278 protein-coding genes, 1 tRNA gene and 1 pseudogene (1 of these 280 cut by a window edge) are annotated in these 374118 nt (G+C 61.8%); 85 read left to right on the top strand and 195 right to left on the bottom strand.

What is annotated here, in order from left to right; all coding sequences use genetic code 11:
- The 3 genes from WKV53_RS11230 to WKV53_RS11220 form a co-directional block, all read left to right on the top strand.
- The coding region (locus tag WKV53_RS11230) for a beta strand repeat-containing protein (protein ID WP_341404680.1) at positions 1 to 4372 on the top strand (4372 nt) is incomplete at its 5' end.
- A gap of 268 nt (positions 4373 to 4640) precedes the next feature.
- The gene (locus tag WKV53_RS11225; protein ID WP_341404679.1) at positions 4641 to 6140 is read left to right on the top strand and encodes a tryptophan 7-halogenase; all 1500 of its coding nucleotides are present in this window, start codon (positions 4641 to 4643) and stop codon (positions 6138 to 6140) included.
- Positions 6141 to 6919: 779 nt separating this feature from the next.
- Entirely contained in the window at positions 6920 to 11689 is a 4770-nt protein-coding gene (locus WKV53_RS11220) for a beta strand repeat-containing protein (RefSeq protein ID WP_341404678.1), read from the top strand.
- Positions 11690 to 12023: 334 nt separating this feature from the next.
- On the opposite strand, the gene WKV53_RS11215 is transcribed toward WKV53_RS11220, so the two are convergent.
- The 14 genes and pseudogenes from WKV53_RS11215 to WKV53_RS11145 all read right to left on the bottom strand — a co-directional run bounded on the left by WKV53_RS11215 (position 12024) and on the right by WKV53_RS11145 (position 28517).
- Positions 12024 to 12590, bottom strand: a complete 567-nt coding sequence (locus WKV53_RS11215; RefSeq protein ID WP_341404677.1) for a ribonuclease H-like domain-containing protein — start codon at positions 12588 to 12590, stop codon at positions 12024 to 12026.
- Between the two features lie 52 nt (positions 12591 to 12642).
- Positions 12643 to 13406 (bottom strand): annotated as a pseudogene (locus WKV53_RS11205) (class I SAM-dependent methyltransferase).
- Between the two features lie 44 nt (positions 13407 to 13450).
- Entirely contained in the window at positions 13451 to 13834 is a 384-nt protein-coding gene (locus WKV53_RS11200; protein WP_341404674.1) for a hypothetical protein, read from the bottom strand.
- A gap of 259 nt (positions 13835 to 14093) precedes the next feature.
- Positions 14094 to 14792, bottom strand: a complete 699-nt coding sequence (locus WKV53_RS11195; RefSeq protein WP_341404673.1) for a hypothetical protein — start codon at positions 14790 to 14792, stop codon at positions 14094 to 14096.
- Positions 14789 to 15445: a hypothetical protein gene (locus WKV53_RS11190; RefSeq protein WP_341404672.1), complete on the bottom strand. Its 657-nt coding sequence runs from the start codon at positions 15443 to 15445 to the stop codon at positions 14789 to 14791. Before WKV53_RS11190 ends, WKV53_RS11195 begins: the two co-directional genes overlap by 4 nt.
- Positions 15446 to 15759: 314 nt before the next feature.
- The gene (locus WKV53_RS11185) at positions 15760 to 20451 is read right to left on the bottom strand and encodes a ThuA domain-containing protein (RefSeq protein ID WP_341404671.1); all 4692 of its coding nucleotides are present in this window, start codon (positions 20449 to 20451) and stop codon (positions 15760 to 15762) included.
- Positions 20452 to 20653: 202 nt separating this feature from the next.
- Positions 20654 to 21541 (bottom strand): alpha/beta hydrolase, encoded by an 888-nt coding sequence (locus WKV53_RS11180; RefSeq protein ID WP_341404670.1) that lies wholly within the window; start codon positions 21539 to 21541, stop codon positions 20654 to 20656.
- 11 nt (positions 21542 to 21552) lie between these two features.
- A complete protein-coding gene (locus WKV53_RS11175; protein ID WP_341404669.1) occupies positions 21553 to 23736 on the bottom strand; it encodes an alpha/beta hydrolase-fold protein in 2184 nt (727 codons plus the stop codon).
- Between the two features lie 362 nt (positions 23737 to 24098).
- On the bottom strand, positions 24099 to 24671 hold the full coding sequence (locus WKV53_RS11170; protein WP_341404668.1) for a DUF4256 domain-containing protein: 573 nt from the start codon (positions 24669 to 24671) through the stop codon (positions 24099 to 24101).
- A gap of 18 nt (positions 24672 to 24689) precedes the next feature.
- Complete coding sequence (locus tag WKV53_RS11165; protein WP_341404667.1) at positions 24690 to 24893, bottom strand: hypothetical protein; 204 nt, start codon at positions 24891 to 24893, stop codon at positions 24690 to 24692.
- Complete coding sequence (locus tag WKV53_RS11160; protein ID WP_341404666.1) at positions 24890 to 25333, bottom strand: SRPBCC family protein; 444 nt, start codon at positions 25331 to 25333, stop codon at positions 24890 to 24892. The genes WKV53_RS11165 and WKV53_RS11160 overlap by 4 nt, the downstream gene beginning before the upstream one ends.
- A complete protein-coding gene (locus WKV53_RS11155; protein ID WP_341404665.1) occupies positions 25330 to 25662 on the bottom strand; it encodes an ArsR/SmtB family transcription factor in 333 nt (110 codons plus the stop codon). Before WKV53_RS11155 ends, WKV53_RS11160 begins: the two co-directional genes overlap by 4 nt.
- A gap of 294 nt (positions 25663 to 25956) precedes the next feature.
- Entirely contained in the window at positions 25957 to 28155 is a 2199-nt protein-coding gene (locus WKV53_RS11150; protein ID WP_341404664.1) for an NPCBM/NEW2 domain-containing protein, read from the bottom strand.
- A complete protein-coding gene (locus WKV53_RS11145; RefSeq protein ID WP_341404663.1) occupies positions 28155 to 28517 on the bottom strand; it encodes a putative quinol monooxygenase in 363 nt (120 codons plus the stop codon). The genes WKV53_RS11150 and WKV53_RS11145 overlap by 1 nt, the downstream gene beginning before the upstream one ends.
- A 272-nt stretch (positions 28518 to 28789) precedes the next feature.
- Here WKV53_RS11145 and WKV53_RS11140 point away from each other — a divergent pair, with 272 nt between their 5' ends.
- From WKV53_RS11140 to WKV53_RS11125, 4 genes are all read left to right on the top strand, one after another.
- Positions 28790 to 31564 (top strand): bifunctional aconitate hydratase 2/2-methylisocitrate dehydratase, encoded by a 2775-nt coding sequence (locus WKV53_RS11140; protein ID WP_341404662.1) that lies wholly within the window; start codon positions 28790 to 28792, stop codon positions 31562 to 31564.
- Positions 31565 to 31652: 88 nt separating this feature from the next.
- Positions 31653 to 32195 carry an SUKH-4 family immunity protein gene (locus WKV53_RS11135; protein ID WP_341404661.1) on the top strand — a complete coding sequence of 181 codons (543 nt, stop codon included), beginning with the start codon at positions 31653 to 31655 and terminating at the stop codon, positions 32193 to 32195.
- A gap of 131 nt (positions 32196 to 32326) precedes the next feature.
- Positions 32327 to 35185 carry an aconitate hydratase gene (locus WKV53_RS11130; protein WP_341404660.1) on the top strand — a complete coding sequence of 953 codons (2859 nt, stop codon included), beginning with the start codon at positions 32327 to 32329 and terminating at the stop codon, positions 35183 to 35185.
- Positions 35186 to 35290: 105 nt separating this feature from the next.
- Positions 35291 to 36715 (top strand): hypothetical protein, encoded by a 1425-nt coding sequence (locus WKV53_RS11125; RefSeq protein WP_341404659.1) that lies wholly within the window; start codon positions 35291 to 35293, stop codon positions 36713 to 36715.
- 6 nt (positions 36716 to 36721) lie between these two features.
- Here the strand turns inward: WKV53_RS11125 and WKV53_RS11120 are convergent, their stop codons facing one another.
- The 4 genes from WKV53_RS11120 to WKV53_RS11105 all read right to left on the bottom strand — a co-directional run bounded on the left by WKV53_RS11120 (position 36722) and on the right by WKV53_RS11105 (position 49226).
- Positions 36722 to 38053 (bottom strand): S1C family serine protease, encoded by a 1332-nt coding sequence (locus WKV53_RS11120; RefSeq protein WP_341404658.1) that lies wholly within the window; start codon positions 38051 to 38053, stop codon positions 36722 to 36724.
- 411 nt (positions 38054 to 38464) lie between these two features.
- Positions 38465 to 43006 (bottom strand): PKD domain-containing protein, encoded by a 4542-nt coding sequence (locus tag WKV53_RS11115; RefSeq protein ID WP_341404657.1) that lies wholly within the window; start codon positions 43004 to 43006, stop codon positions 38465 to 38467.
- Positions 43007 to 43637: 631 nt separating this feature from the next.
- A complete protein-coding gene (locus WKV53_RS11110; RefSeq protein WP_341404656.1) occupies positions 43638 to 48680 on the bottom strand; it encodes an RCC1 domain-containing protein in 5043 nt (1680 codons plus the stop codon).
- 144 nt (positions 48681 to 48824) lie between these two features.
- Positions 48825 to 49226 carry a thiol-disulfide oxidoreductase DCC family protein gene (locus WKV53_RS11105; RefSeq protein ID WP_341404655.1) on the bottom strand — a complete coding sequence of 134 codons (402 nt, stop codon included), beginning with the start codon at positions 49224 to 49226 and terminating at the stop codon, positions 48825 to 48827.
- 64 nt (positions 49227 to 49290) lie between these two features.
- Between WKV53_RS11105 and WKV53_RS11100 the strand changes: the two genes are divergently transcribed.
- Complete coding sequence (locus WKV53_RS11100; RefSeq protein WP_341404654.1) at positions 49291 to 50169, top strand: LysR family transcriptional regulator; 879 nt, start codon at positions 49291 to 49293, stop codon at positions 50167 to 50169.
- A 10-nt stretch (positions 50170 to 50179) separates the two neighbouring features.
- Here WKV53_RS11100 and WKV53_RS11095 read toward each other — a convergent pair whose 3' ends face one another.
- Positions 50180 to 50347: a hypothetical protein gene (locus tag WKV53_RS11095; RefSeq protein WP_341404653.1), complete on the bottom strand. Its 168-nt coding sequence runs from the start codon at positions 50345 to 50347 to the stop codon at positions 50180 to 50182.
- Between the two features lie 74 nt (positions 50348 to 50421).
- The gene (gene uraD / locus WKV53_RS11090; RefSeq protein ID WP_345789653.1) at positions 50422 to 50907 is read right to left on the bottom strand and encodes a 2-oxo-4-hydroxy-4-carboxy-5-ureidoimidazoline decarboxylase; all 486 of its coding nucleotides are present in this window, start codon (positions 50905 to 50907) and stop codon (positions 50422 to 50424) included.
- A 61-nt stretch (positions 50908 to 50968) separates the two neighbouring features.
- On the opposite strand from uraD, the gene pucL reads away from it, so the two are divergent.
- Entirely contained in the window at positions 50969 to 51814 is an 846-nt protein-coding gene (pucL, locus tag WKV53_RS11085) for a factor-independent urate hydroxylase (protein WP_341404651.1), read from the top strand.
- Entirely contained in the window at positions 51811 to 52590 is a 780-nt protein-coding gene (gene xdhC / locus WKV53_RS11080) for a xanthine dehydrogenase accessory protein XdhC (protein WP_341404650.1), read from the top strand. The genes pucL and xdhC overlap by 4 nt, the downstream gene beginning before the upstream one ends.
- Here xdhC and glgP read toward each other — a convergent pair.
- Positions 52581 to 54242, bottom strand: a complete 1662-nt coding sequence (gene glgP / locus WKV53_RS11075) for an alpha-glucan family phosphorylase (RefSeq protein ID WP_341404649.1) — start codon at positions 54240 to 54242, stop codon at positions 52581 to 52583. The two genes, xdhC and glgP, sit on opposite strands and share 10 nt — an antisense overlap.
- Positions 54243 to 54457: 215 nt before the next feature.
- Here glgP and urtB point away from each other — a divergent pair, with 215 nt between their 5' ends.
- Genes urtB through ureC form a run of 8 tightly spaced genes read left to right on the top strand, consistent with a single transcriptional unit; the run spans position 54458 to position 61442 of the window.
- Positions 54458 to 56203: an urea ABC transporter permease subunit UrtB gene (gene urtB, locus WKV53_RS11070; protein WP_341404648.1), complete on the top strand. Its 1746-nt coding sequence runs from the start codon at positions 54458 to 54460 to the stop codon at positions 56201 to 56203.
- Entirely contained in the window at positions 56203 to 57333 is a 1131-nt protein-coding gene (gene urtC / locus WKV53_RS11065; protein WP_341404647.1) for an urea ABC transporter permease subunit UrtC, read from the top strand. The genes urtB and urtC overlap by 1 nt, the downstream gene beginning before the upstream one ends.
- Positions 57330 to 58097, top strand: a complete 768-nt coding sequence (gene urtD / locus WKV53_RS11060; protein WP_345789651.1) for an urea ABC transporter ATP-binding protein UrtD — start codon at positions 57330 to 57332, stop codon at positions 58095 to 58097. Before urtC ends, urtD begins: the two co-directional genes overlap by 4 nt.
- 6 nt (positions 58098 to 58103) lie before the next feature.
- Positions 58104 to 58829, top strand: a complete 726-nt coding sequence (gene urtE / locus WKV53_RS11055) for an urea ABC transporter ATP-binding subunit UrtE (RefSeq protein ID WP_341404645.1) — start codon at positions 58104 to 58106, stop codon at positions 58827 to 58829.
- A gap of 2 nt (positions 58830 to 58831) precedes the next feature.
- Positions 58832 to 59110 (top strand): hypothetical protein, encoded by a 279-nt coding sequence (locus WKV53_RS11050; RefSeq protein ID WP_341404644.1) that lies wholly within the window; start codon positions 58832 to 58834, stop codon positions 59108 to 59110.
- A 3-nt stretch (positions 59111 to 59113) separates the two neighbouring features.
- On the top strand, positions 59114 to 59416 hold the full coding sequence (locus WKV53_RS11045; RefSeq protein ID WP_341404643.1) for an urease subunit gamma: 303 nt from the start codon (positions 59114 to 59116) through the stop codon (positions 59414 to 59416).
- Positions 59413 to 59724 (top strand): urease subunit beta, encoded by a 312-nt coding sequence (locus WKV53_RS11040; RefSeq protein WP_341404642.1) that lies wholly within the window; start codon positions 59413 to 59415, stop codon positions 59722 to 59724. The genes WKV53_RS11045 and WKV53_RS11040 overlap by 4 nt, the downstream gene beginning before the upstream one ends.
- Entirely contained in the window at positions 59721 to 61442 is a 1722-nt protein-coding gene (gene ureC / locus WKV53_RS11035) for an urease subunit alpha (protein WP_341404641.1), read from the top strand. The genes WKV53_RS11040 and ureC overlap by 4 nt, the downstream gene beginning before the upstream one ends.
- 8 nt (positions 61443 to 61450) lie before the next feature.
- Here the strand turns inward: ureC and WKV53_RS11030 are convergent, their stop codons facing one another.
- The 4 genes from WKV53_RS11030 to WKV53_RS11015 all read right to left on the bottom strand — a co-directional run bounded on the left by WKV53_RS11030 (position 61451) and on the right by WKV53_RS11015 (position 63890).
- Positions 61451 to 62272 carry a hypothetical protein gene (locus tag WKV53_RS11030; RefSeq protein ID WP_341404640.1) on the bottom strand — a complete coding sequence of 274 codons (822 nt, stop codon included), beginning with the start codon at positions 62270 to 62272 and terminating at the stop codon, positions 61451 to 61453.
- 102 nt (positions 62273 to 62374) lie between these two features.
- A complete protein-coding gene (locus tag WKV53_RS11025; RefSeq protein ID WP_341404639.1) occupies positions 62375 to 62803 on the bottom strand; it encodes a hypothetical protein in 429 nt (142 codons plus the stop codon).
- On the bottom strand, positions 62800 to 63456 hold the full coding sequence (locus WKV53_RS11020) for a DUF2306 domain-containing protein (RefSeq protein WP_341404638.1): 657 nt from the start codon (positions 63454 to 63456) through the stop codon (positions 62800 to 62802). The genes WKV53_RS11025 and WKV53_RS11020 overlap by 4 nt, the downstream gene beginning before the upstream one ends.
- A gap of 59 nt (positions 63457 to 63515) precedes the next feature.
- Complete coding sequence (locus WKV53_RS11015) at positions 63516 to 63890, bottom strand: rhodanese-like domain-containing protein (protein ID WP_341404637.1); 375 nt, start codon at positions 63888 to 63890, stop codon at positions 63516 to 63518.
- A 68-nt stretch (positions 63891 to 63958) separates the two neighbouring features.
- Between WKV53_RS11015 and tilS the strand changes: the two genes are divergently transcribed.
- On the top strand, positions 63959 to 64906 hold the full coding sequence (gene tilS / locus WKV53_RS11010) for a tRNA lysidine(34) synthetase TilS (protein WP_341404636.1): 948 nt from the start codon (positions 63959 to 63961) through the stop codon (positions 64904 to 64906).
- Here the strand turns inward: tilS and WKV53_RS11005 are convergent.
- From WKV53_RS11005 to WKV53_RS10990, 4 genes are all read right to left on the bottom strand, one after another.
- Positions 64896 to 68891 (bottom strand): lamin tail domain-containing protein, encoded by a 3996-nt coding sequence (locus tag WKV53_RS11005; RefSeq protein ID WP_341404635.1) that lies wholly within the window; start codon positions 68889 to 68891, stop codon positions 64896 to 64898. The genes tilS and WKV53_RS11005 overlap by 11 nt on opposite strands.
- 96 nt (positions 68892 to 68987) lie before the next feature.
- A complete protein-coding gene (gene tdh, locus WKV53_RS11000) occupies positions 68988 to 70016 on the bottom strand; it encodes an L-threonine 3-dehydrogenase (protein ID WP_341404634.1) in 1029 nt (342 codons plus the stop codon).
- A gap of 76 nt (positions 70017 to 70092) precedes the next feature.
- On the bottom strand, positions 70093 to 71163 hold the full coding sequence (locus WKV53_RS10995) for an acyltransferase family protein (RefSeq protein ID WP_341404633.1): 1071 nt from the start codon (positions 71161 to 71163) through the stop codon (positions 70093 to 70095).
- Between the two features lie 69 nt (positions 71164 to 71232).
- Positions 71233 to 71565, bottom strand: coding sequence for a hypothetical protein (locus tag WKV53_RS10990; RefSeq protein WP_341404632.1), 333 nt, complete (start codon positions 71563 to 71565; stop codon positions 71233 to 71235).
- A gap of 197 nt (positions 71566 to 71762) precedes the next feature.
- On the opposite strand from WKV53_RS10990, the gene WKV53_RS10985 reads away from it, so the two are divergent.
- Positions 71763 to 72110: a P-II family nitrogen regulator gene (locus WKV53_RS10985; RefSeq protein ID WP_341404631.1), complete on the top strand. Its 348-nt coding sequence runs from the start codon at positions 71763 to 71765 to the stop codon at positions 72108 to 72110.
- Between the two features lie 182 nt (positions 72111 to 72292).
- On the opposite strand, the gene WKV53_RS10980 is transcribed toward WKV53_RS10985, so the two are convergent.
- The 8 genes from WKV53_RS10980 to mgtE form a co-directional block, all read right to left on the bottom strand.
- On the bottom strand, positions 72293 to 73078 hold the full coding sequence (locus WKV53_RS10980) for a PhzF family phenazine biosynthesis protein (protein ID WP_341404630.1): 786 nt from the start codon (positions 73076 to 73078) through the stop codon (positions 72293 to 72295).
- A 24-nt stretch (positions 73079 to 73102) separates the two neighbouring features.
- Entirely contained in the window at positions 73103 to 73525 is a 423-nt protein-coding gene (locus tag WKV53_RS10975; RefSeq protein WP_341404629.1) for a hypothetical protein, read from the bottom strand.
- A 48-nt stretch (positions 73526 to 73573) separates the two neighbouring features.
- On the bottom strand, positions 73574 to 75817 hold the full coding sequence (locus WKV53_RS10970) for a transglutaminase domain-containing protein (protein ID WP_341404628.1): 2244 nt from the start codon (positions 75815 to 75817) through the stop codon (positions 73574 to 73576).
- Positions 75818 to 75854: 37 nt separating this feature from the next.
- Entirely contained in the window at positions 75855 to 76589 is a 735-nt protein-coding gene (locus tag WKV53_RS10965) for a M14 family metallopeptidase (RefSeq protein WP_341404627.1), read from the bottom strand.
- 56 nt (positions 76590 to 76645) lie between these two features.
- The gene (locus tag WKV53_RS10960; RefSeq protein WP_341404626.1) at positions 76646 to 77110 is read right to left on the bottom strand and encodes a GyrI-like domain-containing protein; all 465 of its coding nucleotides are present in this window, start codon (positions 77108 to 77110) and stop codon (positions 76646 to 76648) included.
- A gap of 64 nt (positions 77111 to 77174) precedes the next feature.
- Positions 77175 to 77579: a VOC family protein gene (locus tag WKV53_RS10955; protein WP_341404625.1), complete on the bottom strand. Its 405-nt coding sequence runs from the start codon at positions 77577 to 77579 to the stop codon at positions 77175 to 77177.
- Positions 77580 to 77594: 15 nt separating this feature from the next.
- A complete protein-coding gene (locus WKV53_RS10950; RefSeq protein WP_341404624.1) occupies positions 77595 to 77996 on the bottom strand; it encodes a BUD32 family EKC/KEOPS complex subunit in 402 nt (133 codons plus the stop codon).
- Positions 77993 to 79390 (bottom strand): magnesium transporter, encoded by a 1398-nt coding sequence (gene mgtE / locus WKV53_RS10945; protein ID WP_341404623.1) that lies wholly within the window; start codon positions 79388 to 79390, stop codon positions 77993 to 77995. The genes WKV53_RS10950 and mgtE overlap by 4 nt, the downstream gene beginning before the upstream one ends.
- A gap of 354 nt (positions 79391 to 79744) precedes the next feature.
- On the opposite strand from mgtE, the gene WKV53_RS10940 reads away from it, so the two are divergent.
- On the top strand, positions 79745 to 81562 hold the full coding sequence (locus WKV53_RS10940; protein ID WP_341404622.1) for a glycoside hydrolase family 127 protein: 1818 nt from the start codon (positions 79745 to 79747) through the stop codon (positions 81560 to 81562).
- Here the strand turns inward: WKV53_RS10940 and WKV53_RS10935 are convergent.
- Both WKV53_RS10935 and WKV53_RS10930 read right to left on the bottom strand, forming a co-directional pair.
- A complete protein-coding gene (locus WKV53_RS10935; protein ID WP_341404621.1) occupies positions 81559 to 81915 on the bottom strand; it encodes a nuclear transport factor 2 family protein in 357 nt (118 codons plus the stop codon). The two genes, WKV53_RS10940 and WKV53_RS10935, sit on opposite strands and share 4 nt — an antisense overlap.
- A 164-nt stretch (positions 81916 to 82079) precedes the next feature.
- A complete protein-coding gene (locus tag WKV53_RS10930; RefSeq protein ID WP_341404620.1) occupies positions 82080 to 82790 on the bottom strand; it encodes an ATP-grasp domain-containing protein in 711 nt (236 codons plus the stop codon).
- A 90-nt stretch (positions 82791 to 82880) separates the two neighbouring features.
- Between WKV53_RS10930 and WKV53_RS10925 the strand changes: the two genes are divergently transcribed.
- Complete coding sequence (locus WKV53_RS10925; RefSeq protein ID WP_341404619.1) at positions 82881 to 83231, top strand: lysozyme inhibitor LprI family protein; 351 nt, start codon at positions 82881 to 82883, stop codon at positions 83229 to 83231.
- A gap of 1 nt (position 83232) precedes the next feature.
- Here the strand turns inward: WKV53_RS10925 and WKV53_RS10920 are convergent, their stop codons facing one another.
- Both WKV53_RS10920 and WKV53_RS10915 read right to left on the bottom strand, forming a co-directional pair.
- Positions 83233 to 83832 carry an NUDIX hydrolase gene (locus WKV53_RS10920; RefSeq protein WP_341404618.1) on the bottom strand — a complete coding sequence of 200 codons (600 nt, stop codon included), beginning with the start codon at positions 83830 to 83832 and terminating at the stop codon, positions 83233 to 83235.
- A gap of 52 nt (positions 83833 to 83884) precedes the next feature.
- Complete coding sequence (locus WKV53_RS10915; RefSeq protein ID WP_341404617.1) at positions 83885 to 85201, bottom strand: arylsulfatase B; 1317 nt, start codon at positions 85199 to 85201, stop codon at positions 83885 to 83887.
- A 191-nt stretch (positions 85202 to 85392) separates the two neighbouring features.
- Here WKV53_RS10915 and WKV53_RS10910 point away from each other — a divergent pair, with 191 nt between their 5' ends.
- Together WKV53_RS10910 and gmk are read left to right on the top strand one after the other, a co-directional pair.
- Positions 85393 to 87504 carry a M3 family metallopeptidase gene (locus WKV53_RS10910; protein WP_341404616.1) on the top strand — a complete coding sequence of 704 codons (2112 nt, stop codon included), beginning with the start codon at positions 85393 to 85395 and terminating at the stop codon, positions 87502 to 87504.
- Between the two features lie 19 nt (positions 87505 to 87523).
- Complete coding sequence (gmk, locus tag WKV53_RS10905; RefSeq protein WP_341404615.1) at positions 87524 to 88132, top strand: guanylate kinase; 609 nt, start codon at positions 87524 to 87526, stop codon at positions 88130 to 88132.
- A gap of 35 nt (positions 88133 to 88167) precedes the next feature.
- On the opposite strand, the gene WKV53_RS10900 is transcribed toward gmk, so the two are convergent.
- The 4 genes from WKV53_RS10900 to WKV53_RS10885 form a co-directional block, all read right to left on the bottom strand.
- Complete coding sequence (locus WKV53_RS10900; protein WP_341404614.1) at positions 88168 to 89466, bottom strand: hypothetical protein; 1299 nt, start codon at positions 89464 to 89466, stop codon at positions 88168 to 88170.
- 20 nt (positions 89467 to 89486) lie between these two features.
- Positions 89487 to 91424, bottom strand: coding sequence for an RNA polymerase sigma factor (locus WKV53_RS10895; RefSeq protein ID WP_341404613.1), 1938 nt, complete (start codon positions 91422 to 91424; stop codon positions 89487 to 89489).
- A 204-nt stretch (positions 91425 to 91628) separates the two neighbouring features.
- A complete protein-coding gene (locus tag WKV53_RS10890; protein ID WP_341404612.1) occupies positions 91629 to 93062 on the bottom strand; it encodes a C39 family peptidase in 1434 nt (477 codons plus the stop codon).
- 52 nt (positions 93063 to 93114) lie between these two features.
- A complete protein-coding gene (locus tag WKV53_RS10885) occupies positions 93115 to 93606 on the bottom strand; it encodes a VOC family protein (protein WP_341404611.1) in 492 nt (163 codons plus the stop codon).
- 120 nt (positions 93607 to 93726) lie between these two features.
- Here WKV53_RS10885 and WKV53_RS10880 point away from each other — a divergent pair, with 120 nt between their 5' ends.
- The 3 genes from WKV53_RS10880 to WKV53_RS10870 all read left to right on the top strand — a co-directional run bounded on the left by WKV53_RS10880 (position 93727) and on the right by WKV53_RS10870 (position 96574).
- Positions 93727 to 94749, top strand: a complete 1023-nt coding sequence (locus WKV53_RS10880; RefSeq protein ID WP_341404610.1) for an SHD1 domain-containing protein — start codon at positions 93727 to 93729, stop codon at positions 94747 to 94749.
- A 68-nt stretch (positions 94750 to 94817) separates the two neighbouring features.
- A complete protein-coding gene (locus WKV53_RS10875) occupies positions 94818 to 95315 on the top strand; it encodes a hypothetical protein (RefSeq protein WP_341404609.1) in 498 nt (165 codons plus the stop codon).
- Between the two features lie 146 nt (positions 95316 to 95461).
- Complete coding sequence (locus WKV53_RS10870; protein ID WP_341404608.1) at positions 95462 to 96574, top strand: DEAD/DEAH box helicase; 1113 nt, start codon at positions 95462 to 95464, stop codon at positions 96572 to 96574.
- 280 nt (positions 96575 to 96854) lie between these two features.
- Here the strand turns inward: WKV53_RS10870 and WKV53_RS10865 are convergent, their stop codons facing one another.
- Both WKV53_RS10865 and WKV53_RS10860 read right to left on the bottom strand, forming a co-directional pair.
- The gene (locus WKV53_RS10865; RefSeq protein WP_341404607.1) at positions 96855 to 97730 is read right to left on the bottom strand and encodes a phosphotransferase; all 876 of its coding nucleotides are present in this window, start codon (positions 97728 to 97730) and stop codon (positions 96855 to 96857) included.
- A 96-nt stretch (positions 97731 to 97826) separates the two neighbouring features.
- Positions 97827 to 98738: a hypothetical protein gene (locus WKV53_RS10860; protein ID WP_341404606.1), complete on the bottom strand. Its 912-nt coding sequence runs from the start codon at positions 98736 to 98738 to the stop codon at positions 97827 to 97829.
- A gap of 168 nt (positions 98739 to 98906) precedes the next feature.
- Between WKV53_RS10860 and WKV53_RS10855 the strand changes: the two genes are divergently transcribed.
- Positions 98907 to 99167 carry a hypothetical protein gene (locus WKV53_RS10855; RefSeq protein WP_341404605.1) on the top strand — a complete coding sequence of 87 codons (261 nt, stop codon included), beginning with the start codon at positions 98907 to 98909 and terminating at the stop codon, positions 99165 to 99167.
- Positions 99168 to 99194: 27 nt separating this feature from the next.
- Here WKV53_RS10855 and WKV53_RS10850 read toward each other — a convergent pair whose 3' ends face one another.
- The gene (locus WKV53_RS10850) at positions 99195 to 99854 is read right to left on the bottom strand and encodes a hypothetical protein (protein ID WP_341404604.1); all 660 of its coding nucleotides are present in this window, start codon (positions 99852 to 99854) and stop codon (positions 99195 to 99197) included.
- A gap of 168 nt (positions 99855 to 100022) precedes the next feature.
- On the opposite strand from WKV53_RS10850, the gene WKV53_RS10845 reads away from it, so the two are divergent.
- Positions 100023 to 100493 (top strand): carboxymuconolactone decarboxylase family protein, encoded by a 471-nt coding sequence (locus WKV53_RS10845; protein WP_341404603.1) that lies wholly within the window; start codon positions 100023 to 100025, stop codon positions 100491 to 100493.
- 122 nt (positions 100494 to 100615) lie between these two features.
- Positions 100616 to 101473: an RNA polymerase sigma-70 factor gene (locus tag WKV53_RS10840; RefSeq protein WP_341404602.1), complete on the top strand. Its 858-nt coding sequence runs from the start codon at positions 100616 to 100618 to the stop codon at positions 101471 to 101473.
- 9 nt (positions 101474 to 101482) lie between these two features.
- Here WKV53_RS10840 and WKV53_RS10835 read toward each other — a convergent pair whose 3' ends face one another.
- The gene (locus WKV53_RS10835; RefSeq protein ID WP_341404601.1) at positions 101483 to 105109 is read right to left on the bottom strand and encodes a beta strand repeat-containing protein; all 3627 of its coding nucleotides are present in this window, start codon (positions 105107 to 105109) and stop codon (positions 101483 to 101485) included.
- A 202-nt stretch (positions 105110 to 105311) separates the two neighbouring features.
- On the opposite strand from WKV53_RS10835, the gene WKV53_RS10830 reads away from it, so the two are divergent.
- Positions 105312 to 106586 (top strand): glycoside hydrolase family 2 TIM barrel-domain containing protein, encoded by a 1275-nt coding sequence (locus WKV53_RS10830; RefSeq protein WP_341404600.1) that lies wholly within the window; start codon positions 105312 to 105314, stop codon positions 106584 to 106586.
- Between the two features lie 112 nt (positions 106587 to 106698).
- Positions 106699 to 107232: a pyridoxamine 5'-phosphate oxidase family protein gene (locus WKV53_RS10825; RefSeq protein ID WP_341404599.1), complete on the top strand. Its 534-nt coding sequence runs from the start codon at positions 106699 to 106701 to the stop codon at positions 107230 to 107232.
- A gap of 3 nt (positions 107233 to 107235) precedes the next feature.
- Here WKV53_RS10825 and WKV53_RS10820 read toward each other — a convergent pair whose 3' ends face one another.
- Positions 107236 to 109452, bottom strand: a complete 2217-nt coding sequence (locus tag WKV53_RS10820) for a GH92 family glycosyl hydrolase (RefSeq protein WP_341404598.1) — start codon at positions 109450 to 109452, stop codon at positions 107236 to 107238.
- 54 nt (positions 109453 to 109506) lie between these two features.
- The gene (locus tag WKV53_RS10815) at positions 109507 to 110052 is read right to left on the bottom strand and encodes a hypothetical protein (protein ID WP_341404597.1); all 546 of its coding nucleotides are present in this window, start codon (positions 110050 to 110052) and stop codon (positions 109507 to 109509) included.
- 132 nt (positions 110053 to 110184) lie between these two features.
- On the opposite strand from WKV53_RS10815, the gene WKV53_RS10810 reads away from it, so the two are divergent.
- Together WKV53_RS10810 and WKV53_RS10805 are read left to right on the top strand one after the other, a co-directional pair.
- On the top strand, positions 110185 to 112629 hold the full coding sequence (locus WKV53_RS10810) for a malectin domain-containing carbohydrate-binding protein (protein ID WP_341404596.1): 2445 nt from the start codon (positions 110185 to 110187) through the stop codon (positions 112627 to 112629).
- Between the two features lie 61 nt (positions 112630 to 112690).
- Positions 112691 to 113722 carry a TolB family protein gene (locus WKV53_RS10805; protein ID WP_341404595.1) on the top strand — a complete coding sequence of 344 codons (1032 nt, stop codon included), beginning with the start codon at positions 112691 to 112693 and terminating at the stop codon, positions 113720 to 113722.
- Between the two features lie 6 nt (positions 113723 to 113728).
- On the opposite strand, the gene WKV53_RS10800 is transcribed toward WKV53_RS10805, so the two are convergent.
- Complete coding sequence (locus WKV53_RS10800; RefSeq protein WP_341404594.1) at positions 113729 to 115444, bottom strand: YHYH protein; 1716 nt, start codon at positions 115442 to 115444, stop codon at positions 113729 to 113731.
- Positions 115445 to 115627: 183 nt separating this feature from the next.
- Between WKV53_RS10800 and WKV53_RS10795 the strand changes: the two genes are divergently transcribed.
- Together WKV53_RS10795 and WKV53_RS10790 are read left to right on the top strand one after the other, a co-directional pair.
- Positions 115628 to 116998 carry a hypothetical protein gene (locus WKV53_RS10795; RefSeq protein ID WP_341404593.1) on the top strand — a complete coding sequence of 457 codons (1371 nt, stop codon included), beginning with the start codon at positions 115628 to 115630 and terminating at the stop codon, positions 116996 to 116998.
- A 7-nt stretch (positions 116999 to 117005) separates the two neighbouring features.
- A complete protein-coding gene (locus WKV53_RS10790; protein ID WP_341404592.1) occupies positions 117006 to 118862 on the top strand; it encodes a sialate O-acetylesterase in 1857 nt (618 codons plus the stop codon).
- Between the two features lie 12 nt (positions 118863 to 118874).
- Here the strand turns inward: WKV53_RS10790 and WKV53_RS10785 are convergent, their stop codons facing one another.
- Both WKV53_RS10785 and WKV53_RS10780 read right to left on the bottom strand, forming a co-directional pair.
- Complete coding sequence (locus WKV53_RS10785; protein WP_341404591.1) at positions 118875 to 119639, bottom strand: TSUP family transporter; 765 nt, start codon at positions 119637 to 119639, stop codon at positions 118875 to 118877.
- On the bottom strand, positions 119640 to 120125 hold the full coding sequence (locus tag WKV53_RS10780) for a hypothetical protein (protein ID WP_341404590.1): 486 nt from the start codon (positions 120123 to 120125) through the stop codon (positions 119640 to 119642).
- Positions 120126 to 120330: 205 nt separating this feature from the next.
- Here WKV53_RS10780 and WKV53_RS10775 point away from each other — a divergent pair, with 205 nt between their 5' ends.
- Entirely contained in the window at positions 120331 to 120729 is a 399-nt protein-coding gene (locus WKV53_RS10775) for a hypothetical protein (protein WP_341404589.1), read from the top strand.
- Between the two features lie 32 nt (positions 120730 to 120761).
- On the opposite strand, the gene WKV53_RS10770 is transcribed toward WKV53_RS10775, so the two are convergent.
- The 7 genes from WKV53_RS10770 to WKV53_RS10740 form a co-directional block, all read right to left on the bottom strand.
- Positions 120762 to 121805 carry a hypothetical protein gene (locus WKV53_RS10770; RefSeq protein WP_341404588.1) on the bottom strand — a complete coding sequence of 348 codons (1044 nt, stop codon included), beginning with the start codon at positions 121803 to 121805 and terminating at the stop codon, positions 120762 to 120764.
- A 160-nt stretch (positions 121806 to 121965) separates the two neighbouring features.
- Entirely contained in the window at positions 121966 to 123534 is a 1569-nt protein-coding gene (locus tag WKV53_RS10765; RefSeq protein WP_341404587.1) for a trypsin-like peptidase domain-containing protein, read from the bottom strand.
- Positions 123534 to 127010, bottom strand: coding sequence for a coiled-coil domain-containing protein (locus WKV53_RS10760; protein ID WP_341404586.1), 3477 nt, complete (start codon positions 127008 to 127010; stop codon positions 123534 to 123536). The genes WKV53_RS10765 and WKV53_RS10760 overlap by 1 nt, the downstream gene beginning before the upstream one ends.
- Before the next feature lie 95 nt (positions 127011 to 127105).
- Complete coding sequence (locus WKV53_RS10755; RefSeq protein ID WP_341404585.1) at positions 127106 to 128953, bottom strand: polysaccharide lyase family protein; 1848 nt, start codon at positions 128951 to 128953, stop codon at positions 127106 to 127108.
- A 75-nt stretch (positions 128954 to 129028) separates the two neighbouring features.
- Entirely contained in the window at positions 129029 to 130945 is a 1917-nt protein-coding gene (locus WKV53_RS10750; RefSeq protein ID WP_341404584.1) for a right-handed parallel beta-helix repeat-containing protein, read from the bottom strand.
- A gap of 186 nt (positions 130946 to 131131) precedes the next feature.
- On the bottom strand, positions 131132 to 131776 hold the full coding sequence (locus tag WKV53_RS10745; protein ID WP_341404583.1) for a KH domain-containing protein: 645 nt from the start codon (positions 131774 to 131776) through the stop codon (positions 131132 to 131134).
- Positions 131777 to 131892: 116 nt separating this feature from the next.
- Positions 131893 to 132342 (bottom strand): cupin domain-containing protein, encoded by a 450-nt coding sequence (locus WKV53_RS10740; RefSeq protein ID WP_341404582.1) that lies wholly within the window; start codon positions 132340 to 132342, stop codon positions 131893 to 131895.
- Positions 132343 to 132460: 118 nt separating this feature from the next.
- On the opposite strand from WKV53_RS10740, the gene WKV53_RS10735 reads away from it, so the two are divergent.
- Together WKV53_RS10735 and WKV53_RS10730 are read left to right on the top strand one after the other, a co-directional pair.
- Complete coding sequence (locus WKV53_RS10735) at positions 132461 to 132610, top strand: hypothetical protein (RefSeq protein WP_341404581.1); 150 nt, start codon at positions 132461 to 132463, stop codon at positions 132608 to 132610.
- 80 nt (positions 132611 to 132690) lie between these two features.
- Entirely contained in the window at positions 132691 to 134154 is a 1464-nt protein-coding gene (locus WKV53_RS10730; RefSeq protein ID WP_341404580.1) for a hypothetical protein, read from the top strand.
- Between the two features lie 12 nt (positions 134155 to 134166).
- On the opposite strand, the gene WKV53_RS10725 is transcribed toward WKV53_RS10730, so the two are convergent.
- The gene (locus WKV53_RS10725) at positions 134167 to 134655 is read right to left on the bottom strand and encodes a hypothetical protein (protein WP_341404579.1); all 489 of its coding nucleotides are present in this window, start codon (positions 134653 to 134655) and stop codon (positions 134167 to 134169) included.
- Positions 134656 to 134834: 179 nt separating this feature from the next.
- Here WKV53_RS10725 and WKV53_RS10720 point away from each other — a divergent pair, with 179 nt between their 5' ends.
- Entirely contained in the window at positions 134835 to 136001 is a 1167-nt protein-coding gene (locus tag WKV53_RS10720) for an MFS transporter (protein WP_341404578.1), read from the top strand.
- Between the two features lie 81 nt (positions 136002 to 136082).
- On the top strand, positions 136083 to 136466 hold the full coding sequence (locus tag WKV53_RS10715; protein WP_341404577.1) for a hypothetical protein: 384 nt from the start codon (positions 136083 to 136085) through the stop codon (positions 136464 to 136466).
- A gap of 78 nt (positions 136467 to 136544) precedes the next feature.
- On the opposite strand, the gene WKV53_RS10710 is transcribed toward WKV53_RS10715, so the two are convergent.
- Together WKV53_RS10710 and WKV53_RS10705 are read right to left on the bottom strand one after the other, a co-directional pair.
- Positions 136545 to 138941: a beta strand repeat-containing protein gene (locus WKV53_RS10710; protein WP_341404576.1), complete on the bottom strand. Its 2397-nt coding sequence runs from the start codon at positions 138939 to 138941 to the stop codon at positions 136545 to 136547.
- Between the two features lie 342 nt (positions 138942 to 139283).
- Positions 139284 to 140078, bottom strand: coding sequence for a hypothetical protein (locus tag WKV53_RS10705; RefSeq protein WP_341404575.1), 795 nt, complete (start codon positions 140076 to 140078; stop codon positions 139284 to 139286).
- Between the two features lie 220 nt (positions 140079 to 140298).
- Between WKV53_RS10705 and WKV53_RS10700 the strand changes: the two genes are divergently transcribed.
- A complete protein-coding gene (locus tag WKV53_RS10700) occupies positions 140299 to 141234 on the top strand; it encodes an alpha/beta fold hydrolase (protein ID WP_341404574.1) in 936 nt (311 codons plus the stop codon).
- A 159-nt stretch (positions 141235 to 141393) separates the two neighbouring features.
- On the opposite strand, the gene WKV53_RS10695 is transcribed toward WKV53_RS10700, so the two are convergent.
- Complete coding sequence (locus WKV53_RS10695; protein WP_341404573.1) at positions 141394 to 143019, bottom strand: L,D-transpeptidase family protein; 1626 nt, start codon at positions 143017 to 143019, stop codon at positions 141394 to 141396.
- A gap of 262 nt (positions 143020 to 143281) precedes the next feature.
- Between WKV53_RS10695 and WKV53_RS10690 the strand changes: the two genes are divergently transcribed.
- On the top strand, positions 143282 to 146017 hold the full coding sequence (locus WKV53_RS10690) for an MGH1-like glycoside hydrolase domain-containing protein (RefSeq protein ID WP_341404572.1): 2736 nt from the start codon (positions 143282 to 143284) through the stop codon (positions 146015 to 146017).
- A 74-nt stretch (positions 146018 to 146091) separates the two neighbouring features.
- On the opposite strand, the gene WKV53_RS10685 is transcribed toward WKV53_RS10690, so the two are convergent.
- The 4 genes from WKV53_RS10685 to WKV53_RS10670 form a co-directional block, all read right to left on the bottom strand.
- Positions 146092 to 150561, bottom strand: a complete 4470-nt coding sequence (locus tag WKV53_RS10685; RefSeq protein ID WP_341404571.1) for a beta strand repeat-containing protein — start codon at positions 150559 to 150561, stop codon at positions 146092 to 146094.
- A 378-nt stretch (positions 150562 to 150939) separates the two neighbouring features.
- Positions 150940 to 155160: a beta strand repeat-containing protein gene (locus WKV53_RS10680; RefSeq protein WP_341404570.1), complete on the bottom strand. Its 4221-nt coding sequence runs from the start codon at positions 155158 to 155160 to the stop codon at positions 150940 to 150942.
- 369 nt (positions 155161 to 155529) lie between these two features.
- On the bottom strand, positions 155530 to 155766 hold the full coding sequence (locus WKV53_RS10675; RefSeq protein WP_341404569.1) for a hypothetical protein: 237 nt from the start codon (positions 155764 to 155766) through the stop codon (positions 155530 to 155532).
- Positions 155767 to 155961: 195 nt separating this feature from the next.
- The gene (locus WKV53_RS10670) at positions 155962 to 156579 is read right to left on the bottom strand and encodes a c-type cytochrome domain-containing protein (RefSeq protein WP_341404568.1); all 618 of its coding nucleotides are present in this window, start codon (positions 156577 to 156579) and stop codon (positions 155962 to 155964) included.
- 246 nt (positions 156580 to 156825) lie between these two features.
- On the opposite strand from WKV53_RS10670, the gene WKV53_RS10665 reads away from it, so the two are divergent.
- The gene (locus WKV53_RS10665) at positions 156826 to 157323 is read left to right on the top strand and encodes a DUF892 family protein (RefSeq protein WP_341404567.1); all 498 of its coding nucleotides are present in this window, start codon (positions 156826 to 156828) and stop codon (positions 157321 to 157323) included.
- A gap of 75 nt (positions 157324 to 157398) precedes the next feature.
- Here WKV53_RS10665 and WKV53_RS10660 read toward each other — a convergent pair whose 3' ends face one another.
- From WKV53_RS10660 to WKV53_RS10650, 3 genes are all read right to left on the bottom strand, one after another.
- The gene (locus WKV53_RS10660; protein WP_341404566.1) at positions 157399 to 159435 is read right to left on the bottom strand and encodes a M13 family metallopeptidase; all 2037 of its coding nucleotides are present in this window, start codon (positions 159433 to 159435) and stop codon (positions 157399 to 157401) included.
- Positions 159436 to 159560: 125 nt separating this feature from the next.
- The gene (locus WKV53_RS10655) at positions 159561 to 161543 is read right to left on the bottom strand and encodes a metallophosphoesterase (protein WP_341404565.1); all 1983 of its coding nucleotides are present in this window, start codon (positions 161541 to 161543) and stop codon (positions 159561 to 159563) included.
- Between the two features lie 80 nt (positions 161544 to 161623).
- Positions 161624 to 164236, bottom strand: coding sequence for a hypothetical protein (locus tag WKV53_RS10650; RefSeq protein ID WP_341404564.1), 2613 nt, complete (start codon positions 164234 to 164236; stop codon positions 161624 to 161626).
- Between the two features lie 332 nt (positions 164237 to 164568).
- On the opposite strand from WKV53_RS10650, the gene WKV53_RS10645 reads away from it, so the two are divergent.
- The 4 genes from WKV53_RS10645 to WKV53_RS10630 all read left to right on the top strand — a co-directional run bounded on the left by WKV53_RS10645 (position 164569) and on the right by WKV53_RS10630 (position 175218).
- Positions 164569 to 165348 (top strand): PEP-CTERM sorting domain-containing protein, encoded by a 780-nt coding sequence (locus WKV53_RS10645; protein ID WP_341404563.1) that lies wholly within the window; start codon positions 164569 to 164571, stop codon positions 165346 to 165348.
- A 799-nt stretch (positions 165349 to 166147) separates the two neighbouring features.
- A complete protein-coding gene (locus WKV53_RS10640; RefSeq protein WP_341404562.1) occupies positions 166148 to 170995 on the top strand; it encodes a beta strand repeat-containing protein in 4848 nt (1615 codons plus the stop codon).
- Positions 170996 to 171320: 325 nt separating this feature from the next.
- On the top strand, positions 171321 to 173981 hold the full coding sequence (locus WKV53_RS10635) for a hypothetical protein (RefSeq protein WP_341404561.1): 2661 nt from the start codon (positions 171321 to 171323) through the stop codon (positions 173979 to 173981).
- Positions 173982 to 174456: 475 nt separating this feature from the next.
- Positions 174457 to 175218: a hypothetical protein gene (locus WKV53_RS10630; RefSeq protein ID WP_341404560.1), complete on the top strand. Its 762-nt coding sequence runs from the start codon at positions 174457 to 174459 to the stop codon at positions 175216 to 175218.
- Positions 175219 to 175479: 261 nt separating this feature from the next.
- Here the strand turns inward: WKV53_RS10630 and WKV53_RS10625 are convergent, their stop codons facing one another.
- Positions 175480 to 176601 (bottom strand): serine hydrolase domain-containing protein, encoded by a 1122-nt coding sequence (locus WKV53_RS10625; protein WP_341404559.1) that lies wholly within the window; start codon positions 176599 to 176601, stop codon positions 175480 to 175482.
- 97 nt (positions 176602 to 176698) lie between these two features.
- A complete protein-coding gene (locus WKV53_RS10620; RefSeq protein WP_341404558.1) occupies positions 176699 to 177355 on the bottom strand; it encodes a hypothetical protein in 657 nt (218 codons plus the stop codon).
- A 218-nt stretch (positions 177356 to 177573) separates the two neighbouring features.
- On the opposite strand from WKV53_RS10620, the gene WKV53_RS10615 reads away from it, so the two are divergent.
- Positions 177574 to 178032, top strand: a complete 459-nt coding sequence (locus WKV53_RS10615) for a hypothetical protein (protein WP_341404557.1) — start codon at positions 177574 to 177576, stop codon at positions 178030 to 178032.
- 89 nt (positions 178033 to 178121) lie between these two features.
- On the opposite strand, the gene WKV53_RS10610 is transcribed toward WKV53_RS10615, so the two are convergent.
- Positions 178122 to 178520 carry a hypothetical protein gene (locus WKV53_RS10610; RefSeq protein ID WP_341404556.1) on the bottom strand — a complete coding sequence of 133 codons (399 nt, stop codon included), beginning with the start codon at positions 178518 to 178520 and terminating at the stop codon, positions 178122 to 178124.
- A gap of 123 nt (positions 178521 to 178643) precedes the next feature.
- Positions 178644 to 179162, bottom strand: coding sequence for a hypothetical protein (locus tag WKV53_RS10605; protein ID WP_341404555.1), 519 nt, complete (start codon positions 179160 to 179162; stop codon positions 178644 to 178646).
- 170 nt (positions 179163 to 179332) lie between these two features.
- On the opposite strand from WKV53_RS10605, the gene WKV53_RS10600 reads away from it, so the two are divergent.
- From WKV53_RS10600 to WKV53_RS10590, 3 genes are all read left to right on the top strand, one after another.
- Positions 179333 to 180766 (top strand): hypothetical protein, encoded by a 1434-nt coding sequence (locus WKV53_RS10600; protein ID WP_341404554.1) that lies wholly within the window; start codon positions 179333 to 179335, stop codon positions 180764 to 180766.
- 79 nt (positions 180767 to 180845) lie between these two features.
- Entirely contained in the window at positions 180846 to 182060 is a 1215-nt protein-coding gene (locus WKV53_RS10595) for a hypothetical protein (protein ID WP_341404553.1), read from the top strand.
- Positions 182061 to 182139: 79 nt separating this feature from the next.
- Complete coding sequence (locus WKV53_RS10590) at positions 182140 to 182373, top strand: hypothetical protein (RefSeq protein WP_341404552.1); 234 nt, start codon at positions 182140 to 182142, stop codon at positions 182371 to 182373.
- 275 nt (positions 182374 to 182648) lie between these two features.
- On the opposite strand, the gene WKV53_RS10585 is transcribed toward WKV53_RS10590, so the two are convergent.
- Positions 182649 to 184013: an SGNH/GDSL hydrolase family protein gene (locus WKV53_RS10585; RefSeq protein WP_341404551.1), complete on the bottom strand. Its 1365-nt coding sequence runs from the start codon at positions 184011 to 184013 to the stop codon at positions 182649 to 182651.
- Between the two features lie 790 nt (positions 184014 to 184803).
- Here WKV53_RS10585 and WKV53_RS10580 point away from each other — a divergent pair.
- On the top strand, positions 184804 to 185253 hold the full coding sequence (locus WKV53_RS10580) for a hypothetical protein (protein WP_341404550.1): 450 nt from the start codon (positions 184804 to 184806) through the stop codon (positions 185251 to 185253).
- A 355-nt stretch (positions 185254 to 185608) separates the two neighbouring features.
- A tRNA-Ala gene (locus WKV53_RS10575) sits at positions 185609 to 185684 on the top strand.
- Between the two features lie 531 nt (positions 185685 to 186215).
- Here WKV53_RS10575 and WKV53_RS10570 read toward each other — a convergent pair.
- From WKV53_RS10570 to WKV53_RS10520, 11 genes are all read right to left on the bottom strand, one after another.
- Complete coding sequence (locus WKV53_RS10570) at positions 186216 to 187589, bottom strand: ComEC/Rec2 family competence protein (RefSeq protein ID WP_341404549.1); 1374 nt, start codon at positions 187587 to 187589, stop codon at positions 186216 to 186218.
- Between the two features lie 53 nt (positions 187590 to 187642).
- The gene (locus tag WKV53_RS10565; RefSeq protein ID WP_341404548.1) at positions 187643 to 188749 is read right to left on the bottom strand and encodes a patatin-like phospholipase family protein; all 1107 of its coding nucleotides are present in this window, start codon (positions 188747 to 188749) and stop codon (positions 187643 to 187645) included.
- A complete protein-coding gene (cap2-3, locus tag WKV53_RS10560; RefSeq protein ID WP_341404547.1) occupies positions 188746 to 191043 on the bottom strand; it encodes an anti-phage 6A-MBL system cap2_3 protein in 2298 nt (765 codons plus the stop codon). The genes WKV53_RS10565 and cap2-3 overlap by 4 nt, the downstream gene beginning before the upstream one ends.
- A complete protein-coding gene (gene mblB / locus WKV53_RS10555; protein ID WP_341404546.1) occupies positions 191040 to 192224 on the bottom strand; it encodes an anti-phage 6A-MBL system MBL-fold protein in 1185 nt (394 codons plus the stop codon). Before mblB ends, cap2-3 begins: the two co-directional genes overlap by 4 nt.
- Before the next feature lie 71 nt (positions 192225 to 192295).
- Positions 192296 to 195568, bottom strand: a complete 3273-nt coding sequence (locus WKV53_RS10550; RefSeq protein WP_341404545.1) for a ribonucleoside-diphosphate reductase subunit alpha — start codon at positions 195566 to 195568, stop codon at positions 192296 to 192298.
- A gap of 123 nt (positions 195569 to 195691) precedes the next feature.
- Positions 195692 to 196783: a ribonucleotide-diphosphate reductase subunit beta gene (locus WKV53_RS10545; RefSeq protein WP_341404544.1), complete on the bottom strand. Its 1092-nt coding sequence runs from the start codon at positions 196781 to 196783 to the stop codon at positions 195692 to 195694.
- 804 nt (positions 196784 to 197587) lie between these two features.
- Positions 197588 to 198454, bottom strand: coding sequence for a hypothetical protein (locus WKV53_RS10540; protein WP_341404543.1), 867 nt, complete (start codon positions 198452 to 198454; stop codon positions 197588 to 197590).
- 146 nt (positions 198455 to 198600) lie between these two features.
- On the bottom strand, positions 198601 to 199443 hold the full coding sequence (locus WKV53_RS10535) for a PEP-CTERM sorting domain-containing protein (RefSeq protein ID WP_341404542.1): 843 nt from the start codon (positions 199441 to 199443) through the stop codon (positions 198601 to 198603).
- Between the two features lie 194 nt (positions 199444 to 199637).
- Entirely contained in the window at positions 199638 to 205277 is a 5640-nt protein-coding gene (locus WKV53_RS10530; protein ID WP_341404541.1) for a PKD domain-containing protein, read from the bottom strand.
- A 423-nt stretch (positions 205278 to 205700) separates the two neighbouring features.
- Entirely contained in the window at positions 205701 to 208355 is a 2655-nt protein-coding gene (locus WKV53_RS10525; protein WP_341404540.1) for a DUF5060 domain-containing protein, read from the bottom strand.
- A 219-nt stretch (positions 208356 to 208574) separates the two neighbouring features.
- Positions 208575 to 209003, bottom strand: coding sequence for a CbrC family protein (locus tag WKV53_RS10520; protein ID WP_341404539.1), 429 nt, complete (start codon positions 209001 to 209003; stop codon positions 208575 to 208577).
- 132 nt (positions 209004 to 209135) lie between these two features.
- Here WKV53_RS10520 and WKV53_RS10515 point away from each other — a divergent pair, with 132 nt between their 5' ends.
- Together WKV53_RS10515 and WKV53_RS10510 are read left to right on the top strand one after the other, a co-directional pair.
- On the top strand, positions 209136 to 210245 hold the full coding sequence (locus WKV53_RS10515; protein WP_341404538.1) for a patatin-like phospholipase family protein: 1110 nt from the start codon (positions 209136 to 209138) through the stop codon (positions 210243 to 210245).
- A 22-nt stretch (positions 210246 to 210267) separates the two neighbouring features.
- Entirely contained in the window at positions 210268 to 211689 is a 1422-nt protein-coding gene (locus tag WKV53_RS10510; RefSeq protein ID WP_341404537.1) for a hypothetical protein, read from the top strand.
- 6 nt (positions 211690 to 211695) lie between these two features.
- On the opposite strand, the gene WKV53_RS10505 is transcribed toward WKV53_RS10510, so the two are convergent.
- Positions 211696 to 212256 carry a hypothetical protein gene (locus WKV53_RS10505; protein WP_341404536.1) on the bottom strand — a complete coding sequence of 187 codons (561 nt, stop codon included), beginning with the start codon at positions 212254 to 212256 and terminating at the stop codon, positions 211696 to 211698.
- Positions 212257 to 212609: 353 nt separating this feature from the next.
- Between WKV53_RS10505 and WKV53_RS10500 the strand changes: the two genes are divergently transcribed.
- Positions 212610 to 215726, top strand: coding sequence for a beta strand repeat-containing protein (locus tag WKV53_RS10500; RefSeq protein ID WP_341404535.1), 3117 nt, complete (start codon positions 212610 to 212612; stop codon positions 215724 to 215726).
- Between the two features lie 60 nt (positions 215727 to 215786).
- On the opposite strand, the gene WKV53_RS10495 is transcribed toward WKV53_RS10500, so the two are convergent.
- Complete coding sequence (locus tag WKV53_RS10495) at positions 215787 to 218477, bottom strand: glycosyl hydrolase family 95 catalytic domain-containing protein (protein ID WP_341404534.1); 2691 nt, start codon at positions 218475 to 218477, stop codon at positions 215787 to 215789.
- A 143-nt stretch (positions 218478 to 218620) separates the two neighbouring features.
- On the opposite strand from WKV53_RS10495, the gene WKV53_RS10490 reads away from it, so the two are divergent.
- The gene (locus WKV53_RS10490) at positions 218621 to 219760 is read left to right on the top strand and encodes a HupE/UreJ family protein (RefSeq protein ID WP_341404533.1); all 1140 of its coding nucleotides are present in this window, start codon (positions 218621 to 218623) and stop codon (positions 219758 to 219760) included.
- 23 nt (positions 219761 to 219783) lie between these two features.
- Here WKV53_RS10490 and WKV53_RS10485 read toward each other — a convergent pair whose 3' ends face one another.
- On the bottom strand, positions 219784 to 220980 hold the full coding sequence (locus WKV53_RS10485; RefSeq protein ID WP_341404532.1) for an SHD1 domain-containing protein: 1197 nt from the start codon (positions 220978 to 220980) through the stop codon (positions 219784 to 219786).
- Positions 220981 to 221238: 258 nt separating this feature from the next.
- Between WKV53_RS10485 and rlmN the strand changes: the two genes are divergently transcribed.
- On the top strand, positions 221239 to 222318 hold the full coding sequence (gene rlmN / locus WKV53_RS10480) for a dual-specificity RNA methyltransferase RlmN (protein ID WP_341404531.1): 1080 nt from the start codon (positions 221239 to 221241) through the stop codon (positions 222316 to 222318).
- 79 nt (positions 222319 to 222397) lie between these two features.
- Here the strand turns inward: rlmN and WKV53_RS10475 are convergent, their stop codons facing one another.
- Positions 222398 to 222643 (bottom strand): hypothetical protein, encoded by a 246-nt coding sequence (locus WKV53_RS10475; RefSeq protein WP_341404530.1) that lies wholly within the window; start codon positions 222641 to 222643, stop codon positions 222398 to 222400.
- Complete coding sequence (locus WKV53_RS10470) at positions 222622 to 223983, bottom strand: trypsin-like peptidase domain-containing protein (RefSeq protein WP_341404529.1); 1362 nt, start codon at positions 223981 to 223983, stop codon at positions 222622 to 222624. Before WKV53_RS10470 ends, WKV53_RS10475 begins: the two co-directional genes overlap by 22 nt.
- A gap of 102 nt (positions 223984 to 224085) precedes the next feature.
- Here WKV53_RS10470 and WKV53_RS10465 point away from each other — a divergent pair, with 102 nt between their 5' ends.
- Positions 224086 to 226032 (top strand): DUF455 family protein, encoded by a 1947-nt coding sequence (locus WKV53_RS10465; protein WP_341404527.1) that lies wholly within the window; start codon positions 224086 to 224088, stop codon positions 226030 to 226032.
- Here WKV53_RS10465 and WKV53_RS10460 read toward each other — a convergent pair.
- The 3 genes from WKV53_RS10460 to WKV53_RS10450 all read right to left on the bottom strand — a co-directional run bounded on the left by WKV53_RS10460 (position 226029) and on the right by WKV53_RS10450 (position 231680).
- Positions 226029 to 228191, bottom strand: a complete 2163-nt coding sequence (locus WKV53_RS10460; RefSeq protein WP_341404526.1) for a hypothetical protein — start codon at positions 228189 to 228191, stop codon at positions 226029 to 226031. The two genes, WKV53_RS10465 and WKV53_RS10460, sit on opposite strands and share 4 nt — an antisense overlap.
- A 113-nt stretch (positions 228192 to 228304) precedes the next feature.
- Positions 228305 to 228889, bottom strand: a complete 585-nt coding sequence (locus WKV53_RS10455) for a fasciclin domain-containing protein (RefSeq protein ID WP_341404525.1) — start codon at positions 228887 to 228889, stop codon at positions 228305 to 228307.
- A gap of 220 nt (positions 228890 to 229109) precedes the next feature.
- Entirely contained in the window at positions 229110 to 231680 is a 2571-nt protein-coding gene (locus WKV53_RS10450; RefSeq protein WP_341404524.1) for a DUF1800 family protein, read from the bottom strand.
- Positions 231681 to 231818: 138 nt separating this feature from the next.
- Here WKV53_RS10450 and WKV53_RS10445 point away from each other — a divergent pair, with 138 nt between their 5' ends.
- From WKV53_RS10445 to WKV53_RS10430, 4 genes are all read left to right on the top strand, one after another.
- Positions 231819 to 233939: a CHASE3 domain-containing protein gene (locus WKV53_RS10445; protein WP_341404523.1), complete on the top strand. Its 2121-nt coding sequence runs from the start codon at positions 231819 to 231821 to the stop codon at positions 233937 to 233939.
- Positions 233932 to 235047, top strand: a complete 1116-nt coding sequence (locus tag WKV53_RS10440; RefSeq protein ID WP_341404522.1) for a hybrid sensor histidine kinase/response regulator — start codon at positions 233932 to 233934, stop codon at positions 235045 to 235047. Before WKV53_RS10445 ends, WKV53_RS10440 begins: the two co-directional genes overlap by 8 nt.
- 114 nt (positions 235048 to 235161) lie before the next feature.
- Entirely contained in the window at positions 235162 to 235986 is an 825-nt protein-coding gene (locus WKV53_RS10435) for a PEP-CTERM sorting domain-containing protein (protein ID WP_341404521.1), read from the top strand.
- 68 nt (positions 235987 to 236054) lie between these two features.
- Positions 236055 to 236399, top strand: a complete 345-nt coding sequence (locus WKV53_RS10430) for an SH3 domain-containing protein (protein WP_341404520.1) — start codon at positions 236055 to 236057, stop codon at positions 236397 to 236399.
- A 4-nt stretch (positions 236400 to 236403) separates the two neighbouring features.
- On the opposite strand, the gene WKV53_RS10425 is transcribed toward WKV53_RS10430, so the two are convergent.
- Positions 236404 to 237294 carry an ADP-ribosylglycohydrolase family protein gene (locus tag WKV53_RS10425; RefSeq protein ID WP_341404519.1) on the bottom strand — a complete coding sequence of 297 codons (891 nt, stop codon included), beginning with the start codon at positions 237292 to 237294 and terminating at the stop codon, positions 236404 to 236406.
- A gap of 77 nt (positions 237295 to 237371) precedes the next feature.
- Here WKV53_RS10425 and WKV53_RS10420 point away from each other — a divergent pair, with 77 nt between their 5' ends.
- From WKV53_RS10420 to WKV53_RS10405, 4 genes are all read left to right on the top strand, one after another.
- On the top strand, positions 237372 to 238634 hold the full coding sequence (locus WKV53_RS10420; RefSeq protein WP_341404518.1) for a Glu/Leu/Phe/Val family dehydrogenase: 1263 nt from the start codon (positions 237372 to 237374) through the stop codon (positions 238632 to 238634).
- 25 nt (positions 238635 to 238659) lie between these two features.
- Positions 238660 to 239628, top strand: a complete 969-nt coding sequence (locus WKV53_RS10415) for an MDR family NADPH-dependent oxidoreductase (RefSeq protein ID WP_341404517.1) — start codon at positions 238660 to 238662, stop codon at positions 239626 to 239628.
- Between the two features lie 42 nt (positions 239629 to 239670).
- Positions 239671 to 240528 (top strand): hypothetical protein, encoded by an 858-nt coding sequence (locus WKV53_RS10410; protein ID WP_341404516.1) that lies wholly within the window; start codon positions 239671 to 239673, stop codon positions 240526 to 240528.
- Between the two features lie 62 nt (positions 240529 to 240590).
- Complete coding sequence (locus WKV53_RS10405) at positions 240591 to 240920, top strand: hypothetical protein (protein WP_341404515.1); 330 nt, start codon at positions 240591 to 240593, stop codon at positions 240918 to 240920.
- A gap of 18 nt (positions 240921 to 240938) precedes the next feature.
- Here the strand turns inward: WKV53_RS10405 and WKV53_RS10400 are convergent, their stop codons facing one another.
- From WKV53_RS10400 to WKV53_RS10390, 3 genes are all read right to left on the bottom strand, one after another.
- Positions 240939 to 243002 (bottom strand): TonB-dependent receptor, encoded by a 2064-nt coding sequence (locus WKV53_RS10400; protein WP_341404514.1) that lies wholly within the window; start codon positions 243000 to 243002, stop codon positions 240939 to 240941.
- A 40-nt stretch (positions 243003 to 243042) separates the two neighbouring features.
- A complete protein-coding gene (locus tag WKV53_RS10395; RefSeq protein ID WP_341404513.1) occupies positions 243043 to 243432 on the bottom strand; it encodes a hypothetical protein in 390 nt (129 codons plus the stop codon).
- Between the two features lie 82 nt (positions 243433 to 243514).
- The gene (locus WKV53_RS10390; protein ID WP_341404512.1) at positions 243515 to 244120 is read right to left on the bottom strand and encodes a hypothetical protein; all 606 of its coding nucleotides are present in this window, start codon (positions 244118 to 244120) and stop codon (positions 243515 to 243517) included.
- A gap of 280 nt (positions 244121 to 244400) precedes the next feature.
- Here WKV53_RS10390 and WKV53_RS10385 point away from each other — a divergent pair, with 280 nt between their 5' ends.
- The 6 genes from WKV53_RS10385 to WKV53_RS10360 all read left to right on the top strand — a co-directional run bounded on the left by WKV53_RS10385 (position 244401) and on the right by WKV53_RS10360 (position 254108).
- Complete coding sequence (locus tag WKV53_RS10385; protein ID WP_341404511.1) at positions 244401 to 245318, top strand: YybH family protein; 918 nt, start codon at positions 244401 to 244403, stop codon at positions 245316 to 245318.
- Between the two features lie 19 nt (positions 245319 to 245337).
- A complete protein-coding gene (locus WKV53_RS10380) occupies positions 245338 to 247500 on the top strand; it encodes a tetratricopeptide repeat protein (protein ID WP_341404510.1) in 2163 nt (720 codons plus the stop codon).
- A gap of 79 nt (positions 247501 to 247579) precedes the next feature.
- The gene (locus WKV53_RS10375; protein ID WP_341404509.1) at positions 247580 to 248854 is read left to right on the top strand and encodes a hypothetical protein; all 1275 of its coding nucleotides are present in this window, start codon (positions 247580 to 247582) and stop codon (positions 248852 to 248854) included.
- 6 nt (positions 248855 to 248860) lie between these two features.
- Positions 248861 to 250030, top strand: a complete 1170-nt coding sequence (locus WKV53_RS10370; RefSeq protein WP_341404508.1) for a hypothetical protein — start codon at positions 248861 to 248863, stop codon at positions 250028 to 250030.
- Positions 250031 to 250049: 19 nt separating this feature from the next.
- Positions 250050 to 251684 carry an esterase/lipase family protein gene (locus WKV53_RS10365; RefSeq protein ID WP_341404507.1) on the top strand — a complete coding sequence of 545 codons (1635 nt, stop codon included), beginning with the start codon at positions 250050 to 250052 and terminating at the stop codon, positions 251682 to 251684.
- A 78-nt stretch (positions 251685 to 251762) separates the two neighbouring features.
- A complete protein-coding gene (locus WKV53_RS10360) occupies positions 251763 to 254108 on the top strand; it encodes a mechanosensitive ion channel family protein (protein WP_341404506.1) in 2346 nt (781 codons plus the stop codon).
- A gap of 147 nt (positions 254109 to 254255) precedes the next feature.
- Here the strand turns inward: WKV53_RS10360 and WKV53_RS10355 are convergent, their stop codons facing one another.
- From WKV53_RS10355 to lepB, 12 genes are all read right to left on the bottom strand, one after another.
- Positions 254256 to 255482 carry a 3-keto-disaccharide hydrolase gene (locus WKV53_RS10355; protein ID WP_341404505.1) on the bottom strand — a complete coding sequence of 409 codons (1227 nt, stop codon included), beginning with the start codon at positions 255480 to 255482 and terminating at the stop codon, positions 254256 to 254258.
- 7 nt (positions 255483 to 255489) lie between these two features.
- The gene (locus WKV53_RS10350; RefSeq protein ID WP_341404504.1) at positions 255490 to 256566 is read right to left on the bottom strand and encodes a Gfo/Idh/MocA family protein; all 1077 of its coding nucleotides are present in this window, start codon (positions 256564 to 256566) and stop codon (positions 255490 to 255492) included.
- A 132-nt stretch (positions 256567 to 256698) separates the two neighbouring features.
- Entirely contained in the window at positions 256699 to 257961 is a 1263-nt protein-coding gene (locus WKV53_RS10345; protein WP_341404503.1) for a hypothetical protein, read from the bottom strand.
- A gap of 4 nt (positions 257962 to 257965) precedes the next feature.
- A complete protein-coding gene (locus WKV53_RS10340) occupies positions 257966 to 259285 on the bottom strand; it encodes a hypothetical protein (protein ID WP_341404502.1) in 1320 nt (439 codons plus the stop codon).
- Between the two features lie 181 nt (positions 259286 to 259466).
- Positions 259467 to 260192: a BamJ family beta-barrel-assembly machinery protein gene (bamJ, locus tag WKV53_RS10335; RefSeq protein ID WP_341404501.1), complete on the bottom strand. Its 726-nt coding sequence runs from the start codon at positions 260190 to 260192 to the stop codon at positions 259467 to 259469.
- 103 nt (positions 260193 to 260295) lie between these two features.
- Complete coding sequence (locus tag WKV53_RS10330) at positions 260296 to 261924, bottom strand: hypothetical protein (RefSeq protein ID WP_341404500.1); 1629 nt, start codon at positions 261922 to 261924, stop codon at positions 260296 to 260298.
- A gap of 3 nt (positions 261925 to 261927) precedes the next feature.
- The gene (locus WKV53_RS10325; RefSeq protein ID WP_341404499.1) at positions 261928 to 264411 is read right to left on the bottom strand and encodes an ABC transporter permease; all 2484 of its coding nucleotides are present in this window, start codon (positions 264409 to 264411) and stop codon (positions 261928 to 261930) included.
- Complete coding sequence (locus WKV53_RS10320) at positions 264408 to 265319, bottom strand: ABC transporter ATP-binding protein (protein ID WP_341404498.1); 912 nt, start codon at positions 265317 to 265319, stop codon at positions 264408 to 264410. The genes WKV53_RS10325 and WKV53_RS10320 overlap by 4 nt, the downstream gene beginning before the upstream one ends.
- A 13-nt stretch (positions 265320 to 265332) precedes the next feature.
- Entirely contained in the window at positions 265333 to 265704 is a 372-nt protein-coding gene (locus WKV53_RS10315; RefSeq protein WP_341404497.1) for a GntR family transcriptional regulator, read from the bottom strand.
- A 102-nt stretch (positions 265705 to 265806) separates the two neighbouring features.
- Entirely contained in the window at positions 265807 to 266283 is a 477-nt protein-coding gene (locus WKV53_RS10310; protein ID WP_341404496.1) for a hypothetical protein, read from the bottom strand.
- Positions 266284 to 266317: 34 nt separating this feature from the next.
- On the bottom strand, positions 266318 to 267154 hold the full coding sequence (locus WKV53_RS10305) for a phytoene/squalene synthase family protein (protein WP_341404495.1): 837 nt from the start codon (positions 267152 to 267154) through the stop codon (positions 266318 to 266320).
- A gap of 76 nt (positions 267155 to 267230) precedes the next feature.
- Complete coding sequence (gene lepB, locus WKV53_RS10300; RefSeq protein WP_341404494.1) at positions 267231 to 268460, bottom strand: signal peptidase I; 1230 nt, start codon at positions 268458 to 268460, stop codon at positions 267231 to 267233.
- A 265-nt stretch (positions 268461 to 268725) separates the two neighbouring features.
- On the opposite strand from lepB, the gene WKV53_RS10295 reads away from it, so the two are divergent.
- From WKV53_RS10295 to argF, 3 genes are read left to right on the top strand one after another with little or no spacing between them, the layout of a single operon-like run.
- Positions 268726 to 269667 carry a DMT family transporter gene (locus WKV53_RS10295; RefSeq protein WP_341404493.1) on the top strand — a complete coding sequence of 314 codons (942 nt, stop codon included), beginning with the start codon at positions 268726 to 268728 and terminating at the stop codon, positions 269665 to 269667.
- Positions 269668 to 269693: 26 nt separating this feature from the next.
- Entirely contained in the window at positions 269694 to 270932 is a 1239-nt protein-coding gene (locus WKV53_RS10290) for an aspartate aminotransferase family protein (protein WP_341404492.1), read from the top strand.
- Positions 270933 to 270934: 2 nt separating this feature from the next.
- Positions 270935 to 271831 (top strand): ornithine carbamoyltransferase, encoded by an 897-nt coding sequence (argF, locus tag WKV53_RS10285; RefSeq protein ID WP_341404491.1) that lies wholly within the window; start codon positions 270935 to 270937, stop codon positions 271829 to 271831.
- 22 nt (positions 271832 to 271853) lie between these two features.
- Here the strand turns inward: argF and WKV53_RS10280 are convergent, their stop codons facing one another.
- Positions 271854 to 274004, bottom strand: a complete 2151-nt coding sequence (locus tag WKV53_RS10280) for a family 1 glycosylhydrolase (protein WP_341404490.1) — start codon at positions 274002 to 274004, stop codon at positions 271854 to 271856.
- Positions 274005 to 274079: 75 nt separating this feature from the next.
- Positions 274080 to 275012, bottom strand: a complete 933-nt coding sequence (locus tag WKV53_RS10275; RefSeq protein WP_341404489.1) for an FAD:protein FMN transferase — start codon at positions 275010 to 275012, stop codon at positions 274080 to 274082.
- 178 nt (positions 275013 to 275190) lie between these two features.
- Between WKV53_RS10275 and WKV53_RS10270 the strand changes: the two genes are divergently transcribed.
- Together WKV53_RS10270 and WKV53_RS10265 are read left to right on the top strand one after the other, a co-directional pair.
- Positions 275191 to 280842, top strand: coding sequence for a CotH kinase family protein (locus WKV53_RS10270; protein WP_341404488.1), 5652 nt, complete (start codon positions 275191 to 275193; stop codon positions 280840 to 280842).
- 99 nt (positions 280843 to 280941) lie between these two features.
- Complete coding sequence (locus WKV53_RS10265; protein ID WP_341404487.1) at positions 280942 to 281685, top strand: class I SAM-dependent methyltransferase; 744 nt, start codon at positions 280942 to 280944, stop codon at positions 281683 to 281685.
- A 44-nt stretch (positions 281686 to 281729) separates the two neighbouring features.
- Here the strand turns inward: WKV53_RS10265 and WKV53_RS10260 are convergent, their stop codons facing one another.
- Together WKV53_RS10260 and WKV53_RS10255 are read right to left on the bottom strand one after the other, a co-directional pair.
- On the bottom strand, positions 281730 to 283274 hold the full coding sequence (locus WKV53_RS10260; protein ID WP_341404486.1) for an FAD-binding oxidoreductase: 1545 nt from the start codon (positions 283272 to 283274) through the stop codon (positions 281730 to 281732).
- Positions 283275 to 283351: 77 nt separating this feature from the next.
- Positions 283352 to 284110: a right-handed parallel beta-helix repeat-containing protein gene (locus tag WKV53_RS10255; protein ID WP_341404485.1), complete on the bottom strand. Its 759-nt coding sequence runs from the start codon at positions 284108 to 284110 to the stop codon at positions 283352 to 283354.
- Between the two features lie 176 nt (positions 284111 to 284286).
- Between WKV53_RS10255 and WKV53_RS10250 the strand changes: the two genes are divergently transcribed.
- Positions 284287 to 285216: an AEC family transporter gene (locus WKV53_RS10250; RefSeq protein ID WP_341404484.1), complete on the top strand. Its 930-nt coding sequence runs from the start codon at positions 284287 to 284289 to the stop codon at positions 285214 to 285216.
- Positions 285217 to 285354: 138 nt separating this feature from the next.
- On the opposite strand, the gene WKV53_RS10245 is transcribed toward WKV53_RS10250, so the two are convergent.
- From WKV53_RS10245 to WKV53_RS10140, 22 genes are all read right to left on the bottom strand, one after another.
- Positions 285355 to 285900, bottom strand: coding sequence for a DUF4240 domain-containing protein (locus tag WKV53_RS10245; protein WP_341404483.1), 546 nt, complete (start codon positions 285898 to 285900; stop codon positions 285355 to 285357).
- Positions 285901 to 285946: 46 nt separating this feature from the next.
- Positions 285947 to 286456, bottom strand: coding sequence for an OsmC family protein (locus WKV53_RS10240; protein WP_341404482.1), 510 nt, complete (start codon positions 286454 to 286456; stop codon positions 285947 to 285949).
- Between the two features lie 143 nt (positions 286457 to 286599).
- Complete coding sequence (locus WKV53_RS10235; RefSeq protein ID WP_341404481.1) at positions 286600 to 288081, bottom strand: SUMF1/EgtB/PvdO family nonheme iron enzyme; 1482 nt, start codon at positions 288079 to 288081, stop codon at positions 286600 to 286602.
- A 9-nt stretch (positions 288082 to 288090) separates the two neighbouring features.
- A complete protein-coding gene (locus WKV53_RS10230) occupies positions 288091 to 289245 on the bottom strand; it encodes a hypothetical protein (protein WP_341404480.1) in 1155 nt (384 codons plus the stop codon).
- Positions 289246 to 289329: 84 nt separating this feature from the next.
- Positions 289330 to 290613 (bottom strand): serine--tRNA ligase, encoded by a 1284-nt coding sequence (gene serS / locus WKV53_RS10225; protein ID WP_341404479.1) that lies wholly within the window; start codon positions 290611 to 290613, stop codon positions 289330 to 289332.
- A gap of 44 nt (positions 290614 to 290657) precedes the next feature.
- Entirely contained in the window at positions 290658 to 291944 is a 1287-nt protein-coding gene (locus tag WKV53_RS10220; RefSeq protein ID WP_341404478.1) for a serine/threonine protein kinase, read from the bottom strand.
- Between the two features lie 58 nt (positions 291945 to 292002).
- A complete protein-coding gene (locus WKV53_RS10215) occupies positions 292003 to 293811 on the bottom strand; it encodes a hypothetical protein (protein WP_341404477.1) in 1809 nt (602 codons plus the stop codon).
- 100 nt (positions 293812 to 293911) lie between these two features.
- Positions 293912 to 294133, bottom strand: coding sequence for an RNA-binding protein (locus WKV53_RS10210; RefSeq protein WP_341404476.1), 222 nt, complete (start codon positions 294131 to 294133; stop codon positions 293912 to 293914).
- A gap of 68 nt (positions 294134 to 294201) precedes the next feature.
- Positions 294202 to 294927 (bottom strand): AIM24 family protein, encoded by a 726-nt coding sequence (locus WKV53_RS10205; RefSeq protein WP_341404475.1) that lies wholly within the window; start codon positions 294925 to 294927, stop codon positions 294202 to 294204.
- A 93-nt stretch (positions 294928 to 295020) separates the two neighbouring features.
- Positions 295021 to 295263, bottom strand: a complete 243-nt coding sequence (locus WKV53_RS10200) for a hypothetical protein (protein WP_341404474.1) — start codon at positions 295261 to 295263, stop codon at positions 295021 to 295023.
- Positions 295264 to 295307: 44 nt separating this feature from the next.
- Positions 295308 to 295523 carry an addiction module protein gene (locus WKV53_RS10195; RefSeq protein ID WP_341404473.1) on the bottom strand — a complete coding sequence of 72 codons (216 nt, stop codon included), beginning with the start codon at positions 295521 to 295523 and terminating at the stop codon, positions 295308 to 295310.
- A gap of 66 nt (positions 295524 to 295589) precedes the next feature.
- Positions 295590 to 296822: an LL-diaminopimelate aminotransferase gene (locus WKV53_RS10190; protein ID WP_341404472.1), complete on the bottom strand. Its 1233-nt coding sequence runs from the start codon at positions 296820 to 296822 to the stop codon at positions 295590 to 295592.
- A 13-nt stretch (positions 296823 to 296835) separates the two neighbouring features.
- Positions 296836 to 297849, bottom strand: a complete 1014-nt coding sequence (locus WKV53_RS10185; RefSeq protein ID WP_341404471.1) for an AAA family ATPase — start codon at positions 297847 to 297849, stop codon at positions 296836 to 296838.
- A complete protein-coding gene (gene pnuC, locus WKV53_RS10180) occupies positions 297846 to 298499 on the bottom strand; it encodes a nicotinamide riboside transporter PnuC (RefSeq protein ID WP_341404470.1) in 654 nt (217 codons plus the stop codon). Before pnuC ends, WKV53_RS10185 begins: the two co-directional genes overlap by 4 nt.
- Complete coding sequence (pncA, locus tag WKV53_RS10175; protein WP_341404469.1) at positions 298496 to 299101, bottom strand: bifunctional nicotinamidase/pyrazinamidase; 606 nt, start codon at positions 299099 to 299101, stop codon at positions 298496 to 298498. Before pncA ends, pnuC begins: the two co-directional genes overlap by 4 nt.
- Entirely contained in the window at positions 299098 to 300024 is a 927-nt protein-coding gene (locus tag WKV53_RS10170) for an ADP-ribosylglycohydrolase family protein (protein WP_341404468.1), read from the bottom strand. The genes pncA and WKV53_RS10170 overlap by 4 nt, the downstream gene beginning before the upstream one ends.
- 4 nt (positions 300025 to 300028) lie before the next feature.
- Positions 300029 to 300523, bottom strand: coding sequence for an O-acetyl-ADP-ribose deacetylase (locus WKV53_RS10165; RefSeq protein ID WP_341404467.1), 495 nt, complete (start codon positions 300521 to 300523; stop codon positions 300029 to 300031).
- Positions 300520 to 302454, bottom strand: a complete 1935-nt coding sequence (gene nadE / locus WKV53_RS10160) for an NAD(+) synthase (protein WP_341404466.1) — start codon at positions 302452 to 302454, stop codon at positions 300520 to 300522. The genes WKV53_RS10165 and nadE overlap by 4 nt, the downstream gene beginning before the upstream one ends.
- A gap of 8 nt (positions 302455 to 302462) precedes the next feature.
- Entirely contained in the window at positions 302463 to 302930 is a 468-nt protein-coding gene (locus tag WKV53_RS10155) for a macro domain-containing protein (protein ID WP_341404465.1), read from the bottom strand.
- 6 nt (positions 302931 to 302936) lie between these two features.
- Complete coding sequence (locus WKV53_RS10150; protein ID WP_341404464.1) at positions 302937 to 303476, bottom strand: RNA 2'-phosphotransferase; 540 nt, start codon at positions 303474 to 303476, stop codon at positions 302937 to 302939.
- A gap of 16 nt (positions 303477 to 303492) precedes the next feature.
- Positions 303493 to 304926 (bottom strand): nicotinate phosphoribosyltransferase, encoded by a 1434-nt coding sequence (locus tag WKV53_RS10145; protein ID WP_341404463.1) that lies wholly within the window; start codon positions 304924 to 304926, stop codon positions 303493 to 303495.
- Between the two features lie 12 nt (positions 304927 to 304938).
- Positions 304939 to 305625 carry an NUDIX hydrolase gene (locus WKV53_RS10140; protein WP_341404462.1) on the bottom strand — a complete coding sequence of 229 codons (687 nt, stop codon included), beginning with the start codon at positions 305623 to 305625 and terminating at the stop codon, positions 304939 to 304941.
- Between the two features lie 94 nt (positions 305626 to 305719).
- Between WKV53_RS10140 and WKV53_RS10135 the strand changes: the two genes are divergently transcribed.
- Complete coding sequence (locus WKV53_RS10135) at positions 305720 to 306346, top strand: hypothetical protein (RefSeq protein WP_341404461.1); 627 nt, start codon at positions 305720 to 305722, stop codon at positions 306344 to 306346.
- Between the two features lie 6 nt (positions 306347 to 306352).
- On the opposite strand, the gene WKV53_RS10130 is transcribed toward WKV53_RS10135, so the two are convergent.
- Positions 306353 to 307387, bottom strand: a complete 1035-nt coding sequence (locus WKV53_RS10130) for a tRNA dihydrouridine synthase (RefSeq protein WP_341404460.1) — start codon at positions 307385 to 307387, stop codon at positions 306353 to 306355.
- Between the two features lie 94 nt (positions 307388 to 307481).
- Here WKV53_RS10130 and WKV53_RS10125 point away from each other — a divergent pair, with 94 nt between their 5' ends.
- The 3 genes from WKV53_RS10125 to WKV53_RS10115 are packed head-to-tail and all read left to right on the top strand — an operon-like array spanning position 307482 to position 309688.
- The gene (locus tag WKV53_RS10125) at positions 307482 to 307916 is read left to right on the top strand and encodes a GNAT family N-acetyltransferase (RefSeq protein ID WP_341404459.1); all 435 of its coding nucleotides are present in this window, start codon (positions 307482 to 307484) and stop codon (positions 307914 to 307916) included.
- A 54-nt stretch (positions 307917 to 307970) separates the two neighbouring features.
- Positions 307971 to 308957 carry an exosortase/archaeosortase family protein gene (locus WKV53_RS10120; protein ID WP_341404458.1) on the top strand — a complete coding sequence of 329 codons (987 nt, stop codon included), beginning with the start codon at positions 307971 to 307973 and terminating at the stop codon, positions 308955 to 308957.
- Positions 308954 to 309688: an exosortase-associated EpsI family protein gene (locus tag WKV53_RS10115; RefSeq protein WP_341404457.1), complete on the top strand. Its 735-nt coding sequence runs from the start codon at positions 308954 to 308956 to the stop codon at positions 309686 to 309688. Before WKV53_RS10120 ends, WKV53_RS10115 begins: the two co-directional genes overlap by 4 nt.
- Before the next feature lie 7 nt (positions 309689 to 309695).
- Here the strand turns inward: WKV53_RS10115 and WKV53_RS10110 are convergent, their stop codons facing one another.
- Positions 309696 to 311657 carry an O-antigen ligase family protein gene (locus tag WKV53_RS10110; RefSeq protein WP_341404456.1) on the bottom strand — a complete coding sequence of 654 codons (1962 nt, stop codon included), beginning with the start codon at positions 311655 to 311657 and terminating at the stop codon, positions 309696 to 309698.
- Positions 311658 to 311769: 112 nt separating this feature from the next.
- Between WKV53_RS10110 and WKV53_RS10105 the strand changes: the two genes are divergently transcribed.
- On the top strand, positions 311770 to 312963 hold the full coding sequence (locus WKV53_RS10105) for a VanZ family protein (protein ID WP_341404455.1): 1194 nt from the start codon (positions 311770 to 311772) through the stop codon (positions 312961 to 312963).
- Here WKV53_RS10105 and WKV53_RS10100 read toward each other — a convergent pair.
- From WKV53_RS10100 to WKV53_RS09830, 55 genes are all read right to left on the bottom strand, one after another.
- Positions 312943 to 313857: a glycosyltransferase gene (locus WKV53_RS10100; RefSeq protein ID WP_341404454.1), complete on the bottom strand. Its 915-nt coding sequence runs from the start codon at positions 313855 to 313857 to the stop codon at positions 312943 to 312945. The two genes, WKV53_RS10105 and WKV53_RS10100, sit on opposite strands and share 21 nt — an antisense overlap.
- Positions 313854 to 314657, bottom strand: a complete 804-nt coding sequence (locus WKV53_RS10095; RefSeq protein ID WP_341404453.1) for a glycosyltransferase family 2 protein — start codon at positions 314655 to 314657, stop codon at positions 313854 to 313856. Before WKV53_RS10095 ends, WKV53_RS10100 begins: the two co-directional genes overlap by 4 nt.
- A gap of 7 nt (positions 314658 to 314664) precedes the next feature.
- The gene (locus WKV53_RS10090) at positions 314665 to 315879 is read right to left on the bottom strand and encodes a glycosyltransferase (protein WP_341404452.1); all 1215 of its coding nucleotides are present in this window, start codon (positions 315877 to 315879) and stop codon (positions 314665 to 314667) included.
- The gene (locus WKV53_RS10085) at positions 315860 to 316606 is read right to left on the bottom strand and encodes a class I SAM-dependent methyltransferase (RefSeq protein WP_341404451.1); all 747 of its coding nucleotides are present in this window, start codon (positions 316604 to 316606) and stop codon (positions 315860 to 315862) included. Before WKV53_RS10085 ends, WKV53_RS10090 begins: the two co-directional genes overlap by 20 nt.
- 30 nt (positions 316607 to 316636) lie before the next feature.
- A complete protein-coding gene (locus tag WKV53_RS10080; protein WP_341404450.1) occupies positions 316637 to 318964 on the bottom strand; it encodes a hypothetical protein in 2328 nt (775 codons plus the stop codon).
- Positions 318961 to 319707, bottom strand: coding sequence for a glycosyltransferase family 2 protein (locus WKV53_RS10075; RefSeq protein ID WP_341404449.1), 747 nt, complete (start codon positions 319705 to 319707; stop codon positions 318961 to 318963). Before WKV53_RS10075 ends, WKV53_RS10080 begins: the two co-directional genes overlap by 4 nt.
- Positions 319708 to 319721: 14 nt before the next feature.
- Complete coding sequence (locus WKV53_RS10070) at positions 319722 to 320576, bottom strand: alpha-1,2-fucosyltransferase (protein WP_341404448.1); 855 nt, start codon at positions 320574 to 320576, stop codon at positions 319722 to 319724.
- Positions 320573 to 321469, bottom strand: coding sequence for a class I SAM-dependent methyltransferase (locus WKV53_RS10065; RefSeq protein WP_341404447.1), 897 nt, complete (start codon positions 321467 to 321469; stop codon positions 320573 to 320575). Before WKV53_RS10065 ends, WKV53_RS10070 begins: the two co-directional genes overlap by 4 nt.
- Positions 321466 to 322239 (bottom strand): DUF268 domain-containing protein, encoded by a 774-nt coding sequence (locus WKV53_RS10060; RefSeq protein WP_341404446.1) that lies wholly within the window; start codon positions 322237 to 322239, stop codon positions 321466 to 321468. Before WKV53_RS10060 ends, WKV53_RS10065 begins: the two co-directional genes overlap by 4 nt.
- A complete protein-coding gene (locus WKV53_RS10055; protein WP_341404445.1) occupies positions 322236 to 324638 on the bottom strand; it encodes a glycosyltransferase in 2403 nt (800 codons plus the stop codon). Before WKV53_RS10055 ends, WKV53_RS10060 begins: the two co-directional genes overlap by 4 nt.
- Positions 324610 to 325392 carry a glycosyltransferase family 2 protein gene (locus WKV53_RS10050; RefSeq protein WP_341404444.1) on the bottom strand — a complete coding sequence of 261 codons (783 nt, stop codon included), beginning with the start codon at positions 325390 to 325392 and terminating at the stop codon, positions 324610 to 324612. The genes WKV53_RS10055 and WKV53_RS10050 overlap by 29 nt, the downstream gene beginning before the upstream one ends.
- An 82-nt stretch (positions 325393 to 325474) precedes the next feature.
- On the bottom strand, positions 325475 to 328981 hold the full coding sequence (locus tag WKV53_RS10045) for a sulfatase-like hydrolase/transferase (RefSeq protein ID WP_341404443.1): 3507 nt from the start codon (positions 328979 to 328981) through the stop codon (positions 325475 to 325477).
- Positions 328982 to 329083: 102 nt separating this feature from the next.
- Positions 329084 to 329755, bottom strand: coding sequence for a response regulator transcription factor (locus WKV53_RS10040; protein ID WP_341404442.1), 672 nt, complete (start codon positions 329753 to 329755; stop codon positions 329084 to 329086).
- Positions 329756 to 329759: 4 nt separating this feature from the next.
- Positions 329760 to 330893: an ATP-binding protein gene (locus WKV53_RS10035; protein ID WP_341404441.1), complete on the bottom strand. Its 1134-nt coding sequence runs from the start codon at positions 330891 to 330893 to the stop codon at positions 329760 to 329762.
- Positions 330894 to 330897: 4 nt separating this feature from the next.
- Complete coding sequence (locus tag WKV53_RS10030; RefSeq protein WP_341404440.1) at positions 330898 to 332151, bottom strand: glycosyltransferase family 4 protein; 1254 nt, start codon at positions 332149 to 332151, stop codon at positions 330898 to 330900.
- A 19-nt stretch (positions 332152 to 332170) separates the two neighbouring features.
- A complete protein-coding gene (locus WKV53_RS10025; RefSeq protein WP_341404439.1) occupies positions 332171 to 333841 on the bottom strand; it encodes a GMC oxidoreductase in 1671 nt (556 codons plus the stop codon).
- A 7-nt stretch (positions 333842 to 333848) separates the two neighbouring features.
- The gene (locus WKV53_RS10020; RefSeq protein ID WP_341404438.1) at positions 333849 to 334709 is read right to left on the bottom strand and encodes an aldo/keto reductase; all 861 of its coding nucleotides are present in this window, start codon (positions 334707 to 334709) and stop codon (positions 333849 to 333851) included.
- A gap of 2 nt (positions 334710 to 334711) precedes the next feature.
- Positions 334712 to 335566 carry a sulfotransferase gene (locus WKV53_RS10015; protein WP_341404437.1) on the bottom strand — a complete coding sequence of 285 codons (855 nt, stop codon included), beginning with the start codon at positions 335564 to 335566 and terminating at the stop codon, positions 334712 to 334714.
- A 10-nt stretch (positions 335567 to 335576) separates the two neighbouring features.
- Complete coding sequence (locus tag WKV53_RS10010) at positions 335577 to 336452, bottom strand: hypothetical protein (RefSeq protein WP_341404436.1); 876 nt, start codon at positions 336450 to 336452, stop codon at positions 335577 to 335579.
- 16 nt (positions 336453 to 336468) lie between these two features.
- The gene (locus WKV53_RS10005) at positions 336469 to 338535 is read right to left on the bottom strand and encodes a hypothetical protein (RefSeq protein WP_341404435.1); all 2067 of its coding nucleotides are present in this window, start codon (positions 338533 to 338535) and stop codon (positions 336469 to 336471) included.
- 27 nt (positions 338536 to 338562) lie between these two features.
- Positions 338563 to 340128 carry an MBOAT family O-acyltransferase gene (locus WKV53_RS10000; RefSeq protein WP_341404434.1) on the bottom strand — a complete coding sequence of 522 codons (1566 nt, stop codon included), beginning with the start codon at positions 340126 to 340128 and terminating at the stop codon, positions 338563 to 338565.
- Positions 340056 to 341000 carry a glycosyltransferase family 47 protein gene (locus WKV53_RS09995; RefSeq protein WP_341404433.1) on the bottom strand — a complete coding sequence of 315 codons (945 nt, stop codon included), beginning with the start codon at positions 340998 to 341000 and terminating at the stop codon, positions 340056 to 340058. The genes WKV53_RS10000 and WKV53_RS09995 overlap by 73 nt, the downstream gene beginning before the upstream one ends.
- Positions 340997 to 341680, bottom strand: a complete 684-nt coding sequence (locus WKV53_RS09990) for an FkbM family methyltransferase (RefSeq protein WP_341404432.1) — start codon at positions 341678 to 341680, stop codon at positions 340997 to 340999. Before WKV53_RS09990 ends, WKV53_RS09995 begins: the two co-directional genes overlap by 4 nt.
- An 82-nt stretch (positions 341681 to 341762) precedes the next feature.
- A complete protein-coding gene (locus WKV53_RS09985; RefSeq protein WP_341404431.1) occupies positions 341763 to 342611 on the bottom strand; it encodes a class I SAM-dependent methyltransferase in 849 nt (282 codons plus the stop codon).
- A gap of 80 nt (positions 342612 to 342691) precedes the next feature.
- Positions 342692 to 343645, bottom strand: coding sequence for a hypothetical protein (locus WKV53_RS09980; RefSeq protein WP_341404430.1), 954 nt, complete (start codon positions 343643 to 343645; stop codon positions 342692 to 342694).
- Between the two features lie 39 nt (positions 343646 to 343684).
- Complete coding sequence (locus WKV53_RS09975; RefSeq protein WP_341404429.1) at positions 343685 to 344425, bottom strand: glycosyltransferase family 61 protein; 741 nt, start codon at positions 344423 to 344425, stop codon at positions 343685 to 343687.
- A gap of 374 nt (positions 344426 to 344799) precedes the next feature.
- Positions 344800 to 345594 carry an FkbM family methyltransferase gene (locus WKV53_RS09970; RefSeq protein ID WP_341404428.1) on the bottom strand — a complete coding sequence of 265 codons (795 nt, stop codon included), beginning with the start codon at positions 345592 to 345594 and terminating at the stop codon, positions 344800 to 344802.
- Complete coding sequence (locus tag WKV53_RS09965) at positions 345591 to 346760, bottom strand: glycosyltransferase family 4 protein (protein ID WP_341404427.1); 1170 nt, start codon at positions 346758 to 346760, stop codon at positions 345591 to 345593. Before WKV53_RS09965 ends, WKV53_RS09970 begins: the two co-directional genes overlap by 4 nt.
- A 32-nt stretch (positions 346761 to 346792) precedes the next feature.
- The gene (locus WKV53_RS09960) at positions 346793 to 347533 is read right to left on the bottom strand and encodes an FkbM family methyltransferase (protein ID WP_341404426.1); all 741 of its coding nucleotides are present in this window, start codon (positions 347531 to 347533) and stop codon (positions 346793 to 346795) included.
- A 28-nt stretch (positions 347534 to 347561) separates the two neighbouring features.
- Positions 347562 to 348128 (bottom strand): acyltransferase, encoded by a 567-nt coding sequence (locus tag WKV53_RS09955; protein WP_341404425.1) that lies wholly within the window; start codon positions 348126 to 348128, stop codon positions 347562 to 347564.
- On the bottom strand, positions 348125 to 349282 hold the full coding sequence (locus WKV53_RS09950; protein WP_341404424.1) for a glycosyltransferase family 4 protein: 1158 nt from the start codon (positions 349280 to 349282) through the stop codon (positions 348125 to 348127). Before WKV53_RS09950 ends, WKV53_RS09955 begins: the two co-directional genes overlap by 4 nt.
- A complete protein-coding gene (locus tag WKV53_RS09945; protein WP_341404423.1) occupies positions 349279 to 350472 on the bottom strand; it encodes a glycosyltransferase family 4 protein in 1194 nt (397 codons plus the stop codon). Before WKV53_RS09945 ends, WKV53_RS09950 begins: the two co-directional genes overlap by 4 nt.
- Positions 350472 to 352055 carry a lipopolysaccharide biosynthesis protein gene (locus tag WKV53_RS09940; protein ID WP_341404422.1) on the bottom strand — a complete coding sequence of 528 codons (1584 nt, stop codon included), beginning with the start codon at positions 352053 to 352055 and terminating at the stop codon, positions 350472 to 350474. The genes WKV53_RS09945 and WKV53_RS09940 overlap by 1 nt, the downstream gene beginning before the upstream one ends.
- A gap of 116 nt (positions 352056 to 352171) precedes the next feature.
- Positions 352172 to 353671, bottom strand: coding sequence for a hypothetical protein (locus WKV53_RS09935; protein WP_341404421.1), 1500 nt, complete (start codon positions 353669 to 353671; stop codon positions 352172 to 352174).
- A 57-nt stretch (positions 353672 to 353728) separates the two neighbouring features.
- A complete protein-coding gene (locus WKV53_RS09930; RefSeq protein ID WP_341404420.1) occupies positions 353729 to 354658 on the bottom strand; it encodes a hypothetical protein in 930 nt (309 codons plus the stop codon).
- Positions 354659 to 354683: 25 nt separating this feature from the next.
- A complete protein-coding gene (locus WKV53_RS09925; protein ID WP_341404419.1) occupies positions 354684 to 356105 on the bottom strand; it encodes an MBOAT family O-acyltransferase in 1422 nt (473 codons plus the stop codon).
- Positions 356106 to 356658: 553 nt separating this feature from the next.
- Positions 356659 to 357417 carry a class I SAM-dependent methyltransferase gene (locus tag WKV53_RS09920; RefSeq protein WP_341404418.1) on the bottom strand — a complete coding sequence of 253 codons (759 nt, stop codon included), beginning with the start codon at positions 357415 to 357417 and terminating at the stop codon, positions 356659 to 356661.
- Between the two features lie 65 nt (positions 357418 to 357482).
- Positions 357483 to 358727, bottom strand: a complete 1245-nt coding sequence (gene cysN / locus WKV53_RS09915; RefSeq protein WP_341404417.1) for a sulfate adenylyltransferase subunit CysN — start codon at positions 358725 to 358727, stop codon at positions 357483 to 357485.
- A gap of 50 nt (positions 358728 to 358777) precedes the next feature.
- Entirely contained in the window at positions 358778 to 359683 is a 906-nt protein-coding gene (gene cysD, locus WKV53_RS09910; protein WP_345789652.1) for a sulfate adenylyltransferase subunit CysD, read from the bottom strand.
- Positions 359684 to 359863: 180 nt separating this feature from the next.
- A complete protein-coding gene (gene cysC / locus WKV53_RS09905) occupies positions 359864 to 360472 on the bottom strand; it encodes an adenylyl-sulfate kinase (protein WP_341404415.1) in 609 nt (202 codons plus the stop codon).
- 45 nt (positions 360473 to 360517) lie between these two features.
- On the bottom strand, positions 360518 to 361282 hold the full coding sequence (locus WKV53_RS09900) for a WecB/TagA/CpsF family glycosyltransferase (protein WP_341404414.1): 765 nt from the start codon (positions 361280 to 361282) through the stop codon (positions 360518 to 360520).
- A 34-nt stretch (positions 361283 to 361316) separates the two neighbouring features.
- The gene (locus WKV53_RS09895; protein ID WP_341404413.1) at positions 361317 to 362396 is read right to left on the bottom strand and encodes an FAD synthase family protein; all 1080 of its coding nucleotides are present in this window, start codon (positions 362394 to 362396) and stop codon (positions 361317 to 361319) included.
- A gap of 94 nt (positions 362397 to 362490) precedes the next feature.
- Positions 362491 to 363606, bottom strand: coding sequence for a GDP-mannose 4,6-dehydratase (gene gmd / locus WKV53_RS09890; RefSeq protein ID WP_341404412.1), 1116 nt, complete (start codon positions 363604 to 363606; stop codon positions 362491 to 362493).
- 90 nt (positions 363607 to 363696) lie between these two features.
- Entirely contained in the window at positions 363697 to 364632 is a 936-nt protein-coding gene (locus tag WKV53_RS09885) for a GDP-L-fucose synthase family protein (RefSeq protein ID WP_341404411.1), read from the bottom strand.
- 14 nt (positions 364633 to 364646) lie between these two features.
- Entirely contained in the window at positions 364647 to 365762 is a 1116-nt protein-coding gene (locus WKV53_RS09880; protein ID WP_341404410.1) for a DegT/DnrJ/EryC1/StrS family aminotransferase, read from the bottom strand.
- Positions 365763 to 365773: 11 nt separating this feature from the next.
- Positions 365774 to 367084, bottom strand: a complete 1311-nt coding sequence (locus WKV53_RS09875) for a nucleotide sugar dehydrogenase (protein WP_345789650.1) — start codon at positions 367082 to 367084, stop codon at positions 365774 to 365776.
- On the bottom strand, positions 367077 to 368255 hold the full coding sequence (gene glf, locus WKV53_RS09870) for a UDP-galactopyranose mutase (protein WP_341404408.1): 1179 nt from the start codon (positions 368253 to 368255) through the stop codon (positions 367077 to 367079). The genes WKV53_RS09875 and glf overlap by 8 nt, the downstream gene beginning before the upstream one ends.
- A 3-nt stretch (positions 368256 to 368258) precedes the next feature.
- Complete coding sequence (locus WKV53_RS09865; protein WP_341404407.1) at positions 368259 to 369224, bottom strand: UDP-glucuronic acid decarboxylase family protein; 966 nt, start codon at positions 369222 to 369224, stop codon at positions 368259 to 368261.
- A 190-nt stretch (positions 369225 to 369414) separates the two neighbouring features.
- Positions 369415 to 369957, bottom strand: coding sequence for a transcription termination/antitermination protein NusG (gene nusG / locus WKV53_RS09860; RefSeq protein WP_341404406.1), 543 nt, complete (start codon positions 369955 to 369957; stop codon positions 369415 to 369417).
- Entirely contained in the window at positions 369954 to 370469 is a 516-nt protein-coding gene (locus WKV53_RS09855) for a GbsR/MarR family transcriptional regulator (RefSeq protein WP_341404405.1), read from the bottom strand. Before WKV53_RS09855 ends, nusG begins: the two co-directional genes overlap by 4 nt.
- A gap of 62 nt (positions 370470 to 370531) precedes the next feature.
- On the bottom strand, positions 370532 to 372019 hold the full coding sequence (locus WKV53_RS09850) for a methyltransferase domain-containing protein (RefSeq protein ID WP_341404404.1): 1488 nt from the start codon (positions 372017 to 372019) through the stop codon (positions 370532 to 370534).
- A 349-nt stretch (positions 372020 to 372368) separates the two neighbouring features.
- A complete protein-coding gene (locus tag WKV53_RS09845) occupies positions 372369 to 372794 on the bottom strand; it encodes a hypothetical protein (RefSeq protein WP_341404403.1) in 426 nt (141 codons plus the stop codon).
- Between the two features lie 154 nt (positions 372795 to 372948).
- Positions 372949 to 373413 carry a GNAT family N-acetyltransferase gene (locus WKV53_RS09840; RefSeq protein WP_341404402.1) on the bottom strand — a complete coding sequence of 155 codons (465 nt, stop codon included), beginning with the start codon at positions 373411 to 373413 and terminating at the stop codon, positions 372949 to 372951.
- A 48-nt stretch (positions 373414 to 373461) separates the two neighbouring features.
- Positions 373462 to 373758, bottom strand: a complete 297-nt coding sequence (locus WKV53_RS09835; protein WP_341404401.1) for an immunity 53 family protein — start codon at positions 373756 to 373758, stop codon at positions 373462 to 373464.
- 80 nt (positions 373759 to 373838) lie between these two features.
- A protein-coding gene (locus WKV53_RS09830) for a sialate O-acetylesterase (protein WP_341404400.1) crosses the window boundary here: on the bottom strand, positions 373839 to 374118 show its 3' end. The gene runs 839 nt beyond the window's last position; the window shows 280 of its 1119 coding nt (coding positions 840–1119); its start codon lies beyond the right edge, outside the window; it ends in the stop codon at positions 373839 to 373841.

The following is a 374118-nucleotide window of genomic DNA, read 5'->3' as shown; positions in this document are numbered from 1 at the left end:
GCTCGCCGGCACCACCATTCTCGGTTCGAGTTCCGCGCTTGCCGCGAACTGGACCGGCACGGTCAGCACCGACTGGAACAACTTCGCGAACTGGAACGGCTCCACCGGTGGCTCCGGCGTCGTCACGACTGCCGCGGCACCGCCGAACATCGCGACCATCACCGCGAACATCAGCCCGATCCCGACCAGCATGCTGATCGGCAATACGGCGGCGGGCCGGATCGATCACCGCGCGGGCACTGCCACCCTTGCCACCGATGGCGATATTACCCTGGGCCGCACGGGTGGAGGCAATGGCACCTATAACCTGGCCAACACCGGAGGCGCCGGCGGAACGCTCACGGGCTTCGCGCAGGGCTCCGGCACCCTGACCGTGCCACGGCACGTGTATGTCGGTGGTCCGATCGGAGCTGGCACCGGAACGGTCAATATCAACACCACCGGCACGCTTGCGGTCGGCAGCCAACTCCTGCTCGGCACCCTTGGCGGCACGGGCACGGTGAAGATGGACTCCGGCACGCTCACGGTGGTCAACGAGTTTGAGATCGGCAACGGCACGGGCTCCACCGGTACCTTCAGCATGTCCGGTGGCACGGTGACGAAGAGCGGTGCCGCCACGGCTGTCGATATCGGCGGCGGCCTTACCTCCGCCACTGACGGCGGCACCGGCACGGCGAACCTGAATGGCGGCACCTTCACCGCCGCAGGCGACTTCCGCATTGGTCAGGATTTCGTCACCGCCACTGCCACCACCTCGAACGGCACCGTGAATCTAGGCGGCACCAATCTCACCGTGAACGGTGGATTCTGGGTGGGTAACAACACGGGAGCCACCGGCACGCTGAACTTCAGCAACGGTTCCATCACCAACAACAACTGGGTCTCCGTCGGCCGCAAGGAAGATGCGAACGCCGGCGCTGGCGGCACCGGTACGGTGACGATGACCGGCGGCACGTGGACCAAGAACGGCGATACCAACTTCATCGTCGGCGACACTGGCTCGGGCCTCATGAACATGAGCGGCGGCTTGGTCATCGTGAACTCGTCCGCGGTCGCCGACCGCGGCATCACCTGGGTCGGCAACCGTAACGGCGGCACCGGCACCCTGAATATTTCCGGGACCGCCGAGTGGCGTAGCCCGCGTTTCATGGCGGCGGTTGAGACCGGCACCACCGGGACGATCAATCTGAACGGCGGCACTGTGAAAACCAGTGCTCTGTTGGGCGGCTCGGGCGACAGCCACGTCAATTTCAACGGCTCCCAGATCATCGCCACCGGCAATAGTGACGGCTTCATCGAGGCCTTCATCACGGCCTCCATCGGTGCCGGCGGCTTGAAGGTGGACACCGCCGGATTCAGTGTGAGCAGTTCCCAAGCGCTCGATGGCGCGGGTGGCGTGGTCAAAACCGGCGCTGGCACCCTTACCCTCAGTGGCTCGAATACCTACACCGGCGCCCACACCGTGAGCGGTGGCAAGCTGGCTGTCGCTTCGGATACCGGCACCACGGGGAACTTCACCGTGGCAAATGGAGCCACCTTGCGAATCAACCAGGCCGGGAACTTCTCGAGCTTCTCGGTTCCGAACGTCAGCTTGGCCTCCGGAGCTGCGCTCGAGATCGGCGTCGCGGATTCCTTCGGTAATCCCTCCAATCCCGCGCTGAATGTCAGCACCGCCCTCGCCCTGACCGGCGGCCCGGTCACCATCAATGTCGCGGATCCCAATCCGGAACTCGGACAGTTCCCGCTGGTCAGCTACACCGGTTCGATCACCGGCGGCGGCAGCTTTGTTCTGGGCAGCCTGCCCCTCGGCGTGACGGCGAATCTGGTGCAGACCGCTGGCTTGGTCTCGCTGAACGTCACCGCCATCAACTTCCCGCTGTGGCGGGGGACCGTGAATGGCAACTGGGACACCACCACCGTCAACTGGATCGACAAGATCACGACCAATCCCCTGGCCTACGCGAATCCGCTGCCGGTGGAGTTCGATGATGATCCGGCCGTCCTCACTCCCGCGCTGACCTTGAATAGCACCGTGACGCCTGGCCTGGTGACGTTCGACAGCGACACGCTTAACTACACTCTCAACGGCACGGGCAAGATCAGCGGGTCCGGCGGATTGACGAAGGCCGGCACCTCCTCGCTCACCATCGGCCTGACGGGGAATGACTACACCGGCGTCACCACGCTGTCCGGCGGCACCACCACCGTGGGAGTCCTGAGCAATGGCGGCGTCGCCAGCTCCATCGGTGCGGCTTCCGCCTCACCGGACAAGCTGGTTTTGAATGGCGGCACGCTCGCCTACACCGGCGGCAATGTGGTCATCAACCGCGGCTTCACCCTCAGCGGTGCGGACAGCGGGTTCTCGAATGCCAATAACGTGACCTTCTCCGGCACGGTGGCCGGCACGGCTGACGGCAGCCTCATCAAGACCGGCGCCGGCACGCTGACCCTCAGCGGTGCCTCGATCACCCTCGGCGGCACGGGTCTGGTCAGCCAGGTCGAGGGAGGCACCCTCGCGTTCCCCGGCCCCGGCCAGACGATCTCCATTCCCGGAGAGCTCTATGTGGGTTCCCTTCCGAATGTTCCGGCGAATCTGGTGATTCAGAACAGCAACCTGACGGTTGGCAACTTCATCGCCGTGGGCCGTGGCAACGGGGATACCGGTGTCCTGAGCACCCTCTCCGCCACCGGGTCCACCGTCCGCGTGGGAGCCTTCAGCACCGGCTTCGACAATGCATTGGCCACCAATGACAGCGACCAGACGGTCACGCTGACGAATACCAACTGGACCACCACGGGCATGACCCTGCTCGCCGAGAAGCAGAACTCGACGACCAACATGACCCTGGCGGGGAATTCGGTCTACACCGCCACCAACCGGATCCAGATGGCGCTCAACAACACCGCCGTCTGCAACTTCACGCTCCAGGATACCTCGAGCATGACTCACACCGGCGGCTGGTTCTCGGTCGGAAATGACGGCACCGCCGTCATGACGGTGAAGAACAACGCGAGCCTCTCCACGGTCAATGCTGACTTCAACATTGCGGACGTCGGCACTTCCAATGGCACGCTGAACATCCAGGACAATGCCACGGTCTCCGCGACCGGCACCACCTTCGTCGGGAAGAATACCGGCACCACTGGCACCGTGAACGTCACGGGTGGCACGCTCACTTGCGCTACCTATGTCACCATCGGTCGCTACAACGGGGCCACCGGCATCTTCAATATCACCGGCGGCACGGTGAACCTGACCGGCACCACGCCTGGATTCATCGTCGGGGAAAACGGCACCGGCACCTTGACCGTGGGCGGCACCGGCCTTCTCAACATCGACGGTGAAGGTCTCCATCTCAGTGCGGAAGGTGCAGGCACCAGCCATTCCGTCGCGTATCTCAACACCGGCGGCACCATCATTGCCAAGAGCGTGGTACAGCGGAATTTCAACGCCGCGAACTACACCGAGTTCCACTTCAATGGCGGCCTCCTGAAGGCCCATACCGGAGCGAACTCGAACTACATGAACAGTCATGACCTAGTGTCCGTGGATGCAGGCGGCGCCTTCATCGATACCAATAACCAGGCCATCACCATCTCCCAGGTGCTCGTGGGTCCGGGTTCGCTGACGAAGCAAGGCGCCGGAACCCTGACGCTCTCCGGGATCAACACGTATGCCGGAAATACCACCATCAGTGCCGGCACGCTTTCGGTATCGTCCGCCTATCTCTCGAATACCGGCACCGTCTCGATCGCGTCGGGAGCAGTCCTGAACCTGACCCATGGTGCGGTGGATCAAGTTGCCAGCCTGGTTCTCAATGGAGTGAACCAGCCGATTGGCAACTACACCTCCGCCACGCCCGGTGGCTACATCACCGGCTCCGGAACCATCCAGGTCACCGGTGCCGTTGCCAACCCGTACGACACGTGGATGGCCGGCTTCCCGTCGATCCCGCTGGCCGATCGTGATCCGGGCGATGATCCGGACGGCGACGGCTCCACCAATGCAGTCGAGTTCGCGCTCGGCGGCACCCCTAACAGCGGCACCAACGGCCCCAAGGTCTATCAGATCATTGCGGACAGCAGTGCCGATGGGGACACGACCAAGGAGTTGCTGCTGACCATTGCGGTTCGCAGTGGCGCGCCGGCCTTCACCGGCAGCCCGTCGCCGACGGCAACGCAGGACGGCTACACTTACACCATCCAGGGCAGCACGAACCTGACCGGCTACACCACGGCTGCGGTCCCGGTGACTCCCGTTACCGCGGGCCTGCCAGCGGCACCGAGCGGCTACGAGTACCGCACGTTCAGCCTGAGCGGGTCGAATGGTAACCCGACCCGTGGCTACATGCGCGTCAGCGTCACGCCCTGAGACATCCCCGGGGAATCATTGAAGCCCCGTCCGCTTCGCGCGGCCGGGGCTTTCCATGTACTATCATCCGATCATCCGCGCGCGGAGCTGGCGCGGCTTCTGATGGATGAGGGATTGGAGAAAATCACCATCCTGTGGTAGGGCTTTTCACTACAGGCTTTTGTCGTGGTGGGTAAACCTACGAACTATGACCTCGAATGACGCATCGCCTATTGGCAGGAACGAACTCATTCACTATTCTCTCTTCCGTTAGAAAACCCTCCTTCGAATGATCAAGAACGTACTCGTCCTCGGGGCCGGCAGCGCTGGCCTGATTGCCGCCCTTTCTCTCAAGAAGAAAATCCCGCAGCTCAATGTGCGGGTCGTCCGCAGCCCCGACATCGGCGTGATCGGGGTGGGCGAGGGGACCACCCCGAATTTCCCGCGACATATCTTCGACTATCTCGGCATCTCGCGGAAACACTTCTATGATCTCGCCGAGCCGACATGGAAGCTGGGCATCCGCTTCCTATGGGGTGAGCGCGGGCGTTTCGACTACACCTTCGCGCCGCAGCTGGATGCGCATTGGTCCGACTTGCCGCGGCCGAATGGCTTCTACTGCGACGACGAGTTCTCGTCGGTCGATATCACCTCCGCATTGATGCGGCAGGGCAAGGCCTTCGAGCGCCAGCCGAGCGGTGCGCCGGACATCCAGGCGTGGCACGCCTTCCACATCGAGAATGCCAAGTTCGTCGAGATCCTCGAGGTCGTCGCCCGTGAAGTCGGAGTCGAGTTCACCGATGGCCGCGTGGTCGGTGCCGACCGCGGGCCGCAGGGCATCACGGCCGTCCATCTTGAAGATGGGCAAAGGCTGGAAGCAGACCTCTTCATTGATGCCAGCGGCTTCCGCAGTGAGCTGTTAGGCAAGGTGCTCGAAGAGCCCTTCAATAATTTCGACAAGACGCTCTTCTGCGATCGTGCCGTCGTGGGCGGTTGGGAACGCGGCCCGGATGAGCCGATCCTTCCCTACACCACTGCCGAGCAGATGGACGCCGGCTGGAGCTGGCAGATCGAGCACGAGTTCCACGTCAACCGTGGCTATGTCTACTCATCCCAGTTCATTTCCGATGATGAAGCGGCCGCCGAGTTCAAGCGCAAGAACCCGAAGGTGCCCGAAGCCCCGCGCGTCGTGAAATTCCGCAGCGGTTCCTACAAGCGGCTGTGGGTGGACAACGTCATCGCCGTCGGCAATTCAGGTGGCTTCGTTGAGCCGCTTGAAGCCACCGCGCTCATGATCGTCTGCTCGCATTGCCAGACCTTCGTCGATTTCCTGCTTCACTCGGAACTCGATCCTACCCCCTCCATGCGCGATCTCTACAATGAGCTGGTGGCCCAGGGTTGGGGAGATATCCGCGACTTCCTCGGCCTGCACTACAAGCTGAATACCGCGCTCGACACACCCTTCTGGAAGCACTGCCGCGCGGACACGGACATCTCCGGAATCGGTGCCCTGTTAGAGTTCTACGAGGAGAATGGTCCCACCGGCTTCTGCCGCTATCGCATGGGCTCCAGCCAGAATGACTTCGGCATCGAAGGTTACTTCGTGATGCTCGTCGGCAACCGCGCGCCTTATCGCAAACGCCACGCCGCCACCGAGCAAGAGAAGGCGATCTGGAACGCCCACCTGCAGGCGAACCACAACAAGGCGAAGCACGGCATCGACGTGAAGGAAGCGCTCTACTACGTCCGCCATCCCGGCTGGCAATGGAACGCCGAAAAGCCGGCGTGACCGGTCCGTGACGGATTGATCCACAGCCATCAGGCGGTCTCGCCTGATGGCTTTTTTGTCGGGAGATGGTGGGCGGCGTGGCGAAGGTGGCGCGGAGGGATGGCATTCTAACTCCCCTTGCAAATTCGCCACGCGGCTGAAGCGTGCGCTGCTTAGAGAGAGGAGTGATCGCCTTAAAGCCAGCGACCTCCAATTCGCAGACCGTTCCGCCTCCCGGCGACTTGGTTGAACCGCAGGCTTGCTCCGCTCGGCCCGGCCCCATCCGAAAACCAAATCCAAGGAGACCCCTGTTATACCTCTGCGCTGATGGCTTGCACTTGTGGTTTGTCGACTACGAGCCCCATGCCGGGCTGCCTTCAAAGGCCCGGTCCGGCATTTGGAAACACCCCCTATTCGCTCGCGAATCTAACAATTTACGTAAGAGCCGCATGACCGTTGAACCCCGGCCGTGAACTTCTCGAAATGATTCCAAATCAGGCAATCCCCGCCGGTTTGTAATGTTTGACGAGGTGATTCAAACGGATCGTGCAGATTAGGTGACAGTATTGATGCCAGGAATTTCAAAAGTCCTGCTTGCAAAACGAGACTTCAGCCCGAGTTTCGCCCGCCCTGTCCATTTGAAATGCCAAACACATTTCAAACAGGGTGAATCCGAAATCCACAGATCAAACGCTTCCACCGACCCAGTGGCAGCTAGGTCCCCCCGCCCGATTGCCGCTGCTTCCCGGCGATCCGACGGTGAGACCATCCCATCCGTACCCGACCCGAAATCCAGACCCATGACTCAACCAATTCGTAACCTGACGACCCGGGCATCCTTGTCCGCTACCGCGTCTCACAATGTCCGTTGGTTTGCAGGGATGATCGCTGGCGCCACCGCGCTGGGCCTCTCTGCCGCGCACGCTCAGCAATGGAATGGCTCCGTGAGTTCCAATTGGAACGAGCCGAACAACTGGACCCCCGCCGGTGTTCCCAACGGCGCCAATGCCAACGTCAACACGATCACCCCGAACTTCCCGGTGGTGACTTCGAATCTCCTTTTCAATCCTACTGACGTCATCCTCGCCATGGGGGCCGGGACGACCGGTCGGCTGGACCAGTCGGCCGGTCAGATCAATGCCAACGCCTGGACCTACATCGGCGTGGAAGGCGGCAACGGCACCTTCAACCTCACCGGCTCCGGTAACTACGCGACCAACGGCCGCCTTTGGCTCGGTGGCAGCCAAAACGCGGGCGGCGGCACTGGCGTCGCCACGATCAATACCACCGGCACCCTGAGCACGGCATCCGACGTAGGCGTCGGCTCCAGCGGCGGTACCGGCACACTGAACCTCAATTCCGGCTCCCTCGCGACCGGCGGTTGGTCCTTCATCGGCAAGCGTGAAGCGGCCGACGGCGGCAATGGCACCGTCAACATCACCGGCGGCACTTGGACCAACAACGGAGACCGTGGCTACATCGGCCTCGGCAACTCCACCGGCAAGATCAACGTCTCCGGCGGCGCTTACGCCCAAGGGGCCACGGGTGGCAATGCCTTCTTCGCCGTGGGCGTGAACAACCTTGCGAATGCGACCACTCCCGAGCTGAACCTGACCGGCGGGACGTTCACCGCCAGCCGCCGTATTTCGGTGGGCGGGATGGCACCTGAAAACGACAACAACGACGCTGGCTTTGTTGGCGCTGGCAAGGGCAAGCTGACCGTCAATGGCGCTACCGCCGTCCTGAATTCCAACGGTGAATTGTGGGCCGGCCAAGGCACCGGTGCCAACGGCCAGATCGTTCTCAACGCCGGCACCATCAACGTGAACAGCTGGGTCGCGATCGGCCGCGGCGGTGGCACGGGTGATCTCACCATGACCGGTGGCACGATCACCAAGACCGGCGGCGGCAACTTCATCGTCGGTGCCAGCGGCCCCGGCACGATGACTCAGAGCGGTGGCCTTGTGGACATCCAGAATGGCCTCACTTGGATCGGTGAGCAGGCCGGAGCGACCTCCGCTTCGCTCACGATCAATGGCACCGCGGAATACCGCTCGGGAACCATTTCCGTGGCACCGCGTGCCGCACTTGGCGTGCTGAATCTCGATGGCGGCACGGTCCGCACCAACCGCTTCTCCGGCAGCGCTGAAGACGGCAGCGGCGCCAATACCGGCAACGGCACCATCAACTTCAACGGCACCCAGATCATCGCATCTGGCAACAACGCCGAGTTCACCCGCCTGACGGACACCCTCAATGTCGCCAGCGGCGGCATGAAGGTGGACACCAATGGCTTCGCCCTGACCGCCCCGATGCCGATGTCCGGCGTGGGCGGCGTGACCAAGAGCGGTGCTGGCAGCCTCGCTTTCACCGGTGCCAATACCTTCAGCGGTGCTTCCACCGTGACCGGCGGTACCCTGAGCTTCACCACCGACTCGACCGGCGGCGGCGCACTCAGCGCGGCAGCGGGCACGACTCTCGGAGTGGTGCAGTCGGTCAATACCGGCGTGCTTCAGACCTCCGGCCTCACCTTGGCCAATTCCACGCTCTCCATCACGGCGGCAGCAGGTGCGGGCAATCCCACCGTAGCTCCACTGAAGGTGAATGGCGCGCTCTCGCGCACCGGCACTACGGCGATCAATCTGGTCGATACCGAACCGGCGATCGGTTCGTTCCCGATCGTTTCCTACACCTCCAAGACCGGTGCCGGCACTTTCGTGGTGGGCACCCTTCCCGATGGTGTCTCGCTGAATCCGACCACGCCGATTGCGGATAGCGGCTCGGTCATTTCGCTGAATATCACCCGCGTGAATGCCCCGCACTGGGCCGTTGGCAACTCCGGTGTCTGGGATACCTCCACGCTGAACTGGACCAATGGCTTCGGCGGTGCCACGACGAACTTTGCGAACGGTGACCCGGCGATCTTCGAGGACGTCACCACCTTCCTGAACGTCCCCGCCGACTACGATATCGCGCTGAATTCCACCGTTTCTCCCGGCGGCAGCGGCACGACCTTCGACCACGACATCTTTGACTTCACCCTCACCGGCAACGGCAAGATCAGCGGCACCGCTGGCCTGACCAAGCGCGGCATCGCTGGGCTCACGATCCCAAACACCTTGCTCAATGACTTCACAGGTCCGACGACCATTGAGGAAGGAACGGTTTCGGTCGGTCTCTTGACGAATGCCGCCGCTGCCGGCCCGCTCGGCAAGGGCACGCTCGTGCTCGCCGGTGGCACCCTGAACTACACGGGTCCAGCCGTGAGCATCGACCGCGGCTTCCAAGTCAATGCCGTGCCGAGCGCCACGACCTCGAGCGAACTCGTCCTCGCGAGCAACGTCACGATGAGCGGCCCGGTCACCGCGACCAATGGCAAGCTCCGCCTCTCCGGCGCGGGCGTGCTCACCCTGAGCAATCCCGGCGTCAACTCGCTGGCCAATGGCCCGCAGGATGCGACCCCGGCGTCCCTCGTCATCGATGGTGGTGGACTTACGCTCAATGGCACCGGCCAGACGGTGAACGTCGTGGGTAACACCCAGATCGCCGTTCCGGATGCCTCTAACACGGCGCTCACGCTCAGCGGCAACACCGTGATGAACGTGAACCGTTTCCAAACCGGCTTCGGCGTGGGTTCCACCTCGAGCGTCCTGATCCAGAACTCGGCACAGCTCCACAAGAGTGCCACTGGCTGGCTCTCGATCGCCAACAGCAACAACGCCGTCTCCACCGTGACCGTCCGCGATAGCGGCAGCCTCGTGACCGACGGCGGCGACTTCAACGTCGGTGACACCGCCACTGCCAATGGCAGCCTGGTCCTGGAAAACAGCGCGCTTGTGACCTCGGCTGGTCCGGTCTTCATCGGCAAGAACGGCACCACCGGCACAGTGACCATGAGCGGCACCTCCACCATGGGCACCGGGAATTCCGAAGTGGCCGGCGGCGCTGGTTCGCACGGCAACCTGAATGTCCAGGGCGGCTCCACCTTCACCTCCGGTGGTCGCATGCTGATCGGCCCGGGTGCGGGATCCACCGGCGTGGTGACCGTCGCGGGCACCGCCACGGCGCAGGTGAACTCGTTCGTTTCCGTCGGCTTCAATGGCGGCGGCAGCCTGCTCGTGAAGGAAGACGGCAACTTCAACACCACCGATGACCTTTCCGTCAATGAGGCTGGCGATGTGCCTGCCAGCGTGACGGTGCAGGATACCGCCGCTCTCTCGGCTGGCGGCACCGTGTTCGTCGGCCGAAATGCCAACAAGGTGGGAACGCTGACCGTTTCCGGCACGGCGACCTTCGATCAAACCGGAGCCGCCGCGCAGAACCTGTTCGTGGGTCTTGCCGGCACCGGCACCCTGAACATCAACGGTGGCGCAGTCGCCACCTCGGCCAGCGCCAATGGCGTGATCCTCGGCAATGACGCTGCAGGAACCGGCACGGTGAACCTGAACGGTGGCACGCTTACCGCGAAGCGCATCTTCGGCGGTGCCGGCACGGCTACCTTCAACTTCGCCGGTGGTGTGCTCAAGGCGAACGCCGGAGCCACGGCCGACTTCATGACCGGTCTCGACAATGCCTTCGTCGAGAACGGCGGAGCCAAGATCGACTCCAACGGCCAGAACATCAACGTCGCCCAGCCGCTTCTTGCAGGCACTACCACTGGCGGTGGCCTGACCAAGTCCGGCACCGGCACGCTCCGCCTCAATGGGGTCAATACCTACACCGGAACCACCACCGTTTCCGCTGGCGCGCTCGGCGGCTCCGGCACCATCGCGGGTCCGGTCGTGGTGCAGAATGGTGCGGCCCTCGCACCAGGTGCCACCACCGGCATTCTCTCTGCGAATGCGGGCGTCACCTTCAATGCAGGCTCCGCCTTCGTGGTGAATGTCGACGATAGCCAGGCCGTGAAGAGCGGCCGCCTCAGCACCACCGGTAACCTGAACGTGACCGGTGTGGCCCTGCAGGTGAATGTCAACGGCTCCGCTGCTTCGGCACCTTACACCATCGCCACCGCGGGCTCGGTCACCGGACCGTTCGCCTCCGTCCCGGCCGGTGTCTCGGTGACCTACAATGCCACCAGCATCACCATCGTTCCGCCGGCAGGTTCGCCGTTCAGTTCGTGGATGTCGAACTTCCCGACCCTCACGGGTCCGAACGCAGCAGCAGGTGCTGATCCGGACGGTGATGGCCTGACCAACATCGAGGAGTTCGCGCTCGACGGCAATCCGGCCAGCGGCGTCAACACCGGCAAGATCCGCTCGCGGGTTGAAAACGTCGGCGGCCAGAATGCGCTTGTCATCACCCTGCCGGTCCGTGCCGGTGCAGTCTTCGACAACGTTCCGGGCCCCGGCGCGGATGCCACGGTCGCTGCGGATGACGTGCTCTACATCATCCGGGGATCGAACAACGTGGCGACCTTCGATCAGGTCGTCACCGAGATTCCGGTCAGCGCGGCCGGCATGCCTGCCCTCAGCAGCGCTGCCTGGACCTACCGCACCTTCCGCCTGAATGGTGCGATCCCGGCTCGCGGCAACCGCGGCTTCCTGTCCGTCACGGTTCAGGACGCTCCCTGATCAGCCCGATTCCATTGGGTTTCTGGATTCACAGCCCCGGTCGCCTTCGTGCGGCCGGGGCTTTTTCGGCCTTGGCACCCGGGGGTTCCCGTCCTAGAACCCGCCCGCCATGTATTCGACCAAGCAGATCGACGTCACCGTGAAGATCTTCATCCTCTGCCTCGTCGCCTTCTTCAGCTGGGCGGTGTGGGGCGTGCTTGGCTTGCTCGGCCTGCACGGTTGATTTTCCTGCGCAGGGGAAGGGCTGCGTTCCTTCCGGAGGGGCGAGTTTTCCGTTTTTCCGGTCTCCTAAGCATACCGGAAAAGCGGAAAAAAGAACGGGGCTCGACGAGCCTCACGTCCAAGCCACGACCGCCTCTTGAAGATGGCCGCCACGGTCGTGGTATTTGATGTGGCCGTTCGCGAGCGCGTATTCGTGCACGCACTTGGTCACCTTCACGTCAAAGGCGCAGTACTCGGCGATTTTCATCAGCGGCTCCAGGCTGCCGGTTTTCTTGTGCTCCTGCCACCACTTCAGCGCGTCGAGGCCGTCGGCGGATTTGCCGGTGCCGAGTGAGGCGGAGGCCGCGGCATCGAGCTTCATGCGGAAGCCGAGCGTCTCCTGCAGTGCGAGCATCATGTCCAGGTTCACCGTCTGCGCCGGCAGGTCGTAGATGGTGTAGCCCTGCAATACCGGGTAATCGAACTCGACGTGATTCCAGCCGACGACGAGGTCGGCGCGGACCAGCTCATCCACGAGTTCATTGATGTCGTGCTCGCCGTAGATCCGGTAGCCGCCGCGGGCGGTGCTGTAGGTCACGGCGACGGAAATCCCCATCTTGTCCTTGTGGGCGGAGCCGCCGACGTCGCCAAAGCTGCGCTGCGTTTCGAGGTCGAAGTAGACGATGTTCTTGCCGGACACGGGCGCAGCCTAGGCGGCGTGCCACGAAACCCGCAACCCTTTGTCAGCGGGCTCAGGCCCTCTGCGCTACCAAGCCATACATCAGCGGCATCGATGGCTTGCCGTCGGGCATCGCCCAGCGTCGTCCGGGCAGGGACTTCATCTCCGTGAAGGGCTTCCAGCCATTGGTGTATTCGTATTCGTGGAACTCTCGCAGCGTGAGCCCGGCCTGGATCACCGCGCCGAGGATGTCGCCCAGACCGCGCTGGAATTCGTAGCAGGGGTGAGGATTGCTGAAGGGCTCCGCAGGTGCCACCGGTACTTCGGAGCGCCTTGCTCGTCGAAGATCATCGCGAACGGATGGAACTCCATGCACACGAAGCGCCCGCCGGTCTTCAGGACACCAGCCACGCCGCGCAGAAAGGTCCCTAGGTCGGAGAGCCAGCACAGCGCGCCATACGAGCAAAACACCGTGTCAAAGCGGCGCCCATCGCTCGCCGCCTTCTCCAGCCACGGGTAAACATCCGAGCGCTCGAAGGTTCCGGCGATACCGGACTCCGCGGATAGCCGCTGGGCAAAATCGATCGCTTCATCACTGATGTCCACGCCAGTGACCTCCGCACCGAGCGCTGCAATGCTCAGCGTGTCCTGTCCCGAGTTGCACAGCAGGTGGAGCACCGCCTTTCCCTGCACCGCGCCCAGAAGCCCGATCTCTTCGGGGAACAGAGTGCTGCCACCACCACGCAGGAAACCGGCTTGGTCCGGCTTATGGCGATTGTGCGCCACTGTGGCCGCATTCCACGACAGGCGATTGTTTTCATGGAGATCGGGACGGATCACCACGCTAGGGGACGGCTTGGCCGGGGTGCCGTCAACTCCGCTCAACCGGCGGTCGGCAAGGGGTAGCAGGCCATCTCCTTGAGTTCCGCCCAGCTGGGCACCTCTACGCCCGCTGCCAGCTTGAGCATCCCTTCCTTGCCCGTTTCGCGGCACCAGGTGCGGATCTTCGCCTCGATCGCGACGTAGGGGGCATTGTAGTCTTCCGTGAATTGCACCACACCGAGCACAGGGTAACTGCTGCCGGGAAATTTAGTCTGTGTCGTGGCGAAAATCGCGATCTGGGAGTCCTTGGGAATCAAGTCCTTGGCCAAATTCGGCAGCTCGCGGCGGATCACCTCCAGGCAAGGCATGATCAAAGCCATATCCCACGCCAGCAGCTCGTAAATCGGCGGCTCGATCGGGGTGAAAAAGAGGTCAACTTCCATGGAGGGACGCGGGCAGGGTAACGATACGGTCACACTCGTCACGCCTTTCCCGATGTATGTTGTAATTACAGGCCGACCGGGAAATGCCTCCCGGCGAGCGCGTCGATCGCCTCGCGGCGGTCTAGGGCCTTAACCCCGGTCCGGCGTCCCGGTAGCGGAAAAAAGCCGTCCGGCCGAGCGACGAAAGGTCCCGGCCTCGAAGGCCACCGGGTCTTTCGCACTGACGAATGGCTCCAGCGCCACTCCCGCCGGCCGCTACTCACTGCACCATGTAACCCGCGAGCATCCCCACCAGACACGCGCGGAAATACATCGCCGCCTCCTTGCTCATCGACTGCTCCGCGATCCTCAAATCCTCCAGTACCGGTTCGAACGCCTTTGGGTCCCGCGCACTGGCATCCATGTGCAACGTGTACCTCGCCCGCGTCCGCTGGAACATCAGACCCAGCTCACGGATGTCATCAGGGGTGAATTTGCCCGACTCCTTGAGCGTGAACTTCGCCTTGTAGCCTTCGTTGATGTTCCACTCCACCTGCGCCGGCAGACGTGTTCTCAGATGGCCGCCGAGCCCACCATTCGCACCGTGGATGAATTCCAGCATACCACTGAACACCTCCATCAGCGGCTTGCGGAACTTCACCGCCTCGGGATGCAGCTCATTGGTCCGCTTCTCCAGCACCTCCCGATGCACCTCGTGGAATTCATCGCGCCAGATTTCCGAATCGTGCATCAAACCCACTTCCCCGATATACCTGCCATACAGCGAATCAGCGTCCGACTCCGAGCACATTTCTGGCGTCGTCCACTTCGCTAGTTCCTTCTTCGCCTTCTCGTGAAGCTGCTTCAGTTGTGCGACCGCATCCTCCTCCGGAGCCGCTGGCTCCGCTCCCGCTGTCATCACGAGCGAGCACGGCAGGAACATCACCAACAGCAGCGCAAGCAAGGATGGAGGTTTCATAACGAGAGCACGATCATCGACGCCAACTTCGCCCTGAAATACAAGATCTGCTCCTTGCTCATCTGCTTCTCCCCGGCGTCCAGCTTCGCCAGCGCCGGATCCAGCACCTTCGCTTCCAACCCGGCCGGATCGCGACCCTTCTTCACATGATGCGCGTGCGATCGCTGGTAGATCCGCGCCAACTGGCGCAGGTCATCATGCGTGTAGTCTACAGGTTCCCAGAGTTCGAAGTTCTTCTCGAAGCCCTGGCTGATCCACCACTCCATCTCCGCCCGCGACCTCGTCGTCTTGCTCGCGGTCACCGTCTTGCCATTCGCCTGCGCGAGGAATTCCGCGATTCCCGCGGACACCTTCGAAAGTAGCTTCCGGAACTTTTCCGCTTCCTCAAACCGTGCATCCGTCCGCTTGGACAACAGCTCCGCGTAGACCTCGTAAAACACGTCCTGCCCCTGCTCCGACTTCCACGCCTTGTTCCCGCTGACGAAGTAGTTCTCAAACCCCTGCAAGGGCGATCGGGTCTCGTACTTCTGCGGCGTCAAATACTGCACGAAGTCCTCCTTCATCTTTGGGGCCGGCTTCGGCTCCTCTTTTCCCTTCGCCACCCCGAGCAGCAGCAGGCACGGCATCAGCAACGACAATAGCGGACGCATCATGAACGGATTTCTCAATGAACAATGACCCGACAGGGCGAATCACCACACCGGCACAACACGGCGCAATCCCCTGACACAAGAGATACGCATCCGCACGTCGCCGTCATTACGATTTCTTGCCCCATTCTTACCGCGCGATGTACGTCGCGATCATCTGCACCAGCCGACCGCGGAAATAGGGCGCCGCCTCCTTGTCCATTCCTTCTTCCATCTGCTTCAAACCGGCTCAGCGTGGGCTCTGTCGGGCCGAGGATCCTCTCCGTAGACCCGGTGGGATCGGCAGCGGGCGCGGACATTCTTGCGTCACGTTCCGGCTACTCCGGCGCTACCTTCACGAACAGGCGTTTCGTGCTGCCTGTCGGCAACGCGCTCTGCGGAATCACGAATCCGGTCGTCGTCGCCGGCCAGCTCGCGGCCTTCCACGTGCCAGCGGTCGTCCACGTCTGGAGATTGGCGGAGACCTGCAACTGATAGAAGCGCCCGGGCACCGTCTTCACGGTGGCGACCGCGGAGCTTCCCGAGCCGGGTTTCACGTTGAGCGCCACCAGCACGCTGGAAGCATCCAGCGGATTGGTGCCAGCCTCGAACTCCGCCGCATTGGTCATGCCGTCCTTGTCGCTGTCGGCGGTGCCGGAAAGGGTCGTGAGAGACGATGCGAATGCGAGCTCCCACTTGTCGGGCAGTCCGTCGTTGTCCTCGTCCGCCTTGCCGCCGAAGCCCAGCGAGACCGAGTAGTAATAATTCCGCGTCAGGTTCGTCAGTTGGTAGCCTTTATAAACCGGCGCTTGGCCGAGCGAGAGGCTGCTGGCGACGTTCGTCACGTCGTAGCTATAATAAATCTGATCGGTCCCGTTGTACTCGTAGGAAACCACGCCCGGCCCGGTGCCACCGGTACCATCGGCATTCGCGTCCACGAAGCCTGCGGCGATCTTCTCCCCGGCTCCGATGGTGATATTCGCCGGCCCATTGGAGAACGCCACGTCATTCACCCCGAGGCTGTAGCCGGTGCGGGTGGTCCCGATCGCGACCACGGTGAAGTTGTCGTTGCCATTGACCTTCACGAGGAACGGCGTGACCGGATCGCCGACGCGCGAGGCATGGAAGCGGAAGCGATCCACACTCACCGTCATCGGAGCGCCGCTGTTGTTGGTGAAGGTATCGGTCTCGTTGATCACCAGGTTCGAGTTCGCGCCATCGACCGTGTAACCGGCAACTGCCTGCGCGCCGTGGCCAACGTCATACGAGGAAAGCAGGTAGCTGATGGAGAACTGGTAGTTGCGGTTCAGTGTGGTGTACAGCTGGCTGCCGGGGTTCGGCGGCTGGCCCAATGTCACCGAGCCGGCATTGGCATCCGTCTCACCACCGCCGTACCAGATCTCCGCGCCGCCGTCTTCCCAATCGATGATCCCGGCAAGAGTGCCACCTGTGCCATCCGCGCGGGCATCGATGAATCCGATCGCGAGCTTCTCTCCTGCGGCCAGCGGCACCACGGTCTGGGTGTCGGAGAAGGCCACGTTATTACTACCCACGACGTAGTTCGTGCGAGTGGTGCCGATCGCGACCACGATGAAGTTGTTGTTACCAAGGACCTTGACCACGAACGGGGTGACCGGATCGCCGGTGCGGCCGGCATTGAAATGAAAGCGATCGAGCGCGACGGAGATCGTGGAGCCGCCGTTGTTGGTGTAGGTCGCGTTCTCGTTGATGACGATATTCGAGTGCCACAGGTCGGGGCCGTGGGCATTGGGTGGCGTGGCACCGGGAATGCCGAGCTCACCACCGGCGTAGAAGCTGCCGCTCTTGGTGCAGGAGTCGGAGTCCATGCCGAGCACCCAATCGGCCACGCGGGCCACCGCTTCGTCATCGACAATGCCCTTGGCCAGCGGCGGCATGGAGATGTGCGGATCGATGGTGTTCATGCGCAGCAGCATCACCGAGTTCTCGATGCTGCCGGGCTTGATCACCGCGGGCGCAGGTGCCCCGAGACCATCGATGACCGCTCCGCAGAGGATGCCTTGGTTCGCGAGCGGCGTGGTGAGCCGCGCATCCCAGAAGGCGCGCGAGCTGCCGCCGGGCTGGTGGCAATGCGAGCAGTTGCTATCGAGATACGAGCGCACCCACGCCTCGTCCGTCACCGTGGTGCTATCGTGGGAAACCGACGTGAGCACGTTGGCCAGACTCGCCTTGGTGAGCGGGGGATTGATGAAACCGGCGACGCTGAGGGACTCAATCTGGTTAGCGGTGCCACCGCCGGGGTAGGTGAAGTCGCGATTGAGCTGGCGCGTGCGGAAGCCGAGTACCGGACCCGCAGCGGCGGTGTGGCATAGGTTGCACTGGGCACGGGCCGGATAGAGATACGTGAAGGTCTGGCCGTTCACGGTCAGATTTTCCTCAGCACCCGCTTCTAACAAGTCCGCCTCCAGTCCATTGGCGCGCCACTTGTAGGTCACGCCGCCCCAGCCATCGGTGCCACGGACGAGCAGGCGAGTCTCCAGCGGCGCATCCGTGTCGGGCCGGGCGAAGTGTTTCACGAACACGGTGCCGACCGGGAAGTCCCAGGTGCCCGTCGCGCTGTAGGTGATGCGCTCGGCGGCGGTGTTGGCCACGCCGTCATTCGGCAGGATCACCCAGCGCTTCTTGTGCATGCCCGCACTCCACAGCGGCATGTTCACGTCGAAGGGAATCATGAATGCAGCCGGCGTGAGATTGGGCAGATTCGTGAAGACGCCGGTCTGTGAAAGCAGCGCCGGATATTGCCAGGTGCCGCCGCCCGGAGGACCGGCCGGCTTGATGCGCGAGATCTGCGCCGCGCCATTCACGCCGGCACCGAGTTGGAGCAACAGTGGCTCGCCACTGGAATCGATGCCGAACGAACTGACCCCTTCCCAAATCCCGCCGGCGCGTCCCGTTGCGATCTGCTGGACGCCGATCTTGGCCTTCGTCACCGGATCGAATTGCAGGGCGTAAACATTCTGCGTCCCGTTGTCGGCGTAGAGATACTTCCCTTGGAGGAACGGCATCGCCGTGCCGCGATAAACGTGGCCGCCGATCACACAGTTGCCGGTGCCGTGGTTATAGTCGTGGACAGGCGCACGCTCGGTACCAATCAGCGGACTCGGCTTGGTGCTGAAACCATCACCCGTGCCTTCCTTGTAGATCCACTGGAAGTTCAGACCGGGCGCATCCATCAGGTCGACTTCTTCCCAGGTGTTTGCGCCCACGTCGCCGATCCAGAAGCCGCTCGCGGCATCGAAGCTCATCCGGTGCGGCTCGCGCAGTCCGATGGCGTAGAACTCTTCCAGCACCGAAGCCGTCGCACCATTCTGCGCTTCCGCCCACGGGTTGCTCTTAGGAACGTAGTAGTTCTGGCTGTAGGAGCCGAGTCCCGCCGGCTGGCGGCGGATCGGGCGGCTGATGGCTCCGCCTTGCATGTCCACGTCCATGCGAAAGACACCGGAGCGAGCGCGCTCGTTCAGCTTCTGCACGTCATTGACCGCATTGTTGCTCTCGTCGCCACCGTCGCCGAAGCACAGGTAAAGGAAGCCATCCGGCCCGAAGCACATGCCGCCGCCTTCGTGGCCTTTCGCGACATCGTGCAGGTGTAGCAGGATCTGCTCGCTGGATGGCGTGAAGGTAGTGCCATTCCACGTGAAGCGCGCGAGGCGATCATAGAAGGGATGATTGTCGTCCACCAGCGCGTCCGGGCTGTCGTTGGCATTCTGGACGTAGTACACATAGAGGTAGTCCTTCCCCACGCCCTGGCCGAACTGCGGGTGGAAGACGGTGGAGAACACACCGCCATGCTTGTGAGTGGGCACGCCGGCGTCCCAACTGATGTACCAGACGCGGTCGGTGATGTTCAGCACCTCGGTCCGCGTCGTCGTCGCGTCGTTGTCGGCCAGCTTGAAGATGCGGCCGTCCATCTCCGCGACCATGATCTGTCCAGGTTGGCCGGGCCATGGCTTCGCATCGATCGGTGATTCCCAATTGAGCGAGGGAAACGCCTTCGTCAGCTGCACGCCGGTCGGCACCACGGAAAGCGTCGGCAGTGTGCCATTCACGAACGCAGTGACCGGCTTCGGCCCACCGAAGCCACTCACGCCTTCGGTGTAGGGTCGCAAGGAGATCGCCGTAGTCGAAGGAAAGTCGGAGGCCACCGTGGTCGGCGGATTGACGCCGGAGCACCACTTCACTGCGCGGCACAGGATTTCCTGGAAGGCGGCGCAGCGCATGCCCGGAGGGTCCACGTCGCCGGGAAAGATGTGGCCGTAGCTGGTGGCATACACGCGGCCGGAGCCGTAGTTCGTGGTCCACTCGACCGGGAACTGCAGCTGCGACTCGGGATCCTTCGCGTAGGAAAGGACGGTCAGATTGTTCGCCGGGCCGCGTGAATAGCGCCAGATTTCGAGGTTCGCGGCCATCCATGACGTCGGCAGGCCGGCGTGGATGGGATGATTGCCGAGCCGCTTCACCAGCGCGTTCGAGTTCGCACCGTGATTCGTATAGGCGTATGGGCCGGGCTGATTCGGCTGATAGGTTTGGAGCTGCTCGCTTGCGCTGATCAGGATGGCCTTGCCCACGTCCGCGTTGTTCCAGCGCAGGCCGAGCATGTCGTTATACGCCGGCCAGTCGGGGAAGGCCGAACAGGCTTCGTGGAGGGCAATGAAGCCGCCGCCATTGCTGACGAAATTGGCAAAATTCGTCTTCACCGCCGCCGGCCAGCTCGGCTCACCGGTGGCATTGCTGTAGCCGGAGATCACCACCTTGTAGGCGGAGAAATTCGGCGACCACGTGGCCCAGCCAGGATCGCTGGCTGCGCCGGGGGTGATGCTGATATCGACATCGAAGGAGCCATCGCGCGACAGGATCGCGGTCAGGACATCCTTGCGGTGTTGCCAGTCGTGATTGCTCGCGCCTTCAATGAGCAATACTTTCGTCCGCTCGGCGAAAGCCGTGCCAACGAGCAACAGGAACAGGGCGCTGAAGAGGATTCGGGGGGAAACCATGGCGAGTCCGGTGGGGGGTCCGGGCCGCTCCGGCGGGGGCCGGAACGCTATGGAGATTTTTGAAAATGCGATCCAATCACACTAGGCCGAGGGCGGCTAGGGCTTTGAATTACGGATTTCCTGATGATCTCGGAGCTTTCGCTTCCACCGTGAAGAAGCACGAACCACGCCCGAATCCGCGGGGAAGGCAATCCGACTCCAGCTAGCGGAATACGAGCTGCGAGAAGTGGTAGAAGGCCGACTTCCACTCGGGCGTGTCGTGGGCAAATCCGTCGACACTCCAATGGTGTGGTACCTTCTTTTCCTTCAGGTAGTCGTGGACACCGCGGCTGATGCGGATCAGGCCGTCCTTGTTACCGCAGGAAAGCCACAGCAGCTTGATCTCGCGCGTGGTCTTTGAGGGGTCCGGCACCAGTTGCTGCGGCTGCTTGGTATTCGGCGCGGGCGAGAAGGCGCCGATCCACGCGAAGCGGTCCAGATTGCCGAGGCCGAAATTCAGCGACTGCCCGCCGCCCATCGAGAGCCCGGCCAGGCCACGATGCTCGCGGTCCGTTTTCACCGAATACTTCTTCTCGATGAAGGGGATCACGTCCTCCAGCAGATCCTTCTCGAACTTCTCGAAGGCGGGCGCATGACTGTAGATGTCGCCGGTGGCTCGATCGTCTTTTTGCGCGCGGCCATTCGGCATCACCACGATCATCGGCTCGGCTTTGCCGTCGGCGATGAGGTTGTCCAGGATCACCTCCGGGTTGGCGAACCGCTGCCACTCGGTTTCATCGCCGCCGATGCCGTGGAGCAAATAGAGCACCGGATACTTCCGTTCCTTCACATAGCCGGGCGGCGTGTACACGGACATCTTGCGGCGGGTGCCGACGGACTTGGAGTCGTATTCCACCATCTCGACCGAGCCATGGGGAATGGCATCGCGCTTCACGTCGAAGCCCTTCGGTGGATCGGGAAACTCCGGTTTGTCATCGGGGCCGAGCTCAATGGGGCCGCCCTTGCGAGGGTTGGGTTCCGGCTCGGGCTCTGCGGAAGTGAAGGGCGTGAAGGCGCAGGTGATCAGGCTGGCGAGAAGGAGTGGTTTCATGGGGATGGGGTTCATTGGAAAAGCAACGGGGTGAATTCTCTCAGGCAACGCCGCCAGGTCTGCCACTCGTGAGCGGTGCCGGGGGACTCATAGTAGCTCGTTTTGATGCCGGCTGCTTCCAGTGCGTCGCGGTAGCCTTTCACGCCTTCGTAGAAGCGCTTGTCTTCCGAGGTGCCGATGCCGAGCCAGACGAGCTTCACCTTGGAATTGAAGGCCGCGGCGTCGGCGAAGACGCCATCCTGGGCGGTTTTCGCGTCGAAGGTGCCGCCGCCGATGCCTCCGCCTGCGCCGCTGAAGCCGCCGAAGTACGAGAATAGGTCGAGATGCTTCATGCCGATGGTGAAGGTCTGCATGCCACCCATCGAGAGCCCGGCCATCGCGCGATGATCGCGATCGCCCAAGGTGCGGTAGGTGGAATCGATCATCGGGATCAGGTCGTTCACGAAGACTTCTTCGAGTGCGCCGATCATGCGGTTGAAATCGCGCGGGCCGCCGCTCGCCGCAGATGCTCCCGGCTTTTGAGCGTAGCCGCGTTCCATCACGATGATCATCGGCTTCGCCTTCTTCTCGGCGATGAGATTGTCCATGATGTGATTCATCCGGCCCTGCACGCCCCAACCGCGTTCATCCTCTCCACCGCCATGCTGGAGGTAGAGCACCGGATAGCGCACTGATGAATCGGCGTCGTAGCCGGGCGGCGTGTAGACGAAGATCCTGCGCCACGTACCGGTGGTCTTCGAGAAGTACGAGCGTTCCCGTATTTCACCATGGGGGACGTCCTTCGGCTGATAGAAATTGCCGTCCGCATCAGGAATCTCGATGCCGCTCGATTGCTTGCTCACGCCATAGAAGGTTTCGCTCGCCGGGTCGTTCACCTGCACGCCGTCGATGACCAGCCAGTAGTAGTGGAAGCCCGGCACCTGCGGATCCGTGGTGGCGGTCCACACGCCATCGGCATCGCGTTCCGCTGTGTAGCGTTTGCCGAGATCGAATTGCACCTTCTTCGCGTCCGGTGCCTTGATCCGCAGCGTCACCCGGTTGTCAGGATGGACGCGCGGGAATTCCGCGCCGGGAACATTGGTGGTCGCGGGCACGCCGGCGGGTGGCTCAGGTTTCTTTTCCTCCGTGGCCGATGACTGCGCCTTTTCCTGAAGATCGCGATCCAGCGCTTCGCCATCGAAGGGTACCACGATGATCTTGCTGCCGTGGCGGTCATTGCCCTTTTCCTGATCCTTTGGCACATCGAGCACGGACAGCAGGAAGTGGGTCACGTGTCCGTCCTTCATCACGACCGCGGGGCGTTCGATCTTGTCCCAATGGTTCACCGTGCCGTCGGTGTAGCGGAGGAAGTCCGTCGTGGGATCGTAGGCGAGCCCGCGCAGTGTCCAGTTGTCGATGCCATTCGGCGAGGTCAGGTGCCATGCCTTGCGGGTGCTCCAGCCATTGACGACGATGTGATAGAGCCCGCCGCTGTACCAGAGGATCGGGTCCTCGAGGTCTTTCAGTGGCAGATCTTTGACCGTGGGATAAACGCTAGGTCCTTGGACGGTGTAGGGTCCGAGGATGCCGGTCTTGCTGATCCAGATCGCTCCCGAGCGGGCCAGGATCATGAAGTCCCCATCGGGTCTCAGGAGCACACAGACGTTCGACATCTTGCCGAGTTCACTGAACTTGCCGGGCGCGACCTGGATCTGCCCGTGATGTTTCCACGGTCCGTCCAGCGAGTCGGCGATGAAGACATCGCCGGGCCTCGTTTCGCTGACGATCGCCGCGTAGCGGCCGTCCGGCAGCTTGAGGGCCGTGACGTTGTGACCCTTTCCTCCCTGGTCGTCCGGCCAGCAGAGGCCCTTGTCTTCATAGGGTCCGGTGACCTTGTCGCTCACCGCGTGCACTGCGGACGATTGCCACCAGCCATTGTGGCCCTTCGATTGATCCCAGCGGCTTGCGAAGAGGTGGAACTTGCCATCGGGACCGGGAATGACCGCGCCGTCCCAGTAGCACCACTTCTCCATCGTGGTGTCCTCAAGGCCATTCTGCGGATCTCGTGGTAGCACGCCTTGGGCACCCCATGCCTCGGACGAGAGCTTCCCCTCGACCGGCATTGGCTTGAAGTAGTCGATGAGGGTCTTGTCCGCGGCGTTGGCAAAGGGCGTCAACAAGAGCGCCACCATCAATGGGTTTCGAAGGCAGTTCATGGTGTGATCGTGAGCGTGAACGCAATGATGCCGACGCTGCTGTCCGGCAGTCGGAATTGGGTTTGGGGAGTCATGCAACATTCCACCAAACCCGCGTTCACCTCACGAAGTTTCAGACACCCCTTGCCTCGGATGGGGGAGAAACCTCTCCCCAAGTGGGGTGAGGGGTGATTGCAAGTAATTGAAAACAAGTCGACTGCGACCCGATGAAAGTGCTCTGTTAGGGCGCTCGACCCGGCAAAACCGCGGCTTGTCAGACCTGGCTTTCTATCGTTTCCGTGGAAACGTTTCGTGTTCGTCGATATCGAAGAGTCCGGCGACTCTGGGTCTTGGCGGGATCAACGATTTCGACCGCCGCGTTCCTATACCTTCAGCGCCCCACGGAAGGCCCGGGCTGCGTAATAAGACTGCGCCCCGTTGTGATAGATGAAGACGCGGCCGAAGCGTTTGTCGCCGAAGATGGCACCGCCGAGTTTCCGGACTTCGGCGGGGGACTTCAGCCAGCTCGACGTCTTCAGGTCGAACTCGCCGAGCTTCTGCAACTCGTGGTATTGTTCTTCTGTTAGGAGCTCGATGCCCATGGCCTCGGCCATATCGACGGCGCTGGTCTTTGGCTTGTGCTCCTTGCGAGAGTCCAGTGCCTCGCGGTCGTAGCAGGTGCTGATACGGCCTTTGGGGGTCTCTGGCGAGCAATCGAAGAAGAGGTACTCACCGGTCTTCTTGTCCTGGCCGACCACGTCCGGCTCGCCGCCGGTGCGTTCCATTTCGCCGAGCGACCAGAGCTTGTCCGGATGGGCTTCCAGCTTCGCTTCCACGTCTGCCCACTTGAGGCCCTTGTGACGGTTCGCGTGTTTCTCGAAGCGGGCCTTCAAGATGCCGAGGATGTCCTTCTTGTCGGTCGGCGACAGCTTACTCTTGGATTCAGAGCCTTTCATGGTGGGATTTGTTAGAGCTTACCTTTTCGAGAAGAGCCGGGTCACGAGATGACCTTTCCACAGCCATAGCCCGGAAAGGACCAGAACCGGCACAAAAACATACCGGAACATCGGCAAGTATTGGGCGACCTCCTGCTGCGGTCCATAGATGAAGCCGAGGATCGGAAGGCCGAAGAGAATGTGAATCCAGCGGAAGACGATGCGTTGCGTTCCTGCGCTCATGGTTGGTTTCCTTGGTTTGAGAGAACGGTGGTGAGTTTCTCCAGCATCATCGCCCAGCCATACTGGGCGCCGCCGAAGGCTTGCTTGCCGCCGGGCTGCGAGAGATCGAAGCCGGCGTGCTCGAAGAGGAGGCGAGTGCCATCGCCCTCGGACTCCAGCCGGAAGCTGACCCGGGTATTCTCCACCGGGCCGGCGACCGACCACGAGAACATCAGCCAGCCGGGTGGCTCGCATTCCAAGACCTCGCAGCGCACGATCAAGCCCTCGAAGCCGACCTCGGGTTTCGGCGGGACTTGGAAGGTGAAGGGGTGGCCCACGCGCGGCTCGAAATCATTGGGATACATCCAGTCCGCCAGGGCGTCGCGGTTGGCGATGGCTTCCCAGACCTGCTCGCGCGGCTGGGGAAGGTGAAGTTCCCGTTGGATCGTGTTGTTGATCATTTCTCGTTCTTCTTTGAGAGGTGGTTCTGGAGGCGTTGGAGGTGGTCGTCCCAGAAGCGCTCGTAGTGGGCGATCCAGTCGCGCACCGGGGCGAGCTTCTCCGGGACGAGACGGTAGCGGCGTTCACGACCGTGCCGCCGCTCGGTGACCAATCCGGCATCGAGCAGGATCCGGAGATGCTGAGAGACCGCTGGCCGGCTCATGGAAAAGTGCGAGGCGATCACGCTGACCGAGCGCTCGTCGTCCGTGAGCTGATCCAGCATCTCACGCCGCGCGCGGTGGCTGATCGCGTGAAAGACGTCGGGCTCGAAATCGGAGGTGATCTCCATGGCGGGACAATAGGTAAGCTATAGCTTACGCGTCAAGCCGAAGTGATGCAATGGAATGAAAATTGGCGGAAACGCGGCCGAAACGACCGGGTCGGAGCCCTGCCCTCGTGTGCAGCACAGCGGCACTGAGAGGCCTTCAGTCTAGTGAAATGCGATAGTCGAGCGCCCGGCGACTTCCTAGCCACCCTGCTGCCGAAGACTGGCGGCCACCTCTTGGGTGACGTCTTTTCCACCGCCGAAATTCGAGATGAACCCTCCGATCGTGTAAATGGGTCCCCACGGGATTCTCCACCATCACTCCGGCCAAGTCCGTTCGGCGGGAAGGTTTTCGACCTTGTTGTCGCGGATGACGGTGTGGTCGCAGCTTCGAAAGTCGAAGGGCGGGCGATTCCACGACTTGTAATTCGTGTTGTAAGTCACGCGGTTGCCGGTGAAGGCGAGGCCATCGACCGAGATGGCGAAGACCAGCGGGACATCGAAGGTCTTGAAGTCATTGTCCTCGATGCGGACGTTGCGGTGATAACGCGTGGTCTGGTCCTTGAGGTCGGGCACTTCCGGATAGGCGGCGATGAGGGCCTCGGTGAATTGGTAGCGCGAGGTCAGGTTGTCCTCGAAGAGGTTCTTGCGGATGAGGACGTCGTGGCAGGCGCCGGACTCGAACCAGCCATTGGCATCGCCTGCGAGCAGGATGGCGGAGCCGGAGGAGCGCACGAAGCGATTGTTCTCCACGAGTACGGGACGGTTCGTGGTGAAGAGCGCGCCGCGGGCCCGGTTGTTGGTGACCGTGTTGCCGCGGAAGATGACCTCGGGATGCCAGTCCGGATTCTCAAGCGCATCGCCAGCGGCCACGGCGTCGGGCACTGGCGTCTCGAAGGTGAAAAGGATGTCCTGCGTGCTGAGCCGGCGGATCCTGGCAATGCGACGCGTCTCACCATCGGTGAGCGTGCTGGCCTTGATGAAGCGGAGGCTTTCGCCGGGCAAGGCGATCTCAAAGCCCACGGCCTGCTCGTGCATGTAGCGGCAGCGCAGCGTGTGCGCGTCGACCTTTTCGACGATATGTAGGCAGGTGGCGTGGACGTTGATGGCATCGTCCATCATGCCGGAATAGAGGCCGTTTTCTTCGACGATGAGGCCCTTGCAATTCGAGTAGTGAGTGGCGTCGGCGTTGGTGGAGAAGTGAAGGCCGGAGCCGGGCGCGGGGTGAGTACCGCCGCCGGTGACGCGGATGTTTTCGGAGCGCTGGGCGAGGATCCCCATGCCATGCGCGGCGTGGATCGGGCAGTCTTCCAAAACCGTGTCCTTTGCGCGGTAGAGCACGAATGCCGGATGCGGACGTGAGGGGCCTTGGCGCAGGGTAAGCACATCACCGGTGCCGATGCCTGACTGGGCGATGTCCTTTTCCACCCGGTAGCGCCCTGGAGCGAGCATGGTGAGCGGGCCGCCGAAGTTATAATCAGCGGTTTCCGGCGCGATCATGCCATTGGAGGCCTTGAAAACGATGCCGCCCTTTCCGGCCGGATTGGCCCAGCCATCGCCGCGGAAGGTGAACCAGCCGTTGCGCACCTCGTGCGGGAACTTTTCCGGATCCACCGTCATCTCATACCAACCGGGACCGGTAGCGGTGACGATGCCCTGCGCGAGGTGCGGGATGACGTAGTCGACCGCAATACCGCGCACGGTGACCTTTTCCGAATCCTGGATGAGAAAGGGCGCCGGCGAACCGTGGAAGAGGAAGGTGGAGCCGGAGCCATCGAGCGTGACGTCGCGTAGATCGACAAGTGGCACGGACACCGGCTGCCACTCCGGTTGGTCGTGATTCGAGACATGATAGTGGCGCTTCAGCGCGCCGGTCTCGTGGAAATGATAGACCCCTTTCGCAAGTTTCAATGTGGAGCCTGGCGAGCTGCGCAAGGCAGCCAGAGCGAGACGAAGCGCGGGCGTTTGGTCCTTTTCATCGCCTGGCGTGAGGCCAAACTCTTCGCTGGAAAAGATCTTCGTAGGTCCGGCATCGGGCGTGTCTCCGGTCGTCCATTTCAGGTCCAGCCAGTCGGCGTGGTCGTAGCTATTGCCATCGAGCGCATCGGCCTGGAGATAGAGCCGGCGGTGGGTCTTGGCGGAGACGGCGATGTCGAAGACAGCTGGTGCGTCACCTGCCTTCATCACCGGGGACTCCCACAATACGGCATCGCCGGAAAGGATGCGGAAGCGCACCGATCCCTTGCCTGCGCCGACTTCTTCATCCACGCCAGCCGCACCGGAGAAACGCGCGGTGCCGGCGGGCACCGTGACAGGGACCTCGGCGGAGGCATGCGAACCGAGCCCGCTGGCAAAGGTGTTCCCGCCCGAGCGCAGCGGATTGCCATCAACCGAGAGATCCCGGCGCAGCTCGCCATAACTTTGGTTCGCCACCGCCAGGTCGGCGTCAGTGACAGCGGGTTCTGCGGCGGCTAACGGAGCTGCGGCAAAAAACAAGCGCAGGACGACGGGACGCATTACCTCTCAATGCCCGCCTTGAGGACGAACCACGCCGGATTCAGATGTCCGAGCGGGCCGCGGAGCTGGTCGATATCCGCGGCAGGGCCGTGGAATTCGAGGCGGGTAAGATCGGAAATGGTGAGCATCTGGCCGAGGATGGCGCCGACGTTTTCCAAGTGGGCGAGCACTCCGGCCGAGCCGACGTAGCCCTCGCGGCAGAAGACCTCATCCTCGTTCACGGTGAACTCGTAAAACAGGCACAGCGGCTCGCTTTTGGTTTTCGCGACGAATTCGCGCATAAGGCATTCTGCCTGCTCACGCTTGCCGGCATGAACTTTGAAATACGGGTGAATGGTGACGAGGTTCTGGGGAAGGCTCATAAGTTGGCCCGAACTCTCGCCAATTCGTTCGCCTCGGCAAGCTGGTTTGCTAGGGCAATTTCTCCCCGTTCCCAGCCGCCGCCCCCGGCGTCCGCCATCACCTTTTCCTACCCGGGGGAAGCTTTTTGATGACATTTTCCCGCCCATTCTTAACCTCCGCGCCGGGAGCCTGAGGATTGCCTTCGCCGTGAACCTTTGTTCCTAATTATCAGTCATTTGACGCCCTGCGCCGCTTGATCTCTCCGTGAACTCCCATCGATCGATTTAAGAAAATGCACCTTTATCAGGACTACTTGGCGGAAATTGAGGAACGCAAAGCCGCGGGCTTGCATCCCAAGCCCATCGATGGCGCCGAACTGCTGGCTGAAATCATCGCCCAGATCAAAGACCCCTCCAACGAGTACCGGAAGCAGTCGCTCGACTTCCTGATTTACAATACCCTTCCCGGCACCACCAGCGCGGCCGGCGAGAAGGCCGCCTTCCTCGAGGAAATCATTCTCGGCAAATTGGTCGTGGAGGAAATCTCCCCCACCTTTGCCTTCGAGCTGCTCTCGCACATGAAGGGCGGGGCCTCCATCCAGACCCTTCTCAATCTCGCACTCGGCGAAGATGCCGGCGTTGCCAAGCAAGCCGCCGAGGTGCTCAAGACCCAGGTCTACCTCTACGACGCCGATACCTCGCGCCTCAAAGCTGCCTACGACGCTGGCAACCCGGTCGCGAAGGACATCCTTGAGAGTTACGCCGCGGCCGAGTTCTTCACCAAGCTCCCGGACGTCCCGGAAGAAGTCCAGGTAGTCACCTACATCGCGGCCGAGGGCGACATCTCGACCGACCTTCTTTCCCCCGGCAATCAGGCTCACTCCCGCTCCGACCGCGAGCTGCACGGCAAGTGCCTGATCAATGCAGAGGCTCAGGAAACCATCCAGGCCCTGCAGAAGCTTCACCCCGGCAAGAGCGTCATGCTCATCGCGGAGAAAGGCACCATGGGCGTGGGTTCTTCCCGCATGTCCGGCGTCAACAACGTCGCGCTCTGGACCGGCAAACAGGCCAGCAAGTACGTGCCCTTCGTGAACATCTTCCCGGTCGTCGCGGGCACCAACGGCATCTCCCCGATCTTCCTCACCACCGTCAGCGTCACCGGCGGCATCGGCCTCGATCTCAAGAACTGGGTCAAGAAGACCGATGCCGAAGGCAAGGTGGTCAAAGACGCCAACGGCGAGCCCATCCTGGAGCAGTCCTACTCGGTCGAAACCGGAACCGTCCTCACCATCAACACCAAGGAGAAGAAGCTCTACGGCGATGGCAAGGTGCTGGCCGACATTTCCTCTGCCTTCACCCCGCAGAAAGTTGAGTTCATCAAGGCGGGCGGCTCCTATGCCATCGTCTTCGGTAAGAAGCTCCAGACCTTCGCGGCCGAGACGCTGGGAATTGAAGCCCCCGTCGTCTTCGCTCCCGCCAAAGAAGTTTCCAATCCGGGACAAGGCCTCACCGCCGTCGAAAAGATCTTCAACCGCAACGCCGTTGGCACCACTCCCGGCCTGACCTTGCACGCCGGTTCCGACGTTCGGGTCAAAGTCAACATCGTCGGTTCACAGGACACCACCGGCCTGATGACCTCGCAGGAGCTGGAGGCCATGGCCGCAACCCTCATCTCGCCGACGGTCGACGCCGCCTACCAATCCGGCTGCCACACCGCTTCCGTTTGGGATAAGAAGGCCCAGGCCAATATCCCGAAGCTGATGTCCTTCATGCAGCGCTTCGGGCTCATCACCGCCCGCGACCCGAAGGACGGCTATCACGCCATGACGGACGTCATTCACAAGGTGCTCAATGACATCACCGTGGACGACTGGGACATCATCATCGGCGGCGACTCCCACACCCGCATGTCGAAGGGCGTCGCCTTTGGCGCGGACTCCGGCACCGTCGCCCTGGCTCTCGCCACCGGCGAAGCGACCATGCCCATTCCGCAGTCGGTCAAGGTGACCTTCAAGGGCACGCTCAAGCCCTACATGGATTTCCGCGACGTGGTTCACTCCACCCAGGCGCAGATGCTGAAGAAATTCGGCGAGAATGTCTTCCAGGGCCGCGTCATCGAGGTCCACATCGGCACCCTTCCTGCCGACCAGGCCTTCACCTTCACCGACTGGACCGCGGAGATGAAGGCCAAGGCTTCCATCTGCATTTCACAGCCTGAAACCCTCATCGAATCCCTGGAAACCGCGAAGCACCGCATCCAGATCATGATCGACAAGGGCATGGACAATGAAACCCAAGTCCTCCAGGGCCTGATCGACAAGGCCGACAAGCGCATTGCCGAGATCCGCTCCGGGGAAAAGCCGCCGCTCGCCCCCGATGCGAACGCCAAGTATCACGCCGAGATGGTCGTCGACCTCGACATCATCGACGAACCGATGATCGCCGACCCCGACGTCAACAACGAGGACGTCTCCAAGCGCTACACCCACGACGTCATCCGCGGACTCTCCTACTATGAAGGTAGTAAATCGGTTGATCTCGGCTTCGTCGGCTCCTGCATGGTTCACAAGGGCGACCTCAAGATCGTCGCCAAGATGCTCAAGAACCTCGAGCAGGCCCAGGGCAAGGTGGAGTTCAATGCACCTCTCGTGGTCGCCGCGCCGACTTACAACATCATCGACGAGCTCAAGGCCGAAGGCGACTGGGCCATCCTCGAGAAGTATTCCGGCTTCGAGTTCGACGACAACGCGCCGAAGACCGCCGCCCGCACCGAGTATCAGAACATGATGTATCTCGAGCGACCCGGCTGTAACCTCTGCATGGGCAACCAGGAGAAGGCCGAGAAAGGAGACACGGTCATGGCCACCTCGACCCGCCTCTTCCAAGGCCGCGTCGTCGAAGACACCGACCGGAAGAAGGGCGAGTCCCTCCTCTCCTCTACGCCCGTCGTCGTCCTTTCCGCCATCCTCGGCCGCACGCCGAGCTTGAATGAATACAAGACCGCCGTCGAAGGCATCGACCTCACCACCTTCGCCCCACCGGTGAAGGAGTTGGTGGCCGCCTCCTAACGTAACGGACTGCGGGTCATCAGCCCGCCCCGCTTTATCGGCTCTTGGGTCTTCGAGGCCCAAGAGCCGCTTCTATTGGGAAATGAACATGACGCCGCGAGAGTTCAAAACACGATTTCAGAAGGCTCAGGAGCCAGCACCTGAAGGTGTTGATCTCGATTTGGGGCGGTTTCGCGACTTCCCCCGAGAACGAATAGAGGAGTTGAAAATTGACGAGGCATCAAAAGCTCTTCTGCGAGAAGTTGGCCTCCCGGAGGAGGCGGCTCCGTTCCTTTCGTTTGGGGATGGCCCAGATAAAGTCCTAAAGAAATTATCCTCCGCGTCCTCATTTCTGGATCGCGAGTTTGACCGCTACAGGCTTTTGGGAAGCAATGGTTCGGGTGATTTTGTCTGCATAGACGAGAGTGACGGCAGTGTCATCTACCTGAATCACGATTCGAATATGAAGAGAGTCTTTATCAATTCATCGGTACTTCAGTTTGCAGAAAGTCTCTGCTTGATGGCTGAAGCGATTCAGTCCGACTTCGCTTTTGATTTCGGTCTCGCTCTTGCTCGCATCGATCCCGCTGCTCTCAATTTGGACGCGATGTGGCCAGTCGAGTATGAGATGATCAAAGGATCAATGGGCTGAAGTCCAACAGTCCGAGGTAGCCTGACTTTGAGGGCGCTCGAGAGTGATTTTTGGCTGTTCTCCCGCCGCGGCTGACCGGGCTGCAGGATGCCTCTGGAAGTTTCATACCGCTGTTGTATAGGTAGCTTCCCATGGACACGCTTCGCACGTTCAAAACCGGCTCCGGCGCCGACGGCAAATTCTACTCCTTGCCCGCGCTGGCCGAACAAGGCTTCCCGAACCTTTCCAAGCTGCCGGTGTCCATCCGGATCGTGCTGGAGTCCGTGCTGCGCTGCGTGGATGGCCGCAAGGTTTCCGAGAAGGACGTGGCGAACCTCGCCAACTACAACGCGAAGTCCCCCGGAGACTACGAGATCCCGTTCACGGTCGCCCGCATTGTGCTTCAGGACTTTACCGGCGTGCCGCTCCTCGTGGACGTGGCCGCCATGCGTGATGCCGCCGTGAAGCGGGGTGCCGCCCCGGAAAAGATCGAGCCACTGGTGCCCGTCGATCTCGTGGTCGATCACTCGGTGCAGGTTGACTTCGCCGGCTCCCAGCTCTCGCTCGACCGGAACATGGCGATCGAATTCATCCGCAACCGCGAGCGCTACGAATTCCTCAAGTGGGGCCAGCAGGCATTCGAGACCTTCTCCGTGGTGCCTCCCGGCATCGGCATCGTTCATCAGGTGAATCTGGAGTACCTCGCGAAGGGCGTGCTTTCGAAGGACGGCGTCTACTATCCAGACACCCTCGTCGGCACCGACTCCCACACCACCATGATCAATGGCTTGGGCGTCGTCGGCTGGGGTGTCGGTGGCATCGAGGCGGAAGCCGGCATGCTCGGCCAGCCGGTGACCTTCCTCGTTCCGGAAGTCGTCGGCGTCTATCTGACCGGCGAGCTGAAGGAAGGCGTGACGGCGACCGACTTGACGCTGCGCATCACCCAGATGCTCCGGAAGCATGGCGTGGTCGGCAAGTTCGTCGAGTTCTTCGGCCCCGGCACCAAGGCACTCAGCCTGCCCGACCGCGCCACCATCGCGAACATGGCGCCCGAGTACGGCGCCACAATGGGCTTCTTCCCGGTCGATGAGGAAACCATCGCCTACATGCGCGGCACCGGTCGCTCCGAGGAGCTCTGCACCACGGTAGAGAACTACTACAAGGCGCAAGGCCTGTTCGGCATCCCGGACAAGGGCGACTGTGAATACACCGACCTGTTAGAACTCGATCTTTCCACGATCGTTCCGTCCGTCGCTGGTCCGAAGCGTCCGCAGGACCGCATCGATGTGACCGCCTTGCGTGAGACCTTCGACACCTTGTTCAGCGCGCCGGTGGCCAATGGTGGCTTCGGCCTCGACGCCGCCCAGCGCGAGACCCGCGTGAAGTTGACGATGCGCGAGAAGGCAGGCGTGTCCGTCGACTCGCTGCTCGCCACCGATGGCAACCATCAGCCCTTCGAAGGCGGCCCGCGCAACGAAGTCGAGATGGTTTCCAATCGCCCGACGCCTGATGCCGTCGATCCCGATCTTTTCCCCGGCGGCCCGCAGGACATGGAGCTGACGCACGGCTCGATCCTGATCGCTGCCATCACCTCCTGCACCAACACCAGCAACCCGAGCGTGATGATCGCCGCGGGTTTGGTGGCGAAGAAGGCGAATGCACTCGGTCTCACCGTCGCGCCCTATGTGAAAACCTCGCTGGCTCCCGGTTCACGCGTTGTCACCGATTACTTTGAAGCGACAGGCCTCCAGAAGGAACTCGATCAGCTCGGCTTCCAGACGGTCGGCTACGGCTGCACCACCTGCATCGGCAACTCCGGCCCACTACACCCGTCCATTGAAGGAGCGATCACCGAAGGCAGCCTCGTCTGCGCCTCGGTGCTTTCCGGCAACCGCAACTTCGAGGCCCGCGTCCATGGCTCGATCAAGGCGAACTTCCTAATGAGCCCGCCGCTCGTCGTCGCCTACGCGCTTGCCGGTCGTGTCGATCTCGACCTGACCACCGAGCCGGTCGGCAATGACAAAGATGGCAATCCCGTCTTCCTCAAGGACCTCTGGCCGAACCATGAAGAGGTGAAGCAGCAGCTCGCCGCCGCGCTCAAGCCCGCCGTCTATCAGAAGCTCTACGGTGACCTCGCCTCCGCGAATCCGAAATGGGCCGAAATCTCCGGCACCACCGGTGCGACCTATTCCTGGGATGAGAAGTCGACCTACATCCAGAGCCCGCCCTTCTTCGAAGGTGGCGCGACGGTCACCGGCGACATCCTCAACGCTCGCCCGCTCGGCATCTTCGGCGACTCCGTCACCACCGACCACATCTCGCCCGCCGGTTCGATCAAGGCGACCTCGCCCGCCGGCAAGTACCTCATCGAGAACGGCGTCGAGAAGGCCGAGTTCAACTCCTACGGCGCACGCCGCGGCAATGACCGCGTGATGACCCGTGGCACCTTCGCCAACGTCCGCATCAAGAACCTGATGTGCCCCGGCATCGAAGGTGGCTACACCCAGTACTTCGGTGACGCGGAAGTCTCCAAGCCCGACCAAGCGATCGAGGCTTACGAAGGTGCGAAGCCGACCTTCATCTACGATGCCTCGATGGCCTATCAGGCCGATGGCACCAAGCTGATCATCATCGGTGGCGAGGACTACGGCATGGGTTCGTCCCGCGACTGGGCCGCCAAGGGCACCCGCTTGCTCGGCGTCTCTGCAGTGATCACCAAGTCCTTCGAGCGCATCCACCGCAGCAACCTCATCGGTATGGGCGTGCTCCCGCTGAACTTCATCCACGCGGATGACTACGACCGCGTGAAGGGCCTGACCGGCGCGCGCTTCGATATCACCGGCATCGGTGGCGAACTGAAGCCGATGCAGGACGCTCTGCTCGTCTGCCACCTACCCGACCACTCGCGCGTGGAGTTCCCGCTGAAGGTCCGCCTCGATACCCCGGCCGAAGTCGACTACTACCTCGCCGGTGGCATCCTACCCTACGTGCTGGACCAGATCTTGGCATAAGGCTCGTGAGGAGCGGCGACACTCATGTTGCCGAGGTTTCGAGGCCGCTTCCGGCAACGGAAGCGGCTTCTTGCGTTCTTCCCCGCGGTTGCTCAGCTTCATGACATGTCATGGCTCCGCGTCTTGATGATTCTCTTTTGCGCCGCGGCTGGAATCGCGCGAGCCTCCATCACCGCCGCATGGAAGATCCCGGTGGAACGAGTCGCCCCGTCATACGCGGATGCTCCGCCTCTCGCAAAGCCACCGGGTGATTCCGCGTTCTTCCAACCGGGGGACAAGATTTGGGACCTTTCGAAATGTATCTATTGGAACGTTCTGGATTTCGCCGGTGTTGGAGAAAGCGATCTCTCCAACGGTCCAGCACCCGGTGAAGTGAAAATCGATTGGAAAGGGGACTGGATCGTGTGGAACTCGCGCTCGGGCATGATCGTCGCCCGCGGCTCGTGGCACGATGTGCTTGTCGCCGAACAGGTGCTGAGATGCGACGAGCTGCCCAAAGTGATTCGCACCCGCATCGAAGTAAAGGGAACTGGAAAGCCGCGTTCTCTGTCGCTCATCTCGCGCAGTGGAGAAAAAGCCTCGCTGGAAATGAATGAGCTTCTAGCGGAAGTGGAAACCACCTCTTCCAGTGACGGAAATGCCTGTGACACCCAGTTTTTCGTGAGCTGGCCTGCGGAAGACAGTCACTGGACTTGGGAAGTAAAGACTGCCGTCACGCTTGGGAACGGAAGTCCCTGTCAGATCGCTTGCCAAGGCACGAAAGACCAGCGTTGGGAACTTGTGGTCTCTACTGAGGAGGAGCTGATGGATGGCACTCCCTCGAAAGAATTCTGTTGGGTGGAAACGCCCGATGGTCTGAGGGCTTGGTCGAATTCTGGTGTGCGCGGAAAACCACTGCGAAAGCAATTGGATGCGAACCGCTGGCTCGGAATCTATCCGATGGCCAAGGGTTCCGCTTCCCATTTTCTGGCAGAGGCTCGTTCGCGGCCGGGGCCTGACGTCACTGGGCCGGAACTTGCGGAATGGACCCGGATGCCCTTGCTCAACATCAGGCCGGTGTTGGAAGAGCGAGGCGTTGCCTTTCGAAATGAGCGTGATTGTGCGTGCATTGATCCGTTGACGGGAACGGCGTTCGTCTTGGCCGATCAAGTGACTCAGGACCTCGCAGAGTATTTGTTTGCCAGCGTTCTCGACGGCGAATTGGTACCGCCGATCTGGATAGAAACCAATCCGGAGTCGGGCGGCTGGGGCTTGGCATCCCGGTCGGGCGAGCGGGCTGAGATACGAAGGTCCAGCAGTGATCCGGGAAACCAGCTGCTCTTCCGCAGCGAAGCCACCGAAGGAGGCGACGGAGTCATCTTCGATCTCGGCTACGCGATCGATGTCGTCTCGGGAGACGTGAAGATCGGGAAGCTGGAAGCAAACACGACGCTCACAAAGGACAAGCCCCAGGTCATCGGCAGCGGCACTGCGCCAGATGGCAAGGAGGTGAAGGTTACCGTAACCGTGTCGAAGCCACCGTCGAACTAGCATCGTTCACTGCGCCTTGATCAAGGCCACGGCATCGGCCGTGGCTTGGACCAATGCCTCTCGGGTCTTCGGTGGATTCGCAAGTGGTGCAGGCGGGGTGAAGGCCGAGCCGAGCATCGATTTCGCGTAGCCGATCTTCAGCGCGTAGTTCACGTTCTGATTGATCTCCAGGCCGCGCGAGGAGACGCCGCTGCCGAGGGTAGCGGAGACGATGCCGACGACCTTGCCAGTGCCATCGACGAGCGGGCTGCCGGAGTTGCCGGGCTGGATCGGAACACTGATCTGGAAGTAGCGGCCATCATCATTCGCACCGGAGAGCGAGCTGACGCTGCCTTCGGTGAACTTCGCCGAGCTGCCCTGCACCGTCACCTGGGGGAAGCCCACGGTGAAGACCGGCTTGGCGAGGCCGATGCCTTTCTCTTCACCCAGCGGCAGCCACTTGGTGTTTTCGGCTTCCACCTTCAGCAGGGCGACGTCGTTGGTGGCATCGAACTTCAGCACCTTGGCAGGCACGAACTTGCCACCGACTTCCACCTCGATCTTGGTGCGGTTGGCGACGACGTGGTTGTTGGTCAGCATGTGACCGCTGGCCGTGATGAAAAAGCCAGTGCCGGTCGCGATGCCCACCGGCTTCTTCGCAGCCTCTGCCGCATCACCGTGGCCGCCGGCGGTGAGCAACGCGGTGGAATCCGTGGTGAATGACGGGACGGTCCGCTCGGCTCCGTCCGTGCCGACGTAAGTGTATTTGCCCACCACGTAGACATCCTTCTCAAATTTCATCCCGTCGATGTAGGGCTTGGTATCGCAGGAAAGCCACGCGACCTCGACGGTGATGACCTCCGGGACGGTTTTGGTGGTGAAGCCCTTTACGATCTTCGGCTTGCGGTTCGGCTGGAGGGTGGTTGGGCCGTCTTCCTGCACGGTGTAGGGGACCTTGATCTCCTTGGTCTTGCCGGTGGTGAAGCCAGCGGGGGAGAGCAGGATGCCGCCTTCCTTCACTTGGAGAATGATGCCGACGAGCTTGGTAGCGCGGGACTTGAGGAAATCCGCGCCTTTCTCACGATTCGCGGCCTCGTTCTCCGCGACCGTGGTGTTCTTGCGGTGAAGCTCCGCGTCCTCGGCGTTCAGGCCCAGCTCCGCCACCAGTTCGGGGGGCAGGCGCTCGAAGGGAATCTTGGCGATCCCGCCCTTGTGCATGATGCGGATGCCATCCGGCTCGACCTTGCGGATGATCACGTCCTCGTAGTCCAGCAGCTTGTCGAACTTCCGCCCTTCCTGGGCAAAAGCGGCGGATAGGGTGAGCAGGATGGCGAGCGCGCGTGGGAGGTGCGACTTCATGACTGCCACTGATATGTTCAACCCGGCCTTCAAGGTCAAGACGGAGCCGGACGCCTCTTTTACTACTGGGAAGTTGTTTTTGCCACCGGCCCAACGCCCGGTTCGGGGAAAAAATCCCTCCGCAAAATTTTCCTCAGAATCTTTGAACGTCTGAAAAACTGAAGGGTCTATGACTATGAAGACCGCGCGCTGCGTGAGTTTTCATGTAAGGGTGAACAGCAATAAACGTCAGCTTCCTTAGTCCATGGGTGTGGGCAGGGAAAATGATTCAGGCCGCCAGGGGTGGGACCTTGGCGGCCTACTCTTGTACGGCGATGTCGCTTCTCCGAGGACCGGTGAAATCGCAGAAAAAGGGCGATCCCGCAGTGAGCAGGAACGCCCTTCCGTCCAAGCCGAATTCCAACAGCCGCCTCAGTTCACCGAGAACCGGGCCCGCAGGAATTTACGGGAGCCATTGAGAGGGATCGCCGCGCGGAATTGCTGGGGCGTGTCCTCGAGCAGGATCACCCCGGCGCCAGCCCAGTCGTACAGGTTGCTCGAGCTTTCAGCGGTGATCGTGACATCCACGGCGTCCGCATTCCGCGGGACGGTGAGGATCAGCTGACCACCCTGCACCGTGCGGGTGAAGGTTGGCCGCTTGCTGCTATCGCGCGGATCAGTGCCGGTCGCGTATTCCACCAGGTTCGGCACGCCATCGCGGTCGTAGTCTTCCTCGCTGCCGGAGAGCGCCGGGGAGCCGGGGAATTGGGCGGCCTGCCATGCGGCGTAGCCACCGGTCGGCGGAGCGGTGACGGTGGCGGACTGGCGGATCGAGCCATTCGCTCCCACCGTGATGAAGGTGTTGTTGTAGAATACGGTGGCATTCCGGTCATCCTGGCCGGCGGTGGTCAGCGCACTCCAGTTCGCGCCGTCGGTGGAGATCAGGTTGATGTCCGCGTTGGCGTTGTCCTTGTCGACGCCGGCGGCGAAGTAGATGCCATTGCCATAAGCGAAGGCAGGGATCTGGCGGGTGCCGGTCTGGGTGGTGGTGAAGCTGGCGCCATTGTTGGTGGAGTGGCGGATCTTCGTGTACCAGCCGGAGGCGAGGAAGCGGTCGTTGCAGTACTGGACATCGTAGAAGCCGTGCCAACTCAGCAGCCCGGCGGCGGCGGAGGTATTGGTCCACGTGTTGCCATCCGGCGAGGTCAGCACGATGCCCGAGCCACCGTCATTGGCCGCGCCCACGGCGACGAAGCCGCCATTGCCGTAGGAAACGCCATTGATATTCACCGAGACGCCGGACGGAACCGGCGACCAGGTGGTGCCATTGGTGGATCGCCACAGCGCGCCGGCTTCGCCCACCGCGACGTAAACGCCGCCACCGAAAGCCACGTCTTTCAGCGATGATCCGGAGAAACTCCGGCGGGTCCAGGTGGTGCCATTCGGCGAGGTGTAGATCGCGCCCTTCCAACCGGCAGGCGCCGTAAAGTCATAGTCCTGGCCGACGACGACGAAATTGGTGCCGTCGTAGATGATTCCGTAGAGGTAGCCATTGGCCGCCATGCTGCCGCCGGTGGTCCAGTTGATGCCATCGGTGGAGATCCGGTAGGTGCCGGCGCTTTCTCCCACCGCGACGAGCTTGCCGCCGCCGAAGGCGATGTCGTTCAGGTGGGCAGTGGTGCCGGACGTGCGGGTGGTCCAGTTGTCCAACGGATCGGAGACAGTGATCGAATGACTGGCCACCGTCACGCCGCCGCGGGTGTCCGTGGTGATGAGGTCCACGGAATACGTGCCACCGGTCGGGAAGACATGGTAGGCGAACGAGCCCCCTGTTAGAGAAGTGCCATCCTTGAAGTCCCAGGCAAACGTGAGCGCGTCGCCATTCGGATCGCTGGTGGTGGAGGAGAAGAGCACGCCGGCCCGCGCATTCGCGGTAGCGGGGGCGCTGATGCTCGCGGTGGGTGCCGAGTTCGAGGGGTAGAAGCCATTGCTGCGCGAGGTCGCACCTGCCGCGCCGCTGGCGGTCAAATAACGGCCGCCACCGAAGGCCAGCGCGGGAGTCGAGGGGAAGCCGGTATAGCCACTCTCCTCCCATGACAATCCATCGACCGACACCAGCAGCACCGAGGTATTCGAGTCTGTCTTGTCGATCGCCGAGGCGACGATGCAGCCTTCACCGGCGACGATGTTGTTCACGTCGTAGTCGTGGTCGCCACGGATCGGCATCTCGGTCCAGGTCACGCCGCCATTCAGCGACGCGTGCATGCCGCTGTACCAACCGCCCGCGATGAATTTCCCGGCGGCGTAGATCACGCGGTCAAAGCTGTGCCAGCTCTGCAAGGTGTGACCCGAGCTGCGATCGGTCCAGGCAATGCCATCCGGCGAGGTGTAGACCGTGGTGCCGCCGACGGCGACGAAGACTCCGCCGCCATAGGCGATGCTGCTGAGCGAAGCGACGCCGGGCGCCGTTGACTGGGTCCAGGTTTGTCCGCCATTGGTCGAGCGCAGGATGGTGCCATCATCGCCGACTGCCACGAAGGCACCGGCACCCCACGCCACATCACGAAGCTCCGGAAGCAGGCCGAGGGTTCCCTGAGTCCAGTGGATGCCATCGGTGGAGGAATAGGTGGTCGCATGCCAATCGCCGCTGATCGAATCGAAGCCGGCGATCACATAGCGGCCATCGCCATAGGCCATGCCGCCGCTGTTGAAGTTCAGGGCCAGGTACTGCTCCTTCCAGGTTACGCCGTCGAAGGATCCATAGGCGTACTGGTTGCCGGTGACGATGAAGCGGCCGTTGAGGTAGGCGCTGCGGTTCACGGTGCGGCTGGCACCTACGCTCCCGGCGGTCCAGGTCGTGAGCGGATCGCTGACCGTGACGGCCTGCGTCTTCACGACCGTGCCGCCTTTCATGTCACTCACGGTCAGAGTCACCGTGTAGTTGCCGCCGACGAGCCAGAGATGGCTCACCGATGAGGCATTCGATGCGGTGCTGCCGTCGCCGAAGTCCCAGTTGTAGGCGAGCGTGTCGCCATTGCCGTCCGACGCCGAGGCGGAGAAGGTGGTGCTCGCGCGTGCGGCGATGCTGCCGGTGCCGGTCAGCGTGGCCGTCGGTGCGATGTTTCCGGGGAAAGGTCCGATCTGCACGTTCACATCGAGCCACTGGTTGGCTCCAGTGCCGCCGATGGCGAGCGGCGTGACGTAAACATTGGCGGTGGCGTCCGCGAAGGTGCGGCCGAGAGCGACGGCGGCGTCATTCTTTCCATCCGGCGTTCCCGGAGTGGTGTCGATCAGCCACGAACGCGACTCCGCAGGGCGCTGCCAGATCAGATAGGCACCCTTCTGGAATGAAGGCTGGGTCGGGATGCCGGGGCGATAGCCAACCCAGTAGTATTCGGCCGGTGAGGCGGCCTTCGTGATGCGGACGCCGCGCAGCGCACCGGTAGTGGCGCTGGAGTCAAAGCGGTAGATGCGCCGGGTGCCGGAACCGGTGGCAGTGGCGTCCTGCCACTGTGCAGCCGTGAGCCAGCCGAGCCGTTGTTTTCCCTGCATGTGGAAGTGGCCCTCCGGATCCGGGCCGCTGCCCATGATGTCGGTCTGGTCGCCGTATTCCACGCTGCTACCGGCGCCGGTCACGCTGCCATCGGAGGTCGCCCAGAAGCTCGAGTGGCCGATGCCGTAGTTGTGGCCGAACTCGTGGATGATGACGCCCGAGGCGATGGTGCCCTGCAGCCACTGGCTGCCGCCGCCCGCGAGGCCGGCATAGGTGAGGCCACTGCCCTGCATGCCGATGCTCGCGAAATGGACGACCACGATGTCGTAGCCATTGAGCGCGGTGGGCCCGGCCACGGCGAGGTAGGCGTTCCTCGCGTCGGTGTGGAGTTCGCTGTTTTTGTCCGGCGCGTAGGACGTCGAGGGCAGCGGCATGCGGACGGTGGTGGAGCTGACCGCCGCGGTGATGGTGGTCTTGCCGTAGGACATTTTCGTCAGCGAATCCGCCACGGCGGTATTCATGACCGATGCCAGGGCGGCTTGGGTCACGACCTGGCCGGGCACGTCGGAGAAATCCACGCGGATGCAGAAGACGGACTTGGGCGTCTCCGACCAAGCGTCCGCCTGAAGCTCGACCTCGGCCGAAGCTCCTTCCCAATTCACTCCGCCTTCAGCGGGTGATGGCAGGGCGAACACCACGTTTGAACCGCTCTTAGGCGAGATCGACTCATCAAGCTTGGCCATCTTTTGATTCGCATCCTCAAGCGAGGCGGTATCGGCGAAGAGGTAGCGCTTGCCCGCGGCCAAGGCAGTGACCGCGTGGTCGCCCAGCGCTTCACCGGTGGAGAAGTCACGGGCCGGATCCGGATTGCCGAGAGGCAGTGCAGCGTGGGCCGCGACTTCCTTCGAGGCGACTGGCACGAAGGCCTGCTCGTCGATCGCCGCGACCCCATCAAGAGTGATGCCGGCGAGCGGAGTGCCTTCCTTGGTCACCTGCTGCTGCCGCCGGCCAAAGACGGACGCCTGCCAGCTCTGGCCTTCCATTTCCAGAACACGCATCGGCTCGGCGGGGCCGCCTTCGACGCATACCGGCAAGACCCGCAGCGTCGCCATCGCCACGAAGGGCCGCTCATAGAGAGGCTTGAGCGGCTCCGGCAGCGCCTCGTATTCCGCCAGCGTGACTGCCTGCTCCAAGGCCTGCTTCGGGTCGGCCGCGATCCACTGGAGCATCCGCTCCTTGCGTTCCGTCGCCATCGTCACCGCCCGCTCCATGTCGGCAGCGGGGATTTCGCGCGCTTCGCGGTGATCGGCCAGCCACTGCGTCAGGGCAGGATCGGCTACTGAAGGACGGGACTTTGGCTTCTCAGCCTCCGCAGCCTTCGCGACCGGGGGAAGTGGCGGCGGGGCGGACGGCTTGAGCCACCAAAGGGCAACTCCGACCAAAAGAATCAACGGCAGTAGGATCGCAGGGAGGCGTCGCATGGCGCGCGCCATAAGCCACAAAGCTTAAGAAACGTCGATATTATTTAGAATTTTGAGTTCGCCATGTTTTGACGGATGCCGCTGGAAACCCGCGCCTTCCAACAGATTGCAGGGGCGTCCCTGAAAGAATCCGGGAAAGTTTTTTTAGAAACTTTGAACGTCTGAAAAACTGAAGGGTCTATGATCATGAAGACCACGCACTGCGTTGGTTTTCATGTAAGGGTGAACAGCACAAATCGCTTCCGCAGCCTACGGGTGTGGGCAGGAAATGATTCGGGCCGCCAGGGGTGGGACCTTGGCGGCCTACTCTTGTACTCTGGCAAGGTGAACTGTGGGGTGCATCGGCGCATTGGCGGATCAACCGATCTTCGCACGCTTCTCCCGGGCCGCTGTTCCAAGCTCCGCGAGAAGTTTGAAAAATTTCTCAGAAACTTTGAACGTCTGAAAACCTGAAGGGTCTATGACCATGAAGACCGCGCTCTGCGTGAGTTTTCATGTAAGGGTGAACAGCACAAAATCGCTTCCGCAGCCTACGGGTGTGGGCAGGAAATGATTCGGGCCGCCAGGGGTGGGACCTTGGCGGCCTACTCTTGTACGGTGATAGCGGCCCTTCAGGCGCTCGTGCGTGAACTCACTCCGTCACCTCAAGGCGAAGGAAACCAACGGTTTCCCATGAACGCAGGGACCGCGAGATGCGGTACAAGCTCGCCGAGCCATCACCATCGACGTTCGAGTTGAGCAGGCTCAGCGAGCCGGATCCTGGGCCGCCGTTGCTCACCGGGTAAAAGGTGGACCAGGTAATCAGGTCGGGCGACCACTGGTAGCCGATGTCAGGTGACCCGGAGTTGGATCGGCGGTAAACGAGGTCGAGGTAGGTTTGGCCATTGCGGAAGGCCAAGGTCGCGACCGGGAGGCCTTCAGGGGAGGGCAGCAGCGGCGAGGTGTCGAAGGCCCGTTCGAGTACATTTGCCAAACCGTCGCCATCGGCATCGGTCTCGGGGGAGAGGTTGCTCTCGTTGAGCCCCGCATTGAAGGCCCACTCCTGCCAATCGGTGCTGCCCATTCCGGGCAAGGTGACGGCCGCGGCGGCGCTGTCGCGCCATCCCCATTCATTGGAAACGCGCGCCCAGTAATAGGTGCCGGTCAGCGGCGATGGGAGCGTCAGAATGCTTCCTGTCGCGCCGGTGATCGGCCGCGAGGTGTCGCCGCTGCGGCCGCGATACCACTGGATGGTCGCGGGCACCGAAGAGTGGATCTCAAGGTCCAGCGAAGTCTCGCTGCCAGCCTGGGCATTGAGCGACACCGGCTGGCGGGTGATCAGCGGCTTCAGGTCGATGAAGAGGCTCTGGCTGCTTCCCGCGGCGGAGGAGGATACACCGGCGGCGATCATGACCGGGGTGCTGCGGCTCGTGAGATCGCCGGTGCCGAGCTGTCCCTGATCGTTTCGTCCCACGGTCCAGACCGTGCGGTCGAGCTTGACGATGCAGGTGTGATCGAATCCGCAGGACACCGAGGCAACGTCTTCCATGACCCGCACCGGCGCGGGTTGGGAGTTCTTGTTGCCGGTGCCGAGCATGCCGAATTCATTGCGGCCCACGGCCCAGAGCGACCGGTCGTTTTTAATGAAATGGCTGAATTGCCGGCCAGCGGAACAGGCGACCACGTCCCGGGCGACGAGGATCGGCTCGTAGGATATGGAGACGCTGCCGATCTGGCTGTAGCCGGTCGCCCAGAGAGTGCCATCGTTCTTGAGAAACAGGCTGTGTCCGGAGCCGGCGGCGACGTCGACGACACTGTCCGCCAGATGGACCGGCTGGCCGGGGTTGGAAGAGCTGCCATTGCCAAGCTGGCCATCGGAATTCCCGCCGTAGGCCCAGAGGCTGCCGTCGTTTTTGACGACCAGGCTGTGGAACGATCCTGCGGCGATCCGTGAAACCCCGCTGTTTACCTGTACGGGGGTGAAGCGGGGTGCGCTCGGGGCGCCGCTGTGCGCACCATAGTCATTGGTGCCGGTGGCCCACAGGGTGCCATCTTGCTTCAGGATGAGAGTGAAGCCTCCGGCAGACATGTCCGCGACTCCCGTCATGATCGGGATGGGCAGCAGGTTCTGATTGATGGAGGAACCGGTTCCGAGTTCCCCGGAGTAGCTCGTACCGGAACCCCACAGCGAGCCATCGGCCTTGAGGAAGAGACTGTGATCGATGCCGGCCGAGATCTTGACCACGTCGCGCATCGAGAGAACCGGCGTCCGGCGCTGCTGGGTGGTGCCATCGGCCAAGGGCCCGAAGGTATTGCGTCCCATGCCCGAGACCGTGCCCGGCACTCGCAGGGGAGCCATTGCGGTAGCCCCGTGGCTGTCGACCGTGCCGGCGAGATTGGTCACGCGCACCCAGACGGCGGGTGCCCCGCTGAGAGCGGACAAGCCGAGGACAGGACTGGTGGCTCCTGCCACTGGATTGGAGGTGTTTCCCGGCGTTCCCCGATACCATTGGTAGGAAAGCGCACCGCCGGTGGCCGCGACCGAATAGAGCGCCTGCGAACCGGTGAGCACGGAGTATTGGTCGGGCTCGATGGTGATGACTGGCTGCACGGCGACGGTGACCGTGACGGTGCGGCTGTTGGCGGTGCCGTAGGCATTTCCGACCCGCAGCCAGAACTTGGTCGTGACGGCCAGTGGCGCGGTTTGGAAAGAGGAGGAAGTCGCTCCGGCCAGAGGAGCGGACTGGTCTCCGGTTTCACCGGCAAACCACTGGTAGGTGAAAGGCCCGGGCCCGCCCGGCAACACGCTGAGAGTCGCCTGCTGGCCGGTCAGTATCACGGCATCGGCAGGCTGGCCGGCGAGTTCGGCACGGGCATCCATCCACCATGAGTGGGAGGATCCGGCGACCACTTTGGAAACGCCGGTGGCGGCGAGTCCGGGAAGGGTCGTGTTCGAGTTGTAATTGCCACCGAGCCGGCCACTGCCCGGGTAACCCATCGACCACATCGTGCCATCCGTCTTCACGAACAGGCTGTGGGAATTGCCCGCGGCGGCATCGACGACATTGGTGGCGAGCTGAAAGGCGGTGGGCCGATTGGTGGTGGTGCCATCGCCGAGCTGGCCGAAGAAATTGTACCCGGCAGCCCACAGGGTGCCGTTGTTCTTGATGAACAGGCTGTGATACTGGCCCGCGGACATCTTCCTGACGCCGGTAGCGACGAGCACCGGGGTCTCGCCGGTGACTTCCGGCCCATCGCCGATTTGGCCGTAGTTGTCGTAGCCGCGTCCCCACAAGCTGCCATCAGCCTTGATGAAATAGCGATCCCAACCGCCGCGGGCCCGGACCACGCCGGTGGCGACGAGGGTCCAATCAGGGACTTCGTAGTCGGTGCTCACCTGGGTCTGCCACAGGGTGCCATCCGTCCGCAGGATCTGGCTGGAGTAATTCGAGCACGAGATGTCGGCGACACCGGTGGCGACCTGGATGGGAGTCGTGCGACTGTAGTAACCACCTCCATCGCCAAGTTGGCCGCCGTCTGCCAAGCCCACGCCCCACAGGGTGCCATCGGTCTTCACAAACAAGCTGTGCGAATAGCCGGTGGCCACACGGGCGACACTGCTGGCAATCAGCACCGGCGTGTAGCGGTCGGTCGTGCTGCCGTCGCCGAGCTGGCCGTAGTAGTTTCGTCCGGTGGCGAACAGTTCGCCGGTAGCGGTGAGGATCAGGCCATGGTCGACGTTTGTGGTCATGTCGAGGATGCCCGACGCCACCTGGGCCGGTTGGGGAGTATTGGAAGGCACCCCGAGCTGGCCCCAGGAATTGTCCCCGCTGCCCATCAGGCGGCCGGTGGTGGCCGGGGTGACGGTTGCGGTGGCGGCGATGCTATCGCCGCTGCCGGACAGGTTCGTGACCCGGACCCAAAAGCTGGTGAGCGTGGACAGGGGCGGGGTGACCAGCATGGCGCCGGTCGCTCCGGCCACGGGAGCGGACGTGTCACCCGCGGGGCCGGCATACCATTGGTAGCCCAGGCCGGTGCCGGTGGCTGCGACGGTGAAGGTCGCGTTTTCCCCATATCCGACGGCCTGAGGCTGGGGCTGGGTGGTGACCACCGGTTGGGTTTCGGCATTCGCCGGGACCACGGCGGCGCTGTCCTTGCTGCCGTAGGCATTGGTGATCCGCACCCAATGCGGCTGGCCGATGGAAGCAGCCGGGACTGCGTAAACGGAAGTCACGGCACCTGCGATCGGCTGGGTGGTATCGCCGGCCGCTCCTGTGAACCACTGGTAGGAAAAGGGCCCGGGGCCGGCGACCACCACGCGGAGAACCAGCCCGTCATTCACGAGGCTGGCCACCGGGGCGTCCTGGCCGGTGATCTGCGGGGTGGCATCCAGGAAGTAACTGAAGCTTCCCCCGGCGGCCATGCCGGAGACACCGCTCGCGATGGGAACGGGAAGAGTGCGGGTGACCGTGGTGCCATCGCCCAGTTGGCCCTGCGGATTCCACCCCATGCCCCACAGCGAGTTGTCGTCCTTGAGGAACAGGCAGTGATCCTGCTGGGTGGAAATGCCGCGAACTCCCGTGGTGCAGACCGATGGGGTCGTGGTGCTGGTGGTGCTCCCGATGCCAAGTTGACCGGAGCCATTGTAGCCGGTCCCCATCAGCGTGCCATCCTGCTTCAGGATCAGGGTGTACACCGGGCCGGCGGCGACGCGGGAGATGCCGGTCGCGACAGAGACAGGGCCTTGCCAAACCACGGTGTTGTTTCCATTGCCGAGCTGGCCGTGGTCGTTTTGTCCCATGGCCCACAGGGAGCCGTCCGACTTGATGAACATGGCGTGGCGGCCGCCGGAGGTCACATTCACCACGCCGTCCGCGATCTTCACCGGTGAGTAGCGAGGGATCGTGGTGCCGTCCCCGAGTTCTCCGCCGTAGTTACTGCCCATGCCCCACAGCGAGCCGTTGGTCCGGATGAAGAAGGTCTTGTAGCCGCCGGCTGCGATCCGGGCGACGCCTCCCGTGATCTTTTTCGGCGTGCCGCGGCTGATTCCGGTGCCATCGCCAAGCTGACCGTCGTTGTTGCTGCCAGCCGCCCACAAGCTTCCGTCCGCCGTCAGGAAGATCGTGTGTTCGTCGCCCGCAGCGATCTGCATCACCCCGGTGAGGGTCACGGGGACCGGGTTATAACGATGGGTGCTGGTGCCGTCGCCGAGCTGGGCGGAACTGTTTCCGCCGAGCCCCCACAGGCTGCCGTCGGACTTGATGAAATGGGCGTGATAGCGTCCCCCTACGACCCGGACGACGTCGCGGACCAAGGAGACCGGCGTGCTCACTGCCTGATTCCGGACGAAGCCGGTGCCCTTCAGGGTGGCTGGGACCATCGGGGCCACGGTGATGTCAGCGGCCGGGCTATTGACGGCACCGTCGGCGTTGGAAACCCGGACCCAGAACGAACTGTCGGCGGCGAGCGGCAGGCTCAGCATCAGCGGACCGACGGCACCGAGTACCGGTGAAGAGAGATTGCCGCTTTGTCCCTTATACCACTGATATGACAAGTTCGAACCGCTGGCAGTTACGGAGAGGACAGCATTGTCTCCGAACTCCACCTGCTGATCCTGAGGTTCCGCGGAAAGCACCGGCGGCGCTGCCTGAAGCGGCAGGGAAGCAAGACACAGCAGGGAAAAAAGAAGGCGCATGATCGGATGAGACCGGCACCCTAGGTCTCCGGCCAAGGATGGGAAGAGCGTTTTGGTGGCGGAAAGTGCCTGTGTTTGCGGATGACCGGAACACAACTCCACATGTTAGGGATTTGAGCCGGAAAAAATGGAACGGAGGCCTGATCACATCAGGCGCTCGCGCAGGGCCTCGGACGGCATCGAACAGGCATCGCCCTTGCCGAACCACCTGTGGCGGCGGGCGGCGATGAAATCGTAGGCCCAGTCCCGCAGCGGACGGGGAATGCAGCGGCCCAGCGCGGAAAGGATCCGCCAGCCGGTGCCGAGTTCGCGCATCGCCCGCAGGATGGCAGCCGAGCGGGAGAAGACCTGGCCGTCTACTTCGACCAGCGCGGTATTCAGGGCTCCAGTGCCGGCCTTTTCCTCCATCTGCTGGCCCCGCGGGCTCTGGAGTTTCACGAACCGGAAGCGCCGCCGTGGGTCGTGCTCCGCCAGAAAGCGGATGCTCTTGCTGCACATCAGGCAGTCGCCGTCGAATGCCACCACGATGAAATCGTCGCCGTCCACGGGCGGAAGTTAGCACCATCGTGGTGTGAGGAAATCCTAGGCTGGATCATTTGCTTCGGATTGGATGCGCAGCGTGACGCCGAATCTGCACCATCTCGAGCTGTTCTATCATGTCGCGCGCAATGGCGGTATCACTGCGGCCTCCCGCAGCATGCCCTACGGCATCCAGCAGCCGGCGATCAGCGGGCAGATCACGCTATTGGAAAACGATCTCGGTGTGCGGCTGTTCCAGCGGCGGCCCTTCAAGCTGACGGCGGAGGGGCGCGAGCTGTACGAGTTCCTCGCGCCCTTCTTCAGCGCGCTGCCGGACATGGCGGCGAAGGTGGCCGGGAAAGCGTCGCGGCGGCTGCGTCTGGCGGCGCCGGCCACCATCATCCGTCGGCATCTTCCCGATGTGCTCGCGTCAGTGCGCAAGGCCCGGCCAGACTTGGAGCTGACGCTGGTCGATGCCGATCAGCGGGCCGGTTTCGCCTTGCTAGAGGCTGAACAGGTCGATCTGGCTGTCTGTGAGTTGGAAGGCCGGGCGCCTGCGGGTATCCGCACCGAGGTGCTGATTTCCATGCCGCTCGTTTTGCTGCTGCCGGAATCCTACCAGGTCGCACGCTCAGGCATGCATGGGATGGCGGTGGATTTGCCGCTGATCCGTCCGCCCTCGGACACGGCGATGAGCCGGTTGTTTGCGAAGGGGCTGGCCAAGGCGCGGCTCGAGTGGCCGTCGCGGATCGAGGTGAACTCGCTGGAACTCGTCCACGCCTATGTCGCCGGTGGTTTCGGCGCGGGACTCAGCGTGAAGGCACCGGGCCTCACCGCTCCGAAGGGCACTCGTGCCTGGCAGATTCCGGATTGCCCCGAGTTGACCATCGCGGCCGCATGGAGGGGCAAGCTCTCGCCATTGGCGGAACTGGTGCTCGCAGGCCTTCGCAAGCGGGCGAAGGCTGGCTAGGCGGATGGACTCAGTCGCGGCCGAACATGCGGCGCAACTCGGCCGCTTCCTTGACCTTCGGTCGCTGGTTGCGGCTGGGAGTTTGGGCCACGGCGGCGGACTCTTTTTTCGGCTTCGAGCGTTCGCGCTGTGGAGCGTCGAGGTCGCCGAACCATGCAAGGCAGATACGGTGCTTCATTGGGGGGAGGGACGAGTGAACGAGAGTCACCCTAAACACATCTCGCCATGACTTCAAGTACGCGATTGCGTAACCTACGATTTTGTCACCAAGTCGCCGAGCCGTAGCCCTGCGATGTAGTGGATCTGCCGGAGCGCCTCTGCGATTTCTGCCGCCGCGTCGTGTTCCAGCCGCCGCTCGAAGGCCGCGAGAATGCCCGGTCGGTCGGTCAGGCGCACGCAGATCACGAAGGGGAAGCCGAAGCGCTCGCGGTAGCGGGTATTCAGGTCGGTGAAGCGTTCGAATTCCGCATCGGAGAGCCGGTCGAGGCCGAGACCCGCCTGTTCGCGGGTCGACTCGGCACTCAGGGCACCGGCGCGGGCGAGCTTGCCGGCCAGATCCGGGTGGGCGCGGATCAGCGCGAGTTTTGCGGATTCGTCCGCATTTTCCACCGCGGCGCGCATCCGGTCCGCCAAGTGCTCTTTCCCGGAAAAAGGGCGCTCACCCGCGGTCTGCTCCGCGACCCACGGCGAGTGCTCGTAGATGCCGCCGAGGCAGGCGACGAAGTCCGCCTTTGGCATCGCATTCAACGCATCGACCGTTAGAGTCCTCACTTCGACACCATCCTTACTCCCTCCACCCGTGGCAACGCTCGAATCCAATCGCTATGGCAAGTTCCGGGTCCGCGTGATGAAAGTCCTGCGGCACGATGACTCGCATCACGACGTCTGCGAGCTCGAGGCCGACGTGCTTCTCCACGGTGACTTGGCGGGTTCCTACCTCTCCGATGACAACTCATCGATCGTGCCCACGGACACGGTGAAGAACACCATCCACTTCCTGGCGCATGATCATTTGGAAACCTGCCGGACGAGCTTCGCGAAGATCATCGTGGAGCATTTCCTTGGAAAGTATCCGCATCTCTCTGGCGTCGAGGTCGAGCTGCGCGAGCGGAAGTGGGAACGGATGACGATCAATGGCAGTCCGCACCCGCATGCGTTCACTCACGCCGCGAATGGTGAGCCATTCTCGCGGGCGACTTTCTTCCGCGGGCAAGCTCCGAAGCTCACCTCGGGCATACGCGGGCATCTGGTGATGAAGAGCACGCAATCCGGCTTTGCCGACTACAACGTCTGCGAACTCACCACGCTGCCCCCGACCACCGACCGCGTCTTTGCCACGCGCCTGACAGCGGAGTGGGAGTTCGCGGATCTAACAGCGGGTTTCATCGCCGCGGATACGGAGGTTCTTGCCGCAGCGCATGAGGTGTTCGCCACGACCTACAGTCCCTCGGTCCAGCGCACGCTCTATCAGATCGGCGAGCTCGCCTTGGAGCGCGTGCCGGAGATCTCGCGGATCGAGCTGAAGATGCCGAATGTCCATTTCCTCGGGCTCGATCTCACGAAGCTCGGCCGGCCCGGGCAAAGCTGCGTGCTGCTTCCCACGGATGAACCGCACGGAGAAATCGAGGCGGTCATTGCGCGATGAATCCCTGGCAGGAAATCGCCCGCTTCACGGAAACCGGCAACGACGTCATCGTCGTGACCGTGGCCGCCGCGCGTGGCAGTGTGCCGGGTGAAGCGGGAGCAAAGATGCTCGTCACCCGCGATGGCCTGCAAAGCGGCACTGTCGGCGGCGGGCGAATCGAAGCGCGTGCGCTTGCCGAGGCGGCGGAACTACTAGGTTCATCCGAGGAATTTACCCGCCTTGTCTGCTGGAATCTCCAGCGCGATATCGGCATGACCTGTGGCGGGGAGATGACGCTGCTGTTCGAGCGCGTGGCGGCCAAGCCGCCTTGGCATCTCGTCATTTTCGGTGCGGGTCACATCGTGCAATCGCTGGTGCCGGTGCTGCTGCCGCTTTCATGCCATATTGATGTAATCGACACGCGAGCTGATTGGCTCTCGCGATTGCCGGTGGCGAAGAACCTCGCGACTCACCCCGTGGCTTCTTTTGAAGATGGCGTCGGATTGGTCACCGGACAGTCGTTCGTGCTGTCGATCACCAAAGGTCACGCCAGTGACGTGCCGGTGCTGCGCGACGTGCTGGCCCGCTATCCCGGTATTCCATTTCTGGGAGTGATTGGCAGCGCGTCGAAACGCGCGGCCTTGCTGCGGGACCTGAGGACGGAGGCAGTCGCGGAAGGTTTGTTAGATAGAATCACCTGCCCGCTCGGCCTGCCGATCGGTGGAAACGATCCGCACGAGATCGCGATCAGCATCGCCGCCCAACTGCTTGAGCGGCGATCAATGCCTCAAGCGTAGATCTTCTCGTAATACTCCGTCACCATGCGGTCGGAGTCGAAGAAGGGCACCACCTCGTTCATCGAGTTCAGCACCAGCTTCCACCAGCCGTCCGGGTTGCCGTAGTAGAGCGGCAGGACCTTCTGCTCCATGGCGTCGTAGAAGCCGAGCAGGTCGTGGCGATCGCGTGCTTCCGGGTCGAGGCTCGGGTCGGCAGGTGGGATGATGAAGCTGTTGTGGCCGTCCTTGGAGAACTCGCAGACCCAGCCGTCGTAGGTGGTGAGGTTGATCGCAGAGTTCATCGCGGCGGTCATGCCGGAAGTGCCGGAAGCTTCGCGGGTGACCACCGGGTTGTTCAGCCAGATGTCGGCGCCGTATTTCAATTGGCGCGAGAGCTCGAGCTCGTAGCCCACGAGCACGGCCACGTTCGGGAAGTCCTTCGTCGTCTGGACCAGATGGTTGAAAGTCTCGATCGCGCCGAAGTCGAAGGGATACGGCTTGCCGGCCCAGATGACCTGCACCGGCCGCTCGTTGTTGTTCACCAGCGAGCGGAAGAGACGGATATCGCGGGTGATGAGGTCGGGACGCTTGTAGCCGGCGAAGCGGCGGGCCCACACGATCGTCAGCACATCGGGATTGAAGAGCTTGCCGGTTTGATTCGCGACCGTCTGGAAAAGATTCGCCTTCAGCTCGCGCTTGCGGGTCTTCAGCGTTTCGATGTCGCCCTCAAGGCGCGATCCCTCGAGTCCCTTGTCTTTCCAGAAACGTCCGTTCTGTGCATTGGTGACGTGAGTGATGGGGCAAATGTTCGGGTAGTGCTCCCACATCTTGCGGGAGACGTCGCCGTGGAGCTTGGAAACCGCGTTCGACAGGTGGCTCAGGCGTAGCGCAGCGAGCGAGTGATTGAAGACCTCGCCATCGATGCCGGTGATGCCGCGGATGGTGTCCATCGACACGTTTCCAAAGAAGGTGAAGTCGTGGAGCAACTTGAAGTCATGCTTCTCATTGCCCGCTTCCTCGGGAGTGTGGGTGGTGAAGACGAAGCGCTTCTTCACTTCGTCCACGCTGCCGGTCCGCTCGAAGACGCGGAAGGCGGCAGACAGGCCGTGGGCTTCATTGAGGTGCCAGACTTCAGGATCCACACCGAGTTCCTCAAGCAGGCGCGCGCCGCCGGCACCGAGGATGATGTACTGGGCGATGCGGCGCAGCGGGTCGTTGTCGTAGAGCCGGTGCGTGATCGCACGGGAGAGGTGGTCATTCTCGTCCAGATCCGTGGTCAGGAAGAACATCGGAATGGTGCCGAAGACATCTCCGGGCAGGAACATCGCCTTCACCCACACCGGATGGCCGTGGACAGGCACTTGGAACTTGATGCCGGTGTCCTGCAGGAAGGCGTACTGCTTCTTGCGGAATTGGACCGCCATCTCGCGTTCTTCGCCTCGCGCTTGGTCGTAGTAACCATAGGTCCACAGCATGCCGATGCCACATACGTTCTGACGGAGGGCGGCGGCGGAGCGCATGTGCGAGCCGGCGAGGAAGCCGAGACCGCCCGAGTAGATCTTGAAGATCTGGTCGATGGCGAATTCGCAGGAGAAATAGACAGCGCTCTTCGAGAACTTGGGGTCGATCTCGTAGGAATGGGAAAACGGTTTCGGGAGAAAGGATCCGGACATGGGTGCTACGGGCTGGAAAAGGAAATGTCGCTGAAGGCGTGGCGGTTTGGGGGGCGGCGACCGCCGTTAGGGTTGGCCAATCGGGCGGCTTTGTCGAGCCGGGACGGGACCATGAGGAATCAGTAATGGATCAGGCGATTCTCCAGAAGTCCCGCTCATGGGTGTGACAGGGGCCTCCCACGGGGTGGCACGACGAGTGCGTGCGTGGATTTACCATGTCGCTCGCGTCTGCAGGGAAAATGGGCGGCTGGGGCCGCATGACCGGGGTCTTCCTCTGGTGGGTGCTGGCACATTTCACAACCTGCACTGCCCAGGAATCGAAAACGCCGCGTGAGGTCGTCGCCGAGGCGGCCGTGCTCATGGACGTGGACCAGCAGAAGACCTTGGTCGAAACCCTGGCCACGGCGAACGCGGACGAAGTGGTCCCGCTGCTCACAAAGTGGAAGGAGAGCGAAATTTTCCAATATCAGGACGCCGCCGGGAACAATCTCGCCGTGCTGATCGATGGCGAGGCGGATGGTGACGAAAAATTCGCACTCGTGGCGCTCGCCACTGGCAAACCGGTCACGGCGGACGATGGCAAGCCGGTGCGGGTGAGCAAGGACGACCTCTCCGTGGCCGACACCGATTCCTCGCTGCGTCGCGTGATGAAGGGCGTGACGGACCGCCTCGCACTTTCCTCGCCGGACGTCGCCAAGCGGATGCGGGCCGTGCAGGATACTGGTCTTGAGCAGGATATCGCGAAGCTGCCGCTGCTGGAGCAGCTCGCCGCCACCGAGAAAAATGGCAAGGTGAAGGCCGCGCTGGCCGAAGCCATCGCATTCTTGAAGTTGCACTCCGAGGATGTGGCGGTCCGCGAAGCCGCGGTGACTGACCTCGGCAAAATGGCTTCGATCGGCGCGAAGGATGTCATCAAGGCGACCCGCGACGAAGCGGAGAAAGCGGGTCAGGCCAGTCTCGTGACCGCCTGCGACAAGGCACAGGCCGATATCGCTTCTCACGTTTCCTTCGTGAACTCCGCCGGCACCCTTTTTCGAGGGTTATCGCTCGGCAGCGTGCTGCTGGTCGTGGCAATCGGCCTTGCGATCACCTTCGGCCTGATGGGGGTGATCAATATGGCGCACGGTGAACTCATCGTCGTGGGAGCCTACACGACCTACCTGATCCAGAATTTCTTCGCGGCTGGCATTCACATGTCGCCGTTTGGCATCCCGGTCAATATTCCCGGGTTGAACCTGACCGGGAACGCGTGGAGCCTCTATTTCCTCGTTGCCATTCCGGCCAGCTTCCTTGCAGCTGCGGGGGTGGGCCTGCTGCTGGAACGCGGCATCATCCGGTTTCTCTACAAGCGTCCGCTAGAGTCGCTGCTCGCGACCTGGGGAGTGTCGATGGTTCTCCAGCAGCTCTTCCGCCTGATCTTCGGCGCGAACAACGTGCAGGTGGATAGTCCCGCCTACCTGTCCGGAAACTGGACCGTGAACGACATCGTCTTCGGCTGGAACCGGGTGTTCGTGATCGGCTTCGCGGTGCTCATCATCTTCCTGACCTGGGCCACGCTCAATAAAACCTCGCTCGGCCTGCTGATCCGGGCCGTGATGCAGAACCGCGGGATGGCCGCCTGCATGGGGATTCGCACGGAGCGGGTGAACATGATGACCTTCGCCTTCGGCAGCGGCCTGGCCGGTCTCGCCGGAGCCTTCCTTTCCCAGCTCGGAAACGTCGGCCCGAACCTTGGTCAGAACTACATCGTGGACTCCTTCATGACCGTCGTCGTGGGCGGTGTGGGAAATATCTTCGGCACGGTGATCAGTGCGCTCGGCATCGGCATGGCCGATCAATCGCTTCAGCAGATCCTGCGTGATCCCGTCACCGGCAAGATCCTCGTGCTCGGTGCCATCATTCTTTTCCTCCAGTGGAAGCCCTCGGGCCTCTTCGCCACCCGCTCCCGCAGCCTCGACTGATGAATACTTCTCTAAACGGCAAGGTCCCCACCATTGCTCTCGCGGCCATCGCGCTATTCCTCGTGGTTGGAATGCCGGTGCTCAATGCCTCCGGCGGGGTTACCGACTTCACGCTGAATACCTGGGGCAAGTATCTTTGCTACGCCATCCTCGCCATCTCGGTGGACTTGTTGTGGGGCTACACCGGTCTGCTTTGCCTCGGCCAATCGCTGTTCTTCGCGCTCGGTGGCTACATGCTCGGCATGCACCTGATGCTGATGATCGGGCCCGACCCGGTGTACAAGAGTGCGCTTCCAGACTTCATGGACTTCATGGGACGAAAGGAACTGCCTGGCTTCTGGGAGCCTTTCCACTCCTTCCCGTTCGCGGCACTGATGATCTTCCTGATGCCCGGGCTGCTTGCCGGGATCTTCGGCTACCTCGCCTTCCGTTCGCGCATCAAGGGTGTCTATTTCTCCATCCTCACCCAGGCACTGACCTACGGTGCCGCGCTGATGTTCTTCCGCAATGAGCTCTTCATGGGTGGGAACAATGGCTTCACCGACTTCCGCAGCATCCTCGGCGCGGACGTCCGCAGCCCGGAGACGAAGCGCATGCTCTACATCGCCTCGGCGATCACGCTGACGCTCGTCTTTGTCTTCTGCAAGTGGCTGACCACGTCCCGCTACGGCCTGATTCAGCGCGCCATCCGCGATAGCGAGAACCGCGTGCTCTTCTCCGGCTACTCGGCGGCGAACTTCAAGCTCTTCGTTTTCGTCATCAGTGCGATGATCGCGGCAATCGGGGGTGCGCTCTATGTGCCGCAAGTCGGCATCATCAATCCCAGCGAGATGATGACCGAAAAGTCGCTCGAGGCCGTCGTGTGGGTGGCGGTTGGTGGCCGCGGCACCCTTATCGGTCCGATCATTGGCGCGATCCTGGTGAACTTCCTGAAGAGCTGGGCGACGACCAAGTTCCCCGATTTCTGGCTCATCATCATGGGTGGCAGCTTTGTGCTCGTTGTCCTGTTCCTGCCGAAGGGGATCGTCGGCATTCCCGCCCAGATCCGCGAGATCATGGCCCGTCGCCAAGGCATTAAGGCTGCCGCCGCCGAAGAAGCACTCCTCACCTCCGCCGCGAAGACCAAATGAGCATGCAGCCCTACCTCCTGGCCGCGGAGGGACTGAACAAGTCCTTCTCCGGATTCCAGGCGATCCGCGATCTGAACTTCGCCCTCGAGAAGGGCGAGCTGCGCACCGTCATCGGTCCGAATGGCGCGGGCAAGACCACTTTCCTCGACCTCATCACCGGCCGCACCAAGCCGGACACCGGCACGCTTCACTTCGAGCAGACGCACGATCTGCTGAAGATGAACGAGTATCAGATCTATCGCCTCGGGATCGGCCGGAAATTCCAGACGCCGACCGTGTATGTCGATCACACGGTGCGCGAGAACCTGCTGCTCTCGCTTGCCGGCTCGCGCGGCATCCTTCACTCGCTCTTCGGCCGCGTGAAGAAGGAGCAGGAGGCGCGGATGGATGAGATCCTGCACACCATCAAGCTCACCGAACGGGCCCACACCAAGGCTGGCTCGCTTGCCCACGGCCAGAAGCAGTGGCTGGAGATCGGCATGCTCCTCGCGCAGGACGCAAAGCTATTGCTGGTCGATGAACCCGCCGCCGGCATGACCGATGAGGAAACGCATCGCACTGGCGAGCTGCTTCTCTCGCTCGCCGGCAAGCACACCATCGTCGTCATCGAGCATGACATGACCTTCGTCCGGCAGATCTCGCAGGGCGGGATCGTCACCGTGCTCCACCAGGGCAATGTCCTCTGTGAAGGCTCGGTGGACAAGGTGCAGAGCGATGAGCGCGTGATCGAGGTCTATCTCGGTCGCAAGAAGAAGGCCGCCTGAAGTACCATGACTGCCGTAGCCACCGAAACCCCGACTCTTTCCGTCAGCGACCTGTCCGTCTCGATCGGCGGCAGCCGCATCCTGCGCGGCGTCAGCCTGGAGATCCGGCCGAAGACCGTCTTCTGCCTGATGGGCCGCAATGGTGTCGGCAAGACGACCACGCTCAAGGCCATCACCGGCCTGATGTCTGCCGACATCGGCACCGTTTCCTTGGAGGGCGAAACGATCTCACGCTTCAGCCCCGAGAAACGCGCGCTCAAGGGCCTCGGCTTTGTGCCACAGGGTCGGGAAATTTTCCCGCAGCTCACGGTGGAGGAAAATCTCTACGTCGGCACCATCGCCCGCGGCCGCAAACCGAAGAAGGAGGAAGTCGATCGGGTCTTCACGCTCTTTCCCATTATCAAGGAATTCCTGCCGCGCAAGGGCGGCATGCTCTCCGGTGGGCAGCAACAGCAACTCGCGATCGGGCGTGCCCTGCTGACCCGGCCGAAGCTGCTCATCCTCGATGAACCGACAGAGGGCATCCAACCGAACATCATCGATCAGATCGGCGAGGCCATCAAGATGCTGCGCGACGAGGGCGAGATGGCGATCCTGCTGGTCGAGCAGTACCTGGACTTCTGCAAGGAACTCGGCGACGACTTCTGCATCCTCGAACGCGGTCGCGTTGCCGCCAATGGCCCGATGACCGGCCTCAGCGATGAACTCATCAAGGAATACCTCACCGTCTGATCATGATCCGCGAAACCCTTCGCAAGCTGCTGCCCGGCTTGTTTGCCATTCTGCCCACCATCGCCGCCGCCCATCCGGGCCATTATCATCCGCCTGGTGAGGAAGATGAGTTTGAACAGCTCCGGGCGGATTGGCTGCACTTGCACGGCTCGTTCGAAATTTCACTGGCGATCGTGGTGGTCACGTCGGTGGTACTGTTCCATCTCACCAAGAGCCGCAAGGTCCGCATCGGTGCGGCCGTCGCTTTTGGCGGTTCGCTCGCCCTGCTCGCCGCATCCTGAGCCATGCACCTGTCCCCGCGCGAACAGGAGAAGCTGCTGGTGGTCGTGGCTGCGGATCTCGCACGTCGGCGCCGTGATCGCGGCGTGAAGCTGAATTATCCCGAGGTCGTCGCCCTGATCACGGCCGAGATTTTCGAAGGTGCCCGCGATGGCAAGTCGGTGGCGGAACTCATGAGCTACGGCACTACGCTCGTCACCCGCGACGAGGTCATGGAGGGCGTTGCCGAGATGATCCACGACATCCAGGTGGAGGCCACCTTTCCTGACGGCACCAAGCTGGTCACCGTTCACCATCCTGTCCGATGATCCCCGGAGAAGTCATCACGCCCGACGGCGTTATCGAGATCAACGAAGGTCTCGCGAAGCTGAAGCTCGCGGTGGCGAATACCGGCGATCGTCCGGTGCAGGTCGGCAGCCACTTCCATTTCGCGGAGGTGAATGAGGCGCTCGAGTTTGATCGCGCCGCTGCCCGTGGCTTCCGCTTGGACATCCCGGCGGGCACGGCGATCCGCTTCGAGCCCGGCGACACGCGTGAAGTGCCTCTGGTCGCCTTCGCTGGCGAGCGCAGGATCTACGGCCTTAACAACAAGGTGAACGGCAAGCTCGACGCATGAACCAAACCCGCGCCAACTATGCTGGTACCTTCGGCCCCACCGTGGGCGACCGCGTGCGTCTCGCCGACACCGAGCTCTTCATCGAAGTCGAACGCGACTTCGTCGCGGAGAAAGGCGGCTATGGCAACGAGGTGAAATTTGGCGGTGGCAAGGTGATCCGCGATGGCATGGCCCAGTCGCCGCTCGCGTGCGATGCCGATTGCCTCGACCTCGTCATCACGAATGCCCTCGTCCTGGATGCCGCGCACGGCGTGATCAAAGCCGACATTGGCATCAAGCACGGCCGCATCGTCGGCCTCGGCCACGCGGGAAATCCTCTGCTGCAAGATGGCATCGACATGGTCATCGGCGCGGGCACTGAGGTCATCGCGGGTGAAGGCTGCATTGTCACCGCCGGCGGCATCGACACGCACATCCATTTCATCTGCCCACAGCAGATCGAGCATGCGATCGCGAGCGGCGTGACCACGCTTATCGGCGGCGGCACCGGACCGGCGCATGGCACCTATGCCACCACTTGCACTCCCGGGAAATGGAACATCCGCCGGATGCTGGAAGCAGCGGAAGCGTTCCCGATCAATCTCGGTTTCCTCGGCAAGGGCAACTGCTCCTCGCCCGAGCCGCTGCGCGAGCAAGTGTTCGCCGGTGCCATCGGCCTGAAGCTTCACGAAGACTGGGGCACCACGCCCGCGGCGATCGATACCTGCCTCGGTGTCGCGGATGAACTGGACGTCCAGGTCGCGATTCACACGGATACCTTGAACGAGGCAGGCTTCGTCGAAAGCACGCTCGCCGCCTTCAAAGGTCGAACGATCCACACCTATCACTCCGAAGGTGCCGGTGGCGGTCACGCGCCGGACATCATTCGCGTTTGTGGTGAGGCCAACGTGTTGCCCTCGTCCACCAATCCGACGCGGCCCTTCACCGTGAACACGATCGATGAGCACCTCGACATGCTCATGGTCTGCCACCACCTCGACTCGCGGATTCCCGAGGACGTCGCCTTCGCCGAAAGCCGTATCCGCCCCGAGACCATCGCCGCGGAAGATCTGCTCCACGACCTCGGCGCGATCTCGATGATGTCCTCTGATTCGCAGGCCATGGGCCGCATCGGCGAGGTCATCACCCGCACGTGGCAGACGGCGCATAAGATGAAGGTGCAGTTCGGCCCGCTCGAAGGACCATCGCATCCGGCTGCCGACAATTTCCGGGCGCTGCGCTACGTCGCGAAGTACACGATCTGTCCTGCGCTGACCCACGGCATCGCGCATGAAGTTGGCAGCATTGAAGTCGGGAAGCTGGCCGACATTGTGATCTGGAAGCCCGCCTTCTTCGGCGTGAAGCCCGAGACCATCCTTAAGGGCGGCCTCATCGCGTGGGCGAACATGGGCGACCCGAATGCCTCCATCCCTACGCCGCAGCCGATGATGTATCGCCCCCAATTCGGCGCATTCGGCAAGGCGATCCGCTCGACCTCACTCACCTTTGTAAGCCAGGCCGCGCTGGATTCCGGTTCACTCGATGACCTCGGCCTGCAGAAGCAGCTTGTCGCCGTGAAAGGCTGCCGCTCTGTCACCAAGGCGGACCTGCCTTTCAACGACGCCATGCCGAAGATCACCGTCGATCCCGAGACCTATACGGTCACCGCCGACGGCCGCGAGCTGCGCTGCGGACCCATGGCCGAGCTGCCAATGGCGCAGCGCTATTTCTTGTTCTGACCCTTCGTCTAGCAGAAGGCTCCCGGCTTCGTCGTCTCCACCGCCGAGGGGCACTCTTCCAGCGTGCGCCGGATGCGCTCGTGGGTGCGGGCGATCATGTCAGCCTCGTCGCGCAAGCCTCCGAGGATTTCCTGCAAGCGCTGGCCGGGCTGATCCTTGGCATCTTCCGGCGTCTTTCGCTCGAGAGGATCGGAAACCAGTCCGAGGATTTCCGCATGGACCTGATAGAGCGATGTGTAGGCGTTTAGAATGGCAGCATGGGATTTGTTCCGCGCGCTTTCCAAACGATCCAGGCGCGTGGGATCGCGCGAGGTCAGGATTTCACCGAGCCCTTCTTCCCGGGCACGGATGCCGGTGATCTCGCGGCAGACTTCCGCACAAATGCCGTCCACGCCCTTCTCCACCTCCTGCGAGAAGACGGCCAGGTGTTTGCTGTGATGGACCTCCTTCTCGATCTTCTGTTTGAGAGAAAGGAAGCGGCCGAGACCTTGGGCATACTGGGGCAAGCCCTTCGACGTTAGATTGCCGATGATGCGCTTCAGTTCCTGATCCTGCTCCGCGTTGCTTTCGCCGATCAATTCACGCACGCTGGCGGCATCCACGGCAGGACGCTGCTTGTTCCAATAGCGGAACACCAAAGCGGCCGTCACTCCCAGGAGCAGGACGAAGCCCGCCATGCCCGCCTCCAGCGCGAAACCCACTGCACCTGCGATGAGCAGGGGCACCCATGTCGACGGCGAACGAAGCATCATTTCCCGGCTCCGGTCCCGAATCCGGCCCTCATCCATCGGGAAGGTGGGGGCCACCGAGAAGAGCGTTGAAGAGTCCATGCCTGAGTTCCTCCTTTGGCGGAGAGGTTAGGAGATGGCATGGAGGCAGGCGATTACATACGGCCATCAACTTCGGAGCCGGACAGGTTGCCGAAACCGCTCTTAGAGCGGCTTGGCCGGCTCGATTTTCGGCAAAGGAAGCTCCCGTTGCTGCTGTGGCGGGGCGAAGCGTGGGTCTTCACGGGCGGGCAGGTATTGCCCGGTCTTTTGATCCAGCAGAAAAATCTCCTGATCGGAGAGGCGGATGTAGCCCTGTAATTGCACGGCGACCTTCGGATTCCTCACGGGAGTGATGGTGAAGGGTAGCCGCTTTTCCTCCTTCACGAACATGGGCGCTTGGAACTCAAGCTGGTGGCTGTTGATAGGCCCCACGCGAGAGAAGCGACCGCTCATGGAGTTCACTTTCCCGTAGATTTCCACGGCGACCTTTCCCTTGGCGAGGTCTTCAGGGGTAGGCTGGGCTTGTGGCGGCGCCGCATGCAGCAGCGTCGTGACGGCGACGAGTGCGAGGATGGATGATGTCGTTTTCATGAGATGGATGGAATGGTAGAAGAAAGGGTTGGAGCTTGTGAGCGGCGGCGGAGGACCAGTTCCGCCACGGCAGCATTGCCGAGAATGCTGAGCCAGAGAGAGATCGCGTAGTTCTTCTCCTCCGCCATCCCGGCCAAGAGGAAGGCGAGATGATAGACGCGGAAGGTGATGGCGCTGGCCGCGTAGGCGAAGGAGCGCGTCATCCACTCGCGGTGGGCGATGAGATCGCGAGTCCCGCCGATCATCGAGGTCACCCCGCGGAGCGTGGTGTGAAAGGTCACCGCGCCTAACAGGAGGAAGCCGAGTTTTCCCGCGAGGCCGCCCTTGGCGAAAAAGGCGAGGTAAATGCCGGTAGGGGAGAGGACGAACAAGACGCTGGCCGCATAGATCCGGCCACACCAGCGGTGCAGTGCCGGGATGCGGCGAAGCAGCTTGCGGGAGAACTGGGGCAGGACGGAAAGCAGGCACACAATCCCTGCCACGACGTGAACGTAGAGACAGACGATCCACAGCGGCTGGCGCCCGATCTCACCCTTCTGTTCCACGAAGATCCCTTCGCCGCCGGGACCGAAGTCGCTGAGCGAGTTCTGTGTAATGAGCAGCGCTCCGGCAAGCAGCGCCACCCAGCCGATCCAGCGGATCACGGTGGACATGCCGGCATCATGCCGCAGCCGGTCCGGGCGCGCTGTAAAGGCCGCGTAAATTCAGACGCTCACTTCACCACCGGCTTGCCTGCCTTTTGCCAGGCGGTGATGCCGCCATCCAAGTCGTAGACGGTGAAGCCGGCCTCGCGCAGCTGCTTGGCAGCCTTGGCGCTGCGGCCGCCGGACTTGCAATAGACAAGGACCGGCTTCTTCGGGTCGAGCTCTGCCTTGGCTTTTTCGACAAAGCCTTCCTTCGAGAGGGTGACCAGCTTGGCTTTTTCGAGGTGGCCTTCCTTCCACTCATCCGGCGTGCGAACGTCCAGGATCTGAACGCCGTCGGTGATCTGCTTTTCCGCCTGCTCGATTTTCACAGGGGCGGGTTCGTCCGCGGCGTGGAGGGGCGTGGCGAGGGCGAGGCAGGCGAGGACGGCGGCGAGCTTCATGCCCTGAACATGGGCTGGAATGAGAGATCGTCACTTGAAAACTCGTGCAGTCCGGTCATGGCTGTGCCGTGCCGTTCCCGGAAATCGCTTGGTTCCAGGCCGCTCCGAAGCGGCGGCGCTTCCTCGCGGGCATTTCCGGCGGTGCGGATTCGGTGGCGCTGCTCCACCTGCTGCACCGCCATGGCTTCCGCGAGGTGGTGGTCTGCCACCTCGATCACGGGCTGCGCGGCAGGGCCTCGACGAGTGATGCGCGCTTTGTCGAGAAGCTGGCGGCTTCGCTCGGCTACCCCTGTGAGTCCGGCAAGACGGACGTGCGAGCGGTGATGCGGGACCATGGCGACTCGCTGGAAACTGCCGCGCGCGAGGCACGCCATGCCTTCTTCGCGCTATGCTCGCGGAAGCACCGCTGTCCGCGGCTGCTGCTCGCTCATCACGCCGACGACCAGGCGGAGACCGTCCTGTGGAATCTACTGCGCGGCAGCCGTGGTCTGTCAGGCATGCTGGAAAACCAAGTCCTCCAAGTCGCCGGCCGGCCTCTGGAGTGCCAGAGGCCCCTGCTGCTCCTGCGGCGCGATGACCTGCGCGGATGGCTTTCGGCGGAGAAGCTCACGTGGCGCGAGGACGTGACCAATGGCAAGCCCATTGCCGTGCGCAATCGCCTCCGTCACGAGGTGCTGCCGCTGCTTTCCGATATCGCGCGCCGTGATGTCACCGAGTCGCTGGTGCGCGCTGCGGGCTCGTCCTGTGAGCATCGTGTGATCGAACGCTGGGCCGTGAAACAAGCGGACGTGCTCGATCCGCAGGGACGCCTGCATTTGCCAAAACTGCGGACACTGCCGCGCGAGCTGCAAGCGGCGTGCTTGTACGACTATCTTCGTAATTCCGGCGTGACAGGTTTATCGAGAGAGCTCGTCCTGCGCGGGCTGGCCTTGCTCGATGTGGACGGACCTCCGGCGGTGAATCTGCCCGGTGGACGTGTCCTGCGCCGGCGGGCGGGTCGTCTGTTCATGGCGTGAATATCGTGTGCAGCTTGAGAAAGCGTCGCGTCGCGGTGTCGCTCGCTGTATCCCGCATCACGGCTTCTTCGGTTTGATCCGGGAGTGGAGTGGCCGATGTGGCACTCGTGGCGACGACCGGCCATGTAGCCAGATTATTTCCGGCAAGGAGCTCGTAGGCCACATCAAGGGCGTTCGCAGGCCTGCGGAAGCGCAGCGCCGGACGGCGGGTGGTGCCATCCATCGACCACGTGAACGACATGACCGGCGAGTCGATCAGGCGAGGGTTCGTCGCGAGGGTATACTCGTCGACGTTGGTGCGACCATCGCCATCCGGGTCGGCATCCGGGCCGGAAACGAGCGGGTTGTCCCGCTCGGCGGAGGTGAAGTGGAAATTGTCCCAGCCGTGATAGGCTTGGGCGAAGGAGCTGTCGGCATTGCCCGGGCTGCCGCCGGTCGTGGCGCTGATGGCCCAGCGCTGTGGATTGCCGAAGTCATCGTAAGGCGTGGTCGAGGGAGCGCGAAGGACCAGCGAACGCCCCGTGCCATCGGTAGCCGGGTACCAGCCATCCTTGTATTCGAAATCGAGAACGCTCTCTCCGACCGCATCAGCCAGTTCGAGTTTCTCGCCGCCGTTCGCCAGCACGCCGCTGTAGGGTCCAAGTACGGGAACTGTCGTACCCGGATAACGTAGGGCGAAGGCGGCCGGATTCTTCGCCACGATCACCCGCGCTCCTGCCGCCAGCGTGGAAGCGGGGAAGGTGAAATCGATGCCCTGCGTGAAATGCGCACCCGTCAGCGTGAGCGTGGTGGTGCCGATGTTCACCAACTCGACATACTCGAAATCGTCTTCGACTACGGCGGGCATGGCCGTTTCCTCCGCAGGCGTCGGAACCGTGGGATGATACTGGATCTCCGAAATACGGAGGAACTGTTGGAGTGCCGATGGTGTGCCAGGATAGCTGAAGGAGGCAATCAATGCACCCGAGGGATCGCGCAGGTTCACGGTTTCCCCACGGGCGGAAAGCTGGCCGGAATAGTTGCCCTGGATGAAACGCTTCTGCCCACCCGTGGGACCGCTGGTCCGGCTCCGGAATGCCAGCGCGTCTTTCACCACATGGAGGAGCCCCTGATACTCGGCGATCGCGCTGCCGCTGCCCGGAGGAATCACGGTACCGCCTTCGAAGACATGCTCGATTCCTCCATCGAGCTTCCACCCGGAGAGGTCCACGGCCTGAGACGTGGTATTCTTGAGAATCAGATACTCGTGTGACTGATTGCCCGAAGCGGGGAGGAAATCCACCGAGTCGATCGTCACCATGCCCGGCGTATTGGTCTGCGCGGCGGCCGGGATCTGGGTGCTCGCGGTATTGCCAGGAGCGTAGAGCAAGGGCCGGTTGAAAAGGAAGGTCCGGCGCGGAGCGAAGTAGCCGCTGACCACCCGCTCCACTTCCTCGCGCGGACGATTCGCGGCGAAGTTGGAATTCACGCCCCACTTGGTGAAGTCCTGGTCGCCATCGGTCCACGATGAGGGGTTCGCGGGATCGGGATCGACGGTTGCGGCAATCGCGCGCATCCGCGTTTCCAGGATGCCATTCACCGTGCCGGGCGGTTGGAGAAGCTGGTCCATCAGCGTCCGCATCCGGCGGACGTACATCGTGCGCATTTCCGTCGATTCGTAGATCAGGTTGTAGAGCCGATTGTTGGCGGAGTGGGAATTGAGGGCGTTGTTGGAGACGAGGGTGTCGTCGAAGTAGCCGTAGGTGGCGATCCAGTTGTGGCCGTGGGAGAGATCGACGTCCCAGATGATCGGCCGCCACTCGCGGGTCAGATTGGTGTCGCGGTAGAGGTAGAAGTTCTTGTGGCCGTGGTCGCGGTCGCTGTTGAACTGGCGGGTCACCAGGTAGTTGATGGTGGCCGCGAGGTCGACGTTGTCGTAGGCGTAGGTGCGGCGGGTGGCGAGCGCCTGCGTGGCGCTGTCGAGCGCGCTGGCAAAGGCGTTCAAGTCGGACTGGTCTTCCGTCCGGCGTGTCTTCTTCTCCGCGCTTGATGTCAGGTTCTCGGCGTAGATCTTGTAGAAGGCTCCTTCGGGATCGAGGCCGTTGCGTTCCAGCATCCGGTCGTCGCCATCCTCGAGAAGATCCATCACGCCATGAAAGGCGCCGTTGAGCTGCACGCGGACGGGGAAGGCGAAGTGATAGGGAGTGCCGGTCAGCTTCCCGACCTCATGGGAAAGCGTGTTGCGGGTCTTCGTTTTGTCGGCCCAGTTCGATAGCAGGTTGAGATCCTTCACAGGATGTTCACCTTCCTTCCAGACAAAGCGGTGATCGCTGTTAGAATCGAAGTCGTAGCTCTTCTTCGCGAAGCCGGAGGTGGACTGGCCATGGATCTCGTGGCCGATGTTGTCGTAGAAGCGGTTCAGGTAGTAGCAGGAGCTACGGAAGGCGGCCGCGGTCGGCCCGGTCGCGGGCGAGCCTTCGACGAACCATTCCAGCACCGGCAATTGGCTGGTCGTGGTGGCGCTGTTGAGCGCGACGGTGCCGAAGTACTGAGGCGCGTCCGTCGTGTTCGTGTAGGCCGGGAAGATGGTGGAATTCCCCGCCGTATCGCGCGCCTCAAAGCGCCAGCGAAACATCTGGCCGGCGGTGACCGCGCTGGTCGTCAGGTTCCCGGAGTAGATGCCGTCGCCCGCAATGTCGTCGGGAGCGGTGCCGCTGTCGTTGAGATTCACGGTCGATTCCGCACCCCACATGGTCCGGGGATAGGCGCGCACCCACGAGACGTTGTTCTTCGTCTTCACCACGCGCACGGTGACTTTCAGCGCGGGGCTGCTGGCATTGCCGAGGGGGCGGGGGACCAGAGGATCGACGGGCGTGGCATCATACACCACTGGTCCGGCCGATCCTGTATTGTTCAGCGCGCCGGGTGTTGGCTGGCTGAAATAAACATTCCCGCCGGGGACAGGATCGGTGCCGGTGGTCATCTCGGGCAGCAGCAGGAAATCCGAGCTGCTGGTGCTTGAATTTAACCCCTGGATGGCGAGCACGTTGCTGCCGGAGATCAGCAGGGAAACCGGAACGTTGAACTCGGTCCACGAGTTGGGGATCGTCTCATCGAGTGCAGCCGTAGCGACCGAATTGTAGGCCGGGGTGCCGGCGAAGTTGGCGCGCGCGATCTCCGTCCCGTTCAGCCAGGCGACGAAGCCATCCTCGTAGCGCATGCGAAACTTGCAGGTCACGAGTGAAGACGGGCTGGAAACGCTGAACGTTCGCCGGAAGCAGAGCGACGGGTTCACGTTCTGCATCGCCGTCTGGCAGTTGGTCGCGATCCACGCGTTGAGGCCGCCGCTCGTGTCGTAGCCCAGCCCGGTCGCAGCTGCTGTCCAGGTGGTGTCGCTGAAGGACGGGCTTACGTTCCAGCCGCCGCTCAGGCTGGTGCCGATATCGCCGCCAGCATAGTTGCTGCCGCTATAGTTCGTCTGGCCGGTCGCATTGTTGGCGAGCACCCGGTATTTCCCGCTCTGGCCGGTAGCTACTACGGTCGTCGTAGTAGCCGTGAACGAGATGCCGTAGGAAATGTCCGGTGCCTGCGGAGGGTAGGACGCGCCGAAGGAGTCGACCAGTTGAGCCGAGCCGGTGGTGGCGTTCGGCTTGTAGAGGCCGAGGAACTCACCCTCGGACGAGAGGCTGAAATTCGCGTGCAGCAGAGCCGCGGGATTGGTCAGGTTACGACCGGAGGCCCAGACGAGCACGGTGCCCTTGGCAGGGATGCTGACGGCGGGAAAGCGCCACTTCTTTTTCTCCGCCTGGTCATCGGTCAGCCACCAGCCGTCGAGGCTCACCGCGGCGGTGCCGGTGTTGTAGAGCTCGATCCAATCCTCCTTCTCGCCGAAATTGTCTTCCGCGCCATTCTGATTCGAGGCGAGGAACTCGGACAAAATCACATCCGCCCGGAGTCCGGAGACACAGAGGGGGAGGATGAGGAGGGGGAGGAGGAAGCGTCGCATTCCTAGGGAATTCTAGAGGCTGTGTGACAAATTGGTCACAATCCTCCGCGACGACAACCCCGGAAAAACCGCTCTTTCGAGGGGTGGAGCCGTCGGTCAGGCTTCCCAGTCCAGAACCACTTTGCCCGACTGCCCGGACATCATGGTCTCGAAGCCCTTCTTGAACTCGGCGACCGGGAAGCGGTGGGTGATGACCGGCGAGATATCGAGGCCTGCGCGGATCATGCTGCTCATCTTGTACCACGTCTCGAACATCTCGCGGCCGTAGATGCCCTTCAAGATGAGGCCCTTGAAAATCACCTTGTCCCAGTCGATCGCGACCTTGTCGGGGAAGATGCCCAGCAGGGAGACCTTCGCGCCGTTCGAGGTGTGGTTGAGGATATCCGTCAGGCCGGACGGATGACCGGACATTTCCAAGGCAACATCGAAGCCCTCCTTCATACCCAGCGACTTCATCGCGTCACCCAGCGACTCTTCGGCAACGTTCACGGTGCGGGTGGCTCCGAGCTTCTTCGCGAGTTCGAGGCGCCACGGATTCACGTCGGTCACGACCACGTGGCGAGCCCCGGCGAAGCGGCAGACGGCGGCAGCCATGCAGCCGATCGGGCCGGCGCCGGTGATCAGCACGTCCTCCGCGACGAGGTCCCAGGATAGAGCGGTGTGGACGGCATTGCCCAGCGGATCGAAGCAGGAAATGACCTCCTCCGGGATCGAGGGGTCGACCTTGTAGACGTTGCGGTAGGGGATCGAGAGATACTCCGCGAAGGCACCGGGGCGGTTCACGCCGACGCCCAGCGTTTCCGGGCAAAGGTGACGGCGGCCGGCGAGGCAATTCCGGCAGCGGCCGCAGACGATGTGGCCTTCGCCGGAGACCAGTTCGCCGGGGACGATGTCGGTGACGCCGGAGCCCACCGACTCGACCACGCCGCAGAATTCGTGGCCGACATGCATCGGCACCGGGATGGTGCGCTGCGCCCAGGCATCCCATTTCCAGATGTGGACGTCGGTGCCGCAGATGGAGGTCTTCTTGATCTTGATGAGCACGTCCATGGGGCCCACTTCGGGCATCGGGACGTCCATCATTTCGAGACCGGGACCGGCGGTGGCTTTGACGAGCGCTTTCATCAGATCGGGTGCGCTCGGGATGGTGCACGGGCCCCTAGGGCGAGCTAGGGAAATGTTTTACCACCGGGAAAAGTGACTAAGCCGGACGGGAGTGCTGGCGGAATCGGTCCAAAGGCTGCTCAAGGTAGCGCCAGCAGGCATAAGCCGTACCCCAGGAGCCTAGGGCAAAGACGAGGATGCGCAGTGCCAGCATCAGCTGGTTGGGGCCGTCCGCCCACCACAGCCAAGGGATGAGCTTGCCCACTGCCAGCGGCACGATGGTGTGGAAGAGATAGAGCCCGTAGCTGATCCGCCCGATGTGTTGGGCCACGGGATGCTCGAGCACTTTCGCCAAGGCACCGGAGAAGCCGTGCAGAGTCGCGGAGATCAGCCCGACGAAAGCGATCGAGAGCAGGGTCTGCTGGAAGTGTCGCAAACCGGTCACCGCATGGCCGGATTCATCGAACACATACAGGATCAGGTAGGCGGCAAAGGCCAGCCAAGCGGCGAAGCGCAGCCTGCGATCACCTGCTTGCATCCCGCGTTCCATCGCCAGCGCCAGCAGCGAGCCCGTCCCGAGGTAGTCCGCTGCCGAAGTGGACAGGGCTCCTGCGTGATAGACCTGAGGGAAATAATTCAGAACCGCCCAGCGGGTAAGCGGAGCCAGCAAAACGAAGGCGATCAGGGTGGGCAACAGAGCCTTTCTGGGCAGGTAGAAGATCACCAGCGGCCAGAGCAGGAAGAACTGGATCTGGATCGCAAGGGTCCAGTAGTGCGCGGTGCCGGGTGGCCAATTCGGCGAGAAGGCCATGTGGAGATTCGCCAAGTGCCCGAGGTAGATGAAGGGATGGGCGATCAGGTCGGGCGAGCGGCAGAGCCATCCGAGAAGCATCGCCGCATAGCAGGGCAGCAGCAGCCGGATCGCCCGCCGCTTCAGGAAGTGCCGGAAGGCCATCCGCCTCCAGGGCTTGTGCAGCTTTTCGCCTGCGTCACGGTCGCGCAGCAGCACCCGTGTTGTGAGGAAGCCGGTGAGAATCAGGAAGAAGTACAGGCCGATCTCAAAGGGCAGAGCGCCACGCCATTCCCGTGGCGTCCAGTGCAGCCAGATCACGCCCAGCACGGCAAAAGCGCGCCAGCCATCCAGTTGGGTGTTTCGCGGGGCGGACAAGGCGCGGCGACGCTGCCATGCATCGCCTGCCAGCACAGGAAAAAACGGAGGGTCCCAAGGTCGTTCCCGCTAAGGAACCGACGAGAGGATCGCCCAGCCGGCGAGGAACAGGGGCGGCACGATGATAAGCTGGAGAATCAGGAACTGCGCCTCGGGTGGGAAGACATCATCGGGAGACAGCCGCGAGCGTCTCAACTTCCCGTCAAACAGGCCGAGGCCGTAGGTCGTCGCCAAGTTGACCGTTCCCCAGCCGAAGAGCCAGCATCCGAACGGTCCTCCCAGCAGGGGAGCGACCAGATCGAGTGCGAGAAGGGTGGTAAAAGCGATGCAGGTGGGCATCAGCCAGACCACGACTCGGAACCAGCGGATCGAGGGATTTGGAGGTGGAAATGGGTCGTTCAAGGCGGAAGAGAACTTTGAAAATCCACTGGGATAAAAACCGCCGGGAGCACCGGCTAATCCCCGGAAACTCTTGAGATTGACCGGATTTCCGCTGGCCAACTAACATGCCTCAACGTAACCTTTCCACAGTTTTTAAAAATTCCCTGCCGCGTTTGGCACGGGCATTGCTCAAGGCTCATCGACCAATCCGCCGCACCATGAAGAAAATCGAAGCGATTATCAAACCGTTCAAGTTGGAGGAAGTGAAGGAGGCCCTTGCCGAAGTCGGCGTGCAGGGCATGACTGTGACTGAAGTGAAAGGTTTCGGCCGTCAAAAAGGCCACACGGAAATCTATCGCGGCTCCGAGTACACCGTGGACTTCCTCCCCAAAGTGAAGATCGAAATCGTCGTGGACGACGCCCAGGCCGGCGGCGTGGCCGAGGCCATCGTCAAGAGCGCGAACACCGGCAAGATTGGTGACGGCAAGGTCTTCATCTCGACGGTCGAAGAGGCCATCCGCATCCGCACCGGCGAGACCGGTTCGTCCGCGGTCGCCGTGAACTAACTGAAAAATTTTCCCCAGGTCATCCAAGCCCGGCTCTCCCTCAGGAAGCCGGGCTTTTTCGTGGGAATGTTATCTTCGTGGGCGCGGTGGTGACATCGCGGAAGGAAGGGTGAAGTCCGCTTAGCCGGTGGCTTCCGCGTTCTCACGAACGCGCCTACGTTACTTTGAGGGCAACGCCGTATCTAGGAGACGTGAAGAAAGCCGGACGAATACGTCACGGCATGGCCGCCAATGCCGACGCGGTCGCTGCGATGCTCGCAGAACAACTCCCCGCCCCGCTGGGAAACCTGTCGCGCATGGAGCTTCGTGCGGCCCAGACGCCCGGCCCAGTAGGGAATGAGTGTGCAGTGGGCGGAGCCTGTGACCGGGTCTTCGGGAACCCCTGCGCCGGGAGCGAAGAACCGCGAGACAAAATCACAATCCACACCGGGCGCGGTCGCGATGATCCCCAGGCAATCGAGGCGCGCGAGAGCCGCCATGTCCGGCTTGAGATGGCGCACCTCTTCCTCAGACTCAAAAACGGCGAGGTAGTCGCGGGCTTTGCCAGTGACTACCGGGGTGGCACCTAGGCCGGCAGCCAACGCAGCCGGTGTATCACACAGATCTGCCGGGCGGGCCGGGAAATCGAGCGTGAGCCGCTCACCCTCCTCGCGCGAAACCGAAAGGATCCCGGAACGAGTCTGGAACCGGACAACGGAACCACGGTAGCCTAGATGCCGGAAGATCACGTGGGCGGAGGCCAAGGTCGCATGGCCACATAGATCCACCTCGAGCTCCGGGGTAAACCAGCGGAGGTCGAAGAACGAGTCGCGCTGAATCACGAAGGCGGTCTCAGCCAGGTTGTTCTCGGCCGCGATGGACTGCAGGACGTGGTCCGGCAGCCAATCCGTCAGGAGGCACACCCCGGCGGGATTGCCGCCGAAGAGACGGTCCGTAAACGCATCAACCTGATAGTAGGGAATGCTCATGAGTCCTGTTCCGGTCGTGGAGGTTCAAGCGACGTCGTCATCGAGGAATTTGACCGAGGCCTCGACCAATGCCGCGCGGAATTCTATTCCGCCTCGCTGCAAGACCAGATGATGACTCTCCTTCGCGGACGTGACGACCTCGAAACAAGCATCAGGATGCGCGAGGTGCGCACGCCGCCAAAAGCCGTAGTGCCTCTCAACGATGAAATCGATGTCGGACAGAGGAATCACGACAGGGATGCTGGGTTCGAAAATCGCATACCACGTATCGCGCCAGGAGTAGGAATGGTGAATGATCGCGTCGCTCGTAAGTAGCAGTGTTCCCGGCCGCGTGTTGAAACCGATGCCATAGTAGCAAGTGGCGATGGCAAATCCGGCCTGCTCGAGCGGCAGTTCACGCCGGACGCAGAATGCCTTCCATCTGCTTTCGGAAATTACGGACTTCAAAGGCGGTGAATGTGCCCGGGCTATTCCAGCTCCGGGTGTGAGCTTGTTTCAGGGCAGTATTAGCACTGCGTTTGCCGCCGCCGCCGGATCAAGGCGCTCATTCAGCGTGGTGCGGATGGCGGTGGCCGTTCGCGGCACCTTTCCCTCGTGGACCTGCTTGCCGTTCACGCTGACGGTCACCGGCTGATCGAGATCCAGCAGCTCATCGGAAAGCCGCAGCTCGGTCTTGGATGGCACGTCACCTTCCAGGCTGATCTTCTGGCCTTCCACGGTCGCGACGATCTTCTGCCCGGCTTTGGCAGCGGCGAGATCGGGAATCTTCAGCCAGTAGAAGCGGTCGTGAGTGATGTCGTCCTGGAACCACACGATTTTCTTCGGCCAGGGTTGGCGGGTGAAGGTGGCCATCCACGGCACGGCTTCGGCGTCCTTGCGATTCATCCAGTGCGGCAGGCCCTCGTAGATCCGGGACATGTGGACGTAGCCGCCAGGATCGTCCTTCGCGAGTTGGTCGAGCTCGGCAGTCTTGGCAGCGGCGATCTTGTTGCGATCGTAGGCAGCATCCGCGCCACCCATGAAGATCGCGAAGGGCAGGTCACGCAGGCCTAACAGCGAGGCCTCGTTCGGATGGCCCGCCATCATCGCGGCAGCGGCAAAACGGTCCGCCATCCGGGGAGCGAGCTGCCACACGCCATCACCGCCGGCCGAATAGCCCATGAGATAGACTTTGTTAGGGTTCACGCCGCGCAGGGCGACATGGTCCTCGATCAGCCGCTGGAACATCGGATCAATGTGCCCCTCGTGCCACATGTTCCAGGTGTCGGTAGGCGCGCGCGGCGCGATGTAGATGCCTTCGGCCGGCTCGTAGAGTTTGATCTGGTTTTGCCACTGCTGGTCATTCACTTGCGGCGGGGCGCTGCCGCCGCCGTGCATGGAGATCCACAGGCTGCGGCCTTCGGCAGGGGCGTCGCCGAAGGTCTTGTCCAGCCAGCGCAACGTCTTGTCACCGAGCGTGATCGACTTCTTCTCCAGCTCGTCCTTCCGCTCCTTGGCAAGGGCGCTCGTACGATCCGCGGCCAGCAGGTGGAGGACGCGTGCGGCATCGGCCTTGCTCAGGTCACCGGGCAGATCTTCTTCCTTTCGTGACGAGGAAAGCCAATACTCCACCGTCGAGATCGAGCAGGGGACCGGTGCTAGATCCTCCCAAGCCGCATCCACTGTCGGATCGCCTTTCTCCAGCGGGCCGAAGGCCATCTCCCGCACCTCGCTCTCCTTCGTGAATCGCAGCCAGCCCTTGGCACCGGGCTTCAACTCGAAGCGCGGCATGTCATTGAGATCCGTCGTGCCCGCCTTGGTCTCTGACTCGCCGAGCTTCTTGTCGGTGTCATCCAGCACCACGAACGGAACCGCCAGGCGTTCGCCGCCCTTCTTCTGGAAAAGCCGCACGCCGAGCTTTGCCACGGCGCTTTCCGCCGGGGCGGGTGTCTTCGCGTAACGGGAGGTCACATTCACCGCCGCCACGTCCTGGCTTCCCTCTGCCCAGACCATGGGGAATGCGGTGCCGTCCTTCTTCCACGAGGTCGAGAAGATGCCGTATTTCGGATCGTCCAGCTTGGCCTGCGCGGCATCGTTCACGAACCATCCGCGATCCAGGCCGTCCTTCTCGTATTCGTCGGCACCGGTGAAGTGCCAGTCGCCGTCCCAGACCTCGACCCACGTGTGATTGCCGCGCTCATTCGCCCACAGCGGTGTGCCGGTGGCGCGGGCCGGGATGCCCACAGCGCGGCAGGCATCGACGAGGATGATCGAGAGACCGGTGCAGGTCGCCTTGTTGATCGCCATCGACTCCGACGGACTCTGGTTCGGAATCTTGCGGCCGGTGTTGTAGTGAACGTCGACGATCTTGAAGAACTCGCGGTTCAGCGCCTGCACAGCGTCCGTGACGGTCTTCGCGTCCTTCACCAGAGGCCGCGCCTTTTCGAGGAAGTCCTTCCGCCATGCCTCGCGCGTTTCGTCAAAGACGGCGTATGGCAGCACGTCATTGAGAAAGATGTCCTCCGGGACGTCCTTCGCCCACGGGAACTCGCCGCGCGCTTGGAGGGCGAGATCGAGGTTGTTGCCGAGAAATTCCGCCGACAACGCCTCGCGATCTTTTGCCGGCATGTTCTCAGTCAGGAACTTTGCCGCTTTCTCACCGGCTTCTCCGTGCTTCGCCTTGGCGGCGGCAATGAAGTCGTCGGCGGGTGCGGCGAGGAGGGCCGCAGGGAGGCACAGCAACGGCAGGAGAAATCGCATAGCGCGCAAACTAGCGTCGCCGCCCGCGCCGTCGATCTCAGAGACGCGGGTGAAATGTAGCGGCCGCCTTCGCCGCGGCCACATGCGCGGCGATCCGGTCCTGCAGGCAATTCGCGCTCGGCGTTTCGAAGGTGAAGGAAACCGGGCAGCCGCGCTTGGCCAGGAAGATCGCCTCCGGCCAATTTCCCGGGAGGTCCGCCTCGGCGGCGTGATAGATCCAGCCCGCATCGCGGATGTCGTGGCCATCGATCATCGCGCCGGGTTCGGGCGGGAACCACGGCTTCACGGCCTCCAGGATCGCACCGGCGCGCTCCGGCCGATCGTCGCCGAGATTGATCTCGTAGAAATAGAAGCCGCTGGTTTCCCAGTCCTCGTGCAGCGAGATGAAAATCCGCGGGCAGGGGAGCGACTCCAGCCATGCGGCGTGGGCTTGGACCTCCGGAGTGCGGCGGGCCCAGTAGTCGCGGTTAAGGTCCACGCCGTCCGCATTGTCGCGAGTGCCGGCGGCCAGCCCGGTAGGATTGAGCACCGGGCAGACCAGCCACGGGCCGTCATTGAGGGCTCCCTGCTTGAGCAGTTCCATCACGGCGAGCGGACCAGCCGGTTCATCGCCGTGGATCCCGGCGGAAAGGTAAGCCGCCAGGCCATCGCCCCGCTTTTCCCAAACGATCACCGGGCCGGCAGCGGTTTCGCACAGCGTCTGCGCGACGAATCCGCGTTCCGCGGCAAGCGCGCCGAACTCGGCGAGGAAGGGCTGGAGCTCAAAGGCCACGCCATGAAGATGCCCCGGACCCGCCGGGCTCTATCAAGCGCATTCGCCCGCCACCTTCAGGATGCCTGCTCTTGAAGCAGATAAAAGACGTCGGTGCGGATCTGCGAGGGATCGGCGTTCCAGATTTCCTCCCAGTGCCCGTAGATCTCCCAACAAATCCCGGCAGGCACCTGCCCGTTTTCCGCGCACCATCGCCGGACCGCATCGTGGGCTTCGCCAAGGCCACTATAAGGACCGAAGTGGGTCGTTGTCGCCACTTGGCCTGCAGGGAGCTGTGAGTAGTGGACGCGGTCATCTCCAACAAACGGCTCGGTGACCTCCGCTCCGACTTCCACCTGGTGATCCTTCAAATACAACGCCACGTGTCTCCCCGGTTTCGGCAGCCCGGCGGCGCGAACGAAGGACCAGACTTCGCCGCAAGCCGCGGGGACGAACTTGGAAAGCTCGTGAGGCTTCACCTGCTCGCGCACCACTGCGGTGGGCACCGCTTCAACGGATGCTAGATGGACAGAATGGTTCATGGGGGCGTCCATGTTACGCTTTGCCACTGAAAACGGTATGCAAATCGTCCCAGTGACTCAGCCACTATGATTGGCCGTGTTGCCAGCTCTTGTAGACCGCCTCAAGGCTATAGCCGTCGGGATCGAAGACGTTTGCAGCGTAGTAGCGCGGATCGTAGTAAAGGCGCGCACCGGGCGGGCCGTTGTCGGTAGCGCCCGCTGCCATCGCTGCCTCGTGGAATGCGTTCACCTCGGCCTCACTCTTGGCGACGAAGCCGATATGCGCCGCCTTGGCATCGGCATCGCCCTGCCTGAGCCAGAAGAATACTCGGCCGTCCCGCCCGAAGCCCTTGAGATCGGGATGGCCTTCGGGGCCGTCCTTGCCGTCGTAGTCGATGACATGCTCGATGCCGAGCGGCTGGAGAGCCGTCTCGTAGAAGGCAATCGATCGACCGAGGTCTTTGACGGTGATGAAGACGTGGTCGAGCATGGGCGATTCGGTTAGTCAGGTTGATTTCGGCTGTTCGGGCGGCGGCAAAATCTCCGCCAGCTCGAAGTCGATGACGCAGAACCGCCCCGCGCGAGGATCGTAAGTAATGTTCCGCGGCTCGGCATCCAGATGACGGACGCCGTAGTCCTTCTCCAGATCGGCGAAGAGTTGGTCGGCACGTTCCTTTGAAATGGTGGACGCCGGTTGGCCGCAGCTCGTGGAAACGAAATAAAGCTCCTCGGGATGTTCTTCCACCAGCTTCGGCACGTAGGGACAGCCGCGTTCCTCCAGCACCTTGAGCACGGCCACCTCGGTGGCATAGCGCTTGTCGGCGTCCGTGCCGCGGAAGCGCTTGTGCACATTCCCCATCCAATCGATCCGCACGTGGGCGCGGATGCCATCCTTCAAGTCCCTCATAAGCCTAGGATCGCCCGGGCGACCGAGAAATAAATGACCATTCCGGACACATCGACGATTGCCGCGATGGCCGGAGCTGAAACCACCGCAGGGTCGAGCTTCGCCGCTCGCGCGCCGAGTGGCAGCAGCGAGCCAAGGAAGGTCGCTGAAGTGACCTGGGTCGTGAGTGCCACGGCGATGGCGACCGCCACTTTCCAGAGCGACATCCCGGGCGGCATCGGCAGGTGGAAAAACGGCAGGAGAAGCACCGTGAAGAGCGCCATGCACGTGCCGAGCAGGGCTCCGAGGAAGAAGCCGGTGCGGAGTTCCTTCCAAGCGACTTCGCCCGCCAGGCCGGGCCCGATTTCGCCCAGCGACATCGCGCGGATGACCATCGTGGAAGCCTGACCCCCGGTATTGCCGCCAGCCGCGACCACCATCGGCAGGAACAGCGACAGCAGGAACACCTGGCTGAGGATATTGCCGAAGCGCATCATCACATAGCCGGACAGCAGCGAGACGAAGGCGAGTCCGGTTAGCCATCCGGCGCGGCGGCGGAATTGGCTGACGATGGTGGTGTTGAGATAGGTTTCCTCCGACTGCTCGCCACCGATACCCGCGGCCTTTTCGATGTCCTCGGTGCTTTCCTCCTGAAGGATCTCCATCGCGTCATCGTGCGTGATGATGCCGAGCAGGTGGTCGAATTCATCAATGACCGGCAGCGCGATGAGGTCGTACTTCAGCAGCATGTTCGCCGCCTCTTCCTGGTCGGCAGTAGCGAGCACGCGCTCCGGGCCGATCTCGCGCATGATGTCGCGGATTGGCGTGTCCCAGGTGTTGAAGGCGAGATCGCGGAACCGCAGCTTGCCGAGCAAGCGGCCTTTTTCATCGACCACGAAAATCCGGCTGAGGGTTTCGGTCGACTCTTGGCCGCGGCGGAGCATTTCGATCGCCTGCTTCACCGTCTGGTAGACGAAAATCCGGCCGATCAGCGTGGTCATGCGGCCGCCGGCAGTATCGTGCTCATACTTGAGCAGCGAGCGGGTGAGCTCCTCGTCCTCCGGACCAAGCAGGCCTAGGAATCGCAGCCGCGCCTCGTCGCCCACGTCCTGGAGGATGTCCACGCGGTCGTCGTCGGAGAGTTCGTGGAAGAGGACCTTCAGCTCGGACGGGCTGAAGGCATCGAGCGCCTCCTCGATCATCGTGTCCGGCAGCTCGACGATCATGTCCGCCGCCTTTTCCGGACCGATGGTCTTGAGAAACAGCTCGTGTTTCTCCTCCTCGATCTCCTGATAGGCTTGGGCGAGGTCGGCGTAGTGCATCTCCTCGGCCAAGGCGCGGACGGCGCTACGGTCCTCAGCCTCAACGGCTCGCATGAGCTCGTCGAGGGGGAGGGTCGCTTCGTCGTCCGGCATGGCACGGAGTGTACGGCGGGAGTTGGGACCGCCAAGCGCGGAGAGGTGACGCGGCCTCTGAAAGGTCGCCGGAACTCCGCATTAATCCGCTTGCCTCGGGTTCATGTCGCGGTCCAATCGTAGGCGCTGCATCAATTCCTGATGGGTGAGTGGCGCTACATTTCCCGCTTCGATCTCCGCGTCTCGTCGGAGTGCAAGTTCGACAGCCTCCTCATCGCTAAGTCCATCGATTGCCATGCATGAGAATCGCTCGAACGGTAGTTCCGCGAAAGCCACAATTCCGGCTTCCCCGTCCCCGTCTGGCTGTCTCAGGTTCGATTTGTGAGACAGGTTTGGCATATGGTCGCCGCTGCGATGATAAGCACGGCAGCGGCGGAGCTTCCGAAATTGGCTGTAAAGGGAATCCCGGTCGCCGATGTGCGGCTGTTGGATAGCCCGTTCCGTGACGCCCAGAAGCGCGACCTCGATTACCTGCTCCAACTGGATCCGGACCGGCTCCTTTCCGGAATGCGCGCCGCCGCCCGCCTGAAGCCGAAGGGCGAGCTCTACGGCGGCTGGGAGAAGAACGGCTCCGGCATCGTGGGTCACTACCTCAGCGCCCTCGCTTGGATGTCTGCTGCTACCGGCGACGCGAAGGTGAAGCAGCGGATGGACTACGTCGTCTCCGAAATGGCGGAATTCCAGAAGAACCGCGGCGATGGCGGGCTCTACGCGTCCCCGTGGGAGGCCGACAAGTGGTATGCCTCGCTTGGCCGCGGCGACCTGCGCCTCAGCAATGTGGTCCCGTGGTATGTCGGCCACAAGACCCTCGCCGGCGTCCGCGATGCCTGGCTGACCGGCGGCAACTTGCAGGCGAAGGACGTCCTCATTCGCTACGCCGATTGGTGCGTGCAGATCACCTCCAAGCTCACCGACCAGCAGTGGTCGGACCTGACCTCGAAGGAATTCGGCGCGCCAAATGAAGTGCTGGCGGACCTCTACGCTGAGACCGGCAAGCCCGAGTATCTCGCCCTCGCCAAGCGCTTCCGCAAGGAGCCGATGGTCGCCGCCTTCGAGAACAACAACGCTGCCATCATCAACGGCCGTCACGCGAACACCGAGATCCCCCTCTTCGTCGGCTACGAGCGCATCTATGAAGCGACCGGAGAGGAGCGCTGGCACAAGGCCGCCACGAACTTCTGGGACGCGGTCATTTCCAAGCAGAGCTTCGCCTTCGGCGGCAATAGCATCTGGGAAGCCTTCATCAATCCCGCCGAATACGACCGCAAGTTGGCGGACATCTGCGGCCCGGAAACCTGCAATACCTACAACATGCTCAAGCTGACTCGCCAGCTTCACGAGCTGCAGCCGCAGGCGCGCTACGCCGACTACATGGAGCGCGCGCTCTACAATCATATCCTCAGCTCGATGGGCCCCGCGCCTGACAATGGCTTCGCCTACTACACCCCGACCCGGCCCGGCCACTACAAGCGCTACTCGCTGCCGTTCGATTCCTTTTGGTGCTGCGTCGGCAGCGGCATGGAGAACCACGGGCGCTACGGGGCCTACATTTACTCGGCATCCGAGGACCGGTTGCTGGTGAATCTCTTCATTCCCTCGCAGGTGCGGTGGAAGGGTCACGAAGTACGACAGACCTCGGATTTGTTAGAAAACGGAATCGTCACCCTGGCCGTGAAGTCGGAGAAGCCTGCGGACTTCACACTGTCCGTGCGCTGTCCCGGCTGGGTGGATGCGCGGCAGGTCCGGCTGCGGGTAAACGGCAAGGACCTCTCGCTCAAGCCCGAGGCCGGCAGCTACCTCGACGTGAAGCGCACCTGGCAGAATGGCGACGTGCTCCAAGCCTACTTCCCGCCGGAGCCGCGCATGGAGAAGTCCGCGGGTGGCGGCTACGCGGCCTTTTACCAAGGCCCCATCCTGCTTGCAGCCAAGCTCGGCGACCAAGGATTGGAGAAGACCGATTTCTACGCGGATGGCAGCGTTCCCTTCATCCAGCTCGGCCGCAAGGAAATGGACCAGGCCAAGGTCCCCGCAGTTTCCAGCAAAGGCAGCCCATCGCTGATGCAAAAGGGCAAGACCGGCTACACCCTCAAGACCACCACGGGCGAGATCCCGCTGGTGCCCTTCTATCAGGTCGGGCTGGAGCGCTATTCGGTGTATTTCCCGCTGCGCTAATCCTCCTGACTGGCGCTCTCCTTGGTATCGCTGCCGAAATACACCTGCACGTGGACCAGCTGTTCACCCCGAAAGGTGAAGACTTCCGTGTTCCTGAACTGCGCTCCATCCTTGGACGTCGCGAGGTAGATAGCTACCACGTCATCGCCGTCCTCGATCAGCTTCTCGAATTCGAAAGTGCCCACATGCTCGCTGTTAGGCCAACAACGCTCGAAATAGCTCTCGCGATTGATCGCATCATCGAGCGGGCTGCTGAAGGTGAAGTCCTCAGCCAGAATCGGCTCGATAAGACTGCGGTCCTTTTTCTCGTAAGCTTCGAAGCAGCGGCGGGTGAGTTCGGCGTGCGTGCTCATGGCGTGGCAGAAGGTTGACCCGCTCTTCTCGCGGGTGCCGTGCCAGCACGAAGCGCCTTGGGAAAAGAAGGGCCTTCCGCATTCCCAGCGCGCGGATCCTCAAACACCCTCTGCAAATCGCATGTCGGGGAGTGCGCATTCACTCGCCCACCCCGCGATGCCCATCACGGTTTCCTGTATTGACCCCACAGCTGCTCCCAGCGGCTGGCGATGCCGAAGGCGTAGGGCGTGGGGCGGATGCCGTAGTTCCCCAGGCAGCAGAAATCGTTCACTTCGACCAAGACGGTCTCGCCGGATTCTAGGACGCCGACGTCCAGACCGTAGGCCACCGGCGCGGAGGTGTAGGCCTCGATCATGTTGAGGACGGCGTTGCGGTCGGGGAAGATCGTAACGTCGCCCTTGTAGCAATGGATGGCTGCTGCTTCCCCATGATGCACGTAGCAGCGATACTCCGAGAGGATCGACACGTCCTCGCTGACGTAGACCTGGTGATCCGGCTCCATTGAATGCACCGCGATGGACGCGGCCACCGAGTCATCCAGAAGCATCGGCGCGAACTTCTTGTGATCCTGTTCCAGCGGCTTGAAAAACTCGCCGTGCTTCACCTCCGACAGCCGCTTCACTTGGATATCGCGCCCGAGGAAACCCGCAAGCTCCGTCGGGTAATGAGGGAGGCTCTTGTAGGAGGGGAACACACGCAGGATGCTTTCGACCCCGCCGAAAACCGGCGTCTCCCGGGACACCCCGAGCAAGGGCAGCTCGCTCAAGCGATACCGCTCCACACGATAGCCCAGCCGATGGAACCCGAGCGCTGCCGCGAAGTAGTTGATCGAGTTCTCATGGATGGGGTCGGCCTCGAGGACGTATGCGTGCACGCGCGGGACCCTACAAATCTTGGGGGTTAGGGAAAGCGATTCATGTGGGTTGAAGTTGATGATTTCGTTTCACGCCGTCAGGATCCACCCGTGAAATTCCTCCCTCTTTGCCTCGCCCTGATCGTTGCTGCCCCGGTCGCACTCCACGCCCAGTCGCAGCAGGAAATGAACGCCGAAGCCGCCGAGGCCTTCAAGAAGGCGGACAAGGAACTCAATGAGACCTATGCCAAGGTCCTCGCCAACCTCGACGACGAGGCCAAGGAGAACCTCAAGAAATCCCAGCGCGCCTGGGTCGCATGGCGGGATGCCGAGGCGGCCTTCCGTGCCGATGCCGAAGCCCGCGGCGGCAGCATGTGGCCCCTCATCCACGAAGGCGTCCGCGGCAGTCTGACGAAGGAGCGGGTGAAGAGCTTGAAGGAGCTTCTGCTAGAGGAGAAGTGAATCAATCGAAAGCCGTCGGCAGCTCCGGTTGGGCCGCGTGAGTGAAGGCGAGATCAATGTAGTGCGCCGCTGCTCGGTAGGGGCAGAGATCGGGCAGCGCATCCGGCGAGAACCAGTCCGCCCCATCGGTTTCATGGGACAGCGTCAGTTCGCCGCCGGTCGCCTCACACAGGAAGACCAGCTTGTAGACATGCTCCGGCTGGCGCGGGTGGCCCTGGCGGTCCTTGTCCCAACAGGCGATGAGCTTCCGCACCTCCACCACGATGCCGGCCTCTTCCAGCACCTCGCGGGCGGCGTTTTCGGCGGGACTGGCATTCAGGTCGGCCCATCCGCCGGGGAGGGTCCATTGACCTGAGCTCGCTTCGCGCACGAGCAGGATCTTTCCCTCCCGGATCACCGCGGCGCGGACATCGACCTTGGGTGTGGCGTAGCCGATTTCGACCGGCCAGCGGAACTCGCGGTCCTCGGCGGTGAGCAGTTCGGAAGCGATTTCGTGGAGGCGCTTGTAGCGTTCGAGGTCGTAGGGCCCGTCGGAGTAGCGCAGGCCGGCTTCGGCCATCGATTTCAGTTCACGGCTGACTTCCAACAGGTCCTTCGGCATGGCGGCGACGCTACCGAGGGCGGGGGAAACTTCATCCCCGAATTTCCCGCCGCTACTCCGTGATGACCCAATCCTTCGGCGACTTGAAGCCCTCGCGCCCTTCGCCGTAGGGGCCCACTCCCTTCTTCTGCCAAGTCCCGAATTCACGCAGGAGCTTCTTCAATTCGGCGACCTTCTCGGCATGCTGCCCAGCCACGTCCTTCGCTTCTCCCGGGTCAGCCGCCAGGTCGTAGAGTTCCCAAGTCGCTTTCGCCGTGGGACTTTCGGAGAAGAAATCATCGTGCGCGACCAGCTTCCACGAGCCGAGATGCACGGAGGCATGGGCATCCTCGCCCTGGTGGACGTAGGAGAACCACGGGCGCTCCGGCAGCGGCTTGCCGTCGCGGAGGGCGGGCAGGAAGTCGATGCCATCCAGGTTCTTCGGAGCCTCCGCACCGGCCGCGGCGAGCAGGGTCGGCAGCACATCGATGTAGCCGATGCGCCCGTCGAAGCGCTTGCCGCCGGTCAGGCCTGCCGCCGGCCAGCGGATCGCTGCGCAGGATCGCGTGCCGCCTTCATAAACGCCCAGCTTGGCACCGCGATACGGACCATTGTTGGCCCCCTCGCCCTTCACTCCGCCATTGTCGCTGAAGAAGAGCACCAGGGTATCGGCGGCATCCGGCCGGGCTTCCACGGCCGTGAGAACCTGGCCGATCGCCCGGTCCATCGCGTTCACCATCGCCGCATAGACCCGCTTCTTGGGTCCCAGACTGGAGAATTTCGCCAGATCTTCCTCCTTCGCTTCCATCGGCGCATGTGGGGCATTCAGCGGCATGTAGAGCAGCCATGGCTTTTCATCCGGAGCCTCCCGGACGAAGCGGGCGGCCTCCGCACCGATGAGATCCGTAGAGTAGCCCGGCTCTTTCACCGTCTGGTCATTCCGGTGCCAGTCGGTTTCGCCGTCGCGCTCGTGGGTGAAGTAGTCGATCGCCCCATTGTAGCAGCCGTAGAAGCTCGTGAAACCGTGGGCCAGCGGCAGGAATTCGCGCTTGGCATGGCCCAGGTGCCACTTCCCGGTGATCTCCCGCTGCTCGTAGCCGGCGGGGGCCAGCAGCTCGGGGATCGTCTTTTCCTCGGCCGGCAGCCCGTATTTCGACCACGGCGGGACCACCGCCCGCATCATGCCGAACCGCAGCGGCCAGCGGCCGGTCATCAGCCCCGCCCGGGTCGGCGAGCACATCGGCGCGGCGCGGAAGCCGGTCAGATTCACCCCGGTCGACGCGAGCCGGTCGAGATTCGGGGTCGGAATCGTCCCGCCATTGAAGCCCACGTCTGCCCATCCGAGGTCATCGGCCACGATCACCAGCACATTCGGCTTTTCGGTCGCCACAGCTGGAAAAACCACCAGCCCCAGCGCCGCGCAAATTGCCCGGATTCCCAACTTGGGCCCGGTCCTTGGATTCTTCATGCTGCTAGATTTCACGGAACGGCCGATTGTTCCTGCTGCTGCCACGGAATGAAGGCGTCCCGACGGAAAATTCGACATTTCCACCCGCGAAGACCTCGCCTAGGGAAAGGCGCATGCATCCGTTCCTCGACGAGGGTTTTCACGTCCGCTGGTCCACGCTCACGCCGGAGGCGGTCGAGCCCGACATCCGCAAGGCGCTCGAAATCGCCAAGGCCAACCTCGACGCGGTCTGCGCCGTGACCCCCGCCGAAGCGACCTATGCGAACACCTTCGGCGCCTTCGAGAAAGCCAGCGACCTGCTCAATCTCGGCTGGGGACGCCTGAATCACCTCGATTCCGTCTGCGACGAGCCAGCCCAGCGCGCAGCGCTCAATGCGATGCTGCCGGAAGTCTCCGAGTTCTACGCCTCCATCCCCCTCAATGAAAAGCTGTGGGCGGTGCTGAAGTCCTTTGGCGAATCGCCCGCCGTGGCGTCGCTCGGACCGGTCGAGAAGCGCTTCGTCCAGGAGACCATGCTCGATTTCGTCCAGTCCGGCGCCGACCTGCCGGCGGACCAAAAGACCCGGGTGGCTGCCGTGGAAGCCGAGCTTTCCAAGCTGACCAAGCAGTACTCCGAGCACGTGCTCGATTCGACCAATGCCTGGGACCTCGTGATCGGGGACGAATCGAAGCTCGCCGGCTTGCCCGCTTCCGCGAAAGCCGCCGCCCTCGCCAATGCGAAAGCCAAGGGGCTCGCCACCGACGAGAAGCCCGCCTGGCGCTTCACGCTGCAGATGCCGTCGATGTTCCCGCTGATGCAGCACCTCGACGACGAGGGCATCCGCCGCCAGGTCTGGGAGGCATCGGTGAAGGTCGCCGGTGAAGGCGAGCACGATAACACCCAGCTCGTCTGGCAGATCCTCGAGCTGCGGAAAGAGAAGGCCGCCATCCTCGGCCATGGCCACTTCGCCGATCTCACGCTCCAGCGCCGGATGGCCCGCGATGGCGCGACCGCGCTGAAGTTCACGGAAGACCTGCACGATCGCATTGAGTCGCCCTTTCATGCCGAATATCGCTCCCTCTGCGACTACAAGTCGAAGAAGACCGGCACGGCTGTCGATGGCTTGCAGCCGTGGGAGTTCGCTTACTGGTCCGAGAAGCGCCGCCAGGAAGAATACGATCTCGATGACGAGGCGCTACGCCCCTACTTCCCGGTCGATCGCGTGATGAGCGGGATGTTCGATCTGTGCTCGCAGCTCTTCGGCATCACCATTCACGAGCGTGAGGCCGCGTATTTCGAAAAGGGCTCCAGCGTGGAGAAGTCGGAGAAACCCGAAGTCTGGCACCCCGAGGTGAAGTTCTACGACCTCCTCGACACCAAGAGCGGCGAGCATCTCGGCTCCTTCTATGCCGACTGGCACCCGCGCGAGTCGAAGCGAGGCGGCGCGTGGATGAACTGCCTTTTCCATGGTCATCCCGGTGGCAATGGTGCCGCCCGCGAGCCGCACCTCGGTCTGATCATCGGCAATATGAGCCCGCCGGTGGATGACAAGCCGGCATTGCTCACCCACGGCGAAGTGGAAACCATCTTCCACGAGTTCGGTCACCTCTTGCACGGACTGCTGAGCGATGTCCCGGTGCGTTCGCTCGCCGGTACGAATGTCCCGTGGGACTTCGTCGAGCTACCCTCGCAGATCATGGAGAACTTCTGTTGGGATCGCCGCTCGCTCGATTATTTCGCCAAGCATCACGAGACGGGTGCGACCATTCCGGACGATCTCTACGACCGCATGATCGCGGCGAAGAACTACATGAGCGCCACCGCCTTCATGCGCCAGCTCGCCTTCGGCAAGCTCGACCTGGAGCTGCACACCCATCTCGACCGCTACGATGGCCGCGACCTCGATGTGGTGGATCGCGAGATCCTCTCCAGCTATCGCGTTCAAATGAAGACCGACTCGCCGAGCATGGCGCGCCGCTTCAACCACCTCTTCAGCTCGCCGACCGGCTACGCCGCGGGCTACTACTCCTACAAATGGGCCGAGGTGCTCGATGCCGATGCCTTCACCCGCTTTCAGGAAAACGGCGTGATCGACCCGGAAACCGGAGCGGCCTTCCGCGAGCACATCCTTTCCAAGGGGAATTCGGAGCCGGTGGACGAGCTGTTCCGCCGCTTCATGGGCCGCGATCCGGAATTGGAGCCCCTGCTGCAACGTTCCGGGCTGGCGCAACCCGCGCTCGCTTGATCCCATCCGCGTCCCGCGCATGCGATCCGGCATCCTCTATCTCGTCTCCGGCCCTTCGGGTTCCGGGAAATCCACGCTTTGCCGCCGGCTCGCCGCCGAGGGCGAGGCGGAGTTCTCCGTCTCCTGCACCACCCGCCAGCCGCGCTTCGGCGAGACGCACGGGAAGGAATACTTCTTCCTCACCGTGGAGGAGTTTGAGGCGAGAGTGGCGGCGGGGGATTTCCTCGAACATGCGCTCGTCCACGGAAATCACTACGGAACCTTGCGCAGTGAGGTCATCGGACGTCTCGCCGCGGGCATCGACGTGGTCATGGACATCGATGTCCAGGGTGCAGCACAGGTCCGCGCCTGTGAGAATGAATCGATCCGCCTCGCGCTGGTCGATCTCTTCGTGATGCCGCCGGATGAAGACGAACTCGCCCGGCGCTTGCGTGGCCGGGGCACGGACAGTGATGAGGTCATCGCGCTACGCCTGAGCAATGCGATCGATGAAATGCATCACTGGCCCGAATACCGCTTCAGGCTGCTATCCGGCAGGCCGGAAAAGGACTACGCGAAGTTCAAGTCGCTGCTCTTCGGTGAGCGGATGCGGGTGTCGAGGTTGAGCAAGGGCGATTTGGAAGTGTGAAATAGCTCCTGGCGGCCGCCGGGGTTCTGGAGGACTCACGGCCAAGTGAAGCCGTTCTCCTTGGCGAAGGCATCCCGTGCGTCGGCTTCCTGGGCCGGCCAGCGGCGATAGACTTGTCGCAGGCTATTGTCGCGTTCGTCGCCTTCGGGGAGAGTGATGGCCCAGCGGGCGGCGGTTTCGTGCTGGTAGTCGGCGATGTAGCCGATGTAGCCGGTGATGGCGGCGCTTTTCACGGGGCCATCGGGAGCTTTGTTAGAGAGCCAGTCGGTGGCGGCCTGATAATCGTGGTCGGCCCAGTCGTTCATCATGGTGGCGGCGATGCGGCGGGAGTCATCCGGGGAAAGCCGGGAGCCGAGCCACTCGATCCACAGGCCGGTTTCAGGGCGGAGGACAGAGCCCTGAACCTGCCGGGCGAAGATGGCGAGTTCCGTGGGTGTGAGCTTGGCGGACTCGAGCCACTGCCTGGCCTCGCTGAAGTTTCCGTAGGTGAAGGAGTTCGCGAGTCCGCTCAGGATGGTCTGCGAGATCTCGGCCCGTGCTCCATCATTCGCGAGTGCCGGAAGACGTTCGCGCATTGCTGCCAGTACAGCTGTCTTCTGCGGACCAGTCCGGGGAGTTTCCCCCATGGAAAAGATGGTGCTGTGGCGGTCCTTGAGGTCCATTTCATCCACCAGTTGCAGGGCCAGCGCGGGGTCGCTGAAAGCGACTCCGGCGATCAGGCTCGTGCGGGTCCGATCATTCACGCATCCGGCCAGGTTTTCCTCCGGATGCCGCACCCGTTCCACCGCCGCAGCAGGATCCGTCCTTGCCAGATAGTGGATGGCGGTGCTCAGCGAGCTGGCACCGCGTGGATCGTCGCCGATGAGTCCACGCGCCTTCCCGATGAGCTTCAGCGCGCCGCGCGGATCCTTGGGTATCCAGGTGTCAAGCGTGCGAAAGATCACGGAGCGCCGGATATGCTCCGGAACATCCTCCGCTTCCAGCAACCGGGTGATGAAGCTGTCCCACCCCGTGGTGGTCATGAGCAGCGTGCGCCTGAAGAGTTCCTCATCGCGCTCCTTCAGCACCGCGCCGTCCTCGCGTTCCGGCGACTCGAGCTTGGTGAGATAGTCCATCCAGTCGGAGGCCAGTTCCGCACCGGCTTTCCGGGCTTCCTCGCGGGTTCGCCGCGAGTCCTGGGATCCGCCTGATGAATCCCCGGCTGCGTGTGCGTCGCCTTCTCTAACAAGTGCATCCAATTCCGCGCGTGCCGCGATGAGGCGGTGGTGATCATGCCAGCCGATGCCAAGGGCGATGGCGATTGCGGCGACTGAAAGGTAGAGGGGAACTCTCATGGGATGATTCCTTCAAAAGCTTATTTCAGGTTCTGCAGCAGCTCCGAGCGCTTGGCTTCATCGGTGACTTTCTCCGCCAGTTCGCGGCACATCACCTTGTTGGCTTCATTTTCCGCGTAGGTGTTCTCCAGGAAGGAGATCAGGAGTGAGTCGCCATCGCCTGCTTCATGGTACTGGCGCACCAGTGAGATGATTTCGGGGTAGGGGATCTGATCCTGCTGGATGGATATCTGGCCGAGCATGTTTCCTGTGGCTTCGCCGGCGAGGGCGGGGGATTGGGATATCGCCCAGTCGCGGATCGCGCGGATATCCTCCGCCGCGATCTTCCGCTGCATGAGAATGGCCATGGTTCCGTCAGGAACCACGGAACGGACGCAATTCTCGCGCTCCGCGGGCGTCGCGGCCACGGCATCCAGAAATTCATTCACGCTGCTGAAGTCGGTATCGTGGACGCGCTTGGCCGCTTGCGCCTTGATCGCCTCCTTCGCGCCCTCATCCGGCAGTTGCTGGCGGGCCAGTGCGACGAATGCCTCCGGGGGATCGATGATCCCGAGTGTCCCGGCGTAGCGCATGGTTTCGGCACGGTCCTCATCTGTTAGATTTGCCAGTCTTCGACCTGCGGCGGCCGGGTCTGAGGACAACAGTCCCACGACCGCATTCGCCTCGAAGGCCGTGCGCGTGCCATCGCTGTGACCCAGTCGCTTGGAATCGAGACGTCCCGCGGCGATCTGTGTGTCCAGCCATGCGATGGCTTCCGCGGGTTCCTTTCTCATCCATGCGAGCAGGGCGACCGGCAATTGTCTTCCAAGCATGCCCGGATCACCGAGCTGGTCGGGGAAGTTCACCAGCGCCGCCTCGGGATCCACCGCTACGAGCTTGCCGCTGATGACGTTTTCCAAGGCCACCCGCTCGCTCTGGAGCATACTGAGCGTGGAAATTTCCCGCAGCGATCGCACGAGTTCTTCCGACGTCATGTTCTCCACCCGCTGCCAGAATTGGCGGCGGATGACCGGGTCATCAAGGAGGGCGGCGAGCTCTTTCCAATCGGTTGGCATGGCGCGCTCTGCGGATAGCTTGCGAGTGCCGGCGCCGGGATTTGTCGAAGCCAGCGTTTGGTCCGCGAGTTGTTGGCGGAGACGGGTGCTTTCGCTTTCCACGCTGGCGAGGGAATGGCGTTGCGAGCCGATCCAAGTGACCGCGGCGAGCAGGACGGCCAGCGGTGGGACGAACGAGGTGGTCTTCATGACAGTGGCTGTTAGAAAAGTGGCGAGGGTCGCGAGCGAGCCGGTGGCTGCGCTCGCGGCGAGGGCCTTCGACGCGAGCACCGATGACGCGGGTAGAGCGGCCTGTGCATCGACGGCGAAGCCGGCAAGCATGGCGGCCGAGAGTGTGCCGCCAGCCTGACAACCGCGGCGGGAGAGGTGGAGGCGCAGTCGCTCGACGGCGCGGTCGACGCGCTTCTGCGCGGCCGCGGTGGCGATTCCAAGCGTGGCCGCGATCTCGCGAATGCTGAGCGAGCGGTAGAAGCGGAGCAGCAGTGCCTCCCGGTCCTTTGCGGGCAGCGCGGCAAGCGCATCATCCAGCATCGGCTCCATGTCCTTCCAGACACTCTGGCTGGTTGCATCCGGCGGGGTCGTCTCCATGGCGAGTTGCAGGTGATGGCGCTTGCGATTTTCGCGCTGCGATTTGCGGATGAGGTTCTTCGCATGCATCATGGAAGTGGCGTGCAGCCAGCCCCCGAGTGATGCGCAGCTCAGCAGCGATGCGGCCTTTCCCGCGAGGGTGATGAAGGTGAGTTGCGATGCTTCGGTGGCGATGGACTCGTCACCGCAGGTCCGGCGCGCGGTGGCGTGGACCAGCGCCGTGTACCGGTCGACGAGGGCGTGGAACGCCGCTTCACGGTGCTCGCCGAGCCACTGGGCGAGGAGGTCGTGATCGGATGGCGCGCTCTTTTCCATGTTCTGAAAATGAGTGTCGCGCTGCCGGGAATGGCAGACAAAAAATTTCAACTGAAGCAGCGGGCCCCGATGAGGATGCCTTCTGCTGGACGCTTTAAACAAAAAGGCCCCGGGCGATGCGCCCGGGGCTTTTTCACTTCGCCCTTAGGGGCTGAGAATTTGAAGGATGGCGAAAACTGATCGGCTAAAGGAAGCTGATCGTTTTCACGGCAGAATCATAAACAACCCACCCGAACTCGCCCACTGCGCCACCGGCGCTGGCACCCAGCGGCGCTCGTAGCTGGCACCCCACGAGTCGGACACGGCCAGCTCATTGGTGGCCTCGTTGTAGCCGACGATCATGCAGATGTGGTAGTTCTCCTGCTCGCCCTCGGTCTTGGCGATGGTGGTGGCTTGGGCGGCGATGTCCTTCGCCCATTGGCCCCAGTCGGTGACAGACTTGCGCTTGGAGGTGTTTTCGTTGGCGACCTTGTTGTATTCGCCAAGCGAGCGCATGGTCCACATGACCGGCACGCCTTCGTCGATGTAGCGCTTCACGTCGCGCACTTTCAGTTCCTTGATGTGTTCGTCCTTGGTCCGGCGGCCCTTGTTGCGGACTTGCTGGCGGACTTCCTCGAGAAGGTATTCCACGGAGGTGCCGCCGCCCATGCCGCTCTTGCCGACCATGGCCAGCAGGTACATGTCCGCGTCGATGCCCGCGGCACGCATCGCCCGCTCGAAGGTGGCTGGCACGCAGTAGCCCTTCGGGCCTTGGTTTACCATCGGGATCTGGCCGAGGTAGACGTCACCGTTGTTCTCCTTCACGATGTCGGCGAGCATCTGCTTGCGGATATCGCCGTCCTTCACCTTGGCAGTCTTGCCGCCGGCGTTGGCAAGTTCGAGCGGCACGATGGAGAGCGAAACGTATTCGCCTTCCTGGCTGGAGAGGATCAGCGATTGGCCGTTCCAGTCCCAGCGGCTGACCTTGCGTCGCGTCGCGCGCGAGTCGCCGAAGCGCTGCGTCTTCGGCTCGCCGAGCACTCCCTTGATGCTGTCGAGAATCGCTTGCTCGTCCGCGCCCATCGCCTTGGCAAGGCTGTCTTCATCGGCGGTCGACTTGCCTTCGAAGTGCTTCTCGCCTTGGCCGACGCCGCTCTTGAAGTCGCCCTTGTTCGAATAGACCGCGGACAGGATGGTGGCGTGGCCTTCCTGGTCGGCATAGAGCGCCACCGAGTAGGGGCGCGCGCCGAAGAGGCGGTAGCTATCGCCGGTGTAGTTCCGCCAGCTGGCGCTGTGCTTGGTCTTCGATTCCTGGCTGAGACTCAGCGCCGAGGCGATCTCGTTCGCATCCCGCACTTCAAAGGGAGTGCCGGAGAAAAGGTCGTGGCCGGACATCTTGTCCAGCTTCTCGATTTCCTCGGAGAGCTGCTTGGCCTGCGAGTCGAAGCTGGTGCGATCCTCACCCTGAAGCATGCCGGGAGAGACCTCGAAAAGCTTCCCGTCCGCCTCACGGCGCAGCAGGTAGCGGTCGCCGGAAAGGCCTTCGAAGCGGGCCTTGATCGAGCCACCTTCGCCGTCCTGAAGGACCCGCCATTCGCCAATGGCGGCATGGAGATTCAGCGAAAATGCCAGGGGGAGGCAGACGAGGATGGATTTCATTCCGCAGAGGCAAGCGGATTTCGTGAGGATTTCAACCCCGGAACTGCGGCGGTTAGATGGCCGCCTCGGCGAGGAGCTTTTTCAGGTCCAGCGGCCGGGTGACCATCGCCAGACTGCCGTCCGGCTGGCGCGGCCACTCGCTTTCCGGCCGGTCGCGGTAGAGTTCCACGCCGTTTTGATCCGGGTCGCGCAGGTAGAGCGCCTCGCTGACGCCGTGGTCGGCGGCCCCGTCGAGCCGGATTCCGGCCTCCCCGAGACGTCGCAGCGCCTTCCCCAGCTCCGCCCGGTCCGGGAAAAGGATCGCCGTGTGGTAAAGCCCGGTCGTCCCGGGCGGCGGCGGGCTACCGCCCAGACTTTCCCAGGTATTCAGGCCGAGGTGGTGGTGATAGCCGCCCGCCGACAGGAACGCGGCCGAGTCGCCATAGCGCTGCGTCACCTCAAAGCCGAGGACGTCCCGGTAGAAGCGGATCGAGCGCCCTAGGTCGGCGACCTTCAGGTGGACGTGGCCGATACGGACGCGGGGGTCAATGGTGGTGGGATTCATGGCCGCAGCATAGTCCCTCCTGCCGTCGCGCGACCAATGCCGTCTGCTCAGGGTGAGCATGCGCCCGCTGTCAGGCTGGTGGCGTGACACGGGTGACGCTGCGTTGCTACGCGATACCTGATGATTCGGGAATCCGCCGTCGCCCTTTTATCAAGTGGCCTCCTTCTCGCGGCCGCCGGCGCCCGGGTCTGGACCGACACCACCGGCCGCAAGATCGACGCCGAGATCGTGCGCCTGGAAGGCGAGCAGATCGTGCTCAATCTCAAGGGCAAGGAAGTGACGCTGCCGCTCGCCAAACTGAGCCCGGACGACCGCCAGTTCGCCGGGGAGTGGCAGAAAACCCAGCCGCCAGGGAAGGCGTCGCCCGTCGGGACGTTCAGCCTTTGCGGCACAGCGCTCAAGGCGGACGGCTCGGTGACCACCGTGCAGGAACCGCTTTCCGCCGCCACGCTGAAGAAATTCGCCAAGGCGGACACCAAGCCCGCGCAGTTGAAAATCGCGATTGCCCTGCCCGCGGGTTTCAATCCCGCCAAGCCGCAGCAAGTGATGTGGGTCAGCGCACCGATCAACAACGAGGGCGAACGCAAGCGCGGCAATATCGCAGCCATGGATGGCTTCGCCGGTCTCGCCACGCAGGCGGGCTGGGTCGTCATCACCGCCGATACCGATCAGGGCAACCCGCGGCTGGATAACAACCAACACTGCGAGGGCAGCGACCTCGCCGTGCACAAGCAGGCCGTGGAAGCGCTCGCAAAGGTATGGCCCGCGTCCCGGTCGTGGAAGTTCGCCTGCTGCGGATTTTCCGGCGGAGCGAAGGCGTCCTTTTTCCGTGCCGGCGAGCTGCTGGCCTGCGAGCTCGATGTGGTGGGCATCTTCGCCGGTGGCTGCAATCAGGACATGACCGCCAGCGCGCGCGCCGAAAGCGGCTTCCGCAAGGCCAGCCTCAAGAAGGTCCGCGTCTTCATCAGCAATGGAAAGAGCGATGACATCTCGACCGTGGACCAGGCCACCAAGCTGAAGGAGAGCGCCGAGTCGGAAGGATATGGCGAGGTCCGGCTGGAACTTTTCGAGGGCGGCCACAACTTCAGGCGCGAGGAATTCGCCAAGGCCATGGCTTGGTTCAAGGAGGGCACCGCAAAGTAAATACCCCTTGCGGCCCCCATCGTGATCCTCCTTGCGCCGCCAGTCATGCAATGTCTTGGTAGCAGTTAATGAAACTCCTCGCAGCGATCCTGCTATCACTGTCTTTTCCTGTGTTTGCGCAGACTCCGGCACCCGCCCCTGCGCCTGCTCCTGCAGCAGTCTCGCTCAAGGCACAACTTTCCAAGACGCCGCTCTCCGGGGTGATCCTTCCCCAGGTCACGCTCGATCAAGCATCGGTCGAAGATGCCATCGGCGTGCTCACTTCCATGGTCGATACCGAGACCAAGGGAGTCATCAAGCTCCAGTGGATCGACAAGGCGTTCGATCGCAAGAAATGGCCGACGAAGGTGAACATTTCCGGAAAAGGTTTATCCGCCGGGAAGCTGATGAGCGATATCCTCGAGCAAGCCGGCCTTGAAGCCCGCCTGGAAGATCACGCGATCATCCTGACCCCCAAGACCAAGGTCGTGGAGCGCCGGGTGGTGAAGGAGGGCAAGCCCGTGGATGGAAAGGTCGAGTCCGGTCCCGAACGCGATAGCTTTCCGAAGAATCCCCTCGTGAAGTGAGGCCCTGAAGGGAAAAACGGGAAACGGGTCGCGCCGTCACAGCGGAGCGGGCTTTCGATGATTCATCGCTCGCCACGAGCTTGCCAGCCACGCAGGGTCGGGGCATCCCTGCGCCGCCGGTTCCGGCTGGCGCGACCATTTTCACCGTGAGCACTTTCCAACAACTCGGCATCCCCGCCGACCTGATCCGGGGACTCGAAGAACTCGGCATCATCACGCCGACCGAAGTCCAGCTGAAGGCCATCCCCTTCCTCATGGAAGACGGCGGCGATCTCGTCGCCCAAGCCCAGACCGGCACTGGCAAGACCGCGGCCTTCGGCCTGCCGCTGCTGACGAAAGTCGATCCGAAGTCGAAGGACATCCAGGGCCTCGTCATCGCCCCGACCCGCGAGCTGGCGAAGCAGATCGGCAAGCAGCTGTTCCGCTTCACCAAGCACTCGGCCAAGATCTTCACCGAAGTGGTCAGCGGCGGCGACAAGATCGACCGCCAGATCTCCGCGCTCCAGCGGCCGACCCAGATCGTGGTGGCCACGCCCGGCCGGCTCGTCGAGCTGGTGAAGCAAAAGGTCCTCTCGCTCGATGCCGTCCGCCACCTGGTGCTCGATGAAGCGGACGAGATGCTCAGCATGGGCTTCAAGAAGGAGCTGGAGCAGATCATCGCCTGGACCCGCGGGCGCAAGAGCACGTGGCTGTTCTCCGCGACCTTTCCCGATGCGATCCAGCAGCTCGTCCACGGCTGCATGTCCGCCAAGCCGCACCGGCTGACGATCGACGCAGCCCATGTGGTCAACCGCGACATCGACCACCGCTTCGCCGTCTGCCCGCGCGACGAAAAGGCCCAATTCATCGCCGACTACTTGGAGCGTCGCGACGATGAACGCGGCCTGGTCTTCTGCCGCACCAAGGCCGGCGCGATCACGCTCGGCAAGGTCCTGGCCAAACACGGCCTCGCGGTCGATGTGCTGCAGGGCGATCTCACCCAGCCGGAGCGGGACAAGGTCATGCGCGCCTTCAAGAAGGGCCGCGTCCGCGTGCTCGTCGCCACCGACGTCGTCGCCCGGGGCATCGATGTCGATGGCCTCGCCTTCGTCTTCCACCACCAGCCGCCGGACCAGCTGGAATATTACACCCACCGCAGCGGCCGGACCGCCCGGGCCGGGAAAAAGGGCGTCTCCATCACCCTGATCGAGCCCCGCGAGCGGGCGAAACTGGAGCGGATCGGCCGGGAACTCGGCGTGCATTTCCGCGAAATGCACTGAAAATCAGTCGCTCCCGCGGTACACGAAAAGGGGCCGCACACTCATGCGGCCCCAATGAATTTCGTCATGAAATTTTCATACCCTGAGGGCCGGAGCCCCTTCGGATGAGTAGAAGGTGGCGGAAATCGGCGGTTTTGTCATGTCCCTAAGATTTGGGACACCCGCCGTGGAAGGCAGGGACGGCTTTCCGAGCCGTCAGGCGTCTGGCGGCCCGCTTCTCTCAACGGCTTCGACCCTAAAGTCAGGAGCCGTCCCCAGCCAGACCTCGAACCGGTCCCGCCTAAAGCCGCCCCAGCCAATCCAGCCGGAACTTCAGCTTCTCCCGTCGCTCCGGCGAGGGATCCGGATAGAGAACCGGATACCACGCGCTCATCACCGCCGCGCGCGCGATCATGCTCTGCCACAAGGCCGTACGATCAATCGGCCCACGCGCCGCCTCTTGGTAGGCTTCGAGAATGCCGTCCGCAGTATCGTGATCTTCATCAATGATGCGGGCATTCCAGATGATGGACGAAAGGTCCCACTCGACCGGGCCGGCGAAGGTGTCCTCCCAGTCCGTCCACAACAGACCATCGGTCGTGTTCATCAGGTTGCCGTAATGCGCATCGCCGTGCAGCGGCCGATGGGGCAGGACGGCAAGTACATTTACCGAGTTCGTGAGGTGGCGGTCTAGCAGTTCCAAGGTCGCCTTGGGGAACAAGTCCCTGCGCTCCAAGGTCTCTAACAGGTGGATCGCTTCCGTGATGATGGCTAGCTGGGGCAGCGACTCCGTGAATGCACTCAGCACCTGATGGCAATGGAACAGCGTGCGCCCCACCGCCTCCGGCTTTGGCTCTTCATCGATGCGGGTGACGAATCGCCAGAAATTGATCGGATACCCCAGATGCTCATGCGGCCCCGGCGGGATGTCCGGATGCATCGGGATCACCGGCGCCCCATGCTTCGCGAGATGCTGTGCCACCGCATTCTCCCGCGCGAACCATGCCATCCCTTGCCGCGGCCCATCGCGATCCTGAACCACACGGGCGACCAAGGTTTCCGTCAACCGCAGCACCAGTGTATTGCCATCCTGCAGGATCTCACACCGGTCCGGTACGATGCCATGGGCAATGGCCGTTTCAGTCGCGGCGCGGATGGGAAGATCGGAGGCGGGCATGAGGGAGGGAGGCGCCCCGGAGTTCACCCACCATTGCCTCATGCGTCACGGGAATTCCCGAATAGGAAGCAATACTAGGTAGGTGGAAGGTTAGATCTAAGCAGGAGTATTCTCGCCCTTGGATTCTTCGGATGGGTTTGTCCGTTGATCTTGCTCTGTCGGCTTCCGATTGAATATGTAAGTCTTCCCATCTTCTCGAATAATGGTCTCGATTCCCAGATTGATGAGTTCCATCACAAGATCTGGCGGCTTAACCCAATCAGCAGGCATAAAGCCGACGAACACATCCATACCCCCGTAGAACTGCAGGTGGACGACAAACAAACCAAAGTGGTCGGGGTCGGTGAATTGAAAGCTAAACACTTCGGGATTGGCTCCCAGTCGCGGCTTATCTTTGAGTTCGGAAGCAACCTTCTCGCAAATGAACCGCTGGAACTCCCGTGGATTGGCTTTCGGGTTGGCAGTATATCCCAAAAGAGTGCGCGTTCTTCCGGTGAATTTCGTTCCGAAGTGGTGAAAGTGGAGTCCGCGGGCAATCCTATCAAAGCAAGTGGAGAGACGATCATAATCCGGTGTGCCCCAAATCACATCAACGAATTGGTTCGGGCCGTATTCCAACAGCTCAATACGCGGATTGCTCAGGGATTCATGAAGAAGGCGAAAAGCACTACGTTTCAGCGCTCTGTTGACCTTAGTGATCTTCTGTCTGTATCCGATTGAGTTGTTGCCGATTATGCCGGCTAAGCTGACTAAAAGGAAGGCGTCATCGTCAGATTTCTGAGAATTGTGCAGGTCGCACGACGGCACCGTTATCAGATTTTGCCGAAGATTTTCCTGCACATCCTTCGTCTCGGGGAAAATGCAGCGAGGCGGAACATGTTCTTTGCTCACCCCGGGTTCGTGGCACATGTAGCAAGTCTTCATGGTCATTCGTTTTTCTGGCAGAACGTCGATTGCACGTTTAGCAGCGATAGCGGAATTGGGCAGAGCTTTTTGAATGCGTAACATCTCTCCTCGAATTCGTCTTGTGGAGGAAAGACTTCGACGGTCCCATGGCGCATGCTTTGGGTCCGATTGGCATCCTTGTTCGTCTTCGCCGCGTTATTCGGCGGGTGTGCTCAGGTTCCTTTGGCAAGCGAGCCTTCTGAGGCTCCCCACCTGTGCGAGATCCACCACGTGCCCACGGTCGAGAAGCGCATGCGGGAGACTCCTCTGACCGGCATCGAGGACAACGGCTATCACCCCGAGGCGAAGCCCTACTTCGATGCCAAGGAGAAGCACTTCCCCTACGTCGGCTGCAATATTCCCGACGGCCATAGCTACCGTGGCGGTCCTTCTCCGATCTGTCCGGAGTGCGTGAAGGCGGAGGACGCGTGGGTTGCCCGGCATCCGCACGTGCCCTCGCCAATCTACGGGTCGCCGGATCCCCGTCGCTAGCGATCCATGCGTCACGGATACCAAGGGCTACTTCTTCTCGGAAGGAGTTGCAGGTTCCTTCTCCCCGTCTTGCTTGGCGTTGTCGGATTCGATGGTGCCGTCCTCGCGCATTTCCTTCATGCGCAATTCCATGATGAAGTGTTCGGCAACTCCCTTCGGACAAAAGACTGCGAAGGCTGTGAAGTCCTCGGCCTTGAGCTTGCGGGGATTCTTTCCCAGGTCGCGCAACGACTCGAGAAGAGCGTCGTTTGCACTCTTCGAATCGTCATCGGAAGGCAATGCGATGCCGAGATCGGAATTGGTGCCACTCCAGCACGGGATGAGAAAATCGTTTCCGTCATAAGGCTCGCCCCCGGCAAAGACGATGATCTGGTCACCGACCCTCTTCTTCCTGAAGTCGCCGGAATCGAGGAAGCGGATTCCTTCAAGCCGCTTCTTGTAGTGCTCGTGGACGAAGATCGGTTCCTCGATGCGAAGTCGCAAATCCCAGTAGGGGCTATTGTAACGCTCGCCTTTCGAAACGGAGACCACCTTGCAGAGCAAGGTCATGCCTGCCAGTCCGGGTTCCAGGGTCGGATGAAACCACGTCATCATCGGCAGACCCCGCGTATTCTCCTTGGTTGCCTCCTCCGCATTTGAAAGCGCGACGAACATTCCGAACAGCAGGGATCTCAGGATGATATGCATATGGCGGCGGAATTGAGGAATCTATCAGAGGGAATGTGGGATTCGCCCGAAGCGCACGCAATCCGATTCTCGCGGTCAAATGGGCGCTGAGCGGCCTCATCCGGGACAGAGTGAAATTTTTTCGCCATCCTGTCACAAACCGCCCGCCTGCCCCGTCATCCCGCATGTATGGAAACCACAACCGACACCACCAAGGCCCGGATCGAACACTGGAAAGTCGCTCCGGGAGCGATGAAGGCGATGCTTGGCCTTGAACAAGCGCTGAAAACCTCGGGCATCGATCCCGTGCAATTCGAGTTCATCAAAATGCGCGCCTCCCAGATCAATGGCTGCGCCTACTGCATGAACATGCACTTCAATGACGGCGTGAAGGCGGGCATCAGCGCCCAGCGCCTGCACTTGCTCTCCGCATGGCGTGAAGCAGCGCACCTTTACACGCCGGCCGAGCGCGCGGTCATCGAGTGGACCGAGAAGCTCACCCGCCTGCCGGGCGGGCATGTGAGCGATGAGGACTTCGCCGGCATCCGCGAGCACTTCAGCGAAGAGCAGGTGACCTGGATCACTCTCGCCATCGCGACCATCAATGCGTGGAATCGTTTCGGCGTCGGCTTCCGCCTTCCCGTCGAACCTGCCGCCTGATCAGTGCTGACGAGAACCACGGAATACTCGGAACACACGGAAAGGGAATCTGTCCTCCCCCGCATTCTCATTTCCGTGTTTTCAGCGTATTCCGTGGTTCTTCTCTCCTCTCTCTGCCTCACATGAGCGATCCCGAGAACCATCGCCGCCTGCTCTTCCACATCGCCTACCGCATGCTCGGCCGCGTGGCGGATGCGGAGGACATGGTCCAGGAAACCATGCTGCGCTGGCATCGCGCGGACACCTCTGAAATCCGCGAACCACAGGCGTGGCTGACCACCACCATCACCCGCCTGTGCATCGACCAACTCCGGCTCGCCCGTCGGCAACGCGAGGAATACGTCGGCATCTGGCTGCCGGAGCCTTTGTTAGAAGACCTGCCCGGCGATCCTTCCGACGATTCCGCGCTGGCGGACTCGCTGGGTGTTGCGTTCATGATGTTGCTGGAGGAGCTGGCTCCCGTTGAGCGCGCCGTGTTCCTGCTGCGCGAAGCCTTCGGCTACGACTACGAAGCCATCGCCGCCATCGTGGGAAAGTCGGCAGCCAGCTGCCGGCAAATCGTTTCACGGGCCAAGGCACGATTCGACAAAGCGCCGGATCACACCCCGACCGCAACCGAGGAAGCCGAACGCCTGGTCCGCGAATTCGTCCAAGCCACCCAGACCGGCGAACTCGCGGAACTCATCGCGAAGCTTACCGATGACGCCGTGCTCTACAGCGACGGCGGCGGCAAGGTGCGCGCGGCACTGCTGCCCATCCTCGGCCCGGATCGCATCGCCCGCATGTTCATCGGCCTGCGCCGTTTCCACACCGATGGCCCGCCACCCGCGCGCTTCGTCCGCATCAATGGCTCGCCCGGGGTTCTCGTACGCGGTGGCGACGGGAATCTGAGCGCCATGACTTTCGCCCTTGAAGAAGGGAAGGTGAAGGCCGTCTACATCGTCCGCAACCCCGACAAACTCGCGGGGGTGCGGATCTAGCAGGTCGCCCTACGGCGGCGGGAACGTACCCTCGGAAATATCGAGCCGCATGAACTCCCTCGGATCGCCTGCGACCGGGCCGGGGCTGCGGCAGGTGGTGTAGGTCCACCCCGGGCTCAACATCGGCAGCCCGGCTTGGATGGCGGTGGCATCGGCACCAGTCAGCCGATCCACCGTGAGGGGGTAGCTGACAAAATCGTCAGTCGCCTGCGCCTTGTAATAGAGCGTCGGAGTCGTTAGCCCGATCATGCGGAACTCACCGCCCGGTGGATCGTAGAATTCATTGGCGTAGCGAACCGGGAAGGTGAGCGTCAGCGCGTTCACGCCGCTCACGGGGGCGATCTTGGCGACGACTTTTCCGCTTGGCTTGCCGGTCGTCGGATCACCATCCAAAGCGAACTCGACGAGATTGTTCATGCCATCGTGATCGGGATCCGCTGTTCTCAGCCGGTCGGCGGGATTGGTGATCGAGGTGAAAAGGTTGATCCAGGTTTCGAACTCCGTGCCGGAGATCACCTCCACCTGCACGATGGTCGGCAGATAGTTGATCTTGAAGGTCAGTCCGGCCGGCGTGCCGCTCACGGACAGCGAGTCGAAGTGCCCGACCACTCCACCGCTGGCGGAGAGGATGTTGAAGGTGTTGCCCAGGGCCGGGACAAAGCCACCGTCGATGTCGATGTCGAGGTGGCCATCGATTTCCGCGATGCCATTGACCGACACGCGGTCGTATTGGTTGAGGCCGGTGCCGGTGAGTTCAATGAGGAGATCGCTGGTGGCGGCCTCTTGGAAGTCCTTCACCGTGACCTGTCCGATGGTTTCGAAGCCCGACGGACGGAAGCTGCCTCGCATATCGAGCAGGACATTCGCATTCTCACCCGCTTCCAGGATCAGGTGATTGCCGGCGGGGAGCACGATCGCTCCGTTGCCGGAGAAGATGGCACCAGCCTCGATGCTGATATTGTTGCCCAGCAGCGTCAGGTTCTGATTGAGGGTGGTGTTGCTTCCCGTCTTGAAGTCGAGGAACCGATTGACCTGTACCTGGATCGTCGACGGCGAGGCCCCGTTCACGGTCACTGTGCCATTGATCTGGGTCGACTCGTCGGTCTGGAAGGTGCCTTGGCTGAGCAGGATGGAGGAAGCCGCACCCATGTTGAAGCCGAAGCCACTGGCGTAGACCTTGCCTCCGCTGCTGGCGTTCACGGTGCCGCCGAAGGTGAAGGTCGCGTTGTCGCGTACTTCCAGAGTGCCATTCTGGGCGAACAGCTGTCCGGCATTGCTTCCCCCGTCCCAGTCGTTGTCGTTGGCGGCGGTTTGGAAGATCAGCGTCGTGCTTGCGTCCGATGCGACGAGCCTGGTGTTGTTGACGACTCTTGCGGTGACGGTGCCGTGACCGTTGATGCCATTGATATTCGCGACCGTCATGGCACCCCCTTGAAGGGTGCCGCCCTTGAGGGTCACATTGGCGGCTACGTTGGTATTCCACGCGTTGACCACGTTGAGGATGCCATCGTTGTCGGAGGTGCCGATGGTGTTCGCTTCGTTGATGGCACCGTTGACGGTGAGCGTTCCGTCATTGGCCCGCAGCGAGGTGGAATTCTGGAAGGTGACAGGAGCGTTGATGGTGCCGAAGCCATCCAGCACGCGGGTGTTGATAGCGACCAGCGGTCCGGGGCCGTTGATGACCCCGCCTTCGATGCGATTCAAGTTTGCCACGTTGTCGCCGCCGTTCAGCCGCACGAATCCGGCAGCCGCGATGTTGGTGGTGGAGGATGCGCCGAAGGTGAGCGGTGCGTTGACCGATGTCTGTCCGTTGGCACTTAAGATTGCACTGGCCCCGCTCATGATCAGACGGGAGCTGCCGTTGAGCGAGGTGATGCCGGATACCGCGGTGTTGGTGGTGAGCGTGCGGGTCATCGTCCAGCTCGGCACTTTGTTCACCGCAAGCGTTCCGCCAATGCCGCCGATGTTGATCGGGTCATCCATGTCGCCGTCATCGTCGAAGGTGCTGGTGCTGATGGTGAAAACGACGCCGTCATTGATCGTATGAAGAGTGCCTGTACCCGAGCCGTCCCAGTCGAAAGTACTCATATCGACGGTGGTATTCGCCGTGACCGTCGAGGTTCCGAGCAGGCGCATCGTGCCCGCACCGGTGATGGAAGTGGGTCCTGCAAGCACCGAGCCACCGCCGAGGGACAGGATGCCGCCATTGACGGTGACATTCGCGCCGGGCGATAGCGTCGTCACGGGCGTGGCAAGCAGGCCGGCATCCACCACCACGCTACCGGTGACGTTCATCGCGTCGCCGCTGATGGTCGAGTTGCCGGCATTTTGCTTATGGAGGGTTCCCGCCATGGTCCACAGGTTGGCGACGACGTTGACCGAGACATCGGAATTGTCCTGCAAGGTGAGGGTGCCGCCGTAGACATTGTCGGTGGTATCGACCTGATTGGCGGTAATGGAGAGCAAGCCGGTGCCGAGCACCGTGGTGGACGCGATGCCGGTGCCGTCCCAATTGAAGTTCCCGGCGGCCTCGTTCACCGTCGTGCTTCCGGAAATCTTGAGGAGCGACGACGATGCGGGCGAGTAGCCGGCGGCGTAGGCAATGGTCGAGGTGCCATTGAGAATGACGGTTCCGTTGTTGGAAAGCGTGCCGGTGCCGGAAAGATTGAAGCCGCTGTCGATCTGCAGCGTGCCGTCGGCATCAGTCACGCTGATCGTGCCGCCGGTGAGCGTGAAGGCCCCCCCGCTGACGATGGCCACCCCGGCGGGAACGGCGGGATTGGGGAAAACCGCGGGAACGGCGCCATTGTCCACGGTGAAGGTACCGCTGGACATGGTCCACGCCGCCGCGGAGTCGAAGGTCGTGTTCTGGAACATGCCGATGGTTCCATCGAAGGTGTCCAGCAGCGGGATGTTCAGGTCCAGGGTCTGGTTCCGGTTGACATTCACCGCGCCAGCTCCGCTGAGGCCGTCGAGGTCGATGCGTGCATTCGCGCTGGAACTGGAGATCGAAAGCGTCCCCACCACCGGTGCCCCGAAAATGATCAGCGGGGCCGATAGCGCGGTCAGGGTGCCATCATTGACCCACTGGGAGGTAACGGCTCCCGGCAGGTCCACGAAGTTCACCGTGCCATTGCCGATGAAGCTGCTGCTGGCGTTCATATCCAGCACGCTGGATCCCACCTCTTCGTCGAGCGTCAAGTTGCCTCCTTGCAACTCGAAGTAGCCGTTGCCGTTCAGTGTGAGGTTGTCGGCGTTGAGCGACGATGTGTTACCGCCGATGATCAGGCTGGCACCGTCCAATTGCACAAGTCCATCAACCGTCAGATCGAAGGAATTGGTGTAGAGCTCGCCCGAGCCTGAAAGCATGAGACCGGCGATCAGATTGTTGGAGCTAAGATTGACGAGGTTTGGGCTGGTGAAGATGGCAACATCGTCTGAATCAGGTTCGTCGTTCGGACTCCAATTGGTGATCGAGCCCCCGTCAGCCCAATTGGCATCCCCGCCGATCCAGGTTCGATCAAGTGCGTGGGCCGTATTGCAGGCGAGCGCCAGAAGCGCTGGAATGAGTCCGAATGCAGGACGGAATGGAACCGCGGCGTTACCCGGTTGAATCGAGGAATTTGGGGAGGGCATGGGTTGGACCCACCGACGGGTTGGGCCGGCAACCTCCGGCTTTCGTCGGTTAGGTAATGAGACCCAGACATTTAGACAAAGTAAGATCCCTCGTCGAGGCGATTCCCTGAACCGGTCGGTGGGGCTTGGTCCAGAGAAATGCAATTTTATGCAATAAAGCGTGCGGAGGGCACGTCTTTCCTGCACAACCCACGAAACTCGCATGATCTCTCCCATCCTCCGTGCCTCCCTGGCCGCCCTCCTTTTTGCTCTCCCCGCAGTCGGGGGCGAAACCGTCACCGTGTCCGACGGCCAGCTACAGGTCGGCGGCAAGCCGTTCCAAATTCACGGCATCACCTATGCCGACAAGCCGAAGCCGGAGGATTTCAAGAAAATGGCCGAGCTGGAGGTGAACGCGCTCCGCACCTGGGGCACGGGCGATACCACCAAGACCCTGCTCGATCTCGCGGAGCAGCATCACATGAAGGTGCTGCTGGGCATCTGGATGCGCCACGGCCGCCCCGGTGCGGAAGGCGACGACAGCTTCAACTGGCTCACCGACGAAAAGGGCAAGCAGGCGCAGATGGAGACGGCCCTGAATGCGGTGAAGAAGTTCAAGGATCACCCCGCAGTGCTCGGCTGGGGCGTGGGCAATGAGGTCACGCTGAACATTGCCACCGAGCCGGAGAAGGAAGCCTACGCGAAGTATCTCGAAACGGTTTGCAAGTCGATCAAGCAGCTCGATCCCAATCACCCGGTGGCTTCCGTTTCCGCGTGGACCAGCGATGTGCCGTATTGGGAGAAGCACTGCCCGTCGCTCGATCTCTATGGCATCAACGTCTATGGCTACGCCGTCTTTGCCGTGCCGGGAGAGCTGAAGAAGCTCGGCGTGAAGAAGCCGTTTTTCCTCGGCGAATTCGGCGCGACCGGCGAGTGGGAGTTGAAGCCGGATTCCAATGGCGTGAGGCCCGAGCCAAAGGACGAGCAGAAGTACGAGATCTTTGCGAAGGGTTGGCCGGACGTGCAGAAACAATCCGGCGACCAATTTGCCGGCGGATTCCTCTTCAACTTCGGCAACCAGCTCAGCCACCCCGGCATCTGGCTCGATTTCTTCATCAACGACGCCTACCGCCCCAGCTACTGGGGCGCCCGCAAGGCCTTCACCGGAAAGGATCCGGTCAATCAGCCGCCGGTCATCGATACCTTCCTGCTGCGCGATCCCGACAAGCCACGCAAACCCGGCGAGTGGATCGATGTCCGGCTCGATGTGATCGACAAGGAGAACAATCCCGTCGAAGTCAGCTTCTACTACAACCAGCGGATCGGCGACCGTGCACGTCGCGACGCAGCCAAGCCGCTGAAGTACGAACCCGGCAGCAAGCCCGGCTTTTACAAGGTGCAGCTTCCGAAGGAAACCGGTCCGACCAAGATCTACGCCTTCGCTCGGGATAACTTCCCGAATCTCTCAATCGCTCACGCATCAGTGAAGGTGGAATAGAGAACAGGGGAACACGGAATCGCTTTCGTTGGACAAGGACGGGTTCATGCGTCCCTTTGTAGGATGGGCTTTTCGTCTCCAAGGCGAGCGCTCTAACCCGAAATCATTTTCCATGAACTCCATCCACGAGAACCAACCGGAAGACACCCATGAAGACCTTCGCGGTCTCGATGCGGTGGCGAAGATCCAGGAGATCGTCGGCAAGTCGCCGAACTGCTTCTTTTCAACCATGGCCCCGAACGGCACGACCGACACGCGGCCGATGAATGTGCGGCAGGTGGATGAGCACGGGAACCTCTGGTTCCTCAGCTCCTGTGAAAGCCACAAGAATGAGGAACTCAGCGCACTACCCACCGTGGAGCTCTACTTCCAAGCTTCGACCCACTCGGACTTCCTGCACTTGAAGGGCCGCGCGACGATCAGCAGGGATCACTCCAAGATCGAGGAGCTGTGGGAGCCTGCGATCCGCACATGGTTCACCGAAGGCAAGGATGACCCGCGCATCACCGTGATCCAAGTAGAGCCCGTTGAAGGCTACTACTGGGACACCAAACACGGCAATGCCATCGCCGGCATCAAGATCCTCATCGGAGCCGCCATTGGAAAGACGCTCGACGACTCCATTGAGGGCACGCTAAAGGTGTAAGGCTTACTGCCATTCGTCCGGCGGAGCATCACCCTCGCCGCTACCCCACGCTTCGTTCGGCTGGCTACCCATCTCGAACTCGAGCGTGCCGCCTGCGACGATGGTCTCGTGCGACAGCCAGTTCTTGGTGAAGGGCTTGCCATTGAGCTTTGCCGATTGGATGTAGCGGTTCTGCGGGCTGTTGTTTGCGGCGCGCACCGTGAAGGTTTTGCCTCCGGTGAGCTGGATCGCCGTTTCCTGGAACAGCGGGCTGCCAATCAGGTAGTTCGGATTGCCCGGGCAGAAGGGATAGAACCCGGCCGCATTGAAAACGTACCACGCGGACATCTGGCCGGTGTCCTCGTCGCCGATCATGCCATTGCGATCGTAGAGCTCATCCATCACGCGTCGCACAGCCGCTTGCGTCTTCCACGGCTGGCGGGCGTGGTTGTAGAAGTAGAGCACGTGATGGCAGGGCTCGTTGACATGCGCGTATTGGCCCATCTTCGCGTGCTCGACCTCACGCATCTCGTGGATCTTGTGGCCATAGCTACCGACTACCGAGGTCGTCGGCATGGACAGGAGGTCGTCGAGCTTCTTCGCCATCGCTTCGCGTCCGCCTAGCAGCTTCATCAGTCCATAGGGGTCGTGCATCACCGACCACGTCCATTGCCACGCATTGCCTTCCACATAGGCCCCACCCCAGGCGAGCGGATCGAAAGGTTCATTCCACGAGCCGTCCGCCATCTTGCCGCGCATGAAGCCGGTCTGCGGGTCCCACACGTTGTGATAGTTGCGGGCACGCTCGCTGAAGAGCTTGAAGTCATCCTGCCGGTCCATCGCCTTGGCGAGGCGGGAGACGCAGTAGTCATCGTAGGCGTATTCCAGAGTGCAGGAAGTCGCGGCCTCCTTGCGCGCATCCATGGGGATGTAGCTCTTGGCGAGGTACTCGTTGAGGTGGTCACGGCCGGCCCAGCCCTGGGCATCATTCTCGGTCGCGTTCTTGCGCACGGCGGCATAGGCGTCCTTGAGATCGAAGCCATGCAATCCCTTTACCCACGCATCGGCGAGGATCGAGTCGCTGTGCGAGCCGATCATGCACGGCCGGTTGCCCGGGCTCGGCCAATTCGGCAGACGGCCGCCCTCGCGATACGCATTCAGCCAGCCATTCAGGATATCCGTGCTACGATCCGGATAGTAGAGGGCGAGGAAAGGGAAGGCGGTCCGGTAGGTATCCCACAGGCCATTATCCGTATAGAGCGTGCCATCGAAGAGCTTGCCATTGGCGAAGGGACTGTAGTGCCGGATCTTCCCGCTCTCGTCCGGCTCATGGAACATCCGCGGGAACTGCAGTGAACGGTAGAGCGCCGTGTAGAAGATGCTCTGCTGGTCCTCGTTGGCTCCCTTGATGCTCACCGTGGCGAGCTCCTTCGCCCAAGTCGCCCTTGAGCGATCACGAGCGGCATCGAAATCCCAATCAGGCAGCTCGCGCCGCAGGTTCAGCTCCGCTTGCTCGTAGCTGATAAAAGACGTGCCGATCTTCATGCCAACCGCCTTGCCGGTGCTTTTAAAGCGCACCGCAGCCGTGCTTTTCTTCTCCTTCTTCTCAATCTCGAAGGCGGTGTAAGCATCATCGAACTCGGCCACGAAGTACATCGCGAAGCCGCCCGGTGCGCCGAAGGTGACGTGTCGCGCCGCACCACGGATCTTGCGATGGGCTGGATCGAATTCCTCCACCTCCCCTTCGTTGTCGAAAACTACTGCGGCCTGATCAGTGGTAGGAAACGTGAACCGCATCAGCGAGCAACGCTCCGTCGGCACCAGCTCGACCTTCGTTTCATAGCGATCCAGCCATGCCGAGTAGTAGTAGGCCTTCGCCGTCTCCTTCTCATGCGAAAAGGCAGACGCGCGGCTCTTTCGCGTGCCCTTCCATTCGCCGACCACGGGCGTCACCAGGAAGTCGCCATAGTCCCGGATCCACACGCTCGGCTGGTGGGTCGCGCGGATGCCTTCCCACTGCTTGTGCTTCATCTGATAGAAGGGCGAGACAGATTCATCGGTCTGCGGAGCCCACGTTGTCATCCCGAAGGGAGCGACGATGGCTGGCACCGTATTGCCGCGCGAGAACTCGGTATCGCCATCGGTGCCGGAGAGCGGATTGATCGTGTCGACCGGCTCCGCGGCAAAAGTCAGTGGGCCTCCGAATACCAAGGCCGTGATTAAAGTCGTTCGATGTTTCATCCGTCAGGCGCGGCGATACGCCTCCGGTGCGCGGTCTCTTGCAAGCGGCCCGTGTCACCAATCGACGTGGATCGTCGGAACGACGATGACATCGATGATCTCGCGCCGCGGTTCATAGACCCGGACGATGCGGTCGCCGTACCAGTAGAGACGCGTGTCCGCGACGACTTCCACGTCGGGGAACCATTCGTAGGGCACCGGCGAAAAGTCGCCCCACCAGTCATCCGCGATGACCAGGCCGGGCTGCAGTTTCTTCTGCCAGCCCGGAGGCAGCGGTTTTCCGCGGCGAAGGTTTTTCGCCAATCCCGGCGGCAGGCCGTGGGCTTCGTTGCGATAGTTTTCAAAGTAGCCGACCACTCGGGTGCGCTCGGTATCCTTGAACTTCGGCTTCTTGCCCTTTTCCTCGTCCTTGGCCGCATGCTTGTCGGCCTTCTCTTCCTGCTTGTCGTTCTTGTCAGGCTTCCCCTTGTTGCCCTTCTCGGCGTGCTTGTCCCCGCCTTTTCCCTTGTCCTTCTCCTTATCCGGCTTGGCGTCGACCGTGCCGACCAGCAGGGCAAAGCTTCCCAGCGTGGCAAAAAGCAAAGGGTGGAGTGGCTTCATGGTGGGAAACGGATAGGTCCACATTCCCTGGAGCGCAAACGGAAGTAAGAATGGGCTTTTGTCCGGACGCTGCTTGCGATTGCCGCGGTTTCGGGAAATGATCCCTTCACCGGCTTCCCCCCGCCGGGCCCCATGAAGCTGTCCCCCCAACTGCTTTTCCCATCCACCGTGCCGTTTCACCGGCTTGGCCTGTTGGCCGCGATCCTGTCCTTGGCTCCCGTTGTTAGTGAAGGTGCTGCCGCCGCGCGGCTTACCATCAATAGCGGCAGCGGCAGTCTCGAAACCTCCAGCACCAACACCGGCGGATCGTTCCAGTTAGAGAACCTGTCGACCTCCGGTGAGAAGATCCTCTCCGCGAAGATCGACCTGAGCACCGCGATCCTGCCGGACGTCGTCTTCGATCCCGCGGGCACGGCGGGTGATCCGGATGGCAAGGAATTCCAGCTCGATTCATTTTCCGGCACTGGCACGCCCACCCACGCCTTCGAGTCGCCGCACGATGGCATCGGCAGCGCGGATGGCTACGATGTCCTTCGCGTCGACTTCGGCGCCGGGGTATCCTTTGGCGCGGGGAAAACGATGACCTTTTCCTCTGACATCGATCCCACCAGCGTGAAGGGCGCACCTCCTCCGGGGCCGGATCACGCGGCAAGCGTTTCCGGGCTGGAGGTCATTGGAGCCACCGTGACGGTCACCTTCGACAATGGAACTACGCGAGTCGTGCGCATGGGCGGCGTCACCGGAAGTTCTAACAGCAACAAGATGTCGCAGGGCGTCTTGTCCGCATCCAATCTGGCCACGCCAACCATCGCGGTGACGGGAAAGACATCGCCTTTCACCGTGAATTCCTATCCCACGGTGCGCGTCACCGGACCCGCGGGAGCCACGGTGAGACTGTGGGTGGTACACACCGAGCTCCACATCATCGGCAGTGGCTACGATGTCGAACCGTATGAGACGAACAAGGCGGTCGCTTATGGTTTCAATACGGCCACGATCGGTGCCGGTGGATTCGTCGATGTGGTGGCTACCTTGGCCCATGCCGATGCTCCAGAGGGAATCAAAGTGCTCTCCGCCGTGCTCGTGGACGGCAGCGGCGACCGCAGCTCGTGCTCTAACATCCTCACGATTGATTACGATCCCGGCGGCTCGGGCTCCAGCGATACCGAGGCTCCTGGCGTGCCCGGAAATTTCGCCGTCAATTCGGCCACTGCCGCAAGCGTGACCCTTGGCTGGTCCGCATCCACCGACAACGTCGCCGTGGCTGGCTATCGAGTCTATCGTGGAGCGACGGAGATCGGAACCACCCAGCAGACGACCTTCACTGACACCGGCCGCTCGCCTTCAACTTTATACACTTACCAAGTGAAAGCCTACGACGCCGCAGGCAATCACTCCGGCGCGGCATCGCTGTCCGTCACCACACCTGCCGACACCGTGGCGCCGACACGGCCCGGCTCCCTGAATGCCAACACTGGGAATGGCACCGTCCAGCTTACATGGAATGCATCCACCGATGAGGTGGGCGTGACCGGCTACCGCATCCGCCGCAACGGCAACCCGACTCCGATCGCGACGGTCGGTGCCCTCACTTACGCCGACGCGGGTCTATCCAATGGCACAGCCTACACCTACGACGTTAGAGCCATCGATGCCGCAGGAAATGAATCCACAGCGGCCACCATCACCGCCACCCCGACGCTTAGTCCTTCCGCGCTGTTGCGGGTGAATGTGGGAAGCAATGCCTCATATGTGGATCCTCAGGGAAACACTTGGGCGGCGGACTACGGTTCCAACACAGGTTACACTGATACGAACACCGCCATTATCACCGGCACCGACAAGCCAGCGCTCTATCAGAAGCGCCGCATCGACCGCGATTCCGCCCCTGAGCTGACCTACGGGCTGGCCGTGCCGAATGGCGACTACCGCGTGGTGCTGCATTTCGTGGAGGTCGTGCCCAGCGTTTCGTTTGTCGGCGGACGCGTGTTCGATATTACCGCCGAGGGCGCATTGGCGGTGGACGATTTCGACATCTTCGCCCGCGTCGGAGCGAACACGGCACTGGCGGTGGAAGTTCCTGTAACAGTGACCGACGGGCAGCTGAATATCGGCTTCCTGCACGGGACGAATAACCCGGTGCTATCCGGCATCGAGGTCTTCACGAAACCGACGGTCGTGGTTGCGCCGACCTTTGAGGAATGGCTCGCCCAGCACGGCTTGGCCGGGCAGACCGCCGGAGACTCGGACGGCGGTGGTGCCAACAACTTGGCGGAGTATGAACTTCAACTCGACCCGAATGATCCCGCCGACGACCTCGCGTTTCGCGTTCGTTGCGAAGCTTCCGGAGGTGGTATCGTGGTGCATCTTCCCGGGCTGAAGCCCCTGGGAAACTACTATCTGCATCGTAGTGGCGGTCTTTCCAATCTCGCGGATTCGGCCAATCGGGTCGTCACGTTCACGCGGGCACAGATCGAGGCGATGACGCCGCAGCAGCGGGCGGAGCAATCGGTGTCCCTCACGCCGGCGGGCGGACGCGGGTTTTGCCAGGTGTTCTTCGAGCCTGTCGGAGAGTAGGGACGTTGCTGCCCTGCGGTGGCCTTGACCTGAGCCCATGTTCGGCTCCAATGGCGGAACCATGAAAAGCCGGGCCCTGATCTGTACCGCGGTGCTTGCCGGAATCGTTTCTGCGTCCGCCGAGCCTGAAAGCCCGGCCGATCATCTGCCGCCGCACATCACGCGGCTGACGTGGTTCGGCGAACGTGCTGACTTTTCACACGATGGCACCAAGGTCCTGTTTCTCTCGAAGACCTTCGGTGATGCGATGGAGCTCGATCTCGCGACCAAGCGCATCCGCAACCTCACCTCGCACTATCCGCACCACGGCTACACCCGGGCGACCTACCTCGCGAATGACGACATCCTCCTGTCCGGGCCAGAGCAGTTCGACCCCGCCCATATTGGTGAGGCGCGCACGCAGTGCTGGCTTTCGGTACTGGATAAAAGCGGCACCAAACGTCCTGTACCACTCGGCACCAAGTGCAGTGAAGGAGCCGCCGTTTCGCGCAAGCGCATGCACATCGCGTGGACCCACGTCGCCGCCGAGTATCCCGAAGAGATGGAACGCGATAGCTCGCGGATGCTGGAGGCGGATATCGTCATGGAAGATGGCAAGCCAAAGCTGGCGAACCAGCAGGTCATCATCGAGAGCAAGGATCTGCCCTTCCGCTGCACGATGGAAACACAGAACTACGTGTCGCCCGACGAGCGCGTGCTAACTTTCAGCGCGTACGGCCATCAAGGCACCGACGTCGCCAGCATCGACCTCACCACGAAGAAGGTCACCAACCTCTCCAACGCTCCCGGGCAGTATGACGAGCCCGAAGGCGTCTTTCCCGATGGCCGCTTCACCTTGGTCGAGTGTGACAAGCAGAACCACAAGGGCTCGGGCAATGTCGACCTCTGGAAGCTCGCCCTGGATGGCAGCGGCAACTACGAGCGGCTCACCTATTTCAGCGACACCCCCGGCTTCAAGGCCTCGAACCCGGTCGTGAGCGATGACGGCAAGTTCATCGCCTTCCAGCTCGCGAAGACGCAAGATGCCGCAGGTGTCGGCTACGGCATCTTTCTCTACGACATCGCCGGTGCGCCAGGGAGCAGCGACCACTGAATCCGCTCAGCGCGTGTAGCTGTTCGTGGATGTCACTGTCCGCGTCGTCATGCCGGGCGGGGTGAAGGTGAGGATGGCCGGATACGCGGTGCCGGAGGAAAGGGTGCTATTGTTGAAGCTCAGCGTCGCGCTGCCGGTTCCCTGGGTATAGCTCGTGATCGAGGTGGTGACACCACCCACCGTGATCGAGGTGATGGCATTCTGCGGCGGCAACATCGGGTTGGTGGGAAAGGTGAAGGTGAAGCTGACGGTCCCACCCGTACCTCCACCCGGTGGCGTGTAGTTGAAGCCATTGCTGTCGAAGGAAGCGAGCGCGGTGCGGTTGGCACGGTAGAAGCGGCGTGCATGCGAGGCCCGCGCGCCTGTGTCCTTGTAAACAAGCTTGTCCGAGCCGCTCAGGGTGGGGGTGGAAACGTTCTGGTCGGTAGAAGGGGTATCGCCAGCGGTGATCTGATAGGTTCCTCCTTCCACCGCACTCCACGTGATCTCGACGTCATTGTTCGCGGCAGACGGCGTGACGGATTCTGCCGTCTCCTGCTTGTTCGGCCCCCCTTGCCAATGGGTCGTGACGGACTCTGAAATGGAACCCACGGCGCCACCGCTAGGCGTGCCATAGTATTGGCGACCCGTGGCATAGGGATAGGCCGGCGTTCCGTCGGCGGCGATGGTGAGGAAGTAGGCCCAGGTCTTGTTAGGAAACTCCGGCGTCACGCAGTAGCGGACGTTGTATTCGTTCAGATCGAAGTCAGTGCCGTAGGTGAATCCCACGTCGCCTTTGTATTCGTAGTCTTCCAGGTAGTGGCCGAGCGCGTAGGTAGTGGAGACAGCCGGGCCATACTGCGAGGCTGTCAGGGTGGTCTTGTTCTGCACCCGCTGCGCCCATGCGGGCAGGGCGGTGCGCGTGGTGATGCTTCGCAGCCGGAAGCCCGAGGTCATGCGACGGATCCCCGAGGACGCATTGTTAGGATCGCTGTAACCGTAGGGCCCATAAACCGGCAAGCCGTCAGCCGCCCACGCCACGATCGGCGAGTGGGTCGTCGGCAGTCCCGGCATCTCCGTGTAGACATTGGTGGACGCGTTGTAGGCGACGTGATCGCCGAGCTGGTAACGCAGGCCCGGCGGTTGGGCGTGATAATGATACTGGCTGCCTGCCTGATGCGCGAAGCCGGCGTCGAAGGTCACCGATTCATTGTGATAGGCTTCGCGATTCCAGATGCCGTCGCCGGTGATGCCATTCGTGGGCGTCGCGTCTTGGCCATTCGAAGTCGAGTAAGAGAAGGCATCGCGCATGTCGAACATCGCCACGCCATTCACATAGTAGCCGGAGGCACCGAGGCCGGTGGCCGTCTTGGTCGTGGGCGGGATCACCGGATTGCGCGGAATGCGGTAGATCGTCGCGGTGTTCGCGGGGAAGTTCGGGAAGTTCTGCGACTTCGCCGCATCGAGGTACCACGGTCCCATGATGTGCCCTGCCAGCCCGGTGGTGCGGATGTAGACCCAGTCGTTCGAGTAATCGATCTCATGCAGCCCCGCGTAAACCGGCGAACTCTGCACGCCGGTGCCGCGCGACCAAGTGGTGGAGGTGGTGCCGGTGCCCTGATTGCCGGTGCTGGTGTAGATCCGCGCGTAGCTGCCGCTGCGGGCGGTGTACCACGAGCTGAGCTGCGGGTCCGCGGCGGCGGTGCCGAGGATGAGGACGCTGAGGAGAAGAGTCGCTTTCATCGGAGGATGGGGGCACCGTGGGCCTTGGTTGTTAGGAGATGATGTGCCCCAGCGGGAAAATTGTTAAGATCCGGTAAATCGCGCTCCCAAACCCCTTGATGGCATTCTCGTTTGAAATCCGGTCATCGTTTGAAAAATGGCCGCGCGGCAGTCGTATCGGTCGCGCCCGTCCACCCATCCGCCATGCCTTTAAAGTTCGTCCTCTCTCTCGCAGCGCTCGTTTCGGCTTCTCATGCCTTGGAACCCTGCAAGATCGAGGTCGTGGACAAATCGAATGGCTGGCCGGTGCCGCTGGTGCAGCTGACCACTACCAATGACGAGTCCTTCGTGACCGACAATGCCGGCGTGGTCGCCTTCGATGCTCCCGAATTCATGGGCCGCGAGACCTGGCTGACCGTGCATTCCCACGGCTACGAGCTGAACAAGGATGGCTTCGGCAATCGGGGCCTCCGCTTCACCCCCAAGCCCGGCGGCACCTTCAAGATCGAGATCGAGCGCAAGCAGATCGCCAAGCGGCTCGGCAGGCTCACGGGCGGCGGGATCTTCGCCGAAAGCCAGAAGCTCGGCGGCTTCCCGAAGTGGAAGGAGAGCGGCGTGCTCGGCTCGGACACCGTCCAGACCGCCACCTACAAGGGCAAGCTGATGTGGCTGTGGGGCGATACCAACCTGCCCGCCTATCCGCTCGGCATCTTCAACACACCCGTGGCCAGCAGCGCCCTCAAACCGCTGGCAGCCCTCAAGCCGCCTACTGGCATCGTCTACGACTACGTCACGAATGACAAAGGCATCCCCCGTGGCACGATCGAGGTGGAAGGCCCGGGGCCGGTCTGGCTGTCCGGTTTCATTTCGCTGCCGGACAAGGAGGGCAAGGAGCACCTCGTCGCCACCTGGTCGAAGATCGCCGACATGATGAAGGCGTCCTCCTTCGGCCTCGCGGAGTGGAATGATGCGACTCAGAAGTTCGACATCGTTTCGACCTTCTGGAAACGCAGTGACGCCGAGCCGAATCCGCCGAAGCCTTATCCCGATGGCCATCCGGTGCTGTGGAAGGATGAGAAAGGCAAGACTTGGGTCTACTTCAACGGCCCAGCGAACTTCAAATGCCCGGCGACCTACGAGGCATGGAAGGATCGCGCGCAGTGGCAGGCGATCGAGCCGGTGAAGTCTTTCAAAACCGCTGATGGCAGCGGCGACATCGCGCCGTCATCCGCATCGATCGCATGGAGCGGCTACCGCAAGAAGTGGGTGATGATTCTCCAACAAAAGTTCGGCAAGCCGTCCGTGTTCGGTGAGGTTTGGTATCTTGAAGGCGATTCACCCGAAGGCCCGTGGGGACCCGCGGTCAAGGTGGCGACGCACGAGAACTACACCTTCTACAACGTGCAGATCGATTGGCAGCTCACCTCTCCGGATGAACCGGTGCTGATCTTCGAAGGCACCTACACCACCAGTTTCACCGACAACAAGATCAAGACCCCGCGCTACGACTACAACCAGATGGCCTATCGCCTCGACCTCGATGATCCGGCGCTCAAGCCCGCGCAGAAAAATTGAACTTCCGATGACTCTCGTACTTCGTTCCACCCTTCTGGCGATGGCAGCATCGTCCGTCACTTTCGCCGCGCCGGCTGCCTTCAGCCCTCTGTTTTCATCCGGCATGGTTCTGCAGCGTGATGCTGCCATCACCGTTTCCGGCAGTGGTCCGGAGAATGGCACCATGAAGGTGTCGCTCGGCAAAGAGTCGCAGTCCGCCAAGGTCGGAGCGGATGGCATGTGGCGGGCGGAATTCGCCGCGCAACCCGCGGGCGGGCCCTTCGTTCTGGAGGCCTCTGACGGCAGTGCGACCGCCAAGGTTGATGACGTCCTGATCGGAGACGTGTGGGTTTGCTCCGGCCAGTCGAACATGCAAATGGGCCTCGATGAGGCGCAAGGTGGTGCCGCACTGATCGCGAAGGGCGCGGCGGACGAGCGTCTGCGCGTCCTCATGATTCCAAAAGCCGGGGCCGACAAGCCGCAGACGGATCCGGGTGCGAAGTGGAATCACGCCACGCCGGAGACGCTGAAGAAATTCTCCGCCGTCGGTGCCGGCTTCGCGCTGCACCTGCGCGATGATCCGAAGCTGAAAGACGTGCCAATTGGCATTGTCGACAGCTCCTTCGGTGGCACCGCCATCGAAGCGTGGACGCCGGAAGGCACGCTGCCCTCGATCCCGGCGAGCGAGATCAGCGGCTCGATGTTCAACATCAGTCCCGGCCATCTTTTCAACCGCATGATCGCGCCGCTGACCGCCGCTCCAATCAAGGGCGTGCTCTGGTACCAGGGCGAATCAAACGGCGCCCATCCCGGTGCCTACGCGAGTCTATTGGCCAACTTCGCGACCCAGTGGCGCAAACAATGGAAGCAACCGGAGCTGCCGTTTTTCATCGTTCAGCTGCCGGCTTTCTCCGGAAACATGGGTGGCCTCGACTTCAGCTGGCTTCGTGAGGCGCAGGCAAAGGGCTGCGCGGATTCAAAGGGCGTGCATCTCGCCGTGACCCATGACACGACCAATGGCTTCGACCTTCATCCCGTGGAAAAGGAAGAGATCGGCCGTCGCTTGTCCCTGCTCGCCCGCAAGGAAGTCTTTGGCTCCAACGTCATTGCCCGTGGTCCGCAGATGAAGGACGTGAAGGTGGAAGGAAAGAGCATCGTCGTGACCTTCGACCAGCCGGTGAAAAGCACCGGCGGCCCGATCCGCGGGTTCGCGATTGCTGGAGAGGATGGCGACTATCGTTTCGCCGATGCCATCGCCGACGGGTCTCGCGTCACTCTAACAGCTGCCAGCGTCGCCGCACCCAAGACCGTACGATTCGCATGGGGTGGCCTGCCGGACGCCAACCTCGTCAATGGCGAAGGCCTGCCTCCTTCATTGTTCCGCACGGATACGCTCGCTCCTCACTCGCTCGCCTTCCAGCCGCTGCCGGCGATCTATCGCTTGATCAGCCCGGGTTATCAGATCCAGACCAGCGAGCTGGGTCACGTCGCCAGCCTCATTGCCGGTGGCAAGCAGTTCCTCTCCATGGAACCCGGCGGCGGCACCTCGATGCCCGGCGGCTTTGGCCCACGCGCCTTGCCGAATGTGAAAATGACCGGACCCAACCGCATCGAGTGCCGCGACAATGAATTCTGCCTGGAGATCGCCTGTCAGGACGACTCGATGGAGTGGACATTCACCAACAATGGCGGCGGCGATGCCCCCTTCCACATCGCGCTTTCCGAAAAGGTCACGGTGAGTGGCAGTCCTCCGGTGGTGGAACTCACCCGTGATCAGGCGAAGGTCCGCGTGGAAGGCGTCGAGAGCGCTGAGCCCGGCAAGTTGATCGTGAAGGTCAAGGGCCACGCCACTCAGAAGCTCAAGTGGAGCGGTGCCGCGAAGTAAGAAGGAACGATCTCAACGAGCCAGCGCATCCCACAGCAGCTTCGCCGTCATCGCGAAGACGACGGCGAGGAACACGGGCCGGATCAATCCCGCTCCCTTGCGGACGACCAGACCTGCGCCCAGCCTCGCACCGATCAATTGCCCGCCGATCATCGCGCCAGCCGCGCTGAAGTGGACTGAGCCGTGGCTCAGGAAAATGGCCAGCGACCCCAGGTTGCTGGCGAGATTGGCCGCCTTCGTATAGCCGGTGGCTCCTTTCAAATCGAGACCTAACAGAGCCACCGTTGCCAGCGTCCAGAATGACCCGGTGCCCGGACCGAAGAACCCGTCATAGAAGCCGATCACGATGCCGAAGAGGATCGCAAAGATCACCGGGGACATCTTCTGCTTCCCGCTATCGATGCCGAAGCGCCGGTTGAGCGCAGTGTAGATCGCCACCGCCGCGAGCAACCACGGGATGAGCTGCTTGAGCAGATCCTTGTTCAGCACGCTGACCGCCTGCGCTCCGGCCATGCTCGCGAGAAACGAGAGAGCGACGGCCAGCCACAGCCCCGGTGATTTGGTCAGGCCTGCCTTGGAGTAGCGCCACACGGCGATCGCGGTGCCGCAGGACGATTGCAGCTTATTCGTCCCCAGCGCGACCTGCGGCGGCATGCCCGTCGCGAGCAAGGCCGGCACCGTGATCAGGCCGCCACCGCCGGCAATGGCATCGATGAAACCACCGGCGAATCCGGCGAGAAAAAGCAGGCCGTGTGCGACCGGCGACAGGCCGCTCATTTATTTATCCTTCTGCTTCGCCCGTTGCGTCCGGGGGCCTTCAGCGAAGTTCAGCAACTCCGATGCGAATCCGATGTCTTCCTTGCTGATGATCTTTCCGTCCGACGAAATTGATTCCGGCGAGATCAAAGGGCCGGCGCTGGCGTTGGTGGCGGTCCGGAGAAGTTCGTCGGACGCGCTTTCCACTTGTCCGGCCGCTGGCTTGGCAGGTGCCGGCCCGAGCCCCACATCGGTGGGGAGACGGGGGGGCGCAGGAGGAAGGACGGGCTCGGGAGCCGGTTCACGGAACAGGGAGGCGACAATTTCCCGGTTCTCGCTGGAGCTGAAGAAGCCGATGAGGGCGAGGGCGATGAGCGCGACAACGACGCGCGTGACGATCCGCCCGAGATTGTGCTGCTGCATGGCCAGCACCTGCTCGCGCCTCTCCAGAATCGCCCGGAGTTCTTCTTCGGACGGGTCGGTCGGTTGGTAGGACGGCTCGTCCACGCCCTCTCGGATGCCCGAAATACACGGAAATGTCAAATTTCAACCCTGCGCGCTTGAAGAAGGTGCCTGTTCGGATCCCCGTTCTGCCTTGCCAGCGTCCCGATTTCAGCTGGCATGGGGGCGATTCCTGAACTAGTTGTTAGTGCTTCGGGCAGCTCCATGGAGGACACGCCCGGCAGCGACCAACCCTGCACCCCTTCCAGCCATGCGCCTACTCCTTCTTCTTCCCCTTCCTGTTCTTCTCGCCAGCTGCGGGAGCCTCACCACACAGCGGGAAATCCTGATCCGCGCGAAGGCCGAAGTTGCAGCGCGGGAGCCGTGGTCGGACACCGCGGTTCTTCTCGTCGAGGAGAAGCCATCGGCGCAGGACGGCTGGTTCACCTGGGATGGCTGGTTCACCTGGAAGGTCAAGGCGGGCGCTTGGGACTACTCCGAGTATCCCAGCTACAAGGGCATCAATCTGGTTCCGGGCACCGAGCGGGAGCTGCGATACAGCCGCGATGGCTGCCTGCTGAGCTACTCGAACCACGGCAGCCGCTGCCCCCGACCCGCATACGCTTCCACTTCAACGGTGGAAACCGTCGTCGTACCTCCGGCCAAGTAAGCAATCTCGCGAGTCCTGATCCGGAGGCAGGCTTACCGCCGTCCGGACCGGAGTCCTTCCTTCAGCATCCACAGCGCGAGCCCGCCGGAGCTGAGGCCGATGGCGGCATAAAGGCTGATCGAAATCCAGTAGGTCGTCGGCTCGGCCTGCTTCGTCACCGTGCGCTGCATGCTTGCGCGCTTGGCGGGGAACCACGTGGTTTCGCGCTCCAGCCCGCTTTTCACCAGCCATCCCATCCCGGCGGCAAGGGCGAGGAGGATCGCGACGAACAGGGCCAGCGCGCCCCATTGCTGCTGCGTGGTTTTTGGCGGAACCGAGACCGGGACAGCGGCCGGGGTCGAGCCACCGTCTCCATACTCGTAGTCCGGCGGCCGGAACTCGCCCTTGATGCGCGCGATGATTTCCTCGCGGCGGTGACGCGCCCACTCGGGATAGCGCTGCCATGCTTCCGGCGAGGCGAAATAGATCACATGATGCGCACGGCCCATCAGCATCTCGCCGTCGATATCAATGCGCTGCCAGGTGCCGCCCTGCAGCTCTTCGTAGTACATGCCGTCGCGGCCGCGGTGTCCGACTCGCCAGTCGCGTTCCGGCGCTGGAGTGGATAGTTTGCGTGCGGCGGAAGCAGCACCCCGGGGAAACCCGACAAGCAACCTTGCGATCAGGACCACTCCAATCCCGATGAGAGGCACGCTGTGGTAATTCGGCGGCGACGCCAGCACCGTCGTTCGCAAGCCCGACGGGTCGACGGTGGTTTCCGTGGTGGAGCGATGATTCAGCAGGTCGCGGACATTCAGCGCGATGAGGAAAGCTAACAGAAGCACCGCGACCGGCCGTGCCCAGCTCCAGCGGCATAGCAGTCCGATGCCCGTCGCGACTGCGACTGGCGGAGCCACGATCACGCTGAGAAAGCCGGTGAGATCCGTGGAAGCCGTTCCGTAGCTGCCCGCCACGATCATCACCAGGGAGATCGCGCTGATCGGAAGCAGCAGCGTCCCCGCCACGATGAACAGCCACCCGATGACGGTGACGAATACCGGGCGGCGCGGCCGGATGGGGGGAGGATCGGCGCTCATGGAGGATGACATGCAGCGCCATCCGGTGCGGTGGTGCAAGCCCGGCCTCCGGTTGACTGAGCTTCGTCACGTTTCGGAGCCTCATCGGAAAGGTCCGTTACGTCAGTCAGGCGTCACCTGGAAGGCGGCGCCTTGATCGCGGTCCTTGTGCGCGCGGCAACTAGTTACGGCGAAGCACCACCACCTCCAGTTCCTCGTTCCCATCCGGGTTCTTGAGCGCGAATAGCACGCGGGCTTCCGCAACCCGCGAGAAGGGCGGCGGCGTCCACTCCACGGTGCCTTTCTCACGGTTGAAGGTGACTCCCGGCGGTGAATCCGCCATGCGGACTTCGACGCCATTCTTGAAATGAACTTCCGTGACCACGGTTGACGCCCCCGTTTTTTTGCCCGTGTCGTCCCGTGGCTCCACAGGGAGGGGAGTGACGGGTCCGGCGGTGGCGGCCCTGCGGACTATGGCCTCCATGTCCTCGAGGCTATGGCCCGTCTTCTTGTCCATGATCTCGCGCAGCAGGGCTTGCGGCACCGAGCGTTCCGCCGTTTGCAGCGCCAGCCTCTGGGCGGGGCCGGCATCCGCAGGGGTCGTCAGCCCCGACCATGACAACATGTAAAGCGCCCTCACCGGTTGGCCTGTCGCGAGGAAGTTCTCCGCCAGTTTCTCGAAGAGGTTCTTGCGGAGTTCTGGTTCGGTCGAGTCCGTGAGCAGGGGAAGCCCTGCCATGCGCTGGGCCGCCGCTTTCTCGGGTTCCTTCAGTGCATCGAACAGCTCCGCCAGTCCCAGCCGGCCATTGAGCGACTTGGGAGCCAGCTTGACTGCTTGTTCCGCATAGGCGCGTGCCAGGTTGGTTTTGTCGAAGCGCAGGTACATCGAGGAGATGGCGATCGACCATTCCGGATTGTTCGGTTCCAAGGCGATCGCCTGCCGCTGCAGGTAGAGGGCGAGCGCAGCTGCTTCGTCGTCGAAGCCCAGCGAGAGCGCGTCCCTCAGAGTGAGCGCGGACGCGATATTCGACAGGCGCCTGGCCTCCTGCGGATCTCCCTTGCGATCCTTGGGATCCACGAATTGATCCATCTTCAGACCCGCTATCGGTGTGGCCATGCCGATCCGCTCGGTTCCTTCGATCCGCAAGGTTGGAATGCCGATGAGGATCCCCTTGTCATTGACCAGCGCGCCACCCGAGTTGCCGGGATTGAGGGCGGCATCGAGCTGAATGTAGGGCAGCTCGCCCACCATCCGCCGGGCGGAACTGATGATGCCCTTGGTGATGGTAATCGCGGGCTTGTTCTGGCCCGGCAGAAACGGGAATCCCAAGGCATAGCAGGTGCCGCCCGTCTTGGTATCGTCTTCCGATTTGGACAAGCTGGCCGGGCGAAAACGGCAACCCGGTGCGGTCAATTTCAACAAGGCCAGATCGCTGGTCGCGTGAACCTTGTGAAGTTCGGCATTGGGGAAGCTCTTGAGCACGGTCTTGCCGCCTTCCTCCACGATCGCCGAGACGGTGAGTGGCAGCGCTGCTCCTGCCACGTGTGCGTTGGTCAGGATCATCCCATCGGCGGAAAGCACCACCCCGCTACCGCCGCCTTCCTCGTCGCTGATCAGCACCACGGAAGGTTCCAGCGCCTCGAACAACTTCGTGGCGTCCTTCACCTGCGCCGTCGCGCCCGATGCGAAGAGCGGTATGATGAGCCAGCGGGCGATCTTCATGGCATTCATGATGAGTTGGGGAGGCATCAGGGTTTGTCCGCACGTGAGGACAGCTTGGCCACCATGGCAGGGATATCGAGGTCGTAGATGCCGAGTCCCTGTTCATCGCGGGTAAGCTTGCAAATCAGCTTTTTAGAGCTGCTGATCAGACTCGGTTCATCTCCGCCGAAGCCGGGAATGGTGAGCTTGCAGAGCTCCTGCCCCGGCTTGGCGATATCACGCACGGACACCCAAACCTGGGAATCTTCGCGATTGAAAAACAGGAGATAGCGGCCCGATTCATCGAACTGGGTCCTCATCCCCGGCACGAAACCAGGCAAACTCGCGAACTTGGTTTTTATCGGCGGAATCGCCTTGATATCGAGAATGGAGTCACTCCCCACGATGTAGCGCCCACTCACGTCCGGCCGGCCGTTGTACAGGCCATCATCGAACGGCTTGACCGTGAGCCGGTCGCCATCGCGGATCACCGCGGCTCGATTGGTCCAGACGGTGGTGCCGTCCATGTTGGGAACGAAGTCGGGATTGAAGAACCTCTGCCGGATGTCTTCCGGGAATTGGAGTACCCGCGATTGCAAGGTCTTGCGGTCCACCAGGCAGAGATACCGCTGCGCCCCATCCTGCTCGACCGCCAGCAGCGAGCCGCGGCTGGCCATCCCGGTCGTGATACCAGCCAAGCCCTTCAGGCCGCTGTCTTTTCCGAAGGAAGTTTTTTTCAGCATCGCGCCGGTCCGCAGGTCGAAGGACTTGAATACGCCGTCGTGACCGAGCTGGTAGAGTTGATCGAAGTCGCCGAAGAGCATTTTCGCTCGTCCGTCCACGGAGAACAATCGCTCTCCATCGGCAATGCTCCATGCCGCCGCACCCCGGCTGGACAAGGTGAGCAGGACTTGGCCGGCACCTGCGAAGCCAGCGACACCTGCATCTCCGGGGATCACCGCAGCCCGCCTCAGGGGAAGAGTGGTTTTTCCGTCCGTCGAGACGATGGCGGGCCCGGGAGTCCGCCGGATGATCCGGCACTCCATCGAGTCCGTCATGGTGGAGCCGAGTTCGCCGGTCCACTCGAGGGCGATCCTCACTTGGTGGGTTTCGGCGTCATCGGGCACCTTCCAGGTGGCGACTCCTTTGCCAATCACGACGATGCCCTTGGGGGTCAGGGTGACTCTGGGATCGCGCCCCGGCGGCAGCGGGATCGAGAGCTCCTCGCCTGCGAAAGCGAATTCCGGGAAAGCGGCCGGCTGATTTGGCAAATTGAGGCGGATGAGGTGAAGATGATCTTCCTCCGGCAGCACGAGGACACCCTGCGACGTATCCAGATACATGGCGCGGTCGCTGCGCAGCGGTCCGGAATCCGCGTGCCGGGTCGGCGGAATGAACGGGGGATTCCGCAGTTCCGCGATCTCCTTTCGATCACGCGGCTCCATGAAGGAAATAGAACCCGGGGAACCGGGAAACGGCCGGCCGCTCGGCTGTGCCCTGAGCTGAAGTTGGCCGCCACCATGATCGTCGAGCGACTCCGACAGACGACGTCCACCGCCGCTCAAGGTCCTTTGGGAGGCATTGTTAACAGTGGTGAGCCCCGACGGATCGAGCGTGACGCTGTAGGTGTAGGGTTCTCTTTCTGGCTCGTCCTTCCGATCTCCCGACACGGTGTAGAGCGCGCCATCACGCGAGGCTCTGAGGACAAGGGAAGCGGGCTCGACCGCGGCCAGACGGCGGTAATCGAGGTGCTCGCTGGTGAAGCATTCGTGCATGTCAAAGCCGTTCGGGATGGCTTCAAAGTTCTGGGGATCGACAAAGGATGCGGTCTTGTCAGTGGCCACCAGCAGGGGCGCATTCGCCGCCGACATCGGCGCTGCCACCGCGACCACCGAGCCTTCAAGCTGCAAGACCTGGAGGCCCGTCCGTTGCCCGGACGCCAGATCCCAGATTTCCACCGCCGAGGTTTTGCGATCGACCAGATAGACCTTCCCCGCCTGCGCGGCTAGGAGCGTGTCAGGTCCGGCCTTCCATGGGGCATCGCCCGGTTTTCCCGTCTTGAGATCGAAGGGTCTCCAATAAGGCGGCTTGTCGGTCCTCACCATCAGAACCGAGCCATCCCCGGCAGCGATCAGGTCGAGCACGGTTCCGCCCGCATCGATCTTCGCCATCTCCTTCACCAGATTCGCCGGCGAGTCCTCCTGCACTTTCGCCGGCTTTACGAGCGGCGAGGGAGGCTTGCCCCATTTCGCAGCGAATCGTCCGGGATAGTCCAATAGGATCATCTCGTCGACCACGGGAGACTCGGGATGGCCCTTGGGAAAGACCCGGATCCAGAGCGAAGTGGGCTTTCCATTCCACTCCGCGCGCATGGATCGGGACATTACGTCCTTCGACAGCGACATCTCCTCCGTGGCCACTTTTGACAAGCGGTCAGCGAGGTCCTTGCCCGGCACGGATTCCAGTTGGTAGGTGGTCGCCGCGAGCATCACGCAATCCGGGATCCCGATTGGCAGCTTCCACTGGACCTTGCAGGAAACGTTCACCTCCCTCTCGCTTCCGTAGACTTCGAGCCCCACCTCGGTAGGCGTGACCGAAATGCCGTCCAGCACCTCCTTTGCGGAAATCCACTGGTCCCCGTGACGAACCGCGCGAACCGTGCCATCGCTGCCAGCCAATATCGTATTCTGTAGTTCGGATGCGGTTTTTGCCGGTGCTTCGGGCGTGGCAAGCGTCGCGATCTGGGCGACCTTGATCGCATCAAGCGGCATGGTAAGCCTGCGGTTCAGCTTCGCTATTTCCGTCGTCAGGCCTGACCTCGTGGTGGAAAATTCCCGCATCCGGCGGCTTCTTTCTTCCATGTCTTCCCGGGAGGGTCGGGAGCCAAGATCCGCCGGCCGGAAATCGTTCTGCTGTTTTTGAAGCTCGTTAAGCTCCGCACGGAGGGCAGTGACCTTCTCTTCGAGTTGCTTGCGTTCCTCATCCGGAAGCGAACCTTCGCCAGCCAGCCGACACGCCTGGACGGGACCGACGGCTGCTCCGTCTTCCGGCTTAGCAGGGGCCAGAACGAAACTCGCCGAGCTGAAACTGTAGACCGGAAGTCCATTGGGCAGGACCAATGCACGGGTCGCGGACAGGGAAACGATCGTGCCGCTATCATTGTGACAGGCGAAGGTGATGTGCTCGGCATCAGTGGGTGTGTCGGCCACGATGAGATACTCCGGCCTTTTCCCGGAGCTTTGTCCGCCGGGTTGCAAGAGCATGCCGGTGATTTCAGTTCCGTCCTTGGTCCGGATCAGCACGGCTTGGCGGAGGACCTTGGCAAGCGCGGCGGGCGCAAGGGGTTCGATGGCGGGGGGCGCAGGTGTTGCGGGTGCTTTTTCCTCCGTGGCCGGGGCGGACGCGCTGGAAGCCCCGCTTTTCGATTCCTTGCAGGCGGTGAGGGCAACGATCACGCCACCGCTGACCATCCATCGGAGAGACCGGACTGAGGGAAACAGGAAATGAAATCGGGAGCGTGTCATGACGCGGCGAGTTTGAGCTATCTGCCAGATAAGGTCGTAGCCACCCGCTTGAAGGACGGCGAGTCGAAAACCTTACGGTGATAGTACGGCGTCAACTAGGGAAGCTCCAGCGCCAGGTAATCGTACATCACGTGGCAGGCCGGGCTTTGGTTGCGGGTCTGGGTCAGGACCAGCCGGTTCGCGCCGCGGTGCAGCTTGGACACCGGGATGTCGATGTAGTCGTAGGAGTACTTCGCGTGAACGCTCTCGCGCAGCAGCGCATTGCCGCCGCCAGTGGGATTGAGTGAGGCGATCTTGTCACCATTGAGGTCGAAATCGACACGGGCGCTTTCCGCGGAGGCCCACGCAACTACGAGGGTCGCCGTACCTGAGGCGGGCACTTCGTTGAGATCGAAATGGATTTCCCACGGCCACGGCATCACCTTGCCGTTCTTCGAGTAGGCACCCTGGACGTAGTTCCAGTCCTTCGCAGGGTCGGACTTGCCGGTGGTGTAGACCAGCGGGTTCTTGTAGAGCTTGGAAAAGCGGTCCCAACCGTAGCCATGGAAGTAGTCCTTCCCGAGGGCGAATTCCGTCGCGCGACGATTGGGAATGCCAATCTCCCACTCGATCTTTTTGCCGTGGTGTTTCACGTCCCACGCCAGGTCGCCTGTGGGATTCGAGCCCTCCTTCACGGTCACATTGCTCTTTTCGAACTCCTCCACCACGCCATCGGTGAAGGCGTTCAAGGTGTAGTTGCCAGGCCGCACGTGCGGGATAGTGAAGGATCCGTCATCCGCCACCTTGCTCCAGTACTGGTAGCGGTTGGATTCGTTCTGCCAGTTGCTGCCGGGATCGGGTTGTGAAAGGCCAACCCACGCACCGGTGGCGGTAAGCTTCGGCTTGAGCGGATCGCGCAGGGTGAGCTTGCCGCTGACCGTGCCACGCTGGGCCGCGGGCGGGTAGAGAGCCTTGTCCTCCACCCATGCGTAGGGCCACTTCTTGCGCTCGATGCCGGCCTTGCGACGGGCGTCCTCCCAGAGTTGGTCGGCATTGCCGCCTTGGTTGCAGTAGAGCAGAAAGGGTCCGTAGATCTTCCGCCAGTCCTCGCCGGCCGTCAGTTTGGTACTAGATCCCTCGTAGTGGTTCCGGCCGAAGTGGATGTGGATGATGCCGGAGGCCGAGGAGAGGTCCTGCTTGGTCGGCCCGTCATTGAAGAAATCGTAGCCACCGAGCACGATCCATGCGCCGACATGGTTCTTGTCACTGGCTTGGCCCCAGCAGCCGACCGAGTGGTATTCGAGGTTGAAGTCATACTTGCAGTCGTTCTGTCCGGCGCGCGGCCCGCTGGTGATCGAGATGATCTCCTTGATGCCGGTAGGCTTCGCTTTCGCGAGATCGGCGGGCGAGGGCATCTCCCAATCACGCAGAGCATCCACGCGGATCTTTTCCATCAGCCACTCGCGGTCGTTCTTCGCCGGCATGCCCCAGACCATGCGCCACTCCCCGACACCTGAGTCCGGATAGTCCTTCGGGTGCGCCAGGGTGGCGTAGGTATAGACGCCCGATTCACCGCGGGTCAGCGCGTAGTGGACCTCGATATCCACGGCCTGCGGCGAACCCGGCTTCCATTTCTGGAGAAAGGCGACGTGGGCGATCTCCGGCGTGCTCTCCACGATCCGGAACGCGGCTCCCGTCGGCTGGCGATAGGACGCGCCGCCGCCCATGCTGTAGTAGACCGGCTTGCCGCGTGCCACCATGTCATTGTCACCCATGCGGATGGAGGTGATGGTGGAGGCCCCCTTGTTGAGGGTCACCTCGACCTTGTCGTTCTTGAGCACCACTTCCTTGCCGCGATCATTCAGCGTGACGGCTTCCGACTTGGCGTCTTGGCCATGCGCGGGACACACCATTCCCAGGACGAGTCCGAGCGCTGCGCGCCGAAGCGTTGAAAGCCATTTCATGTGCGAATTGAACCCCCGATCGCCTCCGCTTGTGTCCGGAAAAGCAGTCACCCATTCCGGGGATGGACTCGCGCTTTACTCGCGTTTCAGCACGTAGAAATGGGCATCCGCCGACGGTGGCGTATCCACATACTCCATCACCTCTCCATTCCCGCTTTCCGTCGGGGAAAGGGCCGTCCAGTCGAGGGCCGGCTCACCCGCCAAGCCGGGTGAGCGGCGGACGCCGAAGGATTCTCCGATCTCCGATTGATAGCGGATGGTGAATGAAGGCGACGCTCCGGCATGGTAGGCGCAGCCAAGGATCACCGGCGCGGTGGAGGCGAACTCGTGGGCGCCGATTTCAAGCGCGCTTCCCTGCACGATCGGTGCGGCGAAGAAGTCGCGCGGGCCCGGATCCAGATTGAACTTCGCTTTCAGGTCGAGCCCGTGATTGATCAGGGGCGATCCCGCTTGTAGCTTGAAAGCCTTGAGCCCGGCCAACGGGCTCGGCACCAGCGACTTCACGGTGACGCCCTGGGGGACCTGGAACAGCGGATCCACGCTGAAGCCGGTGGACTGGTTGTTCAGGCGCTCCTGCCCCTTCGAATTGCGCCACGAGCTGAGCGAGCCGAAGTTGCTGCCGTCGTCGCGGATCACGAAATTGTCGCCGCTCGACCAGTAGTTGTTGCCGGCAAAGGTGACGTCGCCATTGGAATCGACGTTCACCAGGCGCGTGCCACCGGAAGTGACGAAAATGTTGTTCGCGACGATGATGTCGTCGGGCTGGGAAGCGGTGGCCACCACCTTGATCGCGGGAATGGAGGTGCTGCCCGGAGGCGCGCTCATGATCACGGTGTTTCCGTAGATCGCGAGGTCGTCCACGTTGTTAGAGACATTGATCCCGCTCGCGGCAGGCGATCCGGGATCGCGGCCGTCGTCCTCGGAAATGTTGTAGCGCACGATGTTGCGGTCATTGCCGTTCTGGCCACTCGTCCCGTAGATGAGAAGGCCCGCGCCTGCATTGTCGTGGCTGTAGTTGTACTGCATCACCGAGTCGCTGACCTTCAGGTCGAAGTCGAAGCCGCCCCCATCGCCGCCCGCGGTCAGGTTGTGATGGGACTCGTTGCACTGGATGACGATGCTGGAGGAATCGTAGGTCCAGATGCCGACCGGACCGTTGGAAGTCTCGCAATTCGCTCCGTTTTCGTAGGCCACGCAGTGTTCGATCAGACCGCCGGTGACGCCGCCCAACACGATCCCGTTGCCCGAGTTCGTGTTGCTGTCAGGGTCGCCGTATTGATGGTAGGCCACGCAATGCCGGATCCGGACGTTGGTCAGCGCGTGATTGGATCCGTTGGCGCCGTAGGTCTCGATGCCGTCCTGGAGATTGTCGTGGGCGACGACGCCGGAGATTTCCACGTCGTCATAACCGGCGTGTCCATTGTAGCCCCCGATGGCGATCCCGCGCTCACCGAAGCCGCTGACTTCCACGTCGCTGATGCGGATGTGGCCGAATTTCAGATCGCCCGGTGAATCATTGTAGAACGAGATGCCACTTGCGGTGTTCGTCGTGGTGCCATCCGGAGCCACGCCCGAGCCGACGAGATTCAAGTTGCTGATCTCGATGCCGCCGTTGTTTTTGGCGGAGATCGCCGGTCCATCGCCGGCCGCAATCGTCGCGCGTCCGGGTCCGTAGCTGGAGATGACGATCGGCGCGACGAGGTTTCCCGCGGCATCGTCCCCCGAATCCCACCACTCCAGGTTCAGCGTGCCGGTGAAGGTGGTGCCGCCGCGGAGAAGGATCCGGTCACCGGGTTCCAGGTTGAGCGAGTCGAGCCACGTCTCGAAACCGTACTGGGTCGTGACGAAGTAGTCGGTCGCAGGGGCCAAGCCAGTCGTCGCGGCCAGAGTCATCGCGATCATCACCGACGGGCGTTGCGCGGAAGTGCCGCGGAGCCGTAGTGAACGGGATCGGCCGGCGGGAACCGGTCCGGAAATGTGGGGAGTGTCCATGGCAATCTACCGGGCGCGGAGGATTGCCATTCGGGGGAACCGCGCTCGACGTGGGGGGAGAGACCGGCGGAAAGAAAGCACTTTGCATGCCTCGCGTCGATGCCAAAGGCAGGGAATCAGGGCCTCGAAAGGAGACGCTTTCGTCCCACGCCATTCCTTGAAGCTGAGTAACTTTTACGGTCTGGTTTACTGTTCCTCGGCCTCCTTCAGGCTCAGGGTCAGATCCTCCTCATGCGATAGGATCTGTAGTAGCACGTGCACGCCTTCTCCGGCGGCGGTGCCCTTCAGCATGTTCCGGATGGCGGATGCCGTCGCACCGTCCTTCCCGACCAGATGTTTCTGATCCTTTTGGGTCACCACGAGCCTGAATCTCACCACGCCGGGAGCGATCTCCTGCACCCGGACCTGCGCGCGGCCGGGGTCGTCGATGAGGTTGACCGCCATGTAGAGCATGAAGTTCTTCAGCCGGCCGATGAGCTCCTCCATCTCTTCCGGCCCCGGGAGCTTCTTGCCTGCTTCGGGAAGGGCCTCCTCCCTGTCCTCATCCTTCGCCGGAGCCGCCCGGAAATCCCAGTCCATCACCTTGTAGTGAGCGACCCGCTTCACCCAGCCGACCACGTCCACCTCCTGATGGGCGAACTTGTGCACCGCGGGCAGGGTGTCCTTGAAATCCCAGTCGATCACCTTGGTGTTCCCCAGCTTGCGGAGCGAGGACGCGATCTCCAGGTCCTTGAGATCCGTGTTCAGGAGTTCGAGGAAACCCCGGTCGGTCTCGTGGTCGGGACCGTCGTCCTGGAATGAATCCGTGGTTTCGGAAATGCGTTTCGACATCGGATCTCGTGGCAAAACCCCCTGCTGCCGAGGCGGATCGTTCAGGGGGGCGAGCTTTCAAGCAAAGTTGCCCGATTCGGTCGCGAATGGCAAGCATGCTGGCCGTGCGCGGAATCTCACGCGTCCGGCGGCGGGAGAAATTCCAGCCCGTAGGTCGCCGCGATCGCCATGATCCGCGGAATGTCCTGCTGCTCTTCTGGGCTCAGGGCGCCGACTTCCTCGAAGAATCCCTCGAATCCGGCGGGAGTGATGGTGCACATCAGCCGGCCCGGCGTGGTGCCGACATAGCGGTAGCCATGCGGGATGCCGCGCGGCGCGAAGATCGTGGTGCCCTTGCCGGTGATGAAGGTTTTGTCGCCCACCGTCCACTCGTACTCGCCCTCGAGCACCTGGAAGGTCTCATCCTCACGGTGGTGGATGTGTGGAGGCGGGCCGCTGCCGGGTACGTCATGGGATTCCGCCACCCCGACGGTCCCGCCGGTGTCGCTGCCGCGCAGGCGGACGATCATCGGGATGCCAAGGATGTTCAGGTTCGCGCCTTCGGAGGGAATGACGAGGGGATTCATGGGGGTGGGATCGGCTCCCTCGAAAGCTGCTAGAGTCCCGCGGGAACGGCCAGCACTTCTTTGGAGAGCCCCGCTTCGCGGCTTGTCCAACCGTGGCCCGAAAGCTAGGAACTTGCCAATGAAAGCGCTCCTGAAGGCCGTAGCGATCACGGTCCTGCTCACCAGTTTCTCCGGATGCCTCACCAAGCGGACCGTCACCCGCGGTGGCCAGACGGTCAGCGAGGGTTATAGCTTCAAGCGACCCTTCAAGTCGGCCTCAAGCGAGTGAGGCCGGCGCGGCCCGCGGTGCAGCAACCGGGAAATACCTTGGCCTGATCATCTCATGACCCGTAGCCTCAGCCGCGCATCATGAGTTGTGATACAGGATCGACCCCTTCCCGTCGGACCACAGGCACCCGCACGTCACGGCTCGCAGCCGCGATGCTGCTGGCCTTGACCGCCGCGGGCATCGGCCAACAGGGTGCCAGCACCACGGCGGCGCGCGAGTGGACAAACACGGGCGGCAAGACGATCGCCGCCGAATACCTCGGCATTCGAGGAGATGACGTGGCGCTAAAGCTCCCCGGCGGAAAGATCTCCTTCGTTCCCCTGGCCACCCTTTCCACGGCGGACAATGCGTTCGTGAAAGCGAACCGCCTCGACTACCACGAGCGGTGGCAGGAGTGGCCTGCAGATGCCAGCCAGTCGATGCCGGTATTGACCGTGGAAGAAGAAGCCTCTGCAGCAGGAACCTTCACCTACACGACCAAGAACTTCCGCTTTTATTGCGACGTCAATCTCGGTCCCGTGCTGATGAAGGACTTGGCGCGGACCTTCGAGCTGACACTCCAGCTTCACGAGAAGTCTCCCTTCGGCGTCCTCGCGAAGCCTGAAAAAGACCGCTTCGAGGCGAAGCTGTTCGGCACGCTGGCGGACTACAGAAGGGCGGGCGGCCCCGAGAACTCAGCAGGGGTTTATCTCCCCGCGCAAAAGGTCTTCCTCGCGCCTTTGGAACTCATGGGCGTCCAGTCAGGCTCGGCCGGGTACCGCAAGATCTCCGACGAGTACGATGTTTCGACCGTCGTCCATGAGCTGACGCACATGCTCACCCATGAGATGCTGGACAATCTGCCGGTCTGGATGAACGAGGGCTACGCCGAGTACATCTCGTCCATCCCGATCCAGGCCAAGGCCTTCAAGACGGACAAGGACAAGATCCGCGAGGGCGTGCGGGATCTCTTCGCCATGAGCTATTTCCGGTCACTTTCCGACAAGCAGAAGTCGGCATGGGGCAAGGAAGAGCGGGACAAGTACTTGCAAAGCAGCGACGTCCTTCCGCTCTACCGGGTCGTGGATGTGTTGCAGATGACCGACGAGGAATGGAAGACGGGTTCTTCTGGCGCCAACCCGGGAATCCGCGGGATGGTAACCATCAACCGGATGCCGCGACTCTATCGGACGGCCCATTTGATCATCTACTATTTCATCCAGATCGAGGGGGAGAAAGGAGTGACGAAGCTCCGCAAGTTCCTTGAGGAGAACCGCCGCAACATGGACCGCTACGAGCAGCTCCGGCAGGAGTTCGACGACTATGAAAAGGCCATGGTCGCCTTCAAGTCACTGCCCGGAGTGAAGGAGCTTCCCGACGGTCGGATCCAATACCCCGGTCATCTCACGCCACCCAAGGCTCCCACCGGCACGCCTCCGGATTTGAACTCCCTCAAGCTCGGGGGCTTGAAAGCCCTGCTGGATGGAGAAACTCCGGTCGCCGTCGCCGATCGGATCGAAGCGGCGCTGCGAAAGGATCTGCGGATCAATCTTTCCTTCCGGTAGGAGAGCAAGGGATCAAGGCACCCGCTTGCCGCTCGCCGCGTCTTCCAGCCACACGGCTGAACCTTGCTTGGCGAGCTGTCCCTTCACCACATAGGTCGCATTCGCCTTCGGAGTGAAGTTCACCGTCGCCTTGGCGGGCTTGGCGACATTGCCGCCGAAGGAATACATGAGCGCCGCGCCATCGGCCGCGAATTGATCATGACCGGAAAGCTCGACCTGCAAGGGTTGGCCCGCGGCCACTTTGACCTGCGATTCTCCCATCTGCACCACCGGACCGCCACCGCGGGGCGTCTGCATCGCTGACGAATTGCTCAACTTGCCGTCGATCTTTGCCACTTCGAAGACCGTCGCTTTGAAGGCATCCTGAGCGGATCCGGAATTCCGGATCGTTGCCGTCGGGCCGGTGTAGCCCTTGGGCAGATTGTAGTAACTCACGCAGCTCGGAAGCATCAGGGCGAGCACGGCGGGAAGGGCAAAGCGGCACGAAGTCATGGTAATCATGGAGACGGCGGGAAGCTGTGGGGAACAGCCGATCGGCGCAAGATTTGAAAGCCCGTCTGCCGCGCATCGGAAATGACAAACCCCCGGGCTTGCATCCGGTCTCGTCCGGTGCGAGGGAAGCCGCGCGTTCAAACAGGCGCTTTAATTTCATGGATTCCGCGCCCCGCGTTTCTGAACGCATGCTGCTCCTCCTGCTCGCCTGCGTGCAGTTCACCCACATCATGGATTTCATGGTGATGATGCCGCTGGGCCCGCAGCTGATGCGCGAGCTGGATCTCGATACGACCTCGTTCGGCCACATCATCTCCGCCTTCGCCCTCGCTGCCGGGGTGGTGGGGTTGGCCATGGCCCCGTTTGCCGACCGCTTCGATCGTCGGAAGCTTCTGCTGATCTGCTATGCGGGCTTTGCCTTTGGCACGCTGGCCTGCGGTCTCGCGACCACGCCGGGGATGCTGATGGCGGCACGGGCGATGTGCGGTGCCTTCGGCGGCGTCAGCGGGGCCACGATCATGACCATCGTCGCCGATGTGGTGCCGGCCGAGCGCCGGGCCCGCGGGATGGGCATCATCATGACCGCGTTTTCCGCGGCCGCCGCCTTGGGGGTTCCGCTCGGCTTGAAGCTCGCGCAGTGGTGGAAATGGGAAGCGCCGTTCCTGGTCATCGCCGGCGTTGCGGCAGCGGTGTGGGTGCTGCTCTTTCGCGTCCTGCCTCCGGTGCGGAGCCACTTGGACATCGCAGGTGTGAATCCGCGCAAGGACTTCCTGACACTGCTGAAGGACCGCAATGCATGGACCGGCATCGCGCTGATGATGATCTGCGTGATGAGCCACTTCATGATCATCCCCTACCTCTCGCCGTATTTGGTCGGAAACGTGGGACTGGCGGAGGATCACTTGTTCCTCATCTACCTCGTCGGCGGGGTGGTCACGATCTTCACCGGCCCGTATGTGGGCAAGCTGGCCGACCGGCACGGCCGCTTCCGGGTATTCAGCATCATGATCGTGATCGCCTGCTGCGTCGTCGGGCACATGGCCACTTCGGGGCCGCTGCCGCTGTGGCACACGCTGCTGAATGCCGCGCTCTTCTTCACCTTCGCCAGCGGGCGCTTCATTCCGGCGCAGGCTACCATCTCGCTCGCCGTGCCTCCGGCGCGGCGGGGCGCCTACATGAGCCTGGTCGCCTGCTCGCGTGACCTCGCCTCGGGGGCGACCGCTGACATTGGAGGCAAGATCGTGACGCTGACCGCCAGTGGGGCGATGCTCCATTTCGATCGTCTCGGCCTGCTCGCGATCACTCTCAGCATCTGCAGCCTTTTCGTCTTCCGCCTGGTCAAGGTGGCGGAGTGAAGACAGGTGCTCACCGATTCCATTCTGTGCCTCGATTCGCAGTAGGAGCGCGGGGCGCGAACTGCTAGTTCACCCCCCCCGATGCCATTCTCCTTCAGGCCGCCGCTCTTCATGCTGCTGTTCTTCTCGATCTTCGGCTTCATCGGGATCGCGGTGATCGCCTTCCTGTGGGGGTCGAACGATGTCCTCGGGGACGCGCCATTGTTCTTCAAGGTCTTCGGCAGCTTCATCGGCCTCTGCTTCATGGCGATGGGCTTCGGCGTGCCACTGAGCGCCCTGCGAAAGGGCAAGGAAATGGAGGATCTGGTCGCGCGTGGTTTGCAGGTTCAAGCTCCTCCGCCATCCGTTCCGGAGACCCTCGCGTGCCCCACCTGCGGGGCAAACGTCGGCCAGGCCGAAGTCTCTCCGAGCGGCGACGTGAAGTGCACTTACTGCCACGGCTGGTGGAACATCCACCGACGGTAAGCCGAAAAAAAACCGCCGCCTCAACGAGGTTGAGGCGGCGTTCGTTGGTGGAGCCGGAATCGATACGAAGGAGATCACTCAAGGCGTCACACTCACCTGAAGGAAGCGGCGGCTTGGAAGGCCGTTCGAATCGGTGACTTGGAAGGTGCGGGCGGTCCAACCGATGTTGGCGGCGGGGACGAGCGGGGTGGGCGGTGTCACCTCGCTGATCGCCTCGTTCCAATCCACCAGATTCTGGCTGCCTTGGATGGTATAGACGATGTCGTCCACGGTCAGCGTGACGCTGCCATCGGGTTGCGTCGCGAGCACCGCGCCATTGCGCACGGCAAGGGTCACGGAGAGTTCGCGATCACTGCCCGCATCATTGGAATCCAGAGTCGAAACGGAGATCTTGCCGGCATTCGTGAAGCTGGCGGGATTGCCATCGAGCGCGAACTCGAAGGAGTTCGGCTTGCCGTCCTTGTCCGGGTCGGCCGTGGGTTGCCGGTCCGCCGGATTGGGAAGCTGAAGGGCGAAGCTGTCCGACCACACGAGGTAGGGCGTGAGCACCGGCGCTCCGGTGACGGTAAGGGTCAGCGCGGTGCCATCCACCGCGGCATCGGCATAGTCCACGAAGTAGGTATTGGCCCCCAGCGCGATGGTGGTGTGGTTCTCCAAGGGGAAGCCTGCATAGGTCAGGAGGTCCGTGCCCGACCATGTCCCGGCATAGTCCACCAGCGTGAACTTGGTGCCATTGGCCAGCGTCACATCGCCACCCACGTCGGTGAGCGTGAGATTGACCATGCTTCCGCCGGTGGTGATGCCACTGGTGACGAGCTTGTCGGAGGTGCCGGCGTAGGTGTTGAGTTCGATGGCCAAGGTCGACCCGGCATTGAAGGTGACCGGACCGGTGGTCAGGGTGCCCACGCTGGTGCCGGGAGCGATCGAGCCGTTCACGGTGACCGGTGCGGTGACGCTGCCCGTGCCGCCCAGCGCTCCGCCGCGATTCACCTTCACCAGCGGCGAGCCCGTGAGTGTGCCGTTCACCAGCAGCGTGCCTGCGTTGACGAAGGTATTGCCGGTGTAGGTGGCGGCCCCGCCGATCGCCAGCTTGCCCGCGCCGCTCTTGGTCAAGGGAGTCGGGGTAACGACAGTCGTCTCTCCCACCACTTCGCTGTAGTCCGCGATTTCCGAGGCAATCGTGAACGTGGACGAGTTGTGGTGCTGGTGGATGATCAGGTCCTTGCCGGAACCGGAACCCGGACTGCCGCCGACGATCTTGCCGCCGGTGATGGTTTGGTTCGCGGAGCCGTTGTTGGTTACCAGGATCGCGCCCGCCCCGATGGAAAGCGTCGCCGCGGGATCGATGGTCACGGTGCGGGAGGAGCCATCGTTGAAGCGGATGGTGTTGACGGAGGTGGAGGCCCCGATCGCGACGTCGGTGACGACGTTCGAGTTTTGGGTCGCGGTTCCCAGGCTAGTCGCCGTGCTGGCGGTCAAGGTCGGTGCCGAGGTGCCATTGTTGCCCGTGCCTGCCGCCACGAACCACGCGATGCCGGTGCTGGTGGTATTGTAGGTGGCCCATGGGACCACACCGTTGACGTTGGCGGCGGTGGCCATGCGGTAGCCGCCGCTATTGGCGTTGCTGGCACCGGACCCGCTGATGTCGTCGCGGAAGTTCACCGTGGCGCCCGCCGCGCGGGCAGGGGTGCCTTGGAATTGGAAGATCGCGCGTGCGCTCGAGCCGCGCTGCATCGTGAAGCTGGTGTTGCCGGCGGCGACATTGATGGAGGCGAAGTTCGGGATGTAGGCGGTGGTGCCGCTGCCCGTTCCGCCGTTGGTGTGAATGATGCCGCCATTGGTGGTCAGTGCGGGCAGGCCCAGCGTGAGGGCGGTGCCCGGCGAAATGGCGGCGAGGTCGATGAAGAGGTTCGTGTTCGTGGTACTCGGAGCTCCCGTCGCGGCGATGTTGTTCGTGCCCGTTCCGCCGCCGACGCTGATGCCGCCGGTGAAGGTGTAAGTGCCGCCCGTTCCGCCGATCCTTACCTGGCCCGGACCGGTGAGGGTCAGTGGCCCGACGCCGCTGATCGCAGCGGCACCGGCGGTATTGACCCGCAGCACTCGTCCGGAAGCGACCTTCCACGTCTGCGCGCCGCCGAGGATCAGCGGGCTGCCGATGGTCAGGTTCTGGGTCGCGGCACTCAGGTCGATCCCCGAGGCGCCGAGCGTGAGAATGCCCGGACTGGTGCCGGTGATGCCCACGGCACCTGTGGGGCTGAGCACCTTGATGCCGAGCCAGCTTGAAGGTGTCGCTCCCAGATCGGAGGTGTTCGCTCCGGTCAGTTGGTCATCCCATTGTGCGATGTCGGCGATGCCGGGCGCGGCAGCTCCTCCGATCCAGCTGGTCGCCAGACCGAGCGTGTCGAGGTTGTCTTCCTTGCGAACCTGCGCACCGGCTTCGGTGGCGAAGGTGAAGGTGGCGATGACGGCTGCCATGGGGCAGACACATGCTTCGGCGGAGCGTCCCAAGAGACGCGAGAGGTGGGGTTTCATACGACGACGGGGCGGGGTTTGTATGGCGGGGTTTGAAGGAACCCGATGAACCCGGGATTCCATTCCCGGTCATGGGGAACGGAAAACCGCCGAACACAAGAATCGTTGCACACGAGTGCACGAAACGAGAATGGGTTTGCCGAAAAGTGAAGTTCTGTCCGGCGAAACCCTTACTCCCACCGCTCTCTCCGCAGTGAAATTGCGGATTTCTGCTAGAGAGAGCCGCAAAACCCAATGGCCGTGCCCACCAACCGCGGCAGGGTCAGAAAGTGGCCGCGGTGAGCCCTACAAAAGCCCCGTCGCCCCGAGTTGCGCGCGGACGGCGGAGATCATCTTGTTCTCACAGTCCTGGGACTTCTGGTCGTGCTGTTTCGCTTCGGCCAGCAGCTCGTTTGCCTTGGCCGGATCGGCCGTGGTCAGGGCATCCCGGTAGCATTGCAAGCATTGCTGTTCCTCCCGGAACATCTCCCGCTTCCACTCGCGGACCTCCTTGCAATAAAGCTCGCGCAGGCGGAGGAACTCATCCGCCACCTCGTTCGGCACCCAGTATTTTCCGAAGTTCTGCCGCATCAGCGGCTCCTCGCCTCGCTCGAGATACGCGATGGCCTGGTTGTAGGTGTCCATCTGCGAGTCGATGATCTGGACCCAGCCGCGTGCTTGAACCGCCTGATCCTTGCTCCACGTCCCCATGCCCGCCGCTTGCCGGCGCATCGTGTCGAAGGGAGTGAACAAGCTCTTCTCGTAGATCCGCGTGGCATTGACCGCGTCGATGATCTGCTTGCCGAGACCGCCGTGCTTGCGCGCGGCCTGATCCAGGCTGGCAATACCGGCGCTGAAGGCGAGTTCATTGACCGGGCCATCATTATCGACGTTCTGGACCACCACCCGGTTGTGTTCGTTGGTGGCATCGGCGATCGCCTCGAAGGCCGCTACGATCTGCGGCTTCGACTCGGAAGAGATGCGGATCTCATCCGCGATGGAACCGGTCTTGCCGCCACTTGAGGCGGACTGGAGGACCTTGTCGCACGAGGCGAGCAGGACCAAGGCGGGGATCAGGGAAAGGGTCTGGCGAACAGTCACCGGCGCATCCTAGCGGACCGATGAAAAGGAGCCGAGAGATAAATTAATCTAACTAGGATTTCAATATGCATGAATTGCTTGTCCCCCGCGGGAAGCGGTCGATTGCCGTTTGCGCGCGAAGCCTGACGCGCGAGATTCGCGGATCATGCGCGCCTTTGGCTTCATTCCCGTGCTCTTCGCAATACTGGCCCTGCCGGTCTCTGCCCAAGACCCCGCTTCAATGGACAAATTCCCCGCGCTGGATGCGGATCTAACAGATTTCCGCTATCCCTTCGAAGTCCAGGAGCTGCCGCTCAAGGAGCAGGGCCACGAGCTGAAGATGGCCTACATGGATGTGAAGCCTACCGCGGTTGCCAATGGCCGCTCCGTCCTGCTGCTTCACGGCAAGAACTTCTCCGGAGCCTACTGGGAACGCACCGTGAAGGAACTCACCGGCCGCGGCTTCCGCGTGATCGTTCCCGACCAGATCGGCTTCGGCAAATCCTCCAAGCCGACCGACATCCAGTACAGCTTCCAGATGATGGCGGCGCAGACGAAGTCACTGCTCGATCACCTCGGCATCGGCAAGGCCGTCGTTGTGGGGCACTCGATGGGCGGCATGGTCGGCACCCGCTTCGCACTCATGAATCCGGCAGCGACGGAGAAGCTGGTGCTGGTCAATCCCATCGGCCTTGAGGATTGGAAACGCAAGGTGCCGTATCAAAGCATCGATACCGCCACCGCCGCCGAGCTGAAGAAGGGGCCGGGCTCGGTGAAGGAATACATGCAGACCGTCTATTTCGACGGCAAGTGGAAGGAGGAATACGATCCTCTGTTAGCCATTCAGGTCGGCTGGATGAAAGGAGCGGACAAGGAGAAGATGGCGCGCGTCACCGCCATCACCTCGGACATGGTGATGACGCAGCCCGTGCTCTACGAGTTCCCGGATGTGAAGGTGCCCACGCTGCTGATCATCGGTGAGCGCGATCGCACCGCGATTGGCAAGAACCTCGTCTCCAAGGAAGTCGCTGCCACGATGGGGCAGTATCAGGAACTGGGCAAAGCGGCAGCGGCGGCGATTCCGGGAGCGCGTTTGGTGGCGCTGCCGGGCATCGGGCATGCACCGCAGGCAGAGGCGTTCGAGGACTACCTGGGCGCGCTGTTAGATTTCTTGTGAGGACGGGGAATGAGCGTGGCGTAGCGGAAGGACTGCGTCCTTCCGGCTGGGCGAGGTCCGCTTAACAACGCCACCCGTGAATCATCTTTCGGGCAGTCCCCAACCGGAACGACGAAGTCGTTCCGCTACGAAGAAGCGCAGCGAGGGCTTTTAGTCACCTCACTGCACCTTCCACTGCAACACCGTCCCCGCTGGCAGCATCCGCACGGCGCGGGCGATGTCCCAATTCGCCATACGGAATCCGCCGATGCCTTCCTGCGACTTCATCCGCGCGGGAATGCTGGTGCCGTGCAGGCCGTAGGGCAGGGGATCGGTGCTGTTTGCCTTTGCGAGGTTGAGCCACACGACGCCGATGGGATTGTTAGGTCCGGCGGGAAGGAATTGCGGGGCTGCCAGCGGCGGTGCCTCCGCAGGCGGCGGGGGTGTGGTCGTTGGCGGTGCTCCGGCAGGCGGAGCCTTCGGGGCTTCGCGTAGCTCGCGGGTGGTGCTCAGTCGCGGCTGCGGAATGGCATCCAGCACTTTCCATGTGCCGCGCCCGGTGAGACCGGGACGGGCCGATGCCACGGGCAGGATTGCGATGAGTTTCCCGCCGCGCGAAATCTCGAGCCGCGACAGTGCCACCACCGCGGCCGTCACCGGCTGTTGCGGATCGGCGGCGGGCTGGAGTGGAGCATCCAGCGCCTTCTCGATTTCGAAGGGAACCACGTTTGGCACCTGGAAGATGGTTCCCACGCCAGGCGCAGTCTTGAGCTTCGAGTTGAGCTCGCGCAGGAAGCCTTCGTCGCAGTGGAAGCGCTCTGCGACGAACTCCCACGCGCTCGTGTAGCCGAGGAAATCGGAAGCGACCATTTCCTCATACGTGAGCGGTGGCACCTGCGGCGCGGTCGCCGGGGTATTGGAGGGCCCCTTCTTCTTGGGCGCGGCCTTCGCGCCGGTAGACGGGCCGCCTTTGCCCGCGGCGCTCCGCGGCTTGATGAATTTGAAGTCCTCCGCCCGCAGCACGTAGTTGAAGTAGGGCTGCTTCACCACGGCCAAGGCCTTGGCCTTGAGCTGGCCAGGATTGGCCGCATCCGGGTGCGTCTCCTGATAGGTCTGGCTGACCTTCAGGAAGTTCGGTCCGCTTTTGCCATCGATCGCGCCCGTCGAAAAATTCTCGCGATCCAGGAACACCTGCAGCAGCACGGTCTCCAGCACCAGTTGCTCATAGGTCGTGGGCTCGGAATCGACATCTTCCCCGGGCGTCCCCTCATCCCCCTTGTGTTTCTTGGAGGACTTTGGTTTCGGCTGGGGCTTCGCGTCCGGCGGCGGTGGGGGAGGCGGTGGCGGCGTCAGCTTCAGCATCTCCTCCGGTGTCGGAATTGCCAGGACCTGGCCGATCACGATGCGGTCGTCCTTCAGCTCATTGAACTGCTTCAGCTGCTCCGGCGTCATGAAGAACTTCCGCGCGATCTTCACGATCGCGTCGCCCTTCTTCACTTCATAGGTCGTCGGGCGCCGCTCCTTGGCGGGATTTGGCGTGGGAGTCGTGGTGCCGGGCGCTGCTTCGGGAGCCACGGGCTTTGGCGCCAGCTCGGGTGGCAAGGGCATGCCCCAAGTGTTGGTGGCCGATGGGACCACGTTCCATTTCCAATTCACCGCCTCTTCCAGTCCCGGCTCGACTTTCGGCGCGGTCGGCTTGGCCGGAACCGCAGGATTGGCAGGCGGAGAAACCTGGGCGAAGAGACCACCGCAGGTGAGCCACAGGGGGGCGATGCGCGACAGCGAACGCACGATCGAACAGCACATGGCCCCGAAGCTACCAGCGCTTGAGCCCGCAGCAACGAAGAATCGAGATGGCGAGTCACCGCCCCGGAAGGTGGCGAAACTGTCATGGCATTCACTTTCACCTTATTATCTCCTTTCCAGGGCATATCTCCGCCATTGAAAAATCCCGGCATCCTCTGCTAAGACTTGGAGTCCAATGCTGGCATGGCTCCGGGGCGCATCGCGCTTGCCCCAGAGCGTAGACGTCGGCGGGTAGAAAAGCTCCCTTTGGAATGCCCCTTCCATGCCCACCAAGGAACACCAGCGACTCGATGAAGCCACCAAGCTCGGCTGGCGATACTGGGGGCCGTACCTGAGCGAACGCCAGTGGGGAACGGTCCGCGAGGACTACAGCGACAATGGCGACGCGTGGAACTACTTCACCCACGATCAGGCGCGGTCGCGCGCGTATCACTGGGGCGAGGACGGTCTTGCCGGCATCTGCGATGCCCATGGCGTGCTGTGCTTCGCACTGGCGCTGTGGAATGGCCGTGACCCGATCCTCAAGGAGCGCTTGTTCGGCCTAGCCAACAGCGAGGGTAACCACGGCGAGGACGTCAAGGAGTGCTACTTCTACCTCGATAGCACGCCGACGCACTCGTACATGAAATACTTGTACAAGTATCCGCAGTCGGCCTATCCCTACGACAACCTCGTCGAAACCAACCGGCGCCGGGGCAAGCACGAGGCGGAGTACGAGCTACTGGACACGGGAGTCTTCGACGAAAACCGCTACTTCGATGTCTTTGTCGAATACGCGAAGGCCTCATCGGAGGATGTGCTGGTCCGGATCACCCTCTGCAATCGCGGACCTGACGATGCCCCGCTCCATGTCCTGCCGCACCTGTGGTTCCGCAATACCTGGTCATGGGCTGGTGGCGGCTCGCGTCCTGCGTTGACGGCTTTGCCGGAGCAAGACGGCACCCACATCATTAACGCGCACCATACCGACGCCTTTTTCCAAGAGATGGTTTCCGATCACTACCTCTACATCGAGGGCGCGGCCGGGCTACTCTTCACCGAGAATGATACGAACCACGCGCGCCTATTCGGCGGTGTCAATGCGAGCCCGTTTGTCAAAGACGGCATCAATGACCATATCATTCACGGCAAGGCGGATGTAATCAATCCAGCCGGCACCGGCACCAAGGCGGCGGCTCATTACCAGCTGCAGGTGCCCGCCGGTGGAGAGCAAGTGATCCGCTTGCGACTGACCTCCTCGGCTCCGGGTCAATTGGCCAAGCCGTTTCGCGACTTCGAGAAGATCATGGCCACGCGGCTGAAGGAGGCGGACGAGTTTTACGACTCGATCACGCCCGCGACCGTGAAGCAGCACTCGGATCGCGCCTCCATCCTTCGCCAGGCGCTCGCCGGGATGCTTTGGACCAAGCAGTACTTCTACTTCGATCTGGACGTGTGGCTTCGCGAGCACCGGATCGATCCGACATCCCCGCCTTCGCAGCGTCCCCGCTTTCGCAATGACGAGTGGTCGCACATGTACAATGACGACATCATTTCGATGCCGGACAAGTGGGAGTATCCGTGGTACGCGGCATGGGATCTGGGGTTTCACACGATCGCCCTGGGAATCGTCGACCCGGAGTTCGCGAAGCAGCAGCTCGACCTGATGCTGAGGAATGACTACCAGCATCCCAATGGCCAGATCCCGGCCTACGAGTGGAACTTCGGCGACGTGAATCCTCCCGTTCACGCGTGGGCGACCATCCAGCTCTTCCAATTCGAGGAAGCGCGCGAAGGAAAGGGCGACCTGGAATACCTCAAGTTCGCCTTCTGCAAGCTGCTGGCGAACTTCACCTGGTGGATCAACCGCAAGGACCGCGACGGCAACAACTGCTTCGAAGGCGGCTTCCTCGGCCTGGACAATATCGGCATCTTCGACCGCTCGTCACAGCTCCCCACTGGCGGCTTCCTCGATCAGGCAGATGGCACCGCCTGGATGGTCTTCTACAGCCAGCAGATGCTGCGGATCGCAGTCGAGCTCGCGCTGCACGAGCCGCTCTACGAGGAGTTCGCCGCCAAGTTCTTCGAACATACCATCCGCATCGCCGGAGCCATGGACCGCGTCGGGAACAACCTCGACGAAATGTGGGACGAGGATGATGGCTTCTTCTACGATGTGCTGCGCTTGCCCGATGGCTCGGCCATGCGGCTGAAAGTGCGCTCGATGGTCGGCCTGCTGCCCTTGGCCGCGGTGGCGGTCTTCGAGGATGACGTCTTCGCGAAGCTGCCGCGCTTCGCCGATCACGCGAAGGAGTTCATCCGTCGTCATCCCGCGCTGTGCGCCAATGTCCACCTGCCGACCATACCCGGGGTGGCAGGCCGGCACATGGTGGCGATCTTGCCGGAAAACAAGCTGCGCCGTGTGCTGGCGCGCATGCTCGATGAGAGCGAGTTCTTCAGCCCGTATGGTCTCCGCGCCTTGTCACGGGTTCACTTGGATCAGCCGTACGTGTTCCACCACGCGGGCGAGGACTATCAGGTGGGCTACGTGCCGGGGGATTCGGATTCGGGAATGTTCGGCGGCAATTCGAACTGGCGCGGTCCGGTGTGGATGCCGGTGAACTACCTCATCTACACCTCGCTGTTCCGGCTCTACGCCTTCTACGGCGACGATTTCAAAGTGGAATGCCCCACCGGCTCCGGAAACCTGATGACCTTGTTCGAGATCGCGCAGGAACTCGGCGAGCGGTTGATCCGGCTATTCCAGCAGGACGAGCACGGACGCCGGCCATGGCACGGCGCGGAGACGAGATTTCAGGAAGATCCCCACTGGCGGGATCTACTATGGTTCCACGAGTACTTCCACGGGGACCATGGTGCGGGCATCGGCGCCAATCACCAGACGGGATGGACCGGCGTCATCGCACGGGTGATCCAGCTGAATGCCAAGCTGACCCGCGAGATGCTGCTGACCGCGGGAGCCGGCGCCTTGGCCGCGAAGCAGGTGGGCTCGCGATAAAGCCGGTGAAAAGAGCAGCGGCCCTCTCCATTCGAAAACGAAGAGGGCCGCGGGTTGTTAGAAGCGCGAATCGATCACTTCACCGCGCTGAGGCGGCCGAAGAGTTTGATCTCCCCGGACTTCGCCACGGTGATCTTCACGTGGTGAGTGCCGTCGGCGTTGTCGGTGATCGTCACCGGAGGTCCGGCGATCGGGGTGTTGTCCGATGGGATCGCCACCGAGGACGGCCAGCTGGCCAACGTGGTGCCGTATTCGAACGTGAGCGTCACTTCGCTGATCGAGTCATCCCTGCGGTTGAAGTCGAAGTAGAAGTTGGTGGCGTCCTCGGTAGCCACCGGCAGGTTGCCGGTGTCGGAGGCCAGCGGGTCGCCATTGAGCACGTATTCGAGCAGGTTGGGAATGCCATCCAGGTCACCATTGTCCTGATCCGGTCCGTTGTTCGCACCGGTGAGCCCCTTCGAGAGCGCCCATGCGTCATAAGCGGAGGGGCTTGCGATGGTCAGGATCAGGCTATTGCCCGAGATGGAAACCACGCCGCCGGTGAATCCGGTGATCGTCGTCGGAAGGGCGGAGATGCCCCCGGTGGCGGTCACCAGCGTGTAGACCCCCGGTGCCGGAGCGACGGCGGCGGTCAGGTTCAGGACGGAGCCGGTGGTGTTGGTCAGCGCGCCACCGATGGTCCGGGTCACCTGCGCACCGGACGTGGCCGCCACGGCGAGTGAATGGATGCCATTGGCTGCGATCGTGACGGCACCGCCGAGGTTGCCATTGCCGGCGAGGGTCGCGTTCGCGGCCACCGTCACGGCGGATGCACCGGTATTGTTGCCGGTGACGATGAGCGTTCCAGCATTCACCGTGGTCACGCCGGTGTAGGTGTTGTTGCCGCTGACGGTCCAGGTGCCCGTGCCATTCTTGATGATGCTACCGACCGAGGTGCCGCTGAGGTCGCCAAGCACGCCGTTGAACGCGTTCGCGCCAGTCGAGGAGCCTTGGAGGATGAGCCCGCGCGAGGATTGTGCGGCAGCGATGGCGACGTTGCCATTCAGCGTCAGCGAGCCGCTATCGGACTGGAAGATCGAGCTTCCACCGCCCGCCGTCAGCGTGATGTTGCCATTGATGACGTTGTCACCACCGAGGTTGCCGACAGCGTAGGGAATGGTGGCTCCCGTCGTGCCGTCATTGCTGAGGGTGAAGGTGACCGTGTTCGGCAGGATGATGCCTCCTTGCAACTGGATACCCGAGTTGCGGTTGATGGAGGTCACCGCGCTGGTTCCGAGCGCGTTGCTGTTTTGCAGGTTCAGCAATGCCGGGGTGGCAGCCGAGCCATTCACGCTGACCGCGCCGCCGGCCGAGTTTGTGCCGGTGATGCTAAGCGTGCCCGCCGTGATGTTGGTCGGACCGCTGAGCGTGTTCGCGCCGGTGAGGATGAGCGTTCCTCCGGCGGCCGAAGTCGTGCCCGAGTAGGTGTTGTTACCCGAGAGCGTCTGCGTGCTGGCACCGGACTTGTTGAAGCCGAGCGCGCCCGCAGCTCCATTGGCAAGGGTGCCGGTGAAGTTGAAGGTGCCCGCAGCGGCGTTCGAGAACAGCCAGCGCTCGGTGGCGGCGCCGTTGACGATGGTGCCGCTGCCGGTCACGCCCGCAGCCATGAAGTCTCCGGTGACACCCGTGGCGCGGTTCGTCTGCAAGGTGCCGGCCGCCACGTTCAGGAGGCCGGTGATGTTGCTGCCCGCAGTGTTGGTGCCATCGCTGGTCACCACCAGGGTACCCGGGCCCTGCTTGGTGAAGCCCTGCGTGGTCACGCTCCTGAGCTCGCCGGTGGTAAGCGTGCTCGTTACGCTTACCGTGCGATCGCCGGTGCCGCCCACGTTCACCACGCCGGTGCCCAAGTCGAGGTTGTTGGTGCCGGTGAAAGTGAAGTCGGCGTTCCAGTTCTCGACCGGATTCGTCAGGAGGCCGAGCGCAGCGGCGGGACTGTCGAGCGTGCCGCCGTTGATCGTGAGCGCGGCAGGCCCGATCGCATTGTTGTTGTTCAGGTTCAGCGTGCCGGTATTGAGCGTGACCGGCGAGGCCGTGAGCGAGCCGTTCACCGTAAGCGAGCCTGCATTGATCGTGGTCGCGCCCGTGTAGCTGTTGCTGTTGTTGATCGTGACCGAGCCGCTGCCGTTCAGGTTCACCGACCCGGACGTGATGCCGAAGCTACCGGTGCTGCCGATCGTGTAGGGATTGGTGGTGTTGGAGAAGTTCACGATCCCCGGAGTGATGTTCTCCGAGATGTCCACGTTGAAGTTGCTCGCGGTATTGGTGAAATTCACCGTGTCGCCGTTGATGAAGTCGGTGCCGGTGGTATCCGGCAGCGCCCAGTTGTTCGGCGCTCCCAGGGCGTCGTCGTTCCAGGCATTGCTCACCGCGCCGGTCCACGTCACCGGATTGGCGGTGATGTTCAGGTACAAGGCGGTCGCTGTGGGATTGAGCGCGAAGATCGTGTGCCCTGCGGAAGGAGTCGTGAGGTTCCACGAACCGGCACCACCCTGCGAGCCGTAGCTGACGAGCGCGAGCGTGGTGTTGTTCGGCGTCGAGGTCAGCGAGGTCGTGTTCGAGAGCGAGACATCGACGGTGCCGTTCAAGGTCACCGTGCCGGTGCCGAGATTGAAGATCGGCACGGTCGGGTTGCCGAGCGTGTTGAAATTCACCGCCAAGGCCGTAGCGCCGGCAGCGCCGAGAGTCAGGTTCGGGTTGTTCGTGTTCGAGACGACGCTCGCGTTGACGTTCGTCACCCGGCCACCGAGCGTGACACCGTCGGCCACCGTGATGTTTCCGGTCGTCGAGGAGCCGCCGAAGATGAGCGAGCCCGCGTTGGCGCTTGTCGGTCCGTTGTAGGTGCTAGCACCGCCCAGCGTGAGAACGCCGCTGCCGCTCTTGGTGAGACCGCCGTCCACGGCCGCGTCACCGCCGATGCCGCTGTGCAGCAGTGCCTGGCCGATCGAAATGTTGTTGCCGTTGGTGTCGATCAGCGCACCGCCATTGCGCACGTTGGCGGTGGTGAGGCCTTGGAGGTAGGTCGCGTTGGCCGCATTCGCCTTCAGCGTGCCACCATTGAAATTGAAGGTACTCGTGCCGGCCGCCATTTCCACCTTCGAGGTGGTGAGGGTGCCGCCATTGAGATGGACCGTGCCATTGCCGGTGGCGCCATTGCCGATGCGCACGATGCCGGTGTTCGCCGTCGTCACCGCACCGCTGCCGCTGACGGTCAGCGTGCCGGTGGCGAGTTCGCCCACGACGATACCCATGCTCGCGCCGGTCTGATTGAGAGCGCCGCCGCTGATGTTATAGCTGCCCGTGCCGCTGGTTTGCCGGGCGATGGAAACCCAGCCGGCGTTATTGAACGTGCCGCCGGTTTGCACCACCGAGCCCGTTCCATAGCCGCCGACGAAGACATTGCCGGCATTGGTGAGAGTGCCGGTTCCGCTCAGGTTGTAAGTACCGGAGCCGCCCGTCGCGGCCGAGTTGCGGCCGCCGATGACGAACGCACCGTCGTTGGTGCGGTTCACCGTCACCGAGCCGGCGCTGTGATTGACCGTGCCGCTGGCGGTGGAGCCGGCGGTATTCGCCGAGCCGACGAAGAAGCCGCCGCCCGTGCCCACCGAAACGCTCGCCGTATCCTGGACATTCAGCGTGCCGGAGCTGCTGCCGATGTCGCCGGCATTGAGGTCGCCGCCGGAGATGAAGGAGCCGTTGCCCTTGACGGTCATGACCGCCACATCGGTGCCGGACTGGCCGATGCTGCTGAAATTCGTGGTCGTCACCACACCGCTGGTGTCGATCACCGCAGTGCCGCCGTTGATGTGGAAGTTGCCGGGGTTGACCACCGCGGCACCGGTATTGGTGCCTTGGATGTTGTTGTTGATCGTGAGCGTGCCCGTGCCGGACTTGGCGATCGTGGTGATCGATCCCGTGCCGCCGTTCCCGTACTTCCCGGAGAAGGTCCAGTTTCCCGAACCGGCGAAGGTGGTCGTCTTGGCTCCCGCGCCGCCAAACGCGAAGCGCACGTCAGATCCGAAGCTCGCCATGTTCGACGAGTTGTTCGTGAAGGTGTGGGCGTTCACCGTTCCGGAGCCCAGCGTGATGCCATCAGTGAAAGCGTTTGCATTCCCGAAGGTGAAAGCCCCCGCACCGCTCGCGATGGTGATGTTCTGGAGGCGCATCGCGGTCGTTCCGCTCGCTTGGACCATGGTGACCGAATCGGTCTGCGCGCTGGTGAGGCTCAGGAAGATCCCGTTGCCGGCTCCGAGGCCGTTGGCGGTGGCTCCCGTGTAGTTCAGCGAAAGCGGCCCGGTGACGGTGCCATTCCACTCCGCGATGTCGCCGTTGGTGCCGTTCGGAAGGACATCGCCGCTCCAGTTGGCCAGCGTTTCCATGTTCGTGCCGCCGGTGCCGCCGCCATCCCACGTTCGTGTGACCGCAGACGTGACACTGGTGAGCGCGCCGAGGGCGAGGAGGGAGAGCCGGGTATAGGTATGAGTACGGGAGGCGGGTTTTTGTTTCATGGGGCTGCGCAAGGCGCGGGTTCTTGGTTTTTTGAACGCGAAACCAATGGAGTTGGGGTTTCGTCGCACGAAAGCGGTCAGGCAAAGGCCGCAGGATTCCTCTTGGATTTGCCGGACATCTTTCGGGTTTGGGAGGTGCAGGACGTGGCAACGATGGGACGGAAGAGGGACCCAAGTGGCTGAGGCGCTGCGTCGACGGCGCAATCCGCCGTCTACCAAGAGACGAGTTTTCGCCGCCAAAGCCGACAGCGATTTTTCCTTCGCTGACGATTTTGCCGCAAATGACACATGACCGAGCCGGAGCTCGGGAATCGGCACAAAAAAGCCCCGGCCGCGCGGAGGCGGCCGGGGCTGGAATTGACTGGCTCAGGCTCCGCTTCAGGGAGTCACGAGCACGCGCATGAAGCCCTTGCTGGCGGCGCCATTGGAGCCGTTCAGGCTGAAGGTCTTCCACGTGTAGCCCGCGGGCAGCGTGACCCCGACCGGCGGTACGGCCGTCGGCACCACGTTCACGACTTCGTTGAACGTGTTCAGATTGAGGCTGCCTTGTACGGTGTAGCCGTAGGTCGGATCATCGGAAGGTGCGCTCTTCGAGGTGGCTCCCGTGAAGGTTCCCGTGCCGGTGCGGACCGCCATCGTCAGCAGCAGCTCCGGGGTGGAATCGCCATCGAAGTCGCTGTCCGCCACGATCGAGTAGATCTTCGCGTTGTTGCTGCCGCTGTTAGGCGCGCCGCCCAGGGCAAACTCGACCTGGTTGGTGAAGCCGTCGCCATCCGGATCATCGCCGGGATCGCGGTCGGCCAGCGGGATGCTAGGATAGCCGGCGATCCAGGTGCTGAAGGCCGAGCCTCCGGAACCGACCGTGAGCACCAGGTCGTTTCCGATCACGGAGACGGTGCCGGTGAGACCGGTGAGATTGACCACGGTGTCATCGAGGACGCCGCCGGTCTGGCCGGTGATGCCACTGGTCGTGTGGATCAGGGTATAGGCACCGTCCGCAGGGGTCGCAGCAGCGGTCAGGTCGAGGATGTCACCGACAGCGGTGAGATCGAGCGATGCCACCGAGCGGGTGACTTGGGCGGCGGGCGTGGCGGCCACGGCGAGCGCGTGGTGACCACCGGCGGCAACCGTCATCGGCCCGCCGAAGTCGCCATTGCCACCGAGGGTCGCACCGGCAGCCACGGTGATCAGACCGGTGGTCGCGGGCGAATCGCCGGTCACGAGAAGCGTTCCCGCATTCACCGTGGTTGGACCCGTGTAGGTGTTCACGCCGCTGACCTTCCAGGTGCCGGTGCCGTTCTTGATAATGCTGGCGACCGAGGTGACGCTGAGGTCGGAGAGCACCCCGCTGAACTCATTCGCGCCCGTGGAAGCACCCTGGAAGATCATGCCGCGCGAGCCTTGACCGGTGATGATCGTGACGTTGCCCGCCAGCTTCAGGGTGGCACCGGTTTCCGATTGGAAGATCGAACTGCCGCCACCATCCCGCAGGGTGATGTTGCCGTTGATCACGTTGTCACCGCTGACGCTGTCGACCGCGTAGGGCACCGTGGCTCCGCTCGTTCCATCGTTACTGGTGAGGAGGGTGACCGTGCTTGGCAGGACGATGCCGCCCTGCAGCTGGATGCCGGAGTTGCGGTTGGCAGAGGTCAGCGCGCCAGTGCCAAGGGCGTTGCTGTTTTGCAGGTTGAGGATGGCAGGGCTCAGGGCCGTGCCCGCGACGTTCACTGCACCGCCGGTCGCATTGGTGCCGGTGATGGTGAGCGTGCCGCCGTCGACGGTCGTGACGCCGGTGTAGCTGTTGTTACCGGTGAGGGTGAAGTTCACCGTGCCTCCCTTGCGGAAACCGAGGCCGGCGGTGCCGGGGCCGTTCTGAATCGAGCCGCCGAAGGTACCCGGGGTGGTTGGGGTGATGATCAGCCAGCGCTCGAAGTTCGCGCCGTTGGTGATCGTCCCGGTTCCTGTGATCGTGGTCGCGGTGAGGTCGCCGGCGGCGTTGCCGTCGAGCGCTCCGGTCCGGTTGATCTGGAGCGTGCCAGCGGCCACGTTCAGCGTGCCGTTGATCACGCTGGATGCGGCACCTGCGCCGGTGCTGGTGAGTGCCAGCGTGCCCGTGCCTTGCTTGACGAAGCCTTGGCCGGCAGCCGTCTTCAGTTCGCCTACCGCGAGGGTGTTCGCCGAGACCGTGACGGTGCGATCACCGGCGCCGGTGCTCGTCACTGCACCGCTGCCCATGTCGAACGAATTGGTGCCGGTGAAGGTGAAGTTGCTGTTCCAGGTCTGGGTGTTGTTGTTCGTGGAAACGATCGCCCCGGCGCTGCTGTTGTTTAGCGTGCCACCGTTGATGACCACTGGGCCGGTGCCCAGGGCAGTAGCCGTGTTCGCGTTGAGCGTGCCGGCGTTGAGAATGGTGCCGCCGCTGTGGTAGTTGTTGGTGTTGATCGTCAGGCTGCCCGTGCCGCTCTTGGTGAGGACGCCGTTGCCGATGGCGAAGGTGCTGCTGCTCGCGAGGGTGTAATTGATCGCGGAGTTGTTGAACGTCGCCGTGGTCGGGAAGACATCGCCATCATCGATTTGAATCGTCTGGTTCGTTGCAGGCGTGTCGCCGAACACCACATCATCGTTGGGCTGGAAGTCCGTCGCCACGTTGTCCGAGGTCTGCTTCCAGTTTTTCGAACCTGGCACCGTGAGCGCGGTCCATTGGTTGCTCTGTAGTCCGGTCCAGTAGATCGAGGTGCCGATGACCTCGAGCGCGATGTTGTTCCCGTTGATTGCCAGATCGCCGAAGGTCTGGCGGGCACCCAGCGGCGGAGCGTTGATGATCGTGTAGTCGAAGTCATTGATGTCGGCCGATGGGAAGGAGGTGAAGCTGATGAGATTGTTCATCCCGTTGCTCCAGCTGCCGGTCCTCGTGACATTGAGCATGATCGCGCTGTCGGTGCCCGAGGTGGTCAAGGTTCCGGCCGCGATGCCCACATTCGAGGAAGTGCCGTTCACGTTCACCGTGGCGGCTCCGGCGAAGCTGAGGTTGCCGGTGGTGAGCGGCGTGGTGGTGCCGTTGCCATTGGCGAAGGTGGTCGCATTTCCTACGCTGACTGCGCCGATCGTGCCCGATGCGTCCAGGGTGCCTTGGGTCAAGGTGATCGGGGGAGTCAGGGCGACGCTGCTGGTATAGAGGAACTTCGCATCCGCACCGTTGATGGTGATGCCGCTGCTACCGTTGATCGAGCCCGTGCCATCGACCCGCAGGGTATTGGCGCTGACGGTCGTGGGGCCGGAGTAGGTATTCGCCGCGGCCAGATTCAACTGGCCCGCACCCGCCTTCGTCAGCCCGCCGTTGGAAATCACGCCGGTGAGGTTGACGTCGGGATTCTGGGTCGTTTCCGGCACGGTGAGGGTCCGGGTGCCACCTCCCAAGCTCACGGTTCCGGAGAGAACGATCTGGTTATTGTTGTTCGTGACACCAAGGTTGCAGTCGCCGTTGATCGTGACCGCATTGGCGAGCGTGCGCGAGGCAAGTCGGGCCTGGAGCACGCCGCCATTGATCGTCAGCGGGCCGGTTCCCAGCGCGGCATTGTTGGCGAAGTGCAGGGTACCCGCGTTCAGCGTGAAGCCGCCGCTGAAGGTATTCGCCCCATCCAATCGCAGGGCACCGGTTCCGGACTTGATCAGGCTGTTCGCCGTGGTGCCATTGGCAATGACCCCGGCGGCGGTCAGGATCGCTGCGCCGTTGGTGGTGACGGTCCGGCTGGTGCCGGCCGCGGTGCCGAGAGAGAACGCTCCCGTGCCGAGGCTGAGGTCGCCGGTGGGGCTGGTGCTGGCTCCATTGCTGAAGGCGAAGTCACCGTTCCAGCTCTGGGTCGTGTTGGTCATCGTCAGCGCGGCACCGCTGGTATTTTCCAGCGTGCCGGCATTGATCGTGAAGGCGGCATTGCCCAGCGAATTGACGGTACCGAGGTTCATGGTACCCGCGCCGTCCTTGATCACGTTGATGGTGCCAGTGGCGGCGGCGGGCCGGATCAGGGTGGTATTGACGTTCCAGTTTCCCGGGCCAGTCAGGGTGAGGGTGTGAGTCACACCGCCACCCGCTGAGAATTGAATGTCGTTGGCGAAGGTGACGGGGTTCGACGAGTTGTTCGTCCACGTGTGGGCCACCACCGTGCCGGAACCCAAGGTGAAGCCGTCCGCTCCGGTCAAGCTGCCGAGAGTCACGGCGCCCGCGCCGCTGGCGACGGTGAAATCCCGGATGCGCAGCCCCGCCGTTCCGCTCGCTTCGTTGATCGTCAGCGAACCGGTCTGCGTGCCGAGGACGCTCATGTGAAGGCCTCCACCAGCCGTGAGGTTCGCTCCGGTGCCCGCTGCGGTGTAGGTCAAGGAAAGCGGGCCGGCGACGGTGCCGTCCCACTGCATGGTGTCACCGTTGGTGCCGTTCGGAATGGTATCAGCACTCCAGTTCGCCGCGATGTCCATGTTGGTGGCGGGAACGCCACCACCATCCCACGTGCGCGTGGCCTGGGCATGGGTCACTTGGGTAAACGCCGCGAGGGCGAGGAGGGAGATTCTCGGGGTGAGAATGCCGGAAGTCAGTTTCTGTTTCATGGGTTGCGCAAGACGCGGGTTTTTTCGGGCTTCCAAGGGAAACCAATCGGGGTTCGGGTACGGGCGGGGAACCGCAGGCGTGGCAACCGTGGGAGTGGGTTTTTTCCACCGGATGGACGCGCTGCGTCGAAGGCGGATTTCCGCCGTCCACCGGGAGGCGAGTTCCCAGCGTCAAACCCGACAGGAAATTTTAACTCGCTCGCGCCTATTAATTTGCGTGCAAACTCTTCCCGCTATTTGCCCTCGTGGATCACTTCTAGCAGGATCCTACTTTCCCCCATTCGTCGCCAGCCTCCTCCTGGCGACCCGAATGCAACCTCGCCGGAGGTGACGGCTCCGGCTTCTTGAAGGGTTACGACACGGGCAGAATTACTTCTGCTCGGTCGTCGTTTCCGTCTTCTTCTCCGTGGTGGTACCATCGGGTTTGACGGTGGTCTCGTTCTTCTCGGTTTTCTTCTCCGTCGTCGTCGAGCCACCCGCAGGCGGCGTCACGATGATCGTCTCCTTTTTCTCAGGAGCCGGAGTTTGGATCGTGGTCTTCTCCGTCTTTTCGCAGGATGCGAAGCAAAGGACGGCAGCGGTGGTGATGAGGAATGATGTTTTCATGTCAGGTTGATTGGGTTTTCAGATTTCAATCAACCAAACCGCTAGCGCAGGTTCTAACCACTGTCCAACGACGTTGCTCCTGCATCAGGCGCTCGCATTGGGCACTGAGCATCAGCGTCTCACGCGGGCTTCTCGCCTTTCTGCTCAAGCTCCGGCAGCGGGTGCCTCCCCGCTGCCGGGCTGAAAAAACCAAACTTACTTCGCGCCCTGCTCCACCCACGCGCGGAGAAGCGCGACCTGATCGGCAGTCAGCGGCTTGGCCCGCGGACCGCCGGGACCACCAGGGCCTCCAGGACCCTGCGGGCCGCCCTTGCCGTCCGGAGCCGGGGTAGGCTGCTTGTCCTTGTCGGCGTTGTTGTCGGGGCGCGGCGGGCGATTTCCTCCGCCTGAGCCCCCCGGGCCACCGGGACCTCCACCACCGTTGCGCTTGGGCGGCATGGCGATCTTGTCGTTCACCTGGGCCGAGGCAAAAAGGATCGAGCTCTTGGCGGCCTCGCCGGGCACCACGACCTTGCCGTTTTCGCCACCCTTCAGTGCGGCTTCCAGGCTATCCAAGCGCAAGTCGCCCTTCTGCTTGCGCTCGCCGTGGCAGCCGAAGCAGGACTCCTTGAGCAGCGGCTGGATGTCCTTTTCGTAGGTGACGCCTTCCTGCTTGGCCGCCGCTGGCAGCTTGGAGGCGTCGAGCTTGCTGACATCCCATTCCTCTCCCTTGCCCTTCTTGCCGTCCTTGGGCGGCTCTTGGGCCTGCGCCAAGGTCAGGGAAAGGGGAAGCACTGCGAGCAGGCCCAACAAACGTGAGGAGGTGAGTGACATGGTGGTGGTGGTTTTTCGTAGCGAAAATCAGGCCGGAAATCCGGCCTCTAACTGGAATGCCGGGACCGCGGAAAGGTTGCGGCGGAAAGGAACGCCCCCATCGCGTCGGGTTGCATGATGCAGAAACTCCATTTCTAGCATGCAAATTGCCTTATATTCCGTGATAATTGAGAATGCTCAATGAGTTGTAAGCCTTGCCGTTGCTTGGATTGCGGCGGATGGCACCCCTTCTGCGAAAGGTGCCTCATGGCTAAAGAACTGGAGACTGCCTATTTCAGAAAGCTGCGGACCATCCACGCCAGTGAACTGCAGATGATCGGCTTCCTGGCGGATCTCGCCGAGCAGACTGCCGACTTCAAGTTCGGGTCTTCCATGCATGGCGTCACGCGGCTGTGCGGCGAACGCCTTGAGGCTCTCGAAAAGATCGCCGCCGACCACGAATTCTCGCCCGAGGGCGACGACGGCGAAGCGATGGAGCGGCTCGTGACGGAAGGCCGCCACGAACTCCGCCACTGCGCCCGCGGCCGTTCACGCGACGTCGTCATTGCCGACATCTGCGTCTCGCTTCACCGCTTCCTTCTCGTGAACTACCGGCTCGCCCGTAATCTCGCCGACCGCACCGGTTGGCCCGACGATGCCAGCCGCTTGGAAGAACTCATGGATCTGCTGGAAGAACGCTTCCCGCAGACCTCCGATCATCCGGTCCGGCGCACCGCTTTCGCTCCTGCCGCCTTGGCGGTGTGAAGGCGATTTCCAGTCCAGTAAGTCCAGTCGCCTAGACCTACTGGAATACTGGACTTCCCGCCGGGCATTTCCTGCTTACCAGATTTTCACCCGGTCCTCGGGCTTCACGTAGAGCTTATCGTCGGGCTGGATGTTGAAAGCCTCATACCAAGCGTCGATGTTCATCACCACGCCGTTGACGCGCGCGACTGCGGGAGCATGCGGATCGGTGTGGATCTGGCGAACGAGCGCCTCGTCGCGCATCTTTTGCCGCCACAGCTGCGCCCATCCCAGGAAGACCCGCTGGACGCCGGTGGTTCCGTCGATAACCGGCGCCGGCTTCCCATCCAGAAACGCGAGATAGGCTTCCAGCGCGAGGTTCACGCCGCCCATGTCGCCGATGTTTTCGCCCATCGTCAGCTGGCCATCGATTTTCTGGCCGGGCATTACGTCGATCTGCTCGTACTGCTTGCCCAGCCGCTCGGCGCGCTGGTTGAACTGCTCCTTGTCCTTGTCCGTCCACCAGTCCTTGAGCATGCCATCGCCGTCGGATTTGCGGCCCTGGTCGTCGAAGCCGTGGCTGATCTCGTGCCCGATCACGCCGCCGATGCCGCCGTAGTTGATCGCCGGATCGGCCTTGGGGTCGAAGAACGGCGGCTGCAGGATCGCCGCAGGGAAGACGATCTCATTCATCGTCGGATTGTAGTAGGCGTTCACGATCTGCGGCGGCAGGCCCCATTCCTTGCGGTCCACCGGCTTGTCCAAGCGCTCCAGCTCGCGCTTCCACTCGAAGACCGAGTTCCGGACGATGTTGCCGTAGAGGTCGTCCGCTTTCACCTCGAGCGCGGAGTAATCGCGCCACTGGTCCGGGTAACCGATCTTCACCGTGAACTTCGACAGCTTCTCCTGCGCGGCGGCCTTGGTCTTGTCGCCCATCCAATCGAGGCGATTGAGGCGAGCCTTGAGCGCATCCTCCACATGGCCGACCAGCTCCAGCATCTGCCGCTTCGACTCCTCCGGGAAATACCGCGCCACGTAGACCTTGCCGACCGCTTCACCCAGCGTGTGGTTGGTCAGCTCGACGGCCCGCTTCCAGCGAGCCTCCGGCTCCGGCTGTCCCGAGAGCGTCTTCTTGGCGAACTCGAAATTCGCGTCCACGAAGGCCTTCGAAAGGAACGGTGCCGCGCCATCGGCAAGCCCGCACGCGGTCCACGCCTTGAGCAGTTCCAGCGGAGTCTCCGCGAAGATGGCCGCCTTGCGCGGGAAGGCGGTGTTGTCCGAGACGATCACCTTGCGGTCCTCCGGAAGCCCGCTCGCTTGGAACATGCGCGCGAAATCAAATCCCGGCGCATACGCGGCGAGCTCCCCCTGGGTCATCAGGTTGTAGGTCTTGTCACGGTCCCGCAGCTCCGCGCGCTCCCAGCTCGCCTCGGCAAGCTTGGTCTCGAACGCGATGATCTCCTTCGCCGTTGCCGCTGGTTCCGGCCACTCGATCAAGGTCAGCAGCGTGGTCAGATAGGCCTCATACTTCGTGCGGATCGCGGCGAAGTCGGGCTTGAGGTAGTAGTTCTTGTCCGGAAGCCCCAAGCCGCCGGAGCCGACGTAAATGCTGTACTTCGTGGGCTCCTTTTCATTCGCGTGGATGCCGGCGCCGAAGAGGCCCTTGCCCATGAAATCGGGTGCGGAGATCAGGGAGACCAGGTCATCGCGGTTGGCGACGGCCTTGATCTTTTCAAGCGCTGGCCGGAGCGGCTGCGCGCCGAGCTCCTCTACCCGGGCTTCGTTCATGAAGGCCTTGTAGAAATCCCCGATCTTCTTCGTTTCGTCCGTCGGCTTGGTGGCCGCCTCCTCCAAGATGCCGTTGACCCGCTTCTGCGAGAGGATCGCCAGCGCATCGAAGTTGCCGAAACGGAAGCGATCCGGCGGGATCTCCGTTTTCTCGATGTAGGTGCCGTTGGCGTAGGCGAAGAAGTCATCGCCCGGCTTCACCGAATCCTTCCGTCCGTCCAGGTCGAAGCCCCATTCGCCGAAGCGCGGGCTGGCGGCCAGATCACCCACGGCGGGCTGATCTTGAGCGATGCCATAGACGACCAGGGCGCCGAGAAGCGCGGAGGGAACGAGCAGGGACTTCATGTGAGTGCGTTGAGAGAAGTGGAACGAGTGCGCGGCGAGCCTGTGCTGGAAATCGCCCCCGTGCAATCGTCACCAACCGCCGGATTCGTGTCCCGGAAATGCGGCCGGGGAACGAACGTCCCACTTCACGGTGTCCGACTGACCGACACACGTGCGAACCGCCGCACCAGGCCGGGACCTGCCGGGTCCGTCACCGTCACCTTGCCCGCGTTGTTCTGCGGTCCCGTGGATTCGAAGACGGTGGTCCAGCTTGCCGCCGCCAGATCGCCGCAGAACTGGACCCGATAAGTCAGCTCCGGCATCGCTTGACGCGAGAACGACGCGATGAAGCGGGCGCTTCCATCCCGCCCGCACTCCAATCCCTCCAAAGAATCCGGATCGCGGGGATCACCGCCCAGCCCCAGCTCCAGCAGCGTGGGAGATCCGTCATGATCCGGATCCGCCAGATCCGCCGCGTCTCCCGAGGAAGCGGTGACGCCGAAGTGCCGGAACCGCGCCACATCCAGCGCAGACACGGATGACGGCGCAGCCGGCCAAGTGAACTGCGTTTCGGTAACCGGCGAATCCCCGCGGGCATTGAACGCCGTGACCCGCACCCGGAGCGCGGTGCCAGCCGCCATTCCCGAAAGATCGCACCACCGGCGGCCCGCGGGAAACTCCCCGGCCAGCGCGAATGGACCCGAGTTTTGCGAGAGCTCCACGCGGAAGCCGCTCTCGTTGTCCGAAAGATCCTCCCAGTGGACCACTCCCGTACCGGCGGGCAGCGCCAGCAACGACCCAGTGCCCGGCTGCACCGGAGGAGCCAGCGCGCCCTTGATCATCGTGAAATGGTCATCTGTCGCCGGCGGCCCTCCGCCTTCCGGCAATTCGCGCAGGAAGGTCACATCCATCCGGTTGTCGGTCACGTCGAGCACCACCGAGCCCAGCTCATCCAGGGAAACCTTCATCACCGGATGGTTCAGGGCTCCGCCGCTGCGTTGTCCTGCGCTGCCTGCGACCATGTAGACCGCGCCCTCATGCGGAGACGCATGTTCCGCCAGCTTCCGGTAGGCTCCATCACCGTCTTCGCGGCCATCGCCCATGTCCTTGAAATGGGTCGTCTGCAGTGTGTCCGAATCGCCGTAGTGGCCATCGATCAAGGCCGAGCGCTCGTACGAGTGGCTGTGTCCGCTGAGCACCAGATCCACGCCATGGCCTTCCAGGATCGGGAGGATCTGCTCGCGCATCTCGATCAACTCTCCCTCTTCGTCCGAATCATGAGATCCCTTCGTGTACGGCGGATGATGAAAGCACACCACCACCCACGGCAGCGTGTTACTTGTTAGATCCGCGGCCAGCCACTGGGCCATCGGTCCGGTCGCGGCGCGGCTGCTGGTCATCGAGTCCAGCATGATGAAATGCAGGTTGCCGTGGTTCCACGCGTAGTAGCGGGTGGTGCCCGAGGCAGCGCCACCGCACTCGCCTTGCTTGGGCACCGCGAAGATCGAGTCGTAGGCGTAGGTCCCGTCCGCGAAGTGCTCCCCGTAGGTCTCGTGATTGCCATAGCAGGGCCACACCGGGACCTGCCTCAGGATTTGCTCATAGATCCCGAAGAAGTTCAGTTGGTAATCTGCATCCGTTCCCGCGTAGTAGGCATTGTCTCCCAGCAGCACCACGGCATCCGCCGGATGGGTTTGATGCAGCTGATAGAACCCGTCCCGCACCGCGATCTGCTCCGAGCTTCCGGTGCCGCAATCGCCGAGCACCCAGATCCGCCGCTTGGCCTTCGAGCCCTCCGGAGTCGCGGTCACGAAACGACAGGTGCTTCCCTGGGCCAGGGTCTCTCCGGAGGTCTCCACCGCATAGTAATAGGCAGTCGCCGGCTGCAAGCCTCCGAGCAATACCCGGTGGTCCGTCGCGGAAGGTCCTGCCGCGGAATAGGGAAGATTGTCCGGGGCGGGACCATAGCGCACCACGCCCGCACCGGCCTCGCTGCTGCGCCAGCAGACGACCACCGATCCGGCCGTCCCCTGTTGCAGGAAGGGACCACGAGTCAGCTCGCCACCGATGGCCAAGGCCCCACAAGCCAGCCATCCGATCATCCCTCGTTTCCATCCCAAGATCCTCATGACAAAGGGCCAGCCTTCAGAAAAGGGGCACTCCGGTCAATCACCCGGGCGTGTGAAGCCCATCAGCCACCTGACTCCAGCTAAGGTGCCAGCGCCCGCACGCGGAAGAACTGCCTCGGAACACCCGTGAAGGGCACAATCACCAGCGTCGACGGCGTGGTGCCAGCCTCCACGGTCTTGAACGTCGACCACGACACGAGATCGGCGCTCGCTTCCACCTGATAGAGCTGACCGGAACGACTGCTCCATTCCAGCATCCCGCCATTGGGACCTGCACTCAAGTAGGTGAAGCTCAAGCGGGAGCTGGCGGACGTCGGATCGCTGCCGAAGAAATACTCCGCGGCATTGTCCATCCCGTCTCCATCGGCGTCGAAACCCGCAGCGGCGGAAGGACTGGTGGCGGAGCCGAAATGATCCACCTGCCACAGGTCATCGATGCCATCCGGCGACGATGGACTCACCGCAGTCACGGCCAGCGAGTCGATGAAGCACAGGACCCCGGGAAGAGCCTGCCCCACCTCCAGCACCAGCCGGCCGCCGCGGATGGCGACTCGCTTCGTGTGGGTGGCATTTGCGGGAAGCGTCTCCGGTTGATTCGCCGCCCAATCACCGAAGACCGAGTCGCCATTGATCGCCGCCAACGCCTGGGTCGAAGCCGTGGGGCGGCCCATCATGACCGCGACATCGTAGACTCCATCCTGAATGCCCAGCACGAAGGTGTAGCGCCTGCCGAAGTCCTCATAAATGTAGCTCTTCTGGAGTTCATTCACGCCGGTGGCCGATGGCGAGGACCCGTAGAACAGCTGGCTGGGCTCGGTGAATATCCAGCCCAGCTGCTGCGCCGGATCATACGGCGTCTTGCCCTGCTTGGTCCACGTGTGGCCGTCCACCACCAGCGGATTGGTCGTCGGATAGCCTGCGGGATCTTGGAAATTGAAGTAGTACGATCCATACGGCCGCGGCGAATCCGCGGGCAGCTGCGATTGATAGCTGGCTCCGCCGAGGTAGTTCGCCAATTGGAGCCGCAGCCACAGCAAGCGGGATGGGTCCTGCTCGAAGCCGGTCATCGCTTGCGCCGCTTGCTCGACGAAAAGGTCCGCGGGATTCGTCGAGTTCGGCTTCGGCTTGAAGCCACCATTGGCGAGCCGGAAATATTCATAGTCTTCGATCGACTCGCGCAGCAGCTCGGAACGAATGGTCGGAGAGATGCCCGTGGGTGACGCGAGCACGGTCGAGAGCATTGGCGTCTCAAGTCCGGTATCGTACCAGCCCGAGACGCGGTGCCGCCACGCCAGCCAGGTGAGCAGCCGCGTCTGCACGGCGGAGCGGGAAGGCTGGTTTGGGTGTAGGAAATTGCCCGGCGTTTCGGGAATCATGTACCACCAGCTCTGCTCATTGTTTCCGCTGAGGCGCTGCCATGCATTCCCCATCGCCCCAGCGAAGCCGGGCAGGTAGCCGAGCCATATATCGTAGCCCTGTCCGGGATAGAGCGCGTTATTGTAGATCTCCGGCTTCGCTTCCTCGGAGATCAGCAGCGGAAGCTTCGGCGCATACTGGCGGCTGACCGAGGCGAGCCACGCGGCGAGATTGTAGTCCGCCGTATTCTGCGGCTCATTCATCACGTCGTAATGAGCCTTTGAAAGGTAATCGCGGCCTAGCGGATTACCGCCATTTTCGAAAGCGACCGCGGGATCGCAGTAGTCCTGCAGCGCCTTCAGGTAAGCCCCCCATTTCTGGTTGTAGGTGGCCGTGCCGTAGTTCGTCCCACGAGGATCGCCCGAGATGCTGGTGCCGCAAAACGTGGAAGGCCGCGGCTGGGTCGTGGTGGTGTATCTAACAGCGGTGAAGCTCGCGAACCCCACGTCGTCATTGAAGCCCGCACCCGCTAGGTACTTGTTCGCGAGATATCGCAGCGAGAAGTCCTGCGGCTGGTCGCCCTCGTCGTAGAAGTGCGCGCAATCGACCCACGTGATTTGCGGAATGAAGCCGCTGGGCCACGTCGGGACGCTCGGGATCATCCGGTGCTCGAAGAACCACCGGTTGACGTCGAAGACATTGGAAGCGCTGCCTGAGGTGGCCCACGTGACAGTCGCCCGGAAGGACGACTCCGCCGGCAGCGTGAAGCCGAGCACGTGGACCCGGACCGGGAAGGATTTCGAGAACGAGGGCGCGGTGAAGGTCAGCGTGTTCGTGTAGATCCCGGGCGCCGTGCCCGGTGGCACGCGGAAGGTCAGCCAGAAGGCATCGTTCATCGACACGGTCAGAGGAACGGAAGCACCCCATGTGACCGGCTGGAGGACATCGGGCACTCCCGAGCCATCGAAGATCACATTGTGCAGCGTGGCCGTGATGACGTTTCCCGATGGGCCCGTCCACGTGCTGCCGAGCGAGAGCACCCGGTTCCCGGAAGCGCCGAAGCGGCTGACGAGTTGCACCGGCTCATACTCGTTGCAGGCGGCGTAGAGGTCGATGCCATCCTGTGAAGCCGCCGGCGCATTGCCACTTCGCGTGACCTTCCACACCGGCGGAGCCACCCATAGCGATGTCTCCGGGCGGAGCTTGTAGAAGAACGCAGGGGACAACGCCGACGAAGGCGGATCCTGCGACTGTGCGCACGTCGGCCAGATCGCCAGCAGGAGAAGCATCGCGGCGAAGACGTGTGCTGGCACCCAGGGATGGAAACCGCGGGTCATGGCGGAAGTGGGGATGGAAGTCGCGGGGCTGCTGGTGGCCTTGACGCGACGCATCAGCAGCCCATTGCCACCCTTCCTTCATAACCCGTGGGGCATCTCGGCCCAAGCTGAATTTCGCTCGAGGCCCCTGCCGCATTCCCGCCTCGCATCTTCACCACAGCGTTTCGATGAAGAGGCAATCGAGCGCCAACATCGTGCTATTTGCAGACAATCGGCCCATATCGGACGGGCTCTAGCGGAGAACTGATACGTGAATACGTAATATCAATAAACAGCCACTACGGTAGCTCAGGTGTCGCCTCCCGCGTGCTTGTTCCTTGTTGCCTCACCCCATGAAGATCCATCGTTCTATTAGCCTCGTTCCTTTGGTTTGCCTCGCTTCCGCCCTTTCCGCTCTCAGCACCCAGGCGGCGGTGAGCATCTATCTCTCGCCGAATGGCATTGAGTCCGCCGAGACCAGCGGCATCAATGACATCCAGGTCACTACCGAGACCTTCTCGACCGGCACCGGCTACGTCAGCAGCTACAACGGCGCCATCGGCATCTACGCCGGTGACGGCTTCATCAACGCGGAAGACATCTACGGCGGTTACCAGGAGGGCAATTACCTCGGCATCCAGACCGGGCAGGCCATGACCGTCACGCTGACGACCGCGGCGTCCTATTTCGGCTTCTATTTCTCCGCGGGAGACGCGGGCAACGTCGTGGAACTCTTCAGTGGCGGCAATCTCCTCCTCACCTTCAAGACGGGCGACCTGATCGCCATGTTGCCGAATACCAACGGCAGCCAGATCCAGGCGATCAATGGCAGCCTCTACAACACCAAGGACTACTACGGTCAGCCAAACGGCCCGAATCAGGCTGCCACGAACAACGAGCCCTACGCCTACGTCCACTTCGTCGGCACCGGTGGCACCACCTTCGACAAGATCCGCTTCAGCGAACCGACCACGGCCACCTTCGAGACGGACAACCACAGCGTCCGCACGAACGCTCCGGCGCTGCCGGGCTCGCTGGTGGATATCACCGGCGCCGTTCCCGAACCTTCCGGTGCGGCGCTTGCTGCCTTCTCATTCGGAACGCTGGCGCTGTTCCGCCGCCGCCGCGCGTAAGCGGACATCCATTCCCGCTCCGCCGCCGTCCGATCAGCAATGAAAGGACCGGCGGCGTCGACGGGATGAAATGCCACAGTGGCACCCGCTTTTTCCGGTCACCGGGCGGGTGTCCGTCTCCTCGATCCGCATGACCGTCCCGTAGCCTCCAGCGTTGTCAGCTGTTGAGATGCCGGGCACAGGAGAACTCCTTATCGACGGGATAAGGCGTCGTGTGATGGGCGGGGAGCCTGTCGACTTTCTCCAATCGGGAAGCTCTCACGAGTAGAGAGATCCTTGACCGCCTGGCCGGTAGTGGCGGCCGCTTTTGCATCGGTTTCAAAGGCGGGAATGCAAGCCCGGCATGGGCTTACCAAGGATGCGACTGGTTGGCATAGCCAACCAGATTGAAAAGCTTGCGAAGATCGAACCGGATCGGTGCATTCTTTAAATTGAGGTAGGAATGTACTCAATTCTCATTATCCCCGAGGATTCCCCGCCACCCGTATTCCCTCAGCAGGAAGCCGGAGGTGACAGGATGGTGCCCGGCCTCGCGACTCAAAGGCTGGACCACGAGCGCTCCGTCCCACCCAAGCCTCTTTCGAGGCCGGGACATGGTCCTGTTAGAGGAGCCGATGGCCCGGCAACTCCATCGAAGACACCGGCTCTCAAGCGGAGTCCCCGGCACACCGACCCAAATCGATCGGGCCAATTAAACATTTCAGGCCCTCCTGCCCCGGTGATCCGGCCGCCCCTTTCTCCTCATGATGCCTAGAAAACCAAGACACAGCTAAACCCCAAAACCCCTCCTCAAAACGACATGAAACCCAACAAACCCAAGAGCATCCACGCGTTCCTCGCGAACGTTCATACCCGTAGCAACCTGCTGCGCCTCGGCGCGCTGCTTATCACCGCCACCACCGCTGGCGCCGCCAACCTCTACTGGGACACCAATGGCACCGCCACCGGATCAGGAACCTCCACCGGCGGCGACTGGGAAGGAGTGAACTGGAATACGAACTCGGCCGGCACGACCACTGTCCCCGGCGTTTGGGTGGATGGCTCCACCGCCGTGTTTTCGGCCGGCACCAACGCCACCGGCTCCTTCACCATCAATCTCAACTCAACGGTCTCGGCACCCGCGATCCTGTTCGAGGAAATTACCGCCGGTAACAACCGTACCTTCAACGGCAACGGCACCATCAACATCGGTGGCGGCACGATCACCTCGACCGCCTTCGGTGCCGGCACCAGCGGCAACAATGGCACCGACGTCAATTTCAACGTGGTGCTCGCCGGCAGCGGCGGCCTGACGATCGCCGCCCACGGCAACCACATCACCAACGGCGGCGGTGGCGGCGGCTCGGAACTCCGGCTGAATGCCAACAATACCTTCACCGGCGGCCTCACCATCACCAGTGGCCTGGTGTCATGGAACAACGATGCCCATCTGGGCGATCCCTCCAATATCATCACCCTCAATGGCGGCGGCAGCCTCAACACTGGTGCGCTCCACACCACCACGCGGACATTCCGGATCGGAACCAACGGCGGCACCTTCCGCCTCTACGGGTCCACCGTTCTCCTTCACAGCGGCACCATCGTCAACGCACCGGGAGCGACCAATCCCACGCTGCGCCGCACCGACGGCGGCACCTTCCGCATGCTCGGGTCGATCAGCGGCTTCACCGGCACCTGGCTCAATGGCGGAGGCACCACCGAGGCGGCCGTGCCGAATGCGGACTGGTCGAACACCAACCTGCAGCTTGAAGGTGGAAACTTCACCTTCAACGGCACCGGCACCGCCGTGGTCAATGCGATCCAGGGCAACACGGACGTTTATTTCGACTACGGCACCACTGCTAACGTCGACACCGGCGCGATCACGCTGACCGGCGGCGGGAACTGGCGCACCAACCTGGGATCGCTGGGCAAGCTGACGTCTTCCACCGGCACGCTTACTTTTGCCAGCGGAGCCGCCAGCGGATCGCTCAGCACGTCGAATCCCTCGATGCAGGTGACCATCGCCAACTCCGGTGCCACTCCGGTCGCGCTGGTGAAGAACAACGTCGGCAACCTCGTCCTGGCCCAGCAGAACACCTACACGGGCGGCACCACCATCAATGCCGGCCGCCTTGACGCCACCCATCCCGGCGCGTTTGGCAGCGGTAGCGTGACTGTCAATTCCGGTGGCCAGCTCTTCCTCTCCTGGGGAGCTCCCTATTCCACGCCCGTGACGATCAATGGCAATGGGCCCACCGAGGGGACGTCCTTCGGCGCGCTCCGGCTGGGAAATCCCGCGGTGCTGTCCGGTGCCCTGACCGTCGGCTCCGCCTCTCGCATCGGCGTGAACAGCAATGAAATCGGCACCATTTCCGGTAGCGTCACCGGCAGCGCTGCCTTGGAAAAAACCGGTCTCGGCGTCCTGTCGCTGACTGGAAACATGGCGGGCTACAGTGGAGCGGTCACGGTGTCACAGGGCTCCCTGAACGTGGCCACCACCCTTCCCGGCAGCGTCTCGGCGGCGGATGGGGCGGTGATCGCGGGTGAAGGCAGCGTCGGCGGTCTTACACTCGGCACGTCCGCCGGAGCCGGGATCGCGATCGACGGCTCCACCGCGGGCGCACTGACTACCACCAATCTGACCACCACCGGTCTCACCTCCGTGCGGTTGCTCAGCAATCCCGCGGTGTTTGGCACGCCCATCCCGGTGATCAACTACAGCGGGACCCTCTCGCTGCCGGGCCCTGCGAGTTCCTCGTTCGATTTGCAAAACGCTGCCCAATACCGCGGCGTGCCAGCCTTCAATGATACCGGCTCCGCCATTACCCTGACGATTCCAGCCGGTGCCAACCTCGTCTGGGCCGGAACCAATGTACTGGCGACCTGGGACAACGGCGTCAGTGCCGACTGGTCGAACGGCGGCGGCGCGGACGTGTTCTACGCCGGCGACAATGTGCTCTTCAACGACTCGGCCGCCAACAAGACGGTCGTCATGAGCGGCATGCTGAGCCCCGCCATGGTCACTTTCGACAATAGCACCGGCAACGACTACAACATCACGCCGAACGGCGGAGGCCTCGGCTTCACCGGTCCGACCAGCATCGTCAAGAACGGCACGGGCACTGCCACCATCCAAGGGTTCGGCCACAACTACACGGGCACGGTCACCATCAATGGCGGCGTGCTTCAGGGCAATGGCAACTACGAGCTGCTGGGGAACTCCTCCGGGGTCTTCGTCAACAACGGCGGCCAACTCAACGTCAACGGCTTGAACTTCGGCAATGGCACCCGTCATTACACGATGACCATTGCCGGTGCCGGTGCCAACGGCCTCGGCGCCATCACCAACTCCTCCACGAACAGCCCGAACGAAAATGCCGGCATCCTCCACCTGAAGCTCAGCGACAACGCAAGCGTCGGTGGCAGTGGCGGCCGCTATGATATCGGCCGCTCTGGCGGGGCTTTCGGCACCGTGAATGGCAATGGCTTCACCGTGACCAAGGTCGGATCCAATACGATCTGCTTCCGCGCTCCCGCCACTAACATCAACTTCGTGTGCGCGGCCGGAACTCTCAAGATGGAGGACTCCGACACCGCCTTCGGCAGCAACTCGGTCACGGTGACCGGCGGCACGCTGCAGGCCTACGGCTACCGCATCATCGCGAACCCCGTGGACTTCGCCGCGACCACCACCCTCGACAGTGACGGCGGTGGCAACCAGCGGTGGACCGGTCCCTTCAATCTGAGTGGCGCGGCCGCCACCACGATGAATGTCAACGCCCGCAGTGGCGTGATCACCTTGGACAACGTGATCTCCGGCACCGGCGACCTCACCTCCATCGGTGGCAACCAGCTGATCCTCACCGGCGGCTCGGCCAACACGATGACCGGGGCAGTCCGGGTCACCGGCACCGGCCAACTGATCCTGTCGAAGACTGCGAACACTCCCGCGATTCCCGGTGATCTCTATCTGTCCAACACGGGCAGCCGCCCGATCGTCTCGATGACGGCGGACAATCAGTTCGGTGCCAACAGCGTGATCCATTTCAACGGAACCAACGAGTCGCGCATCGAACTGAAGGGCACCACCCAAACCGTTGCCGGCCTCGACTACCCGGCCGCCACTGCTGGCTTCAAGGCCATCCAGCATTCGGAATACGGCTCGCCATCGGCGGTGGACGCTGTTTCCGACCTGATCATCAACGTGGCGAATGGCAACACCTTCGCCTACTCCGCTGACCTGCGCGACCAAGGCGGCACGGTGAACGTGGTGAAGAACGGCACCGGTACCCAGAGCCTGCTTGGCAATGGCATCGACTACCGGGGCACCACCACGGTCAACGCCGGCACGCTGATCAGCAACGGCGACGACATCTGGACCTCGGTGCTCACCATCGCCTCTGGAGCCGTCTTCGATGCCCACATCACTTCGACCACGGAACTCTACGAGCACATGTTCGGCGGTAGCGTGATCAATGGGGCCGGAATCTACCGCAAATCCGGGCCCGGCACCTCGAGCTTCAGCTCGGGCAACGGACTCGCGAACGTCTCCATGGCGTCGGGCGCCCTGATCGACATCACCGAGGGAATGATCCGCCTCGACTACGGCGGCAACAACAACTGGACCAACAACAAGGCCGACATGAACATCGCTTCCGGCGCGTCCTTCAACCTCTGGGACAACACGGGCTCCGGCCCGATGGTCGATGCCCTCACGGGTGAAGGTAACGTCACGCGCACCAACTACGCCGAAACCGGTAACCTGACCGTGGGCGTCGACAACGGCAGCGGTGACTTCGCCGGATCGATCAGCAATACGACCGGCAAGACCCACCTGATCAAGAACGGCACCGGCACCCAGACGCTGTCCGGCTTCAATACCTACAGCGGCAACACCACCATCAACGGTGGTGCCGTGGTGCTCACGGAATTCGGCTGGCTCAGCTTCTTCGTCGGCAATGGCACCACCAACTCGGTCGGCGGCACCGGCAGCTTCACTGCCAATGGTACCTTCATCATCGATACCAGCGCGGTGACTGCCAACAGCGGCACCTGGAATCTGGTGAACACCTCATCGTTGACGGAAAGCTTCGGCGCCACCTTCTCCATCCTCGGCTGGACCGAGGCGGGGAATGTCTGGACCTACGAGGATGGCAACAAGACCTGGACCTTCACCGAGGCGACCGGGAATCTGGAGCTAGTCTCGGAGAATACCTATGCGACTTGGATCGATGGGTTCTTCACCGGCCAGAGCGACCAGAACATCATCGGCCCCGATGCCGATCCCGATCATGACGGCATCACCAATGCGATCGAAATGGTCGTCGGCGGCAATCCGGCCACGGGCGTGGACGTCAACCTGCAGCCGACCATTGAGCTGGTGACCAACCCCGCCGGTGTGCCGGCTGGCGATTATCTGCTCTTCACCTACCGCCGGACCGATCTCTCGGTCCTTGCCGGGGTGATCGCCTCCAGTGAATACGACACGAATCTGATCGCACCGTGGACCGTGGCCCAGAATGGCGTCGGCGGCGTGACCATCCTGGTGGATGACAACTACGCGTCCTTCACGCCACCGGCCACTGACACCGACCGGGTGCGCGTGTTCGTTCCGCGGGCGGCGAATGCCAAGCTGTTCGGCCGCTTGAACGCGACGGTTCCCTGACCCTCTCGCGCGGGTATGGGTTCCCCGCGCGGTTTCGGCCCGGACGCGTCTGACGCGTCCGGGCTTTTGTTTTCTATTTCATCTTTTGGGAGGCGATCGGTGGCTCGGAAACGGTAATGTTGGCGGAAGTTCGCCGGTTTGGCCTCGAAGCCATTCGGGATAAGGCATTTTAGGGGTGGGGGAGGCTTACTATTCCCTCGTGCGGAGTACTAATTTTTGGCAGGAAATTTGCATCATCATCATTTCCCAAGAACTGCCCCAGTTCCTTTTGCGAGTGGCGAGCCGGTTGAGTTCCCTCTTCGCAGTGCCCCTCTAAAACCAACCCATGAAAACGGATACCCCCACCTGTAGATGGCCATCGCACAACAGGCACTACGATGAAAAGCAACTCTCTCCTAGTTGTCCGTCAGAACAAGTAGCAAGGCTTCTGCAGCGCGAAGCTGGCGTTTTCCGCTGCCCTCCCTTGGTGGCAGTGGTGAGTTTGATGCTGGCGGTCGCTCCGTGGGAGGTCGTAAAGGAATCCTTGGGCTGGGTGATAAGCGGAATCGTGGCGATTGGTGCGGCCGTGGGCACGGTGAAGCATTGGAAGACCCTGATTGAATGGATACGGGAAGGCAAATGGGTTCCAAAGGCGGTGCAAGAGATCGTCACGGCGCGTTCAACGGAGTTTTCGAATCAGCTCCTTGAAAAACCGGGTCGAACTACCGTCAGGTTTACCTTGTTCATCCGGTTTGGGGTTTTGATCGGCTTTTTTTCAACCCACTCGTTGAGGCTTTTTTCCAATCAGCAAGTTCTCGCAAGCGATGGAGTGCTCTGGAAAGCCACCACGTGGAATGTGGCGATCTTCTCTCTCCAAGCCTTCATATGCACGCTGCTGGCGTTCATGGTAAGCCTGAAGTCATTTGAAGCTGCCAGAATCATTGACTCACTCGATCCCGCACTAACCCCGGACCAAATGGAAAAGAAACGGCTGTCGGGTCGCGAAATATTGTTTGGGGTCGCACTGCTTGACGTGGTTATTATGTTTTTTGCGGGACTCTGGCCTGCCGAGATTGTTAGCGACGCTCATCTGGGATACTTCGTCGCGGCAGCGTCAGCTTGGCAGCTGCCGAAAATCCGGGATGTCATCCTCCTGTTTTCCCTGATCTTGCTCGGTTTGATCGGACGCTGGCTTATCGTCGGAAGCATTTGCACTAGTCCCCTCATTCCTTTGGTTTCCGGAGTTGATTATCCGCAATCTTATCCATGGTTGAACACGTTAGTTCTGAATGTCCTTCCTAAGGTCTTCATTTGGGGCTTTTTGGCTTTTTTGTGTGTGGTTTTGATCTCCACCCGCAAATCCAGCGAGGCCCGGCATGTGGTGGCAGTGAAAAATGAAACGATGTTTCGCGGCTTGGCTGAAGCCTTGCCGTTCGACGTGTTCGTTAAGAATCAAGATTTCACCTATGAGTATGTGAACCAGCAAATGCTGGAGAAGTTAAAGAAGTTTCCTCAAAATGCGGATCTGGTTTGCGAACGCGTGCCGGATAAGGAAAAAAACTGTATTCAAGGAAGGTCAGACAAAGACTTGGGGATTGCCCCGGAAGTGGCGGATATCTTCAATAAAGCTGACAAGAGGGTAATCGAAAATAAGGAGACCTTGGATCGCGAGATCGAGCCTGACTTTGTCTTGGGTCCGGGCGATCTTGTTGGAGACTACCCCAAGGTTCGGACCAGAAAGGTCCAGCTCAAGGACAGGAACGGGTCTCCACTTGGGCTGGTCGGCTTTTGCGAGGATGCCATGATCCTGCAGAACGCGATGATCTATGATGCCATCATGGATTTCCGAAGACACTATTTCTTTCAGAAGGACCGCAACGGAATATTCACTTGGGCGAGCGAACATTTCTGGGAAGATGCGGGAAAGCCGAATCGAAAAGATCGTGGGAATGTCACCGATGCAGACATTTACTCCAAGGAGCTTGCTAAGGCCTACCGGGACGCCGACGAACTGCTGATCGCAGAAACGGAGAAGCTCGATCCCGAGAAAAGAAGGCTACACTTCACCGAAACCGAAGAATGGCATCGCTTTGCAGATGGCCGCGAGCAGCGTGTCATGGTCAGGAAAAAGCCGATCTTGGATCCGCAGGGAAATGTGACAGGTGTGCAAGGATGCTTTTGTAAGATCGAGGACTCGACCGCCAGACGTGCGCTTATGGAGCGTGCGCTGGGGGTTCTATTCCCGGAGCTGGCCCTAAGACTTCGCCATGTGCTCAAGAGATTGCCAGGAGCGGCCGGCAAGATCGCCAACGGGATGCCAGCAAAGCCTTATCCCAATGGGAAAGCACTCAGGGGATCTAACCCCAGGGGTTCCGTCTTCGACGGTTACTTGGGGGAGTTTGACTTCATTCTCTGGTATTTGGAGGTTCTGACTCCTGCGGTTCAATTGGTCAATTTGGACGAATGGCAATTGGAACAGATCGAGAAGGAAGCTAAGGACCTGTGTTGGAAGCCTGACAAGCCGTTGAATGTGCAAAGGCTTCAAGATCTTGGGAAACGGCTCCGGGATTGGAGAGGGTGTCCCTTTGAGCTTCGGGTGGAAAAGCAAAAGGGCGTTGATAGCGCGAAGGTCGACAACCGTTGGGTCTTCGCTATAGCGACTATTTATTGGATCAATGCGGCTCAAGCAGCCGGGGACATGAATGATAGCGGGTTTTGGGTATCCCATCCATCCCGGAAAGGGTGTGAGAAAGAGCCGATCGTGCTCGAGATTTCGATGTTGGACTCCAGTCTTCTGATTGAAGTATCCGGTCGGGGCGAGGCGATCCCCAAGTCTAAAACGCCAAAGGATCTTAGCCGCCCCCGATTGCAGGGTGACCGGACCATGGGTATCGGTCTCGAGATTGTGTGGCGGATTGCCCAAATCAGCGGCGGTTCGGCGAATTGCCAGCCTTGGCCGGGAGGCAACGGATCCATCTTCACTTTCCAGTGCCCTGTCTCGCCGTAAAAGTGGGATGGGCGGCTTATTAGAAAGCGACAGGCATTCTTGCCGTCGGAACCTTCCGGCGTGGCTCTCGCTCCGTTCTCTTTTAACATGCTGGCTTCGTTCCGTCGGCGTGCTGAGCCTCGCGACTTTTGAGCCCGCCAAATTTTCGATCTCTTAGGCATATGGGATTATCGGAATTCTCCCGGATGCCCATTCAGAGGGGAGCGGTAGTTCCCGGAGATCCCCGCAGTGTCCTCGCTTCGCCCGTTGCTGTGAGGGACGGGCTAGTGGCATCTCAGGGCATTTTGACGGAGTGCCCGGCCGGATTTGACAATCTTTTGACATATCTCCGGCGTGCATGAGCTAGGGTGGCAGGGCTGGGGGGATTCGGGAGCCTGCTCATCGGTGGGCCCCATCATCAGGATCGCGCGGTTTGTGACCGGCTTGCGCGAGCGGGATGAAGAACCGGCAACTCATTCCAAAGCCGTTGCACGCCATGAGAAATCTCGATCAACTCTGCTTCCAAGTGAAGGCCCTGAGAGGGAAGGCTCTTACGTTCCTGTTCGGGCTGGTGACTGCGTGGTTGCTCCGGGGCGGTCTCGCGTCGGCCCAGGAGGCACCTGCTTTCAAGCACCCGCTCCAGCGGCAGCTGGAAGCGCAGATTCTGCCGGAGGTCCAGTTTCAGAACGCGGACTTCATGGATGCGCTGCACTATCTCCAGCTGCAGGCGATGGCGTCATCGGAGAATACCGTGAAGGTGCCGTTCGCCCTTCAACTGCCAGCGGATTTCAAGCCACGCTACGAGCTGACGTTGGACCTGAAAGGAATCCCGTTTTGGGAAGCGCTCCGTCATCTCGGCGGGCAAGCGGGTGTGGAGTTCTCGATCGTGAAGAATTCGATCAGGGTTCGTCCCGTGGGTGTGACAGACGCGGAGAAGCCGGCGGTGGTGACGTTGGTTCCAGCACCCGAATCTCCGGCCGCGGTTCCGGGCGAAGGATTGAAAGGCCTCTTGGGAAAACCCGCCCGACCGTTCGGAGCGGCGGGAGGGAATAACCATTACACGACCGCGGGAGAGCCTCAGCCGCAGCGTTCGGGCAACCAGAAGCATCGCAACCTGAGCGGCTGGTCGGTCGAGGACGATCCAGGGAACAATTACAGCATGAACTGCATCGATTTCGCCAAGTGTAAGGCCTACCGCGGTGAAACCGAGAAGTGCCCGTGTGGATGCTTCGCCTGTGCCTGCCAACGTCCGAAGTAATAGGAAACCCGCGCCGACCGCGTAGCGGTCAAGGACAGTAGCCGCGGGCTTCAGCCCGCGGATCGGGTGGAGCGAGCCTGGTGTCGCAGAGCGACACAGGAACCCGTCCTGGGCGGATCGCTTTGCCAGAGTGGGAGCGAGCCCATGCCTTGAGAACCTTGCGGTGGCAAGAAGTGGAGCACTCCACTAATTCCAGTATATAGGCATACTGGAATAATAGAGTGGTCCCGAAGCCTATCGACTGCTCGAACGCCGCCAAGGCTACTGCTTCGGCTTTTCCTTCTCCTTCACCTCAAGCTTGGCGATGGCTTCCTTGAGCTTGGCCTGCGCCTCAGGACCTTCGGGGAGGGACTTGTCTTGGAAGGCGGGAAGCAGCTTGTCCCAGATGCAATCGAGCTCGGCTTGCATGTCGGCACCGCCGGCTGTGATGGCGATCACGCTGTCTTGCTCGGGGATGACGACGATGAATTGGCCGCCGGCGCCATCGCCGCGGTAGGCATTGTGCTGGCAGCGCCAGAATTGGAAGCCGTAGCCCTGACGCCAATCGTTGCCCATTTTGACGTGGGAGCCGGGATCATTCGGGACCTGCTTGGCGGTGGCTTGGGCGACCCAATCCTCGGCGAGGATCTGCTTGCCGTTCCACTGGCCTTTCTGGAGGTAGAGCTGGCCGAGCTTTGCGATGTCCTCGGTGCGGAGGAAGAGGCCGTAGCCGCCGAGCGAGTTGCCTTCGGGACTGGCATCCCAGCGGGCGCCTTCGATGCCGAGCGGTTCGAAGAGGCGCGGCTTGAGGTAGTCCACGACCTTCTCGCCGGTCACCTTGGTGACGATGGAGGAGAGCGTGTAGGTGCCCATGGTGTTGTACTGGAAATGCGTGCCCGGCTCGTGGTCGACCGGCGCGGCGAGGAATTGCTTCACGCTGGGGCCACCGCTGTCCGGCGCAGCCTTGGGCTCCACACCGTGGCCGCTGTTCATGGTCAGCAGGTTCTTCACGGTCATCGCCTTCAGGTTTTCCGAGGGCTCGGCGGGTGCTTGGTCGGGGAAGAACTTCAGGACCTTGTCGTCGAGGCTGAGCTTGCCCTCGGCGATGGCGAGGCCTACGGCGGTGGAGGTGAAGCTCTTGCTGACCGAGTTGAGAATGTGCGCCTTGTCAGCGGCTTCAGGTTTCCACCAGGCCTCGGCGACGACTTTGCCATGGCGCAGGACCATCACGCTGTGGAGCGTCGGGATCTTGTCGAGAGCACCCACGAAATCGGTAACCGCGGCGCTCGGCAGCCCTTCGGCTTCCGGCGTGCTGCGCGGCAGCGGCTGGGCGGCCGAGAGGATTGGAGCGGCGAGAAGGGTCAGCGAGGCGTGGAGGCCGGAGCGAAGGGAAACGGAGATCATGACGAGGCGAGGTTGGCGGCTGATAGAGCCGCCTCAATACGGGACCTCATCGGCGGGTCTAGCGCGGGTGGCTTGGAAAGTCCGAAGGCCGAGATTCTCAGACCCCGGCCAGGGGCCAGCGTTCGATGGCATACTCGTATTCGGTGAAAAGAGAGGCGGGAGGATGGACCCGTGAATCCTCACCCGGTTGCCGCAGGACGATCCCCACGTTGCCCATGGTCAGGGCGCGGATGACATCACCCCAGGTCATCACTCCGGGAACGGTCACTTCGGGGCGCAGGGACAGCCCGAGTTTCACATCGGACGCGTCGTAGAACATCTTGCAGGCGGGATTCGAGAATCCCAGGAGCGCGTGCGTGAGGAACTTGTCGAAGTGGCTCCCTGTAAAATCTGTCCACATGATGTCGGTCGGCAGTTCTGCATGGCCGGCCGGCATTCCGGCGAGCAGTTCTCGGAAGGCAACGACGCCGGGAATCCTCGACTCGCCGTGCGGATGCGGCTTTTCCCCGATGTCGAAATCCGTCTCGGGAAAGGTCTGGCGGAGCAAGGCCAGGCCGTGCTCGAACTGCGTCCGGGCGGTCCCGATGTCACACCGCACCGTCCCAATGTGGCTGCGATGATCTGCCGTCTTGAAAACGATGTCAGAAACCCGGAAGCAGGCGAGCCAGAGAATGGCATGATGGTTCTTCCGCCAGAGACCGGGCCGCCTCTCTCCATCCGCTCCGGTCAGCTCGAAATACGTGTCCAGTCCCATGCCGTGATCTTCCGGCGGTTCAAGAGGGAAGGAAGTGGAAACGACAGGCGAATTCCGCTTTTCCGCTCTCCTAAGCATATCGGAAAAGCGGAATGTTCAAAAGCACTCCGGCTCGCTGCATTGAGCCTCACGGCATCACGTAATTCTCATCCGCAGGAATCTGCGGTTTCATGGTCCTGTCATTCTTCCCCCCGGATGACATCACCCCATCCCCCCAAATGAATCACAACCACTCCCCCCGTGGTCGCCGTTTTGTCGCGTGGTCGATCGCCGGCTGCCTTGCCCTCGTGGCCGCAGGATCGACGTACGCCATCGTCACCTCTAACGACAGCCGTCCCATCGCCGTGAAGGTCGGTGATCTCTCCAATCGCGTGGTGCGCGCGGCTTCCAAGCTGGGCATGGGCATCAGCAGCCTGGCCCGTGAGCAGCGGCCCGCCGAGGGCAAAGCTTTCTCCGCAGGCACTGAGGCTCCGGCATCTTCGACGGGTCTTCCTGCGGGCGTGGTCGCGACCGGCAAGTCCGGCACGGCGGCTACCACCCGGCTCGCGCAACTTCCAGAGGGCATGGTCCGTGAAGGCGTCCCGACCACCCTGGTGGGAAAAGGCGCGGAGGAATTGGACCGGATCTCGACCAGTGCCCTGATCACGGCTTCGAAGCCGGAAGGAACGGGCAAGTAAGTGGCCAGCGTCACTCCGGACCGTCGCTGAAGCAGCCTTGGCACGGTGGTCGCGGTGTCATCACCGCGCCTACGTTTTGAACGAGGGACCTATCCCAACTCCTCCTCAATGAACGCGAGGACTATGTCGACGAGCTCGTCCATGCCCTCGAAAAGTTCTTCTTCGATGGTGGAGAGGTATTCCTCTTCGGTCTCGCTGTAGTCGTTGCGGTCTTCGGGGCGGGTTTCGCACCAGCGGCTGGCGTTGAGGGGATCGACGAGGGTGGTGGCGCCGACGATCTCGAAGGAGCCGATGATCCGCTGGTGATTCACGCCGCTCTGCCAGAAGGCGTGCAGGCCTTCCTCGCTCTCCAGCACGGGAACGGTCTCATAGACATCCATGAACGCCCGCTCCTCGCGGGTGAGAGCGCGCTTGGCCGATTCGCTTTCCAGACGATCGACCAGCACCTCGACTTCATCCGGCCATTCGATCGGTTCGTGAGAAAGCATCGCGAGCGGGCTTAGAACGGGAGAGCGATCCTTGCCAAGCGAAACGATGGCTGCTCAGCCATCGGGAACGGCGGACAAATAGGGATTGGTCGAGGAGTGACTGCCGGACCCAAGTGGAGTCGGTCACTCAAACTCCGCGAGTTCCTTCTTCGCGACCTCGGGCGACACCAGCTTGGCGCGGTCCGCGATATAGGCTGGTACCGCCACCGGTATACTCATCGTGGGGGTCATGGTGACGCCGCCGAATCCTTGGCTGCGCGAGATTCTCACGTAGGCAGTGTCGCCACCTGCGGGGATTCTCGCACTTTCGGATTTCCTCGGGGCTCCAAAGGTTGCCAGCGGGTCGTCCAAGACCTCGACCAGCGCACCACTCTTCGGGATTGGCACCTGGAGCGAACGGTAAGGGCGAAGCGTGTATTTCTCTCCGCCGCTGACTTGGACGGTCAGCGCATTGCGGATCTCCGACTCCCTGCCCACGAGCTTGTCGCTGTTGTAGTAATAGGGATGGTAGATCACACAGCGGCGTTGTCCCGCTGCTATCTCGGGCTGGGGACTGGTCGAGGCGCAGGAAGACAAGCCTCCGATCAAGATCAGGGCTCCGGCCTTGGCCAATCGCTTCCAGATCGGTTGGTGAGAACGCATCGCGTGTGGGCTTAGAACAGGGGAGCGATGCTTGCCAAGCGAAACGAAGCGATGGCCGCTTCACCATTCCTTCCGGTGGCGGAAGTGTGACACGTTGCGGAGGCATCGGGTACCGACCTGTCTGACCGCGTTCCACTTGACTCGTTGCCGCGTCCGATGCAGTCCGACATATGATGTTTTCCCGCTTGTGTGTCCGATCGCTCATCTTCGGCATGGGGCTGCCGCTCACCCTTACTGCTGGCACGGTGGTTCCTCCGGAGGGCTATCAGGCTCCCGTGGTTTCCAAGGTGCAGATCGTTTTTTCGATGGTGGCCCACCACCACTTCCTTGAGAGCCGCATCAATCAATTCGGCGGACCTTCGGGACATACGCGATATGCGGTGCCCCACCTCGTTTATGAACCGCTGGTCACGGTTTCCAATCCGGGTGGTGGTGCTATGGATCTGACCGGTGAGGATGCGCCCCGCGTCCGGATCTGGGATCCGCCGGTCGGCTTCCGGTTCAAGCGGGGCAGTTCCTACCTCCGGCCTGGGTTCAGCGCCGGTGAGTTCCACGGTCTCGCCCGTTTCCAGATCGCGAGCCAATACAGCACGAGCGCGCGGAAATCGTTTATCGTCCAGTTGGGCGGCTTGAATACTTCGAGCACTCCCGAGCGTCGGCTCACGCTGGCTGCGGGTAGCTCCCGCACTTTCGCTCCGTGGGTGGAAAGCCAGTGGAACTGGGCGGTGGAGACCGCCGGAGGATTTGTCCCGTATGCCTTTTACGATTGGAACGACGCCAAAGTCTTCACTTGGAAGGATCCGCGTGCCGCTGTGCCCGGTTTCGGTGACATGGGCTTTTTCTGCGCGCCCGGGTGGAACACCCGCGCCGGCTTCCAAGTTGATCACCTGTCCCAGACGAATACCGGCACTGGAACGGGCTGGGTCTCGCCTCTCCTGACGGAAAACGTCTCGGTGGAGTCCCGCGCCCTGCGCGTGGTCACCGACGCCGCGGCTTCCGATTTCCAGATCGACCTCTTGCGCAGCAACAGCGTGGACGGCGCCCTCTCCACCATCCAAGAGCTCAAAATCAACCTGAACGACCTGGTCCAGCCTGCCACGACCCTGGCCACCGATCCGACTGCCGCGGCGACCTTCAAGGTGGGCGATATCCTCCAGACCCCGAACGATTTCACTGCCGGCGGGAAACATCCCTTCGCGGTCCTCACGCTGATCGCCAAGCCTAGCGCACTCGCGGACGGCTCGCTTCAGCAGCTCGGAACGATCCAGAACGCCCAGAACTTCTATGATCTCCGCTTCGATCCCATCGATAGCTTTGCCGACGTCGCGGCCATCCACAATCTCACGCCCGTTCCGTCGTCTCCTACCATCCTGAGCAGCTACCGCAGCGGCGACCGCTTCACCCTTTCCTTCGCCGCTCCTGCGGGCACGAGCACGTGGAAGGCGGTCGGCGGCGTGAATCCCGCTGTGTTGGCGGATGACCTGACCTCCCGGACGACCTTCACCCCGGATCCTATCGAGCCGCACCTCTATCAGGTCGAGATTGATACGACCGGCTTGGGGCCACGTTACTTCGTTCGCTTGGAGGAAGTCCCGGTGCCCTGATCCCTCGGGAGAAAACCCGCAGCCACGCGTCACGCGGCCGGGAGAATGGCGATGGAAGGAGTGTCTGATCACCCCTCCCATGAAAAATCCCTCCTCTTCTTCCGCCCGTCGGCTCGTCTTCGCCTTCTGCTTGTTGCTACCGGCCTTTGCGGCTGGCGGTGAGCTTGGTGCCCTAGCCAGGGTCTTCAGCTGGCCGGATGGAGTGAACAATTTCTCCAACTACACCAAGGTCGCCGGAGGTGCGGCCACGCAGTCGGCGGCGGGCAACGGGTGGAAATCCTACGGGACCGCGAGTTTGCACTCGCTTGCCGTGGGTGGCAGCGCGACCGGTCCGAACACTGGGCGCTTCCAGAATGGCTACGTGGGAGGATCGGCCTACTGGTTCGAGCAGATCACGATTTCCTCGCCGTCGGTGCCGGTTGGAACGCAAGGGCGGGCGGAGTTCACGCTGTATTTTGACGGGCAGTTGAGCACCGGGTCTTTGCCGACTTACGGACGTGAATACAATGCCTCGATCGGCTATCGCTGGGCGGCGCATGTCGATGGCGCGGACAATGTGGCCGATCCCAATGTAGGCGAATCGTATGGCGAGACGATCACGGTTTTCCCCGGCGCCTACATGGAGACGACGGGCGGGAATTTCCGCAACCAGGCGCGCAATCACTCGGTGATCTTCCGCTTCGGCCAGCCGTTCGACTTCACCGTGGCGCTCCACGCTTCGGGATACGTTCCGTTCGATACGGCTTCCAATGTGCGGATGGAGCTGCGTTGCAAGGGCTGGAATGGATTCCAAAACATCCACCTCCCCATCGACGTGCATGCGCCGGGCGGCATCCCCGTGACGGACGCCACCGTCAGCTCCCAGAGCGGATTCAATTACACCCAGCCCAGCTCGACGACCTATTCGCAGTGGGCCCGTCTCTACCAGCTCGATGCCGCGTCGATGGAAGCCGACTCGAACGGCAATGGTCTCAGCAACTTCATGGAATACGCCCTGGGCCGCGATCCGCTCGGCCCAGACTCCGGCGCACCCGTCCGCCCCTCGGTCATGGAAGTGGAAGGACAACGGTTCCCCTGCTTCTCCTTCAACCGCCCCCGCCTCGGTGGCAAACCGGGTGACGTGGTCTATCTGCCCAAGCACAGCACCACACTCGCGAATTGGAGCGACAGTGGCCTAGTCACCACCGTCGAGCCGAATTCTGACGAGACTGAGACCGTCACGGTCCGCTCCGCCACTCCCGCTGGCCAAGGAGCAGGCTTCTTCAGGCTGGAGGTTGAGCCCGCCCAGCCGTGATCCGGCCCTGTCATCTCCGTGGCGTCGCACCTCGGGCTCCCCGGTTGCATCCCTCCGGGCTTTCTTCTAGGCTGCCTCCATGGACCTGACCGCTCCCGAGAAAGACCGCTCCCATTGGGTGGTCCGGAAGTTTGCGTCCTTCGAGGAGCAACGGTGCCAGCAGGTGCGCGATTGGCAGGCTGTGTCCGGCGCCGAACGCCGCAAGGCCGCCTGGGATCTGGTCCTCGATTACTGGGTCGGCGTGAAAGGGATGGACCCCGACGAACTTCGACTTCAGAAATCGATTACGCATCTTCGCCGAGAAGAAGGTTAGGTTTCTGGTGGTCGGCGGCTACGCGCTCACTAACGAGCCCAAGGATTGAGCCCATCCTAGTCTGGGTTCGCTGGTTTTGTTCCACCGCCGCGCGTGAGCCGGCTGGCGAGGCGCACTTCACTATTCCCGAATGCCTCTATACGGGAATTAGTGAAGTGATTCCGGATGTTTTTCCGAGGGCTGATGGGCCGTGGGATTCCGATATTCCGATATGCCTAGGAGATCGGAATATCGGAATGCTTCCCCATGCTCTTTGCAGACGGGCATGACGATGTTCACTTCGCGACGGGCCGGATCTCGAAGCGGTGCTGACGGGGCTGGTTGGTCTTGAAGATGTCGTCTTCGATCGCCTGCGCGGCTGCTTCGGCGGCTTTCACTCGCTCGTCCATGCCGGGCATCTTCTTTTCGGCGTCGGCGAGGCGCTGTTTCTCGGCTTCATCGGCGGGATTTTTTTCGACCTGGGACTGGAGGAACTTCAGTTGCTGGAAATTGACCCACTCGTTGCGGAGGTTCTTTACCGGTCCTTCGTTGCGGCGCTTGTTGAGTTCGGCGACTTGGGCGGCTTGTTGATACTGCGGGGCTTTCGTCAGGGCTTGTAGCGGTAAGCCGGCTTGGAGCTCTTCGCCGGTGGCGCGGGTGACTTCGGCGCCGTCGATGGACACGGTGTAGGTGCCGGTAGGGAGGCCGGATACGGTCAAGGTTTGCCGGCTGAACTTCTGGCCGAGATCGGTGAGGCGGACGCCGGGTTGGGCGTCTTCCGGCAGGACCCAGGGCAGGGCGTTTTCCAGGGAGGTGAAGGAGAGCCCGTCTGCCGTTCCGTCCAAGCTGGTGATTTCCGCGGACTCGGCGGTGGAGGTCCATTTCTTGTCCTGAAGGGTGAACTTCATCTCCGAGACGATTTGAGGGAGGTTCAGGTCCTCGATCATTGCGGCGGCCATGATCACGTGGCCGGGCGCGCCCGGGTGGACCGAATCCTTGATCAGGGTGAATGCGGGATCCTTCCGGCGCTCGTGAAGGGTGGTCTGATTCAAGGGTCCCCACATGTCGACGAATCCCAGTCCCCGCTCGCTGGCGGTGTCCCGCAACCATGCGCCGTAGTAGGCGAGGGTGGAGTTGTAGAAGGTGACTGCCTTCGGCCCCATGAAGCCACCGGGCTGCTGCATGCGCTTGGCGCGGGCGTCGAACATCGTGGGCGTCATCAGGACTGCGGTGGCGCCGCAGGCGTCGATCTTTTCCAGCAGCCGGTTCATCTCGGTGCTGTAGCTGGTGAAGACGTCATCCAGGTACTCGGCATATTTGCCGTCGTTCATCCCCAGCAAGACGGTGACGTATTTCGGCTTGTAGGCGGCGACGTCCTGATCGAAGCGCAGGAGGGCGTCCCAGGCACGGGAGCCGCCCACGCCGGCATTGTGCAGCCGCAGCCTCATCTTCGGGAAGCGGGTGTAGAAGTAGTCCTCGACGTATTGGGTGTAGAGGCACTGGTGGGTGATGCTGTCGCCGAGGAAGACGATGGTGTCGCCATCGTGGAGATCCAGCTTGGCCAAGGGCGCGCGCGGCACGTAGGCGGGTTCCTCCGCGGCGGCGATGCCAGCCAGCGAGAGGGAAAGGGCGACGGTCCAGGCTTTCAAGGGATGGGTCATGGGAATGCCTTCAACGGTTCAGAGCCGCGGAACCTTGCGAGCGCGCGGCTGGCGAGGCGCACTCCACTTCACTATTCCCGAATGCCTCTATACGGGAATTAGTGGAGTGATTCCGGGATGCTTTCCAAAGGGCTGCAGGCTGATCGCGAGTCCAGTATTCCAGAATGCCTATAAGACTGGACTTACTGGACTGCTGTCTGGATGCGATTGGCGGGGCGAATTCAACCCATCCGCTTTTCCGGTATGGATAGGAGAGCGGAAAAGCGGAAGGATTCAGGATGCTTTTCCAAGGGTCAGGACCCTGAGCTGAACTCCGCTCCTCCGGTAAGCCTAGGAGAGCGGAGTAGTGGAGTTCGACGGGCTGAGCTTGTCGAAAGTGAGGTCGTCGAATGGCGTGGTCCAACACCCGTTTGAATTCTTCTTTTCTCGTAAGTATAGGAGACAAGAAAAGAAGAAAAGGTGCGCCTTCCAGTGAGAGGCCAGTGGCTGGGCGGGTTGCCCGGAAGTATGCGCTGCGCTTGATGGGATTGAGGGGAGAATCGTTCGACATGTCCCTATTCCAGCGTGATCCCATCGCTGTGGGAAGAATGCCGACTGGCCCCCTCGGGGGAAGTCAGCAGCGGCCGCGCGATGGTTGCGGAGGCTCGGGCAGGGAGCAGGGTATGGAGGGCCCGCAGAGAATTCAAAATTCAAGGACTGAGCCCACCGACTTTTCCTAATAAAGCAAGCGTTGACAAAAGCGCGTCATTAGAAGCGGTTTACTTAAATCATGCCTTCCGACCCTCATCTCATGGAAAAATTGTTTCTCGGATTTACCAGACCCGTGTGGTACAATAACGAGGATCCAAATTGGAAATATAATAGCCGTGGGTCCGCTGTCATCATCAGTAAACGATCCCGGCTATACGCTTTGACATCGGCGCATGCATCCATTCTGAACGGCTATAAACCCCATCAAATGATGTTTCCATACGAATCGGGCTCTCATCAATTTTTACCGATTGAAAATATATCAACAATTGAAACAGGAGAAGAAGACACGGATCATGTCGACGTGATATTATCCACCGTTTCAAGAGATTTTAATATAGAAGAAGTCAGCCAAGATAGCTATTTTGATTTATCGTGGAATATCGCGCAAAGATGCACAGATCACACCAAATATTTCGTCGCTGGGTACCCCAATGAACTTAATAATGTAGATTACGAGATGCACAAGCGGTTCAAGCTGGCACCGTAATTCCTCTTCGACTCCGCACGCTTGACAGATTTCTTGGGGTCGATGAATATGAATTCTTGAATAATGGAGACTTGGAAAGTTTCCAAGGTTTCAGTGGAGCCGGAATATTTTCTATCACACCTACACAATCTGGCAGAGGAAATATTCGGTGGGAGGGGCTTTTTGTAAAAGGAACAGTTCAAAGCATGCTCGGGTTCGCAATTAAATCGAGCTTTATAGAACACTACATTGAAGAGATCGAAGCAGCGAGAGGGATCGATAAGTGATTAAATAATCAATCTCCGAAGATTATCGAAGAAACTACTTGACAAATCCGCAATTTCGGGTAATTATCTCGGGTGCCATTCGTGGTAATGCGGCCAAGCTCTGGGGGTCAGAGCATTTTCTCTTAGCAGGAGAAAAAGGTGAAGGTTCGACTCCTTCGGTGCGCTCCTTATGTTCAAACCAATAAGAGTAGAAGTCGTTAGTCGTTGGGATTCTAAGTTCCAAGATTTTATCAGAGTCGCAACGTGCCTTCATCCAGATTGCAAACAGGAATATTTCTCATTTTCAAGAGCTAGCTGCGATCCTTGGGAGGAGCAAGAAATCATCGATAAGATGGTGGACCATATGAAAATTCATGAAGACACGAATTAAGATGGCAACATCAAATTTTAGCAGAAGCGTTGCGATTAGCAGAGGATAATCGGTGGAAGCTGTGAGGATTAAAAATATTGTTGATATCCTCCGCCTTGGAGGCCGATTTGCTTTCTAGGGGATCGGCTCCCGCTGGACTTTATACGGCCATTCGATCGATTGTGATAAAGCATAGCGCATGGGCTTAGAACGCGAACCGTTCTTGCCAAGCGAAACGATGACGGTCACTTATCCGTTTGGAATCTTTTATAAAGGGACAGGCATTTTAACGCCGGATAAACGGGAAATATGATTTGCGAGGGCTGAACCCATTCATCCACCTAGGATCACCTAGCAGTCAATAAGCCCCCGAATGTTGCAGACCTTCCTTTTCGCACATGGATCGGCCAATGCAGTTTGAAATCATCAGTAACTTCACGATGAGGATGGGTGATTCCTCCGGCACTGAAAACACTAAATTCGGGAGCTATCTGACTTGCTAGGCCGGGAAACCAATTATGTTTTGATCCATGGTGCATAACTTGGAAAACTCCTGTTTTTTCCATACGCTTCTTCTGGAGGAATTTTGTCAATCTGTCTACGCGGTTGATTGAATCCAGAAAACCGTCTCCAGAGTATAGAATACTACCCCTATCGCTGATCAAATAGGGTGGCATGAATTCCGTTTTCCAACGCGAATAAACAGGGCCAGAATATAGGAAAATGGAAATTTCGTTGCGTTTCCGGGAACTGCGAAATTTTTCTTCATAAACCTTCTTTAGTCTGCCTAAAGCGGCTTCCTTTTCATGTTTTTTGCAGGTAGAAAGAAGTATCGATCTCTCCGAAAGGACTTCTTTGTAGAATTCTTCCTCAAGGTCATGTTTCAGTTGATAATTGTAAGGTACAAACTCCCAAATACCGGGAACACGCACCCCTCCTCCTTCCTTAAGATGGCTCACTTTTGGGTAAGGTCGCCGTTGATTCCCATGTTGCTCGGACTCTTCTGAATCTGGTGGAGGTTGCCGTTCAAATCTGAGCGGAAGAGGGCCATCGCCCTCAAAGCTTCCTGCCTCGTCGTCTGGAAAATCGGGACCATTAGGCGGACTCGGAGGAATAAAAAGAATTTCTTCAATTCCAGGGCCACCTCGATCCGCAAGATAATCTACGGGGTTAGTGAAAAAGCCCATCAATTCGTCCCCTGGAGTTATTTTTTCTTCGAACGCAATGAGAATGCGTTTTGCCAGCGGTATGTATGGCAGTAACAAAAGGCGGACTTTTTTCGACTCGATCAGTCGACAGATGCCACTGATATGATCACGGTCAAAATGCGAAATGGTTAGAATGTCGATTGGGCTGCCGCGAAAACACCATCTTTGCAGATCGTGAATCCCTTCATTTACTAGCGACTGGGATGAGCTAGTTCCACAATCGTAAACCCAGTTCAGTCGTGTTCTCGGCCAAGGCTCCTTCTCTGAGCCCGGTGTAAAGCGCGCACCATTGAAGAATAAACTCCGTTTCCAAGGATAGTGTCTGTCAATAAATGTTTCGCTTTGCCAGTGCCATGGGCAGTTGCCCTGCCACGACCATGCACCCTGCCACCTTCGGTCAATTTGTCTTAACCAATCATGAGAGGGGTGAGGCTCGGGTGAAAAGAGCGAACCGCAAGAGAATAATCCCTGGCCAACGGGGAAAAATCGATAGGAAAACGCTGCTATATTCATGAATGATCATATTTTGTATCATCAGTCATTGGTCTGACATAGTGAAAATTTACCTAAAGCCCCATCAACTCGGGAAGATACATTGGAATCAATGCACGAGTAAGCTGTTCACCTCTTCCTGAAAGTAAATTGATCCAAGCTTCGGACATTGGTGCGAAATCGGTGGGATAATTGATTACCTTGTCGCGGGAGACAAGCCCGGTGGGCCGCCATGGCAGCGCGGAATCTTGTTGCCCGAGATATGGCATTGCAAACCCTCGAATCAGGCCTGCTTCTCGCATCCCGTAGAGGTGATGCATGGCGTTGTCTTGCACTCGACGATGAACAACGCCGAAGGCCCGTGAAACCCGCGAAACGAAACCCAACGGCACGCTATGTCCGGCCTCTTGGCCTTGGCCAGCATTGCACGCAATGATGTATTCACAAGGAAATGTGTGCAGGCTTACGCCGGGGTCGCGTCCCGGTTCCAATACTTGTAGCCCGAGGTTGTCGTAAACTCCGCCGTCAGTAAGAGAGACTCGCCGCGCCTGAACTTGGCCACCCTTATTGAAACGAAACGTTCGGTCGAACGCAGGGAGCATAATGGGATATGCCGCCGATGCAGCCACGGCGAAGGAAACGTCCACCGAGTTGCCTTCCATTTCGCCCAACCGCCAAGTGCCTGAGCGCTCATGCCCAAAGCGAAAAGCCGTCCCGGAGCGCAACTCGCAAGCGCCGATTACGATGGGAAGATCGCCTCGCCGCGGTGCCCCTAAGTCTAGCGAAGGAAACAACTCGCGGTGCAACACCCGTTCAAACGCGTCGGTCCGCGAGCGGAACCGCCTAATGGGAGGTTCGCGGCGACCAAATAGCTTCGCGCAATCCTGCGCGTGCGATAGAAAAAACGCCGCCAGTCCAGGCACCAGATTGTGCGGCTTCAGCGACTCGAGCAAAATCTTCCGGTGAAACCCGATCCGCAAAAATCCCCGAATGTCGGTCTCGAACTCGGCAAATGACTTGTTGGGCGAGTAAGCGTAGTAGGCTCCGATGACCGAGCCGCCAGAGATCGTGGATAGAGCGCCTATCTTCTCCAGCACACCAAGGTCGTTTAGGGCGCGGAGGCAACCGAGATGGAAGGCCATTGCGCGGGAACCGCCGCCAGAAAGCGCCAAGCCGATCATAGGATTCGCTCCTTCAGTGGAAAATGGTTCCCCATGCAGCTCAAGGTCTGAAGGGTGCCTTGATTCAGCTCACGAACGAAAACGAAAGCTCCGAGCACGTCCTGAGTGAGCGTCCGCCCCAAGATCAAAAGCAAGTTCTTGGTCGGCGACGTCGGTCCGGTAGAGAGGATCTGTGCCATGCCTTCATAGTCTATCTCACTGGGCATCGGGCGGGAAACTGGATGCGTATGCCACATCCCGAGATACTGGACTGCTCCCCGAGTGTGCTTTTGGCGGGCCGTGTTTTCGGCGGTGGTTCCCTCTTGCCCGCAAACGAAGAGTTCGGGTGAATGTTGGCTGTCTTCGGGAGGGCCGGATGCATCCGAGATCCACACGACTTGCGAGGCGTCATCCCACTCACCCCACAGCAGACCGCCCGTCTCAACGGTGCGCGAGCGCAGTCGCCGATTTTGTTCAATCCATCCGCGGATTTCCTTCAACACGCCGGGGGCCACCCTCAGTTCGTGATGGCCAGCCGAGATTACCACATCCGGCAGAAACTCGAAAAACGGAGACGGTTTAATCGACCCACCCGTCCGCGGCGCGGCGAACAATGTAGAGTGCTGAGTCGACGGTTTCGACTCGTTCAGCCATTGGGCGATAAGATTCAGCCCAATTGCTGCCATCGCAGCGGCATCGGCCGCGGATCCTTGAAAGGTGGGTTCAGAGCATCCAGGTTCGGGCTGAAACATTTTCGCCGAAGACGTTTCGGGGAAAAATGCATCGGCAAAATCCTTCCGCCCGCGACGTAACAGCTCGATCTTCGTTTTGCGAAAAACATCCCAGCTCGCCCCCGACGCGTCAGCGCCAGTGAATGTAACTAGCAGACGAGAGGAAGTAGCGTCCACCACCAGCGAGGCAAGAGGAACTCGCACGGAACGATTTCGGTTCCAAGCCTGCTCGGTTCGCTTGCGCACAACTTCGGAGGCCGTGGCGTCAACTATTAGATCGCACCCCGAGGACCAGTCAGCACCCGCCGCCAGCAGACGGTTCACATTTGAGCAGTGCTTCTCTACGACGAGATCCGACCGGATTGACTTCAGTTGGGCTTCAAGCGCATCCACTTTGAAGCTCCCCACATCGTCAGCTCGATAAGGCTGCCTCACGAGAAGACCTGGGGAAACTTGGCCATAGTCTGCTAGCACCAAGCGGCTCACCCCGGCGCGGCATAGCGCAAGCGCGATTGGAGCACCTAAGGCTCCGCAGCCCCAAATCGCGATCGCCCGTCCGCGCAGGCGAGCGAGCGATGAATCGGTGTCGCGGCGAACAGTCACTTCAGCCCGCGCTTCCATGATCTGGCACCACGTCAGATCAGCGGCTCGTAGGTGGTCATCGACCAGTTGGCGCACCTCGGCGCGTATGGAGGTCTGCTCCAGAGTGTCTTGCACCTTCGGCAACGTCAGCGCCAGCCCCTTCTTCACCGTTGAATTCAGAGACCAAACGGCTAGGTGCTGCTTGCGAGCACCCCCCGCTATCCCACGCATTGGGGTGCCGACTATTAAGAACAGGGGAGAGTCCGGCATTCCGTCGGAGGCCAAGACCGCGAGAAGCCGCAGTAGAAGATCGGAGGGCACGCCCTGTTTTTCGAACTCGCGGAAAAGTGCGTCACCTTTGTCTGGATATTCCCATGGCCACTCCGACTTAAACAACAACGCCAGCGCGAACTTGCCCTCCGCTGGCATCGCCTTCGGCGTATGCCAGCCGACAATTTCCAAACGATTGGGATACTCCCGCAGCTCTGCCACCCCGAGCCAGCAGGTTTCGCTAAAGCTCGGCGTATCGGCGTGAGGCACGACAAGCTTGCCTTTGGCATAGTCCACATAGACCGCAGGCGGGTGCAGCGGTTGGCCATCGGGATCGAGTTCATTCGCCGCCGCCTTCGACAACCAATCACACAAACGCTGAAGCAGTCCAAACATGCCATCGGAAGCGTTCCACTCGGTCGAGCTTTGATAAAGGCACAGGTACTTGGCCCATTGCACGTGTGGCATCCCGGCAAAGCGCAAGTGGTCGACGTAAACGTCGGGCTTGGTGAACGGGAAGTCCGGCGAGATGTAGAGCCGGAATTCCTCCCGTGCTCGCAATCGTACTCCGCTGGGAGCAGTTGCCAGTTTTCCAACACGGAGGCTCACCACCACGCGTAGTCGCGAATCTTCGTTCGCAGGCGGATGCACCGTCTCGATATCGAAAACTCCCGGCTGCTTCTGTGCGATAAGCTTGAGCTGCCAAAGAGCGCGCTGCTGCCCATCCGTCATGATACCCGCCCGAAGCCTACTTGCTGAGTCGGAGGTGCCATGGTGCCGCGGCTGCTCGCAACCGCCGATACAACGGAGGCGAGACCGGTTACGGCGGCAAGTCCCCGTTTGCTGAGCCCTTCGGCGGTCACTTCGAATACCACCGGTTTCGGATTGTCTTCGTCGGGGTGTTCGTGCGTGCAAATGAAATGCCCGGCATCGACGATCGCCTCGTATTTCTTGCGGGCTTTCCCATGCGGAGGATTGTGGCCTACCACGTCGGTGAAATCGGCATCCGCGCTAGCGATAATATAAGCATCATCCTTCCGGTATTTTTCGAAGAAGTCCATGATGTCGTGCTTGAATTTCTCCTCATCCTCACCGTCCTCCTGCCAGAACATTGCCTTCTTCGAGCAGTGGTGAGGGGCAATCATCACGTCCCACATGAGATACTGGGTGTTACCATATTCTTCATGCGCTTCAGTCGCCTCGAAAATCTGCTTCAGCGTCGGATACTCGCGGTCCCCGAAGAATAACGCTTCGCCCTGGCCATCGCCGTCGCTGAGACGCACGTGTAGGGAGAGGCTGGTGTTATTGCGGGTATCTTCCGCGTCTACCTTGAAGGGCGCGTGTACGAAAGCGTTGAAGCAGTCGGCCAAGTCCACTTCGTCCACAATAGTGATTGAAGTACCCGGATGCGACGTCCGTTCGGTTGGGAACGCTTTATACCTATCCTCGTTCAGAATATCGTCATGCCCGATAATGCGCACACGATCGCCCGCTTTTACATCGGTGGGATTGGCGATGACCGCCTTTCGCCGGCGATGCACTTCTTGATAGAACGCTTCAGCGTCGTCGCAGAGGTCATTGTCATCCACCCAGTCGCGAATGATCCGGGGTGTGTGCCAAATTTCGCCAATCGTGACCTGCTTCAGAAGCTCTTGGAATCCGAGGATGTGGTCCTTGTCCGGGTGGGTGAGCGCAAAGAGCGACAAATAGGGTCTGCCGTTTTTCTTGGGCAAGAGTCTAACCAATTCGTCGACGACCGCCCACGCAGGATCATCGGACCCATCCGCCTTTGCCAAGTGGTGAAGGTCGAGTTGCATCACCACGCCTGGCTTGATGACGATGGTAGTGCTGTCGCCAGTGCAGACCGGCCAAAATACAAAACCGCGCGTGGGTAACTTGAACTGTTCGCTCATAATAATTTAGAGAACTGGAGAGGTTAAACAGAGGCGCGATCGAATCCGGATAGAAGGCAAAACCGCCTGGACTACTGGCAGGCTTCGCAAGTCCCGCCGTTCATCATGGCTTCGATGGAGCAGGCGTTCTTTTCTTCGGCGGTGTAGGTTTTGCCGCCTGTGGCGGCGGCCATGCCTCCGCGGACCTCTTTTTTGACGTCGATGGTGGCTTTCTCGATGTTGGAGGCTTGGAGGGTGCGGAGGTAGTAGGTGGTCTTGAGGCCCTTGTCCCAGGCGCGGCGGTACATGTGGGAGAGGGTCTTCATGTCCGGGGTGGCGAGGAAGAGGTTCACGCTCTGGCTCTGGTCGATCCACTTCTGGCGGCGGGCGGCGGCGTCGACGATGTATTCGTGGCCGATGCCGAAGACGGTCTTGTGCTTGTGCTTGAGCGCCTCGGGGATGTCGTCGATGGAATCGAGTTCGCCGTCGAAGTACTTGAGCTGATCGAGCATTTCCTGGCCCCAGAGGCCGGCCTTCTTGAGGTCCTTCACGAGCTCGGCATTCAGGACGATGAAGTCGCCGCTGAGATTGCTCTTCACGTAGAGGTTCTTGTAGTTCGGCTCGATGCAGGGGGTGGTGCCGACGATATTCGAGATCGTCGCGGTCGGGGCGATGGCGAGGACGTTCGAGTTCCGCATGCCGTGCTTGGCGATCTTTTCGCGGACGACGGACCAATCCATCTTGCCGCCGCGGGGGACATCGATCTTGCGGCCACGCTCGTCCTCGAGGAGGTCGACGGTGTCCTGCGGGAGGAGGCCGCGGTCCCACTTGGAGCCCTTGTAGGAGGAGTAGGTGCCGACTTCGGCGGCGAGGTCGCTGGAAGCGCTGTAGGCGTAGTAGGCGATGGCTTCCATGAACTCGTCATTGAACTCGACGGCGGCGTCGGAGGCGAAGGCGAGGTTCCGCTTATAGAGGGCATTCTGGAGGCCCATGACGCCGAGGCCGATGGGGCGGTGGCGGCTATTGGCGGTGAGAGCGGCCTGGGTCGGGTAGAAGTTGATATCGATGACGTTGTCGAGGGCGCGGATGGCGACGGTGACGGTCTCCTTCAGCATCTCGTGGTCGATGGCACCGTCCCGGGTCATGTGGGTGTCGAGGATGACGGAGCCGAGATTGCAGACGGCGGTCTCTTCATCCGAGGTATTCAGCGTGATCTCGGTGCAGAGATTGCTGGAGTGGATGACGCCAACGTGGTCCTGCGGGGAGCGGACATTGCAAGGATCCTTGAAGGTGATCCATGGGTGGCCGGTCTCGAAGAGCATCTTCAGCATGCTCTTCCAGAGATCGATGGCGGGGAACTGGCGGGACCAGATCTTCCCTTCGAGCGCCATCTTCTCGTACTCGGTGTAGCGCTGCTCGAAGGCCTTGCCGTAGAGGTCGTGGAGGTCCGGGACTTCATTCGAGCGGAAGAGGGTCCAGACGCCGCGGTCCTCCATGCGCTTCATGAAGAGGTCCGGGATCCAGTTGGCCGTATTCATGTCGTGGCAACGGCGGCGCTCGTCGCCGGTGTTCTTGCGGAGCTCGAGGAAGTCCTCGATGTCATTGTGCCACGTTTCCAGATACGCGCAGCCGGAGCCGCGGCGCTTGCCGCCCTGATTCACGGCGACGAGCTGGTCATTGTGGAGCTTGAGGAAGGGGATGATGCCCTGGGACTCGCCATTGGTGCCCTGGATGTAGCCACCGGTGCCGCGGACGGAGGTCCACGAGCCACCGAGACCGCCGGCCCACTTTGAGAGGAAGGCATTCTCCGCGATGCCGCGGATCATGATGCTCTCGATGGAGTCGTCGACCTTGTAGAGGTAGCAGGAGGAGAGCTGCGAGTGGAGCGTGCCCGAGTTGAAGAGAGTCGGGGTGGAGGAGCAGAAGCGGCGGCCCTTGTAGAGATTGTAGAGGCGGATGGCCCAGCCCTCGCGGTCCTTTTCCTCTTTCTTGAAGAGGCCCATGGCGACGCGCATCCAGAAGAACTGCGGGGTTTCCAGGCGGCGTGGCTTGCTACCGGTCTTATCGACGATGAGGTAGCGGTCATACAGGGTCTGGATGCCGAGGTAGTCGAAGTCGAGGTCGGCGGTGGGGTCGAAGGCTTCGGCGAGCTTGTCGAGGTCATAGACATCGAGGAGCTCGGGGCTGAGGCGCTTGATGGCGACGCCGTGCTTCAGGTAGCTCTTGAAGGCGAGCTTGTGGGCTTGCTTGAGCTTGTGGATGCCATCGCGGGAGATGCTCCAGTCCAGCACTTCCTCATAGATGAAGGAGAGGAGGATGCGGCCGGCGAATTTCGCGAAATCGGCGTCCTTCTCGATCAGGGCCTTGGCATTGAGGATGATGGTGTTCTTGAGGTCCTTCTCGGAGATCTCCGAGCCGACGGAGCGGCGGAGCTCGCGCTCGATCTCGGCTTCATCGAGGCAGAGGTCGAGGCCGGTGGAGGCGTAGGCGATGCGTTTCTTGAGCTCGGTGCCGTCCCAGAAGGAGGCGCGGCCATCGTCGGTGGTGACGGTGACCATGAACTCCTGGTTCGGGTCCTCGGCGCTTTCCTCCTGCTCGATACGGAGGCGGGCGCGCTGGGCGCGGTAGAGGATGTAGTGCTCGGCGGCCTTGAAGCGGCCCTGGCGCATGAGTTCCTCCTGGACCATATCCTGAACGTCCTCGATGTGGACGAAGGATTGGTCACCGCGGCGGATGCGCTCGGTGACGGCCTTGGCGATATCGACGGCGGCCTCGGGGTTTTCCTTGATGGTGAGGAAGGCCTTGCGGACGGCGATCTCGATCTTGGTCTCGGACCATGGGACGACATTGCCGCTGCGGCGGATGAGGCGGACGGGCAGGGCGTGCGGGCTGGAGTGGACGTCGACGTGGCCGGTCTTCTCCATGGAGCGGCGGAAGGCGAGGGACTTCGCGACATCGTAGGCCTCGTTTTCAAGGAGGGCCTTTTCGATGAGGAGGTAGAGGTCGGCTTCCGAGAGGCGGAGGCGACCGCCTTCGTCGAGGGACTTGGTGAGGGAGTTCGCGACGGCGTGGGCGACGTCCGAGACGAACTTGCGGTTCACGTCCGAGAAGATGGACTTCTCGTCGGCCTGGCGGGAGATGAGGAGGTCGGCGAGGGATTCGCCGATCGCGTCCGCGACGTCTTCGAGGGAGAAGTGAGTGTCTTCGTTGCCGCGGGTGACGATGATGTCGGTGATCGGCTTGCGCCGTTCAACGGAAAGCACCTCGCGCCATGAGAAGGCGCGGTCGGTTGCTGGGATGGTGAAGCGGTCAGTGATGACCTGCTTCAGCAGGAGATCTTCGTCAGGATTAACGGCACGGTACATGGCGAGCTAAGGGTGGGAAAAGAGTTCGGAGAAGAGAGGCAGGGAGGTGTTTTTTGAGAGAGGCGGGAGTTTTATTAGCAAGCGGATGGAGCCCATTGGACAGATGGGCTCCATCGGAAAGTGTTAGAGCTCGTCGTCGTCGACGGAGCTGAGGGCGGAGGCCTTTTGGTACTCGGTGACGCGGCCTTCGAAGAAGTTGGTCTCCTTCTTGATGTCCATCATTTCGGCCAACCAGGGGAAGGGGTTGGTGACGGACTCATTGAGCGGGGCGAGGCCGCAGGAGGTGAGGCGGCGGTCGGCGATGTAGTCGATGTAGGTCTCGAAGTCGGCGGAGTTCAGGCCGAGGCCGGCGACGGGGAGGCAGTCGCGGATGAACTGCTTCTCGAGGCGGATGCCCTCGGCCATGGTGCCGCGGAGGTCTTCGCGGAAGTCCTCGGTCCAGATGTCGGGGTTTTCGTCGACGAGGTCCATGAGGAGATTGCGGAAGACCTCGATGTGGTTCGACTCATCGCGCAGGGTGTAGCGGAACATCTGGCCGATGCCCGGGAACTTATTCTGGCGGTAGAGGCTGAGGATCATGCCGAAGAGGCCGTAGAACTGGGTGCCTTCCATGACCTGGCCGAACATGAAGATGTTCTTGGCGAGTGCCTGCTTGTTCGCGGTGACGGTGAGGTCGATATCGCGGCGGAGGGCGCGGCTGTTGGAGACGACGAAGTGGTTCTTCGCGGTGATCGAGGGGACGTCCTCGAACATGGCCTCGCACTCGTGGGGATTCAGGCCGAGCGAGGAGAGCATGTAGACGAGGCTATCCGCGTGGATGTTTTCCTCATGGGCGTGGCGGCCGAGGACGAGCTTCAGCTCGGGGGCGGTGACGACCTCGCGGACGACGTGGAGGACATTGTCCCCGACGATGCCTTCGGCGGCGGAGAAGTAGCCGATGCCCATCTTGATGATCCACCGCTCGACGTCGCTGATTTCGTCCGAGCGCCACTGCTCGACATCCTTTTGCATGGTGATGTCCTCGGGCTCCCAGTGGTTGTTCTTCATCGTCTTGTACAGGTCGTACGCCCACTGGTACTTCAGCGGGAGGATGTTGAAGAACATGGTCTCGCGACCGTTGATGACCTTCTTGGCGGCGAAAGCCTGCTCGGCTTTTTCGCGGTCGAGGACGAAGGTGCGGGCTCCGAGAGTGATGGTGGTGGTGGCGGCGGACATTAGGAGGGCGACGGAACTGACGTTTTCAGGAAGCTTTCGGGTGATTTCCCGGCCTTTCCGGCTTGGCCGGCTGGCGCGGACACAGCGTTGCGGAGACTGCCCGAATCGAGAGCAAGGCTCAAGCCGATTCTGTCCATATAGTATCCACAAATTATTAACAATACTACCTGTGGTATGGTGATCGTTTTGGAGCAACCTTGACAATCGCACGGAAATCCATCAATGCCCGCAAAATGTGGGACTCGTGAAAGAGAGCCCGGGTTTTCTCCGGCGGGGCCTAGGTGTGCGAAATTTTTTGGTAAAAATCGCTTGCGGAGCGTTCTAAAAATTCCGGCGGGATGGGCTGAAATTTTTAGCGGAGCTGGCGGAGCGAGATGGCTCTAGGGAAGGCGTTGAAAATCTTACGGTGTTCCGAAGGAGGGGCGATGGGAGTCGCGGTTGATTGGGGTAGGAGGGAAAACCGCGAGGGGGAAAATCGGCAACGGCGTTGCAGGGTATTGGAGTTGAGGAGGAGATGGAGAGGGGTTTGAAACGGCCACGGGGGTGGTGAGGCTTGTGGAAGGAAAAATTTCGGCGGTGGATGAATGGATGGAGGAGAGCGGGGTGGGTGGGAGTTGGAGGATGAGGGCGGCAGTTGGGGGCCATTCGGGCGGAATGAATTGTCCGGAAGAATGGGAATGGCCCGGACTACTTCCGCTGCGCTCCACTTCCGCGCTCCCAGTGGCAAACGAAACACCCCGGAAGGACGAGCCTTCCGGGGTGTTGGGAAAGAGAAGGAGCCGTGAGGCCGGGCTGAAAATCGAATCAGCGGCGGCGACGGGCGAGGAGTCCGGTCAGGCCGAGCATTCCGAGGAGGGCGGAGGAGGCTTCGGGGACGACCTGGACGATCTGGATGCCATTCAGGGCGGAGTAGTCGGTGGATCCGCCGGTGGCGTCGGGGGCGAAGTCAGTGGCGACGTTCACGCCGGCGACGACGTTTTGCCAGATGAAGAAGATCCGGCCCGAGTTATCGGCGGTGGCAGTGAGCTTCACGTACTCGACGCCTTCGGTGAAGACGCCGTTGCTCGGGCTCCAGCCGGTTTGTTCGGGCGTGCCGGTGACCGTACCGGCGGAGTCGGTGATGGCGAAGAGGCCGTTTTGGCCGGAATTGATGTTGCCGCCCGCGCCGTAGAGTTCGCCCTGGCAGTAGAAGTAGATGTCGTAGACGGCTCCGATGATGAGGCCGTCGAAGAGGCCATTGGCGGTGGCCACCGCGCCCGTGTCGACTCCGGCGGCGTCGAGCTGGATGAAATCGCCCATCAAGTTCGTGTAGGCACCCGCGGTTCCCAGCTCCTGCATGCCGACGCTGCGCTCGTGGCCGATGCCGGCGAGCCCCAAGGTGGTGGTGATGTGCACGTCCACGGTGGTGGACAGACCGGCGGAGTCCAGAATGGGACTGTTGATGCCGGAAGCGCTGGAAACGTTGGTGCTGCTGGTGCGGCGAACACTATTCCAATGCGTATTCGATGCCGAATCCGGCGCGGCGCCGAGACCTTCATAGGTGTCGGTGGCGACGTTTGAATTGTCGTCGCCGGGGAGACGTAGGTTGAAGTCGAAATTGACGACTGCGGCCATGGCAGGTCCGCTCAACCAGGCAAGGGTGGTGCCGGCTAGAAAGGGGAGGGGTTTCATGGGAAACTCGGGGTGGAACAGGCGTCCGGTTTCTAGCGTTTGAAGCTAACAGAAGCAAGGTCCAAATCCGAGGTAAATAGTCAGGAAATCCGTAATATCAGAGAGTTGCACAGCTGCGCAGAGCTTGCCGGGAGCTGTCCGGCGGATCACCAAGAGCGGTCAGGCCGGCGGCGGCGCAGGAGCGCGGCCATGCCGAGCATTCCGATCAAAGCGGAGGAAGGCTCGGGAACCAGAACCAGCTGGACGCCATTCAGGGCGCCGTAGCGGGAGGCGGTGTTGCTGGGTGGGGTATTCCCGTTTGTCACGAGATCTGTGGCGGCATTGGGCGTGGAGCCGGTGGCCACGACGTTGGAAAAGGAGAAATTGATGACGCCGCCCAATCCTCCGCCATCAGTCGCGACGGCGGTGAATTTCACATACTCGATGCCTTCGACCAAGAAGCCGTCACCGCCAGCCACACCGTCCCACGAGGTTTGCTTGGAGGTGCCGTTGACAGTGAAGAGGGTATTTTGGCCGCGGAGCAGGCTGCTGGAGCCCGTGGTGAAATGTTCTCCCTGCCCGTAGAAGTAGAGATCATAGCTGGCTCCGACCACCAGGCCGGAGAAGTTGCCGGTGGCGGTGGCGACGACGCCCGAGCTCACGCCGTCCACCCGGACGTAGTCACGCATGAGGCCAGTGAAGCCGCCCTGGCGCTCCATCTGGCCAGCGGGGTTCTGGGCGCCCTCGCCATTGAGCGTATCGAGGCCGCCGAGGCTGAAATCGACCAAGGTCGCCGCGCCGGTGGAGTCGACCAGATCATTGGCCGTGAGCGAGCCAGAGGAGCCATTGTACTGGATGGCATTCCAGACTTGGTTTCCGGCCAGATCCGGAGCGGCACCGAGACCGGTGTAGCCGGAGCTGGTGGCGGTAGTCATGTCGACGTTCACCACTGCGGCGGTGCCGATGCTCGAAGCGACGATGACTGGCAGTGCAAAAGTGACGTAATTCATTTAACGGCGGCGACCGGAAAAGTCGGGGGCGCATAACTTGTCTCCATCTCACTTGCAAGATCTTAACACAGGTGCCCATGGGGGCCTTGCCGCCGTTAGATTGGAGTCGCGATGATCGGGAAAGTGACTTTCCGTATCGCTTAAACAAAGCGCGCCAAAATCGATGATTGGACGCCGTCTTGCGGGTGCCGATTTCAGGGGGTGGCGAGGCGGTAGTAGGCCTTGCCGGTGGGCGGGGTTGGGTCGGTGAATTGGACCTGTCCGTTGGAGCCGGAGGTGAGCGTCTGGAGGGTGGTCCACGAGGTGAGATTGGTGGAGCGCTCGAAGCGGTAGCTGGTGGCGGGCGCGCCGGTGAAGGTCATGCGGATCTGGTTTCCGGTGATGCGCTGGAGGACGGGCGGGGCGAAGCCGGCGATGCCATCGTTCCCGATGACCTGCATGGTCACGGTGCCGGTGGTGGAGCCGCCGCGGCCGTCCTGGACGGTGAGCGAGAAGGTGTCGGTGCCGGCGAAGCTACTCGCGGGAGTATAGGTGAGGCTGTCGCCGCCGAGAGTGATGGAGCCACTGCGGGTGGAGGTGGTGCTGGCGCCGGAGACGGTGACCGGGTCGCCATCGGGATCCGAGGAGCCGGCGAGGAGCAGGGTGAAGGGGATGAGGATCGGCTCGTTTTGGCCGGTGGAGAAGCTGGTGCCGGGGTAGGTCGGGGCGGTGTTGCTGGTTCCGCCGCCTGCGGTGGTGGTTACCAAGGAAGGGCGTGCGGCGGTGGTGGCGTTTTCCTTCGAGGCGAAGGAGACGTCCTTGGTGGAGGAGTCGGCCTCGAGGATGAAGCTGTAGATTCCCGGGCCGGTGACGAGGGAGGCGACGTTGAAGTCGATCACCCTGCCGTCCGTGATGTCACCGGTGAAGGTGGCGAGCTGGGTGCCCTTGGCGGGTTGGTTGGTGCTGGAGACGTTGGTTTCCGTCCAGTTGTTAGAAGTGGCGGCGTAGAGGCGCAGGGTCATCGAGCCGGATGAGGTGTCGTCGCCTTCGGTGAGTTTCACCACGGCGGCCGATGGTGCAGAGCCGAGGGTGGTGAGGTCGAACTGGAGGAAGGTGATGCGGGTCCGGGTGGTGGACTTTTCGAGGCGGAGCTGGGTGTTGTTGTTGTTGGCTCCGCCCTCGGTGTAGGCGTCGTGGACCGGCGTGAAGGTGCGCTGGGTGGTGCCGCCGGTGGGCGGGGAGATGGTCACAGTCACGTCGTCGGAGGCGCTGAGCGAGCCATCGGATCCTGAGAGGCGGAGGACGTAGGTGCCCGTGGCGGTGAAGGTGGCCGTGGTGGTAGCGGTGGTGGTGCTGGAGAAGCCGACGACGGCGGGGCCGGAGACTTGTGACCAGGTGCGGGTGAGTGATGAGCCGGTCGGCAGGCCATCGTCGGTGGCGGTGCCGGTGAGGCTGACGGCTACTGAGCTGCTGCTGAGGGTGGTGGACTTGTCAGAGCCAGCATTGACGACCGGGTATTGATTGGTTGCCGATGCTGAGATGGTTACCGTCACGTCATCCGAGGCGCTGAGCGTTCCGTCCGACGCGGAGAAGCGCAGGACATAGGTGCCCGCGGTGCTGAAGGTCGCCGTGGTGGAGGCGGTGGTGGTGCTGGAGAAGCTGACGACGGCGGGGCCGGAGACTTGGGACCAAGTGCGAGTGAGCACGGAGTTTTCCGGCAGGCCGTCATCGGTGGCGGTGCCGGTGAGGCTGACGGCTACCGAGCTACTGCTGAGGGTGGCGGAGGTGTCGGCGCCGGCGTTGGCGACAGGTGATTGATTAGAAGCGCCTCCGCTGCCGCTGGTGGATTGGACGAGCGCGACCCAATCCTGGGTGGTGTTATTCGGTGGAGCTCCGAGGGAAACGGTGCCGCCGCCGGTGACGGCCAGGCCATTGATCAGGGCTCCGCCATTGCGCGGATCGAACCACTTCACGGTGAAGCCGCCGGTGGTGCCGGTGAGATTCAGCGTGTGGGTGCCGCCATTGGGAAGCTGGACGAGGTAGGTGCTGCCGGTTTTCGCGAGGCAGCGGTTGGCGTTGTTGCCATTGCCGCTGACCAGCGAGTTGCGGTTGGTCATGTCGGCAAAGGGCACATTGTTGGCGGAGAGGAACTGCAGGGTGTAGCGGCAGTAGTCCCAGAAAGAATCGCGGCTGCGGAAGTCCTGGCAGGTGAGGTCGGAGTTCGACAGTGCGTAACCGAAGTACCACTCGCAGCCAGCGCCGCCTGCCATGATGTTGCCCCACAGCGCGTTCTTCCGCGCATCGGTGTGGCTGGTGCCGGGATCGCTATCAGGGCGAAGCGCGAACGACGAGTCGCCGGGCTCGTCGCAAGCCACCACCCAGGGGCGGTCGGCATTGTCGGACCGGTCGATGTAGTCCTTGGTCATCGCGAACATGTCGGTGAAGTCCGGCTCATTCAACTGAAGCGAAAAGCCGGTGAGCTTCGAGGCATCGCCCAGCAGGTCGCGGTGCAGCTCGAAGGTGGAATTGTGGATGACGATCGGGTGCTTGTAGGGATCGGCGTCGTAGAAGTACTGCGCCCACGATTGCTTCTGCGAGGTGGAGGCAGAATCAATCTCCTCGCCGAGGTTCCAGTTCAGTGCGAGGTTGTGGCCGAAGCGGGCGATGAGCTCGCGGTAGTAGAGCTTGCGCTGGTTGCCGAGGTCGCCGCCATCGAGCATCAGCTCGTTCTCGGTTTCCAGGGTCTTGAAATTGAGGTGCATGCCCTTGCGGGTGCCGTGCTCGAAGATCATCTCCCACTGGTCGAGCTTCGAGACGTCGAATCTACTGCGTTCGGCGTAGGTCGTGTAGGGGAAGACGTTCTTGTCATCGCCCTCGATGTTCAGGGTGAGGAAGGAGAAGGCATTGAGGCCTTCGGAGGCGAGGTAGTTGATCGCGCCGATCAGGCCCTTGCCCTTGGTGCTTTGCCAGACTGGATCGCCGGCTTGCCAGTCGGAGGCATGGGCGGACCAGTTCTTCAGGTAGTTGTCGCCGAAACCATCGGTTTTGAAGTCGCCGTCGAAGTCGGAGTAGGCGAGGAAGTTCTCCGGGGCATCGGTGCCTTCCTTCATGAAATACTGGCCGGTTTCGGCGAAGCGCAGGTGATGCTTGCCGACGTATTCGAGGCGGCCCTTGCCGCGGAAGTCGATGCCGGTCTTGTCGGTGGCGGCGATGTTGAAGGTGCCGGTGTCGGCATCGAAGTATCCGGCGCTGGTGCCCGCGCTGGTCGAGGTGGCGATATTGCTGCCAGAGCGGAAGGCCGCGCTGTAGCTCCACGCGCCGGTTTCATCCGGAGCGAAATGGACGCGCCAGACATTGCCGGCCGTGGCGGAGGTGTTCGCGGCATTGCCATCCGCGGCGAAGTAGCCGGGCACCACGTAGCTCTTGCCGCTGGCGACGTGCGTGAAGGTGACGTTCAGGCGGTAGTCGGTGAAGGGGTTCGGCGTGGCTTCTTCATTGGTGGTGGGGCCGGTGAAGCTGAAGGTGACCTTGTGCCACTTCTTGAGCTCGCCGGTGATCAAGGCGCTGCCGCTGCCGGCGGGCAGCACGTTCAAGAGCACGTCATCGGTGGCCGTTTTGTTGGAATTGTCGGTGACGGTGAGGCGGAAGAGGTAGCTGCCCTGAGACAGTCCGGAGGCAGTGAGGTTTGCGGTCGTTTTGTTAGAAAGGGTGGCGGTATTCGGGCCGGAGACCTGTGACCAGGAATAGCTGGAGATGGTGCCGTCGGTGTCGGTGCCGGAGCCATTGAAGATGACCGAGGAGGTGGGCAGCACGATAGCCTTGTCCTCACCCGCGTTGGCGACGGGGTCGCCGGTGAGCTGGCTATTGATTACGGTGAAGGTGACCGTCTTCGGTGTGCCGGTGGTGCCGGTGGCACCTGAGCCGGTGTAGGGCGTGGCGGTGACGGTGAGGGTGCCGAGTGGTGGCGTCCATGGCCAGTAGTCGGTGATCGCATCGCCGCCCATCGCGTAGGGCGGATTGGTTTGGGTGGCGTAGTCGGCCACATCGTTCAGGCTGAAGCGCACCGAGCCGACGGGGTAGGGCGAGGTGTCGGCGCGGATGTTCAGGTTCGCGCCGACGACGGCGAGGTCGATGGTGGCACCATTGATGAGCGGGCCGATCTCGCTGTCGGTATCGGCATCGATCAGCATCAGCGTGGTGACCGATTGGCCGCTGCCACCGGAGGCGGCGGAAACGGTCACGGTCGCGTCATCACTCGCGGTGAGGGCGCTATTGTCGGTGACGGTGAGGCGGAAAACGTAGGGGCCTTGGACGAGGTTGGAGGCGGTAAGGTTTGCGGTGGCTGCGCCGGACAGTGTGGCGGTCGAAGGGCCGGAAACCTGGGTCCATGCGTAAGCGCTGATCGAGCCGCCGGCGTCGGTGCCAGAGCCATTGATGACGACCGAATTGGTCGGTAGGGTGATTGCCTTGTCGGCTCCCGCATTCGCCACCGGCACGCCGGCTGCTGCATTCACGACGACGCTGACATCATCGTAGCCGGTCAGGCTGCTATTGTCGGTGACGGTGAGGCGGAAGACGTAGGTGCCCTGAGCCAAGGCGGAGGCGGTGAGGTTCGCGGTGGTGTTTCCGGAGAGCGTGGCTGTGGAAGGACCGGACACCTGGGTCCATGCGTAGGCGCTGATCGAGCCGCCGGTATCGGTATCCGTGCCGGTGCCATTGATGACGACCGAGTTGGTTGGCAGCGTGATCGACTTGTCGGTGCCGGCGTTCGCGGTGGGAGATCCGCCGGGCGGCGTGTTGATGACGGTGAAGTTCACCGTCATGGGCGTGCCTGCGGTGCCACCGGCGCTGGCCGCGGTGTAGGGCGTGGCGATCAGGGTGTGGCCGCCAAGCGATGGCGTCCATGGCAGGTAGTCATCGCCCGGACCATCTCCGCCGAGGGTGTAGGGCGCGCTGCTCTGGGTCATCGAGTCGGCCGCGCCGTCGAGGCTGAAGCGCACCGAGCCTACGATGGAGGGGCTGGTGACTGCGCGCACATTGAGGTTCGCGCCGGTGAGCGCGAGATTGATGGTCATGCCGCTGGTGATCGGGCCGATGTCGTGATCGGTGTCGGCATTGACGAGCATCAGTGTGGAGACCGCTTGGCCGGTGCCGCTGCTGACGGTGGTGGATGACTCGGGAAGCGATGCGGACTTGGCGCTGGCGGTGGCGATCGTCGACTTTCGGAAGACGATGCGGTCGAAGTTGTATTTGATCGAGCGGCCGGAAATCGTGAGCGTGTAGGTGCCGCCGGAGGTGAAGTTGTAAACGGGCCAGCGCTTGTTATCGGTGCCGCCGGCGTCGAGTTGATCGGACCAGCCCCAGGTGGTGGTGCCCGCGCCGTAGAGCTTGGTATTGCTCGTCAGCAGGCTGAGCGGTGCATCCATCAGGTGCGCGTTGCCAGCGTTCGGGCCTGCGCCGTAGCTATCGCCGGTGACCTTGATGTAGCAGTCGTTGTTCTTGTCCGAAGTCGCGCCATCGAGGCGGGCGCGGGCGCGGATATGGATGTAATAGTAGCCGCCTTCGTTGATGCGGAACTTGTAGGTCAGCGGTGCCGCGGCGGGTCCGCCATTGGAGGAGTTTCCTTGGAACTCGAGGTGTGCGTCATTGGTCGCACCGGTGACGAAGTTCGTTTCGCCCGGCTCATAAAGTTCCCAGCGATTGCTGCCGCTGCCGAGCGAGGAGGGCGTACGCTCCGCTTCCATCACGAGGATGCCACCGGACTCCTGATATATATCCGTGGAGCTGACAGGTGTGACGGCGTGGACTGCGGGGGTGAGGAAGAGGCTGGCGAGAAGAGCTCGAAGCGGCGACATGAGCTAGGTGGCTTTTGGGAATGTTCCGGGAGTGGATGGCGATTCGAGGAGTCAGGAAATTCGCGGCGAAAAAGGCCGGGAAACGGGGGAATCCGGCAGCGTTCGCATGATTGCACCACCTGCGAAATGGGGGATTTCCCGCAGTAAGCGTGTGTGCAAGATAAGGGTTTCCTTAATATCCGAAATCGTGCATTCCGCGAGGAAAAAACACTAACAATCTGCCCACGATGCGCCGGGAAGCCGCTTGGATGCTGGGTTTTAGCGGCGTGTTGTTGTTGTTGTCCTGAAGATAAATCCAGCGCTGAGAGGGCGGGATTTAGTCGATCCGTGGAGACAACTTTGGGGAGAGTTGATCTCAAGATCTGGCAGTCGGGGACCACTCGGCCGGCCTTGAGACCGGCGCTCCCGGGAGGCTTGCGCAGGCTACGGCGCGACGATGCGGTAGAAGGCGGCCTTTGTGGGAGCTGCGGTATCGAGGTAGTCGATCTCGCCGCTCAGGTCGGTTGCGAGCGTGGTCCAGGTCGCCAAGTCGGTGGAGCGCTCAAGCGTGTAGTTTGCTCCCGGTGCGCCGAAGTAGCGGAAGCGCATCACGCCCTCGCCCACTCGTAGCAAGCCGGGGGATGATGTCGGCGGCGGGATGCTGCCGGCTTCGGCCACTTGCACGGTGATCGTCGCCGTAGTGAAGCCGCCACGGCCATCGCCCACCGTGAGCACGAATGAATCCGGACCGAAGTAGTCGATCGAGGGCGCATAGGTCAGATGGCCCGCTTCCATCACGACTTGCCCGCCTTGTGATGACGAGCCATTGGTCATGACCGGCGAGACCGGATCGCCGTCGGGGTCGGAAGCACTGGCGAGGATCGCGCCGTAGGGAAGCGACAGAGGCTCATTGACCGAGGTGATGAAGGCGTAGCCGTTGTAGACCGGCGGGAGATTGCCCTCTGTGGGCAGCGAGATGGTCACGGTGATCTCGTCATGCGCGTCGAGGTCGCTGTCATTCGCCGCGAGGCTCAGGACATAGGTGCCGCCCGTAGTAAAGGTGATCTGGGTGGCTGCGGCGTTAGGCTGGGCAAAGGTGACGGGCGCGGGGCCGGAAACCATAGTCCACGCCACTGCAAGCTCGGCGGGATCCGGCAAGCCATCGTCCGAAACCACGCCCTCCAGTGGGAAGGATACCGTTTCGCCGGTGAGAAAGGCCTGGCGATCGGCGCCTGCGGTGACTGTGGGGGCGCGATTGGTGGCGCTGGCACCGCTGGTGGATTTCACCAGCACGATCCAGTCTTCAGTGGGGCTCGCGGGCGGGCTGCCGAGGCTGACGATGCCGCCGCCTTCGAGATCGGCGGCGGGGATTGCGGTGCCGCCATTGCGAGGATCGAACCACTTCACCGTGAAGCTGCCGGTGGTGCCGGTGAGGTCCAGTGTGTGGGTGCCGCCGGAGCGGAGCTGGATCAAGTAGGTGTCGCCGATCTTGGCGAGACAGCGGTTGCCATTGTCGCCATAGCCGCTGACGAGCTCGTTCTGATTCGACATCAGCTCGAAGGCGAAGGTGTTCTCCTTGAAGAAGGTCAGTGCGTGACGGCAGTAGTCCCAGAAGGCATCCCGGCTTCGGAAGTCCTGACAGGTCATGTCCGAGTTCGGATAATTCGAGCCGAAGTAGAATTCACAGCCTGCTCCACCGGCCATGATGGTGGCCCAGAGCGCGTCGCGCCGCGCATCGGTGTGGCTGGTGCCGGGGTCGCTGTCGGGGCGCAGGCTGGCGCTGGCGTTGCCCGGTTCATCACAGCCTACCACCCATGCCTTGCCATACTGATCCGAGCGGCGGACGTAGCGGAGAATGTTCGTGAAGGTGTCGCTGAAATTCGCCTCATTGAGCTGCAGCGACATGCCGGTGAGCGCGAACTGCGGGCCCATCAGGTCGAAGTGCTGGTCACCATTGTGAATGACGATGGGGTGGTGATACGGGTCGTTGTCGTGGAAGAACTGGGCCCACGCCGCCTTCTGGGCGGTGGTGGCGTTGTTGATCTCCTCGCCGAGGTTCCAGTTCAGCGCCAAGTGATGGCTGAAGCGGGCGATGAGCTCGCGATAGTAGAGCTTCCGCTGCGGGCCGAGATTGCCGTTGTCCAGCAGCAGTTCGTTCTCGGTCTCCTGAGTCTTGAAGTGGAGATAAAAGCCTTTGCGCGTGGCGTGCTCGAAGATCGTCTCCCACTGGTCCAACCGCGAGACATCGAGCCTACTACGTTCGCCGTAGGTGGTGTAGGGGAAGACGTTCTTGTCATCCCCGTTGATGTTCATGGTGAGGAAGGAAACGGAGTTCAGTCCTTCCGACGCGAGGTAGTTCAGCGCGCCGATCAGGCCCTTGCCCTTGTCGCCCTGCCAGGTGGGATCGCCGGGCTGCCAATCGGCCACGTGGGGTGCCCAGGTCTTCACGAGCTCGTCCTTCTGGCCATCCGTTTTGAAATCCCCGTCGAAGTCGGCGTAGGAGAGCAGGTTCTCCGGCGAATCGACGCCTGCCTTCATGAAATACTCGCCGGTGCCGGCGAAGCGCAGGTGATGGCGGCCGACGTAATCGAGCCGTCCTTTCCCGCGGAAGTCGCGGCCGGTCTTGTCGCTCGGCGCGATGGTGAAGGAGCCTTGGAGGCCATCAAAGTAGCCGGCACTGGCGCCCGGTGCGGGACCATCGGCCGTGGCCACATTGGTGCCGCTGCGGAAGGAGATCGAGTAGGTCCAATCGCCGACGCGTTCCGGTGCGAAATGGACGCGCCAGACATTGCCGGAGCTGGCGGAGCTGTCCGCGGCGCCGCCGTCTGCGGCGAAGAAGCCCGGCACCAGCAGCGTGGCGCCGCTGGCCGGATGGGTGAAGGTCACGTCCATCCGGTAGTCGGTGAAGGGATTCGGCGTGGCTGATTCGCTGGTGGCCGGGCCGGCGAAATCGAAGGTGAGGGTGTGCCAGCGCTTCATCTCGCCCTCCACCGGTAAGGCAGCGCCCTGCTGCGCCCGGACCATCTGGCCGACGCCGGAGCACAGCAATAGCGCGAAAGCCAACGGCGCGAACCGTCGGGATGGGAGGTGGAAACTCATGGCGACTGAGAATCCGGCTGCGGGAAGCGTGCCGGAATGAACTCCACGGAAAGAAATCCCCGTGGTTTCAAGAGTCGCGGAGCATCGGCGGGATGAATGGCCTTTCAAGCAGCATCGTGCGAAAAGTCATAAGGCAATCGCAGCGAGGGTGGATCGGGCGGTTTGCAATGGCCGCCGGAGATATCTTTGATTTTCAGATCATCACCTCGGCGAGGCGCCCTAGTCGAGATCATCAATGGCGTGCCGCTGGTGGCAGACCCGGCATTCGAAGACCATCTCGTAAGGCTCGTTCCGCGTCACGTACTCGGCGGGCTGGTTGCAGTGAACCCACCAACCAATCGGATTGAAGGTCGGGAAGCCAATGGTTCGGGAAAACACCTCCCGATATGCCTCCGGCGGCATCTTCACCTCGTTCTGGTCATCGTCGCAGAAGTAGGCATCGAAAAATTCGGCATCGAACTTGTCTGCCGCAGAGCCGTCCGCGATGCACCAGGGGCAAAGATTCTGAACGGATTCCTCAGCGTAAACGACTCCGTCGTAAAGAAGCCCCGGAGCCTTGCCACAACACTCGCATGCCGCGTCGCTGGACCGGATCGAACCTGAAGATTCGGGATCACGATGATAGGGGAAGTGCGGTAGAGAGGTCATTTTTCCACCGAGTTTGTGTAGGATCGCAGTTGTCTTGTCCAACACGGATCCGATTTTGCCCGGCGTTCAGCTTTGCACGCGATGTTTTTGCCGCTCGCCGTGGCGGGGGGGAACGGTTAGACGAGCGGCATCATGGAATGGACCGCTCCCCCGTCCGGTCGTGCGCGGCTGCTTGCCTTCGATGGCGGTGGCATCCGCGGGTTGTTTTCGTTGGAGATCGCGCGGCGGATGGAGGCGCTGCTGCGGGAGAGGCATGGCCGGCCGGATCTGGTGCTGGCGGATCATTTTCACTACATGGGCGGGACCAGCACGGGGGCGATCATTGCGACCTTCCTGTCGTGGGGCTTGCCGGTGGATGAGGTGATCCGGCTGTATCGCGAGAATGCGAAGGTGATGTTCACCAAGGCCAGCTTGGGCAGTCTCTACAAGCATCGCTTCGCCGGGCAGCCGATCTCGGATTTCCTGAAGCACTTCTTCGTCGAAAGTGATGGCACGCCCGCGACGCTGGGCACGCGGAAGCTTCGCACGCTGTTGCTGGTGGTGACGCGCAATGCTTCGACCGGTTCGCCGTGGCCGATGTCGAACAACCCGCGTGCGCTCTACAACGACCGCGCGCAGCCGGGCTGCAATCTGGACCTGCCGCTGTGGCAGATCGTGCGCGCCAGCACGGCGGCGCCGACTTTCTTCCCGCCGGAGGTGATCGAGATCGTGGACCAGCATAGCGGGGAGACGAAGCGGCAGGTCTTCGCCTTCGAGGATGGAGGCGTGACGCCCTTCAATAATCCCGCGTATCTGCTCTACACGATGGCGACGCTGCCGGAGTACCGGCTCAATTGGCCGGATGGGAAGGATCGCCTGAGCCTTGTTTCCATCGGCACCGGCCGGGTGAAGACCGGACGTGGTTCGCGGATCGACGAGAATCTGTTAGGCCAGGCGAAGTCGATCCCGACGGCACTGATCGGCTCGGCGCAGTGGATGCAGGACATGCTGTGCCGCCAGCATGGCGAGTGCCGCCATGGCGAGCCGCTCGACAGTGAGATCGGCGACTTGATCCGCGAGAACCCGCGCGCGGCATTTCTCTATGCGCGCTATGACCGGAGCATCGGCGACGCGGACATGGAAGCGGCGATGAAGGTGAGCAAGAAGGGCTTCACTCTGGACAACATCGAGCTGATGGACTTCCTCGGCGAGATGGGACGGGGGTATGCGGAGCAATCGGTGAAGCTGGAGCACTTTGATTGAGATGGGAGATCGTAGATCGCAGATGGTAGATGATGGAGCCGCTTTTCGGCGGGTGTGGATCATTGGCTTCGCGGGGCACCGGCGGATTGTGGATCCGGTGGCAGTGAAGGCGGCGATCGTGACGGCGTTGAAGGAGTTCCGTGATGACTTGGATGGTGTTGTCACCGGACGCTCAAGTGCGGCGGCTGGGGCGGATTTGATCTTCCTGGAAGTGTGCCGTGAGCTTGGGCTGGCCTACAGTGTGGTGCTGCCGTTTCCGGAGGAGCGCTTTCGCGAGGACTTCGAGGATGAGGTGGAGTGGGCCAAGGCGAAGGCGATCATCGATGGCGCGGCGAACGTGGAGATCGCGCCGGGCAATGAAGTGGCGCCCGAGGCGTATCACCTCGCGGCGCGTGAGATCCTGGATGTGTGCGATGCGATGCTTTTCCTGTGGGACGGGCAAGCGGCTCGCGGCATCGGGGGCACGGCGGAAAGCGTGACCGAATCGCGCGAGCGTGGCGTGCCGTACCGGATCATCGACGCCGAAACGGCGCGGATGGGGGCACTGGAGAGTCGTGTGCCTCTGCCGTGGAGTGATGAGGTCATAGAGAAGTTGCCCGCGGCGCCGGGGATCGAGCGTTTGTTCGCGGAGCTGGATCGTCGTGCGGTGCGTGGTGCGCCGCGGTCACGCTGGTTTGCGGCGGGATCAATCACACTGAACCAATGCGCGACGGTGATTGCCGGGGTGCTGGCGGTCTTTGGTCCCGGGGCGGATCTGGCGGCGGTGGTGAAATTCGGGATCGTGGTCTTGGCCGCGTGTCTGCCGTGGGTGGGGGCGCGGCTGCGGATCAATAACCAGTGGGTGGATGATCGGCTGCGCGCGGAGTTGCTGAGGTCGCTGATGGCATCGCATGCATTCGCGCCGCCGCTGCGGCCGTTCGCGGCGGAGTTGTTTCACGATGATGCCGCCTTCCTGCGCAGCGCGGCGTGGCAGATGATCGGCGAGCGGGAGCCGTGGCAAACGGAGCGCGACCACTATCTGAAGCAGCGGCTGGATGGGCAGATCGGCTACCTTGACGCGAAGGGAGAGTTGGCAGCGCGGCGGCTGAGGGTTTTCCAGACCGCATTCCGCATCGCTTCGACGGGTGCGATGCTGTTCGGGGCGGCGGCGATTTTCAGAGGTGTCTTCAAGTGGCAGGTGCCTGCTGCGGTGGATCGAGTTCTGTTGTCTTTCCTGCCGGTGGTGCTGCCGGCGATCGCGGCATGGTGCCTAGCGATGGTCCCGCTGTTCGAGCACAAGCGGCGGGCGGGGCTTTACCGGCAGATGGTGGAACGATTGAAAGAGAAGCGCGCCGAGTTGGCGGAGGCGAAGTGTTTCACCACGGCGGCTCGTGTGGTCGCGTCGAGCGAGCGGCTACTGCTGACGGAGCTGTGGGAATGGTCGGGGACGCGGGGGAGGAAGTGATCTTCCTCACGCGAAGACCGTGTCCCGTGATACGTGCGGTTTTCGCGTGGCTTTTTTTTCGCACCATTGCGTGAAGCGCTTGGCGATGACGGCGGCGAGGCCTTCGTGGGTGAAGCCGTCGGGATCGAGGATCAGCTCGGTTTGCGGGCAGCAGCGGTCGCAGTGCGAGAGCGAGACGCGGAAGACGTTGTCGAGGTCGGCGGTGGTCTCGATCGCCGTTTCGCCGGAAAGCACGGCTCCGCCGAAGGCTGCGATGTCACGCGTCATGGCCTCGTAGTCACAGCGGAACTCCGGCTTGTCCGGGGTCTCGCTCCTCGCGGCGGCGAGCACGGATTGACGCCAGAAGGGATCGCCGGCGAGCTGGCGGATTTCCTCGGCGTCGAAGGCGCGGAAGCGGCCCTGGATCGCGGGGTCGCGGCGGTTGAGATGCTCGCAGATTTGCCGGCCGAGCCGCGAGACGTCGCAGCCGCAGTTGGCACCGATGGCGAGTGAAAATCGGGGTGTGTGTTGCTTGAGCCAGTCGACCAAGCCGACCGCCCCCACGGTCGCAGAAGTAGTGGTTCTCATGGCGTCGTCTTCCTACTCCTTTAGACCGTCGAGTGCCACCGCGTGAGTGATCCGTTAGTGCGCATATCCTCTGATGAGGAATGGAGTGCCTGACGCGAGGGGTGAGGTGGAGGGAATCACTCGGGCGAGTGATTGAAAATCGGCTGTTTTCGGGTGGCGGGCGGGAAAGTGGCCGGAAACGGGCCGCAAAAAGGTCGTTCGGTTGCCAGCCGGGGGTCGGGCGTGACTCTGGTCCCAGTCCCCTGACCGCCCAAACGTCTTCACTGGCCCACCTGAAGACAAGGTCCGCGGGATTTCCTCAGACCCGACCCCAAGAACCCCGCGCCTTTTTCCAGCGCATGAATTCCGAACCCATGAAAGCCACCTCGTATCTCCAAACCCGCGCGAGCCTGCTGCGACTCGCTACCACTCTGGCCCTTTCCGGCGGCAGCGCCTTTGCCGTCAGCAACTCCTGGATTGCCGGGACCACCGGCAGCTACAGCACTCCGGCGAACTGGACCGGCGGCGTCAATGTGCCGAGCGGCGCGGCCGACAATGCCACCTCCGATGGCAGCGGCTCGGTGATCAATTTCAACGACACCATCACGCTCAATGCGCTCAACCTGAACCTGACCAGCGGCGCCACCACTTTCAATCAAAGCGGCGGCGCGCTCACGCTGAATTCGCTGGGCTTCGGCGGGGCGGGAGGTTCGCGCAATCCCACTTTCAATCTGAGTGGCGGGACGCTCGCGACGGCGGCCTTCCCGTGGGGCAATGGCACGAACGCTCGCTTCAATGTGACTGGTGGCGCGGCCACCTTCAGCGGTGCCAACATCACGATCGGGGTTGCGGGCGGTGCGAATGGAGCGATCACAGCCTCCTCTGGCAGCTTCAGTCACACCGGTACGGGGCAGGTCCAGCTCGGCACTGCCAGTGGTGGCACGGGCGGCATCCTGATGACCGGCGGGACCTTCAGCACGAATTCGCCGCAGTTCCGCATCGGCTCGCAGAATGGCGGCACGGGAAACATCACGCTGTCCGGTGATGCGATCCTGAATGCCAATGGCACCGGGACTGCCAACATCTACCTCGGCAACAACGGTGGCAGCGGCAACCTCACCCTGAGCGACACGGCTCAATTCAACGCCGCCACGTATGCCCTGTCGGCCGGGCAATTCGGCAACACGGCGAACAACAAGGGCACGGTGACGATTTCCGGCACCGCCACCTTGAAGGCGGATCACATCACCCTCGGTGGTGAGAATGCGGGGAGCACGATCGTTGGCATCGTGAATCTCAATGGTGGAACGATAGCAACCGGCTCGATTCGCCTCGGTTCCAGTTCGGTGGCGGCAAGCGCGACTGCGAATGTGATCCACGCCAATGGCGGAACGGTGAAAGCCGTGGCCCACGCGAATAGCGCGAACTTCTTCCAAGGGGCTTTCGTCGACCTTCAGGCGGGTGGCTTGAAATTCGACACCGATGGCAACACCGCGACGATCACCAATGTGATGTCCGGCAGCGGTGGCCTGGAGAAGCTGGGCGAAGGCACGCTGGTGCTCACGGGCGTCTGCACCTATTCCGGGAATACCACCGTCACGGCGGGCGTGCTGACCTTCAACACGGCTTTCCTCAATGACGACAGCACGCTGACGATCGGTGCGAATGGTTTGGTCGATCTGTCGCACGGGATCGAGGACATCGTGCATGAGCTCAAGATCGGCAATTCGGTCAAGACGTCAGGGACCTGGGGTTCATCGTCTTCCAATGCGCAGAATATCGATGACGTTCACTTCACCGGCACCGGCGTCATCCGCGTGGGTCCGCCGCCGGTGGCCCGCAATCTCACGTGGACCGGAGCCGAGAGCCCGTTCTGGGGGAATGCCGCGCCGGATCTCAATTTCAAGGACGCGTCGAACACGACCGTGGCTTTTGCCGGGGGCGACAATGTTGCCTTCGGGGACGCGAGTACGGTGACCACCGTACTTCTCACCGGGAATATCCAGGCCGGCACCGTGTCGTTTGCGGGGACGCAGGATTGGCTCATCGATGGCTCGGGCTCGGGCTTTGCCGGCGGCACCGGCTTCGCGGTGAATGGCACGGGCACCGTGACCCTTGGCGGTGCGACGAGTTCCTTCACCGGTCCGATCGCCGTGAATTCCGGGGTGCTGAAGATGGGGGACACTGCCTCGTTTGGCGCCAGCTCCGGCATCACGGTCGCCGCAGGTGCCCAAGTGGACCTCAATGGCAAGGGCCCGGGTGCCCTTCACTCCTACACGCTGGCTGGCAGCGGGCCGGGCGGCGCGGGAGCGATCGTCAATTCCTCGGTGACCGGGTTGTTCGCCACCACCAGCGTGAAGAACCTGACGCTTACAGGGGATGCCGCCATCGGCAGCAATGCCGGCCGTTTCGATATCGCCCCGGGTGGGACGATCACCGGCAATGGACACACGCTGACCAAGACCGGCTCGTGCGACATGGGCTTCCGCGGGGATGCCAGCGGCACTTCCATCCACTACGTGATCAACTCGGGCACTGTCTGGGCGGAGAACACGGCGAATGCGTGGGGCGGTGCGACTGGCACCGTGGTCGTGAAGAGTGGTGCGCGCGTTGGCACCTATGGCGCGCTTTCCATCCCGACTCCGGTCACGGTGGAAAGCGGCGGTACGCTCCACAACCAGGGTAATGGCACTGGAACGTGGACCGGGGCGATAGCCCTTCAAGGCAATGTCAGCCTTGATGCTGCCGGCGGAGCGATGGTGTTCAGCGGCCCGATCACTGGCGCTGCAAATGTCACGAAGGTCTTCGGCAATGACATCACACTGAATGCCGCGGCCACGCCCGGGAATGTCGGCTACACCGGTAATACCACCGTCAATGGTGGGCGTCTCATTGTCGCGGCTCCGTTCTTCGCGGATGACAGCGATGTGACCGTGGCCGCCGGGGCACTGCTCCGGCTCACGCATGGTGCGCAGGATACCATCGACACGCTCACGCTTGCGGGTGTCCAGGTGGCGGCCGGCGTGTGGGGTGCGGTGGGTTCCGGCGCGGCTCATGAGAGCGACCGGCTGGAGGGCACGGGGACCTTGCTGGTTGTTACCGGAGGTGCGGTGAATCCTTACGACGCTTGGTCGTCGCAGATCGCGAATCCCGATGATCGCGAACGTACGGACGATCCCGATCACGATGGCTTCACCAATGAAGTCGAATACCTCTTCGGCACGTCGCCGGTGAGCAATGATGGTTCGCTGGTGCAGGCGGTTGCCAGTGGATCGAACCTCATCGTCCGCTGGAAGCAGCGGAACAGCGGTGCGAGCTATCAGCTTCAGGAGAGCACCACGATGACCGAGGTGACTTGGCCTGTGAGTGGCGTCACGCCTGCGGCCGCTGTTGATCAGAGCGGAGTGCCAGTGGACTACACGCGCATGGAAGCGACGGTGCCGGTTGCCGGGGCGAGGAAGTTCGTCCGGGTGAGTGGCACGGAGAACTGAGTTTTTCTGGGTAATAATTGGGTTATATGGCACCGGCCACAGGGCCGGTGCTTCTTTGCCTTACGGCATCGAGATCCGGTAGCTCTCGCCCTTCGTGGTGGGAAAGCAGAATACGCCGTCCTTGGCATTGAGCTCAGCGGCTTTGCCGTCGCCGCGGGTGAGCGTGATCTTTGCGGGGTTGCCGGGGAGGCGAAGCACCAGCTCGTTTCCTAACAGGGACTTCAGGGTCGATTCGGTGAGCTTGCCATCTTTCCACGAGGCATCCACCTCGAAGCCGCCGCGGGCGCGCAGGCCCTTGTAGGAACCGGTGGGCCAACCTTTTGGGAGGGTTGGCAGGATCGCGACTTCGCCGGCGTGGGATTGCACGAGCATCTCGCAGATGCCGACGGTGATGCCGAGGTTGCCATCGATCTGGAAGGGCGGGTGAGTGGTGAAGAGGTTATCGAGTGTGTTGTGAGTGAGCAGGCCGCGGATCATTGACTGCGCCTTGTCGCCTTCACCGAGGCGGGCCCACAGGGCGGTGCGCCATGCCCAGGTCCACGAGCGGCGCGAATCGCCGGAGGTGCCGCGTTTCTCCAGCGATACTGCGGCGGCCTTCGCGAGTTCCGGGGTGCGGCTGACGCTGATCTGGTTGCCGGGATAGACGGCGTAGAGGTGGGAGGTGTGGCGGTGGCCGCTTTTTTCAAGATCCGGCCGCTCGGTGGTCCACTCCATGAGCTGGCCCCATGAACCGATCTGTGGGCCTAACAGTTTCTCCTTCGCCGCGGCGATCTTCTTGGTCAGCGCATCGTCGATCTTGAGTTCCTTTGCGGCGTCGAGCGTGAAGGTGAAGAGATCCCACACGATCTCCTGGTCGTGAGCCACGCCATCTTCGCGTGGACCGTGCTCGGGCGACCAGCCTTTCGGAACCACGAGCTTGCCGTCTTTCTCCACCAGATGATCGAGCCAGAATTCCGAGACGTCCTTGAAGATGGGCCAGGCTTTTTCCCTGAGGAACTCCGCATCGCCGGTGAAGGCGTAGTGTTCCCAGAAATGCCGCGCGAGCCACGCGGACGATGGCAGGTTCCACTCCCAGCCATTGCCGCCGAAGGGATTCACCGAGGTGCGCATGGTCCAGCCCGGGGTCTTTTCGCCGAAGTCCTTCACGGTGGCAGCACGGCTGCCGGGGATGGAGGCGATTACCCAGTCGTGCAGCGGCTTCGCGCACTCGGCGAGGTTTGCCGGCTCGGCCTGCCAGTAGTTCATCTGGATGTTGATGTTGGTGTGGTAGTCGGCGAACCACGCGGGCTTGTTGCTGTCGTTCCACAGGCCTTGTAAATTGGCTGGCAGCGAATTCCGGGAGGAGGAGAGCAGCAGGTAGCGGCCATACTGGAACATCAGCGCTTCGAGTGCCGGGTCCTCGGCGCCTTTCTTGTAGGCTTGGAGGCGGGACTTGATATCGCCTTCCTTGGGCGTGCCGAGGTCGAAGGTGACGCGGCCCATGAGCTTTTGGAACTCGGTGACGTGGCGGCTATGGAGGTCGTCGTACTTGTGGGAGAGTGCGGCTTTCGACTTGGCGGCGGTCGTCTCCGCTGGATCGGCACCGAAGCGGAATTTCTTCGCGGGGTCCATCGCGTAGTCGGTGCCAGCGGAGAGGATCAAGGTGAGCGTGCCGGTGTCACGGAAGGTGAGCGAGTCTTCCTTCGAAGCCAGCGCACCACCATCGGTGGTCGCCGCGGCGCGGGCGGCATAGCGGAGCTTGTTAGAAAGCTGGCCGGTGAAAGTGAGCGCGCTGGCATTCGCGCTGGTGGTGTCGCCGTGAGCACCCGCGAGCCGGACCTTGCCGCTCAGCTTCCCGGTCGAACGGAAGTTCACCACGATCACATCGTCTGCGTGGCTGGCGAAGGTTTCGCGGGTGATGGTGGCGTCGCCCGATTTCCAGGTGACGGTGTGAATGCCGGTCGAGAGATCGAGCGAGCGCGAGTAGTTCTCCGGCGTGACGGGTGGGTTGCCGAGGGTGATTTCGGCGAGTTGGAAATGGCTGACGCCGGGGTTCGGCGGGAATGTCAGGCGGTAGTGCTTGAGCGGTGCCCGCTTGCCACCTGCTGGAAGCATGAAGGTCTTGGTTTCGCCACGATTCGCGAAGGGCTTCTGGTCCTTCATCTCGTGAAGCAGGCTCCATGACTTGCCATCGGCCGAGCCTTCCAGCCGCCATTGTTGTGGATCGCGTTCCGGCACGTCATTGCCAGAGGTGAAGGCGTAGGTGCCGATCACCTCGGGATCCGGTAGCTCGATCTGCCAGACCACGTCCTTGCCCTTCGGCTCGACACACCACTTGGTGGAAGCGTTGCCATCGGCAGCCGCCGCGGCGTTCTCGTTCGAATGATAGGGGACATGACCACTGGTGCAGGTGCCGGGCGGATGATTGCCGCCAGCGCCATCGAGCTCGATGAACAGATCGCCGAAATTCTGGTAGCAACCGAAGTCATTCACATCGTAGCCGCCGGACGGATTGTCGCCGCCGGTCCAGAGAGTGATGTCGTTGAACTGGATGCGCTCCTTGTTCGTGCCGCCGAAGATCATCGCGCCGATGCGGCCATTGCCGACCGGTTGGGCACTGCTTTCCCAGCCGGACGAGGTGGCGGTGCTCGCATCGCTCATCGATGCCTCGCCGCCGCCCGAGCCCATGCCTGCGGGAGGTCGGTCGTAGCGGATTTCCAAGGGTCCCGCCGAGGCGGCGGTGACCAGCACGAGAGAAAGAAGAGGCTTCATGGAGAGCGGGGTGCGGTTCCGATCTATGTCTTCGAATGCGGGCTTTTCGAGGAAAAGCCGCCGCGTTCACCGTGGAAAGCATGACGCCATGGAGAAATCTGTCTTGCTGAACCCCACCGCGTGCGGATGACCTGTGCCGACCCATGAGTTTGCCTCCGCCCCACGCCCCTCAAACCCGGTACGCGGGACGTCTCGTGGCGGTGCTATTCCTGTTAGCCGGATGGCTTCAGCCGCTGGCGGCGCACGTGGTGAAGCAGCTCTATGGAGAGTTTCACAATACGGGAGAGACGTGGGAGCTGGAGATCCTCTTCGATGCCGGCTATGCGGACCCGGTGCTTCGCCGTGATGCCGGGGCACCGCAGCCTACCCGGGATTGGCTGGTGGCATTGCCAGCCGCGGAGCAGACGCGCCTGACCGCGGAAGCGAAGCGCTACCTGGAGGAGTCGCTCACCCTTCGCTCGGGCGGGGCTAAGATCGAATGGCAAGCAAGCTTCCCTGACTTCGATTCGACCCCGCCGGATTTCCCCTCGCTGCTGAATGACGGCGCCTACTTTCACGTGCGGCTCCGGCCGCTGGCGAGCACGCCGGGCAAAGTCACGATCGCGATGGCTGGAGGAGATCATCCGGATCTGGTGGTGAAGTTTCCGGGCGCAGGTGATGCGACCTACCTGACCGTCGCGCCGGGAGGAGAGGTCGTATTGAAGGAGGGCACCGGCGAGAAGGTCGCCGAAGGCCATTCACCGGTGGTGGTCGCCTTCGAGCAAGGCGTGGTGCACGTGGTGCCGCGTGGCTTCGATCACATCCTCTTCGTGCTCGGGATCTTCTTGCTCAGGCGGCGTTGGAAGCCGTTACTCGCGCAATCGCTCGCGTTCACCGCCGCGCACACGATCACGCTCGGCCTGGCGGCGGCCGGCCATGTGACGGTATCGACGAAGATCGTGGAGCCGCTGATAGCCCTGAGCATCGCCGCTCTGGCGGTGGAGAACCTGTTCATCCGCGAGGCCAGGCCGTGGCGCTTGTGGATCGTATTCGCGTTCGGACTGGTCCACGGGCTTGGCTTCGCTGGCACGCTTTCGACGTGGATTCGCCCCGGCGAAGGATTTTTCCTCACGCTGGTGTCGGCCAATCTGGGCGTGGAAGCCGGGCAGGCGATCGTGCTTGCCGCTGCCTGGCTGCTAACGACCGGCTGGCATGAGAGCCGCGCGTGGCCGCACTTCCGTCGCTGGGCCTGCGTGGCGCTCGCGTTGACGGGCCTGATCTGGTTCGTCGAGCGGGTCGTCTGAGCGTGCCTCGTCGCGGTCGCCCACTATGACTTGCTGAACTTGATGTCGACGCCCTTGCGCTTCCACGCCTTGGCGATGGCTTCTTCCATTTGCTCGTAGCTACGACCGTCCATCAGGACCTTCAGCGCGTCCTCGCGCGTCTTGCCGGCGCGGAGGGCCTTCAGGAATTCCTTCACGCGCTTCGCATCGCCATCGCCATCAAGGTGCAGGAAGTAGGTGGTGAGCACCAAGCCGAAGCCGTAGTTGAAGTTGGGATTGGTACCCGTGAACTGCTCGTAGCTCATCAGGCAGAAATCCTTGAAGGCAGGAGCCTTGATCTCGGTGCCGAGTGCGCGACCGTGGGTGTCCTTCTTCCCGTAGGCGGTGGCGTAGGCGACGATGTCGTCGAAGTTCGACTTCACCTTGAAGGACCCCGCGCGATAGGGCGTGGCGGTCGTGTATTCAGCGAGTCCCTCGCTGAACCAGCCCATCGCTCCCGGTGCATAGTATTCTTCCGGAGTCAGCTGGTGGGTGATTTCGTGGATGAGGGTGCCGCTCTCCTGGCTGTGATCCAGCATGTAGCCGCTGCCGACCGGGCGGACGCCGAGGCTGGTCAGGGGAACCATCACCACATTCCGGCCGCTGACGAAAACACCGGAGCTGCTCGGAGGGCCACCCGCCTGAACGTAGCTGTCCTTCGTCTCGAAAAGAAGGATCTGGTATTTCCCGTCCGTCATCTTACCACCGGAAATCCCCAGCGGGAGGGCGCGGCAGTACTGGTAGGTCGACTCGAACATCACCGCGAAGCCCTTCACCACCTGCTGGGACAGCCGCACATCGCAAACAAATCGATAGTGCGCGCTCTCATAGACGAAGCGCTTCTTGTCCTTGTCCTCCGAAACGACCTGGATCTGAGGATCTTCCGAGAAGCGGATCGTCTGCGGCCACGGTGCGTCGAAATTGAGTTCATCGCCTTCTTTTCCTGCTGCCTTGGGATCGACCTTGCCGCCCTTGGCTGAAGCTTCCTTCACGAATGCCTGGTCCTCTGCCGAAAGCTTGGCCAGAGGCAGGGTGACATCCTTGCCGGCGGCGAGCTTCAGGGTCACCTCCGTATCGGTCGACGAGACGAGATCGGCTTCGATCTTCCGCCCCTGAACATCCGTCCACGTGCGGGCATCCAGCGACGCAAGGAAAGCGAGGGTGGCGACGAAGGGCGTGAAGTTGCGCAGGGTTGCTTTCAAGGGAGGTGAAAGGCGGTTGGGTTCCAGACTAATAACAATCGAAGCCGGGGAGCGATTCCTTTCCGAAAAACGCTGGCCCTTCAAGGAAAACACTGTGAATTTCATACAACTGCAGCCGGTGCCGTGATGTATTAAACGCCGCGAAAATGAGTGGTTGCGACATGTGGAATCCAGCTGTCCCCCGGCGGAAACCGGTGATGTCCCATGGGAAAATGAGACTTGAAGCGATCTCCAGCGCGGTAAATGGAGGGTCGCGCCATGAGCCAGCCCACGCCACGGTCACTCCACGACCTCGGTTTTTCCGAGATCGAGGCGGAGCTGCGCGCGTCCGGAGTGAACCCGCACCACGCCAAGGCGCTGTGGCGGGCGGTGCAGCGGGAGAATGAGCTGGATCTTGCGTCGCGCGACTTCTCGCCGCCGCTGAAGGAGTGGGTGGAAGCACATATCGGGGAGGGGAAGAGCTTCTTTCTGGATGCCCCGGTGGTGGTGGATGAGACGCATAGCTCGGACGGGCTGACGCGGAAGTTCCTGCTCCAGCATCGCGATGGGCAGACGACCGAAACGGTGCTGATGGGCTATGATGGCCGATACACGGCCTGCATCAGCAGCCAGGCCGGCTGTGCGATGGGTTGTGTCTTCTGTGCCACCGGGCAGATGGGATTCGTGCGTCATCTGCGGCCCGGGGAAATTGTCGCGCAGGTGCTGCATGCGCGCCGCGTGCTCGCCGCGACCCATCCGGACCGCCGCTTGCGGAACCTAGTCTTCATGGGGATGGGCGAGCCGCTGCACAACTACGACGCGGTCATCAAGGCGCTCGGCATCATCTCCACTGTCCGTGGCATCAGCATCGGGCCGGCGCACATTTCGATTAGTACGGTGGGCGTCGTACCAGGGATCCTGCGGCTGGCCGAGGAAAGGCAACCGTACCGGCTCGCGGTGAGCCTGCATGGCTCGACGGAGGAAGAGCGCTCGGCGCTGGTGCCCGTGAGCAAGAAGTGGCCGCTGGCCGAGCTCATCGACACCTGTCGCAAGTACGGCGAGGTGACGGGCAGGCGGATCTTCTTCGGCTGGACGCTTATCGCCGGCAAGAATGACTCGCCGGAAACGGCGCATCGCCTGGCGGAGCTATTGAAGGGCATCGATGCCCATGTGAACCTGATCCCGCTGAATCCGACGACTGGCTTCGAAGGCACAGCTGCGGCTGTGGAAGCGGGTCGTGCGTTCCAGAGGATTTTATTAGATGCTGGTTTCCCGTGCACCTTCCGGCAGCGCCGTGGGATTGATGTGGCCGCCGGTTGCGGTCAGCTGAAGGCGGAGAAGGTGAGGGCGTCGCGGTAAGGAGGCGGCCCTTGCAGCTCTGGCGTGTCCGGCTGAAGCCGGGACTACGTACAACTTGAGGCGGGGCCGCAGACTTTCTTCAGCGGCCGAGGGAGTTGGCGGCGGCGGTGAGCAGTTGGGTGGCCTGATTCCGCCACTTGATCGACAGCTCGGCTTCCTTGCGGTTGACGTAGGAGAATTCCACGGGCCTGAAGTCCGAGGTGTCATTGGCGACGAGGTTCAGCAGGTCCCGGTAGAAGCCGGCGAACTTCTTCTTCAGATCGCGTTCGGACGAGCGGAGCTGCTTCTCGGAGAGCTGCTTGTTCATCTGGACCAGACGTTGCACGGGGGCGAGGTCCCTGTGCTGCAGGAAGATCGACATGATGGTCTGCCCCTTGCCGCCGCCGATTTGCATGTCCAGCCGCAGTCCATTCTGGCCCGGCTCGAGCGCGGCCATAGCGAAGACCAGCTGGGTGCGGGAATCGAAGGTGGCGATCCGGCGGGTTTCCGTGCGCAGACTTTCCAGGGAGGCTTCACGCCAAGGGATCTCGCCGTCGATGCGTGTGGCGAAGCGGCGGACCTTTGAGAAGTCGGTGTCCGCCGACAGACGTCCGACCGTCCGACTTCGGCGCGGCAGACGACACCGACGACTTCGCCGGTTTCCGAGAGCATCACGGGCCCGCCGCTATTGCCAGCGATGACCGAGGAGGTGACTTCGATCTCTTTGGGTCCGAGAGCGTTGATCCTGCCATTGAGCAGGGTGAGGACGTCCGAGCCGGCACTGTTTCCCACCGCGGTAATGTCCAGGCCGACCTTGGCTCCGCCCTGCTTCGCGAAGGTGAGGGCAAGTCCGGGCTTCACGCTGACTTCAATGCGCGCCAGATCGCGGTCGCTGGCGATCTCGCATTTTCCAAATTCGGTGAGGCGGGCGCCGTCGGAGTTTCTCACCGTAAGGCCGGTGCCCTGGGTGAGCACGTGGGCGGCGGTGTAGAGCCAGGTGGTGCCATCGCGAGTGGCGAGGAAGGCGCTGCCCTTGCTCTTCTCGTCCTCGACGAAGAGCACGCCGGGCAGCTTCGCGCGGACGACGGCCTGCTTGTCGTTCTTGTTGTCTCCCTTGGGAGGAGCGGCAGCGACGGCGGTTTCACCGGCGTCGCCCGGAGGCGGTGGCTCGGGCTTGCGCACGCCGAGGCGGAAACGCTCGACCCAGGTCGCCGGGGCGCTGTCCTCGTTCAAGGTGGAGACGCCTCCTTCGTGAGCGATGGAGACGCCTTCCTCGTCCACCTTGCGGATGACCACCTGGCGATAGACCTTGCCATTGGGGGCCGCGACTTGCTCGTGCTTCTCGCCGATCGCGCGGGCGCGGATCTTCGCGGTGATCTGGTCCTTCAGCTTCTCGTTTTCCTTGCGAAGTTCCTCCGCCTCGTCCTTCAGGGTCTCGTTCTCCTTGTGGGAATCCTTGAGCTGCTGAAGGGTGGCTTCGACTTTTTCGCTGCCTTTCTTGGCTTCCTGAACCTGCGCCTCAAGCTTGCCGACCTTGGACTTGAGATCCTCGATCTCGGTCTCCTTGTCGGAAAGCTTCAACTCTGCGGCTGCCACGTCTGCCCTGGTGGTCCTGTCGCAGGAGACGAGGCCGGTGCAGGCAAGGGCCGGTCCCGCGAGCCAGATGAATGGACGACTTGATATCATCGAGTCTCAGGAAACAGGGATCGAGGGGCACTCGCAAGCCTGCAATTGTCGCGGGATCGATTCGCGCTTTGCCCCGCAGCGCGATGAGGCATCGTCTCCGGCGTGCAGATCAGGGAAGCCGCCGAGCGCGTGCTCTTCGCGCAAACGCTCGAGGAGAAGCTGGCGCTTGCCCCGAAGGATGCGAGCGATGAGGTGCCCGGGGCGGCGATCGCGACGCCGGACTCGCCGGGTCGGCCGCAGGAGCTGCGGATTCACGCGAAAGGGGTGCGGGTGGAGTTTCCCGGTATCCACCGGCTGGATGACGATCGCGAGCGCGGGGTGATGCTGCATTTCCTGGCGAATCACGAGCTGCTCGCGGCGGAGCTGATGGCGCTGGTGCTCCTGAAATTCCCCGATGCACCGAAGGAATATCGTGCCGGGGTGTACGAGGCGATGCGCGAGGAGCAGATGCATGCGCTGATGTACGTGCGGCGGATGAGGGAGTGTGGCATCGTCTTTGGAGAGCTGCCGGTGAATGATTATTTTTGGCGGATCGTGGCGCCGATGGAGACGCCGATGGATTTCGTGACGCGGCTGAATCTGACCTTCGAGCAGGCGAACCTGGATTTCTCGAAGCACTACGCGGGGCTCTTCCGGCAGGCGGGTGATGCGGCGACGGCGGCGGTGCTGGAGAAGATCTATCAGGACGAGATCGGTCACGTGGGTCATGGCGTGAAATGGTTCCGCCGGTGGAAGGAGCACGGGAGTTCGGATTGGGAATCGTACCGGAAGTCGCTGGTGTTTCCTCTGACCGCGGCGCGGGCGAAGGGTGTGGCTCCCTTCAATGCCGAAGGGCGGAAGCTGGCGGGGCTGGATGATGACTTCATCCGCCATCTCGAAGTCTGCGAGCAATCGCGGGGGCGGACGCCGGTGGTGCATTGGTTCAATCCGAATGCCGAAGGCCATGCGATGCCCGGACGCTATCAGCCGGACAAGACGGCGGTGGCACTGGAGGAAGACCTGGAGATGCTGATCGCGGGCTGGTGCCGGAAGGATGACGTGGCGGTGCTGCGCAGGCCGCCGTCGAGAGAGCATCTGGCGGCGCTGAAGAAGGCGGGGTTCGAGCTGCCGGAGATCGCGACCGTGGAAGAGCTGCGGGGGAGGAAGCTGGGTGGCTTGAGGCCGTGGGCGTGGTCGCCGGATGCGAGCGTACTTTTCAAGGAGCTGGCGGGTGACGTTTCACCGAATGTCCCGTGGCAGTGGCGTGAGGAGTTGCCGAAGGAGTGGCTTTCGAAGGAGATCGGGCTGAGGTTGGAGGAGGTGCTAGATTTATCGGAGAGGGGAAAACTTTACCGGGATGTGGATCAGGCTTGGGAGGCGATCGAGGGTCGTCTCGATGAAACGCAGGTTCTTGCGAAGGCGCTCTTTTCCCGTGCGGGGCAAGGGCACAAGCGGGTCAATCGCGAGAGTCCGGTTGATGCGACGCGCGGTTGGTTGAGAAATACGATCGCGGCTCATGGCGGGGTGGTCGTCGAGCCGTGGCTTGAGCGTGAGACCGACTTCTCGGCGCTTTATGAGATGGATGCTGCGGGTGGTGTCGAACTTATCGGCATGACGGTGATCGAGAATGATGCGGCGGGTCGTTACACGGGTACTCGTGTCGGGCCGAAGTGGGCGAACTTGCTATCTCCGGAGGTGGCCGCGTTTCTTCATCGGGAAGCCGATGTGATGGGGTGGTATCAGGAGAAGATTCCTGCGGCTTTGCGGGAGGTGGTGCCTGGCTACGTGGGGCCGCTGGGTGTGGACGCGATGGTGCATCGCTTGCCGGATGGATCGCTGGCGTTGAAGCACGTGGTGGAGCTCAATGTGCGGATGACCATGGGTCGCATCGCGCTGGAGCTTCTGAAGAAGTCCGCGCCGAACCGACTGGGAAGGTTCAGTATCTTGCGCAGGTCGAAGGTGGCGGATGTTTCGGCTTTTACCGGCGGGAGCCTGCGGGGCGGGCCGGTGTTGTTGAATGATCCGGATGTTGCGCGGGAGTTTCTGGCGCTGTGGGAAGTGGGAGTTTAGAACGTCACGCTCAGTTCGCGCGGGGCGGAGGTGTTCGTGAAGTGGAGGTAGAGCAGGCCTTCCTTGGCGTCGTGGGTGAAGGACTCCAGCGGCTGGCCGTCGAGGGTTACGGACTTTGGTGGTTGTGGGGCTGACAGGAGGACGATGGCCGGGGTGTCGCCGACTCCTTCGACGGTCCAGGAGAGGGTGGCGTCGTCGCGCTTCTTTGGCAGGGCCTTGCAGGCTGACGCCAGTATCCGTGGCGTGCTGGATTTGGCCGCGTCGAGATCGAGCAGGAAGGATCGTGAGCCGGGTTTCACGTCGATCTGGGTTTGAACCTTCAGCTCGGGATCGAAGAGGTTGACGAAGCGACCTTTGAGGGTCTTCTGCTCCTGTGAGGTCGATTCGTCGATTCCCGCGGCTACGAAGTACGGGCCGCGTCGTAGAATGAGATGGTTGGTTTCCTTCCATTCGCCACCGGCTTTGGCGACGGCGGTCTTCATTGCGGAGGCGAAGTTGGCTTCTTCGGCGGCATCCATGGCGAAGCGGGTGGGACTGCGGTGCAGCCAGATGACGGATCCCTTGCCGACGGCGACGGGTTCGTCGCCGTTGAAAGCGGTGTCGGTCACTCCCAGCTCGTGGAACAGGTGCTGGCGCGGGATTGACTGATCCTTTCCGAAGCCATTCCACCATTCCTTCACCTGGTTGTAGGGGTCGTGATCATCGTCGGCGACTACCAGCACGCCGCCGTTTCGCACCCATTCGGCGAGCGGAGGATGGACTTCGGCACTCTGGGGTTTCTGGCCCTCGTAGCTGAGGACGAGGACCTTTAGGCCGGCGAGGAAACCGGGCAGGGTGACGTTTTCCAGCTGCACCGGCGTGACTGGCATGCCGCGTTTCACCAGGGGCATGGCGAGGCCGTAGAAGTGGGCCATGTTCGGATCGCTGGGCGTCGGTTGCTCGCGCTGGAACATGAGGGAATCGCTCACCAGCACGCCGAGGCCGCGGGTGCCGCAGTCCCAGGCGTGGTCGGGTTGCTTCATGTCGTTGAGCGCGTTCATGACGACCTGCAGCTCGGTGGCATACTCGGGAGGGATGGACTTCTGCTCCTCCTTCGGGAGATTGCGCGGATAGGTGCCGCCGAAGATCCGCTCCGGCCATGGGGCGACTTCGTATTGAGAGACGTCCGGTTGCAGGAGGGATGCGACCAGCGTGGACTCCCAGTTCGTACGGTAGTCCGTCCAATCGTGGCGTGGGTTGTCTTCGATGGGGTCGTTCAAGTACCACACGCCGCGGCCGGTGGCACGGACGAGATTCTGCATGGCGCCGTATTCCAGGAAGGCGGTCTCGAAGGTGCGCTCCTTCTTTTCGCCTCGGAAATGGTTCGGCGTGCGGGAGGTGCCGGTCCACACCTGCGCGATGTAGCCGTCGCAGCCGTCGATTTTCGCGAGGCTTGATTGCGGGCTGACGATGCACCAGTGGGCGTAGTTGATCAGGCTGTGGGTGGGAACGTAGCAGCGGACTTTCTTGCCGGTCTTCTGATTGAACTCGTGGACGTGATCGAAGACCTGCTGGAGTGCCCTACGATAAAGATAGTACTTCAGCTTGGAGGCTTTCCACTGAGCGTCGACCGATGAATGCGGCGGCTGCCACTCTTCCTTGTAGTAGGCCTGCCACTCGCGCTTGAAGCCTTCCGAGTAGCCGGCGCGGGCCCAGAATTCGGGTTCTTCCAGATGAATGGCCTCGGCGCCTGCATCGAGCGCTCGCTGCACGCCGACGCAGAGGAACTTTCCGTAATTCTCGGCCGGGCACATGTAGTAGACGTCGCCGCCGTGGCTGATCTTCTTGCCAGTGCGGTCGGTCTGGGCGTTGTCCTCGTGGTTCACGCCATCGAAGCGGCCGTAGAGGTAGTCCTGATACTGGCCCCACGAGACGCCGGTCATGACGTGCAGGCGATAGCCGCGGTCGCGCCATGTCTTCATGCGATCCGGCAGGCTGGGATCAATGCCGTAGACCATCGCCACGTCGGAGCGGAGGTTGCCCTGCGGGCTCCATGCCTTGCCCGTCTGGAAGGAGGTCCGCTCCAGAGCCTGGGCGGGATCTTCAGGAAAGGCGGGATGCGTCTGCGCTGCCACGGTGGAAACGAGAGCGACGAGGATCAGATCGCGACGGATGGACATGAGGCGTTTGCTACGCCTGATCCATACCCCGTCTTCCCGGGATGACAGGAATGAAAAACGCCCCCGCGGCCGGAGCCGTGGAGGCGTGGTGTCAGCGATGGCTGATGGCCGGATTATTTCTCGTCCAGCTTTGCGAAGCCATCGAGCGAATGGGGGACCATCACCTTGTCCACCGAGTGGATGATGCCGTTGGTGGCGACGACGTCGGACTTGAAGATCTTCGAGTCTTCCACCTGTTTGGTGTCCGACTTGATGTCGATTTCGACCTTCTCGCCGTTCATGGTCTTGATCTCGCCGTTCTTCAGGTCAGCCATGGCGAAGCTGCCGGGGAGCACGTGGAAGAGGAGCAGCGAACGCAGCTTCTCGTTGTTCTCCGGAAGCATCAGCTTGTCCAAGGTGCCGGCGGGCAGCTTCGAGAACGCTTCGTCAGTCGGAGCGAAGATGGTGAAGGTGCCCTTGTGGCTGCCAAGGGTTGCGTCGAGGCCCGTCACTTGGAGGGCCTTGGTGAGGATGGAAAACGTGGCGCTGTCGCCCAGAGCAGCAGCGATGGAACCTTTCTCAGGGCCCACCACGACCTTCTCTTCGACGACGGTCGTCTTGGTTTCCTTTTCCTTGGTGGTCTTCTCCTGCGCGTAAGCCACGGGCATCAGTGAGCCGATGGCAAGGAGGAGGGCTAGTCGTGTGATTTTCGTTTTCATGGTACATTTGCCGGTTTGCGCCCCGCAAATGTCCTGCGGGCCGTGTTACCCCTCAATGCGCAGACGACATGCCACGGCTACGACGGTGTCGTGGGTGCTTTGGAAGTGTCTGAAGGCCAATGCTTTAGTGTCGGTTCTCCAAGAGGGAAGCGACCGCCGCTAAAACCGTGCGAATGATGCACGGTGCATCTTGTCCACGAGCGAAATGCTTCGCGCGGGATCAGTGCTGGACCGCGAATTCCGGGCTACAGACGATGAGGTAAATCGCGAGCTTCAGGCGGTCCTCATGCCAGTACCAGCTGCCGGGACCGATACGGGCGAGCGCCTCGCGAATGATCTGGAAACTTTGTGGGGTGAGCGTGCCGCCGGTGAGGACGAGATCGAGGCGGCGGATGAGAGGATCCGGATCGAGCGGCTGCTGATTGGTCTGCCCGTATTGATCGAAGACGAGCGAGGGGATGTTCATGAGCATCTCCTGTTCGAGATTCAGTGTCACTGCCCGTTCTTCGCGAGCGGTTGAGCCCACTTGTCCATTGACCGCATTCCAAAAGTAGTTCGGCGCGGTGACGCCGGATGAGGCGTTAATGATCTGCATCTCGGGAGCCACGAGTCCGCTTTGTGCAAGGATACCCGGCGGCGTGTAGCTGGGCAGGAAGAAATTGAAGACGCTCGGGGAATTCAGCGGCTCTTCGACGTGATCGGCGGCGAAGCCGGACAGGTAGTACCAGCCTTCCTCGGAGGAGGCATTGAAGGCGCGGGCGAAATTGACGACTTTCAAGAAGGGCTCGCGCAGCTTGCCGAAGGTTGGATCGCTCATCCTGGCGGCATCGCGCGCTTCGGGGTCCATCAGGATCGCCTTCACCGTGCGTCCCATGTCGCCGCGCGGCGAGGCATTGAAGGCAGCGCTGACGCGGCTGATGTAAGCGGGCGAAGGATTCGAGGTGACGAGCCGCTGGATCAACAGGCGGCCGATGAAAGGGCCGACGTTCGGGTGATTGAAGAGGCAATCGATCGCGGCATCGACATCGGCCATGGTGGCGGTGCCGGTACTTCCCGAGGTGGCGACGCGCGCCGGAGTGGTCACGCCTAACAGGAGCGTCTTCGGCCCGAGGTCGTGCTCGCTGTCCCAACCTTTCATCGGGACGGTGAAGTCGCCTTCGTAGTCACCGAAGTTGGCGGGGTTGCCATTGTTCAACCGGCCGTAGGAGAGGCCGGTGAAGACCTTGGCGAATTCGGTGATGTTATCGTTGTTGTAGGTCGGGATCGGATTGCCCTGGGCATCGAGGATGCGGGTGCCATCGGGATTCAGCATCCACAGGCCGATGCTGAAGAGCTGCATGATCTCGCGGGCGAAGTTCTCGTCGGGGAAGGTCTTGGCGACGGGATTGGATTTCCGGTTGGCGAGATGGGAGAGGTATTGCCCCATGCAGGGATGGAGGGCCACGTCCTTGAGCAGCGTGCGGTAGTTGCCGAAGCTATTCTCCAATAGCTTGTCGTAGTAATGGGCCATCGCCGCGGGCTCGGTGGCGAGGCGTTCCATGCGGTCGCTGATGACGAAGATCTGGCTGAGGGCAAAGCCGACGCGCTGGCGCAGCGGATCGGGAAGCTGGGTCTGGGTGGCGTCCGGACGCAGCTTTGGCAGGCCCATGGCGCGACCCCACCAGGCGTTCATCTTGCGATTGTTCCAGATCTCGGCGTCGTTGGGATCGCCGTTTCCCGGCTGCTCGTTTTGCCACTGGAGCATCGGCAGGAGGCGGCCGACCGGGCGCGCCATCTGGACATCGATCCACGGTTCGATGCCCATGGTCATGACCTCCTCCACGTTTTCCGGGATCTGGTCAGCATCGGCGGGAGAATCCTGATCGGGTCCGAAGGCGGCCTGGATGAGGAAGCGGGCGGCCTCCTTCGCGGACGGGCCGCTGGGGTCGAGCATCGTCACGCTGGCGGAGTTCGGGGTGCCGATCGTGTATCCGGTGCCGGTTTGAAGGGTGAGCGTGAGGGTCTCGGCCGGCTCGTTGAGCACGGCGTCATCGACAGCGGAGATGGTCACGAAGACCTCGCGCTGGCCGGGAGCGAAGTGGGCCACGGTGCCAGAGATGGATGAAGTGTAGTCCGGGCTGGTCGCCGTGCCGCCGAGGGTGAACTGGACATCCAGCGGCTTCAGGCCGCCGCTGCGGCGCAGCACCAGCACCGCGGGATCCGGCCAGCGTTCCGAGCAGGTGTCATCGTAAACGGAGACGGTTATCGTATTTGCCGCGGTGAGGCCCGCGGTGACCCGCTGGGAATCCGTCTGCGAATAGCGGCCGGTGCGGTTGGTGGCGGGATTGAAGCCGAGGGTGAGTTCCTCCCAATCGCTGACGCCATCGCCGTCCGAGTCGGCGTCGGAGGCCTGGACCTTGAAGTAGGCCCGGCCGCCGGCGGGGGCGAGCGGCCATGTCAGCGGCCCGCCGGTGCCAACGATGTTCGCTTGCAGCGGCGACCAAGAGACGAGGTTGCTCGCGGTGTGGATGGTGTAGCGCTTGCCGGCAAGGCTCTGCCACTGAAGGACCGGCAGGCCGCCGGCGGTGGTCACCTCGAGCTTAGGAAACGATTTCCCGTCGAAGGGATTGGTGCCGGCGATGCTTTCGAGCGCATTCGTCCAGCCGTCGCGGTCGGCATCGGCGGCCGCGGACAAGCCGGAGGCGCCGAAGACCATTTCCCAGACATCGCTCTGCGAATTGCCGTTGCCATCGAGGGCGTGAGCCGTCGATGCCAGCGACGCGGCGGCGAAGAGAACCGGCCAGCGTTTCATAGTGGGGGCGGATGATGCCCATTTCGCGCTTCAGGACAAGCCTGCGGCTCCAGCACGCTTGAAACCAGCCGGTTAGAGGAAAGAGCTTGTCGCTCCACGGCCGGGATGGTGCCGTGTAGCAGAAAGCAACCCGGACGCATGCGCCGCCACTTGAAGGCCCGCTATTTGGTTCCCGCCCTCGTGGCGCTCGTGATGATCATTTACGGTGCGTTTACCTCGGTGAGGAACACCCGTGCCATCCTGGTGGATGCGAAGAGCGTGGCGCACACCCACCAGGTGATGATCGAGTTGGAAAATTGCCTGGTGGCGATGCTCAATCTGGAGACCGGTCACCGCGGTTACCTCATCACCGGGGAGGATGACTACCTGGCACCCTATGAGAAAGCTCTCAAAGAGGTAGGGGCCAAGATGGACGCGCTCGCCAAGCTGACGAACGACAATCCGGTCCAGCAGGCCCGCATGCAGAGGATCCTGGCGCTGGTGGAGGAGAAAAAGGCAGAGCTGAAGAGCGGCATCGATGCGCGCCGCGACGAGGGCTTCGACGCCGCTGCGAAGATCGTGGGAACCAACGTCGGCCGGACGCTGATGGATGAGATCCGGGAGCTCATTGATTCGATGCGCCTGGAAGAGGCGGATCTGCTGACGGAGCAAAACCAGCGGATGGTGCAGAATTTCAAGGACACCAACCGCGTGGTGGTGAACACGGGCGGGGTGGCGCTGCTCGCCGGTGTGACCGGTGTGATTTTGCTCGGCCTCTACCTCGGGGCGAAGGAGCGCGAGGCGGAGCTGGAACTGGAAAAGGAAAAGGCCGAGCAGGCGGACAAGGCGAAGACCGATTTCCTGGCGATGATGAGCCACGAGATTCGCACGCCGATGAATGCGATCCTCGGCTTCGGCGAACTGCTGCACGAGTCGGTGGAAAAGCCGCAGAACAAGCACTTCGCGCATGCCATCGTCACCAGTGGCCGTTCGCTGCTGACGCTCATCAATGACATCCTCGACCTTTCGAAGATCGAGGCGGCCAAGCTGGAGCTGAATCCGGAAGCGGTGGAGATGAAGCGATTCGCGGACGGGCTGGAGACCTTGTTCTCCTACCGGGCGAGGGAGAAGGGGCTGGAGTTCACCATCCGCATCGAGCGTTCGGTGCCGGCTTACTTGTACTTCGACGCACTGAGGCTGAGGCAGGTGCTGGTCAACCTGATCGGCAATGCGGTGAAGTTCACCCACAACGGCCACGTCACGGTGACGATGCGCGGCGAGGGCGAAGGGGACGAGACGGTGCTCGCGGTGGAGGTGGAAGACACCGGTATCGGCATCGCGAAGGACAAGCTGCGCGATATTTTCCGGCCCTTCTATCAGGTGGAATCGCAGCAGGGGCGGCAATTCCAAGGCACGGGCCTGGGGCTGAGCATCTGCGAGCGGTTGGTCTCGCTGATGAACGGCGACATCGGCGCGCGGAGCACGCCGGGCAAGGGTTCCACCTTTCACCTGCGGGTGCCGGTGCGGCCGTGCCAGGGCCATGCCGCGGAGCAGACCACCGTGGGCGATGGGGTGGTGGATTTCAACCGTCTCGCGCCAGCCAAGATCCTGGTGGTGGATGATGTGCCGCTGAATCGCGAGCTGATCCGCGGCTTCCTGATGGGCACGCATCACGAAGTGCTGGAGGCGGAGAACGGCGAGCAGGCGGTGATGCTGTGCCTGCGCACGAAACCGCAGGTGGTGCTCATGGACCTGCGCATGCCGGTGACGGAAGGTCGCACCGCGCACGGCCTGCTGAAGGCGAACGAGGAGACCAAACACATCCCGCTGGTGGCGATGTCGGCCTCGATGCCGCTGGAGGAGCAAGGGGATCTCAAGCGGCTCTTCGACGGCTTCGCGAGCAAGCCGGTGAGCCGCGAGCGACTGTATCTGGAGCTTGCACGCTTCTTGCCGGTGCATGCCGCCGCGGCGACGGCGCGACCGCAGGCGGTGGAACCGGTGGTGATCGCCGTGAGCGATCGCACGTGGCCGGAGCTTCGCCCGGCGCTGGAGCGGCTGCGGGAAACCAAGCTGCCGGCCCTGATCAAGCTGGTGCCGGCGCAGGCCACGGCGGGATTTGCCGGGGAGATCGCCGCGCTCGCGGAGAGCCATCATTGCCCGCCGCTGGAAGATTACGCACGCCGGCTCGCGACTGCTGCCGGCACGATGGATGTGGCGGAGGCGGGGCGCTTGTTAGAGGCCTTCCCCGGTGTCATCGAATTGCTTGTCGCCGATGTCTGACTTCGATCCGTTGCCGCAGCCTTCCGGTCCCGCGCTCGTCCTGGTGGTGGATGACGAGCCGAAGAACATCCAGGTGGTGGGGCCGCTGCTGCTGAAACAGGGCCACGAGGTGATTGCCGCGGGAAGCGGTGAGGAAGCACTGGCGAAGATGCGCACGGCCAAGCCGGACCTGCTGCTGCTGGACGTGATGATGCCGGGGATGACGGGCTTCGACCTGTGCCGCCGCTTGCTGGCCCAACCGGAGTGGCACGCGCTGCCGATCATTTTCCTGTCCGCGGTGACTGACAAGGGGTTCGTGACGGAAGCCCTGGCGGCAGGGGCGGTGGACTATGTGACGAAGCCCTTCCATGGCCCCGAGCTATTGTCGCGGGTGCAGCTGCACCTGAACCTGCGGCAGATGCGCCAGCGCCTCTCGGCCGCCGTCGAGGAGCGGAACCATTTGTTAGAGATCGTCGCACACGACCTGAAGAACCCGCTGGGCGGGGTGCAGTTCGCGGCGGCGATGCTGACCGAGGAGGCCGGGTCGCTATCGCTGAAGCAGGCGCAGCTGGTAGATAGCATCACCCACTCGGTGGACCGGGCGCTGGAGATGACCACCTCGCTGCTTCAGACCCGGCGGCTGGAGGAGGCGAAGGAGCATCTGGACCTGGTGTCGCTGTGCCTCCGCGAGCACGCCGAGCAGGCGGTGGAGGTCTTTTTCCACCACGCTGGTGACAAGGATACCGAGGTGCGGGTCGAAAGCGCCGCCGAAACGATACTGGTCCGGGCCGACCGCCGCTCGCTGCTGTGTTCGCTGGAAAACCTGGTTTCGAATGCGATCAAGTTTTCGCCGCCGGGATCGCGGATTTGCGTCCGCCTTTCGAGCGAGGCCGGCGAAGGGATCTTCCGTATCGAGGACGAAGGCCCCGGGGTGAAAGAGGAGGAGCGTTCGAAGCTGTTTCGCAAGTTCACCCGCCTCAGTGCCCGGCCGACGGGCGACGAGCTCTCGACCGGGCTCGGGCTGCACATCGTGCATGAGCTGGTGAAGGCGATGGGCGGAACGGTCCGCTATGAGGATGGGGCGGGAGGAGGCGGCTGCTTCGTGGTGGCGCTGCCGCTGGCGAGGTGATCCGATGCCGGTGAATTTCCAAAAAACCGGACGCGGTAATGGGCCGCTAAGAATAAAGATTGGAGAAATTAACAAAAATTAGTAATTAATCATTACGGAATTTCAAAAACTGCCGTGAAACAACCCTCCCTTCCTCAATTTTCCCGAGTTCGCTCCGGTGCCTTGGCCTTCGCCGTGGCAAGCACGCTGATGCTCCAGTCGTCGCGTGCCGGCAACGTGGATACCGAGCTTTTGATCCTGGTCGACGCGCAAACCTACTCGCAGAGCGACTTCAACCTGATCCTCGACAATGTCGCGAAGACCTTCGAGAGCCCGAGCTTCTATGCGGCGGTGACCCAAGGGGGAGTCTACGGGAAGATGGCGTCCTCGGTGATGCTCTACAACCTGCCGACCAATCCGGTGGCCATCACGTGGAGGGAGCTGACCACCCAGCAGGATTTCTTCAATTTCGCCAACAGCGTGCGGAGCATTGCCTATCCGAATGTCGGATGGGGCGTCAGCTACGCCGCTGCCCTGACCTCGGCGGCAGCTTCGATTGCAGCGTCCCCCTCGAATGGCACGACCCAGCAGATCACCATCATCGATGACGCCACCGGCTTCTATCAGGCCGACCCGGCTGGCACGAAAGCGGCCCGCAATGCGGCGCTGGCCTCGGGCGTGGACGTGATCAATGCGATGGTCTTCGACGCTGCGTATCAGGAAGCGGCGGTGAACAGCTTCTACCAGGCGAACATCGTGAGCCCGAACGGGACGGTGAGCGTGGTTTCCAGCCCGCAGGGCGGGCCGAAGGCGAACTCCGACCTGAACCTCATTTCCGGGGCGGTCCAGACCTCGGTGGCCGGGCCGACCATTTCAGCCGTGCCAGAGCCGAATACGGTGATGGCGCTCGGGCTGGCGGGTGCCGCCTTCCTGATGCGCCGCCGCCGCTGCCGCGCCTGAGCTGGGCCGGAGTTCCATGCCGTTTTCGGGCATCGACTCCCGCGGTGGTCTTCGGGCAGCATTTCTGCATGCCCCGCTTCACCGCCAATGCCGACTACGAGGAAAAGGACACGAACCCGATCCGCCTGCAGCCGGGCGATGAAGTGACCGTGGGTCCGGTCGACCGCGCATGGCCGGGCTGGGTGTGGGCGGAGGACGATAGCAATAACGACGGCTACGTGCCGGAGGATATCCTGGAGCCGCTGGGCGAGGGACGGTTTGCGGCCCTTGAATCCTTCGATCCAACGACGCTGGTGATTCGCCGCGGCGATGAGCTGGATTCGCTGAAGCAAATCCACGGCTGGCATTGGTGCCGCAATGCCAGCGGCGAGGAAGGCTGGGTCGCCGGCTACCTTTTGAAGCCGGTGGCGTGAGGGCTCACTGAGGCAGCAAGCGCTCGATGGTTTCGATCGAGCGCAGCTCCTTTCGCCATTTGACGGGGAATGCCGCCAAGCCATGGCGAGCACCCATGAGCAGGCCTAACAGCATGCCGCGTGCGGCGGAATCGCCACCGAGCATGGCATTCGCCGAAAGCGCCTCTACGGGGTCGGCTTCATGGCGGAAGGCGACCGCGAGGGTGATCGGGAATGCGCCTTCGACCCCGCAGCCGAGGCCGAGTTCACCGGCCTGTGCGGCCAGCTCGCCCGCTGCGGCATCGCGGCCGAGAGTGACCCAGTCGATGGCGGGCAGGGCGTCGTAGGGATGCGAGGCGGCTTCGTCGAAGGCTTCCTCGAAGCCTGCGCCTCCGGCTACGGACAGGGCGGCGCGGGCGAAGAACTCGGCGGCATCGATGACCTGTGGATCGCCGTGGGTCAGTGCGGTCTGGGTGCGGGCGAGAGGGACGAGCTGTCCGACATCGCGGGTGAAGGCGAACAGCGGGGCGATGCGCGATGCGCCGCCGAGATCGTGGGAGTCGGAGGGCTCGGTCTCCCCTGCGGTGAAGTTTTCCAAGGTCCCGCGGGTGGCTCCGTCAAAGTAGCTCGTTCTTTCATCGCGAACGTGTTCCGCCCAGCGCCGCCAATCGGTGGGCCAGTTGATGAGGGAGCCGTCGTCGGCGGCCAGGGACTCGAGCAGGGCCAGTGTCTGGTCGCCGTAGTGGGTGAAGTCGCCGGCGACCTTTCCCGGGTGGTAGGTGCTGCGGGGCGCGTCGTAGGAGCGGATGCCGCCAGCGTACCATCCGGCGATCTTCGGCGGGTCGTAGACCCAGTGTGGGCCGAGGGCGAGGGCGTCACCGAAGAACGAGGGCAGAACGAGGTCGCGGGCGGTCATTGGCGACAGTTTCGGCAGGAATCGTTCCGGCGCAAAGGATTCGTTGGCATCCTGCAATCCACGGTTAGATAAGCCGCATGCGCGACGAACTTTTGCGAAATCCGGTCTTCGCCATGGCGGCGACGCAATTTGACGGGGTAGCTGATTTCCTGGGGCTCAACGATGAGCTGCGCGAGCGAACCAAGTGGCCGAAGCGACTGATCACGGTGACGGTGCCGATCCGTCACGATGATGGCACTGTCAGGGTGTATTTCGGCCACCGGGTGCAGCATCACCTGACGCGCGGGCCGGTGAAGGGCGGCCTGCGGTATCACCCGCGGGTCGATCTGGGAGAGGTGGCGGCGCTGGCGATGTGGATGAATTGGAAATGCGCGCTGATGGACCTGCCCTTCGGTGGTGGCAAGGGCGGCATTACGTGCGATCCGCGAACGATGAGTGTGGGCGAACTCGAGCGCATCACCCGCCGCTACACGATGGAGATGATCCCTTTCATCGGCGAGGACATCGACATCATGGCACCCGACATGGGCACCAATGAGCAGACCATGGCGTGGATGACGGATACCTACTCGACCCACGCGGGGCGCTTGGTTCCAGGGATTGTCACTGGCAAGCCGTTGAGTCTGCAAGGTTCGGCGGGGCGCACGCAGGCGACAGGCCATGGTGTCGCTTTCCTCGCGTGTCGTGCGCTGAACAAGCTGAACCTGCCGATCGATGGGGCGACTGCGGTGGTGCAGGGTTTTGGCAATGTGGGTGCGCATGCGGCGTATGCGCTTTCGAATTCGAAGGTGAAGATCCTCGGGATTTCCGATGTTACGGGAGCGATCTGGAATGATGGAGGGATCGACACCCGCAAGCTGCGGGATCATGTGGCAGCTCACGGAAGCATCCAGGGGTTCGCCGAAGCGGAGCCGATCGATCCGGCGGCGTTGCTTTGCCAGCCCTGCGACATTCTGGTTCCCGCTGCGACCGACATGGTCATCACGGGCGAGAATGCGCCGCTGCTGAAATGCAAGGTGCTTGCGGAGGGCGCGAACGGTCCGACGACACCGGAGGCGGATGCGGTCCTCAACGAGCGCGGTGACATTTTTGTCATTCCCGACATCCTGTGCAACGCGGGTGGCGTGACGGTCTCGTATTTCGAATGGGTGCAGAACCTGCAGCGCTTCCAGTGGACGGAGCGAGAGGTACTGACGAAGCTAGAGACGATGCTGGAGAGTGCTTTTTCACGCGTGCTGCATTTCTCAGAGAAGCACAAGCTGCCGCATCGCACCGCCGCCCAGGCGCTGGCGATCAAGACGGTGGCGGATGTGAAGGCGCAGCGGGGGCTTTTCCCGTGAAAAATCAATCTGTGTGATTCCAACCATGAATGCCCTTCTCTTCCACGAATTTGGCAAGCCTGCCGAGGTGCTGCGGCTTGAGCCGCTGGAGTTGCCGCCTCTTGCGGATGGCGAGGTGCGGTTGAAGATTCTGGCGGCGCCGGTGAATCCGGCTGATCTGAATCTGATCGAGGGCACCTATGGCGTGAAGCCGGGGCTGCCTGCGGTGCCGGGGATTGAAGGGTGTGGCGAGGTGGTGGAGAGCCGGTCGGTGGATTTTCAACCGGGCGATCGCGCGATCGTGCTGCGTCGTGCGGGGAGCTGGGCGACGCATGTGCAGTTGGCGGCGGAGGATCTCTTCAAGTTGCCGGTGGGTATTGATCCGCTGCAGGCGGCGATGCTGAAGGTGAATCCGGCCACGGCGTGGCGGTTGTTGACCGGGTTCGGCACGCCGGAGCCGGGGTCTTGGATTGTTCAGAACGCTGCGAACTCCGGTGTGGGTCGCTGTGTGATCGCGGTGGCGAAGGAGCTTGGGATTCGTACGATGAATCTCGTACGTCGTCCGGAGCTGATCGACGAGCTGCTTGCGCTTGGCGCGGATGTGGTGGTGACGGATGATGATGCCGGGCTGGAAACGGCAAAGGCTGCCACTGCCGAGAGGCCGAAGCTCGCGTTCAATTGCGTCGGTGGTGAGAGCGCCTTGCGGTTGATGAATCTGCTCGCGCCCGGCGGGATCCATATCACCTTCGGAGCGATGGCTCGCAGGCCGGTGACCGTTCCGAATGGTTTGCTCATTTTCAAAGATCTGCAGATCCGCGGGCTATGGATCACGAAGTGGATCGAAAGCGCGGCGAAGAACGAACTGGATGAGGCCTACGGCAAGCTAGCCGGCTTGATGCTGGGCGGAAGCATGAGCGTGCCGGTGGATTCGACTTATTCCTTGGAGGAGTTTGGTTCCGCGCTTGAACGCGTGGGCGGAGAAGGGCGCGATGGGAAGGTGCTGCTGGTGCCGTGACGTGACAGGCTGAGGCACGAGCGGACGTTTCATGCATCCAGAATGAAGACTCTGGTTGCATGGATGGCATTGGCTTTGGTCGTGTCTGGGGAAGAACTCGCGAAGGGAGAGAAGTTCCTGAGCAACGGCGAGGTGAAGATCGGAGTCGATCTTTCGTCCGGAGGGTCGGTGTTCTGGTTTTCCGAGCTCCCGGGTGACCGCAACTTGCTCAATCACTACGACCGCGGTCGCTTCATCCAGCAGTCGTACTATGGCAAGTCCGACGGCTCAAAATGGGGTGAGCAGCCGTGGCGTTGGAATCCGGTGCAAGGCGGGGACTTCAAGGGGAAGCCGGCGCGAGTTCTGGAGAACCGTGATGAGGGCGGCGGGCTTTATGTCAAAAGCGTGCCGGTGAATTGGGCGGGTGGTCAGGATGTGGAGGACTGCCGGATGGAGGAGTGGATCAAGCTCGAAGGGAAGGTGGCGACGATCCGGTTTCGATTCACTTATAGCGGGAGCGAAGAGCATCCGCCCGCCCATCAGGAATTGCCTGCGGTGTTCATCGATCACGCCTTTGCGGATCTCGCCTGCTATAGCGGAGAGAAGCCGTGGACCGGTGAGGCCCTTTCCGTACGGCAGCCCGGATGGCCGAACGAGAGCTGCAAGGCGACCGAGGAATGGGCGGCTTACCTGGGGGCCGATGGCCGCGGGGTTGGGGTGTATTTTCCGGGAAGCAGTGAGCTCACGTGCTATCGCTTCGCCGGTGCGGATGGGCCCAAGGGCGCGGGGTGCTCTTACTTTGCTCCGGTGCGCACGATGCAGATCAAGCCGGGGTTCGTTCACGACTACACGATCCACTTGAGCATCGGGACGGCGAAGGAAGTGCGTGAGAGATTTGATGGAATCCGGAAGAAGCGGTGAGCCGTTTGCATCCCGTGTGATTGGACTCGATCATGCGACGCGTCCGGGCATCTTCCTTATCCATGGAGTTCGCGTTCACGTCGATCCGCGTTGGGATCCTTGTGGTTTTGTTAGCGGCGTTCTGGCTGTTAGGCGGCTTTAATTTTCCGGTGGGTGACTTTTCCTATCTGCAGAAGGCGTGGACCTATTCCGTGGTGATGCTTGTCTCGGGAAGTGTCTGTGCGACGATCGTGGATCACTGGGTGGGGAATCTGGATCGGAGCAATCTGCGGTGGCTGTATGTGGTCCTCGGCGTGCTTCTCATCGGCGGCGGATTTATGTACCAGCACGTGTTGAAGGAGCGGATGCAGATCGATGCGAAGGCGCTGGCGGTGCCGGAGGAGAGCGAGTGAGACTAATACTCACAGTGGTTAGAAAATCCACTCGGCACCGAGCCAGAAGGAGCGGGGGGCGGCGATGGTGCGGATGCCATCGCTGCTGAGGCCGGTGGAAATTTCCTCGTCGAAGAGGTTGTCGACGCGGGCGTGGAGCGTGACTTGCTCCGTGGCTTGCCAGGTGGCGCCGATGCGGGCGCTGGTGTAGCTGGGGATGCGGCGTTGGGCGAGGGCGTCGTCGTATTGCTCGGCGCCGTATTCATAGCCGGCGGAGAGGGTGAGCTTGTCGGTCGCGTGCCAATCGGCCGAGGCGATGAGGCGCAGGTCGGGGGCTTGGGGGAAGGGCTTGCCTTCCAGCAGCGGTTGCTTGGTGGACTCGTTGAATTCGGTGTCGCTCCAGATGCCATCGAGTCGCAGGGTCACTTCCTGCTGAGGTTGCCATTCGGCACCGGCTTGCACGCCGAGTACGCGGGCTTCGTCGACGTTCTGGCGTTGTGAGCCGGAGCCTCCTGGCGGGATGGTGCCGAAGATGGCGGCGATTTGTGCGGGGTCGGTGATGGGGACGTTGGCAATGGCGTCGCGGATCCAGTGGTGGAAGACGCTGGCGTCGAACTTCAGGCAATCCGCGGCCTGCCAATTGGCAGTGCCTTCGATGCTGTAGAAGCGCTCCGGATCGAGTGCGGGGTTTGCCTCGGTGATGTCGTTGCGGACGCGGAAGGGGCGATGCAGTTCATTGAGGGTCGGCAGGCGGAAGCTGGTGCCGGCGGAAAGACCGAGGGTGATGTCGGTTGTTAGATCGTGCGATAGGGCGAGGGCGAAGGATGGCTCGGTGCCGTCGCGGTCCGGTTGGATGTCCTTGCGGAGCGTGGAGCCATTGGTGAGTGACTTCTCGATGCGGCGGCCGTCTTCGAGTTGCCAGGCATCGAGGCGGGCGCTGGCGTCGAGGCGAGTTTCTTCGCTCACCTTGTAACCTGCGGCGGCGAAGATGCCGGTCAGGGTTTGTTCTCCGCCGGCTTGGCGTCGACGCACGAAGTTGCCCGCGACAAAGCCGGCGTCTTCATTGGTCGTGCCATCGGTCTTGCGGAAATCGGCGCCCGTGGTGAGCGACCATGGGCCCTCCGGCTTCCACTGGAGGGTGAAGGCGGCACCGGTGCCGTCGGCGGGGACGAGGAATTGATCGAGTGATGGCGTTTCGGCGGTGCGGGTGGCATTCACCGAAGTGAACATCGACTTGAAGCGTCGCTCCTGCCGGTAGGCGAGGGCTTGCCATGAGATCCCGCCGTCATCCCCGGAGGTGACGCGCAGGGCGAAGTCGAGGGCCTCGGTGGAGTTGCCCGCGAGTGGCGTGCCGTTGTTACGATCTTCCTCGTACCACGAGAACATCGGCTCGACGATGATGCCGGGAGCCGCGCGCCAGGCGAGCTTGAGATCCGCGCCGTAGGAGTCGACGGCGAGTTTGCGGTCGATGGGGCCGCGCTGCCACGAGGGTACCGCGTAGAAGCCATCCGAGTGCAGGCCGAAGGCGGAGAAGGTGACGGCGAGCGACTTGTCATCGGCCACCAGTGTGTTGGAGGTCGAGGCGGAATAGGTCCCTTGTCCACCGCCCCCGACTCGCAGGAGGTAGCGCTCTTCGAAAGCCGGATGACTGGTGAGCTGGACTACACTGGCGGGGCTGGCATTTCCCCAGACGGCGGCTTGCGCGGAGGGAACGATGCGGACCGACTCCAGCGTCGAGGGATCATGGCGGGCCCAATAGACCCAACCGCCGAAGGGATCGTTCTGCGGGATGCCATCGAGCACCACCAGCGTGCGCGAGGCGGCGGTGGCGCCGGTATTGCGCAGGCTGACGCCGGCCGAGGTGGGATTGCCGAAGAGGGAGGTCTGGCGGCGGTAGAGGGAGAATGAGGGCTCGCTGGAGAGCAATTCGTCGAGGGTGCGCGGGGCTTTGTTAGAAAAGTCCTCCTCATCCCACTCCGCGAGGGTCCCGCCGGGCAGGTCGGCGAGACTGCTGCCGCGGCGCTCGGCGAGGACGGTCATTTCCGGCAGCGTGTCCTGGGCAACGAGCGGGGAAGCGGCGGCGAGGAGGAGGACGGCCTTCATGCGAGGGATCACGCCTACCGTTACGATCGGCGGGAAGCCTTCAATCGTGAATCGGGTGCTTTTCCTCGTGCGGCTGGGGGTGGCTGGGGCTCATGAGGCCGGTCTCCCCTTCGTGCGCCATTTTTTCCATGGGAAGCATCAGCGCGGCGGGGACGACCGTGGCGGCGACGAGCATGAGGAGGAGCGTGCAGACGCTGCCTGCGATCATCAGCGATTTGTCCTTCAGCGCCACTCCGGTGAAGACGATGATGGCGCTTCCCAAGAGGAGGGCGGGAGGGACCACGCCGCCCTTCCAGAGAACCGCTTCCGTCAGCATGGGCAGCGGGATCCCGACTTTGCCGAAATAAACAGCGAAGCGGCTGAGGAGATAGAAGCTGCCGCCCGAGGTCAGCAGGGCGGTCGTACCACAGATTGCTGAGAAAAGTTTCATGCCCGGAGAAACGGAACCTGTGGTCCGATCTTCCAACGATCCGGGCTGGATCGCGAGGAGAAAGAATCCTCCGCTGCGCGTGTTAGTAGCCCTTCCAGAACAGGAAGGCGCAGGCGAGCACGGCGACCCCGTAGGCGAGACCGGCCATGCAGAGGGCTTGCCAGCGCCGCGGATTGGCGGTCGCCCAGCTGACGGAGTCACGGAAGAGGTAAGGCATGCCGACCCAGTAGAGCGAGGCGATGACCAGCCCGAGGGCGAAGGTGGGAATCAGCAGGCGGCTCTGCGGGTCCTTGAGGAAGGCGGCCTCAAACAAGGGCGCGGCGACCATCAGGCCGAGCAGGCCGAGCGCACGGACGGCCAGGAATTCCTTAATCGCGATGCCGACCGCGATGATGGACAGCGGGACTGCGATGCTGAGGATTTTTTTCAGGCCATTGAACTCGCCGAGGTCCATGGCGAGGAAATGGCGCCAGCCCTTGCCGGGCTCCTGGACGAGGAACCAGAACCAGATCAGGCCGATCGCGAGGAGGATCTGGCCGAGCTGCTGGTTGCGCGGGAATCTTTTCAGGAATCCCTGCACCGGGACCGGCCTTGCGAGCATGAACGCATGCATGGCCACCAGCCAGATGCCCAAGGCGATGCCGGTGCCGTGGAGGGACAGGCGTTCGTAGAGGTGCATCGGGTCCATGTGTGCACGGGCAATTAGGGGAGCCCGGCGGCGGGGACAAGGCCGAAGTCGGGGAAGCCCGGCCGGGGTGCAAGCCAGTTTGGAGCGAAACTCCCCGGCAAAGGACGGAAATCCCGGGCTGTCAACGGGCAGGCCCCGGCTTTCTTTAGCCCTTTGGTCTAATAGGCAGCGGCTTCCGGGTAGGAAATCCTCGGGCTCTTTGGCATCTCCGGTATGTTGGGAGACGTGTCAAATTGCACAGGCTGTTTGTTCAAAACGAGTTCCATTTCCAACCCCAGTCATGAATCCGAACCGAATCCTGCGTGCCTGCCTGGCGGTCGCGCTGTTTGCCAGCCCCGGCCTGCGCGCCGAGGAAGAACCTGATCCGGCGATGGCCGGGCTCGAGAAAGCGGCCGAGGCTTTCGTCACCGCCTACAACAAGAAGGACGCCGCCGCGATCGCCGAGCTCTTCACCGAGGACGGTGAAATGTGCGGCCTGACCGGCGACGACCTCATCTCCGGTCGCGATGAGATCAAGGCGCACTACGAGGAAGTCTTCGCCGAGGACGATGTGCCTTCGCTGGCGATCGAGGTGAAATCGGTCCGGCTGGTCGCGCCGACGTTGGCGATCGAGGATGGCACCGCCCACCGCACGCCGCCGGGAGAGAACGAGCCGCCGCGCTCCACCGACTACACGGCGTCCCTGCTGAAGGGCGCGGACGGAGTCTGGAAAATCGCCAGCACCCGCAAGCTGAAGGATTCGACGGACGCCGCCGGGCAGCTGGCCGAACTGGCGGATGTCTTGAAAGGCGAGTGGACGACGACGAAGGACGGCCTGCGGCTGGACCTCGCTTTCGGCTGGGACAGCTCCGGCAAGTTCCTCACCGGTGAAACGCTGACGACCACGGCCGATGGCGAGCCGCAGGCCGGGACGATGCGGATCAGCTGGGATGCCGCGAAGAAGTCGATCGTTTCCTGGATCTTCGACGCCGAGGGCGGCGTGTCGCAGGGGATCTGGACGGCGACCGACGATGGCTGGCTGGTCCGTTCCGAAGGCACCACCGGTGACGGTGAAACCATGACCGCCAACCAGGAGCTGACCACCGATGGGAAGGACACCCTGATCTGGGCGGTGACCAACAAGGTGATCGATGGCGAGAAGCAGCCGGACGGCGAGCTACGGATCGTCCGCCAGACTCCCGACCCCGACTCGAACTGAACCCTTTCCCGACACGACGATGAAACTTGTTCCTACATTCCTGACCGTCCTGCTCGGACTCTTTCTGGCGAATCACGATTCCGAAGCCCGAGGCGAGGGCGGAGGAGGTCACCGCGGAGGTGGTGGTGGAGGCGGAGGCGGCATGAACCGCGGCGGAGGAGGCGGCGGCGCGAGCCGCAGTCCGATGACTGGCTCAAAGATCGCACGCCCGCAGGGCCAGCCGCAGTCGAAGCCCACGGCCCGGCCGACCATGCCGCAAGCGCGTCCGGAAGCGAAGCCGGCGCCGAAGCAGCCGGTCCAGCGGCCGTCCGTGCAGAAGCCTGTGACCCGCCCTGGAGGCGGCGGCGGTGGTGCGGGTGCTGGAGGTGGTGGTAACAACAAGCTTCCGGGTGGTGGTGGCAACGCGGACGTCAGGCCCGGTGGTGGTGGAGCAGGCGGAGCTGGAGGTGGTGGCGACCGTGGGCCGGACAAGCGGCCATCCGTGGATCGTCCCGGCCAGAATAAGCCGTCGACCTTGCCCGGGATGGTCACCTATCCGACCAAGCCGGATAAGGGCAAGCCGACCCGTCCTGGTGCGGGAGGAGAGGGCACGCCCGGCTTTGCCAATCGGCCGGGTGGAGGGAACGGCCCGGGTGGCAACAATCGTCCGGGCGGCGACAACCGTCCGGGTGATCGTCCCGGTACGGATGACCGGCCTGGAAATCGCCCCGGTAATGGCAATGGCAACCTTCCCGGTATGGGGAACCGCCCGGGTAACAATCGTCCCGGTCAAGGCGGTCGCTTCGACAAGGACGGGCCGAGCATCGTGGATCGCGACCGGGTGAACATTGATCGGGACCGGACGAACATCCGCGGTGGCGACCGGAACAATGTCTACGTGGGTCAGGTCAATGTGGGCCGCAAGAACGTGGCTCTCAATCGCCCGTCCACCTTGCCTGCGGACCGCCGTGGCTGGGATGGCAACCGCTGGGGTGGCAACAACGGCGTGTGGGGCAACCGGGTCAACATCGGCAATAACGTCAACATCAACATCAACAACAATTTCCGCCACAACAACAACTTCGCCTGTCGCCCGAACTACTGGGGTGCGCGGCCATGGTGGGGTAGCGGGAATTACTACAAGTGGCACCACGGCCACTGGGGCTACGGCTGGAACCACGCCTACTACCGCCACAACTGGTGGTACGACAACGACGACGATTTCGCCAAGGGCTTCATGTGGGGCATCGGCGTCTGGAGCCTGGGGAACATGATCTACGACATGGGCTACCAGTCGTACAAGAACCCGTATCCGGCACCGCCGGTGCAGAACACCTACATCACCTACAACCAGCCGGTGTCGGTGGCAGCGGCGAAGAATCCGCCGGGGGATGAAGCGGCTGCTTCCACGGCGGAGTCGAAGTCGGCCGATGCGCTGGAGGCATCGCGTGATGCCTTCAAGGGCGGTGATTATACGACCGCGCTCTCGAAGGTGGACGAGGCGATCAGCTACGTTCCGGGGGATACCACGCTGCACGAGTATCGTGCGCTGTGTTTCTTCGCGCTCGGGAAGTATTCGGATGCCGCGGGGGTGTTGAATCCTGTGCTGGCTTCCGGGCCCGGCTGGAGTTGGGACACGATGATCGACTTCTACAATGGATCGAGCGCTTACAACGACCAGTTGAGAAGAATCGAGGCTTACGCGAAGTCGTCCGGCAAGGCGGACGGGCATTTCCTGCTCGGCTACCACTATCTGGTCTGTGGCCACATGGAGAAGTCGTATGAGCAGTTTGCGAAGGCCTCGCAGATGGAGCCGGCGGACAGCATCTCTCGCCAGCTGGCCGAGCTGACGAAGAGCTCGATCCCGGATGGCACCAGCGATGATGCAGGTCCGGCTCCCACGCGTCCGCCGCTGGTGCCCGCCGACAAGCTCGTCGGGACATGGACGAGCGACACCGGCAACGGGAAGATCACCTTCACGATGACCGAGGGAGGTGACTACACGTGGGGCTTCAAGCCGGCGAGTGGTGATCCGACCGAAATGAAGGGCACCTATGGTCTCAATGACAAGGGGCTGCTGGTCCTGACCTCGGATGACACGCAGATGGTTTCGGCCGTCGAGATGAAGGCCGAAGGGAAGATGCAATTCGAACTCGTCGGTGCGCCGGATGGAGATGCCGGCCTTGAATTCACCAAGGGCTGACCCCGGTGGGTCTTGCCATGGGCCGGCGCGAGCGCATCCGCGCCGGCCCTTTTCCATCCAACCTTCGATTTGCGACATCATGAAACCATGGTCCTTCATCGTCGCGACCGCGCTGGTCGCATCCGTTCATGCCCAGGCGCCCGCCGGTTATGAAACCGGCGTCATGCTGAAGGCGTCCGACTTTCTTCCCGTGGAGTTACTACGAGGACCATCGTACCGGGTCCGCGACCAGGTGCCGACGGACGGCTACATGGCCTACTTCACCATCGACAGTGACTTCGGCACCTTCACGGCGATCGGGGTGCCGGAAGCGAAGCGCCGCATCAGTGAGGCGGAGGCGATTCACAAGCTCGTGGAAACGAGCAAGGGCGATCTCTTTGCCGAAGGGCTCAAGCGCTCGGTGGAGCAGCCGATCGATGCGGTGAAGAACATCGTGAAGAATCCGGTCGAGTCGGTGAAGCAGGCACCGAAGACGGTGGGGCACTTCTTTGTGAAGGTGGGATCGGGCATTGGTCGTGGAGTGACCAGGGCGGTCGATCGCGTGGAGGATTCGGTGAAGAAGGATGACCGTGACGCCGGTCAGGCGGCTGCTGCCGCGGGACGTGGCATTGGCAATGCGGCAAAGAGTGCGGCGGGTTTTGACAAGGCGAAGCTCGATACGGCGAAGCAACTCGGTATCGACCCCTACTCCGACAACGAGCGGCTTCAGGAAGAGATGGACAAGGTCACGTGGGCGTTCTTCGCCGGTGGCTTGCCCTTGCGGATCGGAGCGGCGGCGGCATCGGCCGGGGTTGCGGTGGCCGCGACCAACATGGTGGGTATTCCCGACGATACCTATGCGCTCACTTCCGGTGAACTCGCGATGCGGGACGAGCGATCGCTCAATGCGATGGGTGTGAGTCTGGAAGACATCAAGGATTTCCAGGTTCACCGGGCGCTGAGCACCACGCGCCGCCACCGGATTGTCACCTATCTGGAAGCGATGCCGAAGGCTTCGGGACGCGGTGATGTGGTGCGGCTGGCGAATGCCTGTGAGACTCCGGAGCAAGCGGAGTTTCTCATTTCGGGGTTGGCGATCCTTGCTGAACGCGATCGCTCGGGAGCGGCCAGCTATGTCTCGCTGAAAGTGCTCGGTCGTCTGCCGGGTGCGACCACCGCGACCGGCGAATTGCAGGTGCCGGCACCGGTGGATCATGTGACGTGGACCGAGGAGGTCGCGGGCTTCGCGCAACGCGACGATCTTGGCACTGCGCCGAAGGTGCTCCTTCACACCGGGCGCATGACGGCAGCCGCCGCGTCCGGAATCACGGCCGCCGGATGGAAGACGGTGGGCGTGGCGTATCCTTTACGCTGAGTTGGCATGGAGCGGCAGCCGCACAATGAGGTGTTTTCGCTGGTCCACGATGACCCGTGGTTCCACCTGCAGGAGCGGCTTGGAATGGTGCCCAAGAATGGCAAGGACGGCGTGATTCGCCGGACGGTGATCTTTTGCCTGCTGGCGTGGTTGCCACTGGTGGTGTGGGCATTGGTCACGGGACGTGCCTTTGACAATTCCACCGGCGAACCACTGCTGCAGCACTACAGCATTCACGTGCGGTTCCTGCTGGCGCTGCCTGCATTGATTTTCGGCGAGAGAGTCGCCCGCTCCACGCTGAAGCGCCTGCTTCCCCGCTTCGTGGACATGGGATTGATTAGCGAAGAAAAGGTGCCGGCATTCGGGAAGGTGATCGCCGACCTCTTGCGCTTGCGCAATGCGACGCTGCCGTGGGTTGGTATTGCTGGAGCGATCGTTGCTGCGGCATTCGTTCCCGATACGGGCATTCATCTGGAGGAGCTGAATTGGGCCAAGGACGGCCAGGGTCTCGGCTTCGGCGGCTGGTGGTTCCTGCTGGTATCGCGGCCGATCTATCAGCTGTTCCTGTTCAGCTGGCTGTGGCGGGTGGTGCTGCTATTCATCTTCTACCGACGCATTGCGAAGCTCGGGCTGGACCTGCTGCCGGCGCATCCGGACCGGCTTGGAGGACTTGGCTTCATCGCGACCACGCCGCGGGGATTCTCCCCGTTCGCCTTCGCGCTTTCGTGCGTCACCGCTTCGAAGTGGGCGCACGACATTGCGTGGCACGGAGCCCACGTGAATGATCTGAAGGTCCATGGTGCGATCTTCGTGGTGATGATCGTTGCCTTGTGCCTGTTTCCCCTCGTTGTCTTCTTCCCGCTGCTGAAAAAGGCCAAGCGCAAGGGGGTCGCCGAATACGGCGCGCTGGTCGCCCGCTACGACCGGATGGTCGCACAACGGTGGATCCGTGGTGAGGAAACGGGCGAGCAGCCGCTGCTCTCGGCTCCCGAATTGGGGCCGTCCTGTGACATCCATTCGCTTTACGATTCCGTTCGCGGGATGCGCATGCTGCCGGTCGACAAGACCTCGCTACTCCCTCTGCTGATCCCGCTGGCGTTGCCCTTGATCGCCGCGTGCGCGATCGAGATCCCGCTTGCCGAACTGGTCGGCAAGGTTTTCAAGACACTGCTGTAACCCCGGTTCGCCTTCCTTCATGAAATTCAAGGCCATCTTCATCGCTGCGTTCGCCTTTGCGTCGTGCGCTGCGCCGGTTTCCTACCATGTCGTAAAAACCCAGATCCCGCCGGGTGATTACCACGTCTCGCCGCTCGATGCGGCGTTGAGAGAACTTGAGGCGGGCAAGGCTTCCGCGGATGCGATGGAGGCGAGCGGGCATTTCCTCGAGTCAGCGAGGCTGGCCGGTGACAAGGCACTGGCCGGTGAAAAGGGTGCGGTGGCGCTCTACAATCATGCGGTTGGCCGTTTGGTCGAACGGTTGGAGGGAGCCAAGGCATTGCCGTGGGGCCGCACCATCACCGTCGGCAGCGGGCCCACTGCCCGCACCCTGCGTGGCAAGCTGGAGCCCAAGGCGGCGAACGTTCACCGCGAATACTACGTGGTGGATACCTATGACTTCCGCGGGAAATACACCACGGTGCATGCGACACGCGCCGGAGTGGGTGCGCCGCTGGTCGTGATGGCGGATCCGAATCCCAATTTCCGCAAGACCTTCGATCCGCCCCGCGTGGCCATGGCTCTGACCGCGGTGGTGCGCGCTGAGGGCAAGCACGGCGCGGTGCTGGAGCTCCACGATCCGCTCGACGAGGAACACATCGCGATCGCCGGGCGGAATCCGGTGCTGGCGGCGAACTTCAGCGCGCCGGTGAGCTTCGTGGTGGCGACCACGCGTCCTGACAAGCTCGGCCTGATCCGTCTGCTCAATCCGCAGAAGTATTCCGATACTGCGCGGCTGATCCGCCTTCAGAAGTACGATCCCAATCGTATTCCCGTGCTCTTTGTCCACGGCTTGCAGGATACGCCGGCGACGTGGGTGCCGATGTATCATTCGCTGATCCAGGATCCGGAGATCCGGAAACGATACCAGTTCTGGGCCTTCAGCTATCCCAGCGGCTACCCTTATCCCTATTCCGCGTCGCTGCTGCGGAAGGAGCTCGATGGCGTCAACCGGGTGTTCCCGAACCACAAGAAGATGGTCATCATCGGCCACAGCATGGGCAGCCTGATCAGCCGCCTGATGGTGACCAATGCCGGTGACAAGATCTGGCGCGACATTTTCCAGAAGGGCCCGAATGAGATGCACATCACGGGGGCCAGTCGCCAGTTGCTGGAGGATTCGGTCATCTTCGAGAGCCGTCGCGACATCAGCCGTGCGATCTTCCTGTCCGCTCCGCACCGGGGCTCGAAGTATGCGTCGAACTGGATCGGTCGTCTCGGTTCGCGGCTGGTGCGGATTCCCACCTTCCTCGCGGATGCCCGCAATGCGATGGCCTCGGTCCTGACGGTGGACAATGCTTCGCTGCAACTCGATCGCGCGCCGAACAGCATCGACACGCTTTCGCCGGACAATCGCTTCGTGAAGGCGGTGAACAAGCTGCCGATCGCGCCCAACATCCCGTATCACTCGATCATGGGTGATCGTGGCAAGGGCGGGAACAAGGACAAGACCCCGCCGGTGATGTCAGACGGTGTGGTGGACTACTGGAGCGCGCACCTTGATGGCGCGGTATCGGAAAAAATCGTGCCGTCCAATCACAGCTCGCACCAGCATCCGGAGGGCATCGCGGAGGTGAAGCGGATCCTGAAGCTTCATTTGCAGCAGGGCAACTGAGGCGAGTGGAGGGGGCCAGTCGTTGTCGGCGAGGACGCTGGCCAGATGCGGCCGGACCTGTCAGAAATACGGCCTCGCGTGACACGGACCGTCTTTTCATTTCTCCGACTCGGGTTGCTGGTGGTGCTCTTTGCCGGCTCTCCGGCGATGGCCCAGCTGCCGTCGCTCAAGCTTTCCGAAGACAAGGTCGAGGCGCCGCAGGAGGAAACTCCGGCGGACAAGCGCAAGCGACTGAAGTCGTGGCTGGATGAATGGCGCGGGCAGGTGGACGTGCTCGACAAGGGGGTGGCGCCGCCGGCCGGGATCACGCCGGACGAAGTCGCAAGTCGGAGGGCCGATCTCCTGCTCGGGATTTTCACCGCGGAGAACACCATCCGCTCGCTCGATACCGCGGATATCCTCAAGCAGTCGATCGCCCAGGCGAAGGAGGAGAATGCAAAGTGGAAGAGCTTCGACAAGCCGGGCCCTTATTCCTTCGTCCTTCACGATGAACTGCGGCGGCAGCAGGAGGGCATCGCGACCCGAATGCGGGCCTATGAGTCGGCGGTGAACATGTTCGAGCGCGAGCTGGGCAAGCGCCAGGACGAGATCAAGAAGGCAGACGAAGTGGTGCGGCGGGCCCAGGAAACCGCCGATCGCGCCGCGCCGGAGAATGTGGATGCCGAGGTGTGGCGATTGGAGTCTGCCAAGCTGAAGCTGCGGGCCTTGAGCTCGGCGGCGGCGATGCTCCAGCACACGTCTGACAATACCCGCCTGCGCACCGCCTCGGCGGAAGAGGAAGCGGCGCTGCTGAAGCGGAAAGTCGCGGCACTCGGTACGGAAACCGCATTTCCGCAACAAGATCTCGATCATCTCCAGCACTCGACCGATGAGCGGCGCAAGGACATCGCCAAGGAACTCAATGGGATTGAGAAGTCACAGCAGGGCACGATCGCCGATCGGCAGACGGCGTTGGCCGCGGTGGAGGCCTTGAAAGCCACGCCGAATCCGACCGATGCTGACAAGGCCAAGTTGGCCGCTGCCGTGGACCGGGTGCAGGGTCTCGACAACCAGCTCGAGAGCCTTGCCAACCGGGTGGAGATCACGGGCGCGCGACTGCGTTTCCTCAGCGAGTACTACGAGGCACAGAAGTCCCGGAAGACGCTGCTAACATCCCAGTCCGCGGCGGACCGGACGGAAGCGCTGGCGGCGCTGCAGACGCAGCTCGCGCGGGCGAGCGCGTTTGATTCGCTGGTGGATGTCCGCCGCAATTCGGCGCTGTCGGCGATGCAGGAGCAGGAGTCCCGGCTGACTTCGCTCCCTCCGGATTCGCCGCTGCGACCGCAGATCGAGCAATTGTTAGGCACGCTGCGCGGCGACCTCGATGCGGTGGAGCGATTCGGCCAAGACATCTCCGGCCTGCACCTGGACATCGGCCGTTGGCTCGCGGACTCGGATCAGATCGCGAAGTCGATGACGTGGGGCGAGCGTCTCAGTGGCTTGGGCTCGCGGATCGCCAAGCAGGCGAAGGCGGTGTGGAATTTCGTGGTCTATCGCTATGACGACAAGACGGAGGTAGATGGTCAGGTCACGACGGTGAGGCGCGGGCTGACGCTCGGGTGGCTGATTGGGGCGCTGCTTTTTTTCTTCGTAGCTTATCGAGCGGGGTCGTGGCTGTTGAAGCGGGCCTTCAAGCGGTTGGTGGGCAAGGGCCGGGTGGAGCAGGGGCAGGCGGACACGCTGCGGCGGTGGACGCGGATCGCGATGGGAATCGTGCTCGCACTGGTGACGCTGAATTTCCTCAAGATCCCGCTGGCGGCGTTCGCATTCCTCGGCGGTGCGCTGGCAATCGGCATTGGCTTCGGCACGCAGACCTTGTTCAAGAATTTCATCAGCGGGCTGATTGTGTTGGCGGAGCGGAAGGTGCGCGTTGGGGATATCCTGGAGGTGGATGGGGTGGCGGGTACGGTGACGAGCATCGATACACGTTCGTCCACGGTGCGCTCGTTTGATGGGGTGGACATGATCATGCCGAACTCGGTTTTGTTAGAAAACAAGGTGATCAGCTGGACGCATGATACGCCCGTGGTGCGGCGGGTGGTGCGGGTGCGGGTGGCTTATGGGTCGCAACTGCGGATGGTCTCGACCATTCTCTCGGAATGCGCCGCGCAGCATGGGGTGATCATGAAAACCCCGGAGCCGCAGGTGGTGCTGGAAGAGTTCGCGACGGACTCGCTGGTGTTCGCGATCTTCTTCTGGATCGACCTGCGTGCGAAGACGGGTGGATCGGTCGTGGCGAGTGATTTGCGGTTTATGATCGAGCGGCGCTTGAGTGAGGCCGGGATCGCGTTGGCGAGTCCTCAGCAGAGTTTCCAGTTGCATGCGGACAAGCCGTTGCGGGTGCAGATGGATGCGGGGGAGGTGGAGGAAGTGAAGCCGGTCTGAGGGCGTCTCGTTAGACCGGCCCCATCGCCCCCTTTCAGGGTGCCTTTCGTGTTCGCAAAAAACCCGGGGCGTTGCCCCGGGCTATTTCATTGCCGCGCCTTTGGCGCTGAAGACCTGTCTCTGCAGGCCTTGCTTTGTCGCGGAACCTCAGAGCTCCTTGATCCAGATATTGGCGAAGTCGATGAAGGCGTTGTGGTGCTGGAGGGCGATCTTGCCCTTCGCTGCGACGCCGGGGAGGGTGGCTTCCTCGATGACGGTCTTGCCATTGATTGAGACGGTGAGCTTGTCGCCCTTCATGGTGATGAGGGTGCGGTTCCATTCACCGAGCGGCTTGTCGGCCTTGGACTTGGGGGTCACGCCGGCGATGACGTCGGCGGGCTGGGACTTGTCGGTGCGGTAGCCGTAGACTTCGCCGGAGCCGCAGGGCCAGTTCCAGAGGTTCACCTGGCTCTTCGAGTTGCCGCGCACGTAGACGCCGCTGTCGAGTTCCTGGACCTCGACCTGCTCGCCGGTTTCCTTGCCATCGGGGCCGATGATTGGCCGCTTCATGATGGGTCCGGGAGCGGACCAGCGCCAGTCGAAGGCGAGCATGAAGTCGCCGTATTCCTTCTCCGACCAGAGGTCGCTCGATTTGCCGTCGTGCTTGAGGATGCCATTGGCGGGCTGCCAGTGCTCGAGGTCGGCCTTGGTGTGTTGCCAGCCGTTGAGGGTCTCGCCGTCGAAGATCTTGGTGAAGCCTCCCTGCTTTGCTCCTTCGTCATTCGCGACCGGGGCGATCTCGGTGATGGTCATGCCGCGGAAAGCGACGCGGTCTCCGTGGCCGAGGAAGGCAATGTGGCCGGAGCGGCGTTTGACGCCTTGATGATCCGGGTGCTCTGCGGCCAGCTTCGAGAGATCGCCTTCCGTGATCACTTCACCGTTCACGGTCACCTGGACGAAGTCGCCGTTGACGATGATACGTTCGCGGTTCCATTCACCGACCGGCTTGAGCGGGGCCTTCTTCGCGGCGAGCAGGGTGTAGAGTGAGCCGTGGAATTGATAGGGCTTGAGGTCCTTGTACTTCGGATCGGTGTTATCGAGCACCTGGACCTCGATGCCGGTGTAGGCGGCGTCGCCTTCGCCGGGGTAGTTGATGCCGATGCCGTTGTTGCCGCCGGGCGGGAGCTTGAACTCGAAGTCGAACGCGTAGTTCGCGAAGGTCAGGTCGGTGGTCAGGTTCCGGCCCTGCGGGGTGCAGACGATGGCACCGTCCTCGACGACGTAGCCCTCGCCCTTCCAGCCGGAAAGATCGGTGCCATTGAACAAGGGAAAGGACTTCGATTCGGCGGAAGCTGCCATGGGAAGCAGCAGGGCGAGGGTAGCGATGGATTTCATAAAGATGTTAGAGAGCAATGGTGTTGCCGGTGCGGAAGCTTTCATCGGCGGCCTCGACGATGCGCATCGAGGAAAGTGCGCCTTCCATGTGGTCGGTCAAATCGAGATCTTCGTGGATTGCCTTGAGGAAATACTCCTGCTCGCGGTGGCACAAGCCGTCGTGGTCGGGTTCGTCGTCGAGGCGGATCGATTCGTCGGCCTTGGCGAAGGTGCCTTCGGGGGTGAGCTGCGAGTGATGCAGGCGGAGGGATTGGGTCTGGGTGTGGGCATCCACGTTGGAACTCTGGCCTTCGGCGGCGGCCTTGTCGGCGACGATGGAGACGCAGCCTTTCGGGCCGACGACGTCCTTCACGAAGAAGGCGACCTCGCTCATCATCGGGCCCCAACCGGCTTCATACCAGCCGACGGAGCCATCCTCGAAGGTCACCTGGAGTGCGCCGTAGTTGATCTTTCCCTCGGGCAGCGCGTCAGTGAGCCGCGCGCCGATGCCGGAGACTCGCACCGGCTTGGAGCGGGTCATTTGGCACATGACGTCGACGTAGTGCACGCCGCAGTCGACGATCGGTGAGATGGAGGACATCAGCGCCTGGTGAGTCTTCCAATTCGCGCCGCTGGATTGCTGGTTGAGGTTCATGCGCATCACCAGCGGCTTGCCGAGGGTCTGCGCCATCTCGATGAATTTGATCCAGCTCGGGTGGTGGCGGAGGATGTAGCCGATGACGAGTTTCTTCCCGCTCGACTTGGCCTTGGCGACGATGCCTTCCGCGGCCACGACGTTCTCGGCCAAAGGCTTCTCGATGAAGACGTGGCAGCCGGCGTCGAAGGCGGCCTCGGCATAAGGGCCGTGGGTGTCCGGGTAGGTGGAGATGCTCACGGCGTCCGGCTTCGTCGCGGCGAGGGCTTCGTGGAAGTCCGCGAATTCCGGGTAGCCGCCGCCCAGCTCGGCATTCAGTTTCCCGCGGCTGTCCGCCGAGCGGGTGACGATTCCGCAGATCTCGAAGCCGGGAATGCGATGGTAGGCAAGCGCGTGCGAGCGGCCCATGTGGCCAGCTCCGACGCAAAGAACGCGGATGGGATTCTGCATGATCGGGGCGGTAAAACGACGTGAGGTGACGGATTATTTCAGAAATTGGCGAATGCCAAGCCTGAGGCGGTCCGCTCCTCGCGATCGATCTTCCACACCCGGGATGGGGCGTCCATCCGCGTCTCGCGACGTTTACTTCCCTTTCTCGGGTTTCGTATTGCGGATCTGCTCGAGCAATTGGTCGCGCTCTTTCCCCTCCGGCAGGCTATTCGCCCACTGCAGCGCGGCCTCCGGCTCGTAGGGGGCCACGGTTTTGGCGAAGGACTTGATGGCTGAGTCCTTCGCCGCGCCATCCTTGAGGGTGCCGATCCATTCGCCGGCGGACTTGTAGTCGTTGCGGGTCCATTGCCGGACCATCTCGTCGGTCTTTTGCGTCAGGGTATCGTCGGGCACCTTGCCATCCATCCACTCGATCCATTTGCCGGTATCGGCACCAGCTTGCCAGGAAGAGATCCCTTGGGCGATGGACTGGGTCTCTTCCTTGCTGAGCTTGGCGGAGGAGAGCCAGGCCTGGCTGGACTCGAAGCCTTCATTGGTAAGCTGCCCGCCCAAGGACATCAGGGTCGTCTTGGTCAGGTCGGCCTTGTCTTTCTCGGCGCGCAAGGTTTGGAGCAAGGCATTGCGCTCCTCCGAGGTGCGCGCGGAGCTGGCCAAGCCGTTGGCCACGCGGCTCTGCTCCTTCAGGCCGAGATCATCTGCCATGCCGATCGCGAGCTTCGGGTCTTGCTTGGCGGCACCGGCGAGGATGGCGGTCTTGGTGTCCTCGGTGACCAGGTTGGGATATTTCTCGGCATTCTTTTTGACCCACTCCATCGCCGCGACCGGGTCCTTCTCCGACCACTTGCCGAGTGCGGAGGCGATGACGTGAGGTCCCATCTCTTCGAGGCCCTTCATGTCGGAGGACTCGGTGTAGATGGCGATCGCCGCTTCCGGCTGATCGTTCGCCAGCATCATGATGGAGAAGCCAACGATGCCGCGGCGCATGTCATCGTCGAGGTCCTGGCTGTCCTTGAGCTCAGCGATGACGGCCTTGATCTGGGTGGGGCTGAGATCCATGAAACGGCGGAGCGTTTCCATGATCTCTTTCTGGAGCTTCTCATCGGGCGGTTCACCCGACTTTTCCTGCTCCTTCATTTTCTTGCCGAAGGCGATCAGTTCCTTCGCGAAGGATTTGGCCTCGGCGATCTTCGCGCCCGGGTCTTCGCGAGTGGACTTGGTGGGGAGCGGCGGCTTGCCTTCTGTTAGAAGGGCTTCCGGATTCAAGCCGAGGGCGCGGGCTTCTTCTTCGACGAGACGGTGGGACTCGCGCACGGTGACGAGCTGGCCGTGCTGCTTCCAGCCGAGCAGACCGCCGGCGATGAGGATGACGAGGGAGGCAAAGAGTGAGGCTTTCATGACCTTATTCGGTGATGATGGTGGCGCTGGTGGTGGTGCTCGTGTGGATCTCCCTGCCCTGGATATTGGCGATGACTTCGGCGCGCTTGGTTTCGTCGGAGATTTTCGCGGCGAGTGCGACGGCCGCTTCCTTGTTGGACGCCTGGGAGGACTGGTGGCCGCTGAGGAATGAGATCAGCAAGTCATCGCTCGGTTTCTCGGCGTAAAGGTCGCTGACGATCTTGGCGCTATCCTGCCACTTGGAATCACGGTTCCAGATATTGCCGAGCGACTCGCCGGTGATCTTGTCGACCGATTCCGGTGATGACTCTTGGGCGGCCCACTCGCGCATCTTGTCGACGGCTTCGCGGTCCACCTTTCCTTGTTGGGCGAGTTGCTGGAGCTGGCTTGAGGCTGCCCTTTTCACGACTTCATTGCGCTCAGCCGGGGTGGCATCGATTTCGTCGAGGAACTTGCCGACCCGTTCGTAGCCACCCTGATGGACGAGCATGCCGGTGGAATTGGCCAGTGCTTGTGGCTGTTCTTTCTCCGGGACTTGTGAGCGGACCAGGGCAGCGAGGTTCTTTTCGGTGCCTGGCTTGAGGTTGGAGAACATGCCTTGTTCGAACAGCTCGCGCCGCTGGTCTTCCGGGAGCGCGGAGAGGCGCTTGCCGGCGGCATCGACATCCGAGTTGAGGAGTGCCGCAATGGCCGCGCTTTCAAACTTCAGGCGGCTATCGTTCTTTCCATCGAGTGACTTGCTTTCGAACTTCCCGGCTGCGACTTGGGCATCGAGCCATGCCACGGCTGCGGCACCGTCCTTGCGAGCCCACTGCTGGAAGGCATTGGCCATCTGCCAGCCCGAGAAGCCGTTGCGGCTGTCGTTCATGCGGTCGAGGTAGCGATCCAGCACCAGCTTCGGGTCCTTTTGGGCCAGCAGGTTGATCAGCATGTTCTCGAGGCTATTGCGGGCGTCCTTGCTGAGGTCGAGGGCGGCGATCTCGTCGAGGGCGGCCTTCAGCTCATCACCGCTGAGGGACATCAGCTTGCTCTGGAGCTTCATCATGGCGCGCATGTCCGGCATGCCGCCGTGCTCGGCCTTTGCCATGGTGTCGGCGAGGTCCTTCCAATTGATGGCGTCCGGGTCTTTTCCCTTCTTGCCATCGGCGCGGGCGGCGGCGAGCGAGGAGTGATCCCCTGCCGCGGCTTGTTTTGCAGCGTCGACGTGCTTGCGGAGCAGCACGGTTTCCTTTTCCAGGGTGGAAATCGACTGCTGCTGGAGTCCGAGCCAGATGCCCGAGGCGGCGATGGCCACGGCTGGTGGAAGGAGGTGGAGGGGCTTCATGGTGGTGCGGGAGCTTGGGATTCCCCGGAATACACATCGTGCATGTAGCGGGATTCGTTACATCCGTCGGTAGGAAAGATGGGGGTATTTTTGGAATGCGGACCGGGCGGGGCCAAAAAAAAGCGGTCCCGGGGGTTAACCGGGACCGCTGTCAAAAGATGATGTCGAAGGAGCCTGCTGCTTACTTCTTCTCGATGGCGAGCAGCTCGACTTCGAAAATCAGGGTGGCGCCTGGTCCGATGTCAGCACCCGCGCCGTTGTCGCCGTAGGCAAGATCGGAAGGGATGAAGAACTTGAACTTGGAGCCGACCGGCATGAGCTGCACGCCCTCGGTCCAGCCCTTGATCACGCCATTGAGCGGGAAGCTGATCGGCTCGCCGCGGTCCACGGAGCTATCGAACACCTTTCCGCTGAGGAGGGTGCCGTGGTAGTGAACCTTGACGGTGTCGGTGGCGGTGGGCTTGGCGCCGTCACCTTGCTTGAGGATCTTGTACTGGAGGCCGCTGGCGGTGGTGACCACGCCTTCTTCCTTGGCGTTCTTGGCGAGGAAGGCGGCGCCTTCTTCCTTGTTCTTACCCGAGGCGGCGGCTGCCTTTTCCTCATGGGCCTTCATTTGCTGCTGCTGGAAGGCCATCATGACCTTCTGCACCGCAGCCTGATCGAGGCGCGGCTTTTGGCCTCCGAGAGTGTCGGTGATGCCCTTGGTAAGCTCGGCGAGGTCGATATCGATGCCCTGCGACTTGAGATTGCCGGCGATCATGGTGCCGATCGAGTAGCTGATGTCCTGCTTGGAGGCAGGAGCCGCTGCGGCTTCCTCGGCGGCAGGGGTTGCAGGGGCTCCGGGCTCCTGGGCGAGAGCGAAACCGGTGGTGGCCAAGATGGCGGCGGTAAGGTGGATGAGGCGCATAACGGGCGGAACGCTAGTGCTTTGGGAGGCCGCGTCAACCGAATGGATGGGGAGGAAATCCTTCTTTCCATGGCCGGGAAGGGGGGAATTTCGGCCTGAGCGGTCAGGGCGGGGGAAGGGAGGCGTGGACTTTTGCCACCGGGCGCGAAACGAAGAGGTGAATTTTAGAGCGAAGCACTTCCTCTTCGGTCCACTTCTGAGGGTTTCCAGAGTAGCGGAGATTCAACCAGAAATCCGACCAGTGGGAGCCGAAGGCGCGTTGGCGTCCCATCTGGAAGTTCCTTCCATCGAGGACCATCAGTGCCTTGGTGCTGCTTTCGTTGACCATGATCGCCCAGATCATATTCGCGGCAGGGCGCGCGTACATGCCATCGAATAGCATTTGATCCGGGGCCGGAACGGAGGGCGGGTCGGGCTGAATCACGCGAAATCCCAGCGAGGTCTCGTAGTGGCTGAGTCGCAGGTCCCAGGTTTTCACCATTCCGCCGCCATTGAGCCGGGAGGAACTGTGGGCAAGCACCGGGAAACTTCCGAGATCATCCAACTGGAACATTACCCCATCGATTGTCCATGGTGCGGTCGTCAACTGGGCTTGATCCGCTTTATTGGAAATCGACTCCCGCTGTGAGATCGAGTCCTGACCGTTCCGGTATTCCAACTTCGGGTAGCCCGGCAGTCTCCTTGCGAGATCGTCCATCAGGGCATCCAAATCGGATCGCAGCCAGAGATTCTCGCTGTCCTTCAGCAGGAAGGCGTCGTGATCCCGGCCAAGCCCACCGGACGGAGATTGATACCTCTGAGAAGAATGCTCCTGAGGGTCGATCAGCAGATTGAAGTCGATATGCTCATTCTCTCCGAGATTCGTGGCGCGCAGGGAGGAGAGGATTTGCGGGTCTCTCATGCCCCAGTCGTCCCTGAAGCGAGGCATCATGCTTTCCGACAGTGATTTCGAGGGTGGAGGGGCCGGCAGCCGTTCGATTTTTACCGCGGAGACGGGCAGGCTGGTCTCCGGTTCCAGAGGAGCTTTCGTGACGCGAAGCTGGATCAGGATGCCGGTGAGGCCTGCGAGCAGGATGGCGGTTCTTCCCCGGCGCTGCCGTGAAGCGAGCCACCAGGCGACGCCGTAGCCCGCGACACCGAGCGCGCTCGCCCATGTCGGCGCGCTCATCCACGCTGGCATGCTTCTCCACTCGAACCCCATGCCCATCCGATAGTCGGAGACGATCGAACTGATCCATCGTGCGGTGTAGGGAACGACCATCGTTACCAATGCCAGGCCGATGGGACCGGCGAGGAGGATCAGGATCACCCTGCGAACGCTGGTCTTGCGTTGGATCAAGATGCCCGTGCCGGCGGCCATCGCCATGGTGAACGATGCGACGGGCACGAGTGTGATTGCAGCTGCCCAAAGGGCTGATGGCCAGCCGAGGTGGTAGATCCAGCCCCGCACCGCAGCGATGGATGCGATCGCGACGACCATGCCGGCAAGGATGCAATTGATCCGTCGCAAGGCCATTCGTTCGCCACGGGGGCGGGTGCGATGGAAGCCGCGATCATCACATGCCGAACCTTCGGTCACCAACCTTGCGATCGTGACCGCCCACAAGGTCAGCGAGGCACCGGTCAGGGTATTGCGGAACGTGCCGCCGGGTTCCTCTACAAAGGAGAAGGCCCCGGCGAATGCCAGCAAGGTCAGCACCATGAGAATGCGGGAAAGCGGTGAGACAAACATGGCCTAGCGGAGGTGGAATTTTCCTGAAGCGGGATCGAAGGCGTAGCGGTCGGGCTCGTTGCCGAGGAACCAGCCGACGACTTCATCTTCGGTCTTCAAGTGGCTTGGCACCGCGAACCACTTGCGGATGGGCTTATCGATCCAGACCGATTCGTATCGTTCCGAGATGGCCTGTTTTCTTCGGATGCCATCGCGGAGCCAGCGAGGTGCCTCGCTCCGGCCGCGGGCGAGCGCGAGTTCGAGAAGGGGATCGATATGGGGATTTGGGAGAGGGCAATCGTAATCCTCAAGGAGGCGGTCGACTTGCTTTTCGAGTTCCTCGCGTGGGAGGACGACGCCCGCCAATGCGCGGAAGGCGTCTGGCTTGGGATAGAGGCGGAAGAAGTCGCGCCATTCGGCTTCCGAGAGACCTGCTTCCTTGGGAGAGAACGTGAGAGACTCCTCGGCTTGCCAGCCGAAGCCCATCCGGACGAGCTGGCTTGCCACGCCTGTTAGATCGCCCTGCCAACCGTTGTGGACCGCGAGTCCGTAGAGTTCCTGGTCGAAATCCCGGACGGTCATCTTGCGGAAGTAGTCGCGGGGAGTGTGATCCATCACCGCCCAGCCGAACACTCCGCGAGCCCCTGTCGAGAACTGGGAGAGTTCCTTCATGGTCTTGATCACCAGCCCGGGATGCTCTTTCATGAGGCTTCCCACTGCGGCCTTTAACTGGCGATTCTGGTCGTTGGTATGGCGGTTTCCGATGCGCGGGATCAGTTCGTCCAGCCATGCCCGGGCGACTTCATCGGTGGCGCCCGACGCCGGTGCGGGGTGATCCCGGAGCCACTCGATGGCCGTTCCTGCGCGCGGATCCGGCGGGGGCTCGGAGAGCGCCTGGTGAGAGGGCGTCCACAAATCGGTGCATGGAAGCGGTGTCGGCGTCTTCCATGTCATGGCGATGTCAGCGGTCGGGATGCCGCGGACGATGACCAGCCGGTAGTTTGCCGAGGCGACCAAGAAGCCGGGCTCTGGGTTGACTTCGTCCATGAAGCGAGGGGAACTCTCCACGATGGACGTTTCCCGTTCCCGAAGGCTCAGGCTTGTGCGCCGCCAGTCGCTGCGCATGCCGAAGTTCCAGCCGGACAGCTGAATGATCTGCCCATCGTCACGGATGAGGAAGTAGCGTTCGAGGATCCGCTCGGAAAGCTGGTCATTTCCGAAATTGGAAAGCCAGAGGTAGGGTGTGATTTGGACGAGCTGGATGCTGATGAAGTTATCCCCTTGATTGGATGCGCGGATGGCCCACCTGGTGTTTTGCCAGCGAGCTTCGGCTTTTTCCTTTACCGGCAAGTCTGCCACCACCTGCCAGGTGAGGATGGTGCCGCGCAGTCCCAGTTCGAGATCGAGCGTGCGTGTGGGATCGTGATTTCCCGGGAGCGCGGTGACTGCCGGAAAGGAGGCGTCTTCGCCTCGCGGGGGCGGCAGGTGAATCGCGTCTCCGAAGTGTCCATGCAGCGCGGCCCGCACCGCGTGATTCCAGAGTTGGTCCGAATTCGTAATCCTGAGCCGGTCACCGAGTCGTTGCCCTGGCGAGGGCTCGGCTCGCTGGCCGTTCAGCTTGAGGGAATCCACCGACCAGAGGATATCGGCATCTTTGGCAAGGTCGGGCTGCGGAGGCTCGACCTCGATCCAGTTCGCCAGGCGGTCGCCCATCTCGCGATTCGAAAGGGTAAGGTGAACCAAGGATGCCTCGTAGCGTTTCGCTGCATCCGGCTTTATTCTAACAAGCGGCAACAGCACGGCAGGAACGAGTCCCACAAGGGCTGCGAAGAGAAAGACGCGGCGGAGCCGGCGGTCGCGACGAAAGATCAAGGCACAGAACGCAGCCGCCACCCCGAGGGTCAGCAGGCCGCACAGCATGAAGGGCAAGGAAGCGAGCCTTTCCCTGAGATACGGCGAGTCCGAGAATCTCAGCGAAGGCACACGGTCGAGGAGGACTGCGGTTGTGATGATTACGCCGAGGGCGAGGGGCAGGCCGATGTAGATCTGCGAGCGCTTCGACCAGCACCAGACAGCCGCAAATGCCACGCCGATGAAGACCAGAAGCATCACGAGAGCTTCAAGGGTACCGATGCCGATGATCGCTGCCGGCTGACCCTTGCCCATCAGCATGACGGCTTCCGTCAGCAGGAAGGGTAGCAGCACCAAAATGAACAACCCGGTGGCCTTGCCTTTCAGCAGGGCGGCGAACCGTATGGGACGGGTGGCGAGGAAATGCTCGGAGCGGTTCGGATTCTCCTCCCACAAGCTCCGGACGACCAAGGCCAAGCTGAGGATGCCGACGCTCCAGCTCGCGATGGCTCCGAGCAGGTCGGTCCGGATCCCGGCCTCGCCGGTGAGGCTCGAAGGCGCGATGCCCGCGATCACGGCGATGGCGTGCGAGGCCATCAACCACGGCCACAGCGGAAGAGCGCGCAAGAACTCGGCGCGGAAGACGGCGGAGGTCATGACTTTCCTTGGCGTTGGCTGCGATAGGACTTCGCGAGGGCGACGAAGATTTCGCGGAGGTTGATGGGGCGGGCTTCGTGGCGGACGAGGCCGGGGAAGAGGCGGCGGCAATCGACGTTGCTACTAGATTCGTCGTAGTTGGAATCGGTGAAGCGTGCGATGCGGCCCTGGACCTGGAGGTTCAGCCAGTTTTCCGGAATGCCGGACGGGGAGGCGGACTCGTCGGAGAGGCCGATTTCGATGGCGCGGAAGCGGGACTGGATGGCTTCGACATCATCCTGAAGGTCGACGCGGCCGTTGTTGAGGATGGCGACGCGGTCGGCGAAGCGTTCGACTTCCTCGATATCGTGGGAGGAAATCCAGACGGTCCAGCCTTCGGTCTCGGTCAGCTCTAACAGGCCGCTGAGGAATTCATCGCGGACCAGGGGATCAAGGCCGGAGAAGGGCTCATCCAACACCACCAGCCGTGGCCGGTAGGCCAGGCTGGAGACGAGTGAAGCCTTCATCCACTGGCCGCGCGACAAAGAGCGGAGCTTGGTTTTGAGCGGGAGGTCGAAGTCGGCGAGGAGCTTCTTCTCGAAGTCGCGGTCCCAGTGCTCGCCGTACATCGGGCGGACGTAGTCGAGCAGCTGCGGCACGGTCATCCAGCCGGGCATCTTCTGGTTTTCCGAGACGTAGCCGATGCGTTGCCAATGCTCCGGCTTCAGAGTGCGGGCATCGGTGCCGAGCACTTCCACGCTGCCGGCGTCGCGGTCGAGGAGGTTCATGGCGCACTTGATGGTGGTGGTCTTGCCGGCGCCATTGGGGCCGAGGAAGGCGGTGACTTTTCCCTCGGGGACGTCGAGGTCGATGCCGTGCAGGGCCTCGTTGCGGCGGAAGTGCTTCTTGAGTCCGCGGATGGTGATCATGGGATGTCGTCGGTCAGGGTTCCTGGAGGCGGCGGAGGAGCTGCTCGATCTCCGCGGGGGTGAGGTGGAGGGCGCGGGCTTCGTCGAGGAAGCGGCGGGCGGTCGGTTCGAGCAGGGCGAGGCGTTGGTCGAGGGAGGGGAGCAGGGGGGCTTGGACGACCATGCCGACGCCGGGGCGGCTGATGAGGAAGCCGAGGTCCTTGAGCTGCTGGATGACCTTGAAGGCGGTGGTGGGGGAGATCTTGAGCTCCTGAGCCAAGGCGCGAACGGAGGGGAAGAGGTCGCCTTCCCGGAGTTCCCCGCTGGCCAGCGCCCGGTGCGCGGCGCGGACGATCTGGTCGGAGACCGGTTCGCCGTCGCGGAGTTGGAAGGAGAAGGGGAGCATTGCAATCTAGTGTTTTTAGTGTTACACCTCACGTGTAACACTAGCAACAAAAAAACACCCGGGGATTAGCCGGGTGTTTGGCAGGGAAAGAGTTACAAGCGTTCAGGGGACGCGGAAGATCTTCCCGTTGGAGGGATCTTTCGCGAGTGCGCCGCTCTTGAAGCCCTCGACGTCGATGACGTTGTAGGGGGCGTAGGGGCTAATCACCTGGTTCGAATTTGCGGTGCGCTTGGCGTCCGGGTAGGTGGGACGAGGGGCGGGAGCCGGTGTGGACGGGCCGTCCGGGCTATCCATGTCCGGCTCGATGCGTGGTGAGGTGGGGCGCGGTGCGACGGGCGGCGGCGGCTGGGGGCCATTGCCGCCGGGGACGGGCTCGAATTGGCCGGTTTCCGAGTCCGGGGCCATGCCGGGTGAGTAAGGAGCGGGCGCATCCATGCCGCGCGAGCGAGCGCCGGGGCCATACGGGGAGTAGGGCTCGCCATTGCGATACGGCGGGCGCTGCTGCTGGGCGTAGGGGTCCGGGTAGAAACAGGAGGCGGCGAGCAGCGAGAGCGGCAGGAGAGCGAGCGATTTCATCATGTCAGCCAATCGGACGATGCGTTGGCACCGATATTCAGGCTGCCGACCCGAGTCGCAAGAGATGTTTTGAGAAGATGGCCATCTTGCGGGCCTTCGAGAGCTTGTAGCGCTGGTGGAAGACCTTGAAGCCGTCCTTCCGCATCTTCTCAAGGAGCGTCTGATAGATGGAGCGCATGATCTCCGCCGGCACCAGCGCCCGGGCATCGCCCTTCGGCATGGCGGCAACCGCTTCCTGATAGAAGGCGGTGGCACGGTCGGCCTGATAGGCCATCATTGCCACAAAGCGGCCATCGTAGACCCGGCCGATGAGGTCGCGCTCGCTGTACTGAAAGCGTGCGAAATCCGCGAGCGGCAGGTAAATGCGGCCGTTGTTAGAGAGGTCCTCACCGACATCGCGCAGGATATTCGTGAGCTGAAGGGCGTGGCCGAGAGCCACCGCGTAGCGCTCCGAGGCGGGATCGGTGGCACCGAAAACCTTCAGCGAAGCGAGACCCACTGCGCAGGCGACTTTCCAGGTGTATTGGGAAAGGTCTTCCCAAGTGCCGAAGCGCTGTGGGCGGAGGTCCATGCGGCAGCCTTCGATGATCGCGGTGAGGAGCTCCACCGGGATCTCGTAGCGGCGCATCATTTCCACCACTTCCGTTTGAAGCGGGTCCGGATTCTGGAAGCCGTTTTCAAGACCGTCCTTCCATGCGAGCAAGCCGGCTTCGCGCTCGGGCAGGGGCCGGTCGGTGTCATCCGCCAGATCATCGACGACCCGGCAGAAGGCATAGAACGTGACCATCCCGTCCCGCCGTTCCTTCGGCAGGATTTGCAGCGCGAAGGCGAGATTCGATTTCGCCTGACGTGTGATTTCAGCGGAATCGGCCATGGTGGCTGTCATGTGAAAACGATGCACGCGGAGTGCCATGAAGGCCATTCGTGCATTTGCGCAAAACAGTTTCGGGCTAGTGGATGAATCCCCAGTGGCCGGTGGTGATCGGCCAGAGCGAGAAGAGTGCGGGTCCCGCGAGGTTGAACTCCTTCACCGAGCCCCAGTAGCGGGAGTCGAGCGAATTGCCGGTATTATCACCCAGGGCGGCGTATTCGCGCATGCCGGGGCGGGCCTCGGCGGCGAGGTGGAAGGTCTCATCGGGCTTGGAAAGGGGCAGCGGATAATTGGTATCCATGCGAGCGAGCTCGTAGCCGTTCGGGTTGAGCTTGCCGTATTCGCCCTGGGCCTGGATGACGCGCTGGATGCCGAACTCCTGGGCGATCTTGCCGTTCACCCAGAGGTTGGGTGGCTTGACCGACAGGTCGTCGCCGGGGACGCCGCAGAGGCGCTTGATGAAGTGAGTGCCGCCGGTTTGATCCGCCATCTGCTTGCTGCCGCCGGTTTTGATGCCGCGGGTGTCGAAGACGAATACCTCGCCCCGCTTCGGCTTGCGGAAGTGGTAGGAGATCTTGTCGACCAGCACGAGGTCGCCGGTATCGACCCAGCCGCGCAGGATGGGATCGCCTTTGGCGTATGTCTTGCCCTGCGCCACCTTGAAGCCGGTGTTCGGGTCCACGACGGGATTGCCGCTGCGATCCTGCATTACCCGGGCTTCCAAGAGTCTCTGGGCTTCGCCTTCGGCGGCGGGGATGGACAGCTGCTTGCCATCGCTGAAAAGGACCCGGGTGCGGGTGAAGAGGAACCACGATGCATCGCGGATGCCGACCACTTGGGCATTGGATTCCGCGACGACGTTCTGGTAGCTGCGGCCGCGGGTCACCATTTCCCAAGCCTGCTGGCCGAGCCACGGCTTCTTGAAATCCGGGTCCTTGCTCTCGTGGATGTTGATGCCGTTCAGGGTCGGCTGCATCGAGCCGGTGGGGATGCGGAAGGGCTGGATGATGTAGGCGCGCAGGCCGAGCGCGACGACCAGCGCGACGAAGATGACCTCCACGTTTTCCTCCCAGGCACTCTGCGCGGGGAAGTGTGGCAGCGCGCCCTCGCAGGTGGCGCGGAGTTGCTTCGATGCCTCCTCGGCCTTGACCTTGTCATCGGCCTTGATGGCATCCAGCAAGTCGCTGCGGCGGGACTCGATCTCGTCGATGCGGTCCGGCTTGAGCAGGTCGCGCTTGTAATGAAGGAACTTCAGCGCGCTCTTGTGGAGCAGCTTGGCTTCTTTCTTCCACTTGGGAGCGAAGAACATGGCGCGGAGTCTCGGCGGGGAATTCCGGGCATGCAAGCCCGGCCTAACGAACGGTTCCTTGACTTTCGGGTAGGGGCCTGCCACTACCCCGCCGTGCCTGCGAACCTTCGCAAAGACCTCCGACTCGCCGCCCGCGCCCTTTGGCGCACGGGTGCGTTCGGAGCTTGATGGCACCCTGCCACCTCCGGACGCGGCCCTGGGCCCGGCGGAGGAAAGATGATTCCCATCCCGCAGGCCTGCCGTTTCCGGATCCACCGATGATCCGATGAAACCACCCGACCCCAATGACCCGCGCGGCCTCGCGCTGATGCTGCTGTCCGTGTTCCTGTTTGCCACGAACACGCTGCTGCTCCGCGGGCTGAGCCTGCACCTGCCCGCCGCGGATGGCTGGATGGGTGCGCTCTATCGCGGGACGGTGGGGATGCTGATGGTCGCGGCGCTGTATGGCTTCGGGCGCGGGCTGTCGGTGAAGGCATTGGTGGGGAGCAAGTTGGTGGCCCTGCGGGGAATCGTGGGTGCGCTTTCGATCGCGGCTTTTTACCTGACGATCACGGAACTCGGTGCTTCGCGGGCGGTGGTGCTGAATTTGACCTATCCGATTTTCGCGACGCTGATCGCGGCGTGGTGGTTGAAGGAGGGTGTGTCCCGGCAGGCGCTGCTGTGGATGCTCGCCGGCTTCGTCGGACTGCTGCTGTTCGTCGGAGGCGATGCGACGCATGGGATCACCGCGTGGGATGGCATTGGCCTGGCCGGTGCGGTGGGCGCGGGGATCGTGGTCGTTTTGATCCGGAAGCTGCGGGCGACCGAGCATGCCGGGACGATTTATGGGTCGCAGTGTTTTTATAGTATCCTGCTGGCGCTGCCGATGCGGGGTGCGGAGGTCACAAAGCTGCCGATGCACGGGCATTTGTGGCTGGTGGGGGCCGCGCTGGTGGTCGGCGTCTCGCAACTCGTGATGACGAATGCTTACCGGACGCTGCCGGTGTCGCGGGGTTCCTCCATCCAGATGCTGCTGCCGCTGGTGACGGCGGTGGGGGCATTCTTCTTCTTCGGCGAGCGTTTCACGGGTCTCGAGCTGGCGGGTGCCGCGCTGACGCTGTTCGCCACCTGGAGGGTCGCGGCGGGTCCGAAGCGACGACCGGAGGCCGTCATCCCGCCCCTGAATCCTTCCAATACCGTTCAATTTCCCGATTTGCCAAAACCATGAAGACCGCTAGCGTCCGCCCCTTTCCCATGAGCCACGTCCTATCCACCTACGCCCGTTTCCCCGTCACGCTCGTCCGCGGCGAGGGTACCCGCGTGTGGGACGATGCCGGGAAATCCTACCTCGACTTCTGCACTGGCATCGCCGTGTGCGCGCTCGGCCACTGTCCTCCGCGGCTGGTGAATGCCATCCGCGAGCAGGCTGGCACGCTGATGCATGTGTCGAATCTCTACAGCATCCCCCAGCAGGAAGAGCTCGCACGGGTGATCGTGGAAGACCATGTGAAGCTGCCGGGGAAGGTTTTCTTCGCGAACTCGGGTGCCGAGTCGAACGACGGCCTGATCAAGACGGCTCGCAAGTTCGGCCATGCGCGGCCACAGGCCGATGGCTCGCCGCGGTATGAGGTGATCAGTTTCACGAAGTCCTTCCACGGCCGGACGCTCGGCGGCATCAATGCCACCGGTCAGGACAAGGTGAAGGAGGGCTTTGATCCGCTGCTGCCGGGTTTCCGGCACTTGCCGTTCAATGATCTCGCCGCGCTGGAAGCGGCGATTTCGCCGATCACCGCGGGGATTTTGTTAGAGCCGGTGCAGGGTGAGGGCGGCGTGAATGTCGCCACGCCGGAGTTCCTGCGGGGCGTCGCGGCGCTGTGCAAGAAACACGACCTGCTGCTTTTGTTGGATGAAGTGCAGACCGGCTTCGGTCGCTGCGGTCCGACGATGGCATGGCGGGCGATCGCGCCGGAGATCCAGCCGGATGCGATCTCGTGGGCGAAGGGCATGGGCGGCGGTTTTCCGATCGGTGCGTTCTGGCTTTCTGATCGCGCGATCGATGCCACTGGCAAGGAGCTGTCCTCGCTGATGGGGCCTGGCTCGCACGGCACCACTTATGGCGGCAATCCGCTCGCGTGCGCGGCTTCGCTTGCGGTGCTGGAAGAGGTTGCGGAGAAGAACCTCACCGCGAATGTGGCGAAGCAGGAGCAGCGCATCCGGGAGATCGTTGTGTCGTGGCAGCTGCCGGTCGTCACGGAAGTCCGGGGCGTGGGCCTGCTGTTAGGCATTGGCCTCGATGTCTCGAAGTTCGCTGTTCCCGAAGGCAAGCTCCCTGCCGCGTTTGTTTGCAGCAAGGCGTTGGAAGCTGGCTTGCTGGTTCCGCCTGCTGGTCCGGAAACCATCCGACTCCTGCCTCCGCTCAATGTCTCCGACGCTGAAGTCGATGAGGCACTCGCCCTGCTCAAGGGTGTCCTTGAATCCCTTTCACCTGCTTGAAGATGAAGCATCTCCTTTCCATTGAAGAACTCACCGCCGCGGAGATTACCACGCTGCTCAATGATGCCGAACGGTTGAAAGCCGAACGCGGTCATCATGAGCAGCCGCTGGCCGGGCAGACGTGGGCCATGATCTTCACGAAGTCGTCGACGCGGACGCGAGTCTCCTTCGAGGTCGGCATCCGCGAGCTTGGTGGCTTCCCGATGTTCCTTTCGAAGAATGACATCCAGCTCGGACGCGGGGAACCGATCAAGGACACCGCGCGCGTTCTCGGCCGGATGGTCCATGGCTGCATCATCCGGACTTTCGCCCAGCAGGATGTGGTGGATTTCTCGAACTACTCCGGCATTCCGACGATCAATGCGCTGACGGATGACGAGCATCCATGCCAGATCCTTGCGGACTTGCTTACCGTGAAGGAGACGCTCGGCGAGTGGGAGGGGAAGAAGATCGCCTTCATCGGCGATGGCTTCTCTAACATGACGATCTCGTGGATGTGGGCGGCGAAGCGGCTTGGCTTCGAACTCGCTGTCGCTGCGCCTGCTGACTATCAGCCGCCCGCCGAATTCCTCGCGAAGCTGGATGCTCCGAATGTGACCGTGACCACCGATCCCGCCGTGGCTGCGAGAGGTGCGCACGTGATCAATACCGACGTGTGGCTCTCGATGGGCCAGGAGGACCAGAAGGAGAAGGAAGATGCTTTCGGCCCCTTCCAGGTTAATGCCGGGCTGCTGGCGAACGCCGCGGACGGCCACATCGTGCTCCACTGCCTGCCGGCGTATCGCGGCAAGGAGATCACCGAGGAAGTGCTGGAGAAGCACGCGGACGTGATTTTCCAGGAAGCGGAGAACCGCTTGCATGCGCAGAAGGCCATTCTCGTGGCGTTGGCGAAGCGCTGACGCTGCGAGCGGACGCGGGCGATCAGGGAGTCGTGCGCTTCTTGATCGCCTCGCGGAGGACGGCGAGGCCTTCGGCTTCGTGGCGGATGAGGGTGGGATCCTTGTCGAGGTCGACGAAGTAGAGGCCGAAGTCGGTGTTCGGGTCGAAGGGGTGGCCCCACTCGCGGTTGGAGGTGATGGACCAGTAGTTGTAGGCTTTCACGGGCACGCCGTTTGCCAGGGCGCGTTCGACTTGGGCGAGGTGGGCCTTGATGTATTGACCACGGGTCATGCCGTCGGCTTCGGGGACGCAGCCGTTTTCAACGATGAGGATTTCCTGGTCGGGGAACCAGCGATGGAAGCGTTGCAGTGCATGGAAGAGGCCCTGCGGCCATACCGGGGCGGTGAGGAAGCGGCCGTGGGCGGCGTCTTCTAACAGCCGGAACTTGTGCAGCCGCCAGGTGGGCAGGCCCCAGTAGTAGTCGAGGCCGACGAAGTCTTGGGCGCCGATCGCTTCGTCGGGGCAAAGTTCCTCGGGCAAGCGGCCGGAGATGCCGAGGTACCACCAGTTGGCATTCGCGATCAGGCTGGTGGTGCCCCAGAAGCGCCATGCCCAGTTCAGCCAGCCGGACTTGCTCTCTAACACCTCAAGCCGTTCGACGGGTTCCAGTGGGACGATGTCGAGCTTGGCCTCATCGCCGAGCACTTCGCGGGCGATGCGACGGGCGAGTTTCATTTCGAGGCCGTCCTCGGCGCAGGCATTGGACACGCCAGGGGCATCGGTGCGGAGGCCGACGCGCAAGCGACCGCGGCGACGGATGCGCCGGAGATCGCGGCTGGTGGAAAGATGATCGGGCAGCGAGTCGCCGCCGCTGAAGACCTCGTGGAGTGATAGGGGACGCTGGGCTTCCTTGGCCACGGCTTCGGGCTGGGAAATCCATGGCACGCTGCAGGCGAGCTCCAAGTCGTATTGGAATTGCGCGACGGCCCGGTTCACGCGGTCCATGAGGCGCTGGTGACCGTGGGGGGCGACGACCACGTATTGCTCGTCGCTCAGGCCGGTGACGAGGAAACGGAAGCGCTCGCGGTTGTTGAGCTCGAAGGGGAGCAGGAAGAAGGCGTCGCCATAGACCGCGGCGACTTTTCCGGCGGCGAGCGAACTACGGGCTTCATCGTAGTTCGGGAACATCTTCTTCTTCACCTGTGGTGGCAGGTCGCGCCGCCAGCCTTCGGGCTGGTTGCCCACGGCGACGACGCCAATTTCTTTTCCCGCTAGGGAGGTGAGGTCGGTGCCTTCGAACCCCTCGAGCACCAGCACGGCCTTGCCGGTGCGCAGGTAGGGATCGCTGAATTCGAAGCGTGTTGGATCGCCTTCGGTCACGCCGCCGATCACGAGATCGACGTCGCCGCGTTCGCTGACCAGAGCGCCCTTGGTGGTGAATTTGAAGACCGCTTCCGACAGGCCACGATGGCAGGCGCCCCAGTCGGCCAGCATCTGGAGCCAGGTGGGGAAGCCGGTGACGAGGGGATTCACGCCGACCTTGGTATCCGGAAATTGGGCGCGGATGGCTTTCCGTGCCCGGGCGTGAGCGCGGAAGAGGTTCGGGATCAGCTTGCCCACCGCTTCTGCCTCGGCGTCGACATCGCTGCCACGCGGGAGGCCGGGGGGCATGTAGTAGCGGCTCTGCCACCATGGCTTGATGTAGCCGAAGGTGAGCTGGCTCGGTTCATTGAAGGTGATCCACCAGTCGACGAGATCGCCGAGTGCTTCCGAGACCTTGGCGGCGTAGCGGGCGAAGAGATCGGGGAATTTTTCGCCGATCATGCCGCCATGCTCGCGCTCCAGCCATGCGGGCCAGACGAAGTGATGCAGCGTGACCATCACCTGCATGCCGTGCGAGCGGATGTAGGCGGCGACCTTGCGGTAGTGGCCGAGCGCTCCCTGCTCGAAAACGTCGTCACCCGACTCGACCCGCGCCCATGCGATGGAGAAGCGGAACAGCTTGCAGCCAGCGGCTGCGGCCGCGTCGATGTCCTCGCGGTAGCGATTCCAGAAATCGGTGCCCTTTCCGCGCGGGGTCAGGCCCTGGTGGCGTTCCCAGAGATCCCAGACGTCCTCACGCGTGGGATCGTGCGCCTCCACCTGGTGGTCGGCGTTGGCGGTCCCGAAGAGGAAGTCGGGGGGAAATGGCACGCGGCGAAGGTGGCGCTGCGGAGCCGGACGTCAAAGCCCGGATAGCGTCTAACGACTCCGTCACTTGGACGAGGTTCAACGCGCCGTCCGCACGATCACCCGGGTCGCGCCAGCTTTCAGGGCGACCGCTTCCGCTTTTTCCGGGCCGATCACGCAGGAGGCGTTGTCGAGGGCGTCACTGATGGTGGCGGTGGGTGCGATGATGCTGACTGCGATGCGCTCGGTGAGGCCGAGGCCGGTCGCGGGGTCGATGATGTGGGAGTAGCGCTTGCCGTCGATCTCCGCGAACTGATGCAGGTCGCCGGAGGTGGAGACGGCGCAGTTTGCCAGCTCGACGACTTCCTCCGGCTTTTCCTCGTTGAAGGTCTGGAGGCCGACGCGCCAGGCGGTCTTGCCCGGGGGCGGGTCGCCGAGCCGGAGGTCGCCGCCGGCGGCGATGCAGGTGCGGGGGAAGCCGGCCTTGACCATGACGGCGAGCATGCGTTCCGCGGCGAAGCCCTTGGCGATGCCACCGAGGTCGAGCTGCATGCCGGGTTTACCCAGCAGGATGGTGGAGGCGGCGGGGTCCCAGGTGGCGTGCTTCCAGCCGCTGGCTTCCCGGGCATTGGCGAGGTCTGCGGGTTCCGGGAGTTGGCCGGTGCGGCGGCTTTCCCGCCAGAGCTTGGTCAGGCGGCCGAGCGTGGGATCGAAGGCACCGCCGGTGGCTTCGGCGAAGTGGAAGGAGGCGGTCAGGAGTTCGGCGAAGACAGGGGAGACCTTAGTGGCCCGGCCCGTTGGCAAGCGCATCAGCTCGCTTTCCGGGATGTAGTCCGAGGCGATGCGGTTGATTTCCTCGGCCGCGGCGAAGGCCTCGTCGGCGGCCTTGCGGGCAGTGCTTTCGTCCTCGCTGTAGCAGGTTACGGCGAAGCGGGTGGCCATCAGCGGGCGCTCGAAGACGAAACGGCGTTCTTCCGCGTGCAGGGAGACGGCCAGCAGCAGCGCGAGGCTGGCCCGGAGAAAAGACTTCATGCGTGGAAAAAGGATGCCCTCCGTCAGGGTGATGTTCACTCAGTTGGGTAGGTTTGCAGGGTAACCCATCCGGGAAGTGGACAACGTCCGGAATTTGACGTAATTGTCACAAAGACACTAGGAAAGTCACTTTTTTGCTGTATTCCAGCGCCTGTTCTCCCCGACCTCGATCTAACCCATGAAGTTTCCCTGCCGCGTCGCGGGTATCGCGATCGCTCTCCTGTGCCGTCTCGTTGCCTCGCCGGTGACGATTGGTGACCCATCGTTTGAAGGAAACTCGAACACGGCCGGGCAGTGGACGAATGATATTGGACCCGAGTGGACCGGGACGGGAGGAGCGACCTCGGGCAATGCCTTCGAGGAATACGTCACCGGATTCGCGGCGGATGGGACGGACCACCTTGGAATGAACCTCGGGCAGGATGTCTGGCAGGACCTGGCGGTCGCCTATCAGGCGAATACCCGCTACACCTTGACGGTGGCGGCGGGGAACCGGAGTGGCAATACCCAGCCGGGAAACCAGAGCCAGTACCTGCTGGCAGACTCGACGGGCACGATCTACGGGACGGGGATTATCAATGCGAGCACGCTGGCGTCGCAGACGTTTGGCGATGCGCCGGCGCTGGTCTTTAGCACGCCTGACAATCCCGCCGCGGTCGGCAAGACGATCCGGATCTTGCTGCAGGCGCGTGGTACCGGGCGCTCGCATTTCGACAATATCCGGCTGGATGCGACTTCGAACGTGCCACCGGGGGCTGCCACCGTGGTGAATCAGACGGTGTCGGCGCTCACGGCGAACAGCGCGACGCTGAACGGCCAGGTGACGGATGTCGGCAATGGCGCGCCTTCCATCACCTTCTTCTGGGGCACGGCGGATGGCGGTCTGACCGCCGGGGGCTGGCAAAATTCGCTGCCGCTGGCTGGCACCTACTCCGGCAGCTATTCCGGCGGAATCAGCGGGCTGACGCCGGCGACCACTTACTATTTCACCAGCCGGGCCACCAATGTGGCGGGAGATTCGTGGGCGCTTTCGTCCGGGAGCTTTGAGACGCCGCCATTGCCTCCATCGGTCGTGAACATTGCAGCGAGCGGAGTCGGGCCAGTTTCGGCGACTGTGGGTGCGAATGTCACGTCCACCGGTGGGGAGATTCCGGTGACGACGATTTACTACGGGCCTGCCGATGGTGGGACCACGGTGGCGAACTGGGCTTCGTCGGTCAGCTTGGGTCAGCTCTCCGGAGCTGCGACCAACACGCTCACCGGGCTTTCTCCCGGCACCACTTATTACTTCCGTGCCTTGGCGCAAAATGGCGGGGGGCAGTCGTGGGCGGCTACGTCATCCAGCTTTGCCACGCCTGCGGTCACGCTGGCGACGGTGGTCAACAAGGATGCGGAAGGTATTACCGGGACCACGGCGAGCCTGCGCGGCGAAATCACGGCGATCGGCGGCGATGCGCCGGTGGTGACGCTCTTCTATGGAACTACGAATGGCGGGACGAATCCGGCGTCATGGACATCGTCGGTGAGCCTCGGTCTCCAAAGCGGCGACTTTACCCAGTTCGTGAGCGGACTCTCGGCGCAGACCACCTACTATTTCCGTAGTAGGGCGGTGAATGCGGCCGGAACCGCGTGGGCTGCTTCTTCGGCCAGCTTCACCACCACGCCGCTGGTGCCGAATACCGCGGTCATCAACGAGATCAACTACCATCCGGCGGACAAGACGAGCTTGGAGGAATTCATCGAGCTCCACAATCCGGGGGATGCCGCGTTGGATTTGTCCGGGTGGACGCTTTCGGACGCGGTGACGTTCACGTTTCCAGGTGGGACCTCGCTGCCGGCCGGCGGCTATCTGGTGATCGCGGAGAATCCGGCGGTGATCCTTTCCAAGTATGGCAAGACGGCGCTGGGGCCATGGACTGGCAAGCTGAGCTCCACGGGCGAGCGCATCGACCTGAAGGATGGTGGCGGTGTACTGAAGGACAGTGTGGGATACGGCGCGGGCTTTCCTTGGCCGACGGGGGCGGATGGTGGGGGGAGCTCTGCCGAGTTGATTCATCCCGGGCTCGACAATGATCTCGGCGGCTCATGGCGTGCGTCCGGCTCGGCTGCCGTGCCACCCGTGACCTACATCGCCACTCAGGCGACCGGCTGGAAATACAAGAAGGGCACTGCGGAAGCTTCCAGCCCGGTCGATGCCTGGCGCGCCACCGCTTACAACGACAGCACGTGGCTCACGGGTCAGGCGGGGATCGGCTACAACGATCCGGGCGTGCTGACCACGCTTTCCGACATGCAGAACAGCTATCGGAGCGTGTACTTCCGGAAGAGCTTCACGGTGGCCGCGGGCTCCATCCCATCGCAGCTCCGGCTACGCCTCCGGATTGACGATGGCTGCGTGGTGTGGATCAACGGCACCGAGGTCCACCGCTTGAACGTTGGCAGCGGACAGCTTGCCTACAACTACCTCGCTCCTGTGGCGCATGAGAACGACTGGGAGGAAATCGTGATCAACAATGCCGACAGCTTCCTCTTCGGCGGCACCAATGTCATCGCGATCCACACCTTCAATACCACGGTCGGTAGCAGCGACCTGTCGATGGACATCGAGCTCCTGTCCGCCACGAACACGTCCGCGGTGCCCACGCCCGGTGCGGCGAATTCGGTGAAGGCGGCAGCGGCGGCCACGATCCCGCCGCAGATCCGGCAGGTGGATCATTCGCCGGTCAGCCCTGCAGCCGGGCAGGCCGTGACGATCACCGCGAAGGTCACCGACCCGGATGGCATTGGCACGGTCAATCTCGCGTATCAGACCGTCGATCCCGGCAGCTACATCCGCCTGACCGATGCGGCCTACGCGACGTCGTGGACCACGGTGCAGATGAAGGACAATGGCCTGAGCGGGGATGCGACGGCGGGCGATTCGATCTATACGGTGCGCCTTCCGGCGAGCGTGCAGACGAACCGGCGGCTGGTACGCTACAAGATCACCTTCTCGGACAGTCTCGGCAACAGTGCCACCGTTCCGTATGCGGATGACCAGCAGCCGAACTTTGCCTACTATGTGTATAGTGGATTGCCGGCGTGGAAGGGTGCGTTCCGGCCGGGGTCGACCACGTTGCAGACGTTCCCGAACACGCTGTTGGACGATCTGCCGGTGTATTCGTTGATCGCGAATGGCACCGACGTGATCAATTCGCAGTACAACAGTGGTTCGGATGCCGTGCGGTTCCGCGGAACCTTCGTGTATGATGGGAAAGTTTACGACCACATCGAGTTCAAGAATCGCGGCGAGGCGTCCACGTACGTTTCGGGGAAGAACAAGTGGCGCTTCTTCTTCAACCGGGCGCGTGACTTGCCGGCGAAGAACAACTTCGGCAACGACTACTCGGAGAAGTGGGGATCTTTCTCCGGTGATGCGTGCGCCAGTCCGTGGGCGTCGCTGCATCGCGGCATGGCCGGTGTCGAGGAGGCCGCGTCTTACAAGATCTTCCAGCTTGGGGGGCTGCCATCGCCGAATACGCACTACTATCACTTCCGCGTGGTTCGCGGGGCGACGGAAACGCCTGCAGCCGGGACGACCGTGAATGATCCGATTGGCAATGCGGACGGGCAGTATGCGGGTGACTTCTGGGGGCTCTATCTGGCGGTGGAGCAGCCGGACGGTTCATTCCTCGACGAGCGCGGCCTGCCGGACGGCAACGTTTACAAGATCGAGAACAACGCGGGCGACAAGAAGAACCAGGGTATCACGCAGCCGGTCGATTCTTCGGATTGGGACACGTTCCGTGATGCGCACGTCAATGCGAATCCCACCGAGGCCTGGTGGCGGGCGAACATGGATATGGATGCCTACTACACCTTCCATGCGCTCAGCCGCTTGACGGGGAATGTGGACCTGCGCGGGGGATACAATCACTACTTCTACCATCGCTCCTCCGACAACCGCTGGGTGCCGGTGCCGTGGGACTTGGACATGATGTTCATCGCCAAGACCCACTGGAGCACCACCGTCAGCGGCACGAGCTACCCGGGCGTCATCCATGCTTACAAATCGATCCTGCAGAACCCGGCGCTGGCGTTGGAGTATCGGAATCGCGCGCGGGAGCTACTCGACCTGCTGGTCGATGACAACACGGCCGGCGGGGGGCAATTCGGCCAGCTTCTCAATGAGTTCTCGTCGATCGTGAATCCCGCGGGCCAGACGCTCACGTGGGCGGATGCCGATGCCGCGATGTGGAACCTTCACCCGCGCACGCAAGGCTCCGATAGCGCCGCCAGCGGCCAGACGAACCACAAGGGGAACTTCTACCGCACCAGCTATGCGGACAGTCGCATCGGTGGCGGGTGGACGCGCTGGCTGCGCACTCCGGCGTCTTCCGGAACGATGGAGCACGAAGACACGATGATTTACCTGCGTGACTACGCGACCAATGCCTGGCCGGGCGGAGCGTGGACGGTGAACAATGGCAACCAGCTCGGCTACGGCTACCAGTACCTCGCCTCGGAAGCGGCTGATGCGCTGATCCCGAACCGGCCTGTGGTCACTGCGACGGGCAATCCCGCGTTCCCGACGAGTGATCTGACCTTCACCTCATCCGCCTTCTCCGATCCGCAGGGTGCCGGCACCTATGCCAAGACCCAGTGGCGTCTCGCGGAGATCTCAGGCCAGGGTGTGAGCGGCTATGTCGCCGGCACAGCGCCGAAGTACGAGATCAATAGTATTTGGACTCAGGAATCTACGGCTTCTCCGGGGTCGATCACCATTCCGTATGGTATCGCAGTCCCGGGCAAGACCTACCGCGTGCGGGTCCGACACCAGGACAACACGGGCCGGTGGAGCCGCTGGTCCGCGCCGGCGCAGTTCGCTGCCACCACGCCGCCGCCGGGCCTGCTGATGCATTATTGGAACTTCAATGCGCTCAACGCGGCGAATGTTCTCAACGTCACCGAGACGATCGGCGGTGGCGCGATCTCGACGGTCCTCACCGGTGGTGCGGCTGTGACCAATGATGATGGCCAGGAGTTCTTCGCGGAGAACGCCCGCGACAACGATCCCGCGGGCAAGCATTTCCGCTTGAACAACCCGCTCGGTGCGACGCTGACCTTCGCGCTGCCGACCACCCATTACGAGAACCCGGTGGTGAAGTACGAAACCCGCCGATCCGGCCAAGGAGCGGGCCTTCAGAATGTCAGCTACACGACCAATGGCACCACGTGGACTCCTTTCACGACGATCACGGTGGTGGATGGAACGCCCGTGTTGCAGATCCTCGACTTCCGCAACATTGCGACCGCCGATGACAACCCGTTCTTCGCGGTGCGGATCACCTTCCAACAGGGAACGGGTGGCACGGCCGGTAACAACCGCTTCGACAACTTTACGATCGAAGGCGACGCACTGAATGTCCAGCCAGGCACCTATGCGTATTGGCGGAACCAGAATTTCACCGGTGGCGATCGTGTCGATGATGCGGTCTCCGGTCCGGAGGCGATGCCTGCCGGTGATGGGGTTTCCAATATCATGCGCTACGCCCATGGCGTGGGGCCATACGCTCCGGTGCTGCACTTGTTGCCGGTGCTGGTGAAGGACGGCAGTAGCCTCAAATTCCGTTTCCGCTACAATGCGGCGCTGACCGACCTGGTGTGGAGGGTGAAGGCTTCGAACAATTCCGGCACGTGGGTGAACACGCTGTTCGACTCGACGGTCGGACCGATCCCGCCGTTGGAGAGCGGCTGGTTGCCGGTGACATTGCCGGCATCGCTCACGGGGAATCCTTCGCCGGACCCGCGGATGTTCGTGAGGCTGGAGGTGATGCTGGCGAATCCGTGACATCACCCTTGCACGAAGCGGATCAGGCCTCCTCGCGATTGCCGTGTACCCCAATTGACACTGGTTCACACGGCAGATGGTGCCAGACTAGCGCCGGTCATGAAAACGCCGTTGCAGGACAAGTCGTCGATCCACGAGATTCGCGAGCGCTTTGATGGGGATGTGGAACGGTTCTCCAATCTTGAAACCGGTCAGGTGGCAACGATTGATGCGCCGCTGGCGATGGAGCTCATCACGCAGGCGGCCATCGCTGCGACACCGGAGATCCGGAAGGTGCTCGATATCGGCTGTGGTGCGGGCAACAATACGATCAAGCTGCTGAAGAGCTATGGCCGGAGTTTCGCCTGTGACTTGAGCGATCTGAGCCTGCCGATGCTTGAGCGGGCCAAGCAGCGGGTGAGTGCAGAGACTTCCGAACCAGTGGTCACGTGGGCGGGTGATTTCCGCGCGTTGCCGATCGAGGATGGGAGCTATGACGTCATCCTGGCCGCAGCGGTCTTGCACCACTTGCGTGATGATGCGGATTGGGAGGCGGCGTTTGCCGCGATGTTCCGCTGGTTGAAGCCGGGTGGTTCGTTGTGGATCACGGATCTGGTCACGCAAGAGGCTGACGGCATTGATCGGATGATGTGGCAACGTTATCGCGCCTATTTGGCTGGCGTGGGCGGCGAGGAATACGCGGACAAGGTGCTCGCCTACATTGATCGCGAGGATTCACCGCGTCCGGTGACCTATCAGTTGGATCTGATGAGGCGTGTGGGGTTCCAGAGTGTGGACTTGCTGCACAAGCATTCGTGCTTTGCCGCATTTGGCGGGATCAAGGGATCGCTCGAGTCCGCCTGAAGGCGGGACTACGTACCCTTGGAGCGCAGCGTTGGGGTCGCGGCTCAGTCGTCGAGAAACTTGCCGGGATTGAGGATGCCTTGCGGGTCGAGGGCGTCCTTGAGAGCGAGGTGGACGTCGAAGGCGACTTCACCGAGGGCCTGATGGATCCATGGCTTCTTGGCGAGGCCGATGCCGTGCTCGCCGGTGATGGCGCCGCCGTGGTCGAGCACCCAGGCGAAGAGGAGGTCGAGGGCCTTTTCGGCCTTCTCACGGGTGGCGGGGTCCTCGAAGCCGGCGACCATAAGATTGGTGTGGATATTGCCATCACCGGCGTGGCCGAAGCAGGCGACGGGGATGCCGGTGTCTTCTTCCAAGCGCCGGGCGAAGTCGACCAAGGCCACGAGCTTCGAGCGGGGGACGACGATGTCCTCGTTGAGCTTGGTGAGGCCGGTGTCGCGGAGGGAGTAGGAGAACTCGCGGCGCAGCTGCCAGATCGCCTCGCACTCGGCTTCCTTGGTGGCGCGGTCGATGCGGGTGGCTCCGACTTTTCCTAACAGGGTCTCCAGCTCCTTCAGCTCGCTCTTCACTGCCGCGGGGCGGCCGTCGATCTCGACGATGAGATGGGCTTGGCCGGGGGGCAGCTTGTCCTCGCCGAGGCGCTTGCGGGCGGCGGCCAGGGTGAAGCTGTCGGTGATTTCCAAGGCGGAGGGAAGGTGGCCGCTGTTGAGGATCGTCTGAACGGCTGCTGCCGCCGCGGGGAAGTCGGGGAAGACCGCGGCCAGCATGGCGCGTGAGGCGGGCTTGGGAATCAGCCGGAGGGTGATCTCGGTGACCACGCCAAGCATGCCCTCCGAACCGGTGAAGATGCCGCAGAGGTCGAAGCCGGTCTTGTTCTTGTGGACGCGACCGCCGCAGCGCATCACGCGGCCATCGGCCAGGACCACTTCCAGGCCGAGGACGTAGCTACGAGTGACCCCGTACTTCAGGCAACGGGGGCCGCCGGCATTGGTGGCGATATTGCCGCCGATGGAGCACTCTTTCAGCGACGCCGGGTCAGGCGGGTAGTCCCAGCCGACTGCACGCGCGGCATTCTGGAGCGCCACGGTGATCACGCCAGGTTGCACGACGGCGACGCCATCGGCGGGATTGATCTCGATGATGCGGTTCATCCGCGCGACCGAGAGGACGATCCCGCCGGTCACCGGCACGGCACCACCGACATAGCCGATGCCCGCGCCGCGGGTGGTGACGGGAATGTTCCGCTTGGAGGCGAAGCGGAGCGTCTTCGAAACATCCTGAGCGGACTCGGCGAAGACGACCATGTCCGGCTCCCTGCGGGCATACCACTTGTCAGCGGCGTGCTCTTCCAGATCGGCGGCGCGGACCGAGACCTTGCCCGGTCCTAACAGCTCAGCGAGTTCCGCGGAGACGGTCGTGACGGAGATCTCCGATGTTTCCTCTTCGGAGGAGGGCGTCACGACCTCGGCAGCTCCCGGCTTGTCGAGGTCTTCAAAGATGTGGCCGTCGTCATGACCGCCCGGGCGTCGATCTTGCCGGGCAGCACCACCGTGAGAGATCCAAGTCGGGCGTTTGGGAGGAAGAGGCACGGCCAAGGATTTCCCCGGCAGGCATTCCGGTCAATCCGCGAGCTTGTCCGATAAGCCCGCGGATTCCGGGGATGAGCTCACTTGGTGGTCAAGGTAGTGGCCTTGCCGTCCGGCGTGTTGCCGAGGATGTGGTTGTTCTTGTAGGACTCGAGGACGCCCTTGCCGACCTTCTTGAGGCCATCGGCCACGTTGAAGGCGATGGTGCAGCCATTGAGCACGGCACGACCGCGGTCCGCGACCGAGATGCCGGTGCCGCAGCCTTCGACGCGGGTGTTTTCGAGCAGCGCCACGCTGGCCGTGTCCGCGCCTGGAGCGAGCGAGATGCCCTCGCCGCTACATTCGTGAATCAGGCAGTCGCGCAGGAAGATCTGGGTGCCGGTGGTGGAGGAAGTCGTTTCGACCACGCCCTGTTGGAAATTCTCGATGCGGCAGTTCTCGAGATAGACCGCGCCGGCCTTGAGAATCTTCACGCCGACGAGGCCGGTGCCAGCACCCTCGAACTGAATGTTGCGGAGGATGACCACGTCGTCGTCAGCGGCATTGATGACAATGCCATTGGTGCCGGAAGCGAGGATGTGTCCTTCCGAGCCGGTGCCGTCGATGGTGATCGACTTGGTGATGGTGACCGCGCCGAAGCCGCCGGGATCGAGGACATTGATCACGCCTTTCACGGCGGTCTTGCTGATGGCGCCGGCGAAGGTCTTGCACGGGGCGGTGCGGCTGCCGGGGTTGGCATCGTCACCCACGCCGGAGACCCAGGTGCGGGTGGCTTGGGCGGAGGCGGAGGCAGCGAGGCCCGTCAGAAGAGCGGCGACAAGGGAGGGCAGAAGTTTCATAGTGGGGCGGACCCTGCCCGATCCTTAAGGTAACTGCAAGATCAGAGAACCCGAACCGACTCACGTGATCGCGGGATGGGGTCTGCCGGGACTTTGTGTAATTGAGAGCCTTACAGCGGGCGTAAGGGCGGGACACCGATTGACATCGCGGCCCGTGACCGCGTTGATCGCCGCGCGTGTTTTTCCGGATCCTGCTCGATGTCTGTGCGCCGATTTTCCTGATCGTGGGCGCGGGCTGGCTGATGGACCGCAAGTTCAAGCTGCACCTGGAGACGCTGGTGAAGCTGAACATCTACCTGATGGTGCCGGCGTTCATTTTCACCCGGGTGGTGAGCGCGGAGATGGGCGGGACGGAGGCACTGCGGATCGCGGGGTTCACGCTGTGCACGATCGCGCTGATGTTCGTGGGCAGCATCATTGCAGGTCGCCTGTGCCGGATGGACACGCGGGGAAGGCAGGCGCTTTCGCTAGCGGCGATGTTCTACAACTGCGGCAACTACGGGCTGCCGCTGGTGACGCTGGCCTTCGGGGCCTACGCCGCGGCGGTGCAGATCTTCGTCCTCGCGACGATGAACATCTCGACCTACACGGTCGGGCTTTTCCTGGCGCAGGCGCGGGGTGAGACCGTGGGGGCACACCGGAAGGCGCTGATGAAGATGCTGCGCCAGCCGACTCTCTACGCGATGGCTGCCGGGCTCACGTGCCGCGGTCTTGGGGTGCGGCCGCAGGACTGGATTTGGCTGTGGGAGCCCTTCGACTTGATTCAGGCGGGGTTGATCGGCTTCGCACTGGTCACGCTGGGCGTGCAGATGTCGCAAACCAAGCCGGCGCCGTTTCGCGGGCCGTTGTGGTCGGCGATCCTGCTGCGGCTGGTGATTTCCCCGGCGCTGGCGGTGCTGCTGGTGATGGCGTTCGGGTTCTCGCGCGATGTGTCCGCGTCACTGATTCTGGCGGCGGCCGCTCCGACGGCGGTGAACACGGCGCTATTGGCGCATGAGTTCGGCGGCGATACCTCGTTTGCGACTTCGGCGGTGTACTACAGCACCTTGATCAGTCTGATCACCACGCCGGCGCTGGTGTATGGGCTGAAGCTGTGGCTAGCGTAGGGATCGAACCTCCGGCGGAATCGCAGTTCACTTTGACGACCCCAAGCTCAGCGGCGGCCACGAGACGCGCCGATTGCAACCGCCGCGCGATGCCGCCGTTGCCTACCGCGGCTTGTTCGTCCTCCTTTGTCTTGTTGTCTACCATAGCTTCCACCATGGTTTCTTCTGCTGAATAGTAGCAGAGATTCGATCCCGTTGTGCATGGAGCTTAGGGAAGCGGTTTAACGCAATAGAATCGTAGTCCTCAGCGCCTTCGATTGACTCTCCCGTTGGCTCGGAGGGGTCACCCCCTGGCGGCCTGTAATTGGGTCCGAGCATTCGTTCGGCAACACTATGAATGACCACATACACATCCTGGCTACGAGGTATGGGATGCTCCAAATCCCCCAAACTGTCTGGATCAGATAAAGCACTCTCGAATGTATCGCGACCAAATGTAATCAGAGAGCTACGATAGTCCATGAAGGAGTCGTCACCGCATCCTCCATGGCTGATGGAAGCCGCATCCCACAGTGGCCAATGATAAGCTTTTGTTCGACAACTCCAATAATGATCGGTGAATGCGCGAAGCTCATCTGGTGTTAAAGTCGAAATGGCCTTTTCCAATGAGCGGCACTTCAGCCCCATGTCGAACGAATGGGGTGAGCATTGATCGATGATCTGCCAGAACTGGTCAATGGTCATAGTGCATGCAGCGGATGTCTTTGGCGTATGGGCTGAAGCTGTGGCTTCACGGCTGAGGCCTTCGAAGCAGCGTCGTTTCCGGCGGGTGCTTGAGGGTCTGAAGGACCACGCAGTAGCGCTCGGTCAATCGGAGAAGATTCGCGAGCTGTTCGTCCGAGGCATCGGTGTCCAGCGTGACGATCAACCGGATGCTTTGAAAGCCGACCGGCACTTCCTTGGAGACGCCCAAGGTACCGCGGAAATCCAAGTCACCTTCGGCTTCGATGGCGGCGTCCCGGAGATGGATGCCAAGAACGGTGGCCACTGCGTTCAAGGTGACACCGGAGCAAGCCACGAGGGCATCGAGCAGCATATTCCCCGAGCAAGCCGCTGCGCCGCTGCCGCCGGTGGCCGGATGCAATCCAGCGACCACTGCCGACTGTCCGGCATCCACCCGGCAGCTGATGCCTTCGTCGAGGCGGCCGTGGGCGCGCAAGGTGACCAGGGCCTTTTCGGGGGACTCTTGGTACTGGGCCTTGAGGGGCGCCTGCAGCGCTTTGAGTTCGGTGCTGTCCATGGATCTAGGGGGTGCTTCCAGCCCGGCTGGAATCCCATCCGGGATTCTGTCTGCTTTTCGGGGGTTCCGGTGGTTTTCGCCGCGGTGCGGCTCGACCACCGGCTACTTGCTGCGATCCCTTCGGGATCGTTGGTCGCTGATGGCTACTCCACCACGCGGAAGCCGAGGTCGGGGCGGCGGAGGGCGCGGTCGGCGGTCCATTCGCGGGCGGTGGCGCCGGAGGAGGGCTTGAGGTAGGAGCCGCCCATGAGGACCCAGTTCTTTTCGCCGAGCGGGTTGGCGGGATTGAGCGATTGGCTCTGGGTCCACTCGGTGACCGAGCCGGCCATGCCGACGAAGCCAGCCGGGGTGCGGTCCGTGGGGGCGATTTCTGACACCGGTCCCCAGCCGGAGGGGCGCAGGGCCGAGGGCTCGGGTAGCTGGAGGTGCATGGCGGCCCACCATTGCTCCTCGGTCGGGAGGTGGACGGTTTTCCACTCGCAGTAGGCCATGGCGTCCCACCAATCGACATTCACGATCGGGCAGTCGCGGCTGATCACGCGGCCCTGCCATTGGCCGCCGGTCTTGATGGCGGCGAGCATGTCCGCCCAGCCCTCCGGCTCGTGGCCGGCCTTTTCCGCGGGCTGAGTGGCGTGGTCGTAGGTGGTCCTCCGGTCGGCAGGGAGGACGGCGAGTGCCTTGAGAAAGTCTTCGTATTCGCCGATGGTCACCTCGTGGGCGCCCAGTTCGAAGGCGGGCAGGGCCGAGGTGCCGCCATCGGGAAGCGGATGGGCACCCTCGGGAACGACCACCGGGCCGGGCAATGAAGCTGTCGGTTTGCTGCTGGCCTTCCCTTTCAGAAGAAAGGCTCCGAACCCCGCGGCAATCGCCACGGCCGCCAAGCCGAGCACCAGGGGTAGCGGCGACTTTCTGGTCTGGGCACGGGCGGTGGGTGGTGCCGCAGCGGCGGGACTTTCAGCGAGCTGCTGCTCGATCTGCTCGGCGTAGGAACGGACTTCCGTCCAGGTCAGCGAACGCTCCAGCCCCTCGCCACGCATCCATGCAAGCAGGGTCATCATCCGCGAGGCCCCCGCCCGGCCGTCAGCGACCAGACGGACGAGTTCGCCGCCAAGGGCCGCAATGTCGGTGGCCGAGCGCCCGGCCTCGCGCACGCCGGCGCGGGCGAGATTTGCCACGCGAACGACGCCGTGGGTGTCGAGAAACACGTCTCCTGCATGCATCGCGGCCGTGGACATGCCGCCGGACTCCAGCGTCATGGACGCCTCGGCCACCCGGCGCAGGACGTGGGCGACCTGGGCCGGCTTCATCGCTTCCCGGGCTTTCAGCCGGTCTGCGAGCGAGGCACCGGGGAGCCGCTCCAGCGCGGCGAAGCAGTGTTCCGGCAGGTTCACCGCCTCATAGACCGAGCCGATTAGAGGGTGATCGACGGCGGCCTGCGCACGGATGTCGGCGAGGAAGGCATCCCTGGAGTGGAGGGCCGTCGGCTTCAGCTCGATGACCACCACCGTGCGGCGAATGGACTGTTGCTCGGCCAACCAGGTGACGGAGGTCGGGCTTTCGTCGAGGACTTCGTCGAGGCGGTAATCGCCAATGATGGCACCGGCGCGGAGGCGGAAATCGTCCATGAAGTCAGGTCAGCGGTCGGGAGGCGGCGGCGGCAGGTCGCCATTCGACGGGAGCGACGGAGCAGACTGCATGTCAGGCAGGACGCCTTCCACATCGAGGAACTGGGGCATCTGGTCCCACGGATTTCCGGTTTGCTGCTGCTGTTGCTGTGCGGCGGAGCTGCTGCGCGATGAGAGGTGGCGGGGCCAGGAGGCGGCGTCCAGCACCTCACCCTTGTAGATCAGCTCGACGACCTGGCCGTAGTATTCGCGTTTTCCGAACAGGTGCTCCTGTTGGAGATCGTCCTTCGGCAGGATGTAGGTGAAGCGCACCAGCTCCTCGCCGGTGGCGAAGTCGAAGGGCAGGGTGATGTAGCTCACGTTCTCCTTCTTCACGCCGACGGCGGTCTGAACGATCTCGCGTTTGCCTTTTTGCATCATCGAGTCGTAGAAGGTGACCTTCACTTCCAAGTCGCCTTCCTTGAGCTCGGAATCCGGCGAGCCATGGACCGGCACGGTGACCACCACGCGTTGGCCGTCCTCGTAGTCCTTGTCTTTGTAGATCCAAACCCGGCCGAGGGCCAGCTGGCCGCGGAGGTCGGCAGGCATCGCGATGCCGGCTGCGAGTTTCTCGCCCGCCAGCGCATAGAGGGATCCCGCGCCGGTGGTGCCGAGGGCGAGGATTTCCTGGTAAGCATCGGCCGCCTTGTCCGCCAGAGCGGGATCGGCTCCGGCCATTTCCTCATAGATGAGGGCCTTCTCGTAGAGGACGTTCGGATCCTTGGGCGCGGCGTCGAGCGCAGATTCCACCTTGTTCATGGCGGTGGACATGTCGTCGGCGAGGCGGGCCTTGCGGGCCTCGATGACGAGCCGTTCCACCACGGGGTCGGCACTGACGGGAACGGTAAGCGGGCGCGGGGCGGGTAGCTCGGTGGCTTTGGGAAGCGGCGGCAATTCCACCACAGGCTTCGGTGCCGGGATGCTGGCCACCGCAGGTTCCGCGGCTTGGGGTGCGACGGTGATGATTTTCGTCGGCCCTTCCTTTTCGACGATCTTCACCTCTTGGGCGCGCTCGACGCGTATGGCCAGGGCCACGCCGGCGGTCAGGAGCTGGCAAAACGCGACCAACGCCAGCCCCCAGCAGGAGAGCCGGAACACAAGATCGGACCGGAGATGACGGGACATGAGCGGTACGCTAGGCGGCGAAAATCGGCGACGCAAGCAGCGACCTCGGCCGACACCCACGGGCGATTGCGTATACGGAAGGAGTTAGCGGATTTCCGTGGCGCCGAAGTAGGGTACCAGCGCGTCCGGGATTTTGATGGATCCGTCCGGTTGCTGGTACTGCTCCAGGATCGCCACGTAGAGGCGCGGCAGGGCGGTGCCGGAGCCGTTCAGGGTGTGGCAGAAGCGGTTTTTCCCTTCGGCGTCCTTGAAGCGGAGCTTCATGCGGCGGGCCTGGTAGTCGGTGAAGCAGGAGCAGCTCGAGACTTCGAGGTACTTCCCATGGCCGGGAGCCCAGACTTCGATGTCGTAGGTTTTGGCCGAGCCGAAGCCGAGGTCGCCGGTGCAGAGTTCGATGGTGCGGTAGTGGAGGCCGAGCTTTTCCAGCGCTGCCTGGGCGTGGCCGAGCAGGTTTTCCAGTTCGGCGAACGAGACGTCCGGGTGGACGACCTGGACCAGCTCGACCTTGTCGAACTGGTGCATGCGGATGATGCCGCGGTTGTCGCGGCCCGCGCTGCCGGCCTCGCGGCGGAAGCAGGGGGTGTAGGCGCAGAGGCGCTTTGGCAGGTCGGCTTCGTGAAGGAGCGTGTCGCGGTAAAGGTTGGTCACCGGCACCTCGGCGGTGGGCGCGAGGAAGAGCTGGTTGCGGCCGTCCTCGCCGGCATCGGTGCCGTACATGTCGTCCTCGAATTTCGGGAGCTGGCCGGTGCCTTCCATGCACTCGCGCAGCACCACGTGGGGGACATTGACCTCCTCGTAGCCGTGTTCGTTCGACTGGAGATCGAGCAGGAAATTGATAAGCGCGCGCTCCAGCTTGGCCCCCTTGCCGCGGTATACGGCGAAGCCGGAGCCAGCGATGCGGGTGGCGTCATCGAGCGAAATGATGCCGAGCGCCTCGGCGAGCGTCAGGTGATCCTGCGCGCCAGCGATCTCCGGCTTCTCTCCCCAAGTGCGGACCACCGGGTTGGCGGTCTCGTCCTCGCCCACCGGACAGTCGGCGTGGGGGAGGTTCGGGATTTCCATGAGCAGCTCGGCCTGACGGGTGCCCGCGGCTTCCGAATCGGCGTCGAGCGCGGCGATCTTGTCGTTGATCTCGCGGACGGCGGCTTCGATGGCCGAGGTGTCCTCGCCCTTGCCCTTCAGCATGCCGATCTGCTTGGAGGTGCTCTTCCGCTCGGATTGGAGCTGCTGCTTTTCGGTCTCGGCTTTGCGGCGGGATTCGTCGCAGGCGAGCACTTCGTCAATGAGCGTCCAATGGTTGCCACCGCGCGCCTTGAGGCGTTCGCGGATGGCATCGGTGTGTTCGCGGATCTCGCGGATATCGAGCATGGCGCGGCGAGGCTTAGAGCATCGCGCGTCGCGCGTCCACCGCCCTACTTGGAAAATTGGGTCACAAGGAAGTAGATGAGCGCCAGGATCAGCAGGCCGCCGATGACGGCGTAGAAATTCCGCTGGCCCTCGCTCATGCCCTTTTTCTTCTTCGGAAGGTAGTAGGTCGGTGCGGCCATGCCGGCACCGGGGGCGCGGCGGACGGTGGGGACCGGGGCGGTCACCACTTCAGGCTGCACGGCGATGTCCGGGGGCGGCGGGCCAGTGTCGACTTCGAGTTCAGGAATCGACTGGGTCGTGTGCAGGCTGGGCGGAGCGCCATCCGGCGGGGCCAGCGGCTGCGGTGCAGTGTGGGTCTTGACGGTGTGGGTCGCCGTCATGGCGGTCGGCACGGGGGCCGGACGCTGGGGGGCACCGCTCGCCAAGCGCGGGCGCAGGCCGGCCGGGATCTGGGGCACGGCCGGGGTTGGCTGGACGATGGCCTGGGAGAGCGGCTGATCGAGCTGGATGAAGCTCTTCATGCTCTCTCGGGCGTTTTCCGGGCGCTCGCCGGGGTAACGGTTGATGTGCCACATCACCCAGTCGGCGGCCCATTTCGGGATGTCCGGGCGGACTTCGCCGAGCGGGATGACGCGGTGCTCGAGGTGGGCCGCCATCACCTGGTGGGCGGTCTCGCCTTGGAAAGGATTCTGGCCGGTCAGCGTGAAGTAGTAGACGCAGCCGATGGAATACATGTCCAAGCGCTGGTCGAACGGCGCGCGCTCGAACTGCTCCGGGGCCATGTAGAAGATCGAGCCGAAGATGTCGCCCTGCTCGATGGTGTCGATGGAGGTCTTGGGGCTGAACTTGGCGAGGCCGAAGTCGACGATCTTGGTCTGGAAGCGGCCGGAGGGCAGCCAGTTGACCATGATGTTCGACGGCTTGAGGTCGCGGTGGACGAGGCCGAGGTGCTGGGCGGCGACCAGTGCTTCCTGGATCTGGAGGACCAGTTCGCGGAAATCCGGCCACGTGAGCGGCGCCTTTTCGACGATCTCATCGAGCGTCTGGCCGGTCAGCAGCTCCATCACCACGAAGGGGCCGTCCTCGTCGGAACCGACGTCGTAGATGGTGACAATGTTCGGATGCTGGAGGGCGGCGAGGGCGCCGGTCTCCTTCTCCATCTGCTTGGTGGCCTCCTCGCGGTGTTCGGCGTCGTCGCCGGAAACGATCCGTTTGACCGCCACTTCCCGCTTCAAGGCGTGGTCCCACGCGCGGTACACCGCGCCTAGTCCGCCTTGGCCGAGCTTCCCCCGGATCTCGTATCGTTCCTCCATGTAAAGGGCTTTCCACACTTTGAAGCCGCGTTTCCCCCTGCGGCAATGAAGAAAAACCAGACCAGTTAGGTAGGCTTCAGTCCGCGTAGAAGCGCCGGACCCCTGCCCGCAGCAAGGGATCGTGGCGGCTGGCCACATCGATCACGTCGTTTCCGGCGCGCCGCAAGCCATGATAAGCGGCCAGCGCCTCGAAGCCGGCATTGAGGGAACCTTGCATGGGATTGTGCTGGGAAAGGCCGATCTCGATGTTCTCCGGAAGGCCCTGGGGCACGACCAAACCCGCCTCAATCATGCGGTGGACGCCCTCCGAGTAGCGGCTGCCGCCGCTGAGTGCCAAGCCCATGACCATGGCGTGCGGGTGCAGCCAGCGGATGGCCGGGGTGTCCACGCCATAGGCCTGGTAGCCCTGGCCGGGCATGCCGCCCTCGCCGCTGGAGAGTCCGAAGATGCCGGCCCGGGCGGCGGGCGAATCCGGCCAGTATTTGTCCACGTAGCGGGTCTGGCGGTCTAACAAATCCCGCCGGGCCGCCGGCCAAACCGTGCCGGCGAGCAGGTCCGGGGCCTGCCGGTCGAAGTCGGGGTAGAGGAGGCTCTGGATTTCCGAAATGAACTGCACGCCGCGGAAGACCTGGCCGCCGGGGTTCATGTGGCCCTTCGGCTCGCGGCCCGCCACCATGGCCTCCAGCATCAGGACCAGTGCGGTCTCGCCGCCCCAGTCCCGCCATTGGCCGGACAGCGGGGTGGTGCCATCGGTCGCGAAGCCGTGGCTGATCCAGCCGTCGCCGCTGCAGGCGAGGTCGAAGTCGAGGTCGGAAATCATCGCCGCGATGGCGTCCTGGACATCATCCAGCCCCAGCACATCGCCGGCGAGGCGGAGGCTGATCAGGGTGATGGCGGTGTCCACCGTGCTGAACTCCGTGCCGGGGTGCACCACTGGCAGGCCATTCGCGTCATTGCGGGTGAAGTGCGGGAGGAAACCGGCGGCCTTCTGGATGCCCAGCAGGGCGCGGGTGGTCCGGCGGATTTCACCGGCGACCATGTCGCGGTCCAGCCAGCCCTCCGCGGCGGCGGCGGCACTGGCCAGCGCATGCAGGCCGGACGAGCTGACAGAGTCAAAAACCCCCGCTGGCAAGTGCGCGCGGTCGCGGGTGAGGCCGTCCTCGGGATCATGGCAGCGGCGCAGTTTCCCGAGCGAGACGCGCAGCAGCCACTCCTCGTCGGAGATTGCCGGCTTCTGGACATCGAAGCCGATGGCCGAGACCTCCACCGCGCTGCCGGGCTCGGCGACCCAGTTGAAGAATTTCACCGGGCCTACTTCGGCGGGCGAGAACTCGAAGCGATGGCGCGTCCGTTCACCCGGCTCGAGCGACATGGTGCGGGTCCATTTCACGCGCTTGCCGGGATCAGCGAGCTCCACACGGAGCACGCCCTGGCCGCGGGCATCGACAGTCACGGCGACCACGCCGGCGCGGACTTCAGGCGGCCCGCCGAGGCCGGTGACATCGGTGGGATCGAACAGCCGCTGGCCTTCGGTGGCGAGGCCGGCCAGTGAATGCCAGGCACCGGTCCACTCGCCGTCCGCCTTGGTGCGGATCGCGCCGGCCCTGGACTCCAAGCGGGCTTGGCCGGGACCCATCCAGCCGAAGTCGGTGCCGAAGTGGGTGAAATTGTCGAAGGGATTGATCGCCGGGGCGGCATCCGGCCGGTCTCCGGGAAAGGAGATCGAATAGTTGGTGACCGGCTGCCAGACGGTGTCGGCCGCTGCGGTGGCCAGACCAAGCGCCACTCCCCAAACCGCGAGCCGTATCCCCATGCCACCGCGTCGGGTGCTGCGGGGGATGCTGCTTGCAAAGGCGGAATGGATGAACTGCAAGGGTGCTACCACTGGCCGCGAGTGAAGCGTAAATCGGGAAGGAAATCCACCCCCCGGATCGCAAAATCAGAAAATAAGGGAAAACTAAGTAATTTCCCGCACCTGCCTCTAACTAGTGATTGTCGGCGGTCTCCTTGATGTCGTTCAAGGCGGCGATGAAATCGCCCAGAATGTCTGCAGGCACCATGATGGTGTCACGGTTGCCGCCCACGTCCTCGGTGATCTTCACCACCATGCCACGGGAGTTCTGTTTCAGATCCAAGAAGAAGGTCTTCCGGTCAGCCAGGATCTTCTCCGTGTGCAACAGCTCGCTTTCCACTCGGTCCCCTTTCATGATTACGGTCGCGAGTCTCCGGGGAGTGCGTTGATTGTCAAGGAAAAGGCCCGGGGCGGTAGGCGGAGTCACCCGGCCGAGGTGACCATGTGGACTTCTTCGTAGGGTTGCACGATGACGAAGCCGTCGCCTTCGAAGCGCATCTGCATCGATTCGCCGGAGCCGCGACCGAGGAAGGTCTTGAGCGAGACATCGGTTTTCAACTGGGGGCTGAGGTTGCCGCTCCATGCGATGGTCGCATTCGGATCCGTCATCACGGGCCGGCCCGGCTGCACGCGCAGCGTTAGCGGCTCATGATGACTGGTGATCGCCAGCAGGCCGCTGCCATCGAAGCGCACGTTGAAGAGTCCGCCGGCCATCATGCCGACGATCTTCTTCATCATGGTGATCTTATGCTGGAGACTGGTCTCAAAGGCGAGGACGTCATTGCCATTCACCACCAGCGACTCGTTCTTGAGATTGAGGATGATGATCCGCTTCCCTTGGTCCGCGAGGTAGAGCTTGCCATTGCCATCGGCGTAGGTGAGGCGCATGCCTTCGCCGGAGACGGCGCGCTTGAGGAGATTGCCGACGCCTTGATCGAGCATGCCCTCGCGGGTGAACTTGATGTCGCCATGGTACGCCACCATCGAACCGGTCTTGGTGTTCATCCGGCCGTTGAGGTTCACTTCGAGGAAGCGTGGCGACTCCAGCTCGAAGACTCCCTGGCCGAGATCGCGCTGGGCGGTGCGGGTGACGAATTGCTGGAGGCTTTCGGCAGGGCTGTTGGCGGGAAGGGTCGGCGGCGTGGACATAGGGGAGCTTGTCTAGCCGAGATAAGTGTCCGGTGCTAATCCAAACTCGGTGGCGAATTCGAACCACCACTCGGTGACCACTCCGCGACCCTTCTACTTCCGGCGCAGTCCGAACTCCGGCCGCTGCCGGTTGTGACGCAGGGCCATGACCCGGGAGCCTTCAAGCTCTTGATAGAAAAGCAGGTGATACGGGAATCGCTCCAAACTCGCCCGTCTCCAGCCGCTGGCGTCGAAGTGAGAGCGCTCTGGATGCGCATCGATCAGGCGACAGGCTTCCTCGAACTTCTGCCAGAAATCATCTCCCAAGGAATCACTGATGGAATCGTAGTGGCGCATGGCGCGCCCGACGTCCCGCCGGACTTGAGGATGAAACGAGGGCATCAGCGGGCCCGGTCAGCGAAAACCCCGCGGCGCAATTCGTCGAAGCTGATCAATTCCACTTCTCCCGCGTTCACCTGCCGGACTCGTTCGGCGACCTCTTCGTCGGATACGTCATGATCCGGCTCCGGCAAGGAATGCAGAAGAAAGCTAGCCAGCGCAGCGCGTTCTTCCACCGGCAATGCGGCTGCCTGTTTCTCGATTTCCGCGAGACTCATGAACAGAAGGTTACCGGGGAACCCCACTTTGCGAAAGGAGGAATTCCCCGGTTACCAGAAGACGGTTCAGCCGAGCAGCGCCTTCAGGCGGCGGCAGACTTCCTCGACGTTGGCGCGGGAGTTGAAGGCGGAGATGCGGAACCAGCCTTCGCCGGCGGCACCGAAGCCGGCACCGGGGGTGATGACGACCTGGGCTTCGTTGAGCATCTTGTCGAACATGTCCCACGAGCCGAGACCGGCGGGGCAGCCGACCCAGACGTAGGGGGCATTCACGCCGCCGAAGACCTGGAGGCCGGCGGACTTGGCGGCTTCGACGAGCAGCTTGGCATTGCCCATGTAGTGCTCGATGAGTGCCTTCACCTCGGCCTTGCCCTGCTCGGAGAAGACGGCGGCGGCACCCTTTTGGACGGGGTAGCTGGCGCCATTGAACTTGGTGCTGTGGCGGCGGCTCCAGAGCTGGTGGAGCGGGACGCGGTTGCCTTGGTCATCCTTGCCGGTGACCGTCTTCGGGATGACGATGTAGGCGCAGCGCACGCCGGTGAAGCCGCCGTTCTTCGAGAAGGAGCGGAACTCGATGGCGACGTCCTTGGCACCTTCGATCTCGAAGATGGACTTGGGAACGGAGGCGTCCTGGACGAAGGCCTGATAGGCGGCGTCGAAGAAGATGATGGTGTCGTTCTCCTTCGCGTACTTCACCCAGGCTTCGAGCTGCGCGCGGGTGGCGACAGCGCCGGTGGGGTTGTTCGGGAAGCAGAGGTAGACGAGATCCACGCGCTCCTTCGGCAGGTCGGCGACGAAGCCGTTCTCCGCGGTGCAGGGAAGATAGACGAGGCCACCGTAGGCGCCCTTTTCATCGGCGTCGCCGGTGTTGCCGGCCATGACGTTGGTATCGACGTAGACGGGGTAGACCGGGTCGGTGATGGCGATCACGTTGCCCTTGCCGAAGATGTCGAGGATGTTGCCGGTGTCGCACTTGGAGCCGTCGGAGATGAAGACTTCATCGGCACCGATGCCGAGGCCGGCGAACTCATTGTCGACGATGGCCTGGCGCAGGAACTCGTAGCCCTGCTCCGGGCCGTAGCCCTTGAAGGTCTCGCGGACGCCCATTTCATCGATCGCCTCGTGCATCGCGGCACGCACGGCGGCGGGCAGCGGCTCGGTCACGTCGCCGATGCCGCAGCGGATGATCTTGGCGGACTTGTCCGGATTGGCATCGGAGAAGGCCTTCACCCGGCGGGCGATTTCGGGAAAGAGGTAACCGGCTTTGAGCTTGAGGAAGTTCGAATTGATCGAGGCCATGGCGGCGGGTGGTTTAGACGCCGTCCGGAGCAGGGGCAAGGGATTCCTCGATTGCCGGCCAACGGGTGCGGATGATCTTCAGGGCTTCCGCGAGCCGTTGCTCCCGGGTGCCGCGGAGCAGGTGCCAGGGGGCGGATTGTGCTGCGAGAGCGGTTTCGAACCAGCCGTGCATCTCGTGCCGGATATGCTCGCCATCGCGCAGGCCGTCCTGAATGAAGGGGATTTCGTCGCCGGTGAGGAGGTAGAGATCGGCCCGGCATTCTGCGCCGATCGCTTGGAGCCTCTCATCATGGTGGCCCATGTAGCGGCGGTGCCAGAGCGCGGTGGCGAACGAGTTCGTGTCGCAAATCAGGATCCGGTTTGCCTGCCGGGCGGCGAGGTCTTCGCGGCGGTTTTGTTCGCGGGCGATGTCGAGAAACTCGTCGGTAAACCATTCCGTCTCGCCGCGGGCTTGTTTCACTTCGCTGTATTCGCGGCCGTATTCGGCGACCCATGGCGTTTGCAAAGCGGAGGCGAGATCCATGGCGAGCGTGGTGGTGCCGGTGGATTCCGCGCCGACGATGACGACTCGCTTGGCGAACCAGCCGCGGACCGGGGGGTCGATGAAATCCCACATGGCGAGTGCGTCGGTCCGGACCGCGGTGCCGCTGCAGGGGACGGTGAGGCGGGCTTTGTCCACTTGTACATGCGTGGAGCCCATGTAGGAGGCGTAGCGATCGCCGTAGTCTTCGGAGGTGAAGACGGCATCCGGTGCGCGGCCTAGCCATTGGATCGTATTCTCGGCCCAGATGCGCGAGTCGTTCTCATCGTAGCGGTCGTCGATGAGCATGACTTCGGCGGCGGGGACCATTTCGCGAAGCCACTCCGCGCGGAGATGGGGAGGGATCGGATCGATGGGCTTGCCGCAGACGATGACGATCACCCGCTCGCATTGCGAAAGCGCGGTCTCGATGAGATGGCGGTGGCCGCGGTGGGGCGGCAGGAACTTGCCGATCACCACGCCGAGCCCGAAGCGGCTGGGGTTCATGTCGTGACGAGTTCCCGTTTCCATCGGATGAGGCCGACGATGCACAGGCCGATGAAGCCTGCATAGAGAATCGCGGTGAGGGGCAGGTGGCGGGAGAGGTAGAGCGGAACGTAGATGATGTCCGCCGCGATCCACAGCCACCAGTTTTCGAGGCGCTTGCGGCACAACAGGTATTGGGCGGCGAGGCACAAGATCGTGGTGACCGCGTCCCAAAAGGGCGCTGCGCCATTCACCGCGATCAGGAGTTCGCGCAGGCCCCAGGTGCCAAGGGTGAGGAAGAGCGCGATGCCGAGCCACTCTGCTCGGCGTGTGTGCGAAACTGTTAGATGCGAGCGATTGGTGCCGCCGTGCAGCCATTGCCACCAGCCCCAGACGCCGAGAATGAAATAGACGCCCTGCAGCCCGAAGTCGGCATAGAGCCGGGAGCGCCAGAAGAGTACTGCGAAGAATACATTGTTCGCGAGTCCGATGGGCCAGTTCCAGATATTGCCGCGGGTGACGAGCCAGACGCAGGCTGCTCCGGTCGCGAAGCCGAGGGCTTCGGTGAGATCGAGCGGCAGCCACTTTTGCCAAGCGCAGAGGAGCAACGCCGCGCAGAGGACGGTCACGGCGATTGCCTCGATGCGGAATCTGCGGGCGTCGGACGTCATGCGGTGATGACGACTCCCTTCGCTCGCATTTCCTCGATGGCGGCATCCACGTCGCCGGGCTGGAGGTTCACGCCGCGGCTAGCCGGCAGGTGAAGTGTGGTGTGGAAGCCTTCTGCCACGGCGTCCAACGAGGTGAATTTCACGCAGTAGTCAGTGGCTAGTCCGCAGACAGTGACATGGGTCATCCCCTGGGCGCGCAGCCAATCGGCGAGGCCGGTCGAATGGCGGCGGCCATTGTCGTGGAAGCCGCTGTAGCTATCGATCTCGGTCCGCGTGCCTTTCTGGAATACGCGGGTGATGCGGCGCGTTTCGAGGCCGGGTGCGAAGAGAGCGCCGCCGGTGTTTTCGACGCAATGCACGGGCCACAAGGTTTGTGGGAGGCCGTGGAGGTCGATGCTTTCGAAGAGTTGGCGGCCGGGGTGATTCGCTGCGAAGCTGCCGTGGCTGGCGGGGTGCCAGTCCTGGGTGGCAACGATGAGTTCGAAGTCGTTCATCAATTGATTGGCGATCGGGATGACTTCATCACCGCCCGGCACGGCGAGGGTACCGCCGGGGAGGAAGTCATTTTGCAGATCGACGAGGATGAGAGCGTGAGTGTTCATGGTACCGCTTTCGAGGTGGTGAAAAGCTTGCTTGCGAAATCGAGGATCATCTCCCGCCCGTGCAGCTTCTCCAGCCACCCCGCGGGGATGCCGTCCAATCCATAGTAGGCCCCGGCGATCTGGCCAAAGATTGCGCCGGTGGTGTCGGCATCTTCGCCTAGATTCACTGCTAGGAGTGCGCCTTCCTCGAAGCTTTTCGAGCGATGGAAGGCCCATAGGGCCGCTTCCAGCGATTGCACCACGTAGCCGGTTCCACGAATCATTGGCGGTTCCTTCTCTTTGAACGATCCCGCGGCGATTGTAGCGATGGCTTGGTCCATTCCTTCCCAATTCTTTCCCGATGGGTGATAGGAGGGCGCGAGGACTTCATCCTTTGTCGCGCCATGCAGCAGTCCCCACAGCATGCCCGCGAGGTAGCGGCAGGCATCGAGGCAGGTGGCGGCCTGGTGGGTGCCTCGCGAACTTTCAGCGGCGTAGTGGATCGCTTCATCCGCATCGCGGAAGAAGATGGGGACCGGGGCCAGTCGCATGATCGAGCCATTGCCCGCCGAGTATCTGTCGTTGCTGCCGCTGGCGGGCCTGCCGTCGATAGAAAAATCGGAGAGAGCGGATCGCACCGTGTTTCCGATATCGAAGCAACGGCCGGTAGCACTCAGATGTCCTTCCTTCCACCAGCGGACGTAGCGTTGCATTTGATCGCTTAGGTCAAACCCGGCGCGCTCGATCAGGCTCTCCGCCAAGCAGAGGGCCATCGAGGTGTCGTCCGTCCACTGGCCCGCGTTCAGGCGAAAGGGTCCGCCGCCGATCATGTCGGTGAGCGGCTTGAACGAGCCGGGTGTGGTGAACTCCAGCGTGGTGCCGAGTGCGTCGCCGACTGCGAGTCCGGCGAGGCATCCTTGGGCGTATTCAAGGGAAGTGGCCATCGTGTCAGTCGAGAAGGGCTTGATACACTCGGAGATCGGCTGCCGAAAAGCAGCAGAAGGTCACGTCCCGCGGTGTTCCCGAGTCAGCGAGAAATTGCTTCACGGTTGTCACCGCAATCTCTGCGGCTTGTTCGATTGGATAGCCAAAGATGCCGGTGCTAATCGAGGGGAAGGCGATGCTTTCCAGCGAGTGATCGACCGCGATTTGAAGAGAATTCCGATAGCAATTGGCAAGCAGCTCCGGCTCGCCGTTGTTTCCGCCGCGCCACACGGGGCCCACGGTGTGGATAACGTGCTTGGCAGGCAACCGGTAGCCTTTCGTGATCTTTGCCTGGCCTGTCTTGCAGCCACCGAGCAAGCGGCACTCCGCTACGAGATCCGGGCCTGCGGCGCGATGGATCGCACCATCGACCCCGCCGCCACCGAGCAGGCTGGAGTTCGCGTCATTGACGATAGCGTCGACTGCAAGCGTGGTGATGTTGGCTTGAATGGCTTTCATAGGGCATCGAGTTCCTCCTGGAAGCCGCCGCTCAGGATGGGCCAGCGGCACCAGGTCTTGGGGTCGAGGTTTTCGTCGTCGAGGTGGAAGCCGGGGGCGTAGCGTTCGCGCTTCCATTGGTTGCGGCTCCACAGGGTGAAGAAGCGCTTGGTCCAACGGGTGCGGGTTTCTGCCGGATGAGCGGGGAATGCGATCTCCAGTAACTCTAGTACTTCGCGCGGTGATTTGTGGTCGCGGATGGCGGCGCGCTCGATGAAATCCAGCACCGGATAGGGCATGAGGTCGCCTTCGTCGGTTTGGCCTTGTTCGCCGGGGCGGAGTTCGGCGGTGGGCTGCTGGGCGTTCACGGCGGCGAGTGCGGGAATCGGCCGGCGCTTGCCGCCGATGATGGGTCCGGTTGTTTCCAGCCAGCCGAGCCATTCGCGGAGGAAGGCCTTGTCGATGCCCGAGACCGGTGCGAGTCCGCCCGAGGTGTCGCCGTCCATGGTGGCGTAGCCGACCGCGGCTTCGCTGCGATTGCTGGTGGAGAGGAGGAGTGCGTTGCGAAGGTTGGCGAGCATCCAGATGCCGGGCGAGCGGACGCGGGCCTGGATGTTTTGGAGAGGGATGTCGTGGTCGGTCCAATTCAGGGTGTTGCCGAAGGCCTCCTCGATCATGGCCACGTAGCCGCGGTGGAGGACCGAGACATCGAGTTCGCGGTGGGTTGCTCCGATCGCTTCGGCGATGAGGCGTGCCGCATCGCGGGTGACGTCGCCGCTGTTTTCGGTCGCTTGGTACGCCGTGAGTAGTAGTTTACCGAAATCCGTCGTCGCCAGTTTGCCGCCGAATTCTTCGCCGAGTTCCTCGCGGGCGAACTCGAACATCAGGCGCACCAGGCAAACGACCGCGGCCGAATCCGCGCCGCCGCTGAGCGAGACGACGTAGCCGCTCGACTTGCTCTTGCGGAGGTAGTCGAAGAGGCCGAGGGTGACGGCCGGGGTGAATTCGAGCGTCTTCTCTTCCGGTCCGGCGAGCAGGTGGTGATGGATAGCCGCCGACACTTCCGGCCAGGTGAAGTTGGCGGTGACGAGTCCCGGATCATTTGTCGCGGGCAAGGCGGGCCGGTGGCTGGCGCTGCGGGCCATGGCCAAGCGGCCGCCGGTGATATCGACCGTGGCAGTCAGGACCCGGTGATCAGCGAAGCCGAAGCGCGGGCTTTCGGCGATGACGTGACCGCCTTCCGCGACCAGCAACTGGCCATCGTAGATCACGCGGCCAGCTTCGTTTCCCAACAGATTCGAGTAAACGTAGGCGGCACCAAAGGCCCGCGAACCTTCTGCGACGAAGCGGCGGCGGATGCTGGCCTTGCCGAAGGCGAAGTGGCTGGCGCTGGGATTGAGGATCACGTCCACGCCGCGGGCGGCGAGCTTGGCTCCGGGGCGATCGGCAACCCAGGCGTCTTCACAGATTTCGAAGCCCAGCTTCACGCTGCCGACTTCAAAAACGAGATCGCCGATCGGCAGCCGCTTGCCATCCGGTGCCACGAATTCGTCGCGAACGCCGCCCGGCCATGGCTTGAACCATCGTGGCTCGTAGTGAATGCCATCGCCCGCGAGATTCTTCTTCGCGGCCAGGCCTAACAGTTCGCCGTCGGCCGCCACGGCCGAGACATTGTATAGTGCCCGGTGGTGGAATACCGGCAAGCCGAAGGCGACGACGAGGCCGCGTGTTTCAGGCAGGAGATCGGTCAGCATCTTCCATGCTCGCTCCCATGTCGCCGGGGCGAGGAAGGCATCTTCGCAGCCGTAGCCGGTGAGGCATAGCTCCGGCAGGCAGACGAGCGTGGCACCTTCGTGCCGGGCATGTGCGAGTGCGGCGCGAGCACGCGATTCATTCCCCGGCCAATCGAGCGGGGTTTGGTTCAGGGCGACGGCGGCGAGGCGGAGGTTCATGGCTGATATTAGCGGCGAGAGAATTCGACGACGATGATATCGCCGTCAAAGGAAGCGGTTTCGGCTGAATCGATGATGCAGGATTTGGACTTTTCTGGATCGAGGCCGCCGGTTCCCGAACCGATTAGTGGGATTGCAATGGAGGCAAAGCGATGTTCGGCGGCCAATGTGAGGGCGTTCACAACGCAGGATTTCACAATGTCAGGAGACGATCGCCAGAGCAGGTTGATGGCGGCGACATGAATGATCGCGTTGAATGGAAGTTGTCCCGCCGAAGTGAGTCTTGCGCCTCCTGCGGGTATCGAGCCGATTCGGGATAGTTCACGGAATGGTTGGTAGCCTCCCCGCTTCTTGATGGCACCAGAAACACCTTGTGGCAGAAGGAGCCACCATGGGATCACATTGCGGTTCCATGCGTTTACGATCACCTGGACGGGTTGATCGAGCAGATCTCCTCTGACGGTCCGGATTGCCATGTTTTGTCAGGGTGGGAACTCGATGAACTCCGGTGGCACGGCGTCGGTGAGCCAGACGCCGTTTTCGGAGAGAAAGAAGGGGTGGCCGGCTTCGGCCATGGCGGCGGCGCGGATGGTGAGGATCACCGGCTTGCCGCGGCGTTCGCCGACCTTGGTCGCCGTGGTGAGGTCGGGGCTGAGGTGGACGTGGTGGCGTTCGCCCTTTTGCAGGCCGGTGCTCCGGATGGAGCCGAGGAATTTTTCCACGGTGCCGTGGTAGAGGGATTCCGGTGGCTGCTTTGGTTCGAGGGCGAGATCGACCTCTACTGAGTGGCCTTGGTTGGCGCGAATGCGGGTGTGATCTTCGTTGAGAGCGAAGCGTTGTTTATCGCTGGTCCGAACGATCTCTAACAGAGTCGATTGATCGAATCGGACGCCATGACGGGCGGCTGCCTGGATGAGTTCTTGAGAGTCCGTCCAGCCATGTTCGTCGAGGACGATCCCGATTTTTTCGGGTTCGTGGCGCAGGACGAGGCTGAGGAATTTGCTGATGCGTTTGTTGTCCATATGGGGGCGATGATGGTCATCGCAGTTCCCGCAAGATTTGCTCCCGGTGCTGATGAAGTCCTTCTTCAAGTCCGGCAGGGTAGGCGTGCGGGTTTTTAAGTCTGAGGATGCCGGGGTGGAGGGCGGCGAGGTTCTCCTGGCAGCGGTTGCGGATGGCTTCGAGGGGCTCGGCTGGGACGGTGCGGTGACCGGCTTTCATGACCGGTTGGAGAAGTTCGGTGGCGGTTGTCGCGGCGGGGATTTCTTTCGTCCGGATCGGGTCAGCGGGGTCGATGATGGTGGTCGCGCCGTCGAAACTACGATCCACGTCGTAGATCGCGTCGCCGATGAATTTACCATCCTCGATGAAGCGCCTCACCTGGAGGCGACCGGGGATCGAGCTCTTGGCGGTTTGTTCGCTGAGCTTGATGCGCGGTTGCCAGGTGCCGTCCTCGCGGCGCTGGGCGGCGAGCTTGTAGACGCCGCCGAGCGCGGGCTGGTCGGCCGCGGTGACGAGGTTGGTGCCGACGCCCCAGATGTCGATCCTGGCGTTCTGATGGCGCAGGCTTTCGATGAGATGCTCGTCGAGGTCATTGCTCGCGACGATTCTCGCATTGGGAAAGCCCGCCGCATCGAGCTTGGCGCGAGCTTGCTGGCTGAGCCAGGCGAGGTCGCCCGAGTCGAGGCGGATGCCGCTCAGCTCGTGGCCCTGTTCGCGCAGCTTGCGGGCGGTGACGATGGCCTTGTCGATGCCTTCAAGCGTGTCGTAGGTATCCACGAGCAAGGTCGAGTTATCCGGCATGGCCTCGGCGTAGCGGTCGAAGGCTTCCTGCTCGTCATCGAACGACATCACCCACGAGTGGGCGTGGGTGCCGCGGATGGGAATGCCGAAGCGTTGGCCGGCGAGGACATTCGAGGTGCCTTCACAGCCACCAATCCATGCGGCGCGGCTGGCGGTGAGCCCGCCATCGGGGCCTTGGGCGCGGCGATAACCGAACTCGAAGACAGGCGTACCCGCGGCGGCGTAGCAGATGCGCGAGGCCTTGGTGGCGACGAGAGTTTGGAAGTTGATGAGATTGAGCAGTGCGGTCTCGGCGAGCTGGGCGTGGAGGATCTTTCCCTGCACGCGCAGCAATGGCTCATGGGCAAAGACGGCCGAGCCTTCCGGAATGGCATCGATGTCCAGCTCCAGCCGCAGGTCGCCGAGGTAGGTGAGAAAGTCCTCCTTGAAGAGTGGATGATCATTCCGTGTGCGGAGCGAGGCGAGGTAGTCGAGGTCTTCGGTGCGAAAGCGGAATGCTTCCAACCACTGGAGGGCAGGTTCCAGTCCGGCGGCGATGGCGTAGCCGCCATGGAAGGGCAGGCGGCGGAAGAAGAGATGGAACACGCTTTCGTGATCCGCGGTGCCGGCGTTCCAGTAGGCGGCGGCCATGGTGAGCTGATAGAGGTCGGTCTGGAGAGGGCTGTTCATGTGGGAGAAATGTTAGAGTTCGAAAAGGAAGCCTTTCTTCACGAGGGTGTCGTATTTGCGGCGGTCGAAGCGGTGGAGGCGGGCGGGGCGGTGAGCGCCGCCGGTGAATTCGTCGAGAGGGATTAGGAAGTCGAAGGCGAGGAGCTTCTTGCGGAAGTTCCGCTTGTCGATGGGCCGGCCGAGGATGGCTTCGTAGAGGGCTTGGAGTTGGGTCAGGGTGAAGCGCTTCGGCAGGAGTTCGAAGCCGACGGGCTGGTAGCGGATTTTCCCGCGCAGGCGTTCGAGCGCGGTGGTGAGGATGTGATCGTGGTCGAAGGCGAGATCCGGCAAATCACTGATGTGAAACCAAGCTGCCTCACTGGCGTCGGTGTCGCCCTTCGCGGGGTGCTGCTCGGGATGGACCAGTGCGAACCAGGCGACGCTGACGACGCGTCCGCGCGGGTCGCGACCGGGGTCGCCGAAGGTGTAGAGCTGCTCGAGGAAGACATCGCGGAGGCTGGTTTCTTCCTCGAGTTCGCGGCGGGCGGCCTCTTCGAGGTTTTCTTCCATGCGGACGAATCCCCCGGGCAGCGCCCATGTGCCGAGGAAAGGTTCGATGCCGCGCTTGATCAGCAGGACCTGCAGGCCCGCGCCATCGAAGCCGAAGACCACACAGTCCACGGTGAGCGCCGGACGGGGAAACTCGTAGGTATGTGGCATCGCGTCGGGCGCAAGAAAGTGTAATTATTACACGAAGTCAAGCGATGGATTTCGCCGGACTTGCCACGGGGCGGTCCACGCCGAAAGCTGGGGCATGGACACGATCAAGATTCTGCTCGGCATGATCACGGCGCTGCTGGTCGGCGCGCTGGCAATGTCGTGGAAGAACTTCCGCCAGGAGGTGCGGGACACGCCGAAGAAGGAGCTGGGCGAAGTGCAGCGGCAGATTGCGGAGATCGAGCAGCAGCGGAAGCTGCTGAAGGAAGAGAAGGACCGGATGATGCTGGGCATGCCGCTGGCCCAAGGCCAGAAGGCTCCGTCCGAAGCGCCAGCCATTCCGGAAGTGAAGCCGCAGGACGTGCCGGATACGGGTGCCGTTTTCGAAGACGATGTGGCGTCAAAGGAAACGACGCCGGAGATACCGGACAAACCGGCCGTGCCCAATGCCGAGGAACGGGCCAAGGCGATCGCCGCAACTCCGGCGGTGGGAAAGATTGTCCAGTGGGTGGAGGATCCGAATCTGGGAACGTTCGCGACTCTTCAGGTGATTGATGCCGCCGCGGTGAAGGCTGACGCGGTGCTTTCTGTCCGGCGCGGCACCGGGATTCTCGGCAAGCTTAAGGTCAGCGAAGTCGAGGCAGCAGAAGCGGTAGCGAGCCCGACGGCGGTCTTCGGGGATGTGAAGCCGAAGGAGGGGGACGAAGTGATTGTGGAACCCTAGACCGGGTTACGTCGCGCTCAGCAGATCCTCGAACCCGCAGAACACCCGCGAGCTTTCCTGCGGCGCGGTTGGCACCGGGTCATCGCGGTCGAGGTGATCGCGGCAGGCGGAGTGGAAGTCTTCCGGGGTCTTCGCGCGGCGCACGCGGAATTCGAAGTCGAGATCATGCCCCTGCGTGACGAAGGCCATGGTCTTTTTCATCCGCTGCACGTGGCTGAGCGGATCGAAGGTTTTCGTATGCGCGGCGAGCTCGTCGTAGAGCCGGCCGACATAGCCCAGCAGGTCCCGGCAACCCGGCTCGAAGGGTTTTTCCCCGGCGAAGGCGGAGCGGAGCTGGGAAAACAGCCAGGGATTCCGGATCGCGCCGCGGCCAATCATCAGGCCGGCGGCTTGTGATTTCTGCCGGTAGGCGAGGCCGGTGGCGACATCGACGACATTGCCGTTGGCGATGACCGGGCAGGACAGGGTTTCCACGGCGAGCTTCACGCAGTCCGGGTGCACCGGCGTGGAGTAGCGTTCCTCGACCGTGCGGCCGTGGATGGCGAGCACGTCGATGGCGTGCTTGCGGAAGATTTCCAGCAGTTGCGGGAATTCATCGTGATGATGGTAGCCGATGCGGGTCTTCACGGTGAAGCGGGTGGGAATCGCATCGCGCAGCGCGCCGAGGATGCTGTCCACCTTCGGCAGGTTCCGCAGCAGGCCGCCGCCGGCTTCCTTTTTGCACACCACCGGGGCGGGGCAGCCGAGATTGAGGTCGATGCCGGCGACCGGGTGCTCCAGCAGCTGCCTTGCGGTTTTCACCAGCGCCTCGATGTCCTGGCCGATCATCTGGGCGAAAATCGGCCTGCCGGTCGGATTTTCGTCGATGGACCGGAGGATCCAGGCGCTGGGCCGGGAGTCATTGTGAACGCGGAAATATTCCGTCACATAGACGTCTGCGCCGCCGTAGGGGTCGATGACCTTCAGGAACGGCAGGTCGGTCACGTCCTGCATTGGCGCGAGGTAGAGCACCGGGCGGTCGGCGGGAAAGAGGTCGGTCATCTCGGTGCCCGGCCCTTGTGGCCGCTGCCGGATGCCACGGCAAGCATCTAGCTTTGTTTGCCATCCGGGAGGTTCCAGCACTAGTTTTCAGCAAATGACGCTCCTCCCGATCACTCGCGATTTGGATTTCGACTGCACCAACTACAGCACCGTTTCCGGAATCATGATGGAAGTGATCGAGGGGACCTTGGAAATGGGGACCACTCCGCCGTGGTGTGGCTACCTGGCGCTGACGACGGACCGGGAGGTGATCGGGACCTGCGCCTTCAAGGGCCCGCCGGACGAGCGCGGGGAGGTGGAGCTCGCGTGGTTCACCTTTCCCCACTACGAGCGCCGGGGTCATGGGTCGCGGATGGCCCGCCTGCTGGTGGAAATCGCCGAGGCGACCGGCGAAAAGGTGACCCTGATCGCCCACACCCTGCCGGAGCACAATGCCTCCACGCGGATTTGCGAGCACGCCGGCTTTAAGTGCGAAGGGCAGATCCAGCTTCCGGAGGATGGGCCGGTCTGGCGCTGGCGGCGTGGATGAGGCCGCGTGGACGGGGCGTTGACAGGGCGGCCCGACTCGGGAATTCTCCCGGCGATGCACGGGGAAACCCTCGACAGCGCCGCAAACCGCGGACCCGTGAAGCCCGGAGGGATTCCGAAGGGCGCCCTGATCGTGTGCCTGCTGTGCGCGGCCGTGGTCGCGGGATTCTATTTTTTGGTCCCCGCCAGCGGTTGGAAGGATCTTTCCACGGCAGGTTGGTGGAAGTCGTCCTGGAACAAGGAGAATGACTACCAGCATGGGTTCCTGGTGCCGGTCATCATGGTCGGGCTGATTATTTCCCAGTGGAAGAAGCTGCGGGAGGTGGCGGGGCCCGGCCATTGGTCGGGCTTGCTCGTGGTCCTGCTCGGCTGCCTGTTTTACCTGGCGGGCCAGCGCACCGGCCAGCCGCGGCTCACGGTGGGCGGGCTGCCGATGATCCTGTGGGGGGCTTCCCTGTTCATGTGGGGATGGCGGACGGCGTGGCTGCTTTTCTTCCCGTTCTTCGTCCTGTGGCTGGCGATTCCGGTGCCGGAATTCCAGCAGGCCACCACGCGCCTGCAGATTCTTTCCACGAAGCTCGCCCAATGGGGCTCGGGCTTGTTCGGGGTGGAGACGGTGGTGCGCGGCACCCTGATCCACTCGGTCTCTGACAAGTGGGAGCCGCTGTCGATCGACAAGGGCTGTGGCGGCATCCGTTCGCTGATGGCGCTGATCATGATTTCCTCGGTGTGGGCCTACCTCGCGCCGATCTCGCTATGGAAGAAGGCGATCCTTTGCCTGGCGGCCTTTCCGCTCGCGATCCTCGGCAACATGCTGCGGCTGACGTCGATCTTCGTGATCTCCGAGTATGGCAACCATGCCTTCGCCGCGGGAACGTGGCACGATTGGTCCGGCCTGCTGCTCTTCTACCCGATTTCCCTGGTGATGCTGCTGGGAGTCCACTCCGTGCTGGAAGGTGGGCTGCCGTGGCGCCGCCCCAGAAAGAAGCTAGCCGTACGAAAGGTCGTCCGCGAGGGAGGGGAGGCCCTTGAGGCACGATGAAGCGCGGACTCGTCCTGCTGGGGGTTCTCATCGCCGGGCTTTCGGCGGTGTTCTTGCTGCCGGATTTCAAAACCGCCGAATCCGCGTTGTCGCTGACGATTCCGAAGCAGATGTCTTCCTGGTCCTTCAAGGAGGAGGAGCCCACGAAGGAAGAACGCGACACGCTGGCCAAGGACACCAAATTTGCGAAGGCTACCTGCGAGCGGTCACGGTCCGGAAGCACATCGTTTTTTGATACCAGCCCGAAGGACTTTGCCCAGCTGTCGATCGTGCTGTCGGGCATCGATCTGGCAAACTCGATCCACCGGCCGGAGCGCTGCATGCCGGCTCAGGGTCATGAAATTTATAGTTCGTCCACGACGATGATCGCCGTGCCGGGCGGGAACCAGCTGCCCGCCCGTCGTTTGCTGTCGGTCCAAGAGCGTCCGACCGATGCCTCCGGCAAGTACGTCAAAAAGCATGATGCGGTGACTTACTACTTCTTCGTGGGGAGCGAACGGATCACGGAGAATCACACCAAGCGGACGCTGATCGATATCAAGGACCGCCTCGTGAAAGGAGAGGCACAGAAATGGGCCTATATTTCCGTGACGATGTGGTTCAATGGCGAACACACCGACCGGGAGTCCGGGATTCTGGACTTGGAGGGTACGGACCGGGTCGTGCGAGACCTCATCGGTCAGCTGGCCGCGAAGAATGTCAATTGGCCGCAGGTGAAGCTGCAGAACTGACGCGCTCTTAGCGCACCGGTTCCGGCTGCACGTGAGCGCCTTCCAAGAAGCGGATGGTGTCCTCGATGCTCTTCACGAGTTCCTGGCCATCCTTCCCGAGCTGACCCAGGCCGCCCTGCTGGTCCGCCTCACGGAGCAAGTCTCGCGCGCGGATGAACTGGCCCATGGCTTCACCGGCGCGGCGTTCCTTGGTCCAGGCGTCGTACCAGCGGCGGTAGAGGTGGGAGGCGAAGCAGAAGCGCGCGCGGAAGTTTCGCTCGGTGCCGCCTTCAAGCACGATGGCTCTTTCGAAGTCGCGCTCCGCTTCATTGTCTCGATCCAGGGCGGAGAGCATGTTGCCGCGATTGACCGGCCATTCCGGATCGTAGGGATTGAGCCGGATCGCGGTGGTGTAGAAGTCCACGGCCTGGGTCAGCCACGCATCCTGCTCGGACTTCGGCAGGCCTTTGGCTGCGGCGGCGTTCCGGGAGAATTGGCCGCCCTTTCCGGCGAGTTCGGCGCCGGGCCACAATTCCATGGCGTGCTGCACGTGTTCGACCGCAAGTGCCGGGGCGGCCGCGCCTAGGAATTCGCGGCCGAAAGACACCGGCCACAAGGTGCGAAAGGTCTGACTGGCACGCCAGCCGGTCAGAGCGAGCACGATCGAAAGGGGAACGACTATCAAGCAGGGGACAAGGCGGCCGGCCGTGCTTGGGAATTCGCCCAGCAGTTCGCGCCTCGGCAGGGCGAAGCCGAAGGCAAGCCCGAGATACATCGCGCCGGGCAGGGTGTGGCTGACGAAGCTGAAATTCGAGTGGCACAGGGTGCCGGTCATCGCGGCCAAGCCGCCGCAGACCATGGCATCCAGAGCGCCCCTGCGACCTGCATCCGCCTCATCCCGGCCGGCGAGGCCAGCCACTCCGGTCAAGCCGGTGGTCAGGACGGCCGCCACGATGAGGAGAGCTCCGCCCCAGCCGTAGTCCACGGCTGCCTGAAGGAGTTCATTGTGGACGAAGTCGTCGTTGAAGCGGTCCCAGAGCTTGTCCTCATCGGGATTGGCGACGGCGTTCTTTTTCCAGCCGAAGCTGCGGCTGCCACTGCCCGTCCACGGCTGGGTGGTCGAGATTTTGATCGCATAGCCAGCGAGCGTCAGGCGGAAGCGGTCATCGGCGACCTGGGTGATTTCCTTCGGGTCCTTGGCACCGCGGCGTTGCTGGATCTTGGAAAAGACCAGCGGAGCGAGCAGCACGATCAGCACGGGCACGGCCACGGCGGTGCCGATGATGATCCCGCGGTTCCGCTTCTTGTCCCGCCACGCGAGAAGGGCGAGGCAGAGGCACAGGACCGCCACTCCGACTCCCAGGCTGAGGGCACCGCCCCGTGAGCCGCACAACGCGACACACGCGACAGCGGCCAAGGCACCAAGCGCATGGACGATCCTCTCGGCCAAGCTGTCCCGTGCCCAGAGCGCCCGCGCTGCCAGGATCAGTGCGGAGACCTGCGAGAAGTCCGCGAGGTGATTGTAGTGTCCGAAGAGACCGGACGGGAGTTGGACGGGCCGGAACGCGAACGGCCACGCGAACGCCGGGTCGCGCAGCTGAATCAGGACGAGAGCCAGATTTGCGAAGCCGAGCAAGGCCAGGGCTGCGACGCTGAAGCGGATGGCCACACCGCGAGTCGGCATCGTCCATGCCCACAGGCACGACGTCAGCGCAGCCACGACCAGCAAGGCATCCGAACGACCGAACTCAGTCACCGGGCTGCCCCAGCAACCCCAGAGAATCCAACCGCTCGCCACCAGGATGATGATGAAGGCGAACCAGGCCGACTTCGGCTGTTTTCCCAGCTGCCACAGCTGGAGAGCGCCGGTGGCCAGTGAGATCGCGAGGGCGACGAGTGCTGGTCCCCACGTGTAGTCGAGCGTTTGCCCGCCGAGGACCACGGCCAGCACGAGCGACAGGGAGAAGAACAGTCCGGAGATGGCTTGCATGGGTCGCTGGTGCGGTAAAACGAGGGCAAGGTAGGGGTGCCATTTCCGTCATGTCGAGCCGCGGCGCGGGAAAGGATTCGCACGATACGTGCTAACGTGATGTCTTCCCGCCGTGCGCCGCGCGTTCCTCCCGATCCTGCCGCTCGCCTTGCTCCTGCTCATCGCAGGGACGTGGCTGGCGTGGCAGCATCGGTTCGAGATCGATCCCTCCTACCCACACCTGTCGCTGGATGATCTGGTACGGGATGCGGTGCCGGATCCCGGGGTCACGATTCAACGGAATCCGGCGGGGAACACCGAGGTCACCTTAACGGCCGGCAATCCATCGAGCGCCGTCGTTCAGCTGTTGCCGCTTCCCCTGCCGGGAAAGGTGGAGTTCCTGATGTTCGACTTTGCGGTGAAGGCGGAGGGGCTGGTTCCGGGGCCTTCGCCATGGTCGGACGGGCGGGTGATGATCGAGTGGCATCCGGCGCATCACCGGATGGAGGCCCAGTATCTGGTGTCGAGCCGTGGCAACGATGCTGCCGAAAACCCATGTGTGGTGGATGATTCTCCTCATGGTCCGGCGGTGCCGGTACTTCGCCTGGAGCACTTGGGGAGTTCCGGGTCCTTTCACTTGAAGCATTGCCGCATCGATGTCGTCCGTGAGACGGCGTGGTGGCGGATCGGCCACTGGGTGCTGCTCGCAGGATGGTTTGCGTGGGCGGCCGTGGTCGCCACATGGGGACGCACCTCCGGCCTCGGTGCGTCGCTGCTGGCTGCGGCGCTCTGGGTTTTCTGCGTGACCCAATGGGCGGTCCCCGGCCCGTGGGGATCGATCCGCCCGCTGGCGCCCTTGTTCGCCATCAGCGAACCTGCAGGGCGAGCCGTCTTGTCGGCACCGGCTGTTCCTCCGGCGGCCAAGCCACCGGCCTCAACTGCCACGCCGCCCGCTCAGGTGCCGAAATCGCTGGGCGAATTGCCGTTCGGCGGCAGCTTGCTGTTAGAGATCAAGGACCGCATCAAACAGGCGCGGCCGTTGTTTCACACGCTGCTCTTTCTCGGCCCCACGCTGGTGCTCGTCTTCCTGATTGGTCGATGGAAGAGCGCGGTGTTCGCAGCGCTATTGGCCGGGGCGATCGAGTGGTCGCAGTATCTCTTCGGCTTCGGCTTCGATGAGTCGGACTTGTTCGACCTTTCCTTCGATGCCTTGGGGGTGGTGCTGGCGATACTCGTGCACTCGCGCCTTTCGCGGTGGTGGCGGGAGCGCAAGGTGGCCAGCGAGCTAGCTGCAGCGGGAGATGCGTCAGCCAGCCAAGCGACCTAGCTTGCCCTGCCATCCATCGAGGAAAGCGCGCCACACCAATGGCAGTCGTGCGGGACCGTCTACGCTGGCAACGCAAAGCGCGTAGGCGAGGGCCATCGTGAGCGCGCCTGTGGCGCCGGCCTGTTGGCGTTTCAGCCAGACCATGTTGCGCACCTTGTAGTGCAGCTTCCAGTCGGCCAAGCCGCGTTCGAGAAAGAGGCTGCGGCCGAGGAAGCGCCACTGCACGAGGTCCTTCGGGCCGGGATGGTCCATCACCGCGGCGGTGACGGCGTAGGTCGGAAAGCCGGCCTTTTCGATTCGCCAGGGGTATTCCTCGTCCTCACCGCGGATGAAGAGCTCGCCCTTCACCGGCCCGGCGGCTTCGCGGACTTTCTTCGGGATCATCGCGCCGGTCCACACGCCGCGGCTGCGGACGAGTGGTCGATCGGGGAGTTCGTCGCGGGTGTGAGCGAGCGATACCGAGCCGTCTTCGGCCACGACTTGCAGTGGCCAGGTGAAGCGTCCGGTGGCGGGGTCTTCCTGGAGCGGATGAATCAGGGCATCGTCGCGCCACGGCGAGCGCAGCATTTCTTCCAAGGCATCCGGACGCGGCCACGAGTCGTCATCGAGGATCCATACGGCATCCATGCCATGGGCGAAGGCATGCTCCATCGCTGCTTGCACGCCGCCGGCATTGCCGAGGTTGTCGCCGATATCGAGGATTTCGAGGGCATCCCAGCAGAGCCCGTTCAAGGCAGCGGCTGAACCGTCGGTCGATGCGTTGTCAGCCACGATCACGCGGTCGGGTTGGCGTGATTGGGCGCGCAATCGCTTCACGCATTCGAGCGCGGTGTCGCGCCGGTTGTAGCAGGCGAACACGACCGCGACGCGCGGAGTTGTTAGAACCGGGTTCATTTTCCCAAAGTGCGCAAGGCGACCTTCCAGCTGCGCGCGGCGATCCACAAGACGCCATCGATCAGGCCATTCAGATAGGGGTCGTCGAAAAGCGTGGTGCCGTAGGCGCGGCGGATCGCACGCGACTCCACGTGCTGGCGTTCCGCCTGGAGGATCGTGTCGAGATCGCGGGTTTTGCCGAGATGGCGCATGGAGGCATTGCTGCCGTGCAGGCGGAAGTCCGCCACGGTCACCGGCACGTGTTCGAACCGCAGTCCTGCGGCATGAAGGCGAGCGTAGAATTCGCCGTCCATCACGTAGCGGAAGTCCTCACGCAACCGGTGCCCTGCCGCAATCACGGAGGAGCGGCGGTAGAAGGCCGCAGTCGAGCCGATGTAGCAGTGGTGGTGAACGTGAACGAAGGGTGACCAGCCCGGCAGGCGGACGGTTCGCAGATGGCTGCCGGATTCATCGATTAAATCGAAGTCGCCATAGACGATGTCGGCTGTGCTTGTGCGCAACTTCGCGACTATTTCTAACAAGGCGCCTGGCTTCAGCCGGTCATCGGCATTCAGCCACATGACCCAATCGCCTTGGGCAGCGTCGAAGCCGCGATTGATCGCCTGCGACATGCCGTTGTCCTTCTCGACCGACCACTGGACATGAGGAAAGCGCGAGGCCACTGCGGCGCTGTCATCGGTGGAGCCGCCATCGAAGACGAGATGCTCGAGGGTCACGCCTTCCTGAGCGGCCACGCTGGCCAGGCAGTCGCCGAGGAAGCGACCGTAGTTCAGGTTTGGCGTGATGATGGTGAAGTCCATCGGCGGGTCAGGTCTTGTGATTCATTTCTCCCGCGGCAATCGAAAGGACGAGCCGCGCCACTTCCGGCGCATGCAGACGTGATTGCCATGTGGCGGCAATGGATGCTGCATTGCGAGTCCCTTCGTCCCACGCGTGCAATTCGCTGCGGAGGGCTGCAACGTGACCTGCGACATCATCGGTCGCTGCCAGCGAGCCCGATGCCTCACTGACGAACCACGGGAATGCTGCCAGGGACGGTGACACCGCTGCTACCACCGAGCAGCCGCAGCACAAGGCCTCGCCGCTCGCGATATGGAAGGATTCGAAGGCGGAAGGACACCAGAGGATCTGGGTGTGGGACAAGATTTCGGCGATGGCTTCGGGCAGGATACGGCCATGAAGACAGACTCGTTCGCGCTTCTCTGCCCACTTCTGAAGCTCCGCAGTTGCCTGTCCCACGATTTCCACCGTCACGTGAGGATCGGCGTCTAACAGATTGGCGGCGGCTGCCATCAGTAGCTCGGGGCGCTTTTGGGTGACATCGTCCCATCGTCCGATGGCGGTGACGGTGCGCGTCTTCGGGCGCCCATCGAACCGGAACAGAGGATTTACCGGATGCGGGACCACATGCACCCGGCTGGCAAAATCAGCGCCGCCGTAGATGCGGCAGAATTCGCGGTAGTGATCTGCCGCTACCGGTGTCACGCAGGCGATGACATTTCCTGCGCGAAGATGTTCGGCTCGCAAGAGGTCTGAGACAGTGAGACCGACAGTGAGGCCGCGAAGGGCTAGCTTTGAGAAGCGCCACCAACCGCCAGCAGTTCTGCCGGCGCCGGATAGAACGAGCTGCTCGCGCCACCATGCGGCGAGATCGAGGCGCGGACTGACCAAGCCGCCGCTATCCTGATTGAGCACGAGAAACACTCCTGCCTCGCGGATTGCTTCCGCCACCCGCCGGTATTTCGCGCGGCCCCAAGCATAGAGGACCACGCCATCCAGCCGCTGCGAGCGCCACCATGCGGGGTCTTCCAGATCGGCGTAAGCGGTGCGAATCAGGTCGGGCTCGTCATCGGCCCGTGATGTGCCGGGCATGACCGCGCGGCTATCGATGCCAAGTGCCTGGAACCCACGGCAGAGCAAGCCACTGTCGCGCGCGAAGAAGTCCTTCCCTCCGCTGAAGTCGACCGGCGTGCAAGTGAACCATCGTGCGGCGGGAGTCACGTCACTTGGTGAGAATGACATTGGCGTTCGCACCGTAACGCAAGAGCCGCGGAAACATTCCGAACAAGCGGGCGTCCAGTTCGTGCACCAGATGGGAGATGCCGCCGAAGCGATCCGAGAGCGCTTTCACGGGATAGCCCAGCAGGTTGAACATCTGGACTTCGCAGGTGGAGAAGAAAGCCGACATCCGCTTGAACTGGGAGATGTAAAGATTGCTCTCGTCCCCCATCTCATGGACCGCCATCCGCATGGCGCGGATGGCGGCGACCGCAAGATTGTGGCCCATCGGCTCGAAGACGAACACGAGTCGGCCACCCGGCTTGAGGATGCGGGTGACCTCGCGGCATAGCGTGTCGAGATCGTGGGATAAATGATGGAGTGCCGCCTGGCCCCAGACCAGGTCCACGGATTCCGCGGGAAAAGCAGAGAGGTCGAAAGCGTCGCCCACGATCAGTTCGAGTCCTGGCAGCGTGCACTTCCACTCCTCGGGCTCCGGTCCGGACGGCGCCCACAGGTCCAAGCCCGTTACCCTCGCTCCGGGAAATGTCCGTGCTACCGCCGCGGCAAGCTTTCCCGAAGCGCCGCAGATTTCGACGGCATGCCGGTCTGTTAGATCGACCCGGCAGAGTTCGGAGTAGCCGGCGAGAAATAGCTGGCGATCCGAAATCGGGAAGCCGCCGATGGCAGAGAGCATTGCTTCAGCCTTCGGATTGAAGGGTGGAGCAGGATGGGAAAGCTGGACGCTCATGGCATGCGAAAACGGGCTGCGTCGCCGGGGTCACGATGCGGCTGGAATGCCGATGGATCGCTTCTTTCCGAAAAGAGGAATCCCGAGGCAAGCAATCAGGGATATTCCGGAAATGGCCAAGCCGCGTGACCGGAGAGGGGGCCGGTAGCGCATCGAAACATGGGCTGCATGGTCGCCGAGTGGCAGGATCATCGTGCCATCGGTCGCACGTTCGACCGGCTTCCAATTGCTATCCGTGAGAAATTCCCAGCCAGGAGAATAATTCTCCGCGACTCTGAGCCAGGATGAGTCACGAACGTTTAGTTCGCGGCTGTTCTCGTGGCCGAGTGTTTCCTCCAGTGCGATGTACTGGGTGCGGTCACCGGTTTGGAGGAACTTCATGAGCGCATCATGATCCCGGAAGCCGACGTAGCGGGGGACCGCTTGGGGATTTTTGAAAAGTTGCATCGACGGGCTTTTCCACACGGGTTGCCAGGCGGCCGGAACGTCGGGGTTATCCGGGAATGTGATCAGATGGGTGACACCGTAGCGGCCGAGAATTTCGGGGTCCTTGGTGCGGTCGGCGACGAGCGACATGCCATTCGGCAGGATGCTATCGTAGCCGTGGATGGTGGCGATGCCGTAGGCCGAGAGGGTGTTCGGCACGAAGGGTGTGATCGCCATGTGGGCGGTCGGATGGATGATGCTGGCGACGCGGCCCTGGCTGCCCACTTCCTTGTGGAGCACCTGCGACTCCGGCGTTTCGGGAAAGAGCGGATAGCGTTTTTCATCCGACCAGACGATCCAGCGCGTGGCGAACAGAGTCACTTCGGCGAAGACCGCTACCGCCACCATCACGCTGCCGGCTTGGCGCCATCGTGGTGTGAGGCTGGCTGTGGCACGCAGTCCGGCGATTGCCAGAATGGCGAACAGCAGCGGGAGCGCTTGCTGCGGACTCCAGATGAAGAGATCACCGATGAAGTGATCCGCCCGGCTTTCGATCCACGACCGGAAGTGACCGAAGCTACTGTCGTAGCCCATGGCCGTGATCTTGGCCTGCAAGGGGCCTGCCCAGCGATCATGGGTGACGGTGAGGCCCACACTTAGCAAGAACCACGCACCGATGGCGATACCGCCGGTCCACGCTGTCCAGCGGAACAAGCGCAGCCGCGTTTCCCGCGTGGCCGTCTGCATCAGGTGGACGAAGGCAAGAATCCCGCCGACGATGAATAGCAGGAAGAGGCGTTGATACAGGAGTCGCACCAAGGGTGTGAGCGGCAAGACCAAGCCGATGATCACGAGGATCCGCGCCAACGGCGGCAGGTCCCGGCGGAACGGGGCAAGGAAGGCCACGATAACCGGCAGAGATCCGAAGTAGGCGATGTAGAAGAGCTCGCTCTTGAAGAGCTTCAGCACATCGACCGAATTGCACCGGCCGAGCAACGAAGGGAATACCTGGAAGGGATAGGCGGCGAGATTGAAGAAGGGCTGCAGCCAGCCCTGCGGGTAGACACCCATTTCGGCATGGCCATGCATGCCAGTGTGCATTCCCAAGCGGCTGCTGATCGCGAATGCATCGGCACAGGGTAGAAGCATCATTGCCGCCAGGCCGGTGCCTAACAGTCCCCATGCGGCGTAGTTGCCGAGGAGGCGCGATTGCTTTCCCCAATCCCGCTTCGCGGTCACCGCTTCCGCTGCCCAGGCTGCTGCCACGACCAGCGCAACCAAGGCCGCGTGCTGGAGCGTGCCGCCGAGAAACGCCAATCCGATGAATAGCGGGACCAACGACCATGCACCTTTCATCCCGCGGCGTCGCGCGTCGATGGCCCACAGGATCCATGGCACCCAGCAGAAGGCACCGAGCGCCCAACGGTGGTAGATCCAGGTGACGAATTGGGAATTCGCCGCATAGGCGACCGCACCGCAAACCGACCACACGACGTTAGCCCCGCGCCCGCGCAGGAAAAGGAACATGCCACACGCGGCGAGCAGCACTTGCCCTAACAGGCCGAGGTGCCATGCGGTCCAGAAGTCGAACCAGCGATGGAGCTGCATGGTCCAGTCGAAGTAGAGCGCCATGGTATTGGCGTACTGCTCCGTACCGCCGTAGGTGAGGCTGCTCCACGCCAACTCGCCCTCGCGGGCATAATTGGCCGCGGCGACCATGCGATAGACGAGGTACTGGTCCACGCCATCGGATACGATGTGATTTTTCGCATGCCCGGACTCGTCCGCCTGCCGCCACGGCGACATCATCTCATTCTGCAGGTCGAGCGGCGCGAGCTTCAGGCCGCCCGCCCACCATGGGGAAAACCATGCCAGGACTACGGCGAGGCAGAGGGCCAGGCCGAGCAGGGTTCCCTTTGAAGAAGGACTCACGAGGATTTTCGAAAGCGATATTTTCCCGCGGTCCACAACGCCTTCACGCCGTCCCGCCAATTGATCTTCTTCCCGTCGCGGTTCTTGCGCGGGTGATAGGCGATGGGCACTTCGCGGATTTCGATGCCGCGCAGGAGCAGCTTCACCGTGATTTCCGGCTCCCAGGCGAAATCATCGGAATCGATCTCGATGCCTTCGAGCGCGGCGCGGCGGAAGCTTTTATAGCAGGTCGGCTCGTCTGTTAGGCAGGCACCGGTGATCAGATTGATCCACTGGGTGATGGTCACGCCGCCGAGATAGGCGAGGACGTAGGAGTGGGGGTGCTTTCCGGTCACCAAGCCGAGCACACCCGAGCGGCCGAGGGCCTTTTCACGCAAGATTCGTGAGCCATACACGACTGAAGCCTGACCGGTGACGACGGGTCTTACTACTTCGCGGATGTCTTCGGGATCGTACTCCAGATCGGCATCCTGAATGATGAAGATGTCGCCCTGTGCCGCTTGCATGCCGGTGCGAACGGCCGCGCCCTTTCCGCTATTCTTCTCGTGGACCAATAGCCGCGTCTCGGGATGAGCGGTGTGAAAGGCGTGAAGCACTTCCAACGTTCCGTCCGTGGATCCATCGTCCACGATCACGATTTCTTTCGCCATGCCGTCGTCGAGCTCTAGGGCTACGACTTTTTCCAGCAAGGTGGTGACGAGGGCTACCTCGTTGAAAACAGGAATGATGATGCTCAACCGCATGGGGGAATGCGAACTCAAGAAGCGGAAGTTGTCGGAACCAGTTCCCAGCCAGGACAGCACTTGTCCTCGATGGGCGCGTGGATGTCACCGCGGAACCAGGCGTCGGGCATTAGAACCCGCTGGCCTTCCTTTTTTCCCAGCCAGGCGGCCCACCAGGAGTAGCTGCTATTGGCGATGATGTGGTGATTGGCGCGGCTCATCCTTGCCAAGTCAGTGAGCGGCCCGCGTGCGGGATCCGGTGGCGAGGCAACCTGAATGTCCGGCCCATTCAGATTCTGCAAGCACCAGGCGCGATCGTCCGAAAAGATCGTGAAGTGCGCGCCGGGTACCAGGTCGCGCATCCTCTCCATGGACTGCCGGTAGTAGCCGAGGTCGCAGACTTGGAATGCAGCGTGTTTCAGGAAATCGGTGCGCCGGACATGGACCGCCACCTGGGTCGAGGAGGAACTCTTCTCCGGCACCACGTTTTCTAACAAGCCAAGCAGCTCGCTCCTCAGTTCCTCCTCAATCGAGACAAAATATTTGTAGGACTGGAAGTACCCGCGCACCACGCAATCCGCGGGCGCATCGAGGAGATCGGGATGGAAGGCTTGATTAAGCTCGGGTTCCCGAACCACCGGCAGACCGCGATATTCCCAATAGTGTCTGCCGGTGAGCCTCAGGAGCGCGCGTGCCGCAAGGGATGCACGCCTCGTGACCTTGGCTCGCAGCGGAAGCCGCAATAAATGTGAGACCTCGCGCCATCCGGCGGAATTGAACCAGGAACAATCCAAAACGAGGGGCACGCCGTGGCGCTTCGCAAGCACCCGCCCGAAAGCATATTGGAAGAGGTGATTGCCGCTGCGGCCAAGCAGGACGATGCGGATCATGGAGAGGCGGTTTTTTTCCAGGTGATGAGCGCGACTCCGGCGAGGTGATCGCTGGGGCCTAACAGGCTGTTCTGGCGATCGAGCTGCGCAGGAATCCCTGCCGCCCGCAGTGCGGAGACAAGAGCTTCGTCGTTCCGCCCCCCAATCGAGCGGGAGAAGATGTTTGCGTTGCTGACGATCATGCCCGATGACGACCTGCGTAGGTAGCGGTCGATGTAGTGATCTTGAAGGTCGGTCGTCAACTCGGTGAAGGCGTAGTTGGAAACGACGCAATACTCGCCCCGCAGGTCGCTTTCTCCGGCAGAAATCGTGAACTCAGCTAGGCCGATTTCTTCCATTGTGCGAAGAGCGGCTTGAGTTACCGCAGGTAGATCGACGAGGACTGTTCGTGTTTCGGATACGATCGCGTTCATTGCCGCCAGTCCGCCGAACCCCACGCCAATTTCTACGACAGTTCCACGTGGCTCAATAAAGCCCTTCTCGCGGAGCCACAGCGCATGGGAGAGATAGCGCAGCGTCGTGGGGCTGAAGGGTGTAGGGGTTCCCAAGAGAAAACGGGGCCAACGTATGGGATCACCCCACGCATCGACAGCACGCACGTGGGGATCCTCCAAGAGTTCTGGTGCGCTTTTGCTGATGCACCTCGCATGATGGCGGCCGTCACTCGGGCCCAGTGTTTCAACTACTTCCCGAACGGCTCGCTCGCGGCGGAAATTGCGACTGTCTCGTTCTTGATTGGCCAAGGCAGAGCACGCCGCCGGCCATGCCATGGTGCCAGAAACACTGCCGCGGCTCCCGGTACCGCCAGTGTTTGAGAGGCTCTCCACGGTCATCCAGCCGCTGGCCTCCTTCCAAATGCGATCATGCAACCGGTCGATCAAAAGTCGTTTCACGGCAGGGTACGGCGCGCGCAAAGGATGCCGGTGCCAGCTTGGCAGCCGAAGTGATTCGCGGCTTCCGCAGAACGCCAATCGACTGGTGAATGAAGACGCGACGCATCGTCCACCACCGCAAAGCGTTCGATGCTCCAACCATCGTCGAACCACTCGATCACCGTAGATGCTGCAAAGATGCGGTGCGCGTTGAACTCAACGCGTTCCGGACCGATCGGGGTCGAGAGGTAGAAGAGTCCTCCGGGCTTCACCATTCGCTTGAGCTGCTCCAAACCCTTCAGATGACCTAATGGATCTACGGCGTCGCCATAACGACCGAGGCCGAAATGCTCGATGGTGTGAAGGCACGACAGAGAATCCGTGCAGGCAGTCCATTCCATAGGCAATTCGATCGTCAGATCAATCTGATGGAAATGCACATTCGGCACAGGCAGTGGTTGCGGCCGTATATCGAGAACATCAACTTCCCGGAACACGGCCAAGTGACCGATAAAGCCGTCAAGACGAGACCCGACATCCACATGCCTCTGGGGTTGATCCGTTAGAATCCAGCGAGCGACTTCAAGGTCTTGGAAAAAGTAAGCGCCTAAATCACCAGACGATTCACCGAACTCCGCGAGCATTGGAAGATCCCTGCCCCGCGGAAGGCGGTCGGCCCCTGGCATGCCGAGAAATTCATCCCGATCGCGCGCGAAGCGCTGCCAACCGGAAAAGGCGGCGGGAATGCGCCGGAAATTGAAGCCGACGGCTCTGAGAACGGGCCGGATCATTGGTTGGCGAAGCGACGGGAAACTTGCTGGAATACTTCCACCATGCGGCTGGCAACAACCCGCGACGCATACTTGTTTCTCAGAGTAAGACCCCAGTTCCTTACTTGCTCGGAGGAAAGATTCAATACTTCGTTGAGTGCAACGAAGAGGCTCGCCGGTTCCTGTAAATCAAATCCACCGCAAGAGGAGGCATCGCCAAGCACCTCTTCGATTGAAGTGCCGCGAGTGAAGCAAACAGGGGTGCCGAGGAAATAGGCTTCCACGGCAGGCAAGCCAAAGCCTTCGATTTCTGAGGGAAAGACGAGAGCCCGAGCCTTCTCGAACTGGCTTTGCAGGGCCTCGTCATCAAGAAACGGCAGCCGGACAATCAACGGGCAGGTTGCCGTCAATTCCTCGACTTCTTCCGGCACCTTGCCCACCACATGCAGGACTGGAAGATCCGGACGGAGGACCGAGGCTTCCGCCCAGAGTCGAATCAGCCATGCCGTTCGTTTGTGAGGTTCGCGTGACGCCAGGTGCAGCACATAGTTGTCCTTGGCCACGAATTTCGGCTGAGGGATCTCTTCGTAGAGGCACGGCTCGTAGGTTACCGTGATCGGCTTGGCCGGTATTCCATGGCGCTTCATGAAATCGCGGATCTGTCCCTTAGCGGCTTCAGAGATCGTTAGGATACCATCAGCATGGCGTAGTGTGTGTCTAAGCATGCTGGCCCAGTACCGGTACTCCATGTGCGTGCGCCAATTGGGATAATGATCGGCGTAGTACTGGATGATCGTATCGTGGATGGTTACCACCGAGGGTGAACACATCGTGTAGAGCCTTGGCAGGAACCCCTTGGGGAAATAGAAAACATCAGCCCGTTGGCCTAGATAGGATAACGGATGCAGATGGTCAGTCATAACCCGCGCAAAACGGCCTCGGGTCGTCCACGGCATCACAGTGGCATTGGACCCTTCGGGAAGTTGGATGGATGAACGCGAAGAAATACCGGTGAGCTCGAGGGCCTCGTGAGACGCTAGCTCTTTCAGTAGTACTTGGGTCATTCGTGAGATCCCAAGACTTCGGCCGAGCTTGGGATTCTGATCGGCCAAATACATTGCGATCACCAACGGAGTGGAGCGGTAACTTGGAGAAAGCGTGGAAGTGCCGAGTTCTGCTTTGCGGGGGAATCGATCTAGGAGTTCTCTAGCAAAGGTATTGAACTCCCGCAGCCATTCCGATCGACTGCGCTGGAGAAGAGTGCTGCGCCCGCGGGTCCCGAATTGTTCGCAAAGCAAGCGGCTGCTCGAAGCTTCGTTAAAGTGGTTGGCCAACATTCGGGAATCCCCTGGTTCGTGCAGCCAGCCACTGACACCATGTTCCACATGATCCACTATGCCCCCGGAGCGCGCGGCCAAGACAGGCTTACCGAAGTCATATGCCTCGAAAATTACAAGACCGAGTGGCTCCCACCAGACGGAAGGCGCAACCAGTGCAGTGCAATTGCGAAGCAGGTCCAGCTTATCTTCGCCGGAAACGAAAGGCAAACATGTAGCCTGTTGAAGTTTTTCGCAGCGCTGCCCAATCTCCTCAGCCAAGGGGCCGTCCCCCGCGATAACCAAGCGCCCTGGCCGCTGTGAAGCTTTATGGATTTCCCAAGCGTCCAAAAGGACGCGGACGCCTTTTTCCTCTGCGATTCGTCCTAAGAAAAGGAAGCAGGGCTCCTCGGGGAAGTGCCGAGAGGAGGCAAGCTCTTCTTCGCTGCATCGGGGTTCCCACCCGTGGGAAATTACGGCAATTCGCTCCGGCGCGATACCGCTCTGGACGAAGGTGTCGCGCATGAATCGAGAGATCGCGATCCATCCGTGGATGTTTGAGAAGCTTCCAGTCGCATGCAAAAACCAAAGCTGCATGGCATACCACGCCGTGCGCAACCGAGACTCTTGCCAGGCACCCGTCAAAATCTCCGGGATAAAGTTTTTCCGCAGCCCCGCCGGTTGCAGGCGTCCTCCTCCCCAGCAGTAGCCATTTACTGAAAAGGGGCGGAAATTATGGATGAAATGGATGAGGGGAATGCCACAACGGACCAAACGCAAATAGAGTCCCGTTGATCCGACGGGCATGAGGTTATGCAAGAGAATGATATCTGGCTTAAAATCCTCAATCGTTCGCTCGACTTCCTCAATTGCCTGCCCATTCCAAGCCATGAGGAATGCCTGACCCATACGTTCTGCCCAGTTCCTCTTGGCGACCCAGTCACGACTGTCGAATATAATCTCGCAAACCTCGTGTTCCGCCTCGAGTTGCTCCCGTATTTGCGCAACGGCAAGTTCTTCACCGCCAATATGAAAGTAGCGGTTAAATATTTGGAGAACTCTCATTGAATCTTTTTCAATGAAACCGCCCGTGGACGGCGACACGCTTCGCGATGCGCCGCACTTGGAACAACTTGCGAAGTGATTTAAGCAGTCCTGCATTCCCCAACCAGATTGGAAGATGACGTGCAGCCAGATGATCTCTTTGAGCGCGCAAACCTTCCTCGATCATTCGCTGCCAGTGCCTTTGGGTTGTACTGTCCTCATACCAGCGGAATCCGGCGAGCGCTTCGGGTAAGTAATCGAAGTGAAAGGAAGCGCGAGTAAGACGAAGGTAATACTCCCAATCCATACAGTTACGATATCCTTCGTCTAGGAAATAACCTGCTTCCAAGATTCGTCGGTGGAAGAAAGTTGCTGTGGATGGGATGCAGCAGCCGACGAACAGGAAGTCCAGTTCGTCCACTGGTGTATCGTATTTACGCCGAATAGGCGTGCCGTCTTCTTTCACGAAAAGGCAATCACCGTGAATGATGGAGGCATCAGGACGAGAAACGGCTAAATGCGCAACTTTTTCCAGCGCGTTTGGTAAAAGGTAATCATCGCAATTCAGCCACATGATCCATTCTCCCTTTGCTCTTCGGAAACCTTTGTTGATCCCATCGCTCATGCCCTTATCGGATTCACTGGTCCACTTCAAATGAGGGTAGCGTCCAAGAACTTCAAGAGTTTCGTCGGTCGAGCCGGCATCGGTGACGATATGTTCAAAATCGACGCCGTTTTGGGCGAGAACACTTTCGATGCATTGCGGAAGAAAGCGGCCTTGATTTAGGCTCGGAGTGACAATCGAGAACATCATTGAGATAACGACACGCACGAAGCCGTGCTTATGATGCTCCCCCTCTCGGGAAAGCGTCTTCCTCTTACGCCTCGGGTCCCTTTCAGGGACTGCCAAGGGTGACTTTCAGACGGAAGAAATGCGCTCCTACGCCTCGAGTCGGGAAGCTTACAGAAAGCATTGCATCAGGAACGGACCCGCCGGAAGAAGCGGGGATTCTGACAGGACCCTGTTCAGGAACGGATTGCCACGACCGAAGATCACTGCTCTCTTCCACTTGATAGTCCCGGGCAGAGACTGCCGCCCATTGAAGCGACACTATACCGCCCGAAACGGTAAAATTGTCTATGCGCAGAACCGACGAGGCGTTGTTTGGGTCAGTGCCCGAAATTTCCTCAGCATCATCGGACATGCCATCGGAGTCACTATCTCCGGATGGGTCTGTCGGTGCCGTCAAATAAATGGGTCGGCTCAGATAGAGGGCTTGTATCTCGGCGTCCGAAAGGGCGCGGTCGAAGATTCGCACGTCGTCGAGCTTTCCGGAAAAATTATAGCCATCGTTGTGATTCGAGCCACCTAGACATGGAACCAGCGTGGAACCGGTGGCAAGTACCCTCCCGGACGACGACCCGACCTGATCGAGATGACCGTCTACCCAGAGCTTGGTCTCGGTTACATTCACGTTACCGCTGCCGTTGTGGTCGTCTACCACGACCGCCACTTGGTGCCATACGCCATCGTTCAGAGGGGTAGTTCCGGTAATGTGGCCGCTATTGACTTCCAGCTTCAGCGGTTGATCGGAGGAGACGTTTGCCTCATTGTCGAGCCGTACTACGAAGCGGCCACCAGTGATGTTCGAACCATAACTGAACAGGGTTTGTAGCTCTGGAGAAGATCTTGAAGCAGTTTTCAACCAACAAGAAAAGGTCCGGGGCTGTTGGCCGGTGGGCAACGCTAAGCCAGGGAAGTCTACATGATCGTCGGTGCCGTCGAATGAGAGCGCACCGTGAAAGCGTCCCGTAGTCCACGCGCTGGCCGGATTGGCAAATCCCAATAGCGTGCCGGTAATTGCCGGGCTTCCACCCACGCGATTCACCTTGTTACCCCCACCCTCTTCAAAGGGTAGCCAAATTTCGTTGTCAAAGAGCACGGTTGCGGCAACTCGAGAAGTGTACTGGCTGGAGTTGTTGGTCACGCCGTACGAAATCTCGTCGTAGCCAATCGTTCCGTTTGTCGGCGTTAGCTTGAACCGATTTGATGCTACGCCCGTAGTCCCGAGCAATGATGTCCCCGCTGAGGCAAGTGTCAGTGGGAAAGCGCTCGAATCGTTCGCCAGGACGTCAACGGTAACCTCTGTGGCGCGCCGAGTAGTAAGTTTATCCGGATACAATTCGGGTGGAGCGCCATCTGTGAAAAGTGACGAACTAGGAATTGACTGCATTGCAATGCCCGGCCCGGAATAAGAAAGAGAGAGGAGGGGAGAGCTTCCTTGGTGACGGTAGTAAAGTCGGATCGGATGAAGACCGGCTGCCAAATAGACTGAATCGGAAGTTTTGGAGCTAGCGAAGTTGTAGTCGTTGTCGATTACTCGCGAATCGTGCAGCCAGAGGCTTGATCCGGAGTCTGATCGCAGCGAAAAAGTATAGGCTCCCGTAGTAGGAACAGAAAGGTAGCCGGTGAAGGTCAGGCCCACGTCTTGATCCCGCGAACGGGGCTCCGGAGAGATCGTCGGACACAGCACCTCCGTTTTCGCGAGAAGATCTCGAAACTCAGGCAGCCATGGCCAATAACCTTCATAGGACCTACATACGAGGCCGCCCTGTTGTACCGGTGCTACTGCAACATTTGGAATTACCGCAGTATCGTAGGGACGGCTAATCCCCGCCCCCTTGCAACGGGCTCCAGTTGCAAGGAGCTTCATTTTCTCTTGGAGGTCGGGTCGGCCAGCGGAAAGGTCGGTTCCTTCCTTGGGATCTGTCACGACGTTGTAGATCCGGAACGGGTCTGCCGGGTTGCTTATGCCTGTTCGCACGCCCATGAAGTCTCCGACCCGGATCGCTTGCATCTGGCCGCGGGGATCGCCGGCGTGATTCGAAAATTCGGGATACCTACTTGTGAAACCCCCATAGGCGAATTCGAAGTAGAGATATCCTTTGTCTATTTGAGAGCCTTGGCCGGTCAGGGTCGGCACCATCGAAACTCCGTCGGTAAACGATGGAACAGGAATCTTCGCTAGGTCGGCAAAGGTCGCCATCCAATCCCAGTTTCCACAGGGCCTCGCGATTTCCCGAATATTAGACGGTTGATTTGTGGCCGAGATTTTGCCGGGCCACCATGCGATGGTTGGCATACGGATACCGCCTTCCCAAAGATCGCCTTTTATGCCCTCGAAGGGACCGAAGCTTCCAAAGGACGGCGGATAAACTTCGGTGTCAGCAGGACCATTGTCTGACGAAAATACAACCAAGGTGTTATCGGCTATGCCCAAGTCCCGCAGGGTTTGTAGAATGTCAGCAACCGAGTCATCCATTCGGCGCACCATCGAAACATACTTTTTCGCGGCAGGATACCAATTGGAATTTACCGATGGGTGCTGATTTGCAATGTTGTCGATCTTTGAGGGATCATTCGTGGCCGTGTTCACGTAGGATGGTGCTCCCGTCCATTGGAGTCCACCGGAGAGGCCTTTGCCAGCAGGGTAGTTTGCCGTCGGCGCGTATTCACCGTAGAAATGAGGAGTGTCGTAACTCAGGTAGATGAAAAACGGGCGCTCGGCATGTTGAGTGGCCTCCTCGACGATCGATTTCTTAGCAAATGCCGCAAAGGCGTCACTGGTATAGAGGTCAACGTAGGCATCCGTTACCGCTCGAAAATCATCGTAAATGTGGGAAGTCTTGCTGGAAGTACCGTTTTGAGGATAATGCTCATGTCCTTCCTCGTGCATTAGGTAGCCGAAAAAACGATCGAAGCCGCGATAAAGAGGATGCCCGGGCATGCTGGTCGCGGAGGAGCCATCGGTGGGAATCGTCCCTGCGAGGCCTGCCTTGCCGACGTGAATCGTCCGGTATCCTGCCGCCTTGAGTGTCCTAGCCAGCGTATGATTGTCTGGTAGGGCTTTGTCGAATTGAGTGTCCCGAACTTCCGAGTGTCCCATGGTCTGCCCCAGAAGCAGCGAAGCACGGGAAGCGGCACAAATCGAAGCGCCAGCGTAGTGATGAGTGAGTTTGGCTCCCTCCGCGGCCATCGCATCCAAGCCTGGAGTGGCGAATTTCCAAATCCCGGAACGCTGATTCTGACCGAAACATCCGACATCTCCGTAGCCCAGGTCGTCGGCGAGAATGTAAACAATATTAGGCCTTCGGACTTTGCTAGCCGGATCGACTGGATTGGTGCCGAGGGTCAGCTCCATGCCGTCCGGCAAGCTGTCGCCGTCAGTGTCCGCAACTTGTGGGTTGGTCCCGGTGTTGGAAGGGGAAACGTAGACGCCGGTGTTGGTTTCGACGGCATCTCGCAAGCCATCATTATCGGCATCCCCTGGCACGGCAGCAAGCCAGCCAACGGGCATTAGAAAAAGGGCGACGGTGAAAGAACGAAGCGGTTTGGGTTTCATGCTCCAGAGCGACACGGTCCCGCAGGAGTGCAGTTCTGTCCAGATGACCGCTGCCTGATTTCATGGTAGGGGTTTTCCCTACAGGATGTTGGATGCCGTGCGCTAGCCTGCGCCGCGGTGGACCCAAGCGATGGCCCGCTGAAGCAGTTCAGGTCCATCCTTCAATCCCAGCTTTTCCTTGATGCGCGACCGGTAGGTTTCGATTGTCTTGATATCCAATGTCAACAAGTCTGCAATTTGCTTGGTGCTAAAACCTTTCCCTACATGTTCGAAAACTTGGAGTTCACGTTCTGTAAGTATTGAGGCAATCTCAAGCGGTTCGCGATTTGCCGGACGTCCCATGGAACGCTCGAGCACTTGGCGGGTCATCGTTTCGCTCAAGTAGATGCCCCCGGCGAGAACCTGTCGAATGGCCCGCATGATGTAGCGGCTGGCCTGTTGCTTCGTAATGTAGCCCCTGGCACCGGCGTGGAGGCAGCGCTCAGCGTAGATCATTTCATCCTGCATTGACACCACCAGCACCTTGACTTCAGGAAAGCGGGCTTGGAGGTCTTTTATCAGCTCGATTCCTAGAGAAGATTTCAGGGTCAAATCGACAATAGCCAAACCCGGACGGGTGGAAGCGACGAGGTCAAGTGCTTCGTGGCGATCTTCAGCCTCGCCACATACCTCAAGATCAGGCTCGCGAACAATCAACTCGACGAGGCGCTCGCGGATCATCGGGTGATCGTCCACGAGGAGGATGCGGGTAATTTCTTGGGGAACTTCGCTCACGGTGTCAGGCGGAAAAAGCAGCTTGGGTCATGTTGCATGACACTGTGGTGCCTCGCGGCAGGCGGTGGCCGATCTTGAATTCGGCGCCGATCATTCTGGCTCGGTATTCCATAATCCGCAGGCCCATGCCGTCCGGATTGCGGGGCATGTGGGCGATGCCCTCGCCATCATCCCCGATGTTCAGCTTCAAGTGTTCTCCGGTGGCAAAGATAGAGAGAATGACCTCTTGAGCCTTGGCGTGTTTGGCGGCGTTCACCACGGCTTCTTGGGCGATGCGATAGAGATGAACGCCGACTGCAGGCTTGCACGGCGGTAGAGGGCCTGGACATTCGATACGGCAGATGATCTGAAAGCGTCGGCTCATGGTAGCGCCGAGTTCGCGGAGCGCGAGTTCGAGGCCTTCGGTCTCAAGTCGCACCGGATAAAGTCCGCGGGCCAAGTTGCGGGCCTGATTGATCGACTCATCGATCATATCGGCGATGCGAGCTGCGTCGCGGTTGGTTTGAGAGCCGTCTTTTTCCAAGCGTTCCTGCAGCATGTTTGCGCTGAAGGCGACGCTGACCAATTGCTGGCACAAGCTGTCGTGGAGATCCTGGCCGATGCGCACCTGTTCGCGATCGCTGATGTCGAGGATGCTCTTCTCCAATTCCCGGTTTTCGATGATTCGGGTTTCGAGTTCCGTTGTACGTTCTCTCACCCGTTCCTCAAGCTGAGCGTTGAGCGAGCGAGTGGCCGTTACGAGACCTACTGCTACCAAGAAAGTGCCCAATCGCATCAAAGCGTTCCAGTAGGGTGTGAAGGTGCGGGTTTCATCGGTGCCATTGTTCATGTCAGCGGCGAACCAGATCAGGGCAGCGAGCAGGGCAGCTATGACGCCCGAACGAAAGCCCGCCACGTGGCCGACGAGTAGAACGGGAATCAGGTAGAGCAGGGAGCCGCTGAGCTCCGGTCCGGAGACCCAGCTGAAAATGCCGATGCTGGTAATGAGAAATGCGGCCAGTAACCAGGCGGCCGTAGGAGACAGCTCTTCAAGGTATCGCAGCCCGCGAACAAATCCCGGGGTCGGGCGTTGAAGCACAGCTCCCTTCGCCGCTTCTTGACTGGAAGTTGGCTGAGAAATTGGCGAAGCGGACCGCATGGCGTCAGCGCAAAGTTTGGAGGGATTCCGTCGCCTGTAGATAAGCGTCAGAGAGAGCTTGATCGTAGCGTGCAGAATCGAAATATGCGATAAGCTTCTTTCTGCCTTCGGTGGCCCTTGTTAGTAGTTTTTCCCGGTTGCAAGCGCAGTCAAGAATGGCATCTGATAGCCCTTCGATGAGATTTTTCATGCTGGTGACGGGCACCGCCGAGCCGCCTGCCATGCGCACGATTTCACCTTGGGCACTGGTGTCTGCGACCACCGGATAGCAGCCTGCAAGATAGGCTTCTAGCAAGGTTACCGGCGTGCTTTCTCGGAAGCTCGGGAGAAAATACACGTCCGAGCGATGCAAAGCTGCGAGATAGTCCGCTCCGCTAAAGCCAGGATGGAATTCAATCTGTCTTTCCAATCCCAATTGCCTCGCGAGCTTAACGAGATTCGAGACTTCCGGACCACCACCTGCGACAGTGTATTGGAAATCAATGCCCGCGGCAGCCACTTTTGCAAGCGCCCTTAGAGCGATACTTATGCCCTTGCGGCCTTCCATGTTTCCCCCAGCGAACAACCGTAGAGGGCCGTCAGTAGGTGGTCTAAGACTTCGCTGGAATGCTTCTGCCTTTTCAGGAGAAATCGAGGCGATTGGCAAACGAACCAAGGGTTTGTCACCTCGATGTGGCCTCAATAATTCTTCAGTTTCCTCGTTCGCAGCGAAAACCACCGATGTATTCTGAATACAGTTCCGAAAAGCGCTCGAACGGATCGAGCACGAGGAGTTGATGTCTCTAAGGAGTTCGAAAGCCCGAGCTGCGGGACTGAGCATCGACCGGAAACCCCTTGGGATGTAGCCAGCTCCCCCGATCGGTCCCCATATAAAGGGAATCGGTAATTGCCATAGGGGGGACGGCATTCGCCAGCCCGCAATCGTGACTTGATGGCACAGATCGAAGTTCTCTTTCTCATGCCAAGATCTAGCGGCGGAGAGAATCTGTCGATTGAATGAAGCATAGTTGAGCCAGCTCTGTACATGCGCCACGAAACGGTTCTGGCTGCAAGCACTGTGTTCCCGGAGAAACCGCACATGCACGTTGGGCGGAATCTTGTTCTCGTGCCGGCCGCGTTCCCAACCTTCGCGGTTGTGGATATCGGTGATGACGAAAACCTCGTGATTCCTTGCGATCCGACAGACGGCAGCCCATCCTACACCGGGCTCCGAGCCTCCGTAGGGATTGCATGCGTAGGCGGCGACGACGATTTTCATGGGGCATTTAACAGCAGCTTCACGCCTTGGTCTTCAGGTGATCTGCAAGCCGGAGCGAAAGCGCGACGATCATCAGAGTCGGATTCGCATGACTGCTAGTCGGAAACACCGATGAACCGGCCATGTACAAGTTGTCGACGCCATGGACCTTGCAGTTCAAGTCCACCACGCCGTTGGTCGGATTTTCAGCCATCCGCGTCGTGCCTATGTTATGGGAATTACTATTGAACGGCTGGCGTGAGGGATCGGCTAGAAATTCTTTCTCGGCATCCGTGAGGTGAAAGGTGCCTAGGCCCGAACTCTCAAGCCGCTGTTGAAACACGCGAACGAAGGTGGTGATGGTGCGGAAATCAACCTCCGAAAAGCGAATCCGTACATCTAGCCGTGGCATACCGAAGTCATCGCGACAAGTGGGATCCAGAACCACACGGCTGTCTGCCAAGGGAGCGTGCTCGGTTTGAAAAAAGAGGGGAAAACGATTTGTTTTTTTCGGAGGTAGAACCATCGGCAACCGCCGTTTTTGAAAATAGCGAGTGTAGGCCACGGCGGCCAGCTGGCCGAAGACACTTGGACCGTCCTTCAGAACGATGCCAAGGTGGGTAGCAAGATCGTGGCGCTGTTCTTTGACGATCTGGCAAAGCCGCTTCGGGCCCTTTTTTGCTCCTCCCAACAAAGTCTTCGCCAACAAAACCGACGAGACCATTGCATTCCTGTGCTCCGAAGCGCCAGACACGGTTCGGAAGAAGAAACCGACGGCGTTTCCTACTTGGTGCCTTTCCTGTGCTTGTGGCGTCAGCCAAAAGCGACGTCGGCAATAAATGCCATCCGCGTCCTTCTCGAAATCGTAGATGAAATTTTTGGAGAAATCCTTCAATTCCGCGGTGCCGCAGACGCCGAAGCGGTGAGATTGATAGTAGCGGCCGACCAAGTCGCGTTCGTTTCCGATGCCTGCTGGTAGAACATCCTGAGAGGCGAGCAAGAGCCGGGCATTTTCAAGGGCACCGCAAGCGACAACGGTATCGCGTGCCTTGATGCGGAAATTACTGCCGGGGGAGCAGGCAGCATCCACATGCATCAGCCTTTGGCCGCCTGCATCCATTTGGAGATGAATGGCATGAGCGTGTAGAAGCACCCGAACATTCGGCGCCGCGTCGAGATCAGGGCGATATCGTTTGCTAAAATCCGTTGGAACGCTCCAGCGCTCAAGGGGCCAGCTCACGAGTTCCTTGTTGTCGAATCCGGTGATAATCTCGGTCTGCTTTTCCGGAAAGACTGAGTGAGCATCGAAGTCGGCAATGCCCGCTTCGGAAAGCTCACAGGCACGGGAGATGGAATTCCGAAGGCTTTCCAATGAAATTGGCCAGCCGGTTTCCGATATCCACTGCCGCTTGGCGAAGTCGACTTCGTCGAACGGAACGATCCTCCCGCCCCAGACGGTCGTCGTTCCCCCCCACATGCGGAGACGATTCTCTTCCAGAGGTTCGTGAGTTCCTGAAGGACTTACCCTGCCCCGATAAAGGTCGATGCTGGCCGCGGTTTGATTCGGACCACCACCAGGCAAGAGGATTACCTGTCGGCCTGACTTCAAATACTCTAGCGCCAACGAAATAGCAGCTGAACCACCGCCAATGATGCACAAGTCGGCACTAAGTTCGCTGTCAGCAGGAATGGAACGTGCGTCTTCGACCATGGGCCCATCAAGATAACACGGCGCGGCAGTTCTCGGCAAGATGGCCGGAATCCCTTGTGCCAGTCAGTACTGAGTCTGCACCGGTTGTTTCCAAAGCCACGCGCAGCAAAGCCGCCTGTGGGCTGACACCCAGCTCGGTTGCACTTGTGTCGATACTCTCTCGCCATTTCTTCAATGCGGAAGACTGAGGCTCGCATCCAATCGGCAAACGGCCGCCAAGGGAAACATGGTTCAGAATGATAAGAGGGCGACCGGCCTTTGCTGCTCTCAACGATGGAGCGAGTCCGCCGTCTTCGACTAAAGGCGTTTGGATCATGTCGCAATCTGGCCATGCAAGCGCGAGTTGCAGGGCCTCATCATCTCCGCTGGAGATGCCGAGACGGCGCGCCAAACCTGCGGCTTTCAATTTGGACAGTTCGTGGAAAAGCGACCCATCCGATAGAACGTGAGCCGGAGGGTCATGGAGCAAGAAGGCGTCGACGTGGTCGGACTTCAACCGTTGCAAAGAACGTTGCAAGCGACGAGCCATGGAGTCCGGACGGAAGTCTTGCCGTGCACCGAGTCTGTGCTTGAGCTTTTTGAAGAGGGGATTCAGCAGATGCAACGGCCCTGGCACATCGGCACTGACATAGCCCACCTTCGTTATTATGGAGAACCTTCCCCGCCTATCGCGGAGCAAAAGTCCCAAAAGGCGCTCACATTCTCCTGACGCATATGAGTCGGCGGTATCGATCAGATTGATTCCCGAATCGCTGGCGACATCGAGCAAACGGCCCGCCACAGCGGCCGAAAGACCGCCTCGCCACGAGGCCAGCGTGCCGGTTCCAAGGCCGAGCTTGGAGAAGAAGTCGTGTATCGTTCGGTGCATGTTTACGAATTCTCAGCCAATCGCTGCCGGGCAAAGTCCCAGATGTGGCTCATGGACCTTCGATCGGAGTGGGCTCTCACAGGTCCCATAAACGACCGCAATGGACGGGTCAGGGCGAGCGAACGATCTACCAGCTTCAGCGTTTCAGGTGTTAGCCGCGCGCGCTTCTCCACATCGGTATTGCGGAACTCCTCGGTTATTTGCGCCAGCCACGAGCAACTTTTTGCAACCAGATCAAGGCTTGAACTACCCGTCTCCCAGGTGCCTCTATCATCGAGTTGGAGAAATCCAAGCAACTCGGAGAGGCGTTTTTCCGCGTCGTCATAGTTGATCAGGAAGGTCCTGTCCACTGGCAGGCGGGACAAAGCGTATTCGTAACTCTGGGCAAAGAAAGCGTATCGGAGGGGGCGGCGATTACGCACGCCATAGTCGAAGCGTGATTGGGATTCGAAAACGTTGTGTGGATGCCGACGCAGCACGATGAAACGACCACTGGTAGAAAGGGGCCCCCTGTGCATGCCGATCGTGCGGGTAGTTTTCCAAACGATAGTGCGGACCTCAGTCGGATCTCTCCCGATTTTTGTTGCCAACGCCCGTCCCAACGCGTGGAGGATCTGCTCGTCGCTTCCTTCCATGCAAGCCAGAGCATCTTCGAAGCTCAGAGGAGTCGGAGGAAAAGTGCTTCCGAGATAGAGAGCAGCCATCCAACGTCGGTCGTCCCGCTCCTTTCGGCTTACGACGCCGAGCGCTTGGGGGAAAGACGATTCGGGCATGCAGACAACGCCTTTGCGTTTGTCGAGCATGGCCGTAAGAACGGTGCTCCCACTCCGCGGTTGCGAGAGGATATAGGCTAACATGAAGAGGATGTTATGGAGACTCCGGCAGATCTTTTGGGGTGTTACCTGGCAGGCTGAATATTCTTTTCAGCGAGCGTGACGTACGCGCAGCGCTTGGAGCGGCCATATGAACGCCATCGGTCAGCACGACCAAGGAGGGATCTGCTTCAGTCCCCAAGTCCCACCATTCGCATCCGCTTTGCCCGACCATAGCAGCAATATATGGCGGGACGGGTGAGTTGGCACCACGACCGGGAGGCAGCCACACGAAGACGATGCGACATCCCTTTTCTTGGAGCCGTTGAAGTAGGGGGACGAGTTCGCCGACCAAAGCCTGCTCGTTTGGCGAAATGTTCGTGGCGGAGAGGGCGGTTAGGCGGACGGGATGGCTGCTCACCCGCAGGTCATCTGCGCTTTCCGGATCGCCGAAGCCGCCGATTTTTTTTGCTAGCAAAATTGAATACAAAAAAGCGGATGGGCGAGCATAAGCGCTGATCGCGGGGATACGCATACCGGCCTGAAACCATGGCCTTTTCATGGCTGATCCGACTTGGGAAGGGATAGGGTCGAGTGCTCGCTGAAGAGTGTTCGCTTCGATGAGCAAAATCGGTGCGACGGGCAGTAAACCACGGTCCATCGCTCGCAGTGTATCCACCGCGCATCCGCCATCGCAGCCCATGTTGGCAAAGCCTTCGAAACCTTGCGCTCGATCTGGCAATCGGCCGGTGATGGAAGATCCCAGAAGCATAGCCTCCGGTTTGCCGACTGCGCCGGCTTGGATTCGCCCTAGGGATGAAAAATAATTCGACTCGCTCTTGGCCGTCCTTCCACCGACTGCTCGGAGAGCCAGCGATTGAATGCCGAAACAGGCTGCCAGCGTGAGCATTATCAGAATTGCGTGGGTCATGCGGGCGCAGGGAAATTCACGGCTTCTGATAAACGGCACGCTTGCCATTGAGCTTGTATAGCTGCCCCGATTGCAAGCTGGAGTCAGCATCGGCCGCAGCATGGGTCGCGTAGCCGGGAATCTCGGCCTTAAGCCGTCCGAAGTCGGCTGCCCCGTCGGCTTTTACTCCGGCGACGCGCGTGCCGGGCGAACTGGCGGAAGCGTTCCGACGGACCGAGAACAAGTCGCCGGTGTGCGCACTGGTGCCGGAGACAGCGAGGGGACTTTCCGTAACGCGGTCTCCGGCAAAATACTCGACTCCGCTCGCTGCCGGACGACTCCATCCGGCTAGCAAGCCAGCCTGCCAACCATTGGTAGAGTTGTTATAAGCCATTCTTCCATTGGGATCCAGCACTGCGAAGCAGCGATTGGCCTGGCCTTGATGAAAGCCAACGGTGCCGAAGTCATCGATCTTCGAGATCGCGTAGAAAGGCCGGAAGTTCGAGCCAGCATTTGAATTGGAAAGAAGATCGAACATCATCAGCGGCCCGCTCTTTCCGACGATTCCCAATGGTGTGGTGCGGTATCGAGCGCCGGTCTCAACATCCACCGCATTTGAGCCGGGGAATTGGACTGCGGGTTTCAAACTGCCGCCAAGCAGGTTCATTACAATCTGCTGCTGATAGTCGTCACCCACCGGAGTGAGGTGGGGATCGAGGTCAACAGTAAGGCCGAGTTTTACCATGGTGGCATGGTCGGGAAACATCGTTCGCCCGTTAATGAAAAGTTGGCCTTGCGCCAAGGCGAAGTCACGGAGCTGTATGTCCGTGGGGAGCAGTTCGTTTCCGGAGTTTGCCGGCGAGCCCGGGGTATCGTAGACGCTCGCGTTGCTGGGGTGGCGGGATATCATCACCCAGTCCATCGGATAAGCCGTCTGGATTTTCTGATAGTATTCGGCGAACGCTGCCCCGTGCTCTCCATCGTCTGACTTGTAGGTGCAGAAGTCCGGTTGTAAGTCGCGGAGCAGGGTGTTCCAGACCCCCTGGGGCGTTAGCCTTCCGTTTGCCACGATAATGCCGCCGAGAGCGAGGTTGTAGAAAGCTGTGCCTCCACGTGGAACCGAAGGATCATCCCGGATGTCGGAGAGAACGAATCCGATCACCCGAACGGTTCCTTTGACCCATTTTGCCCGTAATCGTCGTGATTCAGTAGTCGGAAAGTCGTAAGTGAATATACCTGCGCCGACCGTTCCGCCGTTGTCGGTTGAGATCGGTTCTGTGCTGCTTGCTCCGGGTATCTCTATCCAGGGTCCGCCGTTTGTACTGGCCTCTAGCGCGAAAGACCCTCCACCTGAGGTCGTCGAGTAAAAGACCTTGAGGCGGTAGCATTCCAAGGAGGTATTCGCCAAGCCATACTGCACCGACTGGCCTTCGCCCGAGAGTCGCCATATCAGTCCGGTAGGCGCGAGGTCGAAGCGTGAGTATTCGGAAGCGGCACCGGCTTGCAAAGTGGCGGTGGCACCCAGTCCGAATTCGCGCAGCGGAGCAACCTTGGCAGACAATTCCGCGCTCAAGTCGAGGGCATAAGAGTCGCCGAGCATCAGGTATTTTAGCCGAAAGGGTCGTGGTGAACCGGATTGGCGACTGGCAAGGATTCGCTGGAGCGTTCGCGGAAGCAACGGCGGCGATCCGATATCTCGAGTATCGGGCAACTCGGCGTTCTCTCCTGCCTCGCCTTGAGGTCCCTGCGGGCCGACGGGGCCGGGAGGCCCTTCGATTGTGGATTGCCCGTAGGGCAGCAGGGGTGCCACTTCGTCAGCGGTAGCGTCGTCGCGTACTCGATAAAATAGCTTCGGAAGGTCGTGATTCGACACCAGAGCTGACATTTTTCCACCGATACCACGAAACGCATAGCCCTCGTTTGCCCACGTCGCGAGATTTGTAGAGGACTCGATCCGATAGACCTTGTCCACTTTAGTTTCAAACTCCAAACGTATTAGTTTGCCCGTTACCGGCACGACCTGCTCACCAGGAAGGATCGACAACGACTGACCGAGAAGGATCCCGGAAAAGGCGACTGCGAAAAGGGTGAGAAATCGGATCACGATTGGAAATGGGAACAATTCTACAGCTTAGAACTGAAAATAGATGAACCCGCGAGGCGCTCCGGGGTTTGTGAAAATTAAAAAGAGCATCACTCCTTGGATCAAAGGCTCGAACGGTGCCCGTGCCAATTTGGCGGCGAGTATTTCGCGGTGCTCGCTCAGCCAACCCCACGCATGGTAAAGGACCACGGCCGCTCCATAGAAAACCAACGAAAAGGCAGGAGGACCGGAGAAGCCAGTTCTGCCGCCGAAGACGCCTCGGAAGAAGGCCACGATACTGGCCATGTCCGGCATCAGGAACGTCAGCCAAAGCAACGTCACGGCGTGGAAGGCAAAGAGCCATCCGAAGGTCAATCGAATGAACCCGAAGCTATTCCGCGGGAGCGCAGTTGCTTTATTCCTACCCCACAACCGCTCCATGGCCAGGAGCAGCCCATGCAGCGAACCCCACAAGGCGAATTTCCACTCGGCTCCGTGCCACAGTCCTCCAAGAAACATGACCAGAAAAAGATTCAGGTAAGTGCGCGTAGGACCGTTGCGGTTGCCACCCAGTGGAATGTAAAGGTAATCGCGAAGCCAAGCTGACAGCGACATGTGCCAGCGTCGCCAGAACTCGGTAATGCTGGTCGAGAGATAGGGAAAGTTGAAGTTAATCGGAAAGCGGTAGCCGAACATTGCAGCCAGTCCGATTGCGATCAGTGAATAGCCCGCGAAGTCGGCGAAAATCTGGAGCGAGTAAGCGTAAAGCAGCGGGATCAGATTCAGCGGGCCGGAGGCGATCAGGGTTTCGGGGCCGAGGGTCAGGCTAGCGGTTTGTTCGGAAAGGTTGTCCGCCACGAAAACCTTGAGGAAATAGCCAGTAATCAAAGCGCGCACAACTTGTCGCCATCGAATGTCTTCCAAGCGTTTTCCACTTATTTGCGGCCAGAATTCCTTTGCCTTGACGATTGGTCCAGCGACGAGCTGAGGGAAGAAGAGGAGGTAGAAGCCTATATCGCGAACCCCTTTCGCGAACCTGCCGCCTTTGGACATGAGCGCATCGCCTTCCCGAGTCACCTCGCCACGTGCGACATCCACGATCATGCTGATACCGTGGAACGTATAGAAGGAAATGCCGATTGGCAGTGGGATGGCCTTGGCTGCGGCCAACCAAGACGGCGGAAGAAAGGGAAATAGCCCGGCGAGGAAAGGCAGATACTTGAAGATCCCCAACAGGGATAGATTCATCACTACCGCGCGTTGTGTCCATTGTCTCACTTTGGCCTCGTTTCCGGCGACCTTGTGGAGAATAATACGGCCGGTGGCCAAGCTGTTGCCGACGCACGAAATCGCTAGGAGACCGATCAACTTCGGGTCTTCCCAGCCATAGAAGATCACGCTGGCGACCAGCGCCAGTGTAACCTGCCACGCCTTGCCATTGCGTCCGCGAGACCAGGGCGCGTAGTAAAGCGCAAAGGTCGCAACGAGCAGGATTAGAAACTCCCAAGAGTTGAAGAGCACGACGAAGAGTGGGCTTCCCGTTAGGAGTCGGGCATGACGATAATGCGCGCCATGTAGTCTGCCACCGCCTTTTCTGAGCAGGCTTTTTTCCACCAATCGACGGTGGCGAGGTGCCTCGCCCGAAGCTCCGAAGGATTGTTCAGCAAGCGGTTCACGGTTGGCTTGAGATCAGACCAGTCGGAGAGTTGGATGATCGGGCTGTTCGAATAAAAGCGGTTTGGCGGCAGTGGTGCCGAGATCACAACACAACCCAAGCGCATTGCCTCCCAGTGGCGAATCGTTTCGTGGCTTTCAAAACCCGGTGGGCAAATGGCGATCCGGGAGTTCGCCAAGGTTTGCGCGTATTCCTCAGGAGCTAGTCCTCTTCCGAACCAATCGGTGAAAGCCACATGTCCTCCTGGGATGGCGTCAGGGAAGCTACGCTCCTTGGTGAATCTCTCCGCTGCGCGGCGTGCGATCTCCCGGATATATCTGTTCTGGGATAGGTTCCGTTTTGGAAGCCACCATACCGGCCGGAATTGCTTATAGACATCCAACCGGTTGCGGTTCAGGTAACCTGAGAAGAAGACCGTGACCTGGCGCTGGTCAAATTCCACCGGTTCAACAAGCCCGGCGGCGTTGAGGTATCCAACGGGGAACGCGTGAATGCGCGAGTCGCCGCCAAGCGGTGAACCATAGGCGCGGAATACGACCCGGTAGGATTGGAATTCCTGGCACGGAAAGGCCTCGCACTCATCCGAAATCACGATTAGCACGCGATTTGGGCCACCGGGATCCAAGTTAATTTTAGAGCCAGCAATCTCACCGAACACTCGGCGATGTACCACGAAGGTGAACCGGGAAAAGTCGTCACCCAGCTGGGCTTCGAGTTCTTCGAAGAGCCGCTTCAAGAACACCGTTTCGCCCCAAGCCACAAGGGGCGCTCCGGTGCTGTCGACAATGTTGCCAGAAAATTCAGAGTTCATGTACTCTTGAAGAACACGCCGTCGAATTCGAAGCTTTGAAGAGTCTTCGGGTCGCGTAGTCCAGGGATGATCTTCCACAGCGAAAATCCCAAACTCCTCATAAGCGCGATGACCTCCTCGATCTTCACTTGATTCTGATAGAGAGGTTCAACAGACATCTCAAGCTGCCATCCAACAACTCTGTCTGTCATGGCTCCGAATCCTTTGATTACCTGCAATTCGAACCCCTGCGTGTCGATCTTGACGAAAGGCCTGCGATGGTGGCCCAAGATGTTGTCGAGAATTCCATCCATCCTCTTCACCTCCACTTCAATCTGACTGGCCGATTCCGATTCCTCGATTTTTTCAAGAAACGAACTCAAAACATCCATGTGATGGACATTCATGTTCAGTGTTTCATCGACACTGCCCAAGCCGATTTGGTGTCCCGACCAGAAAGCGTCGCCGATGAAACGTTCTTTCAATCGCCCAAAGGCCGCTGGCTGAGGTTCAAATGAAACCAAGGGACCTCTCCAGCCGGCTTCCCTGAGTTCGGTGGCGTATCCTCCGTCGTTCGCACCGATATCGAGAACGATGTCTACGTGGTGATGTGCAAGGAGTTCGGGAAGCTCCCTGTGCCGTACTAAATCAAACCCTCTCGCTCTCAAGGCTTGCTTCAATATTCTGCCAACTTTCTTCATTCCAGTAGTGGATTGAGGTCTTATGGGTAGCTCTTGATGAGAGAATTGATGGAGATGCGCGTCCTAAATTTCTCTGCTCCCATCATTTGTTGCCCATGCGTGGCGTGCAGCACAGCCAACGCAGGCAGGCATGCTCTCGTCCTTCGGCGACAACCTTGTCCGCAGCGCGGCGCGGCAATCCCTTCAATAACGGAACCTCAACATGATCGAGTTTGTCATAGTCATGAATCGCGTCAATTTGGCGGACTTCATGCGTTCCCGCGAATCGAGCTTCTAGACGTTTGGTGACTTCTGGCGAAAAGCCGTCGTGAGTTTCGATGATGAAGTCCCAGCCACGCAGGTGACGGATGTTTTCCTCACTCAAGATTTTGTCCTCAAAGCCTTCGCAGTCGACGATAACGAGTCCGCTTTTCCCGCTTAAGCCTTGGATGTCGCCAGGACCACAGTGGCCGCGAACGTCGATCCGGTCACTCACGCCGTTGAGTGCTGCAAGCTTTTCAAGTTCCACTTGAGCGCGCGGATCCTGCTCGAAAGCGATAATCTTTGCATCGGGGTTGCGGTAGGCGAATCCGACCGCGTAGTAACCATCAGCGGCACCGACATCGACGACGATGGCGTGACGTTTCGCGATGGCTGCGTCAACTTCGGCAGCCAATTCGTTTTCATAGGTGCCTAGAAGCTTCGGATAAAGCGTGCTGCACCGCGCTTCCGTGTTTCCATACTTCATACCTTGGAAAGGTCCAGCGACTACCAAGCGGGCTGCGAGAGCGTTGCGCAATGCTGGGGTTTCCGCGACCACTCGGTCCGCCTCATAACTCTCTCGCATCGCACACAGGAACTGGCTTCCTCGCACTAAGGTTTTGCGAACTGGCGTCCACAGCGTTTCATTCGAAACCAAAAGTTCGGCGACGCGCCGGAGAAACTCTTTCATGAAATTTTGAGGATTTGAGGATCAATCGTAGAGAGCTTCTCAATTGGAATGAAGGAGCTTTCGTTCAGGGCAGCATTTGATCATGCGAATTTCTGGCGTATTGCCCGGAGCCGGTTGATCAACCTGCCGAGGGTCGGGGAATCCGAGAGCCTCACGTTCATTCTCATGCGGAAGAGCTCCAGCTCGGTCAGGGGTACGGGATCTTGGTAACGAATGGCAACTGCAGATTTGGGCGGCGCAGACTCCAGAGCTTCTATCTGATCCATGTGGCTGCGCCACATCTGGCCCGGGAAGTGCAAAGCAGCACTGGCAAGGGTGCCTAAATCGTAAGTCTTTCGTACCCGGCTTCGTTTTAGATCGTCCGGGTGATAGAGATTCATACTACAGAACAAGTAGGCCATGATCTCTTGATCCGTGTTGTAGCGAATTGTGGGGTCGAACATTCCGCGTTCAAGCATCTCCTCCATGCGCTGGAAAGGAAAGGGCTCTCCGAGGTAATAGAAGCCGGAGTTCACGCGTCGTGGCGTCTTCGCGGCTGTCCATAGGTGGTCATTGGCGACACCATTGTACCAAGACCACGATTCGGTCGAGAATGCGTTAGGGGCCTTGGGAGGTTTGAGATTTGTCACTGGGCGAAGCCAGACAATGTCGGAGTCGAAATAGAGATAGGGCCCCATCGCTGCCATCGGCAGTTCCATTTTAGCGAAGTAGCCAATACCGTCCATCAATGCTCGCGTTCTTGGAAAATCAGCGAGTCGTTCGTCAAGAAGTGGTCGACGATCCGAAGGACGGATGATGCGGGCTTCCAAGCCATTGGCGGCGTGAAGTAATGTTACCTCATCGGTCGCATCTGGTGAACCATCGGTATGAATTTCCAGGCGGTAATTCCCGCGAAAATGCTTTGCAAACGTGCGCACGGCATGGACACCGATGTCCATCGCGCCTTTATGCACCAAGGTGGTTGCTAGCTCCATTGCTCGAGTAGTTGAACGACGGGGCAGGCTGCTAAGACAGCCGTTGGCTTCTTCCTCCACGATGGGATAGGGAGCGATCAATTTCCGATTCCGGCCCAGTCAAACGTAGTTTCGAAGCCATCTGCCGACACTCGCTTCAAGCGCTGAGCCAATTTCGCAAGTGGCCGCATATCGAAGGCCGCCCTGAAAGGCGATTTGCTCGTAACAGGCGTTCAAATATGAAGGCTCGAAAACCTCGAGAACAGGAGTGGTAGGTGAAGCCCACAAGATATTGGTCATCGCGGCCCCGTGGATTCCTGCTATAGCAGGTGCGGCGCTAACGGCGGAGATTTGCTCTCGGACGGTTAGCTTGCCACAATCCAAGATCTTAAAGCCAGCTTTCCGAAAGAGCGCCTCGATCGTCTCCAAGAATGCCGGGATGCGATTGCTACCACGGCGCGTGAGAAAGACAGCAGGGCCACTGCCCACTGCGCCAAAGCATGGCGAGAAGCTCTTGCGCAGCCAGTCAAAGCCAAGCGGATTCCAAACGCCACTCATCGCGACCGGTGAGCAGAAGTAGAAGCGTTCAACGCACAGGTTGGTTTCTCGCGGGCTTTCACACAATTCGGCGATACCGAGAATTTCCAGAGTCTCCCTTATATAGGGAGAAGTCGAAATGGGAAGCAACACTCGGGCTGATTCAGGCAGTGATTCGCGGACGAAAAGACGAGTCAGGTTGTCGGTGATCCAATGAAAATAGTTTCGCCCGTCGCCCCAATTTGAAGCGATTGAAGTCCATGCTCCTGTCAAATGCCGAGACTTTTGCGGTAACATGTGGGCGAGTAATTTGTCTTCGCTCAACCGTCGCCGACCCTGCAAATAGTAATTTGCCTCGGTGCAGTAGCGATCGCAAGCATCGCGCCAGAGCCGAATCCCACCGGTCAAGCGGGCGTTCTCTGCGACTGTCCAGAAGACCGGCCACGGTTGATGATCGTTTTGTTTTAGGCGGGAACGTTCGGTGATACTGGCTGGAGGGCATGGGCCGCGCGATTGGTCCTCGTGGAGTATATGACCACGAAGCCGTCCTTCGCGGAGGCATTGCACGGCGGAGAAGGTGCCGCGGAGCGGTCTGAAGGGGCCGCAGGACGGCATGCTGGCAGCCGCGCGATCAACGAGTTTAAGACCTTGAAAGGCCAATGCGCGGAAAGAAGCCATGATCCCGGCGTGACCGAATTCTATTCGGGACGAATCCACGCTTCCGTGGCATCGGCTGTCGCTTCGTATTTCAATCCGGCAGCAGAGAGGACTCGTCGACATTCGTCGGTCTTTTCCTTACCGCAGGCCCAGTCATGGGTCTCCCAAATGACCAGACGACACTTTGAAAGGAACTCGATCGAAGGAGGAATTACATCCGCTTCACCTCCCTCGATGTCCATGATGAGGGTGGTAAAATGGCCAAATTCCCGGTCGAGATCTTCAAGGCTGCTTCCTGGAACCGTGACCGGATGCTTGCTTTTCCGTTGGGCGGTGCCCCCCACGATGAATTCGTCGTGCAGGTAGAAGGTGACTGTTTCCTCCAAACTTGCCGCACGATTGAGCACTGTGAAGCCAGCGCCATTGATTTCGCGATTGCGTTCAAGGGTTGGAATCAACTTTGGATTTCCTTCAAGCACGATATGCCGGCTTTTGTCGGCAAGTAGGCTGTTGGTGACGCAGGATACGGCACCAATGCAGGCACCGAGTTCCAGCACTGTGTCCTCGGGACGTAGAAAGCGCCGGATAAGTTCTCGTTCTTCCGCTTCGTAGTCTCCGGTCATGAAGCAGCCACGATAGGTTCGGGTGGTGAGGTCTTTGGGAACTTCGATTTCACATCCGTCGACTTTAAAGCGTCCTCCGCGCAGGTCGAAGATTAGACCAAGCACCGGCCGGACTGTACGTTCGTAAGACCACACGTACCAGCGCCCCAGAAACCCCCGTAGCGGGATGGGCAAGGCACTACCTACGGCTTTCCTAAGAGCAGACTTTTTCATCGAGGAGTTTGTGAAGGAAGGTTGGAGAGGTGCCGGTAGATTGCAGCGAAACCGTCCGCGGTTCGCTCGGGGCGGAGATATTCGCGATCCTCTCGGTGACGGCCTGCGCCGAGTTCACGGACGCGTTGGATGGATGACATGACGTCTTCCATGGCCACCGCCAAGTTCACTGTGTCCAAAGGATCGACAATGCGTCCGTTCACTCCATCATGGATGTAACCAGCCTGTCCTCCATGCTTGGTAGTAATCACAGGTAAACCGATCACGCGTGCTTCTTTCACGGAGTTCGGGCTCGTGTCGCCTCGGGTAGGCAATATGGAAACCCATGCGCCTTGGAGTTCTGTTTGCATCGCCTCCCATGATAGCAATCCGAGGCAGCGAACACCTGGCAGTCCTCTCGTAATGATTTCCTCGTTCATGGAATCGTCGCCCGCCAGTCGCAATTCCCAATTCCGGTCTTGGACGCGTGCAAGCGCGTCTAGCAGAACATCAAAACCTTTTCGCGTGCCGCAGCCTCCAACGTAGAGAGCATATGGATTCTTGGGATCTGGCTTCCAAGGGATCTCGTAAAATCGCGGGTGCACACCATACTCGACGAGGTGACAATTGGCATTGGGGTCAATCTCCTGGACCTTTGAGATGCCCCATTCCGACTCGGAGGTAACCACAGTGGCGGATCGAATCATCTCGGGTTCTCGGGCCACCATCTTACGCCATCGCCAATCATTCGGAAGTCCGCCAATTCGCTGGTACTCCGTTAGGACACCTTGCATTGACAAAATGGTGGGTCCGCGAAAATCGCGTAACGCCGCCGGGTAGATCAACTCGGTGCCCCATGCATGAACAATGTCCGGTTTCAACTGGCGCATTTGGCGACGCAGAATGAAGCGGGTGGGCCAGTTTCCTGCTGCGAGATCCGCGCTCATCGAAACGGCAGGCAAGCGATGAAATGTCTGTCCGAACTTACGGACTGTCTCACGCTTGCCGTTTTTTCGATCGAGTCGAATCCAATGAATATCAAATTCCGGAAAGCGGGCGAAGCTCTCGGCGAGTTGTGGTAGCCACGTGCATCCTTGGCCTCCGCCTCGCCCGGTCGCGCTACCGTCCAGTGCGCTCCAAGGAAAGTCAGCAAGAATGGCGATGCGGATAGTCGCTTCGGCTGGCATGCGGGGCAGGATTGACGGCCCGTTAAGCTTACTTAGGACGCCTTCACCAAAGTGTGGTTATTGCCACCCTTGTAAACAAGCCGGTAGCCATCGCGGAAGAGACGGAACAACAAGTTGATCGTCAGACTGCGAGGAATTCCAGGAAGGATGCCGTTGTGAAATTCCACAGCAATCTGGCGGACAGGCACCTTTTCCTCGAGTAGTGATTCAAGGACCGCATACTCGGCTCCTTCGATGTCGATCTTGAGTAGGTCGATTGAGCGATGGCCAAGTTGCTTCATCAGATCGCTGACGGTTACGCAAGGTACTTGGATCATTGCTTGGTGCGCATTGTTTGATTGAACCGTGCCATCCATGGACATCCAGGAACCCTCTTCCGGATTGCTCGGCTCGCCGAGATCAAGGAAACCCGGCTTTCCGGCTAGGGCGACGGGATGGAAGATGAATTCCGGGCGTTGATTTGGGGCCAAGCTCATCGTCGCTTGGCCTGTAGGGGAAGGGTCAATCAACTGGATCGTCGCGCTGAAACGATTGGCGAGTGCGTGCTCGAAGGAGATGTCGCGACCTACGCCGGCGCTGTAGATGACGCTATCGGCATTGAGATCCGTTGTCAGAATTGTCCAATTGCAGCCGTTTGCCGAGTCGCCGAGATCCTCCAGACCGGAAACATTGCGATTGAGAAGCGAGTAAAAGGCATCATGCCGCAGACCCGCCAGTAGTGATCTGAATGAGTGGCCAATCCAAGGACCCTTTAGAGCTCGATCGAAGGACATGGATGTAGTAGCAAGTGGTTGGGTAAGTTCAAAGATTGACTGTGAGCGTGCGCATCACTTTGGCCGGATTGCCTCCCGCCATCACCCCCGCCGGAATATCGCGTGTCACCACTGAGCCAGCACCAATCACTGACCCTTCGCCAATGGTCACGCCCTTCAGGACTATGGTGCGTGCTCCAACGAATGCTCGAGCGCCGATCTTGATGGGTTTCATGGCCACTGACTTGGAAGAGCCTAGAGGAACCTCATGCATATCCGAGTCGCATAATAGGCAGCCAGCACCGATGAGTGCGTCTTCACCGATTTCGATGCCGACGTTCGCGATGATTTGAGAAGCCGATACACCACACCCGCGCTTGAGTTCGAGGACTGCTCCGTCCTCTACATTGAGCGTCATCGAGGCACCTGTATTTAGCCAATTGGCCCAGCGGGCAGTATTGAGGGTGACGCCGTCGCCGATGATTATACGACCGCTACCGCGGCGGCGGATGTATGGAAATCCATTGAGGATCACACCGGTGCCCAGTTCGCAGCCGCGGCGATGTGCAGCAAAGGAAGCCGCTTTGCGAATGATGCCAAGGGCGACAGATTTCATGAATGCGCCAGATCGATGGTTGCGAGGTGGCCCAGCAAACGTTCACGGAAGCGATCAAAGGAGAGATTTTCGGCGAGACCCTCGATGACAGTGATACCATTTGCATTACGACGTTCGTGGCATTTCACGATCGCCTCAGCAGCAGCGACTGCGTCGCGGATCGGCACTATCTCACCATTCACACCCGCTTCGATAAAATCGGAAGCGCCGGTGTTAGGCGTTAAGACGGCTGGCACACCGCATGCGATTGCTTCAAGAGCGGTCCGGGCTAGCCCCTCCTCGACTGAAAGCAGCGCGAAGACATGAGCCGACTTGAGCCGCGCCGCGAGTTCGGTGTGCGGCAACATGGGTGCCCAGTCGATGGGGACGTCACTATATTTTGCGAGAACGGAACGCATGGACGGGTGGACGCTGTCTGTGAGCATCAGGATGGCATCCCGTTCTTTTCGGATCAGACGGAGGGCTTCAAGGAGGTAGGGAAATCCTTTTCGCAAACTCACTCCGCCGGTACAGATGACACGGAGCGGTGAAGCGGGAAGCTTGTTCTGCGGTTCGGATGAGAAGTGGCCTAGATGGACGGGATATGGCAGATGAAGGACACGATCAGGAGAAAAGCCCTCTTCAATGAAAGAGCGTGTAACGTAAGAACTCGGGCTGAAGACCCAGTCGGTGACTTCGAGCGAGCGGAGACCGCGTTCGTACCAAGCACGGGGAAACGGTGGTAGATCACAGCCCCAGCGAGCATGTTCGTCGCTCACCACTTTCCAGTAATGGGAGAAGTGGCTATTGCCACCGTCCAAAAGGGTGAAGGCCCCTGTTGCACGCGCCTTGCGGAAGCACTCGACAGCATATCCATAGCTGGAAAGTACGGCTGTACCGGCGGGGATGCGATGCTTCGCCCAAGCATCGAAAAGCGGAAAGCAGGCCACCTTTGCGGCTTCCCCGTAGTTCGGGAAGGGACGTGCAACGGCATAAGAAATCGCTCCGACAAGCGGCAACAGGTGTGTCAGGGATTTCGGAATTCCATCGGCACCACGTCGAGTGCCAAGATAGTGCCCCTGTAGTCGGCCCTGCTCGCCGAAGACCTTGGCGTGATGGTCACACACACTGCGGATCGGGCAAGCGACGGCGATTCTCGAACGGGTCGAACTCACGTGAGCGAGGAGTCGAGATAGAGAGCTGAGTGGCGGGCGATCATTCCCTCGCGGGTCATGTTGTGATTGATCACGTGCTTTCGGCCCGCTTCACCGAGTCGCTCTCGGAGAGAGACGTCGGTCATCACACGGTCTAGCGCATCGGCGAGTGCGGAAGGATCGTTTGGAGGAACTAGCAGGCCGGTTTCTTCATTTAGAATAAGATCGGGAATCCCTCCCACTTGTGAGCCGACGCAAGCGGCGCGACCGTAAAGCGCTTCCTGAAGGGAAAGGCCGAGCCCTTCTGCTAGCGAAGGCATGCCGAAGACCGCTGCCTCAGCAAGGAGTTGGCGTGCGAGAGAATCTGAAACATCGGAGAGGACTTCGACCTGGTCGGCGATACCATATCTCTCGACCGCCGCGAAAAGTGCTTCCGGTGCTCCGTCATTTGCATGACGGCCGGCGATGACCAATCGCCACTCGGGATGTTTCGCTGCAATCAGACCGAAGGCCTCGGCGAGAATTGGCTGGCCCTTGCGAAGACCGACGGTACCCAAACAAAGCACGATCTGCCGCTTAGGCAGATGTGGCAGCGTGGCTTCATCGAGGATGGAATGGTAGATCTGACGGAAGCGGTCACAAAGAGGGAAAAACCACCGGCGTACGGCATGATAGTCGTGTTGGGAGACCGTTGCCTCCCAATCGACGGATGCGACCTGCCGGATCTTTGCGGGCCAGCAGAGACACATTGCGGCGAGTCGGTAGAGCAAGGACCGTTGGATACCAACGAACAGCCAGAAGCCAAATGCCCCATGGTTCGTGCTTACGCAGCGAAAACCGGTGCGAGAAACTTCCGTGATTGGGCAACGGGTCCAAGAACGGGAATTCCAGCCATAGGTGCCACCATGATGGAAATGAAACAGCTCGATCTTCTGTTCCTGCCCCCATGCGATTAATCCATCGATTTGTTCGCGCGAATGATCTGCGGGATTCCAGAAAAAGTGTCCTTCTATATCCTTCGCCTCTTCCGACTTTTCCAAACTGACGGCATCATCTTGGGAGACCAAGAAGACTCGGAATTCGCGGCTCAGTCCAGGAAGAAGAGCCCGAACAAGTACCTCAACGCCGCCATGCTGCGCAAGCGGGCATTCTATACAGAGAGCCACTCTCCGAATACCCGCGTCACCGGTTGCTGGAGAGGCAGTGTTCATTAGTCCGCATTTGATTCGGCGACTCGATCCGCCGCATCGGGCTTGTGAACGATCCGGCTCAGGCGGCGGAGAGGTTTGAGAATGAGCAAGAAGAGTTCTCCACGCACTTCGGAGGAAACCCCTAGATAGCCCATCAGGGGAAGACCGATCATGCTGGCCAAGATGGAAGAAAGGACCAGCCCCGGATAACCTGGGATGGCCTGCATCCACTCCGCAAAGGCTAGAGCGACAATCAATACGATCGGTGTCGCGAGAAAGGGGCGGCCTATGGCCTGGAAGAAGAGTTTGGAGCCATCCTCCCCGGTGGTTTTTGCGAGGTGGCGCATTCCGAAGAATGTCATCCCGAATAGGTAGCCGACAGAGGAGAGAATGATAATCCCCATACTTCCGGTGCGGGCAGCAATCAAATGGGCGATCACACCTACTACCAAAGCTTGCAAGATGGGAATGAATCCGGAGATCCCGAAATTTTTCTGAAATCCGATGACGCCGTAGGGTGTTCCTGCAGCGGTGAAACAAAGAAAGAAGAACGCGATGAAGATGTGCATCGTCGGGGCCTTCCATTCTGAGCCTACTCCTGTCCAGAGTTCCACGAATCGAGGATTGTTTGCCGCTGCCACCGCGAAGATAAAACCGGAGGTAGCGACCACCAGCTGCGATACATGAATCCAGCGGCGCACAGCGAGTGAAACATCGCCGCGAACGTAATATTCGAGCAGCATGGGAACTGCGATGGAGAAGGGGCGGAAAGCAACTTGGCGGAGTACGCCAAAGACCCGGGTACAAACTGTCCACAACCCCGCCGCGTGCAATCCCACCAACGATGAAATCAGTAGTTGAGGCAGGCCCATCAGGACAGTCCCGCCGAGTTGAATCAGGAATGTATTCATCGAGTACTTCCAGACCTCCGACCACTCCTCGCGAGATGGCATGTTGAAAGTGGCTCGTTCAGGGAAAAAGCCGAGACGTCGGCACATCAGCGCGTTGAAAGGCAGGAACCAGAGTAGACCTGCCACTTGATTGGCAATGAGCGCATAAATGCCCCAGTGGGCACGGAACGCCAGATGCAAAACCACGTAGTAGATAATGAAGAGCCCGGCTTGGGCGATCTGGCTAAGATCTTGGCGATGGTGAAGAAGCAATGGAGCCCCAATCATCCGAGTTGCCATGGTAATGGCTGCCAGCACCGATTGGCTGACCATCACTATCAAGAATTCCCGCCGCAACTCATTGGGAATGTTTAGTAGAGGTGGTGCGAACCAAGCGGCAATAAGTCCGCCGACAAGGATGAATATCGATACGATACCTAGAGCCAACAAGCCGGCGGCGAACAATCTCCCATAGCGATGAGGATCCTTGCCGTCCTTGCAATCAAACAAATGGCGCGTGAATGATTCGGTTAACCCAAGTTCGCTCATCATCAAATATGAGCTGATGGTGGAGATGACACCAAACATTCCGAATTCCGCTGTGGACAGGTAGGAGAGGGCGAGCGGGATCGACGCAAAGGAGTAAACGATCTGTGCTACCAAAGATCCGTAGGCGAAAACGATTCCGCGAACCATCAACCACCGGCGTGTCATGGGCAATGCATAAGGTTGCTGGGGTGGAGTCTCTGGAAGACTTTGACGTGCCTTTGAGGCGTAGGCGACCCGCGGCTCTCGAACCCGGGTAGTGTGTCACCGGAAATCCTAAAAGCTTAGGCGAGGCCTGGCTGTTTTCTGCGATGGCCTAGCGATGGCTCGATTCGAGCCGCTACCGGTGCAGAATGGAAGATTGGCAAGCTATTCTGCATCAAGCGGGTGAGACCGATGCCGAAAAATAGGAGTTTGCATGCCGCATCGAATTCACCGAACACCAGCGTGAATTGGATCGGAAGAACAAGATTCGGTGCCAAAAGAAACAGAGTCGCTGGGAACCATTCGGTGCCCCGAGCGCGCAGGATCAGGCGATGCATGTGAACAGCGACCCGGACCATCGCTACTAGAAGAAAAGCCAATCCCACATATCCCACAGTACGGACAGTTTGCACAGGTCCGCTGTGGTAACCGCCGGTGATCATCATGTTCTCCTGCTGGATTGTCAGGCCTGATGTGCCACGGGCAAAGTCGCCACCTCCCGCGGAAAGGCTTTGCATTCGCATCAGTTCTTCCCGAGTCATTCCCAAGCCATCGCCCAGCAGCTTGTTCTTGATCCAGTGATCCGTGAAAAGTGCGGACTTCCACATTTCAACCCGCCATTCTGTTGAACTGCTCGCATCCTCCACATAGCGCTCTTCCCAAGTGCCGGGGAATGCCGAAAGAGCTCGTTGCATCGTGCCCGGAAGGGGCGAAACGACATTCACAACTGCTAGCATTGCAATACAAAGCATTGCTGCAACCATCGAGAATACTGAGGCTGCGGCTCCATGGTGGTAATAAACACCCATGACAAGGATGAGGCCCGACGCGGCCACAACATTGCGGTAGCCGGATGCTGCAGAGCCAGCGATGCCGAACAAAAGAACTAGCAGGGTTAAAGGATTGAGGAGGGCCTTGAAAGGGGACAATTTACTAACTAACCAGCGCAAACAAATTTGGGCGGTAGCACCAAGCCAAGCGACTCGACCCTCTCCCACCTCGGTTCCGAGAGCAGCAAGGCCTGCCCGAGTGCGAACTTCACTAATTGGGAGACCGACGAAGGTGCCAAGGATGGTCAATCTCATGGCCCACTTGATTTCGTTCGACGGAACTACAAGCACCGAAAGGATCCAGCCTGTTAGTAACGCCAATGCTGTGACGAAATAAGGGCGAGCACCTACCGACGAGCCACCTAGAACATTGAGGCCTACTGGATTTCTGAGATAGGCCTGAAGAATGCAGGCTACCATTATTAACATCCACACCTCCAGTTCGCCAAAGTTTGTCTTCAACCGCAGGCGTCGAAGAAGGAATAGGAGTATTGAGAAACCGATGAATAACCCTTGTCCTAGTTCGGTTGTATTGAAGCCCCGAAGCAGCGGGATGTTCAATGCCATGAAAAAGACAAGAAGAAGCCAAATGCGCCTGCCAAGGAAGAGTGAGATGGCCAGAATAGTGCCACCAGCGACTTTTAGAAGGGTTTCGGTTTGATTGGTAACCACCGCTACGCCGAGCCACGCGGCCATGACCGTGATTGCGATTACAATCAGAACTCCTTGGATGGATTTCGATTCAACCATGATTTGGAAAATTGGTAAAAGGAGAGGCTAGGAAACTTTTGATGAGGACGGGCTCATTCAGTTTTCCCGAAGCAAACTCTCCATCTTTGCTGCTAGCGTTAGCGTTCGGACTCGTGAACCTGTCGCAGTTAGATGTTGGTGGCTATCCGAAAAGTGCGAGCGTTCAGTAGAAACCCCTAGCGTGCCGTCATCAACTACCGAGATGATGGGATCGATGTCGCGCAGAAGAGCGGCGTTTGCGCGGCGGCTGATTTCGGCATGCTCGGGAGAGGTCCAGCGCCAAGGCATGGCGTAGAACAGCCGAATTCCGCGCTGGCTTGCGGCGTCGCGGAAGGTTCGCAGGAGGCGTTCTCCCGACCTGCTAAGGTGTAGGTCGGCATCAAGGTTATGCGGGACCATGTCCGGAATCTCGACCGATGTTTCCATTCGGCCGTGGTAGCGATAATCTTGGAGGGTATAGCGGTAACCCTTTCCAGATAGTCCGCGGTAAAGGAGGGTCATCAGGTAACGAGGACCAGGGCGGGCCAGTGTAAGTATTTGCGGTACTGTTAATTGCTCGCCGAGGGATTCTCCACCGACTGTGGCGGATGGCTTGCCGTCGAGTACTGCGAGACCGAAGGAAAACATGCTCGCGGGGTAGTCGGACTCGAAAGCAAGAAAATCCGCCTCGAGACCGATCACTAAAATGTCGCCCGAGCGGGAGCGTTCAAGCGCTTGGTCGAGTAGATAGCGCGGTCCAGCCGCAGCCGGGAAAGCGAGGTTGAAGGCGCGGATGCCACAGCTTTGCTCAATGAGTGCTGGATCCACCGAAAACGCGGTGCTGGAGCCGCCGGTGAATAGGATGACAGGCTGGTTTGGTGCTTGAGCGCGAGCGCTGGCGATTTCTCCATCTCGTCGTTGCTCAACCTTCCGCCAAACTTGGATCTCGGGATTGGCGGGAGCGATAAAAACGAAGCCCAAGAGGTATGCCGCCGCCGCACTGGCCAAGAGTGTAAGGAAATACCGCAACGCACTAGAAGTTGAAGTAGATGAACGAAGACTCCTCCAATGGTGCGAGCAGCACGATGAGAAAGACCAACACAACGCCAACAGCTGGTCGGCGGCCAAAGTGATAAGGTTCTAGGTTCCGGCGAACACCTACACCCTCGATGGCCAATGCTACCATCGCAACCCCGAAGACTAGGCAGGTGACTGTTAGGTCGGAGGGCCCAGCGAAGATCTGCGTGGTTTGATGGAGCTTCGAGAGCGAGTAGCCAGCTGGACGGATCAACGAGATCGCCTTTTGCCACAGCAACGAGGTGTCTCGTTCCAAGAAAAAGAGCCAAGAGGCAGTCGTATAGGCAAAGGTAAGCAACCACCGAACCGGTGCCAGCGGGATCCACTTTCCTTCAATAGAGCAAACTACTACACCAATTCCGTGAAGTAACCCCCACATCAAAAATCCCCAGCCGGCACCATGCCAGATACCAGAGACTACGAAAACGAGAATGGTATTGATCGGCCACCACGGTACCCGTCGGCCGCCAAGCGGAATGTAGACGTAGTCCCGGAGCCAAGCGCCGAGCGTAACATGCCAGTTCCGCCAGAACTCCCGCATGTCCTGCGCCCAGTAGGGACTCCGAAAGTTTAGTGTGAGCTTCACTCCAAGTAGCAGCCCCAATCCTACGGCTATGAAGCTGTAGCCAGCGAAATCGAAGTAGATGCGGATACCAAAGGTGAGGCATTCGAACCAAACTTGCCAGGAGTTGGTCGGATCGACACGAAAGCTCTGGGAAATGCCGCCTAGGTTGTCGGCGACGATCAGCTTGTAAGCTAGGCCCAGTACGATCCATTGAAGGGCACTTTCCAGGCTTTCTCGGTGAATCCGAAAGCTGACATTTTCTATTTGCGGCAGTAGCGACTGCTTCTTTTCAATTGGCCCTGCTACGATTTGGGGGAAAAACGAACAGAAGTTAAGGTAGTCGAGAAATCGAGGTGGTTTGCCGGGATTGCGAATGGTGTCGATCCAGAAGCCGATTTTTTGGAAAGTATAGAATGACAGCCCCATCGGAATTAGCACGGACGGCTTTCGTATTCCGAGACCGAGCCACTCGTTGAAGATGAAGTCCCAATACTTATAGTAAAACAGCGGGAAAAGTTGCGCGACTAGTAGAGCCACGAAAACCGATCCTCCGGCGAATCCGTAGGGTTTGTTGAACCAACCGCGGCCAGCCAGAACTACCCCAATCCAACTCAGGCCAACGACCCATAGGAAAACGACGAGAGTCAACCAGCTTTCGACACCCAGAAGTATGAGGCCGGTAGAGGCAAGGCACCACTTGCTCGCGTTAGGCTCCTTGAGAGGAGCAATCTTCGCCACTAAAGCGAGAATCAGTCGTGAGCCCAGAAAGCAAAGGAGTAGAATTCTCCAGAATTCGTAGGAGGCGAAATTCATGAAAACGCCGCTATGGATTACCCCTGACTTCGGGTTGGAGTTTGCCTATCTGAGGAGCATCGCATTGGCTACCACCGTTCAAAGGTTAGGCTGGGAACGTCTGGTCAAACCGCTAACGATGAATTTGAAGTCAAACGTGTAAAAGCGACGCAACAGGCGAAGCATCTTCGACTCGATTGCTTCAAACGCTTGAGCTCTAGGGTGGTGAGCAGGCTGTGGCCTCGGCGCAGAGGCAAGCTGCCGCCCTTGGTCGGCAGGCGTTTGCCTCCACCTTTTCGTCATGGTTGCAGAAAAACCCGAGGGCATTCGCTTAATGGGGAGGTTGAACATCGGTCGGCAAGTGTTCAAATAAAAATGAACAAACGGGCGTTTCCGGCACAGAGGCGGTCGCGGAGGGCCGTTTCAGCTGACGTTAGAGGGCCAGCGGGGTAGGCCAGCGGGGGTAGGCCAGCGGGGGTAGGCCAGCGGGGGTAGGCCAGCGGGGGTAGGCCAGCGCAGCGGGGTTGGCCAACCAGAGGTGGGGCCAACCAGAGGTGGGGCTAAACCGGGTGGGCTATTTCCGCAGTTCCCACTTGTCGTGGCGGTGGCGGATGGGGAGGGCGTGGTCGCTGGCGAAGCGTTGGACGGCGAGGCGGACGCCGTCCCAGCCCCAGTCGTCGCCGAATAGGACGCCGCCGGGGCGGACGAGGTCCCAGTAGGAGGTGAGGTCCTGGTAGACGTCTTCTTCCTCGTGGCTCGCGTCGATGTAGATCATTTCTGCCCGGATTCCGTTGAGGGCGAACCACTGGGCGGCGGTGACGGAGGGGAGGGGGAGGGGGGTGATGCGGGCCTGGTGGCTGGCGCGGGAGACGTTGGCGAGGAAGCGGTAGTAGAGGGTGGGGTAGCCGTTTTTCAGGCCGAGGGCACCGTGGCGGCTGGGGTCGTCGAGGTCGGTCCACATTTCCAGGGCGCCGAGCCATGTGTCGACACAGAGGATTTCGGCGTCGAGGCCGAGGCGCTGGAGGTGGTTGGCGAGGTTGAGAGCGGAGCCGCCTTTCCAAGTGCCGACCTCGAGGATGCGGGTTGGGCGGAGTTCTTCGACCAGCTCGCCGAAGGCGGGCGAGTCGGAGCCCCAGCCGGAGGCGTCATCTGGCCATGCTGAGGCGTCGAAGCCTTCGTAGGGGTCGGTGCGGTGCAGGAGAGGGCGGACCTTGCCGGTGAAATCGCCGGAGACAGCGGTGGCGGCTTTGGCTGAGCGGAGTCGCTTCAGGCTGAAGCCGAGCCGATAGGCCAAGCTCTTGGCAAGGCTCTGGGCATGACGGGAAAGGGACATGGGGAGTTCCGGTAGCCCTAAATGGAAAAGGGGGACAGCTTGTCCCCCTTTCGATTGGCTGGCGATCAGACGATCATCCCCGCGGCGACCGTTTCATTGGTGCCGGGATCGACCAGGATGAAGGAGCCGGTCTGGCGGTTGCGACGATACGAGTCGTGGATCACCGGCTGCGCGGTGCGCAGGGTGATGCGGCCGACGTCGTTCATCGCGAAGGTGCCGGCACCCTCGATCTTGTGCAGCGTGTTGATGTCGACGAGGTACTTCACCTCGCTGATGATCGCCTGCATCTCGCGGGAGGTGTGGCGAAGCACGACCTTGGCGCGGGAGGCCATTGGCTTGTTGGAGAACCAGCAGATCATCGCTTCCAGATCCTGGGAGCTTTGGGGCGGGTTGTTCTTTTTGACGATCATGTCGCCGCGCGAGATGTCGATCTCGTCGGTGAGGGTGAGGGTCACGCTCTGCGGCGCGAAGGCTTCATCGAGGTGGCCATCGGCGGTGTGGATCGCCTTGATGCGCGAGGTGAAGCCGGAGGGCAGCACGGTGATTTCGTCGCCGGGCTTGAAGACGCCGCCAGCGACGCGACCGGCGTAGCCGCGGAAGTCGTGCCACTCATCGCTCTGCGGGCGGATCACCCATTGAACGGGGAAGCGGGCATCGACGTGGTTTTCCTCGCCGCCGACATAGACGTGCTCCAAATGATAGAGCAGCGACGGGCCTTGGTACCAAGGCATGCTCGTGGACTTGTCGACGACGTTGTCGCCGTTGAGCGCGGAGATCGGGATCGGGGTGATCTCGACGATGTTGTCGAGGCGCGAGGCGAACTCCTGGTAGTCCTTGATGATCTTCTCGTAGACCTCTTCCGAGTAGTCGACGAGGTCCATCTTGTTCACAGCTACGACGACGTGCTGGATGCGGAGCAGGTTCGCGATGAAGCTGTGGCGCTTGGTTTGCTCGATCACGCCCTTGCGCGCATCGATGAGAATGATGGCCAGGTTCGCGGTCGAGGCGCCGGTCACCATATTCCGGGTGTACTGGATGTGGCCCGGGGTGTCGGCGATGATGAACTTGCGCTTCGGTGTGGCGAAGTAGCGGTAGGCGACATCGATGGTGATGCCCTGTTCGCGCTCGGCTTTGAGGCCGTCTGTTAGAAGAGCGAGATCGACGTGGCCATCACCGCGGCGCTTGGAGGTTTCCTCGATCGCTTCGAGCTGGTCCTCGAAGATCGACTTGGAATCGTAAAGCAGGCGGCCGATGAGGGTGGATTTGCCGTCGTCAACGGAGCCGGCGGTGGTGAAACGGAGAAGGTCCATGGAAGGAAAGTGTGCGAGTGGTCAGTGTTCGGTGGTCAGGCGCGGCTTCTTCAGAAGTAGCCTTCCTTTTTCCGGTCCTCCATGGCGGTTTCGGAGCGCTTGTCGTCGGCGCGGTTGCCACGCTCGGTCTGGCGGGCGGCGGCGACTTCCTCGATGATCTTTTCCATGGTGTCGGCGGTCGACTCGACGGCGCCGGTGATGGTGGCGTCACCCATGGTGCGGAAGCGGATGACCTTCTTCTCGACCACTTCGCCATCGCGGGGTTGGACGAATTCGCTGACGGCGAGGATGGTGCCGTTGCGGGTCACTGTCTCGCGTTCGTGAGCGTAGTAGAGGCTCGGCAGGACGATGCCCTCGCGGTGCATGTACATCCAGATGTCCATTTCGGTGAAGTTGGACAGCGGGAAGACGCGGAAGTGCTCGCCCGGGTGCTTGCGGCCGTTGAAGAGGTTCCAGAGCTCGGGGCGCTGGTTCTTCGGGTCCCACTGGCCGAAGTCGTCGCGATGGGAGAAGAAGCGCTCCTTGGCGCGGGCCTTCTCTTCGTCGCGGCGACCGCCACCGAGGAGGGCGTCGAATTGATACTCGGCAATGGTGTCGAGAAGGGTGGTCGTCTGGGCGCGGTTGCGGGAGGCGTTCGGGCCCTTTTCTTCCACCACGCGGCCGTCATCGATCGACTTCTGGACGGAGCCGACGACGAGACGGGCGTCCATCTTCGCGGCGAATTCGTCGCGGTAGGTGATCGTTTCCGGGAAATTGTGGCCGGTATCGACGTGGACCAGCGGGAACGGCATGCGCGCCGGGTGGAAGGCCTTGCGGGCGATCCAAGCCATGACGATCGAGTCCTTGCCGCCGGAGAAGAGCAGTCCGGGGTTCTGGAACTGGGCCGCGGTCTCGCGGAGGACGAAAATCGCCTCGGCTTCGATCTGGTCGAGGTGGGAGAGCTGGTAGTTGGGCATCTGGGCGAACGAAAAAGCCGTGGTTTCGGGACGCGGGCTGCCGGTGGTCCGGGTTGCCGTCGCGGGGCCGGGAGGAAAAGGCCGGTCCGAGGGGTCGTGCAAGAAACAATTACCTAGTTGAGCAACTTGGTAATGTTTGAGGGTGAGGTCTGACAGTCAGTGTGCAGGAGAGTTCCTGTATCAAACCTGACCGGCCAAGTCGGCGGCAGGCACCCCGCGGGTGCCGAGAAACTCCAGCACTTCGAAAACCGCGTCTTCAATGCTGAGCTTTTCGGTGTCGATCACCAGCTCGGCCTGCTGAGGCTCCTCAAAGCCGCTGTCCCTGCCGGTGAAGTTGGCGACTTCACCCTTTGCGGCCTTGGCGTAGAGGCCCTTCACGTCGCGGGCCTCGCAGGCCTGGTAGCTGGCCTTCACGTAGATCTCGGCAAAGTCCTCGCCGAGGATGCCGCGGGCCAGATCGCGGTGCAGGCCGCGCGGGGTGATCAGGGAGCAGAGGACGATGGTGCCGTTCGTGGCCAGGATCTTGGCGACCTCGGCGGTGCGGCGGATGTTTTCCAGCCGGTCATCATCGGTGAAGCTGAGGTTGGCATTCAGGCCGGTGCGCAGGTTGTCGCCATCCAGGCGCACCGTGTAGCGGCCTTGGCTGTGGAGCACCCGCTCGACGCCGCTGGCGATGGTCGACTTGCCGGATCCGGAGAGACCGCAGAACCACAGCACGACGCCGCGTTGGCCGAGAAGGGTTTCCTTGTCCTGCCGTGGCAGGGTGGCGTGCGGGTGGATGTTCGACATGACGAGATGATTCTAGCAGGGAAATGGCGGCGGGTCAGGAAAGAATCAGCCTTTTCCGCTCATCCGGTCACGGAGGGTATACCAGAGGAAAAGGGAATTGTAGGTAAAGTAGCGGCGGAAGAGGCGGCGCGGCTCGGCGGCGATGCGGTAGGCCCACTCGAGGCCGAACTTCTGAAGAAGGGCGGGCGCTTGAGAAACCTCGCCGGCGTGGAAGGCGAAGGCGGCGCCGATGCCGAAGTAGACGCCGGGGGGGAGCTGGTCCTTGTAGCGGGCGATCCAGTGCTCCTGCTTCGGGCAGCCGAGGCCGACCCAGATGAGGTTCGCGCCGGACTCACGGATTTTCCCGGTCATGCGCTCGAACTCGTCTTCCGGCCATTCGCCGAAGGGTGGGGAGTAGCTGCCGGCTATCGCGACACCGGGGAAGCGGTCGGCGAAGACGGATTGGAGCTTTTCGAGGGTGGATTCCTTTCCGCCCAGAAGGAAGTGGCGGAATTCCGGGCGGCTGGCGCTGGCCTTGAGGGTTTCCAGCATCAACGTCGGGCCGTAAACGCGGTCGGTCAGGCGCTCGGTGGCGGGAAGGGCGGCATTGAGCGACCAGACGAGCGGCATGCCGTCCGGGACGATGAGATCGAAGCGGCGGATCGATTCACCGAAGGCGGCGTCGCTGCGGGCGAGGGCGGCGACGTGGGTATTGGCGGCTTCTACGGCGAATGCCGTAGTTGGAGCGGTGGCTTTGTCGAGAATCCATGCGACCGCGCCGGCGTAGTCCGTGCAGGCGAGGGGGAGGCCGATGACGGGGTGGATGCGCATGGGTGGTGCTGTGTCGACGGAACGTCGACACTCCTTAGTGGCAATAGGGCTCGACGGGGCGGAGCTGGTCGTTTGAAGCCAGCGCGGAGGCGCGGGCTGACTCTCCGGCGAAGAGATACAGGGCGTAACCGCCGTAGCCGCCGCCGCAGTATTTGCGGGCGAGGGCTCCGGGAAGTTCCGGGAGTGCATCCATGCCTTCGTCGAGCTGCATCGAGTGATACACTTGGATGCCGCGCGCGAGCTTCTCGAGGGATGCTTCGATCACTCCTTCGCGGGCGATGCGACCTGACTCGGCGATGCGATCGTAATCGCGCGGAATGTCGGCGGCACCGGGAGTGTCATGGGGTGAACCAGTCCAGAGGATGGCGAGGCAGCCGCGGAGGAAGTCGCCGTTGCGCTTGAAATCGAGGACGGGCTTTTGGCCGGAACGCCACACGCAGAGGCCCGTTTCGCGAATGACTGCGGGGTCTTGCCAGCCGACGCCGAGATTGATTTCGGAGTCGATGCCGTCCTTGCCATTGAGCAAGGCCCATGCGCCGCTGCCGCCGAGGCCAGCTTGCTTTTCGTAGGGCCACTCACGGAGTGAAACGAGCGGTGAGATCGCGCAGTTCACCACGAACTCTCCCTCGCGGGAGAAGCGTGGGACATCGAGCCAGCCGCCGGCGAAATCGACGCGAAGCGGGGCCTCGGTCGGTGCCTGCACCCAGCGGACGATCGATGTCGTCGACACTGGCTCGAAACGAGGCGGTGTCTTCGGCAGTAGCACGTATTGCGCGCCGACTTCGGCACACAGGGCGCGCTTCAGGTCGCCATACTTGTCATCATCGGTGACTGCGAGGATGTCCGGCCGGAGCTGGAGGAATTCCTCGCGGAAATCGATGCCCTCATCGTGGCCGTTGCCGATCACGACGTGATCGACCATGCGCAGGCTCTCTAACAGAGCCTTCTTGTGCTCGTCCGGGATGGACGGCTTGCGGCGCTTGTGGATCCACAGTACCTCCGATGAGGCGAAGGAGACCGTGAGATGATCACCGAGGGCTCGCGCCTCCTCGAAGAACTGCACGTGGCCGCCGTGGATGATGTCGTAGCAGCCGGAGACGAAGACCTTGCGCATGAATCGTGCGACGGAGAGCGAGGCTCGCCGGCTGTTTGATGGATTCGGGCCGCGAGCAGCCGGAACGACGCAGTCGTTCCGCTACGAAGGCTGGTTACTCCTTCGACACCGACACGTGGTGGCCGTGGGCCTTGAGCAGGGCGTGGCGCTTGGCGGTATCGAGGTCGGAGGCGACCATTTCGGCGCACATTTGCTCGACGGTGATTTCCGGGACCCAGCCGAGCTTTTCCTTCGCCTTGGTCGGGTCGCCGAGGAGGGTTTCCACTTCGGCGGGGCGGAAGTAGCGGGCGTCCACCTTCACGATCACGTCGCCGACTTTCACCGCTGGAGCGGTTTCGGGATTGGCGGACGTGACGGTCGCCTTTTCGTCCACGCCGTTGCCGGAGAACTCGAGTTCGATGCCGGCTTCACGGGCAGACATGCGAATGAACTCACGCACCGAGATCTGCTTGCCGGTGGCGATCACGAAATCTTCGGCCTGATCTTGCTGGAGCATCATCCACTGCATGCGGACGTAGTCCTTCGCATGGCCCCAGTCGCGCAGTGCGTCCATGTTGCCGAGGTAGAGACACTTCTCAAGGCCTTGCGCGATATTCGCGATGCCACGCGTGATCTTGCGGGTCACGAAGGTCTCGCCGCGGCGCGGGGACTCGTGGTTGAAGAGGATGCCATTGCAGGCATACATGCCGTAGGACTCGCGGTAGTTCACCGTGATCCAGTAGGCGTACATCTTCGCGACGGCGTAGGGAGAGCGTGGATAGAAAGGAGTGGTTTCCTTCTGCGGGATCTCCTGCACCAGGCCGTAGAGCTCGGAAGTGGAGGCCTGATAGAAACGGGTCTTCTTCTCCAGCCCGAGGAAGCGAATCGCCTCCAGCAAGCGCAGGGTGCCAATCGCATCGACATCCGCGGTGTATTCCGGGGCTTCGAAAGAGACGGCGACGTGCGACTGGGCACCGAGATTGTAGACCTCATCCGGCTGCACCTCGGAAAGGATGCGGGTAAGGTTCGAGGTGTCAGTCAGGTCACCGTAGTGGAGGCGGAAGCGGGCGTGCTCGACGTGTGGATCCTCGTAGATGTGATCCACGCGCTGGGTATTGAAAAGCGAGGCGCGGCGCTTGATGCCGTGCACTTCGTAGCCTTTCTCCAGCAGGAATTCGGCGAGATAGGAACCGTCTTGGCCGGTGATACCGGTGATAAGAGCTTTCTTCATGGCGACTGTAAGGGGGAAGGATTTGGGAGGGAGGAGGGAACGGGAGGATGCCAGATCCAGCGCCCTGTCCCCATTACGCGATAAGGTGGGTCAGAGGCGGGCCGCGCCAGCTTCGAGGCTGGCGAGGAAGTCCTGATAAGCAGCGGCCAAGCCATCGCGGAAATCGACGACGGGGGACCAGCCGGTGGCCTTGATCCTGGAGACGTCCATCAGCTTGCGAGGTGTGCCGTCCGGCTTGGTCGGGTCGGTGAGGATTTCGCCGGTGAAGCCGACGGTTTCAGCGACGAGCTGCGCGAGTTCGAGAATGGTCACGTCATCGCCGACGCCGACGTTCACCCAGTCAGGCGGGTTATCGAGGCCGAGCAGGTGGAAGCAGGCGGCGGCGAGGTCGTCGACGTGGAGGAATTCACGGCGCGGGGTGCCGGTGCCCCAGATGGTCACGCTCGATGCACCGCTTTGCTTCGCTTCATGGAAGCGGCGGAGCAGGGCGGGAATAACGTGGGAGTTCTCCGGGTGGTAGTTGTCACCTGGGCCGTAGAGATTCGTCGGCATCGCCGAGTGATACATCAGGCCGTGCTGGGCGCGGTAGTGCTGGCACAGCTTCAGGCCGGCGATCTTGGCGATGGCGTAGGCCTCGTTCGTCACTTCCAGAGGGCTGGTCAGCAGGCAATCCTCAGGCATGGGCTGCGGCGCCATTTTCGGATAGATGCAGGAGGAGCCGAGGAAGAGCACGCGTGGCACGCCGGCGCGACGGCTGCCTTCGACGAGGTTCGAGGCAATACTAAGGTTCTCGTAGATGAAGTCCGCCGGGTAGGTGGCATTCGCGTGGATGCCGCCGACCTTGGCAGCGGCGATCATCACGATGTCCGGCTTCTTCTCAGCGAGGAAGTCGAAGACGGCTTGCTGGCTGAGCAGGTCGAGCGTGTCGCGGCCGGCAGTGATGACGTCGTGGCCGCCGCGCTTTTCGGCCTCGCGCACGAGGGCGGAGCCGACCATGCCGCGGTGTCCGGTGATGAAGGTCTTCATGGAGGTGGGGGAGGTTAGGGGAAGAAGGACTCGATCGCGGTGGCGACTTCGTCGAGCTGGGCTTCGACGAGTTCCGGATAGACCGGGATGCTGACGACTTCCGACGCGAGTTGGTCGGAGATCGGGCAGTTCGAAAGCGAGTGCTCAGGAAGATTGGCGAAGCACTCCTGGCGATGCATTGGCACCGGGTAGTAAATCTCGCAGCCGATACCTTTTTCCGTGAGGTGGGCCTTCAGCTCATCGCGGCGGCCGGGGACGCGCAGGGTGTACTGGTTCCAGACGTGGCCGGCGTGGTCACGGTCGTTCGGCAGGATGAGTTCTTCGCCGGAGATTTTGGAAAGACGTCGGCTGTAGTAGTTCGCATTGCGCGTGCGGCCGGCGGCATATTCGCCGATGTGGTGCAGCTTCACGCGCAGCAGTGCGCACTGGAGAGCGTCCATGCGGAAGTTCCCGCCGACCATCGAGTGGTAGTAGCGCGGGTGCATGCCATGATTGCGCAGGCGGAGCATCTTCTCACAGAGCTCGAAAGACTCGGTGGTGACGAGGCCGCCGTCGCCGAAGCCGCCGAGGTTCTTCGACGGGAAGAAGCTGAAGCTGCCGATCTCGCCGATGGTGCCGCAGGCGCGGCCGCGATAGGTGGAGCCAAAGGATTGCGCGACGTCCTCGATGATCTTCAGGCCATGCTCCTTCGCGAAGGAGGTGATGGCATCCATCTCGGAGGATTGGCCGAAGAGGTGGACCGGGATGATCGCCTTGGTTTTCGAGGTGAGCTTCGCCTTTGCCGACTCGAGATCGATGCCGAAGCAATCGGTGGTGACATCGCAGAAGACGGGCGTCGCGCCAGTACGGTGGACGCTGCCGGCGGTGGCGAAGAAGGTGAAGGAGGGGCACAGCACCTCGTCGCCGGGGCCGATGCCGAGCGCCATCAGTGCGATGATCAGCGCGTCGGTGCCTGACGAGATTGAGATCGCGTGCTTTGCACCGAGTGCTGCGGCGCATTCCTTTTCGAAAGCCTCCACTTCCTCGCCGAGGATGAAGCGGCCGGAGCGGAGCACGTTTTCAAAGACCTGCTTCAGCTCGGCTTCGAGCGGCAGGTTCTGGGCGTTGACGTCGAGAAGAGGAACGGACATGGGAAATCAGATCAGGCTTTGATGACGAGGCCTTCGGGCGTGTCGATGGAGGCCATCGCGTTGCGGGTGTCGATGATGAGGTCAGACCAAGCGGCGAGCTGGGCGAGATCGAAGGCGGCGTGATGGGTGGAGATGACGATGCAGTCCTGGGCGCGGATCGTTTCCTCGCTCCACTCGATGCTGCGGGTGCCCGCCCAGTTCATGTGCTCGCGGGTCGGGCCGACTACGGGCACGTGGGGATCGTAGAAGGAAACCTCGGCACCGAGGTTCTTGAAGCCATCGAGCAAGGCGAAGGTCGGCGACTCACGCATGTCATCGACGTTCGCCTTGTAGGCGAGGCCCATGAGCAGGATGCGTGATCCCTTCACCGGCTTGCCGCGCGAATTGAGCGCCTCCATGGTACGATGGACGACGTAGTTCGGCATGCTGCGGTTGATCTCACCGGCGAGCTCGATGAAGCGCGTGTGGACACCATACTCGCGGGCCTTCCACGTGAGGTAGAAGGGATCGATGGGGATGCAGTGGCCGCCAAGGCCCGGGCCGGGATAGAAGGCGGTAAAGCCGAAGGGCTTGGTCGAGGCGGCGCGGATGACCTCCCAGATGTCGATGCCCATCTTGTCGGCGGCGACCTTCAGCTCGTTGACGAGGCCGATGTTCACCGCACGGTAGATGTTTTCCAGCAGCTTGGTCAGCTCGGCGACCTTGCAGGAACTGACTGGCACGACTTGCTCGAAGGCGGCTTCGTAGAGCGCGACGCCAGCCTCGAGGCAGGCAGGCGTGATGCCACCGACGACCTTCGGGATGTTCGTCGCGGAGAACTTGGTATTGCCCGGGTCTTCGCGCTCCGGCGAATAGACGACGTGAATCTCGGTGCCGACCTTGAAGCCGGCCTTCTCGACGCGCGTCACGACTTCCTCGTCGGTGGTGCCGGGGTAGGTAGTGCTTTCGAGGCTGAGCACTTGGCCTGCCTTCAAATGCGGTACCACGGCTTCGACCGTGTTCACCACGTAGCTCAGGTCCGGCTCGAAGTGTTCATCGAGCGGTGTGGGGACGCAGAGGATGATCGCGTCGAGGGTCTTGATGATCGAGAAGTCGGTGGTCGCCTCCAGCCTGCCGGATGCGAGCGCTTCGGACACGTGCTCGCCGGGGATGTGCTTGATGTAGCTGCGGCCAGCGAGCAGCGCTTCCGGTTTGCCCGGATCGATGTCGATACCGACGGCGCGGAAGCCTGCCTTGGCATAGGCCAGCAGAAGCGGCAGCCCAACGTAGCCGAGGCCGACGACGCCGACGGAGCCCTGTTTTGATTTCAACTTTTCAAGCATGCGGAGCCGGTGAGTAGCGGGCGATCAGGCGATCGGCTTCGGCGAGTGCCATGCCGGTGACCTGGTCCATGTTGTAATAACGGTAAGTGGCGAGGCGGCCGATGAAGCTAACGTTTTCCTCCGCGGCGGCCAGCTCGGCGTAGCGGCGGTAGGCGGTCTTCGCGTCGTCCGCGGGCACGGGGTAGAACGGCTCCTCCTCCGGTGTCCAGTTCCGCGGGAATTCGCGGATGATCGTGGAGGCGTCGATTTTCTGCCCGGTGACGTGCTTGATCTCGACGATGCGGGTGTAGGGAACGTCCGCGTCGGGGTAGTTCACCTGCACGGCGGGCTGCCAGAAGCCGGGTTTTCCGGCGATGAGCTCGCGGGCCTTGAGCTGGTCGGCGGTGAAGCTTTCGTGCTCAAAGCTCAGCGAGCGGTACGGAAGTGCGCCGTAGCGGCGCTTGAAGTATTCATCCACCGGGCCGGTGAAGATCAGGTGACGGTGGCGCCAGCGCTGGCAGGCTTCGTTGAAATCGACGCCGAGGTGGAGTTCGACGTTTGGCGAGGCATCGAGCATGCGCCCGAACATCGCGGTGAAGCCGTCCTTCGGCAGCGCTTGGAATTCCTCGTTGAGGTAGCGGTCGTCGCGATTGGTGCGGATCGGCACCCGGCCGCAGACGCTGGCGTCCAGATCGCGCGGGTGGCGCTGCCACTGCTTGAGGGTGTAGCCCTCGTAGAAGCGGCGGTAGAGTTCGCGGCCGACCTTGGAGAGGATCAGTTCCTCGGAGTTCTGCGGCTCATCGACCGGGACGCGGTGCTCCTCGATCCAGGCCTCGAACTCCTCGGTGGTCGCCGGGTGGCCGACGATTTCCTCGAAGGTGTGGAGGTTGATCGGGAAGCTCCAGTAGCGGCCTTCCGAGTAGCTCTTGATCTTATAGTCCGCGTCCTGCCACTCGGTGAACTTGCCGAGGTAGTCGACGATGCGCTGGGAATTCGTGCGGAAGTAATGCGGGCCGTAATCGTGGACCAGCACGCCCGCCGCATCGACGCGATCGTAGGCGTTGCCGCCGAGGTGCGGGCGCTTGTCCACCACCACGCAGCGGAATCCGGCATTGGATAACCGTTCCGCTGCGACGAGACCCGAGAACCCGGCTCCGACGATCAGGAAATCGACGCTGGCGTCAGGCGACAAGGATCACGCGGGTTGAAGCTGTCCGCGGAAGTACTCGATGGTCTCGCGGATGCCCTTGTCGAAGGGCACGACCGGCTCCCAGCCGAGGACTGCCTTGGCGCGGGTGATGTCCGGCTTGCGCACCTTCGGGTCGTCCGGAGGAAGCGGCTTGGGATCGACCGTCAGCTCGATGCCGAAGACTTCCGCGATCGCTTCCGCGAACTGGCGCATGCTCATTTCGTGCGGGTTGCCGCAGTTGACCGGCTCATGCGTGGTCGAGCGGGCGAGGCGCCAGATGCCGTCTACCAGGTCGGAGACGTAGCAGAAGGAGCGGGTCTGGGTGCCATCGCCGAAGATGGTGAGCGGCTCGCCGCGGAGGGCCTGGCCGATGAAGGCGGGGACCACGCGGCCGTCGTCGAGGCGCATGCGCGGGCCGTAGGTGTTGAAGATGCGGACGATCTTGGTGTCGAGGCCGTGGGCGCGGTGGTAAGCCATCGTGGCGGCCTCGGCGTAGCGCTTTGCTTCATCGTAGCAGGAGCGCACGCCGATTGAGTTCACATTGCCCCAGTAGGTTTCCGGCTGTGGGTGGATCTCGGGGTCACCATAGACCTCGGAGGTGGAAGCGACGAGGTAGGTCGCCTTTTTCCGCAGGGCGAGATCGAGGGCATTGTGCGAGGCGTAGGAGCCGGCCTTCAGGGTCTCGATCGGGATCTGGACGTAATCGATCGGGCTCGCAGGGGAGGCCATGTGGAAGACGAAGGCGACGGGGCCTTCGACATCGTAGGGCTGGGAAACATCCTGCTCGATGAAGGTGAAGTTCGGATTCCCTTCGAGGTGGGCGATGTTGCGCCGGTGGCCGGTGACGAAATTGTCCAGTGCCACGACCCGCAGGCCGTCCGCCAGCAGGCGATCGACGAGGTGGGATGGGACGAATCCGGCACCGCCGGTAACCACGGCGGTCTTGCCTTTGAGATCTTCGATGGGAGTCATGGGAGTATGGGGGGGAGGTTTAGCCAAGCTGCCGCCCTTGGTCGTTTGCCCGAAGCACGGACAAGACCAGCAGCGGCAGTCGGAAGGTATTGGTTTCAGGCGGCTTCATCGGGAGCGCCTAACGGCGCGATGGATCGAAAAATCGGCTCTCCGTTCAATCCAAAATGAACAATCCGGAGTGGCGGGGTTGTCATGGAAGGGGTTTGCGGGGGAGGAGCAGCGAGAAAAGGTCGACCTCCACCACCTGCTCGCGGCCGAGGAATTCCAGCAGGACCCGGACGCGTTCGCGGGCGGGGAGGACTTCCACGACGGTCGCTTTTACCCCGCCGAGCGGGCCGTGGGCGAGCTCAACCTCTTCTCCCTCAGTGATTCGGGGGCCGACCGTCAGGACTTCCTTTTCCCCCTGCTTGGCCACTTCCTGGCGGAGCAGCTCCACGAAATCGTCCGGCACTTCCGGGACCTTGTCGCCGAAGCGGACCAGTCCGCGGACGCCTGCGCAGTACATGACCGCGCGTTCGTCGGTGCGCAGTTGAAAGCGGGCCAGAATGTAGCCGGGGAAGAGTGCCTCGACCCACCAGATTTTGCCGCGGCGGGTCGCCTTGCGGTAGCGCAGCAGGGGGCAAAAGACCTCCACGCCCTCAATCTCGCGGAGATGGGCGGCGGCGATGGCTTCCCGTTTGGTCTGCGTTTTCAGGCAGTACCAGGCACGCTCGCTGGGGGGGAGCTCGCTCATTCGCCGAGGACTTTTTGCAGGATGGGCAGGACGAATCGTGCCTTTGACATCCAGTATTCGAGCTGGGTCACCCGGGATTTGAAGAAGGCCTGGAGCTCCGCGTCCGGTTCATCCGAGGCGACTTCAAGGAGGCGGCCGACTTTCGACTGCCCGCTTTCCAGATGGGGCCGGACCTGTTCGCGGATGAAGCCGCCGACGAGTCGCTTGAGCTCCGTATCTGCTTGGAAATGAAGGCGTCGAGAGTTTTCCAAGTCGATCTCGCGGACGGCGCCGAGGCCTTTGAGCGCGCGCAGCCCTTGGCTGGCGGAGCCCTTGCTTATGCCTAGGCGCTCGACGAGGTCGTCCAACGACAGGGGCTCCGGCGAGATGAAGAGGAGGCCGTAGATTTCCCCGATGGAGCGGGGGAGGCCGAGTACCTTCACGCCGTCGACGAAGACCTGGATCACCTGCGCTTCCAGCGCCCCGAGCGTCGGAAATTCGCGGACTTCTTCCTCTTCGCGGGCCGGTCGCACAGGCGGCGGCATAACTAGCTGAGCCGGATTGTTCAATCTGAAATGAACGAACCCGCTTGGCATCAGGTGACGATTCCGCGCTCGGCCAGGTGGGCGAGCCAGCGAGGGAAATCCAGCTGGGGGAATTCTTCGCGAGCTCGCTCGGCCAGTTGATCGGCTGGCTGGGAGCCGTCCATCGCCGCCAGCAGGCGCTCATGGCCATCTGGAAAGCGGCAGGGGAAATGGCGGACATCCACTACGGGGCGGTTCGCGGCGGCGAAGTGGAGGTTCAGCGGGGACAGCTGCGGGGCAGCGAGGGATTCCCGGCGGATTTCCAACGGCTCCGAGCGCAATTCGATGCCGCCGAGGCGTGCTGCCTGATAGATCCAGCCGGCCAGTTCGCGGCCGTGGCGGGCCGGGTCCCAACTGCTGCCCAAGCGCTCCGCGGTCCGCCGGATCAGCTCCTGCACGGAGATGCAGGACGGGGCGACTTCCTCAAGCAGCTCGCGGAATTGGCTGACCGCGAGGCTTTCCACAGGGGGGAGCTTGATTGAGCCCAGCCCGGCGGCGAAGTGCATCACTACCGCGGTGGTGGTGTTGTCTTCCAGCGGGGCATCGGCCCGGCAAAAGAGACTATTGCGGTGGGTCCGGCCGGATAGAAGGTCCAGCGTCTGCTGGAGGAGGATGGGGTCGGCAGCGAGGGGCGCGAGTCGATCGAACGCCTCCGGCGAGACGCCGTCCGGCAGATTGTCCTGGAGGCGCGCCTCGCCGAGGTAGCGGAGGCCGCGCTCCGCCGCCCAGGTTGCGAACTGGGCGAAATAGACGGCGTCGCAGATCGGGGCGAAGTCATCAAAGGGGAGGACCGTCGGGCCCTTTTTCACCATGTCCCGGCAGATGGCCTGCACGTTTGCGGCGTGGGCGGTGTTCGCGCCAGCCATGTCGGCTAGGGAGGCGGCCACGGATTCCACGGTTTCGCCGAGGCCGGCGGCGGCGGGATTGTTGGCGAGCGCTTTGACCAGCGGCACCAGGTCGCGTCGCAGCGACCAACCGGGCAGGGTATTGTAGGAGATGCAGGCGACGCCGCTTTCCGAAAGGACCTGCCCGCAGTGATCGAGCACGCGGGTTTTCACCTCATCCGGCACCCAAGAGAACACGCCGTGGGCGATCAGGAAGTCACATGGGTGCGATGCCCGCCAGTGCTGGAGGTCCGCGGTTTCGAAGCGGATGTTAGAAAGCCCGGCGTCGTAGGAAAGCTGGCGGGCTTGGCGGACCGCGGTGTCGGAAAAGTCCAGCCCGGTGAAGTCGCTCTTCGGATAGCGGGCGGCCAGCGGCAGCAGGTTTTGCCCCGCGGCGCAGCCGAACTCCAAGACCCGGCAGTTGGTGGGTTCCGCCAATTGCGCCAGCCCGGCCACCCGGGCGCTGACCCACAGGCGTGAAATGTCCGTCACCGGATGACTGAGGTCCGGATAGCGACGTTCGGAATACAGCTCGCGCACCGGATCGTTCATGACTTTTTTTGCCGGGAGGGTGCTGGCCATCCGCGGCGGATTCGCATGGAGGCGGAAGGGCATCGGGATGCTAGAATAGAGGAATTGGAGGCAACGGCGCCTTGGGAGGGAGGATGACGCCTTCTTCCGCAAATCTTTCCCGTTTGCGTTCGTAGTCGCGCGCGTCCCGGAAGTCCGCGCAAGAGAACTGCATGAGCACCATGAGACCGCCGCCCCATGGGAGCAGGCTTCGGGAGGTCACTTTGGTTTTCATGGCGGGGATCCGTTGGAGGGAAGGTTCGGCGTGGCCCGCATCGCGGGACGGTCATTGGGTTGCGCTGTTTTGACGGTAAATTGCTATAATTGGAAATCAGGAAAATGATGTAGGACGCGATAAATTGCGACTTTTTACCGTCGAAAGGTGGCTTCCGTTTCATGCCCGGGGGTCGAGCGGTTGCGGCAGCGGTGCCAAATCGGGCGGGATAAAAGAGGACTTTGCCTCTGGGGACATGATGAGGTCCCGCGAGTAGAAGAGCAGCAGGACGCGCTTGTCCTTGAGCTGGGTCTGCGCGTCGAGGAAGGCATCGGAGGACGCTGCCGGACCGAACTGGCGGAGGGTGGTGTGGACGAGGTGACACCACGCGCAGGTCATGGTCTCGTGGTAACCGCCGGTGGGTGTGTCCCCGATCCCATGGGCGGCATTGTAGGCGCGGATGCCGGAGCGCAAACGGTTCAGGGCTTCCTCGAACGGGAAACGGCTGAGGTAGAGATACGCGACCTTGAGATGGGCACGGTGGTGCCAGAGGTCCAGTGGCAGGGACTGGTCCTCGAATTGGCGGAGATGTTCGTGATCGCTCATCGGGGGGGACGGGCGGGGCCATGAGGCTGACGATGTCAAGATAGGCAATGCGGAAGGTCCGCAGCAAGGGGCGATCTTGTCGCACGCTTGCGTGTCCGGCTTGGTAGACAAGCGAGTTGGCAGATCGTTAGAAATTAACGCTGCCGAGCCGGACTCACTGGAGAGGCTTGGTAAGGAAGAGCTTGTTGTGGCCGTGCGAGTCCCAGTCGGGAATTTCTCCCGCCACGGTGAAGCCGTGAGCCAGGTAGAAGCGCGGTGCCTGATAGTCCATGGTATCGGCATAGGCATGCCTGCAGCCGCGGGTGATGGCTTGGCGTTCCGCTTCGGCGAGCAGCGCCGTGCCGATGCCTCTTGAACGCGATTCAGGATCCACGGACATGATGGAGATGCGGAGCCATGCGAGTTGGGTCTCGGCAAAGAGGCCGCCTACGATGCGGTCATCGGCAGTGGCGAGGAGGATGAGCGAGCGTGCCTGGTGCTCCGGCTGCTGAAGCAGTTCCATGAAGGCCGGGTTGGCGGACCAGTTGTGCTCGCGCAGCCACTGGCGGACGAGGTCGCAGTCCGGTGCCGAGAGGTCGGTCGCAGGCGCGATGCTCAGATGGGGCGCTGGGAGGCTCATGTTCCTGGAAGGTAGGCTTGGCCGGAATGGTAATGGCGCGTTGTCTGGTTACTTTTTTGCGGCCCAGGCCAAGAAGGTGCGAAGAATCTCATCAAGCATAAGTGCTCCGCCGGCTCCTTCCCATTTCCCATCCCGGACGGCACAATGAATCCAGTCGTGCTCCGGTTCTGAGAGCTCCTTCGCGGTCCCTGCATACGGGCGCTCTTCCAGATCGGTGTCCATGAGATCGATGACGACTCTCCAGCCTGGATTGTCCAGCGTGCGAATCTGGATGAGGTTTTCGTGTTCCCAGTCGCCGTCGCATTGAGAGTGGTACCATCTTTGCAATTCCTGGAGTGTGTCCATTTGGAGAAGGTGTGAAGCTGGGGTGCTATCCAAGGAAGACAGTGAAAAGTAAGCGACGAAGCCTCGTTCAAGCCTGATGACTACTTCACGTTCTGCTCCAGCCATGGGGTGATCTTTCGCTCCCACAGCGCGGCGTGTTCGCGGAGTCCTTTGCTGCTGAAGTGGACTCCTTTGCCGTTGGCTTCGCGGAGGTCGCCTTTCAGGGTGTCGGTGTCGGGTCCTTCGAGGGCGATGCCTTCCTTCCACAGGGCTGCTTGGCCGGAGCGGAGGTCATCCGAGGATTCATCGCCGGGTACGTGGTAGCTGGCTTGGGCGACGAACCATGGTGCCTCGATGCCGCTTTGTTTCCGTGATTCGCGG

This window comes from Luteolibacter sp. Y139, assembly GCF_038066715.1.
Taxonomy (GTDB): domain Bacteria; phylum Verrucomicrobiota; class Verrucomicrobiia; order Verrucomicrobiales; family Akkermansiaceae; genus Haloferula; species Haloferula soli.
Note: the sequence above shows the minus strand (reverse complement) of the source record. Positions and strands in the feature narration are given on the sequence as shown.

What these genes read in the sequence shown, in the direction of transcription:
- WKV53_RS10340 (WP_341404502.1), bottom strand. Translation starts at nt 259,285, where the DNA reads ATGAAGCCCCTCCACCTCCTTCCACCAGCCGTGGCCATCGCCGCCTCG.
- WKV53_RS10970 (WP_341404628.1), bottom strand. Translation starts at nt 75,817, where the DNA reads ATGCGATTTCTCCTGCCGTTGCTGTGCCTCCCTGCGGCCCTCCTCGCC.
- WKV53_RS10810 (WP_341404596.1), top strand. Translation starts at nt 110,185, where the DNA reads ATGAAGCTGTCCCCCCAACTGCTTTTCCCATCCACCGTGCCGTTTCAC.
- WKV53_RS10170 (WP_341404468.1), bottom strand. Translation starts at nt 300,024, where the DNA reads ATGGCCACTTCCCTTGAATACGCCCAAGGATGCCTCGCCGGACTCGCA.
- WKV53_RS11015 (WP_341404637.1), bottom strand. Translation starts at nt 63,890, where the DNA reads ATGAAGCTCGCCGCCGTCCTCGCCTGCCTCGCCCTCGCCACGCCCCTC.
- WKV53_RS10050 (WP_341404444.1), bottom strand. Translation starts at nt 325,392, where the DNA reads ATGATGTTCTCGATTGTCACTCCGAGCCTAAATCAAGGCCGCTTTCTT.
- WKV53_RS10910 (WP_341404616.1), top strand. Translation starts at nt 85,393, where the DNA reads ATGCATCCGTTCCTCGACGAGGGTTTTCACGTCCGCTGGTCCACGCTC.
- WKV53_RS10135 (WP_341404461.1), top strand. Translation starts at nt 305,720, where the DNA reads ATGGACACGATCAAGATTCTGCTCGGCATGATCACGGCGCTGCTGGTC.
- WKV53_RS10375 (WP_341404509.1), top strand. Translation starts at nt 247,580, where the DNA reads ATGAAACCATGGTCCTTCATCGTCGCGACCGCGCTGGTCGCATCCGTT.
- WKV53_RS10400 (WP_341404514.1), bottom strand. Translation starts at nt 243,002, where the DNA reads ATGAAGGCCGTCCTCCTCCTCGCCGCCGCTTCCCCGCTCGTTGCCCAG.
- WKV53_RS09990 (WP_341404432.1), bottom strand. Translation starts at nt 341,680, where the DNA reads ATGAAGAAAGTTGGCAGAATATTGAAGCAAGCCTTGAGAGCGAGAGGG.
- cap2-3 (WP_341404547.1), bottom strand. Translation starts at nt 191,043, where the DNA reads ATGACGGATGGGCAGCAGCGCGCTCTTTGGCAGCTCAAGCTTATCGCA.
- WKV53_RS10185 (WP_341404471.1), bottom strand. Translation starts at nt 297,849, where the DNA reads ATGAACCCCAGCCGCTTCGGGCTCGGCGTGGTGATCGGCAAGTTCCTG.
- WKV53_RS10835 (WP_341404601.1), bottom strand. Translation starts at nt 105,109, where the DNA reads ATGCCCTCCCCAAATTCCTCGATTCAACCGGGTAACGCCGCGGTTCCA.
- WKV53_RS10395 (WP_341404513.1), bottom strand. Translation starts at nt 243,432, where the DNA reads ATGAAACTTTTCTCAGCAATCTGTGGTACGACCGCCCTGCTGACCTCG.
- WKV53_RS09840 (WP_341404402.1), bottom strand. Translation starts at nt 373,413, where the DNA reads ATGAGCCTCCCAGCGCCCCATCTGAGCATCGCGCCTGCGACCGACCTC.
- WKV53_RS10610 (WP_341404556.1), bottom strand. Translation starts at nt 178,520, where the DNA reads ATGCTTTCTCACGAACCGATCGAATGGCCGGATGAAGTCGAGGTGCTG.
- mgtE (WP_341404623.1), bottom strand. Translation starts at nt 79,390, where the DNA reads ATGCCGGACGACGAAGCGACCCTCCCCCTCGACGAGCTCATGCGAGCC.
- WKV53_RS10675 (WP_341404569.1), bottom strand. Translation starts at nt 155,766, where the DNA reads ATGAAAACATCATTCCTCATCACCACCGCTGCCGTCCTTTGCTTCGCA.
- WKV53_RS10570 (WP_341404549.1), bottom strand. Translation starts at nt 187,589, where the DNA reads ATGAATATAGCAGCGTTTTCCTATCGATTTTTCCCCGTTGGCCAGGGA.
- WKV53_RS10860 (WP_341404606.1), bottom strand. Translation starts at nt 98,738, where the DNA reads ATGTTACGCATTCAAAAAGCTCTGCCCAATTCCGCTATCGCTGCTAAA.
- WKV53_RS10950 (WP_341404624.1), bottom strand. Translation starts at nt 77,996, where the DNA reads ATGAGGGACTTGAAGGATGGCATCCGCGCCCACGTGCGGATCGATTGG.
- WKV53_RS10245 (WP_341404483.1), bottom strand. Translation starts at nt 285,900, where the DNA reads ATGACCATTGACCAGTTCTGGCAGATCATCGATCAATGCTCACCCCAT.
- WKV53_RS10390 (WP_341404512.1), bottom strand. Translation starts at nt 244,120, where the DNA reads ATGGACCCGATGCACCTCTACGAACGCCTGTCCCTCCACGGCACCGGC.
- WKV53_RS10625 (WP_341404559.1), bottom strand. Translation starts at nt 176,601, where the DNA reads ATGATCTCCGTTTCCCTTCGCTCCGGCCTCCACGCCTCGCTGACCCTT.
- WKV53_RS09960 (WP_341404426.1), bottom strand. Translation starts at nt 347,533, where the DNA reads ATGTCCTTCGATCGAGCTCTAAAGGGTCCTTGGATTGGCCACTCATTC.
- WKV53_RS10440 (WP_341404522.1), top strand. Translation starts at nt 233,932, where the DNA reads ATGTCTGACTTCGATCCGTTGCCGCAGCCTTCCGGTCCCGCGCTCGTC.
- WKV53_RS10495 (WP_341404534.1), bottom strand. Translation starts at nt 218,477, where the DNA reads ATGAAGCCTCTTCTTTCTCTCGTGCTGGTCACCGCCGCCTCGGCGGGA.
- WKV53_RS10650 (WP_341404564.1), bottom strand. Translation starts at nt 164,236, where the DNA reads ATGACCCGCGGTTTCCATCCCTGGGTGCCAGCACACGTCTTCGCCGCG.
- WKV53_RS09925 (WP_341404419.1), bottom strand. Translation starts at nt 356,105, where the DNA reads ATGAATTTCGCCTCCTACGAATTCTGGAGAATTCTACTCCTTTGCTTT.
- WKV53_RS10405 (WP_341404515.1), top strand. Translation starts at nt 240,591, where the DNA reads ATGGAGTTCGCGTTCACGTCGATCCGCGTTGGGATCCTTGTGGTTTTG.
- WKV53_RS09970 (WP_341404428.1), bottom strand. Translation starts at nt 345,594, where the DNA reads ATGAAAAAGTCTGCTCTTAGGAAAGCCGTAGGTAGTGCCTTGCCCATC.
- WKV53_RS10430 (WP_341404520.1), top strand. Translation starts at nt 236,055, where the DNA reads ATGCCCCGCTTCACCGCCAATGCCGACTACGAGGAAAAGGACACGAAC.
- pnuC (WP_341404470.1), bottom strand. Translation starts at nt 298,499, where the DNA reads ATGACGTCCGACGCCCGCAGATTCCGCATCGAGGCAATCGCCGTGACC.
- WKV53_RS10355 (WP_341404505.1), bottom strand. Translation starts at nt 255,482, where the DNA reads ATGAAATCCATCGCTACCCTCGCCCTGCTGCTTCCCATGGCAGCTTCC.
- WKV53_RS10330 (WP_341404500.1), bottom strand. Translation starts at nt 261,924, where the DNA reads ATGTTTGTCTCACCGCTTTCCCGCATTCTCATGGTGCTGACCTTGCTG.
- WKV53_RS10540 (WP_341404543.1), bottom strand. Translation starts at nt 198,454, where the DNA reads ATGAAACCCCTCCCCTTTCTAGCCGGCACCACCCTTGCCTGGTTGAGC.
- WKV53_RS10900 (WP_341404614.1), bottom strand. Translation starts at nt 89,466, where the DNA reads ATGAGAGTTCCCCTCTACCTTTCAGTCGCCGCAATCGCCATCGCCCTT.
- WKV53_RS10060 (WP_341404446.1), bottom strand. Translation starts at nt 322,239, where the DNA reads ATGATCCGGCCCGTTCTCAGAGCCGTCGGCTTCAATTTCCGGCGCATT.
- WKV53_RS10740 (WP_341404582.1), bottom strand. Translation starts at nt 132,342, where the DNA reads ATGAATCCCCTCGTCATTCCCTCCGAAGGCGCGAACCTGAACATCCTT.
- WKV53_RS11155 (WP_341404665.1), bottom strand. Translation starts at nt 25,662, where the DNA reads ATGGAGATCACCTCCGATTTCGAGCCCGACGTCTTTCACGCGATCAGC.
- WKV53_RS10470 (WP_341404529.1), bottom strand. Translation starts at nt 223,983, where the DNA reads ATGATATCAAGTCGTCCATTCATCTGGCTCGCGGGACCGGCCCTTGCC.
- gmd (WP_341404412.1), bottom strand. Translation starts at nt 363,606, where the DNA reads ATGAAGAAAGCTCTTATCACCGGTATCACCGGCCAAGACGGTTCCTAT.
- WKV53_RS10345 (WP_341404503.1), bottom strand. Translation starts at nt 257,961, where the DNA reads ATGAAAGCCTCACTCTTTGCCTCCCTCGTCATCCTCATCGCCGGCGGT.
- WKV53_RS10765 (WP_341404587.1), bottom strand. Translation starts at nt 123,534, where the DNA reads ATGCCTCCCCAACTCATCATGAATGCCATGAAGATCGCCCGCTGGCTC.
- WKV53_RS10320 (WP_341404498.1), bottom strand. Translation starts at nt 265,319, where the DNA reads ATGATCACCATCCGCGGACTCAAGAAGCACTTCCGCCGCAACGAGGCC.
- WKV53_RS10845 (WP_341404603.1), top strand. Translation starts at nt 100,023, where the DNA reads ATGGAAACCACAACCGACACCACCAAGGCCCGGATCGAACACTGGAAA.
- WKV53_RS10070 (WP_341404448.1), bottom strand. Translation starts at nt 320,576, where the DNA reads ATGATCCGCATCGTCCTGCTTGGCCGCAGCGGCAATCACCTCTTCCAA.
- WKV53_RS10820 (WP_341404598.1), bottom strand. Translation starts at nt 109,452, where the DNA reads ATGAAACATCGAACGACTTTAATCACGGCCTTGGTATTCGGAGGCCCA.
- WKV53_RS11150 (WP_341404664.1), bottom strand. Translation starts at nt 28,155, where the DNA reads ATGCGTCCCGTCGTCCTGCGCTTGTTTTTTGCCGCAGCTCCGTTAGCC.
- WKV53_RS10240 (WP_341404482.1), bottom strand. Translation starts at nt 286,456, where the DNA reads ATGGACAGCACCGAACTCAAAGCGCTGCAGGCGCCCCTCAAGGCCCAG.
- WKV53_RS10380 (WP_341404510.1), top strand. Translation starts at nt 245,338, where the DNA reads ATGAAACTTGTTCCTACATTCCTGACCGTCCTGCTCGGACTCTTTCTG.
- WKV53_RS10955 (WP_341404625.1), bottom strand. Translation starts at nt 77,579, where the DNA reads ATGCTCGACCACGTCTTCATCACCGTCAAAGACCTCGGTCGATCGATT.
- WKV53_RS10545 (WP_341404544.1), bottom strand. Translation starts at nt 196,783, where the DNA reads ATGTCCGCCGCCACCACCACCATCACTCTCGGAGCCCGCACCTTCGTC.
- uraD (WP_345789653.1), bottom strand. Translation starts at nt 50,907, where the DNA reads ATGCCAAAGGCGGACTTCGTCGCCTGCCTCGGCGGCATCTACGAGCAC.
- WKV53_RS10875 (WP_341404609.1), top strand. Translation starts at nt 94,818, where the DNA reads ATGAAACTCCTCGCAGCGATCCTGCTATCACTGTCTTTTCCTGTGTTT.
- WKV53_RS10620 (WP_341404558.1), bottom strand. Translation starts at nt 177,355, where the DNA reads ATGGGACTGGACACGTATTTCGAGCTGACCGGAGCGGATGGAGAGAGG.
- WKV53_RS10385 (WP_341404511.1), top strand. Translation starts at nt 244,401, where the DNA reads ATGAATCCGAACCGAATCCTGCGTGCCTGCCTGGCGGTCGCGCTGTTT.
- WKV53_RS10645 (WP_341404563.1), top strand. Translation starts at nt 164,569, where the DNA reads ATGAAGATCCATCGTTCTATTAGCCTCGTTCCTTTGGTTTGCCTCGCT.
- WKV53_RS10455 (WP_341404525.1), bottom strand. Translation starts at nt 228,889, where the DNA reads ATGAAAACGAAAATCACACGACTAGCCCTCCTCCTTGCCATCGGCTCA.
- WKV53_RS10410 (WP_341404516.1), top strand. Translation starts at nt 239,671, where the DNA reads ATGAAGACTCTGGTTGCATGGATGGCATTGGCTTTGGTCGTGTCTGGG.
- WKV53_RS11165 (WP_341404667.1), bottom strand. Translation starts at nt 24,893, where the DNA reads ATGAGCGCAGGAACGCAACGCATCGTCTTCCGCTGGATTCACATTCTC.
- WKV53_RS10595 (WP_341404553.1), top strand. Translation starts at nt 180,846, where the DNA reads ATGAAAAATCCCTCCTCTTCTTCCGCCCGTCGGCTCGTCTTCGCCTTC.
- WKV53_RS10715 (WP_341404577.1), top strand. Translation starts at nt 136,083, where the DNA reads ATGCCATTCTCCTTCAGGCCGCCGCTCTTCATGCTGCTGTTCTTCTCG.
- WKV53_RS10270 (WP_341404488.1), top strand. Translation starts at nt 275,191, where the DNA reads ATGAAGTTTCCCTGCCGCGTCGCGGGTATCGCGATCGCTCTCCTGTGC.
- WKV53_RS10155 (WP_341404465.1), bottom strand. Translation starts at nt 302,930, where the DNA reads ATGGCAATCCGGACCGTCAGAGGAGATCTGCTCGATCAACCCGTCCAG.
- WKV53_RS10095 (WP_341404453.1), bottom strand. Translation starts at nt 314,657, where the DNA reads ATGGACTTCACCATCATCACGCCAAACCTGAACTACGGTCGCTTCCTC.
- WKV53_RS09940 (WP_341404422.1), bottom strand. Translation starts at nt 352,055, where the DNA reads ATGACACGCCGGTGGTTGATGGTTCGCGGAATCGTTTTCGCCTACGGA.
- WKV53_RS10525 (WP_341404540.1), bottom strand. Translation starts at nt 208,355, where the DNA reads ATGAGTTTCCACCTCCCATCCCGACGGTTCGCGCCGTTGGCTTTCGCG.
- WKV53_RS10315 (WP_341404497.1), bottom strand. Translation starts at nt 265,704, where the DNA reads ATGCTCCCCTTCTCCTTCCAACTCCGCGACGGCGAACCGGTCTCCGAC.
- WKV53_RS11220 (WP_341404678.1), top strand. Translation starts at nt 6,920, where the DNA reads ATGACTCAACCAATTCGTAACCTGACGACCCGGGCATCCTTGTCCGCT.
- WKV53_RS10205 (WP_341404475.1), bottom strand. Translation starts at nt 294,927, where the DNA reads ATGTCCACGCCGCCGACCCTTCCCGCCAACAGCCCTGCCGAAAGCCTC.
- WKV53_RS10865 (WP_341404607.1), bottom strand. Translation starts at nt 97,730, where the DNA reads ATGCCCGCCTCCGATCTTCCCATCCGCGCCGCGACTGAAACGGCCATT.
- nusG (WP_341404406.1), bottom strand. Translation starts at nt 369,957, where the DNA reads ATGAGCGAGCTCCCCCCCAGCGAGCGTGCCTGGTACTGCCTGAAAACG.
- WKV53_RS11170 (WP_341404668.1), bottom strand. Translation starts at nt 24,671, where the DNA reads ATGAAAGGCTCTGAATCCAAGAGTAAGCTGTCGCCGACCGACAAGAAG.
- WKV53_RS10235 (WP_341404481.1), bottom strand. Translation starts at nt 288,081, where the DNA reads ATGGACGATTTCCGCCTCCGCGCCGGTGCCATCATTGGCGATTACCGC.
- WKV53_RS10730 (WP_341404580.1), top strand. Translation starts at nt 132,691, where the DNA reads ATGAGTTGTGATACAGGATCGACCCCTTCCCGTCGGACCACAGGCACC.
- WKV53_RS10615 (WP_341404557.1), top strand. Translation starts at nt 177,574, where the DNA reads ATGAATCACAACCACTCCCCCCGTGGTCGCCGTTTTGTCGCGTGGTCG.
- WKV53_RS10085 (WP_341404451.1), bottom strand. Translation starts at nt 316,606, where the DNA reads ATGAGCGTCCAGCTTTCCCATCCTGCTCCACCCTTCAATCCGAAGGCT.
- WKV53_RS11185 (WP_341404671.1), bottom strand. Translation starts at nt 20,451, where the DNA reads ATGGTTTCCCCCCGAATCCTCTTCAGCGCCCTGTTCCTGTTGCTCGTT.
- WKV53_RS10985 (WP_341404631.1), top strand. Translation starts at nt 71,763, where the DNA reads ATGAAGAAAATCGAAGCGATTATCAAACCGTTCAAGTTGGAGGAAGTG.
- WKV53_RS10775 (WP_341404589.1), top strand. Translation starts at nt 120,331, where the DNA reads ATGCGCCTACTCCTTCTTCTTCCCCTTCCTGTTCTTCTCGCCAGCTGC.
- WKV53_RS10140 (WP_341404462.1), bottom strand. Translation starts at nt 305,625, where the DNA reads ATGCCACATACCTACGAGTTTCCCCGTCCGGCGCTCACCGTGGACTGT.
- WKV53_RS10365 (WP_341404507.1), top strand. Translation starts at nt 250,050, where the DNA reads ATGAAATTCAAGGCCATCTTCATCGCTGCGTTCGCCTTTGCGTCGTGC.
- WKV53_RS10415 (WP_341404517.1), top strand. Translation starts at nt 238,660, where the DNA reads ATGAATGCCCTTCTCTTCCACGAATTTGGCAAGCCTGCCGAGGTGCTG.
- WKV53_RS10325 (WP_341404499.1), bottom strand. Translation starts at nt 264,411, where the DNA reads ATGACCTCCGCCGTCTTCCGCGCCGAGTTCTTGCGCGCTCTTCCGCTG.
- WKV53_RS11145 (WP_341404663.1), bottom strand. Translation starts at nt 28,517, where the DNA reads ATGAGCCTTCCCCAGAACCTCGTCACCATTCACCCGTATTTCAAAGTT.
- WKV53_RS10505 (WP_341404536.1), bottom strand. Translation starts at nt 212,256, where the DNA reads ATGAGAACCACTACTTCTGCGACCGTGGGGGCGGTCGGCTTGGTCGAC.
- WKV53_RS10710 (WP_341404576.1), bottom strand. Translation starts at nt 138,941, where the DNA reads ATGGCAGCCGTCATCGCCACCTTCACCTTCGCCACCGAAGCCGGTGCG.
- cysC (WP_341404415.1), bottom strand. Translation starts at nt 360,472, where the DNA reads ATGTCGAACATCCACCCGCACGCCACCCTGCCACGGCAGGACAAGGAA.
- WKV53_RS10255 (WP_341404485.1), bottom strand. Translation starts at nt 284,110, where the DNA reads ATGAAACTTCTGCCCTCCCTTGTCGCCGCTCTTCTGACGGGCCTCGCT.
- WKV53_RS10920 (WP_341404618.1), bottom strand. Translation starts at nt 83,832, where the DNA reads ATGCCGAAGGACCTGTTGGAAGTCAGCCGTGAACTGAAATCGATGGCC.
- WKV53_RS10635 (WP_341404561.1), top strand. Translation starts at nt 171,321, where the DNA reads ATGAAAACGGATACCCCCACCTGTAGATGGCCATCGCACAACAGGCAC.
- WKV53_RS10010 (WP_341404436.1), bottom strand. Translation starts at nt 336,452, where the DNA reads ATGACCCACGCAATTCTGATAATGCTCACGCTGGCAGCCTGTTTCGGC.
- WKV53_RS10745 (WP_341404583.1), bottom strand. Translation starts at nt 131,776, where the DNA reads ATGTCGAAACGCATTTCCGAAACCACGGATTCATTCCAGGACGACGGT.
- WKV53_RS11125 (WP_341404659.1), top strand. Translation starts at nt 35,291, where the DNA reads ATGTCATGGCTCCGCGTCTTGATGATTCTCTTTTGCGCCGCGGCTGGA.
- WKV53_RS10520 (WP_341404539.1), bottom strand. Translation starts at nt 209,003, where the DNA reads ATGACCTCTCTACCGCACTTCCCCTATCATCGTGATCCCGAATCTTCA.
- WKV53_RS10600 (WP_341404554.1), top strand. Translation starts at nt 179,333, where the DNA reads ATGATGTTTTCCCGCTTGTGTGTCCGATCGCTCATCTTCGGCATGGGG.
- WKV53_RS10535 (WP_341404542.1), bottom strand. Translation starts at nt 199,443, where the DNA reads ATGAATTACGTCACTTTTGCACTGCCAGTCATCGTCGCTTCGAGCATC.
- WKV53_RS10655 (WP_341404565.1), bottom strand. Translation starts at nt 161,543, where the DNA reads ATGAGGATCTTGGGATGGAAACGAGGGATGATCGGATGGCTGGCTTGT.
- WKV53_RS10795 (WP_341404593.1), top strand. Translation starts at nt 115,628, where the DNA reads ATGCCTTTAAAGTTCGTCCTCTCTCTCGCAGCGCTCGTTTCGGCTTCT.
- WKV53_RS10830 (WP_341404600.1), top strand. Translation starts at nt 105,312, where the DNA reads ATGATCTCTCCCATCCTCCGTGCCTCCCTGGCCGCCCTCCTTTTTGCT.
- WKV53_RS10530 (WP_341404541.1), bottom strand. Translation starts at nt 205,277, where the DNA reads ATGTCGCCGCTTCGAGCTCTTCTCGCCAGCCTCTTCCTCACCCCCGCA.
- WKV53_RS11140 (WP_341404662.1), top strand. Translation starts at nt 28,790, where the DNA reads ATGCACCTTTATCAGGACTACTTGGCGGAAATTGAGGAACGCAAAGCC.
- WKV53_RS10045 (WP_341404443.1), bottom strand. Translation starts at nt 328,981, where the DNA reads ATGAAACCCAAACCGCTTCGTTCTTTCACCGTCGCCCTTTTTCTAATG.
- WKV53_RS11135 (WP_341404661.1), top strand. Translation starts at nt 31,653, where the DNA reads ATGACGCCGCGAGAGTTCAAAACACGATTTCAGAAGGCTCAGGAGCCA.
- WKV53_RS10115 (WP_341404457.1), top strand. Translation starts at nt 308,954, where the DNA reads ATGAAGCGCGGACTCGTCCTGCTGGGGGTTCTCATCGCCGGGCTTTCG.
- WKV53_RS11040 (WP_341404642.1), top strand. Translation starts at nt 59,413, where the DNA reads ATGATCCCCGGAGAAGTCATCACGCCCGACGGCGTTATCGAGATCAAC.
- urtE (WP_341404645.1), top strand. Translation starts at nt 58,104, where the DNA reads ATGACTGCCGTAGCCACCGAAACCCCGACTCTTTCCGTCAGCGACCTG.
- WKV53_RS09995 (WP_341404433.1), bottom strand. Translation starts at nt 341,000, where the DNA reads ATGAACTCTGAATTTTCTGGCAACATTGTCGACAGCACCGGAGCGCCC.
- WKV53_RS09935 (WP_341404421.1), bottom strand. Translation starts at nt 353,671, where the DNA reads ATGGTTGAATCGAAATCCATCCAAGGAGTTCTGATTGTAATCGCAATC.
- WKV53_RS10025 (WP_341404439.1), bottom strand. Translation starts at nt 333,841, where the DNA reads ATGGTCGAAGACGCACGTTCCATTCCTGCTGACAGCGAACTTAGTGCC.
- WKV53_RS11160 (WP_341404666.1), bottom strand. Translation starts at nt 25,333, where the DNA reads ATGATCAACAACACGATCCAACGGGAACTTCACCTTCCCCAGCCGCGC.
- WKV53_RS10370 (WP_341404508.1), top strand. Translation starts at nt 248,861, where the DNA reads ATGGAGCGGCAGCCGCACAATGAGGTGTTTTCGCTGGTCCACGATGAC.
- WKV53_RS10020 (WP_341404438.1), bottom strand. Translation starts at nt 334,709, where the DNA reads ATGCACCGAACGATACACGACTTCTTCTCCAAGCTCGGCCTTGGAACC.
- WKV53_RS10770 (WP_341404588.1), bottom strand. Translation starts at nt 121,805, where the DNA reads ATGAGCGCCGATCCTCCCCCCATCCGGCCGCGCCGCCCGGTATTCGTC.
- WKV53_RS10100 (WP_341404454.1), bottom strand. Translation starts at nt 313,857, where the DNA reads ATGAACCCGGTTCTAACAACTCCGCGCGTCGCGGTCGTGTTCGCCTGC.
- WKV53_RS10450 (WP_341404524.1), bottom strand. Translation starts at nt 231,680, where the DNA reads ATGAAACGCTGGCCGGTTCTCTTCGCCGCCGCGTCGCTGGCATCGACG.
- WKV53_RS09880 (WP_341404410.1), bottom strand. Translation starts at nt 365,762, where the DNA reads ATGTCCGTTCCTCTTCTCGACGTCAACGCCCAGAACCTGCCGCTCGAA.
- WKV53_RS10510 (WP_341404537.1), top strand. Translation starts at nt 210,268, where the DNA reads ATGGTAGATGATGGAGCCGCTTTTCGGCGGGTGTGGATCATTGGCTTC.
- WKV53_RS10685 (WP_341404571.1), bottom strand. Translation starts at nt 150,561, where the DNA reads ATGAAACAAAAACCCGCCTCCCGTACTCATACCTATACCCGGCTCTCC.
- argF (WP_341404491.1), top strand. Translation starts at nt 270,935, where the DNA reads ATGAAGCATCTCCTTTCCATTGAAGAACTCACCGCCGCGGAGATTACC.
- WKV53_RS10880 (WP_341404610.1), top strand. Translation starts at nt 93,727, where the DNA reads ATGATTCGGGAATCCGCCGTCGCCCTTTTATCAAGTGGCCTCCTTCTC.
- WKV53_RS09875 (WP_345789650.1), bottom strand. Translation starts at nt 367,084, where the DNA reads ATGCTTGAAAAGTTGAAATCAAAACAGGGCTCCGTCGGCGTCGTCGGC.
- WKV53_RS10130 (WP_341404460.1), bottom strand. Translation starts at nt 307,387, where the DNA reads ATGACCGACCTCTTTCCCGCCGACCGCCCGGTGCTCTACCTCGCGCCA.
- WKV53_RS10590 (WP_341404552.1), top strand. Translation starts at nt 182,140, where the DNA reads ATGGACCTGACCGCTCCCGAGAAAGACCGCTCCCATTGGGTGGTCCGG.
- WKV53_RS10210 (WP_341404476.1), bottom strand. Translation starts at nt 294,133, where the DNA reads ATGAAAGGGGACCGAGTGGAAAGCGAGCTGTTGCACACGGAGAAGATC.
- WKV53_RS10125 (WP_341404459.1), top strand. Translation starts at nt 307,482, where the DNA reads ATGACGCTCCTCCCGATCACTCGCGATTTGGATTTCGACTGCACCAAC.
- WKV53_RS11005 (WP_341404635.1), bottom strand. Translation starts at nt 68,891, where the DNA reads ATGCGACGCTTCCTCCTCCCCCTCCTCATCCTCCCCCTCTGTGTCTCC.
- WKV53_RS10305 (WP_341404495.1), bottom strand. Translation starts at nt 267,154, where the DNA reads ATGGCCGATTCCGCTGAAATCACACGTCAGGCGAAATCGAATCTCGCC.
- WKV53_RS10800 (WP_341404594.1), bottom strand. Translation starts at nt 115,444, where the DNA reads ATGAAAGCGACTCTTCTCCTCAGCGTCCTCATCCTCGGCACCGCCGCC.
- WKV53_RS10090 (WP_341404452.1), bottom strand. Translation starts at nt 315,879, where the DNA reads ATGTCATTCTCACCAAGTGACGTGACTCCCGCCGCACGATGGTTCACT.
- WKV53_RS10550 (WP_341404545.1), bottom strand. Translation starts at nt 195,568, where the DNA reads ATGTACCGTGCCGTTAATCCTGACGAAGATCTCCTGCTGAAGCAGGTC.
- WKV53_RS10165 (WP_341404467.1), bottom strand. Translation starts at nt 300,523, where the DNA reads ATGAAAGCCATTCAAGCCAACATCACCACGCTTGCAGTCGACGCTATC.
- WKV53_RS10565 (WP_341404548.1), bottom strand. Translation starts at nt 188,749, where the DNA reads ATGATCGGCTTGGCGCTTTCTGGCGGCGGTTCCCGCGCAATGGCCTTC.
- WKV53_RS10980 (WP_341404630.1), bottom strand. Translation starts at nt 73,078, where the DNA reads ATGAGCATTCCCTACTATCAGGTTGATGCGTTTACGGACCGTCTCTTC.
- cysN (WP_341404417.1), bottom strand. Translation starts at nt 358,727, where the DNA reads ATGGACCTTCTCCGTTTCACCACCGCCGGCTCCGTTGACGACGGCAAA.
- WKV53_RS10290 (WP_341404492.1), top strand. Translation starts at nt 269,694, where the DNA reads ATGAGCCACGTCCTATCCACCTACGCCCGTTTCCCCGTCACGCTCGTC.
- WKV53_RS10275 (WP_341404489.1), bottom strand. Translation starts at nt 275,012, where the DNA reads ATGAAGTCTTTTCTCCGGGCCAGCCTCGCGCTGCTGCTGGCCGTCTCC.
- WKV53_RS10265 (WP_341404487.1), top strand. Translation starts at nt 280,942, where the DNA reads ATGAAAACGCCGTTGCAGGACAAGTCGTCGATCCACGAGATTCGCGAG.
- WKV53_RS11115 (WP_341404657.1), bottom strand. Translation starts at nt 43,006, where the DNA reads ATGCGACGCCTCCCTGCGATCCTACTGCCGTTGATTCTTTTGGTCGGA.
- WKV53_RS10195 (WP_341404473.1), bottom strand. Translation starts at nt 295,523, where the DNA reads ATGAGTCTCGCGGAAATCGAGAAACAGGCAGCCGCATTGCCGGTGGAA.
- WKV53_RS10690 (WP_341404572.1), top strand. Translation starts at nt 143,282, where the DNA reads ATGCCCACCAAGGAACACCAGCGACTCGATGAAGCCACCAAGCTCGGC.
- WKV53_RS10825 (WP_341404599.1), top strand. Translation starts at nt 106,699, where the DNA reads ATGAACTCCATCCACGAGAACCAACCGGAAGACACCCATGAAGACCTT.
- serS (WP_341404479.1), bottom strand. Translation starts at nt 290,613, where the DNA reads ATGCTCGATATCCGCGAGATCCGCGAACACACCGATGCCATCCGCGAA.
- WKV53_RS10500 (WP_341404535.1), top strand. Translation starts at nt 212,610, where the DNA reads ATGAAAGCCACCTCGTATCTCCAAACCCGCGCGAGCCTGCTGCGACTC.
- WKV53_RS10605 (WP_341404555.1), bottom strand. Translation starts at nt 179,162, where the DNA reads ATGCGTTCTCACCAACCGATCTGGAAGCGATTGGCCAAGGCCGGAGCC.
- WKV53_RS10660 (WP_341404566.1), bottom strand. Translation starts at nt 159,435, where the DNA reads ATGAAGTCCCTGCTCGTTCCCTCCGCGCTTCTCGGCGCCCTGGTCGTC.
- WKV53_RS09885 (WP_341404411.1), bottom strand. Translation starts at nt 364,632, where the DNA reads ATGAAGACCTTCATCACCGGACACCGCGGCATGGTCGGCTCCGCCCTC.
- WKV53_RS10030 (WP_341404440.1), bottom strand. Translation starts at nt 332,151, where the DNA reads ATGAAAATCGTCGTCGCCGCCTACGCATGCAATCCCTACGGAGGCTCG.
- gmk (WP_341404615.1), top strand. Translation starts at nt 87,524, where the DNA reads ATGCGATCCGGCATCCTCTATCTCGTCTCCGGCCCTTCGGGTTCCGGG.
- WKV53_RS09985 (WP_341404431.1), bottom strand. Translation starts at nt 342,611, where the DNA reads ATGAAAGAGTTTCTCCGGCGCGTCGCCGAACTTTTGGTTTCGAATGAA.
- WKV53_RS09955 (WP_341404425.1), bottom strand. Translation starts at nt 348,128, where the DNA reads ATGAAATCTGTCGCCCTTGGCATCATTCGCAAAGCGGCTTCCTTTGCT.
- mblB (WP_341404546.1), bottom strand. Translation starts at nt 192,224, where the DNA reads ATGAGCGAACAGTTCAAGTTACCCACGCGCGGTTTTGTATTTTGGCCG.
- WKV53_RS10840 (WP_341404602.1), top strand. Translation starts at nt 100,616, where the DNA reads ATGAGCGATCCCGAGAACCATCGCCGCCTGCTCTTCCACATCGCCTAC.
- WKV53_RS11190 (WP_341404672.1), bottom strand. Translation starts at nt 15,445, where the DNA reads ATGATGCGTCCGCTATTGTCGTTGCTGATGCCGTGCCTGCTGCTGCTC.
- WKV53_RS10035 (WP_341404441.1), bottom strand. Translation starts at nt 330,893, where the DNA reads ATGCGGTCCGCTTCGCCAATTTCTCAGCCAACTTCCAGTCAAGAAGCG.
- lepB (WP_341404494.1), bottom strand. Translation starts at nt 268,460, where the DNA reads ATGTTCTTCGCTCCCAAGTGGAAGAAAGAAGCCAAGCTGCTCCACAAG.
- WKV53_RS09895 (WP_341404413.1), bottom strand. Translation starts at nt 362,396, where the DNA reads ATGCGCAAGGTCTTCGTCTCCGGCTGCTACGACATCATCCACGGCGGC.
- WKV53_RS10445 (WP_341404523.1), top strand. Translation starts at nt 231,819, where the DNA reads ATGCGCCGCCACTTGAAGGCCCGCTATTTGGTTCCCGCCCTCGTGGCG.
- WKV53_RS10150 (WP_341404464.1), bottom strand. Translation starts at nt 303,476, where the DNA reads ATGGACAACAAACGCATCAGCAAATTCCTCAGCCTCGTCCTGCGCCAC.
- WKV53_RS11120 (WP_341404658.1), bottom strand. Translation starts at nt 38,053, where the DNA reads ATGAAGTCGCACCTCCCACGCGCGCTCGCCATCCTGCTCACCCTATCC.
- WKV53_RS10075 (WP_341404449.1), bottom strand. Translation starts at nt 319,707, where the DNA reads ATGCGGTTGAGCATCATCATTCCTGTTTTCAACGAGGTAGCCCTCGTC.
- WKV53_RS10785 (WP_341404591.1), bottom strand. Translation starts at nt 119,639, where the DNA reads ATGAGCGGCCTGTCGCCGGTCGCACACGGCCTGCTTTTTCTCGCCGGA.
- WKV53_RS11025 (WP_341404639.1), bottom strand. Translation starts at nt 62,803, where the DNA reads ATGAAAACGACATCATCCATCCTCGCACTCGTCGCCGTCACGACGCTG.
- WKV53_RS11020 (WP_341404638.1), bottom strand. Translation starts at nt 63,456, where the DNA reads ATGTCCACCGTGATCCGCTGGATCGGCTGGGTGGCGCTGCTTGCCGGA.
- WKV53_RS10680 (WP_341404570.1), bottom strand. Translation starts at nt 155,160, where the DNA reads ATGAAACAGAAACTGACTTCCGGCATTCTCACCCCGAGAATCTCCCTC.
- WKV53_RS09850 (WP_341404404.1), bottom strand. Translation starts at nt 372,019, where the DNA reads ATGCCCTTCCGCCTCCATGCGAATCCGCCGCGGATGGCCAGCACCCTC.
- WKV53_RS10850 (WP_341404604.1), bottom strand. Translation starts at nt 99,854, where the DNA reads ATGCATATCATCCTGAGATCCCTGCTGTTCGGAATGTTCGTCGCGCTT.
- WKV53_RS10420 (WP_341404518.1), top strand. Translation starts at nt 237,372, where the DNA reads ATGCGCGACGAACTTTTGCGAAATCCGGTCTTCGCCATGGCGGCGACG.
- WKV53_RS10790 (WP_341404592.1), top strand. Translation starts at nt 117,006, where the DNA reads ATGACTCTCGTACTTCGTTCCACCCTTCTGGCGATGGCAGCATCGTCC.
- WKV53_RS10700 (WP_341404574.1), top strand. Translation starts at nt 140,299, where the DNA reads ATGGACAAATTCCCCGCGCTGGATGCGGATCTAACAGATTTCCGCTAT.
- WKV53_RS10630 (WP_341404560.1), top strand. Translation starts at nt 174,457, where the DNA reads ATGAGAAATCTCGATCAACTCTGCTTCCAAGTGAAGGCCCTGAGAGGG.
- xdhC (WP_341404650.1), top strand. Translation starts at nt 51,811, where the DNA reads ATGAATCCCTGGCAGGAAATCGCCCGCTTCACGGAAACCGGCAACGAC.
- WKV53_RS09900 (WP_341404414.1), bottom strand. Translation starts at nt 361,282, where the DNA reads ATGCGCATCCACCCCGTCATCGGCCTCCCCCTCGCCTGCACGGACTAC.
- bamJ (WP_341404501.1), bottom strand. Translation starts at nt 260,192, where the DNA reads ATGCGCCTCATCCACCTTACCGCCGCCATCTTGGCCACCACCGGTTTC.
- WKV53_RS10695 (WP_341404573.1), bottom strand. Translation starts at nt 143,019, where the DNA reads ATGTGCTGTTCGATCGTGCGTTCGCTGTCGCGCATCGCCCCCCTGTGG.
- WKV53_RS10760 (WP_341404586.1), bottom strand. Translation starts at nt 127,010, where the DNA reads ATGACACGCTCCCGATTTCATTTCCTGTTTCCCTCAGTCCGGTCTCTC.
- WKV53_RS10350 (WP_341404504.1), bottom strand. Translation starts at nt 256,566, where the DNA reads ATGCAGAATCCCATCCGCGTTCTTTGCGTCGGAGCTGGCCACATGGGC.
- WKV53_RS11110 (WP_341404656.1), bottom strand. Translation starts at nt 48,680, where the DNA reads ATGCGCCTTCTTTTTTCCCTGCTGTGTCTTGCTTCCCTGCCGCTTCAG.
- WKV53_RS10960 (WP_341404626.1), bottom strand. Translation starts at nt 77,110, where the DNA reads ATGAACCATTCTGTCCATCTAGCATCCGTTGAAGCGGTGCCCACCGCA.
- WKV53_RS10935 (WP_341404621.1), bottom strand. Translation starts at nt 81,915, where the DNA reads ATGAGCACGCACGCCGAACTCACCCGCCGCTGCTTCGAAGCTTACGAG.
- WKV53_RS11225 (WP_341404679.1), top strand. Translation starts at nt 4,641, where the DNA reads ATGATCAAGAACGTACTCGTCCTCGGGGCCGGCAGCGCTGGCCTGATT.
- WKV53_RS10310 (WP_341404496.1), bottom strand. Translation starts at nt 266,283, where the DNA reads ATGATGAAATCGCTCGCTCTCCTGCCGCTCTCGCTGCTCGCCGCCTCC.
- WKV53_RS10580 (WP_341404550.1), top strand. Translation starts at nt 184,804, where the DNA reads ATGGAAAAATTGTTTCTCGGATTTACCAGACCCGTGTGGTACAATAAC.
- WKV53_RS10885 (WP_341404611.1), bottom strand. Translation starts at nt 93,606, where the DNA reads ATGAATCCCACCACCATTGACCCCCGCGTCCGTATCGGCCACGTCCAC.
- WKV53_RS10890 (WP_341404612.1), bottom strand. Translation starts at nt 93,062, where the DNA reads ATGAAATCCATCCTCGTCTGCCTCCCCCTGGCATTTTCGCTGAATCTC.
- WKV53_RS10190 (WP_341404472.1), bottom strand. Translation starts at nt 296,822, where the DNA reads ATGGCCTCGATCAATTCGAACTTCCTCAAGCTCAAAGCCGGTTACCTC.
- WKV53_RS09865 (WP_341404407.1), bottom strand. Translation starts at nt 369,224, where the DNA reads ATGACTCCCATCGAAGATCTCAAAGGCAAGACCGCCGTGGTTACCGGC.
- pncA (WP_341404469.1), bottom strand. Translation starts at nt 299,101, where the DNA reads ATGAACACTCACGCTCTCATCCTCGTCGATCTGCAAAATGACTTCCTC.
- WKV53_RS10720 (WP_341404578.1), top strand. Translation starts at nt 134,835, where the DNA reads ATGCTGCTCCTCCTGCTCGCCTGCGTGCAGTTCACCCACATCATGGAT.
- WKV53_RS10750 (WP_341404584.1), bottom strand. Translation starts at nt 130,945, where the DNA reads ATGGACACTCCCCACATTTCCGGACCGGTTCCCGCCGGCCGATCCCGT.
- WKV53_RS09920 (WP_341404418.1), bottom strand. Translation starts at nt 357,417, where the DNA reads ATGTCCCTTTCCCGTCATGCCCAGAGCCTTGCCAAGAGCTTGGCCTAT.
- urtC (WP_341404647.1), top strand. Translation starts at nt 56,203, where the DNA reads ATGAATACTTCTCTAAACGGCAAGGTCCCCACCATTGCTCTCGCGGCC.
- WKV53_RS11200 (WP_341404674.1), bottom strand. Translation starts at nt 13,834, where the DNA reads ATGGAAGTTGACCTCTTTTTCACCCCGATCGAGCCGCCGATTTACGAG.
- urtD (WP_345789651.1), top strand. Translation starts at nt 57,330, where the DNA reads ATGAGCATGCAGCCCTACCTCCTGGCCGCGGAGGGACTGAACAAGTCC.
- ureC (WP_341404641.1), top strand. Translation starts at nt 59,721, where the DNA reads ATGAACCAAACCCGCGCCAACTATGCTGGTACCTTCGGCCCCACCGTG.
- WKV53_RS10940 (WP_341404622.1), top strand. Translation starts at nt 79,745, where the DNA reads ATGATAAGCACGGCAGCGGCGGAGCTTCCGAAATTGGCTGTAAAGGGA.
- WKV53_RS10585 (WP_341404551.1), bottom strand. Translation starts at nt 184,013, where the DNA reads ATGACCCATCCCTTGAAAGCCTGGACCGTCGCCCTTTCCCTCTCGCTG.
- WKV53_RS10515 (WP_341404538.1), top strand. Translation starts at nt 209,136, where the DNA reads ATGGAATGGACCGCTCCCCCGTCCGGTCGTGCGCGGCTGCTTGCCTTC.
- WKV53_RS11030 (WP_341404640.1), bottom strand. Translation starts at nt 62,272, where the DNA reads ATGGACTCTTCAACGCTCTTCTCGGTGGCCCCCACCTTCCCGATGGAT.
- WKV53_RS09945 (WP_341404423.1), bottom strand. Translation starts at nt 350,472, where the DNA reads ATGAACACTGCCTCTCCAGCAACCGGTGACGCGGGTATTCGGAGAGTG.
- WKV53_RS10295 (WP_341404493.1), top strand. Translation starts at nt 268,726, where the DNA reads ATGAAACCACCCGACCCCAATGACCCGCGCGGCCTCGCGCTGATGCTG.
- WKV53_RS11045 (WP_341404643.1), top strand. Translation starts at nt 59,114, where the DNA reads ATGCACCTGTCCCCGCGCGAACAGGAGAAGCTGCTGGTGGTCGTGGCT.
- WKV53_RS09835 (WP_341404401.1), bottom strand. Translation starts at nt 373,758, where the DNA reads ATGGACACACTCCAGGAATTGCAAAGATGGTACCACTCTCAATGCGAC.
- WKV53_RS11130 (WP_341404660.1), top strand. Translation starts at nt 32,327, where the DNA reads ATGGACACGCTTCGCACGTTCAAAACCGGCTCCGGCGCCGACGGCAAA.
- WKV53_RS10015 (WP_341404437.1), bottom strand. Translation starts at nt 335,566, where the DNA reads ATGTTAGCCTATATCCTCTCGCAACCGCGGAGTGGGAGCACCGTTCTT.
- WKV53_RS10230 (WP_341404480.1), bottom strand. Translation starts at nt 289,245, where the DNA reads ATGTCCCGTCATCTCCGGTCCGATCTTGTGTTCCGGCTCTCCTGCTGG.
- rlmN (WP_341404531.1), top strand. Translation starts at nt 221,239, where the DNA reads ATGAGCCAGCCCACGCCACGGTCACTCCACGACCTCGGTTTTTCCGAG.
- WKV53_RS11180 (WP_341404670.1), bottom strand. Translation starts at nt 21,541, where the DNA reads ATGAAACCACTCCTTCTCGCCAGCCTGATCACCTGCGCCTTCACGCCC.
- WKV53_RS11195 (WP_341404673.1), bottom strand. Translation starts at nt 14,792, where the DNA reads ATGAAACCTCCATCCTTGCTTGCGCTGCTGTTGGTGATGTTCCTGCCG.
- WKV53_RS09965 (WP_341404427.1), bottom strand. Translation starts at nt 346,760, where the DNA reads ATGCCAGCCGAAGCGACTATCCGCATCGCCATTCTTGCTGACTTTCCT.
- WKV53_RS10490 (WP_341404533.1), top strand. Translation starts at nt 218,621, where the DNA reads ATGAGTTTGCCTCCGCCCCACGCCCCTCAAACCCGGTACGCGGGACGT.
- WKV53_RS09845 (WP_341404403.1), bottom strand. Translation starts at nt 372,794, where the DNA reads ATGAGCGATCACGAACATCTCCGCCAATTCGAGGACCAGTCCCTGCCA.
- WKV53_RS10460 (WP_341404526.1), bottom strand. Translation starts at nt 228,191, where the DNA reads ATGTCCATCCGTCGCGATCTGATCCTCGTCGCTCTCGTTTCCACCGTG.
- WKV53_RS10755 (WP_341404585.1), bottom strand. Translation starts at nt 128,953, where the DNA reads ATGAAATGGCTTTCAACGCTTCGGCGCGCAGCGCTCGGACTCGTCCTG.
- WKV53_RS10145 (WP_341404463.1), bottom strand. Translation starts at nt 304,926, where the DNA reads ATGAACAGCCCTCTCCAGACCGACCTCTATCAGCTCACCATGGCCGCC.
- WKV53_RS11050 (WP_341404644.1), top strand. Translation starts at nt 58,832, where the DNA reads ATGATCCGCGAAACCCTTCGCAAGCTGCTGCCCGGCTTGTTTGCCATT.
- WKV53_RS10895 (WP_341404613.1), bottom strand. Translation starts at nt 91,424, where the DNA reads ATGGAAAAGAGCGCGCCATCCGATCACGACCTCCTCGCCCAGTGGCTC.
- WKV53_RS10815 (WP_341404597.1), bottom strand. Translation starts at nt 110,052, where the DNA reads ATGAAGCCACTCCACCCTTTGCTTTTTGCCACGCTGGGAAGCTTTGCC.
- WKV53_RS10120 (WP_341404458.1), top strand. Translation starts at nt 307,971, where the DNA reads ATGCACGGGGAAACCCTCGACAGCGCCGCAAACCGCGGACCCGTGAAG.
- WKV53_RS10805 (WP_341404595.1), top strand. Translation starts at nt 112,691, where the DNA reads ATGAAAAGCCGGGCCCTGATCTGTACCGCGGTGCTTGCCGGAATCGTT.
- WKV53_RS10725 (WP_341404579.1), bottom strand. Translation starts at nt 134,655, where the DNA reads ATGATTACCATGACTTCGTGCCGCTTTGCCCTTCCCGCCGTGCTCGCC.
- WKV53_RS10640 (WP_341404562.1), top strand. Translation starts at nt 166,148, where the DNA reads ATGAAACCCAACAAACCCAAGAGCATCCACGCGTTCCTCGCGAACGTT.
- WKV53_RS10670 (WP_341404568.1), bottom strand. Translation starts at nt 156,579, where the DNA reads ATGTCACTCACCTCCTCACGTTTGTTGGGCCTGCTCGCAGTGCTTCCC.
- WKV53_RS11095 (WP_341404653.1), bottom strand. Translation starts at nt 50,347, where the DNA reads ATGAAGCACCGTATCTGCCTTGCATGGTTCGGCGACCTCGACGCTCCA.
- WKV53_RS11175 (WP_341404669.1), bottom strand. Translation starts at nt 23,736, where the DNA reads ATGAACTGCCTTCGAAACCCATTGATGGTGGCGCTCTTGTTGACGCCC.
- WKV53_RS10735 (WP_341404581.1), top strand. Translation starts at nt 132,461, where the DNA reads ATGAAAGCGCTCCTGAAGGCCGTAGCGATCACGGTCCTGCTCACCAGT.
- nadE (WP_341404466.1), bottom strand. Translation starts at nt 302,454, where the DNA reads ATGAACCTCCGCCTCGCCGCCGTCGCCCTGAACCAAACCCCGCTCGAT.
- tdh (WP_341404634.1), bottom strand. Translation starts at nt 70,016, where the DNA reads ATGAAAGCGCTCGTCAAAGCCACCGCCGGTCCCGGTCTCGAAATGATG.
- WKV53_RS10665 (WP_341404567.1), top strand. Translation starts at nt 156,826, where the DNA reads ATGGCTAAAGAACTGGAGACTGCCTATTTCAGAAAGCTGCGGACCATC.
- WKV53_RS11100 (WP_341404654.1), top strand. Translation starts at nt 49,291, where the DNA reads ATGCGCAGCGTGACGCCGAATCTGCACCATCTCGAGCTGTTCTATCAT.
- urtB (WP_341404648.1), top strand. Translation starts at nt 54,458, where the DNA reads ATGTCGCTCGCGTCTGCAGGGAAAATGGGCGGCTGGGGCCGCATGACC.
- glgP (WP_341404649.1), bottom strand. Translation starts at nt 54,242, where the DNA reads ATGTCCGGATCCTTTCTCCCGAAACCGTTTTCCCATTCCTACGAGATC.
- WKV53_RS10200 (WP_341404474.1), bottom strand. Translation starts at nt 295,263, where the DNA reads ATGCGCCACTACGATTCCATCAGTGATTCCTTGGGAGATGATTTCTGG.
- WKV53_RS10425 (WP_341404519.1), bottom strand. Translation starts at nt 237,294, where the DNA reads ATGACCGCCCGCGACCTCGTTCTGCCCTCGTTCTTCGGTGACGCCCTC.
- WKV53_RS10110 (WP_341404456.1), bottom strand. Translation starts at nt 311,657, where the DNA reads ATGCAAGCCATCTCCGGACTGTTCTTCTCCCTGTCGCTCGTGCTGGCC.
- cysD (WP_345789652.1), bottom strand. Translation starts at nt 359,683, where the DNA reads ATGCCCAACTACCAGCTCTCCCACCTCGACCAGATCGAAGCCGAGGCG.